Raw genomic sequence first — 461373 nt, forward strand, 5'->3', positions numbered from 1 at the left:
GCCAACATAACAATTAGGCCAAGCGCATAAGGGTCTTTGACCAATAGCGCCAAGTCATCGACCGTTTGCCCGTTAGGGTCATAACCAAACAATTCATGTAAGAGACGCGCGCCCATTCCCGTTGGTGCAAATAAGAAAGCGAAACCAATTGCGAAGGCAACGTGAGGCATGGCAAGTAGCGGAGATAAGCTCAATTCAATCTTGCGCCAAAATGGACTCTTCCATGCCGATTGCAATATGGCAAAGGTGATCAAACAAGCAAGGTAGCTACTCACAATCGCACTATAAACCGTTAACCCGATTGACTGCCAAACACCAGCCCACCCAAAAACAGCAGAGAAGCCGTCAATGGAAAACTGATTTAAGCCAATCGGGGGGATATACCCAAGCGCAGAAACCAACACACCAAGTAAACCTGGTAGGGTAGGCACTATACAAACAACGATAATGACTAAATAAAGCGCTCTTAACATGTGCAAACTCTAGCTCAACAGACCCTAATTCCCGTAACGTTTTAGCCACTCTTTTTCTAAAGCGGCTTGCCAGCTAGGATGAGGTTCAGCAATTGACTTAAATTGCTGGGTATTCTTCGCAGAACCGGTCAAGAATTGGCTACTTAGTACAGAAGGATCGCCCCATACATTCAGATCACCTTTACGAGACTGCGCTTGTGGGCTGAGTAGGAAATTGATCGCAACTTGAGCGCCCGCGCTCGCATTGGCATTCCAAGGAATAGCTAAGAAATGGATATTAGAAAGTGCACCCGCTTCCATTGCATATGCCTTTGTTGTGTCTGCTAAATTGCCACTCGCTTGTGCGGAAAATACCGCATTTGGATTAAATGTAATGGCGAGATCGATTTGACCATCATCAAGCAGCTGAACGGTTTCTGCTGTGCCTGCTGGGAATTGTTTGCCACCACGCCAAGCGACTTTATGAAACTCGTCAAGGTATGACCAAAGAGGCTCGGTCACAATAGCGAAGTTCTGCTCAGAAACAGGTTGCTGCAGAGAAGCATCATTGTTTGTCAGTTCGATCAGAAGCGCTTTTACAAAGCTTGTGCCGTGAAATTCTGGTGGGCGAGGGTAAGTAATACGGTTTGGGTAAGCTTTGGCATAACTTTGCAGCTCTGCAAATGATTGTGGTGGATTATTCAATGCTTTCTCATCATGAATAAAGACCAGCTGACCAACACCCCAAGGCGCTTCTAAGCCGTCTGTTGGCTCAGAGAAATCGACGTCGACCGGAAGCGATTTATCGACATATTGCCAACTAGGTAAACCTTCGACAAACGGACCAAATAGCAGTTGGTTGTCTTTCATCGATTTGAAGTTTTCACCATTAATCCAAACCATGTCGACACTACCACCGCTGTTTTTTCCTGCGGCCTTTTCGGCAATCAAACGTGATGTTGTCTCAGCAATATCGGTTACCTTTACATGTTTTAAGGTGACACCGTATTGGGATTGAAGCTCGTTGCCTGCCCATTGAATATAACGGTTTATTTCTTGGCTACCGCCCCAAGCATGGAAGTAGACGGTTTGTCCTTTCGCTTTTTCGACAACCTCTTGCCAAGTATCTGCTGCAAAAGCAGAAAGTGAAAAAACAAGTGAAGAAAGAAGAGTGATCAGCCTTGTCATAATGTTCCCTGTAAGTTGAATAATTGTATCGGCCAATGATAAAGACCGGAGTAATGCAATTATTCATTCATTATGACTGAAAAAAGGCTGTTTTATTAACTATTTGACGCAATTGTTGATGGGATGTTTGAAAATTGTCTGCTGGAGACTAAAAAGCAGCCAATTTGGCTGCTTTTTGAATTGATGCTCAAATGAAAAGAGTTAGTTTTTCCAATCGTTTAGCTTGAACGTCAGCGTATGTACGTCGTTTTTCAGAACCATAGTATCTTGAGTTAGCGTCATATCACTCCAATCAGACAGAGTTTGACCAAACGCTTGCTCTACATCCATAACATCGCCGACACACATCTTCATGGTCATACCCATTTTCTCGATGCGGAACTGGTTGTCTTTTAACTCAGCTTGACCAAAGAAGTTGTTACAACCAGCATTGCCGTTAGCTGTCATCTTTTCACCAATTTCTAGGCGCGGTGGGTTTTGACGGCTATCTGCAATAACCGCTTCACCATCAATGCTAACCAGTTCCCAGTTGTGGTGTTGTAGATCTTGAGCTGTAATTTGTTTCACATCGTCTCCATTGCTTGCGCAAGCTGTTACAACAAGAGGTAGTGTAATTGCTGCAAGTAGCGTTTTTGGACTAAGCTTCATAATAGATCAACTCCGATAAATAAGTAGTTAAGTCAGCGTAGTGACTTCGATGAATGCAGTATAGTTAATTGCGAGTATGATTTGTCAATATAAGGTCATAGTTTGGTGCGAATCACACATTGAAACTTATTGATAAACATACAATTACAATTCGCGTAGAGTAAAAAATAACCATCAGATAATATAGAGAAATCATTTGGAGCAGCTAGAGTTTTTTACCGTCCCGAGCCCTTGTGTTGGCATTTGTACAGTAGATGAAAAAGGCTACTGTAAGGGCTGTATGCGTAAACGAGAAGAGCGTTTTAACTGGTTGAATATGACCCCCGCTCAGCAGCTACATGTGATTAAACTTTGCCGTCAGCGCTACCTACGTAAGATACGAAAAGGGCAAGCAACTCCAGCTGAAGAGATCCCCACTAACACTCCTCAACAAGATCTTTTTTAAAATCAAAACTTTACAATAACTGCCGGTTGGGCTACATCTTAATTATCGTGTACTGTATTTTGAGGTGTAGTATGGATATACGAAATTATAGTGCGAACCCATGTGTGGGCTTGTGCGAATCAAACATCAATGGTGTTTGTATAGGCTGTGGCCGAACGCGAGAAGAACGTTATCTTTGGTATCAAATGTCTGAAATCGAACAAAGAGAGATTCTAGACCGACTATCTAATGAACCTCTCTGCTTCAATCTGAAATCTAGCTAGATTATTTCAATCCCCAACGATCATTCACCCAACCACCGGCATGCTCATCAAAATGATTACCAGAGAATCGGTGGTTTACTTCGGTATTTTTTTCATTTTGAGGCGTCTCATCAAGTAAATGCTGGATATAACTTGCCATAGGATCACCGCCTTTTAGCCGCTCTTGCCGAGTCGCTACCTCTTTAATCAATTGAAGACGGTATGAGTTGCTAGCACGTTTCATTTGGTGATCCTCCATGGTTATGACACTAATATGAAAAGTTAGAAGCCGATGAGAGAACCGTCAATATAGATTGGTTAATATTTAACCTGTTTTATCAGGAATGAATCACTTTTATAAAATACATCATCAACATTAATCCGCTATCGTGTTGATTAACAAGGTGAGTGCTTAAGCTAGATCGGTGGTTACACTGCAATAAAAAATTCATTAATTATTAAATTAGAAAGCTCCAGAACTGGAGCTTTCGATTAAGGCATTAGTACAGAATCAGTTGCCAAAGTTAAAAATCGGGAAGCAGGGCAAAAAGCCGTTGTCAGCGCAGTTGATGAGACCTATTTGGACACCTTCAATCTTGGCTGTTTTGTTGAATACGCCGACTTGGACAGTGGACTCGTTCGACATATTAACTGCGCCCACATCAACCATAGTGTCGCCTTCAGAGTAGTTCACGAATGAAACGTTGGCTCCTCTAACATCTTTGGTAATGTTAACGGCTCCGAGGTTCACACCTGTGGTCAAACCCTCATTCCAGTTAAATAGGCCTAGCGAGGCGCCCGTCATCTCTTGGTTAACTTTGGATGCGCCTAGAAACAAGCCGAAGTTAACGCCCGTTGTGGTATTGGTTTCTGACATACCTACAATAGAAAAATCGACGCCTTTGACGGTATCGACTTTACCGTGAAGTGCTGCCAGCCTAACCCCAGAGACCTGAGAGTTTTCGGGCGCATTAAAATCGTTAACCGATGAGAACATTACTGGAGAAGAGGCGAATGTCACAGGAGACAACACCATCGTTGAGATAGCCACTGCTTTGAGTATTTTTTTCATATTAACTCCAAAAACAAAGTTATTTGTATGAGCGAGCATTGAGGTCTGTCGACCCGAACAACTCACGTTAACTATAGTTGTTATCTGTCAGAAGAGTGTTAGTTGTTGATTACAAAGCGCGATGAGTTTTTTGTGAGTAAACTTTTGTCAAATTGAGTCCAATTATAACGTATGCAACCTTGTGCAATGAAAAGGTCTCTGCCTATATTTAAGATGTAACGTCAGAGGCAATCGAATAATGAAAAACTCACAAATTGTCATAGTAGATGACTCACCAGCGATTCTTTTGGTGATGAAGGGAATGTTGTCAGAACTCGGTTATGATAACGTCGTGACATGCTCTCACCCCGCTTCAGCACTGGCCAATATCAAACGCTCTCCAGAGAAGTACAGCGCGGTATTTACTGATCTGAATATGCCTGAAATTGACGGCATGACGCTTATAAAAGAATTAGGCGAGATGAACTATCGTGGTGGGATCTGCATCATTTCAGACATGGAAAAACGCGTGATAGAACTTGCAGCGCACCTGGCGCGCGAGCATAAGGTCAATTTGATTGGAAATATCGCAAAACCTGTGCATATTAATGAGTTACAGCGAATACTGAACAAGATTAAACAGTTTACTATTCGCGAGAACCAATCCTATGAGCCAATATCGCAAAGCATGCTCAGTGATTATATGTCGAAAGGCATGATAGAACCCTACTACCAACCGAAAGTTAATCTTCAGAGTCGGCATGTTGAAGGTATTGAAGTGCTGGCTCGTATTGTGACTCCTGGGCAGACTAACGCTATCGCACCGGGGCAATTCATACCAACGGCAATAGAACACGGTATGCTAAACGAACTGACTCAGCAGTTGGTAGGCAAGGTGCTCACTGATTTTCCAATGCTGATTAAAGAGTTTGGTAAAGAAGTCAAAGTTAGTCTCAATCTTTCCCCGTCTCAATTGACCACAGATGGTTATACTCGTGATTTTATCGAGACAATTGATACCCAGCACGTGGATAAGAACAACATTACTTTGGAGATCACCGAGGAGTTCGCGCTAGAAGATACCGAACAGTTAGAGACGATAAACCGTTTAAGAATGCGTGGTTTTGGATTATCGCTTGACGACTTTGGTACCGGGTTCACTAACCTCAACCAACTTCGTACCCTGCCGTTTACAGAAGTGAAAATCGATCGCACATTGATCAATGATATCCACCAAGATCAGTTTAACCAAGTGGTGGTCGATACCTTGGTCAACATAGCAGGGAAAATTGATGCCTCCTTGATAGCTGAAGGGCTGGAAGAGTATGAAGACCTTGAGTACTTGAGCAAAACCTATAAAGACATGAACGTACAAGGTTATCTGATTTGTAAGCCTAAACCTCTTGATAGCCTGTTGTACTGGCACCATAGTTGGCTATACAACGTGCAGTAAAAAGCCTCGAATTTCGAGGCTCTAACACTTATTTAGTCAAGTTTTGACAGCGTTGCTGAGTCACCAACTCGTCAGCCATTAACTGGCCTCGGCTATTTCGCATCTTAATTCTATAACTGATACCGACCTCAAGATTATTCATTGTGTCTGGCGTAGTACAGTAGGTTCGAATACTTTGATTCAATACTTGCGCAGTCGGTTTTGCCCCTTTCGCATCATCGTTATAAACCATCATAATCTCGATGGTGCTGCCTTTCGCGCTCGCACGCATGATGGACAGGGGGCCTGACTCAAGAGGAAGCTCAGTAGCCAGCAGATTAGCTCGGCTCTGTGCTAACAATTCTAGCTGCTTTTGTTTATCTGACGAGGCAGACGAACAGCCAGCAAGCATCACCAGTGCGATGATCGAAAAAGACTTGAGTGAATTAAGCATCGTTAAAACACTTTTTTAAATGGCTTAACGATTACTTTCTCGTAAACACCCGCTTCAATATACGGATCAGCATCAGCCCATTCTTGAGCTTGTTGCAATGAGTCAAACTCAGCAATAACGGTTGAACCAGTAAAGCCAGCTTCTCCTGGGTTATCAGAGTCAATGGCAGGCATAGGTCCTGCTGTGAGTAAACGGCCTTCATCTTGCAGTGCTTTTAAACGCTCTAGGTGAGCAGGACGCACGCTAAGGCGCTTTTCCAAAGAGTTCTCTACATCTTGTGAGAAGATGACATACCACATGATCTGATATCCTTATATGAATAGAGTAAATTCAGACGTTTACTCTACCTTAAATGGCATAATTTAAAAGGGTTGCGGTGAGATAATTTAACCTCTATTAAGAGTGTTCAATCGGGCGTGGTTTGCCTTCACCATCAATAGCGACGTAATTGAATGTCGCGTCACACACCATAAAGCGATCTTCTAAGCCATGCTCTTTGACAGGTTTGACCCAGACTTCTAGATCAATACTCATTGAAGTGCGACCTATTTTGGTACACTCACCGTAACAGCAGACCACATCGCCTACACGAACCGGTTTTTTGAATGTAATGCTTGATACTGAAACAGTAACGATTCGACCTGATGAGATTTCTTTGGCGAGGATACCGCCTGCAAGGTCAAGTTGTGACATGATCCAACCACCAAAAATATCGCCATTGGCGTTAGTATCTGCTGGCATAGCAAGGGTTCTAAGAAGTAATTGCCCTTTGGGTGCAGTGTTTTCTGTGCTCATTGTGACATCCAATACAAACGAAACAGCGACCAAGTTGGTCGCTGCAAAAATTGGATTGTAACAAAACTATCAACTTATCCGCCAGAGTTAGCGTTCTGTTCGTCTTTTGGCATGTGTTTGTAGATGTAGATTCCGGTCAGCAATGTGAAACCAAATGTCGCCGCTAGTAGGCCAAAGACTTTGAAGTTAACCCAGACATCGAGCGGAAGGTTAAAAGCAACGTAGACGTTTATGCCTGCACATAGTGAAAAGAAAGCTACCCAAGCCCATGTGACTTTTGCCCAAACCGAATCAGGAAGTGTGATCTCTTTTCCGAGCATGTTTTTTATCGCCGATTTTCCTATTGCATGGCTCACAGCCAATCCAATTGCGAAAATCAGATAAACGATGGTGACTTTCCATTTAATAAAGTTTTCGTCGTGGAGAAAAATAGTCATACCGCCAAATACGGCAACCATCAAAAAGGTGATGACTTGCATCTTTTCAACTTTCTTATAGACCAAGTAGGTCACGACGATTTGAATGGCTGTTGCGACAATCAGAGCGCCTGTCGCAACGTAGATATCCTGCAATTTGTATAAAGCGAAGAAAATAATTAATGGGATAAAGTCGAGCAGTTGTTTCATTGAAGTATTCTGAGTCAGTCTAATTCGCTTCAGTCTAACCAAAACAAGACTAATCACAAAGCGGTTCGTCACTATAAGAGCTGCGCTTCCCTGCAAAGAGGGGTTCTAGCGCTGTAGTTGGCGTTTATAGTCTTCCAAATAACCTTCACTGCGCAAACTATCAACGGCAAACTGCAATTCCTCATCGCTCATTGAGAAGCAACTTGATTTGCCAGTCATACCATTCAAATATTCGTGATATTCCATCTCAGTGAAGTGACCAATACGGTCTACGAGCAGACTCTTAATACCTTGATGAATAAGTCGATAATATGTGTGACGTTGAACTTCCATAACGTTCCCCTTACATCGAGCAAAGCGGGACAATGCCGCTTTTCTGTTACCATGCGGGAATCAAGCATATTCGATGCCAGTAAGAACTGAATGCAGGGTGTGAGGTTATAGGTTGTTAAAAACTCTAAATAATTTTCGAAATGAGAACGGTTTTGAGCTGATGCACAGACAATCATTCAGCAATCTGCGAGTCAATTTGGGAAAAGGGTTGCCAATCTATTGACTGGCAACGGTCTGCTAGAGTAACAAATCGCATCAGTTAAGAGCTGTGCTGGCCGCAGTGATTAATAGGCTCTTCGGCTTAGGGTTAGGTATCAGCATTTCGTTAAGTGATGGGCTAGCAGCAGGAAAAGTCAGTTTGAACTCTGTATATTTATCAATCTCTGAATGGCAACTGATAGACCCACCAAAAGAAGTCATCACGCGTTGGCAATAGCCTAAGCCTAAGCCACTACCTCCACTCTTGTTGTGACTGAAAAAGTCATCAAATATTTGGGCAATCAAGTGCTCTGGTATTCCGGGACCGGTATCACGAAAGAGTAAGTAGTTCTCGTGGTGACCTTTTTTAAGTTGAATTGAAATCCTGCTTTTAGGGTACGAATCGAAATAGTAAGTCGCATTTCGCACGAGATTAAACAGGACAAAACTAAACAAAGTATCATTAATCTCTACCACGAAATCTTGTTCGAAATCCAGATGAACCCTATAGCGCATACTTTCATTCTCAAAGCCGTATTGATCAATTGCGGAGCAAACTACAGAGGAGACGAGTGATGGAACAACAGGTGCTTGATCGAGTGAAGCTTGGCCCAGTTCTCGCGTTATGATATCGATTAACTGATGACTTCGAGCGATGGCTTTAGTCCCTTTATTGACATGGTACTTTAGCTGAACCATCGAGTGGGGTTGTCTGATCGCTTGCTCAAGGAGCTCAAATTCAAGTTGCAGCTGGGCAAAAGGATTCCGCATCTCGTGAGCTATCGAACTTGCTAAAGCCTGTGACTGCCGGACCTCACGTTCGTAGTTTATATGTACCTGAACTTTGTTTAGTACTCTTTCAAGTGCTGAGAGCTCTTCATATGAAAAGTGAATCCCTTCAGGTTTCGAGCTTGAAACCAAAATGTGCGACAGCTTGTTTTTACTTTCGAAGAGTGGGACGACCAAAGCCGATTCGAATTTACTCATATTGCTGTGAACAAGGCTAAGCGCTTGATTATTTGAGTTGAGTAATTCTTCTTCTACCTCTTCAATGACCAACGAAGTTCCATGACTCTCAAAGTAGTTTCGGTACAAATTTACATCATGATAGTCGCCTAACAAGCGCAGCTTATCTTTTGGTACGCCCAAATAGTCAGCCAAGCTTGCCATAGCGCGTGTCGGGGAAGATTGAAACTCATCTTCAAGCCGAGATATTTTTTCTACGGGATGGATAGGGTCTCGATACATGATCACACTGATCACTCTTTGGACAAACCGATAAAGTGTTTGCCAAGTCATGCCTATCAGTAGAACTAGGAATAAAGCATCGGTAAGTCCTAGCTGTGTAATAGGAACGAAAGACGCGAAAGTTGTGGCATAGATTAATGCGGTAGAGGTGATGCTAACGAAGATAAAACAGATGTATTTCGGACTGAAAAAGCGCGAAGTCAGCAGGGCATATCCCATGAACAGCATTTCACTAAGGGATAATGTTGGGGGAAGCCAAGTGAGTGAGAAATTGTCAAAAAAGAAAGTCATGCCAACCTGAATAACTGCGGTGGAGCACATGAATATAGTGATACCCATAAGCATGTAATTGGTTCGCGTTTTTCGTATTCGGTTGCGGCTCTTTTTTAGCGAGAGAAGATTAAAGAAAGTTAACAGCACTAAGATGATGAAGCCTAGAAAGAAATACTTAGTGTAAGGACCAAACTTCAGCTGGAAATTACTGGGCCCAATAATGTCGATGCCTAGAATTGTGCCTCCGGGCATTAGGTTGCTGATAACGCCAAACAAGGTAATGTTAGCAACTAGAATATCTTGCCATAACGCGACGCTTTTATTGGTGTAGTGCTTGTGCAGTTTAGAGATAAAACAGTAGGCTGAGACAAAGGCGAGTAGTGTCGCTAGGTTGGCAACAATTGCCATGTTAATCGCGACATGATCTCCAAATCTTACCAGCAGATCTGTATGGAAATAGCAGTTGCTTAGCGTCCAGAAGAACACCCCCACCGTATAGCAAATATAGTAGGTGTACTGTTTTAAACTGAGTGTCCCATGACGCTTCGCCAAAGCAGTACAAAAATAACCTGCCCAAGCGAGGACAAGTAAAGAGATCGAGAGTAAAACGACCGCTTTGGGATACATCATTTGATGCAATAGATAACTGAACATATTGTTCCGCTTTACTAGTATTTGACGTTGTTAAAACCGATCCGATATTTTTTGTTTGTATGATGGAGCCTAGTGAGAGCACTACTGGGAAGTCTGAGATTTATCGTTTTATGGAGGACTTACAGCAACTCACGGCCAAAGTTGGATCAGAGTTTTGAGATCCTGTTTACCCTAAGTGGAATTTTGTGCAATTTATTTCTTATTATCCCCTGAGGAATATCTCACTTTTTCGGAATGAATTGTCTGTTCTATGAGGGAAGGCGAAATATTGGCTATTGTTATTGATATATTTGATGGGGTGATTGAAAAGGTGTTTTATTTCAAGTTCTTATAGCTCTAGTGTGGTGATTGGTACCGCCCTAGAGCTATAAGAGGGAGTGATTTAATGGATACTCATGGGCAAGGCCGATTTCAACATTTGATCAAGCGCTTCCTTAGTTGTTGGTTTTGAAAGTCTCCCATCCATCAGTTCACTGATCATAGTGAGTTCACGTTCTCCGGATTCTCCTGACAGAGCAATAATTGGGATAGTCGGGAAGGAACGCTTAATGATACTTGCCGCTTCAAAGCCATTCATGACTGGCATCTGAATATCCATAAACACCAGATCAATTGGGTTGCTTTGAATAATCTCAATAGCCACCTTACCATTGTTGGCTAATACGACTCCGTAACCTAGTTGCTCTAAGTAGAGTTTCACTAAGGTACGTTGAATCTCTTTGTCATCAACGACTAAGATCATATGCGCAGGGCTTACACCAAAGTTGAGCTCGCCATTGGACACGGCAAGAGGGGGAGTGGTCACTTCCGCTCTAAGCTCTGCTTTAGGTTTGCTGGTTTGAGTAGCAGCGACGTTGGTTGCTGGGAAAGTAAGCTTAAATTCAGTAAAACTTCCAACTTCTGAATGACAGCTGATTGATCCGCCAAACGATGCCATGACACGTTGACAATAGCCAAGGCCTAAACCGCTACCACCGCTTTTGTTATGGCTGAAAAAATCATCAAAAATTCGAGTTAACAGCTCGGCAGGAATACCTGGTCCAGTATCACGGAACAGTACGTAGTTTTCATACTGGCCTTTCTCGGTACGTATTTCGATGTGGCTATTTGGATAAGAATCAAAATAGTAGATGGCATTGCGTAGCAGGTTGAATAACACGAAGTTAAAAAGAGTGTCATTGATTTTAGCGACGAAGTCTTCATCCAGATCTAACACAATGCGGTTCAGCTCACTGTCATTATCAAAGCCATATTGGTTTATCGCGCTATTAATAGCACCATGAATCAAAGTAGCTTCAGAGGGTTCTTGGTCGAGTGATGAACTATTGACCTCGCGAAGGATGATGTCGATGAGTTGTCTACCACGTTTGATAGCTTGCTTTCCTTTGTCTACGTGCTGTAGAAGGGTATTTGAATCAACAGGCGACAACAGTTTTTGATTGAGAGACTCAAACTCGAATTGTACCTGCGCAAGCGGATTCCTCATTTCGTGTGCGATTGAGTTAGCGAGTGCTTGTGATTGGCGTACTTTCTGCTCGTAATTAATATGAACTTGGACTTTTTGTATTACTCGCTCTAGCGCTTTGAGCTCCTCAAAAGAAAAGTTCACGTCACCTTGTTTGTGGCTAGAAACCAGAACGTGAGAGAGTTTGTTTTTACCTTCGTAGATTGGCAGAACCAGTGCGGATTCCATCTGGTTCATGCTGCTATGAATCGTTGATAGCTCCTTGTCACGGTTCTTCTCAATCGCATCTTCGATCTCATCAATGACCAGAGGCGTCGTGTGATTCTCAAAATAAGAGCGGTACATACTTGCACCTTGATAGTCATCAAGGAGTTTTAGCTTGTCACTTGGAACCCCAAGATAGCTTGCCAAAGCTTCTATCGCCTTACTTGGAGACTTTTGAAACTCATCTTCTAACTGAGCAATTTTCTCAGTAGGTGAGACTGATGAGCCATACAAGGCATAGGTTAAACAAGTTCTGACTAGGCGTGAGGTGTACGGCCAAGAAAGACCAATAGCCATAATAGCTAAAACGCCAGTCGCGGTGCTTACATAATCTAATGGTTTAAAGAGAGTGACGACAAACGTGTACACAGCCGCCGTGATAATCAAAGAGCATCCAACAAGGCAAAGATACCTAAAACTATAAAAACGCGATGCTAGTATCGCGTAGCCCATAAACAGCATTTCGCTAATCGAGAGTGCTGGTGGCAGCCAAGTTAGTGAAAAGTTGTTGAAGAAATAGGTAAAGCCAAGTTGAATAATGGCAGTAGACGCCATAAATATGGTCATACCAAGAATCATGTAGTTGATTCTTGTGCGTCGAATTCGGCTACTGCTACGTTTTATAGACAGCAGATTCAGAAATGTCAGAGCAAATAGAAGTGTTAGGCCAATAAAGAATGGACGAGTGTACTCGCCAAACTCAAGCATAAACTGGCTTGGACCTTCTATCACGACACCTTTAATTGTTAGATCGGGAACGATGTTGATGATAGTGCAAAATATCATCGTTGAACCTGCTAACAGCAACTGCCATGGGCTAGGTCTACTACTCGTGTAGTGTTTTTTTAGCTTAGCGGAGAAATAGTATGCGGAGCTGAAGGCTAACAGAGCCGAAAGGTTCGCGACCACCGCCATCGTCGCACCGATATGTGCTCCCCATTCAACTAACCATCCACTGTGGAAGTAGGCGTTACTCAATATCCATACAAACAACCCTAACGTATAGGTCACATAGTAGACATACTGCTTGAGGCTTTGAGCACCATGCTTTCTCGCTAATGTAGAACAAAAGTAGCCCGCCCACACAAAAACAAGCAAAGCCGTCAGGATAAGAACGACTGCTTTTGGATAGAGTAGCTGCTGTGTAATGTAACTAAGCATATTGTAGCTCTTGTCCTTGATGTCTGTGCTGCTTCAATTGAGTAATGGTACTGACTTTGTACCTGCGATAATTGCATTCAGACAAAGCCTGGCTAAGGGATTTGATAAACCACAACCCCTTATAAGTTGCGAAGCCAGAATCGGAAACGTGGCAATAACTCATTTTTAAGTACGCGCCATTGGTGAGGCTTTGGTAATACTGAATCATCAATGGCTGCTCTATAACAACGAAGGCAACTTGAAAGCTGAGCTTATCGAGTTGCGCCATCAGTCTCTTTTGAGACAAATAAAGGCTGAATATTTTCTGGCTTTGGTTACCGCTGACTGTCAAACGGACAATCTCACAACATTTTTCTTGGACAGTAATATTTTGCCAAAGTGCATTCTCATATTTTGCCGACGAAGTATCACTGATCTCGATATCAGAACACAAGAGATCTAAGTTAACTAATTGGCGTTGCATCTCAACTTGATTAAGCAATGTCCAACACGAGGTTTGAAAAAATGGCGAGAAATAGAGCCAATTGTCAGCTTCATTATGATTATTGACCTTGGCAGTAGAGACGATCACTGGGAAAGATAAATCAGGAACAAGCTGGGCAAGGATAAAATGACTGCCGTGAGCAGAGACTTCTATTTCATACAGCATCTCGAACCACTGCTGCTCCGAAACAAAGGTTGCTAGGTTAATTAGCATTACAGCATCGGGTAGTTCCATTGCATAGCGGCTATGCAGCGTGTAATAGAGCTCGGTATGGTTTTCGATATTGTCGATGACGCTATCGGCGAAATCCTCTTCATTTTGGGTAAATTTGGGTAAGGACTCCAGCCCTAAACGCTGAGGTTGATTTCGGTACTTACTTTTGATTTTCCAGACATTAAAAGCACACCAAGCTTGTGCCCAGTTATCAAACAAGGTTAGTGCTCTTTGTTCGAACTCATGCCATTGTTGTGGTTCGTTCTTTAAAGGTGAGTTAACGTTAACCAAGTAGTAAGGTGATTGGAGTTTGGTTGCGATGTTTTTGTAGCGAAGTGAACTATCCTGTTCGCTTATTTGAGCGAGACGCTCGTTAAGTACATGTTTAAAAAAGTGATTACTATCTACACCGAAAAGAGTTTCGATCTGTTCAAATAAAGCACATGCGTGCGCATTGTCCTCTTTTTCAAAAAGGGACGATTCAAAATTGTTAGCCATAGACGTTTGTATAATTATTTTGTTTATTTTGGCCAACCAGTATTCATTTAGGTGCCTATTTGTGCAATTGAATTAGTATGTTTATGCTAATTAATCGGGTGTTAATATTAATATTAGTGATGCAGAGCACGAAATAAACCAGGGGGAGTGGTCTGTCACGGGCGAGAGTTGCGTTTGAGAATTACAGTTCCGCAAAACGCGCTAGTGAACCAGATTTTTGGTTCTAGACGTGTTTTGTTACCCATATCAGTGTTTTACCTTCATACACATTCTGATTTGAGATAAATACCTGACAATCTTGTTAATAGCAGCCTAATCTTCTGGCTTCAATTATCAATAAATGCCAATAATTGGTAGAAATTCTGCCTTTTTAGAGAGCTATCTTGTTGTTTTGACGGTTAATTTGTACTCATTGAAGAAAAAAGTTGGCGAAAATCATAAGCTTGGCATACACTTTCCAAGGTAAAGCCGATATGTTGTTGATTGGCTTGGTGAAATGTTTAGGTGCTGCCTTGCGGTGGCAATGTTTAACACAGCTTTGAGGAAAGTTTTATGGCGCTCACAAAGGCCGATTTGGCTGAGAACCTGTTTGAAAAGCTCGGATACAGTAAACGGGATGCCAAGGAAACGGTTGAGGCGTTTTTCGAAGAGATTCGTAAGGCACTGGAAAGTGGCGAACAGGTAAAACTGTCTGGATTCGGTAATTTTGATCTTCGTGATAAGAATGAACGTCCAGGTCGAAACCCGAAGACAGGTGAAGACATTCCAATCAGTGCACGTCGCGTAGTGACCTTCCGCCCAGGGCAAAAATTAAAAGCCCGCGTTGAAAACATTAAGGTTGACTAAGTCTTAGCTCGCTAAGAGGCACATCCTGTATCGGGGCTAGGAGCAATTCTAGATCCCCATAGAAAAATACCCCAGCTAAGGCTAGGGTATTTTTGTATTAAGCGTTTGTAAGCAACGTTAGTCTCGTTTCCACAAAGCGTGGCAGAACTTATGCTCAGGATCGCGGCTGATTAACAGGCGAGCGAACACATCGTCCAGTACATCGTCTTCTTCATTGACTAAACCAACGCGAACTTCTGCGTAAACTTCTTTGTCTACGTCAAAGCCTACGTGCTCAACCCAGTCATCACCAGTTTCCACTAACTCAGCAGCGCCGCGCTCATCGAACTGTGCTGTGAACAGAATAACGTCAGCAGCCTCTAGGTTATCAGGTGCCATCTCTAAAAAGATGTCGTAGGCCGTATCAATGGCGTCATCGTATGAGATTAGGTCAGCCATGATTACGCGCGGCTCATGTATTTACGTTCAGCCGTGTTGATCACGATGCGGTCACCTGTCGCAATGTATTCAGGTACTTGAACAGTAAGACCGGTAGCAAAACGTGCAGGCTTTGTACGAGCAGAAGCAGAAGCGCCTTTGATTGAAGGATCGGTTTCTTCAATAACGAGTTCAACAGCAGCAGGAAGCTCTAGGCCAACAGCATTGCCATTGACTAGGATGACATGCAGACCTTGAATTTCTTCGGTTACGAACAGTAGTTCGTCTTCAATTTCGTCTTTCTTGAATGTGTATTGAGTGTAGTCTTCATTGTCCATGAAGATGTACTCATCACCATCAACGTATGAGAAAGCCGAGGCACGTTTGAACATGTCTACCGTTTCAACAACGTCATCAGATTTATAGCGTTCATCAACGCGAGCACCTGTGTTTAGGTCAGTACAACGCAGTTTGTAAATTTTTGCGCCGCCACGACCACCAGGAGTGGTTACTTCGATGTCTTTGATTAATAGTGTTTTACCGTTAGATTCGATAGCAAAACCTTTTTTAAGCTCACTTGCCTTTGGCATGAACAATTTCCTTCGTGTGTTAGGTATTGTGGCGATTATATACCGACTCACTGGCTGAAGGAATATCTTGATTCATCCTGCTCAGTGAGCGAACATTAACGCATTCAGTTCGATTATTTTGTGTTATCAATCAAATGCATCTTTCAACGATCAATCCTAAACACCCCTTTCAACCAAACTATCAACCTGCGATTGATGATCTGGTTAGCTTTCTTAGAAATGGGTTAGGACAAAATCTGCACAGTATTTATCTATATGGCAGTGTGGCTCGTAAGACTGCAAAACCCGGCTCATCAAATTTAGATGTGATTGTGGTCACCCAATCATCGTTTAGTGATTTACGAACAACACTGTTTAATTCGATCAAATGGCGTTTTCAAAAATCTCACCCACACATCACGGAAATCTCGTTTAAAACGGCTTTAGCTTCTGAAGTTGCAAGTCTGGATAGTATTTTCTCGTGGGGTTTTCAGCTGCGCCACTGCTCGGTGTGTATTTTTGGCGAAGATTTGTCGGAGTGTTTTGGCGATTATGAACCAAGTTGGGAGATCGCAAAACACTGGAATATGGATGTTGAAGATTGGGTTGCAGTGTATCGAAATCGAATCGCACGCTGCGACAAGCCAGAAGAACAAGTGAAAGCACAAAAAATCATCGCGAAAAAGCTACTGCGAGCCAGCTATTCACTGATCATGCACAAAGATAAGCAATGGTTTGATGATCCTCTAGAGTGCGGCCAAGTATTTCTTCGCTATCATCCTGAAAAGCAGGTAGAGATAGAGCGCCTAGGTATTCTCTTATCTGGACGAGTTATCCCCAAGCGTTCTGTGGTGGGGATCCTTGATGGATATGGCGACTGGATTGTAAAACAGTACAAAAAAACGGAATTCAAAATAGGTTAGTTGTTTAGCTTCCACTAATAAGCATATCTCAAAGCGTATGCTAGCCTTACTAGAGTGGTAGGGGGGCCTATGATTAGTTGGAAGCACGTTTTTGAACCTTCAATTAACTATTCTCAATCGTGGTTTCGTCAGTATTTATTACCTTCATTGTACGCAATACGTGAGGGGATGATCTGGCTGATACCGTGTTTACTGATTTCTTCTTTTTGTCTCCTTGCTGCGAGCATTGCTGAGTTTGTGCAAGGTTATCGCCCTGATTGGGTAGCAAGCCTTTACCTGGTTCATAGTGGTGTATCGGCATTTTTTCCCTACTTAATGACAGCCACTATTTCTTATGTGGTCGCCATGCAGTGGCGATTGCCGCGCCCACCTGTCGCACTGCTATCGATACTTTATCTAGTGCTCGTTGATACTCTAGTTCATGGTGAGCAAGTACTTCTGACCTTCAAGATTGTGATGGCGATAACTACGCCTCTTTATTCTATTCCTTTGTTGGCCAAGCTGTTGCATTATCCCAGTTTAAAACTGACAAGGTCGGATTCTGCGGGCAGTATTGTTAAAGAGTCACTCAATCTAGTATTACCCGCTTTAATTACGTCTGTGATTATTGTGTCAGCGAACATTGCGTTGTTCTCTTTAATTTCCAATATTCCTTTTTTATCCCTATTTACGCTTGATTATGCGAATAGCCCAGCATGGTTCGGGGTCATTTTTGCTGCCCTTAACTCAATTTTGTGGTTTTTTGGTGTGCATGGCTATTATGCGTTATTGCCTCTGGTGGAATTTCTGCAAGAAGCGGTAAATCTTAACTACTCCACAGTAGTAGCTGGTGGAGAGGCGATCTATCATATGAACTTGTCTTTCATGGGGGCGTTTGTGTTCATTGGAGGGAGTGGGGCAACTCTGTCGCTGGTGATTGCATTGTTGTTGTTTGCCAAGCATAGAAACCTCAAGCTTATCGCGATAGCAAGCATTCCAATTGGCTTACTTAATATCAACGAGATTTTGTTGTTCGGTTTGCCGATTATATTTAACCTCAGGCTGTTCTTACCCTTTCTGATTTGCCCGATCGCTAACGTTTTGGTGAGTATGCTTTGTGTCTCTAGTGGTTGGGTTGCCTCGCCTAGTGTCTCCGTACCTTTTAATAGTCCGATTTTCTTTAATGCTTTTGTGGCGACAGGCGGTGACTTCTCTGCGGTAGTGCTTCAATCTTTTAATATCGCCCTTGGCGTCATGATCTATTATCCAGCGGTTAAATACCTCTACAGTGCTGATCAGCATCAATCGATTCACATTGCGGCATTAGATACGACGTTCTCTCGCCGTGAAGAGGAGGCGCGCTCATTGGTCAATGACCCTATCAAAGCGTCTATTCAAGCGGAATTTGAGAGCAAGCAGCTATCACAGCAAATAGAGTTGCTAAGCCGTCAAGAGTTTGTGCTGGAGTATCAACCTCAGATTTGTACGGTAACGAATAAAGTGGTGGGGTGTGAAGCGCTTGTCCGCGCGATAGATGAGCATGGACATCTTAAAGGGCCTCAGACATTTATGCCTTGGCTAGAAAAAGCGAATCTAATGAAAGATTTGGATTTGTGGGTGATTAAGCAAGCAGTGAAAGATATTGCTAAGTTGCAAAGCAAAGGACATTTCATTCCGGTGAGTGTCAACATTACTCCGGAAACATTGATTTCTGAAGATTACTTCGAGCGTATTGTAGCTGTCATTAAACCCTATGCGCGTTACCTGCATTTTGAGCTTACTGAAGAAACCTTACTGCTTGATAAAAACAAAGTGTATCTCAATTTTAATCGCCTTCATCAGTTAGGGGTGAAAATACATATTGATGACTTTGGGACAGGCTATTCATCACTTAGCTATTTGAACCAGTTTACGATTGATTGCATAAAAATAGACCGTTCTTTTGTATTGGCATTAAGCAGTGACAAAGGGGTTAAGGTATTTGATTCCATCCTATCCATTGCCAATCAGTTGGATCTTGATGTGATTGTTGAAGGAGTCGAAACGATTGAACAATTGAATCATGTACCGAAACGGACGAACATCAAGGTTCAGGGTTGGTACTATTCCAAGTCATTAGCGTTGAATGAGTTGGTTCAATACAACCCTTATCCACGAGAAGCGGTTTAAAACAAGCCTAGCTGCGGCTCACTGAGTGTCTCAAAGTCTAGCCCAATAAATGGCAAGATGGCTTCTGCCACTGGCTTTAGTTGTTTATCAATGTAGTGCTGATAGTTGATAGCGCTTTTTTGGTACTCTTTCGGTTCGGGGCCCGAGGTAGTGATCACGTATTCGATTCTACCTTTGTTTTGATACTGCAATGGGCGACCAAGTTGGGCGTTTATTTCATCCGCCATTCTGGCTGCACGTACCTGAGGTGGAATGTTTTTCTGATACTCATGCAGTTTTCTTCTTAAGCGTTTTTGATAGACGAGTTTGTCATCGAAATCTCCCGCTTTGGTCTGCTCGACAAACCCGCGAATATAGTCACTTGGGTTCTCGCCATGAAACACCATTGAGTACAGTGTTTGTTGGAATTCTTGGGCTAATGGCGTCCAGTCTGTTCGAGCGCTCTCTAAGCCTTTAAAAATCAGTCGTTCATTTTCCCCTTCACCGATAAGTCCGGCATAGCGCTTTTTCGAGCCGGTTTCCTGTCCACGAATCGTTGGCATTAAGAACTTTTTGTAGTGCGTCTCGTACTCTAACTCCAAAATTGAGTTGAGGTTATACTCCTCACGTAAGTGGTTCGTCCACCACTCATTGATATAGTCAACAAGCTGGTGGCCAATTTCATCAGCTTGTGACTGAGAGAACTGCCCATTAAGTGACACAAACGTGGAGTCGGTATCACCGTATATCACTTGATAGCCTTTCTCTTCAATCAATACCTTGGTCTGCTTCATGATCTCGTGACCTCGCATCGTGATGCTGGAGGCTAGTCGCGTATCGAAGAAGCGGCATCCTGACGAACCAAGTACGCCATAGAAAGAGTTCATGATGATTTTTATCGCTTGAGAAAAGGCTTTTTCACTGTTCTTTTTCGCGACATCGCGCGCCGCCCAGAGGTTTTCGATCATCTCTGGTAGGAAATGACGAGTGCGGTGAAATTGTCCGCCTCTGAATCCTGGAACCGCTTGCTCTTGTTCAAGACCAATGTCTTGCTGTAATCCCTCAATTAACCCCATAGGGTCGATAAGAAAACTACGAATAATGGAAGGATAAAGACTCTTAAAATCGAGGACTAAAACTGAATCATAAAGATTTGGAATCGAGTCCATCACATAACCGCCAGGGCTCGCCAACCAGTTCTCTGGATGTAAGTTTGGCGCGACGTAGCCAGCGCGATGAATCTGGGGTAAGTAGAGATTGGTAAACGCAGCAACTGAGCCGCCAACACGGTCCAGTTCAACCCCGGTCAGTTTAGAGCGCTCAATGGCAAATTCTAATAAGTGGGTATGGGCAAAAATCTTGTTAACCAAGACACAATCTTGCAGGTTGTATTTAGCAAGAGAAGGCTTGTCATGGCGATACATCTGATTGATCTCGTCCATGCGGTCATGCACATTGTGTATCTGCTTTCCTTCACCCAGCAACTCTTGTGATACGGCTTCTAAAGACCAGCTGCGGAAGTGGTAGGTCGCTGTTTTCAGAGTATCAATTCCGTCCATTACGACTCGGCCGGGAATCGATATAAAGGCTTGTTGAGTTGTGTTTGATGTGCGGAAAAAACTCGATTGTTTACCTCGACCAAGCATTAACTTGACTTGATTCCTCTCGGCACGTTTGTGCAGTAGCCTGAAATCAAAGTCGATGACATTCCAACCAACGATAACATCGGGATCGAACTGGCTAAACCAATCAACCAGCGCGAGCAGCAACTCTTTCTCGTTGCTTACCCACTGCATGTGAGTATCAGCTGGTTGAGGAGCGCCAATCATAATCACTCGGCTGTCCATTGGACTATCTAGCCCAATAGAGTAGAGCACGCCTTTTTCTGAACACTCAACATCTAAGGACACCACTTTGAGTTCTGGGGTGTAATCGCCTTGGCGACATTTCACCTGCTTGTACCGAAGGTGCGATGCATTGCTCTGAACTGCTCCAGTAAACTCCAGGCTGCCTTTTATAAAGCGCTCCATTAGGTAGCGGTCAGCAAGGCGAATGTCGTCTTCTAACACAACAATGTCATGTTGCTTGAGATGCTCGCTGAGTACTTGAGCTTGCTTGATAGAATGACAGTAACATGCAGCTACGGGTCGTAAGGCAAAGTCTTTCAGTGGTAAGGTTTTCCACTCGATCTGCACGTTTTGGCTCTGCGTTTTGGCACTTTCCAACTGGTCTTGAAAGATGAAAAAGACAGGCTTTTCGCCTTCAATCAACAGTTGCGTAGGACCTTGCGGTGTGGATAACCAAAGATCTATTTGAGTAGTGCCTTTAATATCACGGGCTTGCCGAGTTAGTACGAATCCGTTTTGAATAGCCATTTAGAAATTTAACAAAGAGATGACGCGGTAAACTTCCGCATAAGTAGGGTATCACAAGCCCGTAAAGTTAAATAGCAAGGGGATAAAATACCACTTTGGGAGAGGTTGATGTGGTAGAAAAATAACCACTAAAAGAAGCTAAGCGATTGATTATTAGATTAATAACAATTTAAGTAGCAGTTATGAAAATAAGTACTTGCTAAACTTTGCGTTTCAGCACATATTCAGAGTAAGCGAAATTAGTATTATGAGTTAAACTAGGCAGCTGTACTGTATTCCACAATGCGTGGAAGCAGAGCCAAGTTAAATAGTGTGGAGATACAAGTTTGATAAATGTTTTCCTTGTAGATGATCACGAGCTGGTTCGCACAGGGATACGACGTATTATTGAAGACGTCCGTGGAATGAACGTAGCAGGGGAAGCTGAAAGCGGTGAAGAAGCAGTAAAATGGTGTCGTAGCAACCATGCTGACGTCATTTTAATGGATATGAATATGCCGGGTATTGGTGGCCTAGAGGCAACCAAGAAGATCTTGCGTTTTAATCCTGATGTCAAAATCATCGTTTTAACTGTTCATACGGAAAATCCGTTTCCAACTAAAGTGATGCAGGCAGGTGCCGCTGGTTACCTGACTAAAGGCGCGGGACCAGATGAAATGGTCAACGCGATTCGAATGGTGAATAGTGGTCAACGCTACATCTCACCAGAAATTGCTCAACAGATGGCGCTTAGCCAATTTTCTCCGGCTTCGGAAAACCCATTTGCCGATCTGTCTGAGCGTGAGCTGCAAATCATGATGATGATTACCAAAGGGGAGAAGGTGACTGACATTTCAGAGCAGTTAAACCTAAGCCCTAAAACGGTAAACAGCTACCGCTATCGTTTATTTAATAAACTCGATATTAGCGGTGATGTTGAATTGACTCACCTAGCAATTCGACATGGAATGATCGACACCGAGACATTATAAGGCGCCATTACCATCAATTTTTTTCAGATCCAATACATGGTAATGGTATGACCCAATTTGACTCGGCTTCTTTCCTTAAAACAGTAACCAATCAGCCCGGCGTTTATCGTATGTATAACGCCGACGCTGTGGTTATCTATGTTGGTAAAGCTAAAGATCTCAAAAAACGCCTTTCAAGCTATTTCAGAATTAAAGTAGATAGCGAGAAAACGCGTGCTCTCGTTAGTAATATTGCCAAAATTGATGTCACGGTAACTCACACCGAGACAGAAGCTCTGATCCTTGAGCACAATTACATCAAGCAGTACTTACCTAAATACAACGTATTGTTGCGCGATGATAAGTCCTATCCGTATATCTTTGTCAGCGGACATAAGCACCCAAGGCTTTCGATGCATCGCGGTGCAAAAAAGCGTAAAGGGGAGTATTTTGGCCCGTACCCTGACTCAGGTGCCGTTCGAGAAACGCTTCATCTGATCCAAAAGATATTTCCGGTTCGCCAATGTGAAGACACGGTGTACAGCAACCGAACTCGCCCTTGTTTGATGTATCAAATTGGTCGTTGCGCTGCGCCTTGTGTCAGTAGTGTCATTTCCGATGATGACTATAGCGAGTTGGTTGATTTGGTACGCTTGTTTCTACAAGGGAAAGACCAGCAAGTTCTGAGCTCCTTAGTCGAAAAAATGGAGCAGGCGAGTCAATCTTTACGTTTTGAAGAGGCGGCCAAGTTCCGCGATCAAATTCAAGCAATACGCCGTGTACAAGAGCAGCAATTTGTTTCTGAAGACTCTATGGACGATATGGATGTGCTCGGCTTTGCCCAAGAAAATGGCATTGCCTGTATTCATATCTTGATGATTCGCCAAGGTAAGGTGTTGGGCAGCCGCAGCCATTTTCCCAAGATTCCAAATAGTACGACTCAGCAAGAAGTTTTTTATAGCTTCCTGAGCCAATACTACTTAAGCCACAATGAAGCGCGAACCATTCCAACCCGTATCATACTCAACACAGGTTTGATGGATGATTCTGACTCGCTGGCTGAAGCGCTCTCAGGTATTGCGGGACGTAAGGTCCATTTTCATGTTAACCCGACGGGGACACGTGGCAGATACCTGAAACTTTCTAATACCAATGCGTTAACGGCCATTACGACCAAGATAAATCATAAGATGACGATTTCTCAACGTTTCAAAGAGCTGCGAGAGCTACTTGGAATGGAAAGCATAACGCGTATGGAGTGTTTTGATATTTCTCATACCATGGGCGAGAGCACGATTGCTTCCTGCGTTGTGTTTAATCATGAAGGGCCAGTTAAGCAAGAGTATCGTCGTTACAATATCTCTGGAATTACTGGTGGTGATGACTATGCGGCGATGGGGCAGGCACTAGAGCGTCGTTACTCGAAACAACTCGAAGTAGAAAAGATTCCAGACATCGTATTTATCGATGGTGGTAAAGGACAGCTCAATCGAGCCCATGAGATTATTTCTCAGTATTGGGGAGACTGGCCAAAGCGCCCGCATTTGATCGGTATCGCAAAAGGTGTAACTCGTAAACCAGGACTGGAAACTTTGATTACGGTGGAAGGGGATGAGTTTAATCTTCCTAGTGACGCACCTGCTCTGCATCTTATGCAGCATATCCGAGATGAAAGTCATAACCATGCGATTGCTGGTCATAGGGCAAAACGTGGAAAAACGCGTAGAACCAGTGCTTTAGAAGGCATTGAGGGTGTTGGGCCAAAACGTCGCCAAGCGCTACTCAAATACATGGGTGGGTTACAAGAACTTAAACGTGCCAGTGTTGAAGAAATCGCCAAAGTACCAGGTATTAGTGTTTCTTTGGCAGAAAACATTTATCAAGCATTGAAACAATAGAAAAAATCCCGCACCATAAGGCGCTGTTTGAAGCACCAAATAGAGCCATACGCAAACAAAAAGAGCCTTAACTAAATATGCGTTTAAATATCCCGAACATATTGTCTTTGTTGCGACTTTTCTTGATACCAGTATTTGTCGTTGTGTTTTACCTTCCTTATAGCTGGTCTCCTTTTGCCGCCGCAATGGTGTTTTGGGTTGCTGGATTTACAGATTGGCTAGATGGCATGCTGGCTCGAAAATTGGGTCAAACCTCCCGTTTTGGCGCATTTATTGATCCGGTTGCGGATAAAGTTCTGGTTGCGACTGCGCTTATTTTGATAACCGAACATTACCACAGCATTTGGATTACTATTCCGGCAGTGACGATGATCGCTCGTGAAATCATCATCTCAGCACTACGTGAGTGGATGGCCGAAATCGGCAAACGAGCCAGTGTGGCGGTATCTTGGGTGGGTAAAGTTAAGACTCTGAGCCAGATGTTCGCTTTATGGGTGCTTATCTGGCGCTACGATGATTGGATGATTTGGTTAGGTTATGCAGCATTGTACATTGCGACCTTCCTTACTTACTGGTCGATGGCGCAGTATCTCATGGCAGCAAAAGATGATTTGCTGAGTGAAGAACACCACTGATTTTGAAAGCGGGCAATAGCCCGCTTTTTTGTATCTCACATTTTCACAAACTCAATTAACTCAGTGGATTTGCTCAATTATTTGCTAACAAACTCGTTAATTTGAGTCGTTTTGCACGTTTAATAGACAAACGATTCGAAAATTCAAAATTAGTGTTGACTCGTTAGTTCGAATGCGTAGAATGCATCCCGTACCCAAGAGGAATTGAGTGAATAACTTCTCATCTTGGTGTGACAGAGGCGCGTTGGCAGAGTGGCTATGCAGCGGATTGCAAATCCGTGGACCTCGGTTCGACTCCGGGACGCGCCTCCATTTGCGACACTAGCTCAGTTGGTAGAGCGCAACCTTGCCAAGGTTGAGGTCACGAGTTCGAACCTCGTGTGTCGCTCCAAATTATTTTTGATAACGATTCCCTCAAGGGTCGATATCACGGATGGTGTCTCCATCACAGATTTAGATTTGTGTGCCCTGGTGGTGGAATTGGTAGACACAAGGGATTTAAAATCCCTCGGCGTTCGCGCTGTGCCGGTTCAAGTCCGGCCCGGGGCACCATCTAATCTAACGCATTACGCGACACTAGCTCAGTTGGTAGAGCGCAACCTTGCCAAGGTTGAGGTCACGAGTTCGAACCTCGTGTGTCGCTCCAAGTTTAAAACCCTAGCAGAAATGCTAGGGTTTTTTGCGTTATACGTCTTATTAATCTTAGCTTTGCTACAACTCTCAAGTCCTGATTGATTTTTGAACATTCATTGTGTGAATTTATTTATAATTCGAATAAAATAAACGTTCGTTTATATGAAGTCGCTCCAAGAGTTGTAGGATGAGTTCGAATGGATAGATCAAAATGGTTAGTTTGCAATGCTTTCTATCTAGGCTTGTCGTTTAGTTCTGCTCCACACTCCCCGTATACGTCGGCTCAGCAAATTATCTTTAACCTGTTTAGCGCGAATGGGTCATTGAACAGTGTTAAGAGCGAGCACTAACCTTGACTAAGATGATACCTAAGCTTGTCGCGAAATTTTCGATTAATCAGATGTTGGTGATTTCGCATCTGTTACTGGTCGTTATTTTGGTCACTGGCTTTAGCTATACGCGTTACCAAAGTGAATGGCACCGCCATATCGATTATTCTGCATCAATCGCCAAGCTCACCTTAGCGCCGCATATTCCTTTGATATCGAGCTCCGTTGCCGGAATCAACTACGCCAACCTCACTATGCCAAGCACTAAGCAAATGCTAGCGTCGATTGATGATCTGGAGTTCTTGGAGATTGCAGGACGTTCTGACTATTCCGATCAAAAAGTCCAAATACGTTTTTTTAAACGTTTTGATTACCTCTGGCGTGCAGATGTAAAACAGGAAGAGATTACTGAGCATGAGATAAAGCTCAATTCATTAAAAGCTCAAATTGAAGCGACGGGCACTGACAACGTTATTAAACACAAAAAGCTGGTGTTTATTGAAAACAGAATTAAACGTGAGCATGAAGCTTTAGTCGAAAGCCTTTACGTCAATGATAATGTCTTCATACCTTGGAGTAAGCCAGAAACAACCACAGACTCCTACTACCTTGACGAGGAGTTGTGCACCCTTAACGTCGTTTTACCTTTGATCAATAAAAACGGTGGTGAGGTATGGGCAGTATTTGATGCGAGTGATCTGACGCAACTACAGCGCTCATTAATTGAAGAGATTATTGCTGAGGCCATCGTCGCGCTTGCCATTTCTTTGATATTAATCGGCTGGGTTTCTCATTGGATAGTTTCCCCCTTGAAGTCTCTCGCTGAACATATGCGCTCAGGAGAATCGAATAGTGATCTTAAAGATTTTACCGAACTGAACCGAAGTGATGAGATTGGTCAGTTGGCACGAGCTTATCAAGGTTTGCTGATTAAGCTCGATAACCAACTAAATATCTTGCGCACTAAATCGGATACTGACCCACTGACAGGACTTGGCTCGCGACATAAGTACTCTCGGACTGCGACGCCGTTTTTAAAACGTCATCTTGCTAAAGGTAACTATGTTGGCTTGATTGTGTGTGATGTTGATAATTTTAAAGCCTTTAACGATATCTATGGGCATACGGAAGGCGACAACGCGTTATCTCAGGTTGGGAAAAAGATCAAACAACTGGCGCGAGACTCTGATTTAGCTTTTCGTTATGGGGGAGAAGAATTTGTTATTTTCTGTGCTAGGCCAGAAGCGGAGCAGCTTACCAACTTTACTGAACGTTTAAGGCGCGAAATTGAAGGCATGGCTATCACCCATCAAGGAAACCAACCTTATGGCATTGTCACCATCTCTGTCGGGGGAGCGATAGCCGAAAGGCAGAATATGTATCAAGGTTTCAATACCCATCAAGAGTTGCAAGAAGCGATGTTTAACGTCGCAGACAAAGCCTTGTATGAGTGCAAACAAAGTGGTCGCAACAAAGTGATTTGGTCGAGTAAGCTCGACAAATAAAATGAGCACGATATCGTGCTCATTTTGGTTAACTCTCTTTGACCAAACGGTAAATCTTACCGCTATCGGTACTGAAAATAAGTTCACCATTGGGAAGCGCTTCAATATCCCTAATTCGCTCTCCAAGTTCTTCTAAAATTCTTGTTTCACCAATGATTTCGCCATCTTTGACAGTCAAGACGTTAATATGCGTTAGCTTAAGTGCGCCGGCTAAAAGCTTTCCTGATAACTCAGGGTACTTGTCCCCTCGGTAAAGAATCAGCGAGCTAGGGGCAATAGAGGGAATGTATACTTTCTTTGGAGAGCTGATCCCTTCTTTTTCAGTTGATTCTCCGACTGCAATTGGCCCCCAATATTCTTTACCGTGCGATGTTACGGGCCAACCATAGTTTGCACCTTTCTCTATCAAGTTCACTTCGTCACCACCCCTTGGACCGTGCTCTATAGACCATAGACTTTTCTGCTTACTATCAAAAAACAGCCCTTGCGGGTTTCTATGCCCATAGCTCCAAATCTCATCAAGCTTGCCTTCTTCAGCGATAAAAGGATTATCTTGAGCGGCGTCGCCGTTAAGTTGCAACTTGAGAATACTTCCTGCGTGTGTCGTCAGATCTTGACCATTGTCTCTTTCTCCTCGATCTCCGACACTCATGTATAAGTGGTCAGCATCAAAAGCGATTCGGCTGCCAAAATGACGTCCACCATCAGAACCGGATCGTGTCACTAGCATCTCTTGCCACGTTGACAGCTTACCGTTTTGGTAAACGGCTTTGGCTAGTGTGGTTTCAATCGCTTTACCAATAGATTTTGAATAGGTGATATAGATTTGTGTTGAGTCTTTAGGGGATACGGCTACGTCGAGAAGTCCTCCCTGACCAGAAACTCGTACATCTGGTACTTTACCAATGTCTTGGTAGTGATTGTTTGTCAGATCTAGTACACCAATCGTGCCATTTTTTTCACTGACAATCACTTTGTTGTCGCCTAAATAGCTGATTCCCCAAGGCACATTAAGGCCTACCACCAGAGGTTCTGCATACCAAGTATTGGCAACTGCGCTTGAGATAGAGAGTAAACCGATAGCGAGAAAAGTAAGGGGCTTTTTCATACAAAATCCATTTTGAAATTAGCTTACCAAGCAATAGTAGCATTTCAATCCATACATTACTGTCATAAATGTTTTATCAAACAATTGCTTGATATGATCAATAAATGCGCTATTATGACGATGTGTCAAAAATGACGAAGCGTCATTAATGGTATTTATAACGTATGTGGTATTCGTGTTACAATAGTAAGGTTAGGGAGTAAACGACTGAGACGGATTAGATAATCATGTTTGGTTTTAGCTGTAGTAAAAATGACAAAAAAGAAGGCTCTAGCTGTTCGTTTGGCTTGACCAAAAAGCAGCAGGCGATTGCAGATAGAGAGGTAGAACTCACTCTGTTAGCGAAGTCGCTTGTCCAAGAGCAAGGGTGGAGTAACTTGACGATGGACAAGTTAACTTCAGCGAGTGCTTACTCTAAGGGCACGATTTACAATCATTTTTGCAGTAAAGAAGATGTGATTATGGCGCTGTGCATACATTCACTGAAAAGTGAGGCCGTATTGTTTGCCCGTGCTGGTGAGTTTGAAGGAAATACACGAGAAAAGGTGATTGCACTCCACGTTGGTTATCGTATTTACGCTCGCATGGAGCCAGTATTGTCAACGTGTGCGATTATGGCTAAGAGCCCTTGGGTGCTTGAGAAAGCCTCCCCTGAAAGGGTGAAAGAGCTCAATGCTCTCGAAGAACAAGTGATTGATCATGCTGACTTGCTTGTTCTTAATGGCGTAGAGCAAGGAGACTTGAAGTTTTCTCCTGGTATTGGCTCAGATGCTATCGTATTTGCCAACTGGTCAATTGCATTTGGTTCAAATGCACTGACACAGAATGCTTCAAATAGCCACTGTATCAATCGTTTACAAGATCCTTATACCGTGCTCAATAATGCTAATATGTTATTGGATGGACTGGCTTGGAAGCCTCTATCGACAGAGTGGGATTATCGAAAAACTTGGCGCAGAGTAGAGCAAGAGTTGTTCGCCCAAGAGATAGATTATCTTGAGTCTGTAGGTCGTTAAGCTGAAAGCATTTCATCACCGAAGCCCGCAAGGGCTTTTATAATCACCATTTTTGACGAATCGTCACATAAAGCACTAATACTCAGAATCTAATTAACAGGTTCAGGGGTTGTTACTTAAGTACCAGCATTTGCTGGTTTTTAACTAACCGCTTTTGACGAAACGTCACAAATGGAGAGTGTGATGACTGCTCAACTTAATAATTCAAAACAGCCTTCTACTTGGCTGACCATGCCGACTCGCTTTAGCTGGTGGGTGTTACTCATAACGCTGGCGATAGTCACTGTTTCAACAATTGGAGGAAAAAATCTCTATTTTAGAGGTGATTATAATATCTTTTTCGATGGGCAAAATGCTCAATTAAGGGCGTTTGATGAGATTCAAACGACATTCGCAAAGTCAGACAATCTTGCCATCGTAATTGCCCCTGCGAGTGGTAACGTGTTTGAACCAGAGACATTAACCTTAGTTCAACAGCTTACTCAAGATGCATGGCAAGTCCCGTATTCTAGCCGTGTCGATTCTATCGCAAACTATCAACACACCGAAGCATACGAAGATGATCTTATCGTCGAAGATCTGCTACTGGAAGATTACCCTTTAACGCCAGAGCGGATTGAAAAGGTTAAACGTATTGCACTGTCAGAGCCGGTTATCAAAGGCTCTCTGATTTCGCAAAAAGGCGATGTCACAGTGGTTAACGTCACTGTCCAAATGCCTGAAATTGACGAAACGGCGGAAGTGATTGAAATCGTGACTCACATCGATCAGTTGCTAGCCAAATATCAATCTCAATATCCGCAAGTAGAATTTCATAAAGCCGGTATCATTGCTATGAACCACGCCTTTATGACCTCTGCCCAAGAAGACAGTTCAACGCTAGTGCCTACTATGCTACTGGTCATTCTTGTATTCCTAACCTTGATGCTACGTTCGTTCTTAAGTGTGGTGGCGACACTAGTCATCATCATAGGTTCTGTTGCTGCGACTATGGGACTCTCTGGCTGGGCTGGAATGTTTTTAAGTACCGCAACTGTGAATATACCCACTTTAGTGATGACGCTAGCGGTTGCAGACTGCGTGCATGTTATCGCGACCATGAGGCAAAACCTTAAGAAAGGCTACAGCAAACCTTACGCGATAGACCAAAGCGTTGCTATCAACTTTATGCCAATCGTGATTACCTCCGTCACTACGGCTATTGGTTTCTTGATGATGAACATGTCTGACTCGCCAGTGTTGCGCGATTTCGGCAACTTGGCCGCGCTTGGAGTGATGATTGCCTGTTTCTTATCGGTAACTATGCTGCCAGCCATGTTGAAACTGCTGCCTATCAAAGTCAAAGCTGTCGATGAGAAAACAGCCGCATCGCAAGACTTCATGGACATGCTTGGTGACAAAGTGGTTCGTTATCGTAAGGCGCTATTACCGATTTCTGCGTTAGTCATCGCCGTTTCTGCAAGTTTACTACCGCTGAATAAAGTGAATGATGAGTCCGTTAAGTACTTCGATTCACGCAGTGATTTCCGCCAAGCGGCAGACTTTATGGAACAGCGCATCAGTGGAATGACAAACATCAGTATTGCGGTCAAAACTGGCGAATCGCAAGGTATTGCAGATCCTACATTCCTAAAAACAATGGGAGACTTTACCAATTGGCTGCGCTTGCAACCAGAGACTGACCATGTCGCGACCTTGTCAGACGTTTATAAGCGCCTTAATAAGAACATGCATGCCGATGACGACAGCTACTATAAGTTGCCACTGGATAGAGAGTTAGCCGCTCAGTATTTGCTACTTTATGAGATGTCATTGCCTTATGGTTTAGATCTTAACAACCAGATCAACGTCGATAAGTCATCTATCAAGCTGGTTGTGACGGTTGATAACTTAGGCAGTGTCGAGCTTGTGGAACTGGAAGAACGTATCTACAACTGGTTTGCCACTTACGCCCCTCAGTATCAGGTTGTTGCGTCTAGTCCGTCACTGATGTTTGCCCATATCGGTGAAACGAATATGGCTAGTATGTTGTCGACACTACCTATTACTTTAATCTTGATTTCCGCGCTGATGGTGTTTGCTCTGCGTTCAACTCGCTTGGGATTGATCAGTATTGTGCCAAACATGGCGCCAGCCATTATCGGATTTGGGTTATGGGCGCTTCTATCAGGTGAAATTAACCTTGGATTATCGGTTGTCGTGACTCTGACTCTAGGCATCGTTGTCGATGATTCGGTTCACTTCTTATCTAAATATCAACGTGCACGTAAACAAGGGCAATCTGCTGAACAAGCGGTGCGCTATGCCTTCCACACTGTCGGGCGCGCATTATGGATCACTACTGTTGTGTTAGTCGCTGGTTTCTCAGTTTTGGCTATGTCGAGCTTTAGACTTAACGCCGATATGGGCCAGCTCAGCGCCATGGTGATCTTTATTGCCCTTGTGGTCGACTTTATCTTCTTACCTGCGTTGCTGATGCGTTTTGACACCGCTAGCTACGTTGAGCAAGCAGAAAATAAGCCAGAAAAAACTCGTTCCACCCCAATCACACAACCCCAAAGCTAAAAGGATTTCATTATGAATACTCAAACAAAATCAATGATCAAGGCAGTTGCCCTTTCAGCCATGGTTGTGTTTTCTAGCCAAGTCGTGGCTTCACCAGAGCGTGGGTTAGAAATTGCTACTGAACGTAAAGCTCGCGATGAAGGTTGGGGTGATTCGGTTGCCACAATGAAGATGATTCTAAAGAACGCTCAGGGTGAAAGCAGTACTCGTGAAATGCGCTTAAAGTCGTTCGAAATCGATGGCGATGGTGATAAAGGTCTTACCATCTTCGATCAGCCACGAGATGTGAAGGGGACTGCTTTTCTTAACCATTCACACAGTATTGAGGCAGATGATCAATGGCTGTATTTACCTGCGTTGAAGCGTGTTAAGCGTATCTCTTCACGTAATAAGTCAGGGCCTTTTATGGGCAGCGAATTCGCCTATGAAGATTTAAGCTCTTTTGAACTGGAGAAGTACACCTTCAACTATTTGGGCGATAAAGAGGTCAATGGCACACCAACTTATCTGCTTGAACAGATCCCAACAGATAAGAACTCTGGTTATACCAAGCAACTTGTTTGGTTGGATAAGGAGCATTATCGCCCGCTGAAGGTTGAGTTCTATGATCGCAAAGGCGCACTGCTAAAAACCTTGCAGTTTGACGAATACAAACAGTACCTCAGTCAGTACTGGCGCGCACATTCTATGGCAATGGTGAATCACCAAACAGGCAAAAGCACTACGCTGACCACGAGCGATCTCGATTTTCAAACTGGATTGAGAGAAAAGGATTTTGAAAAGAATGTTCTTAAGCGTGTGAAGTAAGAGGCGATATGAAGGATCTATTAAGTACAACTGGCAGACTTTCTGCCAGCGCCATGTTGACCTTGTTTGCGTTACAATGTCACGCTTTTGAGTTTGCAGGACAAGCTAATGTAGAGCATAGGCAGTTTTTCTCAGACGGTGAGCAGGGGCAGGGAAAAGGTCAGAGCTCTCTGGTTCTACAGCCTGAGTTTTACTGGCAGTTGGGAGAGAGCGCAGATTTTACCTTTACGCCTTTTTACCGTTTTGACAGTTTAGATGATGAAAGAACCCATGGCGATATCCGTGAAGCTCTCTATCTAAACTATTGGGATGACTATGAAATTAGGGTAGGTATTGGCAAGGTATTTTGGGGAGTGACTGAATCTGCCCATTTAGTCGATGTTGTTAATCAAACTGACGCTATTGAAGCGGTTGATGGCGAAGATAAGCTCGGCCAACCTATGATTCATTTTACCTCGATCAAAGAGTGGGGAACCATAGATGCCATGGTGTTGCCTTACTTTAGAGAGCGCACTTTTTCGGGTAAGGATGGTCGATTACGTCCTACGTTGCCGGTATCTAAAGACGCCATCTATGAATCCTCACGGGAAGAAAAACATGTCGATTTTGCGCTGAGATATTCGCAGATGTACGGTGATTGGGATGTCGGATTGAGCTATTTCCAGGGTACTAATCGTGATCCCTACTTTCGTTTGGCTGGTGGTGAAGTGAAGCCATACTATGCACAGGCGAAACAGTTTGGTCTCGATGTACAAGGTATTGTCGGCGATTGGCTGTGGAAACTTGAAACTATCTACCGAGACAGTTTCGATCACCATACGGGGCTCGTGTCCGGCTTTGAATACACCATTGTTGGCGTGTTTGATACGGTTTGGGATCTTGGTTTGATTGCTGAGTATCTCTACGATAGCCGCGGCAATAATGCTCAAACCATCGGACAAAACGACATTTTTGCAGGAACGCGTCTTGCGCTCAATGACGAAGACAGCACTGAGATTCTGTTGGGCGTCACCCAAGATCTCGATAACAGTGATGTCTACAGCGCGAAGTTGGAAGCTTCAAGTCGACTCACCAATCACTTATCTTGGACTATTGATGCCTGGTTGTTTGAAAACGAAACACCAAGCGACTTGCTTTACTTTGCTCGTAAAGATGATTTTATAGAGCTGTCGCTGGAATACTATTTTTAAAGTGATCAGATTCACTGTTTTTAATAGTGATCTCGATTCCAATAATAAGGGGGCTGATCTAGCTCCCTTTTTGCATTTTTTCTCCTTATCGTGCAAATAAATCCGTGTAGACTCATTATTAATATGGATATTATAAATGTTTCTCTCACTGTGATAGAGCAGTGTATTGGGCTAAGGAAAGAGACAAATGAAGTCATTCGAGTGGGATAAATGCTACGAAACAGGTCTTGATGACGTTGATGAACAGCATCAATACCTCGTTGAGGTGATCAATCGCTACGGAGATTTAATCGCGCAAAATAGCATTTCCCTCCAAGATATTAGAATGGCTCTGTTTGAGCTTTCTCGATACGCTGAGTTTCACTTCAAGGAAGAAGAAAATCTAATGCGAAGCGTTGGTGTTTACGATAAACACATCGAAGAGCACATTAAAGCGCATCGAGCCTTTATGGCTGACATCATCAGCATGCAATCTTTTATCAGTGAAGATAATAAGAAAACGTCGGAACACCTACTTAACTTTCTTATCCACTGGCTGGCCTATCATATTTTGGGCATCGACCAGAATATGTCCCGTCAAGTCAAACAAATCGAGTCAGGTACTGACCCTAAGGTCGCATGGGAAAACGAAGAGAAGCAGCAAGACAGTTCCACTGAGCCCCTACTTAAAGCGCTCAATGGCCTATTCGAACAGGTGTCAGAGCGAAACAAAGCGCTGCTAGAGCTTAACCAGCATCTTGAAGACAAAGTGGAAGAAAGAACTAAGCAGCTCTCTAAAGTGAATAAACAGCTAGAAGAGCTATCTCTAACCGATTCATTGACTAAGCTACCCAACAGACGCTGTGCAATCCGCAAACTTAAAGCCTATTGGCAAGAGTCGACCCACAATAACGAACCGCTCGCTTGTATCATGATTGATGTCGATTACTTTAAGCAAGTCAATGACAGTGCCGGCCATGATGCGGGAGACAGGCTGCTAACAGAGCTTTCTCAGACGCTTGCAGACTCTTTCAGAAGTGATGACTTAGTTTGCCGACTAGGGGGCGATGAGTTTTTTGTTATATGCCCAAACACCGACGCACAAGGCGGCGTTCATATTGCAGAGCTGACTCGTCATAAGGTGAATCAAATGCTTGTCCCTGTGGGAGAGAGCGTATGGCGAGGCAGTATTAGTGTTGGGGTAGCCCAGCGCACAGATGCGATGATCGACTACAACGATTTGATAAAAGCAGCAGACGAAGCGGTTTACCAATCTAAATCTGAAGGTCGGAATAAAGTTAACGCCGCCCATTCAGAGCTTTTACAGCCTAATTATCAAAGTGCATTTTAATTAAGCGAAAGCACTGTTGTCGAAACCACCTGTGCGCGGGATCCTTATGATGTTTCTCGTGCCACAACAAATAATAATGGTGCTCTGGAAGTTGAAAGGGCAGCGCCACTGTTTGCAACCCATACTGTTGGCACAACGCTGCTGCAATATGGCTCGGGACAGTCATGATATTGCTACTCACTTCCAGAAGCTGAGCAGCACTCTGTAAATCAGGCATTACCGCAAAGATGACTCTTTGGTGTTCGCGTTTCTTAAACACGCCATCCACCTCGCGGGTCTTGTCACCTAATCCACTCACTTGAATATGTTTCGCTACAAAATACTCATGCAAAGATATCGTGTTACTTTGTCCTAAGCTCTGCTTTGACCCGATTACAACATAATGGTCACTGGCGATACGTTTGCCATGAATATGATTGGGAACATCAACCGCCATTGTGGCTACGACATCAAGAGAGCTAGTGGCAAGCGCTTCTAGCTGTCCGTTGTCGATAATCGAACCTAGAATAGAAGCGTTCGGACAGTCTGTCGTGACGAGCTTTGCGATCTCGGGGAGCGCAGCGCCTGAGACAAACGAGTCAAACCCAATGTGAAAGCGCCGTTCAATGTCTTCGAGCTTAAAATCAGAATGTTGATAAAGCGCGTCCATCTGTTTCAGTAGGTTAGGCAAGGTCTGTTTTAGCTCTTGCGCTCTATTGGTTAACACAAACTCCTTTCCGTCTCGAACTAAAATGGGATCGCCAAAAGCATCTCGTATTTGACCGAGTGTTCGACTCATTGCCGGTTGAGTCACATTCAGCTTTTTAGCCGCTTCCGTAAGGCTCTGTGTTTGAAGCAGTGCATTTAAAGCGGGCAGGAGTTTGTAGTTATTCATCAATTACAGCTCTTTTAGCATCCAGACATCGCAACTGTTGTGCTCAGTGCCTTCCAGTGGTTGGGATAAGTGCTCAAACCCAAACGTTTCATACATTCGCACCGCAGCATTCATATTGGATAAGGTGTCGAGATAGCAAGATTCGAACCCTTGTTCACGAGCGAAGTCGAGACAAGCAGAAACTAGTTTTCTGCCCAAACCGAGCCCTCTGCTATCCGGTAGAAGGAACAGCTTCTTTAGCTCGCAGACTTTGTCACTACTTGAAAATGGGGCGAGTCCGCATCCGCCGACAATTTTTCCGTCTAGTTTAGCGACAAGATAGAGTGACTTATTCTCAAGGGTATAGTGCTGGCTCATGTTGCTCACTTCGGCATCTGAAGGACCATAACCCTCACCAACAGCGCCAAATTCTGCGCCAACCTTCTGAATAATTTCGCATATTGCTTGGTCGTGCTCAGGAAGAACAGGAGTGATTGTTAGATTCATGTTTACCTCAATTGCTTTTTATACCAATCAGAATAAATATCTGGTCATTCTTGCTGGTTAAAATCGCTGATAGCTGCGTTATAGATTTCGTAGGTAGGTCAACTAGCTAGCTTCAATCTATGCCTTGCTTTAAGCGATTTTTCCTGCGCAAATATCTGAGCACCTATTTATCCCGATTGGTATTAACTTTGTTGAAAGCCAATCTATCGCCATTGATGAATAAGTAAAAATTATTTTATATTATGTTAAGAATAACAAAAAATGATGTCTTTGCGGCAAGTATCAAAGTGGTTAGCCAATTTAGATGCTTGATAAGTGTCCAACAGGCGATTCTAAGGATATTTCAGTTTGGCTTTGAACGTTGCTTTCGTTACTATGTACAGCTACTTGAAAATACCGAAATTCCCTTCCGGGAAACCTTATGGAAACTACCAAAAGGTAGATGAGGAAACGATGCAACATCTAGAAGAGATCATTGCTAACGCGAATGCAGCAATTGAAGCCGCAGATTCGTTAGTCGCACTTGATGAAGTGCGTGTTCAGTATCTAGGCAAAAAAGGTGAGCTAACAGCTCAACTTCAAAGCCTAGGTAAACTACCACCAGAAGAGCGCCGTGAAGCTGGTCAAGAGATCAACAAAGCGAAAGGCGTTGTTCAACAGGCTATCGCAGCTCGTAAAGATGCACTACAACGTGCCGAGCTAGAAGCGAAGCTTGCAGCAGAAACAATCGACGTGACTCTACCGGGTCGTCGTATCGAGAACGGCGGTCTACACCCTGTGACTCGTACTGTTGAGCGTATTGAACAGTTCTTTGGTGAGCTAGGCTTTAACACTGAGTCTGGTCCTGAGATTGAAGATGCATTCCACAACTTTGATGCACTAAACATCGCAGAAGATCACCCAGCGCGTACTGACCACGACACGTTCTTCTTTAACCCAGATCTAATGCTACGTACTCACACGTCTGGCGTTCAGATCCGTACGATGGAAAATGGCAAACCACCATTCCGCTTCATCGCACCGGGCCGTGTTTACCGTAACGACTACGACCAAACGCACACGCCAATGTTCCACCAAGTGGAAGGCATGCTAGTAGACGAGAACGTAAACTTCGCGCAGCTTAAAGGCATTCTGCACGACTTCCTATGTAACTTCTTTGAAGAAGAAGTTGAAGTTCGTTTCCGTCCTTCTTACTTCCCATTCACTGAGCCTTCAGCTGAAGTAGATGTGAAAGGGAAGAACGGCAAATGGCTTGAAGTTCTAGGTTGTGGCATGGTTCACCCTAACGTACTTCGCAGCGTTGGCATCGACCCTGAGAAATACTCTGGTTTCGCATTTGGTATGGGCGTTGAGCGTCTGACTATGCTTCGTTACGGCGTAAACGATCTTCGTGCGTTCTTCGAGAACGACCTTCGTTTCCTAAAACAGTTCAAGTAATCCAGGGGATACATCACTATGAAATTTAGCGAATCTTGGCTTCGTGAGTGGGTAAACCCTGCGGTATCGACTGACGAACTTACACACCAAATCACAATGGCGGGTCTAGAAGTAGACGACGTACTACCTGTTGCTGGTTCTTTCACTGGCGTTAAAGTAGGTAAAGTGGTTGAGTGTGGTCAACACCCAGACGCTGACAAACTACGTGTAACTAAAGTAGATGTTGGCGCTGAAGAACTTCTAGACATCGTTTGTGGAGCATCTAACTGTCGCCTAGGTATCAAAGTTGCGGTTGCGACTGTTGGTGCTGTACTACCAGGCGATTTCAAAATCAAAAAAGCAAAACTACGTGGTCAACCATCACACGGCATGCTGTGTTCATTCTCTGAGCTAGGCATCGACGTAGAATCTGATGGCATCATGGAACTAGCAGAAGACGCAGCAATCGGTACTGATTTCCGCGAATTCCTAGGTCTTGACGACGTAACAGTAGACGTAGACCTAACAGCTAACCGCGCTGACTGTTTCAGCATTCGTGGTATGGCGCGTGAAGTTGGCGTTCTAAACCGTGCTGACGTAACTGAGCCTGCAGTTAACCCTGTTGCTCCAGCGATTGATGACACAGTTTCTATCGAAGTGAAAGCGACAGCAGCATGTCCACGTTACCTTGGCCGTGTGGTTAAGAACGTAAACGTTCAAGCTGAAACACCACTATGGATGCAAGAGAAGCTGCGCCGCTGTGGTATTCGTTCTATCGATCCAGTAGTAGACATCACTAACTTTGTTCTTCTAGAGCAAGGCCAGCCAATGCACGCATTTGATCTTGCTAAGATTGAAGGTGGCATCGTAGTACGTATGGCAGAGCAGGGCGAGAAGCTAACTCTACTAGACGGTAACGAAGCTGAGCTAAACGCAGATACTCTAGTTGTCGCAGACCATAACAAAGCCCTTGCTATTGCAGGTATTTTTGGTGGTGAAGAGTCTGGCGTAACCACTGAGACTAAAGACGTGCTACTTGAGTGTGCGTTCTTCGCACCAGACCACATCCGTGGCCGCGCACGTAGCTACGGTCTACACACAGATTCTTCAATGCGTTTTGAGCGTGGTGTCGATTTCGCACTACAAACCAGCGCAATGGAGCGTGCAACAGAACTTCTAGTTGAGATCTGTGGCGGTGAAGTAGCACCTGTTGTTGCAGTAGAGTCAGAAGCTGACCTACCAAAAGCAAACACAGTATCACTACGTCGCACTAAGCTAGACAGCCTACTAGGTCACCACATTGCAGACAGCGATGTTGTTGAGATCCTAGAGCGTCTTGGCCTAACTGTAGAGACTACAGACGCAGGTTGGACGGCAACAGCACCGACATGGCGTTTTGATATCGCAATCGAGCAAGACCTAATTGAAGAAGTAGGTCGTATCTACGGTTACGATAACATTCCTAACCAAAACCCAGCGGCAGCACTTAAGATGCACGTCCACGTTGAAGCGAACATTCCGCTAAAACGCGTTCGTAACCTACTTGTTGACCGTGGTTACCAAGAAGCGATCACTTACAGTTTCGTTGAGCCAGAGCAGCAAAAGCTTGTTGTTCCTGGTGTTGAGCCGCTAATCCTGCCATTCCCAATCTCTGCGGATATGTCAGCAATGCGTCTAGGCCTAATCCAAGGTCTACTAAACACTGTGGTTCACAACCAGAAACGTCAACAGCCACGCGTTCGTCTATTCGAATACGGCCTACGTTTCATCCCATGCGAGTCTGCTGAAAACGGTATGCGCCAAGAGCCTATGCTTGCAGGTGTTATCGCAGGCACTCGCAGCGAAGAGCACTGGGACATCGAAACTAACACAGTTGATTTCTTTGACCTGAAAGGCGATCTAGAAGCGGTTCTTGAGCTAACAGCTAACGAAGCAGCTTACTCTTTCGCAGCGCTTTCTGCAGAAGATAAAGCCGCGAACCCAGCGCTTCACCCAGGTCAATCTGCAGCTATTATCGTTGATGGCAAGCAAGTTGGTGTGATTGGTACGGTTCACCCAGAACTAGAGCGTAAGTTTGGTCTAAACGGCCGTACTATCGTATTCGAAGTGGAATGGTCTGCAATCAGCACTAAAGTGATCCCTGAAGCAGTTCAGCTTTCTAAGTTCCCATCAAACCGTCGTGACATCGCGGTAGTTGTTGACGAAGCAGTCGCTTCTGGCGACATCGTTGCAGCGTGTCTAGAGCAAGGTGGTGAGTTCCTGAAAGATGCGAAACTATTCGACGTTTACGTTGGTAAAGGCGTTGAAGAAGGTAAGAAGAGCCTAGCAATCGCGCTAACACTACAATCTGTAGAGCGTACGCTTGAAGATGCAGACATCGCTGGCGCGGTTGACGCTATCGTAGCTCACGTATCTGAGAAGTTCGGCGCGTCACTGCGTGACTAATCACTTCTGATTAGATAGAAAACCAAAGGCCTCGCAATTGCGAGGCCTTTTTGTTTGGGGCGATTAAGAAGTCGGGTGTTAACTCATTAGTGGACAAAGATGAGTCAGTTACTTAGCCAAGTTGCATTAGATGAGGTATTGCAAACCTTGTTGCTCTCTAAAACTAACGGTTTTCGCTTAACTAAAGGTTGATTGTTCTCAAAGCAATATTTAGGGCACCTAATTTCCTTGATCTGAGTTACACATGATACTCACCAATCTGCACATCTATATTTACAGTGCATTGTAAGAAAATGATACAATTCCTCATCTTACATATATTGATAGGGTGACAGAGTGCCAGAGTGGATTCTAAAGCTTGTAACAGCAGTAACTTCGGTTAAGACAGCCTTAAAGCTATTTGTGTTTGTGCTGCTTCTAGTATTCTTTTGGAGCTTCACAAGTGCTTTCATGGCTTCGAAGAGGCTACCAAATGAATACATCCCCTACATACTTATGCTGACCGCTTACAGCCTTTCCCACTTATCCATAGAGCTTTTGTATTGGCTGAAATCTTGGAACAAGCGTAGACAAGACAAAAATGAAGAGTCACTTCAACAAAAGCAAGCACTAGAGGCTGCAAGGAAAGAGGTAAAGTCTAAGGTATCGGCATTTAGACGAGAAGTTGAATCAACGCTACCTCACCTCGATAGAACAGAGTTTTCACTATTAAAAAGAATGCTATCCGAAAGCGTATCTTTAGAGCGAAATAGAGACCCTGCTCTTCACTTTCATAACATTGGTTACATCAGAGCCATAGGGCGCAAGAGCTTCTCTGAAAACGTCTACGAGTTGCATCCAATTGTTCGAGATTGTTTAACGAACTACCTCGCAGAAGAACGTAAAAAGACCTTGATAGCCTTTTCTAACGACTTAAAAGATGAAGAAAAAGAGTTTTTGCGAATCTTCTTTGAACAGGAAATCCCTTTTGGAGTACCAGAGCAAGAAGAGAAGATGCCTTCTAACGTGTTTAACGCAAAATACAATATGGTGAGGAGTGAAATTATCACCGAAGAAGGTTACTCGTTTACCTTGCCCGAAGATACGAAAGAGAGACTTATCGAAGATAATCACTTTGAAGTGTGCTATCGAAACCTTGCTGAACTGGATGGGCATTACATTCTAGCAGTCCAAGCTATAGGTTCAGGAGCTATAGGTTCAATGAGAAGGTAGAACCAATGTCAGATAACAAAAAACTATCTCAAACAAAGCTATTCAAAGCAGCAATAGGAGTACCGATTTTAGGCTCATTTGCATTGGGTTACGTGCTCCACACCTATGAAGATGCACCCAAGCTACTAGCTGACTTCTGGACGACCTTCAAAATACCTATGACTATCGCCTCTTTGAGCATTCCTTTAGTTGCTTGGGTTACTGCTAACCACCGTTCAGAGCAGACTATGAAGGGTTTAGAGCTACAAAAGGACAAGCGTCTTTATGAAATGTATTACGAGCAACAAAAGCATTTTGAAAAAGTCATGGGAAGACGGGTAAAGAATGCGAAGTTCAAGTATATAACAGAGGAAGATTTACCTGTAATTTTCTCAGAATTGTACGAGTTCAACCGCATTCAAGAAAAAGGCGAAGTCACCTTAAAGCCGACTGCTGTAGCGGAAGTGAATAGGTTTGTTATTCAGACAGGTGAAATCCTTTATAGCTTTTACGAGCATTTCTCGGAGCACAAAGAAAAGAACCCCGACCAAAAACGAGCTCTAGATGGTTTCATTCACCAGTTGTATACACATCTCCAAAACAACCTGCATAAGCTTAGTGATGACATAGGGGTTAGGTTCATAGACTTGTCAGATTCTAGTGTAGAGATATTCAGCAGAGCCTATTCAGAAGTCATTCATCTAGCGTATTACATGGGTGACGACTTTAAAGAGGTATGGGATGTGTCACCAGAAGAAGATGGAAATTCTAGAGACCAGAACATATTAAATACCTTTAGTGCTATCGAAGAGGTTATACGTGGTCATATGGGTGTAGTTGGTGAGGCAAGCTTTAGCAACCTAGAACATGACGTAGCATCTAGAGAAGTCATCAAGATGGCTAATGCGTCACCTTTACAGAACCTAGTAAAAAATTCGTGTCAGAAGTTATTGGAAGACCTAACCAATCGCTTTGAATTTGAAGATATAGCCGTAATTGAAGGTAAATACGAAAAATTCCAGTTCCCTACGAGGGAAGAACTACCAACACTTGAACTATGGTTCGATGAAATCTCAGATAGTGAGGGTGATTTAGTGCTAACTACCCCAGACAGCGAGCATAGAGCTAGATTCACTATCCTAGATGAAAAGGTTGAAGTTGATGGAAAAGAACAGACTAAATACACCATTGATGACGACATGGGTGAGAAGTTCATAAAGCTATCTTTACAATCTCTTAGTTCTGTTTTTTGTAGTTCGGCAGACTAACTTTGACAAAACCTACAAACTTGTAGATGTTCTAGGGTTAGAAAAAGTAAGTTATTGCACCACTTTATCTGCACTATTAATAGATTTAACTAAAACGCTTTGGGGCAAAAATGAGTTGGCTGGTCATCACCTCAAAAACCAAAGGCCTCGCAATGGCGAGGCCTTAGTTTTTACAGATATAACCGAGAGGTTAAATACCCATTGGCTTCAACTCGCGTCTAACGATTATCGAAAGCTTGGAATAATCGCTGATACCCCCGGTAGAAGCCCAACTAACGCCATCACACTGGTTAGCACCACAAACATAATGCTAGGCAACACCCAACGACTCATTTTACTCAGTTCACCGCTACGTTCTTTACAACCGACTAAACCTAAGTTGTCTAACAGCATAGTGAGCGACCAACCAAATGCAGGGTTTACTAGCGCTGATGAAAATACAACGATTGCGGCGGATTGAGTGGTTTTCCCTTCGCGCGTCATCTCCATGCCAGCTTCTAGCAATGGGACGAATACACCAACGATTAGCGCAACACAAAGTACAGGTTGCCAGATAGCCAAATCCATCGGATAGCCCCAAATTGCGGCGATGATGCAAAACAGAGCCGTCAGCAATGCACCCGCAGGAATAGGGCGTTTAGCAATTGCGGCTGGTACGATATAAGTACCCCATGAAGAGGTAAAGTTAGTACCACCGAGCAAAGAACCAAACGTCTGACGAATTGAAGCCGTGGTCATGGTATCGTCAATATTCATGTGTACTTTTTCGGTACGTTTCGGGTAGCTGATTTTTTGAAAAACCTGATGTCCTAAGAAGTCTGGTGACCACATAGCCACTGCTAAAATAGCAAACGGCAGTACCACCATGAAGTGTTCAATTGTCGGTAGGCCTAGCATCCAACCTGTCTCTTCTCCCCACCAATACATAGGGTTCATATGAGGCAAACCAGGCTCGGTTTGGAAAGAAAACGGTGCGCCCATCGCAAAAGCTAACGTGCCACCCAACAAGCAACTAAGAGGCACTGCTAGCCAACGCTTACGGAAATGTTCCAATAGCGCGTACAAAATAATGGTACAAAAGATCACGACGAAAGCAATGTGACTCATACCAATTCCTTCAGCCCAAGCGAATAGCTTTTTGACTTGAGAAACAGTTCCAACAAAGCCTAGGTAGAGCAACAAGCCGCCACACACACCTTTACTGGTGAGATTTGCCAACATGCTGCCACCTTTACTGATGGCCAGCAATAAGCCAAACGCGCCAATCAGCAAGCCAAAGGCCATCGGGTGCCCGCCAGCAGCAACAACAATCGGAATCAAAGGGATAAGTGGACCGTGTGTACCTGCGAGGTTAGCGGTCGGCAATAGAAAGCCAGAGAAAAGAATAATGAAAACTGAAGCGATAAGTAATTCATAACGAACATTTTCTAGAACAAACCCTTCGTTTAGCCCTAGAGCTCCGGCAAAGGTTGCTGCAATAGCGCCCACCATTACTACTTTACCAATGGTCGCCGCCATTGCTGGGATGGTGTCTTCAATCTCAAATCGATAATCTTTAAACGGCAAGTTTGGACGCCAACGCTTAGGCGACATGATTTGCAATTCGTGCTCTAGATACTGCTCTCGGGACTCAAATTCAGAGCTTGGTTTGTGTTGTTGTTCATAACTGAGTTCATCCTCATTGGCTTGAGGCTTATCTGTTCTTATATGTGCGGACTCTAAAGTACTGCTCATTTTGATTCCTTTCGTTCACACTCTGAGGTGTGTTGTTCCAACAAACGTAATTTACTTCCGGTATTAAGAGGTAGCGGAGTAGTGAGTGATATTCGTTTCTCTACAAAGAATTCGATAAATCTCTATTGGGGGTAACTTGAGTTATTATTTAAAAGTGAAGATAACTGACTAAGAATAGGGTCGAAAACAAGCTTGAATATCATTGGTACTGTTGTAAAAGCCTGAGGTTCACAGTTAAATATAAAGAGCAAATTACCCTACAAATAAACGTAATCATTTAAGTTGTTAGTACCTTAAACCAAACTGAAAAAAACAAATAGTCTCAGTGGCTTAGACATTAGTCGTAGAGTTAGCCTGCAAGTTTAAAGAGGTTAGATAATAAGGTAAGAAGAGCCTAGCAATCGCACTGACGTTATCGTTGCTTACGTATCTGAGAAGTTTGGTGCATCGCTACGCGATTAATTACTTCTGACTAGATAGTAAAAACCTGCCATTTTCGTACAGAAATTGGCAGGTTTTTTATGGGTTGAAAACAGAGCTTAACTCTGATGTTGCTTGCGGCTAACCAAATGGTTGGAGGCCGCAGCGGCGAGCAGTGCGCCACCTATTACTAAAGTTTGATAGTAAGCCGGAACGAGCGTGAGCATACCGACGGTCAAAGTCATGATGATCAACGCACCAATAAACGAGCGCAGCACTTTTCCTTCACCGCCACTAAATGCAGTACCGCCAATCAGCACAACCAAAATTGCGGTTAGCTCCATACCATCGCCTGATAAAGGGTCACCTAAAGACATAAAACTTGCGCGAGCAATACCTGCTAATGAGGCAGTAGCGCCAACAATGGAATAGAGAGCAAACACAACCAATCCAGTTTTAATACCAGATAGTTTAGCTGCAGTCGGGTTACCTCCTGTTGCCGCGGCATACTTACCAAGTAGCGAACGGTTTTGCAGAATAATCAGCAGAGCAGTTACGCCAACGGCAACCCAAAATGCCATTGGTAAGCCGAGTAGGACAGCATCACGGGCATAGTCGTTAAACCAACTTGGCATCTTCATATCGCCCATCGATTTGATGGCAGAGACACCATCTTCCACTAATAGCAGAGCAACGCCCTTGTATAGGCTCAATGTAATGAGAGTGGCGATGACGGGGGTAATGTTAAATTTGACCACCAACAGTCCATTAAAAGCACCAAGCAGCACACCGCACATAACGGTGATAGAAAAGGCCGCGATGAAAGGGACACCGTTAATCGCGAGCATGGCGTAGATTACGGCGGTTAAGCCCATTGTGCTGCCAACCGACAAATCTATGTAGCCCGAGACCATGAGCAAGGTAAAGGCACCAGCCAGAACCAGTATTGGCGCGGAAACTCGCAGAATGTTAATCACGTTTTTCTTGTACAAGAAGTTGCCGCGTTCAAACAGTGCGTACTGATCGAGGTTAACGCTACTAAGGAAGACCACAATGGCGGCCAACACAAAATAGATATAGTAATTTCTAATAAATTCAGCAACCTGACCACCTAGGGCTGGTGGAGTGCTTAATACTTTTGTTGATTCAGACATTGCATTCACCATCACTATTTATTTCTAAGGGATAGAGCCCAGGTTTGAGCCGTTATTGCTAAAAAGACCGCGACGGCTTTCAAGATAAATTGCCAGTCAGGTGACAGGGTAAGGCCGGTAGCCGCGGAGGTGACCACTGCGAGAATGATCGCGCCGAAGAACATACCAATAACTGAGCCGAAGCCACCGGCAATGGCAATGCCGCCAAGTAGGGCAATGACCAAAGCATCAAACTCCATCAGCAAACCACGGTTAGAGAAACCAGATTTAAACTCCGAGGAAAGCAAAATGCCGACAACTCCTGCAACCAGTGCGCTAAATAGGTAGAGATAGGTAATATGCTTAGCGTTGTTAATACCGGAAAGCTTGGCCGCTTCTGGGTTCGCACCAATCCAATAGGTAATGCGACCGAACACGGTTTTGCGTTCAATAAAGATCGCCGCAGCTAACAAAAGCAGCATAAACAGCACTGGGAACTGCATCGAGGTGCCAAACACCTTGAGGTTTCCTAGATAACCAAATTCAGCGGGTAGATTGGTGTTTCTTTGCGAGCCTTCAGTGATCACTTGAGCAATGCCCCTTGCGACCATCATGGTACCTAAGGTGACGATGATCGATGGGATTTTAAACTTAACCACGAACAGTGCGTTTAAACCACCTATGGCTAAGGCTCCAAGTAGGGCACCAATAATGGCTAGCCAGTATGGTAAGCCTAATCCGGTTGAAAGCGCTGAACCACCTGTCGCAGCTTGGGCGAACCAAACTGATAAGACGCCTGATAAAGCGACGATGCCGCCGACGGAAAGGTCGAAATTGCCCGAGATAAGTAAGAATGAAACTCCGACGCCCAGTGCAATCACCGACCAGTTATTGGTTACCAAGTTAAGCATGTTCTGCACTTGGAAAAAGTTCGGTACAAATACCGAAGCGACTAAAAATAGCCCGATAGCGACGCCGGCAACCAGCATCGTAATGTACATTTGGTCGCTGACTCGATTCTTAAGATGCTGCGGAGAGGTCTCAGCACCCAGTGTAGTGTTAATCATACTGCCTCCTGCAGGCCACCTGTCGCGGCGTTCAAAATGAAATTGGTGTCAACGTCAGAGCCGTTAGTGATTTCTGAAACCAAAGAGCCGTCATAAAGAACGAAGATGCGGTCGCATACGCCGAGAATCTCTTCAAGTTCGGTAGAAAAGACGGCAACAGAGTTGCCTTGATTGGCGAGTTCTTTCACTAAGTCGTAGATCTCTTTCTTCGCGCCGACATCGACACCGCGAGTAGGCTCATCGAGTAGCAGTAGTTTGGCCTGCGAGAAAAGACATTTGGCAATGACCACCTTTTGCTGGTTACCACCAGAGAGTTTTTCCGTGTGTTTTTCTATTGAACTGGTAGCGATGGACAGTTTTTCGACATAGTCGAGAGCGGCATTGAGTTCATCGCGTTGTCTAAATACGCCGAAATCTGACATTCTAGGTAAGTTCATGACCGGGATGTTTTCGCGAATGGTTAAGTTGGTAAACAGCCCTTGTGTGCGGCGCTCTTCAGGGACGAGAGCAATACCTGCCGCGATCGCCTCTCTAGGAGATTTTCCTACTTCTTGACCGTTAAGCTTGATCGAGCCAGAGACTTTGTCTGCGCCAAATATAGCACGAGCGATTTCTGTTTTACCCGCACCAACCAGACCATAAAACCCGACAATCTCACCTTTGTTAATGGTAAATGAAACGTTTTTCAGCCTATGGTTGTTCAGTCTCTCAGCGGATAAAAACACTTCGTCGCTGATGGTGTCGCGTGGTGTGTAGTCGTGAAGGATACTTCGTCCGATCATCATGTCGATCAGCTCTTCGCGTCCGTTTACCTCTGCCATTGGCTTGGTAGCAATATGTTGCCCATCGCGCATCACAGTGACTCTATCTCCGAGTGATAAAATCTCATCCAACTTATGGGAGATGTAGATCACCGTAACCTGCTGTTCTTGTAGTCTGCGGATGACGGTAAACAGGCGTTCAACTTCTCGCTCTGATAACGCTGCTGTTGGTTCGTCCATAATAATGACATTGGCGCCCGATGAGGCCGCGCGAGCAATTTCGATGATCTGTTTTTGCGCGACCCCTAAGGTAGAAACACGCGCATAAGGATCGATTGATGGCTCAATAGTCGCCAACGTATCAATAACACGCTGCTCTAAATCAGATTTAATCAGAAATCCAAAGCGGCTTTGCTCCATACCCAGAGTTAAGTTTTCCAGCACGCTTAGTTCGTCAACAACGTGTAGCTCTTGAAACAGAGTCGCTATGCCAGCTTCACGGGCACTCTGAGTACCGTTTGGCGTATATGACTTACCGTTGACCTTCATTGTGCCTTGGGTTGGTTGAATCGCACCTGTGATCATTTTTACCAAGGTGGATTTTCCCGCGCCATTTTCGCCGATTAAGCAATGGACTGTGCTGCGTTCAATTGAAAAGCTGACGTTGTTGACTGCTCTGACGCCAGGGTAGTCTTTAACGAGTCCTTCAATTGAGAGAACAGAAGTTGAATTGTGAGTATTCAAGATGATCTCTCCTTAATATGGTGGATCTTCAAAACTGTTCAGTCACTGCCGACGGTACAGATGAAGCCGCTCTTTCCTTGTTTTGATTCATTGAATATTGAATAACTGGGCGATCAATCAGATCGCCCAGTTATAATGGTTAGTTGCCAAACTGTGCTTCTAGCCACTTCTCTGCATCCGGCTGAGGCATTGTCCAGTAAGAGATGGTGTAAGCTTTGTAGAAGAACTCTTGTGCGGTGTCGTTACTTGAAGCCACTTTGTTATTGATAACGTCCATGACTAAGTCAATGCGTCCGCGAGCTGTTTCAATTGGCGGTAAGCCCATCGATACCTTCAAGCTAGAATTTGGATCATAAATCTGCTCGAATTCGACTGAGTCGAAGTCCACACTCGCGACAATCTCTGTGACAGGTTTGCCATCTTTAAACTTGCCGCGTCCTAGTTGAGAAAGACCTGCCATCGTGCCGACCGTCAGGTTAGAGGCTTCAGAGTAGATAAGGTTAACTTCAGGCTGCTGAGTGAGCAGGTCAACAATGATCTGTTTGGCTGCTTCTTGACCGCCACTTGCATCAAGTGCACCAAGGTTCTTCGCGCTTGGGTCAACTGAAAGCACTCCTTCAGCAAACGGGTTTGTGCGACCAGAGCTTACTTCTGTATGGTTAGGCCAGCCCAACTGAACCATCACAATAGGTTTATCAGGGTTAGCTTCTTTCCATGCTTTCGCCATTTGAGCACCCATATCAAAAGAGACGGTTGCCTCATCGCTTCGCGCCGTTGGGATACCAGTATCGGTAATTGGGCTAAAGAAAGAGGTCATTGCGATCTTTTCATCTAGCGCTTCTTCTACGCCAGGGGTGGCAGCCTCGCCATCCCAAATATGCAGTGAAGCACCGTCAAATGCACCCGCAGCCACTTGGTCAACATTCTGCGTCATCACCGCTGAGTCTGCTTTGCCATCAAAAATAACCACTTCTGCGCCGTACTTCTCTTTCGCATAACGTTTCGCTTCTGTCGCTTGTGACTGGTGGAACACGTTGGAAAGGTCGGAAACGAAAAAAGCAATACGTTCATTGGCCAGTGTTGTTGCTGAGAAACTAGACGCAACGAGAATACTCGTAGCAATAAGTCCTTTTTTAAGCATCTTGTTTAAAGTCGCTGACTTCATAATTTTCTCCATTTATATGTGGTATTCACTCGTCTTCGGAGCAACAACTGCAATTTGACTTACATCCATCTCATTCTCGTCTTAAGCAGTACAACCCGTTGTTCTCAATGATGTGAATTATCTTTCAGACAGGTGAAATATATTTCACGTGTTAAAAGTTAGTGAACAAAATGTAACCGGTCAATAGCATAACGATACAATACGTATCAGTTTTGGCTGTTATTGTGATCTATCGCACTTAAATGGTAATAACGATACGATTGGTATCATTTTAACTTGCAAGGTGTGCTTTTTGTGATTACTTTTTACTCAAGTGAAATAAATTTCACGATTTGTTTACATTTTGTTGGGCGGGTAAATGAGTAGTAAAGAAGAGCGTCCCACAAGCGATGAAAGGTAAGTAGGAGAGCGTATATGGCGATGAGTGAGCGAGACGACATATTAAGGCAGACGGCAAAAATCCTCACACTACGTTATATGGAGAACTGCAGTCAGTCAGATATTGCTAAGCAACTTGGTTTATCGACAGCTAAGGTCAACCGTGTCATTAAGCAAGCTCATGATGATGGTTTAGTTGAAATCACTTTGAACCTTCCGCAAGAACGCACCTACACATTAGAACAACGTCTACTTAATATGTTCTCACTGAAAACTGCGGTTATTCAGCCGAGCCTTAGCCAAGATGAAGCAGTGGTTACCCAACAGGTCGCACAATCTGCAGGTGAGCTACTGATAGAGACGGTTAAGCCAAACAGCGTTATTTGCATAAGTGGCGGTAAAACCATGTCGATGATTGTTGAGCAGATAAAACCGATGAACTTCCCTGATGTAAAGGTGGTTCCTGCAACAGGCGGTGTGCAAGGGCATCACTTTACGGATGTGAATTATCTTGCTTCTCGTTTAGCAGAAAAACTGGGCGGCAGTAGTACTCAGCTCCACGCCCCGCTGTTTGTTGATACTGATGAGCAACGCGAAATGTTAATGGAGATGCGTAGCGTTAGAGAAGTGCTCGACATAGCGCGCAATGCAGATATTGCCTTGGTCGGGATTGGTTCTGTCGCCAGTGAAACAGATAGTTACTACGACTTGCGGTCATTAAGTGGCCAGCAATTTGAGTCTCAAATCAGCCACCAGTGTCAGGGCGAGGTACTCGCGCATTTATATGACGAACGCGGCGCTGAATGCGCAGAGCAGATCAATAGCAAGTTAGTGGGTTTGAATTTAACAGAACTTGGCAATATCGAGCACAGCTTCGGTGTTGCGGCAACTCAGTCGAAGGTGTCAGCAATGCTTGCCGCACTGAGAGGCGGGTTAATTAACGGATTAGTTTCGGACGAAGACACAATAGCCAGTGTTTTAGAACAAGCAAAATAGGGGAAAGTTATGCAAACAAGAGAGATTGGACAATCAGGTATTCATGCATCAGTGATCGGCTTAGGCACTTGGGCAATGGGTGGCTGGATGTGGGGCGGCACTGACGAAAAAGCGGCAATTGAAGCCATTCATGCGTCATTGGATTGTGGTGTTTCGCTGATTGATACTGCTCCTGCGTATGGCTTAGGTGTTTCCGAACAGTTGGTAGGCAAAGCCATAAAGGGCAAGCGCGATCAAGTTGTATTGGCGACGAAATGCGGTTTGGTTTGGCACACAGATAAAGGTAATCATTTCTTCGATGAGAATGGCAAACCTGTCCATCGTTACTTAGGCGCAGATGCTATCCACTATGAAGTCGAGCAAAGTTTGAAACGTTTGCAGACAGACTACCTAGACCTATATATCACTCACTGGCAAGACCCAACGACCCCAGTTGAAGAAACGATGGACGCATTACTTGCGTTAAAAAAAGCCGGCAAGATCCGAGCAATAGGGATCAGCAATGCCAATCAAGCGGAATTGGCGGCGTATCAGCAATGCGGCGTCGTGGATGCGGTGCAAGAGAAATACAATCTGATCGAACGACAGCTTGAGGAGAACTTACTACCGAAAACGATCGCAACTCATGTGTCTTGCCTTAGCTATTCTTCTTTAGCTATGGGGCTATTGAGTGGAAAAGTCTCTCCAGAGCGCACATTTACCGGAGATGACCAACGCATCACAGATCCAATGTTTACTGTCGAAAACCGTCGATGGGTACAGCAGTTCTGCCAATCAATTGAACCCATTGCGCGTCAGAAGAATATCTCTGTGGCTCAGTTAGTGATTGCGGCGACATTGCAACAGCCAGGGATCACTTATGCACTATGTGGTGCTCGAAATGCGGCGCAGGCGATAGAGAACGCGGCAGCAGGACAAGTGATACTGACTCATGAAGAAGTCAAATTTATAGATGCTAAATCGCATGAGTTCTTTGGTGAGCTTGAACTGGCGTAGTACGGCTCGTTCGGTATCACCTAGATAGTTGGCAGGGAACGCAATGAAAAATAATAAGACCGGATTTGACAGTTTAGAAACGACGAATGAGTTTGATGTCGTCGTGATTGGTGGCGGCATCAATGGGATTAGTGTGTTTAGGGAATTGGCATTGCAAGGTGTGAAAGTCTTGATGGTTGAGAAAGATGACTTTTGCTCCAAAGCCAGTGCTGCACCGTCGCGAATGATCCATGGGGGTTTACGTTACCTTGAAAATGGCGAGTTTGATTTAGTGAAAGAGGCGCTGTTTGAACGCAATCGCCTTTTGGACAACGCCCCGCATTTGGTTGCTCCACTGGAAACAACGATACCGATTTACTCCACTTGGTCAGGAATGTTCGATGGGTTGTTAAAGTTCTTAGGTTTGAAAGACCGCCCATCACAGCGGGGCTCAGTGGTGATTAAGCTTGGCTTGACGCTTTATGATTGGTTTACCAAGCGCGATCAGCTTATGCCTGCTCATAAAATGCACTCTGCCAAATCAACGCGTCAGCGCTGGCCGTTAATGGGTAATCAAGTACGCAGTAGTGCGACCTATTTCGATGCCTGGATTAGCTCTCCAGAACGTTTGGCCATTGAGCTTATTCAAGAGGGCATTGAAGCGGGCGGAATTGCGCTCAACTATAGCAAAGTGACCCAATTTAACGATGGCGAATTGCGCCTTACCCAGAGACACTCAGGTAAGTCAGTCATTGTTCGCACTCAGCATATTGTTAATGCGACCGGTGCTTGGGTGGATTTCACTAATGGCTTGCTACAAGCACCTAGCCAATACATGCAAGGTACTAAGGGATCACACATCATTGTCGACAACCAACAGCTCGTCGATCAGCTAGATGGCAACATGCTGTTTTATGAGAACAGCGAAGGGAGAGTGTGCATTTTATTCCCATATTTTGGCAAGGTGCTCATAGGTTCAACGGACATTCCCGTCAGTGATCCGGAATCTGTAAAGTGCACCGCGGAAGAGATTGACTACATTCTACTTTCACTGAAAGGCGTGCTGCCTGAGTTAGAAATTAGCCGTTCACAGATTGTTTATCAGTTTTGTGGCGTGCGTCCTCTGCCGTCGGTCAACACTTCGACGACAGGGCAAATTCCTAGAAGCCATTCAATCAAACGAGACAGCATTGGTAAGACAAAAGTGTACTCGTTGATCGGAGGCAAATGGACAACCTTTAGAGCCTTTGGTGAAGAGGTGGCCGATGAGCTATTGGCATCGCTCAAAATAGAAAGAAGATGCAGTACCAAGCAAAAAGCGATTGGTGGTGGCGCTAATTATCCGGCCAACGAAAGCGAACAAGAGCTCTACCTGTACCGCCTAAGAGAGAGCTACCCATACCGCTCAATGCATCAACTTAACGTCTGGTTGAAGCGTTATGGCACAAAGTGTGAAGAGCTATTACGTCGTTTGGACAGTCATTGTGATCAGCCCTTGCGCTCATTGCCAGACTACACCGTTGGCGAAATCAATTACATCCTACAAACCGAATTTGTCGCCACCACCTTAGATGTCATCTTACGTCGCACCTCGATTGCGATTGAGGGCAAGCTAGATAGCCAAGTATTTGATGAGCTTTCAGAACTAGTGGCAACTCATTTCAATTGGAGTGAGACAGAAAAAACCGCCGACCGCGAAAGCGCCCAAGAGGTGCTGTTTAATCTACACGGAGTCGTGCTGGATCAACCTCTAAGCCACAGCGAAGCGGTTACGCGAACAAAGATTATTGAAAATGAACAACTCGTAAATGGAGAAGAGTATGTATTTAACCAATAAAGTGAGGATGAATCGCTTATTCAGCAATGGACGATGTCTCGATGTAGCGATAGATCATGGCGTGTGCAATGAGCCATCGTTTCTCGACGGATTAGAAGATATGTCTTCAGTAGTAGGTCAGCTGGTTAAAGCGAAACCAGATGCCATTCAAATGAACGCAGGCCAAGCCGACTTACTGCAAACCGTCGATGGTAAAGACAAGCCTGCATTGGTTATGCGTATTGACTTGGGTAACCCTTATAACGCTGAGCGTCATCGTCATATGTGGGCGCTGCTACAAAATGCCGAGCAACCGTTGATTCAAGCTTTGCAAATGGACGCGGCGTGTGTGGTGGTTAATTTGTTTATGCTGCCCGACGAACCAGAGCTGTTTAAGCAATGCGTAGACAATATCAGCAAAGTAAAAGCAGAGTGTGAAAAGTATGGTATGCCATTGATGATAGAGCCTTTGGTCATGCAGCCAAATACACACGGTCAAGCTTACATGGTCGATGGTGACTGCGAAAAAATTGTCACGCTAGTGCGTATGGCACGTGAGCTAGGGGCAGATATTATCAAAGCTGACCCAACCACACATGCTGATGATTTCCATAAAGTTGTTGAAGCGGCACGTTGCCCAGTACTTGTACGCGGCGGCGGCAGGGAAGATATTGAATCAGTGTTTGCGAAAGCGAGAGCATTACTCGATCAAGGAGCCTTGGGTATGGTGTATGGCCGCAATATCTATCAGCATCCGAACCCAAGCCGAGTGGTAGATGCGTTGATGGCGATGATTCACAATGATGCCTCTACTGAGCAGGCGATGAATATCTACGTTGGCGATAAGTAAATAGGTTTAGGAGGGAATATGAGTTCATACGCGCTAGGAATTGATTGCGGAAATACAGCGGTAAAAGCTGCTCTTTTTGACCAAAATGGTACAGAGGTAGCCGCAGTAGCAAACAATTATCCCACTCATATTCCCCATCCCGATTACACAGAAGCGGATTTAGCTGAATGCTGGCAACTGTGCGCCGATGCGATACGCCGGGTCATTGCTGCTGCGGGTATAGAGGCTACTCAAATTGCCGCTTTAGGTTGCAGTGGGCATGGCAACGGGGTTTATTTGCTTGATGAACAACGTCAACCTCTGTTGGCAATTAAGTCACTGGATAATCGCGCAGAGCATGAGGTGAGCCAATTACAAGCGTCGGCAGATTATCAGGCGTTAGTGAGAAGAAACAGGCAAGGTGTTTGGTCTTCCCAAACTGCTGTTCTGCTTCATTGGCTTAAACATCACCAAGCTGACGTCTATCAGAACATTGGTCAGCTGCTGTTTTGTAAAGATTATCTTAACTTTCAATTCACTGGAGAATGCGCTACCGAATGGGGCGATCTGACCGCTTCGGGTTTGTTTGATTTTGAAAGTGATACGGTTAGCGAAGAGTTACTTGCCGCGTATGGCATAACGGACATCGAAACTAAGTTGCCGCCTATCTATAACAGTCAAGATGTGATTGGCGCAGTGACGGCTCATGCGGCTGAGGTAACCGGATTGGCTATCGGCACACCAGTGATTGCAGGTATGTTTGATGTGGTGGCTTGTGCTTATGGCTCTGAAGCGGATAGTACCGGAAGTACTTCAGTTGTCGCAGGAACGTGGAACATCAATCAGGTGGTAACGGATTCACTTCCGCCACAAGAGGTTTTTATGGCGTGTAAGATGAATGAGCGACAATACCTTGCGATTGAATCGAGCACCTGTTCTGCGTCTAACCTTGAGTGGCTCGTGCAACGGTTTTTTACTGAGAAACAGCAACAATTACAACACGCTGGTGGTTCGATATTTGAAGAGTTTAATCAGCAACTTAACCTGTTAGAAATCAACGCTGAGTATCCCATGTTTTTGCCTTATCTCTATGGCACAACAGATAAACAGCCGCCGATGGCTAGCCTGTTGGGATTGAAAGGTTGGCATCAGGATATTCATGTTGTTTACGCCTTTTACGAGGGAATCGTGTTTGCTCATCTTGAACATATCTCTCGTTTGCGCCAAGCCGGTTACCCAATAGATTCTATTGCTATTAGCGGCGGGGCATCGAGAAGTGACTATTGGTGCCAGCTTTTTGCTGATGTACTTAATGTTGAAGTCGGTGCCAGCACATCTGATGAAGTCGGCGCTAGAGGTGTCGCGATGATGGCTCTAAACAGTGTGTGCGGTGACGTAAGGCTAAGTAATACTGTTAGTGAATCACTTGCAAGTCGTCATTTTGCTCCAAAGCCAGACCGAGTGGACTTTTTTGCCGCGCGTTTTGAAAAATACAAGTTATTAAAAGGCGCAATTGTTACGGCTTAATAAGCCGTTAAGGGGCTTCTAGTTAGCAGCGCCTAATCCGAGAGTAATTAACCACGGACGAACACATAGCGTGTCATGTGGAGGGCTTAACTCGCCCAAAATAAATAATTTTAAATAATGATACTAAATGTATCGGTATTGATATTGAGGTGAAATATGAGTCAAGCAATTGTTTTACCAAAGCTTTTGCAAATTGGTCAAGGGGCGCTCAACACGGTCGGTGAGGTAGCGATTCAGTTAGGTTGTCGACGAGTGATGATAGTGTCTGACCCTGTTATGCAGTCGCTAGGGCAAGTTGAGCGCTTACAGCAAATTATCCATGACGCAGGTGTAGAAACGGAGACGTTTACCGACACCATTCCAGAGCCAACTGAGGCTTCGATTCTTCCCGCAGTGACTCAAGCCATTGACGGACATTACGATGGGGTAGTGGCTCTTGGTGGCGGCAGTGTTATCGACAGTGCTAAGGCAATCGCATTGCTTGCTAAGTCACAGGGGCGTATCCGTGACTACAGCGTACCCAATGTAGTCACCATGCCGATAATGCCATTGATCGCGATCCCTACAACTGCGGGAACAGGCTCAGAAGTGACCAAAGTCACCATCATTACCGATGAGTCAAATGACGAAAAACTGCTGTGTATGGGACCAGGATTAATTCCTGCAGCAGCATTGATTGATTTTGAACTTACCATGACTGCCCCTGCGCGAATCACCGCCGATACCGGGATTGATGCTTTGACTCATGCCATAGAAGCCTATGTGAGTGGTAAAGCGGGCTTGTTTACTGATCAGCAGGCGCTCAACGCAATGAAACTGATCGCGCCAAACCTACGTGAGGCAGTAAACAATCCGGCTAACCAACAAGCCAAAGAGCAAATGATGCTTGGCGCGACGCTCGCTGGTATCGCATTTTCAAATGCTTCGGTCGCACTCGTACATGGGATGAGCCGACCTATTGGTGCGCATTTTCATGTCCCACATGGGATGAGTAACGCTATGTTGCTACCAACCGTAACGGAATACTCCATACCAGCAGCAAAAGCGCGTTATGCAGAGTGTGCAAGAGCTATGGAGTTAGCAGATGCAGCAATCAGTGATGACCAAGCGGTTGAACGTCTGCTCAACGAGCTTAAACAGCTCAACGTCGACCTAGGTGTTCCATCAATGGCGGAGTTTGGTATTGACCACCAAACGTATTTGAACTGCCTTGAGACGATGGCGGAACAAGCGTTGGCATCCGGTTCCCCGAATAACAACCCAAGAGTGCCAGACAAAACCGCCATGATTGGTTTGTACAAAGCGGCATGGTGAGCAGATAGACCCCAGTTTATAACCAACGGATTTTGCCCAACAGATTTAAACAAGGAAGAAAAAATGATCAGCAATTTTATCAATAATCAATATGTTAGAAGCCAGTCAGAAAGAAGTCAGCCAGTTTTTGACCCAGCAACCGGTAAAGCGAACAATCAAGTGCTGCTTTCTAGTCGTAGTGAAGTCGAGGATGCAATAGGTGTCGCTCAAGAGGCTTTCTCGGGTTGGTCGGTAACAACGCCGCTTAACCGGTCGCGAGTTTTGTTTAAGTTTAAAGCCTTGCTTGAAGAGAATCGCAATGAGCTGGCAGAAATTATTAGTCGTGAACATGGCAAGGTGTTCAGTGATGCCCTAGGGGAAATCACTCGTGGTTTAGAAGTCGTCGAGTTTGCTTGTGGCATTCCACATTTGCAAAAAGGTGAGCACAGCTTAAATGTGGGCACTGGCGTAGACTCTCACTCTCAAATGATGCCACTGGGCGTGGTAGCTGGGATCTCGCCATTTAACTTTCCGGTGATGGTGCCTATGTGGATGTTCCCAATCGCGCTTGCAACAGGCAACACATTCATCTTGAAACCTTCAGAGAAAAACCCATCAGCGCCGCTGTTTGTCGCTGAGCTTCTTAAGCAAGCAGGATTGCCTGATGGCGTATTTAATGTGATCCAAGGTGATAAAGAGGCGGTGGATACGCTACTTCAAGATGAAAGAATTCAAGCGGTCAGCTTTGTTGGCTCAACTCCGATTGCTGAGTATATCTATTCGGAAGGCGCTAAATACGGTAAACGAGTTCAAGCTCTGGGCGGCGCCAAAAACCATATGGTTGTCATGCCTGATGCAGATGTCGATGGAGCTGTGAATGCACTGATGGGTGCCGCATACGGTGCAGCGGGTGAGCGTTGTATGGCAATTTCAGTTGCGGTTGCCGTCGGTGATGAGGTTGGTGATGCGCTTATCGGGCGCTTGCAAGATAAGCTTGCGACGTTAAAGGTTGGCGCTGGGTATGGGCAGACGATTGAAAATGACATGGGCCCGTTGATCACCAACGAACATAAACAGAAGGTCTGTAGTTATATAGAACAAGGGGTAAGTGAAGGCGCAACTTTGGTTGTTGATGGTCGCGAGCATGAACTGGCGAAAACCAGCGAAGGCTTCTTTGTTGGCGGTTCTCTGTTTGACCACGTATCTCCAGAGATGACCATTTATAAAGAAGAGATTTTTGGCCCTGTGCTTTGCGTGTTGCGAGTTGATAGCTACGAGCAAGCACTGAAATTAATTAATGACCACGAATATGGTAATGGCACTGCGATATTTACCGCAGACGGTGACACCGCAAGAGACTTTACTGCAAATGTTCAAGTGGGCATGGTTGGTGTCAATGTGCCTATCCCAGTACCAATGGCGTTCCATAGTTTCGGTGGTTGGAAACGCTCGCTATTTGGTCCACTGCATATGCATGGCCCAGATGGAGTCCGTTTCTTTACGCGAATGAAGGCAATCACCACTCGCTGGCCGACTTCCAGTGTTAAATCGAACGCGACACCGACTTCACACGCGCAAGCAGAGTTTGTTATGCCGACGATGAAATGATCCAGTTACGTGGGGAGGTGCGTAGTCGGTTCGCGTCAAGTTGATGTAGTAGGGTAAGTCGATCTGTCCTCTTCATGTTTTTAGGTGCTCACTTTTTCCAAAAAGTGAGCTTTGTTTAATGACCATAAAAACAAGGAGAAGGCGATGAAAGCCACAAGCTTCATGAAGTCTGTTAAGACTTGGCGTCGCCCTGTTGTAAGCAGTGTCTTAGCGGGGTTGGTATCTACCTCGCTTACATATTCAGCGAACGCTACCCAAGGGCCTGGTCTGGGAAACCTGACTTATAGCTCTTCAGAAGCATTCACTCATGTCTCCAGCCCGCTGGTGGATGACTCAACGAATTTCTTACCACCGGACTACCCGGGCAGGAAGCATTATGGCGTTAACGTCATGACCATGCTGAATGGCTATATGGTAGGTGTGTTTGCCCCCGATAGTGGTGGTGGCCCGGGTGGTTGGATTGCTTTAGATGTATCCAATCCAAAAGCCATGCAGCTGGTCAAAACCGTCTATGAGCCAGATCTGGCTAACCTCAATCGCACAGGTGATGGGCTTCGCACCGCTGAGTTTCGAGAACCACATTCATTTGGTCTTGGTGAAAACAACACCATTGCGATCCAGACAGGTAAGGGGATAGAAATATGGGATTGGTCTGATGTAAACAATCCTATTCGATTATCAAAACTTGCTATTTCAGGCGTAAATTACGGTGACTATAACAACGTTTCTTGGCAACTTTTCTGGCAGGCACCCTATCTTTACGTCGCACGTGGCAATGCCGGGATAAGCATTGTTAACACTAGCGATATGAGTAATCCGACCTTGGTGAAAACCGTGCCTAACTCGGAGCTAGGCGGCTTTAATGTCGGGCCCATTTTTGCGCTTGGCAACCGTATGTTTATCTCAAGTATGGAAGGAACGGCGGGTTTCTCGATCCTTAATATTGATGATCCGGTGAACCCAAGTTTGGTGAAAACGGTCAATCGTCTACCCGAGAAGTATTACGCCTCTTGTTGGGATGGTAAATACGCCTATTTTGGGGCGAGAAGTACCAGTGACTCACTACGCGTTTATGATACAACCACTAACCCAATGCAACTGGTCAATGAAACATTGACTGGGTTTGAAAACCTTTATTGTAACGTTCAAGACAACAAGCTTTTCCTTGGTAACCAAGATGATATAGCGGTGCTCGATGTTAGCGACATCAATAACATTCGGGAGTTAGGACGCAGCTCGCTCAATGCGACCAGTAGCAACACCGATCATGGGCAAGTGTTTCCATTTGGTAACCTTGTCTGGGTAGGCAACGATCACGGTTCAGGGAGTGGTTTGATTGCTCATCAGAGCTCACCTGACGTTGTGCCACCGTATATTTCGGCAGCAAACCCTGCGATAGACTCAACGCTTCAACCTTTGACCACACGAGTTGGGCTAGCATTGTCTGACAGCATCCTTATGGACTCAGTCAACAGTAATACGTTTACTGTGACGAAGCTTGGCAGTGCTACTCCTATCCAAGGTGAATACAGTACCAATTTAGGGTTTATTCATTTCACACCAGCTCAATCTCTTGATTCAGACAGTATTTACCAAGTGGTCCTTGATGGTATCACGGACTTTGCTGGGAACGTCATGGGGAGAACGGAGTATCGTTTTGCGACAGGGTCCCAAGTGGGTCACGATATTTCCGTCTCGGCCAATGACAAAATCACGCTAGGAAGTGGCACTAATGTCAGCGCGACGGCTTCACCTTTGCTAGGTGGCAGTATCGAATACTCGTGGAGTTTTGGTGATGGAAGCAACCCTACACCGTTTTCGAGCAGCGGTAGTGCGAGTCATGTGTATGGTAACCCAAACCATTGGTCAGCGGTGGTAACGGTACGCGAAACGACCTCTGACGGCGTTTTTGAAAGCAGTAAATCGGTTCCTGTGACAGTTTATCGCCAACCAACTTCCATTGCCCCAACGGCTTCATCGACCATCATTGAGGCAAATGGTCAAATCATTGTAGTTAATGAAGACAATGACACAGTCAGCGCGATTAGTAACGTCGCTCCGTTCGCGAAGCAGTGGGAATCTTCCGTCGGTGATCAACCTCGTACGTTAGCGAAAGCTCCGAGTGGTCATCTGTGGGTTGTTAATCAGGCAGACGCCACTATCTCGGTGTTAAATGCACAAGGTCAGTTACAAGAGACAATACCGCTGCCACGGGGTAGCCAGCCCTACGGTATTGCGTTTACTCCCGATGGCAGCAGTGTTTTTGTATCCCTTCAAGCGAGTGGGCAGTTAATTAAGATCGATCCGGCGAGTAACTCTATTCTTGGGACGGTCGATGTAGGACACAGTGCAAGAGGTATTGCGATTGACAGCGCGTCGTCACAGGTGTTGGTGACTCGCTTTATTTCTCCTCAGGCGTATGCGGAGGTTGTCGCGGTAGATGTTGGCAGTATGACCATAGATCAGAGCTACCAGATTGCCAAAGATACGGCGACCATAGATGGTCCTGACCGAAGCCGAGGCGTGGCTAACTACCTTGGCTCAGTTGCTATCTCTCCGGATGGTTATACGGCATGGTTACCGTCTAATAAGGCTAACGTGGATCGTGGACCTTATCTAGAAGGTGATGAGACTAAGAAGCTGACTTTTGAAACTACGGTTCGTGCGGTAGTCAATCGACTCGACCTCAATGCGCGTAGTGTTATGCCTAACGCGCTCGATATTGACGATCGTGCGCAACCTAAATCTGCGATTTTCAGTGACATTGGTGACTTAGTTTTTATTGCTATTGAAGGTCAAAACAGCATCGAAATTCGCAGCGCTTATAATCTCAATCGAGCAGGAGAAATCTTTGACACAGGCTTGGCACCACGAGGTTTGGTCTTGTCTGGAACAAAGCTATTTGTTCATAACTTTATGTCGAGAAGCGTCTCGGTTCATGATGTAAGTAGTTTCTTAACTAGTCGCGGAACGATTAGCGATCTTGCCCAAGTTTCTGTTGTTGCTAGTGAGTCGCTTCACCCTAGAGTGCTAAAAGGGAAGCAGATCTTCTACAACGCTGCAGATGCGCGTATGACGCAAGATGGCTACATTTCTTGTGCGAGCTGTCACGCAGATGGTGACAGTGACCATAGAGTATGGGACTTCACAGATCGCGGTGAAGGGCTTCGTAATACCATTTCGTTGCTAGGAAAAACCGGTACAGGGAATGGGCGTGTCCATTGGACGGCGAACTTTGATGAAATCCAAGACTTTGAGAACGACATCCGGTACGGCTTCGGAGGTCGAGGCTTTATGATAGATGCGCTATTTGCGCTGACTGAAAATCCATTAGGAGCATCAAAATCAGGCAAAAGTGAAGATTTGGATAACCTCGCTTTTTACGTCAGTAGCTTGAACAAGTTTCCTCGTAGCCCTCACCGCAATGCTAACGGGTCTTTAACCAGTGAGGCTCAAACGGGTCAAGCTCTGTTCGAGTCTAAGGGCTGTAACGCTTGTCACTCTGGTGTCTATTATACCGATATGCAAAAACATGATGTTGGGACTATTCAGGCTTCTTCTGGGCAAGGGATTAGCGCGCCATTAGCAGGTGTTGGGTTTGATACGCCAAGTTTAATTGGGCTTTGGGGGAGTGCACCGTACTTCCATAACGGTCAAGCGGCTACGTTAGACGACGCCTTGCTGATTGGGACGCAACATACGGTTTCAGATAACTCAGAACGAGCTGCATTGGTCGCCTATCTCAAGCAATTAGAGTATGAAGGTCCACCGATTGTTGTCCCTGAGCCCCCGCAGGCAACCACCTACGTCTATCTCAGCGACTTGACGGAAACCTCTTCATCAAATGGGTGGGGTCCAATCGAAAAAGACACCAGTGTTGGTGAGAACTCCGCAGGCGATGGGCAAACCATCTCAATTGGCGGCAGCGAGTTTACCAAAGGACTTGGTGTTCATGCTTACTCTGAAGTCATATACAGTTTGACCGATGCGAATTACGACCAATTTACTGCCTTTATTGGGGTCGATGATGAAACTGGCAGCTCGGGTTCGGTTGTATTCGAAGTGTGGCTCGATGGCGTGATGGCTTACCAAAGTAGCATTTTACGTGGAAGTGATGTGGCTGAATATGTTGTCGTCAATATAGGTAATGGCGCTCAAGAATTGAAGTTGATTGTCTCTGATGCTGGTGACGGCGTTGGTAATGATCATGGCTCATGGGGTGATGCCAAGTTGCGTATACCTAGCGAAGGGGGCAGCAGCGCCGTTCCCGGTCTGTTCTATGGGACTTTGTCGGGTAACATCAATGAAACTGACGCTAACCCTAAAACATCGATCACTACCAGTCTGAGTGAGACAGAAGATGCTATTGCTGGCAATACGACGGAGGTGTATACGGGTTACATCTATGATGCTGACGGTCAAATCTCATTTAGCGAAAACAATGATGATAAGACCCGATTGTGGATTGATGGTCAATTAGTCTTAAGCAGTGATTTATGGAGTGATAGGGTTTCTACCGCTAACTTAAATCTGTCGCCAGGCTGGCATCAGTTTGAGCTAAGACTAAGTAATGGCAGTGGTGGAAGTGGCCCACATACTGGATTTGCGTTCGCCTTTGACCCGGAAGGTGGCACTAATTGGATACATCCTTCAGACAATGGAACCGGCAATCTGTTTATGACGGAAAACCCCGGCAGTACACCCAATGTTCCAGATACTGTCTTCCTTAGTGATATCCAAGAAAACGCTTCAACCAACGGCTGGGGGCCAATAGAGAAGAACATGAGTAATGGTGAGAGGAGTGCTCAAGATGGCACGGCTATTTCAATTGGTGATCAAGCCTTTGCTAAAGGGCTAGGGGTGCACGCAAACTCTACCATTACCTATTCATTTACAGCGGGGCAATACAGCCGATTTACCGCGAGCGTTGGTGTTGATGATGAAGTTGGAAACTCGGGTTCGGTCGTGTTTCAGGTCGAGCTTGATGATGTTCTTTACTTCCAAAGCGCGACATTAACCGGTTCGGATGGTGCAGAGCCGGTCTCCATAGACATTCCGAGTGACAAAACGTCCATTACTCTAAAGGTAAATGATGGTGGCGATGGCAACGGATATGATCATGCGAGCTGGGGGAACGCGCAATTGCATCAGTAAAGCGTTTGACCAAAACAATTAAAGGGCTTACATAAGTAAGCCCTTGTTTTTTTGTATCGTCAAACCGTTTCCTATATTGCGCTCAAAAGACAAAAGCAATAGGCTATTAGGTAGTTAACGGCTTATCTCAAGGAAGAACAATCGCTTATGTCAGCATCTCATTCGGCCAGTTCAACAAAAGGTTCGACGCTTGATCGCGTATTACAAGTCATCGCGGTTGTTGCTCGTAGTCGAGGTCAGTTAGATAGAGAGGCTGTCGCAGAGCAACTATCAATGCCGATTGCTTCCGCAAACAAGCTTATCAATCAGTTAGTTTCTCTAGGTCACCTGCAGGAAAACATTGTCGGTCGACTGATTGCTGGTCCTTCACTTCAATCTCTTTCGCACGATATTCTCAAAAGCCAACGTTTTTCGCAGCAGCGCGGTGAAGTTTTGCAGCGTCTAGCGGATAAGATAGGCGAGACGTGTGGTATATCTGTCCCCAACGGGATTGAGATGACCTATTTTGAACGTGTTAATTGTAATTGGCCGCTACAGATTAACTTAGCCGAAGGTAGTCCGGTTCCTATTGCAGCCTCAGCATCAGGCAAACTATACCTTGCGAGCATAGAGCAATCGATTCTCGAAAACGTAGTGCAGAATATGGGGTTGAGCGAGTACACACCTAAAACCATTACGCACGAAGGTTTGTTTCTTGAAGAGTTGAAACGGATACGTGAACAAGGGTTCGGTGAAGACAACGAAGAGTTTGTTGATGGTATGGTGGCTGTGTCCGTTCCAATCGGAAGTGATGATTTTATTTTTGGTTATCTATTTTGCCATGCACCAAGTTTTCGTACTCCTATCGAAGTTCTGAAAACCTACTTGCCAGAAATGCAGGCAGCAGCGAAAGAGATTCACGAATTTACTTTGTCAGAGCTCGCTTAGCCAAACTGCTGTTTCATATCTTGATAAACGGTTTCTAAGCTGCGCTGCGCTGAACGTAGAATTGGCAAAAAGCTCTCTAGATCGGCAACATCCTTACGACTTTTTGGACAGTGACAGAAAAGTGCAGCCATAAAGTTTCCATCGTGATCGTAGAGCGGCAGTGAAATCGCAACCATTCCGTCAATAAATTCTTCATTATCGACGCTATAGCCTCTGCGCTGGATCTGCGAGAGCTCTTTTTTCAATGACTGCTTGTCAGTAATGGTATTTTTGGCACATTGAGTAAGCTCTATTTTACTAAGAACACGGCGCAATTGAGGCGGTGTTAGTGTGCTTAAATAGAGTTTGCCACTTGCTGACGCCCATAGTGGAGTAGGGAAGCCGACAGGAATAACAATTTGCAGTGGCCAGTTAGTTTGAATGCGATCGTAATACACCATATGAGGAGCTGGATCATCATTGGCTAACGCTAAACCACAGGTTTCTTCGAGCTTATTCGCTAAGCCATGAAGAATCGCTTGTCTTTGTAGCTTATGTTGATTGGTCCACTTTACATCGAGTGCGATGGAAAGCATTTGCGAACCGGGATAAAAGTGACCACGCTCGTCGGGTTGAATGTATTTGGCCTCTTCCAATTGTTGTAGCAGACGGTGGCAGGTAGGCTTTGGAATTCCGGTGTCAAAGATAATATCGGACGCAGGAAGAGGGCTCTTCGCTTCGCCAATTTTTTCTATAATGCTGATCAATCGATCAACTGAGTTAGTTTTATCCGACACCTTTGATTCCTTTTAAAAGCTCACCCTAAATTTAGCCAATTGACCACGAAATGGGTTGAAACAGCTTTTATAATCCCAAACTCTTCAAATAGTTTCAACTGGTTAACTCTGTTCTCTCCTTTACGGCTGGGATCAAAGACTCAGCGTTGACCTTGTGTTCTGGTGTGCCTTTAGTTGGAGATTCGAGGATAAATAATTGCCCTGAGAGTGGGTAAAGCTGTTGCTCATAAGTCGTTAATTCATAGCTCGCTGTGGTAACGAATAAGGTCGCGTAATCATCTCCACCGAAAGTACAGCGCGTCGCGTGTTTTACGGGTAAGCTAATTTGCCCTAATTTCTCGCCTTTGCCTATTTCAAAGCGAGATGGGTGATAATAGGAGATACCACCATTATCCCAATGACAAACATAGAGGTTGCCTGCTTGGTCAACACTCAGACCATCAGGGAAACCTTGTTTGTCGCCAAACTCGACAAATATACGTTTGTCCAAGATTCGCGTCATGCTTTCATCGAGTTGGTACTCATAGACTTTTCTCTGGAACATATTTGAGCAGTAAGCCCGCTTTAATTCGGCGTTAAAAGCGATGCCGTTCGCGACACTAAAACCGTCGTCGAGCGCGGTAATTTGCTGCTCTCTGAGTTTAAATAATTTGCCGTCAGCAGACTCTAACTGCTGACAGTTCATTGAACCAAACCATAACTCTCCGTTTGGACCAGCAACAGCATCATTTAAGTGGAGATGAGCGGCGTTAGCGCAAGGATCCCCGATTGGCGTAAAGTGATCAAAGCTTGGAGTGCTATAAAACAGGCCCTGCTTACTGGCAAATATCCAATGGTTGTTGTCGCACGGTACGACGGCGGTCACCTCGAAGGGGAGGTGATAGTGGTGAATCTTCTTAGTATTGGTGCTGTATTCAAATACCTCTTTGCCTGCAGCTTCTACCCAGACTAAGGATTGTGTGTTTGAATTCCAGATTGGAGACTCGCCAATCACGGTTTTTACTTCTTCAACGGTATACATTCATAGATCCTATATTGATACTTATTGTATCAATATAGGATCTATTTTTGGTGGTGTAGGTTTAATGCTTCAGAATGTGAGATGGACCAAAAATCATGCCTCGCTTAATGCCAATCAGGACAATTATCGGAGCATTTATTTGTTCCGACGCACCTAGTAAGCAAAGCTCAGAATTAGCCGAGATAAATGGCTTGATAGTCGATGGTTTCTAAACCTAACGTGATTCGACTAAGCCCGATTTTCTCACTGCGATTGTATTCATTAATTGAGTGATCGAATCCATACGCCGTGGCAGGCGCCATATATTGGGTTACACCTTGCCTTGTTTCAACGATGCCATCGTGGCCATGGCCGCAAATCACGTCTTTTATCTGATGCTTGCGTAAAAGTGCCATGAGTTGCGTGTCATTTTCTAAGCGAATAGCTTGCATCCAATCCGCACCAACTGGGATCACAGGGTGGTGAATAACCACAATAGGGTTGCTTGTCTTTCGAACTTGCTTTCTAAGCTTAGCTAGGCCACGGTTATCTATGCGGCCCGAACCAAGCGGATGTTGAGCATCTATCGGCTTATAGCTTGAGTCGAGGAATAAGACATCTCGACCATGAATCTTAGCTCTATCGACAACTTGAATGACTGAGCCTTTAAGTTCTTTCCTCATCAGTTGAGAGTCATCATGATTCCCTGCGATAGCAAAAATCGTTTTATTGGTGACATGCTGAGTAACAAAGGCGACGAGCTTAGTGTAGTCTCCGGATTTTGGGTTACAGCAAATATCGCCGGTGAGAAGTAGTGTGTCACAGCAGGTATCTTGCTCTGCATGAATCAGAGCTTGTTTTAGGTTCTCATAGCTTGATTCATCACTCAGGTGACAATCACTAATTTGATAGACGGTTTTCATTATTTTTTTAACTAGCCAATTTATTGTAATACGTTGTTTAAATAATCGAGTAATGCCCGAACTTTAGGTGTTGCTCCTCTGTGACTAGGGTATAGCGCATAAAGGGTCACAGGCTTGAACTTCCAGTCGGGTAAGACGTTAATTAGCTTACCATTTTCTTCAAACTCTTTAGCCATATAATCGGGCAACTCTGTGATACCGAGTCCTTGAACCGCCATACGTTTCAACATAGAGAAATCATCACAACGAACACTTGGCTTAAATGATAAATGATGTTCAGCATCACTAGAAATAAGATGCCAATCAGCACTTCGCTCTTTAGCGCTCATCAACATCAATGGTTGTGTCGATAGTTCACCTGGGTGAGACAGTCGCTCGAACTCAAGATTGGGGGCGGCATAAAGCCTTAACTCAATGGAGCAAAGACGCTTTGCAACGAGTGTGGAATCGGCCAACTCACCGACTCGAAAAGCGAGATCAAATCCTTCTTCAATCAGATCCACGCGGCGGTTTGTTAGTGTTAGATCCAACTCCACATCTGGGTTTTGCATGCAGAAGGCAGCCAAGTGTTCGGAGAGTAGTGATTGACCCACCCCTAAGGATGTACAAATTCGTAACCGTCCTTGAGGCCTTTGCAACATCGACTCAACGGCGCTATCTGCGGCATCAAGCTCCTCTTTAATTCTCCGGCAGTACTCATAGTAGCGTTGGCCCACTTCAGTCATGTTAAGAGAACGAGTTGAGCGCTCTAATAGTCTGACTCCTAGATGCTTTTCAAGCCGAGTAATCTTACGACTAATGTTCGATTTGGGCGTATTGTAGGCTTCGGCAGCTGCTGTAAAGCTACCTCTTTCCACGACCGTGGCAAAAACCATCAAGTCGTTTAAATCACAATTCAGCATTTCCTGGTCACTGTTATCAAATATTGAACAGTATTGTATCAGGGCGCTTATATATCAATATATCATACCAAACTATTCTACTTCCATCACTTAGAAAATATTAAGGATTAAGCGATGGAAATTCTAACTCTTGACCAACTTCCTCAAGGTGGCTTTGCTGGACTGAAAGAAAAGCAGGTAGTCACAGATTACCGAGTATTTGGCGCTCGCAAGCACCCTAAAACGTCTAACGGCATTGGCAATTTTGTTTACCTAGCAGATGCCAACTTCGTCCCGTATGGCGAAACAGGTATGCACCCACATCGAGAAATTGATGTGATAAGCGTTATGGCGAAAGGGCGTGTTAGCCATAAAGGCTCACTTGAGCATGGCAAAGGCCTTGTTGCTGGCGAGGCTCAGGTGCAGCGTGCTGGTGGGGAAGGTTTTGCACACAATGAAGCCAATCCAGATGGTGTTCCAAACCAGCTTATCCAACTTTGGGTCTTACCTGAGGTAGCAGGAGAACCCGCGGGTTACAAATCCTATACCCCAAAAGCGAATCAACGAACCAGAATATATGGCGGTCGCAACACCCAGTCGGAGACGTTTGACAGCCACACCATTATCGAAATGGTACAAGCTGATGAAGGTTATCAAACACAGCATCATGGAGAGGTTTTGGCTTATTTGAGCACAGGCCGCGCAGAGATAAATGGGGTTGAAGTTGAAGCAGGGACGCTAGTCCGCGCCGAGGAACTGACTTTTACTGCACGTGAAGAAAGCCAACTAATCCTTATTTTTACAGAACAATTCTAACCACGAGCAATAAGTGAGGGATACACAATGAAAACAAAATATTCAGAGTTTCTAACGGCAGATAATGCGGTACTAGCAATGATCGATCACCAGACTGGTTTGATGGTAGGGCTAGGGGATGAACATCCTACCGTGCTAAAGAACAACATTGTTGGTTTAACCAGAACCGCGCAAGCGATCGGGTTACCAAGTGTCGTGACAGCGAGCTTACCGGAAGGCCCTAATGGGCCAGTCATGCCTGAGATTACCAACATTCTGGGTGAGAATGTTATTGAACGTGAAGGCCAGATTAATGCTTGGGATAGCTTGGCATTTAAGCAAGCGATAGAAAAAACGGGGCGTAAGAAAATCATTATGGCAGGAATCGTCACCGATGTTTGCTTGTTGTTCCCTGCTTTATCAGCGGTAGAGGAAGGTTACGATGTATACGCTGTTATTGATGCGTCGGGGACGTGGAATAAAACGGTACAAGAGGTGACAGTGCAACGGCTAACTCAAGCGGGGGTCAAAGTGACGACTTGGGCATCTGTCTTGGCAGAGCTAATGAGCGACTGGAGAAGTGAGCATGGTGAAGCTCTGGGTCAGGTATTGGCAGAGCATACGACTAAGTATGGATATGTAATGAATAGCTACTTTGCGCGAGGATAGTAATGAAAGGCGCTGAAACTTCAGCGCCACCCTCGCGGCATTGGGTGGCGTTGTATACCTTTATCATTTTATTGCCGCTGGTTTACGCCATACCACCGTTTGTGGTGGAAAACATTTCAGACAATAAGGAAGTGGTGACCTTTGTCTCGGTCGCCATTATTGTCCCTTTGGTTTCCTATTTGTTTTTGCCTTTGGCAATAAAGCTACACTCCGCCGTTAGATCCTAAAAAGACAACAGATTTAAAAACGCCAATCAGAAAAGCCCCACTCGAAAGTGGGGCAGGAGTCAAAACGTGTTTTGACTACGGGGGTTCTAGTCCTTTAAGAACCGACTTTAAGCTGTGGCAGCGTTTGCGTTTTTGATGCGCTCGCGTGCGCCGAGTACCAAGGTTAGGCCAAATGCAACAGCGAATGAAATTGCCATACCCGCCACGTAATAACCTAGCTTATCTGGCACAATCGAAATAACACCAGGTAGTCCAGCTGCCCCTAAAGCTTGCGCTTTAACATTGAATAGAGTGATAAAGGCACTTGATGCAGCCGCACCGATAACGGCTGCGATGAATGGGTAACGAAGTTTAAGATTTACACCAAACATTGCTGGTTCAGTAATACCAAGTAAGGCCGTTACACCAGAGGGCATAGCGATTCCTTTTAGTTTGGTGTCTTTAGTGGTAAAACCAACCGCAAGCGCAGAAGCCCCTTGTGCGATGTTTGACATAGCGGCAATTGGGAAAATAAACGTACCGCCAGTCACTGCGATGTCAGCGAGTAACTGCGTTTCAATGGCAATAAAGCTGTGGTGCATACCGGTAATCACAAATGGTGCGTAAATGAAGCCGAATAGCGCGCCACCTATGAAGCCTGCAGAATCGTATAACCAGTTTAGGCCGTCACCAAGTAGAAAACCGATATCGCGAGTGATAGGACCAACAAGCGTAAACGTTAAGAAACCTGTAATGAAAATGGCGAGCATAGGAGTCAGCAGGTTATCCAATACTGAAGGGATAACTTTACGCAGGCCGTTTTCTACTTTGGCTAGAATGTATGCAGAGACAAGAACGGGAAGAACTGAACCTTGGTAACCCACTTTTTGGATTTCAAAACCGAAGATGTTCCAAGTCGGGATAGTCCCCGCAACGCTGGCTCCACCGAATCCCCAGCCGTTAAGCAGATCTGGGTGAACCATCAACATACCTAACGCAGCCCCCAAGAATGGGTTGCCACCGAATTTTTTGCTGGCAGAGAAAGCAAGAAGTACTGGCAAGTAGACAAAAGGTGCGTTAGCAAAGGTGTTAATCATACTTGCAAGATCAGCGAGTCCGGGATTTGCGTCAATCAAGGATTGTCCGTCGATAAACAGCCCTTTCGCTGTGAGTAAGTTAAAGATACCCATCAACAGACCACCAGCAACAATAGCTGGAATGATTGGAACGAAGATATCAGACAAGCCTTTTACCGCGCGTTGCACAATGTTTTGTTTTTCTGCTCCGGCGCTTGCGACGTCATTGGTTGACATCTCACTCATGCCAGTAAGTTTTGCCATTTCTGCATGGACTTGGTTAACAATTCCAGAACCAAAAATGATCTGATATTGACCAGCAACTTTAAATTGGCCTTTTACCCCGTCAAGGTTAGCGATAGCTTCTTCATCAATGATTGAGTCATCTTTTAACGCTAAACGCAGGCGTGTTGCACAGTGGGCGAGCGCTTGAAGGTTATCTTTGCCTCCAAGAAGCTCCAGCAGCTCTTTTGCAATAATTGGATAGTTCATTCCAAACCCCGGTTGTTATCTTCTACTTATCTAGTTAATAGTTCAAAAAGGTGTTGAATACTTTTTGGGAACGTTTGCAAAATCGATTCTTTGCGATCAATGGAAATGAGTCAAAACATATTGGGGTTTTATGTGAGATAGATCTGCTAAAATATTTTGCTAAACCGATTGGGCAAGGTGGAAATTGCCTTGAAATCTGGTACTTTTTGCAAACAATCCCAATTACTTATTATGAGAGCCCTCAATGGCAAGCTTACATGACGTCGCAGAACTGGCTGGAGTCTCTAAATCGACCGTATCCCGAGTGATCAACAACGAATACGGCGTAAAAGAGGCCACTAAGCTTAAAGTGATGAAAGCGGTAGAAGAGGTTGGCTATGTGGTCAATCAGGTGGCGAAAGACCTGAAATCACAGAAAACAAACTTAGTTGGCGTGATAGTACCTCGCGTTTCTTCACATGCGACTGCGCAAGGGATTGATGGTTTAAGTCGAGTGTTTGAGCAAGCAGGTAAACATGTCCTATTGGCGAGTACTCAGTTGTCTGATGAAAAAGAAATTGAATATATCCAGTTATTTAACCAGAAGCGTGTCGAAGGGATTGTGCTTTACGCTACACATATCGACAACGAATTAGTTAAAGCAATCAGTCAGTCTAAAGCGCCTGTTGTGCTCGTTGGACAAGATGGTTCATTGTTTAATATCCCGAGCGTTGTCCATGACGATCTCCGCGTTGGTTTTGAAGCCGGGAATCGACTGCTCGCGGCGGGTTGCAAGCAGATTGGTTTTATAGGTGTTCCTGATTCTGATTTAGCCGTCGACAAACTACGTTCAGACGGCTTAACGCAAGCGCTAGCGATGAATGACCAACAGTTGCTCTTTCATTGCCACGGAGAGTTTAGCATTGAGTCAGGCTACGTGAACATGAAGCAAATTCTTGCCAGTTACCCAGATGTTGATGGTGTGTTTTGTGCTACGGACCGTATTGCTGTCGGAGCTATAAAAGCGCTCCAAGAGGCGGGAATTGAAGTAGGTAAACAAATCAAAGTCCTTGGTGTTGGTAATGATGAGCTGGGGTACATTAACTGGCCAAGCTTATCTACCTTTAACTATGCTTTTGATACAGCAGGGGAAAATGGTGCAAAAATGTTGCTAGAGCTAATCGAAGGAAAGCCTCAAGTGATGAGTAAACTCGTGTTAACGTTCCAAAATATTGACCGAGAAACCTGCTAGCCAGAACAGATTCACCTTATTAAAAAGCCTGAGCAATCAGGCTTTTTTTGTGCTCTTGATCACGACAATAGCGACCAAACAGCACGACATATCTTGTACTTTCTAATCTGATAATGTAGTTTTGCAAACGTTCCCAATTTTTAGGTAAGTTTTGATGTCTGTTGAACACTATCTCACCCTTTGTGGTGGCAAAAACAATGTTACTCGGGTTTTAGTTCATAATGATGAGCTGATTTTGGCGGTTGCTGATGTTTCTTTAGTGGCCGAAAGCCATCTTATCGTAGATGTTAGGGACATACTGGGCGAGTCTCAGGTGGTGTTTAAACGTATTCAGTCATTTGATAGTGAAGCCTTGCTGAAAATAGGTCGATACATCGCAGAAAACCAACGTGCAGCACTCGCACCAAGGTTAGCACCGACTGCATGCCAGCATCGGCCGAATTGGCATATCTCTCCGCCTCAAGGTCTGCTTAACGACCCAAATGGTTTTGTCTTCCACAATGGCGAGTATCATCTTTTTTATCAATGGTATCCTCATGCTTGTGTGCATAAAGATAAGTACTGGGCACATCTCTCAAGCGCTGATTTGGTCAACTGGCAGTGGCAATCTACCGCGTTGACGCCTTCAGATTGGTTTGACTCTCATGGGGTGTTCTCTGGTCATGCACTTAGCCATGACAACCAATTGATGCTGTTCTATACGGGTAACACTCGAATTGGTGAGCAACGAGATCGCCATACAACCCAGTGTTTAGCGACATCAGATGACGGTTATCACTTTATCAAGCATGGTCCAGTGATCGGTTGCCTTCCTGAAGGTGTCACCCCGCACATTAGAGATCCTAAAATTGTGCGTTACGGTGAAGAGTGGGTGATGTTACTTGGAGCACAAACCACCGATCTGCAGGGGCGCTTAGCGATTTACACTTCAGATAACCTAAAAGAATGGAAGTTCAAAGGGCTGTATGGAGAAGAGTTGGGTGACTTTGGTTACATGTGGGAGTGTCCAGATCTGTTTACGATTGAAGAGCACACCTATGCTGTAATTGGGCCTCAGGGTATTGAGTCGTTTTCTAAGCATAATACCATCCCACATCACAACGGCATTGCTCGTGCGAAATTGAGTCACGAAAACGGTATCGAGTTATCTGACTTTACACATCTTGACTACGGCTTTGATTTTTACGCCCCGCAAACCTTGTTAACTGCCGATGGCAGGCGGGTTATGTGTGGTTGGATGGGACTACCCGATGAAGTTGATCAGCCTTCTTCAGATAACGGTTGGGTACACCAACTAACCGCGATGCGTGAATTGACAGTAAAAGATGGGAAACTGAATCAGTGGCCAATCAAAGAGATTGAGCAGCTCGCGCAAGCTGAGCAATCTATTGAACTGACTGCAGAGCGCTATGATTTAGAAACGAAGTCATTTGATTTAAGTGTTTCTCTAGAGTGGGGGAGTGAGCTTCGTCTATTTGAAAATGATGAGCAAGCTTTGGTACTTAAAGCAGATTCAGATAACCAACGTCTAGTTATGGACCGCTCGAAAACACTTAACCGAGCACCGGATACGATTCGTGAACTGCCACTGACATCGGACAGAATTGATCTACGTATTTTGGCTGACAACTCTTCAATTGAAGTGTTTGTTAACGGTGGGCAAGCGGTGATGACATCACGAGTCTTTACAGCGGAAAACGCAACTGGGATATCAATTAAAGGCACGTCACTTGATGCAAGATACAGATGCTTAAATGCGAGCAATTCGCCTTTCAGTTCAAACTAAAATTGCTGGTCTCTGACGAAAAAAAAGCCCCGAGTACAATTCTCGGGGCCTTCGTTTATCTGCTCGTTCTCACATTACACTAGATATACTCTAACAATGCTTGTTGAGTTGGTAATGCGGTCATTGCACCCTTTTGAGTCGTAGCTAAAGCGCCACAACCGTTCGCCCATTGAACTGCAGCCTCGATATTTGAACTGTTCGCCCAGTCACTGTGTCGCGATAGTTTGGCTAACAAGCCACCTACGAATGCATCGCCCGCACCTGTCGTATCGACTGGTTTCACGGTTTGACCTGATAGCAATCGTTGCTCACCTTCGAAGACGACAAGCGCACCTTTTGCACCTTGAGTGACAAGAACCAATGAGTTGCTATCGCTTTCAATGGCTTTTAATCCATCTCCAAGCGAAGCGGTGTTGGTCAGAAACATCAGTTCATCATCAGAAAATTTTACTACGTCAGCGAGCGCAATCGCTTGTTTGACCACGGGTTTGAGTTCGTCTGGCTGTGTCCACACTTCTTCACGTAGGTTTGGATCGAAGCTAACAAATCCACCAACGGCTTTGATTTGGCGCATCGCTTTAAGAGTGCTGCTGCGGCTCGGTTCGTTAGCCAATGCAATGGAGCACACGTGTAACCATTCGCCTGCCTTAAACTGAGGAATGTCACTTTCAGCTAAAAACTGATCGGCACTGGGTTTGACCATAAAGGTAAAGCTGCGCTCACCGCTGTCATCTAGATCGACAATCACTGTCGAAGTGCGATGTGCGTCATCAAGCAGCATAAACTCAGTATCTACTTGTTCATCAGCAAGTGTGTTCTGCATAAATCTACCAAGGGGATCTTGACCAACACGACCAAAGAATGCGCTTTTTCCACCGAGCCTAGCGATCGCAACCGCTACGTTGGCTGGCGCGCCACCTGGACATTTTAAGTAGGTTGATTCGGTATCCGGAATTAGGTCAACGACGGCGTCGCCTGTCACCCAAACTCTGTTCATAGTTGTCACCTCTAATCTCTCAATAACGATGCGTTAATTATAATGCTAAAACGGTTTAGCTACTATCTAATTCAAGTTATAATGAATGCTAAGAGAGTGAATTGTGATCCAATCCGATCTTTTAGATGCCACTAGGATCGACAAAGCGATAAGACGTGCAAACAGTTAGCTATATTGCTTGATGCCAGTAGAATAGACTGGGGCACGCCACTCTTAGACGACGAGCATTAACAGGAAAAGAATGACAACGAAAAAGCTTAAGCTAGCCGATATTGCTGAATTGGCAGGTGTTTCAAAATCGACCGTAAGTTTTGTGCTCAATGGTCATGCTAAAAAACACCGCATAAATGAAGAAACAGTAAAGAAAGTAGAAGCTATCGCTGTGGCAAACAACTATTCGCCAAGCATTTATGCGCGGGCGTTGAAGTCTAAGCAGACCTATACTGCAGGGCTTGTCATTCCTGATCTGGCCAACATGGGTTTTGCTAACATCGCAAAACGACTGGAGGTGCTTTGTCGTAGTGAAGGTTACCAACTGTTAATCGCATCATCAGATGATGATCCAGAAATGGAAAAGCAGGCGATTCAAAGCTTGGTCGACAGGCAAGTTGATCTGTTATTGATTGCGACGTCTCAAACTAGTGAGAGTGACTTACAGAAACTGAAACAGACGACGCCTGTTATTCTTTTTGACCGAGTATTTGAAGACAGCCTCTTTACCACCATTAAAACGGACGCTGTTAGCGCGACTCAAGAGGTCGTTGCGAACTTAGTGAAAGGCCTTGATGAGTGTTTTTATATCGGTGGGCAACTGGATCTTTCACCAAGTAGAGATCGTTTCTCAGGTTACCAAGCGGGATTACAGCAGGCCGGAATCAAATTTCGAGAAGAGTTTGTTATTCACCAAGACTATCAGCCTAGCTCTGGTTACGACATGATGTCCAAAGTGGTCGAGCAAAATGGCCGAGTCCCAAAAGCTGTATTTACCGCCTCATATTCGCTGCTAGAGGGCGTACTACGTTATTTGACTGAAAAGAATTTACTGATGTCTGATGTTCGTATCGCAACGTTTGATAACTACGATATTTTAGATTGTCTGCCAATTAAAATTGATTCGATAGAACAAGACTGTGACTTGATTGCACAAGCTTTATTTGAATCAGGAAAGGCTCTGTTAAATGAGCCCAATCGACAACCCGAACAGTTAGTGTTTCCGGCTAAGATCCATTATCGACGATAGATTATAACAGGCGTTTAAAAACTCTTTTAAAACAGAAGTATAAATATAAAAAGACATTTTATTTAACTTTGGTGTTAAACGTTTTTTGTATTAAATTAAATATCTTAATACCTTCCAAAAAGATAAATCAGCACGCTCTCCCTATGGGCTGTGATCATGTTTCAGTCACAGCAAAGTAGTGCTCAAATTTTTGGAAACTTGGAAGGTAGTACAATGAATAAGTCTTTAATAGCCGCTTTAGTTTTAACGACCTTGATAGTCGGATGTGGTGGTGGTTCCGGTAGTGATGGCAATGCAAACATCAAAGGCAACGAAAACAAAATCAAAGAAACGACAATTGTTTACCCGAGTGGACTCTATATTACTACAATCGGTAATAGCGATTCAGCCGATTTGAAACGTCGTTCAGATAGCTCTCCAGAATATATGGGCATCGCTTTTGGCTATCATAATCTTTCCGAACAAGAATTGTATGGGAATATTGTCGGTATAGATGAGATGGGTAATCAGAAGTTCATTAACGTTTTAGGTGAGTATAACCCTAATAATACTCAATTCCCTGAAGAGCTGGTATTGAGATATGAGATCCAGAGTGGTTGGGGCTCACAAAGAAATGCAAAAGATAGTTCGGGAACCTGGTGGCTTGGCAACTGGAAGCAATCTTTACCATCCGCTCAGAAAGCTCAAATTGATGCCATAGCGATGAATGATATAACTTTTAGAACGACAGGTAATGGTTTTAAGCTAGTAGCACCACGCGTACACTCTTCAACGGCAGATGTTTTATTTCAGCCTATTGAAACTAACAAATTGGTAGATGTAGTACCTACATTACCTAATACCGCTTGGGTGCATATTAAAAGCTATGCTAGCTCTAAAACCTACAATCACTATGAATTTACTGAAGATGGAAATGGCTCTCTTAAACTTGTCGCCTCAATTTTGGATAATGGAAACAAGTACTGCCAGACTAATCCAAGTGGATTCTCCACTCAGGGCGATAATCAGATGATGATTTTTGAAACTACTCTTTCCGACTCAGGTAGTTGTGCAAACTATCTTAATCTAGACTTGAGTAATGATGATGAGTTAAGGCAGTTTAAACCCTATCAAGGTGAACATGGAATTCTTATTGGTTTTATTGCAGGGACAGGCGCTACTCAAATGGCGATCTATCATGGTGGAAATTATGAAGAGCAGAATACGATTGGAGGTCAAGTAATAGAAACAGAAGAACACCAATCAATTGGTGGCGCGGGTTTCTTCAGACAACAACTGTAATTCTCTAGATACAGGTAAAGTGGTGGAATACACTTCTTCCTATTTTACTGAAGATGTTCTAAGCGCACTTATTTTGTTGTCTTAATATGAGCCACGCAAAAGCGCTCAAACAACTCTCTTTCTTTACTCTGATACCAACAAGCTGGCATTGCGTTTTGCAGGCCAGCTTTTTTAAGTTGTGTGAGTTCTTGTTTCGAGATGGTCGCATAGTGAAGTAAGCTATCAAGAATTCGTCTTAGGGAGTTTGGTGTGAGCTCTCCATCCCGCCAGTAGCGCTTGATTTCGCCGATGACCACCGCCGGTGGGACGACTGGTTCCAATGCAGAGTCTCGAATGTCTTGAACATTACTTGAACGCGGAGCCGTCGCACGAGCGGTTTCCCAATCGGGCTTGTTTTTGCTCGTGACGAAGCCTTCTCGATAACAGTAATAGCTAAACAGAAAGCGCTCTATTTGCGTCCAACGTTCTGCTTTCACTTCCAAATAGATGTGTTCAAATTCGATGTCCAGATCGGTCATGACTTGATGTATCGCCTAACAGTGCGTGATGGTAGTGAGAGTCTACGCTTAGCCCATTGCTACAGCAAGATAATCTGTACTGCGCTGTTTCTTGATTGCCATGAGCAGTTGGACCAATAGCAATACACCGGTAACACCTAAACCTATCCCAATTCCACCCCAGATGCCCGCTAGCTCGAAGTGCGGCATTAACAGCCACGCCGCTGGCAGACCAAACACCCAGTAGCCAATTGCCGTCATGATGGTTGGGCCCATAACAATCTTCATTCCGCGTAGTAGGTTTATAGCTAACAGCTGCCATGCGTCAACGATGAATGACAACGCAACAACCCAAAGTACCATCGCTAGCAAGTGCGTGAGTTCACCATCAAGGTTAAACATACCTGCGATAAGCTCTGGCCAAAGCATAAAGCCTCCCGCAAGAATGATACTGAGCACTGTTGTAATACCAAAGCTACGAAGGGCGGTGCGCTTAATGCCATCGTAGTTTTCTGCGCCGAAGTCTTGTCCAACAAGAATGGCGGCAGCCTGAGAGAAACCAAAGTTAATGTTCCACGTAAAGCTCAAACATTGCAGAAGGATCTGATGTAAGGCTAAGGCTGCGATACTGATGGTGCCTGCCATGAGTGTGCCGCCGTATATCAGGCCGTGTTCAAGTAATGCAGCCAAAGCGATCGGTAAGCCCATTGCCAGTAACGGAGTCAGCAAAGATAGGGAGTACTCATCTTTGTTAAGCCAAGGAGCAAAAGAGGCATACTCTGGGCGTTTAAATACCCATGCGGCGTAGCCAATCATGACGATGAATGCAGCAAGTGCTGTCCCTGCGCCTAAGCCAGCGAGCCCTAAGTCCATAGTGAATGCAAGTACGTAGCTGATTGGGACGTTTAACGCGACGGTCAGTAATGACATCACCATAATCGAACGCACATTGCCGAAAGCACTGGTTAGCCCTCGTAGTACGAGAAGGAGTAAAGAAGGCAGCATTGCCCATTTCAATGTATCGACATATTGCATGGCAGGTGCTACGAGTTCACTCGGCTGATTCGCGATCGCAAGTAACTGAGGAACAAACATGAAGCTGATGCTGAGCACTAGGCTTAGAATCACTGACAGCAGTACCGCCCCTTTAACGGCTAGTCGAATCTGTTGGTTGCCAAACTCTGGACGAGCAATTCTCTGCCCGTAGGCGATGGCAATTAAGTTCGCGACGCAGCCCACGGTACTGCTCGCCACGATAAATACGAATGAGTAGATTGAAGCCCCTAAACCTCCTGCTGCAATTGCAGACACACTTAATCGCGACATCATCCAAACATCAGTAAGCACTAATGCCATAGAGATCATTTGCGAGATAATAAGTGGTATAGCGAGAGAGAGAATTTTTTTCATTGGGAGCCTCGTGATCATTATCACATAAAGGTAAGGGTTATCAGACTGGCGTTCAAATGACATTTATGCCACTCTGACATGAGTTCAGATCATGCGAGAGTTATATGAGCCCTTATTCCAGCCTTCCTTATTCGCACAATGGATTAAAAGTGTTTGAGGCAGTGGCGCGCCTGATGAGTTTTACCAAAGCTGCAGATGAGCTAAACGTTACGCAAAGTGCTGTTAGTAGACAGATCAAACAACTTGAAGACGAGTTGAATGCGTCGCTGTTAAATCGCAAACATCGCAGTATCGAATTGACCGCTCAAGGGAAAGACTTGTATGAAGTACTGAGGCAAAATTTCCATAACCTAGAGTCATTAATCGCGCAATGGAAGGCTCCGGCTAAAAAGCGCATTGTGATCAAAAGTGCATTGAGTTATGCCACGCGCGTTTTGATGCCCAATGTCGCGATGCTCAATGAGAGATACCCTGAGCATGAGATAGTGATCATCCCATCTATCGAAGAAGATCCCGTACTCGAATCAGAAGATTGCGATCTCTTAATCATCAACACTCGGCAAAAAGAGAGATATCTGGGTAAACAAGGTGTGACTTTCTTGCGCGCCGAGTACATGGCACCAGTTTATGCCGAATTACTGTCAGATAAGAATATTCAGATTGAAGATGTGCTCAAGCTTCCTCATTTGCATGCCACGCTAGATCATCAGGACTGGAAACTATGGATTGCTAACGCGGATCTTAAAGGGAAAAAGCTCGGTCGTGACACGGTATTTTTTAGTTTAGATCTGGCACTGAGTGCCTGTCTGTCTGGGCAGGGTGTCACCGTAACCGATTTGCTATTGGTATTACCTGAACTCAAACGAAAGTTCCTTAAATGTCCTGAAGCCATTGCTTTACAGCATAGTGATTGGCAATACTATTGCTATCAGAAAAACCATACTCCTATTGCCAATGAGATTTTGGATTGGTTGGTGTCCCAAACCGAATCTGAAGTAGCTGAACTTAAACAATTATGCACAAAGTTCAGTTGGAGTACTGTCAAAGTTGACCTCTAGAAATGTCTAATGAAATTATGCAAAAACTGCATATTTTTCAAATAATTATTCTTAATTAAAATTGTCATTAATGTGACGAGAAGAAGAAAATTCTCATCGAATGGTCAGTACACTCAGTCGAAAACATTCTCATTGAATGACAATAAAAACCCTGCAAATACAACTGACGTGAACTTAGGTTCTATCTCGTTTCATATGCGGAGAATTAAGATGAAAACATGGTCTGTATCCTTTTTAGCAACTGCTGTAGCTGTCGCGTTAAGTGGTAATGCGATAGCTTGTACTGGTCTTATCGTCGGCAAAGGAGCGTCTAGCGATGGCAGTATAATGATAGCGCGTAACGAAGATTTTGGTATCAATAACTGGAACAAATACCTAGAGTATCGACCAGCACAAGACAACCAAGAAGGCGACTGGACACTTGGCAATGGTTTGGTTGTGCCTATGCCGAAGCACTTTTATGCCTACTCAGCGATACCAGACTGGGATGCGAAAACCGTCGACAGTGATGGTAAGTTCTATGAAGAGCGCGGCATCAATGAGCATAACGTCGCCATCTCCGCGACAACCAGTGCAGAAATAAACGACAAAGTCGCTAAGGTTGATCCTCTAGTCGACAATGGTGTAATTGAAGCGATTATTCCTACCTTAATTCTTCCGCAAGCTGAAAACGCCAAACAAGCCGTAGAGCTACTGGGTCAATACATCGAAAACTATGGTGCGGGAGAGGGCAATAGCCTCTACATTGCGGACATCAACGAAGCTTGGTTATTTGAAATTGGTTCTGGTCACCATTGGATAGCGGTAAAAGTGCCGGATGATAGCTATGCGATGATTGCCAATGGTTTGCGCGTACATGGCGTAAATCTCGCGAGCAAAGATGTTTTGCATTCAAAAGGCATGTTTGAGTTTGTGGAGCAACATAAGCTTCTCGACAAAGCAGACAAAAAGTCATTTAACTTTGCCAAAGCCTTCGGTGTGATAGGGGATGAGTACAATATTGACCGCGAATGGTTGGGGCAGAAAATGTTGACTCCATCTAAGTACCAACAAAGTCGACTTGCACAGTATCCGCTGTTTATGAAGCCAGACGAGAAGATATCGGTGAAAGATGTCGCGGAAGTCTTGAGTGCGACTTATGACGGAACTGCTCTAGAAGGCAAAGCGAAGCGACCAATTCGTGTAGAGCGTCAGCTAGAATCGCACGTTATTCAATTACGTCCTAACATGCCAGATGAACTTCAAGGCGTGATTTGGCAAAGCTTTGGCGTGTTGCCAGAGTCAGTGTTAGTGCCGCTGTACTCCACATTGCAACAATATCCTAAGGCTTTCCAAGTTGGTGATGACACCTATAGTGATGATTCTGCTTATTGGCAGTTCCGCAGCTTAACGGCATTGGCTTCTGCTAATCCAGATAAATACTTGCCGATCTTAAAAGCGACGTGGGATGAAGAAGAAACCCAACTCTACAAGCAAGTGAAGCATTTAGATAAAACGCTAACAGGCATGTACAAAGCTGACAAGCAGGCCGCCTTAAATATGGCCGCAGATTACTCTTATGGACAGCTTAAACGCACGTTAAGTATGGCAACGGAGCTTAGATATAAGATGATGACAGACTTAACCAAGAGTACAGAGAAGAAGTACTCCGAAGAAGAGTTTAAGAAAATCATGAGCCTTTAAGCTCTTATAATGCATAAAAACGGAGCGCGATGCTCCGTTTTCTTGAGTTGGACGTTTAGCTTGCTTTGTCGTACTCAGACTCAAGGCCAAAGCTCTGTCTTAAATCGGCAAGGAAAATCGGGTCTTCACACATGGCTTTTTCCGGCTCATCGCTGATTTTCGCGACGGCGGCACCATTACACTCGGTCATTTTAACGACCATCGACAGCGGTTGGTAACGGCTGTTTTCATCCGACCAATCGCCCATGTCATTCGCCAGAAATGTACCAATACCGAAACTGAAATTAGCGCGTTCTGCAAAGTACTCGCTAATTTCCAGTGCGCGTTCAAAGTTCAGTCCGTCGGTAAAGATCAGCACTTTTGATTTAGGATCGATACCCAGTGACTTGTAATGAGCAATCATTTTGTCACCCCAATCAAATGGGCTTCCAGAATCGTGTCGTACGCCAGCATAGACGCTTGCACGTTCATAGGTAAAGTCTTGCAAAAATGCATCAATACCTATGGTGTCTGTTAGTGCAATGCCTAGCTTGCCGCTAAATGCTTGATGCCACTTGTCTAAGGCGACCTGTTGCGACTGAGCAGGCTCCACCAGTTGCTGGTGGGCCATAAACCATTCGTGTGCCACCGTTCCGATTGGCGTTAAATCAAATTGTTTGGCTAAGTGGTAGTTACTTGTACCGCTCATCAGGTCAGCTGCATGTTGGTGAAGGTAGCTGACTAAGTCATGCTGTACTTGGGCGCTAAATCGGCGTCGGCTTCCCATCTCCGAGAATTGGAAATTGGTGATGTTTCTGCGTTTCAATTCAGACTTAAGATAAGTGATTTTTTCTTCCAGCACACTGGAAAATTGCGAATAAGGAACGGCACTCCATCGAGTTCTATTACGCACTTCAGAGATAATACTCATAACGAGTGTTTCGTAGAGAATGGTTTCGTGCCAAAGCCCTGAAATCGAAACACGAAGTTGACCATCACGTGTAGTTACGCTGACTTGTTGCTCAGGTTTGAACTTGAACTCACCCAAGTAAGCGAGAAAGTCTGGATCAAGGTAAGGGGCTTTCGCCTCAAGATAAGCGATTTCTTCTTGGCTGAATGTAACTTTTGCTAGTTTGCTAATCTCGTTTTTAACGTCGCTTTTTAAATCAGATAAATCTTCGTTTGAGCGAACAATAAGTTCATAGCGAACCTGGGTATCTGGATAAAACTTTCGAGCAGCATGCATCATATTGATCTTATAGACATCGAGATCAAGTGCGCTTTGGATGATGTTGTCGTTAAAAAGCTTGGCGGTCATTCAGCCATCCTATGTTTCTTAGGGCTTTATTGTTGCACTGAACTTTAAATAAGCGCCCAAGGTTTGTCAAATTATGTTATTAACTATAGTCGACTTGATTAAAATCTGTCTATTCTACTTTTGTTGAATATCTATATGTTTAGAGAAGTAAGAGGTGAAATGAGTATGGTAAGGTAAGTCACGTATTGTTACTTTCCTGTTGACCTTATACGTTGTGGTGGTAATGTATCTAACAATTAAGGAGTTAGGGGTCGTACGATGATTGTCACCATTGACATGATATGCCTTAGGTTAGGTGATGAAGGGTTAGAGACCTTACTGATCAAAAGAAACAACCCAGACAGACCGGAACATGGCTTATGGTCAATACCTGGTGGGTTTGTCTTTGAGCAGGATTTATCTAATCAGGGAGGGCAGCAAGCTGACCAAGATTTTGATGCTGCTCGAAAGCGTATTTGTCGCCAAAAAATACATACTTACCCCAATTACATCAGCCAACCGATGGTTGATGGTAATCCTAAGCGTGACCCCGAAGGTTGGAGTGTCACCATTGCTCATTATGCGTTGCTCAACCAAGCGAATGTAGAGCAAATTGAAAACTGTGGCTTGTGCCAAGAACAACTGAGATGGTTTCCACTGAATAGTATTCTGGATGATGAGATTGAACTAGCTTTTGACCATGCCGATTTGATTAAGCTCGCGTGGAAAAAGCTACGAGCGGCGGTTGAGTACACCTCAGTCGCGCTGTTTGCTTTAGACAAAGAATTTCTTGTTTCAGACATCATTGCCGCATACGCAAAATTTGGTGTAGAGGTGAATCGCATGACGGTGAAACGCCGATTGATTGATACCGGAGTCATTGTCAGTGCGAATAAAATGGCTTCAACAAACCGTGGTAAAGGTGGTAAGCCAGCCCAAGTGTATAGCCTTGGTGAAAAGTGTGTAACCTATTTCCAAACCTGCCTGCGATGATGACGCAAGGAGAGAGTAATGCAATTTCAGACGATTAAGATTGATAAAACCAAAACGGCCTCGATCGATGTTGACCCGCAGAAAGGCTTTAGCGAGTTATGCCCTGAAGAGCTGCCTGTACAGGGCGCGTTAGAGATCGTTGAAGAACTCAAGCACAATCACAGTAAAGCTTCAGTGCGTTTGGTTTCTCGCGACATGCATCCACCTGGCGCAGCTTGGGAGGCTGAAACGCCTGAAAATATGCTTGAACCTGTTGGCCTTCCTGAGGTGGACATTAAGTGGAATCCTCACTGTGTAGTGGGCACATCGGGTGTGGAATTGCTACCGGGTTTACCTGAAATTCGAGACTATGATTTCCAAATCAACAAGGGTATTGACCCTGACGCCCACCCGTATGGGGCGTTTTATCACGATCAAGCTGATACCCTTTCTACAGGTGGGATCGAATTCTTACGAGCTAATCAGATCGAAACCGTTATTGTTGGAGGGCTCGCTTTAGATTTTTGTGTGAAAAAGTCGGTTGAGCAGCTTGTAGAGGCGGGTTTTAAGGTAATACTCAATCTTGCCTCAACCAGAGCCGTGTTTCCCGACAATGCGGACAATGTTGCCAATGAGTTGGCCGAGAAAGGCGTAATCTTAATAGAAGACGCTAAAGGATTGGAATAAACAACGGAGCGAGTATCGCTCCGTTTTTGATCGCAAACATGCGATAAGTATCAACTGAGTATTTGTATGGCAGGTTTTGTGAGTTTTCGCCATTTGTTACGAGAAAAACTGAGTTAACCTCATTCATGAAATTTACTTCACTATACACATAAAGGTCGGTTGGGCTTATGCAGAACACAGTAATTAAGAATGTTGTTTTCGATGTCGGTAATGTGATTGTACGTTGGGCGCCACTGGAGATTGTGAGGCTGACATTTGGCAATGTAGAGCAACCTGAAGAGCTGGCCAAGAAAGTCTTTATGAGTGATATTTGGCTTGATCTCAATCGAGGTTTTCTCACCGAAATTGAAGCCAAACATCGATACCAGCTTGAGTTAGATTTTACACCTCAAGATTGTGATCGTTTGTTCTACTACGTTAAGCAGTCTCTGATCGAGCTTTACGGGTCTGTCGAATTAATTAAGAAGGTTAAAGCCGCTGGCTATGGTGTTTATGCCTTGACGGACAATGTCGTAGAAATTGTCGATTTCCTAAAAGAAGAATACGATTTTTGGCCGCTATTTGATGCTGCAACCGTATCTGCTGACTTAGGTTTGCTAAAGCCCCAACCTGAGATCTACCACTCTTTGCTCAATAGCAATCAACTCATCGCCGAGCAATGTGTGTTTCTAGACGATATGCCGCATAACGTCGAAGGCGCTAAAAGCGTTGGGATGCACGCGATTCAGTTCTTGTCGGCTGAGCAGGCAGAAGGCGAATTGAAAGCACTAGGTTTAAGGCTCTGGTAGATAAGTACGAGGGGCGAGGCATGGAAAAGCTAGCTAACGACATATGGATTTTTGATGGCAGTACGGTTTCGTTCTTCGGACTTCCTTTTTCAACTCGAATGACAGTCGTTAAGCTCGCTGGTGGCGAGCTTTGGGTTCACAGTCCTATCGAGCTGACCGAGCAAGTCCAGAGCCAATTGGAAAGTTTAGGCACGGTAAAATTTCTAATCGCCCCAAATCATCTGCATCATCTTTTTCTCCCTGATTGGATTAGTGCGTTTCCTGAAGCTCAGGTATTTGGCACTGATGAAGTGATTAAAAAACGCCGAGATATCTACTTTAACGCCTCATTAAACAGAGATTGTATTTGGGAGTGGCAATCAGATATCGAACAGGTACTTTTCACTGGTTCTCCGTTGATGGAAGAATGTGTTTTCTTTCATAAACAATCACACACATTGATCGTTACAGATTTGGTCGAGAACTTTTCCGGTCGAGAGTTTAACTATTGGCAAAGAGTGGTCGCGAAGCGAGTAGGTATACTGGCTCCCAATGGCAAAATGCCAGCCGATTGGCGACTCAGCTTTATGTTTGGCAAAACAGAAGCTCGTAAACACCTTGAATGTTTGTTGAGTTGGAATCCAAGTGTTCTCGTGATGTCTCACGGCGAAATAGTCAGAGAAAATGCACGAGAATTCTTAACTAAATCATTCAAATGGTTAATATAACGGCCCAGAATAAGACAATTCATTAGGTTGAAAATGAAGCAAAACATCGTTCACATCGCCTTAGTCGTCAAAGACTACGACGAGGCCATAGACTTCTATGTTAACAAACTGCAGTTTGAACTGATTGAAGACACTTACCAGCCAGAGCAAGACAAACGTTGGGTTGTTGTCGCTCCACCGAATTCACATGGTGCGACTATACTGCTCGCTAAAGCATCGAAACCTGAGCAGCATGATTTTATTGGTAATCAATCTGGTGGGCGCGTGTTCCTGTTTTTAAGTACCGATGACTTCTGGCGTGATTATGAGCGAATGAAATCGATGGGAATTCACTTTGTTCGAGAACCCAAAGAGCAAGACTATGGCACCGTTGCTGTGTTTGAAGATTTGTACGGCAATCTTTGGGATTTGCTGCAATTGAGTCCAGATCACCCTATGGCAAATAGATAAAGTAATTAGTGTTGACGCGTTGATAAGTAGTCTAAGGAAACGTTTATGAATCATGCACCTATTAAAGAAACGATCGCATTCGAAGACTTTGCTAAAGTTGATATCCGAGTAGGGACGATTGTTGAAGTCAGTGAAGTTGCAAAGTCTGACAAACTGATGAAACTCACCGTCGATTTTGGTGATCATACAAGATCTATTCTGGCTGGCATTAAGCAAGAACGTGAAAACCCGAAAGAAATTGAAGGGAAGCAGGCTTTGTTTGTGGTCAACTTACCTGAGAGGAAAATGGCGGGTGAAGTCTCTCAAGGTATGCTGTTTGACATTGGTTATGAAGATAAACTTCAACCATGTTTGGCTTGCCCTGAAGCCCAAATGCCAAACGGAGCAAGAGCCGGGTAATCGGCATAACATTCTCAACTAAGAGGTAGTACGACTGCCTCTTGACTCTATTTGATTTACCCTACGCAAGTTGCCCACCTATGAATTACCAACCTATTGTGATTGGTTGTTCTTGTTTTATAAATTCTGATAATGTATTTTGTTTCATATGGTTAGGGAAAGGCTAACTCAAATTTTTGTTTGAGTATTATACGACTCCTTGTCTCCCACTACTTATTTTTACGGCTCCTTTTCTAGAGATATTAATTACGGAGAGAATGAGTTAGATGCTTAAAGAATCTGATTTCAAAATTGACACCAAGAACTTCCATTTCAAAAAAGACAGCTATCCACTGGCAAAGATTAACAACGCTAAATTTAAGCGCATGTCGTTATTGGATAATTTAGGTCAAATGACCTTTTGGCTCGCGTTATTTTCAGGATCAGCTTGGCTAGTAGTCAATCAGTTCAGTCCTGCTCCTTCATGGTTAATCGGTATCGCTGTGAGTTTGAGTGTTGTTGGTTTTCTATTTTCCCTAAGCCGCTGTTCGCGTTATGCGCTGCAAGTGGAATTTAAGCATATCGACGAGACGGGTACCCAATGGATCAATGTGGCTAAATCTTATTCTTCAGGTGACGGTCAATTATTAGAGAAACAAGTTGAATGTCTTAAGAAGGTTATCGGGTAAAGCATTGAACAAGAGTTTTATGGGTTTAAAGCAGAGAACCATGAAAAAAGTCCTAGTTATCTCATCTCTTATTGTCACTGCTATTCTTTTCTATCTTAATAGGCCCGATCAAACCTCTCTCGACTTGGATAATTTGGAATTAGTAACCTGTAGTCATGACGAGACGGTTTTATCGACCAAAGTGCACTATTTTGTCGACAGTGCACTAAAAGAGTTTTTCGGAAAGCGTAACGCCGTTAAGCAGATCGAGTTTGCCAACCAAACACTAGAGAACTCTTGTTTGCCACTTGAGCGTCAATTGGCGTCATACCAATATGTCGATTTTGGTTTTTCAGATACGGAGTATTTAGAAGAAGTCTATTTGCAAGGTCGCAATGCGATTGGCAAAGAGCGGTTAGATTCTATTGAAAATGACCCGCTAAACTACTTCGTTTTTGTTCTTGATTACCGTCATCCTATATTTGAAGAAAACATAAATGGCATGACGCGCTGGGAGTTTAACCCTGGTTTCATCTTGTTAGCGGATGATGCGCCTCCTTATGTCCTTGAACATGAATTCGGGCATTTGATGCACGCAAATCATAGTGAAACCCTGTTCTTTTCATTGTTACAAGGACAACTTGAACGTAGCCTCAAGCCAGCAAATAAACACCTCGTCAAACCTTATGCAAGGGCTTATAAGTGTGCAAACGCTGGAACAATCATGAGTTACGAAAAATTACGCTTACCCATCTATTCAGATCCGGAGATCTCTTACCGAGGTGAGTCTTGCGGTAATGAACTTCATGCGAACAACAACCGAAAGGTTCGTGAATTTATTGCCTCTTTGCGTCAAGCCATAGAGAATGGAGAAAAGACCTAAGTTGACTGGTTCAACAAGGAATAAAGCATATGGATGAAAACAGCGATATTTGGCGTCAATACTACGAAAAAGCATTAGCTAAACCTCATCTTAAGCGAACGGAGTTTGTTGTTAAGCTCAACAAGTCGTCTACTAAAGTTGCGATTGATTGCGGGTGTGGTACAGGGAGCGATATTGATTATTTGCTCGGGCAAGGCTACCAAGTGCATGGTTTTGATGTTAATCCCGATGCGATAGCCATTTGTCGAGATAGGTTTGGACAAAGTGCTCTGGCTGATATCTCGCAGTTTTCATTTGAAGATTATGATTACCCTCAATGCGGTCTTGTGATTGCCAACAATAGTTTGTTCTTCGCTGATCCAAGTCGCTTCTTAAGGACATGGGAAAAGATTGAGTCTTCGCTAGTGGAAGGTGGCGTGTTTGCTGGTGACTTTATGGGGACAAAAGACTCTTGGGCAAATAACTACCGTAGCCCGACGACCTCTCTCACTGAGTCAGAAGTTAAAGCCCTGTTTACAAATTTTGAAATTATCCGATTTGTTGAACGCGATGAAAAAGCTGAAACAGCACTGGGAAGACAAAAACATTGGCATACGTTTTCCGTCGTGGCGGTGAAGCACTCATAAAAGTGTAACCTAGTTGATAAAATATCCGAGGATTGAGGGATGAATTTTACTCACAAGAAAGTGACCACAAGCGATAAAGATTTCGCCTCTTTGGTACAGGAGCTGAACTCATCATTGCGCCAAATTACGGATGATTCAGGAGAAAGTTCTTTTTCACCTGATGAATTCAATTCTCAGTTAGACGGATGCATGGTGGTTTATTTAGACGATCAACCAGTTGCTTGCGGTGTATTTAGGTACTTTAGCGATGGCGTATGTGAACTAAAGCGGATGTATTCTAAGCAGCCTAAAGCTGGCACTTTTATTCTCAATCTATTGGAAGAGTTTGCCATCAGCTTAGGCTACCAAGAAGCGATATTATCGACTCGTCGAGTCAACCTGAATGCTGTTCGGTTTTATCAGCGAAACGGTTATAAAGAATGCGCCCCCTACGGAAAGTATATTGGCGTCTCAAGATCAATCTGCTTAAGTAAACCTCTCTCCAAGCAAATCAACTTAGAGATTATTGGGGGGCAAGCAACGCAGATAATGCTCACCAGACCAGAGAGTTTACAAAGTCAATAATGTAAGAGAAAACTATGATTCGTAAAGCGGTAGTATCTGACCATTCAGACTTGGTTAGGTTGTTTATTCTCGAAAACCAGCACAATGCACAGTTAGTGCCTAATGTTGTGCGCGAAACTGAAGATGTTTTAACGCTTGAGGAGCTTAAGCAGATACTCGCAGACAAAAATCAATATCTCGTTGTAAAAGAGATTGATGGTGTTGCAGTTGGTGCGCTGTTAGGTTCCATCACTAAAACCCCCGAGCGTCGTTGGAGTCAGGCTAGACTATATGCTTATCTAGAAGAGTTAATAGTGTGCCCTGCCTCAAGAGGAAAGGGCATTGCGAGGGAGTTGGTCGATAGCTTTATTCATTGGGCACAATCTCATAGTGCGTCTTCGGTCGATTTGCATGTTTGGTCGAATAATGACAGCGCGCTGGGTTTCTATCGCAGCTATGGGTTCTCTGAAAAGCAGTACTTGATGACGTACGCTAAAGAAAATAGTGAGTAAAAGCTATAGGCCTGAAATTTATTGCCATTGACACTGAATAATTTATATACAAATATATTGATATGAAAATGATTCTAACGCGCCAAGATTCTCGAATTATCATCATTCCATAGGAATGGTGGTGTTTTCACGCGTTTATTTTCGTTTAACCCACCCGAAAGAGGTGGGTTTTGTTTTTCTGCCTCTCGGGTTTTACCAATTTGGTCGATGGAGGAAATATGAAGAAAATCGCTGTTTTTGGAAAGCCAGGAAGTGGTAAGTCATCACTGAGTAAGCAACTAGCTCTGATTAAAAACTTACCATTGCACCAACTCGACTCTATCGCCTTTAGAAAAGATGGCTCGGCTGAGACAAGGGAAGTGTTTGATAAAAAGCATCGAGATATTCTCAGTGCAGACAGCTGGATCATTGACGGCTTGGGCCCGTTGAATTCTTTTAGCCAACGTCTTGAGTCTGCCGATACATTAATCTATATCGACTTACCATATTACGTCAGTTACTGGTTGGTGACTAAACGTATGCTTAAGGGGCTAGCGGTAAAACCAGAAGGTTGGCCTGAAGGGAGCTCCATCGTTAAAGGCAGCATGCAGAGCTATAAATTCTTACGGCTAAGTCCCAAGTTTTGGAATGCGGACTTTGAACAGCGCTTACAGGGTTTTGAAGAGAATAAGTCAGTGCACATCATTCGTTCTTTGTCAGAGATGAACTCTTTCATTTCCCAACTTAAATCGGAGCCTATAGAGGCGAGTTAGGTAGGTGATTGTTCCACTAAAGTTCACCGTATCACTCGCAACAGAGAGGGAGAGACACTATCATATGTTCTAATTTCACTAACTAAGAACAATGACTATGTCTTTTCCTCCTTGTCCGAACTGCCAATCTGAATACGTTTATCAAGATCAAATCAACCTAGTATGCCCAGAGTGTGCTCATGAGTGGAACCCCAACGAGCCTGATGAAAGCGTGTTTACCGCGAAAGATGCCAACGGCACAGCCCTTGAAGAGGGTGACAAAGTGACTTTAGCGAAAGATCTAAAAGTCAAAGGCAGCTCTTTGGTGCTTAAAATTGGCACAAAAGCTGTAGTTAGACGTATCGTTGAAGGCAAAGACCACGAGCTCGATTGTAAAGTTGATGGAGCGGGAGAAATGATGGTGACCGCCAAGTTTGTTAAGAAAGCATAGGAACTAGCTGTTACATAAACAACCGAATCACTGAGGCAGTCATGGAAGCTAAGAGCCAACAGTATCTCGATCAATTTCTTGCGACGTTATCCCCTAGCGTCGCCAAGCAATACACTTCATTTAGTGCTGATTATTTCTGCGCTGATGAAAACAATGCCAACCTATGTGCGGATTTGATCTTGCGTGGCGAGAAAACCGCTTCGTGTAGCATGGAGTATTGGTACAGCCATGAAGATGAGCTAATGCCACAAGTTGGCCACCTACAAGTGGTGACCAATTGGCAGGGTGAGCCCGTTTGCATTATTGAAGTCACTTCCGTTTCAACCTGCCCATACAATCAAGTGACGGCTGAGTTTGCTGCATCTGAAGGGGAAGGTGATAAATCACTCCGCTGGTGGCGTGAGGCTCATTGGAAGTTTTTCTCTTTAGAGTGCGAAGAGCTAAACATCGCACCGAGTGAAGAGATGCTATTGGTTCTTGAGCGTTTTAAAGTGGTTTATCACGAAAGTGTTGAGCAATAAATCCCTTAAATTTTATGAAAATTTCAATAAGTGTAAGGTAAATTACTAATAATTGATTTCCATTGGGTTCATATTCAATGAGACGGTGAACGGGTGAAGTTCAACCAACAGGAAATCAACTTATGACCACTAAACGGGATAGCGGGCTAACGGAACTGCAGATTGAGCGCTTTCACCGAGACGGATTTATAGGCCCACTCCCCAAATTTTGCGAAGAAGCACTAATAGATGAAGTGCATTTATCGTGCATAGAAGCAGTTAATAATCCCCACCCTCACCCGATATACGGTCGATACTCCGTTCGAGACTGGCATCTAGTCTTCTCAAGGATGGAAGAGTTCCTTACACACCCTGTGTTAGTCGATGTGTTGCGATCATTGATTGGTAACGATCTCGTATTATGGCGTTCTAAGATCTTCTATAAGAAGACCAATGAAAGAGGTACTGGATGGCATCAGGAATGGGGTGATTTTGATGGAGAAGAAATTGGCAATTGTAAACCGAGTCTAAGACCACAAAACAGGGAAAATAACTGGTGGAATATTACAGTTTGGGTCGCTTTGACGGACGTAGAATTGGAGTGTGCACCTCTAAGGTTTATTAGAGGTTCACATAAGAAGAAATACCCCAAGAAAATGGTCCCAATGCCTCAATCCGAGTTTTGGCATGATCCATTTATTGGCTGTAAGTCTGTAGCCGATATAGTGGATAGAGCACGAAATTTGACGTTAGTGCTCGATGTCGATACTTCAAAAATTTTTGAAGGCGTAGATGTTTCTCGATATACCTTGGAAGAAGCGAAAGAGCATGTTCGATGTCATTTAGAAAAATTCCCCGCTAAGAAGACGCTGGGTATTGATGAAAGTAAAGAAGACATTGTGACTTTGCCAATGAAGCGAGGTGAGTTTGTTGTTTTCACTGAGCGCACAATGCATGGATCACTGTCCAACCTGTCGAATAAAGATCGTTTAGCGGTAAATTTCAGAGTGACAACGACTGATACAGATATCTACCCAAGCCGACATCTAGGTGACTTTATAGATGGCTCAAACTTAGATATCACAAAGCATGAGAACCTCCTTTTAAGCGGAGAAGATCTTTCTCTTGGCCGCAATACGTATCGCTTAGGTAAAAGGAGGTAACGACGTGTGTATTCAGACTCAATGTCACGAACAGCGTATACTTGTCGAAGCTGAACGATTTATAGAAAACTCAACTACCTCCGAGTTGCGTAATTACTTGATAGATCTAGTGAACAAACATGAAAAGGTAAGAGTTGAGCTAGGTATTAATCTTGTCGCCGCAGAGGCCCCAATGAGTAGTTTTGCTCGAAACTTACTCAGCTGTGATTTGGGGTCACGTGCTTCTGGAGGTGCGATAGGGCGTAGAAGTAGAGTGTTCACTGGGCTTGATGCTGCTGATGAAATCGAAGCATTAAGTATCTCGCTTCTAAAGGGGTTGTTCGATTGTAAATACGCTGATCATCGACCGCTTGGAGGTTTGCACGCCAATATGATCGTATATGCATCGTTAAAGCGTTATCTCTATACCTCCGATTTGATGACCTTAGACTTGGTGCATGGCGGAAACAGCTCGAACCACATTTTGGGGCCACCAGGGGTACTAGGCTATTCAATTAGTTTTATTCCTGTTGATGAGCGTAGTTTGAAGATTGATCTTGACAGATTCGAGGATGTAGCAAAAAGAAAAAAACCATCCTTAGTGAGTTTAGGGGCAGGTGTTAACCTTTTCCCATTTCCAGTGACAGAGATTAAAGAGATCGTATCTCGCTGGTCTGGAAAGATTTTATTTGATGGTGCTCATCAGGCGGGGTTAATTGCCGCTGGGATGTATCCAAACCCATTAACACAGGGAGCCGATGTATTCACCGCCTCAACTGGGAAAACCTTCAGCGGTCCTCAAGGTGGTCTCATATGTTGGAACTCTGGCGAGCTTTCCGATGCTTTAAGTACGACAATTTTTCCGACCCTAACTGGTTCTCATCAACTTAATCGAGTGGCAGCGCTAGTCGCTTCCTCTATCGAAATGAAAACGCATGGAAAAGAGTATATGGCACAAGGAATCAGTAATGCTAAGCGCTTTGCTTCCGCATTGTATGATGAAGGCCTTGATGTGCTCTATGCAGACTATGACTTTACAGAAACACATCAAGTGTTGGTTCATTGGAAGTATCCCGAAGGCGCAAAAGCTGCGTGCTTTAAACTCGCAAGTGTTGGCATCTTTGCCAATGCAGTCCCTTTACCGGGAGATAACAGTCTGCTGTCTGGAATACGGTTTGGCATGACCGAAGTAACACGATTAGGAATTAGGCCCGACGAAATAATCGAAGTTGCAAAGATAACATCAGGTGTTTTACATGGACGCTATTCTTCAAAGCGCGCCCGATCACGAATAGCAGGTTTAGCTACGGTACTGTCAAATATCAACTATTGCTTGGAGGAAATCTGATGGCTTCAGGCATAGAGCTTTCAACTTTTATGTTAGCGACTCTTCTTTACGCATTTATGCCCGGTCCAGCAATGCTTTACAGCATCGCACAGACAATTTCAGGTGGGCGTCGAGTTGGTTTAATGGCTGCATTTGGCCTCCACATAGGGGGGTACTTTCATGTGGTTATGGCAGTATTAGGTTTGTCAGCCATCCTGACTGCGCGCCCAGAGCTCTATTCTATAGTACAAAAACTAGGGGCGTTGTACTTAGTTTGGCTGGGATTTCGGCGTATTTTTCTAACGAAGCATGTGTGTGGGGCAATGCTTTTAGATGGTTCAGCTAATCAAGCGACGAGGACGTTTATAGATAGTGTCATCGTTGATGTTCTCAATCCCAAAGCAGCGATTTTCTATCTTGCGTTTCTACCGCAATTCGTCAATGAACAGGGCAGTGTCGCCGTATGGTTACAAATGCTCATTCTAGGTGTTATTACCAATATCACCTTTAGTAGTGCAGATTTCATCAGTGTCTTGTTATCAGACAGCCTCAAGATTAAGTTTAACTCGAATAAGGTATGGGTTGAGTCTCTCGCTCGTTGGGCTGGCTCTATTTTCATTATCTTAGGTGTAATGGCATTTTTGAACACTAGTAGTTGAACTACTGACAGTAGGTGTCAGTAGAAGGTGGATAGTATGTATCAAAATGTATATCACACGGAGTCTATAGATAAATGAAGCCTGATAACAACTTTGCTGTTTGCCTATGTGGGAAAGTAGAGATGAAGATAAAGTGGAAGAATTCGAAATACACGGTATGCCATTGCAACTCCTGCCAGAAGTGGAGTGGAGGCCCTCTCTTAATGGCTTCCTGTGGTGACGAGATCGTTTTTGAAGGGCGAGAATTTATTAAAGAGTATCGTTCTTCTCCTTGGGCAACTCGGGCTTTCTGTACTGAATGTGGCACGCATCTATTTAGCCGTTTTATAGAGAATAACAGCTACAACATTCCGGTAGGGCTGTTACCTAGTAACGAGAATATGGCAATGGACGTTCAATACTTTATTGACCAAAAACCAAAACACTATAGCTTTGCAAATCAAACGAAAACGATGACCAATGCCCAAGTGATGGAGTATTTTAGTTAACGAGATTAAACATGGAATTACAAACTATCAAAGAAATTGAGTTAGCAGGCTTTTCAGTCAGAACCACCAATGCAAAAGAACAACTCGCAGCAACTGCAAAAATCGGTCAGCTATGGGAAGTTTTTTATAATAAAGCGCTACCCAAGTTGAACCCAGATTCGCGTATTTACGGTGTGTACACCAACTACGAATCTGATTGTAATGGAGCGTACGATGTTGTTGCGTGCTCTGACGCGTTAAAAAGTGAAACTGAAGGTGGTTTCGTAAAAACTCAGATTAAGGAAGGCTCTTATTTAGTGTTTGCTGCTGAGGGAGATTTTCCTAAAGTTGTTATCAACTTATGGGAAGTAATTTGGAATTACTTTGAAGCCGATGATTGTTCCTATAAGCGTGCTTATACGACGGACTTTGAGTTTTACAAAGGTGCTAAAGAGGTAGAGATTTACATCGCTGTCGAGCATTAGACATAGATCCTCTCTTCGTGCGCTTTCTACTGGTCGAAGCTAGTCAAACGATGTTAAGTTATCGTTACTAAAGACAAAAGTAGAGAAGAGCATGATTCGGCACATACTACTGATTAAGTTTAAACAAGACGCTGAGTTATCAGAGATTGCAAAACTTAGAGCCCTTTTTGAGCAAATGCCTAGCAAAGTGGAAGGAGTGGCAGAGGTTGAGTGGGGGCTTAACGATAGCCCTGAAGGCAAAAACCAAGGATTCACGCATTCAGTCTTGATGACGTTTGTGGATGAGGCCGGACGACAAAACTATTTACCTCATCCAGAACATGATGCGCTGAAAGACGTGTTCCGCCCTCTGTTAGATGACATCATCGTATTCGACTATCAAGTGTAGAGCTTAGTGATTGAAAAAGGAGTTTTCTTGGATGCAGTTAGTATTTAATCCGGCTTCGGACGCTCGATATGCTGAGTCTCTGACCCTTGAAAACATGTCAGCGTATTATCAAAGCAGAGGAATAGAGTGGGATCATCGACGCTTTCTCGAAAGCTGGCAAGAGCTAGATAACTTTGAAATCTGTGTGGATGATGAGCGAGTTGGATTGGTTCGCTTTAGTTATGACCAAGGTGAAACAACGTATCTACGAGATTTCCAGTTAGAGCCGCAGTTTCAAGGCCAGGGTTATGGCTCAAAATCTATAAGCTTGATAAAACAGCATGCAAGGGAGCGAGCCAGCTCAATTATCATCTTGAGGGTGTTTATTGAAAACCCTGCAGTACAACTCTACCAAGCACATGGCTTTTCTAAGTCTTCTGAAAACAATGGACTGATGGAAATGGTATGTAGGTTATAGTGCTGTCATTAGCCTAGTTCTTTTCGCGTCATCCTCATACTTGGGGAGTTGGAGAATACAGTGACTTACGAAGATTTTAATCAGTTCTGTGGAGAGTTCGCCGCGACAAGCCACGTTATTCAATGGGGTAACTCTCACGTATGGAAAGTTGGTGGAAAAGTCTTTGCCATCGGTGGCTGGAGCGACGGTGGAGAAGCCGCATTCACTTTCAAAACATCGGATTTGAACTTCCAGTTTCTGAGTGATTGTGAAGGGTATAGGCCTGCGCCATATTTTGCTTCACGTGGCATGAAATGGATTCAACAAACTCAAACATCAGGCGAGTTAGATGAAGACTTGAAATACTACTTGTCTGAGTCATATCGTTTGGTGGCCTTGGGGTTAAGTAAGCGAAAACGGAAAGAGTTAGGAGTCGTAGTTAAGTAAGGGCAAGTACAACTGTTAAATGTTGGCCCTAAGATAACGTATTTATGTAATAATCGAGTTGTTAGATATAAAACCAACTTGAGGTGATTTGTGGACGAAAAATCAAAGCAGCAACTTGGCGAGCTTCTCGTTGACCAGAGAAAACTACTAGATGTGTTGTCTCATAACACTAGCGCTTTGGATGACTACCCAGAACTACAAATGCATTTACTAGAGAAAAACCAAAAGTCAGTTGACTACCGACGTGCATTACGTGAGAAAAAGTTTACAAGAGAAGAGTTTAAAGAAGAGATATTTGCCAGACTTGATTGGATTGTTTATGACATTGCCAATGAGCTGGATGTTGATTTCTTGGTGACTAAGGTCGCATCTGTGGTCGGTGATGATATGTCTTTAATCAAAAGCCTATCTGTTAAGGAAATTGGAGAGAACCATATCTCAAAGCTACTTTATATGGTTGGTAATGGACTTCATACATCAACTGATCATAAGCCATATCCATTCCTACAGAAACGGGGGCAAGCAAGTGATAAGTTCTGGTTAAATGCCGATAAAGCCTATGCGCTATATCAACAAGGATACAGAAGTCACTACAAATTAAACGCGGTGTTTAAAGATACCTATGACATCAGTGTTCCACAGAGTTTTATCAAGTTTATTAAGAGTTATGGTGACCCTGTAGAAATCCCTGAATGGAGAGAGTATGCAAAGTGAGTCAACCTTAACAATACAGATTGATTTCTAAGTTTTTCTAATTTCGTTTTAATTCACGCAAAATCAAAAGTTACCTAATGTTTAGGCATCAAAGCTTACTAGGTTAGTGACAAGCTTTTAAACTGAATTCAACGAACGAGAAAAACCTTATGAAAAAAACAATCATTGCTTTAACCGTAGGTCTTGGAATCGCTTTTGGGGCATCTGCTGTCGAGTACAAAGAGCCAAACCCTCAGTTTGATCAAAATCTAGAGCGCTATGGTGTTAGTGTTGAAAATTGGGAAGTAAGAGACTATCAACGTTTCACAATGGCTGACTCGTACTTAAATCACTACCATGCAGTTGTGAAGCATGGTGAGCCGATGCCACTGAAGGTGATCAATAGTCTAGATATCTCCAAGATCATGGTTGATGACGTCATTCCAAATAAGAAAATCAGCATGTACAACCTAGTGCGTGATCGTGCTGAGATTCAAAGCTATGTCATCATGAACAAAAAAGGCGAGATTGTTGCAGAGGATTATTGGTCAAATACTGATAAAGAGACTAAGCATCACTTGATGTCTGCTCACAAATCTTTCTCTTCAATGCTGTTTGGTATTGCGGTAGAAAAAGGTTTAATGAAAGCGAAAGACCCAGTGGGTAAATATGTTCCTGAACTAAAAGGGACAGATTGGGAGAGCATCCCAGTACAAGCATTTGCAGACATGACATCGGGTATTAACCATATGTACTTTACACGTGAAGGGTACCATAACTGGGGTATGCCAGATGCGTCGTCATGTTGGGATTCTGCTATGTCTACTGCGACTGGCTATAATGGTTTAGTGGTAAGAGATGGAAAATTGGTTCCACCTTCAGATGCCTTAGGTGAAATCACTTCATTTGGTGAGTATCTAAGTGCGTTCGCGCATAAAGCCAAACCTGAGTTCGAAACTGGTAAAGTTTACCAATATCGTGGTTTGAACACGGAAATCATGGCGAGAGCTGTGGAAGGAGCAACGGGCAAAAACCTTTCTGAGTTGATGGAAGAGTTTTTGTGGAAAAAAGGCGGCTTTACATCGGACATGACTCTTTACGTTAACCAAAATAAAGAGTCTCTGGCTGCGGGTTCAATGAACTCAACCAACCGAGATTTTGCTATCGGTTCATATTTGATGGCCAACGATGGTAAAAACTGGAAAGGTGAACAAGTTCTGCCAAAACGTTATGTTGACGAAGTTAAAAACGGTGACGATGAAGTGAAAGAAGCTTGGGATAAGCTGTCGTACGAGCACCTACTGGTACCAGATGCGTTTTATAAGAACCAGTGGCGTACAATGACGCATCCAGTGACAGGCAGAACGATCTCTCTAATGATTGGTGTTAATGGTCAGTTCTCCGCGTTTGACCACGAAACAGGTATGTCTATTGCGACATTTGGTGCTTACCGCGAACACACCGGTCAACGCTTTGTCCAAGTATACATCTACGACGTATTGTTCCCGCTGTTCGATGAGCTAGCAAAACAGTAACTTAAGTAAGAAATGAGTCGCTTATTTCTAATCATTTCTAACTAAGGCAATGTTCGCGTGAAATCACGCAACTAATATAAAAGGGAGCAACCATGAGGTTGCTCCCTTTGTTGTTTATAGATGTTGGCTCTTCGCATGATCATCGAAGCACTTAGCATTTAGTGTTTCCCCCTATTGCTTGTTCCACTAAATCATCTGTTGATAACAAGCTTCCTTAGTAAGCACATCCGTTGCTATGACAGATACGTCTCCTTACCATTAATCATCGAGCGTGATGTGTATAATCACTCATTCTTTTAAGACCATTGATATGGCTTTGGTCGGCGTTAAAAATGGATTATTGATGCAGTTACAAAAAATCGACAAGCAGTTATACCGTTCACGTTTAAACATCGTCATTGTCGCCTGTATAGCGGCTTTGTCTGTATTTAGTTTGGCAATCTCTCAAACGCTGATTTACCTATTCCCAGCAGAGCAAGGGTCTCATTTTCACTGGAACTTACTTGGTGTTATTGTTAGTGCAATTGGGGTAGTGGTGACGTTAATAAAGTTAAAAACGCACCCTAAAATGCGTGAAGTGGCGTATGTTTGGGATCTTAAACAGGCATTAAACCTGATCCACCGTAAGAATCGTGCACTGCAAACAGCGGCACAAGGTGGAAATGTTGATGCGATGCTGGCACTTCAATTTAGCTACGAGGGATCTCGTCAGCTTTGGCAACTCGATGACAACACCATCACCATGAACAGTTTAAATGCCGCTCAAGCCAAACTCGATCAATGGGTTCAAGAGCATGGTGTTACGTTAGATATTTCTGATTATCATTCCGGACTTTTGAAGTCGTTTTGAAAAATGAATGAGTAATTCTAGAATGGTTTGATTGCCTGAAAGAGTGCGTCAGTCAGGCAGTCAAACCGCTGGCTTAGTTTTTACACATTAGCCTAAGTAACGAGTTTTTAAATGATCTTGGAAGAACTTGGCATTGAGTGTTTCACCAGTCGCTTGCTTCACCAGTTCATCCGTGGTTAACAAGCTTCCTTTACTCCAGATCTTATCTTCTAGCCAAGCGAAAATAGGTGATAGATCGCCGCTTCGAATCGCACCGTCAACATCGACTGTATGCTTCATTGCTGCCATAAATTGAGCGGCATACATGGCACCAAGTGTGTATGATGGGAAGTAACCAAACGCACCATCTGTCCAGTGGATGTCTTGCATACAACCATTCTTATAGTTGCCTTCAGTTGAAAGCCCTAAGTACTGTTGCATTTTTTGATTCCATAACTCTGGAACATCAGTGTGTTTGATCTTGCCATTGATCAGATCACGCTCGATTTCATAGCGCAAAATGACATGAGCAGGGTAGGTGAGCTCGTCAGCATCGACGCGGATAAAGTCTTTCTTAACTCGTGTGTAGAGTTTTTGGAAGTTTGATAGCGAGAACAACTCCGCGCTGTGACCATCAAAATGCTGGCCAGCTAGACGAGCAAGGTGTTCGATAAATGCGTCACTTCGGCCGACTTGCATCTCAAAGAATAGAGACTGAGATTCGTGGATACCCATTGAACGCGCTTCACCAGATGGTAGGCCAGATAGCGACTTTGGCAATCCTTGCTCGTAACGTGCATGCCCAGTTTCATGAACAATGCCCATTAAGGATTGAACAAACTCGCTTTCATCGTAACGGGTGGTAATACGCACATCTGTTGGGACGCCGCCACAAAATGGGTGAACACTTTCGTCTAAGCGTCCATGGCTGAAGTCAAATTGAAGTAGCTTCATCACTTCAAGACCTAGCGCTTTCTGTTTACTTGTCTCGAAAGTGCCTTCTGCTTGTACGAAATGCTCAGATGCTTGCTTATCGATTACTTGGTTGATCAGCTCAGGCAACCAGGTTTTTACGTCGCTGAACAGACGGTCAAGAGATTCGGAGTTAGTCCCCGGCTCATAGATATCGAGCATGGCGTCGTAAGGAGAAAGCCCATTTACCTCAGCGCGAATTTGCGCTTCTTCTTGTGAGAGTTTTACCACCTCTGCCCAGTTTTTTTCAAAACCCTGCCAGTCATTGTCTCCGCGTTGGGTACGCCATGCGTGCTCACATTTAGAGCCAGCTAAAGATTTGGCCTGAACTAATGACTCTGGTAACACGTTCGCCTGTTGCCATTGACGCTTTAACTCGCGCAATGTGGCTTTATCTTGAGTGTTTAGCTGTTCAGATTCGGCTTCGGCAAACCAGTCTTCTAGTTGTGGCTGAGTATGTAAGCCGTGAATGTGCACCGACAGTTCTGCCATTGCTTCCGAGCGAGCTTGATTTCCGCCTGATGGCATAACCGCTGCTTGGTCCCAACCACAGATAGCAGCAAGGTGATTGAAGTGAGAAATCTTTTTAGAATGTTGTTTGAGTTTTTCGAATGCGCTCATGGGTCGCCTTCCGTGACTGTTGACTTGTAAAGGCAAAAGCTTATCAATCAATGATTATGAGACCAAGTGAATTTAATCAAGAGTTGAACCTTGGTTGTACCTTCCTATACCATGGGTGAAATTGTAAATGAGCTAAGGTCAACAGACCCTATACAGCTAGGACGCACCATGATTATCAATATCGAAGCCTTTTTAATCTCTATTACCATTCTTACACTGACTCCGGGATTAGATACTGCGTTGGTGATTCGTAACTCCTCGCGCGGTGGTTTTAGTGATGGCTTTTTAACAAGCTTAGGGATATGCCTTGGTCTGTTCGTCCACGCCACCTTTTCAGCCGTGGGTATCTCTGCGATTTTGGCGCAATCTGCTGAACTGTTTAACGCAGTGAAGATGGTTGGTGCAGCCTACTTAATATGGCTAGGAGTGATGACCTTGAAAGGCCTCTTAAATGGAGCGAGTTCAGGTTTAAATACAAACGCCGTGGTGGGCTCAACGCCTCTTGATGTAAAGCGATCATTACGTGAAGGCTTTCTCTCTAACGTGCTAAACCCTAAAACAGCGGTTTTCTACCTCGCGTTTTTGCCTCAGTTCATCAACCCTGAAGGTTCAGCATTCTTACAATCTTGCTTAATGGCAGCGATTCATTTTGTTATTGCTATGGTTTGGCAGTGTGGTTTAGCTGGCGTGCTTTCGAAAGCGAAAAACTTGCTTGAAAGCCCACGATTTACCCGCTGGATGGAAGGTTCGACAGGGGCGGTTTTAGTCTTTCTTGGCATCAAGCTTTTGGTTGAAAAGCCTCAGGTATAGTCTGTGCTTAGCTCGATATTGGCAAACCAGTGTAAAAGATGATCACAGAGTGCGTGCGGTTTGGCTAACGGCAAGTCGTGCGCATCACAATCAAAGCGTTTTATTTCTACCTTCCAACCCTTCGCGATAGCTTCTCCACATCGACTATCTACTAGTTTGTCTCGCTCACTGACAATGATTTGTGTTGGAATTGCTGGTGGAGTACTTTGCCCTTTAAATCTTGCCGCAGCATACAATTGGCGAATCGCATTGCGTGCCGTGACAGGGTGATTTCGTGCAAGATTAAGGTGATGTTCGATCACTTCAGGGCGATGTAGGCTGATTGGGCTCGTCCATTCGATGATGGACTGTTGGAATGCATCACTGCCTTTTAAACTTGATGCGCCAATACTGAGTAGTGCCTGAAGATTTATTCGTTGCCAAAAAGGACTGTAGCGAGAAAAACTCGGATTAATCAGGGTTAAGCTTGCTACCTGACCCGGTAATAAATGTGCCCAATGACTGGCGAGCATGGAGCCCATTGAAATCGCGACTAAGTGATAGCGTTCGCAGTCCTTAGGAAGTTGTGCAATCACGGGAGTAAGCATTTTCTCGATACTGCTTGGACTAGTCTGGTAGTAAAGCTCACCGTTGCCGGGGACATTAGGTGTGATGACCGTGCTCTCGGGAGAGGCTTGTTGAATAGCATTGACCGTGTCCTGCCAATGACCGCTTTCTCTTAATAATCCTCTGACTAAGACTATCGGTACCATAATTTGTTGGCCTTTTCCCTATACTTTTCTTCATCGCTTATCGACATATCTGCGAGTAAATTGTTGTCGAGCACCTGAATTAAATAGCTTAGCAGAGTACTGTGTCGCCGTTGTACCCGTTTGATTCTATGGGGTTTAGTTGGGTGAAACATTTGGCTAAATCGCAGCATCTGTATTGGGTTCTTTTTCACCCATAGCCATGAACCAAGTTCAAGAGTGAGCGGTAAAAAGTCGTGCTCTGATTTCGTTTGGTGTTGTATAAGCATCCAATCCCAAAAGTCGCCATGAGTTGTGTACTGGTGCCATTGCGGTTCAAACTGGTAAAGCTCATAGTGAGGGTAGCTTTTGCGAAACTGCCTATACAGCAAGTAGTATTGGGACAAATTACTTGGTGGTTGTTTACTGTGGGCATACGGAAACCAAAGTCTATCACGCGTGCCAAAGCCACTATGAAGATCGAGTAGAATCGAAGAGCTGGAATCCTTGGTGTGGCTGAGAATGTAATCTGACAATAATTGGAGTTCCCGCTCCATATCATTAGGGTTACCGCGATACCACGGCAGTGCAGAGCTAAAATCTTGCCCTGCATAGAGCTGATGAATAGGGTTTGAACTTTTGATTGGCGCGTTTCTCATCAAATCGACACCATTATGGTTGGCTCGCTTTTTAAGAGCGACGCCCCACGGATTAACGACTGGAATCGCGACGATTCGAACTCGTTCCAACGTCTCTTTTAACTGCCTGTCCCACTCTAGTCTGCGTAGTAAGCACTTTACAAACGCTAGAATGATCTGGCTACCAATTCGCTCGACACCATGAATTGCGCCTGTAAAGAAAAGGCAGGGAGACTGTTGAATGTTTGCTCCAATTTCCAAAGCGTATAATGGCAGAGACTTCCCTTGATGCGGGATCTTATCAAGGAGGTTTAAACGTACGTGCTTAGGATACTGCTCCGAAAGTTGTTCAATGTGTTGAATGTCGCGGGGTATATGTCCAATCATTTTGAAGCTCAAACAGGGTTTGAGACAAGTTTAGAACTGTAGGAGGTCGATTGGGTGAAGTATTTGTTTCAGTTAGATAAAACAAAAAATGCGAAGCGTTGCGGCTTCGCATTGGTTGTTTGGGCTTAATCAGAGTCTAATTAGTCTAAACTGTCACTCGATTATTTCGAACTGTTGAAACCTGCGCAAAGTAGAGCTTTGTTTCCTCAACCACAACATGGCGTAAAGCAATCAGACCAATTAGGTTTGGAATTGCCATTAGACCATTCACGATATCGGCGATAATCCAGATCATATCTAGGTGTAAAAAGGCGCCAGAAGCAACTAAGCAAACGAACACAAGTTTATATGGCCACACCGCCTTAGTGCCAAATAGGTAGACCACGCAGCGCTCGCCATAGTAGTTCCAACCTAAAATGGTGGTGAAGGCAAAGAAGATCAAACCAATTGAAACCAGCATTGGTCCAAATGTGTCGGCATTAAGGCCAACTGCAAAGGCATGAGTGGTCATGGCGGCACCTGCAAAGTCACTTTGCCAAGCACCAGTAAGAATCAGCGCAAGACCCGTCATCGTACAAATAATGATGGTGTCGAAGAAGGTGCCTGTCATTGAGATTAGGCCCTGTTTTACACATGAATCGGTTTTTGCTGCCGCTGCCGCCATTGGCGCACTACCTAGGCCAGATTCGTTAGAAAATACGCCGCGAGCAATACCTGACTGGATGGCTAGCATGATGCTCGCGCCTAGGAATCCGCCAGTTGCTGCTGTGGAGGTGAAGGCAGAAACCAGGACAAGCTCTACCGCATCTAGTAGCTTATCTGCATTCATAATAATAACGCTTAAACAGGCTAATACGTAGAACAGTGCCATGGTCGGTACGACTTTACCGGCGACTTTCGCGATAGATTTAATACCGCCCAGTGTTACAAAGGCAACAAGCAGTGTCAGTACACTGGCAGAGATTTCACGAGAAACACCAAACGAGATCTCACTAGCGTCTAAGATCGCGTTGACCTGCGGGAAGGTACCGATGCCGAAGCAAGCCACACCTAATGCAAATACGGCAAACATCACTGCGAGAGCTTTAGAGCCTACACCATATTGCAGATAGTACATAGGGCCACCGATCATCTGGCCTTTGTCGTCGACTTTGCGGTATTTTACAGCAAGCAGACACTCAGCGTATTTGGTCGCCATACCGAATAGGGCTGCAAGCCACATCCAGAATAGAGCACCTGGTCCACCAAGTTTGATTGCTGTCGCGACACCTACGATGTTACCTGTACCAATCGTTGCCGATAGGGCGGTGCACAACGCAGCGAAACTAGAGACGTCGCCTTGTTTTTTAGAATCATCTTTACTGAAGACCATTTTTAGCGCTGTCGGCAGGTGTCGAAACTGTAGTAAGCCCAAACGAAAAGTAAAGTAGACACCGGTACCAACCAATAAGATCAATAGTGGTGGACCCCAGACAAAGCTGTCGATTGTTTTAAGTAAAGATTGAAGGTTATCCATGATTTCCCCTTAAGTGATAATGCTTATTTAAGGAGAAGAGTGAAAGTGCAGAGATCAATGATCCCGATTAGCTACAAGCAGAAAAGCGACATAGCTGAATTGTTCTTTCCACTCCTCTGTCCTTTGTGCCTGAGAGTTTCACCTACGAATAGGCTTGCTCCTTCGGCGACCGATCTAACGGTTCTCTCCAGAGGCTCCTCCAACTACAGTCCCCGCCACCTAAGTGGCACCTGAAAGATTTACTTCTTCGGTAGGTTATTCTTGCCAAATGTTAATATTTGGTAAATAACCACTCTCCTGCAGTCTTCATCGGAACAATTGCTCGAATGATCGAGTAATTGCTAGTCGATAGCACTGGTTGCCATCGATGTGTGAACTCTATCATTATTTTTTTGGATTTCAATAGCTGATTTACATCAAATGAAAGGTTTTTATAGTGATGATTTATTGGTGTCTTATGGTAGTCATTGTGTCATAAAGACATTTTTATTAGTGAGTCAAAATAACATGTTTGTTGTTTGTGTGTCTTTGTAACTGTAAGATTTTAAATAAAATATGTTGTTGGCAAGATATGTGCAATGTGAAGGGCATAAAACAATAAAATGATCAAAGTGAGGTCGATATGTTTGCTCAACCAACCAAAGCTACTTTTAATAAACTTTTGAACTTTTCGAATGTTGCACTGCTATTAACCTTTATCGCGTTAATTGTCAGCGTACTTATCTCCTATCCATACGCTTATAAATTTACCTTAGCCGAACAAATCGCTGCACATATAAGCACGATTGTCATTGCTGCTTTGTTAAAATTAAGTTACGTAACGCGCTGTTTGGCTCAATATAATCTTGGGATGGAAGTGCGGTAGAGATACAAAAATAGCGCCGTAAATGGCGCTATTTTGCGTAGACAGAGGGCGGAAACTAGAAGTAGTTTGCGTCTACCAACTCGCTAGTTTCTACTGATTTAACCTCTTCACGAGCTTCTAGCCATGCAACAACCTGTGCTTTTTGCTCTTCAGTCACATCGGCATAGCGAGCATTGCAGCATAAGAAGCCTTCAAACAGCTCTAGGCCGCCGCCACCAAAGCAAAGGCCTAAGCCATCAATGTAATCGATGAACTCATCGACAAACACATCATACTTATCGAAATCGGTGATTGTGGTTTCGCAGCTTAGTTCGAATCCAAGCATTGCAAATTCACCCAAGAATAGTTTCTTTTGGATGCGGCGTTTTTTGTTGTCCAACTTGTATGGTTTCATCGTTTTTTCTCACTATTTTTCGTTAGCTCTTTATACCTTAGTTCGACCAGAGCACCAAACAAAATGCTGTGTTCGGCGCTAAAATGCTCGTAATTTACTCTTAGATTTGCACTTTGATAACAAAGTAACCATTTGAATCAATTAAATTTAAATTCTTAGCCAGTAAAACTACGCGTTTCTGACTATTTGAGCGTAAAAATGGTATAAAGTAATGAATAGAAAGTCTGCCTAAGGAGAGGTTATGACAAGGTTACTTGCAATTGCATTTTTAGTGGCTTTAGCGTTTGTTTTGATTCGTTATCGGACAAGCGAAAAGCTGCAGAAATACGTGGTTGTTACTTTGGTTTCTGGCTTTTTACTGTACACAACTACACTCATGATTACAGAGCTGATGCGTTAACCCTCAGGAGCATATAAGTGAACGAACATACTGATAACCAAGAGAACGAAGACGTTGTCGTTATTGAAGAACGAGACAAGCGAACGCATCTCTACATTATCATCGCGGGTGTTTTAGGTTTGGCATTAGGTGGCTTAGTTGGCTCGACATTGACTGCAAAAAAGTGGGAATCGACTTATCAGACTCTGGAGCAGCAATACCAAACCTTGGCTGACGATAAGCAGAAAATGGTCGTTCAGGTTGAAGAGAAAGTAGCTAAGGTCGACGATGAAGTGGAACTCAAGCTACAAAAAGCGATTGAACAACAACAAGCTGAGCACCAAGAAACGATCGGTAAACTAGAACAGCAAGTCAACGAGCTAGAAAAAGTCAACATGTCGCTTGAGGAGCAGATCGCAGCGCAAAAAGATCAGCTGCAGACCGCAAACTCACAAAACAACAAGCTAAATCGACAAGCTGATATGCAAGCGACTATGTTTGAGCGTTCTCGTGAATTGTTTCAACAAGAGCTAAGAGTAAAAATGGAGCTAGAGTCTCTAGAGAAAGAGAGGGAAGAACTCCAACCTAAGATCTCAGAGCTTAAGAAAGCATGTGATATCTATTTAGAAGGGACGTCTTGGGATGCGAAATCAGACTCGTGTGATAAACAAGATGAGGCCCAATCTCGATTGAGCCAAGTAGAGCAGATGATTCGGGTTCATCAAATGGATCTAAAGCAGATGAAAGCCCTATCTGAAGAGCTCGGCCTGTAGAACCCGTTCTGTTTGAATGAAACAACGCCTCATTTTTGAGGCGTTTTTGCTATTTTCGCAATTGTAAATCTATTTGAGTCCGTCGTAGATGCCAAATATGCGCTACTGTTTATTAGAAGAAACAAGTAAGCAAGGCATCAAATGCAGCAGCTATTTAAGGTAAACGAAGCCGTACAGGTTATCGCTTATATCGCCTACATCGTTGCAGTAGGGGTCATGTCCCACTCATTTTTGCTGCAACCGCACCCTTGGGAATATGCATACTACCTATTCCCTGTTTTGCTGTTGCTAGCTTTGTACTGCACCAATCGATCTCTCAAGCATGTCTTCGCCTTCTCAGCCACCGCTTTATTCTTGATTGGTGGATTGATTCAACCTTTCCCATTTGAGCTAGTTAAAGCGTGTCTATTCTTCTTGCCGCTTTGTTATATTGTGCTTTTCCCAGGAACCCTGTGGCCAATTGCGGTATGTGCTGCGCTGATTAATGGCTACTTATACCAGTTAACCATTTCAGATTTTCAGACGTTTATTGATACCTCAATTGAGATGACCTCAGTGACGGTGTTTGCCACGTTAATGACTTACTTGTTTGTCAAAACTCAGCAGCAAGCAGAAACATTCAAAACGGAAAGTCAGACCGACTACTTAACGAAATTGCCCAATGCCAATGCCTATAAAGAGGATATCGAAAAGATAACCGAGCAGAATGCCAAGCACTTTGGGATGGTGCACATTGGTCTGGAAGGGTTTAAAAACGTTAACGACCGCTTAGGCTATCGCTATGGTGATGAGTTACTCATCGCCTTTTCTAAGCATATTACCGATATTGTGGGAGAGGTCGGCAAAGTGTATCGATTTGGCGGAGATGAATTTATTGTTGTTGTCGAGAACAAGGATCTTCAACCTAAACTTGAACAACTCGTCGATGAATTAAATCGCCATCAAAGAGCGATGTTTGATGTAGATAATACGTCTCATCGACTCTCGTATTGTATTGGAGTTGCCTATGCTGCGGATGCGGTCGGCAGCCCAGAAGTGTGGGAGAAAAATGCTGACTTCGCCCTGTATAAGGCTCGCTCAGTCGGCGGTGGGGCAGTGTGTTGGTTTGATGATGAGTTACTTGGTGAAACCATACGGCAGCATCAAATCGAAACAGAGATACGCTCTGCTCTGTCTAGTCACCAGTTTGTACTTATGTTTCAACCTAAGGTAGATGTAGAGTCGGTTAAGATAGTTGGCGCGGAAGCCTTATTGCGCTGGAACCACCCGCAACTTGGGCCAATATCTCCGGCGGAGTTTATTCCAATTGCTGAAAAAACGACCCAGATTGTGCCTATAGGTCATTGGATCATTCATGAAGCGTGTCGCCAAGCGAAACAGTATTATGATCAGCATCTACCGGTTTGTATTGCGGTCAATGTTTCAACCGTCCAGTTCGCTCATGCGGATCTGTTTGAAGTGGTGTGTAAAGCGCTCAAAGAGACACAACTTCCGTCGCATCTATTACAGCTAGAAATTACCGAATCTACCTTGATGAGCGATCCGGAGAACATTACCGATATATGTCGTCAGTTAAGAGCGATTGGCGTCTCTATCGCGATAGATGACTTTGGTGTTGAGTACTCAAGTCTCAAGTATTTAAAGCAACTGCCTATTGATATTATCAAGATTGATAAATGTTTTATTGATGAGTGTGCTATCAATCACTCTGATCGGGTACTTGTTCGCACCATCATTCAAATGGGGCACAGTTTGGGGATCAAACTTGTCGCTGAAGGGGTTGAGTTTCAAGAGCAGCTGGATGTTCTTGTTCAAGAAGGCTGCGATCAGTATCAGGGCTATCTGTTTTCACAGCCCCTTAACCATGATGAGTTTGCCTCGATGATGACTCAGGAGATGCGCGAGGAGAGAGTGGTCAAGCTGACGAAAGAGTAGTGTCTAATGCACAATAATAGAAAAGCCGCACTCAGCGGCTTTTGTCGTTAACAGATTCGATTAATGCGTGAGGTAGTGCTCAACAAGTTCCGTCACTTTCACCATGTCATCAATGGCAATGAACTCTTCAGTAGTATGAACTTTTGCCATACCGGTCGAGATATTAACCGTGGTCAACCCTTTTGCATTAAAGTTGTTGGCATCACTACCACCACCTGTACCTTTAGTGTAAGGATTCGCGCCAATGGCTTCGAAGGAGGCTTTTACCGACTCAATATGTGGATGATCATCTGCAATTACAAACGCGTTGTATGCACGGGTCGATTCAATCTCAACTTGTGCGCCATGCTTATCTGCTGCCGCTTGGAAGGTTTCAACCATATGAGCAACTTGTGCTGTCAGTTTGTCATCGTTTAGTGAGCGCGCTTCCGCAACCACTTTTAGCTCAGGCATAACGATGTTGGTAGCGTTACCACCTTGAACAATACCGATGTTAGCCGTTGTCTCTTCATCAATACGCAGTAACTTCATGTTGGTGATGGCTTCAGAGGCGACTTGAATCGCGCTGATACCTTCTTCCGGTGCTAAGCCTGCATGGGCAGGGCGACCAATAAAGTTAGCAACGATCTTTTGCTGACCCGGTGCAGCATTGACGATAGTACCAATAGGACCACCGGTATCTAATACGATTGCTTTGTCGGCTTGAATGTAAGACATGTCGAAGTTTTCAGAGCCGAATAGGCCACCTTCTTCATGAACAGTGAAGGCAAGCTCAATGGTCTTGTGCGCTAGGTTTTGCGCTTTAATGCTGCGAACTGCTTCCATAATCGCGGCAATACCCGATTTGTCATCACCACCTAAAATAGTGTTGCCTTTCGAACGAATGATGCCGTCTTCAATCACTGGCTCAATGCCAATGCCAGGAGTCACGGTGTCCATATGGCAGCTAAGTACAACGCTATCGTCAATGGTACCTTCTAGTCGAGCATAGACGTTAAAGCCGTTTGATACCTCTTCAGGCACTGGCAGTTTATGGACAGTAAAGCCTAGCTCACCTAACTGTTCTGCTAACGCCTGCGCAATTTGTTTTTCATTGCGAGATTCGCTGTCAATTTTCACTAGTTGGATAAAGTGTTCTACCAGACGTTCACGGTTAATTTGAGTCATTGTTATACCTCGTTAAGGAACAGAGGAGGTAACCATAACGGCTCGGACGGGAGATTTGTCTGCGCTATATCAATCTATCAGCAACTCCTAATGTCAATTTATGGTTAACGATTTACTTAGTGATTTTATGTGTGTATTTGAATTGGTTTGCTCAATGTAACGAGGCAACTGGACTCGGTTGGTCTTCAGAGTCAAATTCAAGACTGAACTATACTTGTTAATAAGTAGGAAGTTATGTTTATGGGTGAAATGTAAACTAATTGTTACTTTGATTTTGGTGGTAAATTATTGATTTAAATTAATTAAAGTTATCTGAATTAAACGTGTTTACAGTTTTTAATTACATTTCGTTAACTTTGGATTGGGCGTGTAAGGTTCAAATTTGCGCTTAGCTGAGCCAAGTTATTGATAGTTACACGGTAGTTAGATCAATAACGAGGGATATAGAAATGAACGAAGCGTACAACCCACTAGGTACAGATGGATTTGAGTTTGTTGAATACACAGCGGCAGACGCGAAAGGTATTCAAGCGCTTAAAGACCTGTTTAATTCGCTTGGGTTTGCAGAAGTGGCTAAACACCGTTCAAAGGAAGCGTGGCTGTATCGACAAGGTGATGTGAACTTTATCGTTAATGCTCAGCCTCATAGTCAGGCCCATGCGTTTGCTGAAATTCACGGCCCTTCGGTGTGTGGCATGGCATTTCGCGTGAAAGATTCAGCGGCTGCAATGAAGCAGGCGCTAGCCAATGGTGGTAAAGAATACATTACTGAAATTGGTCCAATGGAGCTTAGCATCCCTGCGATATACGGTATTGGCGAGAGCTTATTGTATTTTGTTGATCGTTACCAAGATGGCAGTATTTATGAAGTGGACTTCCGCTTCTATGAAGATGCGAAGGAACGTCTGGAAAAAATGGATGTTGGCCTGTACGAGATTGACCACCTAACGCATAACGTTAAGCAAGGTAATATGGACGTATGGTCGGGCTTCTATGAGCGCATTGGTAATTTCCGTGAGATTCGCTACTTCGACATTGAAGGTAAATTAACGGGCTTGGTGAGCCGAGCGATGACTGCGCCTTGTGGCAAGATCCGAATTCCTATCAACGAATCCTCTGATGACAAATCGCAAATTGAAGAGTTTATTCGTGAGTACAACGGTGAAGGTATTCAGCATATCGCCTTAACCACAGATGATATTTATCAGACCGTCCAAACCCTGCGTGATCGTGGTATGGACTTTATGCCAACCCCTGATACTTACTACGAAAAAGTCGATAGCCGCGTGGATGGGCATAAAGAAGACGTATCGAAGTTACGCGACCTACGAATCTTGATTGATGGCGCACCGATGAAAGATGGCATCCTACTTCAGATCTTTACTCAAACTGTAATTGGCCCAGTATTCTTTGAAATCATTCAACGTAAAGGCAATGAAGGGTTCGGCGAGGGTAACTTTAAAGCGTTATTTGAGTCGATTGAAGAAGACCAAATCCGTCGTGGGGTACTAGACGATGCATAAATGGATAACATTCCCTCATCGGGAGGGAGTGTGCTCCAACCAGGCGCATGCTGATTTTCCCGAAGAGGCAATTTACGAACGTGAAGCAGGACGTAGTGGGTTTTTTGGGCCTGCTGCCCACTTTCACCATAAACATGCTCCTACTGGTTGGAGCGAGTGGGAAGGCGATTTAAAACCACGCGCGTTTAACTTCAATCACGTAGAAGAGTCACATCAGCTTTCGCCTTGGTCTGTGCCTCATCTTCTCCATAATGCCAACTGTAAAGTGCGCGTATGGAAGTTAGAGAGTGCCATGACGCATTTGGTTAGAAATGCTGATGGAGATGAGCTGTTGTTCATTCACCAGGGGGCAGCAGATCTTTACTGTGACTATGGGCACTTAGAAGTGGTTGAAGGCGATTATGTAATGATTCCGCGTTCGACAAGTTGGCGATTAGAGCCTCGTGAACCTATGTTTGTCTTGATGATTGAAAACACGGATGCGGCATACACGCTACCAGAGAAAGGTATGGTAGGAAATCACGCTGTGTTTGATCCTGCGGTGTTGGATGTACCAAAAATTGATGACCAGTTTAAAGCCCAGTATTCCGAGGATGCTACGCAGGTTCACGTCAAGCGTCACGATCAAGTTAGTGTCGTCACCTATCCGTTCAATCCACTTGATGCGATCGGTTGGCATGGCGATCTGTCAGTAGTTCGAGTGAACTGGCGTGATATCCGACCATTAATGTCACACCGTTACCACTTACCACCATCGGCGCATACCACCTTTGTTGGTCAAGGATTCGTGATATGTACCTTTGTACCGAGACCTATTGAAAGTGACCCTGGTGCACTGAAAGTGCCGTTTTATCACAACAATGATGATTATGACGAAGTTCTGTTTTACCACGCCGGAGATTTCTTTAGTCGCGACAATATTGAAGCGGGAATGGTGACCTTCCACCCGGCAGGCTTTACTCATGGTCCTCACCCGAAAGCCTTTAAAGCGGGTCAAGAGTACAAGAAGAAGTTTACTGATGAAGTTGCGGTCATGATTGATACCAGACACGCGCTGAACTTCAGTAACGAGGCCGAGCAGGTGGAAAACAAAGAATACGTCTACAGTTGGAAAGAAAAATAGAAAGGGACTGAATATGAAGTTAGCAACCCTAAAGAATGATAGTCGAGATGGCTTATTGGTTGTGGTAAACAAAGCACTGACAAAATGTGTTGCAGTGCCTGAAGTTGCGCAAACGATGCAAGAAGCGCTAGACAATTGGAATCATGTTGAATCTCAGCTCAATGAGGTCTATGTCGCGCTGAATAATGGTGAGCTAACCAGCGAAATGCCATTTGATCCTGCTTTGAGTGAATCTCCTCTCCCACGGGCTTATCAATGGGCGGACGGCTCAGCCTATGTTAACCATGTTGAATTAGTGCGCAAAGCGCGTGGTGCGGAAATGCCGCCAAGTTTTTGGACCGATCCCTTGATGTATCAGGGTGGTTCCGACGCATTTATCGGACCTTATGATGATATCCCAGTCGTGAGTGAAGAGTGGGGGATTGATTTCGAAGGTGAAGTCGCTGTCGTAACAGGTGATGTTGCAATGGGAGTCACGGCAGAAGAAGCGGCGAAATCTATCAGGCTGATTATGTTGGTCAATGACGTTTCACTGCGTGGCTTAATCCCTAACGAACTCGCGAAAGGGTTTGGTTTCTTTCAGTCAAAACCATCTTCCGTCTTCTCTCCAGTAGCGGTAACACCAGATGAACTAGGGGACGATTGGGATGGGGGTAAAGTGAACCTGCCACTTCTCAGTTTTTACAACAACGAACCCTTTGGATGTCCAAATGCAGGCGTTGATATGACGTTCGAGTTTCCCGAGCTGATTGCACATGCAGCCAAAAGCCGCCCTCTATCCGCGGGAGCGATCATCGGTTCTGGAACCGTGTCAAACAAACAAGGTACGGACTTTGGCACCGCGATTGCTGAAGGTGGGGTCGGGTACTCCTGTATTGCTGAAGTACGAATGATAGAAACGATTCGTGATGGCTCACCATCGACGAGTTTTATGAAGTTTGGTGACCGAATCAAGATGGAAATGAAAGACGCGGACGGTCACTCTATCTTTGGCGCGATTGACCAGCAAGTGGTGAAATATGAGTGATCGCATTCTCTATGGTTATTGGCGTTCTTCAGCGGCATACCGTGTGAGAATCGCGCTTAATCTAAAAGAGTTAAGTTATCAGCAGCGTTCTATTCATTTGGTAAAAAACGGCGGAGAACAGCGCTCCGCCGACTATCAAAAACTCAATCCAAATCAGTTAGTGCCAGTATTAGTCGATGGTGACGTTACTCTTAATCAATCGTTAGCGATCATCGACTATCTTGATGAAATCTACCCAGAGGTTGTGCTTACTCCGCTAGATAAAGAGCGCCGCTACATCGTGAAGTCTTTAGCGCAGGATATAGCCATCGATATTCACCCTCTCAATAACCTAAGAGTGCTGCAATATTTGTCAGGTGAGTTGTCTGTTGAAGAGGAAGCCAAAACTCGCTGGTATCGGCATTGGATTGAACAGGGTTTTACCGCGCTGGAAAAACGACTGAATTTGTGTAGCGGAAAATATAGCGTGGGCGATGAAGTGACTTTAGTTGATGCTTGTCTTGTTCCGCAGGTATACAACGCCAAGCGTTTCGACGTTGATTTAACAGCCTATTCGAATATTGTTAGAGTGACAACGTCACTAAATGAGTTAGATGCGTTTAAGAGGGCTGCGCCTGAAGTTCAGCCAGATGCGGTTGTTCTTTAGGAGCAAATATCGCTACTCGATTCCTGCCGCCCTCTTTCGCGAGATAGAGGGCTTTATCTGCCTGCTCCATCATTTCAATAATCGAAGAGGTTTGTTCTGAAGTGCTAATAGCAACTCCAGCACTGATAGTGATGACATCTGCACAAGATGAGTGTTGGTGAGCAATCGCCGCATTTTCAATATCGAACCGAATCAGCTCTGCAATGGATTTCGCTTTATCTAACCTCGTATTGGGTAATACCGCCACGAACTCTTCACCGCCGACTCTGGCAAAGAAACTGTATTCCGCTTCTAAATCGATTGTCTTAAGTCGTTTAGCGACTTTGCGTAAGGCTTTATCTCCAGAAACGTGGCCATAGTTATCGTTGAAGGGTTTGAAGTGGTCAATATCAAATAAGATGACACAAAGATCTTGGCGCTTCTCTTTGCTACGCTGCCAGACGGTTTCTATCTTTTGATTGAAGTAGGTACGGTTTTTTAGCTCAGTTAACGCATCCTGCTCAGCGAGTGCTTTTATGGAGTGGTTTGCTTCAGAAAGTTGTCGGATTAGTTGCTCTTTCTCTATCTCTTCGGCAATTCTCTTTATCGCCTTATTGTGCAAGATGCGGGTATACAAACTGACGTAAATGACGCCACATAACACTAAGATAAACGCTTCAAACAGACGCTCTAGTCCAATCGAAAAATAGACAACCAGCGGCAGAATCAGTGACCAAAAGTAAACTTGCAGTGCTGAAATCGAATTAATGTGAAAGATCGTGCCAGCGAAGGCGAGGGCAGTACACCAGATAGTGGTAGAAAGTAAGTTATGTTCTGGAGCAAGTTGAATGTACCAAATAGACCCTAATGACCAAACGAAACCAATTAAAGAACGAGTGGTAAGCAGAGTAAGCCAGTGCGACTTGTGCATGCTGTGAGTGTCGATACGAGGTCTTAGAGAACGATCAACGATATAGCGCGCGCTAATGACGCATACAAACAAGCCAGCCCAGATAACAGTTTGATTTGATAGCCCGTAATTGAGAACGGTGACACATAGAACCAATGCAGCTAAAGCCCCTTGTAGAATCGCGATCATAGGGAAGGCATCCATCATTTCTAGATGCTTTCTACGCTCTATTTCTATTGCGATATTAGGGTTCATTAAGCGGCCACAATTCTTAATCCTTAATTTGAACCTACCTTAATCAATGTTGGTTGTAAACGAAGTGTTAATAAAACTGATGCTTATGCCAATAAAGCAAAAAGCCACCTATAAAGGTGGCCTCAGTGTCGTCCTTGGAGAAAGAGTACGAATTAACGTAGCGAGCTTATTTGACGCTCACGCTGCTGTAATTCTGCAATGTTGAACTGACGTACATCCAATGTCGCTAAGTCATTGCACTCTTTACATGAATGATGGCTTTTACCGTCAACGTATTCATGTTTGGTTAGCATGCTTGGTTTTTTGCACCAATCGCATACACCTTCGATCGTAAACATAGATTTCTCCCCACCCTAATAACTAGGTGTTATTTTCGGTGCGGATTATGACATGAATAACGGTAAATGGTTAACTATTTGTTACGTGGAATGGGAGGGTGATCGATTGCGTAGCCTTGTAATTTAAGACTTGTCTAAACTTGGAAATCTAATTGCTTGTATTTTGTAACTATTTGTTAACCTGTTTGAGTATGACTTTAAGTGCCTGGTTTAGGCGCTTCATCTCTTCTTCGCTGCCTTTTAGATCTGGGTGGTAAACTTTAGACAATTGCTTGTAGCGAAGTTTGATCTGTTTTTCATTAGGAATTTTGGCTGGATTAAAGCCAAACAGTGCGCAAGCGAGCGTGATAGGTTTATCTTGTGCGACTGATTGAGGTTTCGCAGTCGGCTTAGGCTGAGCTTGAAGCTTTTTAATATGGCGATACATCACCTCCATCTGACGCTTCTGTTGCTTTAAGGTGTCATCCTTACGTCGCAACTCCCTCTCAAGTTTAATTTGTTGTCTTTGAGCGTCTGAGTCGGTGCTGTCAGTATGTGCGCGAAGTGAACGGTTTGTGCGTAAAAGCCAGATGATGAGCGCGATACTCAGTGTGAGTAAACCGAGCAGAGCATAGATAGTTGTGCTTTGCGCTTGACCCTGATGGGCAATTGATTTGGCTTTCGGGCTTAGCTCTATATCTTGGTGGTCAAAAGCCACTTCTAATTGATCGATAGCGGCAACTTGCTTCGCTCTACGGTTGTTAAACTGCTGCTCAAGTACCCGAGCATAATCTTTCTCCGCATCTGGGTTTTCTTTAGCAGCTTGTTCATACCAAAGTTCGGCTAGATCAAGGTTATCTGGTTGTTCTTTAGCTTGTTCGTACAATTGGCCAAGTAGTAATGGGGCTTGCTTGTCACCAGATAGGGCGGCTTTGCTTAGCCAAAAAATCGCATTCTCAATATCTACTTTAGTGCCAAGGCCTTTATAGTAAGCGCGCCCTAGGTTTGCTGCGGCGGAATCACTCCCATTGTTTGCTGCTTGTTGGTACCAATAGAAAGCTTCTGAGCTAGACTGTTGAACACCTTGCCCTTGCGAGTATCTGTCAGCGAGCTCTAACTGAGCATGGACATTATTATTTTGTGCGCTTTGGGTGAGCTCTTCTACTGTTTGAGCAAAACTCACTGAAGAGTAAACAAGTAGTAGAAGGGATAGGATTCGCAAATCAGCCTCTAGTCACTAGGATAAAAGTGGTGGTATCTGCTAAGTATATCAATTGACCAGAAAAAATAGACAATTATTGTTTCGAATCGATATTAAGAATTCAAAAATGGCTTCCGAGGAAGCCATCTTCGCAACGATTTAGCTGTACTATTTTAGCGGTAAGATCTGAATTTCTACGCGTCGATTGCAAGCTCGACCTTCCGAAGTGCTGTTAGTACACAGCGGGTAACGCTCGCCATTACCGCGAGCAACTGCTCGTCCAGCTGCAACACCCTGTGAAACTAAATAAGAACGTACTGACTCAGCGCGACGCTCAGATAAAATTTGGTTGGTTGTGTCACTACCTGTACTGTCAGTGTGACCATCAATAACAAGGCTAGTATCTGGGTACTCGACCAAGATCCTTGCTACGCCGCGCAAGGTTTTATGAATACTAGAATCAAGTTGATAAGAGCTTGTCTGGAAGCCAATGCCGTTTTCTAGACGAAGCAGTAACTGATTTTCTCCAACGCGTTCTACTTGCACACCAGAGTCCATAAGTTCTTTGCGTAGTGCAGCTTCTTGTTGATCAAAGTAGTAACCGATACCGCCACCGACAGCGGCACCACCCGCAGCGCCGATCAGCGCGTGCTGTCGACGCTCTGTTGCATCATCACCAGTCGCTAAGCCAACAGCAGCACCTGCGATGGCACCGATAAGTGCGCCTTGGGTTGCTGAGTTGGTTTCGCTTTCGCCAGTGGTTGCGTTTTGGCGCTGTGTTGCTTGGCAGCCAGAAAGGGCTATTGCGATGGCTAAAGCAGCCGTAATCTTCTTCACGATAACATCTCCGTGTATCATTATTATTGCCAGACAAGGTCGGTCTGGATCTCGAATGCCATGAATTAAACCGATGGCATTCGTTATGTCAACGCGGAAAAGATTAATTTACTGAATATTAACGGTGGGTGAACAAAGCTTGCTCTATCTGAGCATTTTTGGTGCTTGTGCTCCGTCGATAGGGCGGTTAACTGAGACGGTACGACCTTTCTTCAAACCGACTTCATAATCTTCGGTCAAGTTCTTCATCGCTTCTCTAAGCTGCTGCTTAAATGTTTCGCGGTCGATGTTTTTAAACTCTTTATCGATGTAGTCGTCGATCTTCTTCGCTGAATCTTCATCAGGGCTGATGATCGGCAGCTTTTCTAAAGCCCCTTCAACCCAACCTGAAAGGAAAGAGTTGACGCGTCGGGTCACTTCAGTTGTCGGCGTGCCTGAACCGGCAAAACCATTACGGAAACGGCCAGTTTGCTCATTCATTTCACGATAGACGATATCAAACGCGAAGGCAGCGAAGATAGCGCGGTCAGCTTCACCAATGAACTCAACACGTTTTAAACCTTTGTGATTGAGCAATACGGCTTCGACGCCAAATTTGGTGTTAATGCCGCGAATAATTCTAAGCAGATTTGAACCAACGTTGGCTGGCAAGAGGTGAGTCGATTGGGTTTTGCCCATCTTGATAAACTCAATATCGTCTTTATCGAGGCCGTACTTAAGCATCAAGCGATGAGCCATCTTGATTGCATTCGCCGCTTCGTTAACGTTAGCAGAGTTACCAAGTTCTAAACATTTCGCAATTTTCTTAAGGGCTTTTTGTTTATCCATCGACCGCTTCAAATCTCACTAATTTAGCAAAGTCGGACATTTTACCGCTTTCTAGCAAAAAACGGAAATGATACCAATCACACCAATTATCTGCTCATTCTTGCTTGTTAAAACCGCTGATAACTGCGTTAAAGATTTTGTAGGTAGAACAACTAGCTAGCTGCAATCTTTGCCTTGTTCTAAGCGGTTTTTCCTACGCAATTTTCTGAACATCTAATTAATGCGATTGGTATGAGTTGTCGTTATAAGGCGATCAGTCAGGAGAATAGAAAATGCCATCGAACTGTCGATGGCATTGTATTGGTAAGATCGGGGTGAGGTTGCGTTAGATACCTAGTTCATCCAATAGGTCATTTGCGTTGGTGTCTTGTTTTTCTTCTTTTTTGTCGTTTTTCGCTTTCATCTTCTGCTGAGTTTGCTCCAAGATATCATCAGGGCATTCGTCTTCCGTCGCTTCAAACTCTTCTAACTGAATGAACTCCGTCTTGTCCATTGCTAGTTCTAAGTAGAAGATGTTGCCTTGCTCGGTAGAGAAGGTCACACGGCGTGCTTGAGGGCGGTCGAGATTGGTATCGACTGACAGATTCACTTGCTTATTCAAAGAAAGCATTTTTGGTTGGTTTTGCGTAATGTGTGTTTGAAGGTCTTTGCGAACTTGGTTAGTAAAGTGACCAACCAACTGGTTCATTAGTTCACCCAATACATCCGCCACTTCATCAGAAGTATGCAGAACCGCAAGCTCTTCATCAGGCATGCCCATGTTGCGCATATAGTTTGTGTACACTTCAAGCGCAGCTTTCGAAGTGAAGTTGATAACGACTAGACCTGAAAATCCACCATCAAACAGCACAAAGCAGCCGAAATCAGGCTTAAGGCTTGTTTTCGTAATCTTCTGTACCATTGCTGAATAGGAAATTTGCGAGCTTGTCGCAGAGGTTAAAACGCCAGAAACGGACTGGCACAATTTCAAAAGAATATCTTCTGTTGTGATGACTTTATTTTTTTTCATTGATGACTCGCTCATAAGAGACTCTTAAAGTTTCGTCCAATAACTCTAAGTGTGGGAAAAAAATGCGATAAGTTCCATTCTGACACTGCATTTCTGTTTTGATCACCCTTTTAAATGTTGTAAAGTGACCTGATTCAAATAATAGTTTTTAAACTGAAGTGAACCCACTGCTGATTGGATCAGCGTAGTAGGGGGCAGGAAGCAAATGTTACCAAGATTACATTCACAATCGGATGTTGATCCGATCGTACTCACCTTTCTCGAAGAACTTAAAACCGCTGGGTTCAGCGGCGATATCGAAAGCCAATTTTCTAGTCGCTTAGCTGTCGCGACTGATAACAGCGTTTACCAACAATTACCTCAAGCGGTTGTGCATCCAAAAACTACCGAAGATGTGTCACTCATAGGTAAGCTTAGTACTCAATCTCAGTACGAACGAATCAAATTTTCTCCTCGTGGAGGCGGTACAGGTACTAACGGTCAGTCCCTGACAAAAGGCATCGTAGTTGATCTGTCTCGCCATATGAATAAGGTTTTGGAGATCAATGAGGACGAAGGCTGGGTTCGCGTACAAACGGGTATTGTTAAGGATCAACTTAGCGATGCAATAAGACCGTTTGGCTACTTCTTCTCTCCAGATTTGTCGACCAGTAACCGCGCGACTTTGGGTGGGATGATTAACACCGATGCCTCTGGCCAAGGTTCACTAAAATACGGTAAAACATCGGATCATGTTCTCTCGTTGCAAGCCGTATTTGCTGATGGTTCATGCTTAGAGTCAGATTTATCGAAAGGCATGCCGCAGGAAGGCGAGTATGCATTTGAAGCATTTAGCGTTACCGAAAAGGTATGTCGCGAGAAACGCTCTCAAATTGAAGAGAAGTTTCCTCCGCTTAACCGATTTCTAACGGGTTACGATTTAAAAAACGCGCTCGATACCGATGCAGACAAGTTTGATTTAACCCGAGTGCTGTGTGGCGCGGAAGGTTCACTGGCGTTTATCACTGAAGCAAAACTGAACCTCACCCCAATCCCTAAAGCTCGAACTCTAGTTAATGTTAAGTACAACAGTTTTGACTCTGCACTGCGCAACGCTCCCTTTATGGTTGAAGCGAATGCGCTCTCAGTAGAAACTGTCGACTCTCGGGTACTGAACTTAGCCAAGCAAGATATTGTTTGGCACACAGTGAGTGACCTTTTAACCGACGTTCCCGGCAAAGATATGCAAGGGATCAATATGGTCGAATTTGCGGGTCAAGATGTACAGGAAATCGAGCAGCAGGTAAAAGCGTTAACTGCGCGCCTAGAAAGCATGCTAGAGAACAATGAAGCCGGCATCATCGGTTATCAAGTCTGTAGCGATGTTGCGAGTATCGGTCGTATTTACAATATGCGTAAAAAGGCCGTTGGCCTGCTAGGTGCAGCAAAAGGACGAGCGAAACCCGTCGCCTTTGCGGAAGACACCTGTGTTCCACCAGAAAACCTTGCCGACTTTATCGCGGAGTTCCGTGAACTGCTCGATGCGAAATCGTTGAACTACGGTATGTTTGGCCATGTTGATGCTGGTGTTCTCCATGTTCGCCCTGCGCTTGATCTATGCGATCCGAAACAAGAAAGCTTGATGCATGAAATTTCCGACGAAGTGGTTAAGCTGGTGGCGAAATACGGTGGCTTAATGTGGGGGGAGCACGGTAAAGGTTATCGTTCGGAGTATGGACCGGAGTTCTTCGGCGAAGAGCTGTTTACAGAGTTACGCAGAGTAAAAGCGGCTTTCGACCCTCACAATAAGATGAACCCAGGTAAGATTTGTACACCGCTTGAAAGCACAGAAGAGCTGGTGAAAGTCACTGATACCAAGCGTGGATATTACGATCGCCAGATCGATGTTCAAGTTCGAGATAGCTTTAAACAAGCCATGGAATGTAATGGTAATGGCTTGTGCTTTAACTACGATACTTCCTCTCCAATGTGTCCTTCAATGAAGGTGACAGCCGACCGACGACATTCGCCAAAAGGGCGAGCTGGTCTAGTTCGAGAGTGGCTTCGTCAATTAACTGAGCAAGGAATTGATATCCTTGATCTTGAAAAACAGGCACTGGAAGAAAGTTCATCAATCAAAACCATGATTGATCGCGTGCGTAACAATCTCAATAAGCGACATGAGTATGACTTTTCTCATGAAGTGTATGAGGCAATGAATGGCTGTCTAGCGTGTAAAGCGTGTGCGAGTCAGTGTCCAATCAAAGTGGATGTTCCAAGCTTCCGTTCTCGATTCCTCAATATCTATTACTCTCGATACCAACGTCCTGTTAAGGATTATTTGGTCGCAAACATTGAGTCTATGCTTCCTGTATTGGCGAAAGCACCGAAACTGGTTAACGGTGCGTTAAAGCAAAAGTGGGTGCAAGACTTAACTGCTAAGTCAGTAGGTTATGTTGATTCTCCGTTGCTTTCAATACCGACTTTAGCCAAGAGACTAACGTCACTTAAATCTTTTGATCTGCAAGATCTTGCCGCGCTATCAAAAGAAGACAAAACGAATCACGTTGTCATCGTTCAAGACCCATTTACTAGCTACTACGATGCGCAAGTTGTCGAAGATTTCGCTTCTTTGGTGACCAAGTTAGGCAAAACCCCGGTATTGCTACCATTTAAACCCAATGGTAAAGCGCAACATGTTAAAGGCTTCTTGAAACAATTCGCCGCAAATGCGAAAAGTACCGCTGCCTTTTTGCAGCAGGTAGCTGATATCGGTATCCCACTAGTCGGCGTAGACCCTGCTTTAGTGCTCTGTTATCGCGATGAGTACCAAGAGGTGTTGGGTGATAAGCGCGGTGATTTCCAAGTCCTTACTGTTCACGAATGGCTTGAGCCTAAGTTGAGCGAGATGGATAAGCAGCCATCAAATGGTCAAGAGCCTTGGTATCTATTTGCTCACTGCACCGAAAAAACTAAGATGCCAAATGCTGAAAAAGAGTGGGGAGCAATATTCGCTCACTTTGGGGCTCGACTCGATACAGTACCTGTTGGTTGTTGTGGTATGGCGGGGACTTTTGGTCATGAAGTCGATAAGCTGCAAATGTCGAAAGATATTTACGGATTGAGTTGGAAACCTCGACTGCAAGACTTACCTAAAGAGCGCTGCTTGATTACGGGCTACTCTTGTCGAAGCCAAGTCAAGCGTTTCGAAGATGTAAAGGTTAAGCATCCACTGCAAGCGCTATTGCAGATTATCTAAAATTAAATAGCTCAGCCCATTCGGCTGAGCTATTTTGTATAAAATGGCCCCCCATTTTTAAAGGAAGATCAATGGATAAGCTTGAAAGGAAGATCCCGCCTGTCGCTCTGTTTGTGCTGTTCTTTGTTGTGATTAATCATATTAGTCATGAATTCCTCACATTTAAAATCGGCTTGCTCCTCAACTCAATCATTTTTGGCGTGTGCTTTTTAGCGGCAGGCATTGTGGGCTTAGGTGGTGTGTATGAGTTCAAGCGCGCTAAAACGACGGTCAACCCAATCAAAGTCGAAAACGCTTCATCAGTGGTCGATTCAGGCATCTTCGGTTACAGCCGCAACCCAATGTATCTCGGCTTATTTCTGTTGCTAGTTGGCTTCGCTTATTGGCAACAAAACCTACTCGCGATTGTAATTAGCTTCGGCTTTGTCTGGTATATGAATCGTTTTCAAATTCTACCCGAAGAACGGGCTTTAGAGTCTCTGTTTGGTGCTGAATATTTAGACTATAAACAGCGAGTTAGGCGCTGGATTTAGAATTTTCATCGTTCTCGATGTGGCTCGCGCAGAGGAGCAGGGCATAGGTTTTGATGCTTGTGCTAGAAATCGATGGCTGATTTAAAACAAGCCGAGAAGCAAGTCTCAATTGCTTTCCCTAAGTAACCCGTCAGTTTGGCGGCATGAAAAAGGCATCTTCGGATGCCTTTTTAGTATTTGGTATTCTTGTTTAAACAAACACGCTACGCCCTTAGTTTAGACGTAGCATGTGATTTTTAACTTTAAAAATCTAAGTCATCAATAATTTGCTCATCAACCAAATTAGCTAGGGTTACTTTTAGCTTAGGTGTTCTTTCCATTTCGCGCTTAATGGCAAAGTTGGCCTCTTCATTGCGAGCCCAGCTACGTCTAGCGATGCCGTTGTTCACATCAAATAACAGCATGGATTGAAGCTTGCGCTCTGCGTCACTGCTACCATCAAGCAGCATACCAAAGCCGCCGTTGATTACTTCACCCCAACCTACGCCACCACCGTTATGGATTGAAACCCAAGTGGCACCACGGAAGCTATCGCCAATCACATTGTGAATGGCCATGTCTGCAGTAAAGCGACTACCGTCATAAATATTTGATGTCTCTCTAAATGGAGAGTCTGTACCACTGACATCATGATGATCTCGTCCTAGGACTACAGGGCCAATTTCGCCTCGATTAATGGCATCATTAAAGGCTTTTGCAATTTCCATTCTACCTTGAGCATCGGCATACAGGATCCTTGCTTGTGAGCCTACGACTAACTTATTGGCTTTAGCGTCATTGATCCAAGTAATATTGTCCTGCATCTGTTGTTGGATCTCAGCAGGGGAGCTTTGCATAATATTACTTAAAACTTGTGCTGCTATTTCATCTGTTTTGTCGAGATCTTCCGGTTTACCTGAAGTACAAACCCAGCGGAAAGGACCAAAGCCATAGTCAAAGCACATTGGCCCCAAAATATCCTGCACGTAAGAAGGGTACTTAAAATCAATACCGTTTGTTGCCATAACATCAGCGCCTGCACGTGAGGCTTCTAACAAGAAGGCATTACCATAGTCAAAGAAGTAAGTTCCCTTCTCAGTATGCTTGTTGACGGCAGCGCCATGGCGTCTTAATGTCGCTTGTACTTTTTCTTTGAATACTTCAGGTTCCTCTCTAATCAAACGATTAGACTCTTCGTAGCTAATATCAACTGGATAGTAGCCGCCAGACCAAGGATTATGCAGTGACGTTTGGTCTGAGCCTAAGTGAACAAAGATCTCTTCTTCTAGGAACGATTCCCAAACCTCAACCACGTTACCGATATAGGCAATAGAGACGACCTCTTCGTTAGCCTGTGCTACTCTGACGCGCTTAATCAGCTCAGGCATATTATCGATGAGTTCATCAACCCAGCCTTGTTGGTGTCGTTTAGTCGCAGCATTGGGGTTAACTTCGGCACAAACAGTAATACACTTAGCAATGTTACCTGCTTTGGGTTGTGCGCCACTCATGCCACCTAAACCAGCGGTAAGGAATATTTTGCCCTTGGCTTGTTCGCCCGTCTTTAACACTTTACGGAAAGCGTTCATAACGGTAATCGTTGTGCCATGAACAATCCCTTGAGGGCCAATATACATAAATGAACCGGCTGTCATTTGACCATATTGAGTCACGCCCAACGCATTAAATTTTTCCCAATCGTCCGGCTTAGAGTAGTTCGGGATCATCATACCGTTGGTGACGACAACACGAGGGGCTTCTGGCGAAGAAGGGAATAACCCCATTGGATGGCCTGAGTACAGGTGCAAGGTTTGATCGCTCTCCATCTCACTCAGGTATTTCATGGCTAACAGGTATTGCGCCCAGTTTTGAAAAACAGCCCCATTGCCACCATAAGTGATAAGCTCTTCGGGGTGTTGGGCAACAGCTGGATCAAGGTTGTTATCGATCATCAACATAATGGCGGCAGCTTGCTGGCATTTTGCTGGATAGTCGCTTATTGCTCGCGCTTTCATTAAGTAATTTGGCTTAAAGCGATACATATAAATGCGGCCAAAGGCATTTAACTCTTGCGCAAATTCATGTGCAAGCTCTTGGTGCCATGCCTTGGGAAAGTACCTAAGGGCATTGCGAATGGCGAGTTGTTTCTCTTCTGTGCTGAGAATATCTTTGCGCTTGGGAGCACGGTTAACATTGACCGGATAAGTTTTTGCCGGTGGCAGCTGCTCAGGGATCCCCTGTTTAATTTGTTCTTGAAAGCTGAGTTCAAAAGTCATCATTTACTCCAAAATTAAGCGTCAAAACTCACAGTGAAAGCTTGAGATTTCACTAGTTCCACCATCGCGTCGATATCCGGTTTTAATAGCCTATCTTCTTCGAGCTTAGCGACTTTAGTGCGGATCAATTCGAAGTTTTTCTCAATAAGATCAGAGCAACGATTAGGTCTTCTGAATTCCAGAGCTTGAGCGGCATACATCAGCTCAATGGCAAGAATCTTATCCAGATTGCCTAAGATCTGATTGAGTTTTCTGCCTGAGATACTGCCCATTGAAACATGGTCTTCTTGGCCCATTGAGGTAGGTACGCTATCCGCCGATGGAGGGAAACAGAGTGACTTGTTTTCTGTTACTAGCGCTGCTGTTGCATATTGAGGGATCATCATGCCTGAATTGAGACCACCTGCTACAGTCAATAGGCGCGGTAAACCATGAAGCCCTTCTAATAAAAGATAACAACGACGATCAGCAATATTGCCAAGTTCTGCAGCCGCAATCGCCGCATAATCGAGAACCATAGCTAGTGGTTGTCCATGGAAGCTGCCTCCAGAAATGGCTTCTTCGCTACTGATGACGATCGGATTGTCGGTCACTGAGTTCATCTCGATTTCAACAAGTTCTTCTAAGTGATAGTAGGCATTACGAGAAGCGCCGTGAACTTGCGGAATACAACGCAGCGAATAAGGGTCTTGCACGCGACCACAGTTACCATGAGAGGCCATGTTTTGAGAATCTTTAAGCAGCCTTCTCATACGCGCAGCGACTTCTAAGTTGCCAACAAAGGCTCGCGTTTGGTGTAATTCGTCTCTGAACGGCGATTCACTACCTTGCATACCTTCGATGCTCATAGCGCCAGCGACGTCTGCAAGATCTAACAGGTAACGCATTTTAGTTAATGCTGTAATGGCGTGGGATAGAATAAACTGAGTACCATTAATTAAGGCTAAACCTTCTTTTGCATGCAGCTCCAATGGCTCTAAGCCATTGGCCTCAAGTACAGCCTTGGCAGACTTTATCTGATCATCCTGCCAGAATTCACCTTCACCTATTAGTGGCAAAAAGAGGTGTGATAGAGGCGCTAAATCGCCAGATGCACCCACAGAGCCCTGTTCAGGTACCACCGGAATGAGGTCCAATTCGAGGAAAGTAAGCATACGCTCTACCACTTCCAAGCGTATACCAGAGAAACCTTGGCTAAGGGCATGAACTTTGGTGATTAGCATTAACTTAGAAATTGCTTTTTCGATCGGTTCACCGACACCAACCGCATGGGTGATAAGCAGATTTTTTTGTAGTAAATGCGTTTCTTGTGGTGATATCTGAGTATCGCACAGCGGCCCAAAACCGGTGTTAATGCCATAAATTGCTTTATCAGAGTTGGCCATCTTATCTACATTGGCACGGCTGACATTAATTTTTGTTAAGGCTTCAGGGCACAGTTTTGCTTTGATGTGTCCATTCGCGATGCCGTTTACAGTATCAAGATCTAAACGATCAACACCGTATCTAAACGTCATGGTAAGGCTCCTTGTGGTTCACGTTATCCAGACAAACAGAGGGCTAGGGCGCTATCTTGCGCCTATCATTGCCACTGAGTTCTGGGTAGTTATTTTTCGGAGAAAGCGTTCGCAATGTCCCAGCAAAGACGAGCGGCTAACCGGGCGGTTTGGCTGTCTACGTCATAGGTCGGGTTGTACTCTGCGATATCTGCGATCACCAGTTTTTGTTTGTAATGTAAGATTCTGTCGATAAAAGGAGCGAGTATATCTATGCTGACTCCTCTGGCTGCTGGCGCGCTAACGCCGGGAGCGGTTGCAGCTGGGAAAACATCTAAATCAATGGTGAGATAGATGTAATCGCAGTTGTCGATAAAGTGCTGCAACTGAGTAAGGTGATAATTATGATTTAAGTGCGCCAGGTCTTTGTCTTCGATATACCAAACGCCAAGTTCGTCAGCGCGTTGGAAAAGAGCCTCGGTATTGCTTGCTCGGCTGACACCTAGGCAGGCGTAATGGAATGGCCAGTCTTTTTTGGCGCAGTAGTGCTGAATCTGATTAAACGGTGTCCCCGAGCTAGGTTTGATTTCCGTCTGCTCACTCTCAAACGCTCTTAAGTCGAAATGAGCGTCAAAGTTAATGATGCCAATCTTTGGCGGCTTCGCAGGATTAAGGTACTCAAAATATTGCGCCAAGCCCTGAAATGATGCCCATGCAACTTCATGACCTCCACCTAAAGTGATAACCGGTGTGGATTTAAGCGCTGTTGTAATCACGTTGGCACAGTGAGATTGGCTTTGTTCTAGTTGGTCGTCATCGCAGACAACGTTGCCCAGATCAATCAATGCACTTTCTCTATGCCAAGCCATGTTTGCCAGTGCGCGGCGAATCAAATCTGGCGCTCTTTTCGCACCAATGCGCCCTTTGTTACGTGCAACTCCCGCATCACTGCAGAAACCAAGCAAGCTAACGGCATTTCGATAGGGCTGAAGCTCATCGACTTGGATCTGTTTGATGACATGATGGACACGCTTTCCTAACGCACCATCTTCTACATCGTGACGACCTTGCCAATGAAATTCTTGGTTGGTGGTTAATTGATTAGACATGATCGAGCTCTCCAGCGACAAGGCGCGCCGATAATCTTGGCGCACCTTGGAAATAGCTAAACTCGGCAGGGTGAGTCACATCCCAGATTGCGAGATCAGCATCAAACCCTTGTTTTATCTGACCTCTGTTCTCACCAAAACCGATGGCTTGAGCTGCATGATTGGTTACGCCACGTAAGGTTTCTTCTGGTGTTAATCCAAATAACGTGCAACCCATATTCATCATCATAGTCAAGTCTGCAAATGGTGATGTGCCAGGGTTCAAATCAGTCGCAATTGCCATTGGTATTTTGTGCTGACGTAGTAACTCTATAGGCGGTAACTGTGTCTCTCTTAGAAAGTAGAATGCACCGGGAAGCAGAGTGGCTACGGTATTCGACTGAGCCAACGCAAGAACGCCATTTTCATCTAAAAACTCGATGTGATCAGCGGATAAACCATTGTATTTTGCAGTCAACGCCGTGCCACCTAAATTAGACAGTTGCTCGGTGTGTCCTTTAATTGCCAGTCCATTATCAATCGCAGCTTGATAGACTTTTTCCGTTTGAGCCAAATTGAAACCGATAGACTCACAGAAAACATCGACACTCGTCGCGAGATTCTCTTGGGCGGCCGCAGGGATTATCTCTTGGCAGACCAGTTCAATGTAATTGTCAGCGCGACCTGAATACTCAGGGGGAAGAGCGTGTGCGGCCAGTAACGTTGTAGAGACACGGATCTTTCTGTGTGCTTCCAACGCCTTCGCTGCCCGAAGCATTTTAAGTTCGTCATTAAGGGTCAATCCATAACCAGATTTCACTTCGACCGAAGTGACACCGGATTGAATTAGGCCGTCCAAACGTGGTAATGCCAATTCCGTGAGTTGTTGTTCACTTGCTTCACGAGTCGCACGTACTGTAGAGAGAATGCCACCGCCTTGTTTTGCGATTTCTTGATACGGAACACCTTGGAGGCGCTTTTCGAATTCGTCGGCGCGGCTGCCTGCGAAGATCAGGTGGGTATGGCAATCAATAAAGCCCGGAGTGACGAGCTTACCTTTACAGTCATAGCAGTTAACAGAAGTGCTTAGCTCACTGCTTAACGGTTCTTGCGTAATCGACTGAATGCGTCCGTCTTTGATATAGATATTGCAAAGCGGTGACACTGAGTAACCGTCGCTCCCTTCAGTCATTGAGACTATCTTTGCATTTACTAATATCAAGTCGCTTGTAAGGCTCATAATCTATACTCGAATTTAAATGTATATACAAATATAGGTTCAAGTATAGATTTTGATCAAGTCTAATGTTGCGAAAATGTGATCAGTAAAAAGTATGAAATGCTATATCAAAGAAGAACTTTAGAGCTTAATTTGTATCTAGCCCCAGGATGATAGAGTAATGCAGTGCTAACAAGCTTATCTTCACTCCATGTACGTCGATTAAGCAGCAAACACGGCTCATTGACTCCTAGGCGAAGTGCAGAACGCACGGATTCATCTGCGACAATGGCCTCGACGGTGTGTTCAATAGCACTTAACGGGCAGTTTTCAGAAAGATATTGGTTGGGTGTGATTTGTGAAAAATCTTGCTGCAGGTAGCTAGGAGCGTAGCTTGCATTTACCCAGCGAATTTCTAGCTGAATAGGGGATTTGTCTTCAAAGTGAATGATTTCACTGTAGAAAACTGAACTTCCCAACATGACGCCCAACTTCATTGCAACATTGTCATCAGCAGAAAGGGCGACTTGCTTGATAACCTTACTGCTGTAGGATTTACCTCGTTGTTCAACTTCTTTAGCGATATTGCGGATATCAAGAAGAGGGGATTCTGCTTTATCATCAGGTGCGCAAACAAAGGTGCCTAAACGTGGTCGCCTCACTAATCTACCTTCAGACACCAAATCTCGAATCGCCTTATTTACCGTCATCCTACTCACGTTAAACTGCTTGGTCAGTTCAAGTTCAGTAGTAATTCGATGACCGACAGGCCAAAAACCCTGCTCGATTTGTTCAGTGATGTAAGTTTTGATCTGTAAGTAAAGAGGCGAATTGCTCATAATGTTCTGACTTCTTATTTGACTATACAAATGGTTATACATTTAGTGGATAAATGCAAGGTTCTAGGCAGTATGTGACCCTAAATTGGCGAGTTTCGCACGTTTTTAATCAGACTTAGCCACAAAGGTCTTGCTATATAGTTGGCAACAAGCAAAATCATCAATGCAATAGAATCATAAGGATAAAATATGTTTGGAAAGTTAAAAGCTTCATTAGGAATTGGCGCGGCAAAAGTAGACACAGTGCTAGAAAGTATGACTGTCTTTCAGGGAGATACACTGAGGGGAACCGTACATATTCAAGGCGGTGATGTGGAGCAGCAGATCGACGCGATCAATCTAAAGCTGTGTACCGAGATGAAAGTAGAGAGCGACGAAAGCACCAGCTACCAAGATTTCATCTTAGCTAAGCTTCAAGCTGTTCAGCCATTTGTTATCCAACCTAATGAGACTAAACAGGTTCCTTTTGAATTGCGCTTGGACGACGAGACTCCAATCACAGCATTGAATGCTCTGAAGAATCAATGTCATGTTTGGTTAGAAACAACGTTAGACATCGATTTTGCGATTGACCCTAAAGACCGTGATTTTGTTGAAGTCAAACCATTGCCTGTGGTTGCCAAGATACTATCTGCTATCGAGCAAGCAGGATTTGGTATGGTTAAAGCGGATGTTGAAAAAGGTTTCTTACGTGGTGGTAACTTCTCTTCGAAATCAGGTTGCTATCAGGAAATTGAGTTCCGTAATAGTGGCTTTATTAACAAAAAAGAGATCGAACTGTCGTTTATTCTTGATGGTGGGGTTGTGCACTGTTTAGCAGAGGTAGATCGCTCGCTAAGTATGCGTGGCGACCAGTACATCTCTTTTTCGTTGAATCGAAATGCCCCTGATTCGGAGGTAGCTGCAGCGGTCAACCGCATTCTTTCGGTTTAAACGGCTGAGCCAAAGCGATAGCGGAACGCAACGCCAAAAGCGATGTCGGTACTGTTATCCGCGTGGAACATGTTCTCCACCAAGGTAATTTCAACCGCTGCATTTTTGAGTGTATAGCGGTAGCCGTAGGTAAACTCGGTGGAGGGTTTTGAAAATTCTCCGCCATCATCCAATAGGCCTTGATGCGAAGCTAGCTGACCAATAAAAGTATGATTTTCAAACCACTCATAGCGATAGCTGATGCCAATTGTCCATGTAGAATCACGGTAGGGCATTTGAGTAAAGTCTGTGGGAGTGTCTCTAAATGTTAAAGCAGCGGTAGCGTCCAGTGCATGCTTTTCTCGCACGTAACCATAATTCACCTGTATGCTCTGCTCAAAATCTGACGCGCTGAAGAGGCCATTGTCGGTGTCGTTGTAGTAGAGTGACAAACCTACGGATACACCATGATGGTCATTCGCAAACGCTTGATACTGTACATACCCTGTCACAGCGCTGCTCAAAGTTTTGCTACGAAACCCTTCCTCTTGTACGCCGTACTCTGGCATATCGATAACAAATCGGTTCCGCTCTACGTCTTGACGTCCATTTTGGTCAATACCGACAAAATCATGAAAGGCAATAGTGGGTTTATCTAGATGGTTGTTGGCAGCAAAGTTCCAACGATATTGGAGGTCGATTTGCCAATTTGTGTCAAGTTGCCATTTGCTACCAATCGCAATCTGGTTTTGGTAATAATCGAGTTCATAGGTGGCAGTCACTGCCCAAATACTGGAAATGGTTCCTGAGCCATAAACTTCATATTCATTGCTGTCTAAAGAGAATCCAGAGCGTAGCTGGGGGGAGTGGACATTGGTATGAAGAGGCGACTGTGTATAGCTTTGTAGAGGTCCGTATCCATCATCGGCTGAGGCATGATTTATCGTTAGCAAAACGATCATGCTGATCAAGAACCAGAGCTTCCCTCCCATTGTCGCCTCCAACTATATTATTATCTATTTGATAGAAATATAGTTTAAGAGGCGAGGCTTTGCTAAATCGAAAGGCTTACCTGAGTTTACAGGTAAGCCCAGTAAGGTTAAGCGGCGCTTAGGTGAGTCGTGATGTATGGCAACCAAGCATTTTGGTACAGCTCTTTAGATTCACTACGCATATTGCGAATCTGTGCGGTTTCAAACTCGTTGTAGTCACGACCTTCTATCGCAGCGGCGCGTTCGATTTTCTGAATACGCTCGTAGATGTCATGCTCAGGACCACTTTTCACATCTGCAATCGCTTTTAGATGAAGCTGTACTTCAGCAACTAAATTTGTTTTAGGCAGTTGGACGAGTACGTTTAAGTCGCGGTATCCAGATTCCGCTGGCTTCTTAAAGCGGTTTTTGACTTTAACAATGGTTGTCTCGCGGTTAAGTACTTCATAGGCAGACATCAGGCTTTCAATGTCGTCAGCGACAATAGTTGCACGGGCTAGGTCGGTAATTCGCTCTGTTTGACCATCAAGTTCATAAGCAATCTTTTCTTTAGCACGGTCAGACGATTTAACACCCGCGAAGTAAGATTCTGTTGAAGTCAGTAGAGCCGTACTTTTACAGATGGTCTCTAGCTCTGCTTGAGCTTGATGGGCTTTGCTATAAAGTACGTCGAAATCAGTGTATGGCTGAAGTGGAGTGGTCGACATTGACTTAATGCCGTAAAGGCCGCTTAGGTTATGTTTGAATGCTTTGGAACACACTTCGTTCTGGTTGGTAGAACGGTTTTCCTCGTTACCCGGCGCGGTTGGAATAGCAGCAAATGCAGGGGCACGGCTGAGCATTAGAAGCATCAGGGCCGTAGTTCGCAAAAATAGGCTCATTCACTCTCCTTAGATGTGTAGGGCTTAGCTAAAAAGGTGTCGAAAAAAGTTTCAATCACTAGCGCTACTCATCTCTACATAGTTAATGGGGGCAATTTGTGCGATTCCAATCGCTTTCCCGTCGACTGTTCATAAAAGTTTGAACAGTCTCGCATTTCCTTTGCGTTTAGTTAGAGTGCAACCCTTATTAAAGGTTCATCCTCTATTTGTAACCAAGTATATCTATAGAAAATGAACCTAATCTGAATGAAGTTTTAAGATTCGAATCGTTGAGGGGATACCACTTAGCTTTACTTTCCGATAGGCTATGCGTCACAAGTCAGTCACAGAGAAAGAAAATGAAAGACCCAGAATTTTGGCACGGTAAATGGGCGGCAAACCAGATTGGTTTTCACCTAGAGGACGTTAATCCGCTACTGATTAAATATTGGCAGGAAACGAATCCAAGCCAAGAAGACAACGTATTTGTCCCTTTGTGTGGCAAGTCAGAAGACTTGGTATGGCTGGCAACGAAACACTCTGATGTGCAGGGGGTAGAGTTAAGTAATATTGCCGTGCGTGCTTTCTTTGCAGAACATTTTTACACGCCAATGGTGATGCCGATTAATGGTCAGCATGAACTGTTTCAATTCGATGAGCTATCAATCTATGTCGGTGACTACTTTACTGCGCCAATCAAGCCAGTTGATATCGTTTATGATCGTGCCTCTCTCATTGCTTTGCCAAAAGAAATGCGAGTGCAATACGTCGAAAAGATTAAGTCGCTCCTTAAACCCGGTGGGCGTATTTTGCTGGTTACTCTCGATTATGATCAAGAGCTGATGCCAGGGCCTCCATTTGCTGTCCCTGAATCTGAGGTGAGAGCGCTGTACGAGGGTTACAAGATCACTAAGCTAGAGAGCAATGAAGACGCTGAGAAGCATCCTAAGATTGCTAAACATGAATCTGCTCGATTCGTTGAAGAAGTTTACTTGATTGAAGCGGTTTAAATTTATGATAAACAAAGGCTTGGTCATTTCAAATGACCAAGCCTTTTAGTTTCGATAAAACGATTTAGTAAATGATTTTTACTTTATCTGCGCTTTGTTTAGCGTCTTCAATCGCTTGCTCTACAGAATCACGTCGAGTTATCGCGACCCCTAAACGGCGACGGCCATCAATATCTGGTTTGCCAAATAGTCGAAGCTGAGTTTGTGGCGCAGCCAACGCATCCGCTAGGCCTTCGAAGCGAATATCGGTCGATGTTCCTTGCCCTAAAATAACGGCCGAGGCTGCTGGGCCGTACTGAGTAATCCCAGCGATTGGCATACCTGTAAATGCACGAACATGTAGAGCGAACTCAGAACTGTCTTGTGACATTAGGGTGACGAGACCAGTATCGTGTGGACGAGGTGAAACTTCGTTGAAGATAACCGTGTCGCCTTTGACAAACAGCTCAACTCCAAAGATGCCGTAACCACCAAGTGCATTCACCACTTTACCCGCAGCGTCTTGGGCAGCGGCTAGCGCGTTGTCTGTCATGATTTGTGGTTGCCAAGATTCACGGTAGTCTCCATCTTCCTGACGATGACCAATTGGGGCACAGAAATGTACACCATCAACAGCGCGAACGGTGAGCAAAGTGATCTCGTAATCGAAATCAATAAACCCTTCTACAATAACGCGACCTGCTCCAGTACGTCCGCCTTCTTGTGCATAGTTCCAAGCTTTATCAATATCTTCAGCGCTCTTAAGCACACTCTGGCCTTTACCTGAAGAACTCATGACCGGTTTACATACACAAGGCACACCAACTGCTTCTACTGCGGCAACAAACTCTTCATAACTGTCTGCAAAGCGATAAGGGGAAGTCGTTAAACTTAACTCTTCTGCGGCTAAGCGACGGATCCCTTCACGGTTCATTGTTAGCTTTGTTGCCTTCGCTGTAGGCACGACATTCAAGCCTTGAGCTTCTAATTCTACTAACGTATCGGTTGCGATGGCTTCAATTTCAGGGACGACATAATCGGGCTGTTCTTTTTCGATGATAGCCTGTAGCGCGTCTCCATCAAGCATATCTAATGTATAGCTGCGATGGGCAACCTGCATAGCTGGTGCATTTTCGTAACGATCGCATGCGATCACTTCAAGACCAAGGCGTTGGCATTCGATGGCGACTTCTTTACCGAGTTCACCTGAGCCAAGGAGCAGAACGCGAGTTGCATGATTTGCTGTTGCAGTACCGAACATAATTAACCCTAAAATGTAAGAGGAATAGAAGGTTTTGCGAGCATGATACTCATTGGAAAAAGAAAAGCAAACGTTTGCTTTGTGGTGTTTGGTGAATTTTAGTAGTGGAGTACTGCGAGACAAGAGCGATGAAAATTACGATTTCGACTATTTTCAACTTTTTTCAACTTTCTTACCGCTTTTTGGGTGTTTATTGAGCAATTGCAATCACTTATTACGTAAATACTCAGCTTTAGAGTTATAATCACTAACAATAATCAACTCTAATAAGAATACGGCTACTAACTTAATGCAGTTCGACCCAGAAAAATCCATAAAAATACCAATCGGTACGTTGACCGTTGGTATGTTTGTGACTGCAATTGAAGACAGTAAACGCGTCAATCTCGCCAATGCGGGGCGTGTACCGTCTGAGCAAGCAGTCAAACAGCTTGTTAAAAATGGAGTTAAATTTGCTTGGGTAGACAAGGAGTTGTCAGTAAAAGGGAGTGTTTTTAAACCCGTTAAGGTTGTGGAAGACATAGACCCACCACAAGAAGTTTCAACACCAGTGAAGCGGAAAAAGGTGAGCCGATTTTCACAGCAGAAGAAAGCGCAGAAAATCATCAAAGAAGCGAAAGGGCTGGCTAATAGAATCCTGACGCAAACGTTTGAAGGTAAGCCAATACATGTCTCTGAGTTGGATGATCTCGCAGACGACATGATCGAGTCCGTGTTGCTTGACTCAGATGCATTGCATTGTGTGTCTGCGCTGCGTAATAAAGATGAATACTTACTTGAACACTCTGTCAACGTTGCGACTCTGCTCGTGACATTTGGTAAACATCTTGGCCTGCCGAAAGAGACGCTAAAACAAATGGCGATTGGGGGCATTATTCACGATGTTGGCAAAATTAAAGTTGATGATAAAGTTCTGCACAAACCTGCTCGGTTAACACCAGAAGAGTTTGAGCATATGAAGCTTCATCAGGTTTACGCGAAAGAGATCATCACAACGGTTACAGGTTTGAGTGATGTTAGCCGCGACGTTTGTTTGATGCATCATGAAAAACTCGATGGGAACGGCTATCCAGCGGGGCTAAAAGGTGATGAAATCCCTCTACACGGTCGTATGAGCTGCATCGTTGATATCTATGACGCGTTGACTGCCGATCGCTGTTACAAGCAAGGCATGAGCCCAGCAGAAGCGTTTAAAATACTCTTGAGCTTAACACCAAATCATTTAGATAAAGAGTTGGTGTACAAATTCATCAACTGTATTGGCGTTTTCCCTGTTGGGGCGTTGGTAGAGCTGAGTGATGGACGTGTAGGTATTGTTTGGACGTCGAATGCGCACGAGCCGCTAAAGCCAGAGATCAAGTGTTTCTACTCGCGTAAGTATCGTCGGTTTGTCGATGTAAGTTTTGTCGATATGAAAACAACCAAACTCACAATTAAAAAGGCTATAGCCCCTAGTCAGTTAGAAGTCGACCCCAAACCGTTTTTCGATGTTTAACCCCGAATTGATACAAGAAAAGGCGCTAATTTAGCGCCTTTCTCAGTTTATAGTTCCAAGTAAGTGATTGGAATATCAGGGTTTAGTGCTTCTAGCGTTGCTTGTGTGTTTGCTAGGTGACTAATCGTACCGTCTTCGACTTCCACTAAAGCCGCTGAATCGATACTTTCAAGTTCTTGGCGGTCTAACAGTAGTTGGATCAATGCAACTTGAAGTGGCGGTAAGCTTGGGTTAAATGCAGCATTTTCGGCATATGCGCCTTGATAGACTTTGCCATCTTTGGTCTTAATCGCGACACCACTTAAGTTGTGTGTATAAGGGGCATGGCTTCGATTTAATGCGGCGACAGCCAGCTGTAGTAGCTCATCTTGCTCTTGCGTCTGTTTTCCATGGTCAACAGAGGTCATCAATGCGGATTCGATGCCAAGATCTGAAGGGCCAAACGACTCTGGTAAGTAGTAATGAAGTGGCTGTCCTTCACGCTTAGGCAGTTGGATCTTAAGCTCGTTAGCGGTTGAAAGTTCATTCATAAACTGACGACAGTGACCACAAGGGCTGTAGTTTATCGTGATGTCAGCAACGCCTTGTTCACCCTTCATCCATGCATGGCTGATGGCTGATTGCTCTGCGTGAACGGTTTGCCCTAGTTGAACGCCGTCAAACTCGACATTCGCGCCGAAGTAGAGTTTGCCAGATAGGCCGCGAACAATCGCACCCACATAAAACTTAGAAAGCGGAGCATAGGAATAAGCGGCTGCAAATGGAAGTAGCAATACTCGTAGTTCTGCGTCATCAAGACCTGAAATAGCGAGGAGTTGCTCAAATTGCTCTGAAGAAATCGTCGCGTCAAAATCGTCAGCAAGAAGAATAGGAGATAAGAAATCTGCTACGTTTTGTGGCACTTCAGATAGCGCCTGTTCAATGCGGCTTCTCATAGTGAGTCCTTTAATAAACATCGTTGATATCTTTGAGTTTAGAGCCAGATACTGGTGTGTAAACTCCGATATTGGTATTACATTTTATGTAAAGATGAGAATTATTCGGCGATCAATATCACAAAATATATTGTAACGATATTGTCTGTTGCATTATTTGAGTGATGTCACACATGATAACGATTACAGGCGAGAAATTAGTGATGTGCGTCGAGCCACTAGTTGCAGCTCGACATCAATTACTTACGCTGACAACCAGACTGCCAAGGTAAAGAAAGAAGGTGCTAGGATTGAGGTGATAACACCGCACACCACAAGTGCTAGAGAGCTAAAGGCCGCATCTTGACCATCTTTCTCAGCGCAGGTTGCTGTCCCCAGCGCGTGGGAAACCGTCCCCATCGTGAGCCCTTTGGCAATAGGGTGAGTGATGTTCAGTAAGTTGTAAATCGGATAAGCCATAATCGCACCGAACAGGCCAACAATTAAAACTAATATCGCGGCGATGGCGGGCTCACCACCAAGGTGACTAGAAACCTCCATCGCAATCGGTGTGGTTACTGATTTACCCAACAAGCTTGCGATTAGAGAAATATCTGCCTTTAAGTAAACGGCAATCATACTTGCGGTAAACATCGACATGATACTGCCCACACCGCACGCCAGCATGATGATACGCCAATTGGCTCGGATCTGTGGTAATTGCTCATATAGAGGATAAGCCAGCGCGACTACTGCCGGTTGCAGTAGATAATTAATCCACTGATTGTCGGCATAGTAAGTTTCAAATGGCACTTTTAGGTAAGTCAGCAGTGGAATGAGAACGGCTAGGCTCACCAATAAAGGGTTCATAAAAGGGCTTTTTACTTTTTGGCATAGCCAACGTGCGGCAAAGAAAACAACAATAGTGACAAGTAACCACATTATTTTTGTCCTCCTTTAAGCATGCGATCGAGCATTAAACCCAAAACGACCAGTACGATCAGAGTACCACCTACAGCGCTTGCTAAAATCGGTAAGGCGTTAGCGATTAGCATATCGAAATGCTCCATCAAGCCAACACTGATAGGGACGAATAGCAGCACCATGTAGCGAATAAAGAGAGAGGCACCGGGTTTAACCCAGTCTGAAGGCACGAGTCCGCTCGCAAGCAAACCAAACAAAATCAGCATACCGATGATGCTGCCAGGAATAGAGATACCTAATAAGTGTTGAATATTAATGCCCGCGACAAGGCACAAAAATATCAGCCCCATAGATACGACGTATTGAAGCAAAGTTTTCGCCATAGTGTAGAGTCGTCCAACTGCAGAACCTTCAGAGTGCTGAAGGCTCGAATTATTCAAATGCCTAACTTAGAGTTTTGATTAGTATTTAGAGAGTTAGGCCAGGTTGTAGGGTGCAGGACTTGGTTACTATTTTTAATTTTGACTACTAGGATACTCGCTTTTGTACGTATTGGTAGATAGATTTTAAAATAGCGATTTTCTTTTGGTCACTTTCATGTTCGTGAACTAAGTTTTCCAAATTTAGCATGTAGTCTTCAATACGACTTTCGAAGTAGTCACGACAGTGCGCAGCCCATCGCTGTTGTTCTGACTCATCGAGCGTCCACGGGAAGTTTCGCGCGCGATAACGGAACAGCAATGGCGCAATGCGGTCATCACTAAATGAAATATCAAGCGCAGATAGATTGTTTGGGTCAGTTTCACGAATGATGTTCATCGCCGCTTTATCTGCCGGAGAGAAGAACCCATCGTAGAGCATGCTATCGACATCATTGTTCTTTTCATATTCTCGCTCAATGGCATAAACACCAATCAGCTTTTCACGAACTTCAGGGTGCTTGCGGAGCAGAGCTAAGTTCTCTAGGCATTTCTCTCGGTCAATGCCAATCTTCTCTGCGTTTTCCGCAGTGAGTGTTTTCGCTGGAGCGAGAATAGGGCACTTATTGAGATGGATAAGCTTAACAGGGACTGGAAGCTCGTCAGGCGCAAGGTCAGAACGCTTAGTATACAGTCGCTCATTAAGCTGCTCGGTATCCAAATCCAATAGGGCTTGTGGGTCTTTCGCCAAATCGACACAAATAACTGCGTTTTGATTAGTCGGGTGCCAAGCAACAGGAACAACCCAGCTAGTGTAGTTACACTCTTTGCCCAACATTCCTGAAACATGCATCAAGGGTGTCATGTTCACGATGTCGATCAGCTCATTCAACTTGCGCTTGTGACGCATGCTTAGGAAGTAATCAAACAACTTTGGTTGAGCTGCTTTCACCTTTTTGGCCATTTCAATCGTCGCGATAACATCCGCCATCGCGTCGTGTGCGTTCTCATGTTCAATGCCATTGGCTACAGATAAATGCTCAAGCTTAAAGCTGATAAAACCTTCATCGTTTTCAGGCCAGTTTACTCCTTCTGGACGAAGCGCGTAGCAAGCACGCATGACATCAAGTAAATCCCAGCGAGAGTTACGGTTTTGCCAGCTCCACGCATAAGGGTCGATAAAGTTTCGGTAACAGGTGTAGCGCGTTACCTCATCATCGAATCGGATACTGTTATAGCCCAAGCTAATGGTGTTTGGTGTTGCCAGTTGTTCGTGGATCTTTGCGATAAACTCGGGCTCAGATAGGCCTTGGTTTTCCGCAGTTTTCGGAGTAATTCCTGTAATTAGCGCGGCTTCCGGTGCTGGAAGATAATCCGCAGGCGGCTGACAATAAATAACAAGAGGTTCACCAATAATATTGAAGTCCATATCGGTACGAACACCCGCAAACTGACACGGTCGATCTTTCGCTGGGCTAGTTCCCCACGTCTCGTAATCAAAAAAGAAAAACGTAGGCTGATTCTCTTGCTGCATTGTCTTTATTACCAAGGGTTTGAAATCTACCTCGGTATTAGACCATTGGCAGCCACCAAGCGCAATTGTGAGAGAGGAACAAGGCGATAAGAGGTGATTTTTTGGGCGAGTGATTTTTGCTGAATAGGGCGAGACTTGTTTGCGTGAAGTGAGTCGTGAAAGCTTGCATACCGAAAGATATGATATTTGTTTGCTATTAACCTTGAGTGACTATGATTAGTTACATAAGGCGGTTGAACATGCTTGAACGGATAGAGCGGGTGCTAGATGTTAATAGCATTGAGTATGAAAGTGGTGGTAACACGATATATATTAAGTTGGGTACGGTTACCTCTAAAGTGAAAATTAGGTATGACATAGCGACGAATACCTATCGCGTCAACTGTAATGAATTTGTGCTTTATACCACTAGCTTTGTTTGGTTTGCATTGACGTTTTTTAGTATGACAAACTATTCCGATAACGCTTGGTGGTCAGGGTATTCTATTGGAATAATGTTTGCGGCAGGTATAGGTGCTTTGTTCCAAATAATAGTGACTTACGTTCAGTTGCTCGACCTTAGGGCTCAGTTAAGGGAAGTTGGTGTTTACTTAAAATCGGGATGGTAAATCCGTTTAGATTACGCAAAAAAATGGCCGACTGTTATCGGCCATTATTCGTTTTAATGAGGGTAGAGCGTTACGCTTGCTGCGTTTCTAGCTCTTCATCTTTTACTGTTTGCTTCATTAAGCGACTGGTAATAGTGCCTGCAGTCATTGCGCCTGAAACGTTTAGTGCGGTACGTGCCATATCGATCAGTGGTTCGATAGAGATCAATAGTGCGGCAATCGTAACAGGTAAGCCCATTGCAGGTAGCACGATAAGAGCTGCGAACGTTGCGCCGCCACCTACACCTGCGATACCAAATGAGCTAATCACAATGATCGCAATTAAAGAAAGAATGAAGTTAATGTCCATTGGGTCGATGCCAACACTTGGCGCGACCATGACTGCTAACATCGCAGGGTAGATACCTGCACAACCATTCTGGCCGATAGTGGCACCAAACGAAGCTGATAGGTTTGCGATTGCTGGGGGAACGCGAAGCTTGTTGATTTGCGCTTCAACGTTTAAAGGAATTGTTGCCGCTGAGCTGCGCGAAGTAAATGCGAAAGTCAGTACTGGCCAAATCTTCTGGAAGTACTCTTTAGGGCTCACGCCTACAAAAGAGACTAGCACACCGTGAACAACGAACATCAGCGCAATCGCAACATAAGAAGCGACAATAAAGCCTAACAGGTTAAGAATATCGGAGGCACTTGAGGTCGCAACCACTTTTGCCATTAGCGCAGCGATACCATAAGGCGTAAGTGCCATGATCATCTTAACTAAGCGCATAACAATAGATTGAGCCGCTTCGACAAACGTGCGAATTGGTGATTCTAGCTCTTGCTTCTCAGCCATTACTTTACGCGCTGCAATACCGGTGAGTACACCAAAGATAACTACTGCGATGATCGAAGTAGAACGAGCACCAGTCAGGTCGGCAAAGGGGTTGGTTGGAATAAAGCTAATCAGCATTTGCGGGATGGTGAGATCACTCACGCGATCGGCACGCGTTTCTAGGGCGGCGATACGTGCTGTTTCACGAGCACCTTCTGTTAAACCTTCTGCACTTAGACCAAAAGCTTGAGTCACAACGATACCGATTAGAGCGGATATAGCCGTTGTTGCCAGCAGAACTGAAATAGTTAAGCCCGAGATTTTACCCAGAGCGCCACCTTTTTCTAGCTTAACAACCGCTGCGATCATTGACACCAATACTAATGGCATAATGATCATTTTCAACAGACCAACATAGCCACGACCGACCACATTTACCCACTCAAGCGTTTGAGCGATAACCGGATTGCCTTCACCGAAGATGAGCTGTAGCGCTAAACCGAAAGCACTACCAAAGACGAGACCAAGTAAGACGAGACGCGATAAAGTGTTCTCTTTTTTCTGCTGTCCATAGAGGAAAAAGAGAATGCCAACAAATACCGCTAGCGAAGCGATAACCACTACTGACATATTTACATATCCTTTAGTTTTTAATGATGATATTGATAGAATTAATATCTTATGGAATTTGATTCGGTATGAAGGGTAATGATTTGAAATACTCAATTGAAGTTACAAAAGGGTATTAAATATAGCTAACGGTTATTAACATTTGCTAACAGCGTAGAAGATGTACACGTAACAGTGAAATTGAGCGGTTTATTGATACTTTTTAAGCAATTTTCGCATCGCAACGCTATCGGCCGTTTCTCGTTTTTTATTGGAGTGGGAAAAAAGCAGATACTGCATCGCCAATGCTACGTCAGAGGCTTCAATTGGAATGAGCTTGGCAAGAGGACCAATCATCAGTGGCTGGCAAATCTTCAGCATGATTTGGGTGACGACTTCGTCTTTACGTGGTTGTTCTCGTAACCCTTTTAAAGGACCTGGGCGAACAAAGACGACACGATCAAAGCCCATGCGCTCAATGGTGAGCTCCATACGTCCTTTGCACCGCAGATAGTGGGACAATGAGCGGGCAGATGCCCCGTAACTTGAGACGACGGCTAACTGCTTTACACCGAGTAGCTTCATTTCTTGAGCAACATCGCACACCAGTTGGTAGTCAATGCTTTCTAATGCTTGTTTGGAGCCAGCTTGTTTGAGTGTTGTGCCTAGGCAGATAAAACCAAACTTTGGACGTGGTTTGTCTTTATCCCATTCTTGAATGCGCAGTTCTGGATGCTGAATTTCTTCAAGCTTGGAATGGAAGAAGGGAAGTTTACGACGAGTCAGGGCGTAAATATGCTCAATTGGTTCACGTTCCAACATCTGCTTAATCAGCTCGTTGCCGATCAGACCGGTACTGCCCGCTGTAATTACAGTGATGTTGTTTGAGTTATCCAAGATGAACAAGCCTATCTTCAAAGTATATTTTTGACGAATGATTGAGCATCTTATAATCAAGCAGGAAAGTCTGTGATCTGCGACAAGGTTGATGCACCAAGAAAGAAACTTATCCCGCAGTTTTAAGTAAGAAGAGTAATCGGTACAACTAGACCTCGCACTGGGCGAGGTCTGTTCTAGGGTTTATGTTAATGATAGAGGGACTTTCTTTTGGTTGCGTTGTTGTGGTTTGTTCTGTTTTTGTTTTTTCGAATGTTGATTGGCAATCATAAAACCTCCTTGCACTATCAATCGGGAGAAAACAATGTCACGACGAAATTTAATGCACAGTTTGTGCCGTTATAAACGCTCTCCCTAACCTAAAAGATAGGCGTATTTGGCGAAAAATTTCAGTTTAGTGGTCAAATTAGGAATCGTTTTGCAAATTGGCGAGGTCAATGAACCATGGATAAAGCGTGTTAACTGTTTGATTTCAAGTTACACTCAAGCCAATAGGAACCGCTCAGAAAGGAAAAGGGATGAACATCGAGCTCAGCACGCTGGCCCCCACCCAAATTTATCATTTGATGACACAAACCGTCATTCCAAGACCTATCGCTTGGGTATTGACCGATTCAGAACAAGACAACTATAACCTTGCGCCATTTTCTTACTTTACGGCCGTTTCAAGTAACCCGCCTTTGTTGATGTTTTCTGTGGGTAAAAAGCCTTCAGGAGAGGTGAAAGACACAACGCGTAATGTGTTGGAAACCGGAAAAATGGTTATTCATATCGCTCATCATGATTCTGCTCATGATGTGACTCAAACTGCTGCAACGCTTGAGCATGGTGAGTCTGAAATTAAAGCTACAGGGATAGAGCTGACGGATTTTGATGGCTTTGATTTACCGAGGGTTAAAGACTGTCCTATTGCGTTTGCGTGCAAACTGTATGAAGTGAAAGAGATTGGTGAAACACCACAAAGCCTTATCTTTGCTGAAATTGAAAAAGTATATATTGCACCAGAGGTTATCGGCGAGCGTAGCGATCGCTTAGTGGTAGATGCACTTAAAGTGGACCCTCTCTCGCGTTTAGGTGGTAGCCAATATGCCACGCTTAATAACGTATTCTCTGTTGCTCGACCTAAATAGATTAATACCATGCTAGACCAAACTCATTCAGATGCTATCTGGCATCGCATTAACCAAAAAACCAAACCACTCGGTGCATTAGGTCAATTAGAAGACCTTGCCCATCAAATCGCATTGATTCAGAGTCAGGGTAGAAGTGACGTCGTCACCGCTATTGAAGTGACTAAGCCGACTGCGATTGTTTTTGCCGGAGATCATGGCATTGCCGACGAAGGCCTCAGTATTGCACCGAGTGCTGTCACCCAACAGATGGTGCTTAATTTTCTAGCGGGTGGTGCAGCAATTAACTGTTTTTGCCGAACCAACCAAGTAGAGCTGACAGTGGTGGATACTGGAATCCTGCTACCGGTTGAGCATGAATCCAGTACCTTTATTGTTCAGCGACTCGGTGAGCGTACCAACAACTTTTCTCGTCAAGCGGCGATGAGCCTTGAAACGGCGCAGCGTGGCATTGATTTGGGTAAACAGTTAATAACCAATATCATCGATTCCGGCTCAAACCTAGTGATGTTTGGTGAAATGGGAATTGGCAATACCAGTAGTGCCGCCGCCATTCTAAGCGCTCTGAGTGGTAAAAATGCCGAGGAGTGTGTCGGTCGTGGAACAGGTATCACTGACGAACAGCTAGCGAAGAAAATCGAATTGGTTGAAAAAGGTGTTTCGCGCTGTAAAGGTTTGGGCGTTATCGAAGTGCTGGCTGAAGTAGGTGGTTTTGAAATTGTTCAGATGGTTGGCGGTTTCCTTGCCGCAGCAGAGCGCCATATACCAGTCATTGTCGATGGTTTTATTGTTTCAGCCGCTGCTTATGCTGCATCACTGATCAATCCAAACTGCCGCGATGTCATGATTTTCGCTCACCAATCGCATGAAGCGGGGCATCAACACTTATTGGCTGAACTCGACGCCAAACCTTTATTGGATCTTTCGCTTCGATTAGGTGAAGGAACAGGGGCAGTGCTCGCGATGCCGTTAATTTATGCTGCGACTGAGTTTTATAACCATATGGCAAGCTTTGAAGAAGCAGGAGTCGTGGTCGACTGATGCCTTCATTCAAGAATCAATATCAATTATTCATGCTTGCATTGGGGTTCTTTTCTCGAATCCCAATGCCGAAAAATATCCCCTACAGCGAAGAGCGAATGAACCAAGCAGGGCGATACTTCGCTTTGGTCGGTTTACTATTGGGCAGCTTGTGCGCTGCGGTGCTGTGGAGTGCTCAACTGCTTTTCCCTGCGAGCGTCTCTATCTTTATAATGATGGTGTTTAGCCTGCTGCTAACAGGGGCTTTCCATGAAGATGGATTAACTGATATGGCAGACGGCATCGGTGGAGGCATGACGATTGAGCGCCGTCTTACCATTATGAAAGATAGCCGTATCGGCACCTACGGGGCTAGCGCCTTGGTCATGGTACTGCTTGGTAAGTTTGTTTTACTGTCTGAGCTGATCCAGTTTGAGTCGATCTTATTGTTTGTGGTGGTCGCGTATACGTTAAGCCGAGCCGTCGCTGCGTCGCTTATCTACGATATGCCCTATGTGAGTGACACAGACACCAGTAAGAGTAAACCTTTGGCGCAAAAACAGTCACGAGTAGAGTTATGGGTGCTGCTGACGACAGGTCTACTGCCATGTTTGATGCTTGGTTTAAGTACAACGGTCTGGCTAGTGGCTGTGGTATTAACATTCAGGGTACTGTTTAAGCGTTGGTTAACAGCTCGCATCGGCGGATTTACTGGTGATTGTTTAGGTGCAGCTCAGCAAATCGCCGAGTTACTCATTTATCTCACCTTGATTGCGATACAGGTAAACAGCTAATGACGATTCATTTGGTATTAGGTGGTGCTCGTTCGGGCAAGTCTAGTTTTGCGGAAGCTCAGACTGACATGATGAGCGCGCATAAAACGAAACACTATGTGGCGACTGCGATTGCATTTGACGAAGAGATGAGAAATCGCATTGCACATCACCAAGCTTCTCGCGGTGAAAGCTGGGTCGAGCATGAGTGTCCCGTTGATTTAGTTAAGCTCATCCCGCAGTTTAATTCTTCAGATGTGATACTGATAGATTGTCTGACCTTATGGCTGAATAATGTCATCTACAACGAGGGTGAAACACTTACTGAAGTTGAAATTAAGCAGCGGGTAGATGCGCTGGTACTCGCTCTTCAACAGGCAAAAGCAAATATACTGCTCGTCTCGAACGAAGTGGGGCTAGGGGTGATTCCTCTGGGTGAAATTTCACGTTTGTTTGTCGATCACGCAGGTTGGATGAACCAAGCGATTGCCAAGATTGCAGATAAGGTGACATTTGTTGCCGCAGGTTTACCGATGACGTTGAAAGAGAGCAATGACTTTGAATAAAGCTGATGGAAGCAAGGTGCCTAAGACGATCAATATCTATCTTCTCCGTCATGGAAAAATAGTCGGTGAGCCCGCACTTTATGGCCATACAGATATTGAGGTTGCACCTGAAAGGCAAGCAGAGATTTGCAGCCGTTTACTCGAAGAGCAGCTCGATTTTTCGGCTGTGCAAACTTCGCCACTCAAACGTTGCAGTGACCTAGCAAAGCTTATCCATGTTCAAAAGCCTGAATTGGAGCTTGTTGTTAAGTCTGATTGGAAAGAGACCTACTTTGGCGAGCTAGATGGTGTCCCTTTTGAACAGGCGAAGTCGTCATGGGATTTATTGGACGCATTTTGGCAAGACCCAAAGCAAAAACCATTGCCAAAGGCTGAACCGCTTGGCGATTTTTATCGCAGAATTTCAGCATCTTGGAGCGCATTTACTAAAACTGTCGACAAAGACACATTAATCGTCTGTCACGGCGGTACGATTAGAATGATTCTTGCAAAGATACTCCAGTTAGATTGGAGCAATGCCGCTCTCTACTCGACGTTAAACATTGCTCATCAATCTTTAACTCACATACAAATTACCAAAGCAGACCAAGACTACTTTCGCGTCTGCATGATAGGGAAACCGTTAATCGGATAGCTAAGGAAATAACATGACCGCACCTAGCTGGAATTTATCCATCGCTTATCAAAACCTTAATGACCCAAAAATTGAACAAGATATTGAATTGATCAAACAGTGTATTCAAGCTCTTGGCGCGCACGTAGACAATCGTGAGTCGGTATCTGTGACACAAAATGCCATTCAAACCAGTGAAGCAGCAGGCAAGCTACTGTCGACAATCAATACTTTTGCTCAGTGTCATGCCTCTATTGATGCGACTGACGCTCTGGCAAAAGGGCTAGTGGGGAGAGTAGCAAAACTAAGCTCTGAGCTATCTCAAGCATTTGCCCCTTACGAAGATACGCTGACCAACGCTCCAGATAACTTCATTGATGATGTTCTAAGTCATGAAAGCCCAGATGTTGCTGGTCAGGCATTTCAGATTGATTGTACTCGTAAGCTCGCAGCTACCAAGCTTAGTGTGGCTGAAGAGCAGTTGCTTACGGCCATGGAAGTCGATGGACGTGATGCGTGGAGCAGACTGTACGACAATATCACCGGGTCGTTGCAAGTCACGCTAGCAGATGGACAAGAAAGCAAAGTCGGTTTCTCGCAAGCCGCTAGTATCTTGTACGGAACTGACTTTGAACAGCAAGAGCCAGCTTGGCGTGGTATCCAATCTGCGATGAAAGACAACCAAGAGTCATTCGCGGCAATTTTAAATGCTCTGGCAGGTTGGCGACTCACTGAATACCAAAAACGTTCGACGAAGCAAGACGTCCATTTCTTAGACCCAAGTTTGCATGGTAGCCGAATTCAAGCGGCGACGCTGGACGCTATGATGTCGACTGCAAAAGACAATCGCGGTATTGGACAAAAAGCAGGGCAGTTGATGGCGCGAGTTCACGGGCTGCAACAGATGCGTCCTTGGAACCACCTTGCTGGAATGCCGAGCTTAACTGAGGCAGAACCAACGGTTTATAGTTTTGACCAAGCGATTGAGATCATTCGTGCTGCCTTTGCACAAGTGGACGCCGAGATGGCAGAATTTGTCGATTTAATGATTGAAAACGGTTGGATTGATGCTGAGCCAACAGAGAACCGACGTTTAGGCGCTTACTGCACCAAATTCGCTGCGACACGCACACCTCTGGTGTTTATGACTTGGGGTGGCAGTCGCTCAGATCTTCTTACACTTGCACATGAACTCGGCCATGCATTCCACAACTGGGTTATGCGCGATATGCCTCTTTGCCAGACTCGCTACCCAATGACGTTAGCAGAGACGGCGTCTATTTTTGCTGAGAACGTGGTCCGTGATTACTTGTTAGAACAAGTGGCAAATCGCGAAGAAAAGTTAGAAATGCTGTGGGAAGAGCTTTCAAGTTGCTATGCACTAATGGTGAATATTCCAGTCCGCTTCGAGTTTGAAAAACGTTTCTATGAGCAGCGCAATGAAGGTGAACTGACCGCATCGCAGTTGTGTGAACTGATGAGCGACACGTGGAGCGAATGGTATGGTGACTCCATGTCAGAGCCAGATCCATATTTCTGGGCAAGCAAGCTGCATTTTTCTATCTCTGAGGTGAGCTTCTACAACTATCCATACTTGTTTGGTTACCTATTTAGTATTGGCGTTTATGCCCAGCGTGAAAGCAAAGGTGAGCGTTTCTACAGCGACTACGTTAACCTGTTGCGCGACACTGGTTCCATGATGGCTGAAGAGGTAGTAGATAAACATCTTGGCATGGATTTATCACAAGCGGATTTCTGGCAACAGAGCATCGATCGAGTAAAAGCGAAGATTGATGAGTTTGAATTGTTGCTAGATCAAAAATAAACAGCTTAAAATCATGATAATATCAATTAGCCGGGCGGAAGCTCGGCTAATTTGTACAGCGAGAGCCTTCTTATCCTCCCCTTAGTGAGGAATTTGATAAATTACGATGAGGCACAGAATTTGTGTCAATAAGTGGGATCGCTCCTACATAATTTGTCTGAACAATTCATTAACATACCCGCTGTGCAATAAAGGAGTAGCGCATGACGAAAACCCTCTTTCGCCAATCTTTTCTTTTTGACAGCTTAGACTTAGAACAAGAGATGCCAGCAAGTGAGATGACAGTTGCTGGTGGAGTTGTCTTTAAATTACATCAACGTGGTGTGCTGGAGGTGATTCCAGCGAATCTTTCTGAAGAGAGTAAGCACATCATTATTTCGTGTGGTATTCATGGCGATGAAACCGCACCGATGGAAATTGTCGATAAAATCATTACAGACATTCAAACTGGTTTTCAGCCTGTTACTGAACGGCTGCTGTTTATCAACGCTCACCCAGAAGCGACCAATGCTCATACACGATTTATCGAAATGAATCTAAATCGTCTTTTTGATGATAAAGAGTATGAACCATCAAAAGAGCTTGAGATCGCGAAGGATCTTAAGCGAGTCGTCACCGAGTTTTATCAAGGTACGCCGCAAGATAAACGTTGGCACTTGGACTTACATTGTGCGATTCGCTTATCGAAGCATTACTCATTTGTCGTTAGTCCTAAAGTTCGCCACCCAGTTCGTAGCGAAGCCTTGATGGAGTTTGTCTCTAGCGCGCATTTAGAAGCGGTAATGTTCTCTAACGCGCCTTCAAGTACCTTTAGTTGGTTCAGTGCTGAGAACTTTGGTGCTCAAGCTCTGACGGTGGAACTAGGTCGAGTGGCTAAAATTGGCGAAAATGAGTTAGATAAACTCGTCGCGTTTGACTTAGCGTTACGCGACCTCGTCTCAAGCAGCGAATCTGAGCATTTACCACGTAAACCGATCATGTATCGTGTAAGCCGCACAATCGTGCGAATTCACGATGATTTTGATTTCCTCTTTGACGATAACGTCGAAAACTTTACCGCATTTAAGCATGGCGAAGTGTTTGGCCATGATGGGGATAAACCATTAATGGCGAAAAATGAAGGAGAGGCGATTGTCTTTCCCAACCGACATGTTGCAATTGGTCAACGCGCGGCATTGATGGTCTGTCCGGTGAAAACTCGCTATGAAGAAGGGCAGATAGTATACGACTAATCAACTATTATGTTTGATGTGCTTTCTATTTTAATGGCTTAACGGTATCGTTAAGCCATTATTTTTTAGGGTTTACCCGGCTATTTAGCGACAACATGGAATTTACTCAGCTCTTGGATCGTAGGCGTCAAAGGTGGATGCGCTTTGGCCTACTGTTTATCGTTTCTTTATTACTCATCAGCAGCTTATATTTAGTTGTTGGCGAGGTGTTCATCTCTCCCTTTCGAGAACTCTCTTCTCTTCAAGAGCAATTGATTCTTCAGCTTCGCCTACCGAGGTTGTTTGCCGCGATTGCTGTGGGTGCAGCTTTGGCCGTTTCTGGGGCGGTACTTCAAGTCTTATTGGGCAATGTGCTAGCCGAACCAGGCGTGTTAGGTATCTCTGGTGGCGCCAGTGTGCTTATGGTGTTGGTGCTATTCTTTATCCCCGCGTTAGCAACTCCAGTTGGCTTTATGCTTGCTGCCGTAGTTGGGGCGTTAGCGTTTACGCTGCTTTTAGTCTTTGTAGCCAAGAGTATGCGATTGACCACAACACGACTTCTTCTGGTTGGCGTAGCATTAGGCATACTTTCTGGTGCAGTGGTCACATGGGCATTTTATTTCAGTGATGATCTTAGTCTACGCCAGCTCATGTATTGGCTAATGGGCAGTATCGGCGCAGCGAGTTGGTATCACCACGTGCTAACGCTGATTTTAATCCCAGTACTTATCTGGTTGTGTTGTAAAGGCACACTGTTAGATAAGCTAATGATGGGAGAACAGCATGCTAAGCAACTTGGCATTGATGTCGATGAAGCGCGTTGGAAGCTGATTTTCGCTGTGTCTATCTTAGTCGGCGGCGCGGTTGCACTGGGCGGAGTCATCGGCTTTGTTGGTCTGGTTGTTCCTCATCTACTTAGGCTCGCATTCGGTAGCGAAAACCGCTATCTATTGCCAATTTCGGCCCTTGCAGGGGCAACCTTAGTGGTGTTTGCCGACCTTATTGCTCGTACGGCGCTCAACTCTGCCGAGTTACCATTAGGTGTCGTGACTACGTCAATAGGTGCCCCTATCTTTATTTGGATGCTGGTGAGTAATCATGATTCACGTTAATAGCCTTTCTGTTGGTTCGCGATTGCTACCACTTTCCTTTGAGGTGATGCCGGGAGAGATCCTACATGTGATTGGTCCTAACGGTAGTGGTAAAAGCACTTTGCTTTCCGCCGTCGCGGGGTTATTAGACTTTGAAGGCGAGGCGAAGATCTTCGACCAGAAGGTGAAAGGTGCCTCGATTGAAGCTTTATCAAGTACTCGGGCATTTTTGGCCCAAAGTGACCGACCTGCATTCAACCTTGATGTGGTGCATTACCTATCTTTGTCTTTACCAGCGCTAGTATCGTCTAATTCTTCTGAGCTAACCGCTGTGATTGAAGAGCTTGCGACTTTATTAGAGATTGATGACAAGCTAAATAGATCGATACATCATTTGTCTGGTGGTGAATGGCAGAGAGTCAGGCTTTGTGCGATCTGTTTGCAGATCTGGCCAACATTAAACCCCCACGCAAAATTACTGATTCTCGACGAGCCCGCAGCTCCCCTCGATATTGGTCAAGAAACACTTCTGTATAAACTGATACAGCGTGTCGCGGAAATGGGCATTACTGTGCTTATGTCTAATCACGATCTCAATCGTACACTTAAGTATGCGGATAAAGCACTGCTGCTAGAGAAAGGTGTACTGCAAAATGTTGGCGCAGTAGATGAGGTATTGTCTGTCGCCGAGTTATCGCGCGTATTTAGAACTCAGGTCAAGCGCGTTGTTGTCGAAGGTTCTCCCGTCCTTTTGTTTGATTAAGTTCTTAGGGTCAACAAATCTCAGTTACCACTAAAGGGTTATCTTTGGTGCGCCTTGCACTTAAATCGATCGTGTCTACACGCATTGTGTGACGGTGGATTTTTAATTGCATTTAAAATCAAAGGCTTAAGGTTTTTACAAAACTGGCACACAATTGGCAACAGTAAGAACGATACATTCTCGTTCTTGTTAGGCGGATTCAAACGGAAGTAGGTAACTGTAGGTGGGAGCTTATCTGAAGTTTGATGAAGCCATGTTTTGACTATGGCAGCTTACGCCACCTAAGGGGGTTACCCAAAGGTGGCGTCTTTTTATCTATTTGGTCAGTGGTGCTAAATCCGCAGGGCGGTAGTAAACAGATTTCAGCACTTTGCCTTGGCGAATTGTCTTGCCTTCTGAAACAAAGTCTTCAGCACATTTTGCGATGATGTAATCACCTTTTTGTACCGCCATCAGCTTGATGCCTTGCTCTGCATAATGCGCTTCGGTTTCCGCGTATTCTTTTTTGTTGCGGCATACTTTACTCATATTGCTTGAATGCACTTCATCCCAACATGGTAAAAACTCAATTCCACGATTTACGGCAACATTAAGCAGTAAGTCGATGAGGTAGTTGATCGCGAGGTTATCTTCAATCTTATCGTGGCCTAGGTGCACCAAACGTCCCATCAAAACATAAACGCTGTCGATGATAGCGTCCGCTTGTTCTGTCTTATTATCCGCTTCCGCAAGTTCTGTTAGCTCTTCGATAGCTAGAGAAGTATGCAGTGTGTCTGCTTTATCGTCTAAACTATCAGGAGAAGCTACAGGTAAATCGAAAGTACTACGAAACTCAGAAATGTCACGGTAAAGGTGATCAAAAATATCGTTGGTCAGTTTTGAAAGGTGCATATCCATTAATCCGGATGTCTTTAAGATTGAGCAATACTACCAAAGCCGCTTAGCTCTCGCCATGTAGCGATAGAAATTAATGGGCTGAACGGCAAATATTTACGCGGCAAAATGAGAAAACAGTTGCATTCAATATTTCGCTAACTCTATCTTAAATAATAAGATTCTATATTGGTGGAAAGTTATGGTCGCAGAGAGTGAAAGTGAGAAGGTGATACGCAGTTTGTATCAAATCACTAATGACTATCAGAAAGGGTTTGATATTCAGGTCAGTCAATTAATTATGATGGGCTTAGAGCGCTTCGACCTTGATATCGGTATTTTGTCTCACATCGAAGGCAACAAATATACTGTGCTTCACTGTGTAACTCCCGAAGGTGTCGAGTTAGCGGTGGGTGATACTTTCGAATTCGACCAAACCTATTGTGAAATCACCTGCAGCTCTTACGCACCGGTCTTAATTGAGAACATGGGCGAAAACGATAAGTATGCGACACACCCTGCCTATCAAGCGTTTGGTTTAGAATCTTATATTGGCGTTCCGATTTTCATTGATGATGAGATTTTTGGCACGCTTAATTTCTCCTCCGCAATTCCATATCCGCGTAAGTTTAAAGAGATTGATGTAGACGCACTTAAGTTGATGGCCTCATGGATCGAAGTAGAACTGATCCGCAGGAAACAGGAAGAGCGCTTACAGCAGCTCAATGCGCGCTTAGAGTATCAAGCTTATCACGATGCCCTAACGGGGGTTGCCAACCGCCGTAGCATGTTCAAAACCGTTCACCTAGATATCGAACGAATGAAGCTTGCACGTGGTAAGGGCACACTAGCGGTTATCGATATCGACCACTTTAAACGTGTCAATGATACCCACGGGCACCAGGTCGGTGACAATGTCCTGAAAAAGGTGGCGACAGCAATTAAAGCCCAGTTAACGGAAAGTGATTTTATTGCGCGTTTTGGTGGCGAGGAGTTTGTTATTTGGCTTCCAGAGCGAGAAGTGGAAATGCGGCGTGAGTTGGTCGAGAAGATACTTACTTGCGTCAATAGCATCGAAGTTGATGACAAGCCGATAACTGTTTCGATTGGTTCCTGCGAGTTTGATTTTGCCAACTTGGGGCATGAACAATGTGATAAGGCCACACTAGATGAAATTATTCACGTTGCGGATGATAACCTCTATGCCGCAAAAGAAGCGGGTCGCAATACCTCGATTCATTCAAGTTGGTGTGATTCCAGCACCGCTCACAGCGAGGCACTCAAATAGGACACGAAAAGAAAAAGCGCCAAGTGGCGCTTTTTAGTATGAGGTTGCTTAACGAAACAAATAAGGGAAAAGCTTTCTACGCTCATCGTTAGTAAGTGACTCCACTCTTGCTATGTTGCTATCCGGTATCGCCTCAGGGTTAGGGTAGTGCTTGAGGACTTTTTCCATACTCTCTTCACGTATAAGGTGAAACACCGGGTACGGTGAGCGATTGGTGAGGTTTTCATCGTCTTCTGGTTCTGCGCCGCCAAAGCAGTAATCAGGGTGGAAGGTCGCCAATTGAAAAATACCTTCCCACTCTTGCTGTCGGATGAGTGCTTCAATCCAATCTATAAACAAGTTGTAGTCGTAAAAGTCGCTCAACATATTAGGAACAGCAACGAGCGTTGTTTCTAGTTCTTCAGGCTCGGTTGCATCTAGCTCCATCAGTTGGGCTAGGATATCTTCAAGTAATGCCTCTTCTTTGTTCGCTTCACTAACAAAGATTTTGATCTGCTTATTACGTTGCGGCTTTGCGGCAAAAGGGCATAGGTTAAGACCGATCACGACATCATTGAGCCACTGATTAACGGCGCTTTTTACTTGTTCGACATCAGTTCGGGTTGAGCTATTGGTGGTCATTTTGCTTCCAATTTAGAATTTGGCGCAAGAATAGCAGAATCTTCAAGCTGTGGCTTGTGCTCTTCCCATTTTGATAGCTTGTGGCACAGAGCAAAAATAGTCGCGTAGAGCAATGACCCCCCAGCGATCACATAACTCCACCCACCATGTTGCCAACAATAGATCAAGAAGAAACCGCCAATACTGCCACCAACATAGTAGTGAACCAGATACAGTGCCGTTGCGGTTGCTTTTGCGTGTGTAGCTTTTTGGCTGACCCAAGCGTATGCCAAGGTGTGGGTGAAAAATGCGCCGAAGCTAATAAGCAACAATCCCATCATCATAAAGGCTAAAGAATCCACATAGGCGACAAGCATACCTAATAGACTGATGACGGTTCCTGTTACCATGCCAGAGACGCTTTGGTGTCGTTTACTCCACACGGAAGTGAGTTTAGAACTTAAGGTTCCAGAGAGATAACAAAGGAAGATCAGTGATGCTAATCCGATCGGTAAGTTATGTGGCGCTGCGACGAGACGGAATCCCATCACGGAATAGAGGTTAACAAACAGTGCGAAGTTTACTCCGCCAATCAACATCGCGATCCAAATTGTATTGTTCTGTAGATGCTTAACCACAGCGCGATTGTGATAGCGAAGCATGCCCCGTTGCGGAGTGAAATTGTTTTGCTTAGGTAAGCAAAATGCGACCACAAGCGCGCCAATTAGGGTGAATGCCGCCATGCTGATAACTGCTTGTTGCCAGCCGAACGCATCGGTTAGGGTACCGCCGACAATACGACCCGTGATGCCACCTAAAGAGTTAGCCGCAATATAGCCGCCGATGGCTTGACTGAACGCTTTGACTGACAGTTCTTCCACCATGTAGGCCACAGCAACAGACGCAAAAGCGGCTAGTGCAATGCCCAACAAAGCTCGAAGTAAAACAAGCATTACAATCGACTCGCTGATGAGCATTGCTAAACCAACAAAGGGCATTGCGATCAAACCAAGCAACATGACGTTTCGACGCCCGATAGATTCCGAAGCTACTGCCCAAGGGACCAAAGAGACGGATAAGGCAAGCGTACTTGCTGCGAACACCCAGTTAACTTGTGTTTCTGTTACTTCGAAGTGCTGAGCCATGTAGGGCAGCATGGGTTGAAACAAGTAAAGATTACAGAAAACGAGAAAAGAGCCTAAAGCTAGGCTAAAGGTAACTTGCCGATATTGTTTGGTTTTTAGCTCAATCATAGGTGGTTTTATCAACAGACCGTAGTTATGTGAGCAAAATATCAGTCCGTTGTTGATATATAAAATATATTAAAAATATTAACCTGATATATTTTTTATATGGTGATTTAATTGGACTCGAAACATCTCAAACATTTTGTTGCGGTTGCAGACCACGAAAATTTTACTCATGCAGCAAAAGCATTGCACATCGCTCAACCAGCGCTGAGTATTTCAATTAAGAAGCTAGAACAGAGCTTGGGCGTAGAGCTGTTTCGACGAGAAGATAGAAAAGTCTCATTGACGGATGAAGGCACTGTTTTGTATGACCATGCAAAGCGGGTACTTCAGCAGCTCGACGATGCGCAGTTAGCCATTAATGAGTTAAAGGGCCTTGAAAAAGGAGAGGTTAGGCTCGGTGCTCCTAGCATGATGGGCTCGTACTTCTTCCCAGAAGTCTTGATGGCGTTTAAAAGCCGTTATCCAAACCTCAAGCTCACTCTTGTTGATGCAGGTACACGCTCAATTCGACAAATGCTGCTCGATGGTGAACTGGATATTGGCGTTATCAACGATGAAAATGTGCCTGATGATCTCGAAACTGACCATTTGTTACAGTCAGAAATGGTGGCGGTGGTGTCCAAAGATCATGAGTTTGCGCGGCGGAAATCAATCAGCTTTGAAGAGTTTTTTGACCATGAACTGGTGATGTTCAAGCCTGGTTACTTCCATCGAGACTTTATTGAAAACCAAGCGACCCAATGCCGCAAAGAGATGAAGTTTTCATTTGAAACTAACTTGTTGCCTATGATTCTGAGTATCGTCAAACATGAGTTTGCCATCACTGCACTACTGGAGCTAGTGACACAACATGAGAAAGATGTTGTTGCTGTCCCTTTTCATGACAGGGTTCGGCTTGATTTGGCGCTAGCGTGGCGAAAAGATGGATACCTATCAATAGCCGATAAAACCTTCATCGAGTTTGTGAAGCAATACGCCTAGTGTGACTAAGTCTCTGCAAATATCACATTTTGTTGTTTCTCTATCGCGCTAGGGCAAGAGTTCGAGTAGTTTGGATCTACTCAATAAACTTAGACTGAAGGGTAGGGAAACCATTCTATGCAAATAAGCATCAATAACCTCGACATTGAATCTGGCACGAACCAATTGGCAATCGCTCAATGGAAAATTGCTGAAGGGCAATCTTGGGGAGTATTTAGTACCGAAGGAGATATTGGCTCGGCGTTAGGGTGCTTATTTTGTGGAGAATATGAAATCTCTCCAGAGTCGTTGGAAATGGGCTCTGGCAAGATTGCTCAAGTCTCTTTAGTTGAGCAGCAGAGACTGCTTGAAGAAGAAATTGCCAAAGATGACACCGATTTTCTAGACAAAGTCGATAAAGGCACAAGCGTATATTCACTGATTTTTGAGCAATGCCAATCTGATTCACTTACTGAGCAACTGATTGTCGATTTGGATCTGTCACACCTTGCGCAGAGTGGATTTCGAGTTCTTTCCACTGGTGAGACTCGTCGCGTCATGCTCGCCCGAGCACTCGCCACCGAGCCGGAACTGATTGTTCTTGATAACCCTTTCACTGGGCTAGATATCGCTCATCGCGCTTCGCTCGCCAATTATTTAACCCAACTTGCCAAATCCACTCAGATGGTAGTGACTTTCAATCGCGAGGAAGACATACCAGACTGGATTGAACAAATCGCACTGTTTAACCACGGTAAGCTCGAAAGTGTTATGGGTAGAAGTGAGTGGGAAGCTCACCCTATCATTAGCCAAATTAAAGCTCAATCCCAACAGCAAAGTGAGCAGATGCTGGATTTGATTCACAGGTATCAACACGAGCACCACTTTGACAACCCAGTATTCGAGATACGTAATGGTAAGGTTGCTTATACCGAGAAGACAATCTTTACCGACTTAAACTGGCGAATCGATAATGGCCAGCATTGGCAAATCAAAGGCCCGAATGGGTGCGGAAAAAGTACTCTGTTAGGTCTAATATTCGGCGACCATCCGCAATGTTATTCCAACGACATTCAAATCTTCGGTAACCAGCGAGGATCAGGCGAGTCGATTTGGGAAATTAAAAAGAACATCGGTATGGTTTCTTCGGCGCTGCATCTTCAATATCGAGTGAGTTGCAAAGCTATTGAAGTTATTTTGTCAGGTTTTTACGATTCAATCGGTCTATATCAACAGCCAAGTAAAAAAGAGATTCAAGTGGCGCGAGAATGGTTGGAGATACTTCACATGAGTGAATATGCCAACACCTCGTTTAGACAACTGGAATACGGTCAGCAGAGACTGCTTTTGATTGCCAGAGCGATTGTGAAACAACCTGCTTTGCTCATTTTGGATGAGCCGTATCAAGGGCTAGATTATCTGGGCAGAAGGTTAGTTAAAAACACCTTAGAGCTGATAGCGCAAGAAAACCTTAGCCAACTGCTCTATGTGTCGCATTATCAGAAAGATAAGCTTGAGAGCATTAGGAATGAAGTTGAGTTTGTTTATGATCAGGAGGCGAACTGCTATAAGCCCCATGTTCGCTCCAATTTTCAACTTTAACTGACTGTTATATAAGGAAGTCTAAATGCTGTTGAACCATGTTTCTGTTGGCACGTCTAATGTTAAGTTAGCCGTAGAATTTTATGACAAGGTGTTCGCCACATTGGGTATAAAAAGGGCGCATTATATCGAAGATGTTGCTGCCGCGTATGGCGAAAATTTTGAATTTTGGGTTGGATTACCCAGTGAAAACAGAGCGAATGCTGGCAACGGAACACATATCGCTTTTAATGCACCTGACCAAGTGTCTGTTGACGAGTTTTATCGTGTGGCTCTGGCACAGGGCGCTAGCTGTGAAGGACAGCCGGGGTTAAGGCCTGAGTATGGTGAAAGCTACTACGCAGCATTTGTACGTGATCTTGATGGCAACAAGATAGAGGCGGTGCATTTATAACGTTAGAACAAGGATTTGAGGGAGATTATGATTAGCTGTAACGACTACGATTATATCGAAATTGTGTGCATGTACCGTTATCCGGTAAGGCTGCATCTCAAATCTGGTGTTTACGTTGAAGGTGAAGCATTAGATACGGCTCGCAATGAAGAGAAGCAAGAGTGTATCAAGGTGTGCATGAGTGGAATCGAGCACCTAGTTGTGCTCGATGATCTATCCGAGTTAGAAGTGCTGACCGATAACCCGCACTTCGTTAGTAAGCTGTTTTACTAACCCTTTGACTTGTACATTTTCTCAAAGTTGCTAGCGTTCCAGCCAATCATATAGCGGTCGCCAATCTTAAGTACGGGTAGCGAACGAGCACCAATTGCGTCTAACTCTTTACGGCCACGCTGCATCTTGGCGTTGGTTAATCGGTACTGATAGCCCTTTGAATCAAGGTAACGCTGTGCATCTTTGCAGTGTGGGCATTTGTCTTTTACATACAGTACAAGTCGTTTCATGGTTTGTTCCTACTCGTTTATTAAGCGCAGAGTTTAATGAAAAGGTCGTGAATGGCAAGTACGAATAGAGTAGACTTGTGCCCCTTTATTTACGCTCAACGCCATGACAGTCACTATGAATCCCGCACTTCGTTATATTCAAGGTTACCCAGAACATATCGTTACTCCCGTTACTCAAATGGTAGATTCGGGTCGATTGGCAGCGTGGTTTGAAAAACGCTATCCAGACAACCACACCATCAAGAGTGAGAAAGCGCTGTTTGAATATACAATGGCGCTGAAGAACCGCTATATGAAGAAGACGGCGCCTTTGAGCAAAGTCATCTACGACAACAAAATTCACCTTATCAACAATGCTCTCGGGCTACATACCTATGTGGCTAAGGTTCATGGCGGCAAAATTAAATCAAAGAATGAGATTCGCATTGCCAGTGTGTTTAAGAATGCACCTGAGCCTTTGCTTCGAATGTTAGTGGTTCACGAACTTGCCCACTTAAAAGAGAAAGAGCACAACAAAGCCTTCTATCAGCTCTGCTGCCATATGGAGCCTGACTATCATCAACTTGAGTTAGATGCTCGCTTGTTTATGATCTATCTAGAAACTGCCAAACAAAAATAAACTATGACGCGCCCAAATAAACAATTTCAATCTAAGAAAGCCGATAAAAAAGACACGCCAAATAACAGCGAGATGAAAGTCGTCACGATTAAAGGGCAGAAAGGTCTGCATAAGCGCAATTTGCACCAAGGGCGATATGATTTCGCAAAGCTGACAGCGGCACTACCAGAGCTTAAAAAGCACGTAGTGAAGAATCCTAAGGGGGAGTTGAGCATTAACTTTTCCGATCCTCTGGCGGTTAAGTTACTCAACAAAGCACTACTTGCTTATCACTACGGAGTCACCGAGTGGGACATTCCACAAGGTTATTTGTGCCCACCTATTCCTGGGCGCGCAGACTATATCCATCGTCTTGCTGAGATATTAACCAAAGAAAGTAAAAGCCTTAAACATAACCAAGTACGTGCATTAGACATCGGGCTTGGGGCCAACTGCATTTACCCTATCGTTGGTGCGACTCAGTATGGCTGGCACTATGTAGGCTCTGATGTTGACGCTGTTTCAGTTGATAATTCCAATCACATCGCCGAGTCAAATAAGGTACTGAGTGGGCGCGTTGAAGCTCGATTGCAAAAAGATAGCCGTCATTTCTTTAAAGGCATCATCAAACCAAACGAGTTATATGACGTAACCACCTGCAATCCGCCTTTTCATAAGTCATTAGAAGAAGCACAGCAGGGAACAGAGAGAAAGATCAAAAACTTATCGGCTAGCAAAAGTAAGCGTGGTCAGCCTAGTGAGCAAATGAAAGCTAAGTCGTCACCTATACTTAACTTTGGTGGTCAAAAAGCAGAGCTCTGGTGCCCAGGTGGTGAAGCTGCGTTTGTAAAAAACATGGCGTTTGAAAGCCGTGGCTTTGCGCAGCAGGTCCTGTGGTTCTCCACGTTGATCTCGAAGAAAGATAATGTTCGATGGATGCGAAAAAACCTCGAAAAAGCGGGCGCTACAGAGGTGAAAGTGGTTGAGATGAGCCAAGGACAAAAAGTAAGTCGCTTTATCGCTTGGACATTCAAAACAGAAGTTGAACGCCAAAAGTGGCTGAAACTTAAGAGTTAATCTTGTTGAAAGCATTACGGAGGGTATATGGAGTTTGAAATTTATATGCCCTGCGAACCAATTTGGATCTGTGAAAGTTTTCTAATTCTATTTGCGGTTTTATTTGTATTGGGAATCGCAGCTTTTATTTACATTCTCTACAAAGAGTACCTTAAGATTCAACGCGCATCACGGGTGAAGACGCGTCGCAAGAAACATCACTCAAAGCGTTAACTGAGGCTGTCTAGTTGACGCTTATACTCCTCTGCCACATTTTGGTTACCCGCTTTGTGCTCTAGTTGAATCAACAGTTTTAGCGATGGTTGACGCAGCCCAAACTTATGGTGAAATCGAACCAATCTCAACCTTGCCTCTTCCAGTGAACCTGCTCTAATTTCCAATTCAGCCAGTGTTAATGCAGAGCGAACTCTGTCTGGTTCAAAGTCTAAGGCGCGTTTGAAGTAACTGATGGCTTGCTCGGTTTGTTGTGCTTTCATTGCGCACAGGGCTGCGTTTTCGTAACTGGTTGAGGTTAAATAGTAATTCTGTTGCTGGATCGCTTGATTAAAGTACTTGTCCGCAAGAGAGAACTCACCTTGTTTACATAAAAATGTACCATAGTTGTTAAGTACATCTCCGTTGCTTGGGTGATGCTTTAAGGCTTTTTTGTAGAAGGACTCGGCGGATTGTGTTTCTCCTACTTGCTCGTAATAATGAGCGATAGAGAGCTGTGCTCGATAATAGTTAGGTGAGTGTTTCAGTGCTTGTTCTAGGTTTTCTCGTGCTTTGCGCATGTCTCCTTTTTGCATGTAACCGATACCGAGTTCAATGCGTGCTTCTGAACGTTGCTGGGCGTCAGAATTTTGAATCTGTGTAGAGTTGATACAGCCAGTTAGCAATAGGGTTGAAATTAGAATGATTAATCTCATAGGAATACATAAGTTCTAAGACGAGATTGAATGTATATCTCAACTCATCCGGTCTGATTAGCGAGACGAGGAAAGTATGCGACATGTTTTGCAGATAACCGTGTAATCAACTGAGGTGAAGAGTGAGAAACAAAGCGGCAGTTCTAACAACTATTATAAGTTTTTTCATTGGCTTAGCAGTCAAACCCTCGTCTGCAACAGAGTTAAATGCAGAGGTAGAGCAAACAAAAGATGGTCTTGCTTTTGTCAGAAAAGCTAACCCAAGTGCGAGTCATAGGGTGGTGTTTATTCATGGCTCTCCAGGTAGCCATACCGCGTATGCAGACTACCTTGCCAACGAATCACTGCAGGAGCAAGCAGAGCTGATTTCTGTTGATCGCTTAGGCTATGGTGCATCAACATCGGATTTGGTTTCTAGCCTCGATAAGCAGGCTCAAGCCATTGGTGAACTGCTAGCCAGTGATAAATCTAATATATTGGTTGGACATTCGCTCGGAGCGCCTATCGCTTTGGCACTTGCACTTCAGCAGCCGGATAGGGTTGATGGTATGGTGTTGGTCGCGCCCGCTTTTGACCCTAAGCTCGAAGAACCAAAGTGGTACAACATAATTGCTGATACTTGGCTTATCAATTGGGCATTGTCTAATGATTGGCAGACGTCGAATGGGGAGATGATGCCATTGGCTGAAGAGTTAAGTGAATTGAGTGGTAAAGATTGGCGCGTACTGGATACGCTTCCGGTGACGATCATTCATGGCAAAGAGGATACCATCGCAGACCCTGACAACTCGGTATTTGCTATTCAAAAACTAACCGGAACGTCAAAGCAGTTGATTGAGGTAGAAAAAGAGGGCCATTTTATTCTGTGGCAAAATGTCCCTCTAATAACTAAGCAGATCCAAGATCTGTTGTCTGAAACTCAGCAAATGAGCAAGCACTAATCGTCTTTAGTAAAATTGGCTTCGCTGAAATGATCCAAGTCGTATGGCGTCTGTTGGTAAACGCAGTAATTTAGCCAGTTGGAAAACAGCAAGTGTCCGTGGCTGCGCCAGCTTGCGGTTGGCTTATTATCGGGGTTGTTATTTGGGTAGTAGTTGACTGGAATAACTGGCTCCATGCCTTCACCCAAGTCACGAATGTATTCATTGTGTAAGGTATGAGAATCGTACTCAGGGTGACCAGTGACAAATACGTTTCGCTTATCTTTGGTGGCAGCCAGATAAACGCCTGCGACGTCTGATGTTGCAAGAATATCTAAGTCAGTATGTTCGGCAAGGAACTCTGGAGAGAAATCAGCGTAGCGGGAGTGTGGTGCTAAGAAGGTGTCATCAAAACCACGCAACACAGGGTGATAAGGCTGGTGGATCTTATGGTGATATACCCCTGACAGCTTATCCTTACGAGTACGTTTAGGCAGATCGTAGAGTAACTTCAAGCCTGCTTGGGCTGCCCAACAAACATACAGCGTTGAAGTGACATGTTCTTTCGCCCAACTCATGATGGTTTGCAAATGTTCCCAGTAGATCACATCTTCAAACTGGACTAAGCCTAATGGCGCACCAGTAATGATCAGTCCATCAAAGTTACGTCCTTTGACCATTTCAAACTGACGATAGAAGTTATCTAAGTGTTCTGTAGGCGTGTTTTTGCTTGGCCTATCATCAATGCGTAGTAGCTCAATATCCACCTGTAGCGGGCTGTTTGATAGCAAACGAAGGAACTGGGTTTCCGTCTCAATTTTCTTAGGCATAAGATTGAGGATCAGCACCTTAAGCGGACGAATTTCCTGTGTTGACGCACGAGACTCAGGCATGATGAAGATATTCTCGGTACGTAATACGTCAGATGCGGGTAATTGATCGGGGATCTTAATTGGCACAGCTTACTCCCTAAGCGTATTTATGGACGTCTATACTTCTAAACTTAACCCAATCAGAATGAGATGTCGATAGCCAATTTGGTCCAATTTATATTAATATTCGTGCGCGAACTCACTGGTTAAACTGACTATGACCCTAAAACTCACCTTGATTCGAGGCTTGCCTGGATCAGGTAAAAGCACATTGGCAAAGACAATCGATGCCAAACACTTTGAAGCTGATATGTATTTTATCAACGACTGTGGCGAATATGTCTATCAGCCGGAGCAAATCGCAATGGCTCATCAGTGGTGTCAGCAGATGACTGAGCAAGCCTTGCTCAACGGCGACAGTGTCGTTGTTTCAAACACATTTGTTCAACGCTGGGAAATTGTTCCTTACCTGAAGCTGGCTAAGCGCGTTAAAGCCCAATTTGAAGTACTCGAATGTCATAACAATTATGGCAACATTCATGGCGTTGCGCCTAATACGATAAAATCTATGAAAAAACGGTGGCAAGAATGGCAAAGCGTTCCCCAGTTGTAGAGATGACTTCTTACGGGATTTACAAAGAGTGGGATTCCAAATCTAAGCACTTACCTAAGATTCAAGAGTTCACGACCAAAGTCCCCGCCGATGAAGAAATTGAATTTGGTTTCATCGTCAATATAAAGAAAGCCAAAGGTGAAGTGATAGAGTTTTGTATTGCCCACCCAGGAGTGAAAGGTAAAAAAGGACAAACTTTAGAACCATTTTGTGGCGACTTGCATGTCGGAAGTAATGACTGGGATTTTTATCTGGGTGACACTATTCAGTTACTTGATCCAGTTGACGGGTTTGAATCAAACATTGGCAAATGGCGCATGATTATCACGTTGAATGATAAGGTGATTGCTGAAAAAACGTTTGATGTGTATGCGCGAGATGAAGGCGAGTTTTGGAAACAGCGTGGATTTTAATCTCTATATTTATGGATTAAACCATAGCATTAGTAAGGAGTTGTTTTCCGCAGACTATACTTATTAGATTGTTTACCTACGCTTCTTGAGATAAGGGTCAATCTATGTTGTTTTTTAAGAACAAAGAGCCAGAAAAAACATCAAACCATTCGGATCATGTTTACGCTGCGATAAAAAAACATGTGGCGTGGATCGAGTTTAGTCCCGATGGCATTATCCAAGATGCTAGTGCGTTGTTTCTTAGTGTTGTTGGTTATTCTCTAGAGGAAGTAAAAGGCAAACATCATCGGATTTTTTGTACAGATGATTACATAAGTTCTGCTGCTTATCAGAGTTTTTGGCGAGATCTTGCTAATGGGTCGACCAAGGAAGGCACGTTTGAACGAAAAAACAAACTTGGTGAAACTATTGTTCTAGAAGCGACTTACTTTCCAATTTATGACTCGGATGGAAAGGTGTCGAGTGTGGCGAAGATTGCTTCTGACATAACCGATATGTTTTATGTAAACCAGAAGAATGATGCACTTTTCTCTGCGTTAGACAAGTCTCAAGCGATTATTGAATTTGATCCTAAAGGGACTGTTCTTTTTGCGAATCCAAACTTTCTCAATACTCTTGGATATAGCCTATCTCAAGTTCAGGGACAGCATCATCGCATGTTCTGCTTTGATGAATTCTACCATGACAATCCTCACTTTTGGCGCGAGCTTGAAGATGGTCAGATAAAGTCTGGCTTGTTTCAGCGTAGAAGCGCTAATGGTGCAAGTATCTGGATCGAAGCATCTTACAATCCGATCAGAGATGAAACAGGAAAAGTGGTAAAGGTAGTTAAGTTTGCCAGTGATATCACCACTCGTATTGAGCGAAACCAAGCTATCGCCGAAGCTTCTGAAGTGGCTTACTCAACTTCTGTTGAGACGGCGCAAATCGCACAACAAGGGTCGCAGTTACTCGCCGACTCTGTAGAGGTCTCTCTAAACGTCTCCCATAAAGCCGAAGAAACGGTGCAAAAAGTTCAACAGTTAAATGCCAGTTCGCAAAACATCCAAAACATTGTTTCTACGATTCAAGGTATTGCTGATCAAACTAATTTGTTAGCACTCAATGCAGCGATAGAGGCAGCGCGAGCAGGGGAGCACGGACGTGGTTTTGCCGTCGTTGCTGACGAGGTACGTCAACTCGCTTCGCGGACTTCAGAGTCAACCGATGAGATCGTAAAAGTGGTGGAGGAAAATCAAGGACTGATTAAGGAAGTGACCGATATGATGAGTGAAGTATCCTCAATATCGGAGCAAGGCAATGCGAAAATTACTGAAGTGTCGACGGTTATGGATGAGATTCATAAAGGGGCGGAAAATGTCTCGAATACCGTTATGAGTCTTTCAGAAAGCCAATCCTAAGTAGATAGGATTGGCTAGGCGATTATCAGATGCGAGAGAAATCGTAACCAGCAGCAAGTAGAAGGCCGCGCTCATGTTTAATCAGTTGAGCTCGGTCTTCAATCAATTCATTGAGCGCTTGACGTGGTTTGCCTGCTAGCACTTTGTAATCGTCAAAAGAGTTACTGGCATCTATGGCGGCAAACATTTCGCTAATCACGTTACGCGCTTCACACGGGTTACTATCCGTTTTGAAATACTCGACACCTTTGGCAGCGTCTCGCATTTCATCTAGCAGTTCTATTGGGCTTGTTTCCTGTGCCACAGCAAGATAATTGTCCAGTACTCGCTTGGCAAACAGTAGCTCTTTTAATGGTATGTCACGGCCACTCTCAATGAGCGTCGGGCTTAGAATATTATTTGAGCTCATGTTCAATCCTTGGGTCAAATGTATCAATAACTCAAAGCAGTCTAAATTATCAAAGCGATAAAGTGAACAATCTAATTGACTGTGTTTTAAAGTAAATACGCCCTTAGTTTCTAGCTAGTAATCCATGTGTTGCAATTCGCCCAGTGCACCTTGGGTTAGTTTTTCATCAATCCGGCTAGTCTTGGTTGGTTATCTATAGGCGAAAAGTTGCTCAGATTTGGAAATAGATCGTGAGTTTGAGAGCGCGTCGCACCAAACCACAGGGCTAATTCTGCATAGAGCTCATCAATTGCCGTCGTGGGTATCAAAACACCATCGCCAATATCCAACGGGTTTTCATCGCCTAGCGTGAGAGCGGGATAATCACCAAAAACTTTACCGCCATTGACGCTATTGCCCATAACAATAGTGTTGCCGCCCCAGCCATGATCGGTACCATTGCCATTTGAGGTTAAGGTTCGACCAAAGTCAGATCCGGTAAATGTGACAACCTGATCTGCTACGCCCAACTCGTCTAAGCTTTGCTGAAATTCACCGAGTGCTTGGCTGAGCACTTTTAACATTCGAGCATGACTGTCGAGTAGCTCATCATGGTGATCCCAGCCAATATAACGTAAAAAGAATGTCTGCTGTTTGTGATGCAGTTTATCTGCCGCTTTGATTGATTGAGCCACTTTACGTAGCTGCTGAGATAAGTCGCTGTCCGAAAAGCGCGTGTTGATCTTTATTTTCTGTACCGCGTCACGAAACACCTCATGCTGGGCTTGTGACTCACGAGTGATAGCTAGATAGCTGTCTTTGAAAGGATCTCCTGGGTAGTTAGCATTTAAGCTTTTAACAAAATGCTCTACCAACTGTTCATTTAACGGTGTCGATTCTTCATTGATGTATAAACCAACGCTGCCTGATTTAGTAATTGAATAAGGAGCGGCAAGATGACCATTTTGCATTATGTTGTTGCCTGCCAATGAGATGTTCATCGGGATCTCATCAATAGTCTTGTTCTTCTGTATAGAATCTGCAAAGTAGCCAAACCAGCCGCGATTAATACGTTCACCGGGTCTGCCCGTTTGCCAGTGCTTAAATTGGTCTGAGTGAGACATCAGCCCAAGTGGCAGCTTGAGTTGATTACTGTAAAACTTCTGTTTTGTGACGGGCTCTATCATAGGCGCAGTATTGGCGACAAACGCAAGGCGCTTTTCCTCAAATAGCTGCTGCACTTCATCCATGCTTTCATGCACACCAAACTGTTTTCCATCATGCGTTTTGAAGTCGGTTAATGGTAAGAGGCTAGACTTATCTAAGGCCAGATTACTGCGTGTTTTCTTGTATTCTCGATAATGCGGGGCTGAGGTGGGAACCAACATGTTAAAAGAATCATTGCCACCATCAAGCATGATAAAAACCAAAGATTTTTTGCTCGGCTTAATGTTTCCCACTATGGCTTTGGTATTTTTCGGTGCAGCGTAAACAGGTGCTTGTCCCGCTAACATTAGACCAGTCGCCGTTGCCGATGACTTGATAAAGTTTCTACGTGAAATACCCATTGACTACGCCTCCTGTACGGTAAATTCTGGTGAAATAGCGATAAAAAAGATAATGGTTTGCACAACCCATTCTGGGTTGTTGTTATATGCCGCAAACGCTGAAAGGATCTGAGGCTTATTAGGGAGGCTTTCTTTGCCAGTAAGCAGCAGGCTCAATTCGTCAATGAGAGCTGAATGATTGTTGATGTTTTCCGCCTTCTCTACGTATGTCGCTAAGCCTAAGGTCAGCTTGTCACGGACTTTGGTTTGTAGGACATCGATATCAAGTTCAGGGACATTGTTAATGCCCGGTTGAGTGCTGATTTCAGTGCTGACTGCGGGTAGGTACCCACCAAACAACCAGTAATACATATAGTTGACGTAAGCCAGCGAAGTCGCAGTGTTGTGCAGTTCAAACTCAGGGGCTACCAGTTTGGCAGTTTCAATAGGGCCATGTGGCACAAAGTCGGACTTATAGAAGTTAAATACCGTTGGCGACGAAAACGGGTGTTGTTCAAGCTGATCGATAATGTCATCCCCAATCAACCAGTGTTTACCGGATTGGTTGCTGGCATTGAAAGCGCGCAGTAATTGAGTCACACGTAATACCGGAGATTTAAGCTTTTGCGACTGTACAAGTTTGCCATTTTGCTTTTTCGCCGATACAAAGCGTGTTTTGCCAATCGGGTGATTAAGTGGAAAGCTCAGTGTCGTTTCTACCGCCTGTTTAAGATTGCCTTGTGGTCCAAAGGCCTTGGCGACCGCTTCTACATACTCTGCACTTGGGTTTGAAGTAACGAGTTGATTGATCAGCTTGGTTGCAATAAAAGGCGCGGTACTTGGGTGGGCTGTCAGTCTTTCTGTGACGTTTCGAATCTCGGTCTCGCCTGAGGTTTGGCCTTTAAGACGAATAAACCCGTTAAGTAGCGCTTTGCTCCCTCTGTCGTGAAAAGCTTCATCGATGGTCATTGGTTGAGTCATATTTACAAATGGTATCGACTTAAAGTTGTTCTCTATGCCGTCGTCAAAGCTAATTGGGTAGCCGTTAAAATCGTTCTGCCAGAAACTATTGTTCCATTCAAATTGGTAGCTGCTTGCTTTGATACCAGTGAAAACGCGCGCCATCTGTTTGATGTCACGATTATCGTAAGTAGGGATAGACTGGCCTTTGTCATCTTTTTTATGGGAGCCATCCATATTGAGTTGATACAAGCCGATAGAAAACAACTGCATAATCTCGCGAGCGTAGTTTTCATCAGGGTGAATACCTCGTTCTGGGTCTTCTTTCTGGTTGTTCATATGACTGAGATATACCCCCATGCAAGGGTGCATCGAGACGTCATAAAGCAAATCAGCGTAGTTTCCAAAAGCATGCTTGTAGAGTAAGTCGTAGTAGCTCGCCATACCGACAGCATCGAGTTCTAAAGCGGAGTTGTCGGATATGACCAAAATTTCACTTAGGGCATGGGCAACTCTCTGACGAAGTAGGTGGGAATCAGAAGAGAGTGCATTCTGCCACCACGCCATACGAAAGTACCATTTGTATGGCAGTGCAGGGTTATTGCCATCGCCGTCTATCGCACTTTGACCATATGTGTTGAGTAACTTGGCCCTGAAATCACGCCAAATGCTTTCTGTGGCATTTTGAAACGTATCATCGCGAGAAAGCTCTGTATTCAGTTGGCGTTGAAGCCATTTCTCTATGCCGATTTTAGACACTAGATCAATGAGCGCTTGATCCGCGCCAAGCGTTGCTTGCATTAGAAATCGACTGACTTGCTGCTTGCTATTGTTCATGATTCTTTCTTCTGTGGCTGACAACTTAATGTTAGTAGAATCGGAATGTTAGCGTGCAAGAGGTTAACGTTTCGTTATCGTCCGTGATTGGTTTAAATTGATGTGAAAGGAATGGGGGAGTTCATTGGTAGTACCAAGTACTGGCCATTGACTACAATCCGCGGATCTTGGCGATTTCATCTGGCTTAATGCCTAAAGATTCAAGGAATTTTTGGTGTTCTTGCGGCTCCATCTCTTCAAACTTCTGGTGCCATTTCAGCATGTCATTCTCGTTGAAGCCTGCCGCGGACATGATTTCAACCCAGCGTTGTTTGTCGACCATGTTTTCATTAAGCAACTCAGGCTCTTGCAGAAGTACGACAATCGCTTTTTGTTGGTTACGTAGTGCTTGAATCTCTCGCTCTAAATCACTGAAATGATCTTTTAACAGTTGAGTTTGAGATTGCCCTTGCTTGTCTAGCAGAGACTTGATGCTAGCAATAGAAAGACCATATGAGCGATAAGAAGTGATAGCTTCGAGCCTTTCAACTTGTTTTTCACCATACCAGCGGTAACCGTTATCGGAGCGATGAGATGGCAGTAGTAGGTTTTCTCGCTCGTAATACAAAATCGTGGTGCGGGAAATCCCGAATTGTTTAGCAAGTTGAGTGACAGTAAGCATAGAAACTCCAAGCCTTGGTTGATTCACTAAAGTTAAACCCTACACCAATAGACGGGTCAAGTTTATCAGGAACGACGGGAGGAAAAGTGATGTCACAAGAGTGATAACGCAAGGTATCAATTTGTTCCTTGCGTATCATGAGAAAGAGGGGCTACTTTTGGAACAGAATATAAGCGTCATGCACACCTTGAATCAGCATCTGCATTCCAATTACCGTTAGAATCAGCCCCATTAATCGCGTGACGATATTGATTCCACTCTCACCAAGTTTATCGACCAGTTTGGGACCAAATAAAAAACAGACAAAGGTGATAAGACAAAGCAAGGCAAACGCCGCGATCGTCACCACGATGCTGAAGATATCGCCCGAGGCAGAGTAGTTCATTGCCGTAGCTATGGTTCCCGGGCCCGCTAAGATAGGGAGGGCAAGTGGAGAGATGGCAATATCCCCGTCTTGGGAGGCTTCTTCGCTGTCATGGCTGTGCATCTTCGAAGAGTTGCCTTGCAGCATATGATAGCCGACAAGAAAGACGAGAATACCACCTGCCAACCTAAGGGCTGGCAGGGTTATGCCAAATACTTCAAAGATACCTTTACCAAGAAAGCTAAATGCAGCAACAATGGCAAATGCTGTTGCCAGCGCTTTAAACGCTGTTTGTTTACGTTGTTCTGCGGTTTGCTGTCCGGTCATTCCGACAAAGACAGCCGTATTGGCAATCGGGTTCATCATCGCAAAGAAACCCATAAATACGGTGACAGCAGTGGTGGTTAAATCGTGCATCAGTCAATCACTTATCTAGTCAGTTTAGTAATCACATTAGCACAATTTATAAAAATTGAGCTATCCATAGCTGTAAATAAATGGCATCTAGCTACCTGATTTTAAGCCTGTTTTTTTAAACTCCACAGCGCAATAGAGAACCAAACTAAGCTTTGCAACCAAAGTTGAGCATAGTTGTCTGCAACACTTTGCCATGTGCCGCCCATTTGGTTCAAGGTCAAGAAACCTTGAATAGCAGGCGTACTCGGAAAGAGTTCCGACAACCAAACCATTGGGGCAGGAATCGCTTCAATTGGCCATATAAAGCCCGCACTAAACACGAGTGGCATTGAGCTGACTAACACGACTAAGGTTACTAATTCGCGTCTTGGCGTGATGGCTCCTAACCAAATGCCTATCGCACAAGATGCTATCAAAAAGGGCAGTAGCAGGGTTAAAAGCTCTGTTGCATGCGCCAGTTGGTTAACGCCATGCATAGTAAAACTGGCGCCAAAGTAATACATACTTAATAAGTAATAAATCGCGATTAAAACCAGCATACGAACTGAGATAAGTTTTAGTGGTGAGGTATGACTCCAGTAACCCGTTCCGTGTTTCTGCGTTCCTACCATTAACCCTGCTGCCATTGCCAGAGTTTGCTGCAAAATGAGCACAAACACCGCAGGCACGACATAATCCACATAGCCCATACGCGGGTTAAATGTTGGTTTTAGATTTAGCTTGGTTGCAGCATATTGATCGGCAGCTTTTGATAGCGGCTGACCGTCAATGACTAATTTAGCCACCTTGGTTTGCGCCGCTAAGGTCCCGCCTGCTTGTGCAAGACCTTCCACTATAGTGCCATACACCAAAAAGTAAGACGCATCTCCAGCGTATGAGAGTGTCGGGCTTTTCCCAAGCATTAAGTCTTTATAAAAGTGCTCTGGAATGACGAGTATTCCGCTCACGTCACCATTGAGAAAAGCTTGGTGTGCGTCTTCCAATGTGTAATCTCGCTGAACAACGTTGACCTGTGGCGTGGCATCAACCATACGTTCCAATTGGTAGCTTGTTTGGCTTCTGTCTAAGTTCACCACACTGATCTTTTGCTCTCGCGGCGTTTGATGGCTGTAAGGTAAAGGATAGAGGAAGGAATAAAACACTACGCCACCAAATACGGTGAGAACCACCACAGGATTGGTCAGTAGTGCTTTAAGTTCTGCTTTGACTAGCTCGAAGAAACTCATAGTGTCCCCTCACTTACGACCTTGGACTCTTGATTGTTTAAGTGCTTTTTCGCTAACCCAATGGCAAGCACAGCGGGTACAAGGTAGCCAAGCATAGGCAGCAGATGGTGTAGAGACTCTATCCACGCTTGACCGTAACTGACTTGGCTGACCTGTACTTCGATGTAGTGGCTGATAGGTAACAAACTGCGCCACGCTTGGGCAAGGCTATTCATATCGGTGACAGGGAAGGTAATCCCCATAAAAGCGAAGCTTGGGGCGGTAAATGCGCCTGCGAAACTCATCGCACGTGCAGCGTCGAGAGTTAAAAAGAAAAACAGGCTGCCCATGATCATGCAGGCAATGATGGTTATCCATTGAGCGACGATCAAAACCAAAAAGCTACCATTCATCGGCCACTTAAATCCTAAGTAGAACCAACACAAGAAAGCGAAACCCTGAATGGCAAACACCCATGAGTAGGGGGCAAGCGTTTGAAAGATTGCACGAGCGGGTTTATTGCCTAGCCAGTGATTGAGCCCTCTGTCGCGTAAATTCGCTGACAAGACGAGAATAGTGGTCACTACCACAACGATTTGCCAAAGCGCGGGCACCACCGCTGAAACTAAGAACTGCGCGTAATTGGAGTTTTTATTGAACAGGGGAGTGATTTGTGTCCGAATCGGTACCGCTTTCCCAAGTGCAGAGCTTAAAGTCGCATTGCCATGACTCAAATTGCCGACAGCACTGACTTGCGCGTTAAACGTTCCTTGAGCTTGAAGAAAGGCAGAGTTGATCAGTTTACCCACTAAGATCATTTGGCTATTGTAAAAAACGCTCACCTGAGGTGCTAACTGTTTAAAAGTATCTTGTTCAAAGTTCGGTGGGATAACGGCATAAGCATAGATATCACCTTCGACCAAGGCTTGTTTGGCTTCTAGCGCACTCGCGAACTGTTTATCGACCTTCATTGCCGATGTCGCGTCATAGTATCGAATTAGCTGCTGAGACATTTTGCCAGAGTCTAGATTCACGACGCCGATAGGCAAATCTCTCGCGATACCTTGCGAGAAAATGGCCCAAATCATCACGGCTAGCATGACAGGTAGCCATGTCAAACTAGACAATAGCCACTTGTCACGTCGGATGATCGAAAATTGGGAAACGTTATGATCAACCATATCGCGACCTAATTACCCTGTTAGCTCAACAACTAGGCTCATGCCCATACGCAGATTCTGTACAGGTTGAGTGGGCCTTGCTTCTACCTCGAAAGTTCTTAGGTCAAAGCCCTGAGCCGCATCAGTTGAACGCCAAGTCGCAAAATCACCCATAACGGCAATGTGAGACACCTTAAACTCAATTTGCTTGTTAAGCGCAGGGACGAAAGCAGAGAAAATCTGACCTTTTTCAAAGTGACTGAGTAGATCTTCACGAACGTTCAAGACTGCCCAAGAATCATCGGTATCAATCACAGTCACAACGGGAAAGCCTTGCGGAGCAAGTTCGCCACTTTGAAGCAGCACTTGGGAAACTTCACCGTCGAACCAGCTTTCGATGGTTGTGTCTTCGGCATAGGCTTCAACTTCTGCGACCGCACCTGCTGCCATGCGCGCTTTTTCGGCGGCGGCCAGTTTAGTCTCGCTACGTGCACCTTCTTGAGCCATTTGGTACATTTGGAAAGCTGCACTCTCAGTATACTTAGCAGCATCCCATTGGGTTTTCGCTTCATCACGTTTTTGTTCGGCGACTACACCTTCTTTATAAAGGTTGTTAACGCGAAGATAAGTTTTTTCCATCAGAGCCGATGCCGCTTTTGCTTTTTGCCACTGGTCTTTCGCTGCTTGGATTTGCTGAGCGCGTGCGCCTTTTTCTGCTTCCATTGCAAGTGCACCCGCTGCTTTTTCACCGGCTTTCGCCTGTTCTAGCTTTGCTTCAATTTCTGGGCTGTGGAGCGTAAAGATAAGCTCGCCTTTTTCGACATGATCGCCTTTGCGCACCAATACCTGATCAATTCTTCCCGGTACCTTGGATGAGATACTGTATTGCTGAGATTCAATCTGACCTTGCAAGCGAATCGGTTTCGGTTGATAGGCTTGGTAAAAGCTATAGCCAACCCAAGATGCAACGCCTAATGCGACAGCCGTAAGTAGAAGTGGTTTTGCATTTTTCATCTTAGATCCTTATTTGCTCGAAATATTGATAGCGTTGTGTTGGTATTGGCTGAATGCATCCATCTCACTTGATAGGGCAAGTAACTTGGAGAGTGAGATTAAATAGTTAAAGCTTGCTGCTGCTTTCTGAGTTTGAACACTAGCGACGTAAAGCTGCGCATCTACCACATCAGTGGACGTAGATAGCCCTTGAGAAAAGGCCTTTTGACGTAGATTGAGATTTTCGCTCGCTAACTCAATACTTGATTCCAGCCCAAGAACTTCCTCTTGGGCTTGCTGTGCTTCAAGGTATGTTTTCTGAACCAGTACGGAAAGATCTTGTTTTGCTTGCGCTTTTAGGTAGCGGACTTGCGAAACTGCGCTGTGCGCGGCTTTAACCTGATCACTACGTCCAGAATTCTCAATCAAAGGAATATTCACACCAACACCGACCAACCAATCGGGTTTCATTTGGCTCGCGAGAGAGTCATCTTCATGTAGGCTGTAATCCCCATACAAATACACTTCTGGGTAGTATTTGCCTTTTTCTGCCTTAATCAAACTATCGGCTTGTTTCTCTTTCGCATCAAGTAGCGCTAAGCCGGGGTAGGTATCAAGAGTACGTTCTACGAACAAACTCTGCTCTGGTAAGTTTTGGTTGATAAATAGGCTGTCGGCAGGCTCAACATTGGTTGTTTGATTTAGGATCTGGGTGAGCGCCGATTGCGCGATCTCTAAACTCTTCTCTGCTTTCTTACGCTCGATGACCGCTTTATCTAGCGCGGATTCTGCTTGCAAGCGCTCGACGCGGGCGATCTGCCCTTGTTGCTCAAGTTTCAGAGCGTTGTCTCTATGCTTAGTTAAACCTTGCTCGACGAGTCGGCGAGTTTCCACCACCTCTTGAGCCAGCAGAACCGAAAAGTAGTATTTGCTGAGATCTTCAAAACGAGCTTGGGTTTCCATTGCCAACTCACTTTGCGCTTGTTCTTTACGACCTTCAGCGGCAGATTGCGCCGCGTTGATGCGCCCACCAGTAAAGATTGGCCAAACGGCGCGGATTGAAGAGCTGAAAATATCTCTTTCAGTAATCGTCGAAGTGACACCACCTAGTCCAGCAAGCAGTTGGTTAAATACAGGCCCAAGATTTGGAAGATGCTGGCCGGTACTTTCAAAAAGCTGGCTACCAGAAACCTTTACGTCAGTATCTAATCGCGTGTAGTTAGCGCCAACAGTGACTGAAGGTAAGTTAAGGTTATCTGTTGCGTTTTTAAGGTGTTCATAGCGCTCTACATTTGAGCGTTGGGCAGCTAACGAGTTGTTTTCTTGTTGTAAGACTTGCCAAGCTTGATCGAAGCTTATCGCAGCGGCGTTAGAAAGGGGAGAGTAGACGCCAAGAAAACCGATCAACAGCGCTATGGGACGCAACGACATAGTGATGTACTCTATTTGTTAAAAAATAGAGTTTATACTCTAGTTTATGTGCGGGCAATCACTAAATTGTAAAAAGTATTATGTCTAACAAAAAAAGCCAGTCGGGTTGCGACTGGCTTTGGTCAAATCAAACCAAATTACACAGGAGTGATCGTTACTGCTCTACTTTTTGTGGTGTTGGCTTTAACTTTTGGAACAGTTTGACAAACAGTGGGCTGAACAAAACAAGCACCGCTAAGATTGAGAACGTCATAGTAATTGGGCGTTCCCATAGGAAGCTTAGTTCACCATCGCTGATCATTAATGCTCGGCGTAAGTTCTCTTCCATCAAGCCACCAAGAATGAATCCAAGTAGTAGGGGAGCGAGCGGGAAGTTGGCCAACCTGAGTGCGATTGCTCCCATAGCAATCAACAGCATGATGAAGACATCCATTGTGTTGAACGAGACAAGGTATACACCTGTGATTGAGAAGAACAAAATCATAGGGAGTAGAACCGTTCTCGGAACTGCAAGTAGTTTGGAGATGTACGGAATCAGCGGTAAGTTTAAGATCACCAATACGATGTTACCAAAGTACATAGAAATGATAACTGACCAGAATACATCAGGATGCTCAACAAATAGACGTGGCCCTGGCTGAATACCGTAAGCAATCAAAGCACCGAGCATGATGGCGGTTGTCCCTGACCCTGGAATACCCAGTGTTAGAAGTGGAACAAATGAACCACTTGATGCCGCATTATTCGCTGATTCCGGTGCGACTAGGCCACGGATACTGCCTTTACCAAACTCTTCTTTCTTTTCTTTTGGAGCAAGATTACGTTCCATACCGTAGCTAAGGAAAGCTGCGATGGTGGCACCCGCACCTGGAAGTACACCGGTAAAGAAGCCAAGAATAGATGAACGAATCGAAACTGGCGCCACTTCTTTCACTTCTTCTTTAGTGACTTTCATGCTGCCGATATTGCTCATTTTATCTTGTTCGTCTGAACGCGTGTCTTGCTCAGGCTTTAAGATCCCCATCAAGGTTTCGCCTAGGGCGAAGGTAGCCATTGCTAATAGTAGGAAGCTAAAGCCATCCATTAGGTCTGTGAGGCCAAAGGTAAAGCGTTCAACACCAACACCTTTGTCGATACCAACCGTTGATAGCATCAAGCCTAGAATCGTCATCATCCATGCCTTTAGCACTTGTCCTTTACCTGCAAAGCCAGCAACCGCAGAAAGACCGAGTAGCATCAAGGCAAAGTAGTCTGAAGATTGGAAACTCAGCGAGACGTTAGCCAGTGCAGGAGCAGCTACTAACAGCATGATCGCGGATAACGTACCACCCGTGAATGATGAGTAAGCCGCAAGTGCAAGGGCTTTACCTGCCTGACCTTTTTGCGCCATAGGGTAGCCGTCAAAGGCGGTAACAACGGTTGATGAGCAACCCGGAGCATTGATTAGGATTGATGATGTTGAACCACCAAATACCGCGCCGTAGTAAACACCCGCCATCAAGATAAGACCTGAAGATGGCTCCAAACCATAGGTAATAGGGATCATCAGGGCGATAGCCGAAATTGGGCCAAGACCCGGTAGCATGCCAATAAAGGTACCGACAAAACAACCAACAATCACCATCATGATGTTCATTGGCATCACTGCGGTCGAAAGACCTTGTAAAATTCCATCTAACATAATGTTATTTCCTTAAATTACGACAGCATGGTGAAAATAACACCTGGCTCTAAGTAGATATCTAGGCCTTGGGTGAGCAGAAGGTAGAAAGCGATGACAAACGGAAAGGATGCACCAAACAGCACTTTCTTACGTCTTTCTCCCAACAGATAGAAACCTGCAAGCAAAAAGAATCCTGTTGCAATGACGAAGCCGACATAGGTTAGTCCTACACCATAAAGCGCCATTAGAACTAGAAAGCCGATAAGCAGTTTCCAGTTGAAATCGACTACGGCACCGCTTTTTACATCAGGTTGTCCCGTTACCAATAAAAGTAGCGAAAGGCCGATACCTGCGAATGTTAAAAGTGTTGGCAGAGTGCGAGCCGTGAAGGGTTCGTATTCATCGCCAGGAAATAAAGGGATTTGGGTTGTCTGGTAGCCATAACAAAGGCAGACAAGCAAAAATATCATCGCGCCAACACGGTCGCGACAGAGTAGGTTTTCTTTTGAGAAAAAATTACCTTTAGTGAATGAGTTCGTTGGCAAGTCCGACATATCCAACTCCATTTGCGTTACAGGTAAGGAAAGAAAAAAGCCGTACACGAGAGTTAATGAGCATGTTTCACCAACGAATAAGCCATTTGCTGCTAGTCAAAGAGGCTTAACTGTTTATAAATAAACAGAGGAGATTGTGTGTAGTTAGCCCATGTACGGCGAAAAGGGATGAGGGTGGTGCAAGTCACCCTCATACAATCGGTTTAACGATTATTTTAGGAAACCAAGTTCGCGCATCAGGTCGCCCATTTGCTTCTCTTGATCTTCTAGGAATGCGTAGAACTCTTTGTCCGCTTTGTAGTTATCAATCCAACCGTTACGGTCACGAACCACTTGCCACTCGTCAGTGTTGTACATCTTGGTCAGAGCTGCATTCCACTCGTTGATCTTCTCTTGGCTAGCGCCAGGTGCTGCAAAGAATCCGCGCCAGTTAGCAAACACAGTTTCGTTACCGTATTCCGTTAGTGTTGGAATATCAGGTGCTGCGTCCAGACGTTTCGGTGCCGTTACTGCCAAAATCTTAACTTGACCAGATTTAGACATTTCAAGAACTTCACCTAGGCCTGTAGAAAGCAGTTGCGTTTCGCCTGATAGAAGGGCTGCCATTGCTTTACCGCCTGCATCATAAGCGATGTAACGTACTTTCTTAGCATCGAAGCCTTCGCCTTTGAATGCCGCTGCAACAACAAGGTGATCCATACTGCCTCGTGCTGAACCGCCAGCGATTTTCACTTTACGTGGGTTCGATTCAAACTCTTTTACAACGTCTTCCCAAGTGTTGTACTTAGAGTCAACGGAAGTCACGATCGCACCGTAGTCAGCGATAGTCGCGGCAACAGGTGTCAGGTCGCGGAAAGATTGTGGGAAAATGCCTGTTAGCGAGCGCACTACGATTGGGGTTGAGTTCACCATAAGCGTATCTTCTTGACGCTCTGCTGTTTCGATTAGGTGGGCAATTGCTTTACCGCCGCCGCCACCAGATAGGTTCTGGAAAGAGACGTTATCGACGATATCAGATTTAACTAACACATCACCTGTGCCACGAGCTGTCATGTCCCAACCACCACCTGCACCACCGGGGATTAAGAAGTGGATTTTCTCTACATCAGCTGCAAAAGCGTTAAAAGAAAAAGACGCAGCGATGATCGAAGCGGCTAGGGTTGGTTTTAGTACCTTAAACATGATTCACGTTCCTTATGTATGGGCATATTCTTCTTTGAGAACACGCTTATCGTTATCAATTCTCTAGTAACAAGGAGGGAACTTGCTGCTAGATGTGTTTAAGGTTAATGGTCTGTTAAATCTATGTCTCCAATACGTTGATAAAAAGAATATTGGTCATTGTGGGGGTTTTGTTCATAAAGTTCACGCGTTCGGGCTATGGCTCTGTGCACGTATGCAATAAATAGGTAAATATATTGCAAGCTGTCTCATATTTTTATGGAATGATATTTGGCAATTAGTTTATATATTCTAATAATTTAGTGATCCGGATTAGAAAGACCCAAGTATAAATAACATTGGGAATTTGAACCGTTCACTCGATGCCATCGGAGGGCGTTCAAGAATGAACCATCACAAACGTCAAGCTAGAAAGTTCTCTATTCAGTTTACCGTAGGGACAATGTTTATATTCGCGACCTTGTTTACGGCTTGTTGTGCCATCGGGTTACAATACTATTTTGGTAAACAGATGTCAGAAGAGAATGTGTTGGCTAAGCTGACTACAGCCTCCTCAGGAATGGGCTCTTACTTGGAGCTCGTCGATAAAAACGCAACCAGCAGTGTGCAGATACTAAAAAGTGTCGCCGAATCAACCAACCACACCTTTATTGAGACTGAAATTCGTAATACCTTCACCTTAATTCTCGAAGATAATCCGCTTTTTTATAGTCTATATATCGGGCGAGATGATGATGATTTCTATCAGATAATTAACTTGGAGTCGTCGCCGATCGTGCGACAAAAGATAGGTGCGGATATCAATGATCGCTGGGTGATCATTAAAATATCAGGACCTGAACAGAGTCGAATTCGTACTACGAGCTATTTTACCCAAGACTTTGAACTGACCAAAAGTGTTGCACAAGACAGTAACTATTTCCCAACTCAAAGACCTTGGTACTTGGGCAGCAAGGAAACGAAGATATTTAAGACCGAACCTTATCTATTTCAGCATCTCAAGATTACCGGCCAGACATACTCAATTCGTACTCAATCACGTGTGATTGGGGTGGATATTGTCCATTCGGCAATGAAAGAGAAGATGATGCCAACACAGCTCGGACTTTCACCGGATAGTGGCGCTGAATCGTTTGTTTTTAATGATAAAGGCGAGGTAATTGCTTCTAACCTTGAGCTATTTCATGAGATACGTATTCCAAGCGCTAGCCCAATAACCCTTAGTGACAAAGAGCGAGCCGAGATAGAAGCAGCAGGTTCACTTATGGTCTCCAATCAAAATGATTGGGGGCCTTACGACTATGCTCAGTCAGGAGAGCCTAAAGGGTATGCGATAGATCTTCTCAACTTACTTTCGCAGATGACAGGCATAGAATTAGAGTTTGTAAACGGCTTTGACTCAGTGACGCTGTCACAGATGTATCACCAAGGTGATATCGATGTGCTTCACTCTGTACCTGAGACGAAGGCGGTGAAGGGAGTCAAGAGCGCTACTCTGTTTAGTGGTGAGTTGGCGGTCGCTTCAAATACAAATAAACCGGCTTATTCAGCTCTGGCAGACTTCTCTCAAGAGTCGATCGCTGTGGTCGGTGGCTATGGGATGAAATCATGGCTACTGGAACGAGCGCCCACTCTAAACATCACGGAAGTAGCCAGTTTGGATGAAGCTAAGCAAGGGCTTGCGACACAGAGCTATGACTACATTATTGATACCTTTCATACGCTTTCAGAGTTGAATGAACTGTCGAATACTGATCAGGCTAAGGTCTCAAAACTGATAGACACTGATTTGCTACCTTTTCATTTATATATGAAAAAGGAGCACAACTCAGTTGTCGATATTTTAGATAAGGCTTTGATCGCCATTACTCCAGAGCAACGAACAGCCTTGAAAGAGAAGTGGTTAGATTCCAATCAGTGGCGAGGAACGTTTGTGCCTTATCCGGAACTCTTTACCGCGTCACAAAATCCCGAAGTTTATAACTCGATGATGGAGGTGGATATTCAAGGTAAGCGGTACTTTATCTATGTGACTCCGCTGTTGTCTGAGCAAGGTCTTAATGAGTTTTTCGCCGTCGTTCTGCCTGAAAATATCATCTACGAGCAAGTATGGCCTAAGCTGCTCACTTCGATTGGGCTAACCGTTTTAGTCATGATGATTTTGCTTCCTTTAGCATGGAAGTTCAGTGCGCCTATTGTTATTCCAATTAAAGCGCTTCGCTTTGAAACCAAGAAGATAAAAGCGAGAGATTATGACTCAGTTTCTCTGGTTAATACTCGTATTAAAGAGGTGTCAGAGCTCTCGGAGTCTATTGCTTCTATGGGGGCTGCACTCAAACAACATGAGAAACAACAAGAGGATTTTGTTGAATCTTTCATTAAGCTGATAGCGCAAGCGATCGATGACAAGTCCCCGTACACCGCAGGGCACTGTAATCGAGTTCCAGAGCTAGGCATGATGTTAGCTAAGGCAGCAGAAGAGTGCCAAGAAGGTAAGTTTAAACAGTTTAAGTTCGAAAATGACGATGAAAGGCGAGAATTTAGAATCGCCGCCTGGCTACATGATTGTGGCAAGATCACCACACCAGAGCATGTGGTTGATAAGGGCACTAAACTCGAAGCAAATTATAATCGCATCCACGAAATTCGCATGCGCTTTGAAGTACTGTGGCGTGATGCCGAAATTGAATATTTGAGTTCACAACTTGCTTCAACTAAAGATAAGAACACAGCGCTTGCTGAACTCAAACGGTATAAGCAAACCCTGCAGGAAGAGTTTGAATTTATCGCCAAATCCAATGTCGGCGGGGAGTTCATGGGTCAAGAAGAAGTTGAACGAATCAAGCAAATTGCTGGTAGAACTTGGCAAAGGAACTTTGATGATCGCTTAGGGCTTTCACCATTCGAAGACTTGAATAAACCTCAATCGGACGTTGTGCTTCCGACCACCGAACCGTTACTTTCTGACAAACCAGAGCACATACAAAAGCGCATCAGACCACTCGAATTTGATGAGAAGTTTGGTATAAAAGTGGATGTGCCAGAACATCAGTATAACTTGGGAGAGATCTACAACTTATCAATTTCGCGCGGTACTTTGACTGCAGAAGACCGATTCAAGATCAACGAGCATATGATCAGCGGAATCAAAATGCTTGAGGCTTTGCCATTTCCCAAAGAGTTGAGTCGCGTCCCTCGCTACGCTTCTACGCACCATGAAACCCTTAAGGGGACAGGTTATCCGCGCAGGCTGTCAGCGGAAGAGCTTTCAATTCCTGAGAGAGTGCTGGTTATTGCAGATATCTTTGAAGCGCTTACCGCGGCAGATAGACCTTATAAGAAAGCCAAACCTGTCAGTGTAGCGATTGATATTCTGTACAAAATGGCGCTCGATGAACACGTAGATATGGAGCTGTTCCTACTCTTCCTTGAGAGTGGTGTTTATATGGATTACGCACAAGCATTTTTACCACAAAGCCAAATAGGTGAGGTGGATATCAACCAGTACCTTTCGAAGCAGCGAGTCGCTTAGCCATTCTGTGTTGCTGGTTAAAGAGGATTTGATATCTAGCAGGAAGAGCTCCCAAATCAGGGAGCTTTTTTGTTGCTACGTACTCAATAATGGATTGCCCTTGGTAAGGGTGTTTTTCACCGATAGTCTGAAGTGTCAAAGCTAAGGAAGCATAGTCATCTTGGGTGCCAATAAGACCATGACGCGTTAGCGCGTTGACACTTGCAAAGCTGGGTGTAACTGAAGAGTGTGGCTGTTCTGCGTAAGGTCGCCCGATTGGAAGCACGCTACCAAGGTCGACAAAGACAGGATCACCCTTTGGGTTAGTTAAGATGTTTGCAGGCTTGATGTCACCATGGATAAAACCTGTCTCATGAATTGTTTTAAGCCCAGTTTCGAGTTTCGATATCAACGCGTTATTGGGTTGAGCTGTGCAGTCAGCCAGAGATTGACCTTCTACAAATGCGTACATCAGCCAACTGGCTTGATGATGGCTATCGGCATTGATAAAGCTTGGCCAATAGCTAGAGGCATAATTCGCGAGAAAACTAGCTTCGTTGCGAAGTTGAGACTTAGCAAGTGTGGAAAGAGCAAATTTGAGGGCAACCTTTCCATGTGAGGCGCTGTCGACGAGATACACTTGATGACCAATATGCGAGCAATAGGAAACCCCTAAAGCTCGCATACTGTTTAGGATGCTAGGGTTGAGTTCAGAACTCGAATCCTTCATCTTAAATGCTGGCTGGAAGCGAGAAAGCAGAGAAGAAGTTTGGAACAAATGGGTTATTTTGCCCTTGCGTCTTAATGCTTAATTCAACCTGACTCTCGTCATACACAAACTTCACAGTAGTATCTTGAGAGGTTGTCGATACTACTCTTGGTTCAATCAACTTGAACCAAGCCCAGCTTCCGGTGAACTTCTCATCGGCTACCTGCGTTTCTTGCGCTTGTAGTTTGAATCCTATCGAGTCTTTGTCCACGTCTTTTGCTGACCATGTCTGCTTGCTCCATAGCCTTGGGCCGTGCTGATAGCTAAACAGAGACTTCTCAGCAATGATAGAGAACTGAGTCAGGTTCGAGCTCATCTCCATCGCTTTTAGCTGGAATTGAAGCGTTAGGTTTTGCGGATCTTGTAAGAACAGCGCATTGCGAATGTCCGTCGCTTTGCTAATCATCTGCCAAACGTTAGGGTCAAGTGCCAACCCTGAGTTCGGTAGCAGCCCCGGCAAGAACGGAGAGCGTTCATCGGTAGAGAAACCTTTTAGCTTGCTCTGGTAGAACTTATCCAATACACCATTACTCTTAAAGAAAGAGGCGACATCGCTCGTTGTTGCATCCACTGAAGCGGTTTTGTTAAATGGATAGTAGGCTGCAATCGTATCTTGATAGGTTTGGAATACCTCGCTTTGCCAAGCCGTGTTGAGATAACCATGTGCCAGTAACATCACCATTTCATTTGCCTGCGTAGTCACGCCACTAATGATGTCGAGTGATAGTTGCGGCTGTTTCTCAGTTTGTTTTGCGACAAAGGAAACTGGGTTACTCACCTTTAGCTCTGCGGTTAGGGTTGAGAAAGCAAGCTCTTGAGGTTTGTCTGAAGAGTAAAACTTCTCTAGATACGTCTCCATTTCTGTAAATTGACTAAGAAGTGTATCTATTGCTTTTGTTCCCTGATCATTAGCTTCTACTTGCTGGTGGTAAGGCATAAAGGCAATGTAAATCTGGCGAGCAGACTCTTTCTTATCGGCATCTTGAGCCGGTGGTTGTGCTTCGCCTTCTTTGGCTTTTGGCACCTCAATTTCGACTGACGTGTATTTGCTGATCGTGCCATACAGCTGAGCCAATGGGTTATTTGATGCCGTCGTAAGCACAGACAGTGTTGCCTTCAGTGAATCAGCACTATCAACGTTATTCGCTTGAATATGAGCGGTAAAATCTCGCCAGTAATTGATGTAGTCGTTTTGATACATCTGCTTAAGATCTCGACTAATACGGTAGAGCTCTAGCGCACTTGGCGAGCTACCAGCCACCCCTTCATATGCTTGCAATGCTTCAGTCAGAACAGGTGAACCGACAGAAAGATCCAGCTCATTAAAGCCTGATGGCGTATACAAGTAGGGTACCAAGTAACCGACATAGTTTGGCGAGAAACTGAGCAGTTGAGAGAAGTTTGATCCTAACTCTTGACGCACATCGACACGCTTAGAGTAGGTTGGCGAGTTTAAGATATGCTCGTAAAGCAGAGTCTCAACCCCAGTTTGATTGATGACTTTCTTGGCTAACTTCTCAAGATCGAAATTGGCTTTAGTGGGAACTAAATCTTGGGCGAAGACGTCATCAAGCAAAATCTTGAGCTGAGCAAGGTTTACGCTGTCTGCTTCGCCTTGGTCAGTCAACGATGACATAAAGTAGCTTTTTAGCTCTTCAATGTTGGTACGCTTAGGGTCGAACAGTAAGCGATAGTTGTTCAATAAAGATAAGGTCTTAGCTTGATCTTCAAGGTTTACGTAGACAAACAGATCTTTTTCTAAGGTGTTTTCCATCGAAGGAATAAGAACACGGGCTAGCTCGTCGAAATAAGCGGCTTCCACTTCCTTCTTAATGCTTGAACTAGGCATGAAGGGCAGGGTGTACCAAGGGTCTGGTTGAAGGTAGAGCGCGTAGATACGGTTGAGAGAATACAAGTTCGGAATATTGTCCGCCATGTTCTCAATATCGTAAGGTGACGCAGCGATCGCCTCTTTGTAGCGCTCTAACATGTTATCGGCACGTGTTTCACGCGCATTTTGGTAATCAAAATCTAACTTAATGATCGCTAAGATGGCAATTAGGAGCACGGCACAAAACACAGTGTAAGCACCTTGCCAGAATATCAGCATATTCTCTTTGCGTCGGTTAACGCCGACAAGCTCATTTTCATTCAACACTACGTGGTTCATGATGTGCTGAGCAAACAGAGTTTGGGTGACGGGGATTTGCTGGTGCTGTTGGAACTTCTCGTTGCCCAATGACTCATTCACGACATTGGCCAGCAGATCATATTGCTTTTCACCTGAGCCGCTATGAGTGAAATAAAATCCACGGAAGTTGAGACCATTACTTAGCTGATCACCTCGATATAGCCTTTGTAAGAAATGCCACAGACTTTGCTTTAGCAAACCAAACTGGTAAGGCGCTGCACAGATAGAGTTACGATATTCTTGATTGAGCTGGGAGGAAAGCGCGCTGCTGGTGTTAGCAATTAATTGGCTGATTAAATGGTCATACTCTTCGTGATACCAATCTGCGTCGATCCCACCATTTTTAAGAACCGGAGACGTTGCACCAAAGACATCGTTGCGTTTGGCTTCATCAAATGCAGAAAAGAACTGACAGAAATCGTTCACCTGACCCATGTTGGTGATCAGGTTATATACAGGCAGATTCAGGCCGAATGTGTCATTGAAGGTTTTAATAGTCGATTTAACGTCATCAGCTCGTTGAGTAAGTTTCTCTTGGTTGCCGAGTAGTGTAGCGATTTCGGTCGTCAACAATAATCCGTTTATAGCCTGACGTGGACGCCATTTATTGAGGCTATCCGAGAGGGTTTTCAGATACTGAGGTTGTTGATCTTCACCCATGCTAATGGAGATAAGAATAGAGTGTTCACTTAGCCAGAATAGAATCGGAAATTCGATGTCATTGCCGAAATCATCAACCTTGTACGCCTCGTATCCCATCTGTGTAATGATGCTCTTATCTTTACATGGGTCGTCGCTCAATAATAGGTAGATAGGTTGGTCATAACGACTGTTAAGCCTTTTCTTGCGCTTTTGTACACCAATCATGCGTTTAAAGTGCAAAGCCAACAGCTTACTTCGTTTCTGGATCAGCAATCTTTGTTGATCGGGTGTTTTACTTGCTCCGCCTTTACGTCGCATCAACCAGTAAGTGAGTAAACCGATAACGAGACCAGTGATGAATGATACGATACCACCGATAATAAGTTTCTCTGGATAGAGCCACCAGGTTAAGGCACCACCTATCAGCATGACAAGCAAAGTAAGCAGTATAGACCAGACAAGACTACGCTTTGTTGAATTCTGTGTGGGTTTAGCGTCACTCATCGTTATTGTGCCTCTTTATCGTTTTTATTGTCGTTTTGCGTGTTTCTCACGATGATGGGTGTGAGCTGATCTTTTTCTACATACCAACTCTTAATTTCTCTTGCTTGTTCAGAGGACTCACTTCGAACAATGACGCGGAAGTAGGAATCAAACTCGTCAACAACCGCCTCATACTTTGATGGCGCGAGCGTAGAAACAAAGTTTTCAGCATTTTTCTGCGAAGAGAACGTTGCTAATTGAACCAACCAAGAGGAATGGCTGGTACCTAAATTAGGCGGTGGTGGAGCGTCCACTAGCTCAACTTTACTGGCTCGTTGGGGCATGGTTTCCAAGTCAGCGTCATCACTGATAAAGACAATATCATTCACTTGGCCTGACATTACATAGCGAGCGCTGAAGTCCGGTAAGTTGTTAAAGTCGCGAGCTCGTTGCGAATGCGTTTTGTTGTACCAAAAATAGGTCAGGGCAATGCTGGTAAAGATCAGGCATAAGAAGAAAACTGTAGTGATAAAGTAGCGTTTACGACGAGTTGGCTTACGAACTTTAGGTAGTTTAATTCGAGTACGGCAATGGATCGCGCTAGTTTGTCGATACTGGCTAATCAGTTGCTCTAACTGATGTATGAAGGATTTAAGTTGGTCATTTCCTGTCTCTCGGTACTGACCTTTAAATCCAATGTTTAGGAAAATGTAGATGATCTCAAGTAGGTCAATCATCTTGTGCGGCTGTCTGAGTGCTTTATCAGCGACAGTAAAGAACAGCTCACCACCATTTCGCATACCGAAAAGTTCGCTCAGCAGGGTTTTGTTTTCCCAGCCTCGCAACTCACCCCATTCGCTGTAAATAATCAGTTCGTCTAAGACGACCGCGTAGAGGAAGCAGAGTTTATCAATGACTGCGACTGGGTAGGAAAGCTCAGCGCCTTTTGTTTTGATGTCATTAATCCCGTCAACTAGTTGATGACGTAAAGTAGTGACATCTTCCGGCTCGGGAAGCGTAGAGACTTTTAATGTGATCGCTAGTAGCTCACTGCTTATGTTGAGTAGCTGGTTCTCTGCTTTATCAAAATAGTGCAGAAATTCACTGCGACCTCGGCTCGCATCAACAGAGATCCATGAACTGTCGCTGACATCGTCTTCTTTAGCGACAAACTCGGACTCTTTTGCATCCCAGACTAGGGTTTCTTCATCCAAATAGTCCATAGCATTATCTCAGGGCATATAGCATAACTTCGAGGTCTGCGATTCGAGTATCGACATGGAGAGCAATCGCATCGCGGTTTTCGAGCATTTCTAACCACATACGATCGGCAGTGTCGACTTCAAAGTAAGACACCCCTTGCATCGGTTTAAGTTCACTTGGTGCAACGGGTAACGGTGACAGCGCAATACCCGATAGGCCGTTTCGTACGATCTCAACAATGCGCGCGTTGTTACTTAACTTGGCAGCGATAGGGAACAGCTCATTGAGCTCAGCACTGCTAATGGTCGATTTAACAGAGAGGACAAATCGACGATTCGACACGCTTGCGGTGTCTTTGATTAAGGTTCTGAGCAATCGACGACGTTCGAACAAAGAGCTATCCCAAGCAAACTCTAGAACTGAGTCTTGTTGAACCAGCGTGAGCATATTGCGCAGAGAGGCGAATAAAGGATTAAAGCTCTCGTAAAGCTTGTGGTACTGCAATGGCAAACATGGCTCCGGAATCGCTGGAGTTAAAGCCATGATCTGAGCTTCGAATTTACGCAGCTCACCGTATACTTGGTGTGTTTGCAGCTTTGGATTGCTAATAGAGAGATCAAACCACGGCAGCCAACTGTTCAAGGTTTGCAACCACAAGTAATCTTGCATCATTGATTGCGGGCTTTTTTGCCCTTGGCCAGCTTGAATTCTCTGCAATAGGGTAGTTGCGCGATTGGCAGTAAGGGCATGTATTTCTTTTAAACGCTCAAGTAGCAATTGAGAGGCACCGTAGTGCAGGCATGCTGGAATAAATGCGCGGTCAAGAATCACTTCACCTGCTTCTGTGCATTCTAAAATCTTGGCGACAGGTATAAGCGTAAAGCCAGAGGTATCTTCACCTTCCAACTTAATAGAAATATTCAGATGCGCGACATCTATCTCAACGCTCGCATTTTCTGATGTTGATGTGTCAAATACGTTGATAGAGCGAGATAGGTAACGGCCTTGATCCGATTGCTCTTGCCCGTAGTCATTATTACCTTGCAAAGAGATAGGTAGTGCCAAGTAGACCACAGTTTCAATGCTGCCTTGGATAACATCTCGGGCAACCTCGTGCTTCATTTCAAACTGAGTACCGTCAGGAAACACACCTGCGCTACTGGCGATGGAAAGCTTACCGATTTTTAATAATTCGTGATTGATGGTGAGTTCTGTCACACCATAAAAGGGAGCAAATCCAGCAAGAGTCTCAACGTTCTGACGAACATAGTTCTGTACGTAGCGATCCTGTTGCTGAAAATGTTGTGGGGCAATAAACATGCCTTCTTGCCAAACTACTTTTTTAAACGCGTCCACGTTAATTCCCTATATACTGACTAAAATACTTGCCACCAGCTGGATTCAGGTGTGACTATTTCTAACGAGGCTTTTGCCCCTTGTATGTTGAGCTGAAGATATTGATCTGCTTGTACTGGCAAAGTGGAAAATGCCTTGGTTTCACTGTTTTGGTAGTCAACAAACTCGACTAAAACAGCAACGTATTGGGTTGTTTTGTTAATATCTAATACCTGCTCAGTGCTTGTGTCTGGAAGTATTACCGGCAACACTTGTTTTGACACTAGGTTCGCGCTTAGCAGCTGAACGTCATTTGAATACAGATCGATAAACGGTACTTGTTTGAACATCTGTACGTCGGTTAATTGATACAATCTAACAACGACAGGGTTTGCTGTGTTTGAATCAGACGGATTCATTGTTGCATCCGACTTAATTGTTAAGTTGTATTGAGAAACGACAGGGACTGGATCAGAAGAACATCCAGCTAACAACAGCACTGCCGCTAAATACCACTTCCTCATCAACCTTCCTCTCGCTGTTTCTGCATATTTTCCAAAAACAAAGCTTTGAACTGGCGACGAAAGTCTCCATTTTGTTGTCTGTGCTGGAAGTGCTTACGATAGATCTTCCAATATTTTTTCTCTTTGTTGCTGAACAGTCCGCCAGACAGGTACTCGCTAAACTGATTTTCAAGTTCTTTAGGAGCGAACTCATTTAAAAACTGATCAACGGTTTTTTCTAATGCATCAAACAAGGCATCATGGTGAAGCATTGGGTTTTGCAAATATTGTTGGTTTTTCTCAGATAGCGTAAGTAGCTTCTCAATAGACGCTTCCAACTGAGTATTGTTGCTTGGTGTATCGACAGGCAGATACTCTAGATCGGTAGACTGTTCGAACGTCTTTGTTTGTGCCACTTCGTCCACTTCGACATGAGCAGCGATTTCGTCGCTATCTAGATCTTCAAATGGGTCTGAGGCAAAAGGGTCATCGCTTAGAACATTTTTATGCGAAAACGAAGCGCCGTTTTGTTTTTGCTGTGGTGCTTCTGTTTGTTCTAAGAACTCAGTTTCGTCATCGTTAAGATTTAACTCAAATGGTTGAGAGAGAAAGTCGTCATCGTCTTGTTGAGGTACCTCAGCACTTGAGGAAACAAGAGTAGAAACAAGCATGGTGTAGTTTTCTACTTTTATGATGTCTCCGTCATTGAGTGGGTATTCTTTATCTCTCACCATGACTTTGTCGTTTAATGAAGCGCAATTTTGACCACGACTAATCAATACATAGCCTCGGTCGGTTAGGCGGACTTCGCCATGAGTACGGGAAATACGTTTGCTTTGGTCGGGTAAACAGATATCACACGCAGGGGCACGACCAAGAGTGCCTCCTGATTCTGGAAGATACACAACTCTTGAGGCTACAACCTCTTCAGTGGGTACAGAAATCAAATGGATACTGACGGCCACTAGTTACCTCTCACACTTAGATACGGCTGCATTGAATGCAGACAAGAAACCAGAATACTTAGTTAGGAAACGATTTGAAAAATAGACGCCCATCGGTTTAGTTTCGAGGACTTGATACTGGAAAAAATCGCTCGGTAAACCTGCTTCATCTAGCTCGCTTTTGAAGACCAAATCATCTTCTAAAGCAATGTCAATTTCCCTTTGTTTTAAAAGCTTTAGTAATACTTTAGCATCTCTAGGCTGTTTGACTACGTTATAGCCGTTACGTTTTAGCCAAAACCACTTATTCGACCCAAATTTAGCCGAGAATTTAAGGTTAAGCTTTGACAACTCGTCTATTTTAGGCTCGACACCGGGGCCGAAATACCACATTAGTTTTTGTTCTGCGATAGGTGCCGAAAGTGTGGCGTATTCATCTCGCTCATCAGTTTGGGTAGCAACAAAGAAACCGTGTTGCGCGCCACTGTGTACGCGTAGTTGCGCATCAGACCAACTGGTCATTGTAAGTTGGTATGGTTGGCCCATTTTTCCAAGGATGCATTTTACTTTATCTAGAGCTATACCCTGCATTTGTCCGTGCTTGTACTCTTGGTAAGGCGCCCACTCTTGAGTGGTTAACAGTAATCGAGCAGGTCCAATGCTAGTTAGTGCGAAAGCATGGGTGCTGCTAAGCAGTCCCATCATAATCATTAGGCAGAAAGCAAAACATGGCATCATTCTGACCATTCATTTCCTCCAATTAACTCGGAAATTTTTAAAATTGAAACAGGGGGATAATAATCCAAAGTGCGTGCAGCACCCACATTGACAATGTATGAATACTGGCTAAGTGGCTCAATAGGCAAATCTTGAGCTTTACGTTTATTGCTCAATATTTGCTCTGCTTTGTGTCCGGCAAATTCACCAACGTTATAATAACGGCTAACTATACCAAATAGCGCGTTATGATTGCGAATAGGGGATTCAGTTGCTGAAAAAGTAGCTATTCCCTGGGCGTGAAGGCTATCTACGATGCCTTTCCCTTGGCTGATGATGTAGGAATCGGGTGGTAAATAAGCAAGCTGGACCTTATCTTCAAGCATGGTTTCGATCACTTTCGAGAGTGAGCTTAGGTCTGGTTTACCATCTTTAGTTCGAAGAGGATACAAGTAGACGTCCATACCGAACTTCGTAGACAGCATTTGAATCTTACGTGCGGTAATCACCGCGTTGTTTTCCAACGGATTGAACACGATGCCCATTGTCGAAATATTGGGCAATTTTTGAATCGCGTTAAATTGAACCTTGTGGGGCACAATATGACTTACACCAGTAAAATTACGATGCTGAGAATTGTCATCTGAAATTATTTTTGAACCCACAGGGTCGGTCACGATACTAAATACCACAGGGGTATTGCTGTGCTGTCTAAATGACGTTGGTTTGTCTTCTGTTCCTAAGAGTGAGAGGGTCGTCGTAGTGCCGAATGTATAAACAAGGTCTGCATCGTAAGAGTCTATGTTATTAATATAATTAGACAATGTCTCTCTGTCTCTTTTGGCGTCAAGCAAGGTGTAGCTGACGGGCATTTTACTAGAAAGGTATTCCATAAAGCCTTTTTCAGCATCAGTGACACCTCGCCATAAGATCATGACAACATGCTTTTTCTCTGCTGCGAATGCCAACGTTGGTACTGAGAACTGCGTGACCAAGGTGATCAAAACTAAGATTAAAACTCTCATTTTGCTACCTCTAGTTGTCTATCTTTTTTAGTAAAGAATGCGTAGAAACCCACCAACACCGTAGAGCTGATAAACAGCGTGATGCCAAACAGTATGATGGTGTCTTGGAAACCAAATAGGCTCAGGCACAAGCCTGCTAACATAGGCCCTGCGATGTTTCCGATGCGCTCGGTAAGCCGGAAAATACCGATTGTTTTTCCTTTATCGATTCCTTCGTTGGCCAGTAAGTCCATGACCAACGGAATCTGCGGTGAGACACTGATGCCGTGTGCGATACCAATCAGAATCACGATCATCAATAGCCCCATAGTACCTGGCAGGAAGACTATGTTAACTAAGGCTAACGCTGAAAGTAGACCACCAAATACGATGAACTTAATCTTGTTATCCCAACGGTCTACGAGGAAAGCACTCAATGGTGAAATGACAATAATCGCGATGCCGTAACTCATCATGACACGACCCGACACTGCACTGCTTTCACCTAAATACTGTAAATAAACAGGGCAGATGTAATAAAGGAAGCCGGTGAGAACGACCTTGGCTGGTATCGCACTGAAAAAAGTGATCAGCGAGAAGTATTTATTGCTGAGCAAGACTTTAAAGTCATTGAGGCGAACCGGCTTACTTTGAGCGTTTGGACTGCCGTGACTGAAAAAGCTCATAACAAATAAAACGCTTATCAAGGCTAAGACAGACGCGAGCATAAAGGTCACGCTATAGCCAAGCTTGTCCGCTAAGATGCCACCGATGGCCGCGCCACACAGCGAACCAGAGAAAAACGAAGATAAGAAGGTAGACATCCCTTTGGTACGGTTTTTGGTCGTCGTTGTATCAGTGATATACCCTTGGGCAGAAATGAAGACAATACCATAACCAACTGCCGTATAAGCTCTCGCAATAAGTAGCAGCTCAAGTGTTTGGCAAATAGCGGTAAGTGCGAGGCCAGTACTCGTAATTAAGCCTCCGACTATTAGCGACTTGCGACGGCCTACTTTATCTGACCAGTAGCCAGCGAAGGGGAGGGAGATTGCCCAACAGAACATAAACAGTGAGATAGGCAAACTAGTGACTAAGCTTTCAGGTATCCAGTCTTGCGAGCGAGATAAGCTGGCTACAAAGTTTGGGAAAAATGCCAATGAAGCCGCTTCGGCAAAAACCAACATAAACAACGGTAGTCGAATAAAGCGATAGTCTTGAAGGTTTTTTACCTTAAGCGCTTTGCTGGCATGTTGTCTCTGGATAATCGCGTTGATGCTATGAGTCACACGCCCTAGCTCATCTTTGGCGGAAATATGCGCAAGCCACAATGATGCACCAATTTTGGAATCCGTCAGTAACTGTTTGATCTGATGCCAAGGCTTAATGATCATGAAGTTGCAGACAAAAAGTATTATTTCGATCACTACAAGGGCAGACGCGATAAGCACCGTCAACATATCCATCAAGCTATCTTCGATAAGCTGGGGGATAATGTTCATGTCGGTGGTCATCTTAATCGATGTTAGTGAGTCTGGGTCGATTTCCAGATTTACCGAAGACGAATGGTCGTTGCCCGTAAAGTTATTCGGGTATTGGTACAAAGACGTTTCAGCCTGTTGAAGCTCAATAGAGAGCAGTTCTTTATGCTGGTTAAGATACTCAGCAAATTCGTCTTCAAGTCCATAGAGTCTATCTAAGGGGACCCCTTGGTTGAGCAGTCTTTGGATCATGCTGCTCAGTGTGTCACCAATGACGATGGACTTTTGTTCTAACTGAGTTTCGTAAGTGGTCGAAAACTTATCGAGAGCCTGATACGAACTACCCACATTAGACGTGATAGTCAGAACGATAGCCAGTGCAATAATCAGCAGCGGGAAATACTTATCACGAAAGCGCTGCCAACCATTTTTACCTTTTTTAGCAAAAAAGCGTTGATTGGCGTTTTCAATCAGTTCTTTGTCAGTCAGCTCTGGTTGTTCAAGTGTTTCTGAGATCCCTTTCAGCTTCTTTAACAAAAAGTCTAAGCCGGTGTATAAGGCAAAGTAGCCAATAACACAGGCAATCAACACCCACATTAGGGTGTCAAACAGTTGCTGCATAAGCAATTTATGCTTAATGCTGTCTAGATAGCCGCCTGAGTAGTAAAGCTGAAGCGCCCCTTCTTTGACATCAAAAGTGTTGGTAATGTCAGACGTAATCAGACGTTCGTTTTCTGTAGCTTGGCCAGCAGAGTAGAGGACGTCACCTTTAATGTTGACGACTTGCATTCGACTAATGCCATCGACCAATGAAAGGCGTCTCTCTAAAAGAGATTGAATGTTTGAAATAGAAGAAAGTGGCAGACCTAAGCTTATCGCCTGCTTAATATCGTGGTCGGTTTCGTTTAAGACGACTTGGTAAGTCGAATCACTCGTCTGGGTAAGTCGTTTTTCAAAATTTAGATAGTTTAATGTGCTGTTTAAGCCATTGGAAAACAGTAAGACGGCGAAAATCGCTAACACGAGTTTGACTCTTAACGAGAAAAACGTACGACGTGAAGTGACGTGGTTACTGCTCATACTTACTGCTTTCCTTGGCTATTTGTTACTTAATGGTTAGCTCAAAACCCGCTGGGTTTGATGCTGCAACAACCGAAACTTGAGAGATAGGCTGTTGCTGACTTAGGCGACTGATACATTCCTCCGCTAACTTCGGCATCAAAGAACGGTTAATGATCTGTTCAACGGCGCGACCACCTGTTGTTGGATCAGTATTTTTGTTAACAACAAAGTCAACAAACCCCTTATCCCAAGTGAAGCTCGCTTGATACTGTTCAGCCAATTTTTTCTTAATTCGATTAAGAGAAATCTCGGTAATCTTCGATAGCTCTTCATCGTTAAGCGGATAATAAGGCACGATTGTCGTACGTCCCAAGAAGGCTGGCTTAAAGTAATGTTGTAAGTCAGGACGAATGCTCTCTAGAAGCTCTTCGTTGGTCATACGTTCTTCACGATCTTCACACGCATCACAAATTGCTTGGTCTGCCGCGTTAGAAGTCATAATGATAATGGTGTTTTTGAAATCAACCGTGCGGCCTTCACTGTCTTTGATATGGCCTTTATCAAAGATTTGATAGAACAAGTCATGAACACCTGGGTGCGCTTTTTCCATTTCATCAAGAAGAAGAACAGAATAAGGGTTGCGTCGAATGGCTTCAGTTAACACGCCACCTTCACCAAAACCAACGTAACCAGCAGGAGAACCTAAAAGCATAGAGATCTTATGTTCTTCTTTAAATTCGGTCATGTTGATCACGGTTAGGTCATTGCTTCCGCCGTACAGTTGCTCTGCAAGTGCCATGGCTGTTTCTGTCTTACCAACACCACTTGGACCACACATGAGGAACACGCCAATTGGTTTGCGGCTGTCTGTGAGACCAGCACGAGAGATACGAATAGCCTTAGCAAGCTCTTGTTTAGCCACATTTTGACCGATAACACGCTTATCTAGCTCTTCCTCAAGCGAAAGTAATCGAGCAATCTCATCACTCATCATGTTACCAACCGGAATACCTGTCCAGTTAGCAATGATCTGAGCAATCGTATTGTCATCGACCATTGCATTTACGAGAGGCAATTCACCTTGCAGTTCGTGAAGTTTGTCTAGCGTGTCATTGAGGGCAGTCTGCTTGGTAAGGTCACCTTTGTCTTCACCTTCAGCGTTGCTAATTTCCTCTTGCAAAGCCTTGATTTGATCAACCAGCTCAACTTCTTGTTTCCAACGAATGTTCAGGGCTTCAAGCTCTGATTCATTGGTTTCGATTTCGCCTGTGATCTCTTTGATCTCTTCTTCTGCAATACCGAAAAGCGCATTTTCTTTTTCTAGAGCGGCTTTTTCGTTCTTTTGATAACGAATGGTTTGCTCTAGAGATTCAATAACTTCAGGTTTAGCACCTTGAGTCAGGGCAATACGTGCACTGGCAGTATCAAGAAGGCTGATCGCTTTGTCTGGTAACTGACGACTAGGCAAGTAACGAATAGACAGATTGACCGCTGCATCAATGGCGGTTTCAGCGATGAAAGCACCGTGGTGTTTCTGTAGTGAAGCTGCTACGCCGCGCAGCATCTGTTTTGCATCTTCTGCATTAGGCTCTTCGATAGAAACCACTTGGAAACGACGAGTAAGGGCAGGGTCTTTTTCAAAGTACTTTTTGTACTCTGCCCAAGTCGTTGCAGCAATTGTTTTGAACTCGCCACGCGCTAATGCGGGTTTAAGTAAGTTCGCCGCGTCATTCTGACCAGCAGCACCGCCAGCACCGATGAGAGTATGAGCCTCATCAATGAATACGATGATAGGTACTTCACTGTTTTTTACTTCGTTGATGACATCTTTAAGTCGGTTTTCAAACTCACCTTTAACGCTTGCTCCGGCTTGAAGCAATCCCAAATCCAGTGAATGGATTTGCACCCCTTGCAGTGCCCCTGGGACTTCATCCGCTGCAATTCGAAGTGCTAGCCCTTCCACAACGGCTGTTTTACCTACGCCCGGTTCACCTACCATGATTGGGTTGTTTTGACGTTTTCTACAAAGAATATCGATGGCCTTGCGAACTTCGGCGTTTCGGCCTGATATTGGGTCAATATTACCGTCAATCGCTTGCTGAGTTAGGTTAATCGTATACTTACTTAGCGCGTCGTTTGCAGACGGTTGACCAGCGGGTGCGCCACCTTCTGCTGCTGAAGTTTTACTGCGAGCAACGGCGGTTTTATTGATCAGTCCCTGTAAAGATTCAAGTGATACTGATTGCAAACTTTCCAGTTGAAGCGTGTTCACACCCAATACGTTTTGCTGCAATAAAGCTTGCACTAAATGCAAGCTGATCACTTCGCCATGAGCATAGTTTACTGAGGCGATCATCCAAGCGTCTTTAATAAGTTCAGTCAGACCGTGGCTCAGAGTCGGCTGCCCTTCGCTTCCTTTTGGAAGTCGTGTAATCTTGGTCGACAGCTCATTAACAATCGCGTCTTGAGACAGCTTTTGAGATTGCATCAAGTTGCTCAAGTTGGCATCTTGCTGAGAAATTAATTGCAGCAACCAATGCTCAATCTCGATAGAAGGAACGCCTTGGTTCATGGCAGCACCAGCAGAGACTTCAAGAGCCTGCTTTAGCTCGGGAGAAAGCTTGGCGACTAAATTTGTTAGTGTTACTTGTGTCATACAGTTTTCCTTGTATTTCGAAGCATCAAAACAACGAAGCTACGGAGTGTTTTTCCATTATTTGAGCAAGATACTTATCATTTGGTGCGGCTTTCTTTCTGGAGCGAGGCAATCAACCTCTCCCAGTTTTGCTGCACGGTTGATGTTGCTGGAAAGTGTCGGTCGCGAAAGGTATTCGCGTTTAACTTTGAGATAAATCGAAACTGGAGTGTTATCGCGAAGGTAATGCTGAATGAGTTCACGCATACTACTTGCAAGCATTCGATCGTTTTGAATATCTAAAAGGTCTTGTTCATTGGCTGGTTTAATCGAGACAACCAAATGATTAAAGTGCGTCAGACAGGTTTTTCCAATTAGAAACCCTTGTCCAATACGGCTGTTGTAAGTGCGATTAATGCCAAGCTTGGTCAGTGAATCTACTGGGAGTTGACGGCGTTCTTGGTGCTTTGTAGAGACTTCAATTTCGTACGGGAAATAGTCATTCAACATTTGCTCTAAACTACTTAGATTACGGCTATTTTGCCCAAGCAAGAATGAGTATTGGAAAAAGTTCCCATGCTCGTCGTTAAGTGCAGCTATGTGGTTCAGTAGACGAGACTTTTCAGGATGTAGCTCATTTTGAACTACTAACCAAGGAGAGGTTTCAAGCTGAGCTACAAGTTCAAAATACCGCTGATTGAAGACATCGAGAAAGTCTTTTAATGCATGGTCGTCGTCATGCAGTGCAGCTAGAAGCTCTTCATAAATGTAGTAAGGGATTACGCCTTTAACGCCAGATAAAGCTTGCTTAGCAAGTCTTAGCTTGGCGTTGTTATTCTTTAAAGAAAAATACTGGATTTCACTTGCATCACCGGTAGGCATTGCTTCGGCTTTAAGCACCAAGCGAATTCGTTGCTCCGATTCAGAGATAAAGTGCGACAGTAAACGCATCGCTTGAGCGAAATCGTATTTTTCAGTGTTATTGGTTAGGTCATTGACTACGTTCATGATTTCCACCCAACTCTATAAAGCGCTCTGGCTACCGTGAATTTTGGGGTAGCGCTTAACGTAACCATCACGGCCATAGACTTTTATCGACAGCTGAATGTAGCGATCAAAACTACAGAACTGCTGGAAAAAGCGGTTCAGAACGTCGCTGAAAACTAAAAAGCCACCAGTGGTATCCAATGTGATTTCAATCTCTGTTCCTGGTGAGAAGACGTTTTTGCCCAGAATTCTTAGCGCAGACACTTGTGAGCGAATATTAACGTTACGAATCGTCTGGATTTCGTCAGCAGAGATCTGACTCCTACTACATAAACGCAGCATTCTCTTTAACGCTTCCTCGGGGTGCTCTGCATGAAGCAGCGAGACAAAGTTAGCATTGAGCAAGGCGATAAATTGCCAGTGTAAATGTGGGTCTTGTTCTCGTGAAATAGGCGCTGAGGGTGGATAAATCGGGCTAAACTCGCCCGGTAAATCGATACTCTCTAGACATTCGAAATCTCCTTGAACAGCACAGGCGCGTTTTCCGTTGGTACAAAGAAGGCGAGTACCATAGAGTTTGTTGAACTCGAGTTCTTGTTGATTATTTAAGCTGATTGCGAGTCTGAACTCGTTGTCGCTACCGCGCGTACATTGCCAATGATCGGCTTTTGGGTCTGAGCGATAGCTGTCTTTGAACAGAGGTGTGAGTGTTCTTTCTCCCATCGAAGTGATTTCGTACACTTCTGTGACTTCAACGATCTCAATATCACCATCGCTGTGCGCGTCAGCATTAACGGGAATACTCAGACTCCGTTGGTCATAGGTTGTCGGTTCGCCGGTTTGTTCGAACAGGTTAATCGCTGGAACGATGTTTAGCTTAAACACTTGGTTATCGAATAAGCGCATAAACTCCGTTGGTAAGCTATGCATAAACAAGTTCAATACTATTTCTGATGTATCAAATTGTTTGATTGCTTGACCGAACTCTTTAAGGCGGAAGAATTGACGTTTTTCTTTAAAGAAAAAGAACTCACTGATCAGTTGATAACCGGCAAACTGGTTACCTTTCTGCGGCAGAAATTGAAAGTTGGTATCGCTAATTCTACTTTTTAAACGCTCGGGTTCAAGTACTGCATGTTTCTCGCACGCTGCATCAGAAATTGAGATGGCTTGGGTCTCAGCAAGTAATAGCTCGACCAGCGAATCAGCATTGTTTTCAAAACCCTGAACAAAAAAATCGAGGTCTTCACAATCTAAGGATGAGAAAAATACATCTGGATCACCCGTAGAAAAGCTGAGCTGTATGACCGCCGTTGTTTGCTCTGTACCAGCTGGGCGATTGAACTTGAATGGCGCACTAGAGGCAGTGGTATCCATCAACTTAAATGAGGTGGTTTTTAGCTCATCGATAGTGGTAAAGGTGCAACTTTGACCTTGCGCTATGGCTGAGAACTGCGAACCTTTAGGCAGTGTTACAGACTCCGCCAGATCGGCTTCTTCATCAAGCTGGAGGTAAGCAATGCTCGGAACGGTTTGAATGTAGCTTGGGTATAAAACACCAAGTAACCCTTCAACGACTTCTGGTAACTGGTCTGATAGCTTCTTTTCGACGGTAGCGTTGAGTAAAGCTACACCATCAAGCAGTCGAGCAAGGCTCGGGTCTTCAATTTGGCCTTGATGGATGTTTAAACGTTCAGCATGACTAGGGTGCTGGTGTCCAAATTGGCCTAAGGCGCGTCGAACAAGAGTCAGTTCCTGTTCGAAATATCTTAATAACGGATCACTCATAACTGTCCTCCGCCATTAGTGTTCTTAAATCATTCAGTGAAATTTTTGAGTCAAATACCAACTCGGTTTCTCCTTGAGTGGTTTTGGCTTTTGCAACGATGTTAAAGGCAATGGCGTTTTCATTTTCTTTGCGCTCTCCGAGTTCAACCATCACATTGGTTAATCTTGGCTCGAAGTGTTTAATGTAACTTTCTAATCGAAGTGCAAGTTGCGCTTGATCTAAGCTAGCGCTCAGTAGCTGCACGTCTTCAATGCCATAACGAAAGTTAGAGCGCTGCAGTTCAATAAATCGGTCGTCTATCTCAAGTAGAGATGCCTCTGACTCAAGTAGCTTGGTCAGGTTGTACTTGATGTCTTCAATGTCATCATTAGGACCTGAGTTTTCGTGAGGCTGAACAAAGGTTTTCCAGAAACTCATTACGCCACCTCATCCAGTTCAGTTGTCAGGACCACTTCACCAGTGAAATGGTCGTACTGGTATTGGGGAACGATACGTAAAGTGCAAGAAAAGCTGCCTTTATGATGTGGCGACTCTGTAACACTGATCTTGGCGAAGCTCAGCGGGTATTTAGACAATGTTTCTTCATTGGCAAATGAGACGTTGCTGGAGAATTTTTCAATCCAATGCGTTAAGAAAAGCTCACATTCTGATGCGGTATTGAAACTACCAATCATTTCTCTCACTTGTACCTTTAAGTAGTGAGCGATGCGGCAGGACATGAGGCTGGTTTGGATCTGTGTAAGCACTTTCTCGTTATCGGTTTGAGAGTGACTTTGCCAAATCGAATTGTTGCCATTGAAGTAAAACTTTTCGCTCAGGGCACTCTTAGTCAAAGGAATAAAACCGTTCTGAGCATAAAAAGTCGAAATTTGACCAAACAAAACCACATCAGTTTCAGGACGAGATAAAAACTGGCTATCGTGATGCTCTAAATTAACCAAAGCCCCTTGAGCTTTATCGTTCCAGCGAGACTTCAAAAAACCGAACCAGTTTACTCGATGGTGTTCTCTCATCATGGTAGCCGCAAAAGCGAACGCGGCATTGCCCCAAAGTCCTTGACCAGCTTCATTGTAGATAAAGCCCACTTTGGCATTCTTGTAGCAGTTACGCATACGAATGGAAGGCATGACTAAGCCAACAAATTTAGACGACGCTTTCTGTCTTAGCTCTTGCCAAGGTTTGTAGTCCTCTCCTGTAAGGATTTTTTCAATTCGGTTGGTATCTGATAACCAATCCGCAGTCGGTTGGACAAAAAATTGCTCATCAGGAGAAAAAAGCATAGGGCATAGCGTGACTTCACCTAACTTTCCTAACAGTTCTAAGGTGAATAAGTCGTCATAGTCCGCATCAAAATCCATATCAAGCGAGATTTTGTGGGTAAAAACAATGCTACCAAATGGGTGCCCGCCTAAAGTGTTTAGCTCTTTGTTACCAATTTTGTTGTAAAGCTCAGATCCTTTGATGGTATAGGCTTGGTTGACGTCGTTTGATATCTCGGACCAATCCATATCAAGCAATTTGAGTTTAGTTCGTTGCTTGTTAACGGGTAGCTTGGCTAAGCCTTCAAGCCCGAGCCAACTACCATGAAGAGTCTCGAAATCATTGTGGTGCAGAATCTCATCAAGCTGCTTTGAAATACCGCTGTCTAGTTCGGTGATCAACTGGGCGAGAAAAACCGTTAAACGTCCTTTACTGGTGAGTGCTTCCGGAGCAATCTCAGACAGCAGAGATAGCGACTCTTTCAAAAAGTCGTTGTCTGTGGTGTCTAATCCGGCAAAATTCCGTTGCCATTCTGAATCGATGTTCAAATTCATCATGTCCTGAGAATAGAGAAAGAATAGGCCGGACAAGTCCGGCCTGATTTCTGATTTAGCCTGGAATCTTAGCTACCATTCGAACTGAGGTCGTCAGCTCTTCAAGTTGTAGCCATGGGCGTAAATGCGCTACCGCAGAATAAGAACCTGGGCGGCCTGGTTGTTCTACAACCTCAATACGTGATTCAGCTAGTGGTGTTTTCGCTCGTTGCTCATTACCAATTGCACCAGCGTTAGTGTATTGGTCGATCCAAAGTTGCAGTTCACGTTGGATGTCTGGAGCTTCGAGGTTTGAGCCTAGTTTGTCACGGCCCATTACTTTCAAGTAGTGCGCGATACGGCCACTTGCCATGATGTAAGGTAGACGCGCAGAGATTGCAGCGTTTGCTGTTGCATCAGGGTCAGTGTAAGTCTTTGGTTTTTGAGTCGTTTGACCACCAATAAACACACCGTAGTTTGAGTTCTTGTAATGAACCAGTGGTAAGAAGCCTAGATCGCTAAGCTCTTTTTCACGTTCATCGGTCAAGTTAACCTCAGTCGGGCACTGTTGGACTAGATCACCGGCTTCCGTTTTGTAGGTCAGGTTAGGTAGGTTTTCTACTTTACCACCGTTATCTAGACCACGAATCGCAGTACACCAGCCTGACGCGGTGTAAGCTTGAGTCATCTTAAGACCAAGATCGTAAGCAGCGTTTGACCAAACTAGCTCATCGTTGCTTGCTGGATTTGGATTACCATCCATATCCGTACCTAACTCTTCGTATTCGAACAAGTTAGTGCTTAGACCTTTAGCACCGTATGGCAGACGAGCCATAGTGCGAGGAAGCGTTAGCGTTACATAGCGAGCGTCATCGCTTTCACGGAATGAATTCCAAGCTGCATAAGCTGGAGAATCGAAACCTGCCGCGACAGGTTTACCTTCATCAAATGTTGTGAAGTCATTGAATTCAAACATTTGTGCATTTGCAGCCGCGACAAATGGTGCGTGACATGCAGCCGCAACTTCACCCATATAGCGAAGTAGGGCAACATCTTCGTCTTTAGCGCTGAACTCATAGTCGCCGATAAAGGTGCCGTATGGTTCACCACCAGCCGTACCAAACTCACCTTGGTAAACTGCGTTAAACAGTGGGCTACGATCAATCGCAGGAGCGTCTTCGAATTGCTCTAGTAGCTCTTCTTGACTGAAGTCGACCATCTTGATCTTAAGATCGCGGCCAAGTTCACTCTCTTTGACAAGCTTTTGCAGACCACGCCAAGAGCCTTCAAGCTTTTGGAAATCATTTTGCTGCATGACCTGAGATAGCTGCTGTGAAAGCTTCTTATCGATCTCAGAAATGGCATTTTCAATGGTCTTAGTCAGGTTCTTGTCCCAAGTAACCGTACCAGATAGCGCTTGCTCAGCAAGAACAGAGAAAAGTTCTTTTGTAGTATCAGCCGGAGTCTGAGTCGTTGCTTCAATCGCTCTGTCTAGAAAACTAAGAGCACCTTCTGCAGCTTCCGGTTGGGCTTGATTTTCAGCTTCTGTGCTCATTATTCAGCTCCTTCTTTATTGATACCTAATTCTTCAGAAAGTGCGTTGATTGTGTCAGCGCTTTGAAGAACTTCTTTAAGTAGCTTTTCTAGGTCACGAGAGCGGTCAGCTTTTGAAAGCAGAACCTTAAGTTGGTTACGTGTCTCTACAAGTTTTTTCAGTGGTTCTACTTGCTCAACAATCGCTTCCGGTTCGAAGTCTTTCATTGAGTTAAACTGTAGGTTGGCTTCAAACTGGCTGTCATCGTCAGCCAGCACGTTATCAACTTTTAGGCTCAGCTCTGGGCCGACACGCTTCATGACATTGTCGAAGTTGTCTTTGTCTACGTTATAAAACGTGCGCTCTTCAACATCTTCTTTATCTTGCTTATGACCCGAGTAGTCACCAATTACCCCAACAACAAATGGGAGTTCTTTGGTTTCTACAGCGCCATTAGTTTCCACATCGTAAGTAATACTTACGCGGTTCTTACTTACGCGTTTGTGTTGGGAATTAAGTGCCACAATGGATCTCCTTATTCAATTACGCTGCAGTCGAAGTCACTTTAGCTGCAGTTGCATCGAAGCCAACTTCAGGGCCTTTCTCGATCTTACCGCCTTCGCCTTCGATGTAGTACGCTTTAGAAATTTCAGTGTACGTTAGGCTGAATGATTCGTTTGGTAGCGTGCCGTCTGATGCAGCCATGTTGTAGCTAGACATACGAGCAGCTTTAAGTGTTAGGATTAGGTATGGATCAGCACCAGAACCTTCACGGTTAGGCTTAGTCATTACGATCTCAACAGTTTTACCTTCACCACCTGGTGCGTATAGGAATGTTGTTAGGTGAGGAGTTGCGCCGTCACATCCACGTGTCACGTTTACTTCACCTAGTGCAACCATACCTTGGTCTGCGTTGTTAGCATTACCGACATCAATGCCTACACCGCGTACAGCATTCCAAGTGATAGTGTCGATAGCGAAGAAGCCATCTTTACCACCAATCTTTTCTACTGTTGCAGCGCCTTTAGGTTTTGTACCGTCGATTCTCATGAAAATAGAAGCCATTTTATTCTCCTTTGCTGATCAGCATTTGGTTACCACTCGAAGTCATTCAGATTACCTGATGATTCGGTGGAGCTTGCTTCAGTTTGTGATGATTGATTAGTATCGGTCTTTTCCTGAGTTGGTATTTCTACAGGAGAAGTCTGATTAGTAGGTGCAGCTGCCCCATTTGAAGCAGCTGCGGTTGGAATAATGTTAGAAGAGGTTGGTAACGTTTTATCGCTCAGATCAAGCTGATCTAAGTTATCCATCCCCGTTAATTGATTAATTTGTTGCATTACGCCGCTATTGCCGCCTGTCATCTCTTGCATGAGTTCAGGCAGGCTCATGTAACCCCAGCGTATTGCTCTTTCTAGCAAGAACGAAATTGGGCTATGTGGCTCAGTTTGTTTGAAAAACTCAGAGATCTTTCTCAGCTCTTGAAAAGCTTGGTCTCGGCTAGCGATCTGGCCTGCACTTACTGGTATCTGCGCAACAACAGTTGTTGAAGTTACTTGAGGCGCAACCTGAGCAGTAATACTGGAAGCTTCAGTTGATACCGTCTGAGCACTTTCGGCAGGTGCGCTATTGACTTGAGCAGGGCTCTCTATCTGTTGCTTTTCAGCTACCTCTTCTTTACGAGGTAGGTAGTCATCACCTAACGGCCAGAAAGCGAACTTGTCTTCTGTAAGAAAGCGGATTGCATTGATTGAATCAGCAAGATTAGCTTTAGCAAAACGGAAGCTAATTGGTGTCACACCGACTTGTTGACACTCTTTGGCAATGGCGAGTTCCGCTTCAGTAAAGTTCTGATAGGCATCAGAAAGCAAAAGTACCGTTTGCTCGACGTCACTATTGAATAGCTGTTGGGCTTTTTTCTTGAGCTCTTCAAGCTCACCAGAGCGTTCTGCTCTTAAATAATCACCAAAAGTAATGTCATCAATCAGACCGATAAGCTGTAGAGGCATGAACAGGGCTGTTGAGTCGTTGCTTTCACCCACCAGTTGTAACAATGGCTTGATACGAAAATCTGCGATCTCTCTTAGCTTACCTTGTTCATCGTCGCTCTTAATTTTGTTGTCTGGAAGAGTAGGGTGCAGGTTGCCCCAAAATTCTTCGATGAAGCTTTTTAGTACTTTAGTTGAGTCAGCTAGGTTCTGATAAGGCTGCGCGGTAAATAGTTGGCTTGAAATATACCAGCCAAGCAACTCTAAATCTTTGGTTGATTGAGTGAGTGCTTCTAATGTGCTGTTACGCAGTTGAGTCCAGTTCGATTCATTGGCTTCTAACAACGCCTCATCGCTAGAAGCATCAGGTGTTTCGATAAGCTGGCGGAATGAAGATTGCGCAGCATTATAGTTATTACGTAACGCGCGATAGATCGAGCGATCAAGCTTTAGGTAGTTACCAGTCGGGGATTCTTCTGAAATGGGTGCCAACAATTGTGCAATATCTACCATGCAAATTCCGTTACGTAATTATTGTAATTTGGTTAACGTAAGCAATTGTTAAAATAGTAATTTATTAGCTGTTGCTTACAATTGATAGTCTAGGCTTATTTTTGAAAAAGGCTCGCCCAAATTTATTATTTACGTAAAAAAGTGACATACATCTAGAAAATTGGACGGAGCACGCTCATTTTTTATTAAACCCTTGTTCGCAAGGTGGTTTTTTAACCACCTATCATGACTGTGGGCATACCTAATACAATAGTGCCACCATGTGCAGTCGTATCCCCCATTCGAGCGGCGGGTTTGTTCATTATTAGTACGGTTGCGCTGCCTTTAATGATGGAATCGGGAGGGCCAACACATACACACATATCGCCTAGTGTGGCTGCTGGCATACTACCGATGAGTACAGTGGGTACACCAGGACCAGTTATAGGACCACCTACATGTGGAATTGGTGGCACAGCAGGGGTTTGCATCGGACATACATGCATGTCTGTTAAGCGGGCTGCTAAGGTCATCCTTTTCCTCCATTGCCGCCGTTAGCGATATCAAGCGCATAGCTCACTGATTGAGTATAGTACTTTTCAGAATCTTGCCAGTTAGGCAGGGCAGCAGCGTGATTAATTGAGCCTGCAACAGCCTTGGCATAAAGAAATGGGTCTGGGAGTACTGCTGGCAGATCTGGTGCCACTATACTGCCGGACCCATTCCAAAATATTGCTTGTGCTAACCATGAAGGTCCACAGTTTAATTCGAGTCTGTTAGACAGTAGTTCTGCTTTGCGTCGAAGGTCTTCTGCTGGAGCTTGTACCCACTGTTGTGCCGTTTGAATACATTGTGCTTGAGTTGCGTTCCAAACGTCATTGCGAAGCTGTATACAAAGACTTGCCCACCAAATCGCTTCACGGACGGGTAGAGCATGGGCGAGAAACTGCACAAGGTCATTATTGAGTTGGTTCTCTTGAAGTAACTGAATCGTTTGTTCTACGGACAACTCTTCGTCAAGTAACTCTTTCGCTTCGTCTGAAGCCGTAAATCGAGGCAGGATTTGCCCGCAAGTCTGGTAAGGGATTTTTTTATAACTCATTAGTTTACCTTAACGATAGCGCCTTTCACTTCACCCATCACACCACCATTAAATGTTGCTTTAAGTCCGGATTTAAACTCTGCACTTAATGATCCTTCAGCTGAAAGCGTTGTGTCCGCTTTTATCGCTACGCTCAAGCCTTTGATTGAATTTGAACTGGTCGCTTCTAAAGCCGTTGTTGTACCAGACACTTTGTTCGCAGAAGTTGCTTTACTGGTCACATTGGTGCCTTGTAGGTTCAAGCCGCTGCTGGCTTTTATATCAATATTGGTTGCTTCAATAGATATCGAAGAAGATGAAATCGAAATTTTGCTCGAACCCACTTTGATGTCGATGCTATCGTCAGCCTCGATAGTGATGGACTTCGCTTTTTCAGACATCGCTTTAGTGACTGTCAAGCTGTAATTATCTTCTGTAGAGATAGCCATTTGCTTGGTCACTTTTTGCGTCAATTCACCTTTAACCGTTTCCGTATGGTTGTTCTCTACTTCTTGAGTGATGTCCTTCGCTGCGTGTAGGTAAATCAACTCATTATCTTTTTTATCATCAAAATAGAGTTCATTGGATTGCCCGGTAAGCTTGGTCTTTATACCACTCTTAGTAGAATTAGCTTCCTTGTACGGTGGTGCATTTTTACTGTTGTAGACACTGCCAGTAATGATGGGTTGGTCAGGATCACCATCAATGAACGCCACCAGAACTTCTTGACCTACACGAGGAATGAACTGGGCACCATAGCCGCTTCCTGCCATCATTTGAGCCACGCGCACATAGCAACTGGTTTTGTCACCACTCGCCTCTATGTCCCAGTGGAACTGGATCCTAACTCGCCCTTGGTCATCTTGATTGATTTCACCTGCTGTTGAGCCTGCCACAGTGGCACTTTGTAGTCCGTGAACTCTTTGTTTGTCGACCGGATTTGGATAGTAAGAGGTTGTTTTAGGTACTGCTTTTATTTCGGTGTCACACACCACATCTTCAGAGTAGTGCGTCTTGATCGAAATAATCGAATAATCGGATAGCTGCGACTTGTCTAGATGACTAGAGAGGGAGAACCATGTCGCGATATCAAATAAGTCATGTTTAGCAGTTGCGACAATGGTTTGGTAATCTTGTGCTAGATGCTCAGCGCGTCGCTTGGCAAGATTACTGGCCAGATCGGTTTTATCTCCCGAAACACCCAAAGGTGGGTAGTGGACATTAGTCAGTTTGGTATTGTTTGCGATGGTGTTGCTGCTCTTTTGCGCCTTGCTCGTTACCAATTTTGTTTGGCTGTAGTCGTAAGCGGTGAGCTCTACACTTGCGCCGTGAAATGCGACGGCTGGTGACCAAGACTCTAATAAAGGTAAAGATCCTGTTGGTGTTTCCACCATATCAAATTTTGCATTGTCAGCTTTATCGAAAGGCGATTGCGCATCTTGCAGTACAAGTGTGTGCTCTTTATCAGAATGGGTGAAATAGTAATGAACCCCTTCTTCTGCAAGCAAGCGCGTGACAAAGTCAAAATCGGACTCGTTGTATTGCAGACAGTACTCGCGCTTGGTCGTCGGCATTTTGGCTATTTTGTAGCAGCCCTTGAAACCCGCATTATCAAAAATATCGCTAACAATGTCCTTGGTTGATTGGTTTTGGTAGACCCGAAAAGCGTGAGTATGTTTGAGAAGCTCTAACCACGGCTTTAAAGTGACTTGGTACAAAACGTATTGTAGGTTGCTGTCCATCCCTAAGCTTTCAATACGCGTGATAATGCCATTGAAAGAACGGGTTAGGGTCGCGCTACCTGCTATGTTTGAATATCGGTTAATCGTGAGAAGTTGCCCTAATTGGCTTTGGACGTCGAAGTTACTAGAGACAAGGGTAGCGGAAACCTCGAAAGACTCAGAGAGAGTTTGAGCCGCAGAAAACTGACTGACCTTGTGTTCCTGCCCTTTGTAATCCTTCGCAGAAATAGGGCTCGCCGACGCCGAATATTTTTCAGCCATAACACTTCCTTTGAAACTGACGATCATGCTTCGAGTAAATCTATTCGAAACAATGGGTTGTGATGTCTGTTAATAATTCATTAAAAAGTAGCAGGTATTCATAAGTAAATAAATCAAATTAACTGAGATTTATAATCCAGATTAGAGTGGTAAGAGGTGATTTGAGTGTTTTTTGAGCGTTTGCCGTTGAAATGGGTGAAAGTCGTATAAAAAGCCGCGCATTGTACACGCGCGGCTTTGGTTTTATGGACAATAAGAACAGTTACTCGCGGTCTTGGTCGAAGTCACCATGGAAGTGATCATGATCAGAAACACTATCTGTAGCTTTAAGCTTCTGACCTACACGAAGCTTGCTAGTTGGAGCAGATTCGCTGCTTAAAGAGCGAAGCACTTGTTGTGCTTGCGGTTGTTGCTCTGGGAAGACAGGCTCACTGAAGGCATAGAAAGTCGTGACGTAGGCAAGTGATTGAGTGTTGACGTATAATGCTTCTTGGCTCACGTTGTTTAGGTCATCACAGGCTTGGTGGTAGCATTTGTCATAAGCGACATCAATTTCGCCACCAAACTTTTCGACTTCCTGCGCGGACTTCACTTTCTCTGCACCAGTGAACAAGCCACCAAAAGCGATGCCCCAATCGGCAAAACCAGCATAATCCGAACGTTTAGATAAAGCTTGTGGAACGGTAGACTCTGATTTTTCAGTAAAGAACTTGTTAAACACAGACTCGATATGTGATGTGCCATATGGCGGTTGGAAATCACCTGTGTAAGCGTTATCTGGGCTGTCTTTCGTATCTGATAAGTCTCCATCCATAACGCCAAAGATGTAGTTAGGTGAGCCAATCATATCGAAGTTTAGGTAGAGCTTAACCTTGTTTAACTCATAGTATCGAGCATCGACTAGATCTAGCTGTTCAGGCGTTAGCTGGCTAGGGTCATCCAAGCCTAGTTCTTTTAGGATTTCCTGCTGTGCTTGATTACGCAGTGGCGCGAAGAGCTCGTTGGTGTAGTACTCAGAGCCGACTAGACCTGCTTCTTCAGCTGCCCACCAAGCAAAACGCACCTTGTTCTTAACCGGTGCTTTCAAATTCGCAAGGGTTACCGCATATTCGAGTAGACCTGCCGTACCTGAACCGTTGTCATTGATTCCAGGACCTTCTGGAACAGAGTCCAAGTGTGCGCCAAGCATGACAACCTCATTAGCATTACCGCCTTTGGTTTCAGCAATGATGTTTTGGGTGAGTACCTCTTCATCTCGGACGTTAATATTCAACGCGATAGGCACTGCAGCGGTTTGGCTCAGCTCATACCATTGCTTACCAAGAGCGTAACGAGCACCGAGAGCCGGAATAGTGGCAGTACTGTCGCTACCTAATGTACCATTTACGACCGCTGTACGGCCTTCAGCGTTACCTTGGTTGAAGACAATAACACCTTTAGCTCCAGCGTTTTGAGCGTTGACGACTTTGGTATTGAAACTACATCCGCCGCGTTGGATGACAGCAACTTTGTCCGCCACATTTTTGCCAGCAAAGTCGGAAGACTCACAGCCGTCTGTACTGTCATAATCAGGCGCATCGAATCTAAAATCAGGAGTAATGAAAACGGCATCTGCGGAAAGTAAACCGTTTGAGTTACCAGAGTAGGACATGGCGGCAAAGTCCGGCTCTACGCCTTCACTGGCATTGCGCACACCGACTAGCTCTGTTTCATTTACATTTAGGGTTGTACCCGAAAGCTCTTCCCATGCACGAAAATCAAACTCTTGTATTGCCACATCGTAGTTATGGGCGCGCATGGTATCAACAATATAGTTGAGAGACTGTGCATAGCCTTCCGTACCAGCCGCTCGAGTAACGGATGCTCCATCAGTTGTTTTCGAGGCGCGTGCTTCAAGCTCTTCCAAGTGTTCTACGACTTCTTCGCGATCAATTTTGCTACTGACGTACTTCGCTGCCTTTTCGGGATCATCCCAGTAACATCCTGATAGTAGCGTTGAGCTGATTAAGGTAGCGAGCATAGTTTTTGTTGTTGTGATGCTTACTTGCATTTGTGACTCCTTGTATTAAATAAGCGATGCCATAGTTGCTGAAATGCAAGGTTAAAAAAATGTTAAATTCAAATGGGTTTATAAAATATGAACGTATATCAAATTAGTTTCATTTATTAGATTTGTCAGTTACATATGTAATCGATATACAATCACGCATTCAACATAAACAATGACTTAGTGCTATAGAGAGCGTTTGGCGAAGAGTGGGAACCAGCCAGGGTATCCGCTAGCTGGGTTTCTGTAGTAGTGGTGAAAGGGCTCTACCTGCTATCAACAACGAGTAGTTTGGCGCTTCGGTAGGCGAAATCCATACTTTCGATTTCGTTAGGTCGACTGACGAGGTGATCAACGGAGGGAAGAACAACGAAGAATATCAGCGGTTCAGGGTGCATATATCTCCAAGTGTGTGCTTTGTTGTCTTTTTTGTAAGCTTTCAAGTTTATGGTCAGCACTAAGCTTTCTGGTGGTAACTGGCTGCCTTTAAAGTGACCGAGTTCATGCACTGCGCCCCAAAGAGATTCTAACGGACGTTCGTGGGTGCTTTTAAGAAACATCTCGAGCTGCAACGTATCACTTTCGTTTTGTTTGATCGTACTTAGACGTTGAGCTGTACGTAAACCTTGCTCAAAAGGCAGGTAATCTAGTCCATTGTCGACAATCTGATTCGATTGTGGGCATAGCTGGACTGAGTCTTGTGGTTGCTGACTGGCGTATAGTTCGCAAGTGAACTGTTTGATTATCTGTTCTAACCCTTTATGGAATTGTGAACCTTTTAGGTCTTCCACAGAAACAGCATGGTTGTTTATCGCTTCAGCAAAAACTTTGTCGACAGATTGGTTGACACGAGTTTCATCCTCAACGAGCACAAAGTCGTTGTGTCTAACCGCTGATTTTAGAACATTATCGGTTTCAATCACTGCGAGCTCTTCATCTGAGTAAGTACTGTCTCTCAGCAACGGATAGTAAGGTTCTCGCTCATCCGCAAAGAACAGTGAGCACCCAGAAATATTGGCTGCAATCAATCCTGCCAGAATCGATTTAGTAGTTGGAGAGTGCATAAGCCTTTTAATTAACAAGATTCCTTTCTGTATCTAAGATACTAATCTCATACAGCAACTAAGTCATTGTCGAGATTGCAATAATCTTGCTCTGCATCACATAGCAACTGTGACTCAACCAATGTTACATCTTTTTTTTACTAATCTGGACTACTACCTTGGTCTAAATTGTCGACAATTTGCTTGATTGTCGACAATGTTATGGTCTATTTTAATCTTAGAAGATGAAATTGTAGACAGTTTGGTGTCAGGCAGCGAGTGTATTGAAGATGAATGTTGAACTTAAAACTCGACTAAAAGAAGGCGTATCTGAAAAAGAAAACACCAAATCAGAGAGCTTAACTGAATTATTGGTAGAGGCCATTGTTGGTGGAGAGATTGCCCCAGGCAGCAAAATATCTGAGCCAGAATTAGCTAAGAAGTATCAAGTAAGTCGAGGCCCTCTGCGTGAAGCGATAATGCGAGTTGAAGGATTAGGCCTAATCGAGCGTATCCCTCATGTCGGTGCCCGAGTGATTACTTTCTCGCCTGAAAAGCTAATAGAGCTATATGCGGTTAGAGAGGCATTAGAAGGTATGGCCGCGCGACTTGCGGCTCGGCATATCACCGCAGAAGAGATTGTTGGTTTAGAAGCAGTATTGTCGACACATTCAAATCACATTGACGAAGTCGAGGGTGCTTCGTACTTCCATCAGCACGGTGATTTCGATTTTCACTATCGTATTATTCTCGCTAGTCGCAACAGTAAGCTTATTTCATTGCTGTGTGATGAGCTTTATCACTTGTTGAGAATGTATCGATATCAATCGCCTAGAGCTCAGTCGAGACCCGTTGAAGCGCTCGATGAGCATAAATATATCTTACAAGCTATCAAGAATAGAGACGAAGAGTTAGCCGAGATGCTGATGAGACGCCATATTTCGGGTAGCCGGACATTAATCGAACAACAAATCCTTAGGGACTAAAGCCCAAAACGGACTAGAGGAAAAAGCAATGAGTTTATCTCAAGGAGCGAAATTTAGACTTGCCGTTGAGCAAAACGATCCACTGCAGATAGTGGGTACCATTAATCCATACTGCGCCATGATGGCAAAAAATCTGGGGCACCAAGCTATTTACTTATCAGGTGGTGGTATCGCTAATGCCTCTTATGGCTTACCCGATTTGGGCATTACCACACTTAATGACGTTTTGGTTGATGTTGAGCGAATCACCAATGCGTGTGATTTACCACTGCTGGTTGATATTGATACGGGGTTTGGCGGTGCATTTAATATCGCGCGAACCATCAAGGCAATGGAGAAAGCGGGTGCAGGCGCGGTACACATGGAAGATCAGGTAGCCCAGAAACGTTGTGGTCATCGCCCAAATAAAGCCATTGTTAGCCAACAAGAGATGGTCGATCGCGTTAAAGCCGCGGTGGATGCGCGTAACGATGACAGCTTCGTGGTGATGGCTCGTACGGATGCTCTGGCGGTTGAAGGGATCGATAGTGCTATTGAACGTGCGATTGCTTGCGTTGAAGCGGGCGCTGACATGATTTTCCCAGAAGCGATGAACAAGCTAGAGCAGTATGTTCAGTTCTCTGAAGCGCTAGAGAGTGCAACAGGGAAACATGTGCCTATACTGGCGAATATTACTGAGTTTGGTCAGACGCCGCTGTACGGCTGTGAAGAGCTTGCTAAGTCCAAAGTTGACATGGTGCTGTATCCACTCAGTGCGTTCCGTGCAATGAACAAAGCAGCAGAGATGGTCTACAAGCATCTGTTAGAAGTGGGTAACCAAGAAGCGCTGACAGAATCGATGCAAACTCGTAAAGAGCTCTATGCGCACCTCAAATATCATGATTATGAAGACAAGCTTGATCAGCTGTTTTCAGAAGGAAAATAGGATCAAACGGAAGCCCAAGGAAACCGATTCGGAATTAATCCAATAACGTGAAATTGTTTGGTAAATAACGCTCCAATTAGAGAGCAATATCAAACAGAAAAGGAGTTCAAAATGCCTCTATCATCGAAAAAGAATGAAGAGTTAGGTGGCGCAGGTCTACGCGGCCAAAGCGCTGGTAGCACCGCTTTGTGTACTGTCGGTAAAACGGGGACAGGTCTGACATATCGTGGTTACGATATTACTGACTTGGCGAACAATGCTCAATTTGAAGAAGTTGCCCACTTGCTGTTACGTGGTCACTTACCCAATCAAAAAGAGTTAGATGAATACAAGACGCGTCTGATTAGCTTGCGAGGTCTACCGAGTGAACTTAAGCAAGCGTTAGAGCTTGTTCCTGCCTCGGCGCACCCAATGGATGTGATGCGAACGGGTTGCTCGGTATTGGGTAATCTAGAGCAAGAGATGAGCTTTGAAGAGCAGTTAGACGCGACAGAAAGAATGCTCGCTCTATTTCCTGCCATCATTTGTTATTGGTACCGCTTTAGCCATGATGGTGTGCGCATTGATACAGACGATCAATCCGAAACCTGTATTGGTGGCTACTTTCTAAAAATGCTCACCGACAAAGCGCCAACTGAGATTCACAAGCAGGTCATGCACTGTTCACTGATTCTATACGCAGAGCACGAGTTCAATGCGTCTACCTTTGCAGCACGCGTATGTGCTTCGACGCTTTCCGATCTTCATTCTTGTATTACTGCAGCGATCGGTACGCTTCGTGGCCCTTTACATGGTGGTGCAAACGAAGCCGCGATGGAGATGATTCAAGACTGGCAAACACCAGATGAAGCGGAAGCAAACATCATGCAGATGCTAGCCAACAAAGACAAAATTATGGGCTTTGGTCATGCTATCTATCGTGAGAGTGACCCTCGTAATGCGCTGATTAAGCGTTGGTCAAAAGAGCTTTCAGACGCAGTGGGAGATACTCATTTGTACGCGGTTTCTGAACGTGTTGAAGCAGTAATGAAGCGAGAGAAAGGCTTGTTCTGTAACGCAGACTTTTTCCATGCCTCTGCTTATCACTTTATGGATATTCCAACCAAGTTGTTTACGCCGATCTTTGTCATGAGTCGTCTAACTGGTTGGGCAGCTCATGTTTACGAGCAACGCGCGAATAACCGAATCATTCGACCAAGTGCAGATTATACAGGTCCTGATCATCAAGATTGGGTTCCAATCGAAAAACGATAGCACTGTCGACTTTGCTCCCTTTGATTAAGGGAGCAAACATCTACCTGAATGGAAGCAGATATGAGCATGAATACCCTATACAGAAAATCGCTTCCGGGAAGCCATCTTGATTATTTTGATGCCCGAGAAGCCGTAAATACACTATCCCCAGGTGCCTACGAAAAACTCCCTTATACCTCACGTATCCTGGCTGAGCAGTTAGTGCGACGTTGTGACCCGAACACTTTAACTCAAAGCCTAGAGCAAATTATCGAGCGAAAACGCGACTTAGACTTTCCTTGGTATCCGGCTCGTGTGGTGTGTCATGACATTCTAGGTCAGACGGCGTTAGTTGACCTAGCAGGGCTTAGAGATGCGATTGCCCAACAAGGTGGCGACCCTGCCAAAGTCAATCCTGTTGTAGAAACCCAGCTGATTGTTGACCATTCTCTTGCTGTTGAACACGCGGGCTTTGACCCAGACGCCTTTGATAAAAATAGAGCAATTGAAGAGCGCAGAAATGAAGACCGTTTTCATTTTATCGAGTGGTGTAAAACTGCGTTTGAGAATGTCAGCGTTATTCCTGCTGGTAATGGCATCATGCACCAAATCAACTTGGAGAAAATGTCTCCTGTCGTTCAGGCGAAGCAAGGTATCGCTTACCCAGACACCTGTGTCGGTACGGATAGCCACACACCGCATGTCGATGCTCTTGGAGTGATTGCGATTGGTGTCGGAGGGCTTGAGGCGGAGACCGTCATGCTTGGTCGTCCTTCAATGATGAGACTACCTGACATCGTTGGTGTCAAGCTTACTGGCAAGCGCCAACCTGGAATTACAGCAACAGATATTGTCTTGGCGATTACTGAATTTTTGCGTAATGAACGAGTCGTTTCATCCTATCTTGAATTTTTTGGGGAAGGAGCAAAAGACCTAACCATTGGCGATCGCGCAACCATCTCTAACATGACGCCAGAGTACGGTGCTACGGCTGGGATGTTCTACATTGATGAGCAGACCATTAACTACTTAAAACTGACGGGTCGTGATGAGCAGCAAGTAGAGCTTGTTGAAAACTATGCCAAACGAACGGGTCTTTGGGCCGATGATCTTGAAACCGCTGAGTACGAGCGAGTATTAGAGTTCGATTTGTCCAAGGTTTCTCGAAATATGGCAGGGCCATCGAATCCTCATAGACGTTTGCCAACCTCAGAGCTTGCAGAGCGCGGTATTGCAAAAGAGATTGAGGCTGAGACTAGTGAGGGGCAATTACCCGATGGGGCAGTCATTATCGCGGCGATTACCTCATGTACCAATACAAGTAACCCGCGCAATGTGGTCGCGGCTGGCCTTGTTGCCAAGAAGGCCAATGAGCTTGGACTCGTTCGTAAACCTTGGGTGAAATCTTCTTTTGCTCCGGGTTCAAAGGTTGCCAAGCTATACCTCGAAGACGCAGGTCTTTTACCAGAACTAGAAAAGCTGGGCTTTGGAATTGTCGCTTACGCATGTACTACTTGTAATGGTATGAGTGGCGCGCTTGACCCAGAAATTCAGCAAGAGATCATCGACCGCGACGTTTATACAACGGCAGTGCTATCAGGTAACCGAAATTTTGATGGTCGAATTCACCCTTATGCTAAGCAAGCATTCTTGGCATCGCCGCCGCTGGTGGTTGCTTATGCACTTGCTGGAACCATGCGTTTTGACATTGAACGCGATTCGTTAGGTAACGATAAACAAGGTAATCCTATTTATCTCAATGACTTGTGGCCGAGTGATGAAGAGATCGATGCGGTTGTTGGTAAGCATGTTAAGCCCGAGCAGTTTAATCAGGTCTACATTCAGATGTTTAAACTCGATGAAGGTGAGCGCAATAGTAATCCTCTTTACGATTGGCGACCAAAAAGTACCTACATTCGCCGTCCACCATACTGGGAAGGGGCGCTAGCAGGTAAAAGAACGCTATCCGCGATGAGACCTTTGGCGGTACTAGGCGATAACATTACGACTGATCACTTGTCTCCATCTAACGCGATACTCGCGAGCAGTGCTGCGGGTGAATATCTCGCTTCTATGGATGTACCTGAAGAAGACTTTAACTCATACGCTACCCACCGTGGCGATCACCTGACCGCGCAGAGAGCGACGTTTGCAAACCCTAAACTGTTCAATGAAATGGTTAAAGAGAATGGTGAGGTGATACAAGGCTCACTTGCAAGGGTAGAGCCAGAGGGCAAAGTCACTCGAATGTGGGAAGCGATTGAAACCTACATGAATCGCAAGCAGCCGTTAATCATCGTTGCTGGTGCGGATTATGGTCAAGGCTCATCACGCGATTGGGCTGCGAAAGGGGTTCGCTTAGCTGGGGTTGAAGCGATTGTCGCCGAAGGATTTGAACGCATTCACAGAACTAACCTAGTCGGAATGGGTGTTTTGCCACTTCAATTTAAATCTGACACAAACCGCAAAACATTGGAGTTCGACGGTAGTGAGCTTTATGACGTGATTGGTGATATCAAGCCTGGCGCAGATCTAGCGCTGGTCGTCACGCGTGCTAATGGTGAAAAGTTCGATGTGCCTGTGACTTGTCGTTTGGACACCGCCGATGAGGTTAGTGTTTATAACGCTGGCGGCGTATTGCAACGCTTTGCCCAAGACTTTTTATCCCAATAGGTGGCCGCTATGACAGAATCTAGCCAAATGAAAGTGCCTGCCACCTACATGCGTGGTGGGACGAGTAAAGGGGTATTCTTCAGTCTAGAAGATTTGCCAAAACAAGCTCAAACTCCCGGAGAGGCGAGAGACAAATTGCTGTTAAGAGTGATTGGCAGTCCCGATCCTTATGCCAAGCAAATCGATGGTATGGGCGGTGCGACGTCGAGTACCAGTAAAACCGTGATTGTATCGAAAAGTGATAAACCAGATCACGATGTCGATTATCTATTCGGGCAAGTATCAATTGATAAACCTTTTGTCGATTGGAGTGGCAACTGTGGCAATCTATCTGCTGCTGTTGGTCCCTTTGCCATTCATGCTGGTTTGGTCGATGAAGATCGTATCCCAACCAATGGTACGGTCGCTGTCAGAGTATGGCAGGCGAATATCAGCAAAACCATCGTGGTTCATGTACCAATAGTGGCAGGGCAAGTTCAAGAAACGGGCGACTTTGAACTCGATGGGGTGACCTTTCCTGCGGCTGAAATTCAAGTCGACTTCATGCACCCTGCAGATGGCGAAGGCAGTATGTTTCCAACTGGGAATGTGACCGATGAGCTAGAGGTTCCTGATGTTGGTACGTTTGAAGTAACCATGATCAATGCGGGTATCCCGACGATTTTCCTTGACGCTGAAGCTCTCAGATATCAAGGGACGGAACTTCAAGATGATATCAATAACGATGAAGTCGCATTACAACGCTTTGAAACGATTAGAGCTTATGGTGCACTGAAGATGGGATTGATTGATTCTTTACAAGAGGCTGAAGCTCGTCAGCACACGCCAAAAATCGCCATTGTCGCGAGCCCGAAAAGTTATCTTTCTTCTAGTGGTAAGCCTGTTGAAGCGAACGAGGTGGACGTACTAGTTCGCGCTTTGTCGATGGGTAAATTACACCACGCCATGATGGGAACCGCGGCAGTAGCGATTGCATCGGCTTCCTGTGTACTAGGCACTATAGTCAACCGTGCTGCTGGGGGCGGAGAAATGGAGTCAGTCACTTTCGGTCACCCGTCGGGAACGCTGAAGGTAGGAGCGGCCGCCACGTTAGGTGAACAAGGTTGGGTCGTCGAAAAAGCAGTAATGAGCCGCAGCGCTCGAATCATCATGGAGGGGTTTGTGCGCGTACCCTCCGATATCTTTGCGTAATTAGCACCGGTTAATTACCAGAAAAGCAATGTCAGGACATACTGGAGGAAGCACTATGTCTGCATATCAAAAAGAGTATCAATGGGCGCTGTCAGAACCTGAGTCGTTTTGGGCGGAGCAAGCAAAAAATATTGACTGGTTTAAACAGCCACAGACTATTCTAGCCAAGGATGAAAATGGCATAGAGCGCTGGTTCCCCGATGGAATGCTTAATACCTCTTGGTTAGCGCTTGATTATCACTGTGAACAAGGACGTGGCGATAACACCGCATTGATCTACGATTCACCAGTGACCGGGAATAAGCAAAAATATACCTATACCGAGCTTCGTGATCAGGTTGCGAAAACAGCGGGTATGCTCGCAGAACAAGGGGTTGAAAAGGGTGACCGTGTTGTTATTTATATGCCCATGATTCCTGAGGCAGCAATGGCAATGCTTGCCTGTGCGCGACTAGGGGCGATTCACTCCGTTGTGTTTGGCGGATTTGCAGCGAATGAGTTAGCGGTTCGACTTGAAGATGCAGAGCCTAAATTGGTGATGACCGCTTCTTGTGGTATTGAAGTTAATAAAGTTATTCCGTACAAGCCACTAGTCGATAAGGCGATTATGGACAGTCGATGGAAGCCCGAAACAGTGGTTGTTCTGCAAAGAGCTCAGTGTGAGGCTCAGCTACAGGCGACACGAGATGTGGATTGGGCGACAGCGCTTGAAAGCTCTCTACCTCACGCATGTGTGCCAGTATTGGCGACTGACCCGCTGTATATTCTTTATACTTCAGGGACGACCGGCAAGCCTAAAGGTGTAGTACGCGATAATGGTGGGCATGCTGTTGCGATGAAGTACTCAATGAGTGCCATTTATAACATTCCACAAGATGGTGTTTACTGGGCAGCTTCTGATGTGGGCTGGGTCGTAGGCCACTCTTACATTGTCTATGCGCCGCTGATTCATGGCTGTACAACAGTACTATTTGAAGGCAAACCTGTACGGACTCCGGATCCGGGCGCCTTCTGGCGAGTGTGTGAAGAGTACAAAGTCGAAATACTGTTCTCAGCTCCAACCGCTTTCCGAGCCATCAAAAAAGAAGACCCAGAAGGTGAGTGTCTCAAGCAATACGATTTATCAAACCTTAATACCATCTTTATGGCGGGTGAACGTTTAGACCCTCCAACACTGGAGTGGGTAGAAAGCAAGACCAACAAACCAGTGGTCGATCACTGGTGGCAGACAGAAACAGGTTGGGCAATTGCCGGTAATCCAACTGGAATTGAGTTGATGCCAGTAAAAGCTGGTTCAGCGACAAAACCGATTCCCGGTTATCAGGTTGAGATCCTTAATGAACTTGGCGAGCCAGTAGAAGCCAACCAACAGGGATTCGTTGCTCTGAAGCGTCCACTGCCACCAAGCTGTCTGCCTACGGTTTGGCGTAATCACGACCGCTTTGAATCTGGTTATCTGAGTCAGTTCCCGGGCTATTATGTCTCTGGTGATGGCGGTTACCTTGATGAAGAAGGTTACTTGTTTATTATGGGTCGTATCGATGACGTGATTAACGTTGCAGGTCACCGCCTATCAACCGGTGAGATGGAAGAGATCGTCGGCGGCCACCCAGCCATTGCGGAATGTGCGGTTGTTGGTGTTCATGACGATTTGAAAGGGCAGTTGCCACTTGGCTTAGTGGTACTTAAAGACGGCGTAAAGGTCGACGACGTCCAGCTTGAAGGTGAGTTGGTCGGTAAGGTTCGTGATGAAATTGGCGCAGTAGCCTGCTTTAAACATGCGCTCGTCGTAGAACGTTTGCCAAAAACACGTTCTGGTAAGATTTTGCGCCGTACAATCCGCCAGATAGCTGATGGCGAGCAATATACAGTGCCTTCGACGATCGATGATCCTGCGAGTCTAGAAGAGATTGAAAAAGCACTGCATTCGTAAATGAAAAGTAACAGTTTTTTCTGATTATAAAATCCAGCCCCTAGCTAAAGGGGCTTTTTTATTGAAAAATTTCTGTGAAAACGCCAAACTGTTACTTTATTCGTAACGCAAAAATATTTATGCACAATGTGACCATTCGTAGTGCGCATGACAAAGACTTAGAGCAGTTAAATGATCTGATGTTTTATTTGCATGATGAGCATCATCTTCAGTGTCCGCAACATTTTAAAACTGCTGAAGATATCGAGCAGGAAAAGAGTATTGCTCGATATCTAGATGATCCTGAGTGTCTTGTCTTCGTCGCGTGTGCAGGCGAACAAATCATAGGATTTATTAGCGGTCATTTTTGCGAGCTCATTTCCACAGTAAGTAAGCCAGTCCAGATGGGTAGCATCGATGAACTGTATATCGTTAAGGACTACCGTGGTAAAGGGCATGCAGTAGAGCTGTGTCAGCATATCGAGACACGCTTCGTGGAATATGGCGTAAAAGAAATCTTTGTTGAAGTGTGGGAATTTAACCAGTCTGCAATTGAGTTTTACCAAGATTTCGGCTTTGAACATCATATCCATTGGTTACGGAAGTCAGTGACTAATTAACAAGAATTTAGAATGAAGCTCAACACTAAAATATTATCGCTCGTACTCGGGTTTATCTCTCTATTTGTCTCTTCACTTACTATTGCCAATGACTCGTCCATCACGGGGGCTGCGTGTGTTATTCGATCTGGTGAAAAGATTGTATTAGTCAAAGAAATTCTCACCAACAAGCTATCTATTCCTGCTGGTGGCGTGGTAAAAGGGGAGTCCCCTAAAATCGCTGCACAACGAGAAACGTGGGAAGAAACAGGGCTAGTGGTTTCGATTAAAGGTGAGCTTGGGCGCAGTGAAAAAACGGTATTCTACGATTGCGTTTCTGACTCTGATATCGTTTCATTCCAGTTCAACAATCGATTAGACGGCTACGAGCTGCCTATCTGGTTTGCACCTCACTATGGGATTGAGGTCTCTTCCGCGATGTTAATCGATCCCACTGTTGTCCCGAAACAGGCGTATCGCTTTCCTGAGCAGCTTGGGTGGCTAGGGACTGTTTTGCCTCAGGCGACCGATCAAAAAGTCGTTTTTGTTGGCAATCTTACTGAAGCAGCGCCTGCATTCCATCAAATTGAACTGAGTTGGATGACTCAGATTCAGCACTTCTTTCACAAGCTACCCAGTGGTATTGCAAACACTGTCGAACCTTTACTACTCGCCGGAAACTGGCTTGCAGAGCCTTCACTAATTCTGATTCTTTTTCCGCTTTTATATTGGCGATTTGGTAAAGAGTTTAGCTATAAGGTCTTTTTTGCCGTGACTATGACGTCACTGCTTAGTTTGGTTGCTCAGCAAGGTTTTGCGTTCCCTAGACCACATGTTTATCTGCCGGCACTAGATCTAGCCAAGAGTTATGGCTTTAGCCTACCGAGCTTACCTATTGCGGTATGGTCGTGTGTGGGTGTTCTTGTTTTGAATGGGACTGACAAACTCTCGATTAATCGTTGGTCGTTATCGCTATTTTTCGCACTACTATGGTTAACAGCCGCTAAGTTTTATAGCGGTTCAGCGTTTTTGACTGACAGCGTAAGTGGCGCTCTTTTAGGCATACTTTGTTCTTGGCATTTGATTCGACTTGAATCTAAGCCAGAGGTGGACGCGAAAGCACTGATGACTTCAAAAATGGTTTGGGTAATTTTGCTTATCGCTTGTGCTGTGATGACCTTGTTTTGGCCGACACCGATTTTTACTTATTGGTTAGCTATAATCCTAACTGTGTTAGGGCTAGTGATAACCTTTGAACGAGATGCAAATATCGCATCCGGAAAGGCTTTGCTGATGATTACCGTGATGCTTGTTTTTGCAAATGGATTGATTGGCGTTATCGCTGAGCATGTATCCTCAAGCAGTATTGCCTCACTGAGCGTTGAAGCGTTGAGGTATCCAGTATTGATCCTTATGTTTGTCGTCTCAGTACGTAAAGTAGCTAAAGCTGAATAGTCAGCTTTAGCTCAGAGTTTTAGTTGTTTAAAACGAACTCTTCAATGACAACAGCCACGCCATCAGCATCGTTACTCAATGTAATATGATTGGCGATTGCTTTGGTTTGCTCCATTGCATTCTGCATTGCTACGCCTAAACCTGCGTATTCGATCATATGATGGTCATTTTCAGCGTCGCCCATACAGATCACTTCGCTAGATGCAATGCCTAAATGTTCAGCAATCGCCTTAATGCCAACCCCTTTATTACTTTCAAGGTTTAAAAACTCCAAGAAAATAGGAGCGCTCTGGACGATTGTGAATTCGTTTTGATAACTAGCTGGAATATTTCCGATTGCGGCGGTGAGTTTGTCAGGAGCGCCGACAATCATCGCTTTAATGATCGGATGGTCATCTTCTAACTCATCAAAGTTCTTCTCGATGACTGGAATCTGATTGATGGTTGCTTCAACGTCGGTGAACTCATTGAATTTTGGCGTTATTAATCCAAACTCGTTACTGAACGCATGGCAATCTAAATTCAGTTTGTTAGCCAGTTCCGCTACTTGCTTTGCTCGCTTTCCGTCAATAATCGCCGAGTGGATCACTCTATTTGTGCCAATTTCCTTCACCATTGAGCCATTGAAGAAAACGACAAACTCGTTATCACCTTCAATCTCAAGTTCGTCTAGCTTACTTTGCATTCCATCTAATGGACGACCAGATGCGAGTACGACTTTTACACCTCGTTTACGCGCTTCAGCGATCGTATGCTTTGTTCTTTGGGAAATCCTTTTGTCACTCGTTAGCAACGTGCCATCTAAATCGAGTGCTATTAGCTTATACATAACTTACCTAAAATCTAACTACAAAATTAACAAAAAGAAGCAGAATAATCGCTGTAAAAAGATTGATCAATTTATGATTTAGTTGACCTTCCACGGCGTCTCATTTAAGGTCTCGTTCCTGCAGAATTTTGAAGATAAATTAGGCTGAGATTAAGTTGTATAAAATTAACGAAATGTTCGAAACCATTCAGGGGGAAGGTGTCTTCACAGGAGTTCCTTCTGTATTTGTTCGCTTGCAAGAGTGCCCAGTAGGTTGTGCATGGTGTGATACCAAGCAAACTTGGGACGCAACTCCTCAAGACGAAAGACCTCTAGATGAGATCTTAGCTAAGAAAGAGGACTCCCCAACATGGTGCTCTGTATCGGCGATGGACATAGTTAATGAGTACATAAAGCAAGGCTATACGGCTAAGCATGTTGTGATTACTGGTGGTGAACCTTGTATTTATGATCTGGTTCCTTTGACTCAAGCGTTTGAAGCGCATGGTTGTCAGTGTCAGATCGAAACCAGTGGCACATCTGAGGTTAAAGCGACAGACAATACATGGGTGACGGTGTCACCGAAAGTGGCGATGAAAGGTAAGCTTCCTGTTCTTGATTCTGCATTGATTCGAGCGAATGAGATCAAACATCCGGTGGCGACGCAAAAAGATATCGACCACCTAGATGAACTCTTGGAAAGAGCAAACGTGCCTGAAGAGACAATGATTGCACTTCAACCAATAAGTCAGAAGCCTCGTGCGACCCAGCTCTGTATTGATGTATGTGTTGCCAGAAACTGGCGCTTATCGATTCAAACTCACAAATATCTAAGCATTGCGTAAAGGAATTCAAAATGAAAAAAGCAGTTGTCGTATTTAGTGGCGGACAAGACTCAACGACTTGCCTAGTACAAGCAATCAAAGATTTTGATGAAGTGCATGCCATTACATTTGACTACGGTCAGCGCCATAAACTTGAAATCGAAGTCGCACAAAGCTTAGCGAAAGAGCTAGGTGTCAAAGCACATAAAGTGATGGATGTTGGCTTATTGAATGAGCTTGCCATTAGCTCTTTGACGCGCGACGATATTCCGGTTTCTCATGAGTTACAAGAGAACGGTTTACCTAACTCATTCGTACCAGGACGTAATATCCTATTTCTGACCCTTGCAGGTATTTACGCTTATCAAATTGGTGCACAAACTGTAATTACCGGTGTGTGTGAAACAGACTTCTCGGGTTATCCAGATTGTCGTAATGATTTTGTAAAAGCTATGAATAATGCTCTTGTTCAGGGCATGGATCGTCAGCTAGAGATTTCTACGCCGCTAATGTGGTTAAACAAAGCAGAAACTTGGGCGTTGGCTGATCAATACGATGCGTTGCAATTGATCAGAGAAAAGACCTTGACCTGTTACAACGGTGTCATCGGTGATGGCTGTGGTGATTGCCCATCTTGCGAGCTGAGAAAGGTAGGCCTAAACGACTACCTTTCTGATCGCAAGGCTATTATGGCTGAACTGGTACGTAAGCAGAACTCGGCAAGTAAATAGGCTCATTGTAGGCGTCAATTAACTGGTTTTTCCCATTTAGTTTCACTTGGTAAAGCGCCTGATCCAAGATTGAGTAGAGCTCATCAAAATCGTGCAGTGGTTTAGATGTAGCAAGATAAGAAAAGCTCGCGGTAACGTTGAGCTTTTCTCTATTTTCCGCTTCAAAGGTGCTTTTCGCGATGTTCTTGTGAAGGTTTTCTACTCGGTCCCGCACATCAAGCTCATCGACGTTTCTTAATACGATGACAAACTCTTCGCCTCCTAGTCGACCAAATACATCCTCTTCATTGATAGCTTCATTGATTCCTTTTGCTATGGTAGCGAGAGCGCGATCACCGGTAGGGTGACCATAGCAGTCATTGATGTGCTTAAAGTCATCTAAATCAAGTAAGATAAGTACGTGTTTGCGTATTTGGGCTGATGTTCTATCAATTGCTCGAATACGTTTGATGGCCGCAGCTCGGTTAAGCGCACCTGTAAGCTGATCCATTTCTGCTTTTCTACTTTTCGTTCTGGTAAAGAAAAACTGTCCTATGATGGTTGCGAGTAACAGGACGATAACCAGTAAGAACATCTGCCTTTGAGTGAGTAATTTAGCCACTTCTCGCTCAAGAGACTCAATGATTTCAACACTCTTGTTATCTTTCACTTTCTGATTAAATTCTTTGTGCGCGAGCTCTAGAGCCAAAAACGCTGAGCGGCTGCTTTTGGTTCTTTTAGATAACTCTGAATCAAAATAGTGTTGGTAATGTTTTAGGGCGACGGCGTAATTGCCATTAGCTTCCTCAAGCTGTGCCATTGTTCTAAGCGCTCGTGCTTGTAATCGTTCACTGCCAATTTTCGTGGCCAAATCATTTGCCCGTTGAGCGAAATACAGTGCCGAGTTGTAGCCACCTTTTGCACTGTCTAGTTGGGAGAGTGCAAGATAGATCTCACCTTGGACCTGTTCATTATTTTGAGTCTCCGCGGAGTTGAGTGAATCTAATAAGAATTGCTCTGCAAGCTCAAATTGGTTTAATGCTGCGTAAGCCTTACCTAGGCCGAGTTTTACATAGGTCAATCCATAGGCATGATTGAATCTATCTAGCAGAAGTTTTGAGCGTTTGAAATGTTCGACGGCGCCATGATAATCCTGCGATGCTAACAATATATCGCCCATGCTATGGTGAGATTGAGCCATTTTAAGAGGAGATTTAGCGGTTGCTCTTATTCTGAGAGAAATCGTTAAGTACTCTTTAGCCAAATCGAACTGGCCGAGTGTTTTAAGCAAAAGGCCAGCATCATTGTAAACCCCGGAAGGGTCAACGTAACTTGGGATAACCGCGAGGTAGCTTTGGTAGGTTTCTAGTGAACTCTTATAATCCCCGGTGAACTCTTGGTTGTTCGCGATCACACGAAGAGCTAGGTGTTTGGGAAGAATCGATTGGTCGGTATCTTTTATGTGTGTTTCAAGTGCGTTGCAATACAGCTGCGCACTGTAATATTGACCTTGCATGTTCATCGCACGACATAGGTGGTACTCAAACAGAATCTTGCCTTGAAGATCATTGCTTGTACTAAAGTGTTTAAGTAAGTCGAGATAGTTTGACCGTGCGGTTGAAAAGTCGAGATTGAGCTCCTTATTGAGAGCTTCAATAAATGTTTGTTCTAACTTGGAATACTCTGGATTGAAGACGAGCTCATTGCCATAATATGGCTGTCCTCGCTGCGTCATGAAACCGTGAATTTTGGAGCTAATGTAGAGCTTTTCGATATTTGGAGGTAGCGAGTTGTAACGATCCTGCAGCATCGATAGTGCTTTGTTCTCGCTGAACTTAAGAGCTTCGCTGTAAGCGATCTCCCACTTCTCTAGATGATTTGTATTGATGGCCAGTGCCGATGTAGGCGCAAGCGCAGCAAAAGCGATATACCAAGCGATTAGACGTTTCATTGTATTTAGTATTAGTTTTGTTTGTTACATAGTAGAGTAACTTACTAATAGGGTACAATGTGTTGCTAAATGTGAATTGAATAAATGCGACTTAGATAGCTTTGATATCTATAAAAAATGCGCCTTCGAGGCGCATTTTCAAATCTACTTAGTCTAAGTACAATTTAGCTAGGTCAGATGGTTCCATCTCTTTACCTTCCAGTTGGTCATTCCAGTTGGTACCAACTAGAACACCATCTTCTGCCAAGGTGAGTAGCCAATCTTCAACAAAGATGTCTAGCGGAATCTCAAGCACTTCGAAATCTGCCCACTCTTCAACATTGTGAGTTTCTGCATCTTGTTTAGAAGACCAGAAAGGCATTACTTCACTGTTTTCAAATTCTGTAGAATCGCAAGACAGCCAGCCTTCTTCGTTACGCATTCCCCAAACTAGTTTAGATTGCTTCGTTTCAGCAACGAATAACTCAAGGTTTGCTTGAATATCAGCAGTTAATTTGCTCATTGGTATTATCTCATACGTGGATTCGCTGCTAGGGTAACACTCAATAGGGCAAAGCAAAATAAAAAAGGGAGCCAAAGCTCCCTTAATCTAAGAAAAGCGGCTATTTTTTAATTTTAGTGAAAATAGACCATTCTTCTTTTACGTTGCCTTTGTGGCCAATAACTGTCGCGACAACTTTTCGGTTCTTGGCGTGACTGATTTCATCTGTACCGGTTTCGCTTAGGTTAGTATCACCAAAACCGACTATGCGAACTCGGTTAGACTCAACACCGTTGGCAAGAAGAGCATCTTCAACTGAAGTCGCTCGACGTTTAGATAGAGCCATGTTGTATTCGGGTTGACCAACTTTACTCGCAAAGCCTTGAAGTTCAATTGACGTTGAAGGGTAACTTTCAAGGAACTCGGCCATCTCGCGGATCTGTGCGAGAAATGCGGGTTGAATTTCATCAGAGTCGTTGGCGAACAAGATATGCAGGCTCATCTCTTCTTCAGTCTTTACGTAAGTACCACAGCCATCGTTGTCTATTTCTGCAAGGCGGGGAGTTTGTGGACACAAGTCGCGAGCATTAATAACACCATCTTTATCATCATCAAGTAAGTCGTCCACTTGATTTGGTGTGGGAGTATCAATGTATTCGTACGCGTCTTCTGCTTTGAGCGGAGCAGTGAATACGGTAGCCGCGATAATCATAGTTATAAGTGATTTATTCATATCAGTATTCTACCTTTTCATTCCACTCTTGAGGTGTATCGACACGAAGTGCAGCTAACAGGTTACCAGTCGCGTTCATTACTCGATACTTGGCGTATTGCTCATCATACTTGGCATCTAAATAGCCTTTACGGGCTTCAAACAATTCGTTTTCTGTGTTCAATAGGTCAAGTAGGGTACGCTTTCCAAGCTTGTACTGCTTTTCATACGCGATAACGGTATCTGATGCCGAGTCTACGTGGTCTGCAAGAAAGTCTTTCTGTTGTACCGTTAGATCAAGCGCACTCCAAGAGAGACGCAAGCCTTCCTCTACGCTACGGTAGGTGCGGTCACGAAAATCTTTTGCTTTATTAAGTTGATACGCGGCACTTTCGGTCCGGTCAGAGTCTGAACCGCCATTGTATAAGTTGTAACGCATACGAAGCATTGCCGAGAACTCGTCGCTACTACCTCTGATACCACCGGCATCATCACGCCAGGTCTGGTTAGCTTCAATAGATAAGGTTGGGTAATTCACACCCTTAGTTTGATCGTATTGGAATCGAGCCGAGTCGACATCTGCTTGAGCCACTTTAATCACTGGGTGACCGTTAAACGCAGTATCTAAAGCTTCGTCTACAGTAAAAGGGATGGCTGTTTGATCGGCGCGGGGGAAGGTAAGCCCCTGTGGTGACTGACCTACAATGCGTTTAAACTGAGTGTGAACATCAAATAGATTATTTTGTGCTGCGAGCAAGTTACCATGTGCCTTTGCTAAACGCGCTTCAACTTGCGATAAGTCCGCCGTTGAGCCAATACCGGAATCGACGCGCTTCTTTATATCTGAGTAAATTTCTTTATGCACAGCAAGGTTGCTTTCCGATAGTGCTAACACCTCGTAAGCTTTTGTCGCGTCTAAATAGATTTTAGTCACCTGAAGAGCAATGTCTTGAGCGTCTGACATTAGTTGGAAGCGAACAGATTCCGCATCTGCTGCGGTGCGATCCATATCGTTGAGTGTCGCCGAGCCATCCCACAATAGCTGCGTAAGCGTTAGTGTTGCTTCTTTACGGGTTAACTCAGTTTTTGGAGCTGTCGTGGCTGGGTCAACAGCTTCGAACCCAATTCCTGCATCCAAGTCGAGCTTTGGCATATAGGCGCCACCAGAAGCTTCTGCATCGTAAAACTTGCTTTTAAATTCGTTGTAAGAAGCTTTGATTTCTGGATTGGTCGTAATCGTAAATGCGACGGCTTGCTCTAATGTTTGACTGTGTGCTGGAAAGCTAAGTGCAACCGCGCAACTTAGTACTTTCAACTTATTCCAATTCACTCTGACTCTCCTCGAAGTGCTCGTAGGTGAGGATATTACTCAATTTTTCTGTCTCAATACTGAGATATATCCATTAATAGCGCCAATAAAATAACACCCTTGAGCAGATAAAACTAATCTATTTAACAAATAAGTTGTTGTAAATTTGTTATTTTGGAAGGTGGTCGATTTTATGCATGTTGTCGTGTTTAAATGAACGTCATACTCTATAAAGTTGGCTAAAATCGAGATCTTAGTTCCGCTTCTCAATGTTGAGAAATGCAACTTGTGTCGTGTTTGTTGCGGTTTTTGTTCAAAAAACAGGTTTAGCGCAGATATGAAAAATGGTAATTTATAAAGAGTATGAATTTATAATTTGCCAATTATTTGTCACTGGCAACATAACAAAAGAAAGCAGTCAAGGATTAAGGACTTAAAATATGGGTTTTGGTACTTACGTTGCAATGGGTAATTTAGCAGCCAATCAAGTTATCGTTATTGATGTAAACGGTAATGTTAGAGTGTTGGTTGAAGGCGAGTTACCTAGACCTGGCGAGGTTATCGTTCAGTCGAACTCTGATGTAGTAGACAATAATCAACAACTGCAAGTCGAATTGGTTGATGATGGTGGTGAACCACAAGACATCACAGCCGAGATTGAAGACATCTTTGCGGCTTTAGAAGAAGGACAAGATCCAACCCAGCTTGGTGAAGATTTCGCAACGGCAGCGGGTGGGCAATCAGGGTCGAGCTTGACTGCAAGTGGTTCTGTTACCCGTGATGGTACTGAAACGATAGCCAGCACCGAGTTTACAACACAAGGTTTCCAATCTTTAGGCTTGTCTCAAACACAAAGCTTAACTCTATTGGACCAATTCCAGCTATTTGAACCTATTTTCGTTGACTTAAACAACGATCCGCTTGGTGAAAGCCTTGCCGTAACGACAGATGAAGATACCGCGATCAGCGGTACTCTTACGGCCACAGACCAAAACCCAACCGATACACTGACATTCTCTCAAACTTCAACGCCTACGAACGGTACTGCTGTTGTTAACCCAGACGGCACCTGGACGTACACACCAAATGAAAATTACAACGGCCCAGACAGCTTTACCGTAATCGTTGATGATGGCAATGGTGGTACGGATACGTTGGTAGTCAATGTAACAGTAACGCCTGTGAATGATCCCGCTACAGTAAGTGATGATAACGGGACGGTTGTAGAGGACGACGAAAACCAAACAGTTGCTTCTGGAACTTTAGAGGTTGCAGATGTCGATGCTGGTGAAGCGTTTGTCCAACCATACGAAATAACAAATGATTACGGTACTTTTATTGTAAATTCTGATGGCAGTTGGACTTTCACTATCAATAATGAAAGTTCAGTTGTACAAGCATTACCTAATGGTGAGGAAATCCCTTTAGCGTTTGATGTTACTTCAATTGATGGTACTGGAACGGGCACTGTTTCTATTACTGTCAAGGGAACGAATGACAGTGCAATTATCACCCCATCCGATAACGAAGACACGTCCGTGGTTGAAGTGGGCATTGATGGCAATGGCGATCCGATTGGTGATACGCAGGCAGGCGGTCAGCTAACCCTTAAAGACGTCGATGACGGTGAGCAGGTGTACAAGCAGCCAACCAGCTTGGCAGGCGAGTTTGGTACCTTCACCTTCAACATCAACACGGGTGAATGGACGTACACCCTTGACCCCGATAAATCAGACGCGCTGAACGCGGGTGACCAAGAGACCGACAGCTTAACGGTCGAGTCCTTTGACGGTACGGCGCGCGAAACCATCACCGTGAACATTGTCGGCAGTAACGATGGCGCGACCATTACCCCATCCGACAACGAAGACACGTCCGTGGTTGAAGTGGGCATCGATGGCAATGGCGATCCGATTGGTGATACGCAGGCAGGCGGTCAGCTAACCCTTAAAGACGTCGATGACGGTGAGCAGGTGTACAAGCAGCCAACCAGCTTGGCAGGCGAGTTTGGTACCTTCACCTTCAACATCAACACGGGTGAATGGACGTACACTCTTGACCCCGATAAATCAGACGCGCTGAACGCGGGTGACCAAGAGACCGACAGCTTAACGGTCGAGTCCTTTGACGGCACGGCGCGCGAAACCATCACCGTGAACATTGTCGGCAGCAACGATGGCGCGACCATTACCCCATCCGACAACGAAGACACGTCCGTGGTTGAAGTGGGCATCGATGGCAATGGCGATCCGATTGGTGATGCGCAGGCAGGCGGTCAGCTAACCCTTAAAGACGTCGATGACGGTGAGCAGGTGTACAAGCAGCCAACCAGCTTGGCAGGCGAGTTTGGTACCTTCACCTTCAACATCAACACGGGTGAATGGACGTACACCCTTGACCCCGATAAATCAGACGCGCTGAACGCGGGTGACCAAGAGACCGACAGCTTAACGGTCGAGTCCTTTGACGGCACGGCGCGCGAAACCATCACCGTGAACATTGTCGGCAGCAACGATGGCGCGACCATTACCCCATCCGATAACGAAGACACGTCCGTGGTTGAAGTGGGCATCGATGGCAATGGCGATCCGATTGGTGATGCGCAGGCAGGCGGTCAGCTAACCCTTAAAGACATCGATGACGGTGAGCAGGTGTACAAGCAGCCAACCAGCTTGGCAGGCGAGTTTGGTACCTTCACCTTCAACATCAACACGGGTGAATGGACGTACACCCTTGACCCCGATAAATCAGACGCGCTGAACGCGGGCGACCAAGAGACCGACAGCTTAACGGTCGAGTCCTTTGACGGCACGGCGCGCGAAACCATCACCGTGAACATTGTCGGCAGCAACGATGGCGCGACCATTACCCCATCCGACAACGAAGACACGTCCGTGGTTGAAGTGGGCATCGATGGCAATGGCGATCCGATTGGTGATGCGCAGGCAGGCGGTCAGCTAACCCTTAAAGACGTCGATGACGGTGAGCAGGTGTACAAGCAGCCAACCAGCTTGGCAGGCGAGTTTGGTACCTTCACCTTCAACATCAACACGGGTGAATGGACGTACACCCTTGACCCCGATAAATCAGACGCGCTGAACGCGGGCGACCAAGAGACCGACAGCTTAACGGTCGAGTCCTTTGACGGCACGGCGCGCGAAACCATCACCGTGAACATTGTCGGCAGCAACGATGGCGCGACCATTACCCCATCCGACAACGAAGACACGTCCGTGGTTGAAGTGGGCATCGATGGCAATGGCGATCCGATTGGTGATGCGCAGGCAGGCGGTCAGCTAACCCTTAAAGACGTCGATGACGGTGAGCAGGTGTACAAGCAGCCAACCAGCTTGGCAGGCGAGTTTGGTACCTTCACCTTCAACATCAACACGGGTGAATGGACGTACACCCTTGACCCCGATAAATCAGACGCGCTGAACGCGGGTGACCAAGAGACCGACAGCTTAACGGTCGAGTCCTTTGACGGCACGGCGCGCGAAACCATCACCGTGAACATTGTCGGCAGCAACGATGGCGCGACCATTACCCCATCCGATAACGAAGACACGTCCGTGGTTGAAGTGGGCATCGATGGCAATGGCGATCCGATTGGTGATGCGCAGGCAGGCGGTCAGCTAACCCTTAAAGACATCGATGACGGTGAGCAGGTGTACAAGCAGCCAACCAGCTTGGCAGGCGAGTTTGGTACCTTCACCTTCAACATCAACACGGGTGAATGGACGTACACCCTTGATCCCGATAAATCAGACGCGCTGAACGCGGGTGACCAAGAGACCGACAGCTTAACGGTCGAGTCCTTTGACGGCACGGCGCGCGAAACCATCACCGTGAACATTGTCGGCAGCAACGATGGCGCGACCATTACCCCATCCGATAACGAAGACACGTCCGTGGTTGAAGTGGGCATCGATGGCAATGGCGATCCGATTGGTGATGCGCAGGCAGGCGGTCAGCTAACCCTTAAAGACATCGATGACGGTGAGCAGGTGTACAAGCAGCCAACCAGCTTGGCAGGCGAGTTTGGTACCTTCACCTTCAACATCAACACGGGTGAATGGACGTACACCCTTGATCCCGATAAATCAGACGCGCTGAACGCGGGTGACCAAGAGACCGACAGCTTAACGGTCGAGTCCTTTGACGGCACGGCGCGCGAAACCATCACCGTGAACATTGTCGGCAGCAACGATGGCGCGACCATTACCCCATCCGATAACGAAGACACGTCCGTGGTTGAAGTGGGCATCGATGGCAATGGCGATCCGATTGGTGATGCGCAGGCAGGCGGTCAGCTAACCCTTAAAGACATCGATGACGGTGAGCAGGTGTACAAGCAGCCAACCAGCTTGGCAGGCGAGTTTGGTACCTTCACCTTCAACATCAACACGGGTGAATGGACGTACACCCTTGACCCCGATAAATCAGACGCGCTGAACGCGGGTGACCAAGAGACCGACAGCTTAACGGTCGAGTCCTTTGACGGCACGGCGCGCGAAACCATCACCGTGAACATTGTCGGCAGCAACGATGGCGCGACCATTACCCCATCCGACAACGAAGACACGTCCGTGGTTGAAGTGGGCATCGATGGCAATGGCGATCCGATTGGTGATGCGCAGGCAGGCGGTCAGCTAACCCTTAAAGACGTCGATGACGGTGAGCAGGTGTACAAGCAGCCAACCAGCTTGGCAGGCGAGTTTGGTACCTTCACCTTCAACATCAACACGGGTGAATGGACGTACACTCTTGACCCCGATAAATCAGACGCGCTGAACGCGGGTGACCAAGAGACCGACAGCTTAACGGTCGAGTCCTTTGACGGCACGGCGCGCGAAACCATCACCGTGAACATTGTTGGCAGCAACGATGGCGCGACCATTACCCCATCCGACAACGAAGACACGTCCGTGGTTGAAGTGGGCATCGATGGCAATGGCGATCCGATTGGTGATGCGCAGGCAGGCGGTCAGCTAACCCTTAAAGACGTCGATGACGGTGAGCAGGTGTACAAGCAGCCAACCAGCTTGGCAGGCGAGTTTGGTACCTTCACCTTCAACATCAACACGGGTGAATGGACGTACACCCTTGACCCCGATAAATCAGACGCGCTGAACGCGGGTGACCAAGAGACCGACAGCTTAACGGTCGAGTCCTTTGACGGCACGGCGCGCGAAACCATCACCGTGAACATTGTTGGCAGCAACGATGGCGCGACCATTACCCCATCCGACAACGAAGACACGTCCGTGGTTGAAGTGGGCATCGATGGCAATGGCGATCCGATTGGTGATGCGCAGGCAGGCGGTCAGCTAACCCTTAAAGACGTCGATGACGGTGAGCAGGTGTACAAGCAGCCAACCAGCTTGGCAGGCGAGTTTGGTACCTTCACCTTCAACATCAACACGGGTGAATGGACGTACACCCTTGACCCCGATAAATCAGACGCGCTGAACGCGGGTGACCAAGAGACCGACAGCTTAACGGTCGAGTCCTTTGACGGCACGGCGCGCGAAACCATCACCGTGAACATTGTCGGCAGCAACGATGGCGCGACCATTACCCCATCCGACAACGAAGACACGTCCGTGGTTGAAGTGGGCATCGATGGCAATGGCGATCCGATTGGTGATGCGCAGGCAGGCGGTCAGCTAACCCTTAAAGACGTCGATGACGGTGAGCAGGTGTACAAGCAGCCAACCAGCTTGGCAGGCGAGTTTGGTACCTTCACCTTCAACATCAACACGGGTGAATGGACGTACACTCTTGACCCCGATAAATCAGACGCGCTGAACGCGGGTGACCAAGAGACCGACAGCTTAACGGTCGAGTCCTTTGACGGCACGGCGCGCGAAACCATCACCGTGAACATTGTCGGCAGCAACGATGGCGCGACCATTACCCCATCCGACAACGAAGACACGTCCGTGGTTGAAGTGGGCATCGATGGCAATGGCGATCCGATTGGTGATGCGCAGGCAGGCGGTCAGCTAACCCTTAAAGACGTCGATGACGGTGAGCAGGTGTACAAGCAGCCAACCAGCTTGGCAGGCGAGTTTGGTACCTTCACCTTCAACATCAACACGGGTGAATGGACGTACACTCTTGACCCCGATAAATCAGACGCGCTGAACGCGGGTGACCAAGAGACCGACAGCTTAACGGTCGAGTCCTTTGACGGCACGGCGCGCGAAACCATCACCGTGAACATTGTTGGCAGCAACGATGGCGCGACCATTACCCCATCCGACAACGAAGACACGTCCGTGGTTGAAGTGGGCATCGATGGCAATGGCGATCCGATTGGTGATGCGCAGGCAGGCGGTCAGCTAACCCTTAAAGACGTCGATGACGGTGAGCAGGTGTACAAGCAGCCAACCAGCTTGGCAGGCGAGTTTGGTACCTTCACCTTCAACATCAACACGGGTGAATGGACGTACACCCTTGATCCCGATAAATCAGACGCGCTGAACGCGGGTGACCAAGAGGCCGACAGCTTAACGGTCGAGTCCTTTGACGGCACGGCGCGCGAAACCATCACCGTGAACATTGTTGGCAGCAACGATGGCGCGACCATTACCCCATCCGACAACGAAGACACGTCCGTGGTTGAAGTGGGCATCGATGGCAATGGCGATCCGATTGGTGATGCGCAGGCAGGCGGTCAGCTAACCCTTAAAGACGTCGATGACGGTGAGCAGGTGTACAAGCAGCCAACCAGCTTGGCAGGCGAGTTTGGTACCTTCACCTTCAACATCAACACGGGTGAATGGACGTACACCCTTGATCCCGATAAATCAGACGCGCTGAACGCGGGCGACCAAGAGACCGACAGCTTAACGGTCGAGTCCTTTGACGGCACGGCGCGCGAAACCATCACCGTGAACATTGTCGGCAGCAACGATGGCGCGACCATTACCCCATCCGACAACGAAGACACGTCCGTGGTTGAAGTGGGCATCGATGGCAATGGCGATCCGATTGGTGATGCGCAGGCAGGCGGTCAGCTAACCCTTAAAGACGTCGATGACGGTGAGCAGGTGTACAAGCAGCCAACCAGCTTGGCAGGCGAGTTTGGTACCTTCACCTTCAACATCAACACGGGTGAATGGACGTACACCCTTGACCCCGATAAATCAGACGCGCTGAACGCGGGCGACCAAGAGACCGACAGCTTAACGGTCGAGTCCTTTGACGGCACGGCGCGCGAAACCATCACCGTGAACATTGTCGGCAGCAACGATGGCGCGACCATTACCCCATCCGACAACGAAGACACGTCCGTGGTTGAAGTGGGCATCGATGGCAATGGCGATCCGATTGGTGATGCGCAGGCAGGCGGTCAGTTAACCCTAAAAGACGTTGATGACGGTGAATCTTTCTTCCAAACGCCAGGTTCTTTAGATGGTCAATACGGTACGTTTACATTTAACCCGACAACAGGTCATTGGACTTATACGTTGGATAACGACAAAGTTGATATGTTAAAGGTTGGTGATCAGCGTCAAGACAAACTGGTTGTGACATCGTTGGACGGTACAGCAACTGAGACTATTACGGTAAATATTCTTGGCACCAATGACGGCCCTATCGCCGTAGATGACAAATATAATGTTCCTCAAGAAACGCTATTGTTTACCGAGTCATTTGAGAATATGACCAACACCCCTGAATGGGTAGTGTTATACGGTGATCAACTGGGTGATTGGAAGGCGACAAATGGCTTAGAAATTCAACATGAGAGTGTTGTTAATGAGGCCTCTGATGGTGAATATATTGCTGAGCTAGATGCCCATAAGAATACTGCAATCACCACAACTATCGATACAGCAGGCCAAGATAGTATTCGTCTTGAGTTTGATTATAACCCTCGTCGAGATGGTCAATCTTCATCAGATATGACTTTCAAAGTGGGTGATGTGCTAGTCACTGTTCATGCGGATGGAACATTGTCAGGTGCGGAAGGACTGAATATTCAAATTGGTCAGCCTGATGCTAATGGTTGGTATCGAATTACTGCAGAGTTAGACGTCAAAGGTGACAACACTGAGTTAACTTTTGCAGGCGCAGGTAAATCTGATAGCTATGGCGCTTTGTTAGATAACATTACCGTTACTGGCTTAGATTACCCTAACCTTGTTACAGAAGAAGACACGTCAATCACCTTCTCGTTTGACGAGTTACTCGCAAATGACACCGATATTGATGGCGATGACTTATCAATCATTGAAGGTTCAATTACGTCAGCAACCAATGGCACACTGACGGTAGATTATGTTGCTAAAACAATTACCTTCAAGCCGGACGAAAACTACAACGGTGAAGCTACCTTTAAATACAAAGTAACCGATGGTAATGGCGGCGAAGATGATGCGACCGTAACGCTCAATATTACCCCTGTGAATGATGATCCTGTGTTTGTCGATGATAAAGATAAACCACTTGGTGATGATGTAACAATTAGTACCTCAACCAAAGAAGATGCTTCTGTCTCTGGTAAGGTTAAAGCAACAGACGTTGATGGTGATTCGCTCACCTACACTGCAAGCAACCCACAAAATGGTAGTGTCACAGTTAAACCAGATGGTTCTTGGACTTATACACCAAAGCCAGAGTATGACGGTCCTGACTCATTCGTTATTACTGTCTCTGATGGTAATGGTGGCACCGATACGATTACGGTTAATGTTGATGTTTTACCTGTTGCTGAACTTACAGTGACATCAGGTCAGCCAGTAACCGAAGGCGACGAGGCTTACCTATCATTTGAAATCAACCTCGATGAGCTTGTTTCTGAGAATGTGGGTCTTGATCTTACTCTTGGTGCAGCAGGGGATACTGCAACCAAAGGTATTGATTACGAAGACAAGATTTATGTTAAAGATGGGCAAGGCTACAAAGCGCTTACACCGAATGAGCTTGCTAACTTAATTATTGACAAGGGTGAAGATAGCATCGAAGTGTTCGTCAAGGTTATTGACGATAGCCTACTTGAAGGTGAAGAAACAGTTACCCTAAAAGTATCTTCTGACAGTCAATACGTTGAAGTTCCAGGTCAAGACACCGCGCAGGGTAAAATAGTCGACGAGACGATTACCGCAGATAAAGAAACAGTTACCGTAACATTGAAAGGGCCAAGTACGGTAGTCGAAGGTGACACTACAACACCATTTACCATCACTCTAAGTGAAGCGGTACCTGAGAAGAGTGTTATTACTCTTAAATACACTTACACCAATGCCGATAACCAAGATATTGTTGAAGTGCTTGAAGTTGAAATTGAGGCGGGTTCCAAAACCGCTAACTTCACGATTGATACAGTACCAGATAATGAGTACGAACAAGGTCAACAGTTCAACGTTAGCGTTGTATCGGTAAAACATGATGACAAAAATGTTTTTGAACAGCTAGACACAACTTCTGCGAATAAAGATGTTGCGATTGACGATAGTCATGACAACCCACCTGAATCAGAAGACTTTACCGCTTCGGTAGCAAGTACTGGTAAGACGCAAATCGTGTTCGACCATACTGATGCGGCTAAAGACCATATTTCTGATGACGAAGACGACGCAGCTAATAAAGATGTTCGTGTTGTTATTACCGAGTTACCTGATCATGGAACCTTGTATTACAACGGAGTTGAGATAACGAAAGAGCAGTTGTACTCGGGTGAAGGAGATACTCAATATGATAAGTTTGACCCTGACTTGATCGAATATGAGCCGGATGCAGATTCAGAAGGTTTTGTATTAGGTCTGCACAGTAGTTCTGATGAAAAACCTCTAGGAGAGGACGATCAAAGTGCCTCCCGTGAAGATTTCTACAACTGGGGCACTGAAGTTAATAGTACAACTCGCGAGCTAGATTTGGGCGGCAACGATAAAGTAATTATCAGTTCAAATGGCGGCGCTTTAACCCAGTACCGAGGCGATGCTACAGCTAACCATGTTGGTCATGGCATTGGTATTGGAGCAGGTCAAGGCATTAATGACGGTGAAGTTCTCTCTATCGACTTTGCAACGCGTCCGGCGGATTCGATTACTTTAGGTCTAGATGGCCTTGGCGGTTACTTTGAGAAAGGTCTTGGCAATTCAAATGAGTCAAGCGTTGAGATTACTGTTTACTTTGAAGGTGGTAGTAAAACATTTAGTTATCAAAAAGAGTCTTCTGGTAATGACGATCTGTTCCATGAGCTGACCATTCCATCTGCGGGCTTTGAACTGCCTGATGGTGCTGAAATCACTCGTGTTGAACTTACTACTGACGGGCCGGGTAACTGGGAGCTACGTTATCTAGAAACAGAACTGAGTGACTCTTTTGATTACCGCGCTGTAGATAGTGATGGTAACTTCAGTGATGAATCAACGGTTACTATTGCGGATCAAAATGCAGCCCCTGTTGCAGTCAATGACCCTGAAGGCTTTAGCGTTAGTCTTGGTTCGTTAAATGTAAATGATTTGGGTTCTTGGCAAAGTGATGACGCATCTATGTCTGCCTCTTACCAAGGCGTGACTAAAGACATTACCGAAGTGGGTGTAAAGCGTGGTGTAGGTGGTCATGAAAATGGCGGGATTGAGGAGCAAATCCAATTCAATCGTGAAGATGGCGTTTCTGAGCAATTAGAGATCACGTTAGCGAAGCCAGCGACTCAGTTTAGCTTTGAAGTCTCAAATCTATTTAAAGGCGAAGGTGGTTCAGGTAATCACGAGCAAGGTAAATGGATCGCTTACTTAGATGGCGTGGTGGTTGCGAGTGATACATTTGTAGCAAATAAGGGCAACTCAAACGGGTCTTATACTGTTGACTTGAAGGGTAAAGCGTTTGATTCAATAGTCTTTGAGTCGACAGATTTTGTTGATGTTCCTGCACGTGGCTCTGATTCTTCAGATTACTTCCTAACAGGTTTTGAGGCTTCGAGTGAATCTGGTGCTTACGCTGTCAATCAAGGTGGTGTACTTGAAATTCCAGTTTCAGAGCTGTTAGCGAATGATTCAGATCCTGATAACGACGCCATACGCATCACCTATGTATTCGGCGATAAACATGGTGAAGCTCGAATTGAAAATGGCAAAGTTCTGTTTGACCTAGATGATGACTTTTTTGGCACGACAGAGTTTAAGTATCAGATCACAGACGATAACGGTGGGTTTGCAGAAGCGATCGTTAAAGTTGTGGTCAACCCTGAGCCGAGCCCTGCTTCTGTTGAAGGCATTTCTCTACTCTCTTCATCGGTTGATGAGGGGCAGAGTCTAGCTTATAAAGTTGCGCTTGATGGAAGCACACTAACTGAAGCTCGCTATAAAGTGACGCTTACTGGTGCGCAAGGTGATACGGCAGATGGAGACGACGTAGACCTGAGCAAAGTTCAGTTTACTAATGGCGTGACCTATGATGAGGCTAAAGGTGAAGTTATCGTCCCTGTGGGAGTGAAAGACTTTACGATCTTAGTTCCGACGGTTAACGACAGTGTTCACGAAGTCGATGAAACCTATACAGTGACCATTGATGGTAAAACTGCTACAGGCGCCATCATCGATAATGACGTCACGATAAAAGTACATGATGCACCGCGCGTTAATGAAGGAGAGCAAGCGGTATTCAAGGTAGAACTAAGTGAAGCGTCATCGGACAAGCATTATGTAAAATTTGAAGCGACCACTATCGGTTACGATAGCGAAACAGATGATATTGATGTTGATTCGTTAGTCTATGAATACCGAGATACAAGGGGAGACTTCCAAACTGCCACCGTAGTTGATGGATACATTGAAATCCCTGCGGGCGTTACTGAACTGCGTGTTTCGGTGCAAACGGTTCAAGACGATAAGTTTGAGTGGACTGAAAAGTTCGGTTTACACATTATTGCGACTAAATCTGAAGCAGGCAGCAACTCTTCTATCGATGAGGCTCGCTCTGATCTTGAGGGCGTTGGTTCAATCAAACTCGACAATGCTGATAATCCGACGTTGACATTAAGCAATGCCACTGCAGTTCTTGAAGGTGATAGCGCAGTATTTGATGCAAACCTATCTAAGGTTTCTGAAGCATCGATTGATATGAAGGTTGAGTTCGTATTCTCTGCAGGTTCCGACAAGGCTAGCTTAGAAGATCTGGCTTTAGATAGTGCAAAACCTTATGAAGGTGTGACAGTAACATACCTACATAAAGGTCAGCTTAAGACTATTGAGGTTGATGAAACCGATGGGACGTTTACGCTTCCAGCAAGAGTGACCGATTTTAAAGTAATTGTTGATACTTTAGATGATAGTGGCCTAGAAGATTCTGAAAGCTTTGAAATTAAACTTTCTGAGGTTCCTTTCGAATCACCTACAGATGGTAGTTTAGATGTAATTATCAATCATGGACAACATGGCGTTACTGCTGCTGGGACTATACTAGATAATGAAGTTGCACCAGTGATAACTAATGCTGCCGTTTCGGTGTCAGAAGAAGGGCTTATTGGTGGAATTGTCGACGATAATGGTTTGTCATTGGACACTACAGACTCTGCGACGATAACAGGTAAGCTTACTATCCGAGATGATAATGGAGATTTAGCTGATACGGTATTTAGCAATGACGATGGCGAAATCACTATTCGTGATACTAGCGGAAACCTTATCGAGTCGGACGGAACTCCTCTAACTTGGATCGTTTCTAACGATGGGCATACCTTAGTTGGTTCTGCATCAGGGCAGCCTATTGTCGAAGTCTCTCTAGATAATGTTGGTACTTATAATATTAAGCTTCTTGGTCAGATTGATCATCCTAATACTAATGGAGAAGATAGCTTAAGCATTGACCTTCCTGTTATCGCTAAAGACGCATCTGGGCTTTCATCAAGTGGTAAGATTACGCTATCTGTTGAAGATGACTCACCAGAAGCGTCACGAGTTCATCATGACGTTGCCGCTGAAACTAAAGTTGGGGCTAACGTTCAGCTAATTTTGGATGTTTCAGGTTCAATGAAATGGGACTCCGTGACTGGTTCTGATAAAAATGTTACTAAGTCTCGACTCCAAGTGATGCAAGAAGCAGCGATTGAAATGCTCAAGCAATATGACAGTCTTGGTGCGACGAAAGTGCAAATCGTTCTGTTTAACTATGCAGCGTCTAGTTCTGTATGGATGACTGTTGATGAAGCGATAGCCCAAATCAATGATTTATCGGCAAGTAGTACTACGGATTACGACGATGCCATTGATAAAGCGGCTAAGTCTTGGTCAACGTCAGACAATGGTGGGAAGTTAGATGGTGCGACAAACGTTAGCTACTTCTTGTCTGATGGTGACCCAACAAGTAGTGATGGAGATAACCCTAATACCATTGAACAGGATGAGTTATCAGCTTGGGTTGACCATTTAACAGAGAATAAAATTACCGCTATTGCGTACGGAATGGGCGAGGATGTGACTACAGCGCACCTAGATCAAGTCGCGTTCGATGGTTCTGTAAAAGATGCTGCCATTGGTGGTCAAGGAGATAGTAAATCTACAGTAGTCGCTGACCTAACTCAGTTACCACCGATTATGCTTCAATCAGTTATTGAGCCGATTGAAGGCAATTTACTGGCTGGTCAAGAGGGTGCCGATGGTGCTGATATTTCTCAGTTGACAATAGATGGTGTGACTTACGATTTTGATGGTGAGACGTTAACTGTTACTGATAACAACGATTCAGTTTCACACTTATTTGATAGAGAAACGAACACCCTTACTGTATTTATTGATTCTAAGCACTCATTGGTTATTGATCTTGATGATGGTGATTATGAGTTCTTCGGTGCTCAGAGTAGCCAAGCTGTGAATCTAGAATTCGGCTATACCTTAACTGACACCGACGGTGATAGCAGCAGCAATGTGTTGTCTTTTGAAATTAAAGAAGCGTCAGGTGGGGACAATACGAATACTCCACCAACGGCAAGCGACTTTACGATTTCTTCTGATAGCAATGTTGCTCAGGTAGATTTTGCACCGCACGCAAAAGACAATGAAGATGATGCTTCAAGCGATAAACACACCTCAGTTCGAATTGAAGAGTTACCAGGGCACGGTAAACTCTATCAAGTTGACAGTAGTGGCAAGATTATCGGTGACGCACTGGAAGTAGGTAGCGAAGTATTAGACAGTGCAAATATTGTTTATGTTGCCGATAAGGTAACGTCAATAGTCCATGGTGGTTCGTTAATCGGTGATGACTTTGTTCAAGACAATGGACTGAATGAGAAAAATAAAGACTCGGGTGTTGATCAGCTAGAGCTTGAGGGAATGGTTATTTCCGGTGGTAAGTTTGATGGGTTGAACTTCGCTGACGCTGATGCAACGATCAAATATGACCACAATAACAATCAATCTGGGGTGTTTGTTCATACTAGCCATGATAATGGCACGGGTAAGGAAACTCAGATCGGTGAGTATATGTCAATCTCATCAACAGAAGGGGATATCTCAACCGCTAAGCTTTCATTTGCGAGCCTGCAAGGGCAGTTTAATAACGGTCATGCAAAAGTAGTCGCCTACTTATTCCATGGCGGCCAACCAGTGACTAAAGTCGATCCATTAGTAATTACGGGTGGGAAGTCAGGTTACGCGACAATTGACTCAAGTGAAGGCATTTTTGATGAGATTCGACTGGTTGTTGTGAATACTCACAATGCGGGCAAAGATGCAGGATTTAACTTATCAGGCGTCGAGCTTACGCCTAGTGGCCCAGTGGATATAAAAGATGAGTTTAAATACACTGCCATTGATTCTGATGATCAAGATAGCCCTAACCAAGGTACTGTGACGGTCAATGCTACTTCTATTATCGATGCAGGCGAAGGTCAATTGGACATGGTAACAATTAATCATGCAGGCGATAAAATTGATTGGGCTCAGTCGGCGGCCACGATTTGGGGTAGTGAGAACAATGGAGTGTTGGAATATGATGCATCTAATGGCCTCGCGATCGATGTTGGTATCGGCAACGATTTAGTGCATTTAGGTGATGGGAATGACACGATTTACATGGGTGACAGTCATTCGCCAATAAATCAAGATGATATTACACCAACGAAGCAAGCAGCTATTGACGAAATTAGTAACAATTTTGCTGAAATCGATATTGCCGATTTGGTAGACGATAATCTAAACGACTCTTTTGCTCCTGATGAGGATTCATCTATTGCCCTGAAGAATATTGTTGAAACCGATGACAATGTGTCAGCGAGCCGACCTGGCGTTGATATCGCTCACGGTGGTGGTGGTAACGATACAATCTATGGGCAAGGTGGAACCGATTTGATTTTCGGTGGTACTGGTCATGATGTCCTGGATGGTGGTGAAGGTAATGACGCTGTCAGAGGTGGGTCTGGTAATGACACACTTATAGGTGGCCTTGGTGATGATATTTTAGTTGGTGATGATGGCGCTGATATCTTCAAGTGGGTAGATATGGCAACTGAGCACGATCGTGTCACTGATTTTGATAAAGATCAGGGAGATAAGCTTGATTTATCTGACCTGTTTGAAGATGTATCAAAAGCAGATATCTCAGAGTTGCTGACAGAGCTGAAAACGACGAACGAAGGAGAGGCTTCTGCAGTTAAGGTATCTGTTAGTGAGGAAAGTGGTTCGTCAACATTGATAATAGAGAAGGATAGCAATACGTTAACTATTGATTTTGATGGGGCGTCCGCGACTGATATCACGAATAGTCTGGTCGATAGCTTAGAACATTTAAAGCACTAAAATAAAAACAGCCGGAGTTAGAAATAACTCCGGCTGTTTTTTCACGCCTGTAGAAAAGCCACCTTACATAGGTGGCTTTGCTGTTTGGTGAGCTTGCTTCTCTACAACACCTTACAAGCGAAACCTTTCAGGTAAAAACCTTCTGGGTATGCACTGTCAGTAGGGTGGTCTGCTGCTTGTTCAAAGCGTTCTACAAACTTCACCTGACGGCCAGAATCAACCGCAGCGTCTGCAATCACTTTCTGGAATAGCTCACCGCTCATCAAGCCTGAACACGAGTAGGTAAGCAGTGTTCCACCTGGTTTTAGGATTTGCATGGCTAACATGTTGATATCTTTGTATCCGTTAGCGCCTGACGTTAAGTTGTTTTTGCTTGAAACAAACTTAGGTGGGTCCATGATAACCACGTCAAACTTAGTGCCCTGATCGCGATACTCACGCAGTAACTTGAACACATCAGCATTTAGGAAGACGGCACGCTTTTTCGAAATATCGAACTCATTTAGCTCAGCATTGTGTTTCGCTGTATCAAGCGCTGGCTGAGATACATCAGCATTGATAACGCGCTTAGCGCCACCTTTCAAAGAGTAAAGACCGAAGCCACCAGTGTAGGAGAAGCAGTTCAGAACTTCTTTATCTTTTACATACTTCATTGCTTGTTGGCGGCTATCTCTTTGGTCGAGGTAGAAGCCTGTTTTGTGGCCGCCAACGATATCGACACTGATTTTTACGCCATTCTCTTCGATAACCACAGATTTAGGTGGCTCTTGACCATGAAGGATGCCAACAGTCTCTTCTAGGCCTTCTTTCTTACGTACGGCAACATCAGAACGTTCGTAAACGTTACACTCAGGGAAACATTCGACTAAGGCATCCACAAGTGTTTGTTTGTGGAACTCAGCGCCAGCACTTAGCAACTGACACACTAAGTAGTCTTGGTACTTATCGATAGTGATACCGGGAAGACCATCTGACTCAGCAGCAATCAAGCGGTAGCCAGTGAGTCCATCACGCTCGATGATATCTTCACGTAACAATTGAGCGTCTTGAATACGCTTAACAAAAAAGCCCTTGTCGATGGATTCTTTTTCGAAGCTCCAAACGCGTGCTCGGATTTGAGAGTTTGGCGAGTAAGCTGCCTTTGCTAGCCATTTACCATCGTGAGCGAAAACGTCGACCGTTTCCCCTAATTTCGGCTCACCTTCGACTTTGTGTATTCCACGAGAGAACACCCAAGGGTGCTTGCGGCGAAGGGATTTGTCTCGTCCTTTGACTAGATAAATAGCTGGAGTCATTGGTTTACTCAATTGTTTATTTGGAAAGGTGGGGTATTTTCTAGGATGTGTTTTTGAAAAGCAAATAAAAGAGCCGCTCAAGGCGGCTCCGGTTTATGCTTTTAGGCCCGTAAGTAAGGCTTCCATTTGATCGCTTTGATTTCGCAGTTGAGCGATATTGGAGTTGGTCGCATTGATCATGCTGCATACGCTGTCAGATTGGACGCGTATATCTTCAACGCTTGCGGCGATGTTATCTGCCACAACACCTTGCTCCTCGGCTGCAGTCGCGATCTGAATACTGCTGTCTGAGATTGATTGGTTTTTCTCTGCTAACGCACCAATTTCAACATCAACTTCCGACATACGTTGCTGGCCTTCAGAGGCATTAACAACCGTTGTTTCCATTAACTGCGTTAAAGACTGGCTATTACGCTGCAGAGCTTCGATCATGGTTTGAATTTCTACCGTTGCTTGTTGAGTACGACCTGCTAAGGCACGAACTTCATCAGCAACCACCGCAAAACCACGACCTTGTTCTCCGGCGCGCGCAGCTTCGATCGCGGCGTTTAGAGCGAGCAGGTTGGTTTGTTCAGAGATTCCGTTGATCGTCGTGACCACTTCATCAATTTGCGCTGCATTGGCATCAAGTTCTGCGACTGCTTCAGAAGCTGACTGGATCTCTTGAGAAAGCTTTGAAATCGAGCTCAGCGTATGTCCAACTTTAGACTGCCCTTGTGTTGCCACACTGCGAGCATCTTCCGTTTGAGCGCTAGATTCATGGGCCAAGTTAGCGACTTCTCTAATTGTAGAAGCCATTTGCTCTGTCGCGCTAGCTAGAGAGTTTAGGTGCTCTTGTTGGCTGCTAGAAACCTCTGCACTCTGCTGATTCGATTGGTTCAAGTCGGAGCTAATCTGTTGCATTAATGCGATAGACTCTTGAATGGAGATCACCATGTTCTGCTCTCGTTCAGCAACTTTGTCTATGGTGATAGCTATCTCACTGAATTCATCGCGTACTTTAAAGAAGTTCATTCTACTGGTGAGATCACCATCGGCTAACGTGTTAAGCGCTTTATTCATGGTAAACATTGCACCGCCAATAAAGGTCATGATGTAGTAAACACCTAGCGCAATAAGTGACAATGTCACTAAAATAATAACCATGTGGGTAGTAGACATTGCTGACCACAAGTTGTGCTCGTGAATGGCCGCTAGACTAAACGCTCCGTCATTGACGCTTACAGCCCCTTCGCCACTACCAAATTGGATGGTATTTGAATCCTTGATGATGTTCGCGACCTGATCTTGGGAAAGGTTTCCGGCTTCAATCAGGTTACGCATTAGAACAAGTTCGTCCTTATAGAGGTGGTTAAGCATTTGGTCGGCACTGTTATCAAGAACCAAGGTCAGGATGATTAATGCGATAACTGGGAGTAAGAAGAGTAAGTAGAACTTCTCCTGGATTTTTAAATGAATGAGATATTTGTCAATCCAGCGAAAAGGTATTTCTTTCATAATTATTATGTCCAATGAAGAGACCCATATATCCATTATGGGTAAGAATAGTACGCGCCTAATATATCATTGACTCAATAGTAGAGGTATACGGAATGGATCAAAGTTGTGAGAGGTTCACAGTATCGGGATTAGTTCAAGGAGTGGGGTTTCGCTACCATACGTCATATCAAGGTCTTAAACTCGAAGCGACAGGCTATGCAAAAAACCTAGACAATGGGGATGTTGAAGTGGTGGTCTGCGGCAGCGATTCGCAAATAGAAACGATGGCAAAATGGTTAGAACACGGGCCTAGAAGTGCGAGAGTTGATAGCTTGATTCGAGAATCTATCGCTTATAAACCGTACAAAGGGTTTAAGATCCTGTAGTAGGGACTACAGGACATTTATCGCTATAAACATTTAGCAGGTTTTGGTAATCCCGCGAGTTTTGTCGCTTGCTTTGCGGGACCTTGCTTGAAGAGCTTAAACAGGTATTTGCTGTTACCTTTTTCCGGGCCGTGGGCTTTTTCTATCGCTTTAACGAGCATGCGAACTGCGGGAGAAGTATTGAACTCTTCGTAAAAATCGCGAACAAAATGAATCACTTCTAAGTGTGCTTCGGTTAACTCGATACCTTCTTGTTCTGCCAGTATTGAAATCATACCTTCTTCCCAATCAGTATGATCTAATAAGTAGCCTTGTGCGTCAGTTTCGATTTGTTTGCCGTTGTACTCAAACATCTTACGATCCTAATTTTTATGATATTCAATAGGGTAGCGCAGCATACCTTGACTGGGCAAGATATCAAGTAAAAAGCCCGAAAGGGAAACCTTTCGGGCTTTGTCATATCTATACAACAATAACGAATTAGTCGTTGTTCATAATGCCTAAGATTTGAAGTAGGCTAATGAAGATATTGTAGATCGATACGTATAGAGTCACTGTCGCAGAGATGTAGTTAGTTTCACCGCCACGAACAATGCTTTGAGTTGTCATAAGAATTGCCATTGTAGAGAAAACAATGAACAAGCTGCTTAGCGCTAGGTGAAGTACTGTTGATTGTATAAAGATACTTGCAATCATACCAACAATCAGAACAACAAACAGAGATAGCATCAAGCCACCCATCATCGATAGGTCACGCTTTGTTGTTAGTGCGTAAGCAGAAGCTGCTAAGAATGAAAGCGCAGTACCACCTAGTGCAGTTACGATAAGATCGCCCATACCAGCGCCAACGTAGGCGTTAAGGATTGGACCTAACGTGTAACCCATGAAGCCAGTTAATAGGAATGTGAATACAAGGCCCATTCCATTGTTACGGTTCTTTTCAGTTAAGAATAGTAAGCCGTAAAAGCCTACTAGTGTGATAATTAGGCCAGGGTGAGGAAGGTTCATCACCATAGCCACACCAGCAACGACTGCAGACCAAAGCAGCGTCATTGAAAGTAGTGCATAAGTGTTACGCAATACCTTGTTGGTTTGTAGAGCACTTTCTTGGCTTGAAGTGCGTGTAAACATAGGACTGTTCATAATCTTCCTCGTGAGGTTTTATGTTTATATCTACATTTATGAGGTTGAATGAGCAAAAGATCAAGCCCCAATTGGTGTAGTAGTAGATAAAATAATAATAGAAATAAAAACTTATGTATTTTGAAAGATGTAACACAATATAACAACTAAAAAGGGGCGACCTAAGTCACCCCTTTTACGTAGATCACGGATTAGTGGTGCAGAATTTGTGCTAAGAAGTTTTGCGTACGATCTGATTGAGGGTTCTCGAAGAAATCGACTGGGTTGTTTTCTTCAATAATCTCTCCCGCATCCATAAAGATAACGCGATCGGCGACTTCTTTGGCAAAGCCCATTTCGTGTGTTACACACAACATGGTCATCCCTTCTTCTGCCAGTTCTACCATTACATCCAGTACTTCACGTACCATTTCAGGATCGAGTGCAGAAGTAGGTTCATCAAACAGCATCACTTGTGGATTCATACATAATGAACGGGCAATCGCCACACGTTGTTGTTGACCACCAGAAAGCTGACCAGGATATTTGTCTGCCTGCTCAGGAATCTTAACACGCTCCAAATATTTCATTGCAATCGCTTCTGCTTCATCTTTTGGCATCTTCTTCACCCAGATTGGTGCCAGAGTACAGTTCTCTAACACGGTTAGGTGAGGGAAGAGGTTAAAGTGCTGGAAACACATGCCGACTTCACGGCGAACCGCTTCAATATTTTTAAGGTCGTCGGTTAATTCATTGCCAGAAACGATGATCTGACCTTTCTGGTGCTCTTCCAAGCGGTTGATGCAGCGAATCATGGTTGATTTACCTGAGCCTGAAGGACCACAGATAACGATTTTCTCGCCTTTTTTCACGTCTAGGTTGATGTTCTTGAGTACGTGAAACTCACCGTACCACTTGTTCATATCCTTTAGTTGGATCATGTAATCTTGTTGTTGCGTCATAATACGTCCTTGAGCTTTCTGATTATCGTTTGTGACCGGTATGAAGTTTGTTCTCTAGCCAGATCGAATATCTCGACATGCCAAAACAAAATACCCAGAACACTAACGCGACAAATACATAACTTTCGGTAGCAAATCCTAACCACTCTGGGTCAGTGTTTGCGGCTTGGCCGATACCGAGTACGTCAAACATACCAATAATAAGTACCAGACTGGTATCTTTAAATAGGCCAATGAATGTGTTTACGATTGAAGGGATGGTAATCTTAAGCGCCTGAGGCAAAATGATTAATCCCATCTTCTTCCAGTAGGTGAGTCCAAGAGCGTCTGCCGCTTCATATTGACCCTTAGGAATTGCTTGCAAGCCCCCACGAACCACCTCTGCCATGTAGGCTGCACTGAACATAACCACACCAATAAGAGCACGGATCAGTTTGTCTGTCTCCGAACCTTCAGCAAGGAACAGTGGCAACATGACTGACGCCATGAAGAGTACAGTGATCAGTGGTACACCGCGCCACACTTCAATGTAAACGGTACAGATACTGCGGATGATTGGCATATCTGAGCGACGACCCAACGCGAGAGCGACACCGATAGGCAGCGACACAACAATACCCACTAGAGCGATGATAAGCGTGACAAGCAAGCCACCCCATTTATGGGTTTCTACTACTTCTAACCCAAATACACCACCATACAGTAATGCTGCAATGATGAACGGATAAACGTTAACGAAGAACAGCCAAATCCAAAGACGTTTTGGTGTTTTCTCGTACGCTAGCAGTACCGTAAATATCGCTAGAGTAATGTAAAACAGACGCGGACGCCATAGCTCTTCCTGAGGGTAGAAGCCGTACATGAACTGTTCCCAGCGAACGCTGATAAACACCCAACAGGCTCCGTCACGACTACAAGCATCACGGGTTGTACCTACCCAGTCAGCCTTCAAAAATGCCCAATCAACAATGTTCCAAAGTAGCATGAACGATAAGTAAGCGAGAACAATGGTAACAATTGAGTTTACTGGACCATTAAACAGGTTTTTTCTTAACCAACCGACCACACCAACTGTATTTGCTGGAGGTGGCAGGTCAGGCTGAAATTGATGTACTTTCATGCTATCTCTCCACTAAAGCAACTTTACGGTTGTATATGTTCATCAATGCTGAGGTTAACAAACTCAACGTGAGGTAGACGCCCATCGTCATTGCAATAATCTCGATTGCCTGACCGGTCTGGTTGAGTGTTGTACCTGCAAACACGGATACCAAATCTGGGTAACCAATTGCCATCGCAAGAGATGAGTTCTTGGTTAAGTTCAGATATTGGCTAGTCAGTGGAGGAATGATGATTCTTAGCGCTTGAGGAATAACCACAAGCTTTAAAGTGCGAGAGCGAGGTAGACCAAGCGACATCGCCGCTTCTGTTTGGCCATGGCTTACTGCGTTGATACCTGAGCGCACTATCTCAGCGATAAACGAAGCGGTATAGATACTTAAAGCCAGTAAAAGTGCCGCAAGCTCTGGGATAATGCTCACACCACCACGGAAGTTAAAGCCTTTTAGCTCTGGGTATTCTGCCGTAATTGGTGAACCCATTAAGAAGTAAACCACAACAGGCAAACCAACGCATAAACCTAGGGCGATTCTACCCATTGGTGTTTGTTGACCAGTTAGGCGTTGCTTGTTATTGGCCCATATATTGATAAATATCGTTGCAATAACGCCGAGAATCAGCGCCCCGATTACAACTGATGAGCCTGCTTCGAAGACTGGAGCAGGAAAGTATAGACCTCGTACGTTGAGGAATATCGCTTCACCTAGGCTCAAACTTTGTCTTGCAGAAGGTAGGGCTTGAAGTACAGCAAAATACCAAAAGAATATTTGCAGTAACAGGGGAACGTTTCGAAATATCTCAATATAAACAGCCGCAAATCGGCTTACCAACCAGTTAGATGATAGGCGTGCAACACCCATAATAAAACCGATGATGGTCGCCAAAATGATACCGAAAAACGATACTAGGGCGGTGTTAAGTAAGCCGATAACGAACGTTCGACCATAAGAATAGGTTTCATCGTATTCAATCAGCGTCAGGCCAATCCCAAAGCCAGCTTCTTGATCGAGGAAGTCAAAACCCGTGGCGATACCGCGAGCTTCTAAGTTGGTAAGTGCATTGTTGACAATTGTGTAAAAGAAAAAGACAAGCGCTGCTATCGCAATAATCTGGAAAACAACTGCTCGAAAGGTGGGATTGTAAATAAGGCTAGCGTTTGAACTCGGTCCGTTATCCGAATTCGACGCAACATTAGTAGGTTTCATACAGCTATAACCTCAAATCCATTTTTATAAAAAGGGCGGCCAAAACCGCCCAATTTTTTGTTTAGTAACTAGCTAATAATAGTTATTAACGGATTGGTGGAGCGTACATGAAGCCGCCAGCGTTCCATAGAGCGTTCACACCACGTGAAATTTTCAGTGGTGAGCCTTCACCAACAGTACGCTCGAAGCTTTCACCGTAGTTACCCACTTGTTTGATAACTTGGTAACCCCAGTCGTCACGGATACCTAAACCTTTACCTTTAGGGCCATCAACACCTAGGATACGCTTCACGTTTGGATCTTTTGACTTAAGCATTTCATCCGCATTTTTAGATGAGATACCGTACTCTTCTGCGTTGACCATTGCTGCCAGTGTCCATTTAGCAATGTTGAACCATTGGTCGTCACCTTGACGAACCACAGGACCTAGAGGCTCTTTTGAGATGATCTCTGGAAGTACTTGAGCTGAAGATGGATCTTGTAGGTTCAAGCGAAGAGCATATAGACCAGATTGGTCAGTAGTTAGTACGTCACAACGGCCTGCATCGAAACCTTTAGATGTTTGAGCTGCTGTATCAAATACTACTGGCTTGTAAGACATACCGTTGTTACGGAAGTAGTCGGCTAGGTTAAGCTCTGTTGTGGTACCTGACTGAACACAGACTGAAGCGCCGTCTAGCTCTTTAGCACTTGTAAGGCCAAGATCTTTCTTAACCATAAAGCCTTGACCATCGTAGTAGTTTACACCGACGAAGTTTAGACCAAGGGCTGTATCACGGTGCAGAGTCCAAGTTGTGTTACGAGAAAGAACGTCGATTTCACCAGATTGCAGGGCAGTGAAACGCTCTTTCGCTGTTAGAGGAACGTATTTTACTTTAGTTTTATCGCCTAATACTGCAGCTGCAAGACCTTGACAGTATTCTACGTCGATACCTTCCCATTCACCTTTAGAGTTCGGGTTAGAGAAACCTGGCAAGCCAGTACTTACACCACAAGTTAGGAAACCTTGTTTAGTTACTTTATCCAGCGTGCTATCTGCCGCAGAAGCGCTTGTAGACATCAGTGCAGTAGATGCAGCTACAACTGAAGCAAGAAGTGTTAGTTTATGTGCCATTTGTATCCTTCCTGTATGATCCATGTTTGTTCAGGCTCATCCTGATTAAACGATTAAATAATGTTGTGTTTCATTAATTATTAGGTTGCTATCGCTCGTCTTCGAGTCGTAGTTAAATCAACCAGTTATAAGCGTAGGAAAGGATCTGTGATTTCTCAAATGTATAATTTAAAAAGATTTTTGATTGAACTCACAAACCCTGACAGACATTAGAATGGCAACATGTTGCTAAAATGTAAATAGTGCAACAGGTCACAAAATTGGTGCGACAGGATGGTGTAATAAATTTATCAATACAATTAGATTTGAAGTTTGAATGAATGTCTCAGCATGGTTGATAAAACCAAAGAAAGTATAAAATTTGGTCATAAATTATGGACTTGATCGAAATCACATGAATCTAATGCCCCAATTTTGTTAGTATCGAGGGTAAAGACGTTTTCAGTTATTCAAGGAATGAAATGCAGTATTTTCCTCTATTTATAGATTTAAACCATAAACCGGTCTTGGTTGTTGGGGGCGGGGAAGTCGCAAGTAGAAAGGTTGATAGCCTGATCAGAGCGGGAGCTGATGTGACCATTGTTTCTCCTCAAGTTGAAGATTATCTGGCTAAACTTGTTGCGAATGAAGAATGCCGTTGGGTACAGGGCTTCTATTCTGAAGAGTTGCTTGAGCAGAAGTATGTTCAAGTATGGGCGACAACTGATAACCCAGATCTGAACCATCAAGTACATCATGACGCGAAGCGCAAAGGCATTTTGGTCAATGTCGTTGACGATCAACCATATTGTGATTTCATTACGCCGTCGATAATTAATCGCGGTCGCATTCAGTTGGCAATATCAAGCGGAGGTGCAGCTCCCGTTCTCATTCGCAATGTACGCGAGAAATTGGAAGCCGTCCTACCGCAAAACTTATCACTGCAAGCGGAATTTGCCGCCTCTAAGCGTGCGGATATAAAAGAAAAGCTGCCAACGGTTGATGAGCGTCGTAAGTTTTGGGAAGCTTTCTTTGCTCGCGCTGATGTTGATAAGGCAACGGCTAACTATGGTCTAGAGCGTGCATATCAAGCATTGTTGTCTGAAGGGTTTGATCAAAATGGTTCGATTACTTGGATTGAACATGGCGATGATGTTGAACTTCTCACCTTGAAAGCCCTAAGGCTGATGCAGCAAGCGGAGTTGGTGCTTTTCGATGGAAAATGTCCATTTAGTTTTATCGACTTGGTGCGCCGAGATGCAGAACGAGTGGAATACCACAATGATGCCGAGCTCGCTGAGATGCTAAACAAAGCAAGAGCTGACGATCTTCGTGTGGCAGTTTTTATCCCACCTAAATCGAGCGGGGTGACTTTCCTACAAGGTGAAGACTTGTTGTTGAGATTAGGCTCTGGGAAATAGAAACAAAAAAGCCGATACACAGTATCGGCTTTTTTCGGTTAGCACTTCATCTTAGTCACGGAAGTTTTCGTACTGGAACGGCTGACCTAGCTCTGCTTCACGCATTAGAGCGATGACTGCTTGCAGGTCGTCGCGTTTCTTGCCAGTTACACGAACTTTTTCGCCCTGAATAGAAGCTTGTACTTTCATCTTCTTATCTTTGATTAGTTTGACGATCTTCTTAGCAACAGGTGTTTCAATACCTTGCTTGAAGATGACAATCTGGTGCCAGTTCTTACCAGAGGCTTCTTCGCCTTTCGCTTCCATTGAGTTCGCATCGACACCGCGCTTAGCTAAGTGGCCACGTAGAATGTCGCGCATTTGCTTCAGTTGAAAGTCACCTTCAGCGTTCAATCGTACTGATTCATCTTTTTGCATTTCAAAAGATGCTTCTACACCACGAAAATCGAAACGAGTAGCAAGTTCGCGTGTTGCGTTGTCTACCGCGTTACGCAGTTCTACAGTGTCGACTTCAGAAACAATATCAAATGATGGCATGTTGGTTTCCTTCTATTATGAGCGTTCTTTAACAGCTGTTGCCAGCATATCAAGCATGGTTGCAGTATCTTCCCAACCTAAACAAGGGTCAGTGATGGATTGACCATAGGTGAGGTTATTGATGTCAGCCATTGACTGGTTGCCTTCAAGAATGAAGCTTTCAGCCATGATACCCGCCACTTGGTTTTTTCCAGACTTTATCTGTTCGCAAATATCTTTAGCAACATCCAATTGTTTGCGGTGCTGCTTTTGGCAGTTAGCGTGGCTAAAGTCAACCACAAGTCGTTGTGGCAAGCCAAACTCTTCCAATTGCTTACATGCTGCTTCTACTGACTCAGCATCGAAGTTAGGGCCTTTATCACCACCACGTAGGATCACATGACCATAAGGGTTACCACTAGTGCGGTAGACGGTCATGCGGCCATTTTTGTCTGGAGAGTAGAAGTAGTGAGATGCTTGTGAAGCACGGATAGCGTCAATGGCAATCTTGATGTTGCCGTTAGTACCGTTTTTAAAACCAACTGGGCAAGAAAGTGCAGAAGCCATTTCACGGTGGATCTGAGATTCTGTCGTACGTGCGCCAATCGCGCCCCAAGTGATAAGATCGGCGATGTATTGACCTGTGATCATATCAAGGAACTCAGTTGCCGTCGCAAGACCAAGTTTATTGATGTCTAGCAAAAGCTTACGCGCCTTGTTTAGGCCTGCTTCTAGTGCGTAAGAACCGTCTAGGTTAGGGTCTGTGATCAATCCCTTCCAACCGACGACAGTACGAGGCTTTTCGAAATACGTACGCATTACGATGAAAAGCTCATCTTTGTATTGGTCTTGAATTGCTGCAAGACGCTCTGCGTAGTCAATTGCAGCTTCAGTATCATGTACTGAACAAGGGCCTACGATCACCAAAAGGCGTTGGTCTTCCCCTGTAAGAATGTTTTCTATTTGACGACGTGACTGTGCAATACGCTGGGCTACTTCGTCCGTAATGGGATGGGCGCTTCCTAACTCTGCCGGTGTCGGCATTGGACCCAAAGGTTGGGTTCTTAATTCATCGGTTTTTAATGGCATACCACAGCCTGTTCTTTTTATTGCGAAGCGGTAAAGATAACGGAAACACACCTAGGAATAAACTACTTATCGAGATTCTTCTTTATACGAGGCTGTAAAACTGAAAAATCGACCGTTTGAACAGGTGCTTGTTGCTCTGAATGCGCTGACTATTACGCTCAACTGTTGCATAGCGGCCGTGAGTAAGCTGTTAAATCATTTGGACTAGCAGGTTGGTGTTGGGTTATTAAACAACTGTTTCATATCACTGTTTAAATGCTTGATGTTAACAAAATGTTGACATGACTGTGCGTTCGTTATGAACTGGAAGAAATTTAACTGGTCGGATTAGATCTATGTTGTCAGCACTGTCAAAAGCAAACTTCTACCTTAACTATTTCGGTTTCTTTAAAGTCCCATTTATCTGGTTGGCAAGACCAAAGATATTACAGCTTGACTCGGAGCGAGTAGAAATCAAAATTCCGCTAAAACGCAGAACGAAGAATCACCTCAACAGTATGTATTTTGGTGTGCTCGCGGTGGGTGCCGATGTAGCGGGTGGTTTTATGGCGATGAGTAAAGCCCAGGATTGTGGCAAAAAGGTTTCGTTAGCCTTCAAAGCGGTCGAGGGACAGTTTTTAAAACGTCCGGAAGGTGATGTTCACTTTGTATGTGAAGATGGCAAGTTAATAGATGAAATGCTTGCTGAAACGTTTGAGACAGGGGAGCGGGTGAACAAAGCGGTAAAAATAACCGCCATATGTCCAACTCTTCACGGAGACGAACCTATGGCGGAATTCTTTCTTACTCTGTCACTGAAGCAAACGGGTGGCTGATATCTTCCACTTCCATTTGTTCGACGGCGACAATCTTGCTTCGATTTAATACGATTTTCCATCGATAGTATGTGGGTTCACCATCATGGTTATCTTCTTTGGCGATTAAGTTGATCAAGTGACGTTTTTCAACCGACTCGCGACTGACTTGCCCATTGTTATGGGTGTAGACTTTATTCGAGCCCTTATCCATCAATCGGGTGAGGGCACGCATACTGACCATCAAAGATTCGCGTGTTTCTTCATAGCCACTCATGAACTTAGAGGTCGACATTTCGGTTTTTGAACTGTAATGAAGCACTTGTTCTTCTCTTTGAACGACGCGCTTTTTACGAATCGATTTGATTCTGTCTGGCAGTTTGTCCAAGATTTTATAATCGAGCCATTCGAGTTTTTGTCCTACCGCTTTCTTGGTGGTTGGATCGAGATAGAGCTTACGCCATTTAGGCCGACCTTTACGAATCCATCGCCACATCACGTCACGCAAGTCATCTTTGAAGATTTCTCGTAGTGCATAGACGAAAGACATCAACACAATGAAGGAGGCGGTAATCTCTCCCCAATAATCGCGCGCCAAAATCGCAGTGATGGTAACGAATACCATGACAAAGCCTGTCGCACCGCCTTTCACTACGCGTTTCATGTTTTTGCCAAGAGACTGTGTTTTCTCTTGCAGGACGACAGGGTGCTCAATCAAACGACGTAGCAGTCGCATCTTGTTACTCAGTCGCGTTACGTCGTCACGTACACTTTTTGAGTTGTAGTTATTGAGCTTACGGTGTGCCGCCTCTTTCTCAACGATAGCAAGCAAGCTCTCTTTTAAGCTTTTGTATTCACTGTCTCGCGGCATATGCGCGATCAAAGACATCAAGCGCTGACCAGTGTACCAAGAAAGATAGTTATCGATATTGGCGTAGTATCGTTTAAGTCCTTCTTCATAAGGGACACTTCGGCGAAGCTTTTTCAGTATATCGAGGGAAAGCTTGATGACTTCGTCCACTTCGTCAGTGGTGACGGTTTCTTTGTTATGTTTATTGAGCTCATTTACCGCTTTATCTAATGCGATAACATACTGATACGCGAACAAACTCAAACTGACACGATACTGGGTAGTAGAAAGTCGGCCACGTTTTGCAAGTCGACTGTGAACCAGAGGGAGAAGCGTTTTGTCACTGTAATAAGCACGTTTCTGAGTGATGGATTCATAATAGAACTCACTCTCTTTGAGAACGTCTGGAGACAAACCAAGCTCACCTGGTACAAAAAAGTACAGGTCTAAATCAGACTTTTTGGTCGCCGCCATAGAGTGGGAAATTTTGAGTGTAATGCCGTCCTGCTTATCAACGGTTAACAAATAGAGCTCCTGAAAAAAGACAAAATACTTGGCGAAAGCATAACAGAGATTCGCTATAATCACCGCAAATTTAACAAGAGACAGTTGAAATGATTAAAGTTGGTCAGATTAACCACTTAGAAGTAGTAAAAAGAGCCGATTTCGGCCTATTTCTTGATGCTGGCGATTATGGTACGACCTTGTTGCCAAATCGATTTGTTCCAGAAGGTGTAGAAGTAGGTGATTCTCTAGACGCTTTTTTATACTTCGATTCTGACAGTCAGTTAGTCGCCACAACTGAAACGCCAATCGCTCAAGTGGGTGAATGGGGTTTGATGAAAATTGAAGGTGTGAACTCTACGGGCGCATTTGCCGATTGGGGTATTAAGGGCAAAGATCTACTTATTCCTTTTAGTGAGCAGCGTGCTCGTTTTGCAGCGGGGCAAACTGTTTTAGTTTACGTCTACACCGATAAGGCATCAGGTCGTATTGTAGGTACCACTAAATTTAACAAGTGGCTTGATAAGACGCCAGCAAACTACCAACGCAATCAACAGGTGGATCTAATTATCGCAGAGCGAAGCGACTTAGGTTTCAAAGCGATTGTTGAAGGTCAGCACTGGGGTATGATCTTTAAATCTGACGTGTTCGGTAAGCTGTTTATTGGCAAAAAGCTTAAGGGATACATCAAGAGCGTTCGTGAAGATGGCAAGATCGATCTTTCTCTACAGAAGGTAGGTGTTGGCAAAATGGACGACTTGAGTCAGAAGGTTCTGGACTTGTTAGAGAAGAAAGGGGGTTTCCTTCCTCTTAATGACAAATCTTCTCCAGAAGCAATTTTTGCTGCCTTCCGCACCAGTAAAGGCACGTTTAAGAAAACAATCGGTGGATTATACAAGCAAGGAAAGATCGTTATCGATAAAGAAGGCATTCGCCTTGCTTAGTTAAAATTTGAAGCCGCTTCCATAAAAAAAGGCCCAATGCTGATCCTGCTTTGGGCCTAGGGGAAGGGCTCATAGAGAGCCTGCGCTAACTGTTTGAATTTCCGACTTTATCCATACCTAAAGTGTAGTCCAAGATTCGGAAATCGCTAGGCTCTCATAGAATTTCATACTATTGTTTTACCGATTAGAATAGATTTTTATCTCTTACCAATTCACGCGGTAAACCATTCTTAATTCGATTTCCAACCCATTTTCCTAGACCAATCACGTCGTTACCTAATTTAACGATCACTTCGCCCTTACCAGATAGCTCCTCTGGTCGAACATCACGCCCCATAAACCATTCTCTAGCATCGTCGACTGAAAGTGCTACTGATGTCGTCTCAGTTCCGCTTGCAAGTGCTGTTGCCACTTGATGCTGCCAGCGGTAACCTTTTTTATGAGCTTCTGCGATTTTTATACCCATTCGAGAAAAGCGTAGTTCACCTAGCATAGGTTCCAACGCATTCGGGAATAGCCATACATCGTTGTCTCGCAGCCATACTGAGCTGTCGGCGGGCAGGTCGATATCCAAGGTTGCTTTAAGCTGGGTTTGAATATCAGCTTGGGTTTTAGCGTTGGCTTTTTCGAAAGGGAACTTGCCCAATCTTTTCTTAACTTTCGGTGCTTCGACCGAACCAAGCTTTCGTATGCGGGCAACAAAGAAGCCTTCGCAGTCATAAACTTGAGGGAATATGTGCAAGAAACCCTCTTCAGTTAGAGCTTTGTCCGCATCTGGGAAAAGATTGTTCAAGCTTTCAAAACTCACTTTTTCATCGAACATCTCTTTCAGGTGATGACAAACTTGTTGATTTTCTTCAATGCTCAACGTACAGGTGGAGTACACCATCACGCCACCTGGTTTTAAGGCATGAAACGCACTTTCGATCAGATCTTTTTGAGTATCTGAAATGGAGATAACCGACTCTTTTGTCCAGTTTTTCATTGCGTCTGCATCTTTGCGGACGGTTCCTTCCCCAGAACAAGGTGCATCAATCAGTACCGCATCAAACTGCTCTGGAAGCCAGCCTCCGAAAACGCGACCATCGAAGTTGCTTAATGCCGCATTGCGCACACCACAACGCTCAATATTGGCATGCAGGACTTTGACTCGGCTAGAAGAAAACTCATTCGCTACCAATACGCCGTTATTCTCCATACAAGCAGCGATTTGAGTCGTCTTAGAGCCTGGTGCAGCCGCCATATCGAGCACGCTTTCAAACTCTTCGCTTTGTTTAAACAACGCAGAGACCGGCATCATTGAACTGGCTTCTTGAATGTAGAACAGACCAGACATATGCTCTGCGGTGTTTCCTAATGGAACTTCAGATTCATCTGCCTCGATCCAAAAACCTTCTTCGCACCAAGGTACTGCTTCTAATTGCCAACCTTTACTTTTCGCTCGCTCAAGAAATTCTTCTACGGTTATTTTCAGTGTATTAACACGAATACTCTTGCGAAGAGGGCGCTGACATGCAGCGACGAAATCGTCCATGTTCAGACCTTGAGGAAGAATGGATTCGATTTCAGACAGGAACTCTTCTGGTAGATAAACGTTATGATGCAAAGCTATGTCTCGACTGGCTTAAAAGGTCGCTGATTATAGCCAAATAAAAGAAAAAACGCAGCGGTTAGGCTGCGTTTTATTGAGTGAATAGTGAAGAAATCGTTGAGTGCTAGGGTTTAGGAATCGCCGCTCGCCATTCTTTCCAACCATCTTCTGCTTTAGCGTAAAGATAGAAGGATTGACCTTGCTCAGCGATTGGTTCTAGCTGCTTTTGTTCTGGTGTGGAGAAGGTGATACCCCCACGAACTAAACTATCAAATGTTCCCGCCTTGATGTTTGCTCCGGTGAGACCGATAGAAACGTCCACACCTGATGTATTCCAGAAAACACTATTGCGTCGTACCAGATAGGCGTAGTTAGGGTCAATAACAACCGTCGAAACCACGCGGTCAGCGAACTCACCCAACTCAACCTTAGTCACTTCACCGACTTCAATCTCTCGGTAAAGGACAGGTGTACCGGCGCTGATTGAGCCGCGAGATTCACTTTGCAGAGTAAAGGTAACGCCACGGATAGCTTTCTTATTGGTATGCAAAGCGAACTGGTTCTTCGATTTACCCTTACCTGGTTGTACGCTGATGGATTGCGCGAGCAAGTTCTGAATATTCTTCACACCACGAAGTCCAACTTCGGCTTTTGGTAGCCAGAAGTAAGAACCTTCAACGGCAATCGTATCAGTGTATTCCGGAAGAATACGCGCTTTGACTTCGACACTCTTACGGTCAAAGTTAGGCACCACAAGCGTTACTTCACCGACTTTTACACCGTTATAGTTGATGCTTGTTCCCTTAGAAAGCGTGTTCTCGCCTTCAAGCGTCAGGGTAATCACTTGGCCAAACTTACGAGCCGTCTTGAAATCTTTATACAGTAGCCATTTGTCATTTTGCTTGTTGTCGACGCCAGGCAGTGAGTCAAACGCGATGCCACCTTGAATCAGTGATTTGAGTGGCGCGGCCTTAACATTAATACCCGCAAGGCTGGCATCAATCTCGACGCCGGAGCGATTCCAAAACACAGTTTGTTCTGTGACTAAATGTTTATACTGGTTTTCGATACTGGCTGAGATAATGACGCCACCATCAACTAGATAGAAATCAGCCACGTTACCAACTTGAAGGTTACGATAGAGCAGTGGGCTACCTTTGCTAATCGGAGGCAACTCGTTAGCGTACATCGTTAACTTAGTCGAACCAGACATATTGTACTTCGCCAGTTCAGCCAACGACTTACTTGGGTAGAGTCGATACTCTTCCAGCGCGTTTTCTTTTCCTTCACTGACAAAACTGATGGAACCGGTCAGAAGTTGCTTAGCGGGTGGAACGCTGATGTTTAGCCCAGATTCTGTCAATTCAGCACTGGCACTGCCGGTCACAAAGAAACGGTTCTGAGATTTGATCAAATGGGCGTAATCGCTATCAACTAAAGCGTCGAGTTGAACTTTATCGTCCACTAAACGAACTTGAGTCACACTACCGACACTAATACCGCGGTAGAGAATATGTGCCCCCTCATCTAAGCCAAATGAGTTGTCTGCAACCAAGTGAACCGACACCGAGCGAGCTTGCTGGCGATTAAACTCATCTTTTCGAACGGCACTAAATTTACGTGAGCGATTTCCTTCACCCGGAACAATCGTTAAGAAGTTACCTTTAACGATGTTGGCAATGTTTTCCACACCAGAAAGCGACACTTTGGCTTCTTCGAGAATAAATTTACTGCCAGTGGTCAGCATATCGCTGAAAGCGGGTTGAATGGCTGCTGAAGCGATAATGCTTTCACGTCCATTACTCAGTTCTAAATCAGTGATCTGGCCGATTTCGATACCGCGATACATGATTGGCGCACCGTTTTCACTGATGTTGTTGTTGTCAGGAAGCTCAACCTTAATTGCAATACCACGACCCGCCGTTTTGATATCGGGGTAGAGTCTAAATTCAGTGTTGTCAGCAACAGGCGCACCTCCATCTGGAGAGTCAACGGCGATAGAGCCGCCAATTAATGCGCTGAAGCTTTCAAGGCGCACATCGACACCTTCAAAACCAATATTGGCCCCAATACCGCTTACGTTCCAAAAGCGACTGTCATCTGTGATGATATGTCGGTATTCATCTTGGATAGATGCTTGAATCACGACGTGTTTTGAATCTGAATGGAGCTGATAGCTATATACTTCGCCAATTGGGATTTTACGATACACAATTTGCGAACCAACAGAGATTCCTCCAAGGTCACGCGCTTTGAGTGAAATATTCAAGCCTTCACTTGCCATAAGATCAGATGGCGCTCGCTCTAGAGCCGTAAATTCTGTTTCGGGTTCTGATGGGTTACTGCTCGGTGATATGGCGATGTAGTTGCCCGAAACGAGCGCATCGAGTCCGGAGATCCCTGATAGGCTCGCGGTAGGCTTGACCATCCAAAATCGAGTCTCTTTCGTCAGTAGCTTAGTTGCTTCAGGGTAAATATCTGCATCTACATAAATACTTTGTAAGTCTTCCGCTAGGTTGATGTCTTTCACCATACCCACTTCTAGACCTTGGTAGCGAATCGTTGTTCTACCTGCAATTAGGCCTTGTGCATCAGAAAAGTAGATCTGCACGCGCTGCCCAGCATCTTGAACCGCTTTAAACACCAACCATCCTGCTAATACCATGGTCAATATAGGTAGCAGCCACAATGGCGATAGCCCTTTATTACGCTTGATATTAGGCGAGTAAGAGTTTTGTGTCGGAGAAGGATTACTCATTTAGTGACTCTTTGTTTTTGTTTTCGTCTGGGTAGTTATCCCAAATCAACCTCGGATCCATGCTTTCTGCTGCTAGCATTGTCAATACAACAACAATACCAAATGCAACCGCCCCATACCCGGGCGTGAAATCAAGGATTTGGCCTCGATCAACTAATGTCATCATGATGGAGATAACGAACAAGTCCATCATGGACCATCGACCGATCCACTTAATAATGAAATAGATGGTCATTCTGTGTCTGTGGTAGACCTTACGCTTAAACTGGATGGCGAGTAGTAGATAGGACAAGCCAAGAATTTTCGCGACAGGTACCACAATACTGGCGACAAAGATGATGACGGCAATTCCCGTCATGCCGCTTTTGACTAAAGAGGCGACCCCTGAAAAGATCGTATCTTCCAACCGCTTACCATTGGTTAAAAGAATGGAAATAGGGATTAAGTTGGCTGGAAAAATCGCAATCGAAGCGGCAATGAGGTAAGCCCACGTTTTTTGAATCGAACGCGGCTTACGGTGGTGAATAGGGCTATGACAGCGTTTGCACTCAGTCCCTTCAGGTTGAGATAGGTGACAATGGTGACAGTGTAGCGTTTTTTCTGTTGCAGCGTACTTGTCTTCTGGCTCATACACTTCCCAGTACCTGCGGACACTCACACGAGTAACAAGTAGCACGGTTGATACCTGAAGAAGCAGTAGACCTATCAAACCGGGCCCAACAATGATGTCTGAATAGTCTTGTAGTTTGAAACAAGAAATGGCGATGCTCACCAAGAACACGTCGATCATCACCCAAGGTTTTAAGTGTTGAACAAGGGCTAACGATATCTTGAGTAGTTTAAACTGGTGATACTTTAAGGCGATATGCGCCGTCACTACTGAACTGCAAACAATCAACGGGGCGATAGAACTACAGAAAAAGATCAGTAATGACAGCATAACGAAGCCTTCTTGAAACAGAGTAAAGACTCCGTCCGGAAGGGTCGCAGGTATCATGACGCCAAACAGGCGAATACTAATAAAATCGAAAAAGTGGGAAGGAATAAACAGTAGCAGACAGGTCAGCGCAATCGCGAGATTACCTGAAAGAGAAGGGCGACCGCCTCGGTATAATTTGGTATTACATCGAGGGCAATAGGCACTTTTACCGCGCTCGACGGTCACCAAGTCGACAGGGAGCTCACAGCCATCGCATAGTCGAATCGACGTTAAGGTCGATGAGTGGGCGCGGAGAGGTTGAGGGGGGCTCATTGCTCCCCTCCGTTCAAATAGGCATAGGAATGGTTAACTGTGCGATTGCACATTACCATATAATGTTTGATATAAACCTTGTTGTTCAACCAACTCTCCGTGTGTACCCGCTTGGCTAACTTGCCCATCTTCTAGTACGTAAATTAGGTCTGCTTGTTTCACTGCAGATAATCGGTGCGCTACGATCAGTGTAGTACGACCTTTCAAAAATTCTGTTAGCGCTTTATGCAAGGCGGCTTCTGTCGCTGTATCAAGGGCGGACGTTGCTTCATCCAAAATAACAAACTTAGGATTACTTAAAATCATTCGCGCAATGGCTAAACGCTGCCTTTGACCACCAGACAAACGGATACCACTTCGACCTATTTGTGTTTCTAAGCCGTCACTTAATTGGCTAATGACATCTTGCATTTGTGCGATTTCAAGTGCCCGCCACAACTGCAAATCATCGTAGGTCGAACCAAGGGTCAGATTATGCCTTAAAGTGTCATTAAATAGTATAGGCTGTTGTAATACAACGGCAATTTGGTCTCTAATTATGTCAAAACTGATATCGTCAGTGGTTTGACCATTAAATCGTATTGAGCCTGAATTCGCCTGATAAACACCGATTAGCAGTTGGATCAGTGTTGATTTTCCGCCACCACTAGCACCAACCAATGCTACCTTTTTTCCGGCCGGAATAGACAGATTAAGATTGGTTAAGACCTGAGTTTCTTCATTATAAGAGAAGTTTACATCTTCTATCTCGATATCTACTTCTCGGTCTTGAGTAAATGGATTGACCTTGCTGACAGGTCGATGCTCTTCCTCTAAATCGAGTAGGGCATTGATACGTTTTAACGCTGCTTTCGCGCTGTACCAAGAGAACTGAATACCCAATAGCTCCTGCACAGGAGAAAGCATAAACCACAAGTAGCCAAAGACAGCGAAAATCTGGCCGATGGTCAGGTCGCTAAACAGCACCATTAGCATGGCGACTGCTCGGAACAACTCAAAGCCTAGCAAAAATAGTAGGAATGACACTCTTCCTGCCGCTTCTGATTGCCAAGCATATTTATCCGCATCAACACGAATCTGGTTAGCTTGATCCTTGAGTTCATTGAGGAACTCTCGTTCTCTATTAGCGGCGCGCAGTTGATAAATACCGTCCAAGGTTTCAACCAAGCGATTTTGAAAGCGTTCAAAAGATTGGTTCTCACGTTTTTTAAGGTGCTTAACCTTGCTACCTAGCTTGCGAGAGAAATAAATGACAACCGGATTAACCAGTAATATAAACAGTCCAAGACGCCAATCTAGCCATAGTAGAACGCCCGCTGTACCAATGACGGTCAACAGGCTAATTAAAAACTTACTCAGTGTAGAGCCAATGAACTGGTCGATAGTCTCTATATCAGTGATAAGGTGCGCATTGATGCCACCGCTGCCACGCGTTTCGTATTGACGAATGCTAATGCGCCCAAGCTTATCGATCATCTTGCTGCGCATTTGGAAGGTAATGGTTTTTGACACCAGGGTAAATTGGCGGCTTTGAAGGATGCTGAGTGCTTGGCTCGCACTGCGCATAATGACCACCAGCAATAGAGTCAGCGCGATGTAGCCTGTCGGTGTCTGCATTGAAGTAGGCAGCATGGCATTCATCGCCTCTAGCCCTTTACCCGGTTGATTGAGAAGGACTTCATCCACCATAAGCGGCATTAATAGAGGGATCGGCACGCTGATTAAGGTCGCAATCAGCGCGATGACATTGGCAAGTATTAGTTTCGACTTGTGCTTTTTTACTTGAGTTATCAACCAAGAACGGCTAATAGTGTTGGGATTATCGATCATTATAATGAGAATGCTTACTATTTAATGTTTTGCGGCGATTGTACGCAGATTTATGTTAGAAGTCTCTAATTTTACAAAGGTCACGAATTTTCAAAAGGATGTAACAATGAAAATAGAACATTACCACCGCTTAACCAAGCAAGCTGCGGCATTAATTGAATCTGAAACCGATCTTATTGCGAATCTATCGAATGTCAGTGCTTTGCTTAACATGGAGTTAGACAACCTAAACTGGGTTGGTTTCTATCTAATGAAAGACGGTGAGTTAGTTCTTGGCCCATTCCAAGGTAAACCAGCTTGTGTTCGTATTCCTGTTGGTCGCGGTGTATGTGGAACAGCGGTAGCAACTAACACAGTACAACGCATATACGATGTACATGAGTTTGAAGGTCATATTGCTTGTGATGCCGAGAGTAATTCTGAGCTAGTTATCCCATTTTCAATCAATGGTGAAATTGCTGGGGTACTAGATATTGATAGCCCTGATGTAGGCCGATTCAATGAAATTGATGAGGAAGGACTGACATTTTTGATGAGCGAAGTAGAAAAGCTGCTTAATTCACACGCTATCGGGGCATAATTTGTCTATTGAGTGTGGTTTTTCGCTTGCAGGTCACTATAATACCTCAAATATTTAATTCTTAATGCTCGCGGGCAAGCCGCAATAACCAGGAATCCTCATGGAAAACACTGAAAAGTTAAAAAACAGCAAAGAAGTTATCGCATATATTGCTGAATGTTTCCCTAAGTGCTTTACTTTAGAAGGTGAAGCAAAGCCACTTAAAATTGGTATTTTTCAAGATCTTGCGGAGCGTCTAACGGACGATCCAAAAGTAAGCAAAACTCAACTTCGTGCAGCGTTAAGACAATACACTTCATCATGGCGTTACCTTCACGGTGTGAAGCCTGGTGCAGTACGTGTAGATTTAGATGGCAACCCAGCAGGTGAGCTAGATGAAGAACACGTAGAACACGCGAAAACAGCACTAGCTGAGAGCAAAGCGAAAGTGCAAGCTCGTCGTAAAGAGCAAGCGCAAAAAGCTCGTGAAGAAGGCAAAGCGAAAGCTAAGCCAGCTGCGAAAAAGCCACAAGGCCGTCGCCCACAACAGAATAAAGTACAAAAAGCCAATAAGCCGGTAGAAACGCGTGCTTTGAATGCTGACGAAGTAAAAGTTGGCAATCAAGTAAACGTCAATATGGGTAAAGGAAACATGGCTGCGACTATCGTTGAAATCAATAAGGAAGATGTGCGTGTTCAACTGTCTAACGGCCTACAAATGGTTGTAAAAGCGGAGCACCTACGCGCATAAAGGAGATACTCCTACGCATGAAATGCCGTTCAAAAATGTCGCTGATCGCTGCTAGCTTATGGCTAGCAGCTTCTTCAGCCTATGCTCTAGAAGCAAAAATTACCCTTGAGGACTTACCTGTCCTTTCTCCGGAAGCACAACACGCCACAGCAAGTAAGCGTGTCGAAGAAAAGCTTACCAGCTCTCACTACAAACATATCAAACTCAATGATGACCTATCGCGTAAGATTTTTTGGCGCTATGTCGAATCATTGGACTACAACAAGAACGTCTTCACTCAAGCTGACATCGATGCCATCTCTAAGTGGCAAGACTCTATTGATGACCAGTTAAAGTCGGGTGACACTCAAATTGCATTTGAACTGTACAACTTATCGATGAAGCGTCGTTATGAGCGATTTGTTCATGCGCTAAAGCTTCTTGATACAGAAATGAAGTTTGATATCGACGAGAGTATCGAGCTTGATCGTAGCGAAGCGACTTGGCCAAAAGACACGGCAGAGCTTGATGAGTTGTGGAGAAAGCGAGTCAAGTATGACGCTCTAAACCTGAAACTAACAGGCAAAGAGTGGGACGAAGTCAAAGAGGTTCTTGGTAAACGATACAACAACGCTTTGAAGAGGCTGAGCCAGACGCACAGTGAAGATGTCTTCCAATTCTATATGAACGCATTTGCTCGTGAAGTGGATCCTCATACTAGCTATCTTTCCCCTCGTAATGCCGAGCAGTTCCAAACAGAGATGAATCTTTCTCTAGAAGGTATTGGTGCAGTATTGCAAATGACCGATGACTACACTGTCATTCGTTCTTTAGTCGCTGGTGGTCCGGCTTCTAAGAGCAAGCAATTAGGCGAGGGTGATCGAATCATTGGTGTTGGTCAAGATGGTGAAGAGATTGTTGATGTCATTGGTTGGCGACTCGATGATGTCGTGCAGTTAATCAAAGGACCGAAAGGAACTAAGGTTAACCTGCAGATCTTGCCTGAAGGCAAAGATGCGAAAGCAACGGTGATTACCTTAGTTCGTGACAAAATTCGTTTGGAAGACCGCGCTGTTAAATCCGAAGTAATCGAGAAAGACGGCAAGAAGATTGGTGTACTTGAAGTCCCTAGCTTCTATGTCGGCTTAGCAAAAGATACAGACAAGCTGATTTCTGAGCTAAAAGAGCAGAATGTTGATGGTATCATCGTCGATCTTCGCAATAACGGCGGCGGTGCTTTGACAGAAGCTTCGGCACTAACCGGACTGTTCATCAAGAGCGGCCCAGTGGTTCAAGTACGTGACAGCTATGGCCGAGTCAATGTGAAAGGCGACTTTGATGACCAGATCAGTTATGACGGTCCAATGAGTGTCCTGATCAACCGTAATAGCGCATCAGCCTCCGAGATTTTTGCGGCAGCGCTCCAAGACTATGGTCGTGCCGTGATTCTTGGTGAAAACTCTTTCGGTAAAGGCACGGTTCAACAACACCGTACGCTTGGCAAGATTTATGACTTGTTCGATAAAGAGCTTGGTTATGTTCAGTATACGATTCAGAAATTTTACCGAATCGATGGTGGTAGTACACAAAATAAAGGTGTAGCGCCTGATATTGCGTATCCAACAGCAGTTGACCCTAGCGAAACCGGTGAGAGTGTTGAAGATAACGCTCTGCCTTGGGATAGTATCGACAAAGCCAAATACAAAGTGTTACAGCGTAACTCTGAGATGGTTAATCAGCTAGCTGCCAAACATGAAGCTCGTATTGCCAAAGATCTTGAATTTGGTTTTATCGCCGAAGATATTGCTAAGTACAAAGCAGAAAAAGACGACAACACTTTATCACTGAATAAGAAAACTCGTCAGGCAGAGAGCGATCAAGCAGATGAAAGACGTTTAGCTCGAATCAACGAACGTCAGAAAGCTGAGGGTGAAGAGCCATTTAAGTCTTTAGATGATGTACCTAAAGATTATGAAGCGCCTGATGCTTACCTTGATGAATCTGTAGCTATCATGGTTGATATGATTAAATCGTAAGTTTAATCAATGATTTAAAAAGCGAACCTAACTGGGTTCGCTTTTTTTTTACCAATAATTAATGTGATTTAGATCAATTTTTTCGCTAAATAAACTCTGTGTGCCTAAGCTTAAAGAAAAAGAGTAAGGAGCACGCTATGAGATTGATTGTTTTGATATCGCTAATGTTTAGCTTCTCAGTGCTAGGTAATGGGGTACGCGACAACAGTGACTTAACGCAGTTTGACCACCCATTCTTACTAGGTGATTGGTATTTGGTGAATCCAAACCCAGAGAAATCACAAGAAAACTTTTTGGCGATTAAGCTAACGCTGGACTCAAACTACAGCTTTAAAATTGATATTCAAAAACGAGATTATTCGGTCGATCACTGGGAAGGATTTTACACCGCGAATGAAGATACCATTATCTTGGGATTGGATACTTCAGAGCCACAAGTTTACCAGTATGCAGCTAACCATAATCTGCTGAATCTTAATGGAGTGACCTTTACTAAGGCGCTATCAAATTCTCTGGCTGGAATGTGGTCGAGTGCCCATTTTGAAGGCGATGAAGCTTTGTCGAGTGATGTTCATAAACTCGATCTTATCCTTCAACCTGATTTTGTGTTTATGTTCAGAGTGAGTAACGATGACGGTGATGAAGCGGTACACAGGGGCGTATATTACACTGAAGGGGAGCATTTAGTTCTTTTATACGAAAACGGCGAACATGAAACCCGTTATACACTCAATAAAGATACCCTTACGTTAGAAATGGAAGAAGGCTCTTTATACGCAGTACTCAATCGAATACGTTAGAGAGATAAGTGTGAGGTTTGATGACTATCTAGACAAATAGTTTGAGTTCGACGTCAACAATAGACAAAAAACGAGGTATTTCTTAGCAGAGCCTCGTTTTTTTGTATCTAGAGTTGTAAGCTAACACGCAATTCGTCAGCGTTGATTTTACAACGCTCTAGCCATACTAACGTATATACGTAGTATGCTCTTCAAATGAATTTAGTCAGAAGGATTTAGACATGGCTCAGACTCCTCAAGCCAAATACCGCAAAGACTATCAGTCTCCATCTCATACTATTACTGATATCGATCTTACGTTTGACCTATTCGATAATGAAACCACTGTGACGGCAGTGTCGCAGGTTAAGCAGTTAAAAGATGCGACAACGATTCGTCTAGAAGGTGAAGACCTTAAACTGAAAAGCATTCACGTCAATGGTGAAGCTTGGACTGCCTATGAAGAATTAGAAGGTGCTTTAGAAGTTCATCAGTTACCAGAGCAAACTGAACTTAAGATTGTGACTTTGATTGACCCGGAAGCAAATACGGCGCTAGAAGGTCTTTATAAGTCAGGCGGCGCGTTCTGTACCCAGTGTGAAGCGGAAGGTTTCCGACGCATTACTTACTACATGGATCGCCCCGATGTTCTTGCGAAATACACCACGAAAGTGATTGCCGATAAAGCGGAGTATCCATTCCTGCTGAGTAACGGTAACCGTGTTGCCGAAGGTGAACTTGAAGGCGGACGTCATTGGGTTCAGTGGCAAGATCCGCATCCAAAACCTGCGTACTTGTTTGCTTTAGTAGCAGGTGATTTTGATGTACTGCGTGATAAGTACATCACTAAGTCTGGTCGTAACGTTGAATTAGAAATCTTCGTTGATAAAGGCAACTTAGATCGAGCGCCACATGCGATGACATCATTGATCAATTCAATGAAGTGGGATGAAGAGCGCTTTGGTCTAGAGTATGACCTTGATATTTACATGATTGTTGCAGTCGACTTCTTCAATATGGGCGCGATGGAGAACAAAGGTCTAAACATCTTTAACTCTAAGTTTGTCCTCGCGAATGAAAAAACGGCGACAGACACCGATTACCTCGGTATTGAAGCGGTAATTGGTCATGAATATTTCCACAACTGGACAGGTAACCGAGTCACTTGTCGCGATTGGTTTCAGTTAAGCCTGAAAGAAGGTCTGACCGTATTCCGTGATCAAGAGTTTTCTTCGGATCTTGGTTCTCGCGCAGTAAATCGTATCAACAATGTTCGTATTATTCGTGGTCCACAGTTTGCGGAAGATGCGAGCCCAATGTCTCACCCGATTCGTCCTGAGCAAGTTATTGAAATGAATAACTTCTACACATTAACTGTGTATGAAAAAGGCAGTGAAGTGATTCGAATGATGCATACCTTGCTTGGCGAAGAGGGCTTCCAAAAAGGCATGAAGCTTTACTTTGAGCGTCACGACGGAACTGCAGCGACGTGTGAAGATTTTGTCTCAGCGATGGAAGACGCATCGGGCGTAGATCTGAAGCAGTTCCGCTTGTGGTACAGCCAGTCTGGTACACCGACTGTAAAAGTCAGCAGTGAATATGATCAAGTAGCGAAAACCTACGCACTCACTGTAGAGCAGACTACTGAACCAACCCAAGACCAAGCCGACAAACAAGCACTTCATATTCCGTTTGACGTTGAGCTCTATGCACAAAATGGTGATGTGATTGAGTTACGCAGTAACGGTGAGCTGGTCAACAATGTGCTTAATGTCACTGAACTTAAGCAGACGTTTATCTTCGAACAAGTGAACGAGCGTCCAGTTCCTTCACTGCTGCGTGAGTTCTCTGCTCCGGTGAAATTAGAGTACGACTACAGCGATGAAGAGTTGATCTTCCTAATGGTGAAAGCACGCAACGAATTTGCTCGTTGGGATGCAGGTCAAATGCTGTTAGCGAAATACATCCGTAGTAACGTAGAAAAAGTTCAGACCGGTAATGAAATAGAGTTGGCTGCTGAAGTGATTGACGCATTCCGCGGTGTGTTACTGTCAAGCGAGTTAGAGCCGGCATTTATTGCTGAAATGATGTCTTTGCCAAGTCACAACGAAGTGAGTGGTTGGTATAAACAAGTTGATGTTGATGCGGTAGCGAAAGTACTCAAGGCAATCAAAGTCACCTTGGCGACGGAACTTGAAGATGAGTTGAGCGCTATCTACCATAGCCTCAAGCAGCAAGATTACACTATTGAACATGCGGCTATCGGTAAACGTTCTCTGCGTAATACGGCATTAGGCTATCTTGCTTACACTGAGCAAGGCAATACCTTGGCTAAAGCTCAGTATGCTGATGCGAACAACATGACTGATACCATTGCGGCAATGAGCGCCGCAAACAGTGCTCAGCTAGAATGTCGTGAGGCATTGATGTCTGATTACAGTGACAAGTGGAAGCATGACGGACTTGTGATGGACAAGTGGTTTGCTCTGCAAGGGACAAACCCTGCTGAAAATGTACTAGAAGTGATCAAGCAAACCATGAACCATGAAGCGTTTAGCTTGAAAAACCCGAACCGAACTCGTAGCTTAGTGGGCTCGTTCCTCAATATGAACCCAGTACGTTTCCACGCAAAATCTGGTGAAGGTTACAAGTTTGCCGGCGAGATCTTACGCGAATTAAATAGCAGTAACCCACAGGTGGCGTCTCGCTTAATTGACCCGTTGTTGAAATTCCGTAAATATGATGACGAGCGTCAGGCTCTTATCAAAGCGGAACTTGAAACATTGAAAGCGATGGACAACCTAGCGAAAGATTTGTTTGAGAAAGTGACGAAAGCGTTGGAGTCTTAATCAATCTGTCTAAAACAGTAGCACTTTCAAGTGCTACTGTTTATTTATACAGGCATCTTGTTTTATCAGAAAAATCGTTACTTTTTTGACCAAACCATGAATCAATATCACTTTACCCTTAACATCTCTTATCAAACTTTTTTAGCTCACTACAATGGGGCGGCAAGCAACGTTTTAGTGGTTACAGACAAAGGCTTACGCCTGCAATTGCCTGCATCGCGTTTCAGACCATTTCTTAGTCAAATAGGGCTAAAAGGGCGTTTCAGATTAACAACTGACCAAAATAATAAGTTTCTAAAGTTAGAACTGCTGTGAGCAACTGATTTTATAGAAGTTTAAATAGAACCTTAGTCACATTCTCAAACATTTCACCTCTTACCACTCTCAAAAGAATTAACTATTTATCAATAAAGCTTTTACAATAAAGCGGCATTACCCGTGTTAAGCACTATGCTTACAACAACCCCCAAAAAACATACAATTCTAATTGTGGAGTGTGATTATGACCGCGCGTGAAACATTGATGCCGGTTCTGCTTGAAAAAGTGTATAAGCTTATTCAAGACAAACTCGAGCTTGCTCATCAACCCCTAGTCACCCAACTAGCTCAACATTTATTTAGCAACATTTCTCAAGACGATTTAGTCGAACGTAACGAATCCGATCTTTACGGTGCCGTTGTGTCGCTATGGCATCATATTAATGAGAAAAAAGCTGACGAAATTTCTGTTCGAGTATTTAATCCAACCGTGAGCCGCCAAGGCTGGCAATCTACCCACACAATCGTAGAGATTGTTGTGCCAGATGGTCCATTCTTAGTTGACTCAACAAAAATGGCATTGAGCCGTTTGGATCTTTCATCACACTTGATGCTGCATGGGCCAACACAGATTGCCCGTTCCGCAAAAGGCGAGATCACAGCGATTAACCAAGGAGATGGTGCACTTCAGTCTCTATTCCATATTGAGGTTGACCGCTTAAGCTCTAAAGAAGAAATGGCTTCACTGAAAGCCGAACTATTAAGCATTCTGAATGACACCGGATTAGTTGTTCAAGACTGGTTACTGATGGTTGAAAAACTTGAAGAAGTAACTGCTCAGGTAGAATCGCAACAAGGAGAGGTTGAGATCCAGCGTGATCGTTACGACGAGTCGATCCAATTCCTTCGTTGGTTGGGGAATCACAACTTCACGTTTATGGGGTATAAAGAGTATGATCTTGTTTCAGTGGATGGCGATACCGAGCTTCGCCCAACCGCTGATAAAGGTTTAGGTCTATTTGCGAATCGCGAGCGCGTGCGCACTGTTAAGCTATCTGACTTCCCTGACTCTGCACGCTTAGAAGCGAAAAAGCCATTCCTTCTGATTGTGACCAAAGGCAATCGTCCATCTCGTATTCACCGTCCAGCTTACACTGACTATATCGGCATTAAGAAGTTTGATAAGAACGGTAAAGTTGTTGGTGAGCACCGCTTCACAGGTCTTTATACTTCTGCAGTTTACAACCAGAGTGTTGAAGGGATCCCACTGATTCGCGAGAAAGTGGAACGTATTCTTGAAGCAAGCGGTTACCGAGAAGGTTCATACTCTTACAAAGCACTTCACAATATTCTAGAAAACTACCCGCGCGATGAGCTTCTTCAAGCGAAAGAAGAGGAACTACTCGAAGTCGGTATGGGTGTTGTACAGATGCAAGATCGAGATCTACTGCGTCTGTTCGTTCGCAAAGACCCGTTTGGTCGTTTCTTTAGCTGCATGGTTTATGTGACTAAAGATCGTTACAACACAGAGCTGCGTCGACAAACACAACGAATTCTTCAGCAGTATTTCGGTTGTAAGCAAGAAGTGGAATTTACCACTTACTTCTCTGAGAGCCCACTAGCTCGAACTCACTATATTGTTCGTGTTGATAACAACAACATGGACGTAGACGTTAAAACGATTGAGCAAAACTTAATGGAAGCATCTTCAACTTGGGATGATCGTTTATCAGAAGCGATCGTGGCGAACTTTGGTGAAAGTAAAGGCCTGCCGCTTTCTAAAGAATACATGCGTGCATTCCCACGTTCGTACAAAGAAGATGTAATGCCAGGTTCTGCAGTGGCAGATATTGAGCGCTTAGAAAAACTCAGCGATGACAACAAACTGGGTATGCTTTTCTACCGCCCACAAGAGTTGGGTGCAGATTCAAAATCAGTCAGACTGAAGCTTTACCACCGTGATGAGCCAATCCATCTATCCGATGTTATGCCTATGCTTGAGAACCTTGGCTTACGCGTGATTGGTGAATCGCCATACGAAGTACGCAAAGTGAACGGTCAGGTATACTGGATCCTAGATTTCTCAATGCTTCATAAGAGTGAGAAAACCGTCGATCTTCGTGAAGCGCGTGATCGTTTCCAACAGGCATTTGCTGCAATTTGGGCTGGCGAACTTGAAAGCGATGGCTTTAACCGTTTGGTGCTAGGTGCATCATTAACTGGTCGTGAGATTTCGATTCTTCGTGCTTATGCTCGCTACATGCGTCAAGTCGGCTTCCCATTCAGTCAACAATATATCGAAGACACGCTGAACCATTACCCAGATCTAGCCAAGGGGCTGGTGGAGCTGTTTGGTAAGCGTTTCGAACCTAAATTCAAAGGCAGCCAAAAAGGTCAAAACGATCTTATCGCTAAGATTACTGAGCAGTTGGATCATGTTGAAAGCTTGGATGATGATCGTATTCTGCGTCGTTACATGGAGATGATCACTGCTACTCTTCGTACTAACTACTATCAGTTAAATGAAGACAAGCAGCCTAAGCCTTGGCTATCACTTAAGATGAAACCAAGTGATATTCCAGAAATTCCTCAGCCAGTACCCGCGTTTGAGATCTTTGTTTACGCACCAGATATTGAAGGTGTTCACTTGCGTGGCGGTAAAGTAGCGCGTGGCGGTCTACGCTGGTCAGATCGACAAGAAGACTTCCGTACCGAAATTCTTGGCCTAGTGAAAGCACAGCAAGTTAAGAACACGGTGATTGTTCCTGTGGGTGCTAAAGGTGGTTTCGTCTGTAAACGACAGCCTATGCTAAGTGGCCGCGATGAAATCTTCGCTGAAGGTCAACGCTGTTACAAACGCTTTATCCGCGCCCTACTGGATGTGTCAGACAACATCATCGAAGGTGAAGTGGCTCATCCTAAGAGTGTGGTTCGCCATGATGAAGATGATCCGTATTTGGTTGTTGCGGCTGATAAAGGTACAGCAACATTCTCTGATCTTGCTAACTCTGTATCAGAGGAATACAACTTCTGGCTAGGAGATGCATTTGCTTCAGGTGGTTCGAACGGTTATGACCACAAAGCAATGGGTATCACTGCGAAAGGCGGTTGGGAATCGGTTAAGCGTCATTTCCGTGAAATGGGAATTAACTGTCAAACTACAGATTTCACTGCCATTGGTGTTGGTGATATGGCAGGTGACGTATTTGGTAACGGTATGCTGCTATCTAAGCACATTCGCCTGCAAGCTGCGTTTAACCACATGCATATCTTTATTGACCCGAACCCAGAATCAGCGCCTAGCTGGGAAGAGCGTAACCGCTTATTCAATCTTCCACGTTCTAGCTGGGAAGACTATGACGCGAAACTGATTTCAAAAGGCGGCGGTATTTTCTCTCGCCGTGCTAAGTCGATTTCTCTAACGCCAGAAATCCAAAAGATGCTGCGTACCAAGAAATCTTCGGTTGCCCCTAATGATCTGATTAAGATGATCCTATCTATGGAAGTCGATCTTCTATGGAATGGTGGTATCGGTACTTACGTTAAGGCTTCGAGTGAGACGCATACTGATGTTGGCGACCGCGCCAATGATGTATTGCGTATTGATGGTCGAGATCTGAAAGCGAAAGTTGTCGGTGAGGGCGGTAACTTAGGTATGACTCAGCTTGGTCGTATCGAATATGCACTGACTGGTGGCCGTGTTAATACTGACTTCGTTGATAACGTCGGTGGCGTTGACTGTTCGGATAATGAGGTCAACATTAAGATCTTCCTTAACGGTCTAGTGACTAATGGTGATCTTACGGTCAAACAGCGCAATAAGATCCTTGAGTCGATGGAAGACGAAGTGGGTGAAATTGTTTTAGATGACGCCTACTGTCAATCTGAATCTATCTCTGTGACTGAGCAGCAAGGTGTGTCATTAGTTAAGGAACAAATTCGTTTCATTCATACTATGGAAAAAGCGGGTCACCTTGATCGTGCACTTGAGTACATCCCAGATGACGAAACCTTACTTGAGCGTGAAAAGCAGGGCATGGCACTGACTCGTCCAGAGCTTTCTGTACTTGTGGCATACGGTAAGATGGTTCTGAAAGAAGAGCTAGTGCATGAAGACATCGCAAAAGATGAATTCCATGCTCAGCAACTTGTTAGCTACTTCCCGACCGAGTTACGCCGTAACTATTCTTCGCAAATGGATAATCATCCGCTACGTGCTGAAATTATTGCAACAGCGCTTGCGAATCAAATGGTTAACGAAATGGGCTGTAACTTTGTTACTCGTCTACAAGAAGAAACGGGTGCGTGCGTCGTTGATATTGCAAATGCGTATGTTGCATCTCGTGAAATCTTTGGACTAGGCAAAGTACTTGAAGAAGTTCGTTCGCTAGACAACGAAGCCTCAACCGAAGCGCAATATGACATGATCTTCTATGTGCGTAGAACGTTACGTCGTCTATCACGTTGGTTGTTACGCAATCGTACTGGTCGTCAGTCTGTTAAAGATCTGATTGAACTGTACCAAGCTGACGTCGATACAATCAAAACGCATCTCGATGACATGCTTGTTCCTTCAGAAGTGGAAGAGCACAACGAGATGGCGCAAGCTTGGATTGAGCAGGGCATCAAGGAAGAAGTGGCTAGCTATGTTGCTCGTTTGTCTAGCCTATACTCAGTACTGGATATATCCACAGTATCTCGTGAAAAAGGCAAAACTATCGAGCAAACGGCTAAGCTTTACTACAACTTAGGCGATCGCTTATCACTGCACTGGTTCTTGAAGCAAATCAATGGCCAAGCGGTGGATAACAACTGGCAAGCATTGGCTAGAGCTGCGTTCCGTGAAGATCTCGATTGGCAACAGCGTCAGCTAACTGGTCAAGTACTGAGCTGTGGTTGTTCGCCAGAAGATCTCGATGTGATGAAAGCACTGGATGATTGGATCGAAACTAACGAAACCTCTTTGCACCGTTGGGAAAATATTCTTAACGAGTTCAAGGTGGGTTCAGTGCATGAGTTTGCGAAATTCTCTGTTGCATTACGCGAACTTATGCTGCTTAACCTTAATTGCAGTGCGAATGAGTAAACGTTTGCCATAATTCGTTGAATTATTCGGTAAAACATTGAATAATACAGCCCCGTTTATACGGGGCTTTTTTCTTTCGGAGGCACAATGCTTTACCGTCTAGCCAGAACTGGCTTTTTCCAACTCGATGCCGAAAAGGCACACGATCTCGCAATTCAAAACTTCAAGCGCTTTACTGGCACACCACTTGATCTTCTTTACCGTCAGCAACTTCCTCATCGTCCAGTCGAATGTATGGGTTTAACTTTCCGTAACCCAGTTGGCCTCGCGGCTGGTCTGGATAAAAACGGCGAGTGTATTGAAGCATTCGATGCTATGGGCTTTGGTTTTGTTGAAGTCGGCACAGTGACACCTCGTCCACAAGCAGGAAATGACAAACCACGTCTATTCCGTCTTGTAGAGGCTGAGGGCATTATCAACCGCATGGGTTTCAACAACCTAGGTGTCGATAACCTTGTCGAAAATGTCAAAAAAGCCAAATACGACTGTGTACTTGGTATTAACATTGGCAAGAACAAAGACACACCAATCGAAAAGGGTGCGGAAGATTACTTGATCTGTATGGAAAAGGTATATCAGTACGCAGGCTACATCGCGGTTAACATTTCTTCGCCAAATACTCCTGGATTGCGTTCACTGCAATACGGTGAAGCTTTGGATGAACTGCTGTCAGAGCTAAAAGCAAAACAAGCCGAACTGGCTGAAAAGCATGGTAAATATGTTCCTCTGGCATTGAAGATCGCTCCGGATCTTAGTGATGATGAGATCAAACAGATCTGTGACTCTCTGCTTAAAAACAAGATCGACGCAGTTATTGCAACCAACACAACATTGGATCGTTCAATCGTTGAAGGTATGAAGCACGCGAACGAGGCGGGCGGTTTGAGTGGGCGTCCTGTTCAAAGCAAAAGTACTGAAGTGGTTCGCTGTCTACATGAACAGCTTAAAGATGAAATTCCAGTGATTGGAGTAGGTGGCGTTGATTCTTACGTTGCTGCTAAAGAAAAAATGATGGCGGGTGCGCAGTTAGTTCAGGTTTACTCTGGGTTTATTTATCACGGTCCGGCACTGGTACGTGATATCGTGAAAAACATCTAAGACATATTAAAATAGAAAACAAATCGATGTGACATTGTCACACGATAGATTTCTAATTAAAACTGATTGATAACAAGAGGAAATGAGTTTTCATTTCCTCTTTTTTTTCGCCTATTAGCTAATAAAATCCAATTATTGCTAGGAAAGGTAATTAAGCGTTTTACCTAACTTCAAATCAAATTTCAGAGATGGAACGATGCTTAAACCCAGTGACAAATGGACTTGGTACTATGATGACTCAGAAGGGCACCTTATGCTCGATCTGGGTGATGATATGGTATTTAAGACCAACCTTCCTCGTAAGCTGATTGTCGACTGCGCGATTGGCGTTAATGAATTCTCAGTAGATGACGCTTCAGCCTATCAAACCTATAAAGAGCAAATCGCTTTACTTGGCCTGAGTGAGCCAAGACAAGCAGAGCTCTCACTGTATTGTGTTGCCGCGAAGCGTTTTCATAAACCTGTTCAGCCGAAAAGTTGGTTTTTCGACTGTCTGTCGGATGGCCAAATCGCTCCAGAAGAAGGCGACTTGATACGTCTAACGAACTCCCTGAGCGAAGGTTTTTTTATTGTTTTAGAGGTAGGTGAGTGTGCCAGCCTGTGCGCATCTGTTTCACTAGACGGTTTCGAACTCAATGGTTCTAAATCGCTCCAGTTTGGTCAGGCGATTAAAGTGATGCACGATAGGCTGACTGTAGCGAATCATCTATTTCACGCCCAACCAATCGCATTGGTGGGCTAACCCAAATTATCGTTCCTTTGTTTCATTTCCCGCCAGCATAATTGCTGGCTTTTTTTTTGCCCCTAACTCGGCTAAAGAGAGCCCACTAACGCTCCTCAGCTATATTCTCATCTGTGAGATACGTTCAAATTATCATCACATAGCACAATTAATTTCCATGTTTTCATAGCCGCTGAATCTATAAAAGCAGGGTTTATTCCTCTTTTGTGGCTTTTCTGTAATTTAATTACATGAAAATTCACTTCTGGTATAGGCCAAAATCCATGTGAATTAGTATTCACTTCGCTTTTAGAGCCGATTGCTTAGTAGAAATACGTTTTGATGTTTTGCAGGATTTGAAATAGAACAACGAAGTATGAAAGTGTCGATATTTCATTCAATTGAACGACAAAATGGGGGATTTAACTGATTGAGCTAACGATAACTATTGGAGTCAGGTATAATGCGGCGTCATTTTCTACAGAATTAAAACACCACTATGCATCAATATCTTGCGGTTACGTCCAACGGTTTGGAAAACTTGTTGGTTGAAGAGTTAACTAAGCTAGGGATCACTAATGCCAAACCTGTTCAAGCAGGGGTACGCTTTAAAGCATCAAATGAGCAAATTTATCGTTGTTGCTTATGGAGTCGCTTAGCGTCGCGTTTCGTTCGTGTGCTATCTGAGTTCACTTGTAACGATGATATGGATCTCTACCTAGCAACGTCTTCAGTGAACTGGGTCAATCAATTCCATAGTTCGAAGATGTTTGTTGTTGATTTCAATGGTACTAACCGTGAAATCCGCAATAGCCAGTACGGCGCAATGAAAGTGAAAGATGCCGTAGTGGATAGTTTCGAGAAAAAGAACCTGCCAAGACCGTCGATCAGTAAAGATCGTGCCGATCTTCGCATCCATGTTCGTTTGCATCGTGATAAAGCGATTCTTGGTGTGGATATGGTGGGTGGCGGCCTTCATCAACGTGGCTATCGCCCTGAATCTGGTCGTGCGCCGCTTCGCGAAACTTTAGCAGCTGCTATTATCCTACGTAGTGGCTGGAGTGCTGATAAGCCGCTATTAGACCCTATGTGTGGCTCAGGTACGCTCTTGATTGAAGCGGCTATGATGGCGGCGAACATGGCTCCTGGCGTGAACCGTGAGAAATGGGGCTTTGAGTCTCTAGAAGACTTTGAACCTGAGCTTTGGGCTGAGATTAAATCGGAAGCGGCAGTACAGGCGAGAAGGGGCGTCAAAAAAGTTGACACTAAGTTTTTCGGCTTTGATAACGACGCGCGAGTGCTTAAAACCGCAAAAGACAACGCGCGCCGTGCAGGTGTTGACTCTCTGATTGAATTTAACCTTGGTGATGCCGCGCAAGTTAAGCGTCCTCAAGAGTTTGAAGCTGGCGTTATTGTTTCAAACCCACCATACGGTGAGCGTTTAGGTACTCATCCTGGTTTGATTGCTTTGTACACGGCATTTGGTGCTCAGCTGAAATCTGAGTTCGGTGGCTGCCAAGCGTCTATTTTCTCTAGCTCTGATGAGCTTCTAAGCTGTTTGCGCATGCGTGCAGACAAGCAGTTCAAACTGAATAACGGTGCGTTACCGTGTCACCAGAAGAACTACTCAATTAGTGACCGTCTGGTTGAAAATAAAGGTGACAATGTCACTGAATCACTAATTGCCCCTGATTTTTCTAACCGCTTGAAGAAGAACATTGCCAAAATTGGTAAATGGGCGCGTAAAGAGAAGCTCGATTGCTACCGAATTTATGACGCAGATTTACCGGAATACAATGTCGCGATCGATGTTTACCTCGATCACCTTGTGATTCAAGAATACGCGGCACCAAAGAATATCCCTGAAGAAAAGGCGAAGCGTCGTCTCACGGATATCATTCGCGCGGCTATTCAAGTAACGGGCACAGAAGCGAATAAAGTTGTACTTAAAGTCCGTGAGAAGCAGAAAGGGCGTTCACAGTACCAAAAGCTGTCTCAAGAGTCTGAAACACTCAATGTACATGAGTATGGTGTGCGGCTTAAAGTAAACCTGCATGACTATCTAGATACAGGCTTGTTCTTAGATCATAAGATTACTCGTCGCAAACTCGGTGAATTGGCTCAAGGTAAAGACTTCTTGAATCTGTTTGCTTACACCGGATCTGGCACAGTGCATGCCGCTTGTGGTGGCGCTAAATCAACAACAACGGTTGATATGTCGAACACCTATCTAGAGTGGGCAAAAGAAAACATGAAGCTGAATGGTCAAGTTGGCCGTCAGCATAGATTCGAGCAAGCAGATTGCCTGCAGTGGCTTGAGCGCTCAACGGCACAATTTGATCTAATCTTTATCGATCCGCCAACGTTCTCCAACTCGAAGCGCATGGAACAAAGCTTTGACGTACAGCGTGACCATATTCAGTTAATGAAGAACCTTAAGCGTTTGCTTCGTAATGGCGGCACGATCGTGTTTTCAAACAATAAGCGTCACTTTAAGATGGATATGGAAGGTTTGGATGAACTTGGTTTAACTGCGAAGAATATTTCACACCAAACTTTACCAATGGATTTTTCTCGCAATAAACACATTCATAACTGCTGGGTTTTGACTCACAAGGAATAGTAGGTCACACGTGATCACTTTATATAGTACAGAAGGGTGCCACCTATGTGAGATGGCATTTGACCTTACAAAACAGTTTAATATTTCTCATCAGGTCGAGATTGTCGATATTGCTTTCGACGATGAACTGTTTTCTCGTTACGGCGTCACCATTCCGGTGCTGAATTATCAAGGTAACGAGCTTAATTGGCCGTTTGATTTACAACAATTACAGCTTTGGTTAGACGAAAATGGCATTACTAACAATAAATAATGGATTACTGGCTTATGGTGATCATCCTCTTCTAGACAATGCAGACTTCGCATTGCAAGAGAATGAACGCGTCTGTTTGGTTGGTAGAAACGGTGCGGGTAAATCCACGTTGATGAAAGTACTTGCCGGTGAGGTAGTACTTGATGATGGAAAGCTAACAGTTACCCAAGATGTTGTCGTTTCACGCTTAGAGCAAGATCCACCACGAAACCAAGAAGGCACAGTCTTTGATTATGTTGCTGGTGGACTAGCAGAAATTGGTGAGCAGATTAAGATCTATCAAGATCAGCTCGATCTGATTGCGGTTGACCCATCAGAGCAGAACATCAATAAGCTTGCACGTATCCAAGAGAACCTTGAACACTCGGGAGCATGGCGCTTTGAAGACCGTATTAAGAACGTGCTCGCTGCGCTTAAGCTCGATGGCCACACCAAACTGACTGACCTTTCTGGTGGTTGGCAACGTAAAGCAGCGCTTGCCAGAGCATTGGTTCGCGATCCCGACGTATTATTACTTGATGAGCCAACTAACCACCTTGATGTTACAACGATTGAATGGTTAGAGAACTTTCTTAAAGACTTCCGTGGCTCGATTATCTTTATCTCGCACGACCGTGCGTTCATTAAATCTATGGCGACACGTATTGTCGACCTTGATCGCGGCAAACTGGCTTCTTTCCCGGGTAACTATGACAACTACTTAGTCGATAAAGAAGAGATGCTCAGAGTCGAAGAGATGCAGAATGCAGAATTCGATAAAAAGCTTGCTCAAGAAGAAGTTTGGATTCGTCAAGGTATCAAGGCTCGCCGTACACGTAACGAAGGGCGCGTACGTGCGCTTAAGAAGCTACGAGAAGAGCGAAGTGACCGACGTGAAGTGCAGGGCAAAGCGAATATCCAGATTGATGATGCGTCGCGCTCAGGCAAGATCGTGTTCGAAGCGAAAAACATCAACTATGACATTGATGGCAAGTCTATAGTTAAGGATTTCTCTTTCAACATCATGCGCGGTGACCGCATTGCACTGATTGGCCCGAACGGTTGTGGTAAGAGTACATTACTTAAACTGTTGCTAGATGAGCTTCAGCCTCAGTCTGGTAAGCTTCACTGCGGTACTAAGCTCGAAGTGGCTTATTTTGACCAGTACCGCGAAGTGCTAGATCCTGAAAAGTCGGTGATTGATAACCTAGCTGATGGTAAACAAGAAGTCATGGTTGGTGGTCGTCAGCGCCATGCGTTGAGCTATCTGCAAGATTTCCTATTTGCCCCTAAACGCGCTCGTACTCCGGTTAAAGCACTCTCTGGTGGCGAGAAGAACCGTCTATTGCTTGCACGAATCTTCCTAAGACCAAACAACTTGTTAGTGCTCGATGAGCCAACCAACGATTTAGATATCGAAACTTTGGAACTTTTAGAAGATTTGCTTGCCAATTATCAGGGTACGCTTTTACTTGTCAGCCACGATCGTCAATTTGTTGATAACACGGTAACGACAAGTTGGATCTTTGAAGGTGAAGGCGTTATTGAAGAATTTGTTGGCGGATATCATGATGCGCAGCAGCAGCGCATTCAGTCGCTGAAGGCACGTGCGCCTGAAAAACCAACAAAAAGCATTAAACAGGTTGAGGAAACTCCCAAAACCGCGGCAGTAAAGAACAAGCCTAAGAAGTTATCTTATAAACTGCAGCGAGAGTTAGAAGCATTGCCAGCCAAACTTGAAGAGTTAGAAGCAGACATTGAAAGCTTACAAGAGCAAGTCAACAGCGCTGATTTCTTTTCAAAACCCGTCGAGCAAACGCAACCCGTATTAGATAAGCTAACTGCTACAGAGCAGGAGCTTGAAATTGCCTTCGAACGCTGGGAAGAGCTCGAAGCAATGCAACAGGAAAGTTAACAACTAATGACTAGCAAGATTTTTAAAATTTCAGCAGTGGCGGCAACGATCGCTGCTTCATTCGCAGCTAACGCGGCTCTGTATGATGTGTATTTGGAAGCCCCAGAAGGTACAAGTACCAATCTCCTTACGTACGGTGTAGCGATTTCTCCAGAAACGGTCAAGAGTGGTGCAAATACATGTTGGGATGAAGCATGTGACAAGACTACATCTATAATGGCGACGGAAGTAAAGCGCTACCGTGAGGGGTTTAACTACCGTGATGAAGCTCCTTTCTTCTTACCATTTGGTTGGAACTACCTTGATGATAACTGGGAAGGGTTTCGTAACTACTGCCGAAGTTATTTAGGATACGCTGATACGCTATGTGAAAATTGGGCTAACGCTCAATACAACAGTGGCTACAAGAATGAATGGATAGATAAGAACTTTGCTGGTTCGATCGCTTACCTGAACGGAAGCGTTGTTAAAGCTGATGTAAACACTGTTGTTAATGGTATATATAAAGACTTGAATGACTCTAATAAGTTAAAGTCTATTGGTAGTTCTCAAAACACAAACATATCTAGTTATCGTAGCTTTAACGGTTTAGTTGATACGTCTGTAGATACTTTTGATACAACAGAAATAAATTCATCATTTTATTGGACGAGAAAAGAACTGACTACAAATACAGGTTCCATAGTTTTTACTGTGGGTAGTGTTACGCGCAATAATGTAGAGACGGGGAATCGTCGTATATTTACTTCTAAACCTGCCATTTGGACAGGTGACCCTGTATCGAGTGTGATAGAGCTTCCTTGGCCTAATAGTGATCGTAAAGAAAATGGTGACTCTAAGTCTCAAGGCAGTGCCCGTGATATTATTGTAGATTCCAATGATAACTCGATTCTCTATGCCGTTGGTTATACCTCTGATGGTGATGTAAGGCTCAAAGCTGCGGTATTTAAATCTAAGGATAGCGGCAGTACCTGGGAGGGTTTCGGTTCTGGTGGCAGTAACTTAGTCTCGGGTTTTCCATTTGACTCGGAAAAATATGCGAACCAAACCTTACAAGCGGTTAATAACAACAAGATTGCCATTGGCACGGCAAAACTCAACGAAAGACAATCAGGTGCCTACGCAAATTCACTGTTTTATGTTACTAACCTAGACGCTCCTAGTTATAATGCTTTCACGGGTGGTATTTTCTTTGAGGGTGCAAACGGTTTAGCAGGGAACATCAACAACCATAACGATGTTGTCGGCACAATTGATTTTGAAACGCACGCTGAAGCCAATGGTAAGCCCCGTGCTCAAAGAGCTTTTATTACTAATCTAGGTACTGCGCCAGGAACAGTTCCGGGGTCAGCAGCACCAATTGGAGGTCAAGCTCGTTACCTTGATGACCTCACTAACGGTTCGGCGAGCACTGATAATAACCAGTTCCGTATTATTCAGGCAGCGGATATTAATGATGCAGGTGTGATTGCTGCAACCGCTTACTACTGTGCTGGTGGCTTTGATAGTACGGCTATCGACGCTAAGTGTACAGCAGGTGCATCTTTGGCAGGTGTTAAGCTAGTTCCTATTTCAGGCAGAACGGCTAACGATATTACGCCACGTCCAGTGACTCAAACAACGGTTGAGCGTCAGGGTGGTAGTTTAGGAATCTTGGTATTGACTGTATTAGGTCTGCTAGGGTTCCGTAGAAAATAGGTTAAATTGTAAACAAGGGCACAGGTTCACAGTTTTGAATCTGTGCCTTTTTTTTAGCTTGAATTCACCGTTCTTTTGATCGAATCTTAATTGGGAAGCCATAAAAGCTTCACATTAATCGGTTATCAGGATCTTACAAAGATCGCTGTTGGCAGGTTAAGAAAGTAGTACGTTAAGAAACATTTTATGTATGAGGACGACACTATGAAGAGACAAAAGCGTGACCGCTTAGAGCGAGCTCAATCTCAAGGATATAAAGCAGGCCTTAACGGTCGCTCTATGGAGGCATGTCCATACCAGCAGATGGATGCTCGATCTTATTGGCTTGGTGGTTGGCGCGATGCCAGAGAAGATAAGCACTCTGGTCTCTACAAATAACACTCATTCCACATACAACAAAGGAACTTAGCCCCGAAAGGGGCTTTTAAGTTGTTATTTAATGCACTATAACTAAATATATTGGTTGCAAAAAAGCGACTCAAGTGAGTCGCTTTCGGAAAGTACAGTATGCTTAGAAAGCAGATGTGTCTTGGAAAAGACCAACTTTAAGATCTTTCGCTACGTAAATTTCTTTACCGTCAACAAGAACACGACCGTCAGCAAGTCCCATCACTAGCTTGCGGTTAACTACGCGCTTCATGTGAATTTCGTAAGTCACTTTTTTCGCTGTAGGTAGAATTTGACCTGTGAACTTCACTTCACCAACACCTAGAGCACGACCTTTACCTTTGCCGCCAACCCAGCCAAGGAAGAAGCCCACTAGCTGCCACATTGCGTCAAGGCCAAGACAGCCAGGCATTACTGGGTCGCCAGGGAAGTGGCAATCAAAGAACCATAGATCTGGAGTAATATCTAGCTCAGCTAGAATCAGACCCTTACCGAAATCACCTTCAGTCTCAGACATCTTAGTGACGCGATCCATCATCAGCATATTTGGCGCAGGTAGTTGAGGGTAACCAGGACCAAACAATTCGCCTTGGCTAGACGCTAAAAGATCTTCACGGTTATAAGAATCACGTTTGTTTTGCATTATCAATTACTCCGATTTTTGATAGCAGCATGTTAGTGAACACGTGTACGCTAAACAACTCCGATCAGTCGATTTATGAGCGAAATTTTGTTCAAACGAACCAGTTTTTGATGCGCTCCACAATTCCTTGCGGGTGCTCGTGTCTTTCAAAGTTTTCAATACGTTGCGCTATTTTACTAATAACGCTTTCTTCGTCTTCACCGCGGAAAGGCTTACCCATAATGATAGGAATTGCCTCGTCCACAGTCGATACAGACCAGATATGGAATTCGTCTTTCTTTATGCTTTCAACCACACCTTTGTTAAGCGACAAATGTTTGAGGTTTGATTTAGGTAAAACAACACCTTGCTCGCCAGTTAAACCTTGATGCTTACAGACGTGGTAAAAACCTTCAATCTTTTCATTTAAACCGCCAACGGCTTGCACGCGACCAAACTGGTCAACTGCACCCGTCACAGCAATTTGCTGATTGATAGGGTATTCAGAGAGTGCAGATACGAAGGAGCAAAGTTCTGCCAGAGTCGCGCTATCACCATCGACTTCACTATAAGATTGTTCAAATACGACGGAAGCCGAGTACGGTAGAGGCTCATCAAGTTGCAATGCACTGCTGACAAATGCTTGCATGATCATCATGCCTTTAGCATGCAGATTACCGCCTAGCTCTGCTTTGCGCTCAACGTCAGATATGTCGCCATCACCAAAGTGGATAACACATGAGATTCGAGCAGGCTCACCATAAGACATCGGGTGGCCTGGGACATCAATAACAGTAAGGCCGTTTACTTGACCAATGCATTCGCCTTGCGTTTCGATGATGACTTGGCCGTCAGTAATGTCGGACAGTGCACGCTCTGGAAGGTAGGCTTCGCGATGGTATTTGGCATCTAAAGCTTGTTCAAGATCTTGCTCGGAAAGTACCTTGTTATTCGATGTGAGTAACGCTTCTTGAAACAGAGAAAGGTACCAAAGAACCTCAATCGGCATGTAGTTTTGATCTTCAGTGTAGCGTGCTCCCGCATTCATTAAACGGTGTATAGCGCCGAACGAAAGAGTAGGTAGCTCATATTTCTTAATCAGCCACGCAAGAAACCCTAAATACTGTTCGATAGTCTGACTGCTTACCGCGAACTCATCTTCAATCTCAGTAAACATAGCGAGTCCGGTATAAAGCTCTGGTTCTAAGTACTCAAAGTCAGCAATTTGGTGACGATCACCAACCAAGACGATTTTGATGTCATAAGTTTTAGCTGGTGGACAGGTGGCGATCTTGTGTGGATTGGCGTTAACCGGGCTAACGGCTTGACCTAATAGAACGGACTTTAGAGTTTGCCAACTTGCTGGGTTAGCGAGCAACAATGTTGCGGGAATCACCAGATAGCCACCGTCTGCTTGATCAAGTAGACCATGACTAGAAGTGACAATGTCACCCTTGTCATCGCAAGTGTATGAGCCCAATAGCGTCGCAATGTTCAAAGACTCAGTGGTAGCGACAGGCTTTTGATCAATAAACTTTTTCAGTCCATCTTTAATAAGATCGCGGTAGAACGAGTTGTCTGTGGAATTAATGATAAGTAAGCGGCTAAAGCCCTTGATCGCACTTAACGTTTCCAATGATTGCTTAAGTCGTGGTTGAATATCGAAGAAATCAACGTTATCCAGTTCGTCGAATCGTTGGATCTGTGCGTCAAATTGTGAATATTGTGGTGTGACAGCGTGCCAGCTTTCTTGGTTCATTAAATCAGTTCATGTACTTAAAATGGATGAAAATTATATAGAAAAACCCCATCGGGAGATATAGATAATTTTATCTGATGATCTTGATCGCTTTTCGATTACAATGGGGATTGTAACTTTTATCACTTAGGGTTACGCTGTCACCTAGAACGTTAACGGAATGGCTTTGCAATGAAATATCAACAGCTTGAAAACTTAGAGTGTGGTTGGAAGTGGAATTACTTGATCAATAAATGGAAGGCGGGTGAAGCGATCACTTGTCATATTGATACGAGTGAGGCGGATGCAGCAGTCAACGAGCTTCGCCAGTTAGAACACGAGCCAACGAAGGTTCTTGAGTGGATTGAGAGTCACATGTCGCCAGAGCTTGATAACAAGCTTAAGCAAGCCATTCGTGCTAAACGTAAACGTCATTTTAACGCTGAGCAAATTCATACCAAGAAAAAGTCGATAGATCTCGACTATCGCGTATGGGAAAAGTTATCCCACCGTGCGAATGAGCTTGGCTGTACCTTGTCAGATGCTATTGAATACTTGCTGTCTGAAGCGTCTCGTAGTGAAAAAGCAAGTAAAGCCGTAAGCAGTTTAAAGGAAGATTTAACTAAGTTACTCGACTAACAAGGAGAGTTTATGCTGTATGTTATTCTTATCGCGTCTATCGTGATTTTTTGGTTAGTGGCGGTTGATAGGCCGGTCCTAAAAGTGACGTTTTCTGACGGTAAAATTACTCGCGAAAAAGGGCATTTTCCACCGAGCTTTAAGCATAATGTGGTAGAGATTGCAGAACGCACGCCTTTTAGTGGCGAGATAAAGGTATATCAACAGCGCACTGGCACTAAGATCGTTATGTCGAAACAGGTGCCAAAGAAAGTGCAACAACGAATCCGCAATGTTTTCCCGCATCAAGGTTTTCGCAGTAAAGGGAAGAAACATACTGGCTGATACACTTGTCAGTTGCTACCGTCCATCATCTCTCCCCAAAATCAGCTATCTCCAAGTTCAAAGTAAGACGCGATTTGCTACTTTGAGCTCGGAGGTAACCTATGAAATCTTTCAAGATTTTTCTTTTGTTTCTATTGAGTTTGCCAGCAGTCGCTGACGATGCCGAGTCAAACCCCTTGGCTCAAAAACTTAAAGTCATAATTCAAAAGCAAATCAGTAACAAAGATCTGCATGGCTATTGCGATCTGTTTATCGAGATGACCCATCAAGATTCAGTGGCTATAGTTAAAAGAGTCTCGTCAACGGGCGACTATCAACTGTGTAAATCGAGTAAAAAATCGCTGCGTATAGGTCAGCGCTTTACCTATGTTGTTCCAGAGAAATACATCCGATTACACATCGAAAACTAGCTTGTAATTAATGGATGACTTTAAGCGACTAAAGCATGCAAAGCTCACTGATCACTAACAAGAAATATAATGAGGAAGCGAACGCTTTAGCTCAAAAGATTACCCACATGACACGAGAGCGTCATGCTAAGTGGTTAGTGAGCTTAAAGTACATTCTCGATCAATCGGATGTTGATAGTACTTTGAGTCGCCAAACCGAGTTCTGTGATAGCGTTATCTTAAAAGAAGAAGAGCGTATCACCCATAATCAGCGTTTGCTGCTTGAATGCGAAAAAGAGAAGGTGCAAGAGCGTCGGCAAGCAGCAGAAGATCGACAAAAGATCCTAGTTTCTGTGGTGTCTGATATTGCAGAGCACGCGCAACGATATATTTGTGAAAAGCTCGAAGCGATGTCTGTCCTTCAGCTGTTTGGGCGATTTCCAGATTTCTCCTATTTCTCTACTGTTGCGTACTCGCCATCCTTAACTTTTAGTAAGCTTGCAGTGCTGACCACCAACGACAACCAATTGAAATCGAATGTCGTTGATCTGGTGAATAACCCCAAATTCTGCAAACGAATAGGTCGTTCTCCGCGCAGCATTCAAGACCCCAAAATTGCGATAGGATCGATAGGAATAGACAACTGCGGGCTATTACTGCCCATCTTAATGGTTAAACCGATTCTCAAGTGGCATGACCCAGTGACCAAAAATATTGCTCCCAAGCTGTGGCAGCATATGGTCTTAACCGCAAACGTGACTCGAATTAGACTGGAACAATCTGGATTGAAATGTCCGCAGCAGGGGATTCTACTTGGCGTGTTAAGAACCATGAGCCACTTCGCTATAGTTAACCATTTCAGTTTACTGTTCGAAGATGCGCAAGTAGCAAAAATGCAATGGTATCGTGAAAACAACTTGCGTGAAGAGTATTACGCATGTGGCGAGGTGCGCCCAGATTTAAGTGTCTTGCCTCACATCATTCATAATCTAGAGGCCACTCTTACACGCAAAGTGTTAGAGGCAATTGAGTGGACCCCCTTTACTATACCTATTCGAAATGCACTTGAGGAAGATATTAACAACGTGCCTGTTATAGAGAGAAGTGACGCAGGGGTTGCGTTGGCTCAAGCTCAGGCCTATGCGATGTTCGACACTTTAGATCGAAGCAACGCCTTTATCGAAAAACATAAACCTTTTTGGTTTGCGAACGTTCAAATGCCGCCAGATGCCTTGCAAACTATCAGAGACTTGAATCCCGGGCGAGTTGGGTTATCAAAATAGTATTAGCATCATTTAATGCACTATAACTGGCTGTGTTTTTATACCATATACATATTTAACTCAGAAAAGGATAGAAATCAGGAGTACATCCTTTAGAACAGTATTTTTTCAACAAGTGACAGTGTCTCTTATTGGGCGGGTTTGCGAGAAATAACGATTCATGTAAGGATAAGTTTTTGCTTGAAAAATGTTCGACAAAGGAGTGTCCATGTTTCCCGCTGAAGTGTTTGTCACGTATACGTTAGCCTGCGCATTATTAGTCATTTCTCCAGGCCCTGATAATCTACTGGCTATCGGTCGAGGTTTAAGTCAAGGTCGCTGGGCAGCCATTGTATCTGGTATGTCATCGGGAGCTGGTATCTTATTTCATGTTCTAGCCGCCACCTTCGGTTTGACACTGCTCATACAAACATCTGAACTCGCTTTTTACGCCGTCAAAATAGTGGGAGCGGGTTATCTGATTTGGCTCGGAATCAAAGTGTTGCGCTCTCGTAGTCTGTTCTCTCTTGAGCCCGCAAAGAAACTGCCGCTTTCAAAGATATTTCTTACTGGTTTTTTGTCGGCTGCACTGAACCCAAAGCCGGGTCTGTTTGTACTGGCCTTCGTCCCTCAATTTGTTAATCCAACCTTAGGCTCAGTTACCGTTCAAATGGTAGGTTACGGCACTTGGTTTGCGCTCCTTACGGCGCTAGGCTTTAGCTTGATGGGTGTTTTCTCTTCTCAGCTAGCGAATTGGCTTCGTAATAAGCCTCGAACGGTCTCTGGCTTGAATATTGGAGCAGGGATGACATTTATTGCTTCTGGTTTAACGGTTGCGTTTATGAAACAGCGCTAAAGAGCGAGTACAGATGACAAACAAAGTTTTTTGGCAGGATCCTTATTTAACTGAGCTTACTTCTCGGGTGAGTTCGGTCGAAGCCAATCAAGTACAGCTTGCCGACACTATAATTTATGCTGAATCAGGTGGCCAAGAAAGTGATTTTGCAACCATAGATGGTATTGAGGTGATTAAAGCCGAAAAGCACGGCAAAGATATTGTCTATACGCTAGCTTCCGCTTCCAAGTTTGATTCCGGCGATCTGGTCAATAGTCAGATTGATTGGCCAAGACGATACGCGCTAATGAAGCTGCACTTTGCTGCGGAAGTGGTACTTGAGGTGTTCACGCAATCTTACCCAAGCATAACCAAAATCGGTGCTCATATTGGTCAGAGTAAGAGTCGTATTGATTTTCTATGGCACGAAAGCCTAAATACATTGTTGCCTGATGTGCTTTTGAAATCCCAAGCTTTAATCGATTCTGGACTGCCGATAGTCAGTGATTTTGAGGATGTTGAAAGCGAGAGGCGTTATTGGCAAGTTGAAGGTTTTGCAAAAGTGCCATGCGGGGGTACACATTTGAAACGAACCTCTGAAGTAGGGCGTATACGCCTCAAACGCAAGAATGTAGGAAAGGGCAAAGAAAGAGTGGAAATTACACTGGTATAGCGCGTTTATATTATGGGACGCTTTGTCAGTGGGATAACTTTCTAATTACTCATAAAATCATCTAAAACTGTTTCTCAGCTGTATCGAAGGCTTGTGCATTCTGAGACAATTTGAGTTTCATGCAAAGGTGTTATTGATTCCTGCTTTGGTGTCTATAAACCTCGTTGTTAACTTGCTATGTCGGAGTAAATCATGTCTGAGATGTATACCAAGCACGCTCTTAAATACAGCGAAGTGGTTAAGGATAATATCTACAATGCACTTCTTGAAAGGCCATCCACACTTGCATTGCTAGGGGATGTGAAAGGCAAAGCTGTGGTGGATATGGGATGTGGTTCTGGAATTTATGCCCAGTGGTTCCTAGAGCAAGGAGTCTCAAACCTAACATGTGTGGATCTTTCTGCTGAAATGATCGACCTTGTTAAGTCTGAATACAGTGATCGCCTAGAAGCCTATGTGCAAGACCTATCAAAAGGACTACCCAACGAAGCGAGCAACAGTGCAGATATCATCGTTTGTCCTTTAGTGCTGCATTACATCGAAGATTTGAACGTGGTATTTAACGACGTTTATCGCGTTCTTAAGCCCGGCGGTTACATAGTATTCTCGACTCACCATCCATTTGCGGATTTTGAATGCACAACAAGCGGCAATTACTTTGAACGTGAGCGAGTGACTGAAGATTGGAACACTGTTGGAGATCCTGTAGAAGTGAGTTTTTATCGTCGCTCTTTGACTGAAATAAGTGATGCTGTCACTTCTTCTGGCTTAGTTATTTCAAGGATCTCAGAGGGCGAAGTTGATGAGCGTGCGAAAGCGATCTCTGAAGAAGCCTACCAACACCTTAAGCGCAATCCGAACTTTATTTTCTTTAGGTGCGAAAAATAGCCGCTCAGTACTTATCTTTTAGGAAGGGGCTAGGCAAAGTTTAGGTGGTCATCTGCAATGATTATAAGTGCTAGTAGAAGGACGGACATTCCTGCTTTTTATCATCGCTGGTTCATGAATCGCATTCGTGAGGGGGTTCTGCTGACTCGAAACCCCTTTAACGCAAGTCAGGTAAAGCGTGTTTCTCTTGAACCTCAAGATATAGACGCAATAGTATTTTGGACGAGAAATGCAGAACCACTCATTAAACACCTGCCGAAACTTTCTGAGTTTAATTACTACTTTCAATATACCATCACAGGTTATCCCAAAGCGCTTGAAAGGCATTTACCTAGCACTTATCAATCGATAGAAACGTTTGTGCGTTTAAGCGACATTATCGGGCCATCGAAAATAATCTGGCGTTACGATCCCATACTTGTTTCCAATTTGACACCACTTAGTGAGCACAAAAGAAAATTCCACAAAATAGCGAGCCTGTTAGCGGGAAAAACACGTAAAGTGGTGATAAGTTTCGTTGATTTGTATACGAAGACCGAACGCGGATTGAAGTCGATACCCAGTTTAAATTATCGCGATTTAACCGCAAATCAAGGTGAATTGAACGACCTGTGCATGTTTATGGTAGAGGTTTGTCAGCAATACAATCTAGCCATTGAAACCTGTGCTGAAGGCATAGATCTCACGGATATCGGTATTCAACCTGGTAAGTGCATTGATGATGAGTTGATCAAGCACGTATTTGGTATCGATACAGCTCATCGAAAAGATCCAAACCAAAGAACCGAGTGCGGCTGCGTTAAAAGCATCGATATTGGTAGTTACAACACATGCTTACACGGCTGCAAATACTGCTACGCAACATACAGTGAAACGTCTGTACAGAAGAACCGATTAAAACACGACCCGAACAGTCCATTTTTGATCGGTGGCACAGAAGACGTCGACAAACACTTACTAAGTAAACCCATAATCCAGCAAGAACTTTTCTAGCAGTGGCCGATTAAGAAGTGGTAAGTAGTTGGGGTAAATTAACATCCTAAAACCTCCAAGCAAACATAGTACATATTCACTTAGAAATATTAGGACATTATCGCTTTGGGTTTGCATTGGGTTTACACTCTATGTCAATCCCATTTTAAAATGTCCTTTTTCTAGCAAAGTAGAAATGTCCTGTTGGTCCACTGAATTAGGTAGAGAGTTCTGCAAGGTTAGTATTCCACCGCAGCCAGAAAAGAAATCATCCCTCATCCTGCTAGGCCATTGCGGAGGTTCCTAGGAGGAAAGTGTTGGGTTTGGATGACGATGAGTAGGTGAGGAAAATGGAATTTTTACTACTATATCTTTCAAATGTTGAAATCAGCGAATATGATATACCCAGTTAGTTATTATATATCACATGATAATTAACCGAAGAAGGCCACTGCTCTGGTGTGAGTCAGCGGCCGTATGATTACTTACCTCGTTATGATTTCAAGTAGTTGTACTAATGCAATGATTAGGTGTAGGACCGCAATTATTGCTTCTAATAACATATACCCTCCTTAGGTTGGTTTGTTGCGAAAAGGCCTCAGTTGCAGCTGGGGCCTTTTTGCATGGTTAACTTTCATTTTACTGATACTCAAAAATTTCCAAAATTTACGTATTCGTGATTGGGATTCATCATAGCCTACCTAAGGTTCATATCTTTCATAAAAAATGTCTCAACTAGGCGGCGTTTTTACAAAGTAACGTTATGAAGCCAGCTTTCAAGTGTTATTGACGCTGTCAGCGCTTAACGTCTTCATGCTAATTAAACCTCTTAACTGTTTGGAGGGCTAGCGCCCTCAGTTCTATAACAACAATCTAGAAAACTTGCTAACAGCATCTACATTAAAGAGTTTTGTTAATGTCGCAACTGCCGAAAAGGGCAGTAGTTATTTGCACAGTTAAAATATTAATGGAGGAGATAAAAAAGCGCACCGAGTCTTTGGTGCTCGATGCGCTTGGTTTGGCGGGAAAGCCGCATGCTCTAATAGCGGCTTATGGTTCCAATGTGTTTTTAATTCTTCGGTGTTAGGTACTTCTCACGCTCATGGCTAGCTATGAAGCTATCCGGTTCAGCTAAAACAGGATTTAGAGCCCTTAACTGAGCCATAGCGCGCTTCTGAGCCGTTCGTTTAGGCGCGTTTTGACTTCTTTCCCTAAGTTGGGCTTTATCAAATTCTTCCTGCTTCTCTTGAGCAAATTGAAGGACTTTACCCAGTCTTTTGTTGTCGACGACTTGAGTTTGGTCCACTTTAGCTAGCTTATCGAAAGTTCTAAAAATTAGCTTTCTCTCGCCATATTGGACGGCTATTCGACCATCAGGATAGTCGAGTATTTTAACCACTTTGTTGACAAGACGGCTGTTTTTTTCTGTATCTTCAATCAGATAAAGCACTTTATCATATTGGAATGTCAATGACTTCGAGAGTTTACGCGTGGTCTGCCAAGCAAAAATATCATCAAGCTCATCTTGGCTTTCTCGAATAGGACGATGAAGGTCTTTAGGGTAATTGGCAGGCTTCGCAAAGCGGCGGTTAAAATCCTCAATAAAGTAGGGCAGCCATGCCGTTCGCTTCTTCAATGGTATTAATACCTTGTAGGCGCATCTCTTTGATTAATCGGTCTTGTAACGTCTTATTTGCGCGCTCAACACGTCCCTTGGCTTGAGAGCTGTTTGCGCAAATCAGTTCAATCCCGAGCTCATCGAGGATACGACCAAATTGGGTTAATCCTACTTTCTTAAGATGCTCTTGATTGACTCGAAATATCGAGTGTTTATCGCTGTAAAAAGCCACGGGCTTACCATGCTGATCTAAGTATTCTCGTGTGGCCACCATGTAATCAAAAGCTGATTCGGTATCACTGAAGCGTAGGTTCATCAACCGGCCCGTAGCATCATCGATGTAGACCAAGAGACAGCACTTAGGGCTGCGTCCTTCAAACCAATCGTGGTGTGAGCCATCAATCTGAACCAGCTCGCCTAAACAATCACGACGATAACGAGGTTGGTAAACACGAGGCTGGCGTTGCGAATGTGGCACCCAGAGACCATCGGCAATCATCCACTGACGTAGAGTCTCTACAGACAGGACTAAGTTGTGTCGTTCTGTCAGCTTCTCACAAGCAAATGTTGGCGAAAAGTCAGCGTATTGAGCGTGTATGATGTTCAGAACCTCAGCCCGAAAAGCATCAGGATAACGTCGGTTGCTCGGTCGGCCACGTGACCCATGAGCTAAGGAGGAAGCCCCATACTGACTTAATTGACTCAATAAACGTCGAACTTGTCGAGGGCTTATGTTGAGTATGTCAGCTGCATCAATTTGACGAAGGCGGCGTTCGCGAACATCTTGCAGCACTTTAAAACGATTAATGTCTCGGTCACTCATAGGAATTAGCATCGGTTGAGGTCCTCAAAGCTCAGCGTGTTAATTAAGCATAAGAGGACATTTTAAAATTGCTCAAACCGGACATTACTAAATTGCACCTACATGCTAAGTGCGCATTATGTATATGTGGTTAGAAAGGAAAATAGGCTTATATTAAAGGTCTGAAATCCTCTAACACCTTGACTACACGCCTATTTTTGATTTTGTTGGTGATAATCCCCCAAACCACATTTTGATCGGATTCACCAAGGAGATCAGCAATACGAAACGCAAGATCCCAATCTATTGAGTTTCGACCATTTCGCCAATTTCTGACGGTGGACTGGTCAACTCCCAACTTTTTCGCCAATTGATATTCAGAATCTAATCCAAACTTGGCTTTTACGCGATTGAGCAGTGCATTCTCATAAGTAAAGCGTTCCATTGAACGTCCCTCCTGATGCTCATTGTATGTACAAAAAACGGCAAAACGCTATACGGGGCATGCTTGCCAGTATCAAAAATCTTCTCGTAAAGTGATGTACATCCAAGGCTTGGCGGCATTGAGGAGGCGTGATGGTAGCGCGAAAAACTGAAATCGAGATTGCGCTTGATGAAGCAGAATCCAGTGCCAAAAGTGGTCATTTGGAATCGAGCCTTAGGCTCGTGATTGCCACATTGAGAAGGCTATATCAATTGCAGGAAGGAAGCCATGCCTGTACGCAAGAATCGAAGGATCAACATTCATCTTCTGATTAAACGTTATCGACGTCAGTGTATACGTCATCCAAGGCCAAAAAAGATCACGGAACGTCATGTGAGATGTGCGGCCAATTAGAAAGGAGTCAACGCCATGAAAGTACAGACGGAAAACAACCTGCTTTTTGACAGTTCACACCCCAAATGCGAGCTTCATTTTGCGAGAACGCACGGCAAGGGGTTTGCCTTTATCCAGTGTCTCGACACGGGCATGGATGGAAAAGCGGAGCGTATTAAACGTTACTGGGGCTTTTATGCAGACTCACTTGATGATGAAGTGAACGAACGGGCCATTTACCACATTATGAATTCAGGCAGTCCTTGGCCACATCTACCCAAATGATGCTCTACATTCAATTCGCTGAAGAATCGGGTTCGCTATCACGGAGTGTGCTATGACTGAGCGCCGCTTTACTCGCCGTGACCGTCCGTTTGTTGCAATACACCGTGAACGCTGGTCATCATTGCTTCAAGATCCTTCCCGTTATGTATATTTGTTGTCGGCGTCCGGCAAAGCCACGCAGCGTCAGTTCCTGCGCGATATCGCTTCCGTGATGGACTATTTGATCAGTGAGCTTGAGCTGCGAACCCGTAAGGTTGGGGTGGCTACTCAACGCGGTTTCCTACTGCGCACCTGGGCCAATGTGGCCGAAGGGACGGGATTACCCGTTTGGCGGGTCAAACAGTGTGTGTCGTTTGCCAAGCAGCGCGGTTGGCTGACGTCCACTCAACCGAGACACAATGAAAACGGTGAGTGGTACGGCTTAGCGTCGATTAAACGCATCACAGAGCGCTACTTTGCTGATCTGGGTCTGACTCACGCCATGCTTAAGGCGAGGGCGGCTGCCAGTGACTCCATCAAACGCATGGCTTCACGTACCGGCGTCCATGTCCGTTACCTCCTGACACCTATCACCTTGCTGCGTAAGTTCGCCCGTCGTCACGACCAATCCCCGTACAATCGTTGATCCACCAGCCTAGCCTCGATCCGTCTGTAACACGCTAAACCCCTGAAAAACCGACCTTAATTCGGTTTAATCACGGCTTTTATGACCGTTTTATCACAGTCATCCACCGTTTCTGTGGATAACGCGGTGACTAAGCGGTGGTTTGTCATATTAACTGCTCCATGAGACCGGATCTTAACGGTTTGATCCATAGTCTACGACTAGTGATCTTTCTAAAGAAAGATATTAGTGATGATGAGTGTTACCCCCTGAAAAGCGGGGATAACTTTAAGGAAGCGGCGTATCTTGCTCGCGAGCGAGCTGACGCCTAGACCACGCGGTGACTGCGTTAGCACAGCGATAAGCCGTAATGAACGACGATGCACCACCGCCGTGTGTGTCGCTGCGCGACGGTCTGGCAAGAAGGTGGGATTTAATTGGTACTAACTATTGAAAGTGGCTTATTAATCGTCATAATCAAAGAGCTAACGTCGTGAGACAGGGGCATCCATTCACCAACGTCGTGAGACAGAGGTCAGTATGACAAACAGACAACAAGAGTTTGCCGACTTGATGGCCAAACTCGATGACATCGAGCAGGCGCTGGCTCAATCTGCGCCAGATTGGTCGAGCGTACCCACGTTTAAAAAACCGATGGTCGCCATTCAGGCCGCCGAGCAGGCCAAAAGCCACATCGACACCACCGTTTCCATTGTGAAAGCCATTACCCTGAACTTCCATCAGCGGCTTATTGAGCTTGAGGAGGCGCAGCATGGCCAGTAAGAATCCCATCAAAGGCTACATTGCCTGTCCGACGCAAGGTTGCGGCGAAGTGTGCACCGTGCATGCGGTCGGGGAACACCGCGTTTTAGAAGGTGGCGATCCACCGAAGAACAAGCGCCGATTGGGTCAGCTCTACACCATTTGCCCCAACTGCAAAGCCAACCAAAGCGCGGGCAAACCGTTTCAAGATTGGTTAACTCAAAACATGAAACCGACCCGTGAAGAGGTTAATACTGGTTATAAAAACAGTATCTCGCAAAAACCGCACTCGGTAACCGTGAGCAAACCTCACGAAACCAATCACGACGGGGCTTGCGAGGAAAATCCGATAACCGATCCGAAGCCGACCAAGATAACCAAACGAACCGTCGCGGGCGCATTAGCCTTTGTTGGCGGCTGCGCGTTGCTGTTTGTGTTGCTGACGACGAAGAAGGAGCCGCGTGATGAGCGAAACCAATGAAATGGACGTGACCACACCGGTGGATGAGCGTGATCTCACCGCGCAAGCGGCCATCGATGAGATGCAGCAAGAAGAACAAGTCGTTGAACAGGCGGAGAGCGACGAGCAGGAAGAAGCCAGCTTTGATCCGGAAACCTCGCGCCAAATGCTCGGTTATGGCTTAGGCATTGTCGAGTTCAGCGTCGGTGCGGCGTTTGATGTGCCGTTTGAAATCGATGAGAACGTCGGTAATAAATGGCTCGATGCCGCGACCCCGATGCTGCAGAAATACGGACCGGCCGGTTTTGCCTGGTTTGCCGAGTATGAGAAAGAGCTGGTCTTTGCCATGGCGTCGTGCACCTTGGTCGGCGGTTGTACGCTTCAAGTGCGTCGACTGCGTCAAGAGAAAGCGTTGTTAGCGGCCAAAGCGGCGAAGGAAGCCAATCAAGCGCAAGGAGAGATGGATGAAGCTGCCCAGTCCGATCAACAAGAATAACGCCCTTAATGCGCAGCACGTGTGTTACATGGGCACGACGGGCAGCTGTAAAACCACGGCGATTCGTAAACTCAAGTTGATCCCCAAGTCGGCTCAGGTGGTGATGTTTGATCCGTATGCCGAACACTCTGAGCAGCGGCTCGAAGGGTTAAAAGTCGTGCCGTGTGTGTCATTCTCTGAGTTCTATCAGCGTGCCTGGTATGAGCGAAAGCAGCGTAAGCCGTTTCGATTGGCGCTTGTGAATCAGGAGCGCAGTCGCGACAACCTTGAGCGCTTTGCTCAGATGGTGTGGTCGTTGGGTGATGGCCAACACGCGCACGAACTGCACTGTGTGATTGAAGAGCTGGCCAAATGCACCAACAACACCGCCAAACTCGATGGCGTGGCGGGTGAACTGTGGACCGGTGGCCGTGGCTTTGGTCTGGTGATGCACGCCACCTTTCAGCGCAGTCAGGAAGTGCCGAAAACCGTCCTTGATGAATCGAAACATATCTACATTGGTGCGGTCAGTTCGAAGCGTAACGCGCGCTATATTGCCGACTATTACGATGTGCCGTACGAGTCGATCCTCGCGCTGAAAGGTTGTCATGAACGCGAGCATTTAGGCAAAGGCAAGTACGCGGATTACATCCTCAAAAGCCCCGGGATTGGCAACCATAGTCAGGGCAAAATCTACCCCGCGCGGTAAGGGTTAACCTATTAGGTTAGAGTGCCTGCCTAATAGGTTTCACTCTATATCCAACCCCTTATAGGCATTCTAGGGTCAGGGCATCCATTTCAATGAGGATGTCACTATGCGATTGAATGCTCGTAACGTTGCCATCATTGCTGGCGTATCAGCTTTGACGACAGGGGCGATCATCTTGGCCGTCAACAACAAAGTTGGCGGGTTAGATAAGCTTCTTGGCAAGTCCGGTTGGTTCTAAGGGGGCGCTATGTCAGTCAAACCAATCAAACTCAACTCCATGGTCGGCGCCGCTTGGGGACAGAAAGGTACACTGCCTATTCCCAATGGCCCGACGTATCACGAACTGGTGCTCGAAACCAACGCTGACGCGCAGGACATGACGCGAATTTCCATCACTTTGAACGCTGAGGAAATCTACGTGCTGACCGGCGAAGAGCTGCTGATGCTTGAGCGCTATAAGCGCCGCGATCCCACCAGTGGTCACTACATTATTCCGTTCAGCGATGTCGTCGCTCGGACCAAGAACGGGGTGCGTTACACGGGTTTAGTCACGGAGCTCGGCGATAACATTCACCTTGATATCCAGTTCCGCAACAAGCGCGCGGACGCGGATCCACTCACCATTCAGGTGCATGCTTGGGTGAGTAACGCGCAAGCAATGCGTGTCGTGGTGCCTCTGGTCAAACGCGAAACCATGCCCGCTAACGCGGCTGGGGTGAATGAGTTCACTAACTTGATCGCCAGTCCGCTCATCAGTATTCGTCGCATGCACTTTATGCACGACAAGATCACCAAGCTGGAGATTGAGCGCGACTTCGTCAAAGAGTTTGAAGCGAATAAGTTTATCGCTGAAGCCAATGCCAAGCGCAACGAACGCACGCCGCAATCAGGCTATTTCCACTTCGATCCGATTGTGCGTGGTTTCTCGATTGATGAACTGTTTCCCACACAGCACAGCTCAAATTTGAAGTTCTCGGTCACCACCGAAGACGTGCCAGGTTCTATCCCCATCTTGGTTGAATCGGTGCGTTTAGAGCGACCGGAGAAGCTGCAAGGTGGCGCAGCCTAAGGAGCGCCCGATGAAAAGCTTTTTTGATGATTTACTGGAGTTTGGCGCGGGGGCTTTGGATTCCGTTGGCGAGCACGCTGACTGGCTGTTCAACACCAATGATCAAACCTCGAATCCAAACAAAACCCAGCAGCCGAATCATCCACAAGTGGATAACGCCGGTAATGTGGTTACGCGTCCGATGGGCGCCCAATCCGGTATCGATCCGATGGTGCTATACATCGGTGGCGGTCTGGCACTGACCACCGTGGTGCTGCTTGGGGTGATGGCGTTTAAGAAGTAGGAGAGACCAATGCCAATTCTATTTTGGGTGTTAGGCGGATTTGGCGCGGGCAGTGTGTTAGGCCTGAGTGCCAGCAACGGTCTGAATAAGCTCCTGCTGTTGGTCGCGCTGATCGCCGCCATCATCTTGTTTAAAGGGGGCCTGTGATGCTCGGATCATTAACGTCGTTAACCGGTGGCGGAGGCTTACAAGGCGGTGCATCTGGGCCGGCCATGTCGGGAACCTCGGGCAACACCACCAATAACATGGGTTTCACCGGCGGCGGGATCAATCTCGGTGGCACCAGCTCACAATGGTGGCTCATCGTGATGTTGGTGCTGCTCGTCATGTATGTGGCGCTTAAGAAGTAATCTCCAGCATGAGCAATGGAGTCGGGTTAAGGATCAACTGAAACCGGCACTGAAAGACTACTATCTCGACGCCGAACGCGCGGTGAAACAAGGCAGCGAGCAAGTGTTTCGCCTTGATAACACCGTGATGCTGCTGCGAGGTGAACAGCTTAAGGACGGTAGCCAAGAATTGGTTGTGGTGGCTTTGGTCGGTGATATGGCCGCAGGCACATTGGGCGCGCTCAATCATGCTAGAGCCCACGGTTTTGACTCGATACGAGCGCACTTCTTTCGCGCTGGCGCCGAGCGGTTTATTCGCCACAAATTGGGGTTACCGGTTCAGGAGATTGAACGCCGAGACGATGAGCGCGTTTTACGAATAAGGTTTGTAGATATGGGTGGCAGAAGCTCTTCACAAAGTCGACAAAGCACGGTCACAACGACCACTAACACCAGTGGTAGCGCAGCCGCAGGCCGTGATAACTACGGCATTATGGTCGCAGGGGTCAATGATTCCGATATCAATCTGACCATGACCGACCACGGTGCGATGGCCATTGCCGGTAATCTTGCCGAAGAAGCGCTCGACTTTGGTCAGCAAACCCTACGTTCAAATGAAACTATCGTGACAGGGTCACTCGATACGGTCAATAACACCGTTGATGAGGCGTTTAACTTCGGTACTTCCGCGCTTGAAGAAACCTCAGAAGTCAGTCAGTACGCGATTGACTCGATCAAGTCGATGGCAGGCCAACAAACGGAAACCACCAAAGCAGCCCTCGCGATGGCCAGCAGCGCCAAATCGCGCGAGCAAACCGGTGGCCTTGAGTCGGATAACAACTTACTGAAAAACATCTCACTGATTGTCGGCATTGCCGGCACCATCATCACCGTTGCGGTGCTGTTTAAAGGGAGCCGCTCATGAGACAAGTCCACACCCTCGACCCCCATCAAACCTTAAGCTTTAACGCCGGACAGGCAGGTAAGTTTCTAATCCTGCGTGAATCCACCCACACACTGATGATACGCAGCGATGCGTTAAGGCCGACTGAAATTCAACGCGGCGATACGGTTGATGTGACTAAGTTTGATGAGCTGACACTCGAAAACCATCACGAAGACGCGGCGACGTTTGAATACCAAATCAGTGACGTGCCGATTTTAACCCAAGCACAGAAAGTCGATGTATCGAACGCCGTGGTCGTGCACGAAGTACAAAGACCGGTGAGTGTAGTTGAGATACAACGGGCAGTGAAAGCCCAAATTCAGAACGAATTCCTTAACGTTCACGTTGATAACGAGACGCTGAGCGTGACGCCTAGCGTGACTTTATACACCTACACGGCGATAGACGAGGGCGTGTTTGAGCTCGATGGCACGAATCAGACCATCGACGGCAGTGAAGGGCGCAAAGCGCTGTTTCTACAGGTGCCAGATGACAATACCGAGCCAGTGATGGTGCAAGGCTTTATGGTGATTAACCCCGGTGGCCATCTGCCACTCAGCACCAATCAGGCCGTGACCATTAAAGGCAAAGGCGGGGAAACCGTCCGAGTCGGGGAGATGCGCTGATGTTGATGCTGTATAACCCACCACCGAAAGCCAAACCGGACATTGAAATCGCCACTGAATCACAAGGCACCGTTGGTACGGCGGCGATATTTCACTTTACCGAACACGTCGAATTGGTCGACTTGTCGTTTAAGCGCACGTCATTGAGCAATCGCCAAACGATTCCTGCGCAGTTGTGCAGTCTGACGCTGTCGTTTCTGAAAGGTGACCAGATTGTCGAGCGTCGTTATTTGTATCTGTCTTTCGCAGCCGGCGTCGATCATCACTATCCGATGACCCTCATTAAGCCCAAAGGCGCCGATGAGCTGCAAGTGGTGAGTAGCGTCGCTCTGGTTTCACGGATTGAAACGCGTTTGATCTTCAAACAGGAGGTGCCCGATGCGGTGGGCATTCCCCCTCTTATTAACGGTTAGCCTAGGAGTGTATCTGATGAATAAGAAACAGGTCGATAAAGCCGTCAGCGGCTTTGCTTTGTCGGTGCGCAGCGAAACCAAATTGATTGGTGTCCATCACGATTTGAAAAACGTGGTGCGGCGTGCGCTTGAGCTCAGTCCGTTTGATTTTGGGATTACCTCAGGCAAACGCTCGGCCGAAGAGCAATTCCAACTCTTTCAGGACAAGGCGAGTCAGCTTGATGGCTATTCACGTATCAGCCGTCACCAAACCGGTCACGCGATTGACTATGTGGTGTATGACGAAGATGGCAATGTGACATGGGGCTTCAGTTACTACGAGCAAGTGAGTTGGGCGTTTAAGCAAGCGGCCAGAGAACTCGGCGTGCCGATTGTGTGGGGTGGCGACTGGACATCATTTAAAGATGGTCCCCATATCGAACTCGATCGACAGGTGTACCCATGATTGGTGCGATTGTCAGTTTGTTTAATGGCGGACTTGAAACCTATAGGCAGTATAACCGCAATAAAGCCGAAGCGTTAAAACGTAAAGACGAGCTCGATCAGGAGAAACATCAGGCGAGGGTGCGCAGACTACAAAAGGGCGAAGAGCAAGCCAGTAGCCTCGACGAAGTCAGCATCAGAGAGCGCGGTCTTAAAGACGAATTTATCCTGCTTGTGGTGTTTATCCCGCTGATTCTTTCCTTTATCCCTGATTACGCGCCGTATGTCGAACAAGGCTTTGAGGCGCTGCAGAACATTCCAGAGCCGTATTGGTATGTTGTCGGGGCGCTCGTCATCGATACTCTAGGCATGCGGGCCATGGTTCGCTATCTGCTGGAGTTTTTCTCAGGCAAGTTCAGGGGGCAATGATGGGACTGCTTGAAGCAATGCTGATTTCATTAATCACCGGCGTGGTTTCAAGCGCGGGCACTATTGCGGCGCTCAAAACCGACATCAACTGGATAAAGAAAGTGCAGCAAGACCAGGAACAACGAATACGCAAACTGGAGGACTCTCATGGCTAAACGATGTTGTAAGTGCAAAGGCCGTAAACAAAACGGCCAGCTTAAGAAAGGTTACACGCTGAGAGGAGGACGGGTGGTCAAAGCCTCCGCCACGAGAAAGCGCCGAAAAACCAGACGCAGACGTTAAACAAAACCGCTCAATATTGGGCGGTTTTCGCTTGTCTTACGCTCAAATTTTGATTCAAAGCATGTAAAATAGAAATAGTATGCAATTCACTGCAATGATTGGTTGCTCTTCTTTTAAGCTACTGATAATTTGCAGGAAAACTTGGGCTGCCTTGGTGGAGGTAGACCACAAGACAGAAGTGTTCAATTACTAAACACAGAGCTTTTCTGTCTACGCTATGCGGTGTTTCAAATCAGCTGACATGGTTCTGTTCTTCTTAGCTTATTCGCTAAGTTAAAAAGTTGCTAATGTAGCTAAGTTTAAGGATAGGTAAAGATAAATGAGTGGGCATAATCATTACCCTGATTGTACTTGCGGCTGGTGTTGTAAATTCAGGGGTATGAGTGGCGTAAATAGCCAACGGAATAAGACCGTAGAAAGAAGTGTTGGGAATATTCGCGAGCAAAGTAAAGTGTTTGTGAGCTACGTAAATCCTAGTGCTTACTGCCCAGTCTGTGGAGCATCGGTGTTTTTTTATCAGTCCCCCAATGGTGGCAGAGTATTTTTTGATTCATTGGGTAAACCTTGGGAGAAGCACCCTTGTACAGACAATCGCACTCTCAATGTAAAAATCATTCCATCGAAAAACTTCCCTATCAGTAGCCGAGTAGGAAAGTTTGAAGCCAATAAGTTCAATCCATTTATCATCAAACTGATCGAGAAATATCATATTACATCTCGCGTAAAGGTATCAGGATTCTTTGGTGAAGCAGGTATAGTCATTGCTATTTCTGGCGTAACAAGGCAAGAATTTAGTAACCTCGAAATTGATGTAAATAGTCCTTGTATGATGCGCCGAACAAACAATGGCTATCAACTTTCCTTTGTAAATAAACGTGGGAAGGTTATTGATTTGGAAGGTGTAAAAAGTAGTTAGGCAACCACTAGAGAAACGCGTATAAGAAGCTATTCAACAGTGACTCGCAACACTTGGCGCTCTCACTTCGAGTTAAATTTAAGGTTTAAGGTTTAAGGTTTAAGGTGCAGAGCTTGCGCTACTCACACGTTAATTGGGTGTTATGTGCTTTGATGGAGATTTTGGATTGAATAGAAGTTTTTCAGATGTTGTAACTCATGGTTCACAGAAAGATGTAGTTAAAAATATCGGCAAATATGGAAAGTGTATTAAGAAAATTGCTGCGTGGACAGGAGGTAGTCAAAACTACACTCGTTCAAAGCAAAACGATTTAGTGGCTCGTATTCTCGAATCTACTCCAAAGTTTATCGGATATGTAGAATCATCTGCATATAATGACATTCACTTGCTTGCATTTGGTGTTCGTTCTATTTTAGAGAACTTAGCTCGTGCAAAGTTTATTTGTCAAAGTGAAGAAAATCTAAACAATTGGCTCACTGAAGCATTGAATGACCAAAAAGACATAGTTAAAGGCTTTATAGCGGGGGGAGACTCTAGTTCCGAACAGGTTCAGTTTTTACAAAGTGAACTTGAAAGATTGGAGACGTTTAAAGAAAAATTTGAGTTGTCCGCAATCAAACGTCCCCAAAATGTCAAGGACATGACTGAAGCCGTAGATCTCGGTTTTGACTATTCTACGATATACAAACTCACATCAAAAATAGTCCACCCAACATCATTGATGATCAACCAATCTTCAATGTTAGACGAATTTTATTATCATGATCTGTTAGCGCTGATGGTTCAAAAATATCTATTTGAACTACAACAGCATGTATGTGACGTACTTGAAGCACCTGAAAGCTTACGTTTTAAATAGCACGCACATAACAAACTGTTTAAGGAGTTAATCGCAATGCGTGGCATTTTTACTGTGCGTTACGTTTAGTGTTAATGCGGCATTGCATTGCTCACACCTTAACAGGGTGTTGGAACAATAGAGGGTTAGAATTGAAGTTAAGCGACGAATATATTGAAGGTATTCTTAAGAACATACCAGGTTCAAAGAAGGCTGCGCGAGGCGTTTTAATTCCTACAGACTTAGGTAATGGCGAGTATCTTCATTTAAAAGGTTTTAAGCCAGCAAAAGAGATTGAAGGCTTAACTGACGATGAAACATATTTTATTGAGTTTTGTAGTAAGAAAGAGATTTTGCGCTTAAGGAATATAAATGGAGCGCATGACTACTTATTAAGGTTACGCGCTAATGCTATCGTTGATGAAGCAAGAATCGTACGTGTAATGAGTGCTCGTAGAGATAAGTATGAAGAGTCAGGACGTTCTTGGAGTTTAACTCAATATTACCATACAAAGGATTCATATCATAAATCCTATATTAGCTTACTTGAAAAAAAGAATATGAAGCGAGTTAAGTCTGTGCCTTCAGGCATGGCTCATATCCCAGAAGTAAATGCTCTTTGTATAAAATCATTAGCTGGGGATGTTGTCGTTGTTTCTGAAAGCTTAGAGTATTTTTATTATTTCATGACAATTGCATTCTATGGGAATCTATACGACATAGAGTTAGTGGATCGAATTGATGCATTGATAATTGCGCTTAGAATAATTAAAGGCTCTGAAGCTTTAGACTTCGATATCGACTCAAGGGGAGAGTTACCAGTTCATATAGAGCGTAAGATTCAGTCTTTGGTTAAGTGCCAAATGCAGTTCACTTTTGGTCATGAATATGCGCACTATTTATGCGATCATATTCCTTCTGCTGATTTACTAATGAAAATGAGTAGTTCAAAGCCATATTTAAGTGAACTTGCAATGTATAGTCATTCACTTGAATATGAAGCTGACCATTACTCACTAAAGAATATAAAACCCAAAAGCAAAGATTACAAAGGGATAACTCAAGGTGCATTTTCTGTTTTGGTTTATCTTCATTTTATTGAGGAATACGGCAATAAATTTGGGATTGGTGACTTCAGTGTATCCGAAACCCATCCAGCTGCGAAAGATCGTGTGTACAAGCTTCTCGATAACTTAGGTGATAAATCGTTCATTAAAAGTGCAGATATTGCTGAGATGTTCAAGGTAGCAGAAGAGCTGTCTGAAATATTGAATGAACGTGTAGATAGCTTAAAGGAAGAGCATCCAGACCTATTTGGGTTTTATGGGTCTTTGTATTTAATCGGCTACAAAAAGAAAATGCTAAAAGATCGAGTAGACTTTTAGAACTATTTTCACAAAGCATTTAAGAATGATTCGCAACGCTTGCCATTTTCAGTTCTAGGTTGGGTTGTGTAAGTAGCCGTTGCTCATACTTTTATGCGGAGTTATGTCTATGACATTAACGTTTAAGATATAAATAGAGGGACTATGAATGTGAATGTGAATGATAACGAAAGTTTGTATAAGTTCTTTCCATACAATCCACATGACTTGGATGCGTTGTCTAACAACTATTTGTGGTTTAGCGAATACTCAGCATTTAACGATCCCTTTGAGGATGTTTATTTAGAAAACGTGCTTAACAGAGAACTCGGTCCTTATGATGAAGTTAAAGCAATCAAGTTATATAAGGAGATGCATCGTGGTCAACGACCAAACCACCAGATTGAGGAGGTACTCTTTGAACTAAAAGTGAGAGGTGAGCTAGAAGAACAGTACAACCAGACCATTAGAAGAACATTTGAATTTGCAAAAAGTATAATTTCTGAGCATTTGACTGAATCGAGAGTTTGCTGTTTTGCAAAGAATCATGAGCATAAACAGGCTTTAGAAAATAGGCTTATGTGGTCTCACTACGCTGATGGCCTAAGAGGCTTTTGTATTGAGTACGATGGTGACCAGCTGATCAATGGAATCTATAGAATTATGGGTGAGAAAGTTGGTCTTTGTCCTATGAATTATAATACTTTGAAAAGGCAAGACTTTGAGGAACTTATTTTCAACACAGCTAAACGTCTGAATGGTAATTCAGAAGAACAGGGCTTGCTGTTTGGGTCTCTGATATTGACTAAGTCTCTTGAATGGGAGTATGAAAATGAATTTCGCCTTATTTACCCTAAAGAAAACGAAGTATCAATTGACTCTAACTCAATTAAATCTATTACTGTAGGGGCAAAGATGTCTCAAAGAAAACTGAATACACTGATTTCAATATTAAAAGGAAATAGTAATATTTCATGTCCAATCTATGTTGCTAAGATTGACCCGGTTAGTTTTGAAATCCAAAGAGAGTTGCTTTGTAAAGAGATATAAGTGCATCAAATAATTTAAGAGTGATTCGTATCGCGCAGTTTTTTTGATTTTCGGTAACTTTAGTTTGAGAAACGTGGCACCTATAAGGTTATTCCAACAAACCTAAACTATCGCCAACTTGAAACAAGTCGAACGGCTTCGTAAACTTCTGTTGAATTAGGAGCACTTCTTCTTGGTCAAGATTATTGATGTATTCCTGATAAGGTTTTTCTTCCAATAAGAAACGTAAAGGCTCTTTTGCGGGCTCAGGCGCCGTCTCTGCAGCTTTAATTAAGATAGCTTTCTCTTTGGAAGAACAACGCGCACTATTGTCTAATGACAAATAGAGCACCACGTTTTTTTTGCTTTGAACATCGAGTGCAGAAAACCAATCAGTGACGGGAAAGTCAGTGGTGTTGGACTTGGCTATGGCGCGGCATTCTTCTAGCTTATTACCATAGTCAATCATTGCTTGCTGAAAGGCGTCAGCGTGCACGCTAGTGCTTATGAGCAAGGCGCAGAGTAGGGAGCTACAAAGTCGCACGGGATACACACCTCCAAAATTCACCTTCTTCTCCATGAGTTCGCCAGCTCAACGGCTCAGCAATACCGTTAATTCGGTTCTTAACGATGCTGTTCACTGAGGATAACACCTCAGAAAACTCAACCCAATCATAACCCGCGATGCTAATTAACGTCTCGGCTGGTTTTTGCTTACCGAGGAAGAGATCGAACAACGGCACGGCGCCAACCGAATACGCGAGCATATTGCCATCTTCCATGATGTCTTTTATCTCGGCAACAGCATCAAGTGACTCCGACGACAGTTGCAGATTGTTGATTGAGCAGTAACCCAGTTCCGCCATCACTTTAGTCCTTAGTTAATGGTCGTGAAGGGTTGGTATAGCATCATTGCAAACCGTTGACTATCTCATGGTGAGGATTAGGAATAAAGATCAAGCTTGACGAAGAGTCATCACACAAACGTCTCAAGGCAGTGTGATTGGCTAGGGCTTGTTCACAGGGAAAGGCACTACATTGTTGTAATAGCGTGTTGGGCCTTTGGGCTCGTAGATGAAGGCTTTGGGTAATCCGTCGTATAGCACGATGTAATGCTCATCCCAGATCCGAACGCCCACCAGGTACGAGTGGGTTTCAAGTTTGACCCAGGTTTGACCATCATCCGGACTGTAGCTCGTGAAACCAACCAGCTTGACCCGTTGGTAGTTGTCGCATTCATTCACATCGATGGCGCCGCGAAATAGGGCTTCTTTGGTCGTCCCGTCTTTAACTTGGATAGTGCGACCGCGGTGATCCTGACCCTTATCATCGACACGTTGACCAACGTGACTTTTCACATATCTAAACTGCATAATTAGAATTACTGTATGTATACACAGTGATTCTAATGTATAGATAGGAATTTGCAAGTTGACTGAAAGCGTAACGTATTTTGGTACATGTCTAGCCACAGAACGCGGTCAATATCACTGTGCATGCGCTCTAGGATCGATTCAACATAGCCTTGATATTCGCAGCACATTACATGCACCACACAGTCTTGCGTGAGTGTTTGATTGTCTAAAAGTTCGTAATGGCGGCCATAGAGGGATTGAATGGCCGCCTTCGGCGATTTGGCAGTGATGAGTGAATAGTCGCGCCAATTAGTGACACAATATAACGGCATTGTTTATTCCATGAATTCTTCTTACGACACTGTATATAGAAAGCGAATCTTCTTACAGAGTCGTGAGCGAGACATGAGTCGAGTGACAAAGGAAGAATCACTGCAAATTTAGCCTGAAGTGAGTCATTTAAACTTGCTGGGCACCCAAAGCCGTAGTTTGCGCCGGTAGCCGCCACCCGAAAAAGGCCACTTATTTTCCTTAGGCGGATACTTCTTAGGGTTGTCAATGTGACCGTGTAACTCAACAAACTGACGATGTTCATCACGCCAGTAGCCAAACGCCAGCAATTCTTTGGGGCTGAATTCGCGACGTTCGGGTGTAATGAGCGTGGCGCGTTCTTCATGCACACGAAAACCATCCCAGCGTGCATCCAGTGGCAAATAGCCGCGAGCCTTAAGATGAAGCAATTTTTCAGCCATGGGATTAATCGATGAATAGCCATTGATCCAACGCGTCACGGTATACGGTTGAACGTGAAAAAACGCGGCGGCTTCATTGAGATCCATAAATTGAGCATGCAGTAACTGACGAAATGAATGGGTGCTGTACATGTGATCTTCCTTCGAAATCCGTTGAGGAGGTTGATAGTTATTTTCTTTTTTTATTTCCAGACTCATCGGCAGCGCCAATCAACGCACATTTTGCACGCAGCGAGCGATAAGTAATGTTTTTAAACAACTAATCGAAACGCGAAAACGCAGCGTGTATTAATTGTATAAATTAGACATTAACTGGAAGCGAAACAACAACTTAAAAGAAAGACAATGAGCGAATTACACAGTGAACGTGACATGGGATTCTCCTGACTAAATTAGTGTTATAAGTGCGTATTATGCGTGTTTATGTTCAATGAAACTTGTATCACTATAATTTATAGATTTATAAACTCTTTCGGTTTTGAGAGAGTGAATCATGAAGTATCACGAAATGACCAAAAATTATGTTTTTCGTGAATTTGAGTGCGGGTTATCTATTGAAGAAACAGCACAGCTTTGTTTTAAAAGTGTGAGGACTGTCAAAGGATGGGATTCTGGGAATGATATTCCGAGAGAGTGCAAAAGGCTTATGAGAATGTACAAGAGAGCAGAGCTATCACATGCAGAAGAGTGGAATGGTTTTAAGATGTACAAAAATCACTTGGAGCTTCCTACTGGACAACTCATTACCCCACAACAGCTTCTTGCAGGGATAGGGTTGCTTGAGATTAATTCAGAATTGGAAGTGCTAACGTCGACTCGTCTGCTTAAACTAGCCAGAGCATTGAGCAAATTAAAAAGGATTTAAAACAATAATAGAATATACTAATTAGTAACTTATCGACATCAATCGAGGTCAGTTTTGCTTATATTCGATATTCTGCTTTTACTAGTCCCTTTTGTAATTCTGTTTTCTTACAAAAGGCTAAATAATCGAAACAGCATTAGCATAATGCTGCATATCTACAAGCTATCATTTGCATTTGTTGCTTTGGAAATTGCATATTCATGGTCAGTTAATATCGGCATAACGGAACCATTATTTGATGTTGGAGATTCATTAATCATCGGCAGTGAGATGGTGAACACAGCCTTTAGCACTTTCCTCGTATTTTTCTATGTTACGGCTTTGACATATATAGAAATCACAAAAGAATAGTTTCGTAGGAGTTAGACTTTCACCCCGTATTACTATACGGGGTCGACTCGCTGACGCTCAAACACTGGCGCACTGCGTTTGCGGAACGTAGAGGTAGGGGAATCAATCTCGACACTCGATTGATTTGCTGTGAGCAATAAGAACGCCCACACTGCTATGCTCGCTGCTCAGTCTTCGCGACTGCGCATAGCGTGTGGGGCTATTTATGTGGGTTGCAGGGGCGTTAAGCCCCTTTGTTGTGACAGGTCTCTGCAAGGGGTATTCTGGCAGGAAGGAGGGGTGTTTTTATCTCACGCGTCAGCGCAGACTGACCGCGCCAGTTGATAGGGCATTCTAATTTTAGTCGGTCGAGTGGCTTGGTGCTTCGTCATCGCTTCGCAATTCCTTATCCCTGCGGGGCTTTAGCTTGCCGACTGCCTTAGACAACATCCAAGAAATCGAGTCATACATTGCCAAACCAACAAAAACACCGATAAACACATAAAACAATATCGCTTGATTGAATGCCTCGATAAACACCATTAACTGTTCATTTGTCATATTTACGCTTCCTTATCATTATCTGTTAGTTTGAATATATCGATTTGCTCAAGGTCATCAGCTCGTTCTGACAGCGCCTCATCACTTGATGCAGTCACTTGTTGAATCGGTGGACACGTCAGCATACGTAATGTGTTTTCTAACTCCACTTGGATTAAGCAATCGTCGATAACCTCAAACTGATAACCATAACGTCTTAACACCGTAGAACTGATGTAATAACTGCCTTCTTGTTTATCAATACGGAATCGATAATCAAAGGAGGTGAACTCATCATGGTCACGCACCTTAAGAACACTGGTCAGGTACACTGACTCCGCATTGTTGAATACCGGAAAGTACTGATAAAACGGGTTCACACTATCAATAACAACTTCAAAATTACTTTGAGCACTACCATTGCCAGAAGCCACGCTAACACTACTTTTCGTATTGCCTTGGTTTTCATCCACAGATACGCGAGAGCCATTCTCACCGCTCGATGAACTGGCGCTAACTTCCTCACTAACTGCTTCAGTCGTATCATCAGAATTGCTGCTATATAACGCATACGCTTCCCTTACAAAATTACCTAGAGCCAACAGGCCAATAACAACCACCGCGATAAACTTAGGTGATTTTAAGATCGTGATATCTGCTTTTGATTCGTTGAATCCACCTGTACCCGTCGATTGATAAAGAGCAAATACATCAACAGGAATCTTTTTATTCGTACAAGCTGCTAAGTCCTGTTTCGTACTAGGAGCCGTCTTGGTTGATTTGGGGCGGTGGTTGTAGATACGTGGGCGACGCTTACGGAAAAACGTATCGGTCGAGGTGTGAGAAAATGCATCGGTCGCACAGCCTTGCATCCACTTGGGTATCGAGGTGTAATCCGGTGTCAGTAGAATGACATCCCATTGATATTTACGGTGACGCATAAACGCCCCGTAGAAATTATCGGGATACAATAAGCGCCCCTGGTCATCGAGTTGCGTCTCGCCAGTATCATCCGTATCACCTTCATCCAGATTGGACGTATCTGCCATTGTCCAACGTTCGTAAAACAAATCAGCATGACCATCTGGAAGATGCTCTAAAAAATCCTCTAAGGGACGTTTTAACGACTTCTCACGTTTAAAGCCCACTTCAGGCGCAAAGATATCCTGACATTCATCTATCACAACCAGAGAGTTAACAGGCATCCAGTTAAACCAGTTTTGCCAAAGTTCAATGCCTTGCATCTTACGACTGAATATCCGGATAAGCCGCGCACTGACAGGAAACTTTTCACCGAGAATTCTCTCAAGAGATTCAAGAGGTTTAAGCCCCTCAATATTCGTGACCACTACACGACCAGCACGAAGAGCTGGCACAATCTCAAACCAAACCACATAGGCGGATTTATACGCCCCGTTAGAGCCATGTCGAAAATAAACTGCCATGATTACCACCCCATAACACGAAGCACGAACGCCGTAGCAGCCGCATCGATAATGATGCGAATTGCATCGACAATGCCAATGGCATAACACACATGACGCAAATCTGGAGACAGTTGATTAAACGCCCCATTAAGCACCGTATACACTTCGTAATCTTTGAGCAGCATCGTTGCCACTTTGAACGCAAGCTTAATCATTGATAGCTCAAGATAAAGATAGAGCTTAATCAACCACAACCAAGCGTAAGCAAAAACATTCATGATCATGTCAGGAATAGAAAACAAGAAGTGCTTAACATCACTCCCTATACCTGCTAAGAACTCAATCACTGTATAGATATAATCCATCGTTCCCCCTAAGACACGCGACCAGAACTAAGCACAATTAGCGCACCAATCAAAGTAGCCACCAAAATAATCACACCCCGTATCAAATCGATATGAGGACCTATTTTTTCCATCAGACTAAAATCAACAGACACATTGCGACCGTGATTATCCAGAACAAAATGCGACCCTTTGTAAGAGCCATTATTGAAGTGCATTTCACCCATGTTGAAAGGTGATTTAGATAGGCGAGTTTCGATATCTGACTCGATATCTTTAATATCCTTTTCGAGCCCTGACAGCCCATCTTTAAGCTTATCGGTTAACTCAGGCGCTTCCGGTTCCTTGAACGTTTTACCACTCGTTTTAAGAGATTCGATCGCATTCTTAATGGCATTCAATCTGCTAATCTCCTTTGCTGAATTGCCATCAATATTATTACCGAGACCATTAACAGCATTCGTTACCTTGCCCACTGAGTTATCAATATTTTTAAGCGAGGTTTCGCTTTTTTTAGACGCATCATCGACCGACTTTTTCAGTTTGTCGGACTTATCCTCGTTTGACTTTTTGATGTCATCTAACTTGCCGCTCAAGGTATCCAATCGAGTGTTTGAATCGGTCTTCATCCCATCAATCGCTGCAACAACATCTTCGTTACCACTAGGTTTATCAGGGTCAGGGTCAGGGTCTGGTTTTGGGTCAGGGTCAGGGTCTGGTTTACCACCCCCAGTTTCATCACATTGCCAAGTTACATCACTACGAGATTTACAACTGTAAGAGAATTTTCCGCGCTTATTGGTACAAAGAATCATCTTATTGCGTTTGAGCTGATTAAACTCATCTGAAGTACAATAATCTTCACACACACCAAGTGCATTAGGCTTAGAACCATCATTACAAATACAGTTACCTTCTAAGTCTTTTTTCTGACCGACAGGACAAGTGTTACCGTCACCACCGCCGGAACCATCACCACCGCCGGAACCGTCACCACCGCCGGAACCGTCACCACCACCGGAACCATCACCACCACCGGAACCATCACCACCACCGGAACCATCACCGTCTCCACTGTCAGGGTCAACCGCTTTACACTTACCTGTTACAAGATCCATTTGTTGACCTTCAGGGCATGAAGCAAGAACTGTTAGGCCGACTTTACTTTCAAAGTTTTTAAGAAAGACTTTACACTCAGAATCACCCCAACGAGTTCTGAAGTAGGTAAAGCTATCTGGCGTTGTTCCCTTCAAACTATACGTATAGTAATAACCGGAAGACATAGAACAGCCAGAAGGAAACTTACTTAACCATGCTTGTGCTGCTTTCTCAGAATTGGCATGTACAGACGAGTCAAAATTATTCATAACAAAAGCATGAGACGAAAAAGCGAATAGAAACGATGCAAGAAAAAGGAAACGAAAGATATTCATCTAATCAGACCTATAAAAAAGGAGGCCGAAGCCCCCTCTAACCTGATATCACGCCCGTATAAACCCCATAACAAAAGCACAAGGCCATGACGGACGCTAACCCAACAGAGACAAGCATTAGCGTTTAGCTAACCAAGTCACCACCATGCCAACACCAAAGCCAAGGGCAGCAAGCGCAATAACGCCAGAAGTGGTGGTTTGAACCAATGCTTTACCTGCATTGATTGCTGATGTGATAGCCGTTGAGTTGTCGTCAGCCGCCATTGCAGAGCTAGACAGAGTCAGAGCAACACCTGCTTGAGCGTAACGATTTTGAGCGACTTTTTTTACAATGTTCATGTATTTCATACTGTTACCTATTTTTTTCCGAGATATTTAATAACGCGGCCAAGTACATGACCGACGATGAACGTAACCAGAAACTGACCTAACAGCAGTTGGTACAGAGACTGGTCAAACTGAAACAATGAATAATCAAACTGACTATTCACCAGTTGAGTCACCTCGTCCTTAGAGAGCACCATCAATTCACAATCATTGACCGTAGATTGAGTGATAACCCCTTTGACGATTGCGACACAAATAGACATGGATTAGCCTTTGATTGGCTTGATATCGACTACGATGTTTCGCGCAGGATTCTGCGGGTCTGCATCCAAGTGCAGCTCACACATCATTGGGAATTGGCTTTCCAATTCTTTGAATGCCATAACCAGTGATGGATTTGGATTCATGGCGATTTGTTTCTTGTCCAGACCGACTGCCTGACATTCGCCTTTTTCAGACCTCCAACCTTCGTTAGTGGCTAGATAGTTCACTTGAGCGAAGTTGTATGGACGGTCATCTTTTTTTGATAGACCTTGCGAGTGTTCACACCCGATGACGATTACGGTTAATGGCATGGTATTTCTCCAGTTTTTTCTAGATGTAAGTCCCGACCGACTGGAAAGTTAATCCGGTCGGGGATGTCGTTGAGTTCGAGTCCCTTCGTCAGGGTTTCGAGTATCTGTTTATCGTCGTCGTACAGTTGGCGCATGGCGTTAACCAATTTGCCGTACTGAACACGAGCGTGTTTAACCGCGTTTTCAAACGAGGTCATAAATTTGATTTTGGTGGTCGAGATAGCGATAGGCTCGACATCATCAATCAGAGACGCAAGGGCAGGGTACGAGCCTGCAAAATACGGGTCAGGGTCGATTAACACCTCAAGAGGAATAACCCTATAACGGTTGCCTATCTGAACTTCAAAGCGGTTCCAGTTGGGATACTGTTCGCATTTCATTTGCGCGGCTTTATCGTAGGCGCGGAACACCTTGCCGTTCTCACGCGCACCGACATAAAAGGTATGACCCGCATCAGCCACAAAGCCACATTTCTTGCGGTCTTGTGGTGACATACTTTGATAGCCACGAAATTCACCGGCACTGGGCGGCGTACCACGAGTAATGAACTGACCATCAAGGTACTTGTCTTTGATGTCTTCGATAGAAACGTTACCCTGTAAGTCATCAAGGGCAATATCCACACGCGTCAGTTTGGCACCAACCATTTGCTTAAGTGCCTTGTAGAGCGCTTCCATGTTGATGGCCTCGCAGCCTTTACCGGAAAACGATACGTAGTAACCAAAGTTCGCTGCACCCCAAGCGACTAATCCGGCTTGAGTACCATTGCACAGCAGCTTGGCTGAGTAGCGATAACCAGAAAAGCCACCACGACGTTCAAGTGTCCATTCGTTTTGCTCATAGCTGATTTCGTCAGCCAACACCTCTAGAAAAGATTCGATTTCGCCATGACAAAGGGTGTCAAGCATATCAATCCCGATATTGCTAATAAGGCGTTGATAACATTCATTAAAAGACACATCAGTATCAATTCGTACATCGGCATTGATAAGCTCCTTATCCAGAGCCGCAAAGTACAAATCCTTATTGGCAAAGTCTTCTGACTCGATACAACCGAGTACTTGAGCAAGGTTTTCCCCAAAGTGGGCAATCTTGGTTTGTTCACGTTGAGCCATAGCGACCACGTTCATCGATTCAAACTCATTGATTTGCTCTAAAGCAAAGCGTTGTTTCGCCATGTCTTTGCAGCGTTCAAGCAGTAAAGGCGAACCAGAGAAGCTTACGTAATCAATGACGGTCTTATTCATCGTGAAATACTCGGTCAAAAGCGCCATTAGCACGTAGCTCAGATTCGTTTTCGTGCGTAATTTCAATCAGTTCACGGTCAGACTCACACGCATAGAGGTACATTTCGTGTTTGGTTTTGAAGTATTCCGGTAGACCATCAATCGAGCACCAGTAACCATCGGCATGGTGCTCAAAGTAGACAGGGTTTTTGCGGTCAGGCTTGTTTGAAAAGCTCATTGGTTCGCCTCAATCTGCTTGTTCACTACAGTGATAAGGCGACGAGTCATTTCGCAATCACCCAATGCACGGTGTGCCACTAATCCCGCAGTTTCAATACCTTGTTGCTGACAGGCATTGACCAAGGATTGCCACTTGTAATTGCCGTGATAATCATTCCAATCACCAAAGAACTCGGCGTACCATTCCATTGCACATTGACCCTTTATCATGTGCGAGAGATTCAATAGCGGATAATCAAAATCAGAGAGAGACTGAGCGATTAAGCGGTAGTCATAATCAAAGTTGTAGATAATGACTTCACGGTCAAAAAGAAAGGATTTGATGTCATTCCAGACAGTATCGAAGGTTGGCTTATCAGCTACATCAGCATGACCAATGCCATGCACTTGATATGCTTCGTTTGGAATTTCACACAGTGGGTTAACCAATTGATTAACCAATACGTCGCCCGTAGATGCACAAATAATCGAGATTTCAACAATACGCGCATTAGAATCCAGACCTGTAGTCTCAGTATCTAGAATCACAGCGTTATCCAATTTAATCATTTTCATCACAACCCCCTAAAGTTGTCCGAGCGACCGCCCCAGAAGCTTAGGGAGCGACCGAAGCGGTCTAATACAGTAATTTCTGTAGGGATTAAATACAGAATTCTATGTATCGTCAATACAGCAATTTCTTTGTTAAAAGACTAGAATCTAGGTAAACGTGCCAAATAAGGGTGTTTAAAAATGTACACAAACAAGCTGATTGAAGCTTATAAAGAACAGATGAAATATGTTCAATATAAGCAAATAGCGCATGATTTAGGTGTAAGCCCTCAAATGATAACTGAGGTTAGAAAAGGACGAACACATTTAAACGAAAATCAAATACTTATGCTTGCTGATGTAGTTGGAGAAGATAAAGAAAAGGCTTTGATTGGGTTAGCGATGGATAAAGCGAAAACCTACGAGGCGCAAACACTATGGAATAGCATTGCAAAAAAGTTTAACGGGCTAGGTTTATCAAGTATTTCAATGATTTGTGGAACTTTAGTTTTAACTAAATTAGAAGCTGCTAAGTTCGCATTATGTATATTATGTTAAATGGAATGTACGTGTACGCGAAATCTGGCTTGTTTACGGCTGTTAATCCTCTACTTTGCTCTATTTCATTGAACATAATGGATTTACCATAAAATACCTAATAAACAGTATTTATAATCTGTCGATTCTAATATTGTTTATTAGTAATCGTTTAGCAAAGCGCTGAACTTGTTCCGCGAATTGCGAAGATGTTGTTGTTCAACACATCGTAATGATGTCTGTTTACTGCGTTTTCGAATATTCCGTCAATGCCCATTAGCACTGATGGTTTTGCTATGCGATCTGGCGTTGACGTGAAAATTTGATTCTTCAGTGTATAAACGTTGCTCTGCATTTTTTCGAACTTTGCTTTGTTGCTTGCAATACGTTGGTACGTCTCTAGGATTTGGTCTTTTGAATAGTTGAGCGTTGAGTTGTTCGAAAAGTTTGTTCCCCAGCTAGTTACGACCTTTTCAGCAAAGTCTCTTGTGATCTGTCCAGGGCCAAACAGTTTATGCTCACCATTGCTGCCGCCGCTCGTTCTTGAGGCTCCCACTAATGTCGCATGTCGGCCAGGAATCATAGTTGTGTAGAACTTTGTGTTCTTGTGGAGTTTGGGCATTCTAGCCTTGAAGAACAAAGAACGTTCGTCTTTGGCATAAAAACAGACGATTTGCTTTACGTTTGAGCCTAGCGACTTATAGTTCTTAAAGGCGTTAAGACCACCTGGTACTGGATCGAGTGCGAATATATTGACACTTATGTTCGCAAGTTGCGGGTGTTCAAGTAACTCGTTGGCAAGTTCGAAGCAGCTTACGCCACCGCGGCTCCAACCGATAAGATTAAGCTGTGTTATGGGATCTCTCTGCCGTTCTCTTCTAATGCTCTCCATCTGTAAACTCAAGCCGCTTTTCAGATCTTGAGCTAATTCATCACGCTCTTGTATCCAACGCGAGTACGCAGAGCTAAGGCGATTAAACGGTTTGGATTCATCTAACAATGCACTTGCTCTATCTTTATAGTCTTTCTTTTCTGTGGAACTGCCTTTTAACAGGTTGATGACATGGGAAATATTGCTTGCAACGCCCCAACCTGCCAGCTGGCCGAACACAGTCCAATACACCTGATCATCGGTCTGCTTGCGCCATTCACTTAGGTTCCCGCTCCCGACTCCATCAACTTGTATATAGTCAATATTGTCTCTGCCGAGCACATTTTTTGCGAGTACAGAAACGAGCTCACCGGAAGCATAGCTTTTATGAACGTGATTTTCCGATGTTGCGCCGGTACCACTAAAAAAGACCGTGACTGTAGACATTCTATCCCTCGTATTTCGTTTCAAGCTGCGAAAAACTTGCAACTACTTGGTTAACTATCATTAGTTAAAAAGATAGAACATGAGATTGATTTCACAAAAGAAATAGACGGATAAATGACAGGTTAAATGAGTTTATGCGGTAAACCTATCAAATCAGGTCACCGCATTAGAAGAAATTATTAGGAGAAAATTCGGGATGGCTTTTTGGTTAAATTCTAAACGTTACACCGACTATTTGGCTTTCTTGTAGATCGGATAATTGAATTTCTAGGTTATCGAATTCTTCCCCTTTTATGTGCCAATTATTTTCATTTTCTATGATTTGAACAGACTTATTTTCGGTTGAAATCTTCCAGTTATTTGAGGGTTTATTCAAGGTTATTTTTCCCTCCAATTTCGAAGCCGAAAACTGGTCGTTTTTAACACTAAAAGTACAATTTGGTTTCAACTCACACTCTATTTCTTGCCCTTCGGTGAATGTGACCGTACGCCAAATAAACGCTGTAATAAGTAGGGTTAACATGATGATTATTTGAACAAAACGGCCTCGTGTGAGTTTCTGTGCTGCCATTATGTGGGGTTCTCCGTGTAACAAACTTCAAAGTTTTAAAATAAAAGGCCAAAACCAGACCGACTGTAAGGTTACTACGCTGTCATTGAATTGTTAAATGCAGTATAGTTGGCGGCTGAAAATGCCACTTTTTTTAAAAACTGGCAAGAATATTTAACCAAGGAATTTTGGTGTGATTTTCTTAACAGTTTTGGGTGGCATTACGACATGTGTCGTGTTGGAAGTAAAGTGTAGTTAATTAGAAATTGGAAGCATGCAAATGAGCCAAGAAAAGCAGCTTGAACAAAACTACAACTATACAGTCGTCCGTCAATTTACCCTTGTTACTATTCTTTGGGGCATTGTCGGAATGGCCGTTGGTGTTTTGATTGCCGCTCAATTAGTTTGGCCACAGCTAAACTTTGATACGCCGTGGTTGACGTACAGTCGCTTACGTCCTCTGCATACTAATGCGGTTATTTTTGCGTTTGGTACAAGTGCCCTATTCGCAACGTCTTATTACGTTGTTCAGCGCACCTGTCAAACTCGTCTCTTTGGTGGCCCTCTTGTCGCCTTTACCTTTTGGGGCTGGCAAGCCATCATTTTAGCAGCAGCGATTACTCTGCCATTGGGTTTCACCTCTGGTAAAGAATACGCAGAGCTAGAATGGCCAATCGATATTGCCATCGCAGTTGTTTGGGTTTCTTACGCTATCGTGTTCTTCGGAACATTGATAACCCGTAGGACCTCTCACATCTACGTAGCAAACTGGTTCTTCGGTGCCTTTATCATCACTGTTGCGGTTCTTCATATCGTAAACAGCATGGCAATCCCTGTATCTCTTGGTAAGTCTTATTCGATTTACTCAGGTGCGGTGGATGCAATGGTTCAGTGGTGGTACGGACACAACGCAGTAGGTTTCCTACTGACAGCTGGTTTCCTAGGTATGATGTACTACTTCGTGCCTAAGCAAGCTGAACGTCCTGTTTACTCGTACCGTCTGTCTATCGTTCACTTCTGGGCATTAGTATCTCTATACATCTGGGCTGGTCCTCACCACCTACACTACACTGCACTTCCAGATTGGACGCAGTCACTAGGTATGGTGATGTCACTGGTTCTATTCGCTCCGTCTTGGGGTGGTATGATCAACGGTATCATGACGCTATCTGGTGCTTGGCACAAACTACGTTATGACCCTATCCTACGTTTCCTAATCGTATCTCTATCGTTCTACGGTATGTCTACGTTTGAAGGTCCAATGATGTCTATTAAGACAGTTAACGCACTGTCTCACTACACTGACTGGACTATCGGCCACGTACACTCTGGTGCACTAGGTTGGGTTGCTATGGTATCTATCGGTTCGGTATACCACTTAGTCCCTCGCCTATTCGGTCAAGAGCGTATGTACTCTGTTGGTCTAATCAATACTCACTTCTGGTTAGCAACTATCGGTACAGTTCTATACATCGTTGCAATGTGGATCTCTGGTGTAATGCAAGGTCTGATGTGGCGTGCGGTTAACTCTGACGGTACGTTGACTTACAGCTTTGTTGAGTCAGTTGAAGCGTCTTACCCATTCTACTTCGTACGTTTCCTAGGTGGATTTATTTTCCTAGCAGGTATGTTCCTAATGGCATACAACACGTATAAAACGGTAACAGCGCCTAAAGATAGCCTTAAAGCTATCCCACAGCCGGCATAAGGAGATTTAAAGAATGAGTTCTAATTCTAACAATCGCCACGAAATTGTTGAACGCAATGTCGGTTTACTCGCGATTCTTATCGTTTTTGCAATCAGCTTGGGTGCTCTTGTAGAGATCACTCCCCTGATTTTCCAAAAGCAAACGACTGAGCCTGTAGAGAACCTACGTCCTTATACAGCGCTTGAAATGGAAGGTCGTGATGTTTACATCCGCGAAGGTTGTAACGTATGTCATAGCCAGATGATTCGTCCATTCCGCTCTGAAACGGAACGTTACGGTCACTACTCTGTTGCTGGTGAAAGTGTATACGAGCATCCATTCCTGTGGGGCTCTAAGCGTACAGGTCCTGACCTAGCGCGCGTTGGTGGTCGTTACTCTGATGAGTGGCACCGTGTACACCTAATTGACCCACGTGAGTTGGTTCCTGAGTCAAACATGCCTGGTTTCCCATGGCTTGAAGAAAATGTTCTTGATGGTAAGAACACTCAGAAGAAACTTGAAATCTTCCGTGATCAGTTTGGTGTTCCATACACTGATGAGCAAATCGCAAACGCGTCTAAAGATGTAGAAGGTAAAACAGAGATGGATGCAATCATCGCTTACCTTCAGTCTCTTGGTCACGCAATGAAGTAATAAAGGGGGTGACATTATGGATATCGGTACTATTCACAGTATTTGGACCATAGTTCTGTTCGTTAGCTTTCTAGGTGTGGTTTGGTGGGCTTACGGTAAGAGCCGTAAAGCACGCTTTGATGAAGCTGCAAACCTTGTTTTTGCTGATGAGCAGAAAGCGCCTGAAAAAGAACAAGGAGTGACTAAGCAATGACGACATTTTGGAGTCTTTGGATAATCATCATCACAGTCGGTACACTGGTCGGCTGTGCTGCGCTCCTTTTTTGGTGCCTTAAAGATAAAATGGGTGTTGAAGAAGGTGCAGATATGGGCCACGAATACGATGGTATTCGTGAACTAAACAACCCACTGCCTAAGTGGTGGACTTATCTGTTTGTTGGTACGTTTGTATTCGCAGCTATTTACCTAACTCTGTACCCAGGTCTAGGTAACTTCAAAGGCGTTCTAGGTTGGCAGAGTTCTGACCAAACAGTACGCTCTCTTGAAGAGTCAAAAGCGTCGATTGCAAAAGCGCAAGAGAACAAGCAGTTGGTACAGTACGCTAAAGAGCTAGATGATGCAGATACTTATTTCGGTGAAGCATTTAAGAAACTAGCTTACGTAGATGGCTCAACTGAGCTGCGCCCTATCCCTGAAATTGCAGCGGATAGCGAAGCAGTGAAAGTTGGTCAGCGTTTGTTCCTACAAAACTGTTCTCAGTGTCACGGCTCTGATGCTCGTGGTCAGAAAGGTTTCCCTAACCTAACTGATGATGCATGGCTATACGGCGGTGAACCACAAGCGATTGTTACGACTGTAATGCAAGGTCGTATCGGTCAAATGCCAGGTTGGAAAGACGCGTTAGGCGAGCAAGGCGTGAAAGAAGTTGTGAGCTACACGCTAAGCCTGTCTGGACGTTCTGTTAACGCTCGCGAAGCAGAAGCTGGTAAAGCTCGTTTCGTAGTGTGTGCAGCGTGTCACGGTACAGATGGTAAAGGTAACCCAGCAGTTGGTGCACCTGATCTAACTGACCAAGACTGGTTGTTTGGTGGTTCTCGCGCAGAAGTAACAGAAACAGTAATGAACGGTCGTTCGGGCGTAATGCCAGCTTGGAAAGACATTCTAGGCGAAGATAAAGTTCAGCTAGTTTCAGCTTATGTGTGGAGCTTAAGCAACTCGGAACAATAAGTTACATTTCTATTACAGCCCCTTACTCTCTATAGATGGTAAAGGGGCTGTCTTTTCTTTACAGTTAAAGCCCTAATTTTTTTAATTTTTCAATTGAGAACTTTTTTATGGAAAAGCCTTGGTATAAGCAGTTTTGGCCCTGGTTTATACTCTCCCTTACGGTTGGAGTATCTATACTAACTTTGGTTCGAGTGGCGATACTTACAAACCACTCTGTTCATTTGGTTACCGAGGATTACTATAAAAAAGGAAAAGGGATCAACGTCGATATTTCAAGAGTCAATGTGACCAAAGAGCTTGGACTCAAAGCTTCAGTCCACTCTGAAGGGAGCTCAGTGGTGATTGAATTTGATAAAGGTCAATTAGAACACTACCCAGCAATCACTGCTATGTTTGCCCACCGTACCCTTCCTGACCACGATTTCACTAAACTGGTAACTTCAGATGCGCGCGGTGTATATCGATTTACCCTTGATGATGCGCTTCAAGGGCCATGGTTTGTTGAGTTAACACCCCATGATGAGAAATGGTTAATCCAAGGCCGCATCGAGTTCCCTACGTCGGCAGCAGTACAACTATCTAACTAAGAAGCGTCTATGTGTAAATCCTGTTATCACTGTGGTGAAGATGTACCAGCCAACACGGATTTCAAAGTCGAAATTTTGGGCGACATGCGCGAGATGTGTTGCCCAGGTTGTGAGACGGTAGCTCAGACTATCGTCGACAGCGGCTTGGTCTCTTACTATCAATATCGCACTGCTCCTGCAGAAAAAGCAGACCTTGTCCCAGAGCAGCTTCAAGCACTGATTCATTATGACAATGACGACGTACAGTCTGAGTTCGTCCGCAATAGCAAAGACAGCTCAGAGGTGACGTTGTCACTTGATGGCGTCTCTTGTGCAGCCTGTGCATGGTTGATCGAAAAGCAAGTCTCTTCCAAAAGTGGTGTTCTGTCGATTCGAGTGAATACGACCACCAACCGTGCTTTATTGGCGTGGGACAAGTCTCAAGCAAGACTGAGTGAAATACTCTCTCTGATTCACCAACTTGGTTATAAAGCCGCACCTTTTGAAGCGGATAAGCAAGAAGCCGCCTATCACCAACAGATGAAGCAATACCTGTATCGTTTAGGTATTGCTGGTCTTGCGACAATGCAGGTGATGATGCTGGCTGTTGCGCTGTATCTAGAGGTATTTGGTGACTTAGAACCCGAGTTCAAAAACTACTTCCGCTGGGTCAGCTTAATCTTTGCGACACCAGTGATGCTCTACTCTGCTCTGCCATTTTATATCAATGCGTGGCGTAGTCTGCGCAGTCGCACTCTCGGCATGGATGTTCCTGTTTCTATTGCGATGATCTTTGCCTACTGTGCGAGTTTGGTCGCAACGGTGACCGAGCAAGGTGAAGTGTTCTTTGAGTCGATCTCAATGTTCGCCTTCTTCTTGTTGGTGGGTCGATTCCTAGAGATGCGCGCACGTCGTAAAGCCGCAGCGGCAAGCGGCAACCTGTTAAAACTGATCCCTGCTATTGCCAATAAACTTAACGGTGACCAAGTCCCTGTTAAAACGCTAAAAGTCGGTGACCAAATTCGCGTTTTACCGGGCGAGCATATCCCGGCGGATGGTAAGATCATTGCTGGCCGCGTTCATATTGATGAATCGATGCTGACAGGTGAATCTCTACCGGTTGTAAAGCAAGTTGACGATCATGTCTTCGCTGGCACGCTAAATGGTGAAGAGTCGTTTGAGCTTGAAGTCACCTCTTCAAAAGCAGACTCAATGATCTCTAACATTGTGCGCTTGCAAGACGAAGCTCAGTTATCAAAACCAAAAATTGCTGAAATAGCCGATATTGTTGCTCGCTATTTCGTCGCAGTCATTCTGATTATCGCAGCAGGCACTTGGTTCTTCTGGCACTCTAGCAGACCTGATGATGCGTTCTGGATTATGTTGTCAGTGTTAGTTGCAACATGTCCTTGTGCGTTATCTTTGGCGACGCCAACCGCATTAACTTGTGCGACGTCACGTATGGGTAACTTAGGTATTCTACTGCGTAAAAGCCATGTGTTTGAAACCTTGTGTAAGGTAAACCACCTGATTGTTGATAAAACCGGTACGCTGACTCACGGTGACATCGAAATCAATGAAGTTGAGGTTAACTCTGACTTTTCAAAAGATGAATTGCTAGCGGTTGCCGCTTCACTTGAATCTCATGCCAACCACCCTATTGCTCGTGCATTCAAACCTTATGCTGATGTTAACGTGACGGTATCTGACGTTGAGAATGTTATTGGTTCAGGCATCACAGGTATCTATCAAAACAAACAAGTTAAGATCGGTAGTGCCCAGTTTGTGTTGGGTGAAGGACAAGGTTCTAAAGCGAATACAGTCTTTCTTTCTATTGATGGACAACATGTCGCGAGCTTTGGCTATCGTGACCCTATTCGTGTTGAAACCAAAGAGTTTATCGAAAAATTCCAGAAATCGGGTGTAAAGGTGACCCTGCTAACTGGTGACACGAAAGAGAACGCTGATCTCGTCGCAAACCAAATCGGTATTGAAGATGTCGTAGCAGGAGCAAAACCTCAAGATAAGTTATCTTACTTGCAGCAGGTAGACTCCAATGACATTACTATGATGATTGGTGATGGCATCAATGATGCGCCAACGTTGGCCGGCGCGCACCTTTCTGTCGCTATGGGTGGTGGAGCTGATGTGGCGAAAGCATCGGCTGATATGGTGCTGTTAGGCGACAGGCTTGACCGTATTTTAGAAGCGCGCGAATTAGCGCTACAAACGCGCAAGATCATTCGAGAAAACCTTGCTTGGTCACTTGGCTACAATCTATTGATATTGCCTTTAGCAGTAGCAGGATTTGTTGCTCCATATTTTGCGGTTGTCGGTATGTCTGCGAGCTCAATTATTGTAGTATCTAACTCTCTGCGTTTGCTCAAAGAAAAAGGTAAATAGATGGAAAGCCTTTATATCCTCATCCCTATCGCTATCGTACTGGTTTGTCTTGCGGTGGCAGTATTCCTTTGGGCTGTAAAAAGCGAACAGTTTGAAGATCTAGAGCGTCAAGGTCACAACATCTTGTTTGATGAGGATGATCATAAAGAGAACCCACCTAAATGAGCCCTGATTGGATTGGGGCCTTCTTTATTGGTCTTGTTGGGGCTGGGCATTGTATGGGCATGTGTGGCGGTATTGCGTCCATGCTGACTATAGGCCAATCTCAACCATCAAAATTCGTCCCTTTGTTCTATAACGGTGGCCGTCTTATTAGCTACGCGCTCATTGGCGCAGTGATCGGCGGTGCGGTTTCTTCGATTTCAGAAGTGAGCCAGCTCAACAACGTATTGGTTTGGTTACGCCTAGCCGCAGCATTGTTTATGATCCTTCTCGCATGCTATATCGGTCGATGGTGGCATGGTCTGCTTTATATAGAGAAGCTTGGACAAGTGATTTGGCGCAAGGTCTCGCCTGCGGGAAAATCTCTGCTGCCGCTAAAATCTCCGCTACATGCGCTCCCATTTGGCTTTATTTGGGGCTGGATTCCATGTGGTCTAGTCTACTCTACTTTAACTTGGTCTGCAGTGTCTGGAAGCGCAATCAACGGTGCTTTAGTGATGCTGGCATTTGGCGCAGGTACATTACCAGCAATGCTGCTTGTTGGCCATGCGGCTACGTCGCTCCATAAGCTGCAAAATTCCGTCATATTTCGTCATATCGTCGCATTTACTATCTTAATTTATGGGTTGTACACGGCATATGGCGCACTTAGTCTCTTATCAATTAGTTTATAGTTAACTGTTTTTATGCATTTTTTTCCGCTATCCTTTAGGGCTAATGGATGCTAAAATATTGATGTATATCAAATAGTGAAAGGTTGTTATGATTTCTGAAAAGCCTGCAACAAAGCGTATTCAATCAGGTGGTTGTGCGATCCACTGCCAAGATTGTAGTATCAGCCAGCTTTGTATTCCGTTTACGCTAAATGAATCTGAACTCGATCAGCTTGATCAAATCATCGAGCGTAAGAAGCCAATCCAGAAAGGACAGGAATTGTTCAAGGCCGGAGATGAACTAAAGTCTCTTTACGCGATTCGTTCAGGAACAATCAAGAGCTACACAATCACTGAGCAAGGTGATGAGCAGATTACTGCTTTCCACTTAGCGGGTGACTTGGTAGGTTTTGACGCAATTACTGGCGACCTTCACCCTAGCTTCGCTCAAGCGCTGGAAACATCGATGGTATGTGAAATTCCATACGAAATTCTAGACGACCTATCAGGCAAAATGCCTAAGCTTCGTCAGCAGATCATGCGTTTGATGAGCAACGAAATCAAAGGTGACCAAGAAATGATCTTGCTGCTTTCTAAGAAGAATGCAGAAGAGCGCTTGGCTGCTTTCCTATACAACCTTTCTACTCGTTTTTCACAGCGTGGCTTTAGCCCGCGCGAATTCCGTCTTACCATGACTCGTGGTGATATCGGTAACTACCTTGGTTTAACGGTAGAAACGATCTCTCGTCTACTTGGTCGATTCCAGAAATCAGAGATCTTAAGTGTTAAGGGTAAATACATTACTATTCTTGACCACGATGCGCTGATGGAACTGGCAGGCGTCTCAACAGAATCGTAATAATTTTCAATGATGTAGCTCGCAATTCACTTCGAAATAGAGCTACATCATACTTCTCTCAAATTCCGCAAATTATTTCTAAAACTCTCCTCTTATCTAAGCTACATTAATCATATGCCCCTCCTCGTCTCTAAGGAGTCACTATGAGTATTTACAATAAGATTTTAGTCGTTGCTGACATTAACAAAGACGAACAGCCAGCGCTTGCGCGAGCGATGCAGTTAGCCGCAAAAAGCCGATCGCCTAGTCGAGTAACTTTCTTCCTCTCTATCTATGACTTCTCTTACGATATGACGTCTATGCTGTCGATTGATGAGCGCGATGCGATGCGCCGTGGCGTGATTCAACAGCGTGAACAGTGGATGCGCAAGATCGCCAAAGAGTACATCAATGATGAGATTGAGTTTGATGTTCGTGTTGTATGGCACAACCGCCCTTATGAAGCGATTATCGCAGAAGTGTTTGCAGGTGAGCATGACATCGTGATTAAAGGAACGCGTAAGCATGACGTACTTGAGTCTGTCATCTTTACTCCAACCGATTGGCACTTGCTCCGTAAATGCCCTTGTCCTGTATTATTGATTAAGAACACAGAATGGCCAGCGGATGCGAGTGTTCTTGCCTCTGTGCATGTCGGATCAGAAAACGAAACCCACTTAGGCTTGAATGATGCCATGGTTGAGCAACTAAACAGTTTAACCGAACGTTTAGGCGCTAAGCCTTATCTAGTTAACGCCTACCCTGTGACTCCTGCGAACATTACGATTGAGCTTCCTGAGTTTGATCCTGCTACTTACACAGATGCGGTTCGTGGTCATCACCTTACAGCCATGAAGGCGCTACGCCAGAAACATGGTTATGATGAGGACCAAACCGTGGTCGAGCAAGGCCTACCAGAAGATGTGATTCCAGATGCTGCCGAAAAGCTAAACGCAGCAATGGTGATTATCGGTACTACAGGTCGTACAGGGTTGTCAGCTGTGTTTATTGGTAATACCGCAGAACATGTGATTGATAAGATCAATTGCGATGTGATGGCGTTGAAACCGCAAGGCTACATAAGCCCTCTTGATCCCAAGACCGCGATTTAAACCAGTAAGATAAAGAAAAGGGAAGATAGCTGACTATCTTCCCTTTTTAATGTGTTGAAATGCCGTTTTAGATGTTTGTAACGTCGATAAACATAGATTCGTCGATGTTGGTTGACGAGACAGTCGCTTCACTAAACTCGTATTCTTCACGACTGCCTTCTCGGTCTAATGGAAGATTGACGAAATCAAACAGCTCTTTATCTGCAAGCTGGCTTGGGCTGACATTCTGAATTGATTTAAAGATTGCCTCTACTCGGCCTGGCGTCTTCTTATCCCAATCAATTAGCATTGCTTTGATCGATTGACGCTGCAGGTTCTCCTGAGAGCCACAAAGGTTACATGGAATAATAGGGAAATCTTTGTGTTCCGCGTATTTGATCAGATCTTTTTCACGACAGTAAGTCAAAGGACGAATTACCACATTTCGACCATCATCTGAACGCAGCTTAGGTGGCATCGCTTTTAAACGTGAACCGTGGAACATGTTAAGGAACATGGTTTCTACGATGTCATCCATGTGGTGACCAAGTGCAAGCTTGGTTGCGCCGATTTTTTCTGCAAATGAGTACAAAGTACCGCGACGCAGGCGAGAGCAAAGACCACAAGTTGTTTTGCCCTCAGGAACCTTTTCTTTTACCACTGAGTAAGTATCTTTATCTACGATGTAGTAAGGAATGTTCAGCGTTTCGAAGTAGTCTGGCAAGATGTGCTCTGGGAATCCTGGTTGCTTTTGGTCTAAGTTAACCGCGACGACTTCAAACTTGATCGGTGCTGCTTTCTGTAGGTTGAGCAGAATATCAAGCATCGCAAATGAATCTTTACCGCCACTGATACATGCCATTACAACATCGCCTTCTTCGATCATGTTGTATTCTGTAATAGCATTTCCAACATTTCTTCTCAGACGCTTTTGAAGTTTGTTGAATTCTAAGGTTTCTTTACGTGTATCTTTTTGATTCATTGCGGGCTCTCACATTGCCGAACAAGTCGACAGTAGCACTTCCTAAGTGGTTTTATTTGGGGCGTGGATTATACGAGCTTTTTCACTAGGATTAAATGCTTCATTGATTCTCAAAGATGAATTATTGGCTTCGACTGGCTTAGCGCAATTTGGTACCAGAAAAATTAAGCGATTCATTGTGATACAAGTTGTTCAAGCGCAAACGTTTATCTTGCTGCGTTTTTTGAGTTGAATCACAACACAAAAGCCCGTATATTTCCGAATGTCTAACAGGCACACCCTACAATGCACGTCGCCATCCTGCCTCCATTGGTGCATTGATATTGGTGTTTATCTACTTTCATGCAAAACACATCTTTTTCTGTTTCTGGCCTTTTTAAGGAATCGGGTGCGCTGTTGCATCTCTCGATCCCTATTATTTTTATGCAGCTTGCCACTCAAGCAATGGGCTTTGTTGACACCACAATGGCTGGCCAAGTCAGTGCTGCTGATCTTGCAGCGATCGCGCTTGGGACAAGTTTATGGTTACCTGTCTCGCTACTTCTGCGAGGTATCATTATGGCGCTTACCCCAGTTGTTGCCTTCCATCGCGGAGCTCAACAGCTCGATAAAGTTCGGATCGCTTTCATTCAAATGCTGTGGCTATCAGCCCTTGTGAGCGGCTGTTTGATGGTTTACCTGGTGCTTGGCGAAAACATACTTATTGCCCTTGGCGTGGCACAAGAGATTATTCCTATTGCCAGTGATTATGTTGTCGCTTTGGCATTTGGTGTTCCAGGTATCGCGCTGTTTTATACCTTGAACGGTTTTTGTGAAGGGATGAACAATACACGTGCGCCTATGCTTATTTCTGTTCTAGGGCTGCTTGTAAACATTCCAGTCAACTACATACTCATTTATGGCAAATTTGGTTTGCCTGCTCTTGGTGCTGTTGGCTGTGGATGTGCGACAAGCCTTGTTTATTGGCTGATGTCTGCGTTACTGTATGGCTATATAAAACATCATCACCACTATAAGCGTATTCTGCATTTTGGGCAGTTAAAGCCAGTTTGGAGTGAGATCAGTCACCTGTTTAAGCTAGGTTTTCCCATCGGACTTAATATTGCGGTATGCGGCAGTATTTTTGCGGTGATCGCCCTACTTATTGGGCGAATCGGTGCCGATAACGTGGCGGCAGCCCAGATAGCACTTAACATTTCGAGCATGACATATATGATTCCAATGAGCCTTTCATTTGGCATCACGATACGTGTGGGACATGCCCTTGGTGAACAAAAAGATCAAATTGCTGCGATGCGAAGTTATGTCGGCGTCGTGACCGCAGCATTGCTGTCATTAATGTCCGTCGCATTCTTCCTTCTATTTCCTGATTGGATCATCCGCTTATACACAACGGATCCTATTGTTTCTGCGACCGCTGCAACTTTACTGGTGTTTACGGCAATGTATCAGTTTAGCGATGCACTGCAAACCTCGGCTAACGGTGCTCTTCGCGGGTATAAAGACACCAAAGTCCCGATGATACTTGCGATTTTAGCCTACTGGGGATTGGCACTACCACTGGGCATGGTATTAGGTTTAACCGATTACCTAGTTCCAGCGATGGGTGAGAAAGGCTTTTGGATTGGGATCGTCACTGGGCTTTCAACTGCTGCTTTGGCTATGCTAATACGACTCTTCGTCGTGATCAGACGTAGTCAACAACGCGTAGCAACTGAGAAGTTTAGTCAAGCTATGGTATAGATGAACAAAGGGTCGCAAGTTGCGACCCTTTTAGCTTTTATGCTTTTGGCAGATACGGAAGTACTCGTGAAGTTTCCTGAGGAAGGGTCATTGTGCCACCCTCGCCTATTTCATCGAGCGCGACTTGAACCTTGCCATCGACAATTTTTTTCGTTGTACCGTTAGAGAACTGAATTTGCGAGTTCAGTTTGTTCGGGAACTCTAGCGTGACGCCTTCGACATCCGGTGTAAACCAACTCGCAAACATCCCACCAAGCTGCTCTAAGATCGCCTGCATTTGAGGCAGAAGCGATTTCACTTGATCGTAGCTTATCTCTCCTGAGAACGGTTCTTTGGTCATCACAACCATTGAGAAGTCGCAACGCATATCCATTGGGGTATGAACAAAGACAAGCGGATTGGCAGATTTTAGGTTGTTGTCGAGCGGGACAATCACCTCATTATATGGAGAGATGGTCAGCTCTTCGTAATGCTCTTCTTTTTCCATCCATGCTTTTTCAATATCACACAGTTGTTTGGTGTCCGCGTTAAGGAAAAAGAATCCCACTTTTACGTCATCATGTCCTTCTTTGGCATTCTGCTTCATATGCGAAAACAGTTTGGAGTAAGTAAACATGTATTCTTGAGCTTGAACAGGCAAAACTGCCGCGCTAGATAGGGCTGCGGCTAAAATAGCTAACGATACTTTTTTCATTACTTTCTTTCTTATTGATTTAGCTTTCTATTGATTGGCTAAGGGTAATTCCCAGAACTGCTGATTGTGCCTGATCATACTTTGTAAATCGTTGACGTATGCCTCACCTCGTTCAGAGTATTTAAGCAATCCATTAGTTAATGCCATTGCCGCATCCGTATCGGTCAAGCTTTGGTCATTGAGATGGCGTTGGTAACGAATTTCACGTAGCGCTTTGTAGGCATTGTTTCGATTTACATTCATGAAGTAGCCATGAATAGACTGCTGTACAGAGCTAAACTTCGCGACTTCGTGAGTCATACCTTCTCCGCGTTGCAGGGGCACTAGGCCACACCCGGAGCTGTAACACCACTGGCCAAAGTAATTGTTGGCCTGCGTTGCAAAACGAGATGTCCCCCAAGCGGATTCATTTGCACCTTGAGCAAGTACCAAGGCTTCAGGAATCACATCCACGCGATGGAGCATGTTATTTAGCCACTCTTGAGAGACACCCTCAGCACGCAGTTCAACCTTATACAGTTTGCCTAAGCGCTTAGCATAGCTTGTATCAGAGGCAGTGACAGAGCCTGATTGGAAATTATCTCTGATGGAATCCAAGCGTTGGCGTTCAGAAACAATTCGCTGATTTTCTAACGCGATGCCCGGTCTTAGATAATCAAAAAACGCTTGTTTCTTCTGCTTAACATCTTTAATAGCAGAAAAGTCTGGGGCGGCTCCGATAGACTTGCCGATAAACTCTGGTGCTTGTTGCTCAGCGACTTGCGCTTGTTTACGGCGCTCACGCTCTTCGGCTTGGTTTTGCTCATAGCCATAAAAACTACAGCCGGCGATAACGCCAGCTGCAGCAATAGCAATGAATTCACTTTTACGCATTGAACACTTGTGAATCGTTGTCATTGTCGTCTTCATCTTTTGGTCTATCAGAAGCAATAATTTTTAGCTTAATGCCAAACATATTGCGGTATACGATTCCCTTCACGTGGAAGAAGAAAGGCAGGACGAAAATCAGCCCTAAGCCGTAGAACATCATACCAACAACAAACATGACTGAGACAACAGAATATATTCCAGCTAGAACGAAGATCTTCTTGTTGACTGCGCGAAGCGATAAAAGCAGAGATTGCATCGGTGGTACCTGCTTTTCACAAATCAGAAGAATGGAGTTGGTAAATGCCAGAGATAGGTAGAGAGATAGCAACGGGAAAATCATCCCTGCTATACCTTGTAACAGCAAGCTAAACAAGGTGGCTAGAATGACTGGCACTGTGTACTGCAGGCCCTTACCAATATGACGAGGCTTGGTCATTAGACCGGCGGCATGGCTCATTGCCATTAAAGAAATCCCTGCATAAATCGGGGCGCTAATCACTTCGTAGCTAAAGTTTGCCACCATGATCGCGTTGAAGATGCTTGGATCAAAGGCGTCTGGATTGGTAACGGCATCAATAATGATCCCCGGGTTACCTAACTGCAATTTAAGCGCGATGTAGAAAATAGCCAATTGCAGTACGATCAGCACCACTATCGCTGGAGAAAAAGAAAGGAAGTGCTTTACTGTGTGTTGCCAAGCCTCCTTAAAGACCTCGCCGGCTTTAAGTTCGTAGTCGCCCGAAAGTGCACGCTCTACGCTGCCACCTAAGTTGAAGTCTTTTTCAATGTCATTATTCATTCTTGAATCCAGTGCCTGATTTGACAATAACCAAGCTAACTTGTTGATAAAAATTGGCTTCATTATACGTCAACCAAACTCAGTCTAAAATCGGATCTCGCCTTGCTGCTTGCTTTATCGACTGTTTGGTTGATAATTAACCACTAAACGCATCGTATCAGTATAGATATCTGACTCAGAAATAAAGGAAATTCTCCTCTGAATGCGCGGTTTATTTAGCATACAGAGAGTATGGTAAGGAATGTTTACTTTTACCTGCAAAAATTTTTCTGTTTCAGAATAAGAAAATGCTTTGAATTCACAATTTTGGTGATTATGATGCGCGCCTCGAATTTGTGTAACGACGGGTCATTTCAAATCAGTGACCAAGGTGGGAGAAAAACAGACGTTGAACGCTAAACAAGATGCAGGAAAACCAGTAGTTAAACTGACTGGAATTAGCAAAAGTTTCGATGGTAAGGAGATCATCGCAAATCTTAACCTTGATGTTAATCATGGTGAGTTTCTAACGATTTTGGGTCCTTCTGGTTGTGGTAAAACAACCGTGTTGAGGATGATTGCCGGTTTTGAAACCGCAGATAAAGGCGAAATTATTCTTGCTGACCAAAACGTAACTCAAGTTCCTGCTGAGCAAAGGCATGTAAACACTGTATTCCAGAGTTATGCACTCTTCCCTCATATGACGGTTTTTGAAAACGTGGCTTTTGGCTTGCGCATGCAAAAAGTGCCATCTGACGATATTGAACCTCGCGTAATGGAAGCATTACGTATGGTTCGTCTTGAAAAAATGGCACAGCGTAAACCTCACCAATTATCTGGTGGTCAACAGCAACGTATTGCTATTGCACGTGCCGTTGTCAACAAACCAAAAGTGTTGCTGCTTGATGAATCTTTATCTGCACTAGATTACAAACTGCGTAAACAGATGCAGATCGAACTGAAGCAACTGCAGCGTCAGCTAGGTATTACCTTTATTTTTGTTACTCACGATCAGGAAGAAGCCCTTTCGATGTCAGACCGCATCATTGTTATGCGTGACGGCGTGGTTGAGCAAGACGGCTCTCCGCGTGAGATTTACGAAGAGCCGAAAAACCTATTTGTTGCGCGTTTTATTGGTGAAATCAACGTGTTCAACGCCACCATGATTGAACGTATCGATGAGAAACGTATTCGTGCTGAGATTGAAGGTGTTGAGTCGGTGGTTTACTACGATAAACCAGCCGCTAGCGGTGACAAACTGCAAGTACTACTTCGCCCAGAAGACTTACGTATCGAAGAGATTAAAGAGTCTGAGCAGAAAGGCATTGTCGGTCACGTTACTGAGCGCACCTATAAAGGTATGACCTTAGATTCGGTGATTGAGCTTGAATCTGGTATGCGAGTTATGGTGAGCGAATTCTTCAACGAAGACGATCCTGATGTGGACCACTCTCTAGGTCAAAAAGTGGCGATCACTTGGGTTGAAAGTTGGGAGGTCGTACTCAATGAAAGCCAAGAAGTTTAGTCTTCAGAACGCGATCATCACGTTAATCGTAGGTTGGCTAACGCTTTTTGTATTGGTACCCAATCTAATGATCATTGGTACCAGTTTCCTAACTCGTGATGAAGCAAACTTAATCGAGATGACTTTCACGTTGGATAACTATATCCGCTTGATGGATCCTCTCTACGCCAAAGTGCTTTGGCATTCATTCTACATGGCGATTATTGCGACCTTGCTATGTTTAGTGATTGGCTACCCATTTGCCTATATCGTGGCGAAAATGCCAGAGAAGTGGCGTCCGGTAATGTTGTTTTTGGTGATTGTGCCATTTTGGACTAACTCACTGATCCGCACTTACGGTTTGAAGATTGTGCTAGGTACTCAAGGCATTCTGAATAAATCTCTGATGGCGATGGAAATCATCGATAAGCCAGTGCGCTTAATGTACACAGAGACGGCGGTAATGATTGGTTTGGTTTACATTCTACTGCCATTTATGATTTTGCCGCTTTACTCTGCGATAGAGAAGTTAGATCACACCTATTTAGAAGCAGCAAAGGACTTAGGAGCGAACAAGTTTCAGACATTCACTAAGGTGATTCTACCGCTTACGATGCCAGGTATTATTGGTGGCTGTTTGCTAGTGCTACTCCCTGCCCTTGGCATGTTCTATATCTCTGATCTACTTGGCGGGGCGAAGAACTTGCTGATTGGTAATGTGATTAAGAGCCAAGTGCTGAATGCCCGAGATTGGCCGTTTGGCGCGGCGACCAGTATTGCTCTGACCATCGCGATGGCGATTATGCTATACGCCTACTATCGCGCGGGTAAGTTATTGAATAAGAAAGTGGAGCTAGACTAATGGGACGTACAGTTAGATTTAGCTTTATGACCTTGGTATATGCGTTTTTGTATCTACCAATCGTTGTGTTGATCGTTAACTCATTTAATGCCAATAAATTTGGAATGAAATGGGGTGGCTTTACCACTAAGTGGTACGAAACCTTAGTTAACAACGACAGTTTAATGCAGGCTGCTTGGCATTCACTTAATGTCGCGGTGTTATCTGCTACTGCTGCAACCATTATTGGTAGCTTAACCGCGGTTGCCCTCTTCCGTTATTCATTTAAAGGAAAAGGTGCAGTTAACGGCATGTTGTTCGTGGTTATGATGTCACCGGACATTGTGATGGCGATTTCATTGCTAGCGTTGTTCTTAGTACTTGGTGCTCAACTGGGCTTCTTTACGCTATTAATCGCGCATATCACCTTCTGTTTGCCGTTTGTCGTAGTGACGGTATACAGCCGCTTGAATGGCTTTGACGTGAAGATGCTAGAAGCAGCGAAAGACTTAGGTGCAAGCGAGTGGGTTATTCTAAAACAGATTATTCTACCGCTCGCTAAACCTGCAGTCGCTGCGGGCTGGCTATTGAGCTTTACCCTGTCTCTGGACGACGTGATTATTAGTTCGTTCGTGACTGGGCCAACTTATGAAATTTTACCATTGAAGATTTACTCAATGGTTAAAGTGGGTATTTCGCCGGAGGTGAATGCTCTTGCAACGGTTATGTTGATTGTCTCTTTGGTTTTGGTAATAGCGTCTCAGCTACTTGCCAGAGAAAAAGTGAAATAGAAATCTGCATGTAATCACGAAACAGAATGGCAGAAAGTCATTCTGTTTTTCTATCTAGTGCCGATTAGCGCGACATCCTTAGCGCGAAAGGCAACGTTTGGTTTGGAGCTAACGTAAATGAAAAAATGGGCTACTTTCTTAGCTGGTAGTGCATGTGCGCTTTCCCTGTTCTCTGGTTCAGTGGCAGCGGACGAAAACAAAGAACTCGTCTTTATGAACTGGGGACCTTACATCAACAGTAATATCCTTGAACAGTTCACCAAAGAAACGGGTATTAAGGTTATCTACTCAACTTATGAGTCTAACGAGACCTTATACGCGAAGCTAAAAACGCATAACAAAGGTTACGACTTAGTTGTGCCTTCAACCTACTTCGTAGCGAAAATGCGCGATGAAGGTATGCTGCAAAAAATCGACAAATCTAAGTTGTCTAACTTCGACAACCTAGATAAAAACTACCTAGATAAGCCGTTCGATCCAAATAACGACTACTCTATCCCACATGTTGTTGCGATTACAGGTCTAGCGGTCAATGCCGATATGTACGATCCTAATGACTTTACAAGCTGGGCTGACTTATGGAACCCAGAGCTTGAAGGTCAACTAATGTTGATGGACGACACGCGCGAAGTGTTTCATATTGCACTACGTAAACTGGGTTACTCAGGTAACTCAACCGATCCTAAGCAGATTGATGAAGCGTACACAGAACTGCAAAAGCTAATGCCAAACGTATTGGTGTTTAACTCTGACAACCCAGGTGCACCATACATGTCTGGTGAAGTTGGCGTTGGTATGCTGTGGAACGGCTCAGCGGCAGCAGCGCAAAACGAAGGCATGAACCTTAAATTAGTGTTCCCGAAAGAAGGCGGCATTGGTTGGGTAGATAACTTTGCTATATCTTCAGGCGCAACGAACGTAGAAGCGGCACACAAGATGATCGATTTCTTACTCCGCCCTGAAATCGCTGAGCAAATCTCTCGTGACACCGGTTATCTAACCGCGGTTGCAGAGTCAAACGCGAAGTTTAAGGATGTTGCGCCGCTATTCCCTTCTCAAGAAGATTTGGATCGCGTTGAATGGCAAGACTCAGTCGGTGATTTAACCGTTAAGTACGAAGAGTATTTCTTGAAACTCAAAGCAGGACAGTAACCTTCCACTAGGTTATTGACGGAATGTAAAAATAGGTAGCAGTAGCTACCTATTTTTGTTTTGGCTGATATACTTACCCGTTGCTAGGTTTGTCGCTACGACAAGCAAGTTTAATAATCATGTTTTTTCAGAGTACTCAGTTCGGAGTGACTGTGTGCTGATAAACACAGATAAAACGGAAAACCAATGAAAAGTAAATTCTACGCAAGCGCACTATGTGCTGCGACGCTATTCGCTGCGCCGGCAATGGCCGCTGATCAAGAGCTTTATTTCTACAACTGGTCTGAATACATTCCAAATGAAGTTCTTGAAGACTTTACAAAAGAAACTGGAATTAAAGTTATCTACTCAACTTACGAGTCTAACGAAAGCATGTACGCCAAGCTTAAGACTCAAGGTTCTGGTTACGATCTAGTAGTACCGTCTACTTACTTTGTCTCTAAGATGCGTAAAGAAGGTATGTTGCAGCAAATCGATAAGACGAAACTTACGCACTTTGCTGACTTGGATACCAACTTCTTAAACAAACCTTTTGATCCAAACAACAACTACTCTATCCCTTACATTTGGGGTGCGACAGGCATTGGTATCAACTCTGACATGCTCGATAAATCATCAGTGACTAAGTGGGATGATTTCTGGGATAGCAAGTGGGAAGGTCAACTCATGCTGATGGATGATTCACGTGAAGTTTTCCATATTGCACTGACTAAACTAGGTTACTCGCCAAATACGACTAACCCAGACGAAATCAAAGCCGCTTACGAAGAGCTGAAAAAACTGATGCCTAACGTATTAGTGTTTAACTCTGACTTCCCAGCGAACCCATATCTAGCAGGTGAAGTGTCACTAGGTATGCTTTGGAATGGTTCAGCTTACATGGCTCGCCAAGAAGGTGCATCGATCGACATCGTATGGCCAGAAAAAGGCGCTATCTTCTGGATGGACAGTCTAGCGATTCCAGCAGAAGCGAAAAACGTCGAAGCAGCACATAAGATGATCGACTTCCTACTTCGCCCAGAAAACGCAGCTAAGATTGCACTAGAGATTGGTTACCCAACTCCAGTTGCAACAGCTCATAAGCTACTACCTGAAGAGTTTGCGAATGATCCAAGCATCTTCCCTCCTCAAGAAGTGATGGATAGCGGTACATGGCAAGATGAAGTGGGTGAAGCAAGTGTGCTTTATGACGAGTACTTCCAAAAGCTAAAAGTTGATAACTAACAACTTTAGAGAACAGTTATATACTTAAAGAGCGGCAAGAAGCCGCTCTTTTTTGTATTTGAGAGCCCCCTCTTAACGTTAGCTAAGGATAAGCGATGAAAAGAAGGTATAGAGTCATACTGGTCATATTATGCCTGCTGTTTGCCATTTCTACGCTTATCGCGTTTTTAACCCACAGCGATTACATCGATTCACGCAATGATGTGTGGTTTGAAAGCAATACCCTTTTTGTTCTTATCTTCATCTTTGTTATCTCTCGCAACACCATTCTCGATAATGGCTTTATCAAGTATGGCTTCTTACTGCTGATCTTTAATCAAGCTTATGATGTCATCACTGAAATCACTTATCTCGATGTATTGTCCGACAAGTACGATCTTGTTGATACCATGATTGAAGACGGTACCTTACAAATTGCCTACCTGTTGATCGCGCTTGGTTTTACTAAGCTGATTAAACAAATCAATGATGAAGCCTGTATCGATGAGTTAACGGGTCTTTATAACCGCAAAAAACTCTCCTCGATTAGATTAAAGTTGTTTGATCTTATCTATATTGATCTTGATGGACTCAAATTGGTCAATGACACCAAAGGCCATGCGGTTGGGGACTTAATGATTATTCGAGTGGCTCAAGCCATAAACCAAGTGTTAGGTAGACATGATCAAGCCTTTAGGATTGGTGGCGATGAATTTGTTATTGTGGTGAAACCCTCGCAAGGGGCGAAGTTTGTTGAAAAACTTAAACAAGAGCTGAAAGGTGAAAGTATTAAATTTAGCTACGGCATAGAATTAACCAATATCGACGAGCTTGGTCTTGCGCTTGAAAAAACCGATCAAGCCATGTATCGAATGAAAAACTCCCAACGCAAGCGTTGAGAGTTTAGTGAACATTACTAAGCGTGCTTTACGTTTGGCTGCTGGAGACCCAAGATCTCTTCGACTAGTTTGGGCACCTCTATACTCGCTCTGCCGTAACGTTTCTCTTCGAACTCACTTTCAACGGCACTCGGCTCAAGGTTGATTTCTATCGTGTGCGCACCATGCATTTTAGCGTCATGGACAAAGCCAGCCGCAGGATAGACCACCCCAGATGTGCCGATTGATACGAATAGGTCTGCGGCTTCAAGCGAGGCATAAATATCGCCCATTCTTAGCGGCATCTCTCCAAACCACACCACATGAGGTCGCATTTGTGAAGGGATCTGACAGCAATGACAAAGATCGCCCGTCTTAATCTCACCCTTTTCCTCAATGACTTGATTTGATTCACTACAGCGCGATTTAAGCAACTCACCATGCATATGAATGACATTGCTACTTCCTCCACGCTCATGAAGGTTGTCGATGTTTTGCGTGATAATGGTGACCGTTCCTTCGAGTTGCTCTTCAAGTTGACCAAGCGCAATATGAGCGGCATTTGGCTCAATGGAAGGATCTTGCAGCCCTAGGCGGCGCTGGTTGTAAAAGTCTTGAACCAAATCAGGATTACGCTCGAAGCCTTCTGGAGTGGCAACATCCTCGATTCGATGGTTTTCCCACAAACCGTCTTGAGCACGGAAAGTTTGGATACCTGACTCAGCAGAGATTCCAGCTCCAGTTAAGATAACGACATTACGATACGGGAAATTCATACTACTTCCTTGTTAGTGTTCTTGAGATTAGCTTAGCATCGACTCTCCCTCTTCCCTAGCGCTGCAAGTTAGACCATGGTCGAAATATGCAATGTTTTACCTAGTTTTTGTGAGGTTAAACAAAAAGGCAGCCAACTTGGGCTGCCTTATCTATTGAGTGAACGAAAGATTAGTCTTCATTTGTGGCTGAAATTTTATGAATGGCTAAGTCTGCACCGTTAAACTCATCTTCTTCTGATAAACGTAAACCAGACACTTTATCGATAACTCCGTAGACTATGAGCGCGCCAATCACTGCGATGGAAATGCCTGCAATAGTGCCAAGTAGTTGAACGGTAAAACTCACGCCCCCTAAGCCCCCTAGCGCGCTTTGACCAAAGATTCCTGCGGCGATTCCACCCCACGCCCCGCAAACGCCATGTAAAGGCCACACGCCAAGCACATCATCAATCTTGGTTTTGTTTTGGAGGTAGGTAAACAGATAAACAAACAGCGCCCCCGCAACACCGCCAGTAATGAGCGAGCCGATAGGATGCATAAGGTCAGAACCGGCACAAATCGCTACAAGTCCTGCTAAAGGACCGTTATGAATAAAGCCCGGGTCGTTTTTACCCGCGATAAGCGCTGCAACAATACCGCCAACCATCGCCATCAATGAGTTCATGGCAACTAGCCCGCTGATACCATTCAATGTTTGCGCTGACATCACATTAAAGCCAAACCAGCCGACACAGAGAATCCATGCGCCCAATGCCAAAAATGGGATGTTCGAAGGTGCGAAGTTGGTGTGTTTCCCTGCTCTAATACGCCCTTTACGCATACCTAGGAAGATAACGGCAACTAATGCTATCCAACCGCCAACGCCATGTACCACGACGGAACCAGCGAAGTCATGGAAGCCATAACCAAATTGCGCCTCAAACCAAGCTTGCAAGCCAAAGTTTCCATTCCAGATCATGCCTTCAAATACCGGATAAACTAATCCGACCGTAAAGAATGTGGCGACTAAGATAGGATAAAAACGTGCACGCTCAGCGATACCACCAGAAACAATGGCAGGAATAGCAGCAGCAAAAGTAAGTAGGAAGAAGAACTTGACTAACTCGTATCCGTTACCCTGTGACAAAGTTTGAGCGTCTGCGAAAAAGTTAGCACCATACGCGACCCAATAGCCAATAAAGAAGTAAGCAAGTGCTGAAATACCAAAGTCAGCAAGGATTTTGACTAACGCGTTAACTTGGTTTTTATGCCTTACTGTACCAACTTCCAAAAAGGCAAAGCCAGCGTGCATTAAGAACACCATGATGGCGCCAAGAAGAAGAAAAAGTGTGTCCGAACTTTGAGTCAGGGTTTGAACGGCTCCATGAACCTGACTTGCTGTTACGCTCATTCGTATAAGTCTCCATTTTTGTTGTCGCGCACTTTTCCTGTGCGTCATATAACGTTGCTCACCACATTGGTGATATTGCTTGAAGCACTGATACGGCAAGTTACATGCCAGTAGGTTATGATTCTATAAATTAGGACTAAGCTTATGAATAATAGATATTTTATCTAGTAGGCAGAAATCAGCCTAAGGAATCGGACGCACACCTTTGGTGAAGCACTGCACGGTTATGGGGATTAACGCACCAGACTGAGGCGGGTTATTGTGGTGCAAAAAAAAGCCCTGAATGTTCAGGGCTAATAAATATTAAGTTCAAATTTAAAGGTTTGGACCTTTAGAGAAGCTAAATGGCTGGTTCTCTTTAAGCTTATTCATACCTTGGAACATACGAACAAACCAGAACGCAATGGCAATCAAACCGAATAACATGCCTACATAAGGGATATAGTAAGCAATGTCATCAATCAGATGGCTCTTATACCAGTAGTCATTCACACCAATAAGAACACCATTCGATGTCGCGACTGTAATGATCAGTACAACGAAGTAAGTTAGGTTGAGGAAGAAGGTTCTAATCAATCCATAATAATGAGAGTCAATGATCTCCCCATCCTCTCCCTTATCTAAACGGTATCCCGCATAGATTATGGCTATCACACCCGAGATCAAACAGGTGAACGGTGTAAAGCAACTTAGGATGTACGCAACCCAAATGCCCTTATGAGGTTTGTTCATTTGTCTGCGCTCCTTTTACTTGGTTATCAGAGGTGTTGTCCGCAGTACTTACTCCCTGCTCTTGACGCTCTTTTTCCATCATTTCTTGATACCAAAGATCGTGGTGTTCTTTCGCCCAAGTTTCGTCAACCTCACCCGTGACCATACCTTCTAGTGCACCTTCCATACCGAACAGGCCGATATAGATGTGGAACACAAAACCACAGATCAGAATGAGCGCCGCCAACATATGAACGAGGTTAGACAGCTCCATATCACGGCGGGTCTGGCCAAAGATTGGAAAATCTAACACCAGACCACTAAGCGCAACCACAGAGCCCACAACAATAAGCAGCCAAAATAGTGCTTTTTCACCTGCGTTTGAAAACTCTGCCGAAGGATGTGAACCTTTGTGTTTACCAACCATACCACCAAGCCTCATAAACCAAGCAATATCGACTTTCTTAAAGATCGATTTACGCCACCACTTAATCAGAACACACAGCAGTAACACGTAGAAGATAGGTCCAATGTAGTTATGGTATTGCTTCGCCAACATAATGATGAAACCCCATAGCTCTGACGGAATGTACGGCTTAAGGAAATGTTTACCGTAAACCAACATCAGCCCACTAAACGCGAGTGTTAAGAAGGTAAACGCCATACTCCAGTGCAAGGCGCGATCCAGTCGAGACCAGCGTTTGATCTTCTTACCTGTTCTTGGCGCACTCAACATGAGAGGACCAATCACAATGTACATTAAGGTAACGAATGCGATACTACCGAAAATCGCCACAGCTCCCGCTGGTGACATCCATTTCTCTTTCAAAATGTACCAAGTTTGACCTGGGGTACTAATTAGCATTCCATGCTCAGGGAACTGAGACGTCGTGTAGCCCTCTTCGCCTTGACGAACTTGACGCCAGAAATCGGCTCCTGCCAATTGGGTCATTTCACGTTGTGCAACTTCAGACTCTTTTTGCTCAGCATGCGCAGGCAGCGATAAAGCAAAGAGTAATGCTGCCATCATTGACAGCATTACTAGAGATGCACGTTTAAACATTGAAAACATGAATCTCTCCAGTCTTAGCTTTTCGTTGCGTCGTAAGACAGATCATTACCGTCTGTCCAACCAGCGCCTTTAGCACCACGCTCTACAACACGTTGACGGAAGATGTCAGACACCTTCTCAGCATCACCTGCCAACAGAGCTTTGGTTGAACAGAGTGAAGCACACATTGGCAGCTTACCTTCAGCAATACGGTTCGCACCGTACTTCTGACGCTCTTCAACAGAGCCCGCTTCTGTTTCAGGACCACCTGCACAGAAGGTACACTTGTCCATTTTGCCGCGCTCGCCAAACGCTTCCTGTTTAGGGAACTGAGGAGCACCAAACGGACAAGCAAACAAGCAGTAGCCACAACCGATACAAAGATCTTTGTTGTGTAGCACGATGCCATCTTCTGTGTGCTCGAAACAGTCCGCCGGACAAACCGCCATACAAGGCGCATCGGTACAGTGCATACAAGCAACAGAAATCGAGTTCTCACCCGGTTCACCATCGTTCAAAGTAACGACGCGGCGACGTTGGATACCCCACTCTAACGCGTCATCATTTTCGTTCTTACACGCAGTGACACAGCCGTTACATTCAATACAGCGCTTGGTGTCACAAAGGAATTTCATTCTAGCCATTTGTTGACTCCTTAAGCTTTGCGAATGTTACATAGGGTGACTTTGGTTTCCTGCATTTGCGTGACAGGGTCATAACCGTAAGTCGTGGCGATGTTGGCAGATTCACCAATAACGTATGGGTCAGTGCCTTCTGGGTATTTGCCGCGAAGATCTTCACCTTGGAATTTGCCGCCGAAGTGGAATGGAATAAATGCCATACCCGGTTTAACGCGTCGCGTGACCATCGCTTTGACATGGATGCGGCCTTTCTCTGCACCTTCAACCCAAACCATTTCACCATCTTTGAAGCCAAGGTCATTGGCATCTTTCGGGTTCACTTCAACAAACATTTCTTGTTGAAGCTCAGCTAGCCATGGGTTCGAACGCGTCTCTTCACCACCACCTTCGTACTCAACCAGACGACCTGAGGTTAGGATGATTGGGTACTCACCCGATACATCTTTATCTTGAATCGACTTGTACATGGTTGGTAGACGGTAGATAGACTCGCTGTCGTCCCACGTAGGGTAATCCGCAACAAGATCACGACGTGGTGTGTAGAGCGGTTCACGGTGAAGTGGTACGCGATCAGGGAAGGTCCAAACCACAGCACGCGCTTTCGCGTTACCGAAAGGAATACAGCCATGCTTGATGGCAACACGCTGAATACCGCCAGATAGGTCTGTCTTCCAGTTTTTACCTTCCGCTGCTGCTTTTTCTTCAGCGGTAAGGTCATCCCACCAACCGAGAGACTTCAATAACTTGTCGCTGAATTCTGGGTAACCATCTTCAATCTCACAGCCTTTTGAGTAGCTATCTTCGGCAAGGATATTAGTGCCTTCAAATTCAACGCCAAAGCGTGCGCGGAAGTTACCGCCGCCCTGAGCCACTGGCTTAGACGTATCATAAAGAATGTGCGTACCAGGGTGCTTCATTTCTGGTGTACCCCAACATGGCCAAGGTAGACCGTAGGTTTCACCGTGAGCAACACCACCTTCAGCTTCTAGTGACGTTTTGTGGAATGTGTGCCAGTTCTGTTGGTGCGCTTTTAAACGCTCTGGGCTTTGACCTGTGTAACCGATCGTCCACATACCGCGGTTAAATTCACGGGTAATGTCTTCGATTACAGGTTGGTTGTTTTCCACCTTCACATTCTTAAACAGCTGATCTGCAAAACCTAGCTTCTTGGTCAGCAAGTACATGATTTCATGGTCAGGTTTTGATTCAAACAGAGGATCAACCACCTTGTCGCGCCACTGAATAGAACGGTTAGACGCCGTTACACTGCCGTACGTTTCGAACTGGGTTGTCGCAGGTAGAAGATAAACGCCATCGGTACGATCATTCATTACCGCTGCAACTGTTGGGTATGGGTCAACGATGACCATCATATCCAGCTTTTGCATTGCCTTCTTCATTTCAACGCCACGAGTTTGCGAGTTTACTGCGTGACCCCAATAGAACATGGCGCGAATATTGTCATTTTGCTCGATGTTGTCTTTGTTTTCTAATACACCATCGATCCAACGAGACACAGGAATACCCATGTTATTCATCGGTTTCTTGCCGCGATACTCATTTTGATCGAATCGATCTTGAACCCATTTGTGCTCTAGATTCCAAACTTTCGACCAGTGCTTCCAAGCGCCATCAGAAAGGCCGTAGTAACCAGGAAGTGTATGAGATAGAACGCCAAGGTCTGTTGCACCCTGTACGTTGTCGTGGCCACGGAAGATGTTCGCACCACCACCCGATTTACCCATGTTGCCAAGCGCAAGCTCTAGCACACAGTAAGCACGCGTGTTGTTGTTACCTGTGGTGTGCTGAGTACCACCCATACACCAAACCACACAGCCAGGGCGGTTTTCTGAAAGTAGTTTAGCGGTTTTGTAAACATCCGATTCAGACACGCCAGTGACGCGTTCAACTTCCGCAGGGCTCCACTTGGCGACTTCTTCACGGATTTCATCCATACCAAATACGCGTTGACGGATGAACTCTTTGTCTTCCCATTTGTTAGCGAAAACGTGCCACAAAATACCCCAAATGAAAGCAACGTCTGAACCAGGACGAAGAGAGACATAGTGATCCGATTTTGCAGCAGTACGCGTGCGACGCGGGTCAGCAACAACGATCTTACAGTTGTTTTTCTCTTTAGCGATCAGGATGTGTTGCATCGCAACTGGGTGTGCTTCTGCAGGGTTTGAGCCAATGAATAGCATCGACTTACAGTTATGCATGTCATTGAACGAGTTAGTCATCGCGCCGTAACCCCAAGTGTTTGCTACACCTGCTACGGTTGTTGAGTGACAGATACGCGCTTGGTGATCGACGTTATTTGTGCCCCAAAGTGACGCCATTTTACGGAACATATACGCTTGTTCGTTGCTGTGCTTCGCACTACCTAGCCAGTAGACAGAGTCAGGGCCAGATTCTTTGCGAATATCGAGAACCTTGTTACCGATCTCTTCTATCGCTTGATCCCAAGAAAGCTTCTTCCACTTACCGCCTTCAAGTTTCATCGGGTACTTTAAGCGACGTTCACCATGTCCGTGCTCACGTAGAGCAGCGCCTTTCGCACAGTGTCCACCAGCGTTAAATGGGTGGTCGAATGCAGGCTCTTGGCCCGTCCATACGCCGTTTTGAACTTCAGCGTAAATACCACAACCAACAGAACAGTGAGAACAGATGGTACGTTTGATCTCTGTTTTTGCATTAGGATCAACAGCTTTGGCTTCTGCTTTTTTGATCATGCCGGGTGCAAACAAACTCGCGCCTACGACAGCGCCACCAGCAGCAAGCGAGCTGTTTTTCATGAAGGCACGTCTCGATACACCTAACTGATTCTGTTCTTTGCTCACGTTATCGGAGCGTTTGACTAATTTCATTGGTTAGCTCCTATAGCGTTTCGTAGTAGTCACGAATGTGTTGAGTTTCGTGATAACCCGTTTTCTTTTCGTCTTGCTTCACTTCTACAGATTCTGCAGCGCTAGCCACTTTGGTAGTGCCAGCGACTACGGCTCCAGCGACTGCTGCGGTCGTTAAGCCTTTGAAAAGATCCCTACGGCTTTGATTTAACTCTTTATTATCTTTCATTATTGCTTCCTTACCCTTTTTAGTAGGTATTGCTATCGACGTGAGACGTTATTGCTGAGGCTGCTCATACTCAGTCACGTTTTTCACATCAATTTTTAATTTGTTTTTGCTGTTTTGTAGATTGGCACTGAACCGCACTTGCTCTAGAGTCATAAACGCGTCCGTCAGTTCGGCTACGGCCAAGTAAAAGCTCGCGTTCTTTGCTTCTTTCACTTGTTTAACCAGAGAGCTGAACCATGTGCCTAAATGTTTGTTGAAGAACACTTGCTGTAGCTCTTCCTCTTCGTCGGTGAGTACAGACATCACTTCACAGAGCGCCGAAAAGTGATCTTCTGGCTCCTTTACTTGCTCTTCTCGCTCTAAGCCAAGAAGTCCAAGATCATGACGAATAGACGCAAGCGGCTTCTCCATTAGTGACCCTGTTAGGTGCCAAGAAGCAAAAGGCACTACTTCACCACGACCAATGCCGATAAATAGCTCTTGGTATTCATCTTCTAGTTGTTCTTGGCTGCTTTCGATTGCTGCTGATTTCACTTTGTGCCAAGCAAGCTGCATGGCACTTTCGGCTTGCTCGGTCTCTAGTTGGGACAGGAAAGCGATCAGTTCAGTTGATGGCTGCTGACGATATAGCGATGACAGTAGTAGGTAGATATCTGCACGAATTGTTTGTTGTTGATTATCCATCGTACTCACACCTTAATAATTCAATTGTTTGGTTGGGTCTTCTGCCATGGACTCAAACATGTCCACCACTCGGCAGTCTTCACACATAGCAATGCGATTCAGAGCCGCTTCATCGGCAAAATGAGAGTGACCGCGTAACTTCTCTTGTAACATGTCAATCATCGACTGCGGTGCAAAAGGTTTGTGGCAGCGTACACACTCGGCTGCTTTTTCCTGATGGATGACTTGGGCTTGCTGGCGACTCTCTTTGTCCCAGTTCATACGAGGCGTCAGAGTCAAAACTTGCTCAGGACACGCTTTAGCACATAGCCCACATTGAATGCAGTCTTGCTCGACGAATTGAAGTGAAGGAGAAGATCCATCGGTGTGTAGTGCTCGGGTAGGACAAACGGCGACACAACTCATACACAAGGTACAATCTTTACTTTCACAGCTGACATTTCCGTAAGGCGCGCTTTCTGGCAGCTCTACAATGTTCTCAACAGGAATACGCGCTTGTGCGAGAGAATCTAGTGCGGTGAAAAGACGTTGACGTTTATTCCCTTGAAGATCGCCCAATGCCAAATCAAACGATTCGGTGCAAAGCGTTGGTGCCCCTTCTCTCAGAGATTCTAGATAAAGAATATCTACGGTCTCTTTCGTAATACCGAGCTGAGTCAGCAATTCTTGTGCAGTGGCCACTTCATTGTTGAGGACACGAAGAATGGTTTCTGGCATAAAACGACTGGCGGCAAAAAGAACTTGAGTTGCCCCATTTACTAATGCTGCAAACCACGAGTCAATCCCAACTGAAGGCAGTTCTTCTACAACAACAGGAACGACATTATCTGGCAGTGCTTTAAGCGCCATCACGTTGTACTGTTCATGGCGTGAGCTACAAATTAAAACAATAGGATCTTGCCCGCCCGCTTGCTCATAGTTTGCCAGTGTGCGTTCTATGAATTTCTGGGTTTCTTGCGGAGTAGGAAGCGCGTAACGAATCGCCTCTGTCGGACACGCGGTTGCACAAGTGCCCACGCCCTGACAAAGGTAAGGGTTAATTTCGATTCTATGCCCTGTTTTATCTGTACCTTCACTGGATAATGCACCTGCAGGACAAGCATCAACACATCGCTCGCACCCTTTCACGCCACGAGAGCTGTGCGCACATAAGTCTGTGTCTAAACGAAAGAACTTTGGTTTATCAAACGTGCCCATCAGAGTCGGGATCTCTTCCAGCGCCTCCGCGAGTTTTGGATAACCGCGCCCCACTGGGTAATAACCAGGGACTGGGACTTCTTCACTCATGCAGCTGCTAAGGCACAAGTCTAGAACGATATCGAAGCAATCATTGTTGATAGCAACCTGCGCAAGATTACTTTCAATTCCGTTGTTTTCGGTGACGACAGTAAACGTCCCTAGAAAACCCGAAACTTGAACTGAGCTAGCAAAATAGAGGTTGTTAGACTCACCTTTCTCACCGTCAGTTGAAAGCAAGGTGACACTCTTTAACTGCTCTAATTGAGCAGCGGCGCTCTCAATAATGGATGTAGGCCCTACGATGAGTGTGTTACCACCACTTTCATAGCTGACAGTTGGTGGAATAAGATTGGTTAGCTCAACGGTATTCTCAAACGCATAGCGTCGCGCCTTTCCGTTTGCCGATGTTGATTCTTGTAGTAGTTCTTTTAGCATTGCTCTGTTCCAGTAGAACGGAATATTCACTTAGGCGAGTAAAAGCAATTGCTGTACCAACTTTATATACCCTTTAAATCAATGCTTTATGGTAATTCGATGACCAATTACACAATAAAAAAACGGAGTGAGACAATTTGTCCCACTCCGTAAATTGATGATTTAGTCAAAATGTACCTATTCTTTGTGTGGTATATTTTGTCCCACTGTTTCCGTACTTTCTACCGATTGCGAAGAATCGCTCATCGTTTGTTCTTCAACTTCATCTTGATTAGCTAAGTCATCATCACTACTTATAAGCTGAGTATTATTGTCTACCTCTTCTTCATCAGATTGCATCCAATCGCGAAGCTTTTCAGCAACATCTGAAGAGAGGCTTTTTACCGCTTTATAGTCGTGGTCATAATCATTCAGGCCATCGACTTTACTAAACTGACCCGATAGGAACAGCTTTCTTAATGCGGCTTTTTTTACCGCAGATTCAGCTTCTGAAGCGAGAAGTGAAGCGATGTTCGTCTCAGGTTGCTCCGTAGCTTCAACCTCTTGGCTGCTTTGTTCTATAGCGGCTTCTGGTTCCCCTGCTATCTCTGACTCGGTTCTGACGACATCTTGATCGAGCTCGGCCAAAGGCTCATCCTGAGAAGCGCTTTCACCTTCGAACTTCTTTTTGGACCAACGATTAAAAAAACTAGTTGCCACTTGCTCTACCTGCCCCTTTACGTTTTTTGCGTCTTTGTTCGAGCAGCTCTCCGTGACGACCAATAAAGGCTTCCATCCACGCCTGAACAGGGAGAGGCATATCATTAGAGAGCACCAAGTAATCGCCATCCATATACTGACCTGCAACACTTTGTGACGCGGTTAGCGTAACGATGTTTGGCGTCTCATCAGAGTCGACATTGTCTAAAACCAAAAACAGTTTTGGCTGAGTTGAGCTTAGGTTAAATCGATAATCGGTGCGCTCATCTCGGTGTAATTGAAGCAAGGCAGCCGAGGTATTTGCTTGGTTTGGAGTAAGGTCGAATGAAGCTAATTGCCATTGCGTCGTCGTCCATAGGCCTGTGGCGATTTCATGTGCGACGAGTTGGCATTCAATTGGCCATAGCTCTTCAGATTTTTCTACTTTTTCAGTCACAGTTTGATGTTTTGACATGGTTCACCAGCGTCGAATTTGATATTTAATGGATTTACACAAATCACTTAATTAGAGTTATATGCTCATGCTGCAAGCAATATCTGTACCCATAACTGACTTGCTCTATATTCAACCAATTTAGTTGAAATTTCTGACTGAGATGGCGTTGGTTTGTCAAAATTAGAGGATCAACAAATAGGAACGCTAATTGCAAGCAACAAGTAGCAAAAATAATACTGAGAATTTAGATAGGAAACGTCTGTGGTTAAACCAAACATTATTAAAACCAGTGAAAACCCTTTGCAAACCATCGAAGTCGAAGTGTTTGATGAATACGGTGAAAGGCTGACCAAGCAGATCGCCTGTGAACGCCCTCTTACAGTGATGCTGAACTGGAAAGAAGTCGTAACCTTAATGACGCTTGGGTCTCGCCCTGAGTCCTTAGTTCTCGGATATTTGAAAAACCAAAGCTTTATCAGTGATCCTGAATCGTTAGAGTCTGTCATTATTGACTGGGAAACGCACACTGCAGCGGTAATCACTAAAGAAGACATTCAACAAGTCGAAAGCGCACTCAAGAAAAAGACCGTCACTTCTGGCTGCGGGCAAGGCACCATGTATGGCAATGTGATGAAGCAGCTTGAAGGTTATCAAGTTCCTCAAGTCCCTCTCAAGCAATCTGAAATCTATTCCGCACTGGAAGCATTAACTCATTACAACGACACGTATAAAAAAGCGGGTGCGGTTCATGGTTGTGCGGTGTGCAAAGGTAATGAAGTCCTCTCTTTCGTTGAAGATGTGGGTCGTCACAATGCCGTCGATACGTTGGCAGGTGAAATGTGGCTTAATCAAGAGTCTGGAGAAGACAAGATTTTTTACACAACCGGTCGCCTTACTTCTGAAATGGTGATTAAAGTGGCGCAAATGGGGATACCAGTTCTGTTATCTCGCTCTGGTGTTACGCAAATGGGGTTAGAGCTCGCGGAGAAGTTTGGAATTACAACGATTGCTCGTGCAAAAGGGTTACGCTTTCAAGTCTTTACTGGTGCCAACAAGATTGATTTCGACGTAAAAGGCTAATCTTGTAATCGTTCCTACCAAATATTAAACGCATCACCTGGATGCGTTTTTTTATCTCTCGAAACTTGCAATGACGCGATGCACTGCTATTAGTTTTATATATGTGTCATAAAAATTTTATAAAATTGTCACATAAGTAAGCTATCGACGTCACTAGGCTATCAGGGAGGTGTTCATGGACGATTCTCCAGGCACTCAGCATTCCAAAGGTTTTTCTTTATCTATTCGCGCAAAACTGTTTCTCATTAACGCCATATTATTAATTTTTGTTGGCCTCTACGGTTTTGTGGAGCACTCTAGCCTTGAACGACTCCAGTCCTTAGAGCACGCAGCGAGTCAAAACCTCGCCAGTGAAGTCGATCTATTGATGCTAAGACGCCATGAGAAAGACTTCTTAGCACGTAAAGACCTTAAATACCCTAAGCGATTCGATTCAACGTTTGATCAAATGACGGCACGTCTTGCAGACTTATCTAATACCTTGGTACTCAACGATCTTGACTTCACTTCTTCGACCAAAAAGATTTCGCAGACACTTGAACAATATCAAGCTCAGTTCCATCAACTGGTTAATCAAGTTAATCTGCTTGAAGGAAAAGGCAGCGAAACAAGTTATATCAATCAGTTGGAGCAAGCTCGCCTTGAACTAAGACAATTGGCCGTTGAGCAGCGTGACATTAACTTAAAAGTCGCCCTGTTTGAGTTAATGGAAGCGGATTTTCGCTATCTATCTGATATATCGAAAGAGAGTGAAACCCTTCTGGTCAATGCGCTAAGTCAGTTTGAATCGACTGTCGGACAATATCCACCGTTAGCGAATTACTTCTTTAACTATCGATCAAAAGCGGATCAACTTATCAATGCTAGAACGTTACTGGGCTACAGCGCTAATGAAGGTTTAAGGGGGCAATTGAGAAGCAATGTTCATAATACGGAAGAAGAAATTGCCTCTTTGCAGTCTGCTATTGTGCAAGAAATATCATCAGCGACGGTACAGGTTAAGCAGCAGCTGCAAGTAATCGGCTTAGTCATGGTTGCCCTACTCTCTTTACTTCTATTTATGATCGGTAGAAGTATCCTTAAGCGGATCAAAATCATTAACACCTTAATGAAAGATATCGCGTCTGGTAGTGGCGATCTCACCGTCAGGATGAACGCTAAAGGTAACGATGAACTAGCGCAGTTAGCCAACTCTTTCGATACCTTTGTCAGCCAGCTACACACGCACATTAAAGATGTCGCGTCGGTGATGGAAGTGCTGAGTGAAAGCTCATGTAGCTCAGAACAAGCAGCTTCGAAAAGTATGAAGAACGCGGAGCAGCAGAAGCTAGAATCAGAGTCTGTCGCGACCGCCGTCAACGAATTGGTCATGACGACCAACGAGATCACCGCCAATATTGAGTCTGCTGCGCACAATGCTGAGCGAGTGAAGACAGAAGCACAGAATGCGCTAGATATGACACATGCAACAGGTGATCGAATTGATGTGTTAGCGGCAAGTATTGAAGAGTCTCAAACCCACGTGGTATCACTTGAAGAGCAAAGTCGAGAAATCAATCAGGTGGTGTCGACGATTCAAGGCATTGCGGAACAAACCAACCTACTTGCACTTAACGCCGCTATAGAGGCAGCTAGAGCGGGTGAAAGTGGTCGCGGCTTTGCCGTGGTGGCGGATGAAGTGCGCCAACTGTCATTAATGACCAATGACTCTACTCATCAAATCGAGTCTACGATTCAGTCACTGACTCAAGGTATTTCGCAAACGGCCAATCAAATGGCAAACAGCGCAGCTCAGGCAAGAACGACCAACGAACACACTCACAAAGTGGTGGAAGCCATTGAAGGTATCAGTGAACAGATTGGCGAGATGTTTGATATGAACACACAAATCGCGACTGCCTCTGAGGAGCAATCAATGGTCTCTGCTGAAATTGATCGTAACATCACTGAAATTGCGCATTTGGCGGGCAACACCTTTGAGGTGGTTTCAGGCTCTGTAAGATGCAGCGAGCAAGTGTCGGGAGTTAGCCTCAAACTTGAGAAAATCGTCGCGCAATTTAAGTACTAATCGCAGACTTATAAAAAGAGCCTCTGCGGAGGCTCTTGGTTTACCTAACTTTTAGGCTGTTCGACAAAGATCAACTCGTCAGTGTTAAACCCTCGCTCTTTGGACATGGCTTTAAACTTCTCTATCACAGTATTACTAACTGTTGGTGTCCGAGCTAATAGCCATAAGTACTCATTGTTAGGGCCAGACACAAACGCATAATCATAGTTACTACGTTCTAATTCAAACACCACATAGGAACCATAAAAGGGGCCGAAAAAGGAAACTTTTAAATACCCTTGGTTCTTCGCATCGACAAAGTACGCTTTTCCTTCAGCCTCTTTCCACTGTTGGGATTCGCTGTTATAACCGCGATTAATGACCTTTACCCCACCATCATCGCGTAAGCTGTATTCCGCGGTAACTTGTGTAAGCCCTTGTTCAAAAGAATGGTCTAAACGAGCTATCTCATACCATTTACCAAGATAGTTAGTGAGTTCAAAATCACCAACAGGTGTGACTGACTTTGGCATTCCCAAGCAAGCGGTCAAAGTGAAAACCGTACTAAGTAACACAACCGTTTTAAAAGTTATCTTCATACACCGAACCTTATGGATTACATATTTCGTCGTTTACACTGAACGCACTAATCGATAGCGCCTCACCACACCTTCATTTTTATCCTCGTAGTTGCCGAGGTATTCTCCACCACTCTTTTCTATCACTTTCTGTGAGATTGGATTATCGATTGAGCACGTCACGATAACAGGATCGGTCACAACATGATCGCGCACCCAGCCGAGCAAATAGGAAGCAACCCCTTTACCGCGGGCAGATGGCCTAGTCTCGTAACCAATATGTCCTATCACATTTTCTACGTTTGCGTTACTTCCTCTCCTTACCCGAATCGCACCTAATATCTCGTTATCCTTAAGGCAATAATATGTGGTACTGGGTAGATAGCCATTTGGCAATTCAGAGGTTTGTTGAGCACGTGCTATTAAACCAGATAAGTAGCTTTCTGGATCACGCTCTACATTAGTATATTTGGTAATTCCGGATTCACAGCATTCTTTCGCATAGCTCGCGAGCAAAGGCGCTAAGCTCAAGTTTGCTTCTACTACTTCCATATAGTTCCTTCTATAAATGAATGAGCTAAGCGCTTTTAATCTGACGTGTACTCAGTGTAATGTCAGCGCTAGTTCTTACTCTCGATCGAGACTATCAGACCATTTACAAAGCTAATTTTTGTGAATGGACAATGCTGGATACCATTTAACTCACAAGAATAAGTGGCTTGTGACTGAACATCACCATGTTTGTTGAGAGACTCTATCTGTTTTGAACTGTACCGTTTTCCCCAGAGTGCTCGAACGGCGCACTCTGAATTGCCAACGACAACTCCGCCTTTTCTTATAGCCTCTACATCCATGTTGCTCAAAGCGCCCCGCGCTACTAACTCCTTAGTTGCAGATTCACTTTCCGGTAGCTGCGCACCTACATAGTCACAGAGTTCAAGATCCGTAGCTAAATCAAAGTTAGGTTCACTTGGGTTAAACTGCTCGAAATTTGGAGAAGAGGCACAGCCAACTAATGCAATATTGAGTATTAGAATAAACCGTTTCATATTAAATGCTCCTTGAAGAAATCAATACTGCATTGAGAGGTAACACCGCCCAAACAACCAGACGTTTCCATCCTAAACGCTAAACATCAATTCCACACTCTTTTCATTGAACCTTGAAGGATGTCTGAATTGACTCGCTTAGTTATTGTTGGCGACTAAACAACAAACTTGCCCCTGAGATCGCCAAAAAGGTAGCGCAACCTCTGTTGAATCGCTTTGTCATTTTAGGTTTAGTGAACCATCGCCTTAAATATATTCCGAATATGGCATAAATAGATACTGCGGCCATTTCTAGTATCAGGAAAGTCACCCCTAAAGCGAAAAACTGTTCCTTTACATTAGCCGAAACATCAACAAACTGCGGAAGGAATGCAGTGAAAATCAAAATAGCTTTGGGGTTACCAGCTGCTAGCAAAAATTCTTGCTTCGCTAAACCCAATCGGTCTTGAGCATCTGAAAACTCCTTTATAGGGTTTGACTCTGAACGCCAAAGGTTAAAAGCAATCCACAATAAATAAGCTGCGCCTGCTATTTTAATGGTCAGAAAAAGGGTCTCGGAGGCATATAAAACGACTGCTAGGCCAGAAGCGGCTAACGCAATCATTACAGAAAACGCTGCTATTCGCCCAAGACCAGCAATGAAAGCAGACTTGAAGCCGTAACAACGAGCATTATTCATAGATAATAGGTTATTTGGGCCAGGCGTCATGTTTAGCGCAAAACACACAGGTATAAAAAACAGTAGCTTCCAGATTTCCACAATGTTCGCTCCATGAAATTAACGCTAGATTAAGGCTTTAGTATACTTTCTACTAAAATCTTAAGCACTAAGGCCAATTTAAACAGAAAACACGAAGCTTTGGGAATCTGACTTAAACATTTTTATGTTCGCAACCAGTTATAGCGCTATTTAGACGAGAATGAGATCTCAGGCATTTTAGCTTTAAAACCTATTTTTACTTCGCTACAACACAAACCAAATTTCCAAAGGTCGTCTTCGATCTGATACGAATCAAATCGGATGATGTCCCAGGGCAAGTTAAAGTCGGTGCTGAGATCTTGAGTGCCGCTATCGGCTTCAATGTAGCTCATTTCTAGTTCACTAAAGACGGCTACGGCTTCATCTTCAAGGTTTTCCCAAGGCGCAACAACTAACGTTAATCCTCTCTCGGACAATGAAAAAGCTTTAAGAGCGTGTGTACCTAAAGATCGAAACAAACGTTCAGAAATTTCCTTACTCATTCCAAGCTCCTATCACGGTTATTAAGTGTGCTTTCTATATAGCTTCTGATGGACTCTGTCGGTTCCAGCAAAGCACTAGTTGGAAGTTTAAGATTTAACTTCTCAATTTCCACTGCCGAAAAGCCATGGTATTTCTCAAAGTCACTCCAACTGCTCTTTCTAACCTGTTTGACTATATTAAAGTCAAGTAGTAACTGGGAAAATGCTAGAGGACTATACCCCTCAGTCTCAGCAATAAAGTGTTGTGCTGAGGGATGTCTACTTTGCACCAGTGCCAAATAGAATCCAGCAATATCATTAACATGGATGTATTGGTTATAACCTCGAGAAGGTACCGCTACTTGGAAAGTCTTGTTGGGCAAAGAGTCTACAATTCGCTTTAACTGACAGTTTTCACCACCGTATACCAAACTAGGACAGTAAACTACATGCCACTTTTCTCTTATGGCGTAATCTATTGTCATTGTATCTGCCTTCACAACTTCTAAAGGTTTCAATCTGAACTCTGTGAGATCGTCTTGAGATGCATTGCCGAACAGCCAAATGCCTGATGTGTGGATTTTTGTCGCCCCTTCAGCCGCTAGGCTGTCCAATTGCATTAACAGTTTGAACTCCGTATCAGCAATTTCCTCTGGCGAAAATTCTGCCCAATGTGGACGAGCGCAATTTATAACGATATCAAAGTAACCAGCAAACTCTGTTGACTCGTTTGCTAGCTTCCGAACATGCGGTACTACACCTCTAGTCCGACAAAAAATTGAAACTTCAAAGCCATTTTCGACAAATTTCTTAGTAACGTGGCTGCCAATATATCCATTGGTTCCTGCTATAAGTACTTTCATTCTTTCCATGAACTCTCGATTAGACATAACGCCCTGTTAAGTGGCTGGCAACGCTAATCACGATACCTAAACCAACCCACCAGGAACAAAAATTGCCGAGTGTTGATAATCTGTCTTGAGCAGATTGTTAGGTGTCTAGCCGCTGAACCTGATTTAGTAGTGGTAACGACACGAAATAATGGTTATCGCTTGATCATCGACTGCATAAACAAGCCTGTTGGTATCATCAATACGACGAGACCAAAAACCAGATAAGTTCTCTTTTAACGGTTCAGGTTTACCAATGCCCTCAAAAGGAGAACGCTTAACATCATTGATGAGTTTGTTGATGCGCTTGAGCGTTTTTTTGTCTTGCGTTTGCCAATACAGGTAGTCACCCCAAGCGTCGTCAGTCCACGATAGTAAACGTAGACTGCTACTCATCAATTAAATCTCGCTCAGTTGTTTGACCAGCACGATACTGTGCTATGGAGCGGTTTAGGTGTTCAGCATTCTGAGGAGAGCGTAGTAAATGCACTGTTTCCATTAAGCTATTGTAGTAATCTAAAGACATAACCACAGCATCTTCAGAGTCACGGCGTGTAATGACTGTTGTATCTGCGTCATTAACTACACCGTCTAGAACAGCTTTAAGACCATTTCTAGCTTCAGTAAAAGATACGATTCTCATAAGAACCTCCACATGTACATTAAATGGAACAAGTATAGTCTTCACTTACACACTTGTACAGTAAATTGGACATGAAATATTGATAAGGCAACTAACGCCCTGTTAAGGGGTGAGCCACGCCAACCACCCGACCTAAACCATTGTGACATAAACACTTAAACTGAAGTAATCCGAAAACGCCAAGCGTTGGGAATCCGTCTTAAATGCTTTGTTAGCTTTCTATTTCCAGTACAATGTAATTTGCTATGAGTTTCTTTCCTAGGTAATGCCAACTAAATTCTAACTCGATACCATCAACTAGATACTGGTAATTAACCTCGACTCCATCGTCCCAATGTTCAATATGATTAGAAAACAAAGCCTTTATCTGCTCTGGCTGCATACCATCATTTATTGATAAATAACGATTACCCAACAGAAGCTCACCTGTAAAAACATCTCCTCTTGAATAAAACTCACTCAAGCGGACATGGATGCGATGCACCTTACCATTTACTACACTTAGTAAATAGCATCCGAAAGAGTGGCTACCATCAGGAAGGCTACACTCTGCGCTAAGTACAAAGTTTTCAATAGAAAACGTATTGAGGTTTAGCAGCATAATTACTCCTTGAAAGCTAACGCCCAATTAAGTCGTGAGCAACGCCACCACTTTACCTAAAGCATTGTGCCGTAAACACTAAAGTTGATTCAAACCGAAAATGCCAAGCGTTGCGAATCTACTTAAATTTATTGTTAGCTTTATTGCCGATAGCGAGCGAGAACCACTTCAATGCTAGTTTCTGAACTAATCAGTTCTTTATATTCACTGCGGCTAATGAGAACTGTCGTTAAATCCACACCAAAATGCCCTTTGTCAAATTCTAGATAACATTTATTCTCTCTATCCTCGTAAACACACCAGAAATCTCCGTAAAAATAATCTAGGTGATTTTCATGCTTGGCACTACGAGTATTAGACACATCACTATCGCTAGGGTAAACCAATGGAGATTCAGAATAATACTTTGACATTTATTCACCTTTAAAGCTAACGCCTTGTTAAGGTGTGAGGCACGCAATACCAAAGCCTCTGCATACCACCTTAACCACTAAAACTAACGCATAATAAAAATGCCACGCGTGCCGAATCACTCTTGAACAATTTGTTAGTGTTCTTTCAACGCATGAATACTGGACTTAATTGCTTTAATAAGGTGATCTGACCGTGGATCGCTTTGATTACCGTGTTCAAACAACATAAGCTCTAATACAGGAACTGATGCGAAAGCAAAATCTTTATAGCTTTGAAGTTGATAAATAGCCGCAATTTGCTGAACCATTTTTATGGTCTGTCCGCTCTCATCAACGCCAGAAGCTAGCAACACCATTTTATGAAGAGCTTCATATTGTTTCTGTTTTTGCTCTCTATTACGTTGGTCGATCCACTTAATCAGACCAATCACAAACGAGATTGCTGCTCCACACAAAGTGATAAGAGAAGCATATTTTAGTAACTCGTCCAATTTGTCTCCTTGAACACTAACGCCCAATTAAGGTGTGAACAACGCCTCCCCCCAAACTAAAAACATTGTGCCATAAACACTAAAACTCAAGTAGAAGCAAAAGTGCCAAGCGTTGTGAATCCCTCTTGAATTGCTTGTTATATTTTCAACACTGCATCTATGAAAGCAAGATGACGCACGGTAAAATATACTGAAAACTCAGTGAGAGCTATATTTTATGTTTAGTTACTTAGAGAAAGACAGTAAATTTATAATCACCGCTTCTGATATTCGTATCCACGAATGTCATAGTAGAACAGTTGCGACAGACATCGTTAAACAACTTAAGTCAGGAAGACTACTAAGAGACATATTAGCAAGCAATATAGAGAACCTATCTAGACTTGAGGAACGTAAACAAAAAAGCGAACATTCCAAAGAAATTACATCTAGTGCTCGTCTACGTAAAGAATTAGATAATGCAAAAAGCCAAAATAGAAAACTGCATGAGCAACTCCTTGAACAAAAATCAGCTGTTTTAACTAGCATTAGTAAAGAAGCTCACAGCTCACTTAAGAAAGAACTAATTGCTGAAGTATATAAAGCTATTACGGGTAGCTATGATGAAAGAGCAACGCTGGAGTTATACCAGCTAAATCCAAAAGAAATCGTGCAGGTCATTCGATATATTGCGATTTTCAAAAGAAATAATTTTAATGAACACTGGCAAGTCAATGAGTTCATATCAAACCGAAATGCGTGGGATCAATTTGACGAGTTACGTAGCAATAACCGTCATGCCAATGACTTTGTAGCAAAAGGGATCTACCCCAAATACTTTGCTATTGTATGTGCAATTTTAGATATTGGTGGCGATGGAGGCTCTCACCTAGTCGATTCACATCGTTATTGAGCCAAAAGAAATATAACGCCCTGCTAAGTGGCTAGCAACGCATACCGCGACACTTAACCAGACCACCGTAAACACTATACCTAACTAAAACCAAAATCGCCGAGCGTTGATAGTCCGACTTGAGCAGATTGTTTGCTGCTACGAAGAAGGTTGAGTTTTTCACCCAAGTGCCTAATTTGAAATACATTATTAGTTTCGAATGACAATGTGAATTGGGCAGCTCAAATCCGAAAAACTATTGGTGAAATTGGCGTGGCAGAGAATGCGTTCGAAGAAGCCAACTACCAAGTGCGCAAATCAGATTTAGCTACGCAACATCTCAACACCCAAGAAGCCGCACCAAAGAACTAAACAAACACAACACTTCAGTAAGCTGACTTTGGTTGATTCAACCACTTAACGAACAGTGCCACTGGCGAGATAGTTTGCACCTAAGGACCATCAAGTGTGAAGCCAGAGCCCCGTATTCATGAGCACTTAAGCCCTCAGTTTCTTTAAACACTAGCTAACGCTCTGCTAAGTGGCTAGCAACGCATACCACAATACTAAAAATTACAACCGTAATCACTATACCTGATTTAGAACCAAAACTGCCGAGCGTTGATAGTCCGTCTTGAGCAGCTTGTTATATTTTTAGTTCCAGTAGATATAAACTAAATCACCATAGCCACAGATCAATGTACCAAAGATAGCCAAAACCGCTGCAATGGTTTTAAAGGTTGCTACATATCCACCAAACTCTTTATGAAGGGCATCTGAATTCCCAATATCATCCCAAGATTGACCTTGTTCACTTCTCGGGTTCATGTTGTTTCCAAGTTTAAATAGCTTAAACTCAGCCCAAACAGCAAAGAGAATCATAAATGACCCACTGCGCTGAAACCAAGATGAAGCATCGACAGCCCCATTCAGAAAGCCGAACCAAAACAACGTAGGAATTGCTAAAGCTAAAAACATAACTGGTACTGAAGTCCAAAGCTCCATTTTGGCGCTTTTTCTCAAATTTTCTAATTCCACAAATATCTCCGAAAATATAACGCCCAATTAAGGGGTGAGCAACGCTACCACCCAAACATAAAGCATTGTGCCATAAACACTTAACTTGAAGTAGAACCAAAAATGCCGAGCGTTGGGAATCCCTCTTAAATTATTTGTTAAGTGATTGTTTACATGCGTGATACCCTGCATTGTCCAGCCAATGTTGTTCCATTATGGTTCCATTTAGGCTGTATTTTTTGTATGAGTTCATCCTCTACATAATGCCTTAACGAGGCTGGATTAATTTCAACAAATGATATGTAAATGTCACATCCCTTTGCGACAAGAGCTCGTAATTCATCAAATTTTGAACCAGTAGACTTTCCGGACTTAGTCTCTTTGTTTCTCCAAACTAAGTGTGACCTGACTCTTTGCCGGCTACCATTTCCTGTTGTTTGACCGATATACATAACTTCAAGATTAGGCTTCTGTTTACTCTGAGAAAATACAGCATAAACACCGGCTCTCTGACTTATTTCATCGAGAATATCTTTGTTGAGGAGATCGATCTTTTTATAGTTTTGTTTCCATGTGTCTAAAGAACACGTATGACTTCTGAGTTCACTTGGATAAGTAAATTCTTTATGCTTTGTACGCAAAGCTGACCTAGCTTCAGTTAACAAAGACTTTAAGGCTGTCATATCTGACACTTGAACTTGATTAAACATCAACACTCCAATCACTTAACGCCCAATTAAGGGGTGAACAACGCCCTCACCCAAACCTAAAACATTGTGCCATAAACACTAAATTTGAAGTAGAAACAAAAATGCCGAGCGTTGTGAATCCCTCTTAAATTGCTTGTTATGGCGCAAGCTGATTCACTGGTAAAGAAATAGCAAAAACATTAAGAAGATCATACCTTAACTAGTCACCATGACTTTCTAATTACCTCGAAAAACCTTAATCTAAACACTATATAACTCAGACACTTAAATAACGGAGAATTATATGAAATCAACACTTGCTATTATTTCCCTTGCCATAGGTTTATCCTCACCGCTTGCTCTTGCAAACACAGATACGCCCAAAACAGTAATAGTACCAACCAAGCTAGCAGACATAGATGAAGGTACTTACTGTGTCTACAGAAACGAAATATATACACGGGGTGCATTAATAGAAGTTGGCTCAAATATATTAGCGTGTGAGCCTAAAAAAAGTAGTGGGAAAATAATAAATGGCTACTATGCACTAGGCTGGGTGAAGCAATGAGTGAGCAATGACATTTCCAACTGTGAGAGCACCCCATCACCAGGGGCTCTCCTCATTAAAACTTAAATCTGTAAGCATTGACAGACAGTACCCACTTTCCGCTGCGCCATAACGCTGCGTTAAGTGGCTGCCGGCCAACAGAACTAGCATGACCACCTTAAACACAAAACCTTGCCAAACCAAAACCGCCACGCGTAGGCAGTCCGTCTTGAACGCCTTGTTAGAAGTCAAAACCTCGAGCTTTAATAATGTGAACTACTTCATAGTGCCCTTGCAAATACGAAGAAAGCCGAACCTTGGCTCCCGACTTGAACTGTATAACGTACCAAGACATTGTACGGTTGTACTTAACATCAACTATATTTTCCCATTTCTCTTTCTTAGCGCCAGTCCAAGGTGTATAGAAATCGATACCAACAGAATCGAATCTTCCTTTGACTTTAAAAAATTCCATGAAGCTCACGAACGAACCCGAGCCAAAAAAGACAACAAGACCAAATGCGGATAATACCTCTCCAATCCCATCATTCGCTCTTCCAACATTAAAAAACATCCATACGATAATTATTGAAAAAGCTAGAGTAGCCACCCCGATAACTGGTAAAAAAATTCCGAAACTTAATTCACCACTTTGGGTCTTTTTGGTTGATGAATACCTCATTAGCGCGATTATGATAAAGAGTATTATAGCGCCAATAATTTTGCTTTTTATATCTGATTCCATATATCTTACAATTCTAACGTCCTGTTAAGGGGTGAGCAGCGCAATACCTAAGCCGCCGCATACCACCTTAAACACTAAAACCAACGCATAGTAAAAATGCCACGCGTTGCGAATCCCTCTTGAACAGATTGTTAGGTTCAGGAGCCAAGAGCTGAATAGATGTCTACTACATATGAACCAAGTAATAATACTATCCCAAAAACTAGTACCCATTTAGTAAAATGGAATACTGCTTCGCCTTTTTTAACTCTTGTCCATTCATTTTTTAAAGTTTGATGACTTAATGAATATAGTTCTTCAGTAGCATTATGATAGTACTTAGAATCCCTCATTTTTTCAGCGCTCATAATCATACTTTCAACAGTATAAATAGCAGTAATCAAATCATGATCTTTCTTAGGGTTAAGCATTAACTTTAATTTGTATATAAGCCTATGCGCTTCATCGTAAGTTTCATGTGCATTTTCGATGAATTTCATGACATCAATACTCTCAGACTCAGACTCCTTATCCGCCAGAATAAATTTACTTGAAATATTACTTACACATCCCATTAATGCTGCAATATCTGCTCTAAAATCGTTGATCCAGCATTGTCGAAACTCAGAAATCTTATGGTCCTTAGCGATTATTAAGCCTATAAAAGAGACAATCGCTGCAATGATAGTCACCACGATTTTGACATCTAATTCTTCCATTTTTTACCTTAAAATAAACAATCCAAATATGACCTGGAAACCTAACGCCTTGCTAAGTGGCTGACAACATACCACAAACGTAAACAAGCCACCGTAAACACAGAGCAAACTTTGAAGTAAATTCGCCGAGTGTTGGCAGTCCGTCTTAAGCAGATTGTTAATAAAGTACTTTCGGCGCGATCTAGAGCCAAACAGACCACTGAACTCAACACAACAAACCAACCGAACCTTTACTGGCTGCTGACCCACTTTGCCTTCCGGAAAGCAAACGACAGCAAATACCACACCTAAGGTTTCAGAGGACGAGCCACCCACTGAAGTTATGGACAGTTAATTGCCACAGCGATGAACTTATGAGATAGAAACTGGTTGCCGGCATATTAGCGCTTTTGATGCTTTCAAATGGCATTTACACCAAAGAAACGACGAACCCAAAGCGTACGATCAAACTAAAACTAAACCGCTAAACCAAAAGCACATGACCAACTACATGCCATAAAATACTATTCGTTTACAGCTAGCTTATTAACAGTTCTTAGCCAGAACAATTCTATAAACAACTACAGAACCAATCTGCTATATAACTTTAATTTCCCTAACGTTACCAACTTAACTTTCAAAGTAACAGTGGCTTATGTTTAACCAAGAAGCTTACGAATCACAAAATGCAGAATTATTCTACATAGCATGATTTGGGCCCTGCTCCCGCCAGTGTGTATATTTATACAGTACTGATGTTCAAACTACAAAAAAGCCCCGCATTAGGTAATGCGAGGCTTTCAGTAACCAGATTAGAAGCTAGACTTAGCCTACAATGCCACGAGCTTTTAGGAACTCAGCGTAAGTGCCTTTAAAGTCGGTAATCTTGTTATCTTTGATCTCGATGATACGAGTTGCCAACGAGTCTACAAATACGCGGTCGTGAGATACGAAAAATAGCGTACCTTTGTATTGCTCTAGTGCAGTGTTTAGAGATTCGATAGATTCCATATCCATGTGGTTGGTTGGCTCATCCATCAGCAGCATGTTTGGTTTATGCATCATAAGCTTACCTAGAAGCATGCGGCCTTGCTCACCACCAGAAAGTACTTTTACTGACTTTTTGATGTCATCTTGAGAAAACAGCATACGACCTAAGAAGCTACGAATGACTTGCTCGTCATCACCTTCTTGACGCCACTGTCCCATCCAATCCATAAGGTTTAGAGCTTCTTCAAAATCAGCGGCATGGTCTTGAGCATAGTAACCAATGTTAGAGTTTTCTGACCACTTAAATTCACCCGTGCGTGGCTCTAGTACACCCGCAAGAGTGTTGAGCAGCGTTGTTTTACCCACACCGTTCTCACCGATGATGGCAACACGTTCACCCACTTCAAAGATCGCATTGAAATCGCTAAACAAATCGTCTTCGAAACCTTGGCTAAGGTTTTCTACGATAAGTGCGTTACGGAACAACTCTTTCGATTGCTCAAAACGGATAAACGGGTTTTGTCGGCTTGATGCTTTTACTTCTTCAAGCTGAATCTTATCGATCTGTTTAGCACGAGAAGTAGCTTGTTTCGCCTTAGATGCGTTAGCAGAGAAACGAGCAACGAAGGTTTGCAACTCGGCAATTTGCGCTTTTTTCTTCGCATTGTCAGACAATAGACGATCGCGTGCTTGCGATGCCGCTGTCATGTACTCATCATAGTTACCAGGGTATACACGTAGCTCACCGTAGTCTAAGTCTGCCATGTGTGTACAAACTGAGTTCAAGAAGTGACGGTCGTGCGAGATGATGATCATCGTGCAGTTACGTTGGTTTAGCGTCTCTTCCAACCAGCGGATAGTATCCATGTCCAAGTTGTTGGTTGGTTCGTCGAGTAGCATGATGTGCGGGTCAGCAAATAGAACTTGTGCAAGAAGAACACGAAGTTTCCAACCAGGGGCAACTTCGCTCATTAAACCGTAGTGTTGTTCTTCAGGAATACCAACAGCAAGGAGTAGCTCGCCTGCTTTTGCGTCGGCCATGTAACCGTCCATTTCTGCAAACTGAACTTCTAAGTCAGCAACAAGCATGCCCTCTTCTTCGCTCATTTCAGGCAAAGAATAAATGCGATCGCGCTCTTTTTTCACTTCCCACAGTTCTTTGTAACCCATGATAACGGTATCAATCACGGTGAACTCTTCGTAAGCAAACTGATCCTGGTTTAGCTTCGCTACGCGCTCGTTAGGGTCATAACTTACGTTACCACCTGTAGGGTCAAGCTCTCCGCTTAGGATTTTCATGAACGTTGATTTACCACAGCCGTTCGCACCGATAAGGCCGTAACGGTTACCTTCACCAAACTTAACAGAGATGTTTTCAAAAAGTGGCTTAGCGCCAAATTGCTGTGTGATGTTGTTAGTGGAAATCAATGTCGTTACCTATAAAATATGAAAAACCGCGCCACACTACTGTTTACTGAGACGAACTTCAAGTTTTGTTTTTCTGACATCGAATAAGTCGATTGTCTCAGTCATCTTATCTAACATTTTAAAGTTGGATTCAGGTTGCAGTTCTATATAATCGCTGCCAGTTCCAACAACCGATCAAAACCATGAATAAGACACTTTTCTTGCTTGTAGCCTCAATGCCTTTTACTGCTTCCTTTGCAATTGCCAAAAATACGTTTAATGCCAACCCTGTCTGGGGAAACGATACCTATGGGCATTTACAAACAGGTGACATCGTTTATCAAGATGATGAAATCATCTGCTTACATGGAAAATCGAATAAGTGCTACGACAAAAAAGTGATCATGGAGTGCGGAATGCCTCCCGAGTCGTTACCAGAAAAGCTCAAATATCAGGATTGTAAAGACGCCTTAGCCGAAGAGCCAAACAAGTAAAAGAACGGTCAGCATCAATGCTGACCGTTTTTTATAGGTTCATAACTTTAAGTTGAGGTTCGGCGCGTTCAGGAAGGTAAATACTGAACTGGCTTCCTTTACCCCATTCAGAGTCAACTCTGAGTTCACCACCCGACTGGCTGAGAATACTTTGTGAGACAGAAAGACCTAAGCCCGTTCCATCCCGCTTAGTGGTGTAAAACGGTGAGAAGATTCGTTTTAGGTTCTCGGGCTTAATACCGCAGCCTTCATCTTTAACATGAATGACAGCACCACGAGTCTGCCCTTCTTCTACCCAGTCTTCGCTTGAGACGATTAGTCGACCTTTCCCTTGCATCGCATGAATACCGTTCATTTGCAGATTGACCAGAATTTGCAGTAGCTGATGGCGATTCACTTCAACGGATGCTTGCGCGTTTAACTCTGTTTCAAACGTCACTTCACGTTTCTTTGCCCCTGTTTTAACCAGCGTGACACTCTCTTCAATGATTGGATTCACTCGCTGCCAAGTGATCTCATCCTGTACACCGCCTTGTCGACTATATTGCAGCAAACTACGTGTAATATTGCGGATGCGGTCAATCTGCGCGTGAATTGCCTCAATCTCTTCTTTTACGCGAGAAGATTCATCACCTAACTCGAACTGCATCAGTTCAACATTACCTAAGATCACAGCGGTTGGGTTATTGATCTCGTGGGCGATTCCCGCTGTTAACTCACCAAGTGCTGCTAATTTCTCATTAACAACCAACTTGTCACGCGTCTGATTAAGCAGTTGAATGTGCAGTTCTAACTCCTCTGTTTTCTCTTTAAGACTCGCGGTGCGATCTTGGACTTTACACTCTAACTCATTCGCAGCCCGTTGAATTTCATTCTTCCGCTGCTTAAGCAAATCAAGCATGTTGTCGAATTGCTTAGCAAGTTGAGCCAACTCATGCCCTTCGTCTAAGCCTAAAGGACCGATGCGAGTCTCTTTGCCAAGTTGAATCATTTTTACTACGCGGTGAATATGTTCAATCGGCACGAACAGATCGCGGGAGCCACGATAAACAAGCAAACTAGAGATAAACAGTAGGAAGAGCGTCGTGATAGAGATCTCTGCGATATTAGTCATGTACGTGGTCACGAATGGCCACAACAAGTACCCCGTATACAGCATACCAATCACGTTGTTGTACTGGTCATATAAAGGCTGATAGGCAGTGATGTACCACGCGTCGTACACAAACGCTAAGTTTGTCCACTCATGTCCTTCTACCAACACCGCTTGTTTCACCTCATCAGAAACGCGAGTGCCGATGGCTCTACCCAGTCGGTCGTTGCTGTCCAAAGGCACATTGGTGCTAACACGTAAATCATCTAAAAATACCGTCAACGTGCCGACAGGGCGCAAACTGTCTTGCTTAGACGGATAGATAAGATCACGAATCGTATCAACCAACACCGTACTGTTGTTTAGCAGTAATCCTCCGTCTAAGAATCCTATAATATCGTTGGTTTGATTGCGGATAGGGATCACTGTACGACTAACGAGTCCCCTGCTTTCAACGGAGTTGTTCTCTAGGATTGGGGTTTGAGCACGCTTGACCAAATCACTGCCCAGTTCCGCCAACTCTTGCTGAGTTAACACATCAAAAAAGGATTCTCGATGGGTTAAATCCATAAATCTGAATTTGTTTTCCATACTGTCAACACGATGAAAACGCAGAAAGTCGAGCTTATATTTTTCTCGTTGTCTCGATACCCAACTTGAAAGATCCAACTCACTGACTTCTTTGCTGCGGACTCGTGAAACAAACTCATAAGAACTTGCAAACGACTTAACATGATTCGCCTGTTTTTCTTGAATCAGTTCGATGCTATTTTCTGCCACGCCAAGTCTTTCAGACACATCAACCAATGCGCTTTGCCACGTGTAATGGATCGACCAATAAATGGTAATGCCAATAAGCGCGACCAAAGTCAAAACGATAGGCGCAGAGGTTAAGATCATCAGGCGATAACGAACCATGGTTTTGAATCGATAACGCCATTTTGACCAAAGTGAGGTGCTATTCGGCATAGCTCGATTCCTCGCTATCCCACTCTTTAAATTTGCGCTCTAACGTTTTACGCGCAACACCCAAATCTCGCGCAGCGGCTGATTTGTTACCATCGTGAAAATCAACCAACTGTTGGATATGGGCTTTCTCAACTTGCTTTAGTGACCAACTGTTTGGATAACCTTCGCCTTGATTAGACGGCGTTGTTAGTTCAATCACCTCCGCGCCACTTGAGACGGTCATGGTAACGGAAGGCTTTAATGTGTCACCATGTATCTCTCGCCAGTAGTGCGCAGGAGGCTTACCAAGCAGGATGCAACGTTCAATAAGGTTTTTGAGTTCACGGATGTTGCCCGGCCAGTCGTACTCGTTCATTGCCAGAATATCTTCATGAGCCCAGTTTGGGTTTGGCATGCCTAGTTCAGATGCGAGCATTTTGGTGAAAAATGGCACAAGCTCAATCAGATCGGCTTTGCGCTCTCTTAACGGCATGACATCAATTTTAAGGACATTAAGTCGATAGAATAAGTCTGCGCGGAAATTTCCCTTGTTAACCTCTTCTTGTAAGTTACGGTTGGTTGCTGCCACAACTCTAACGTCAACCGAAATCTCTTTTTCACCACCAACTGGGCGGATTGTTCGCTGCTCTAAAACACGTAATAAGGCAGACTGCATCGCTAGCGGCATTTCACCAATTTCGTCTAAGAAGAGCGTGCCACCACTTGCTACACGGAACAAACCTTCACGGTTTTTCTTAGCCCCAGTAAATGCACCAGCATTATGGCCAAACAACTCACTTTCAAGCAATTCAGGTGCAATAGCGCCACAGTTGATGGGTACAAATGGCCCGCTTCGTTGACTCGATTCATGAATACCACGGGCTACTAGCTCTTTACCCGTTCCCGACTCCCCTTCTACAAGCACAGAGGCGCGCGACGGCGCAAACTGTGTGATGAGCTGCTTTAACTGAGCGGTCTTTTCTGAGCCTCCGACAATGTCCGTCGCGACATGGCGTTTGAACTCATGACGCAACGCAAACTGGTGGCGCTCTTCTAAGCGCTTATCAATACAGCGCTGCACCGCTTGCAACATTTGTTCGAGGTTAAATGGCTTAAGAATAAAATCAGATGCCCCAAGCTTGAGCGCGGAAATCGCGGTTTCCAAATCCGCGTAGCCTGTCATAAAAATAATGTCGGCTTTTTTATCTGGGTCATTAAACGCTTCTTCCCACTCAATTCCTGAACGTCCAGGTAAGTTGATGTCCAGAACAATCAAATCGTAATGGTTAGCACTACGAAGCTGTTCTGCATCTTCTATACTCCCGACACAATCTACTTTTGAAAACCATTTACTCAACGCTTTGTTCAGTATGGTTTGCATTCCAATCTCATCATCAACGACGAGAACTGAAAATGCTTGATATTGTGAAGCTTTATTAGGATCGAATGATGGAGGCATGATGACCACTTTCATATAGGGTAATTGGGACAGAGTGTACCAAGTTTATCCGTTAACGCCTCAATAAATGTGAGACATTTTGTCCCCCATCAAGTTTTAACTAGATAAGTTATTGATATTTCGTTTGAAAACTATCACATATTTTTGGCATTAAGATTGCTTCCTATGCATGCCGACTTATAACACGAATCTTATGGCATAGATTCAATATCTCTTAATTTGAATAGCCCAAATTATAGAAAACGGATTTATAACAATATGAAAAAACTCACTTTTACATTAGCAACTGCGTCTTTGGCTCTAGTTAGCTATTCGGCATCCTCGGCTGATAACTCTCACGTGCGTTTGGCAACAACGACAAGCACCTACCATTCAGGTCTACTTGACTACCTACTTCCTGAATTTGAAAAAGACACGGGTTACAAAGTCGATGTGATCGCAGCCGGTACGGGTAAATCGCTTAAAATGGGTGAAAACGGTGATGTCGATTTGGTAATGACTCATGCCCCGAAAGCCGAAGCAAACTTTGTTGAAAAGGGTTATGGCGTTCTACCTCGTAAGCTGATGTACAACGACTTTGTTATTGTCGGCCCTCACGCCGATCCAGCCAAAGTGGCAAAGCAGAAAGATGTCGCTGAAGTGTTTAAAAACATCGCCAATATGAATGCGACGTTTGTCTCTCGCGGTGATGATTCAGGTACTCATAAAAAAGAGATAGGGATCTGGGAACAAACCAAAATGGAGCCAAATTTCGGTGGCTATCGTAGTGTCGGTCAAGGTATGGGGCCAACGCTCAACATGGCGAACGAAATGCAAGGCTATACCATGACTGACCGTGGTACTTGGCTCGCATACAACAACAAACTTGATCTTGAGATTTTGTTCCAAGGTGACAAAAAGCTATTTAACCCATATCAGGTCATCTTGGTTAACCCAGAACGCTACCCAAGCATTAATTACCAAGGTGCAAAAGAGTTTAGTGATTGGCTAGTTAACCCACGTGGGCAAAAACTGATTAACGACTTTAAACTTAATGGCAAACAACTGTTTGTTGCTAACGCAAACGAGAAATAGAACTCGATGAGCCTTTGGCAAACAACACTAGATGCGCTCACGTTATTGGTGAGCTTCGATAAAGAGCTTTGGGAGATCGTTGCGGTCTCCTTCAGCGTCTCTTTGTCTGCAATTTCAATTGTACTTTTCCCCGCTATCATTTTCTCATTTGTATTGGCTTATACAGATTTTAAAGGCAAATGGTTGTTCCTATCATTGATTAATACGCTGCAAGCAATTCCGACGGTTGTGATTGGTCTATTGCTCTACATGCTATTGTCACGCGCTGGTCCTTTAGGCGACTGGCAGATGCTGTTTACTCAAAAAGCGATGATTGTCGGTCAAATGCTGATTGGTTTCCCGGTATTAGTGTCAATGATGCACGGCGCATTGCAGTCTAGTGATAGAAGAGCAGTTGAAACCTCGATTACTTTGGGCGCTTCTATACCTCGAATTATTGCCACCATGGTGTGGGAAACACGTTTTCCACTCCTAGCAGCAGCGATAGCGGCGTTTTCTCGCATTGTAACCGAAGTAGGTTGCTCAACCATGGTTGGCGGCAACATTATGGGGATCACTCGTAACATCCCTACAGCGATTGCGATGGAGAGCCACAAAGGGGCGTTTGCTCAAGGGGTTGCTTTGGGCATCGTCTTGCTTACATTGGCACTGGTACTAAACTTCATGCTGACTAGTATGCGCGGCAAAGGTTACTTAAGGACTTAAGGGCGCTGTATGACAATTAAGATCACGGCACAGCAACTTTCGATGCGCTTTAAAGAGCGTGTACTGTTCCACATCCCTACTCTCTCTATTGGTCCAAACGACGCTATCTACCTTAGAGGTGATAATGGCGTCGGCAAAACCACACTACTCAAGATCTTGTCTGGGTTAATGAAACCATCAACAGGAAAAGTAAGTGCACCGAGCGATACATGGCTGCACAGACTGTTTCCCCGCTCTGGTCGTAAAGGCGTGATCTACCTTCATCAGTCTCCGTACCTTTTCGACGGCACGGTTTTTGAAAATGTAGTCTACGGTATCCGCTTCGAAAAAGATGCAGCAAAAGATAAGCGAGCTCAAGTTATCACGGCACTTCGCATGGTAGGCTTAGAAACTTTAGCAGACGAGCATATTTCAGTCTTGTCCGGTGGAGAGAAACAACGTGTGGCGATGGCACGGGCATGGATACTTAAGCCTTCGATTCTTTTGATGGACGAGCCGAGCGCGTCACTTGACCAAGAATCGATTGAGCGTTTAGTGGTCATGGCGAAAGATCTTTTAGATCGCGGTTCAAGCTTAGTCATAACCAGTCACCAACAAAATGCACTGACTGAGCTTTGTAATAAGCAATGGGTGATTAGTGGACTTGAGCTGAAAGAATACTCGAACAATGACTTTGAGTTAAATAATGTCGTTGTTTTGAAAGACAAATCGGTAGAGTCGAAAGTCGGTAACAGAGGTTAGCTAGAGCACCGAGGTTAAAGTCGTTAACCTCGGTGATTACAATAAGTGTAACTAGAATTTATAGGCCGCGCCGATAGAGACAGAGTTGAATGTCAGTGTGCTGTCATCGGTACTGATTGTACTAGAGCCTATGGTGTAAGAGTTTTCAACACTCACCGCATCTGCTTGAGAAACAGCTCTTAGTGTCAGGTTAGGCATGGGGGAATACTCGACACCGAGGCCAAAGTGAAAGCCTGTGCCAGTATCATCAGACATGTTAGCACTGTCGTTCGCGTGCAAGTCAACATAACTTAGGCCAACAAGAGCAAACGGACGAATTCCATTGTCAAAAGTGTAGCCAAGGTTTGCTGAAACAGAGGCTGAAGTCGGTGCCATACTCTTTTGACCGTTGGTTTTCATATCACCATAATCGCTGTAGTTACCTTCGATACCGACGATACGGTTGAAGTAGTAGCCACCGTAAAGGTTGTAACCTAAGCCATCTGGATCTAAGTCGCCATGGTTGTCAGTATCTGCAGATTGAGCGACGCCTAGGCCAGCACCGAGATATGGTCCGCTGACTGAATCAGCAGCAAAGGCGCTGCTTGTCGCTAATAGTAGTAATGGAAAAGTAACAAGTAATTGCGGTTTCATAACGTTTAATCCTCACTTTCGTTAACCGTTAGAGATCACAATATTCCTTGTTATTAGTTTATAAAACACACAATATTGCAAGCTATCTTCTCAATTTATAGCTTACGACATACCTTATGTGGATTTATCTGTCGTTTGATTGCTTGATCGAGAAGTGAGATTTGCTAGAGTTCGAAATTAACAACAATATGATGTCAAAGACTTCAAATATGCTTCAAGCAAAAGAAACGAGCTGGGTAATTTTAGCTGGTGGTCAAGCAAGCCGTATGGGAGGGCAAGATAAAGGTCTTGTCTTACTCAATGATAAGCCATTGATCCAACACGTGATCAAAAGACTAACACCTCAAACTGAACGCATCTTGATTAATGCCAATCGCAACCATGAGGCATACCAGAAATTTGGCGAGGTCTTTTCTGACCAATTTCAAGACTTCCCTGGCCCAATGGGCGGTATTCATGCAGGACTCATTAACGCGCCAACCGATTGGGTAGGTTTTGTACCATGCGATAGCCCGCAAATTAACCGTGATTTGGTAGAGCGCTTTTGCCAGTCGGTAACAGAAAGCACCGACATTTTAGTCGCCCATGACGGTGACCATCAACAGCCTGTTTTCACCTTGTACCATAAACGTGTATTACCCAAACTCACCGCTTTTCTTGAGCGCGGAGATCGTAAAATCATTCTCTTGTACAAAGAGTGCAACACTGAATATGTCGATTTCAGCGACTCACCAAACTGCTTTGTAAACTTAAATACCCCAGAAGAACTGGCCCAATTCGGAACCATCAGCTGATGACTTTAAATCTTCCTATCCCTATTCTAGGTTTTGCCGCGTATTCAGGTACGGGGAAAACAACACTGTTAGAAGCACTTCTGCCAAAGTTAACAGAAGCGGGTCTACGTATCGGTATGCTAAAACACGCACACCATAATTTTGATGTTGATAAAGAAGGCAAAGATAGTTACCGACTAAGAAAAGCTGGCGCTTCGCAAATGTTGATCTCCTCAAGAAACCGTTTCGCGTTAATGACCGAAACGCCTGAGCAGGAATCTGAGTTTGCTTACCTGCTATCACGCTTCGACACGGATAAGCTCGATGTCATTCTCGTTGAAGGCTGTAAAAACATCGCCTTTCCTAAAATTGAACTTCATCGTGAAGCAGTAGGTAAACCTTGGCTATGCAACAATGATGACAACATCATCGCAATTGCAGCAGACTCAATTGTTGAAGATAGCGACCTACCGCAAATGAACATCAACGACTTAGATGCAATCGCGCGATTTGTCACCGAGTATGTACAGAGCCAAGCAGAGCCAAAGAAAAACGAAGCTGCTTGTTGTGATACTCTCTCCCCTGCTTTCCTATCAGTAGAGCAAGGACGTGAAAAGATTCTTTCACTGGTTAACCCTGTACCTGAATCCGAAAAATGCCCTATCACACAAGCATCCGGCCGAGTGTTATTTGAAGATGTCATCTCTCCGGTCAACGTCCCACAATACACGAACTCAGCAATGGATGGCTTTGCAATTCGTGGTGAAGATGCCGATTTAGATAGCTTTGAAGTCGTCGCTGAAGTTTTTGCTGGTCACGCTTACGATCATCCGCTAGAAAAAGGTCAAGCGGTTAAGATCATGACAGGTGCTCCTACCCCTCTAGGTAGTGACACCGTGATTATGCGCGAACAAGCTCAACATAATGGTGACATTGTCACATTCTCTTCAGACATAAAAGTCGGTCAGAATGTACGACAAGCTGGAGAAGACTTAGCAATAGGCTCTTCAGTGTTTACCACCGGTCAGCGAATCGCCTCACCAGAGATGGGAATGATCGCTTCACTGGGAATGGCCGAATGCAGCGTTTATCGCAAACTTAAGGTCGCCATTTTCTCTACTGGTGATGAAGTTCAAGCTCCAGGTAGCGAACAAAAGCAAAACTCCATTTATGATTCGAACCGTTTCACCATCATGGGGATGCTAGAGACCTTAGGCTGTGAGATTCTCGACTTCGGTATTATTGAAGATGACGAGGCCTTGATGATAGAAGCGTTAGAAAATGCAGCATCACAAGCGGATGTCGTCATGACTTCTGGTGGAGTTTCTGTCGGTGACGCCGATTACATTAAACTTGCATTAGAGAAACTTGGTCAAATCGATTTCTGGCGAATCAACATGAGACCAGGTCGTCCGCTCGCCTTTGGTCAAATACAAAACAAGCCGTTTTTCGGTTTACCGGGTAACCCTGTCGCAGTCATGGTTTCGTTCATCAACTTTGTAGAACCTGCTTTAAGAAAAATGCAGGGAGAGCAAAGCTGGCAACCTCTTAAAGTTAACGCGATAGCGACAGAGAGCCTGCGTTCTCGCCAAGGCCGCACCGAGTTCAGCCGTGGCATCTATGAACTCGATCATCGCGGTCAATTGACGGTTCGAACAACTGGCAAACAAGGATCAGGAATTTTACGCTCTATGAGTGAAGCGAACTGCTTGATTGAGATTTCACCAGCGATAGATACAGTTAAAGTTGGTGAAAGCGTGACAATCATCCCGCTTCAAGGCAGAATCTAGCCCACAGAGACGAGGTCAGCCATGCTGACCTCTTTAGTTTTATCGATTTGGAATTATTTATGGCTCGCACAATCCTCTATACCTACAAAGATGAAGAGAAAACGTTAACCTTCTCATACCAGCAACATCGCAACATTCATGAAGCGGTAGCTGAAGCTGAAGGCATCGATATCTCTGAATACTTGAAAATGGAGCAACAAATCGAAGCGATTTCTGATACTAAAGCAGTACGCAACTACCGTGACAACCACTTTAAGAAGCTTGGCTTTGGGCGTATCACCCTGCAGCAAAAAGAAAACCTAGGGGTTGGAAAAAAGAATAAGTAATACCAAGCGGGATAAATAAAAGGGCTGCGATCGCAGCCCTTTTCAATCCAATGTCAGTTACCTTACTTAATGTTAAGGAATGCTGCGCCACGTACGCCGCCTGAATCACCGTGCTTCGCTTTGATGATTTTAGGACACTTCGCTACAGAAAGAAGGTACTTAGGTACGCGCTTTGGCATTTCTTCGTAGATCAGTTCGAAGTTAGAAAGACCGCCACCGAGTGCAACAACGTGAGGATCATTTGCTGTGAAGATGTTGGCAAAACAGATTGCAAGCAGCTCCATAAAGCGTTCTACATGCTCAGAAGCTTTCGCCTCTCCCGCTTCATAAGCTTTAATGATTTCAATAGCTTTCTTTTCTTCACCGAAGTAGTGTGCGTAGATCAGTTCAAACCCACGGCCTGACAGATAACTGTCTAAGCAGCCTTTTTTACCACAGCCACATCCTAGTAGCGGTGCATCGTCACCAAGGTGGAACCAAGCATCAATTGGCAAGCGCATATGACCTAGCTCACCCGCAACGTGATTTCGGCCAGAGAATACCGCGCCATCATAAATCAAGCCGCCGCCAAAGCCGGTACCAAGAATCAAGCCCATCACTGACGGCTCATCTTTTAATTCTTCGTCCCATGCTTCTGAAAGCGCAAAACAGTTCGCATCGTTCTCAATTTTAACGCTACGGCCAATCTTAGCTTCAAGATCCGCGCGCAAAGGCTTTCCTTTTGCCGCAGGCACATTGACTGTAAGAACTGTCGCGTCATCGGCATCTTCCATACCCGGAAGACCAAGGCCGATCTTGCCTTCGCAACCAAATTCTTGATCGTATTTATTTACCAGACTAGCAATGGTCTCTACCAAAAGTGCATAGTCATCCGTTGGCGTTGGTACTCGCTCAGTCGCAACTCGCTCTAGTTTTTCGTTAAATGCACCAAATTCAATCTTAGTGCCACCAACGTCAAAGCCGTAGTACATCTCTTCTCTCCCAGAAAAATAACTCAAAAATTGGTTTAATTGACTCATTATCCATATAGCTACGCCTACAAACTGTGATTTGGAACAGATTTAGCTCGGAGGCAAAGCCAACTGCGCAGCCCGTATACAACCAAATAGCAATAATTAGATGGGTTTCTCGTTTCTCATCTCTTCAATGAAACGATTCAAAGCAGGTTTTGCTTCATCTGGCCTGTTTCTCGTCTTACTGTTCATATAGCTTTCACGAAATACGGCAAACCAACTCGACAAAGTTAGAGCCAGTTTTTCTTCACCAAACTGTTCAAACACCAAACTGGCGACCTCAGCGGTAGCAAGATGTTGCTCGTTGTCTGAACGGCGCATCATGTATTGCGATACTGTGTCCGGATTAATCGAAATAACGGGTAACGCATCTAAATACGGTGACTTGTTGAAGATTCGTCTCGCCTCTCGCCAACTGCCATCCAAAAAGATCAAGAGGGGCGTTTTGCCCTCACAAAACTTTGATTCTTCCTGTTTGATCAATCGGGCTGGCTCGTTAACATATTCGTCAGGGAAGACGACAATAGGTTGATACTTAGGGTTATTGAGTAGCGCAAGCATCTCTGACGAAGGCTCAGTGCGGCTCCATTGATAAGCATAGCCGTCTTTGACCACATCTAGGATCAAGCGACCTGTATTGCTCGGCTTAAACACTTCATTTTCTGACAGTAGCAACATAGCCGCAACGCCACTCTCTATATCAGGTTGATGGGCACACAAACAGTCCTTTTCCGCAACTTGACAGTACTTGCACCGAACAACTTTACTCCCCCGCGCAACAAAAGGCTTGGTTGAACGGTCTAAACGTTGTTGATACAGGTGATGAAAGGCATGGATTCTCATAGCGTATCGTAGATAATGAACAGGGTGAGCCAGTTTACTCACCAAACCAGCAGTTGCAAGGAATACACAATGCAAAATCCTGAAATGATTCGCTTGAGCTTTTTTCTTTCCGTATTGGTTCTGTGCGGGTTATGGGAGTGGTTAACGCCACGCAAACAACTGACCCAAAATAAGCTCTACCGGTGGTTGAATAACCTAGGGTTAATCGCATTTAACTCAGTTTGCTTGAGCCTACTCATGCCTATTCTGGCGTTTGAATCGGCTATATACGCTGCAGACAACAGCTGGGGACTACTTAATCAATTCCAGTTGCCGTTGTACTTTGAGATCATCATCTCAGTGGTTCTGCTTGACCTAGCAATTTACTTGCAGCACTTGGTATTTCATCGCGTCCCTATTTTGTGGCGTCTGCATCGAATGCATCATGCTGACCAAGATATTGATGTCACAACAGGTACGCGGTTCCACCCTATCGAAATCATCTTATCGATGTGGATTAAGATTGGTCTAGTGTTGTCGCTCGGCATCTCCCCTATTGCTGTTATCGTGTTTGAAATCATTCTTAATGCCAGTGCGATGTTCAATCACAGCAATGCCTATCTGCCACTAAAGCTAGATAAACTATTGAGGAGAGTAATCGTCACCCCAGACATGCACCGTGTTCATCACTCAGTGATTGAAAAAGAGACCCATTCCAACTTTGGTTTCTTCTTATCAGTATGGGATCAAGGATTCGGAACTTACCGTGAGCAACCCGCTCTTGGGCATGAGTCAGTCAAGATTGGTATTCCACTGTTTCAATCCAAACAGGAGCAAAGACTCGATAAGATGCTAACTCAACCATTTAGGCAAGAATAGAAAAAGGAGCACTACGCTCCTTTTTGGTGTTGTTTCAGTTTAACCTATTCAAACGACGTACTTGTGGAGCATCGCTTGTTGATGGCCTGCGATTTCAGCCACTTGCTCTGAGCTTTCCACCATAGACTCAAGCTGCAACTTGGTATGCTCTCCCTGCTCTGAAACACGAGTAATAGATTCACTGACATGTGCCGTTGCGCGTTCTTGTTCTTCTGTTGCAACAGAGACTTGTTCAACGCGCGCTTTGATATGTTCAACTGCCGTTTCAATATCAGCAAACGTCGTTTTTACCAGTTCGCTCGATTCCAAGGCATTCGCCATTTCTTGTCTTGATTCTTCAACCGCCACACGAGAACGCTCTGCTGCCCCAACCAGTTGGTTCATACGATCTCGAATATTGGTTGTTTGGTTCGACGTATCACTGGCCAATTTGCGCACCTCATCCGCAACGACAGCAAAACCTCTGCCTTGCTCTCCGGCGCGTGCTGCTTCAATCGCCGCATTCAGTGCGAGTAAATTGGTGTTTTCAGCGATCCCTGATATCAAGTCGACCATTTCGCGAATCTGTCTAACACGCTTATCTAGCTCAACCATCGAAGACTCATTTACATTCAGTGTGTTTTCCAAAGCTTGTAAACGGGCTTGGTTTTCTTCTATCGCAGTTACCCCTTGGCTTGATAGTGCCACTGCAGATTTTGATTCTTCATAAGACTCGGTCGTAATGGTTGAAATTTCGCGAATCGAAGCTTCAAGTTGGTTCACCGTGGTAACCATACTTGCTAAAGAGTCATTTTGCTCACTTAAGCTTTTGTTTGACTGCTCCGCAGCCCCGTGACTAATTTCTGCGGTTTGATAAAGAGTTTCACAGTTACGCGTCACGGTCGAAATCGACTCGTTGGTTGACGCCATCACTTGGCTCAGCTTAGAAGCAATCTCTTTCATCTCCAACGGACCGAGCAATTTCGCCTGACCCGTAAGATCGTGATTGGTCATCTTATTTAAGTTGCTTAGGATGTTGCTCAAACCTCGGTTGATCCAGTGCTTGAGAGAAAGCCAAGCAATCAATATGACAACCACCAACAGTACCCCACTAGCTAATAAAACCGCTGTTATTGTCTTCATGGTGTCAGTCACAACGCTTTGACTCTCATCAATCAGTGCTTCGGCCGTCGAGGAGATTTGATTTAGCGTTTCGATGACTTGATTTGCAGTGATGACAACTTCTTCAACCTGCTTAGACTGTGTCGTAACTAATTGCAGTTTTGAAAGGATTTGGTCAACGATGCCATCTTTACCAAAACCTGATAACACCATATCGTAACCCGCCGTTAAGCTTGCAAAGTCAACGACATCAGGGTGCCACTCTTTAAAATCATCGTAGGCTAAATTCACCCCAGCTAAGCGATTTTTCATTTCACGATATTCATCTTGAGCTTTTGAGAGATCAGATTGCATCATGAGCTGAACAAACGAGCTTTCCATAGAGCTTACATTGGCGATAAATCGGTTAGCCGCGTCCGCTGACTCTGGGTTGTCACCGACAAGGAAAGAGCTTATCCGATTCATTTCTGGCCCTACTGATCCTAGCCCGTAGCGAAAACCATCCATTTCTGCGTCGATTTTTTCCTGTCTAGTCAGGATGTCTTGCTGCGTACTCATCACACTGGCACTCAATGCGTTGAGTGATTGGATAGAGCCCGAAAGCTGATCGGTCTGCTGAATTGAAATGGTTTGACTCAAATTAGATGAGACAAGCAGGACTTGATTGGTAAGCAGCGCAATGTTCGACTCTAGTGAAGCAATTTGTTGTCGGATACCCTCAAGCGTTTGGTTATCTTGAGTTTGGGTGACATAACTTAGCTGCTTTGCTTGCTCCAATATATTTTGAGTTAACTGTGCATTGGTCATTGCAAGTGGTAATGCTTGTTCGGATAAGCCAGAAAATTGTAAGTTAATTCGTTCTAAGCCCTTAATGCTCGTGACAGAAAGTAAAATCACCAGTATGGTAATCGTTATAAAAACGGCACTGATTGTGTGTATCAGTGATAATTTGAGTTTGCCTTTTTTCAGCGTGTCCATGTGGAAATAAGGTCCTAGTACTAAAGTTTACAGGGAGGCATATTATGTCTGTATTGTTACGCTTAGATTTCAGCAAAGGTTATTAATGAAGCATCGAGTATTTAGTGCGAGTCACTTCAAAACCGCTCTTTTATGCCTAGCCATTGCGGGTTGTAGTAGCCAACCCAACCCTGAATTTAGTGCACAAAACAGCGCAGTGCTGACTGCACAGGAAGAGATCACAAAAAGTTCATTACTGGATGTTTATAAAGTCTGGAAAGGAGCGCCTTACCGCTTGGGAGGCTCTACGTTGAGCGGCGTTGATTGTTCCGCATTCGTTCAAACGACCTACAAAGATGCCTTAGGGCTGCAACTGCCGCGAACAACACTAGCTCAAGTTGAACTAGGTAAAGAAATTGAGTACTCAGATGCGCACGTGGGAGACTTAGTCTTTTTTAGAACTGCGCCGAAAGTGAGGCATGTCGGCGTGTATATCGGCAACAAGCAGTTTATGCATGCATCGACATCAAAAGGTGTGATTATTTCGAGGTTGGATAACCCATATTGGGCTTCAAAATATTGGCATTTCAGACGAGTCGCCTACTCGCCTGAAATAAACTGAGTCATTAATCGTATTTAGCAACCGCTGAATCGAATAGATTTTTAACTAGGGCAATATACTCGTCCAAAAAGCCAATCTGCTCATTGGTCGCTGGTTTTGCCCAAACACCTGCAAGCACTTCACTTAAGTCTTCAACGACTGAGTCTGCTTCTTTTAGCAATTGAAAGCGAACACTAGAGTGCAATTCAGGGTTTTGCTCAAAGATCGCCATAATATTGCTCGCGACCATATCAGTAACGACATCTTCCACGCTTTCTGTCCCGATATCGCCATCTTCCGATGCGAACACATCCAGATTAAAAGCCAAATGTTCAATTAAAGCCAAGTAACCATCGGTTTCAACAACCACAGCCCATCTCCGTTATAAATTATGTCGTTGACTAACATCTTTAATACTAAGTCATATCAATCGATATATACAACCAAAGTCGAATAGGTTGCTGACTTCCTGCACAAATTCAGCAATCTTTCTTGATTAAAGCTAGCATAGGATCAAGTTCGTTGACGTTATAAATCGCTCAACAAGTATAATCTCGGAAAAAGTAATAAGCTCTTAGTAGAGCGAGCTCACATTTTTGCGTTGATGGTTGTTAATACGTTTAAATGATTGAATTTTTTGCACTATGAATCAGTATTCACTCCAAGCTTCTTCTACACTATTAGCAAAGCAACGAAATTCTAGGATGATTTATGTGGCAGGCCATTTCTAAGCAGCTTTCCGAAACCTTGATGTTTTCTTACGAGATAGTGGAAAAAGAAAAAGTTCAAGGTGGTGATATTAGTGATTGCTATATGGTTTCAGACGGTGAGCAACGCTACTTTGTCAAACTGAACAAGCGTGATTTTTTGCCTAAATTCGATATAGAAGCGGAAAACATCCGTATATTGCGCGAGAGCAACACTGTCTTTGTCCCTGAGTTGATTCTTACAGGTAAATCCAAAGAACACTCTTTTATCATTCTTAACTACTTGCCGACTAAACCTCTCGACGACAGTAAGAACAGTTATGCCTTTGGCCAGCAACTCGCTCGCTTGCATCAGTGGGGCGAGCAAAAAGAATATGGTTTCGACCAAGACAACTATATCGGTGCTACCCTACAGCCCAACAAATGGAGCCGTAAGTGGTCTCGTTTCTTCTCAGAACAACGAATCGGTTGGCAACTCCAACTCCTGAGAGAAAAAGGCATTAATCTCGTCGATATCAACGAGTTTACCCAACTTGTCCATGACAGGTTAGCTAACCACCAACCTAAGCCTTCATTGCTCCACGGCGATTTATGGCATGGCAATGCCGCCAATTCCGTATTTGGTCCTATTTGTTATGACCCTGCGTGTTATTGGGGCGATCGCGAGTGTGACATTGCCATGACCGAATTATTCGAAGGCTTCCAACCCGAGTTTTATCAAGGCTATGAAAGTATCGCTCCGTTAGACTTTAGCTACAGCGAGCGAAAAGACATTTATAACCTTTATCATGTGCTCAATCATTACAACCAGTTTGGTGGTCACTATTTAGATCAATCCGAACGATTGATAAAGCAAATACTTTCATACTAAACATAAATACTTCAATATTTACAATTAGTTACCTTCTCTCAATTTGTTCGTTGTCAAATATTTTCACTATCAATAGTGAAGTATGGGGCAACGAATTTTTGTTTTCCTTACCTAAGTCATGTTTTGTACTTAATTCAGACCTAACAGAAACTTCTCCGCTTAAGATTAAAGTGTCTACAGGGGCTCTCCTTTCTAGTAAGGAGGCAGTTAGGCACTGGTTTTCGATGGGTTGTAAGGAAAGAAGTTATGCGAAAATATACAGAGAAGATGGTTTCATGCCCTCACTGCGGACATTCAATTGGTATTACATTAGATGCTTCAAACGGTAGTCAAAATTTTTATGATGACTGCCCAGCATGTTGTCACGCGATTCACTTAAGTATGACGGTTGACGAGCAGATGGATAAAATCGAACTCCTCGTGGATGCAGATGACGAACAGATTTTTTAAAAAAGCGCCGTAAGGCGCTTTTTTTAAGTCAATGGAATAAGAGCATTAAGCCCTACTTGCTAATACTCGCTCTACAGTATCAACGATTGCTTGAGTTTGAGGATCAAACTCAACATTAATCTTATCCCCAATTTTTCGTTGACCAAACAGTGTTCTTTCTAACGTTTCTGGAATTAGGTGGACCGAGAAACGGTTCTCTTCAACTTCACCAATGGTTAAAGAACATCCATCTAGCCCAATGTAGCCTTTGGCTAGCACATATTTGATCATTTCAGCTGGGATACTAAACCAAATAGTTCGGTTGTTAGGCGTATCAATAACGTCAACGACCTCTCCCATCAATGAGATATGCCCAGACATAGAGTGCCCACCAATCTCATCGCCAAATTTAGCAGCACGCTCAATATTCACTGAGGCCCCGACTTTGAGCTCGCCGAGATTGGTCAGTGCTAATGTAGCCTGCATAAGATCAAAGTCGATCAAATCACCATTAATATTGGTCACTGTAAGGCAACAGCCATTGTGAGCAACTGAAGCACCGATGGTTAATCCCTCACCCATTTCCTGCGATAGCTTAACTGTGTGAGTCTGAAATTTTTCTTTTTTTTCTATGGCAATGACTTCCGCCATTCCCTGAACAATTCCTGTGAACATCAATCATTTCCGCGAGTTTTTGATGGTGCTTAGTGTGACATTTCTTTATCATCACGCACAATCATTTTCTCTTTTGTTCTCACGTTTCAATCACAAGAGATAGTCATTCGAACAACTTGTCATTGTTATCATCTAGTTTTGGAGTTTCCCTTTTGCATCGCTATAAAACAGAAGCCAATACATTAATAAAATTAGCGACCCCTGTACTTATTGCTTCAGTAGCACAAACAGGTATGGGCTTCGTCGATACGGTAATGGCCGGTGGCGTAAGTGCTACCGATATGGCCGCCGTTTCGATTGCTGCAAGCATTTGGCTACCTTCTATCTTATTTGGAGTCGGGCTGTTGATGGCGTTGGTGCCTGTTGTTGCCCAACTTAATGGTTCTGGTAGGCAACATAAAGTGCCCTTTGAGATCCAGCAAGGTATCGCAATGGCTTTACTTATTTCAGTGCCTATTGGTGCGGTCTTACTGCAAACCAAGTCCATTTTAGGATTGATGGATGTTGAGCCATTAATGGGTGAGAAAACCATTGGCTACATGCACGCCGTGATCTTCGCGGTCCCTGCCTTTTTGCTGTTTCAAGCTTTACGCAGCTTAACCGATGGTATGTCGCTAACCAAACCCGCGATGGTGATTGGGTTTATTGGTCTTTTACTTAATATTCCTCTTAACTGGATCTTCGTATACGGTAAATTTGGTGCGCCTGCGTTAGGCGGTGTTGGGTGTGGTGTCGCAACCGCGATAGTGTATTGGGTAATGTTCGCAATGTTGCTATTTTATGTCATGACATCCGAACGTCTTGCTAAAGTAAAAGTATTTGAGCAATTCCATAAACCAGACATTAAAGCCCTGACTCGATTGTTTAAGCTTGGGTTCCCAGTGGCAGCCGCGATGTTTTTCGAAGTAACCCTATTTGCGGTTGTCGCTCTGCTTGTTGCACCACTGGGGCCATTAGTGGTTGCAGCACATCAGGTTGCGATAAACTTTTCATCCTTGGTGTTCATGTTACCAATGAGTGTTGGTGCTGCCACCAGCATTCGTGTCGGGCACCGCCTTGGTGAAGCAAACGTCGAAGGCGCAACTATAGCCTCAAGAGTCGGTCTGCTAGTTGCAGTGGCATTGGCTCTATTCACTGCCCTCCTAACTGTACTGTTTAGGGAGCAAGTCGCTCTACTATACACGGATAACAAGGCCGTTATTGAACTAGCTCTTCAGCTTCTTCTATTGGCAGCGGTTTATCAGGTGACGGATGCGGTTCAAGTTGTCGCGGCGGGCGCGCTGCGTGGATATAAAGACATGGCTGCGATATTCAATCGTACTTTCATTGCCTACTGGATTCTTGGCTTACCACTTGGCTATATCCTTGCGATGACAGATTGGATTGTTGAACCAATGGGCGCTCACGGATTCTGGATGGGCTTTATAATTGGTCTCTCAGCAGCAGCAATTATGCTTGGTATTCGTTTACACTGGATGCACAGGCTAAGTGATGAAGTTCAACTTGAGCTAGCGTCAAAATAAAACAAACAAAGGCCCACGTTATGGGCCTTTGATGTATCAGATATTCGCTTTATTGGCTTAACTACTCTGGACGCTCTCTCATATATCTCGCAAATCGAGGCAGACCACTACTGGTGTAGCCGTTATAGCGGAAAGTGATTTTTGAACCAATCTCAGGGGGATTCATTCTTTGAACATCACTAAAGCCACTGCCTATATAGAACTGCTCACCTGATTCAAGCTGTACAAGTAAAGCCCCCATCTGTCCCTTGTATTTGCCGTTGCCAACTTTATAACCAATGACGAGTGCTTCCGCATCCTGATGCTTTTTCAGCTTTAACAAGTCACTGCTGCGACCTGCTTGATATCGGCTACAGATCTTTCGTAGCATCAGCCCTTCACCTTTTGAGCTATCGACAGAATCCAGATAGCTAAACAGCTCTTGCTCATCCTCAATCGGCGTGTGTTCGATGTAACGAATATGATCGCGTTCAAGTGAGTTAACTAAATGCACCAGATTGAAGTAACGCTTCTTATAGTCGCCAGCAGAGTGCGGAACATCAAACAGCATAAACTTAATCTTTTTCCAACCGGCATCGCTGGGAACCTTATCTAAGACTGTTTGTTGAACCAAATGAAAATTACCACGCCCCGCCCACAACTCTCCCTCAAGTGGGTAGTCTGGCAGCGCCTCTATAAACCAGTGGGGGGCTGAGATCGGATTTCCATTTCGTGTAATAAGCGTATTACCATTCCAAATCGCACGAATCCCGTCTAGCTTTTCACTTTTCCAGTAATCTGAAACATCTATGTTTGCCTCGTATGAGGCGGCAAGCGTTACTGGTAGGAACTCGGTAGCGACTTCTCTAGCTTGTGCCGTTCCTACCATCGCAGACATTACGCTTATGGCGACTATCGATAGCCTAATATTCATGCTCATTATCCATAACTTACAATCAATCCATACTGAAACATATGCAGTAAATTGAGCAAGATTGGTACTTAATCAGTTCGACGGACTTCTAACTGTCGATTGAATTATTGAACACGTAATTACATTTATAAACGACCAACTTACCACTGTTTTTTATACAACTCTTTTGCTTGTCATTTTGAGATTAGGAATTTCTCATTTTGAGAAAATAGCATAACCAACCGATAAGTAGCTGATATTTAATAACTTAAAATTTGGCACATTATCTGCTCTGTACATATCAACACACTGAGGAGATAAGATTATGGAACTTCGTAAAATTGAAACTAACGACACAATCGTAACTTGGGTAATTAACGGCAATCTAGATGCAGATGGTAGCCGACATGCCCAGCCACACATCGACGAGATTCTTGCAGAGAACTCTTCTCGTGAAATTGAAATCGACTTCAGCCAAGTGCAGTTTCTCGATTCTTCTGGCGTAGGTGCTATCGTTTATCTATACAAACGTCTTGTAGAACGTCAGCGCAACATGCGCATCGAGAACGTCTCTGGTCAACCACTAGAGATTATGAACTTGCTCCGAATTAACCAAGCTATACCGGTTAATTCCCAAACTCATTAATAAAAATAATAAACACTAACAAAGGACGTTGGCATGAACTTTTTTATCAAACACATAGCCCTAGCTGTATCTATAGCATCCGTTGTTGGATGTTCTAGCTACCCAGAAGAAGGGCGTGGCGGATTGGGTGAAGATTACATTCAATCCAATTTCACTCCGGTTATGCCGGATGAGCCACTTGGCCCAGAGCATGGTTTACGCTTCGACTGGCAACTCACCAAACTTCATCTAGATTCACTCATTCGAGAAGGCGCTCGTTGGTGTTTTCCAGCTGCTGTTGTACAAGCACTTGAAAAACAAAACCGAATTGCCCGAGAACTGGAAGGCGGCCTTCTGTTAGATGCAGCCAATGATATTGTCATCCAACGCAAACGACTTAACGAGCTTGAGCTGCAACTCGACTACGTTACCTCGCAAGCCAAATGTGTACCGCCAATGGATGAAAACGCATTCCAACAACGTTTGGCGATGATAGACAAGTTGTACAACCTACTTAATGTCGACAATCAATTCGCATTCAATTCAACGGAAGTGAATCCTAAGTACATGGGACACTTGGCACGCGCAGCGAACATTTTGAATGAAAATAATAGCCTCAATCTTAAAGTCACGGGTCATGCAGATTCTGTTGGCGATGTTCAGTACAACCAAAAACTGGCCATGGGTCGAGCTAAACAAGTGAAACGTTACCTGATTATCTTTGGATTAAACCCATCAAGAGTTGAGACTCAATCTGTGGGTGACACGCTTCCTCTTTATGATGGCGAGTCAGAAGGTGTACGCCTAACCAACCGCCGAGTAAGTATTGAAGTGGTTGATACACAAGAACAAGCTGAGCAGCGTTTGCAAGGAGGTTACAATGAAATGGACTAACTATATTGCCCTATTTCTACTAACCTCACTTTGCTCTTTTGCCCAAGCAAATGAAGAACGTGTGCAGATTGGCGACCTTATTCAAGTGAATCTTCCTGGGGAGTCATCATTAAACAAAGGCTTCCAAGTTGATAAACGTGGCCGAATTACGCTTCCTGAAGTTGGCGCTCTGTATGTCGCAGGTTATAGCGAACCTCAGCTAGAGCAAGCGGTAAAGGATGCGCTAGAAAAAGTGTATCGTGATCTCTCCTCTGCCTCGGTTTACATCGCTGAGCAACAAATCCTTATCTCCGTGCAAGGCTATGTCAACTCGCCCGGAGAATACACCTTATCAAAAACCTCTGATATCCAAATGGCGATTCATGCCGCAGGTGGTCTTCGTGCTGGTGCCCAGTTAAACAACCTCTTCATTAAACGCGGCAAAGATAAGATCATATTTAACTATAAAACCTTTCTAGACACGGGTGATGAGACCCTACTGCCTGAACTTGAGTCACTTGATACCATCTTTATCCCGGCGTCACCGCTTGTGGGTAATATTGAGCAGGAGTTTGACGCTAACAAACTGGCTAATGCTGGTGACAGCGCTGATGGTCGAACGGCGATTAAAGTGTTTGGTGAGGTTAACGCTCCGGGTTCATTCAGTTTCAAAGCAAACACGGATCTGGTTGATGTCATCATGCGTGCAGGTGGTGTAACTCGCTATGCATCTGTTGAACAAATCCGAGTCATTTCAGACAACACACCTAAACTATTTAACCTTAAAACCTATCTTGATAGCGGTGATGTATCGCTATTGCCAACCCTTACACCAGGCACAACGATCTTCGTTCCTAAACAAGAAGAAGAGATCAAAGCGGGCGCCAATGTTGTTTACATCATGGGTGAAGTCGCAAGCCCTGGTGCTTATGAAGGCAAAAAGAACGCATCGTTCATGGACATTCTCGCTAATGCAGGTGGCCCTACACGTTATGCTGAATCTCGTCAAATTCGCGTAATCAAAGCTGACGGGAAAGTGATCAAATTCGACTTAACTGCGTTCACCGAAGGTTTAACTCGTAAAAGCCCGCCAGCTATCGGCCCTGGTGACGCGATCTTCGTCCCTGAAAAAACCGATATGAATGAGAAATCATGGCTGAAGATCGCACCTAGCCGCGCTGTAAGTGTTATCGGTGAGGTGGTTCGCCCAGGTCGAGTAGAATGGTCAGATGAAATGGACCTAATGGACCTTCTCTCTCATGTAGGTGGCCCTACGCTACGCGCTGACACCTCAAAAATCGAGGTCGTCACAGCGGGTAACAAGTTACATATCTTTAATCTGGACGAGTTCATTTTAAACGGTGCCCCTAACAGCGAACTGCCAAACATATCTGCTGGAGCTATCGTTCGCGTACACGATCTTCCACAAGATCCATCAGATAATAAGTCTCAGTGGGTACGTCAGAGCTCAGATGCGTCTATCTATGTATTCGGTCAAGTGAATGCACCAGGTCGATACCGCTTTACCAAAGATATGCACTTCCTCGATATCTTGTCAGCGGCCGATGGCCCAACCAAAGACGCTGATATTCATAACATCCGTATTACCCATCGCGATAAAACCTATTCAAAAGTGAGCAAACTTAACCTATCACTCTACTTTGAAACAGGAGATGAAAGCCTGCTGCCAAATGTGACTATGGGTGACACTATTTACATCCCTGAAAAGGACAAAATCTGGCTAGACCGCTCGAAGGAATCAACGGTGCGTGTGCTAGGTGCAGTCAATAACCCAGGCCGATATGTCTTTGACGATAACATGACAGTACTGGATCTACTCGCGGAAGCAGGCGGTCCGTCAGAGCGTGCCTATCTAGAGAAGATCTCGATTGTGAACATGTCTTGTTGTCAGGGACAAGCGAGAACATTTGACCTGATTGATTTCAGTAAAACAGCAAACATTTACAAGCTTCCCGTGTTGCGCGCTGGCGATACCATCTACGTGCCAGATCGCAACGAAAGCTTCCTTGAAAAAGCGCGTGTTGGTTTAGAAGACATTTTGCGTCTAACGACAACCATCGTTCTAATAGGAGCACTGTAATGATTATTCCAGCGACACATACTGAAATAGAGCAGATTTATTTAGCGGCGGAGATGAGCAAAAGTCGCTCACTTTGCATTACGGCATGTCAATCAGGTGACGGCGTCACATCCGTAGTCACTGCACTGGCAGAAAGATACTTGCTTGCCGGTCACAGAACCTTAGTTGTCGATCTTAATACCTTTCATCCCGCATTCGAATGTATAGACATTGCACCAAGTAACGATGACAACCTAGGTCTGCTTGTTGAACATGCCTCAACACATCAAATGTTTACCGGGTTAACGGTACCTAACAACCAATCTGCCCTTCTGGCTTACAAAGACCCTGCACAGTTACAAAGCGCCGTCAGTCAATGGTTAACACAGTACGACCGCGTGATTTGCGATACCTCCCCATTGCTGCATATCAACAGAGGTAATATTCCTGCGCAAGTTGTTGCGAGTGCCTGTGACCAGACAGCTCTCGTAATCATGGGCGGGAAGACTTCTTCAGGCCAGCTAGAGAAAGCCATGCAACTTATAAACAACCCATCGATATCACTACTTGGCTCAGTGCTAAACCTCAAACAGCAAGCAACGCTCGCACAAGAAATGGTTCGCGAATTGAACCGACTTAAATTTATTCCTAAGTCTTGGCGCGATAAGTGGGCAAGTAAAATCTTAACTAACGAGTTTCTGGCCCAGTCAGCATAGGAGTTTCTATGAGAACAACGATACTTGCTCTATCTACCCTCTTGCTATCTACGGCTGCCTTAGCTGATACACTCACATTTGGTGTTGTCCCTCAGCAATCAGCAAGTAGGCTTGCCAAGCAATGGGGACCATTAGTAGACACTCTCAAAGAGCAAACTGGTTACGAAATTACTTTCAGTACAGCGCCAAATATTCCAGAGTTTGAGAAGCGTTTGTCTGAAGGTGAATATGATTTGGCTTACATGAATCCTTATCACTACACCGTTTTTAGCCAAGTCAGTGGGTATAGAGCGATAGCAAAAGCCAAAGACAAGCGGATAAAAGGAATAATCGTCGCGAGAAAGTCGAATGAGTATGAGTCACTTGAAGATCTACAAGGGCAAACTCTTGCTTTTCCCTCCCCTGCAGCTTTTGCGGCTACTGTCTTAACCCAAAGTGACTTAAAAAATGCCGGTGTTGAATTCGAATCGGACTATGTCTCTTCACACGACTCTGTCTACCTATCGGTTGCGAAAGGTTTCTATCCAGCTGGTGGCGGCGTAATAAGAACGTTCAATTCATTACCAGACGTAGTCAAATCTCAGCTGGAACCCATTTGGACAACCAAGCCTTATACCCCACATGCTATCGCTTACCATCCAAGACTGACGAATGACCAAGCAAACGCCATTCAGGCCGCGTTAGTTGAACTGCAAAATACCCCCCAAGGGAAACAGCAGCTCAAATCTCTAAACATTAAAGGATTTGAGGCAGCCAGCGATTCAGATTGGGATGACGTAAGAGCACTTAATATTCAGATACTTGAGTAACTGGAGGCAGTTATGACATTGCGTTCGAAGACAATATTGGGTATTGCTGTTATTGAGATCACTGTGCTCGTTATTCTGGTGTTGAGTGCGATGAGCTTTCTCTCTGATTCAAATGAGAAACAGCTCCTACAACGTGCCAACTCAAGCGCCGTTATGTTTACCCATGCGGCTAAAGATGCCGTGTTATCAACGGATATCGCTACACTCGAAGATCTTGTTCAAGAGTTTATGACTTTAGAGGATGTGGCTTATGTTCGGGTGCTACGCAATGGAAATGAAATGGCGTGCGCTGGTGATAAGCAACTCCTGCAACGCTCAATGCTTAGTGACAGCTCTTTGAACGATGTGGATGACGGTATTTTCGATCTGCGTACTCCTATTGAAAGCAATGGTACAGTTTACGGCTACGTGGATATTGGTTTTGAAACTAACGCGATTAAAACCATGCTCGATGAGGCACAAAAAGCCATCATTAGTATTGCAACCATAGAAGTGGTGTTAGTCGCTATCTTTTCATTTATTCTCGGAACCTATCTTACACGAAACCTTTCTCGTTTAACCGCAGCCGCAAACACAGTCGGTCAGCATGGCCCCGGGTTCCAACTTAACGAGCATTCAAAAGATGAGCTTGGTGAAGTGACCAAAGCTTTCGATGAAATGTCAGCCAAACTGGAAAGAGACTATCAAGTCCTTACCGAAGCAAGAGAAGGTGCAGAACAAGCCAATGATTCTAAAAGTCGCTTCTTAGCCTCAATGTCTCACGAGATACGCACACCGATGAATGGTGTACTTGGGATTTTAAATATACTGGAAGAGACAAAACTCACCGATGAACAGAAGAAACTGGTCAACACCGCAACCGAATCAGGGCATTTCTTGTTATCTGTCATCAATGACATTCTTGATTTTACGCGAATGGAGTCCAATACACTGATTTTGGAAGACAAACCATTCGATTTCCGTCACTGTGTTGAAAGTGTCGTCGATTCTTTCTCTCCCACCGCATCCAGCCAAAACTTGATACTGCATTGTTTTATTGAAGGGACGGTGCCGAGCAAAGTTAGTGGTGACAAAAATCGAGTGAAGCAAATCCTGCTTAATTTAATTGGTAACGCAATCAAGTTTACCCATGAAGGCAGCGTCACAATTAAAGTCCGTTCCGAGGCTGTTACACAAAACAAAGCGAAAATCGTCTGTCAGATTCAAGACACTGGCATAGGGATCAGCAAAAGTGCTATCGAGTATCTGTTTGATGAGTTTACTATGGTTGATCAAACATACTCTCGCAGTAAAGAAGGCTCAGGTCTTGGTCTGGCGATTTGCCGACGTCTGTGTAATCTTATGGATGGCGAAGTCAGCGTAGAGAGTGAGCCGGGTATCGGAAGCACATTCACTTTTGATATTACGCTAGCGATTGCCGATGACTTAATTACTTCTCCGACGACACAGGCAAAACGTCAAGAGTTACTCCGCCCAGATGCCCGTATTCTTGTCGCTGAAGACAACAAAGCAAACCAACTCGTCATCCGTGAAATGTTTAAGCGTGTTGGTCTCTCAATCGATATTGCTGAAAATGGTAAACACGCCGTATCAATGGTGCAAGAGTATCAATATGACCTGATATTTATGGACATTTCTATGCCAGAAATGGACGGTATGGAAGCTTGCCAAGCCATTCGACATCTTGAAGACGAGGATACCGCTGGCTTACCTATCATTGCACTGACGGCTCACTCCCTCGCTGGTGATAAAGAGAAGTTTCTTGCGTCAGGTATGGACGATTACTTGTCAAAACCTCTTAGGTTGTCACAACTAATTGAAAAAATTAATCTATTCTTAAATAACGACAATGTTGAAGATGAAGCTCAAAGAATAGAGCCATCACGATTGAATGAGCAACATAATACATATAAAAAGACACAACAGAACCTAAGTAATCAACGTAAGGAAACGGCGGGTTTGGAACTGGTAGACGAACAAATTTTACAGCAAATGATCGAAGATACGAGCGCGGAAGTTATCCCTTTGCTAATCGACCACTACGTTGAAGAATCTGAGCAGCGCCTGGCGAAGATTTATCAGGCCATGGATGACAAAGACAAAGAGACGTTAGAGTTTGAAGCGCACACATTGGGCAGTTCTTCACTCGCTCTGGGGAATCGCACATTGTCTAATCTCGCGAGAAAAATCGAACACATGTGTTTGGATGGTCAGCAAGAACAAGCATTCTCCTTTAAGCAAGAGCTGGAACATCTCGCCCAACAGTCCTTGCAAGCACTCGAAGAGCGCAAACAACAAGGGTTCAGCGAACCGACACAACTATAATGGCTTAAGATAGGACATCGTAATGAAACCAAAAGTATTACTTATTGAAGACTCGACTTCGCTGGCGATTTTGTACAAGCAGTATGTAAAAGATGAGCCTTATGACTTGTTTCACGTAGAGACAGGGAGAGAAGCCATCGCCTTTATAGAAAGAAACGTTCCGCAATTGGTTATTCTCGATCTCAAATTGCCGGACATGGATGGCGAACAGATACTTGATTGGATCAATGACAATCAAGTACCAACATCAGTTGTTATCGCAACTGCACATGGCTCTGTCGATCTTGCGGTGAACCTTGTTCAAAAAGGCGCGAAAGACTTTCTTGAAAAGCCGATCAATGCCGACCGTTTGAAAACCTCCATCGCGCTACACCTGCAACAAGCTAAGCTCGAACACCTTGTGGAAGATATTGAGAACAAGTTTGATCGCAATCGCTTCCACGGTTTTATTGGCTCAAGCTTACCTATGCAGGGTGTCTATAAGATCATTGACTCGGTCGCGCCGACCACAGCCAGCGTGTTCATTGTTGGCGAAAGTGGTACCGGTAAAGAAGTCTGTGCCGAAGCGATTCACAATGAAAGTAAACGCAAAGATAAGCCGTTTGTCGCCATCAACTGTGGCGCAATTCCGAAAGACCTGATGGAAAGTGAAATATTTGGTCATGTCAAAGGTGCATTTACTGGCGCGACGGCTGACAGAAAAGGCGCTGCATCGATGGCAAATGGCGGAACGCTGTTCTTAGATGAGCTTTGTGAGATGGAATTAGAGATGCAGAAGAAACTGTTAAGATTCCTCCAAACCGGTACCTTCACCCCACTCGGCGCAAACAAAGAAATGAAGGTCGACGTCCGCATTATCTGTGCGACTAACCGAGATCCTTTGGTTGAAGTTGAAGAAGGACGATTTAGGGAAGATCTCTATTATCGTGTCCACGTCGTTCCACTTGATATGCCACCTCTTAGGGAGCGCGGCAATGACATCCTTACTTTAGCAACCCACTTCCTTAAACTTTATGCCAAAGAAGATGGGAAAAAGTTCAACGCAATTCACCGCGATGCGGAATCAACATTGAAGCGTTTTGCATGGCCGGGTAATGTGCGCCAATTGCAAAACATTGTACGTAACATTGTGGTGCTCAATGACGACAGCCATCTACGTCTAGAGCATTTACCTGAGCAAGTCACGACGAGCCGTAAATCGAAACCTAGTCTTACCCCGCAACAACCTGCGCCAGTAGCAGTCCCGCCTGCTCATTCAGATAACGAACAAGCGCTAGAAACTAAGCATATTGAGCAGCCAATATCATCGAATGCTCAAACAGATAAAACGGTCATGATTAGACCAATGTGGCAGATCGAACGCGAAGCCATTCAGCAAGCCATTGACTATTGTGATGGTAACGTTTTAAACGCCGCAGTGTTATTGGAGTTAAGCCCTTCAACGGTTTATCGCAAGAAACAAGCTTGGGAAGCAGAAGATGAGCAACAACTCGTCTGATGAAGTTTGGCTGGTTATTGATAGCTTAACTTTTGGTGGTATTGAAACTCATGTGCTTGAGCTTGCTAAAGGGCTCAAGCAATTTCAAATTCCAGTGACGGTACTATTTCTTTGCACATACCCTCAAAAACAACTACTTGAAGAAAAGCTTGAAGCTAACCAAATTCCTACTAAACATCTAGACGGTAATGGCAATAGCTACTTCAACACATTGCTTCATCTTGTTCGAACGCATAGACCTGCCCTTTTACACGCTCACGGTTACAAAGCGAGTCTTATAACTAAGCTGATTCGTTTGTTAACGGGTGTAAGACAAATTTCAACCTACCATGCGGGCGAAACTCCTTCAGGCAAGGTATGGTTGTATGACTTTATTGACCGCTTCACTTCGATTGTTTCAAATCACTCGATTGTTGTTAGTGACAAAATTGCTCGTAAGCTCGTTTCTAGAACGGTTTGTTTTAATAACTTCATCGATACACAGGAAACTCAGCATTCAAAAGGAACGCAAATTGCTTTTGTAGGTCGGCTCAGCCACGAAAAAGGACCAGACAGGTTTATCGAGCTAGCCAACGCTAATAGTCAACTCAAGTTCGATATCTATGGTTCAGGCGTTCTCGAAGATGAACTCAAACAGCGTGCTACCGATAATGTTCGTTTTCACGGCCACCAGAACAACATGAATGCCATTTGGCCCAATGTTGGTGTTTTGGTCATTTGCTCTCGATATGAAGGCTTGCCAATGACGGCTTTGGAGGCCATGGCACGCGGCATACCTGTTTTTTCCCTCAAGGTTGGCAACATGCCTAGCCTGATCCATCATCAAACAAACGGTTATCTAGCCAATGATATGGACGAGCTAAACTTGGCTTTAACCACTTTCCTTTCCCAAGATGAAAAACAAACAGCCCAATTAAAACAACAGGCGGTCAATACTGTCGAGCGGAGATACTCTCAATCAGCAGTCATTCCTCAGATAATCGAGCTGTATTCAATCTGATTGTCAAATTGAGAAATAATTTTTCCTCAATTCGCAACCCCTATAAAAACCCAATAAAACAACAACTTAAAAATCGCATCTAATTGGCACTCCATTTGCGTTAGCTAACTCAATACACCTATTAATCCGTTTATTGAGTACGCAAGGGGTCTACCGTGAAAAAGAAGATACTGTTTGTGCATTATGGTGACGATTGGATTCGAGGCAGTGAGAAATGTCTGCTTGATCTAATTAAGTACATGCGTAATCGCAGTTACGACGCATTTGTTTGGACTAATAGCCGAGAGCTTTCTAAGCAACTAGAACTGTTTAACGTTCCTAACGAGCTAAACCGTTTTCCATTGCTACTCAGTTGGAAAGCGCCTAAGTACAATGTTTCAAGCTGGCTCGGACTGATTGACTATGGACGTGAATTGATCGAACGAGAGGGAATAGATCTTGTTCATGTCAACAGCGGGGCGCCTTGCCAATGGATGTTGGCCGCAGCTCGCCTACAAAAAGTGCCTTTAGTGACCCAGCTGCACTGCCCTTACCCTGCAAGAGATCGACTTACGCTTGGGCTACATCTTTCTCCGCACATTATTACGGTAAGCCGCTACGTCGCGCAATCCATTGTGCGCGATGGATACCCAACTAGTAAAGTCTCAGTGATACATAACGGTATTGATACCGCAGCGCTTATCGCGCAAGAAGAAGTCGACGTGCGCCAAGAGCTTAACATTCCAGCGCAAGATTTCATTTTCGCTACGGTCGGCTCCTTAATCCATCGCAAAGGCGTCGATCGAATCATGACGGCAATGCGCCATGTAGTATTCGAATATCCAAACGTAAGCCTTGTTGTCATTGGTGATGGTTCGATGATGGATAAGCTCCAGCATCAAGCAGAGTATCTGCACCTTTCAGATCGGATTCATTTTGTTGGAGAGCAAACTAATGTCGTTGGATGGCTAAAAGGCTGTGATGCATTCATAAGTGGGGCTCGAAGCGAAGCTTTTGGTCTTGCTGTAGCAGAAGCAACCCTAGCTAAAATCCCTGTTATCGCTCCCTTCGAAGGAGGAATCCCTGAATTTATCTCACATGGTAAGACCGGCGTTCTCTACCCAAACCATGGTATTGGCCCTATCGCTAAATCTATGCGTATTCTGGTCAACAATCCGCAGCTATGCAGCAAGCTTGGGCTAGCGGGCTACGAGCATATCACTCAGCACCATGACCTCTCAGTCAGTTGTCGAAAAATCGTCAATGTTTATCGTGACTTACTTGAACAGCCTTTTGTTTCAGAGCGGTCTATCTTCAGCACTTTTTCACCAATTAAGACTTACGTAGCGAATCGCCTTTCACTAGGAGGTCAGCATGGCTAAAAACAAAACATTGATTTTTGACCCCATCACATTCAAAGGTGGTTCTAAGATTGCGACCAGTGACGCACTTAATGTTTGCCGAGTCACCAGCAATGAATTTATTGTGCTGACCGTCGATCCAGAGTTCTGGAAAGCGACAGAGTTCTATGCCAAACACAATGTCACTTTACGCAAAGTTTCCGCGGTTTCTTGGCTGATGAAAAAGCATAACGGTGCCTTCTACTGGTTAAACCAACTCTACCTTTTGCTCATTATGCTCAAAACCTTGGTGATGGAACGCGGTATAGCCAAAATAGTGGGAGCTTCCGGTCCTGGAGTCGACATGCCAATGTACTTGCTTAAAGCTTTCTTAAACATTGAAGTCACCCAATTTATCCACGGTAATGTGGGGCTATCACGGTCTATCGGCTACTGCCTGACAATAGCAGACGCAGTTTTCTATTTGCCATCTACTCGCAAAAGTCTAAAGGTTGCTCTTGAAGCTTATCTTCAACACGCAACAAAGATTGAAGATACCTCGGCCTTGGCGGAAAGCTATTTAAAATCCTCAAGCTATCAGTCATTTGTCAATGGCATTCCTGCGCAGCGTTGGCCCACAGAATGTCAGAAGAGTGTTCCTATCTGCTTCTGGGCCGCTTCGCTATTAAAGTGGAAAGGTCTCGATACGCTTATAGAAGCCTCCAAACATGCTGCACGCTGTAAACCTATTGCGCTTAACGTTTGCTTTATTCGTCCTGTAGACACCTGCCTGCCTGTGTCTACAGCGCCAGTGTTACTAAAACACACAGAATGGTACGAAGACCCTGACAATCTTGATGAAATCAGAAGCCAGTCTAACATCTTTGTCTCTACCAGCTGTAACGAGCCCTTCGGTCTTTCAATCCTCGAAGCATTAGCCGCCGGTATGTGCGTAGTAATTCCACAAGACGGCTCCTTTTGGGATCAGCAATTGACGCACAATGAAAACTGCATCAAGTATCAACCAAACAACGCTGATTCATTGTGTGATGCTTTGCTTTACGCAACGAACGATAGCCAAGCATTTGAACGTTGCTGCACAAACGCACGAGTCGTCGCTGAACAATACAAAGCTGAATACCGCTATCAGAGATTTGCGCAGCATATAAACGGTGACATTGTCACATCGATGATTCGTGCTTGTGACTAGGGTCTTTTGACCGACAAATGGATAACTGATTGGAGATTCGCTATGAACACAGAACATATTAAAAGCATTAGCCTATACGCCGTCAGCTTGTTCTTAATTAAAGGTGTATCCCTGTTCACATTGCCTTTGATGGCACACTACTTATCGCCATCTCAAATCGGTCACTTAGAGCTACTAGGCGTCACGACCGTGTTTTTCAGCCTCATCGTCGGTCTCGCCATGCATGAAAATCTTTATCGCTTTATCGGCACGGTCAGTAGTAAAGTCGTTAGAAAGAGAAAAGCATCTCAACTGTACAGCGCAACACTTCTTCTCTCTATGTCTCTTAGCGCTTTGTTGCTCATAGGTTACTACTTATTGCCTTTCAAAGCAGATTCGATCACTCATGAACAAGTCCTATTTATGGCGTTGGTCCTCTGCTATGAAGCTCCTTTAGCGATAAGTCTAGCGTGGTTGAGGCTGCACAATCAGGCAGGGTTGTTTTTTAAGATTTGTGTCAGCACTGTTATTGCCCAAGTGTCATTACTTATCATTGCGTTATTACATAAGCCTGATGTGACGGTGATATTCGCGCTTAACGTCATTTGCACATTCGTACAGTTTCTGTTTCTTCATATCTATATCAATTTCCCGCTTATGCTGCCTAACAAAGATCGTATGAAACGATACATTCGATACTCGGCTCCGTTAATGTTATCTGGGGTTGTTGCTTTCGGGTTAAGTGGCGCAGAGAGATGGTTGATTGCAGGAGCAACAAACTTAGAAACTTTGGGTATGTATGCTATCGCAGCTAAGTTTGCGTTGGCTGTCGGCATCCTAATTCAACCTTTCCATATGTGGTGGATGCCAAAAAGATTTGAGGCAATGGACAACAAAGGCGCCGGTTACGTCGCCAATGTCACGACGCAAGGCGCGGTATTGTTGTGCGTCATTTCGGTTACCGCCGCTTGGTTAAGCCAAATTTTTATTACAATCGCCCTACCCGAATCCTACCAACCCGCGGTTGCTTTGGTAGGTATGACCATTACTATGATGCTTTTCAAGGAGCTCGTTGAGCTGACGAACTTCGGTATTTTGTACAAGAAAAATACCACTCAACTGTTATATATCAACGTTACATCAACAGTTTTAGCCTTCATCGTTTGCTTCGCTTCCATAGAGTCAGGTATAGAGGCGATACTTTGGGGACTGATTGCTGGGCAGCTTTGCCGTTTCGCTCTCACTATTTGGTTTAGTCAACAAGCGCACTACCTCGCTTATCCGTCGAGCAACATTTTTGCCCTTCTGACGCTGACTGCACTATTTCTTTTAACCAGCCGTTACCACCAAAATATAGAAGTTTCGGCATTAATGTTGCTTCTTCAACCCTTAGGTGTCGTTGCTTTTGCAATTCGCTTTAAATTGATCTCGGGGGTTTCTTTGAAGAGCTTAACTCATACCTTCAATAACTACCTTGGTAAATCACTATGAACAGTGTGAACCAAGCTAGTGTTAACAGAGCTGCGCCAATCTTGTTCATGACATTGCTTAGCTTTGGATTAGCAATGCTATGGTACGTGGTGCCTCACCCTGCGATTGTGTTGGTCTTATGTTTTGTTCCGTTAGGTGCTCTGTTTGTACTCAATCAAACATTTTGGCTTGTTAGCTTATTCGTTTTGTTTTCTTTCTTTCGCATTCATGAAGCTATTCCAGTTCTCTACTCGCTCAAGATCCCACTATTGCTCTCATTGGGCGCTCTTTCTGCACTCATGTGGCATACATTGGTAAGCCGACAGTTACAAACGTTCTGGCACCCAAGTATGACGTGGTTAGCCCTGTTTTGGGGGCTAGTGGTTATTGGCGTTGTACTCTCATCAAATCCCGGTATCGCCATTACCTACTTTAAGAATATCTACTGGAAAATCATTGTCATGACACTGGCAATCGCCTGGCTGGTTAATACAGAAGACGCCGTTCGTAAAATAGCGACGCTGATTATTTTGGCTGGCGGACTCATTGCCGTCGTAGCATTATATAATTCGTCAGCAGGCATCGGATTGGTGGAAGGCACTCGGGTTACCATAGGTCGCCAACTTGGATCTGTTCTTGGTGACCCAAATGATCTGTCGCTCGTGTTGATGTTTCCTCTTGCGTTCGCTATTAGCTTCGCAACGACTAAAGGGATTGGCTTTTCACGCATTCTTGGAATCCTAGGGCTTGTCCTCGCAATGGCAGCTGTCATCGCGACTCAAAGTCGTGGCGGGCTATTAGGTTCAGTCGCCGTATTTGGTATTTTCGGTCTGCGTCTCATCCGCTCAAAATCACTACTCATTTTCATCGGAGTCATTGGTTTAGCAGTTTTATTTGCGGTCGCTGGTATTTCAGATCGTCAATCAGGTGGTGCTGCAGAAGAAGGTATCGATGCGTCCGCAATGGGGCGTCTGTATGCGTGGGAAGCAGCATTCAAGATGGCATTGGATAATCCCTTCAGCGGTGTTGGTCTTAATAACTTCTACTCAAACTATTACTACTACAGCTCTCATTGGGACGGGCTCAACCACGCTGTACACAGTACATGGTTTGGTGTTCTGGCAGAGATGGGCTTCCTTGGCCTGATCGTTTTCATCGGCATCATCATTTCATTGATTAAAACCAGTAGGCAAACACTTTCGATTCTCACTGAGTTAAAGGACTCTGTCTCTCCGTATCTGACTGCCACGGCGCTAGCCGTCTATGCAGGCGTGATAGGTACGGTTGTGTCTGGTACCTTCCTGACTCAAGGCTTTACCTGGCCAATTTACATACTTGCTGCGTTATGTATTGCCATCTCAAGAATTGCTCAAAAACGTTCTCAATTTGAGAATCTTAACAAGACGAAAGAATAACCAAACTTATCTCATTGTTTTTACTTAATTTATATTTTGGCACGTTACGTGAAACAGTCTCTGCATAATTCAAATGTAAGGGACGTAATCATGTTGGCTCAGCAATTAAACCACTTCAAAGTTTGGCTACAACACAATGAGAATCCTGCGTATCGCAAATTGTTTCTCATTTTGAAAGCAATTCGTGCATGCGATATTCCAACACCCAAGCTGTTTAACAAGTTTGTTGGTCTACTCTATTCTGCATTCAGCTCTGTTTGGGGAAACCTTCTGCGTGTTTCAGTACACACTCCCGCCTTTAAAGGGCGACTATCAAAATACGGTAGAGGACTTTACCTGTTTGGTGGTGTGCCTTTTATCTCTGGTCCCTTAACTATCTCCTTAGGCGATGATTGTCGTATTTCAGGACAAACTACTTTTAGTGCTCGACCTCAATCTAACAATCCTCAGCTCATTGTTGGTAGCAATGTTGATATTGGCTGGCAAAGCACATTCGCAATCGGCCATAAAATCGTAATTGGTGACAATGTTCGTATTGCTGGTCGAGCTTTTATCTTCGGCTATTCGGGTCACTCTTTAGATGCGGCTATGCGGGCAAAAGGTTTTGGAGATCTAGATTGCGACGTCGGCGATATCATCCTCGAAAACGACGTATGGCTTGGTACAAACGTGACGGTTTGCCCAAATGTCACTATTGGTGAAGGCACTATCGTTGGCACCGGAAGCGTCGTTACCAAGGATCTCCCTCCCTATGTGGTAGCAGCGGGTAATCCAGCAAGAGTAATTCGTTCGCTTGCTGACTCTTCAACTAGTAATGAGGAAAACCGTCATGCGTGATCTTATTGTTTTCGGTGAAGACTTTGGCGGTTTGCCATCAAGTACTCAACACCTAGTAACTCGTTTGGCTAAGCAGCGTAAAGTACTGTGGGTAAATTCGATTGGCCTGCGTCAACCAAAACTGACGATGCACGATTTCAAGCGAGCAGCCAACAAGCTATTAGGTAGAAGTAAGGGGGGCTTTAGTCGCGATAACGAACAACCGTCGAATATCAGTGTCGTTAACCTAAAAACGATTCCAGCACCTCGTTCTTGGTTTGCACGTCAAATAGCGAAAACGATGATCTGCTCTCAGTTGAAACCCGTGATTAAGAAGCTTGGGTTAAACAAGCCCATCTTATGGAGTTCGCTTCCAACGACTGCTGATCTGTGTGGAACACTGGGTGAATCTGCCATTGTTTATTATTGTGGCGATGATTTTTCATCTCTTGCAGGTGTTGACCACGACGTAGTGGCAACGCACGAAAGCAAACTTGTCGAACATGCAGATTTAATTCTCGCGGCGAGTGCAAAACTACTGACTAAATTCCCTCAGTCTAAAACACATTATCTTCCTCATGGGGTCGATACGCATCTGTTCAGCACTCCAGTGAGTCGTGCCATCGACTTACCTTCAGCAGAAAATAAAATTGCTGGTTTCTATGGCAGTTTGTCTAACTGGTTAGATTACGAACTTATTGAGCAAGTTTGCTTAGCCAATCCAACTTGGCAGTTCGCGTTTATCGGCCCATTGGAACTGCCGTCTAATCCTTTGCCAAAATTGCCTAACGTTCACTACCTTGGCCCAAAACCTCATAGTGAACTGCCAGGTTACAGCCAACATTGGGATGTTAGCCTATTGCCATTTAGATCTAATGGGCAAATCGCCTCATGCAGTCCGTTAAAACTGCTTGAGTATTTAGCAGCAGGAAGCTCGGTTATTGCGACGCCCTTCCCTGCACTTTCTCCATATAGAGAGCAAGTCAAAGTAGTGACTAACGCTCAGCAGTTTACGGACGCCTTAAATGGCCTAGATTTAGATTCAAGCATTGGTGAGCAGCAATCTCTTGCATCGGAAAGCTGGGATGCTCGTACAGTTAAGCTTAATAGTATGTTGGAGTCATTATGAATGAGCTAAAAATGAGGTTCATCGTCATACTCAACTCAGCATGGCGACAGCGCTACGTAATCGTAGTACCTATTCTCATCCTTCCTTTTGTTGGCTACTTCATTGGAAAAGTCGCACCAACAAATTACGTGTCGCATACTTCTATGCTGATACAGGAAACGGCGAAGATGAACCCTTTCCTAGAGGACATCGCTGTATCAACGATGCTAAAAGAGCGACTCAATGCGCTCAGCACCTTGCTTAAAAGTCGTCACGTATTAACGGCTGTCGCGAAAGAGCATGGTTTGATCGATGATACGATGGCTCCTGCTGAGCGAGATTACATCATAAGTAAACTCTCAAGCAGCCTTACTGTGACTCAGCCCGGTAAGGATTTTCTAAAAATTTCGTTAACGGCTCCTAATCCAGCAGGGATGAAAGAGCTGTTGGAGTCGATTAGCGAGCACTTTATAGAGCAGCTGCTTGCTCCTGAACGCTCTTCGATTGAAGATTCATCTGAGTTCCTGAAGATTCATATTGAAAAGCGCAGAGAAGAGCTGGATATTGCCGAGAATGAGCTTGCCGACTTCAAAAATCGCTACGCTTCCGTCACGCCAGAAATGCAAAGCCAAGCACTAGGTAGGCTTGCTTCTTTGAAACAAAGCTACGCGGAGAAAAAAGCCGAGCTTGCGGGTGTAGAACGAAGCTTAGGCTCGCTCGATCAGCAACTATCTAAAACAAATCCAGTGGTCGGTAAAATTGAAGATCAGATCATCGAGATTCGCAGCCAGCTGACGCTTCTTAAAGCAAAGTACACCGAAAGCCACAGTGCCGTTCAAGGTAAAGAACGCGAGTTACGACGCTTGGAGAATGAGCGTTCTATCTTGCTACAAATGGAACAACCGAACATCAGTAGTGATCAGCTATGGGACATCGCTAGCAGCAACAAGCTCAAAGACCTTGGTGAAGTACAGCCTTTACTGGTAACCCAACTCCAAAGTTTGCAATTAGTTCGTGGCCGCTATGAATCATTGACTGAGGAGACTAAAAGTCTCAAAGAAATGATCGCTCGATTGGAACAGGAAGCTAATCGCTTTGGGGACAACGCGAAAACCATGCACCGCCTAGTGAGAAATGCGGAAATTAAACGTCAGCTCTACGATGAATTGATTCAACGTTACGAGATGGCGCAACTAACCGGATCGTTAGGTGTATTCGAGCAAAATAAACGAGTCAAAATTATTGACCTTCCTTATACTCCGAGTCGACCTGCTAACCTTCCTGCGATTGTATTTGTCATCGCTGGATTCGTTGCTGGCATCGGATTGGGTGCAGGCGTCGCAATCCTTATAGAGCTGTTTGACTCTTCGATTAGACGTAAAGAAGAGATTGAGGTGATCACAAATGCGCCTGTGATTACTCATATACCTCGAATCCGTTGCCCCTAAGATTAAGCCTTATCAATCATAAAGATTTTCAATTTGATTATCAGGTTGAGAACTTACCCAGAAAACACATAACACACTGAAATATAAGCACTTAAAATCTGGCACACTATGTGCTCTTACTAACTTAAAGGAATTATTCGTTTAGGAGCTAGTATGAGCACACCTTGCAAAACAATCATCCATGTGGTCCAACACCTCTCTCCTGGTGGTCTAGAGGCGCTAGCTCTCAATATGCTTGCATTTTCTAACCCACAGCAGAAAGTGCTCATCATTAGCCTAGAAGGGACTAAACAAGAATCCATCTCAAAATGGTCCAAACTTGAAGCCGTAAAGAACCAACTTATCTTCTTGAACAAACCATCGGGATACAGTGTTAAAACATTGGTTCAGCTGTTCAGATTATTCCGCACACTCAAACCTAGCGTTGTCCATACTCATCATATTGGACCAATCCTTTATGGCTCGATAGCCGCAAGACTTGCAGGTGTTAAGGCGAGAATCCACACTGAACACGACGCATGGCATTTGTCTAACGAGAAACATCGCTCTCTACAAGGCTTTGCTTTAAAAATAGCGAAACCAAGTATTGTTGCCGATGCGGCTTTAGTCAGAGAGCAAATTCACCGTCACTTCGACTATAAAGACGTGACGGTGATTAAAAACGGCATCGATTGTGAGCAGTTCACAACTGGCTCTAAACATCTGGCTCGCCAAGTTGTTGGGCTTCCTGTGGGCAGCACGATTATTGGTAGCGCTGGACGCCTTGAGAAAGTAAAAGGTCATGACGTGCTGATTGATGCGATGACCCTACTGCCGAATCACATTGAACTAGTGATTGCAGGTGAAGGCAGCCAAAGGAAAAAGCTCGAAGCACAAGTGAAGGAACTTGGCATGAGCCATAGAGTCACCTTTTTAGGTCTTGTCGATGACATGGTTCGATTCTATCAAGCATTGGATCTGTTCTGCCTTCCCTCACGTAGTGAAGGCTTCCCACTTTCAACATTAGAGGCCCAATCATGTGACATTGTCACTTTGGCAAGTAACGTGGGAGCCACAGGTGAGACACTCTGCCCAATTACAGGGAGCCTATTTGAGAGTGAAAACCCGCAAGCACTCGCTTCTAGTGTCCTCACTGCCCTTGAGCTACACCACAACGACTCTCCGCGTGACTTTGTACTTCACAACAATGACATCAGAGACATGATGAGAGCTTATGAAATGTTGGCAGAGGAGAAAAGCGCATGATCGATTTACTACTCACGATTCTATTTGTTGTCAGCTGCCTTTTGGTTATCTATCACCATGTTGGCTACCCAGCGCTGCTTTCTTGGTACTCGAAGCAGCACCCTTTTAAAACGATAGATCACCGTAGTCGTGGATTCAAAAGTATTAAAGGGGACAGAGCTTGCGCAACCATCACGATTTTGGTTCCCGCATTCAATGAGGAGCAATGGATCGCAGACAAAATTCGTAATCTGTCTTCGCTCGATTATCCAAAAAACAAATACAAGGTCATCATTGCCTGCGATGGCTGTACTGACAACACTGTCTCAATAGCGGAGCAAACCATTCAAGAAGCAATTTGTTCAGATACTCACTTCGAGATCAGAGCCTTCGAATCCAATCGTGGCAAAGTTGCGGTCGTCAACGAACAAATGAAGACCATCACAAGTGACATTACTGCGTTGAGCGATGTTTCAGCTCTCATTTCAATTGATGCATTATGGGTTGCCAACAAACATTTTCATAATGAACAGGTTGGCGTGGTCAATGGCCACTACCAGCTGTTCAAACCGGGTAATGAAGGCGAAGCATGCTATTGGCAATATCAGAGTAAACTCAAGATGCGCGAAGCGACCTTAGGTTCTACTCTAGGCGCACACGGAGCTTTCTACCTGTTTAGAACTCACCTGTTTGAATCAATGAGCACGGACACTATCAATGATGACTTTATGATTCCTATGTCGATCGTGCGTAAAGGTTACGTCGCAGAGTATGAGCCTCAGATGGTTGCACTAGAGATGGAGGCAACAAACGAAAAAGACGACTTTAGCAGAAGACTGCGTATTTCCGCAGGTAACATGCAACAAGCTATCGAACTTTGTGAAATGTTTTTACCAAAGTACAAAGGCGTTGCGTTTGCATTCTTTTCTGGAAAAGGGTTAAGACTCATCACCCCTTACCTACTGATCTTCTGCTTAATCAGTTCAATTGTCATGATGGACAACCCGCTCTTCATGGCAGCATTGATCGCCCAAATCGCGCTCTATTCACTAGCAGTACTTAGTCATCAATTGCCACACATTTTTAGTCATAAAGCCTGCAAACTGCTGCTTTATATCGTTGCAGGTCACTGTGCAAATTTCATCGGTGGTATGCGTTACCTATTCGGTCTTGAATCAGGAAAATGGTCTCGCGTAGGCCAATAAGGAGATTATTATGAGCAACGTATCAACACACATTTCAATTTGGTTAGCAAAACGTCTGTTTGACCTATTTGGCGCGCTATTTGGCTTGTTACTGCTTTCTCCAGTCATGCCTTTTATCGCACTGGCGATAAAACTAAGCTCTCCTGGTCCTGTTTTTTACAAGCAATTGAGAGTCGGTAAATCAACACCAGAAAAGATGGTGTTTTTTGAAATCATTAAGTTTCGCACCATGTATCAAGATGCCGAGCAACGCACTGGTGCTGTATGGGCGACAGAAAACGATCCAAGAATCACCCCAGTTGGACGCTTCCTACGTAAAACGCGCCTAGATGAGATTCCTCAGTTGTTTAATGTGGTTATGGGTGAAATGTCATTAATTGGCCCTCGTCCAGAACGACCAAGCTTTTACAGCAAACTTGAGAATGCAATCCCTTACTTTGCTGACAGAACTTACGGTGTCATGCCTGGGATCACAGGGTTAGCGCAAGTAAACCAAGGTTACGATACTTGTATTGATGATGTTCGTAGAAAAGTTGGCTATGACCATAGTTACGCACTTTCATTGTGCTCAATGAAGTCATGGTTAAGCATGGATATGAGCATTATCACGAAAACCATCGTGGTTATGTTTGATGGTCGAGGACAATAGCCGATAACGGGCCGAGATATGTACGTGATTTAATGCACATTTTTTAACTGGCAATGCGTAAAACAACAACAATTCGATTAGTTATAAAGCAAACGAGTAAAAATCGAAGAAAATGCGCTTGCACGATTGAATAACTCTCGGTAACATCCCTCTCGTTCTTAAGGAATGGGTCCGTAGCTCAGTTGGTTAGAGTACTACCTTGACATGGTAGGGGTCGGCGATTCGAGTTCGCCCGGACCCACCACTCCTTAAAGCATTCAGTTGCAAAGAACATAAATTTGGGTCCGTAGCTCAGTTGGTTAGAGTACTACCTTGACATGGTAGGGGTCGGCGATTCGAGTTCGCCCGGACCCACCAAATTTAGTCCTTCAGGACGATCGCAAAGCCCGCTTCAAGCGGGCTTTGTTATATCTATAACTTCCTAAATCAATAGCTAGACTTTTGGAAACTTCAGTGTGACTGAAAGACCGACCTTCTCATATAGATACTCATCCCTTAGCTCTAAGGTGCCTCCCATTCTCTTGGTGGCAGCTGCGACTAAACTTAACCCGAGCCCATTGCCTTCTGTATTTCTGCTACTGTCGCTGCGGTAGAATTTTTGGCATAGGTGGGTTAATTCTTTTTCTCCTACTCCGCCACTTTGATCCGCTACGGTAATTTCTACACTGTCTGCTTTCTCTGCTGAAGAGATTCGAATCGTGTTGCCCGCTTGATTGAACTTACAGGCGTTATCGATCAAATTGGACACTACCTGCATCATTAATTCTTGGCTGGCTTTAATTTGGTGTTTCGGATCAATGTTCAACTCTAGGTTTAACTTATTGTCTTCTAGAACAGGCTCGTACAGTTCTGCCGCGCACTCGACTAACTGTTGAAGATTGACAGCACTTTTAGTTATCTGTTCTCCATTGAACTCAAGTCGGCTTATTCGCAGCAGCTGATTAAAGGTATTAAGAAGATTTGCTACCATTTGCTCTACTTCTTCAAGCTCTGAGTGACTCTCAGAAAGTTGCTGAATTCGATGATAAATCGACGTAAGCGGAGTTCTTAAGTCATGCGCAATGTTGTTTGCTTGCTGCTTAGTCATCTCTGTCGACTGTGCAAGGCGATCTAACATCATATTCAGTTCTGAAATGGTCTCTGACAGCGGCCCTTCTAGGTTTTCATTGGGGATTCTAAGATGTAAATCGTTGTCTTTAGTTATGCTGTTACTCGCGGCGTTTATATCAGTCAGTCGAGTTTTAATGCTGTTTATCATGAAGTAAGCAATGACAAACCCAACGATCATCAACGCTCCAACTGCGTAAATGATCCCATTAATCAGCTGGGTTTGTTGAGTAAAGAAGGCATCTTCTACTCGAACTTCTAGTGTCCGCCATCCATCCCCTTCGGGAAGGTAAGTCTCAACGCTGACGTAATCAGACTCTTCATTCTCCTGAACATAAAATTCAATCCCAAATTCCATGTCTCCAGTAGATTCATAGGCATCTAGCTTTTTCAATTCTTGGTCTGTGATATGCTCTTTGAAAACGTAGCTAAAGATAGCCTCGTGATCGGCTCGCAGAACCTTCTTGGTTTCCTCTGGGCCCAACTCTTCCCATAGCTCATACACGTAGTTAGCTTCAGAAGCCACAATGGGCAAAACACTATTATCAATGAACCAGGCATAGATACTGGTACGCATCACGATCAGCAACACAATCGCCGCCACGACTAGCATGGCATATAAGTTTAGAAAACGGCGGAAAGGATCATTTAGCCAATTCACGAGCGGTCCTCCATGACGTAGCCAGCCCCTCTCACGGTGTGCAATAGCGGCTTGTAACCATCAAGATCAATTTTCTTTCGTAATCGACTAATATGGACATCAATGACATTGGTTTGCGGATCAAAATGATGATTCCAAACTTTCTCCAGCAGCATAGTTCGTGTCACGATGCGGCCTTTATTTTCCATTAAATAGAGTAAAATTTGATATTCACGAGTGTTGAGAACTATGTCTACCTCTCCCCGCTTTGCCTTTCGGGTATATGTATCTAAAGAGAGAGAATCTAGCTTTAGCTCGGTGTTGTTTGCTTGAGATTGCGATTCACTTGGTCTTCGTGCCAGCACTTCTATTCTCGCCAGCAACTCGGTATAAGCGTAAGGTTTAACTAAGTAGTCGTCTCCCCCACTTCTTAGTCCTTTAACGCGCTCCTCAACGCTATCCAATGCGCTGAGCACCAATACAGGGGTTTGGTTACCACCCGCTCTTAGCGCCTGAATCATCTGAAGACCATCCATTTCAGGCATCATGCGATCGCAAATAATAACGTCGTAGTCATTTTGCAAAGCACAAATCAAACCCAACTTTCCGTTCTCGGCTCGATCAGTCTGGTGCCCGGATTGCTCTAAGCTATGACTCAGAAAACGCGATTGTTCTACGTTATCTTCTACTAATAAAATTTTCATAACTCAAACTCCGAGCGACCAGCCTAGCTGCATGACATTTAAGATTGTTGTTGTGGACCAACTTCTAGCAATTCTAAGTCATTGGCAGCGTTAATAGAATGCGCATTGTCGTAGAAGTTTTCTTCATACATACCAAATTCAAACTCGATATTGCCCTCATCATTGAAAAACATCTCTTGCATATCGACCTTTTCAGTATCAATCACTTTTAATGTTTTAGCGTCAATAACGAGCAAGGTTGATAGAGGCTCATCGTAACTTTCTTTGAGCTCAACCATGTAGATGGTTCCCAGTTCTGGCACTAAATCCGAATGCGCTGAGACAATGAGCCCTTGATGCGTCTTACCAACTTGCGCAAGGACCTCTTGAAGTGAAAAGTTAACTTTTTGAATCGTTTGGGTAACGTCTTTACCGCTTGTTGCATCAAAGAAAATGGTGTCTTGCTCTGCTTGTTGCTTTGCAGTGGCAACGTAGAGAAACCGACCATCTTCTTGTTCAATCAATTCAATAGAATCATAGCTAGCAGGGCTGAGCGTTTTAATCTGACTAAGCGCTTTTTCTGCGCTCATAGTAGGCAGAAGATTAGCTTTGTTTGAATCTTCCATGGAGTTCGCCATAGCGCTAAAGCCAATCATGCTGCCAATCAAGATGCTAAGTGTAGTAAGTTTTTTCATAATCTTATTCCTGCTGTTGGTTAAGTTCGGAATTAGATTAATCAAAGGAGCTAACACCTTTCTAAACTCAAGATTAAATATTTGTCATCTAACTGGGGTGCCTTATCAATCATCATTTCAGCTTCCCCCCTCACGTATAAATAACGTTAATTAAATACCCTACTTAACTGTTTCCTTTCAGAATTACCCCGTACATACAAAGAGACGCAGGAGAAACAAGAATGGCCAACACGCTTATATGCCGCTCTTTTCAATCATTCATGGATATTTGTGAAAATGACTTGGTAGAAGGCGCAAATGTTCACTGTACATTTCATCTACCCGAGCCGGAAATGATGCAAGATTTATTAACAAAGAAAGGAGGCTACCTACTTACCGCAACTCCATTCCTTCAACGCAAGGAATCAATCTCAACAATTTGCCTGTGAGGTGAGTTTCTTAGGCGACTCTCACTCTCTGTTCCGGCTTCATTCCTCCCAATTTTGGAGCCGGCTTTTTTACTCTTTTTTCATCAACTCCTCTACTTACTTTCCCCCTGACAAGACAATACAAACCCTTACAAAGCGATCGCTCTAAACACGCTATCATCGTGCTTCAGATCACATAACTACACCTAAAAATCACTAAATTACTCATTATTTACTGAACAATTAACATATTAATAACTAAAAATAGCCCAACAAATTAACAACCAATACCAACCGGGATAAATATGTGGGCAGCTAATTGCGCAGGCAAAATCGCTTAGAGCAAGGCATAGATTGCAGCTAGCTAGTTGGCCTACCTACAAAATCTATAACGAAGCTATCAGCGATTTTAACTAGCAAGAATGACCAGATATTTGGTCTGGTTGGTATCAGCTCCAACTATTTACACTTACAAAGGAGGCGCTCTATGGCTACAAACGGGACGGAATGCTTCGATTTAAGAATCGGCAACTGTTTACTAAAAAGAAATGAATCTGGTGCTCAGATTCTATTGGACAATGAAAAATCGTTTTCTATCACTATTCCTGAAAGTAGTGTATTGAGACGATTAGTTGAGGAAGATGGTGAAGTGGTCAGCAGAGATGACTTAATCGTCGATGCTTGGGGACGCCCTGATATAATAGGTCCAAACTCTTTACCCGTTGCGATTACAAACCTTAGGAAAATCCTCGATCTTAATAACATTAAAATTACTAATGTTCCTAGAAAGGGCTATAGAATCGACCTTTCCGAAATTCAATGGGCTCAACCACAAGAACCTTCCTTACAAGAGACTGCGCTGCCTCCCCCAGACAATAAAGATACAAGCTTTCCGCCCCTTTACGAAACTTGGTGGGAAAGGGCTAAGCTAGCCATAGCTATCGGTGCCTTATTGTTTTGTCTCTACTCCGCCTTTTACATTGTATTCTCTTGGGTGCGTGTCGACTGCCAAAAATCAGGTAAAGCTACCCTATGTTCGATACAGGGGGACAGTGTCGACCCAACAATCGTCAATGGTAAAGAAGGGAGATTCTTTTATTCAAGTCAGAGCGGTTTAATGGAGGTCAAAGGCAATGGTTAAACGCATTATTTTAATAGCGGTGACCGTCTTAGGATTGTTTGCATCTATTACGACTTACGCTTTCTTAAACGGCTCATCTTGCCAATATTCGATGACTCTGCATGTGCCTGATGATGACAGAGATGTTTTTTTAACGTGCTATCGAGGAAAGGTAGTTGCACTACAAACCAAACAAGATGACAACGGTAACTACCTTTCTAAGTACAAAGTAGAAGCAAGACAACTTCGATTAGGCGAGCAAACCATCTATTTTGTCTACTCGCGCAAGATTTTAGTCGATGATAACAAGCAAGATGAAAATGATCATTTCAACCAGATCTCATCAGGATACAAGTTCTTGTTCTATCGCTTAATCCGTGATGGCGACGATATCTATGTCTTCCAGTCGTTCCCTAGGTACTATGTCCATAAAGGAACGATATCGGGTACATTAGATATTTGGGAAAAGTTTTTTAGCTAACAACAGAACCATTAGCTACTAAAAATACAAAGCGCCATCCATCGATGGCGCTTTGTCATTTTAATACCCGAAACTAATCTAGGATTCGAAACTCAGCATTAAAGTGTCTCAGAGCGGGTGGCTCATAGGTAAAGGTCAGCCCTTTAATCTTGTGAGCATTTTCCTTAATTTCTGTAAAGGCTTGAATCACATAATCAAGGTGAGCTTGAGTGTATGTCGCTCGGGGAACCGCTAGTCGCAAAAGTTCTGCCGGACACGGTAATTGCTGTCCTGTTTTTGGATCGCGCCCTAGCAATAAAGAGCCAATTTCGGCACCTCGGATCCCCGCCACACGGTACAATTCACATGCCATTGCATGACCGGGAAACTGGTCGGCTGGAATATGAGGCAATAAGTCACCCGCGTTGATAAATGCTGCATGCCCACCAGCCTGCTGACACTTGATACCGACTCTTTCAAGTCCATCGACTAAGTACTGAATCTGATCGATACGTGAAGATAACCACTCTTCTCGCATAGCGTCGTAGAGACCTACGGCTAAACGCTCCATCGCGCCTCCCTCTAACCCGCCATAGGTTGGAAAACCCTCTTGCAACACACATAAGGTGCGGCACTCTTGGAAGACATCGGAAAGCGTATAGTCTTTAAATGCTAGTAACCCCCCAATAGGCACCATCGCATCTTTTTTCGCTGACATGGACAGAATATCTGCATACTTGAAGCTTTCTTTGGTGATTTCTTCAATAGACCAGCATTCGTAACCTGGCTCTCGTTGCTTGATAAAAAACGCGTTCTCTGCAAATCGTGCACAGTCCATCACCACGGGAATGTCGTATGAGCTGGCTATCTCATACACTTCTTTTAGATTTGCTAGTGACACAGGTTGTCCGCCCGCCGAGTTACATGTAATCGTGCTAACAACATAAGGCACGTTTTTGGGGCCAATTTCCTCGATGGCAAAGATCAATTTTTCGATATCAAAATTGCCTTTGAATGCAGACTTGACCGATGTATCGAAAGCCTCTTCGGTAGGCACATTAACCACTCGGCAGCCATTACGCTGGGTATGCCCTTGAGTTGTGTCGAAAAAATAGTTTGAAACTGCGGCCATTTGTTCACGACATAAACCTTTTTCACGTTCTCGCTTAGCAATCAATGCAGGAACATAGAGCTGTTCAGCTCCTCGACCTTGGTGAGTTGGAATAGTATGTTCGTAGTCGAAGATGTCTTTGACCGCATCTTTTAAAACGTAGTAGCTTCGGCTACCACTGTATGATTCATCCCCTTTCAGCATGGCTGCTTGCATACCTTGGGTAACAGAGCCCGTGCCACTGTCGGTCAGCAAATCAATAAACACCTCGCTACTAGGAATTAAGAACGGATTATATCCATACTTTTCCAAAGCAGCTTCTCGTTCTTCACGCGTCGTATGTTTAACTGGCTCGACAACTCGAATTCGATATGGCTCTGGCAAATAGCCCATACGAGTGTCGGCTTTATGGGTACAGTGCGAAGCACAGGAATTTGGATTAGTAGTCATAGTTTTTCACCTTCAATTTTATCTATGATTTGTAAAACGGACTAAGTTGCATATACGAGTCCGCTACGACAGAACATAGAGTCGGGTGAAAGAACCAATGAGTAAGTTATGGATAAATAATCGTCAAAATCCCCTTCCTTAAGACAATGACTGAAACCAATCTCAGTAAAAAGCCTGACATGAGTCAGGCTTAATCTTTGTTCATATGTCACTTCGCTAAGTGTCTTTAAAGCTCACTCAAACGCGTTTTGACCACATCTTGTGTTTCCTCAATCCAAGCATAGCGTTTGGTGTACAAACGACGTTTCGTTTTCTTAAGTGTACTCGGATCTTTGCGCGGTGGCTGAAGTGGGATCTTGTACATAAACTTCGAGACTTGTTCACCGCCATACTCGGTCCACAATTCAGCGTAATTGTAGGTCACACTTGAACGCTTCGAACCTGTGTATCTCAATGCTTGATAGATATGCCCTTTGTTTGTAATACCGAAAACATTGTCTACTTGCCATTCGCGAGCAAGCATCAGCAAAACTTCAAGCATTAACGCTTTTGGACGTAAACCATGAATACCGCGAGTCAGTGACTTAATGATCTCTCCTCGATCACTAATATGGTCCCCAGGTCCTTGTAGTGCACCAATGTGGATTTCTCTGCGTGGCGTGGTCGATAGATTAAACGCCAACGTAAACAGATCGCGGTTTTTCTCATCTGTCAGTTTTAGTGCCAATGAGCCTTCTCTTTCAGGCCCTGCGCACAACAGCAGCTTACAATCCATAATTTCAGCAAGAAGCCAACCTTCATTGGAGTAAAAGTCTAAGAATCCTCGACCATACATTTCATGGAGGATTTTAAAATGCTCATAGATTTTCTTCGCGCGCTGTTCTGGGCGCCAGTTCAAGCAAACATAAGGTTTAAGAGGCTTTTCGAGCAATCGCGGGTTAACGTCCGTAATGGTTTTTAGATCGGGCTGAGCAAAGAGTTCTTGCATCTGTTTTAAGACGCCTGGTTTAAGCAACGACCATAAGCAAAAACGCGCGTTATAGCGTAGCTTTTTAAGCCCATGAATATCCGGATATACGGCTTCAGCGACTTTAGGAAGCGACAAAACAAAATTAAGGTAGTTGGCTGACATAGAGAACTCTCGATTTTCTGTATGGGACTTTGCTCTTAAAGTCGTTGCCTTTTAATTGGTTAGGCAAGCGATAGTGCACAGTGTACAAAATCAGAAAAATGAGATGTAGATCTACTTTGTCGCGACTTTGTCACGCCTTTGTCAGCCTCGATTACAATTTAGGGAATGTCAGGGTGAATTGAGCGCCACCCAAGGTGCTTTGACCGACTTCAACAGTGCCTTGGTGCCGTTTAACGATTAGGTCAACAATCGCAAGCCCCAAGCCAAATCCACTGTTTTCTTTGTTTCTTGACGCGTCAGCACTGTAAAATGGCTGGAAAATTGATGACCAATGCTCAGAAGGAATGCCGTTACCATCATCTTCTACTATGAGCACTAGGTGTCCATCAGACTCTTTTACGCTTAGCTGCACTTGATCTTTCGCATACTTAACAGCGTTCGAGAGCAAGTTCACCACTCCGCGCTTTAACAATGAACGATCCGCACACAGCTCTACATTGCTTTCGATATCAAGGGCAATATTAATATCACGGCTGTTTGGTAAGCGCTGAACAACTTCAGGTAGAAAACGATTCAAATTAAGCTGCTCTAGACTCAGCTCGGTTTCAGGACGTTCCATCTTAGCGAAATACAGTAGCTCATCGACCATTCGCTCCATTTCTTCGGTATCTTCAATGATGCTCGCTATTTTGTCATGCTGCTCTTTAGACAAGTTCTGGTCTTGCAACATTTCAGCTTGCCATTGAATTCTAAAAATTGGCGTTCGCAGATCATGGGCAACCGCATTGGTTAGGAAACGGTTACTTGCAATAAGGTTAGAAATCTTATCTGCCATGTAGTTGAAGCTCGTATTCAATCTACCGACAGAATCTCTGCCTTTAGTCGGAGCCCTAACGTTGAAATCACCCTGAGCAAACTTAACCGTCGCATTTTCCAGTAACCGCACTCTACGGCTTAAGAACAAAATCAAACACAGTGAGTAGACAAAGAAGCCGCCGAGAATGAAGCCCCAAACAATATCATCATCAAATTCAATTGCTTGGCGTAACTCGGTTTGAAAATCTGGTGAGATGTAGTAAATCTCGTTGGGCTCTAACAGCTTAAACCAAAAATGTCTTTCTTCATCAAAATAGATATTGAGATTTGATTGGTCTTGGGCGAAAAAATTGGTGACGTCTTTAGGTGCTTCTGATGAGCTAACAATGAATAAAGTTTTGGCTGTTTTTTCTGCGACGCGTTCCATGGTATCAATAGCCGCTTCTTTACCTTGGTTTTGGTAAATAGTCAGCACCATATCCCTGAACGCTTCGCCTTCTCTTTCCTGCAGTACATAGTCATAATCTGGATTGAGTTCATAGATAATGTACTCATACGCAAAAATACTTAATGTAAATAAGATCAATAAACCGATAAACGATTCCAAGTAAATTCTGCGCATATACCCTCTTAGATTAAGTTCGTCGACTATTACCAAGTATCTGGGACAAACAAATACCCTTTTCCTCTGACAGTAATGATGCGTTTTGGTGTTGCAGATGTGTCACCGAGTTTCTTACGCAAACTCACAATCTTGTTGTCGACGGTTCTATCTAGACCATCATACTCAATGCCTCTCAACGTCTTGGTCAGTTGATCCCGAGACAAGACTTCGTCAGGAGAACAGGCCAAAGCCCATAGTAAGTCAAACTCACTATCAGACATTGAAACCACCTCGCCTGCCAGTTCGCAAACTTTACGTGCATCATTAAGCTTCAATTGACCAAACTCTAGCACTTTCGAATTAGCTGCTTGCGGGATCGATTGAGTACTCGCCTCAACTCTTCTTAACAACATTCTCATCCGAGCGAGCAAAACTCGCGGTTTAATCGGCTTTGTTACAAAGTCATCTGCGCCAATTTCTAGTGCTGCGACATGATCATAATCGTCATCACTGGCTGTCAGCATAAGCACTTTACCTGAGTAGCTTGGACGAATCTGTCTACAAATTGTCAGCCCATCAACACCGGGGAGCATAAGATCGAGGAGAACAATATCAGGCTGATTTTCAACAATGGCATCAATGGCACTTTCACCTTCTTCAAAAGTCGTAACACTGAACTCTTGAGAGACAAAATATTCACACAGCATTTGTCGAAGCTTAGGGTCATCTTCAACGATAAAGAGCGTCTGATTAGCGGAATTTGGCATATAAACTAAAGCATTGCATGACTAACATGAGAGTAATTCTAGCGTATTCGCCATCCCATTTCTGCAACAGAAACTGAATCAAAATCGCGACGAAGACAAAAAGGTCGAAGTAATACCGGTTTTATGATCACTTCGACTTCACCTTAGAGTCCCATCAGCCTAAAAACTTGGGCAATGAATCCGTTAAGGTCATGATGTGAATGATGATGACACTGACACCAAACACTCCAACGACAACAAGCGACCACTTTCCTCCAATGGCTCTGTAGTCGTTGTGGCTAGAAAGCAAATTGTCTGCCTTATTCAGATTGCTTTGCCTAGATTTTCGGACTAACAATGCTGGAATGATGCATGCCCAAATCGCCGCCGCTGATGCCGCAAAACCAATTGCGACGAGAAAGCCAAAGGGAAGTAACAATGAAAATATGAGTGGTGGTAAAAAGGTCACTGACCAAGTTTTTAATCGGCCTCTCTTGTTATCTTTAAAATTGAAAACGTCCGCTAAAAAATCGAATACCCCAAGCCCGACACCAACGAAACTGGATAAAATTGCAGCTGCAGAGAAAGCATTAATGACATTAGAGACAAAGTCTGTCTGTATTACACTACTTAAGCTGCTGAGTAAGACATTGATATCGCCGTCCTTTTCAATTATTTCGCCAAAGTGCATTCTTGGTAGATTACCATAGATACTTACCAGCCAAACTGCATAAATAAAAAAGGCAATTGTCGTACCTCCAACAATTGCCTTTTGCGCTTTCCGTTCATCCATGTAGTAATCCCGCATGGTCGAAACGGCATGATGATAACCAAATGAGGCCAATGCTACAGGAACCAAAGCAAACATAAACTTACTTTGCTCCAGATTGACATCTCTCCACATTTCACTCAGGTCGATGTTAAACACTAGCCCAGTAATACCAAACACGAAGCTAGCAACCATAAACAGCATTAAAACGATTGAAAACTTGTCAACAACCCGAGTTGAATGCCAGACAAAAAAAGAAAATACAGCGACAAACAAAATAGAAGCAAGCTTAGGGTTTAATCCCATGTACTGATTTATTATTAGGCCCGATGAAGTTATATAGGCATAAAGCAAAATGCCCCCAACAAAATAGATCATTATGTTGTTGAAGCAGCTGACTGGTTTACCTAACATATCCGTTGTTATCGAATCAAAAGATGATTTATAGGGATAGTTTTTTAACACTTCCAATAGAAAGCATCCACTTAGTGTCATTATTAGCATGGTCATCGCCAATATAAGCAAGGTCCAAGCTATCCATGCACCTGCACCTGCGCTTGGTAAACCAAGCATTCCTGCTCCAACACATACGCATGCAATGATGCACGACCCACCAAGAGTCGAAGGCGATTTTGTCGTTAGAGAATGATTCTGTTTCACATTATCCATATGTAATAGACCTTTATATTTATAGGGTTCACCAATCGCTCTTTTTGCTAAATATAATCTTTTAACGTATAAAAAAGCGCCAGAGCCGTAACCCTAGCGCCAATTATTACAATAATTTAATAAATAGTTTTAAATTAACATTCTACGAATTATAAAATATTATGTTTACTCCCAAGCCTCTGAAAAGTCTTGATCTTTAAATGCGGCTGCTAAGCCTGTCACTTGCTGCATTCGTAATACCTCATCGCGATCCATTCCAAGTTCACGGCATATTTTCTCGTTACTCCACTCTAATTCTCTTAATTGCATAACAAGTTTCGCGGTTAACTCGACCTGATGTGTTCCACGAGCGACATTGTGTCGTACTGAAGTTGACATACTCTTTTCTTCAGATTTATTCATCACAATCGCGGGGACGTATCCTGATATAGGTTGTAACTCTGAGTTTGATTTGATCAATTCGAATCGATGGAATCCATCAATTAACACGTATTGGTCACAACCCGAGATTTGATTCACGATAACCGGCATTGTTAGGCCATCTTGTTGAATAGAATGCTTGAGTAACCGATTTTCTGGTGAGGCCATCTTGTTTGGATTGTAGTGGTTTGCCGATATCATCTCTAATTTCAGCATCTGTACATTGCAAACTGGGGGGAGATTTGGGTTCAATTTACACAATAAGTGGGTAACTTGATTATATAAAGCGACAGAAGCATCCAGATGCCCAACGTCTTTTAACCCGTCTGAACTAAGCAGTGACATAACAAACTTACTTTCCATAAAAGCCTCCATGTCCGACATAATCGTTGTACAAAGAATGGTATTGCTGAGCAACCGCTTTGTTGTAGCCAAATGAAAGCCCTCTGCACCAATAGTCATTCTTTATCAGAACTTTGCATATCCTCCTCCAACTCGGGACTTGTTTTTTTGCCTCTAACTTAGAATCGGCGAAGTCAGGAATACGTCGAATCCCTTTATGGTGTCCGTTGCGGCGCCACCATTGAAGGAATTTATAGATGCGCTCACGGTAATGCTTCTCGACATGCGGAGGCATAGTACTGAGTAAATGTTTACTATATTGACGATAGGTAAACCCGGGAGGCAGTTTAAAACGATAGTAACCAACAATACGTCCCTGCTCTTTCGAATACCTCGCGCCGAAGTTACACCCTTCAACGCGATCAACCAGCTTTTGCCAAGTGTCGGGCTCTAGAATCTGATAGAGCCAGAGCCCTTTGCGCTGTTCATCGCCAAACGGTTGGCAAAGGCGCTGCTGAGAAATAGAGACACCAGCTTTGTGCATCAGATCGTAGACTTTGTTGTAATCCCATTGCCTACGACCATTCGCAATCCAGATATCTCGCGTTTTCCAGTCGTATATAGGGTAAGCCATGTAGACGTCTTGCTGCATTTTCGTCGTCCACGGTAAATGATGGAATTTGTCTTTATATTGATTTTTAATTGTGTTGTAGCGATTCAAGGATTCATCAGATCTTAAGCCAATTAGCACTGCAATCTTTGTTTGTTTTTGTTGTTGATACCAGTGCGCGAAATCAAACACAAAATCCTCAAACTCCATTCCAGGGTAGAAAAAAGGGAGCTCGTTTGGGTCGTTAAATACCCCAAACACATCAGGCAGTTTACGCACCCAATTCACCTTTTTCCTTTCGTCCCAACACACCCACTTGGGCTCGAACTGAGATACCGAATTGCGCAAACCAATAGGTAGGCAGATCCAGTATGGGCGAATCTTATTGGTCGCGACCATACGCTCTATAAATCCTTCGGTTTCCTTATATTGAGCTTCAAAATCAACAATTAATGTGTCAACTGGCAGTCGGTCTCTGCGCTGAGCTTCTTCAATGGCAAGGTTAAGTAACACTCCTGAATCCTTTCCACCCGAGAAGGAGACATAGAGGTGTTCAAAATGGTCATAGATATATGAAATCCGCTCTTGCGCCGCGAGCATGACATCTTTACCGAGCAGAGACTTTTTACGACTTCGTTGCCGAACCATATTCCTTTCCTCATTTAGTTAATGAAACTAGGTTTATGCTTTCGAAAATAGGCAATCTAAATTTAGTGGGCTGTGATATTCAGGATTGAATCAACGATAAGCCTTCTAAAGGCTAAAGGACTTAATATTATGTTTTTATTCATTAATTATTAATTAATATAGAACAAGCGCGATGAGATATAAGTAATGATTAATTTACTACCCTTTCACTCGAATGGCATTGTAGGTTAAACGGGTGAAGCGAATTCTTTGCTCACTCCGACGTCTCAAACATTGGCTAGGTTTTCACTTCACAACTTCACTTTCCAACATACTAGCTACTTCTAGCTATACTTCACTTCGCTGTGTTTTGGGGTGGCAAGCGCCACCCCACCTTTTTTCTAGGGTACTGGTACAGATAGGCAAGTCGGATACGTTTCTTTCTCAGGTAACAAACTTATATTTTGGCCTGTTGACATGACGACACTTACGTAGTGAAGGCCCCCTTTTGCATCACCCCTCATATGTGGCATACCTGACGAGTAAGAACCATATATAGGCCAGTCGTAAGTTGCTCCTATGGACATCGTTGAAAGCTCAGTTAACTCATCTAGTGTTGGTTTACGCCAGTTATCTCTACCATTAAATCTGATAGCCGATAAGTCCGCACAGTAGCGTTCATGTTGACCATACTGACCTTCATCAACTGTCCCACCAGCATCCTTGATACTCTGGTCGTAGCCATCGTTTCTCATCTGAGCGAACTGGTTGGTACCACTACCTCCGTCGGTGGTAAAGCCTGAATGCGTATATCCAGAGTTATACATTTTATCGTCAAATGAATACCACATGTACGACATGACCTGCGATCTTGGTGGCTCAGTAAACCATTTACCATCAGCATCACCAGAGTTACCGACGATAATATGCAAACATTCTTCTGTACGGTGCGCTTTGTCGGTATTACCTTCAACACCACAAGTCTCTAATTTCCTAGGTGTTTCAAGATTAACTACTGAAGATAGCAAGCCATTGTACTCAGCTTGCACACTAAACTTACCTTTCGCACCAGCGACCAGTTTCCCGTCAGAATTTAATGTGTAACATGGATCGCCATTACACTCTTCAGAAATCGTATTCCAAGTCACTTCTGTCGTGACATCTTGCAAGTTGAGCTCATCATCAATGGTATATACCTCTAGCTGAAACATTCGACCGGATAGCTCCTGATGTTGTCGTTGTATATGTGGTGCTGAGTTTGCCACTGGGGCTGGTCGGGTAAACTTTACATGCAGTTTTGAAGTATCAGTAGGCGTGTTTTCTTCGCTTGAACCACCATCACCACCATCACTCGAATCGCCCCCCGAATCAGGGCTATCGCTACCTCCACCATTGTCAGGGCTACCCCCTTCTTCTCCAGTTTCATCAGATGGCCCATCACCTTCTGGGTTACCCTCCGTTCCCTGGTTTGTATTATCCTGATTGTCGTTATTTCCGGTCGATGAGTCTTGCGTGCCTCCCGTATCTACCCGAGTAAGCTCTCCACTATCACTACAACCGGAAAGTCCAATCATCAAGCTTAAACCGCACGCCAACAGTATTGATCGACGAACTTGTATAACTTTGTTTTTATTGTCTGTTTGAGGGTTAGTAATGCTCATATTTAATTCCCACCTGTGACTTTACATATGTGTGCTTGTTCAGAAATCTGTCCAAGTGAGGCGAGAATATTTAAGCGGCGTACAACAAACGACTAATTGGTTTTAATTTATTAATTTTAAATCATAAAAATCATGCACTTAAAAAATAAATTATCATTAATAATTTTGTAAGCTCTAAGGCGTTGTGCAGAGTGCAAGTATTAAGATTATTTGATAGGATGCGCTTCCTAAGAGTTCCAACTGTTACTGAGCAACCCATGAACCGTAAAAAGAAGATCAACCAGATCCTGAAAGCCAAGCAAAAGAAGATGAATTCTAAGTTGCACAAGAGCAACAAGCCTCGCTACATCTCTAAAGCAGAGCGAGCGAAAATGGAGGAAGAAGAGCAGAGCCAGCAGCAGGTTGAAGCTACTGAATTAGCAGAAGAACAACCTGAGACCAATGATAAGTAACTAGCTTTACTCCATGCATAAACGCAAAAAGCGCCAGCCGAGTTAACCTCGACTGGCGCTTTTTAGAATCCAGTTTGTCTATTCTATATATTTAGTCGTAGCTACCGTCAAATGAGACCAGTTTAATTTCTAGCTGCGCACCAAAATAACTTAAGGCAAGTTTAGGATCTTTATTTTCAGACACTTTCTTACCAAGAGTTTCTAATAGTTCAGCCATAAAGTCTTTAACTGGCTGTTCTGCATCTGCCAAATGTTCTTCTAAATTGTGATTTTTCATTATTTACCCAGCCATAACGTTATCAATCAATCGTTTATAGTTGAGTCCTTATTCAACAGAGGACACAAAAATGGAAACTATAAAAACGATCTTAAATGGCAACCACTATCGCTATTCTTTTCACCACTGCCCGGGCTCGGATCAGTATGCGATATTTTTATTAGGAGCACTGCAAGATATAGAAAGCGTAGATTCGTTTTCGAAACACTTCGCTACTAAACTCAATTGCATTACTGTCGAAGTTCCTGGCACTGGTCATACAGAAAACCTTGAATCAACGATCAGTATTCGTACTCAAGCGATGATGCTGCTCGATTTAATTGATTATCTAGGCGTCAACAGCGCACATATTATCGGCTTTTCTTACGCAACAGCCGTTGCTGTAGAACTTTGCGATATCTGGCCGAATGTGCTCACTATGTCGATATGTGGTGGCGTCCCTGGAATCCCTTCTTCAGGGCGCTTAGCAACGAAAAAAATGATCGCTGCAGCCATGGACAACCCACATAGTTTCGCTAAGTCATTCACCGAATCGCTTACCGTGAGTAATAACGATATTCCAAGGAATAAAGCCATCATTAAGGCGACAGTGCGAAATATTACCAACATGGCTCAGGATAGGATCGATATCTTCTTCGAAAACTCAGTGAGGTTACTGGTTCACACCCCTACCAATATCGGAAATATCTCCATACCATGCACCGTTTGTATCGGTGAATACGATCCCTATGTCACCAAAGAAACTGCTGGCAAATTTGCTAGCCAATTAAAAAATGGCCGACTTGTTGTCATCAAAAACGCCGATCATTTGGTGCATTTACAACACCCCGACAAAGTCGCTACTGCAATGCTCGCCCAAGCGAATGCCTCAATAGAGTTACAACACACGCTTGCAGCATTGACCTAAATAATACAGGGATATTGTTAGATTTTAGCTAAGCATAATCAACTCAAGGCGCTGTGCAATTTGAGTTGATTATTTTCACTCGACGTATCTAGATCACATTTTGTATGTAAATCTTTGATAATGTAGTTAGTATTTCTACTGCGCGTTTCTTGCACTCCCCATTAAGTGGGCGCAATGCTTCTACGATCAACGAATCTCTGATGTGCTGAACTTGTCTTAAATGGTGGAACTGAGGAAACTGGCGCATTTCACTGGTAAAGTTAACGTGCGAGTTTAATTCAAAGCCTAACTTAACTCTAAAGCCAATTGCAACTGAATAATCGCGCACTTTATGCACATCTTCTAGTTGTAGATACTGATAATCAGACAGGCCAAGCACACGAGCAATCACTTCAACGGGGATTTGGTGCTCTAACCTAAACCGTTTAACTGTAATGGCGACTGAGCGGTAGTAGTCAATGGCAAACGCATTAATGTCGAGGACTTTGGGAGGCAGGAGCTCATTATAATGAATGTTTGGATCAATTTGAGATTGGGTTTCTTGTCTGAATGCAGCAAATTTTTCACGATCAGCACAATCCATTAGATTGGTTACAAGATCGAGATACAACTCAAACTGCTCTGTAGGTAGTCGACCAATACAGTATAAGGCTTCAATAGCTTTATCATCCATACCACGATAAAACTCGCGCATTTTCACTGCATAGTAAAAGCTCGTCATTGGAACCATCATTACCCACGACATAGCAGCGACCATGTGTATAGGTCGGATTGAGCGATAGCTCTGCTGCATGTAGCGTTTTAGAGTAGAGTTGTTTATTCCAGTGACGCGTTGTTCTAGATCGCGGAATGACATGCCTTGAGCGCGACGAACAAACGACATTGATACTGCCATATCAGTATCAATTGTTTCTAGAAGTGAATCCAACATTTGGATCTTCTCTTCCGAAACAGAAATCGTCACCTGATCGGCACTATTGAACATACAACCCCATCAAACACCATATAAGAAATAGTGTGCTCACTCTAACATATCATGCCGAATTTTTGAACAATTAAGCATTTTATTTCAGTGTAAGTATTTGTATATGCTTATTTTTTCAATATGGCATATCGGAATAATTGTGCATAGCAGTGTGATGGACTAACGCGTTATTAGCAGTGATTCCTCGATCGGTATGTACTTATCACTCACATCAATAAGAGCTTGAGCCGTTAAACCAGGCACGCCATAGACATCAACCCTAGTGCCAAAACGTTTTTGAACTCGGTCGACCAACAGCTCGAAGTCTCCATCACCGGAGAGAAGTATGACGCGATCCACCTTTGACGCCGCTTCATAGACGTCTAAGGCTATCCCTACGTCCCAATCCCCTTTTGAACTGCCATCATGTCGTTGAATATAAGGTTTGAGTTTAACGTTAAAGCCGATACCACGCAGAATATGGTGAAATTGACGCTGCTTAGGATCATGAGAGGAAATCGCATAAGCATTAGCTTCTACGACTTGCTGACCTTCAGTCGCGATGTACCAAAACTGGTTGTAATCAAAGTTCGCTCGATACTTATCTCTAGTGGTGTAATAGATGTTCTGAACATCGACAAAAATCGCGATTTTTTCCATGATTGATTACCTTAGTTTCGACGCCGAGACTGTATCAGATGCCCAACGGAATTTCAGCAAATACTAAAAGACCTGACGCCATGCTGAATGGCATCAGGTCTAAATCATCATCTAGCTAGGATTGGGGGATTAGTTAAACCACTTCAGTTTATCGTGCAAAGAGGTCACGCTGCCGACAACAATTAACGCTGGGCTAACCGCCTCTTTTGCCATGTTTGGCAAATCTTTCAGCGCTCCTGTAAACACCCTTTGTTCACGTCGGGTGCCATTTTCAATAATGGCGCACGACATAGTCGAATCTAGCCCAGTTTCCAGCAATTTTTCAGTGATGTAACCACTTTGCTTTAATCCCATGTAGAACACGAGTGTGTTATTAGACTGAGCCAAAGAGTGCCATTCGATTTCACGGCCATCTTTCTGCACATGACCCGTAATGAACTGAACACTTTGCGCGTGATCGCGATGTGTTAATGGGATCCCCGCATAAGCCGTCGCACCCGCAGCGGCGGTGATACCCGGAACGACTTCAAAGCGAATGCCCTGTTCGGCAAGCTCTTCTAGCTCTTCTCCACCACGACCAAATATAAATGAATCTCCGCCTTTAAGACGGACAACCTTCTTACCTTGCTGTGCTTTCTCTACCAGAATCTGATTAATTTGGTCTTGAGGAACACAGTGAAAATCTAGCTTTTTCCCAACATAAATCATTTCAGCATCGCTGTTGGCTAACGCCAGAATCTCTGGAGAGACTAGACGGTCATAGACCACAACTTCTGCTTGTTGAATCACTCGATAGCCTTTCACGGTTAGTAAATCTGGGTCGCCTGGCCCAGCACCGACTAAAGAAACAAAGCCAAGGTTTGATGGAGAGATGGGAGTCATGCTCATAGCTATGCCTATCAACTTAAATTTGGATATAAAGAGTAATACTCAACGAGTGCGAACAATGAATGACTACTTTTTATATTCAAATCAATACTGTATTTGATGGTTAATAGCCCCACGCTTCAACGTGGGGCTGTAAATCATTATTTCGCTAGTGCTGGCTTGGCATTAACTTCTTCTTCATCGCTTAGAGAAGGCGCTGTTTTTGCATGAGTCAGGTATAGCGGGATACATGTCATGATCAAACCACCAACGATGTTACCAAGGATGGTTGGAATAAGGTTGAAGTTCAACCAAGTCGCGATACCAAAATCCGCACCTAAAATCATACCTAGTGGGAATAGGAACATGTTTACAACTGTGTGCTCGAATACAAGTGCAAAGAAGATGAAGATTGGGAACCACATCATTGCGACACGACCAGCAACAGTGCGAGCCGACATGTTACCAATCACACCTAAACAAACCATTAGGTTACAGAAGATGCCACGTACGAAACAGGTAATCCATCCGTCCATGCCCATCGCTTCAAAACCTGCACTACGAGCAGTTGAAACAGCGATGAATTTCTTCGCAACTGCGTTCAATTCAAGTGAGAAGTTACCTGTTAGAGAAATAGCCACTAGGTACGCAACAATCAGTGAACCAATAAGGTTACCTAGACCAACAAGACCCCAGCAGCGGAATACTCGGTTCCACGTGATACCCGGGCGGCCTTCGAATTTTGCCAGAGGAGCAAGACCAAAAACACCTGTCACTAGGTCATAGCCCATGACTGATAGGATGACAAAGCCCACTGGGAAAACAAGTGCGCCAACCACACCAACACCTGTTTGAACGATTGTTGTGATAGCCACAACGACCGCAAGAGACAGAATGATGCCCGCCATTGTACCGCGAAGAAGCAAATCGCGAGCACTGGTTTTCGTTTTTGCTTCGCCAACATTGATCATTGTTTGCACGAATTCAGCAGGTTTAAAGTCTGTAGACATGAATGTGTCCTTATTCAAAATTGAAAGTTAAAAGTTGAAATTGAATAGTGAAAGACTCGCTGTTTCTCTGTTCCCCAACTGAGAAACAGCGAATCTTTAAGCTATTAAATCTCTATAGCCTTCATGTTTAACGTAGATTTAAGCCGCGATTTCAACCTTACCTTTTGCAACGCGTGCTTTGTATAATTTCACGCTCATGCGTTCATCTTCCATACACACACCGGTTGCTAGGTTAAAGCGTTGCTTCTTCAGTGGACTTGCTACCCATAGCTGCTCATCGTGCTCAACGATCAGGCCACGTGACAGTACATTTGACTGAAAAAACGGGTCCATATTGTTGATTGCGAACACTTCTTCAGTCGCTCGTGGGCGGAAGATAGCCACTTGCTCACCCTCAAATAGTGCGACTACGCCAGTGCCTGGGATGATGTCTTCGATGTTGCAAACTTTTGTAAATGCCATGTTGTCTTCTCCCCTTAAACCACTTCTACGTGAAGGATGTCGCCTTTCGCTTCAGGATGTTTTTCTGTGAATGTTGCTGGGCGATGCTGCTCACGACCATCAGTCACAAACATAACGTTATCGTCACGCTCATCTGAGTTAATGAAATGAGCAAAGCGTTTTAGCTGCGTTTCGTCGTTGATGGTATCCGTCCATTCGCAGCGGAACTCTTCCACTAGCTTGGCAACGTCGGCTTCTAGTTGATCATTGATACCCAGTTTGTCTTCGATGATCACTTCACGTAGGTAGTCGATGCCGCCTTCTAGGTTCTCGAACCATACAGAAGTACGCTGTAGTGGCGCAGCCGTACGAATATAGAACATCATGAAGCGGTCGATGTATTTGATTAGGGTTTCTTGGTCTAGATCACCAGCAAGCAGTGTCGCGTGGCGTGGCTTCATACCGCCATTACCACATACGTACATGTTCCAACCTGCGTCAGTAGCGATAATACCTAAGTCTTTACCTTGCGCTTCTGCACACTCACGAGTACAGCCAGAAACACCAAACTTCATCTTATGCGGAGTGCGAATGCCTTTGTAGCGATTCTCAATCATCACACCAAGACCAACCGAATCTTGAACTCCGTAACGACACCAAGTTGAACCTACACAGGTCTTCGCCATGCGCAGTGCTTTCGCGTATGCCTGACCAGTCTCGTAACCTGCTGCAACCAGTTTTTTCCAGATGGCTGGAAGATCGTCTTTTTGAGCACCGAACAGGCCGATACGCTGTGCACCTGTGATCTTGGTGTAGAGGTTGTATTCTGCGGCTACATCAGCCAGTGCTGCTAACGCTTGTGGCGTTACTTCACCACCCGCCATGCGTGGAATAACAGAGTACGTACCATCTTTTTGCATGTTACCTAGGAAGTTATCGTTGGTATCGTGCAGTTTAACCAAAGATGGCTTAAGGATATGGTCACCCCAGCAAGAAGCCAGAATAGAGCCCGCTAGAGGCTTACACACTTCACAGCCGTAACCTTTACCATGTTTCTCTAGTAATTCTTCAAACGATTTGATTTCACCGATGCGTACTAGGTGGAAAAGCTCTTGGCGAGAGTAAGCAAAGTGCTCACAAACGTCAGCTTTTACTTCAACGCCTGCTTTTTCAAGCTCAGCGTTTAGTACTGACGTGACAAGTGGGATACAACCACCACAGCCCGTACCCGCACCGGTTACTGCTTTGATGTCGCCAATCGTGTGGTGACCTTGTGCAACAGCTTCAGCGATTTTGCCTTTAGTTACATCGAAACAAGAACAGATAACCGCAGAATCTGGCAGAGCATCGGCGCCTAAAGTAGGTTTCTCAGCACCCGCGTGTGCAGGTAGGATAAGTGCATCTGGGTGTTCTGGTAGGTCAATTTCGTTAAGCATAAGCTGGAGAAGATCGCCGTAGTCAGACGTATCGCCTACCATTACCGCGCCAAGAAGCTTCTTATTGTCTTCAGATACGATTAAGCGTTTGTATACTTCCTGCTCTTCGTTCTGGTAAACGTAGCTCTTACAACCAGGAGTACGACCGTTAGCATCACCGATAGAACCAACTTTCACACCTAGCAGCTTAAGCTTGGCAGACATGTCTGCTCCTTCGAACTTGCTCTCGTTACCCACAATGTGGTCAACCGCTACCGTTGCCATCTTGTAACCAGGAGCAACTAGCCCGTAGAAGGTTTCATTCCAAGAAGCACACTCACCAATAGCATAGATGTTCTCATCAGAAGTCTGACAGAAGTCGTTAATAGCGATACCACCGCGTGGCGCAACGTCTAACTGCATGTCACGAGCTAGCTTATCTTGAGGACGGATACCCGCAGAGAATACGATGAAGTCCGTCTCTAGTTCAGTACCATCAGCAAAACGCATCACGTTACGTGCATTTTTACCCTCTGGAGCGATTTCAAGTGTATTTTTACTGGTGTGAACCTTAACACCCATGCTCTCGATTTTTTGGCGTAGTTGATTACCACCCGCTTGATCGAGCTGTTCAGCCATTAGCTTAGGTGCAAACTCAACAACATGAGTCTCAACACCGAGTGCTTTAAGTGCACCAGCGGCTTCAAGACCTAAAAGACCACCACCGATAACGACACCGATTTTGCTCTTTTTCGCACATGCTTCGATCGCTTTAAGATCTTCGATGGTACGGTAGACAAAACAATCTTTACTTTCACGGCCCTTAATAGGTGGAACAAATGGGAATGAGCCAGTCGCCATGATCAGCTTGTCGTATTGAATTTCACGACCAGTACTAGAATGGACAATGCGTTTTTCGCGGTTAACGTTAATTGCACGTTCACCAATCAACATGTTCACACCATGCTTGTCGTAGAAACCTTCTTTAACCAAAGATAACTCGTCTGCAGTGTGGTGAGAAAAGTAAGAAGAGAGGTGGACACGGTCATAAGCGACGCGTGGTTCTTCACAGAAAACAGTAATGTCATACTGGGATGCATCTGCCTTCTCTACTAGGTCTTCAATGTAACGGTGTCCTACCATACCGTTACCGATAACAACCAGCTTCAACTTGCTCATAATACTTCCTAAGGGTTAGGTTCTTTATCTGAGCCAATTGTTAATTGTGAAAGAAAATTAATACATGATGTAAATCAATTACAGTTTTAAACTACCCTAAAGGGGTAGGAACACAATTTAACCGATTGCAAAACGTAATTATTTTACACTCTTGATGAGGAGCGCTCATTTAAGTGCAATATTTGCACTCATCCTTTTATAGTTCTAAAAATTTTCAAATATGTGTCGCAACTTCGGCCTAAATTTTGGCTTCAAATCGAGACGTTGAGCCTCTATTTATAGAGGCTCTGATGATTTAAATTGACTTGAAAAAACTCAGCTTGCTCTGCTGCCTCTCAGACAACTCTGAAAGAAAAGACGCAGCTTCTGCACTTTGCTTAATACCCTGTGTATTTTGGCTGAGACTGTTATCAACCTGATGGATGCTATCGTTCATCGAAGCGATGGCTTGGCTCTGCTCATTGGCAGCCAACGACATTTCATTATTCTGCTCAATGATCTTGGTTATACCGTCAAACAATGAGTTCATGTCTTCTTCACTTTGTTTTGCCAGTGTTGCGTTTTCGGTGACTTTTCCTAAACATACGCTTACAGAAGTCACCATATCTTGAGAACCGTCCTGCAAAGAGCGAACGAGTTCTTGAATAGATTCGGTGTTGTTGGATGTTTTTTGAGCGAGCACTCGAACTTCATCGGCAACAACGGCAAAGCCACGACCACTCTCACCTGCCCTAGCTGCTTCTATCGCAGCATTGAGAGCCAACAAGTTTGTTTGTTCAGCGACATTCTCAATCAAGCTAACAAACTCTGTCACTCTGGTAGATAGTTGCTCCAAACTCCTAGCAACTTGAGAGGTTTGATTCAGCTCTACAATAAGCTCTTCTGACAAACTCGCCCTGGTTTGAGCTACCGCCGCTCCTTCTTTCGCAATTTCCATTCCCTGCATTGCGTAAGTTTCTGTATCGCTTGCAGTACTTGCCACTTGTTCCGAACTCGCTGCGAGCTCGGTGCTGGTTGAGGCGATTCTCTCTACTTGCGCTTTTTGCTCTAGCGCATTACCTTCTAGTTCAACCATTGTTGCGGCAAGCTCCGTTGCAGAAGAGGCAACATCTGACCCGACATCTCTAAGTTCACTAACTGTTTGCTCTAATGTTTCTAGAGTTTTATCGGTATTGGAGCCTAAACGTGCAATTTCGTTATCGCCAGTTAAGTTTGTCTTCTTACTCAGCACACCAGAGGACATACTATCCATGGTCTCACTCAATGCAAGTATGCTTAGATTAATGTACTTGGCTATCCAAACCGCCAAAGTGCTCGCTATAAGAGCGGCGAGTATTGATGAAGAGACAAGAGCAAATTCAGTTGTATTGGTAAGTGAAATCCCGCTCTCCAAAGATAGTTTGTTCTGTGCTTCTAACTCGGAAGACAACCTTGCTAACATTTCTCGCAATAACGTGCCCTGCTCACTAATTAAAGCAATATCCTTAGTCAGCGCTAGGTATCCATCTTCTAGTAAAGAGAGTTGTTTCCCGTAATCTCTAAGTGCCTTATTGAGGGCGAGTTTAGCGGTATTCGAGGAACGGAAAGACTCCAAAGATTGTTTAAAACTCTCTAAATTGAGGCGAATTTTATTGATGTACTCCGTATTTGAACTGTTCTCCAGCAAAATAAGGTTTCGCTGGATTTGGCTGGAAAATAAGTAAAGCCCAGATAACAACTCTCGCCACTCTTGGCGCTGCTCAAAACTCACCCGTTGTTTGACTGCAATGGCTAGAGCCAAATTCAAATCAGGTAACGACCCGGATAACTGTTCTAGGGATTTCATACGCTCAGCCAACGCCGTTTGAGTCGCACCATATTCACTAAGCTCTTTGGTAACTTTATCTTTTAGGCTCGTATCGATGGTTAAAGCACCATCTGCACTTTCTAACTGAGCGAGTCTTTTATTGATTGTGTCGCTGCGCTGCTCAAATTGTTTGCGCGCATCTTCCCATGAAATTTCACCATAAAAAGCACTAGCGGAAGCCATACGTATTCGATATACGTTACGCTGTGCCGACATTAACTTAGCAACATTATCCGAGCTAACGAGCGACACATAGCCGCTCGCCTGGACGTCTCTAAGAAGGACATCGGACAAGATAGTAGAAAAAGCAAAAAGACATACACTGATCAACACGGGTGCTGCGATTTGAGCCATTATGGGTAGATTTTTGAACTTCATGACATCCACCACTGAGCTTTCTTACTCTTTAAAATCAAATCTGTCTCTCTCGCGATAACGGCGAGAAGCAAGTAGAGTTGATTTTCTTGCTTTATCCTTTCCAAGCTTGAGATTAGAGTTGCCAACTGGCACTGAAGTTCACACATCTTAACAACCACATCGTCCGGTGGCTGATGAGGAAACATTAAGAATGTATTTCTTATCTGCATCTTCGCGCATTGCAGATTCCATATTGCTTCCACAAGCTCACCGCACTCTAAATCTGAGTGTGTCTTCAAGTAGTTATCTAGCACTCTTTGAACAGACAAGCATGATTCGCAAAAAGAAGTGCCACCCGATGAGGTTTGGCAAGTCCCTCTTAAACACCTACAACCTATCTTCTCCCTACTCCTTATCGGAATAATATTATCTTCGGTTTGACTATCTAATGCTGGCTTCGTTTCTCTGTACATGCTCATTCAATTACCTCCAAAGCTATATTTTGCACGCTCGGTAATTGGTAGCTGTTAGCAATAGGTTTTCGTTAATTATTAATAGTTAAATTAGCTCTAAACAGTCAAAGAACCCCACACTTTTAGTAACAGGTAGTTATAAAGAACGTATTTGCGAGAGTATTAAGATAACAATTTATCAGGCAACTAATTTCAAAATTTGGAGCAGTAATTTTCAATCTTTTGTCTCTAGACTTCTTTAGTCTTGGTTTAAAGAAAATCGATAAGTCTCCGAACATTTCGTAACGAGTAAGGAAGTAAAATGAAATCAAAAATCGCCATTGTTACAGGCGCTAGCCGTGGTTTAGGCAAAGAGGTAAGTATTCAGCTCGCAAGTCTTGGGTACAAGGTAATAATGACAGGCAGGCAAAAAGAGCAAGTCTGCCAAATTGTTCAGAGCTTGAATCAGCCAAATCTTACTCCAGCACAACTTGATGTCACAGATTCTGAAAGCATTCAACGATTGTTTGATATTGTTCAAAAGCAATTTGGCGTAGTGGATGTTTTAGTTAACAACGCTGCTATTCATTATGACACTTGGCAAAACGCCGCAACCGCTAATCTCAATGTGGTTAGAGAGGCTATGGAAACAAATGTCTACGGAGCATGGGAGATGGTTCAGACTTTTCTGCCACTACTCGAACGTAGCGCTTCAGCCCGTATAGTGAATGTGAGCAGTGGAGCGGGTTCATTGAAGGGGATGTCTTCAAGTACGCCGGCATATAACATTTCTAAAGCAGCTCTTAACGCCCTGACACTCATGTTAGATGAGCAATTACGATCGAGAGGTATTTTGGTCAACGCAGTCTGCCCAGGCTGGGTAGCAACAGATATGGGAGGACATGGGGGACAGCCAGTCGAGCTAGGCGCAAGAGGGATAGTTTGGGCGGCAATACTCGATGATAAAGGCCCAAGCGGAGGGTTCTTTAGAGATGGAAAATCCATCGACTGGTAGCCACTTAACATCACACAAAATAGGTAATTAATGCAACAATTTCTTATTAATGAAAACACCAAAAGTGATTAGTGATGCTTTTGTGAATAAGTGATTGATATTGATTCATATCATTTATAAGACAAAGTCTCACCAGTTAGCATAGTCATGTAACTACAAGAAAAACAAAAGATTACTTGTTATCCATTCGCATGGAGCTAATGAGCCAACAATTGGAACCTTATATGACAAATTCAACGCTCAATAAAGATTACTGCGCTACTGCTAACCTCATTTCGACAACGGATGCTTCAAGCCACATCACTCACGCAAACGACGACTTTTGTAACATTGCGGGTTACGACCCTCATGAACTTATCGGCAACCCGCATAATATGGTACGTCACCAAGATATGCCCAAACAGGCTTTTGCCCAACTCTGGTCCTATTTAAAAGAGGGCAAGAGTTGGATGGGCTTGGTCAAAAATCAATGTAAAGATGACAATCACTATTGGGTGTCTGCGTTTGTTACACCAATTAAAGACGCAGACGGCAACACCATTGAGTATCAATCCGTACGCTCGAAACCAACTGACGAACAAGTTGAACGAGCTAAGTCACTGTATAGTAAGCTTACGGCTAATAAAACAACGGCTAAGTTTCGACTCCCGCTGCACCTGATATCAATCGTACTAGCCGCCATGTTTACGGTCACGTCGCTCATATCGGCGGCACTAAGTCCTAGCTTATTTTCTTTACTCAGCACTTTGCTAGGCTTAGTCATTGTCGGCTGCACAGTTTATCAACACAAACGCTTTGCTCATGTAAACGCACTAGCGCAAGAGGCCTACACTAACCCATTAATGGAGAAGCCTTACACCAATCGCTATGATGACTATTCTCAAGTAGAACTCGCTCTGATGATGAAGAAAGCGGAGCTGCGCGCTGTGACCGCTCGTGCGACAGAAACTTCAGGCAAAATATTGATTTCTGCGGAAGATGAATTTGGAACGATCCAATCTATTGGTCAAAGCCTAGACCAACAATGTCACGAAACAGAGCAAGTGTCTGCGGCAGTTGAAGAGTTGACCCAATCCATTAATGAGGTCTCTAATGCAGCATCCGCCGCTTCAATGTTGGCCGAAGAAGCTGACCAAGAGTCCAATCGAGGTCTTGAGAGCATTCAAGCGACAATTTCAGAAGTTAGTGTCATGGCAAGTGAACTTGCTCAAGCGCAATCGATCATTACTCAGCTGTCACAAGATAGCCAAAAAATCGATAGTATCTTAGAAGTCATCACCACCATCTCAGAACAAACCAACTTATTGGCGCTAAACGCTGCTATTGAAGCAGCAAGAGCCGGTGAAACTGGGCGTGGTTTTGCAGTGGTTGCTGATGAGGTGAGAAATCTTGCTTCCAAAACGGGTACATCGGCTAACGAGATTCATACCATGATTCGCCACCTTCAGGGAACTGCCGAAAATGCAGTCGAAGCAATGGCTAAAGGCATCACGCTATCAAATCAGTGTAAAGAGCGAGCCAATAACACCGGACAAGTTCTCGATTCTATTTCAAGTAAGCTAAATTTGGTTACCGACAGTAGCCTTCAAATCGCTGCCGCTGTTGAACAACAAGCCAGTGTCACGCAAGAGATCAACCGCAACATCATCAACATTAAGACCTTATCTGATGACACATCCGAGACTTCTCGCACTTCTATTCAGCGTACGAGTGAACTCGTTGAAAAACTCGAAGGTTTAGAGCGGTTAATGAAGCAGTTCCAAGTTAACTGATAAAAGACCCAACTAGTGATGTCACCTCTTCTCACTTCCCTTCAGGTGCTGAGGTGACATTCGTTCCATATTTATACAAGTTATATCACCAGAAAAACCTAACACACACAGAACTAGTTACCCTCAAAGATCAACACATTCATTAACTTAGTTGAAACATTCCGCAATCTTGTCGTTCACAATGTAAGCTATCATTTGAATAGCGTGATCTCTATTCAGATTTTGCCTTGATTCCACCTATAAAAAGCATATGATGAAAGCCATATTCAAGCTTTGGCATATTTAAATTTACAAAGGCGACAAGGATGGAGCTAGACATTTTTAATCCTTCTCGGCAGTTACGCCGAGCAGTGTTATTTTGGCTTAGTACGCTACTAGCATTCATCTCGGTATCTGTTACCGCATACCACCTTGTTGTCCAACATTACAGCCCACATCACTATATAGAAACGGCATTTGGACTGTTTTCACTTTATATCGCTTACCACACTTACCAAGAAAGCATCTCAAAAGCCTTCATTGTCGCTTATGTTTTCAGCCTAACGGGTGTCACAAGCCTAGCGACCTACGAATATCCGATAGAGTTTGGCGTCTTTATCTGGGCTTGTCTGTTTCCGATGATGTTCTATTTGATCCTAGGCCGCCGTGCCGGGGTTCTAGCAACAAGCATCGGCTTTATCACCCAAATCGGAATTATTTCTTACAAGCTGTGGACAGATGGCATCGATGGAAACTCTCAGCTTGCAATCAATTTTTCACTCGCATTTATCACCATTTGGCTAACCTCCCATGTACTGGAGGTAAAAAGACGAGTCTCTGAAGCTTCGCTAGGACAACTTGCCTCCCGTGATGCGTTAACCGGTGTCTATAACCGCCACGCCCTGACTCATAACTTTGAGCGTTATCGCAATGAGAGCATCAAGCTGCCCCTTTCCCTTTTGATCTTAGATTTAGATTTCTTTAAAGCGGTGAATGACAAGCACGGCCACGATGTTGGCGATAAGGTATTGGTGCAAACTGCCGCTCTGATTGATGGCCTAAGTGACGAGCACCTTGTCTATCGAATTGGTGGTGAAGAGTTTTGTATCGCCTTGCACAATACCAATGTACAAAAAGCAAAAGAGAAAGCTGAACAAATCCGTAATGCGATTGAAAGCTACGCATTCAATGATAGCAGTACCCCAATTTCTCTTACGGCAAGCATTGGCGTTTATCAATGCGACCATTATGCGAACTTAGAGTGCGTATTAAAAGAAGCGGATAAAGAACTGTATCGCGCTAAACAAAACGGCCGCAACCAAGTTATGGTATGCAGCCGCCCTTCTAAAACCGAGTTAAGCTTTTCCTCGATTTAGTTTCCGTTGTCTTCCTCTTCAAACACGACATTGTAGTTTTCTGTATACGTACATTGTGGCTGTCGGCTACAAGTAAAGAAACGTCGGCCTTTATGTTCGCCCTGACTCGCCGTTTTGATCGTCATTGGGCTACCACAACGCTTACAAAAGCGAATTTCTTTGTCAGGTTCAATCAAATCGATATGCGCGGCAAGAAGGCGACGTAAACGCCCAACTTGATAACTGTGTTTGATGTTTGCGCCAATCAGAGGAATGCCGGCAGATTTACTCACATGAATCAGTAACTTTTGCCGATCGACCTTGCCTTTATTAAGCTCTTTTCCATCATCTAGCTCAATCGCGACACGAACTTCCAGTGTACGAGGGTCACATACTACATAATCATAGTAGCTTTTTGAAATACGATTGTTGGCGATAAACCACTGCTTTTTATCCGTAGCGAGTGGCGTGATCACATTGGATAGGTTCACTTTACTCATCACCACGCCGTGCTGACCTACTGCTGTAATCAGTGCGTTATAGAAAGCTGACTCTTGCGCATTAAGCAGCGGCCCTTTCTTTTTGTAGGTACTATCTTTCAACTCATCTTGCTTGAGATAGCGCTTTTGAATCACAACAAAGAAAATGACCAATATGGCGACGACGATAAAAACACTTTCCATTGACGTTTGACTAACCTTAAATGAGTTTAATTGTTTGATTATTAGATATTATACGCAGAGGGCAATAAGGCGTTAACGTTTTTGAGATGTCTGATTCGGTAACTCCAGTTTAATCACGACTCTTTGGTCTGGTTTGATCTGCTGGAAGCTCTCACCCCAGTGTTTTCTAACCAATTGATCGATTAAGCCCGATGCTTTGGCTTTATTTAACGCATTTTGAATCACTGGCTGGTATTTGGCCATGCTAGGTGACAGATAGAATTTGAAATCTCGGTCATAAACAAGTAGCAACCTTTGCTCAATGGCCAAGTGATTGTTTTGCGCCGCTTCTACGCCAACTTCATTCATCCCTCGTGGAAAATAGTTAACTTCACCATCGTCTGTTAGCTTATGATACAGCGCACGCCACTCGCCATCTTCTTCATGAACCTTCAATCCGTTGGCTTTCCACACATCGACATCGAACCAGTTGACCCCTAAACCGGCGACCAGATTAGCCTGCTTGAGATCCTGAAGTGTGTTGATATTGGTGAGTTTCGATTGCAGCTCTGGAGGTATCAGCATGACCCGCTTTCCGATCAATCCATTGGTCAAAGGCACATCTATCGCAAGATACTTGCTGTCTCTTTCCGGTGTTGCGAGCAACCATGTCAGGCTTAACTGCCCGCTTTCAACCATTCTTATCACGCGCTTTTGCGGTATATGCTCACTGGGCACCATGATTTTGACGTCATAGCCATCTCGCGTCAGCGCTTCAAACAACAGCTCATGGTAAAAGTGATGCCCACCATCTACCTGCGAAGATAGAGTTAAGGTAATGGATTGCTGGGCAACAGCTTGGCATGCAATAAAAAACAGTAATAAAGCACCAAATCTCATCAAATCTCCTTATTTGTACTTACCAAGTATTTCCTGATAAACACTCACTTCACCCTCACTCGTGGCCTGCTTGATGGCATCAATGCCCTGCTGAAGCTGCTGAACTAGTCTACTGTCTGTTTCCAAGTTAAACGCAAAGTAAAGTTCCCCTTCACTCAGTACGTAAACCGCTTCAAAATCTTGCGTATTATAGCCGCCGCGTTTCAACCACCATTTGGCAACATTCTCTTCGTATGCCCATAAGTCTATACGATCTTTGACAAACTGGTTGGCGAGTGTTTCAGGTACTGAACTTTCAACCATGGAGTCTCTTGGAACCCCTAGTTCCAATAGCAGTTGCTCTCCGACATCATCACGAATTACGCCTATGCGGTACTGGGCGAGTGCCATCGGCTGACTAACGTGAATGTTTTTGCTTTTCTTGGCCAATACAACAATCCGAGTTTCGATGATCGGCCCTGCCCATTGAAATATATGTTCCCTTAGTTGGGTGCGGGTGGTTGAGAAAAGTACAGTATCGGGCTTAATCAATGCGCTGCGGTAGGCACGTGGCCAAGGCTGCACTTGTATCGATTCTAAAGAGACTTGGCTGTTGGCTTGTTCACTGGCAGACCTAAGTACATCAATCGCGATGCCTTCAACTCCTTTGCCCTGGTCGTAGTTATAAGGTGGGTATTGCTCGGTAAGATAACTCAGTTCATTTAGCTCTGTACTTTGCGCCACTTGACCAAGTGAGCTAAAGATGAAAATTAATAATGTTAAAAGTCGCATAGGACGACCTCTAGTCAGTTCGTTTATAGCCTATAAACAAATATAGAGGTCAATCACATTTACATCTAGGTTAATTGATAGTTTAGTTACTAGACTTCCGATAGGTTCTTTCAGGACGGCCTACCGTTCCGTAATTTAAGTCCGCTTCAAGCTCGCCTGTGCTGATTAGGTATTCCAAGTAACGACGGGCTGTCGTGCGGCTAGCACCAATTTGCTCTCCTGCTTCATCTGCGGTCAGGTTTTGGTTATCGACAAACAGAGCTTTAATCTTTTCCAATGTCACACCATCTATGCCTTTAGGTAGTCGATTCTTAGGTGAATCATTGCTATTCGCCGCTTGAAGCATTTTATCGACAATACTCTGGTCAAGATCGTTTGCATGGTTTAACTGATGCTTTTGTAATACATACTTTTTTAGTGCCGCTTCTAATCTCGGAAAGACGACTGGCTTGAGTAAGTAGTCAACGACGCCACCACGCATCGCTTGTTGTAAGGTATCAACATCTCGCGCTGCAGTGATCAAAATGACATCACAACTGAGATTCTTAGTTCGTAACTCTTGGAGTATTTCTAAACCCGTTCCGTCAGGCAGGTAGACATCTAGTAACAGCAGATCAGGCTGAAGAATATCGAGTTGCAAGTTTGCCTCAAGCTTCGTTGTCGCTATACCTATCACTTCATAGCCACCGATTTGTTCAAGGTAGCGTTGATGCAATTGGGCGATAGCGAGATCATCTTCAATGATCATTACGCGAGTTACTGTCGTCATATCTGCTCATCCTTAGGTAGATATACTGTCATCCTTGCTCCACAATCTTTGTTATTCATCATCTCAAGCTCGCCGTGATAACGGGTGGCAAGTTGATTGGTTAAAAATAGTCCGACCCCCCGAGTTGACGAGTCTTTACTCGATACGCCGCGCTCAACTAAAGAGTCTACACTGACGTTGTCCGGTAAGCCGCAACCTTGATCAACCACTTCCAATATTACTTCGTTGCCATAATCACTGATTGAAACTTCAACCAACCTCCGATCCGCAGGAAACAGAGGGTCTCGTGTGATGGCATCGCGTGTCGCATCAAAAGCGTTATCAATCAAGTTACCTAGAATCGTAACGAGATCTTCAGGGTTAATGCGTTGCGGCAGAGGTTCAAGACGCGACCCCTCTTCAACTACAAGCTGTAAACCAAGCTCGCGCGCTCGTTCAGTCTTGCCCAATAGCATGCCTGCAATCAGCGGCTCTTTGATTGTTTCGCGGAGGAACTCAATCAAAGCTTGGTAGTGCGCGGTTTCTTGACCAATTAGGTACTGTACCGCTTCCAGTTCCCCCATTTGCACCATACCGCTGATGGTATTGAGTTTATTGCGATGTTCGTGGGTCTGTGAACGCAACATTTCGGCATATTCTTTGGTTTTCGCTAGCTGTTCAGTCAGCTCGGTTAAATCATCACGGCGGCGGAAACTCGAAACAGCGCCCACCACTTTGCCATCGACAATAATTGGGCTTCGATTGGCAATTAAGCGCTGCTTATTCAAATAGAGGTTAATATCGTGATCGGTACGCGCAGTTTGAATCACAGTGTGCAAGTCACTGTCAGGCAAAATCTCACTCAATGGACGGTTGATACTTTGCTCTTTATTTAAGTTAAGTATCTGGCACGCACTTCGGTTGATTGAGCGCAATTTCCCTTGGTCATCAATAGTAATGATGCCTTCCTTCAGGGTCTCAAGCGTAACATCAAGCTCTACGTACAATCGACCAATCTCTTCAGGTTCAAAGCCTAGAATCGCTTTTTGAAAACGGCGTGATGCGTAGCTAGAGACAATGGCGTTAGCGCCAACAACAATGAAGGCCATCAGAACAAGGAAAATAATGAAGGGCTCAATACGATCTTGCAGGCGATCAATCAGATAACCGACTGAAACCACACCAATAATTTCGCCCTGCTCATTGAAGACTGCCGTTTTGCCACGAACTGAGTAACCTAGCGAGCCCTCAGCAACGGAGATATAGGCTTCTCCACCCACTAGCGCACGGTCATTATCCCCACCTTTCATTGGCTTACCAATACGTTCATCTAATGGGTGAACAAGGCGAATACCATCCTTGTCACCGATAACAATAAAGGCCGCACCGATTAAATTGGTCAAACTTCGATAGCGCTGCTGACTCTCTTGATCAACGCCATTCTCAATAGCACTAATGACATAGGGAGATTTGGCAAGAAATGAAGCGACACCAAGAGCCTGATGCCCCATTTCGTCTTCCTGAGCTTGTTTAATGTAAATAAACCCTGCCGCAACAAGAATCAACAACTCAATCAGACCTGATAGTGTCATGATAATCAGCATTCTTTTACGAAAGCTGATACTGCTCCATTTCATACGCTCTCCTTTATACTGTGGCAGAATAACATTCGCCTAACATTCCAACGATCGACTGTTGATTAAATTGTGAAGCCTACAAAGTAATTTATTCCTATCGGTTATTAAGCAACCGCCGCTTATTCTGCAATCGATGACATTTAGATCTAGTTAGAATTTCCACATATAAAACTGGTGGAATAGGTGATTTAGATCACATGATTTTTAGATTATTTTTTATACTAGCCACTCATTAATTTCGTATAATTATTAAGCACACTGAAATGTGTAGGAACGTTTAAATCGGCTGTCAGTATCCAGATAATTATTAAACTAAACCTATGATGGCCTACTTGTCAGAGGGAAAGACGATGAAACGGGACGTTTTTGGAATTTGTTTGTCCAAAGGTATGCTGTCAAATAACCTATCGAGCACTTTTACGCATGTAAGGGCTTACCAAAGGTCTGAAGAAAGCGAGGATGTAACGGTATTACATGCATTCCCGCAAATGTCTGGTCAAGAGTTACTGACCAACATGAAAGAGACAAAAAGACTTTTGTGGCGTGCTGAATTTATATGCTCGGGCAACAAATAGTTCTGCTTTAAGTAAACGAAGAGGGAAGCTAATTGGCTTCCCTCTTTTTTTTTTAACTCGTCGTTTGATCTTTGGCTTCTCTCAACTGAGTGAGATACTTAATCCAACTCTTAGATTGCGCTGATGGCTCGACATTGTTTGCGCGTTTCGCTTCGATCAAGGCGTTGTCTAGCTGATCCAACTTGTAAAACGCACGGGTTTTGGCCAAAGCAACATCCGCTTTCCTACCCTTCACCTTTGCCAACACACTGAGCGCAGGACGGTAGTAACCTTGTTGGACCATAAGTTGGGCGACATTCCAATGGAATTTAGAATCTAGTTTGGCCGCTAGTTTCCACACATCCAATGCTTTATCCCACTCCTTAGCCAGTTGCCAATAGGTTGCTTGCTCAGAAAGTAGCTGTACGTCTGTGCCAGCACCATCTAGCTCACTAATCTCAATGGCTGCGCGCTCTGGCACACCACGTTTGGCATAGAGTTGAGCGAGCATTCGGCGATCACTTTGACTGAGTTCGAGCTTGTTTAGTTTCGCCAATGACAAGGTATCAAGCGCATCACGATCTTTACCTATTCTAAGCTGCAAGCCAACAAGCTGTCGCCACCAATTTATCTTCTCAGGCTGTAAAGCAATCAGTAACTCCAAAGTCGGAATCGCCTGTTTCCATTTTTTAAGCTGAAGCTGAGCGCCGAGCTTTAAAGATAACGGCTGAAGCGGGCTCTCTGTGCTAACTTTCAGGTACTCATTTGCAGCAGGGATAACCTTTGACCATTGCTCTAACTGATAATGAGACTGCGCGATACGAAGCCAAATATCATCCGCTTTCTGAGTGCTTGGGACGCTCTTTTGCAACACATAGTAGTGCTTTAAAGCGCGCTCAAACTGCTGCTCATTGAGATAAAGATCAGCCAGCATTCGCTCAGTAATCCAACCTTGTTCATCTTGAAGCAGACCACTGGTCACCGCTTTCTCTAGCTGCTTGATTGCCTGTTTAGGCTTACCATCTTGCCAATAAAACACACCAAGCATACGAGCGACGAAAGCTTGATCGTATTCGCGGGAGGTATCTATCTCGCGAAGCATAGTTATGGCTTGTTTCACTTGCTCTTCTTGGGCAAGCTCATGTGCTTTTTGTACTCTGGTCGCGGTATATTGGCTTAGCTCCTGTGCAAACGAAGTACTGGAAGCCAATATAAGAGAAACCAACAATAATCGTTTAATCATTTCGCTATCTTAAACTCCAGTCTTACGGTTTGACCAAGCTGAGCAATAGCTCCCCCATCCACCACTTTTGGTTGATATTTCCATTTCTTCAGTGCTCGAATCGCTTCGCGTTCAAACATCCGCTTAGGATTCGCTTCAACTACTTCGACATCAATCGGCTTACCCGTTGGGTCGATCGTAAACTTCATGACTACATAGCCCTCTGCGCCCCGTTTCAACGCCTTAGTCGGGTAACGAGGTTCTACACGATACAGTGGCATCGCCTGCTGATTGACACCAAAGTCACCGAAAGTCGGAGCGCTGATCGCCAGTCCATCGATTGCCGTATCTAAGCCTAGCATTGGTTGAGCAACAGGCGACACTTGAGTCAACTGAGTATTCGTCTGTGACGTTGGCATCTGCTCTGGCACTTCTGGTGCTTGAGGCTGTTCTGGTACAGAACGTTGGCGTCTTTGAACGTCTTGTTCGTTTTCAACCATCACCATATTGAAACTCAGCGCTTCACTCGGTTCAGGCGCACGGCGGTGGCTAATATCGACCATCCACGCCATTAAACTGAAAATAGCCACAACGCACGATAACGCTATTGGTGTGGCAATGAGCAATCGACCCACTAGATCTTCTCCGCCGCCAAAGCAATGTTTTTCACCCCAGCCCCTTTTGCTGCATCCATCACCTTCACCACCGTACCACTGTAGGCGTGCTCATCCGCTTGGATGACCAAAGAAGCATCAGGTTTATCAAGCATCAGGTGCTCCAAGGTCGCTTCCACTCGCTCTACATCGACCATGCGTTTATCAATGTAGATATCGTTTGCTGAGGTTATCGCGACGAAAATACCGGCTTCTTTTTGACTGACGACATTTGAAGCAGTTGGTCTGTTCACTTCTACACCAGACTCACGAACAAATGAGCTCGTCACGATGAAGAAGATCAACATAATAAATACGATATCAAGCATTGAAGTCATATCGACTTGAGCTTCTTCTTGTTTATGATGACGTCGACCGAGTCTCATCGTTGACTCCTTAATGATTTTTCCAATTTTATTTCTTTCGTTTGGCACACTTTGACTAATCGCGCGTGACAAAACATACCGGTCAGTGCAGCGACCATACCTGCCATAGTCGGCAAGGTCGCCAAGGAAATACCCGAGGCCATGAGTTTCGGATCGCTACTGCCTTGATTCGCCATGACATCAAATACCGAAATCATGCCTGTTACCGTACCCAGTAGACCAAGCATTGGGCAGATCGCCACCAGCACTTTAATCACATTGAGGTTCTGGTTGAGTAGTGAGTGCGCTTCCGACAACCAACCTTCACGGATTGAACGTGCATACCACGAATGCTGATCACTACGCTGTTTCCAAGCGTCGACCCACTGGCTACGCTGTTTAGGAAACTGAAACCAAAGAAAAACAATGCGCTCAATGATCAGCAACCAGCAAACCAACACCACACCGGATAGCCACCAAAGCACCTGACCACCTTGTTGCATGAAGTCTTGCAACGAAGTCATCCAGTTACTGGTGGCAATCACCTCAGGAAATAGAGCGAATATCGCTTCCATTACGCCGCATTCTCCAAGCTATTCTCGCGAGTTAACGTCTCTTTCTCAGCTTGCTCTGCAACAAGCGCAATACCTTGTTTCTCTAGAATATTGCGGATACTTTCCGCTTGAGAGCTCAAAATATTGTGAACAAGTAGCAATGGCATAGCCGCAATAAGACCTAGCACTGTGGTCACAAGTGCCATAGAAATACCACCCGCCATTACCTTAGGATCGCCGTTACCGAACTGGGTGATCACTTGGAATGTTTCAATCATCCCGGTTACCGTACCCAACAGACCTAGCATTGGCGCAAGCGCTGCCAACAACTTAAGCATTGAAAGGCCTTTTTCTAGCCCTGCTTGCTCATCAACCACAGCTTCAAGAAGACGCAATTCCAACGCTTCAACGGTTTGATTCTTCTCTTTACTGTAAACAGCAAGAACGCGACCAAGTGGGTTATCCGTTGGTGTTTGTGGTGTTTTCAGTTGATTGCGAATCTTTTGGCGTGCTAATGAAAGGCTAACACCTCGAACCAACGAAATAATCAGACCAATAACCAGCAGCCCGATAATCACTTTACCTACCACGCCGCCTGCTTGGAATCTATCCATTAAGCTTGGCGTCAAGGCAAGTTGCTCAAGCATAATGCCACGTGAAGGATCGACAATAAGGTTAGTGCGTTCACCGGCTAATAAGCCCGTCAGAGACGATGTAGTCGGTCCGTTTTCTGGCTGTTTGATGTAAGCCGCAGCGTCTTGTTTAGCACCGTTCCAATTTAGGTAGCCTTGCTCGCCAACCAAACCGAATGCACCAAGACGTTGCGCTGTCACATCTTGAGTAAGGCCTTCACCATCGACAAATTTAATTTGCGTAGACTGAACCTGACCTGTCGCCTTAATTTGTTCTGCTAACGCTGACCACAAACCGGTTAATTGAGGCATAGAAGGTAGCTTGGTTGCAGCAACGATCTCTTTAATAGTATCAGAATGAGTTTGAGCACCCGCGCCTGTTACTGAGTGAGAAAGCTCAGTTTCAAGCTCTTTTGCATGCTGGCGTACAACGCCAAACACTTCACCTAGGCTACCCGTTTCGAGGCGAAGCTTTTCTTCAAGTCGCGCTAGTGTATCTTCGTTCTGGCTAAACTGGGCCGCCAGTTGATCGTTTTCTTTCTGTAACGTTTCTCTTTGTTGAATCAGCTGCACTTTTAGTGCTGCCAGTTCACGCTCGGTTTGCTTAAAGCCTGACTCACGTTGAACGTTATGCTGTTTTTGAACTTTTGCGTCCGCTTTGGCCGGAGAAGCCAAATCAGCCGCAACGCTATTAAACGAAAGAGCGGTAAATGCAATTAAAGAAGCAATCAGTGTGCGTTTCATTATTTTGCCTCCGCCACTTTAAGAGAAACTGGAAGAGTGATTAAGCTTGGCGCTGTTTGTTTCGCGGCAATACTAAACGCTTTGTCTAACTCAGATTTAAGCGAAGCATCCACATCTAACCATTGATTGGATTTTTGATCCCAAGACCAAAATTTGCTGCCATTTAAGCTGCGTGCGACTAACGAAATACGGCCTAAGTAAAGCACATCCGCTTCTCTGCTTTCATCATTAACGCTGATTTGACCTTGATACAAACCAAGCTTGGTTCCGTAATCTAGTTCGATTTGATACGCCTCTAAGATACGACGATACTTTTCCGCATCGCTCACATCAGCTCTGGTCATCATAGATTCTAGCTTTGCGATACGCTCTTGACGCTGTTCCGACTTGATTGGCACGTCTTGCGAGACGATCTGTTTTAAACCGTCGATCATTTGATACATCAGAGGAACAATCCCTTGACGTGTAGACTTAATCTCTTCTATCTGGCTATCTAAACTTGCGACTTCTTGGTCTTGGCTTGCAACCAAGGCTATCAGGTGATCGCGATACACTTTTAGATTTTTCACTTCCTCTTCAAGCTGTTCAATTTCTGCTTTTAATGTCAGTGTCTTTTCCGCACTTACGTCGATTCGTTTTTGACTTGAGGCAGAAGCCGCATTGGTTTTACTCTGAATTGACTGTGCAGAGTCAAGGCTATTGGCCGCCATTGTAGTTGAAGCTGACGTAGCAAGGATGAGCGCCAAGCTAGTTTTCATTAAATTCATAACGTCTATAATTCACTAAGGCTAAATATAATTGAGAAACACTCTCATTTTCACTCGCGACATAGTACCGCGATTAAGCAAAATTGCAATTGCACTTACACTTTATACAAAAAAAGGGGAAAGGCTATGCCCTTCCCCTATTAAAGCCGTGGATATTTATCTGTAAGGCTTATTAGTATTTGATTTGTAAGGTCGCCATGTAGTTACGGCCTTCGCCTACAACCACACCTTTCGTGCTACCACCTTCTAGATATTCAGTATCGAACAGATTCTCAATATTGAATCGTGCGACAAAGTCTAACTTCTCATCATACTTGATCGTATGTGAAACACCCATATCGACACGTGTGTAGGCATCTTTCTTAAATGTGTTTGCGCTTTCTGCCCAGCGGTCACCAACGTGGTAGATACCTAGGTTCACGTCTGTACCATTATTAAATGCATACGTAGACCAAATGCTTGCCGTGAACTCTGCAACATCCGCCGGCGTTTTTCCTTCTAGCTCAGGGTCATTTTTGAACTTAGCATCAAGCAGCATTGTTGAAGCACTGATAGACAATGCGTCTGTCACATAACCTGTTGCACTTAGTTCTGCACCTTGATGTACCTGTTTTCCTGCCTGAGTTGTACGTTGCGCATCGCCGCCTAACTTTTCAGTGACCTGCATATTAGACTGTTCGATATGGAAGAGCGCGCCTGAGATAAACAGTTTCTCATCGAACAGTTCCCATTTACTGCCTAACTCGTACAGTTTACCTTTCTTCGGATCTTGAGATTTTCCGTTGTTCACGTCATTCGCATTACTTATATCAGCAACAGGCTCAAAGCTCTCAGAATACGTCGCGTAGATCGAACCGTTTTCTGCTGGGCTGTAAATCACGCCTAGTTTTGGCAAGATGTTGTTGTAACTTGCTTCTACGTTCTTACTTGATCGTGTCTTGTCGTACGCAAAACGTACACCTGCTAGCGCTTGCCACTGTTCATTGAACGTCACTAGGTCTTGTACATAGAATCCATAGTGCTGGCTATCTGAGTGAGAAAGCGAGTCATCATTGCTGTAATGAAGATTGCTTGGTTTGGAGAAGCCATTATCACAGCTTGGACGAGCATCACCTTCCCCTGCGCTTTCACAAGCATATACTTGCGAATATAGCTGTTTGTAATCGTAGTGAAGACCATTTGCACCAACTAGCAGCCTATGGTTGACACCAAGTGCATCGAAGTCGCCAGTAAAATCAACATATGCAGTGTCAAAGGTCCATTCATCGTGACGATCAGACGCTTTATAACCATACAATCCGTTAGACTTATTCAGATCCACTACGTTGTCAGACTCAGTACGTTGACGCTCATAGAACTGGCGATTGATACCAGATTTCACAGACCATGAGTCATTCAGATTTGCCGTAATTGCAACGCCGTAGTTGGTTACGTCATTATCTGTCTTGGCAAAACGCTGATCATTGACAATAGATGGGTCAATGACTTTTCCAGTCGTTGTATCGATCT

Annotated in this window: 430 protein-coding genes, 6 tRNA genes, 2 pseudogenes and 1 riboswitch (2 of these 439 only partly in view); of the genes and pseudogenes, 224 read left to right on the forward strand and 214 right to left on the reverse strand. The window is 44.4% G+C overall.

The annotated features are described in order from the left end of the window. The 3 genes from LYZ37_RS05765 to LYZ37_RS05775 form a co-directional block, all read right to left on the reverse strand. Positions 1–473 carry the beginning of an ABC transporter permease gene (locus LYZ37_RS05765; protein ID WP_272786853.1) on the reverse strand. 1237 nt of this gene lie to the left of the window's left edge, so the window shows 473 of its 1710 coding nt (coding positions 1–473); its start codon is at positions 471–473; its stop codon lies beyond the left edge, outside the window. Between the two features lie 24 nt (positions 474–497). Further along, complete coding sequence (locus tag LYZ37_RS05770) at positions 498–1640, reverse strand: ABC transporter substrate-binding protein (RefSeq protein WP_272786854.1); 1143 nt, start codon at positions 1638–1640, stop codon at positions 498–500. Between the two features lie 201 nt (positions 1641–1841). Then, the gene (locus LYZ37_RS05775; RefSeq protein ID WP_272786855.1) at positions 1842–2288 is read right to left on the reverse strand and encodes an META domain-containing protein; all 447 of its coding nucleotides are present in this window, start codon (positions 2286–2288) and stop codon (positions 1842–1844) included. Between the two features lie 196 nt (positions 2289–2484). Here LYZ37_RS05775 and LYZ37_RS05780 point away from each other — a divergent pair, with 196 nt between their 5' ends. Continuing rightward, positions 2485–2733, forward strand: a complete 249-nt coding sequence (locus LYZ37_RS05780) for a DUF1289 domain-containing protein (RefSeq protein ID WP_272786856.1) — start codon at positions 2485–2487, stop codon at positions 2731–2733. Positions 2734–2804: 71 nt separating this feature from the next. Beyond that, entirely contained in the window at positions 2805–2996 is a 192-nt protein-coding gene (locus tag LYZ37_RS24350) for a DUF1289 domain-containing protein (protein WP_071881258.1), read from the forward strand. A 1-nt stretch (position 2997) separates the two neighbouring features. Here LYZ37_RS24350 and LYZ37_RS05785 read toward each other — a convergent pair whose 3' ends face one another. Both LYZ37_RS05785 and LYZ37_RS05790 read right to left on the reverse strand, forming a co-directional pair. Next, positions 2998–3219 (reverse strand): hypothetical protein, encoded by a 222-nt coding sequence (locus LYZ37_RS05785; RefSeq protein WP_239826066.1) that lies wholly within the window; start codon positions 3217–3219, stop codon positions 2998–3000. Positions 3220–3486: 267 nt separating this feature from the next. Beyond that, complete coding sequence (locus LYZ37_RS05790; protein ID WP_272786857.1) at positions 3487–4047, reverse strand: VC2662 family protein; 561 nt, start codon at positions 4045–4047, stop codon at positions 3487–3489. A gap of 238 nt (positions 4048–4285) precedes the next feature. On the opposite strand from LYZ37_RS05790, the gene LYZ37_RS05795 reads away from it, so the two are divergent. Beyond that, positions 4286–5479, forward strand: a complete 1194-nt coding sequence (locus LYZ37_RS05795; protein ID WP_272786858.1) for an EAL domain-containing response regulator — start codon at positions 4286–4288, stop codon at positions 5477–5479. A gap of 28 nt (positions 5480–5507) precedes the next feature. Here the strand turns inward: LYZ37_RS05795 and LYZ37_RS05800 are convergent, their stop codons facing one another. The 8 genes from LYZ37_RS05800 to LYZ37_RS05835 form a co-directional block, all read right to left on the reverse strand. Continuing rightward, positions 5508–5912 carry a GspS/AspS pilotin family protein gene (locus LYZ37_RS05800; RefSeq protein WP_272786859.1) on the reverse strand — a complete coding sequence of 135 codons (405 nt, stop codon included), beginning with the start codon at positions 5910–5912 and terminating at the stop codon, positions 5508–5510. Positions 5913–5914: 2 nt separating this feature from the next. Next, the gene (locus LYZ37_RS05805; RefSeq protein WP_272786860.1) at positions 5915–6211 is read right to left on the reverse strand and encodes a YciI family protein; all 297 of its coding nucleotides are present in this window, start codon (positions 6209–6211) and stop codon (positions 5915–5917) included. Positions 6212–6308: 97 nt separating this feature from the next. Beyond that, positions 6309–6707 carry an acyl-CoA thioester hydrolase YciA gene (yciA, locus tag LYZ37_RS05810; protein ID WP_272786861.1) on the reverse strand — a complete coding sequence of 133 codons (399 nt, stop codon included), beginning with the start codon at positions 6705–6707 and terminating at the stop codon, positions 6309–6311. Positions 6708–6781: 74 nt separating this feature from the next. Then, entirely contained in the window at positions 6782–7333 is a 552-nt protein-coding gene (locus tag LYZ37_RS05815) for a septation protein A (protein ID WP_272786862.1), read from the reverse strand. A gap of 105 nt (positions 7334–7438) precedes the next feature. Then, positions 7439–7666, reverse strand: a complete 228-nt coding sequence (locus LYZ37_RS05820) for a hypothetical protein (protein WP_004746695.1) — start codon at positions 7664–7666, stop codon at positions 7439–7441. Between the two features lie 255 nt (positions 7667–7921). Continuing rightward, positions 7922–10039, reverse strand: a complete 2118-nt coding sequence (locus tag LYZ37_RS05825; protein ID WP_272786863.1) for a sensor histidine kinase — start codon at positions 10037–10039, stop codon at positions 7922–7924. 382 nt (positions 10040–10421) lie between these two features. Further along, on the reverse strand, positions 10422–12929 hold the full coding sequence (locus LYZ37_RS05830) for a hybrid sensor histidine kinase/response regulator (RefSeq protein WP_272786864.1): 2508 nt from the start codon (positions 12927–12929) through the stop codon (positions 10422–10424). Further along, a complete protein-coding gene (locus tag LYZ37_RS05835; protein WP_272786865.1) occupies positions 12922–14124 on the reverse strand; it encodes an acyl-homoserine-lactone synthase in 1203 nt (400 codons plus the stop codon). The genes LYZ37_RS05830 and LYZ37_RS05835 overlap by 8 nt, the downstream gene beginning before the upstream one ends. A gap of 552 nt (positions 14125–14676) precedes the next feature. Between LYZ37_RS05835 and ihfA the strand changes: the two genes are divergently transcribed. Next, positions 14677–14970 carry an integration host factor subunit alpha gene (gene ihfA, locus LYZ37_RS05840; protein WP_004746689.1) on the forward strand — a complete coding sequence of 98 codons (294 nt, stop codon included), beginning with the start codon at positions 14677–14679 and terminating at the stop codon, positions 14968–14970. A 117-nt stretch (positions 14971–15087) separates the two neighbouring features. Here the strand turns inward: ihfA and LYZ37_RS05845 are convergent, their stop codons facing one another. Both LYZ37_RS05845 and yeiP read right to left on the reverse strand, forming a co-directional pair. Further along, the gene (locus tag LYZ37_RS05845; protein ID WP_272786866.1) at positions 15088–15408 is read right to left on the reverse strand and encodes an HI1450 family dsDNA-mimic protein; all 321 of its coding nucleotides are present in this window, start codon (positions 15406–15408) and stop codon (positions 15088–15090) included. 2 nt (positions 15409–15410) lie between these two features. Then, entirely contained in the window at positions 15411–15977 is a 567-nt protein-coding gene (gene yeiP / locus LYZ37_RS05850; RefSeq protein ID WP_272786867.1) for an elongation factor P-like protein YeiP, read from the reverse strand. Between the two features lie 134 nt (positions 15978–16111). On the opposite strand from yeiP, the gene LYZ37_RS05855 reads away from it, so the two are divergent. Both LYZ37_RS05855 and LYZ37_RS05860 read left to right on the forward strand, forming a co-directional pair. Further along, positions 16112–16879: a nucleotidyltransferase domain-containing protein gene (locus LYZ37_RS05855; protein WP_272786868.1), complete on the forward strand. Its 768-nt coding sequence runs from the start codon at positions 16112–16114 to the stop codon at positions 16877–16879. Between the two features lie 69 nt (positions 16880–16948). Further along, positions 16949–19027, forward strand: coding sequence for a PTS sugar transporter subunit IIC/EAL domain-containing protein (locus LYZ37_RS05860; RefSeq protein ID WP_272786869.1), 2079 nt, complete (start codon positions 16949–16951; stop codon positions 19025–19027). On the opposite strand, the gene LYZ37_RS05865 is transcribed toward LYZ37_RS05860, so the two are convergent. Beyond that, positions 19024–21381: a DNA polymerase II gene (locus tag LYZ37_RS05865; protein ID WP_272786870.1), complete on the reverse strand. Its 2358-nt coding sequence runs from the start codon at positions 21379–21381 to the stop codon at positions 19024–19026. The genes LYZ37_RS05860 and LYZ37_RS05865 overlap by 4 nt on opposite strands. 326 nt (positions 21382–21707) lie before the next feature. On the opposite strand from LYZ37_RS05865, the gene uvrY reads away from it, so the two are divergent. From uvrY to LYZ37_RS05905, 8 genes are all read left to right on the forward strand, one after another. After that, the gene (gene uvrY / locus LYZ37_RS05870; protein WP_004746682.1) at positions 21708–22352 is read left to right on the forward strand and encodes a UvrY/SirA/GacA family response regulator transcription factor; all 645 of its coding nucleotides are present in this window, start codon (positions 21708–21710) and stop codon (positions 22350–22352) included. Positions 22353–22399: 47 nt separating this feature from the next. Beyond that, positions 22400–24229 carry an excinuclease ABC subunit UvrC gene (gene uvrC / locus LYZ37_RS05875; protein ID WP_239854398.1) on the forward strand — a complete coding sequence of 610 codons (1830 nt, stop codon included), beginning with the start codon at positions 22400–22402 and terminating at the stop codon, positions 24227–24229. Between the two features lie 77 nt (positions 24230–24306). Next, positions 24307–24864, forward strand: a complete 558-nt coding sequence (gene pgsA / locus LYZ37_RS05880) for a CDP-diacylglycerol--glycerol-3-phosphate 3-phosphatidyltransferase (RefSeq protein ID WP_004746679.1) — start codon at positions 24307–24309, stop codon at positions 24862–24864. A gap of 238 nt (positions 24865–25102) precedes the next feature. Then, positions 25103–25176, forward strand: a tRNA-Cys gene (locus LYZ37_RS05885). 3 nt (positions 25177–25179) lie between these two features. After that, positions 25180–25255 (forward strand) — tRNA-Gly (locus LYZ37_RS05890). A gap of 74 nt (positions 25256–25329) precedes the next feature. After that, positions 25330–25416: transfer RNA gene (locus LYZ37_RS05895), tRNA-Leu, on the forward strand. An 18-nt stretch (positions 25417–25434) separates the two neighbouring features. After that, positions 25435–25510: transfer RNA gene (locus tag LYZ37_RS05900), tRNA-Gly, on the forward strand. Positions 25511–25858: 348 nt separating this feature from the next. Beyond that, positions 25859–27331 carry a diguanylate cyclase domain-containing protein gene (locus LYZ37_RS05905; protein ID WP_272787148.1) on the forward strand — a complete coding sequence of 491 codons (1473 nt, stop codon included), beginning with the start codon at positions 25859–25861 and terminating at the stop codon, positions 27329–27331. Positions 27332–27359: 28 nt separating this feature from the next. Here the strand turns inward: LYZ37_RS05905 and LYZ37_RS05910 are convergent, their stop codons facing one another. Continuing rightward, positions 27360–28439 carry a PQQ-dependent sugar dehydrogenase gene (locus tag LYZ37_RS05910; protein WP_272786871.1) on the reverse strand — a complete coding sequence of 360 codons (1080 nt, stop codon included), beginning with the start codon at positions 28437–28439 and terminating at the stop codon, positions 27360–27362. A 227-nt stretch (positions 28440–28666) separates the two neighbouring features. Here LYZ37_RS05910 and LYZ37_RS05915 point away from each other — a divergent pair, with 227 nt between their 5' ends. From LYZ37_RS05915 to LYZ37_RS05935, 5 genes are all read left to right on the forward strand, one after another. Next, on the forward strand, positions 28667–29455 hold the full coding sequence (locus LYZ37_RS05915) for a TetR/AcrR family transcriptional regulator (RefSeq protein ID WP_272786872.1): 789 nt from the start codon (positions 28667–28669) through the stop codon (positions 29453–29455). Between the two features lie 183 nt (positions 29456–29638). Next, a complete protein-coding gene (locus LYZ37_RS05920) occupies positions 29639–32020 on the forward strand; it encodes an efflux RND transporter permease subunit (RefSeq protein ID WP_272786873.1) in 2382 nt (793 codons plus the stop codon). 12 nt (positions 32021–32032) lie between these two features. After that, positions 32033–32827, forward strand: a complete 795-nt coding sequence (locus LYZ37_RS05925) for an outer membrane lipoprotein-sorting protein (protein WP_272786874.1) — start codon at positions 32033–32035, stop codon at positions 32825–32827. Positions 32828–32835: 8 nt separating this feature from the next. Then, positions 32836–34017, forward strand: a complete 1182-nt coding sequence (locus tag LYZ37_RS05930) for a hypothetical protein (RefSeq protein WP_272786875.1) — start codon at positions 32836–32838, stop codon at positions 34015–34017. A gap of 187 nt (positions 34018–34204) precedes the next feature. Continuing rightward, a complete protein-coding gene (locus tag LYZ37_RS05935; RefSeq protein ID WP_272786876.1) occupies positions 34205–35347 on the forward strand; it encodes a GGDEF domain-containing protein in 1143 nt (380 codons plus the stop codon). Here LYZ37_RS05935 and LYZ37_RS05940 read toward each other — a convergent pair. Both LYZ37_RS05940 and LYZ37_RS05945 read right to left on the reverse strand, forming a co-directional pair. Beyond that, positions 35325–36221, reverse strand: a complete 897-nt coding sequence (locus tag LYZ37_RS05940) for a LysR family transcriptional regulator (protein ID WP_272786877.1) — start codon at positions 36219–36221, stop codon at positions 35325–35327. The two genes, LYZ37_RS05935 and LYZ37_RS05940, sit on opposite strands and share 23 nt — an antisense overlap. A gap of 3 nt (positions 36222–36224) precedes the next feature. Next, positions 36225–36707, reverse strand: a complete 483-nt coding sequence (locus tag LYZ37_RS05945; protein ID WP_171324275.1) for a GNAT family N-acetyltransferase — start codon at positions 36705–36707, stop codon at positions 36225–36227. A 453-nt stretch (positions 36708–37160) separates the two neighbouring features. On the opposite strand from LYZ37_RS05945, the gene pheS reads away from it, so the two are divergent. From pheS to LYZ37_RS05965, 4 genes are all read left to right on the forward strand, one after another. Next, positions 37161–38144, forward strand: a complete 984-nt coding sequence (gene pheS / locus LYZ37_RS05950; RefSeq protein ID WP_004413586.1) for a phenylalanine--tRNA ligase subunit alpha — start codon at positions 37161–37163, stop codon at positions 38142–38144. A gap of 18 nt (positions 38145–38162) precedes the next feature. After that, complete coding sequence (gene pheT, locus LYZ37_RS05955; protein ID WP_272786878.1) at positions 38163–40568, forward strand: phenylalanine--tRNA ligase subunit beta; 2406 nt, start codon at positions 38163–38165, stop codon at positions 40566–40568. A 450-nt stretch (positions 40569–41018) separates the two neighbouring features. After that, positions 41019–41780: a hypothetical protein gene (locus LYZ37_RS05960; protein ID WP_272786879.1), complete on the forward strand. Its 762-nt coding sequence runs from the start codon at positions 41019–41021 to the stop codon at positions 41778–41780. Between the two features lie 5 nt (positions 41781–41785). Continuing rightward, positions 41786–43027 (forward strand): hypothetical protein, encoded by a 1242-nt coding sequence (locus LYZ37_RS05965; RefSeq protein WP_272786880.1) that lies wholly within the window; start codon positions 41786–41788, stop codon positions 43025–43027. Positions 43028–43252: 225 nt separating this feature from the next. Here the strand turns inward: LYZ37_RS05965 and LYZ37_RS05970 are convergent, their stop codons facing one another. The 5 genes from LYZ37_RS05970 to LYZ37_RS05990 form a co-directional block, all read right to left on the reverse strand. After that, on the reverse strand, positions 43253–44761 hold the full coding sequence (locus tag LYZ37_RS05970; protein WP_272786881.1) for a DUF3360 domain-containing protein: 1509 nt from the start codon (positions 44759–44761) through the stop codon (positions 43253–43255). 539 nt (positions 44762–45300) lie between these two features. After that, positions 45301–46335, reverse strand: coding sequence for an ABC transporter permease (locus LYZ37_RS05975; RefSeq protein WP_272786882.1), 1035 nt, complete (start codon positions 46333–46335; stop codon positions 45301–45303). Positions 46336–46349: 14 nt separating this feature from the next. Continuing rightward, a complete protein-coding gene (locus LYZ37_RS05980; protein ID WP_272786883.1) occupies positions 46350–47381 on the reverse strand; it encodes an ABC transporter permease in 1032 nt (343 codons plus the stop codon). Next, a complete protein-coding gene (locus LYZ37_RS05985; RefSeq protein WP_272786884.1) occupies positions 47378–48886 on the reverse strand; it encodes a sugar ABC transporter ATP-binding protein in 1509 nt (502 codons plus the stop codon). The genes LYZ37_RS05980 and LYZ37_RS05985 overlap by 4 nt, the downstream gene beginning before the upstream one ends. Before the next feature lie 139 nt (positions 48887–49025). Then, a complete protein-coding gene (locus tag LYZ37_RS05990) occupies positions 49026–50051 on the reverse strand; it encodes a substrate-binding domain-containing protein (RefSeq protein ID WP_272786885.1) in 1026 nt (341 codons plus the stop codon). A gap of 414 nt (positions 50052–50465) precedes the next feature. On the opposite strand from LYZ37_RS05990, the gene LYZ37_RS05995 reads away from it, so the two are divergent. From LYZ37_RS05995 to LYZ37_RS06035, 9 genes are all read left to right on the forward strand, one after another. After that, the gene (locus LYZ37_RS05995) at positions 50466–51425 is read left to right on the forward strand and encodes a sugar-binding transcriptional regulator (RefSeq protein ID WP_272786886.1); all 960 of its coding nucleotides are present in this window, start codon (positions 50466–50468) and stop codon (positions 51423–51425) included. A 9-nt stretch (positions 51426–51434) separates the two neighbouring features. Beyond that, the gene (locus LYZ37_RS06000) at positions 51435–52421 is read left to right on the forward strand and encodes an aldo/keto reductase (protein ID WP_272786887.1); all 987 of its coding nucleotides are present in this window, start codon (positions 51435–51437) and stop codon (positions 52419–52421) included. A 43-nt stretch (positions 52422–52464) separates the two neighbouring features. Beyond that, positions 52465–54237, forward strand: coding sequence for a glycerol-3-phosphate dehydrogenase/oxidase (locus tag LYZ37_RS06005; protein ID WP_272786888.1), 1773 nt, complete (start codon positions 52465–52467; stop codon positions 54235–54237). Further along, a complete protein-coding gene (locus LYZ37_RS06010) occupies positions 54221–55066 on the forward strand; it encodes a class I fructose-bisphosphate aldolase (protein WP_004743412.1) in 846 nt (281 codons plus the stop codon). Before LYZ37_RS06005 ends, LYZ37_RS06010 begins: the two co-directional genes overlap by 17 nt. Positions 55067–55084: 18 nt before the next feature. Further along, positions 55085–56572 carry an FGGY-family carbohydrate kinase gene (locus tag LYZ37_RS06015; protein ID WP_272786889.1) on the forward strand — a complete coding sequence of 496 codons (1488 nt, stop codon included), beginning with the start codon at positions 55085–55087 and terminating at the stop codon, positions 56570–56572. A 156-nt stretch (positions 56573–56728) separates the two neighbouring features. Further along, positions 56729–57886, forward strand: a complete 1158-nt coding sequence (locus tag LYZ37_RS06020; protein ID WP_272786890.1) for an iron-containing alcohol dehydrogenase — start codon at positions 56729–56731, stop codon at positions 57884–57886. Positions 57887–57949: 63 nt separating this feature from the next. Then, a complete protein-coding gene (locus LYZ37_RS06025) occupies positions 57950–59473 on the forward strand; it encodes a CoA-acylating methylmalonate-semialdehyde dehydrogenase (RefSeq protein ID WP_272786891.1) in 1524 nt (507 codons plus the stop codon). A gap of 144 nt (positions 59474–59617) precedes the next feature. Beyond that, positions 59618–64627, forward strand: coding sequence for an NPCBM/NEW2 domain-containing protein (locus tag LYZ37_RS06030; protein ID WP_272786892.1), 5010 nt, complete (start codon positions 59618–59620; stop codon positions 64625–64627). 147 nt (positions 64628–64774) lie between these two features. Further along, a complete protein-coding gene (locus tag LYZ37_RS06035; protein WP_272786893.1) occupies positions 64775–65554 on the forward strand; it encodes an IclR family transcriptional regulator in 780 nt (259 codons plus the stop codon). On the opposite strand, the gene LYZ37_RS06040 is transcribed toward LYZ37_RS06035, so the two are convergent. From LYZ37_RS06040 to LYZ37_RS06055, 4 genes are all read right to left on the reverse strand, one after another. Then, positions 65551–66330 carry an IclR family transcriptional regulator gene (locus tag LYZ37_RS06040; protein WP_239826029.1) on the reverse strand — a complete coding sequence of 260 codons (780 nt, stop codon included), beginning with the start codon at positions 66328–66330 and terminating at the stop codon, positions 65551–65553. The two genes, LYZ37_RS06035 and LYZ37_RS06040, sit on opposite strands and share 4 nt — an antisense overlap. A gap of 94 nt (positions 66331–66424) precedes the next feature. Then, positions 66425–67351 carry an SMP-30/gluconolactonase/LRE family protein gene (locus LYZ37_RS06045; protein ID WP_272786894.1) on the reverse strand — a complete coding sequence of 309 codons (927 nt, stop codon included), beginning with the start codon at positions 67349–67351 and terminating at the stop codon, positions 66425–66427. A 173-nt stretch (positions 67352–67524) separates the two neighbouring features. After that, complete coding sequence (locus tag LYZ37_RS06050; RefSeq protein WP_272786895.1) at positions 67525–68253, reverse strand: metallophosphoesterase family protein; 729 nt, start codon at positions 68251–68253, stop codon at positions 67525–67527. 20 nt (positions 68254–68273) lie between these two features. Continuing rightward, on the reverse strand, positions 68274–69155 hold the full coding sequence (locus tag LYZ37_RS06055; RefSeq protein WP_272786896.1) for a LysR family transcriptional regulator: 882 nt from the start codon (positions 69153–69155) through the stop codon (positions 68274–68276). 114 nt (positions 69156–69269) lie between these two features. On the opposite strand from LYZ37_RS06055, the gene LYZ37_RS06060 reads away from it, so the two are divergent. Genes LYZ37_RS06060 through LYZ37_RS06070 form a run of 3 tightly spaced genes read left to right on the forward strand, consistent with a single transcriptional unit; the run spans position 69270 to position 70825 of the window. Then, positions 69270–69950 (forward strand): pirin family protein, encoded by a 681-nt coding sequence (locus LYZ37_RS06060; protein ID WP_272786897.1) that lies wholly within the window; start codon positions 69270–69272, stop codon positions 69948–69950. A 27-nt stretch (positions 69951–69977) separates the two neighbouring features. Further along, a complete protein-coding gene (locus LYZ37_RS06065; RefSeq protein WP_272786898.1) occupies positions 69978–70598 on the forward strand; it encodes an isochorismatase family protein in 621 nt (206 codons plus the stop codon). 2 nt (positions 70599–70600) lie between these two features. Continuing rightward, complete coding sequence (locus tag LYZ37_RS06070; protein WP_272786899.1) at positions 70601–70825, forward strand: hypothetical protein; 225 nt, start codon at positions 70601–70603, stop codon at positions 70823–70825. A 107-nt stretch (positions 70826–70932) separates the two neighbouring features. Here LYZ37_RS06070 and LYZ37_RS06075 read toward each other — a convergent pair whose 3' ends face one another. Then, positions 70933–72372 carry a sucrose-specific PTS transporter subunit IIBC gene (locus LYZ37_RS06075; RefSeq protein ID WP_171382010.1) on the reverse strand — a complete coding sequence of 480 codons (1440 nt, stop codon included), beginning with the start codon at positions 72370–72372 and terminating at the stop codon, positions 70933–70935. A gap of 244 nt (positions 72373–72616) precedes the next feature. Here LYZ37_RS06075 and LYZ37_RS06080 point away from each other — a divergent pair, with 244 nt between their 5' ends. Then, positions 72617–73603, forward strand: a complete 987-nt coding sequence (locus LYZ37_RS06080; RefSeq protein ID WP_272786900.1) for a LacI family DNA-binding transcriptional regulator — start codon at positions 72617–72619, stop codon at positions 73601–73603. Between the two features lie 154 nt (positions 73604–73757). Beyond that, entirely contained in the window at positions 73758–75389 is a 1632-nt protein-coding gene (locus LYZ37_RS06085) for a glycoside hydrolase family 32 protein (RefSeq protein WP_272786901.1), read from the forward strand. Positions 75390–75468: 79 nt separating this feature from the next. Here the strand turns inward: LYZ37_RS06085 and LYZ37_RS06090 are convergent, their stop codons facing one another. After that, on the reverse strand, positions 75469–76386 hold the full coding sequence (locus tag LYZ37_RS06090; protein ID WP_272786902.1) for an aminoimidazole riboside kinase: 918 nt from the start codon (positions 76384–76386) through the stop codon (positions 75469–75471). 241 nt (positions 76387–76627) lie between these two features. Between LYZ37_RS06090 and LYZ37_RS06095 the strand changes: the two genes are divergently transcribed. Both LYZ37_RS06095 and LYZ37_RS06100 read left to right on the forward strand, forming a co-directional pair. After that, positions 76628–77626: a LacI family DNA-binding transcriptional regulator gene (locus LYZ37_RS06095; protein WP_272786903.1), complete on the forward strand. Its 999-nt coding sequence runs from the start codon at positions 76628–76630 to the stop codon at positions 77624–77626. 156 nt (positions 77627–77782) lie between these two features. Next, a complete protein-coding gene (locus LYZ37_RS06100; RefSeq protein WP_272786904.1) occupies positions 77783–78907 on the forward strand; it encodes a hypothetical protein in 1125 nt (374 codons plus the stop codon). A 68-nt stretch (positions 78908–78975) separates the two neighbouring features. Here LYZ37_RS06100 and LYZ37_RS06105 read toward each other — a convergent pair whose 3' ends face one another. Then, positions 78976–79425, reverse strand: coding sequence for a hypothetical protein (locus LYZ37_RS06105; protein WP_272786905.1), 450 nt, complete (start codon positions 79423–79425; stop codon positions 78976–78978). Positions 79426–79473: 48 nt separating this feature from the next. After that, a complete protein-coding gene (locus tag LYZ37_RS06110; protein WP_272786906.1) occupies positions 79474–80814 on the reverse strand; it encodes an MATE family efflux transporter in 1341 nt (446 codons plus the stop codon). A gap of 104 nt (positions 80815–80918) precedes the next feature. Between LYZ37_RS06110 and LYZ37_RS06115 the strand changes: the two genes are divergently transcribed. Together LYZ37_RS06115 and LYZ37_RS06120 are read left to right on the forward strand one after the other, a co-directional pair. After that, complete coding sequence (locus LYZ37_RS06115) at positions 80919–81872, forward strand: LysR family transcriptional regulator (RefSeq protein WP_272786907.1); 954 nt, start codon at positions 80919–80921, stop codon at positions 81870–81872. 210 nt (positions 81873–82082) lie between these two features. Continuing rightward, the gene (locus LYZ37_RS06120; protein WP_272786908.1) at positions 82083–83555 is read left to right on the forward strand and encodes a C69 family dipeptidase; all 1473 of its coding nucleotides are present in this window, start codon (positions 82083–82085) and stop codon (positions 83553–83555) included. A gap of 55 nt (positions 83556–83610) precedes the next feature. On the opposite strand, the gene pncB is transcribed toward LYZ37_RS06120, so the two are convergent. After that, complete coding sequence (gene pncB / locus LYZ37_RS06125) at positions 83611–84852, reverse strand: nicotinate phosphoribosyltransferase (RefSeq protein WP_272786909.1); 1242 nt, start codon at positions 84850–84852, stop codon at positions 83611–83613. A gap of 258 nt (positions 84853–85110) precedes the next feature. Here pncB and LYZ37_RS06130 point away from each other — a divergent pair, with 258 nt between their 5' ends. The 25 genes from LYZ37_RS06130 (at position 85111) to LYZ37_RS06250 (ending at position 102156) form a co-directional block, all read left to right on the forward strand. Continuing rightward, on the forward strand, positions 85111–85824 hold the full coding sequence (locus tag LYZ37_RS06130) for an NUDIX hydrolase (protein WP_272786910.1): 714 nt from the start codon (positions 85111–85113) through the stop codon (positions 85822–85824). Between the two features lie 18 nt (positions 85825–85842). After that, the gene (locus LYZ37_RS06135) at positions 85843–86490 is read left to right on the forward strand and encodes an isochorismatase family protein (protein WP_272786911.1); all 648 of its coding nucleotides are present in this window, start codon (positions 85843–85845) and stop codon (positions 86488–86490) included. Positions 86491–86657: 167 nt separating this feature from the next. Beyond that, on the forward strand, positions 86658–87278 hold the full coding sequence (locus LYZ37_RS06140) for an HAD family hydrolase (RefSeq protein ID WP_272786912.1): 621 nt from the start codon (positions 86658–86660) through the stop codon (positions 87276–87278). Positions 87279–87298: 20 nt separating this feature from the next. Continuing rightward, positions 87299–87985: a DUF4336 domain-containing protein gene (locus tag LYZ37_RS06145; protein ID WP_272786913.1), complete on the forward strand. Its 687-nt coding sequence runs from the start codon at positions 87299–87301 to the stop codon at positions 87983–87985. A gap of 33 nt (positions 87986–88018) precedes the next feature. Further along, a complete protein-coding gene (locus tag LYZ37_RS06150) occupies positions 88019–88435 on the forward strand; it encodes a VOC family protein (protein ID WP_272786914.1) in 417 nt (138 codons plus the stop codon). A 45-nt stretch (positions 88436–88480) separates the two neighbouring features. After that, on the forward strand, positions 88481–88834 hold the full coding sequence (locus LYZ37_RS06155) for a tRNA-binding protein (RefSeq protein ID WP_171324193.1): 354 nt from the start codon (positions 88481–88483) through the stop codon (positions 88832–88834). Between the two features lie 266 nt (positions 88835–89100). Next, positions 89101–89502, forward strand: coding sequence for a hypothetical protein (locus tag LYZ37_RS06160; protein WP_272786915.1), 402 nt, complete (start codon positions 89101–89103; stop codon positions 89500–89502). A 40-nt stretch (positions 89503–89542) separates the two neighbouring features. Continuing rightward, positions 89543–90364: a hypothetical protein gene (locus LYZ37_RS06165; RefSeq protein WP_272786916.1), complete on the forward strand. Its 822-nt coding sequence runs from the start codon at positions 89543–89545 to the stop codon at positions 90362–90364. Positions 90365–90393: 29 nt separating this feature from the next. Continuing rightward, complete coding sequence (locus LYZ37_RS06170; protein ID WP_272786917.1) at positions 90394–90990, forward strand: class I SAM-dependent DNA methyltransferase; 597 nt, start codon at positions 90394–90396, stop codon at positions 90988–90990. Between the two features lie 39 nt (positions 90991–91029). Next, complete coding sequence (locus LYZ37_RS06175; RefSeq protein WP_272786918.1) at positions 91030–91554, forward strand: GNAT family N-acetyltransferase; 525 nt, start codon at positions 91030–91032, stop codon at positions 91552–91554. A 14-nt stretch (positions 91555–91568) separates the two neighbouring features. Further along, positions 91569–92045 (forward strand): GNAT family N-acetyltransferase, encoded by a 477-nt coding sequence (locus tag LYZ37_RS06180; RefSeq protein ID WP_272786919.1) that lies wholly within the window; start codon positions 91569–91571, stop codon positions 92043–92045. 218 nt (positions 92046–92263) lie between these two features. After that, a complete protein-coding gene (locus tag LYZ37_RS06185; protein WP_272786920.1) occupies positions 92264–92797 on the forward strand; it encodes an adenylate kinase in 534 nt (177 codons plus the stop codon). Between the two features lie 97 nt (positions 92798–92894). Further along, positions 92895–93227: a zinc ribbon domain-containing protein YjdM gene (locus tag LYZ37_RS06190; RefSeq protein ID WP_239826001.1), complete on the forward strand. Its 333-nt coding sequence runs from the start codon at positions 92895–92897 to the stop codon at positions 93225–93227. A 41-nt stretch (positions 93228–93268) separates the two neighbouring features. Beyond that, positions 93269–93748: an ASCH domain-containing protein gene (locus tag LYZ37_RS06195; RefSeq protein ID WP_272786921.1), complete on the forward strand. Its 480-nt coding sequence runs from the start codon at positions 93269–93271 to the stop codon at positions 93746–93748. A 122-nt stretch (positions 93749–93870) separates the two neighbouring features. Further along, positions 93871–94890: a phytanoyl-CoA dioxygenase family protein gene (locus LYZ37_RS06200; protein WP_272786922.1), complete on the forward strand. Its 1020-nt coding sequence runs from the start codon at positions 93871–93873 to the stop codon at positions 94888–94890. 4 nt (positions 94891–94894) lie between these two features. Next, positions 94895–96217: a serine hydroxymethyltransferase gene (locus LYZ37_RS06205; RefSeq protein WP_272786923.1), complete on the forward strand. Its 1323-nt coding sequence runs from the start codon at positions 94895–94897 to the stop codon at positions 96215–96217. Next, positions 96217–96855, forward strand: a complete 639-nt coding sequence (locus LYZ37_RS06210) for a LysE family translocator (RefSeq protein WP_272786924.1) — start codon at positions 96217–96219, stop codon at positions 96853–96855. Before LYZ37_RS06205 ends, LYZ37_RS06210 begins: the two co-directional genes overlap by 1 nt. A gap of 122 nt (positions 96856–96977) precedes the next feature. After that, positions 96978–97343: a GFA family protein gene (locus tag LYZ37_RS06215; protein WP_443089667.1), complete on the forward strand. Its 366-nt coding sequence runs from the start codon at positions 96978–96980 to the stop codon at positions 97341–97343. An 11-nt stretch (positions 97344–97354) separates the two neighbouring features. After that, positions 97355–97807, forward strand: coding sequence for a GyrI-like domain-containing protein (locus LYZ37_RS06220; protein ID WP_272786926.1), 453 nt, complete (start codon positions 97355–97357; stop codon positions 97805–97807). Between the two features lie 91 nt (positions 97808–97898). Further along, the gene (locus LYZ37_RS06225) at positions 97899–98195 is read left to right on the forward strand and encodes a Dabb family protein (protein WP_272786927.1); all 297 of its coding nucleotides are present in this window, start codon (positions 97899–97901) and stop codon (positions 98193–98195) included. A gap of 31 nt (positions 98196–98226) precedes the next feature. Then, positions 98227–98652 (forward strand): GNAT family N-acetyltransferase, encoded by a 426-nt coding sequence (locus LYZ37_RS06230; protein WP_272786928.1) that lies wholly within the window; start codon positions 98227–98229, stop codon positions 98650–98652. 60 nt (positions 98653–98712) lie between these two features. Next, on the forward strand, positions 98713–99078 hold the full coding sequence (locus LYZ37_RS06235) for an MmcQ/YjbR family DNA-binding protein (RefSeq protein ID WP_272786929.1): 366 nt from the start codon (positions 98713–98715) through the stop codon (positions 99076–99078). Positions 99079–99168: 90 nt separating this feature from the next. Further along, positions 99169–99792, forward strand: a complete 624-nt coding sequence (locus tag LYZ37_RS06240; protein ID WP_272786930.1) for a hypothetical protein — start codon at positions 99169–99171, stop codon at positions 99790–99792. Positions 99793–99941: 149 nt separating this feature from the next. Continuing rightward, positions 99942–101306 (forward strand): serine hydrolase domain-containing protein, encoded by a 1365-nt coding sequence (locus LYZ37_RS06245; protein ID WP_272786931.1) that lies wholly within the window; start codon positions 99942–99944, stop codon positions 101304–101306. A 343-nt stretch (positions 101307–101649) separates the two neighbouring features. Continuing rightward, positions 101650–102156: a DUF3087 domain-containing protein gene (locus tag LYZ37_RS06250; RefSeq protein ID WP_272786932.1), complete on the forward strand. Its 507-nt coding sequence runs from the start codon at positions 101650–101652 to the stop codon at positions 102154–102156. Positions 102157–102243: 87 nt separating this feature from the next. On the opposite strand, the gene LYZ37_RS06255 is transcribed toward LYZ37_RS06250, so the two are convergent. Beyond that, positions 102244–103728 carry a carboxypeptidase M32 gene (locus tag LYZ37_RS06255; RefSeq protein WP_272786933.1) on the reverse strand — a complete coding sequence of 495 codons (1485 nt, stop codon included), beginning with the start codon at positions 103726–103728 and terminating at the stop codon, positions 102244–102246. 168 nt (positions 103729–103896) lie between these two features. On the opposite strand from LYZ37_RS06255, the gene LYZ37_RS06260 reads away from it, so the two are divergent. Beyond that, a complete protein-coding gene (locus LYZ37_RS06260; protein ID WP_272786934.1) occupies positions 103897–104538 on the forward strand; it encodes a LysE family translocator in 642 nt (213 codons plus the stop codon). Here the strand turns inward: LYZ37_RS06260 and LYZ37_RS06265 are convergent. The 3 genes from LYZ37_RS06265 to LYZ37_RS06275 all read right to left on the reverse strand — a co-directional run bounded on the left by LYZ37_RS06265 (position 104529) and on the right by LYZ37_RS06275 (position 107807). After that, positions 104529–105290 carry an alpha/beta fold hydrolase gene (locus tag LYZ37_RS06265; RefSeq protein WP_272786935.1) on the reverse strand — a complete coding sequence of 254 codons (762 nt, stop codon included), beginning with the start codon at positions 105288–105290 and terminating at the stop codon, positions 104529–104531. The genes LYZ37_RS06260 and LYZ37_RS06265 overlap by 10 nt on opposite strands. Next, the gene (locus LYZ37_RS06270) at positions 105278–106291 is read right to left on the reverse strand and encodes a DUF2817 domain-containing protein (protein ID WP_272786936.1); all 1014 of its coding nucleotides are present in this window, start codon (positions 106289–106291) and stop codon (positions 105278–105280) included. The genes LYZ37_RS06265 and LYZ37_RS06270 overlap by 13 nt, the downstream gene beginning before the upstream one ends. A gap of 145 nt (positions 106292–106436) precedes the next feature. Continuing rightward, on the reverse strand, positions 106437–107807 hold the full coding sequence (locus tag LYZ37_RS06275; RefSeq protein WP_004743468.1) for an alanine/glycine:cation symporter family protein: 1371 nt from the start codon (positions 107805–107807) through the stop codon (positions 106437–106439). Between the two features lie 106 nt (positions 107808–107913). Continuing rightward, positions 107914–108008: riboswitch (glycine riboswitch) on the reverse strand. 421 nt (positions 108009–108429) lie between these two features. Here LYZ37_RS06275 and LYZ37_RS06280 point away from each other — a divergent pair. Next, positions 108430–108672, forward strand: coding sequence for a hypothetical protein (locus tag LYZ37_RS06280; protein ID WP_272786937.1), 243 nt, complete (start codon positions 108430–108432; stop codon positions 108670–108672). A gap of 55 nt (positions 108673–108727) precedes the next feature. Here LYZ37_RS06280 and LYZ37_RS06285 read toward each other — a convergent pair whose 3' ends face one another. Continuing rightward, positions 108728–109066: a 50S ribosome-binding protein YggL gene (locus LYZ37_RS06285; protein ID WP_272786938.1), complete on the reverse strand. Its 339-nt coding sequence runs from the start codon at positions 109064–109066 to the stop codon at positions 108728–108730. Positions 109067–109307: 241 nt separating this feature from the next. On the opposite strand from LYZ37_RS06285, the gene LYZ37_RS06290 reads away from it, so the two are divergent. From LYZ37_RS06290 to LYZ37_RS06300, 3 genes are all read left to right on the forward strand, one after another. Then, positions 109308–109466 carry a hypothetical protein gene (locus LYZ37_RS06290; protein WP_004743471.1) on the forward strand — a complete coding sequence of 53 codons (159 nt, stop codon included), beginning with the start codon at positions 109308–109310 and terminating at the stop codon, positions 109464–109466. A 17-nt stretch (positions 109467–109483) separates the two neighbouring features. Continuing rightward, positions 109484–110218, forward strand: coding sequence for a chromosome partitioning protein ParA (locus tag LYZ37_RS06295; protein ID WP_272786939.1), 735 nt, complete (start codon positions 109484–109486; stop codon positions 110216–110218). A gap of 141 nt (positions 110219–110359) precedes the next feature. Further along, positions 110360–112153: a putative bifunctional diguanylate cyclase/phosphodiesterase gene (locus LYZ37_RS06300; RefSeq protein WP_272786940.1), complete on the forward strand. Its 1794-nt coding sequence runs from the start codon at positions 110360–110362 to the stop codon at positions 112151–112153. Positions 112154–112213: 60 nt separating this feature from the next. Here LYZ37_RS06300 and LYZ37_RS06305 read toward each other — a convergent pair whose 3' ends face one another. Next, positions 112214–113320 (reverse strand): M20/M25/M40 family metallo-hydrolase, encoded by a 1107-nt coding sequence (locus LYZ37_RS06305; protein WP_272786941.1) that lies wholly within the window; start codon positions 113318–113320, stop codon positions 112214–112216. A gap of 449 nt (positions 113321–113769) precedes the next feature. Here LYZ37_RS06305 and hppD point away from each other — a divergent pair, with 449 nt between their 5' ends. From hppD to maiA, 4 genes are read left to right on the forward strand one after another with little or no spacing between them, the layout of a single operon-like run. Next, on the forward strand, positions 113770–114843 hold the full coding sequence (hppD, locus tag LYZ37_RS06310; RefSeq protein WP_171324145.1) for a 4-hydroxyphenylpyruvate dioxygenase: 1074 nt from the start codon (positions 113770–113772) through the stop codon (positions 114841–114843). After that, positions 114836–115966 (forward strand): homogentisate 1,2-dioxygenase, encoded by a 1131-nt coding sequence (locus LYZ37_RS06315; protein WP_272786942.1) that lies wholly within the window; start codon positions 114836–114838, stop codon positions 115964–115966. Before hppD ends, LYZ37_RS06315 begins: the two co-directional genes overlap by 8 nt. 13 nt (positions 115967–115979) lie before the next feature. Beyond that, positions 115980–116993, forward strand: a complete 1014-nt coding sequence (locus LYZ37_RS06320; protein ID WP_239825977.1) for a fumarylacetoacetate hydrolase family protein — start codon at positions 115980–115982, stop codon at positions 116991–116993. Beyond that, on the forward strand, positions 116986–117639 hold the full coding sequence (gene maiA, locus LYZ37_RS06325; protein WP_272786943.1) for a maleylacetoacetate isomerase: 654 nt from the start codon (positions 116986–116988) through the stop codon (positions 117637–117639). Before LYZ37_RS06320 ends, maiA begins: the two co-directional genes overlap by 8 nt. On the opposite strand, the gene LYZ37_RS06330 is transcribed toward maiA, so the two are convergent. The 6 genes from LYZ37_RS06330 to LYZ37_RS06355 form a co-directional block, all read right to left on the reverse strand. After that, positions 117593–118783: a GGDEF domain-containing protein gene (locus tag LYZ37_RS06330; RefSeq protein ID WP_272786944.1), complete on the reverse strand. Its 1191-nt coding sequence runs from the start codon at positions 118781–118783 to the stop codon at positions 117593–117595. The two genes, maiA and LYZ37_RS06330, sit on opposite strands and share 47 nt — an antisense overlap. Positions 118784–118935: 152 nt before the next feature. Further along, positions 118936–119121, reverse strand: a complete 186-nt coding sequence (locus LYZ37_RS06335; RefSeq protein WP_069666168.1) for a hypothetical protein — start codon at positions 119119–119121, stop codon at positions 118936–118938. A gap of 169 nt (positions 119122–119290) precedes the next feature. After that, positions 119291–120322: a J domain-containing protein gene (locus tag LYZ37_RS06340; RefSeq protein WP_272786945.1), complete on the reverse strand. Its 1032-nt coding sequence runs from the start codon at positions 120320–120322 to the stop codon at positions 119291–119293. Between the two features lie 147 nt (positions 120323–120469). Then, positions 120470–121138 carry an OmpA family protein gene (locus LYZ37_RS06345; RefSeq protein WP_272786946.1) on the reverse strand — a complete coding sequence of 223 codons (669 nt, stop codon included), beginning with the start codon at positions 121136–121138 and terminating at the stop codon, positions 120470–120472. Positions 121139–121282: 144 nt separating this feature from the next. After that, positions 121283–121966 carry a DUF2786 domain-containing protein gene (locus LYZ37_RS06350; protein WP_272786947.1) on the reverse strand — a complete coding sequence of 228 codons (684 nt, stop codon included), beginning with the start codon at positions 121964–121966 and terminating at the stop codon, positions 121283–121285. A 325-nt stretch (positions 121967–122291) separates the two neighbouring features. Further along, complete coding sequence (locus LYZ37_RS06355) at positions 122292–122975, reverse strand: DUF3334 family protein (protein WP_272786948.1); 684 nt, start codon at positions 122973–122975, stop codon at positions 122292–122294. Positions 122976–123180: 205 nt separating this feature from the next. Between LYZ37_RS06355 and ydiJ the strand changes: the two genes are divergently transcribed. After that, positions 123181–126213: a D-2-hydroxyglutarate dehydrogenase YdiJ gene (gene ydiJ, locus LYZ37_RS06360; protein ID WP_272786949.1), complete on the forward strand. Its 3033-nt coding sequence runs from the start codon at positions 123181–123183 to the stop codon at positions 126211–126213. A gap of 71 nt (positions 126214–126284) precedes the next feature. After that, positions 126285–126746 carry a methyltransferase family protein gene (locus LYZ37_RS06365; protein ID WP_272786950.1) on the forward strand — a complete coding sequence of 154 codons (462 nt, stop codon included), beginning with the start codon at positions 126285–126287 and terminating at the stop codon, positions 126744–126746. A 242-nt stretch (positions 126747–126988) separates the two neighbouring features. Here LYZ37_RS06365 and LYZ37_RS06370 read toward each other — a convergent pair whose 3' ends face one another. From LYZ37_RS06370 to hutC, 5 genes are all read right to left on the reverse strand, one after another. After that, on the reverse strand, positions 126989–129001 hold the full coding sequence (locus LYZ37_RS06370; protein WP_272786951.1) for a urocanate hydratase: 2013 nt from the start codon (positions 128999–129001) through the stop codon (positions 126989–126991). Positions 129002–129015: 14 nt separating this feature from the next. Then, a complete protein-coding gene (hutH, locus tag LYZ37_RS06375) occupies positions 129016–130518 on the reverse strand; it encodes a histidine ammonia-lyase (protein ID WP_272786952.1) in 1503 nt (500 codons plus the stop codon). Between the two features lie 89 nt (positions 130519–130607). Continuing rightward, a complete protein-coding gene (hutG, locus tag LYZ37_RS06380) occupies positions 130608–131606 on the reverse strand; it encodes a formimidoylglutamase (protein ID WP_272786953.1) in 999 nt (332 codons plus the stop codon). Continuing rightward, positions 131599–132777, reverse strand: a complete 1179-nt coding sequence (gene hutI / locus LYZ37_RS06385) for an imidazolonepropionase (RefSeq protein WP_272786954.1) — start codon at positions 132775–132777, stop codon at positions 131599–131601. The genes hutG and hutI overlap by 8 nt, the downstream gene beginning before the upstream one ends. A 155-nt stretch (positions 132778–132932) precedes the next feature. Next, positions 132933–133643 carry a histidine utilization repressor gene (gene hutC, locus LYZ37_RS06390; RefSeq protein ID WP_171324115.1) on the reverse strand — a complete coding sequence of 237 codons (711 nt, stop codon included), beginning with the start codon at positions 133641–133643 and terminating at the stop codon, positions 132933–132935. 189 nt (positions 133644–133832) lie between these two features. On the opposite strand from hutC, the gene LYZ37_RS06395 reads away from it, so the two are divergent. Further along, positions 133833–134576, forward strand: a complete 744-nt coding sequence (locus LYZ37_RS06395; RefSeq protein ID WP_272786955.1) for a sporulation protein — start codon at positions 133833–133835, stop codon at positions 134574–134576. On the opposite strand, the gene LYZ37_RS06400 is transcribed toward LYZ37_RS06395, so the two are convergent. Beyond that, on the reverse strand, positions 134573–135547 hold the full coding sequence (locus LYZ37_RS06400; RefSeq protein ID WP_272786956.1) for a DUF3187 family protein: 975 nt from the start codon (positions 135545–135547) through the stop codon (positions 134573–134575). The genes LYZ37_RS06395 and LYZ37_RS06400 overlap by 4 nt on opposite strands. 107 nt (positions 135548–135654) lie before the next feature. Next, complete coding sequence (locus tag LYZ37_RS06405; protein WP_272786957.1) at positions 135655–136428, reverse strand: phosphoribosylglycinamide formyltransferase; 774 nt, start codon at positions 136426–136428, stop codon at positions 135655–135657. A 338-nt stretch (positions 136429–136766) separates the two neighbouring features. On the opposite strand from LYZ37_RS06405, the gene LYZ37_RS06410 reads away from it, so the two are divergent. Beyond that, entirely contained in the window at positions 136767–137417 is a 651-nt protein-coding gene (locus LYZ37_RS06410; RefSeq protein ID WP_272786958.1) for a thiopurine S-methyltransferase, read from the forward strand. A 64-nt stretch (positions 137418–137481) separates the two neighbouring features. Here LYZ37_RS06410 and purT read toward each other — a convergent pair whose 3' ends face one another. Next, entirely contained in the window at positions 137482–138657 is a 1176-nt protein-coding gene (purT, locus tag LYZ37_RS06415) for a formate-dependent phosphoribosylglycinamide formyltransferase (protein ID WP_272786959.1), read from the reverse strand. A gap of 289 nt (positions 138658–138946) precedes the next feature. On the opposite strand from purT, the gene LYZ37_RS06420 reads away from it, so the two are divergent. Further along, positions 138947–140152: an HD-GYP domain-containing protein gene (locus LYZ37_RS06420; RefSeq protein WP_272786960.1), complete on the forward strand. Its 1206-nt coding sequence runs from the start codon at positions 138947–138949 to the stop codon at positions 140150–140152. Between the two features lie 47 nt (positions 140153–140199). On the opposite strand, the gene cdd is transcribed toward LYZ37_RS06420, so the two are convergent. From cdd to LYZ37_RS06450, 6 genes are all read right to left on the reverse strand, one after another. Further along, positions 140200–141087 carry a cytidine deaminase gene (cdd, locus tag LYZ37_RS06425; protein WP_272786961.1) on the reverse strand — a complete coding sequence of 296 codons (888 nt, stop codon included), beginning with the start codon at positions 141085–141087 and terminating at the stop codon, positions 140200–140202. A 243-nt stretch (positions 141088–141330) separates the two neighbouring features. Further along, positions 141331–142008, reverse strand: coding sequence for a CidB/LrgB family autolysis modulator (locus tag LYZ37_RS06430; protein ID WP_239855689.1), 678 nt, complete (start codon positions 142006–142008; stop codon positions 141331–141333). Beyond that, positions 142008–142373, reverse strand: a complete 366-nt coding sequence (locus tag LYZ37_RS06435; protein WP_069666187.1) for a CidA/LrgA family protein — start codon at positions 142371–142373, stop codon at positions 142008–142010. The genes LYZ37_RS06430 and LYZ37_RS06435 overlap by 1 nt, the downstream gene beginning before the upstream one ends. 145 nt (positions 142374–142518) lie before the next feature. Further along, positions 142519–143943 carry an exodeoxyribonuclease I gene (gene sbcB, locus LYZ37_RS06440; protein WP_272786962.1) on the reverse strand — a complete coding sequence of 475 codons (1425 nt, stop codon included), beginning with the start codon at positions 143941–143943 and terminating at the stop codon, positions 142519–142521. A 678-nt stretch (positions 143944–144621) separates the two neighbouring features. Next, the gene (locus tag LYZ37_RS06445; protein WP_272786963.1) at positions 144622–145995 is read right to left on the reverse strand and encodes an L-cystine transporter; all 1374 of its coding nucleotides are present in this window, start codon (positions 145993–145995) and stop codon (positions 144622–144624) included. A gap of 189 nt (positions 145996–146184) precedes the next feature. Further along, a complete protein-coding gene (locus LYZ37_RS06450) occupies positions 146185–146871 on the reverse strand; it encodes an oxidoreductase (protein ID WP_272786964.1) in 687 nt (228 codons plus the stop codon). 518 nt (positions 146872–147389) lie between these two features. Here LYZ37_RS06450 and LYZ37_RS06455 point away from each other — a divergent pair. The 9 genes from LYZ37_RS06455 (at position 147390) to btuD (ending at position 155863) form a co-directional block, all read left to right on the forward strand. Then, entirely contained in the window at positions 147390–148001 is a 612-nt protein-coding gene (locus LYZ37_RS06455; protein WP_272786965.1) for a flavin reductase family protein, read from the forward strand. A 9-nt stretch (positions 148002–148010) separates the two neighbouring features. Further along, on the forward strand, positions 148011–149042 hold the full coding sequence (gene cobT / locus LYZ37_RS06460) for a nicotinate-nucleotide--dimethylbenzimidazole phosphoribosyltransferase (RefSeq protein WP_272786966.1): 1032 nt from the start codon (positions 148011–148013) through the stop codon (positions 149040–149042). Beyond that, positions 149042–149815 (forward strand): adenosylcobinamide-GDP ribazoletransferase, encoded by a 774-nt coding sequence (locus tag LYZ37_RS06465; RefSeq protein WP_272786967.1) that lies wholly within the window; start codon positions 149042–149044, stop codon positions 149813–149815. The genes cobT and LYZ37_RS06465 overlap by 1 nt, the downstream gene beginning before the upstream one ends. Beyond that, positions 149815–150360: a bifunctional adenosylcobinamide kinase/adenosylcobinamide-phosphate guanylyltransferase gene (gene cobU, locus LYZ37_RS06470; protein ID WP_272786968.1), complete on the forward strand. Its 546-nt coding sequence runs from the start codon at positions 149815–149817 to the stop codon at positions 150358–150360. Before LYZ37_RS06465 ends, cobU begins: the two co-directional genes overlap by 1 nt. Then, positions 150347–150994 carry a histidine phosphatase family protein gene (locus LYZ37_RS06475; protein WP_272786969.1) on the forward strand — a complete coding sequence of 216 codons (648 nt, stop codon included), beginning with the start codon at positions 150347–150349 and terminating at the stop codon, positions 150992–150994. The genes cobU and LYZ37_RS06475 overlap by 14 nt, the downstream gene beginning before the upstream one ends. Positions 150995–151007: 13 nt before the next feature. Then, positions 151008–152798 (forward strand): M3 family oligoendopeptidase, encoded by a 1791-nt coding sequence (locus LYZ37_RS06480; RefSeq protein ID WP_272786970.1) that lies wholly within the window; start codon positions 151008–151010, stop codon positions 152796–152798. A 203-nt stretch (positions 152799–153001) separates the two neighbouring features. Continuing rightward, positions 153002–154030 carry a succinylglutamate desuccinylase gene (locus LYZ37_RS06485; protein ID WP_272786971.1) on the forward strand — a complete coding sequence of 343 codons (1029 nt, stop codon included), beginning with the start codon at positions 153002–153004 and terminating at the stop codon, positions 154028–154030. Between the two features lie 95 nt (positions 154031–154125). Continuing rightward, the gene (gene btuC / locus LYZ37_RS06490) at positions 154126–155121 is read left to right on the forward strand and encodes a vitamin B12 ABC transporter permease BtuC (protein WP_272786972.1); all 996 of its coding nucleotides are present in this window, start codon (positions 154126–154128) and stop codon (positions 155119–155121) included. Beyond that, positions 155108–155863: a vitamin B12 ABC transporter ATP-binding protein BtuD gene (btuD, locus tag LYZ37_RS06495; protein WP_272786973.1), complete on the forward strand. Its 756-nt coding sequence runs from the start codon at positions 155108–155110 to the stop codon at positions 155861–155863. The genes btuC and btuD overlap by 14 nt, the downstream gene beginning before the upstream one ends. Before the next feature lie 315 nt (positions 155864–156178). Here btuD and LYZ37_RS06500 read toward each other — a convergent pair whose 3' ends face one another. Beyond that, positions 156179–156754, reverse strand: a complete 576-nt coding sequence (locus LYZ37_RS06500; protein WP_272786974.1) for a nucleoside triphosphate pyrophosphohydrolase family protein — start codon at positions 156752–156754, stop codon at positions 156179–156181. A gap of 184 nt (positions 156755–156938) precedes the next feature. Between LYZ37_RS06500 and LYZ37_RS06505 the strand changes: the two genes are divergently transcribed. Continuing rightward, positions 156939–158024, forward strand: coding sequence for a sensor domain-containing diguanylate cyclase (locus LYZ37_RS06505; protein ID WP_272786975.1), 1086 nt, complete (start codon positions 156939–156941; stop codon positions 158022–158024). Positions 158025–158072: 48 nt separating this feature from the next. On the opposite strand, the gene LYZ37_RS06510 is transcribed toward LYZ37_RS06505, so the two are convergent. Next, on the reverse strand, positions 158073–158645 hold the full coding sequence (locus tag LYZ37_RS06510) for a DUF1415 domain-containing protein (RefSeq protein WP_272786976.1): 573 nt from the start codon (positions 158643–158645) through the stop codon (positions 158073–158075). Next, complete coding sequence (locus LYZ37_RS06515) at positions 158642–159877, reverse strand: MFS transporter (RefSeq protein WP_272786977.1); 1236 nt, start codon at positions 159875–159877, stop codon at positions 158642–158644. The genes LYZ37_RS06510 and LYZ37_RS06515 overlap by 4 nt, the downstream gene beginning before the upstream one ends. Positions 159878–159988: 111 nt before the next feature. Here LYZ37_RS06515 and LYZ37_RS06520 point away from each other — a divergent pair, with 111 nt between their 5' ends. The 4 genes from LYZ37_RS06520 (at position 159989) to LYZ37_RS06535 (ending at position 163106) form a co-directional block, all read left to right on the forward strand. Further along, positions 159989–160858, forward strand: coding sequence for a LysR family transcriptional regulator (locus LYZ37_RS06520; RefSeq protein WP_272786978.1), 870 nt, complete (start codon positions 159989–159991; stop codon positions 160856–160858). 117 nt (positions 160859–160975) lie between these two features. Next, on the forward strand, positions 160976–162439 hold the full coding sequence (gene modF, locus LYZ37_RS06525) for a molybdate ABC transporter ATP-binding protein ModF (protein ID WP_272786979.1): 1464 nt from the start codon (positions 160976–160978) through the stop codon (positions 162437–162439). Between the two features lie 25 nt (positions 162440–162464). Then, positions 162465–162833 carry a VOC family protein gene (locus LYZ37_RS06530; RefSeq protein WP_272786980.1) on the forward strand — a complete coding sequence of 123 codons (369 nt, stop codon included), beginning with the start codon at positions 162465–162467 and terminating at the stop codon, positions 162831–162833. 27 nt (positions 162834–162860) lie between these two features. Then, positions 162861–163106, forward strand: a complete 246-nt coding sequence (locus LYZ37_RS06535; RefSeq protein WP_171324053.1) for a Rho-binding antiterminator — start codon at positions 162861–162863, stop codon at positions 163104–163106. Here LYZ37_RS06535 and LYZ37_RS06540 read toward each other — a convergent pair. Next, positions 163103–163336: a glutaredoxin family protein gene (locus LYZ37_RS06540; RefSeq protein WP_004748350.1), complete on the reverse strand. Its 234-nt coding sequence runs from the start codon at positions 163334–163336 to the stop codon at positions 163103–163105. The two genes, LYZ37_RS06535 and LYZ37_RS06540, sit on opposite strands and share 4 nt — an antisense overlap. Positions 163337–163451: 115 nt before the next feature. Here LYZ37_RS06540 and LYZ37_RS06545 point away from each other — a divergent pair, with 115 nt between their 5' ends. Beyond that, positions 163452–163955 carry a M48 metallopeptidase family protein gene (locus tag LYZ37_RS06545; RefSeq protein ID WP_171324051.1) on the forward strand — a complete coding sequence of 168 codons (504 nt, stop codon included), beginning with the start codon at positions 163452–163454 and terminating at the stop codon, positions 163953–163955. Positions 163956–163958: 3 nt separating this feature from the next. Further along, positions 163959–165011: a 23S rRNA (adenine(1618)-N(6))-methyltransferase RlmF gene (rlmF, locus tag LYZ37_RS06550; RefSeq protein ID WP_272786981.1), complete on the forward strand. Its 1053-nt coding sequence runs from the start codon at positions 163959–163961 to the stop codon at positions 165009–165011. A 209-nt stretch (positions 165012–165220) separates the two neighbouring features. Here rlmF and pilW read toward each other — a convergent pair whose 3' ends face one another. Next, positions 165221–165919 carry a type IV pilus biogenesis/stability protein PilW gene (gene pilW, locus LYZ37_RS06555; protein ID WP_272786982.1) on the reverse strand — a complete coding sequence of 233 codons (699 nt, stop codon included), beginning with the start codon at positions 165917–165919 and terminating at the stop codon, positions 165221–165223. A 122-nt stretch (positions 165920–166041) separates the two neighbouring features. On the opposite strand from pilW, the gene LYZ37_RS06560 reads away from it, so the two are divergent. Next, on the forward strand, positions 166042–166860 hold the full coding sequence (locus tag LYZ37_RS06560; RefSeq protein ID WP_272786983.1) for an alpha/beta fold hydrolase: 819 nt from the start codon (positions 166042–166044) through the stop codon (positions 166858–166860). Here the strand turns inward: LYZ37_RS06560 and metA are convergent. Then, on the reverse strand, positions 166857–167798 hold the full coding sequence (gene metA / locus LYZ37_RS06565; protein WP_004748359.1) for a homoserine O-acetyltransferase MetA: 942 nt from the start codon (positions 167796–167798) through the stop codon (positions 166857–166859). The two genes, LYZ37_RS06560 and metA, sit on opposite strands and share 4 nt — an antisense overlap. 130 nt (positions 167799–167928) lie before the next feature. Here metA and LYZ37_RS06570 point away from each other — a divergent pair, with 130 nt between their 5' ends. The 3 genes from LYZ37_RS06570 (at position 167929) to LYZ37_RS06580 (ending at position 170137) form a co-directional block, all read left to right on the forward strand. After that, entirely contained in the window at positions 167929–168324 is a 396-nt protein-coding gene (locus tag LYZ37_RS06570) for an AAA family ATPase (protein ID WP_272786984.1), read from the forward strand. Continuing rightward, positions 168300–168737: a DUF3859 domain-containing protein gene (locus tag LYZ37_RS06575; protein WP_272786985.1), complete on the forward strand. Its 438-nt coding sequence runs from the start codon at positions 168300–168302 to the stop codon at positions 168735–168737. The genes LYZ37_RS06570 and LYZ37_RS06575 overlap by 25 nt, the downstream gene beginning before the upstream one ends. A 104-nt stretch (positions 168738–168841) precedes the next feature. Further along, positions 168842–170137, forward strand: coding sequence for a methyl-accepting chemotaxis protein (locus LYZ37_RS06580; protein ID WP_272786986.1), 1296 nt, complete (start codon positions 168842–168844; stop codon positions 170135–170137). A 25-nt stretch (positions 170138–170162) separates the two neighbouring features. Here the strand turns inward: LYZ37_RS06580 and LYZ37_RS06585 are convergent, their stop codons facing one another. The 12 genes from LYZ37_RS06585 to LYZ37_RS06640 all read right to left on the reverse strand — a co-directional run bounded on the left by LYZ37_RS06585 (position 170163) and on the right by LYZ37_RS06640 (position 183499). Then, on the reverse strand, positions 170163–170546 hold the full coding sequence (locus LYZ37_RS06585; protein ID WP_272786987.1) for a hypothetical protein: 384 nt from the start codon (positions 170544–170546) through the stop codon (positions 170163–170165). 155 nt (positions 170547–170701) lie between these two features. Further along, complete coding sequence (locus tag LYZ37_RS06590; RefSeq protein WP_272786988.1) at positions 170702–172093, reverse strand: DUF1501 domain-containing protein; 1392 nt, start codon at positions 172091–172093, stop codon at positions 170702–170704. 3 nt (positions 172094–172096) lie between these two features. Next, positions 172097–173869, reverse strand: a complete 1773-nt coding sequence (locus LYZ37_RS06595) for a DUF1800 domain-containing protein (RefSeq protein WP_272786989.1) — start codon at positions 173867–173869, stop codon at positions 172097–172099. Between the two features lie 151 nt (positions 173870–174020). Further along, complete coding sequence (locus tag LYZ37_RS06600; RefSeq protein ID WP_272786990.1) at positions 174021–174530, reverse strand: MerR family transcriptional regulator; 510 nt, start codon at positions 174528–174530, stop codon at positions 174021–174023. Positions 174531–174681: 151 nt separating this feature from the next. Next, positions 174682–175311 carry a MarC family protein gene (locus tag LYZ37_RS06605; RefSeq protein WP_069666218.1) on the reverse strand — a complete coding sequence of 210 codons (630 nt, stop codon included), beginning with the start codon at positions 175309–175311 and terminating at the stop codon, positions 174682–174684. 101 nt (positions 175312–175412) lie between these two features. Further along, positions 175413–176537, reverse strand: a complete 1125-nt coding sequence (locus LYZ37_RS06610; protein ID WP_272786991.1) for an ABC transporter permease — start codon at positions 176535–176537, stop codon at positions 175413–175415. Next, on the reverse strand, positions 176534–177697 hold the full coding sequence (locus LYZ37_RS06615; RefSeq protein WP_272786992.1) for an ABC transporter permease: 1164 nt from the start codon (positions 177695–177697) through the stop codon (positions 176534–176536). The genes LYZ37_RS06610 and LYZ37_RS06615 overlap by 4 nt, the downstream gene beginning before the upstream one ends. Before the next feature lie 12 nt (positions 177698–177709). Continuing rightward, the gene (locus LYZ37_RS06620; RefSeq protein ID WP_272786993.1) at positions 177710–178690 is read right to left on the reverse strand and encodes an HlyD family secretion protein; all 981 of its coding nucleotides are present in this window, start codon (positions 178688–178690) and stop codon (positions 177710–177712) included. 9 nt (positions 178691–178699) lie between these two features. Next, the gene (locus LYZ37_RS06625) at positions 178700–180100 is read right to left on the reverse strand and encodes a TolC family protein (protein ID WP_272786994.1); all 1401 of its coding nucleotides are present in this window, start codon (positions 180098–180100) and stop codon (positions 178700–178702) included. A gap of 154 nt (positions 180101–180254) precedes the next feature. Then, on the reverse strand, positions 180255–181781 hold the full coding sequence (locus tag LYZ37_RS06630) for a tripartite tricarboxylate transporter permease (RefSeq protein WP_004748386.1): 1527 nt from the start codon (positions 181779–181781) through the stop codon (positions 180255–180257). Positions 181782–181798: 17 nt separating this feature from the next. After that, complete coding sequence (locus LYZ37_RS06635; protein ID WP_272786995.1) at positions 181799–182317, reverse strand: tripartite tricarboxylate transporter TctB family protein; 519 nt, start codon at positions 182315–182317, stop codon at positions 181799–181801. Between the two features lie 210 nt (positions 182318–182527). Then, on the reverse strand, positions 182528–183499 hold the full coding sequence (locus tag LYZ37_RS06640; RefSeq protein WP_004748390.1) for a tripartite tricarboxylate transporter substrate binding protein: 972 nt from the start codon (positions 183497–183499) through the stop codon (positions 182528–182530). 385 nt (positions 183500–183884) lie between these two features. Between LYZ37_RS06640 and LYZ37_RS06645 the strand changes: the two genes are divergently transcribed. Beyond that, positions 183885–187031: an HD domain-containing phosphohydrolase gene (locus LYZ37_RS06645; RefSeq protein WP_272786996.1), complete on the forward strand. Its 3147-nt coding sequence runs from the start codon at positions 183885–183887 to the stop codon at positions 187029–187031. Here LYZ37_RS06645 and LYZ37_RS06650 read toward each other — a convergent pair. The 23 genes from LYZ37_RS06650 to LYZ37_RS06760 all read right to left on the reverse strand — a co-directional run bounded on the left by LYZ37_RS06650 (position 186997) and on the right by LYZ37_RS06760 (position 216757). Continuing rightward, positions 186997–187740: a protein kinase domain-containing protein gene (locus LYZ37_RS06650; protein WP_272786997.1), complete on the reverse strand. Its 744-nt coding sequence runs from the start codon at positions 187738–187740 to the stop codon at positions 186997–186999. The two genes, LYZ37_RS06645 and LYZ37_RS06650, sit on opposite strands and share 35 nt — an antisense overlap. Position 187741: 1 nt before the next feature. After that, positions 187742–191116 (reverse strand): type VI secretion system membrane subunit TssM, encoded by a 3375-nt coding sequence (tssM, locus tag LYZ37_RS06655; RefSeq protein ID WP_272786998.1) that lies wholly within the window; start codon positions 191114–191116, stop codon positions 187742–187744. Between the two features lie 2 nt (positions 191117–191118). Next, positions 191119–192318, reverse strand: a complete 1200-nt coding sequence (icmH, locus tag LYZ37_RS06660; protein WP_272786999.1) for a type IVB secretion system protein IcmH/DotU — start codon at positions 192316–192318, stop codon at positions 191119–191121. Positions 192319–192322: 4 nt separating this feature from the next. Continuing rightward, positions 192323–193654: a type VI secretion system baseplate subunit TssK gene (gene tssK, locus LYZ37_RS06665; protein ID WP_272787000.1), complete on the reverse strand. Its 1332-nt coding sequence runs from the start codon at positions 193652–193654 to the stop codon at positions 192323–192325. A gap of 20 nt (positions 193655–193674) precedes the next feature. Further along, positions 193675–194157, reverse strand: coding sequence for a type VI secretion system lipoprotein TssJ (gene tssJ, locus LYZ37_RS06670; protein WP_272787001.1), 483 nt, complete (start codon positions 194155–194157; stop codon positions 193675–193677). Further along, positions 194157–195101, reverse strand: a complete 945-nt coding sequence (locus LYZ37_RS06675) for an FHA domain-containing protein (protein ID WP_272787002.1) — start codon at positions 195099–195101, stop codon at positions 194157–194159. Before LYZ37_RS06675 ends, tssJ begins: the two co-directional genes overlap by 1 nt. Positions 195102–195104: 3 nt before the next feature. Beyond that, positions 195105–195827, reverse strand: a complete 723-nt coding sequence (locus LYZ37_RS06680; RefSeq protein ID WP_272787003.1) for a transporter substrate-binding domain-containing protein — start codon at positions 195825–195827, stop codon at positions 195105–195107. Beyond that, positions 195815–196822, reverse strand: coding sequence for an ABC transporter substrate binding protein (locus tag LYZ37_RS06685; RefSeq protein WP_272787004.1), 1008 nt, complete (start codon positions 196820–196822; stop codon positions 195815–195817). Before LYZ37_RS06685 ends, LYZ37_RS06680 begins: the two co-directional genes overlap by 13 nt. Further along, positions 196819–199362, reverse strand: a complete 2544-nt coding sequence (locus tag LYZ37_RS06690) for an MFS transporter (RefSeq protein ID WP_272787005.1) — start codon at positions 199360–199362, stop codon at positions 196819–196821. Before LYZ37_RS06690 ends, LYZ37_RS06685 begins: the two co-directional genes overlap by 4 nt. A gap of 25 nt (positions 199363–199387) precedes the next feature. Next, positions 199388–202000, reverse strand: coding sequence for a type VI secretion system ATPase TssH (tssH, locus tag LYZ37_RS06695; RefSeq protein ID WP_272787006.1), 2613 nt, complete (start codon positions 201998–202000; stop codon positions 199388–199390). A 57-nt stretch (positions 202001–202057) separates the two neighbouring features. Further along, the gene (locus tag LYZ37_RS06700) at positions 202058–202987 is read right to left on the reverse strand and encodes a type VI secretion system baseplate subunit TssG (RefSeq protein ID WP_171324001.1); all 930 of its coding nucleotides are present in this window, start codon (positions 202985–202987) and stop codon (positions 202058–202060) included. Positions 202988–203002: 15 nt separating this feature from the next. Continuing rightward, on the reverse strand, positions 203003–204754 hold the full coding sequence (tssF, locus tag LYZ37_RS06705) for a type VI secretion system baseplate subunit TssF (RefSeq protein WP_272787007.1): 1752 nt from the start codon (positions 204752–204754) through the stop codon (positions 203003–203005). Beyond that, positions 204747–205172 (reverse strand): type VI secretion system baseplate subunit TssE, encoded by a 426-nt coding sequence (gene tssE, locus LYZ37_RS06710; protein WP_272787008.1) that lies wholly within the window; start codon positions 205170–205172, stop codon positions 204747–204749. The genes tssF and tssE overlap by 8 nt, the downstream gene beginning before the upstream one ends. After that, positions 205172–206569, reverse strand: a complete 1398-nt coding sequence (locus LYZ37_RS06715) for a type VI secretion system contractile sheath domain-containing protein (protein ID WP_239854371.1) — start codon at positions 206567–206569, stop codon at positions 205172–205174. Before LYZ37_RS06715 ends, tssE begins: the two co-directional genes overlap by 1 nt. A 55-nt stretch (positions 206570–206624) precedes the next feature. After that, positions 206625–208103 carry a type VI secretion system contractile sheath large subunit gene (gene tssC / locus LYZ37_RS06720; RefSeq protein ID WP_239825893.1) on the reverse strand — a complete coding sequence of 493 codons (1479 nt, stop codon included), beginning with the start codon at positions 208101–208103 and terminating at the stop codon, positions 206625–206627. Continuing rightward, positions 208103–208606: a type VI secretion system contractile sheath small subunit gene (tssB, locus tag LYZ37_RS06725; protein WP_004748702.1), complete on the reverse strand. Its 504-nt coding sequence runs from the start codon at positions 208604–208606 to the stop codon at positions 208103–208105. The genes tssC and tssB overlap by 1 nt, the downstream gene beginning before the upstream one ends. A 19-nt stretch (positions 208607–208625) precedes the next feature. Beyond that, on the reverse strand, positions 208626–209147 hold the full coding sequence (locus LYZ37_RS06730; protein ID WP_004749480.1) for a type VI secretion system tube protein Hcp: 522 nt from the start codon (positions 209145–209147) through the stop codon (positions 208626–208628). Between the two features lie 29 nt (positions 209148–209176). After that, a complete protein-coding gene (locus tag LYZ37_RS06735; RefSeq protein ID WP_272787009.1) occupies positions 209177–210583 on the reverse strand; it encodes a type VI secretion system protein TssA in 1407 nt (468 codons plus the stop codon). Between the two features lie 212 nt (positions 210584–210795). Further along, positions 210796–211095 carry a PAAR domain-containing protein gene (locus LYZ37_RS06740; RefSeq protein WP_004742854.1) on the reverse strand — a complete coding sequence of 100 codons (300 nt, stop codon included), beginning with the start codon at positions 211093–211095 and terminating at the stop codon, positions 210796–210798. Continuing rightward, positions 211092–211664 carry a DUF6931 family protein gene (locus LYZ37_RS06745; protein WP_239854358.1) on the reverse strand — a complete coding sequence of 191 codons (573 nt, stop codon included), beginning with the start codon at positions 211662–211664 and terminating at the stop codon, positions 211092–211094. The genes LYZ37_RS06740 and LYZ37_RS06745 overlap by 4 nt, the downstream gene beginning before the upstream one ends. After that, the gene (locus LYZ37_RS06750) at positions 211664–213646 is read right to left on the reverse strand and encodes a type VI secretion system Vgr family protein (RefSeq protein WP_272787010.1); all 1983 of its coding nucleotides are present in this window, start codon (positions 213644–213646) and stop codon (positions 211664–211666) included. The genes LYZ37_RS06745 and LYZ37_RS06750 overlap by 1 nt, the downstream gene beginning before the upstream one ends. Positions 213647–213908: 262 nt before the next feature. Further along, on the reverse strand, positions 213909–215696 hold the full coding sequence (locus LYZ37_RS06755; RefSeq protein WP_272787011.1) for a M28 family metallopeptidase: 1788 nt from the start codon (positions 215694–215696) through the stop codon (positions 213909–213911). 263 nt (positions 215697–215959) lie between these two features. Further along, complete coding sequence (locus tag LYZ37_RS06760; RefSeq protein ID WP_272283474.1) at positions 215960–216757, reverse strand: hypothetical protein; 798 nt, start codon at positions 216755–216757, stop codon at positions 215960–215962. Between the two features lie 269 nt (positions 216758–217026). Here LYZ37_RS06760 and LYZ37_RS06765 point away from each other — a divergent pair, with 269 nt between their 5' ends. The 8 genes from LYZ37_RS06765 to LYZ37_RS06800 all read left to right on the forward strand — a co-directional run bounded on the left by LYZ37_RS06765 (position 217027) and on the right by LYZ37_RS06800 (position 227710). Continuing rightward, positions 217027–217722: a GntR family transcriptional regulator gene (locus LYZ37_RS06765; protein ID WP_272787012.1), complete on the forward strand. Its 696-nt coding sequence runs from the start codon at positions 217027–217029 to the stop codon at positions 217720–217722. Between the two features lie 28 nt (positions 217723–217750). Continuing rightward, positions 217751–218647 (forward strand): methylisocitrate lyase, encoded by an 897-nt coding sequence (gene prpB / locus LYZ37_RS06770; protein ID WP_004742860.1) that lies wholly within the window; start codon positions 217751–217753, stop codon positions 218645–218647. 111 nt (positions 218648–218758) lie between these two features. After that, the gene (gene prpC / locus LYZ37_RS06775) at positions 218759–219901 is read left to right on the forward strand and encodes a bifunctional 2-methylcitrate synthase/citrate synthase (RefSeq protein WP_272787013.1); all 1143 of its coding nucleotides are present in this window, start codon (positions 218759–218761) and stop codon (positions 219899–219901) included. Between the two features lie 60 nt (positions 219902–219961). Continuing rightward, positions 219962–222553: a Fe/S-dependent 2-methylisocitrate dehydratase AcnD gene (acnD, locus tag LYZ37_RS06780; RefSeq protein ID WP_272787014.1), complete on the forward strand. Its 2592-nt coding sequence runs from the start codon at positions 219962–219964 to the stop codon at positions 222551–222553. Between the two features lie 9 nt (positions 222554–222562). Beyond that, positions 222563–223744 carry a 2-methylaconitate cis-trans isomerase PrpF gene (prpF, locus tag LYZ37_RS06785; protein WP_272787015.1) on the forward strand — a complete coding sequence of 394 codons (1182 nt, stop codon included), beginning with the start codon at positions 222563–222565 and terminating at the stop codon, positions 223742–223744. Positions 223745–223799: 55 nt separating this feature from the next. Next, the gene (locus LYZ37_RS06790; RefSeq protein WP_272787016.1) at positions 223800–225677 is read left to right on the forward strand and encodes a propionyl-CoA synthetase; all 1878 of its coding nucleotides are present in this window, start codon (positions 223800–223802) and stop codon (positions 225675–225677) included. Positions 225678–225796: 119 nt separating this feature from the next. Next, entirely contained in the window at positions 225797–226276 is a 480-nt protein-coding gene (locus LYZ37_RS06795; RefSeq protein WP_272787149.1) for a GNAT family N-acetyltransferase, read from the forward strand. Between the two features lie 12 nt (positions 226277–226288). Beyond that, on the forward strand, positions 226289–227710 hold the full coding sequence (locus LYZ37_RS06800) for a bifunctional NUDIX hydrolase/phosphatase PAP2 family protein (RefSeq protein ID WP_272787017.1): 1422 nt from the start codon (positions 226289–226291) through the stop codon (positions 227708–227710). 19 nt (positions 227711–227729) lie between these two features. On the opposite strand, the gene LYZ37_RS06805 is transcribed toward LYZ37_RS06800, so the two are convergent. After that, positions 227730–228539, reverse strand: coding sequence for a Cof-type HAD-IIB family hydrolase (locus tag LYZ37_RS06805; protein WP_272787018.1), 810 nt, complete (start codon positions 228537–228539; stop codon positions 227730–227732). 155 nt (positions 228540–228694) lie between these two features. Between LYZ37_RS06805 and queE the strand changes: the two genes are divergently transcribed. Continuing rightward, complete coding sequence (queE, locus tag LYZ37_RS06810; RefSeq protein WP_272787019.1) at positions 228695–229363, forward strand: 7-carboxy-7-deazaguanine synthase QueE; 669 nt, start codon at positions 228695–228697, stop codon at positions 229361–229363. An 11-nt stretch (positions 229364–229374) separates the two neighbouring features. Next, entirely contained in the window at positions 229375–230073 is a 699-nt protein-coding gene (queC, locus tag LYZ37_RS06815; protein ID WP_272787020.1) for a 7-cyano-7-deazaguanine synthase QueC, read from the forward strand. Here queC and LYZ37_RS06820 read toward each other — a convergent pair. From LYZ37_RS06820 to LYZ37_RS06835, 4 genes are all read right to left on the reverse strand, one after another. After that, complete coding sequence (locus LYZ37_RS06820; protein WP_272787021.1) at positions 230030–232003, reverse strand: diguanylate cyclase; 1974 nt, start codon at positions 232001–232003, stop codon at positions 230030–230032. The genes queC and LYZ37_RS06820 overlap by 44 nt on opposite strands. Positions 232004–232151: 148 nt before the next feature. Then, positions 232152–232505: a DUF2750 domain-containing protein gene (locus LYZ37_RS06825; RefSeq protein ID WP_004743853.1), complete on the reverse strand. Its 354-nt coding sequence runs from the start codon at positions 232503–232505 to the stop codon at positions 232152–232154. Between the two features lie 100 nt (positions 232506–232605). Beyond that, the gene (locus LYZ37_RS06830) at positions 232606–233217 is read right to left on the reverse strand and encodes an OmpA family protein (protein WP_272787022.1); all 612 of its coding nucleotides are present in this window, start codon (positions 233215–233217) and stop codon (positions 232606–232608) included. 1 nt (position 233218) lies between these two features. Beyond that, a complete protein-coding gene (locus LYZ37_RS06835) occupies positions 233219–234526 on the reverse strand; it encodes a TolC family outer membrane protein (protein ID WP_272787023.1) in 1308 nt (435 codons plus the stop codon). Positions 234527–234945: 419 nt separating this feature from the next. On the opposite strand from LYZ37_RS06835, the gene LYZ37_RS06840 reads away from it, so the two are divergent. Further along, positions 234946–250257, forward strand: coding sequence for a VCBS domain-containing protein (locus tag LYZ37_RS06840; RefSeq protein ID WP_272787024.1), 15312 nt, complete (start codon positions 234946–234948; stop codon positions 250255–250257). Positions 250258–250358: 101 nt separating this feature from the next. Here LYZ37_RS06840 and LYZ37_RS06845 read toward each other — a convergent pair whose 3' ends face one another. Both LYZ37_RS06845 and LYZ37_RS06850 read right to left on the reverse strand, forming a co-directional pair. Then, entirely contained in the window at positions 250359–251552 is a 1194-nt protein-coding gene (locus tag LYZ37_RS06845; RefSeq protein ID WP_272787025.1) for a class I SAM-dependent methyltransferase, read from the reverse strand. A gap of 93 nt (positions 251553–251645) precedes the next feature. Continuing rightward, positions 251646–253049, reverse strand: a complete 1404-nt coding sequence (locus LYZ37_RS06850) for a methyl-accepting chemotaxis protein (protein ID WP_272787026.1) — start codon at positions 253047–253049, stop codon at positions 251646–251648. 95 nt (positions 253050–253144) lie between these two features. Between LYZ37_RS06850 and yccX the strand changes: the two genes are divergently transcribed. After that, positions 253145–253417 carry an acylphosphatase gene (gene yccX / locus LYZ37_RS06855; RefSeq protein ID WP_272787027.1) on the forward strand — a complete coding sequence of 91 codons (273 nt, stop codon included), beginning with the start codon at positions 253145–253147 and terminating at the stop codon, positions 253415–253417. Between the two features lie 23 nt (positions 253418–253440). Here the strand turns inward: yccX and LYZ37_RS06860 are convergent, their stop codons facing one another. The 6 genes from LYZ37_RS06860 to LYZ37_RS06885 all read right to left on the reverse strand — a co-directional run bounded on the left by LYZ37_RS06860 (position 253441) and on the right by LYZ37_RS06885 (position 258939). Continuing rightward, positions 253441–253770, reverse strand: a complete 330-nt coding sequence (locus LYZ37_RS06860; RefSeq protein WP_272787028.1) for a TusE/DsrC/DsvC family sulfur relay protein — start codon at positions 253768–253770, stop codon at positions 253441–253443. 127 nt (positions 253771–253897) lie between these two features. After that, on the reverse strand, positions 253898–254560 hold the full coding sequence (locus tag LYZ37_RS06865) for a Bax inhibitor-1/YccA family protein (protein WP_004743393.1): 663 nt from the start codon (positions 254558–254560) through the stop codon (positions 253898–253900). A gap of 191 nt (positions 254561–254751) precedes the next feature. Next, positions 254752–255501 carry an amino acid ABC transporter ATP-binding protein gene (locus LYZ37_RS06870; protein WP_004749473.1) on the reverse strand — a complete coding sequence of 250 codons (750 nt, stop codon included), beginning with the start codon at positions 255499–255501 and terminating at the stop codon, positions 254752–254754. Positions 255502–255523: 22 nt separating this feature from the next. Then, the gene (locus tag LYZ37_RS06875; RefSeq protein WP_171325570.1) at positions 255524–256621 is read right to left on the reverse strand and encodes an amino acid ABC transporter permease; all 1098 of its coding nucleotides are present in this window, start codon (positions 256619–256621) and stop codon (positions 255524–255526) included. Between the two features lies 1 nt (position 256622). Continuing rightward, a complete protein-coding gene (locus LYZ37_RS06880; RefSeq protein ID WP_272787029.1) occupies positions 256623–257825 on the reverse strand; it encodes an amino acid ABC transporter permease in 1203 nt (400 codons plus the stop codon). Between the two features lie 85 nt (positions 257826–257910). Beyond that, a complete protein-coding gene (locus LYZ37_RS06885; protein ID WP_272787030.1) occupies positions 257911–258939 on the reverse strand; it encodes an amino acid ABC transporter substrate-binding protein in 1029 nt (342 codons plus the stop codon). 461 nt (positions 258940–259400) lie between these two features. Between LYZ37_RS06885 and LYZ37_RS06890 the strand changes: the two genes are divergently transcribed. Next, entirely contained in the window at positions 259401–260339 is a 939-nt protein-coding gene (locus tag LYZ37_RS06890) for a precorrin-2 dehydrogenase/sirohydrochlorin ferrochelatase family protein (RefSeq protein ID WP_272787031.1), read from the forward strand. A 51-nt stretch (positions 260340–260390) separates the two neighbouring features. On the opposite strand, the gene LYZ37_RS06895 is transcribed toward LYZ37_RS06890, so the two are convergent. Together LYZ37_RS06895 and LYZ37_RS06900 are read right to left on the reverse strand one after the other, a co-directional pair. Further along, on the reverse strand, positions 260391–260876 hold the full coding sequence (locus tag LYZ37_RS06895; protein ID WP_004744051.1) for a YajQ family cyclic di-GMP-binding protein: 486 nt from the start codon (positions 260874–260876) through the stop codon (positions 260391–260393). A 15-nt stretch (positions 260877–260891) separates the two neighbouring features. After that, entirely contained in the window at positions 260892–261944 is a 1053-nt protein-coding gene (locus tag LYZ37_RS06900) for a 3-deoxy-7-phosphoheptulonate synthase (RefSeq protein WP_171325564.1), read from the reverse strand. Between the two features lie 335 nt (positions 261945–262279). Here LYZ37_RS06900 and LYZ37_RS06905 point away from each other — a divergent pair, with 335 nt between their 5' ends. Then, complete coding sequence (locus LYZ37_RS06905; protein ID WP_004743369.1) at positions 262280–262759, forward strand: DUF4442 domain-containing protein; 480 nt, start codon at positions 262280–262282, stop codon at positions 262757–262759. On the opposite strand, the gene LYZ37_RS06910 is transcribed toward LYZ37_RS06905, so the two are convergent. Next, complete coding sequence (locus LYZ37_RS06910) at positions 262728–264113, reverse strand: hypothetical protein (RefSeq protein WP_272787032.1); 1386 nt, start codon at positions 264111–264113, stop codon at positions 262728–262730. The two genes, LYZ37_RS06905 and LYZ37_RS06910, sit on opposite strands and share 32 nt — an antisense overlap. Before the next feature lie 89 nt (positions 264114–264202). Between LYZ37_RS06910 and LYZ37_RS06915 the strand changes: the two genes are divergently transcribed. Beyond that, positions 264203–265036 (forward strand): CvfB family protein, encoded by an 834-nt coding sequence (locus LYZ37_RS06915; RefSeq protein WP_272787033.1) that lies wholly within the window; start codon positions 264203–264205, stop codon positions 265034–265036. A 184-nt stretch (positions 265037–265220) separates the two neighbouring features. On the opposite strand, the gene rsmF is transcribed toward LYZ37_RS06915, so the two are convergent. From rsmF to LYZ37_RS06935, 4 genes are all read right to left on the reverse strand, one after another. Continuing rightward, positions 265221–266642 (reverse strand): 16S rRNA (cytosine(1407)-C(5))-methyltransferase RsmF, encoded by a 1422-nt coding sequence (gene rsmF / locus LYZ37_RS06920; protein WP_272787034.1) that lies wholly within the window; start codon positions 266640–266642, stop codon positions 265221–265223. A 109-nt stretch (positions 266643–266751) separates the two neighbouring features. Then, positions 266752–269385, reverse strand: a complete 2634-nt coding sequence (locus LYZ37_RS06925; RefSeq protein WP_272787035.1) for an MlaD family protein — start codon at positions 269383–269385, stop codon at positions 266752–266754. Further along, positions 269378–270637 carry a paraquat-inducible protein A gene (locus tag LYZ37_RS06930; RefSeq protein WP_272787036.1) on the reverse strand — a complete coding sequence of 420 codons (1260 nt, stop codon included), beginning with the start codon at positions 270635–270637 and terminating at the stop codon, positions 269378–269380. The genes LYZ37_RS06925 and LYZ37_RS06930 overlap by 8 nt, the downstream gene beginning before the upstream one ends. A gap of 33 nt (positions 270638–270670) precedes the next feature. Continuing rightward, entirely contained in the window at positions 270671–272467 is a 1797-nt protein-coding gene (locus LYZ37_RS06935) for an ABC transporter ATP-binding protein (protein ID WP_171325552.1), read from the reverse strand. 106 nt (positions 272468–272573) lie between these two features. On the opposite strand from LYZ37_RS06935, the gene LYZ37_RS06940 reads away from it, so the two are divergent. The 14 genes from LYZ37_RS06940 (at position 272574) to rmf (ending at position 293429) form a co-directional block, all read left to right on the forward strand. Beyond that, positions 272574–273047, forward strand: coding sequence for a GAF domain-containing protein (locus LYZ37_RS06940; protein WP_272787037.1), 474 nt, complete (start codon positions 272574–272576; stop codon positions 273045–273047). Positions 273048–273147: 100 nt separating this feature from the next. Next, on the forward strand, positions 273148–273777 hold the full coding sequence (gene proQ / locus LYZ37_RS06945) for an RNA chaperone ProQ (RefSeq protein ID WP_004742836.1): 630 nt from the start codon (positions 273148–273150) through the stop codon (positions 273775–273777). Positions 273778–273794: 17 nt separating this feature from the next. Further along, a complete protein-coding gene (gene prc / locus LYZ37_RS06950) occupies positions 273795–275792 on the forward strand; it encodes a carboxy terminal-processing peptidase (RefSeq protein ID WP_272787038.1) in 1998 nt (665 codons plus the stop codon). A 137-nt stretch (positions 275793–275929) separates the two neighbouring features. Then, positions 275930–276592 (forward strand): hypothetical protein, encoded by a 663-nt coding sequence (locus LYZ37_RS06955; protein WP_171325544.1) that lies wholly within the window; start codon positions 275930–275932, stop codon positions 276590–276592. A gap of 221 nt (positions 276593–276813) precedes the next feature. Next, positions 276814–279420 carry an aminopeptidase N gene (gene pepN, locus LYZ37_RS06960; RefSeq protein ID WP_272787039.1) on the forward strand — a complete coding sequence of 869 codons (2607 nt, stop codon included), beginning with the start codon at positions 276814–276816 and terminating at the stop codon, positions 279418–279420. A 96-nt stretch (positions 279421–279516) separates the two neighbouring features. Continuing rightward, positions 279517–279735, forward strand: a complete 219-nt coding sequence (locus LYZ37_RS06965; RefSeq protein WP_004742832.1) for a DUF2835 domain-containing protein — start codon at positions 279517–279519, stop codon at positions 279733–279735. A 187-nt stretch (positions 279736–279922) separates the two neighbouring features. Continuing rightward, entirely contained in the window at positions 279923–284764 is a 4842-nt protein-coding gene (locus LYZ37_RS06970; protein ID WP_272787040.1) for an NAD-glutamate dehydrogenase, read from the forward strand. Between the two features lie 87 nt (positions 284765–284851). After that, positions 284852–285862, forward strand: a complete 1011-nt coding sequence (pyrD, locus tag LYZ37_RS06975) for a quinone-dependent dihydroorotate dehydrogenase (protein WP_272787041.1) — start codon at positions 284852–284854, stop codon at positions 285860–285862. A 196-nt stretch (positions 285863–286058) separates the two neighbouring features. Beyond that, positions 286059–286604 carry a cell division protein ZapC gene (locus tag LYZ37_RS06980; RefSeq protein ID WP_004749467.1) on the forward strand — a complete coding sequence of 182 codons (546 nt, stop codon included), beginning with the start codon at positions 286059–286061 and terminating at the stop codon, positions 286602–286604. A gap of 478 nt (positions 286605–287082) precedes the next feature. Then, the gene (gene rlmKL, locus LYZ37_RS06985) at positions 287083–289206 is read left to right on the forward strand and encodes a bifunctional 23S rRNA (guanine(2069)-N(7))-methyltransferase RlmK/23S rRNA (guanine(2445)-N(2))-methyltransferase RlmL (RefSeq protein WP_272787042.1); all 2124 of its coding nucleotides are present in this window, start codon (positions 287083–287085) and stop codon (positions 289204–289206) included. A 10-nt stretch (positions 289207–289216) separates the two neighbouring features. After that, positions 289217–289459: a glutaredoxin family protein gene (locus tag LYZ37_RS06990; RefSeq protein ID WP_272787043.1), complete on the forward strand. Its 243-nt coding sequence runs from the start codon at positions 289217–289219 to the stop codon at positions 289457–289459. Further along, positions 289437–291353 (forward strand): ABC transporter ATP-binding protein, encoded by a 1917-nt coding sequence (locus tag LYZ37_RS06995; RefSeq protein ID WP_272787044.1) that lies wholly within the window; start codon positions 289437–289439, stop codon positions 291351–291353. Before LYZ37_RS06990 ends, LYZ37_RS06995 begins: the two co-directional genes overlap by 23 nt. Before the next feature lie 6 nt (positions 291354–291359). Then, positions 291360–293051, forward strand: coding sequence for a DUF3466 family protein (locus LYZ37_RS07000; RefSeq protein ID WP_272787045.1), 1692 nt, complete (start codon positions 291360–291362; stop codon positions 293049–293051). A 204-nt stretch (positions 293052–293255) separates the two neighbouring features. Further along, a complete protein-coding gene (gene rmf, locus LYZ37_RS07005; RefSeq protein WP_004414030.1) occupies positions 293256–293429 on the forward strand; it encodes a ribosome modulation factor in 174 nt (57 codons plus the stop codon). Between the two features lie 133 nt (positions 293430–293562). Here the strand turns inward: rmf and fabA are convergent, their stop codons facing one another. Both fabA and LYZ37_RS07015 read right to left on the reverse strand, forming a co-directional pair. Next, positions 293563–294081 carry a bifunctional 3-hydroxydecanoyl-ACP dehydratase/trans-2-decenoyl-ACP isomerase gene (gene fabA / locus LYZ37_RS07010; RefSeq protein WP_004743352.1) on the reverse strand — a complete coding sequence of 173 codons (519 nt, stop codon included), beginning with the start codon at positions 294079–294081 and terminating at the stop codon, positions 293563–293565. A 91-nt stretch (positions 294082–294172) separates the two neighbouring features. Continuing rightward, positions 294173–295819, reverse strand: a complete 1647-nt coding sequence (locus LYZ37_RS07015) for a Lon protease family protein (protein ID WP_272787046.1) — start codon at positions 295817–295819, stop codon at positions 294173–294175. A gap of 171 nt (positions 295820–295990) precedes the next feature. On the opposite strand from LYZ37_RS07015, the gene matP reads away from it, so the two are divergent. The 8 genes from matP to LYZ37_RS07055 all read left to right on the forward strand — a co-directional run bounded on the left by matP (position 295991) and on the right by LYZ37_RS07055 (position 301801). Continuing rightward, positions 295991–296437, forward strand: a complete 447-nt coding sequence (gene matP / locus LYZ37_RS07020; protein ID WP_171325527.1) for a macrodomain Ter protein MatP — start codon at positions 295991–295993, stop codon at positions 296435–296437. 12 nt (positions 296438–296449) lie between these two features. After that, complete coding sequence (locus LYZ37_RS07025; protein WP_272787047.1) at positions 296450–296761, forward strand: DUF3634 family protein; 312 nt, start codon at positions 296450–296452, stop codon at positions 296759–296761. A gap of 101 nt (positions 296762–296862) precedes the next feature. Further along, positions 296863–297171 (forward strand): hypothetical protein, encoded by a 309-nt coding sequence (locus LYZ37_RS07030; protein ID WP_272787048.1) that lies wholly within the window; start codon positions 296863–296865, stop codon positions 297169–297171. Between the two features lie 35 nt (positions 297172–297206). Further along, the gene (locus tag LYZ37_RS07035) at positions 297207–298433 is read left to right on the forward strand and encodes an HDOD domain-containing protein (RefSeq protein WP_272787049.1); all 1227 of its coding nucleotides are present in this window, start codon (positions 297207–297209) and stop codon (positions 298431–298433) included. A gap of 208 nt (positions 298434–298641) precedes the next feature. Further along, entirely contained in the window at positions 298642–299268 is a 627-nt protein-coding gene (locus LYZ37_RS07040) for a LysE family translocator (protein ID WP_272787050.1), read from the forward strand. Positions 299269–299281: 13 nt separating this feature from the next. After that, a complete protein-coding gene (locus LYZ37_RS07045; RefSeq protein WP_272787051.1) occupies positions 299282–299920 on the forward strand; it encodes an alanyl-tRNA editing protein in 639 nt (212 codons plus the stop codon). 192 nt (positions 299921–300112) lie between these two features. Beyond that, positions 300113–300808 (forward strand): class I SAM-dependent DNA methyltransferase, encoded by a 696-nt coding sequence (locus tag LYZ37_RS07050; protein ID WP_272787052.1) that lies wholly within the window; start codon positions 300113–300115, stop codon positions 300806–300808. Between the two features lie 57 nt (positions 300809–300865). Continuing rightward, positions 300866–301801 (forward strand): DUF1848 domain-containing protein, encoded by a 936-nt coding sequence (locus tag LYZ37_RS07055; RefSeq protein ID WP_272787053.1) that lies wholly within the window; start codon positions 300866–300868, stop codon positions 301799–301801. Positions 301802–302849: 1048 nt separating this feature from the next. Here LYZ37_RS07055 and LYZ37_RS07060 read toward each other — a convergent pair. After that, a pseudogene (locus LYZ37_RS07060) lies at positions 302850–304221 on the reverse strand (ISNCY family transposase). A gap of 148 nt (positions 304222–304369) precedes the next feature. After that, positions 304370–304645: a helix-turn-helix transcriptional regulator gene (locus tag LYZ37_RS07065; RefSeq protein ID WP_171325466.1), complete on the reverse strand. Its 276-nt coding sequence runs from the start codon at positions 304643–304645 to the stop codon at positions 304370–304372. A gap of 131 nt (positions 304646–304776) precedes the next feature. On the opposite strand from LYZ37_RS07065, the gene LYZ37_RS07070 reads away from it, so the two are divergent. From LYZ37_RS07070 to LYZ37_RS07175, 22 genes are all read left to right on the forward strand, one after another. Beyond that, positions 304777–304959 carry a hypothetical protein gene (locus LYZ37_RS07070; protein ID WP_171801553.1) on the forward strand — a complete coding sequence of 61 codons (183 nt, stop codon included), beginning with the start codon at positions 304777–304779 and terminating at the stop codon, positions 304957–304959. Positions 304960–305053: 94 nt separating this feature from the next. Further along, on the forward strand, positions 305054–305302 hold the full coding sequence (locus LYZ37_RS07075) for a hypothetical protein (RefSeq protein WP_171801554.1): 249 nt from the start codon (positions 305054–305056) through the stop codon (positions 305300–305302). A 52-nt stretch (positions 305303–305354) separates the two neighbouring features. Beyond that, positions 305355–305927: a hypothetical protein gene (locus LYZ37_RS07080; protein ID WP_171801555.1), complete on the forward strand. Its 573-nt coding sequence runs from the start codon at positions 305355–305357 to the stop codon at positions 305925–305927. 519 nt (positions 305928–306446) lie between these two features. Continuing rightward, on the forward strand, positions 306447–306689 hold the full coding sequence (locus LYZ37_RS07085; protein ID WP_272787054.1) for a hypothetical protein: 243 nt from the start codon (positions 306447–306449) through the stop codon (positions 306687–306689). After that, positions 306679–307149 carry a hypothetical protein gene (locus LYZ37_RS07090; protein ID WP_272787055.1) on the forward strand — a complete coding sequence of 157 codons (471 nt, stop codon included), beginning with the start codon at positions 306679–306681 and terminating at the stop codon, positions 307147–307149. Before LYZ37_RS07085 ends, LYZ37_RS07090 begins: the two co-directional genes overlap by 11 nt. Next, complete coding sequence (locus tag LYZ37_RS07095; protein WP_272787056.1) at positions 307133–307624, forward strand: hypothetical protein; 492 nt, start codon at positions 307133–307135, stop codon at positions 307622–307624. Before LYZ37_RS07090 ends, LYZ37_RS07095 begins: the two co-directional genes overlap by 17 nt. Further along, positions 307593–308312: a hypothetical protein gene (locus LYZ37_RS07100; RefSeq protein WP_272787057.1), complete on the forward strand. Its 720-nt coding sequence runs from the start codon at positions 307593–307595 to the stop codon at positions 308310–308312. The genes LYZ37_RS07095 and LYZ37_RS07100 overlap by 32 nt, the downstream gene beginning before the upstream one ends. 106 nt (positions 308313–308418) lie before the next feature. Further along, positions 308419–308550, forward strand: a complete 132-nt coding sequence (locus tag LYZ37_RS07105) for a hypothetical protein (protein ID WP_257214423.1) — start codon at positions 308419–308421, stop codon at positions 308548–308550. Positions 308551–308559: 9 nt separating this feature from the next. Next, a complete protein-coding gene (locus LYZ37_RS07110; protein ID WP_195876971.1) occupies positions 308560–309381 on the forward strand; it encodes a major capsid protein P2 in 822 nt (273 codons plus the stop codon). A 10-nt stretch (positions 309382–309391) separates the two neighbouring features. Further along, the gene (locus tag LYZ37_RS07115; protein WP_171802551.1) at positions 309392–309664 is read left to right on the forward strand and encodes a hypothetical protein; all 273 of its coding nucleotides are present in this window, start codon (positions 309392–309394) and stop codon (positions 309662–309664) included. Positions 309665–309673: 9 nt separating this feature from the next. Beyond that, complete coding sequence (locus LYZ37_RS07120) at positions 309674–309811, forward strand: hypothetical protein (RefSeq protein WP_272787058.1); 138 nt, start codon at positions 309674–309676, stop codon at positions 309809–309811. Beyond that, positions 309811–310014 carry a hypothetical protein gene (locus tag LYZ37_RS07125; RefSeq protein ID WP_195876938.1) on the forward strand — a complete coding sequence of 68 codons (204 nt, stop codon included), beginning with the start codon at positions 309811–309813 and terminating at the stop codon, positions 310012–310014. The genes LYZ37_RS07120 and LYZ37_RS07125 overlap by 1 nt, the downstream gene beginning before the upstream one ends. Further along, the gene (locus LYZ37_RS07130; RefSeq protein WP_272787059.1) at positions 309995–310918 is read left to right on the forward strand and encodes a hypothetical protein; all 924 of its coding nucleotides are present in this window, start codon (positions 309995–309997) and stop codon (positions 310916–310918) included. The genes LYZ37_RS07125 and LYZ37_RS07130 overlap by 20 nt, the downstream gene beginning before the upstream one ends. Further along, entirely contained in the window at positions 310915–311565 is a 651-nt protein-coding gene (locus LYZ37_RS07135; protein WP_272787060.1) for a hypothetical protein, read from the forward strand. Before LYZ37_RS07130 ends, LYZ37_RS07135 begins: the two co-directional genes overlap by 4 nt. Then, positions 311565–311978 (forward strand): hypothetical protein, encoded by a 414-nt coding sequence (locus LYZ37_RS07140; protein ID WP_272787061.1) that lies wholly within the window; start codon positions 311565–311567, stop codon positions 311976–311978. The genes LYZ37_RS07135 and LYZ37_RS07140 overlap by 1 nt, the downstream gene beginning before the upstream one ends. Positions 311979–311994: 16 nt before the next feature. Further along, a complete protein-coding gene (locus tag LYZ37_RS07145; protein ID WP_272787062.1) occupies positions 311995–312423 on the forward strand; it encodes a M15 family metallopeptidase in 429 nt (142 codons plus the stop codon). After that, positions 312420–312830, forward strand: coding sequence for a hypothetical protein (locus LYZ37_RS07150; protein ID WP_272787063.1), 411 nt, complete (start codon positions 312420–312422; stop codon positions 312828–312830). Before LYZ37_RS07145 ends, LYZ37_RS07150 begins: the two co-directional genes overlap by 4 nt. Continuing rightward, positions 312830–312985: a hypothetical protein gene (locus tag LYZ37_RS07155; protein ID WP_004742751.1), complete on the forward strand. Its 156-nt coding sequence runs from the start codon at positions 312830–312832 to the stop codon at positions 312983–312985. The genes LYZ37_RS07150 and LYZ37_RS07155 overlap by 1 nt, the downstream gene beginning before the upstream one ends. Before the next feature lie 446 nt (positions 312986–313431). Then, complete coding sequence (locus tag LYZ37_RS07160; RefSeq protein WP_272787064.1) at positions 313432–314028, forward strand: hypothetical protein; 597 nt, start codon at positions 313432–313434, stop codon at positions 314026–314028. A gap of 166 nt (positions 314029–314194) precedes the next feature. Then, the gene (locus LYZ37_RS07165; protein WP_272787065.1) at positions 314195–314887 is read left to right on the forward strand and encodes a DUF5677 domain-containing protein; all 693 of its coding nucleotides are present in this window, start codon (positions 314195–314197) and stop codon (positions 314885–314887) included. Between the two features lie 131 nt (positions 314888–315018). Beyond that, a complete protein-coding gene (locus LYZ37_RS07170; RefSeq protein WP_272787066.1) occupies positions 315019–316251 on the forward strand; it encodes a hypothetical protein in 1233 nt (410 codons plus the stop codon). A 156-nt stretch (positions 316252–316407) separates the two neighbouring features. After that, positions 316408–317280, forward strand: a complete 873-nt coding sequence (locus tag LYZ37_RS07175; protein WP_272787067.1) for a DUF2971 domain-containing protein — start codon at positions 316408–316410, stop codon at positions 317278–317280. Between the two features lie 88 nt (positions 317281–317368). Here the strand turns inward: LYZ37_RS07175 and LYZ37_RS07180 are convergent, their stop codons facing one another. The 5 genes from LYZ37_RS07180 to LYZ37_RS07200 form a co-directional block, all read right to left on the reverse strand. Then, the gene (locus tag LYZ37_RS07180; protein WP_272787068.1) at positions 317369–317803 is read right to left on the reverse strand and encodes a hypothetical protein; all 435 of its coding nucleotides are present in this window, start codon (positions 317801–317803) and stop codon (positions 317369–317371) included. Continuing rightward, on the reverse strand, positions 317790–318125 hold the full coding sequence (locus LYZ37_RS07185) for a hypothetical protein (protein WP_253649409.1): 336 nt from the start codon (positions 318123–318125) through the stop codon (positions 317790–317792). Before LYZ37_RS07185 ends, LYZ37_RS07180 begins: the two co-directional genes overlap by 14 nt. A 141-nt stretch (positions 318126–318266) precedes the next feature. Next, the gene (locus tag LYZ37_RS07190; protein ID WP_272787069.1) at positions 318267–318632 is read right to left on the reverse strand and encodes a hypothetical protein; all 366 of its coding nucleotides are present in this window, start codon (positions 318630–318632) and stop codon (positions 318267–318269) included. Between the two features lie 32 nt (positions 318633–318664). Further along, entirely contained in the window at positions 318665–318946 is a 282-nt protein-coding gene (locus tag LYZ37_RS07195) for a hypothetical protein (protein WP_272787070.1), read from the reverse strand. A 123-nt stretch (positions 318947–319069) separates the two neighbouring features. Continuing rightward, complete coding sequence (locus LYZ37_RS07200) at positions 319070–319498, reverse strand: phage protein (protein ID WP_272243286.1); 429 nt, start codon at positions 319496–319498, stop codon at positions 319070–319072. 361 nt (positions 319499–319859) lie between these two features. On the opposite strand from LYZ37_RS07200, the gene LYZ37_RS07205 reads away from it, so the two are divergent. Then, positions 319860–320231, forward strand: coding sequence for a regulator (locus LYZ37_RS07205; RefSeq protein WP_272787071.1), 372 nt, complete (start codon positions 319860–319862; stop codon positions 320229–320231). Positions 320232–320921: 690 nt separating this feature from the next. Here the strand turns inward: LYZ37_RS07205 and LYZ37_RS07210 are convergent. The 10 genes from LYZ37_RS07210 to LYZ37_RS07255 all read right to left on the reverse strand — a co-directional run bounded on the left by LYZ37_RS07210 (position 320922) and on the right by LYZ37_RS07255 (position 327228). Continuing rightward, the gene (locus tag LYZ37_RS07210) at positions 320922–321122 is read right to left on the reverse strand and encodes a hypothetical protein (protein ID WP_272787072.1); all 201 of its coding nucleotides are present in this window, start codon (positions 321120–321122) and stop codon (positions 320922–320924) included. Positions 321123–321124: 2 nt separating this feature from the next. Further along, complete coding sequence (locus LYZ37_RS07215; protein ID WP_272787073.1) at positions 321125–322546, reverse strand: zonular occludens toxin domain-containing protein; 1422 nt, start codon at positions 322544–322546, stop codon at positions 321125–321127. A 2-nt stretch (positions 322547–322548) separates the two neighbouring features. Continuing rightward, positions 322549–322893, reverse strand: coding sequence for a DUF2523 family protein (locus tag LYZ37_RS07220; protein WP_272787074.1), 345 nt, complete (start codon positions 322891–322893; stop codon positions 322549–322551). 8 nt (positions 322894–322901) lie between these two features. Further along, entirely contained in the window at positions 322902–324239 is a 1338-nt protein-coding gene (locus LYZ37_RS07225) for a hypothetical protein (RefSeq protein WP_272787075.1), read from the reverse strand. A gap of 183 nt (positions 324240–324422) precedes the next feature. Next, a complete protein-coding gene (locus LYZ37_RS07230) occupies positions 324423–324653 on the reverse strand; it encodes a hypothetical protein (protein ID WP_272787076.1) in 231 nt (76 codons plus the stop codon). An 8-nt stretch (positions 324654–324661) separates the two neighbouring features. Continuing rightward, positions 324662–324895: a transcriptional regulator gene (locus LYZ37_RS07235; RefSeq protein WP_272787077.1), complete on the reverse strand. Its 234-nt coding sequence runs from the start codon at positions 324893–324895 to the stop codon at positions 324662–324664. A gap of 3 nt (positions 324896–324898) precedes the next feature. After that, positions 324899–325207, reverse strand: a complete 309-nt coding sequence (locus LYZ37_RS07240) for a hypothetical protein (RefSeq protein WP_272787078.1) — start codon at positions 325205–325207, stop codon at positions 324899–324901. Beyond that, a complete protein-coding gene (locus LYZ37_RS07245) occupies positions 325198–326454 on the reverse strand; it encodes a replication initiation factor domain-containing protein (RefSeq protein WP_272787079.1) in 1257 nt (418 codons plus the stop codon). Before LYZ37_RS07245 ends, LYZ37_RS07240 begins: the two co-directional genes overlap by 10 nt. After that, positions 326447–326671, reverse strand: coding sequence for a hypothetical protein (locus LYZ37_RS07250; RefSeq protein WP_272787080.1), 225 nt, complete (start codon positions 326669–326671; stop codon positions 326447–326449). Before LYZ37_RS07250 ends, LYZ37_RS07245 begins: the two co-directional genes overlap by 8 nt. Further along, on the reverse strand, positions 326668–327228 hold the full coding sequence (locus tag LYZ37_RS07255; RefSeq protein ID WP_272787081.1) for a 3'-5' exonuclease: 561 nt from the start codon (positions 327226–327228) through the stop codon (positions 326668–326670). The genes LYZ37_RS07250 and LYZ37_RS07255 overlap by 4 nt, the downstream gene beginning before the upstream one ends. Positions 327229–327405: 177 nt before the next feature. On the opposite strand from LYZ37_RS07255, the gene LYZ37_RS07260 reads away from it, so the two are divergent. After that, the gene (locus tag LYZ37_RS07260; protein WP_272787082.1) at positions 327406–327762 is read left to right on the forward strand and encodes a DUF3693 domain-containing protein; all 357 of its coding nucleotides are present in this window, start codon (positions 327406–327408) and stop codon (positions 327760–327762) included. 151 nt (positions 327763–327913) lie between these two features. Here LYZ37_RS07260 and LYZ37_RS07265 read toward each other — a convergent pair whose 3' ends face one another. Both LYZ37_RS07265 and LYZ37_RS07270 read right to left on the reverse strand, forming a co-directional pair. Next, entirely contained in the window at positions 327914–329059 is a 1146-nt protein-coding gene (locus LYZ37_RS07265) for a hypothetical protein (RefSeq protein ID WP_272787083.1), read from the reverse strand. Between the two features lie 208 nt (positions 329060–329267). Continuing rightward, entirely contained in the window at positions 329268–329630 is a 363-nt protein-coding gene (locus LYZ37_RS07270) for a hypothetical protein (RefSeq protein WP_272787084.1), read from the reverse strand. Positions 329631–329889: 259 nt separating this feature from the next. Here LYZ37_RS07270 and ccoN point away from each other — a divergent pair, with 259 nt between their 5' ends. The 10 genes from ccoN to uspE all read left to right on the forward strand — a co-directional run bounded on the left by ccoN (position 329890) and on the right by uspE (position 338852). Next, a complete protein-coding gene (ccoN, locus tag LYZ37_RS07275) occupies positions 329890–331317 on the forward strand; it encodes a cytochrome-c oxidase, cbb3-type subunit I (protein WP_004745913.1) in 1428 nt (475 codons plus the stop codon). Positions 331318–331330: 13 nt separating this feature from the next. Next, positions 331331–331951 (forward strand): cytochrome-c oxidase, cbb3-type subunit II, encoded by a 621-nt coding sequence (gene ccoO, locus LYZ37_RS07280; protein ID WP_004745914.1) that lies wholly within the window; start codon positions 331331–331333, stop codon positions 331949–331951. Between the two features lie 16 nt (positions 331952–331967). Next, the gene (locus LYZ37_RS07285; protein WP_004745916.1) at positions 331968–332144 is read left to right on the forward strand and encodes a cbb3-type cytochrome oxidase subunit 3; all 177 of its coding nucleotides are present in this window, start codon (positions 331968–331970) and stop codon (positions 332142–332144) included. Next, entirely contained in the window at positions 332141–333118 is a 978-nt protein-coding gene (ccoP, locus tag LYZ37_RS07290; protein ID WP_272787085.1) for a cytochrome-c oxidase, cbb3-type subunit III, read from the forward strand. Before LYZ37_RS07285 ends, ccoP begins: the two co-directional genes overlap by 4 nt. A 107-nt stretch (positions 333119–333225) precedes the next feature. Beyond that, positions 333226–333705 carry a FixH family protein gene (locus LYZ37_RS07295; protein ID WP_272787086.1) on the forward strand — a complete coding sequence of 160 codons (480 nt, stop codon included), beginning with the start codon at positions 333226–333228 and terminating at the stop codon, positions 333703–333705. A gap of 9 nt (positions 333706–333714) precedes the next feature. After that, on the forward strand, positions 333715–336087 hold the full coding sequence (locus LYZ37_RS07300) for a heavy metal translocating P-type ATPase (RefSeq protein WP_272787087.1): 2373 nt from the start codon (positions 333715–333717) through the stop codon (positions 336085–336087). Further along, the gene (ccoS, locus tag LYZ37_RS07305) at positions 336088–336252 is read left to right on the forward strand and encodes a cbb3-type cytochrome oxidase assembly protein CcoS (protein ID WP_004745922.1); all 165 of its coding nucleotides are present in this window, start codon (positions 336088–336090) and stop codon (positions 336250–336252) included. Further along, complete coding sequence (locus LYZ37_RS07310; RefSeq protein WP_272787088.1) at positions 336249–336923, forward strand: sulfite exporter TauE/SafE family protein; 675 nt, start codon at positions 336249–336251, stop codon at positions 336921–336923. Before ccoS ends, LYZ37_RS07310 begins: the two co-directional genes overlap by 4 nt. A gap of 88 nt (positions 336924–337011) precedes the next feature. Further along, positions 337012–337761, forward strand: a complete 750-nt coding sequence (locus LYZ37_RS07315; RefSeq protein ID WP_004414051.1) for an FNR family transcription factor — start codon at positions 337012–337014, stop codon at positions 337759–337761. Positions 337762–337904: 143 nt separating this feature from the next. Further along, positions 337905–338852, forward strand: coding sequence for a universal stress protein UspE (gene uspE / locus LYZ37_RS07320; protein WP_272787089.1), 948 nt, complete (start codon positions 337905–337907; stop codon positions 338850–338852). A 67-nt stretch (positions 338853–338919) separates the two neighbouring features. On the opposite strand, the gene ttcA is transcribed toward uspE, so the two are convergent. Continuing rightward, positions 338920–339813 (reverse strand): tRNA 2-thiocytidine(32) synthetase TtcA, encoded by an 894-nt coding sequence (ttcA, locus tag LYZ37_RS07325; RefSeq protein ID WP_069666319.1) that lies wholly within the window; start codon positions 339811–339813, stop codon positions 338920–338922. A 342-nt stretch (positions 339814–340155) separates the two neighbouring features. On the opposite strand from ttcA, the gene LYZ37_RS07330 reads away from it, so the two are divergent. Further along, positions 340156–341556 carry an MATE family efflux transporter gene (locus LYZ37_RS07330; protein WP_272787090.1) on the forward strand — a complete coding sequence of 467 codons (1401 nt, stop codon included), beginning with the start codon at positions 340156–340158 and terminating at the stop codon, positions 341554–341556. Positions 341557–341593: 37 nt separating this feature from the next. Here the strand turns inward: LYZ37_RS07330 and LYZ37_RS07335 are convergent, their stop codons facing one another. The 3 genes from LYZ37_RS07335 to LYZ37_RS07345 are packed head-to-tail and all read right to left on the reverse strand — an operon-like array spanning position 341594 to position 343919. Beyond that, positions 341594–342250 (reverse strand): DUF2987 domain-containing protein, encoded by a 657-nt coding sequence (locus tag LYZ37_RS07335; protein ID WP_272787091.1) that lies wholly within the window; start codon positions 342248–342250, stop codon positions 341594–341596. Between the two features lie 27 nt (positions 342251–342277). After that, positions 342278–343123 carry a glucosaminidase domain-containing protein gene (locus LYZ37_RS07340; RefSeq protein ID WP_272787150.1) on the reverse strand — a complete coding sequence of 282 codons (846 nt, stop codon included), beginning with the start codon at positions 343121–343123 and terminating at the stop codon, positions 342278–342280. After that, entirely contained in the window at positions 343116–343919 is an 804-nt protein-coding gene (locus LYZ37_RS07345) for a hypothetical protein (protein ID WP_004745937.1), read from the reverse strand. Before LYZ37_RS07345 ends, LYZ37_RS07340 begins: the two co-directional genes overlap by 8 nt. Positions 343920–344289: 370 nt before the next feature. Here LYZ37_RS07345 and potA point away from each other — a divergent pair, with 370 nt between their 5' ends. The 6 genes from potA (at position 344290) to LYZ37_RS07375 (ending at position 350288) form a co-directional block, all read left to right on the forward strand. Then, on the forward strand, positions 344290–345423 hold the full coding sequence (potA, locus tag LYZ37_RS07350) for a spermidine/putrescine ABC transporter ATP-binding protein PotA (protein WP_004745939.1): 1134 nt from the start codon (positions 344290–344292) through the stop codon (positions 345421–345423). Beyond that, positions 345404–346264, forward strand: a complete 861-nt coding sequence (gene potB / locus LYZ37_RS07355) for a spermidine/putrescine ABC transporter permease PotB (RefSeq protein ID WP_272787092.1) — start codon at positions 345404–345406, stop codon at positions 346262–346264. The genes potA and potB overlap by 20 nt, the downstream gene beginning before the upstream one ends. Next, positions 346264–347034 (forward strand): spermidine/putrescine ABC transporter permease PotC, encoded by a 771-nt coding sequence (gene potC, locus LYZ37_RS07360; RefSeq protein ID WP_272787093.1) that lies wholly within the window; start codon positions 346264–346266, stop codon positions 347032–347034. Before potB ends, potC begins: the two co-directional genes overlap by 1 nt. A 117-nt stretch (positions 347035–347151) precedes the next feature. Continuing rightward, positions 347152–348186, forward strand: a complete 1035-nt coding sequence (locus LYZ37_RS07365) for an extracellular solute-binding protein (protein WP_272787094.1) — start codon at positions 347152–347154, stop codon at positions 348184–348186. A 186-nt stretch (positions 348187–348372) separates the two neighbouring features. Continuing rightward, positions 348373–349410 (forward strand): extracellular solute-binding protein, encoded by a 1038-nt coding sequence (locus LYZ37_RS07370; protein WP_004745944.1) that lies wholly within the window; start codon positions 348373–348375, stop codon positions 349408–349410. Positions 349411–349505: 95 nt separating this feature from the next. Continuing rightward, positions 349506–350288 (forward strand): GGDEF domain-containing protein, encoded by a 783-nt coding sequence (locus tag LYZ37_RS07375; protein ID WP_272787095.1) that lies wholly within the window; start codon positions 349506–349508, stop codon positions 350286–350288. A 17-nt stretch (positions 350289–350305) separates the two neighbouring features. Here LYZ37_RS07375 and cobB read toward each other — a convergent pair whose 3' ends face one another. The 11 genes from cobB to LYZ37_RS07430 all read right to left on the reverse strand — a co-directional run bounded on the left by cobB (position 350306) and on the right by LYZ37_RS07430 (position 361425). Then, positions 350306–351043, reverse strand: coding sequence for a Sir2 family NAD+-dependent deacetylase (gene cobB / locus LYZ37_RS07380; protein ID WP_171324334.1), 738 nt, complete (start codon positions 351041–351043; stop codon positions 350306–350308). Between the two features lie 169 nt (positions 351044–351212). After that, positions 351213–352433: an ammonium transporter gene (locus tag LYZ37_RS07385; RefSeq protein ID WP_272787096.1), complete on the reverse strand. Its 1221-nt coding sequence runs from the start codon at positions 352431–352433 to the stop codon at positions 351213–351215. A gap of 315 nt (positions 352434–352748) precedes the next feature. After that, positions 352749–353165, reverse strand: coding sequence for a hypothetical protein (locus LYZ37_RS07390; protein WP_004745951.1), 417 nt, complete (start codon positions 353163–353165; stop codon positions 352749–352751). After that, positions 353149–354216, reverse strand: a complete 1068-nt coding sequence (locus LYZ37_RS07395) for a formate dehydrogenase subunit gamma (protein WP_272787097.1) — start codon at positions 354214–354216, stop codon at positions 353149–353151. Before LYZ37_RS07395 ends, LYZ37_RS07390 begins: the two co-directional genes overlap by 17 nt. A gap of 14 nt (positions 354217–354230) precedes the next feature. After that, positions 354231–354839, reverse strand: coding sequence for a formate dehydrogenase FDH3 subunit beta (gene fdh3B, locus LYZ37_RS07400; RefSeq protein WP_004745954.1), 609 nt, complete (start codon positions 354837–354839; stop codon positions 354231–354233). Positions 354840–354850: 11 nt separating this feature from the next. After that, positions 354851–357706: a formate dehydrogenase subunit alpha gene (locus LYZ37_RS07405; RefSeq protein ID WP_272787098.1), complete on the reverse strand. Its 2856-nt coding sequence runs from the start codon at positions 357704–357706 to the stop codon at positions 354851–354853. 10 nt (positions 357707–357716) lie between these two features. Next, complete coding sequence (locus tag LYZ37_RS07410) at positions 357717–357914, reverse strand: transcriptional initiation protein Tat (protein WP_272787099.1); 198 nt, start codon at positions 357912–357914, stop codon at positions 357717–357719. A gap of 48 nt (positions 357915–357962) precedes the next feature. Next, the gene (locus tag LYZ37_RS07415) at positions 357963–358598 is read right to left on the reverse strand and encodes a TorD/DmsD family molecular chaperone (protein ID WP_272787100.1); all 636 of its coding nucleotides are present in this window, start codon (positions 358596–358598) and stop codon (positions 357963–357965) included. Positions 358599–358610: 12 nt separating this feature from the next. Continuing rightward, positions 358611–360272, reverse strand: a complete 1662-nt coding sequence (locus LYZ37_RS07420; RefSeq protein ID WP_272787101.1) for a 4Fe-4S dicluster domain-containing protein — start codon at positions 360270–360272, stop codon at positions 358611–358613. A 177-nt stretch (positions 360273–360449) separates the two neighbouring features. Continuing rightward, the gene (locus LYZ37_RS07425; RefSeq protein WP_272787102.1) at positions 360450–360971 is read right to left on the reverse strand and encodes a DUF3306 domain-containing protein; all 522 of its coding nucleotides are present in this window, start codon (positions 360969–360971) and stop codon (positions 360450–360452) included. Further along, positions 360961–361425: a DUF3305 domain-containing protein gene (locus LYZ37_RS07430; RefSeq protein WP_272787103.1), complete on the reverse strand. Its 465-nt coding sequence runs from the start codon at positions 361423–361425 to the stop codon at positions 360961–360963. The genes LYZ37_RS07425 and LYZ37_RS07430 overlap by 11 nt, the downstream gene beginning before the upstream one ends. A 243-nt stretch (positions 361426–361668) precedes the next feature. On the opposite strand from LYZ37_RS07430, the gene LYZ37_RS07435 reads away from it, so the two are divergent. Then, positions 361669–362487 carry a formate dehydrogenase accessory sulfurtransferase FdhD gene (locus tag LYZ37_RS07435; RefSeq protein WP_272787104.1) on the forward strand — a complete coding sequence of 273 codons (819 nt, stop codon included), beginning with the start codon at positions 361669–361671 and terminating at the stop codon, positions 362485–362487. 175 nt (positions 362488–362662) lie between these two features. After that, positions 362663–364555: a methyl-accepting chemotaxis protein gene (locus tag LYZ37_RS07440; RefSeq protein WP_272787105.1), complete on the forward strand. Its 1893-nt coding sequence runs from the start codon at positions 362663–362665 to the stop codon at positions 364553–364555. 44 nt (positions 364556–364599) lie between these two features. Here the strand turns inward: LYZ37_RS07440 and LYZ37_RS07445 are convergent, their stop codons facing one another. The 11 genes from LYZ37_RS07445 to LYZ37_RS07500 all read right to left on the reverse strand — a co-directional run bounded on the left by LYZ37_RS07445 (position 364600) and on the right by LYZ37_RS07500 (position 370420). Then, a complete protein-coding gene (locus LYZ37_RS07445) occupies positions 364600–365133 on the reverse strand; it encodes a lipocalin family protein (RefSeq protein WP_272787106.1) in 534 nt (177 codons plus the stop codon). 33 nt (positions 365134–365166) lie between these two features. Next, entirely contained in the window at positions 365167–365664 is a 498-nt protein-coding gene (locus LYZ37_RS07450; protein ID WP_272787107.1) for a GNAT family N-acetyltransferase, read from the reverse strand. Between the two features lie 68 nt (positions 365665–365732). After that, the gene (locus LYZ37_RS07455; RefSeq protein WP_239825822.1) at positions 365733–366161 is read right to left on the reverse strand and encodes a hypothetical protein; all 429 of its coding nucleotides are present in this window, start codon (positions 366159–366161) and stop codon (positions 365733–365735) included. A 142-nt stretch (positions 366162–366303) separates the two neighbouring features. Beyond that, positions 366304–366921 carry a LysE family translocator gene (locus tag LYZ37_RS07460; protein ID WP_272787108.1) on the reverse strand — a complete coding sequence of 206 codons (618 nt, stop codon included), beginning with the start codon at positions 366919–366921 and terminating at the stop codon, positions 366304–366306. A 146-nt stretch (positions 366922–367067) separates the two neighbouring features. Then, entirely contained in the window at positions 367068–367403 is a 336-nt protein-coding gene (locus LYZ37_RS07465; RefSeq protein ID WP_272787109.1) for a hypothetical protein, read from the reverse strand. After that, entirely contained in the window at positions 367400–368245 is an 846-nt protein-coding gene (locus LYZ37_RS07470; RefSeq protein ID WP_272787151.1) for an NAD-dependent epimerase/dehydratase family protein, read from the reverse strand. Before LYZ37_RS07470 ends, LYZ37_RS07465 begins: the two co-directional genes overlap by 4 nt. 153 nt (positions 368246–368398) lie before the next feature. Then, entirely contained in the window at positions 368399–368668 is a 270-nt protein-coding gene (locus LYZ37_RS07475) for a Txe/YoeB family addiction module toxin (protein ID WP_272787110.1), read from the reverse strand. Then, positions 368661–368915, reverse strand: a complete 255-nt coding sequence (locus tag LYZ37_RS07480) for a type II toxin-antitoxin system Phd/YefM family antitoxin (RefSeq protein ID WP_272787111.1) — start codon at positions 368913–368915, stop codon at positions 368661–368663. Before LYZ37_RS07480 ends, LYZ37_RS07475 begins: the two co-directional genes overlap by 8 nt. A 211-nt stretch (positions 368916–369126) precedes the next feature. Further along, a complete protein-coding gene (locus LYZ37_RS07485; protein WP_272787112.1) occupies positions 369127–369516 on the reverse strand; it encodes a hypothetical protein in 390 nt (129 codons plus the stop codon). A 140-nt stretch (positions 369517–369656) separates the two neighbouring features. Then, positions 369657–369929 (reverse strand): hypothetical protein, encoded by a 273-nt coding sequence (locus LYZ37_RS07490; protein WP_272787113.1) that lies wholly within the window; start codon positions 369927–369929, stop codon positions 369657–369659. Between the two features lie 134 nt (positions 369930–370063). After that, positions 370064–370420, reverse strand: coding sequence for a hypothetical protein (locus tag LYZ37_RS07500; protein ID WP_017449618.1), 357 nt, complete (start codon positions 370418–370420; stop codon positions 370064–370066). Between the two features lie 217 nt (positions 370421–370637). On the opposite strand from LYZ37_RS07500, the gene LYZ37_RS07505 reads away from it, so the two are divergent. Beyond that, complete coding sequence (locus tag LYZ37_RS07505; RefSeq protein WP_272787114.1) at positions 370638–371312, forward strand: hypothetical protein; 675 nt, start codon at positions 370638–370640, stop codon at positions 371310–371312. A 31-nt stretch (positions 371313–371343) separates the two neighbouring features. Here LYZ37_RS07505 and LYZ37_RS07510 read toward each other — a convergent pair whose 3' ends face one another. Then, positions 371344–371499, reverse strand: a complete 156-nt coding sequence (locus LYZ37_RS07510; protein WP_272787115.1) for a hypothetical protein — start codon at positions 371497–371499, stop codon at positions 371344–371346. A 20-nt stretch (positions 371500–371519) separates the two neighbouring features. Here LYZ37_RS07510 and LYZ37_RS07515 point away from each other — a divergent pair, with 20 nt between their 5' ends. Then, the gene (locus LYZ37_RS07515) at positions 371520–371663 is read left to right on the forward strand and encodes a hypothetical protein (RefSeq protein WP_272787116.1); all 144 of its coding nucleotides are present in this window, start codon (positions 371520–371522) and stop codon (positions 371661–371663) included. A gap of 282 nt (positions 371664–371945) precedes the next feature. On the opposite strand, the gene LYZ37_RS07520 is transcribed toward LYZ37_RS07515, so the two are convergent. Both LYZ37_RS07520 and LYZ37_RS07525 read right to left on the reverse strand, forming a co-directional pair. Next, positions 371946–372329, reverse strand: coding sequence for a hypothetical protein (locus LYZ37_RS07520; protein ID WP_272787117.1), 384 nt, complete (start codon positions 372327–372329; stop codon positions 371946–371948). Between the two features lie 149 nt (positions 372330–372478). Next, a complete protein-coding gene (locus LYZ37_RS07525) occupies positions 372479–373018 on the reverse strand; it encodes a hypothetical protein (RefSeq protein WP_272787118.1) in 540 nt (179 codons plus the stop codon). 283 nt (positions 373019–373301) lie between these two features. Between LYZ37_RS07525 and LYZ37_RS07530 the strand changes: the two genes are divergently transcribed. Next, positions 373302–373565 carry a DUF1496 domain-containing protein gene (locus LYZ37_RS07530; RefSeq protein WP_272787119.1) on the forward strand — a complete coding sequence of 88 codons (264 nt, stop codon included), beginning with the start codon at positions 373302–373304 and terminating at the stop codon, positions 373563–373565. A 220-nt stretch (positions 373566–373785) separates the two neighbouring features. Here LYZ37_RS07530 and LYZ37_RS07535 read toward each other — a convergent pair whose 3' ends face one another. The 3 genes from LYZ37_RS07535 to LYZ37_RS07550 form a co-directional block, all read right to left on the reverse strand. After that, complete coding sequence (locus LYZ37_RS07535) at positions 373786–374289, reverse strand: hypothetical protein (RefSeq protein WP_272787120.1); 504 nt, start codon at positions 374287–374289, stop codon at positions 373786–373788. Between the two features lie 137 nt (positions 374290–374426). Next, positions 374427–374987: a hypothetical protein gene (locus tag LYZ37_RS07545; RefSeq protein WP_272787121.1), complete on the reverse strand. Its 561-nt coding sequence runs from the start codon at positions 374985–374987 to the stop codon at positions 374427–374429. A gap of 804 nt (positions 374988–375791) precedes the next feature. Beyond that, positions 375792–377384, reverse strand: a complete 1593-nt coding sequence (locus tag LYZ37_RS07550) for an ABC-F family ATPase (RefSeq protein ID WP_272787122.1) — start codon at positions 377382–377384, stop codon at positions 375792–375794. 182 nt (positions 377385–377566) lie between these two features. On the opposite strand from LYZ37_RS07550, the gene LYZ37_RS07555 reads away from it, so the two are divergent. Continuing rightward, positions 377567–377857, forward strand: a complete 291-nt coding sequence (locus LYZ37_RS07555; protein WP_272787123.1) for a hypothetical protein — start codon at positions 377567–377569, stop codon at positions 377855–377857. Positions 377858–377888: 31 nt separating this feature from the next. Here the strand turns inward: LYZ37_RS07555 and LYZ37_RS07560 are convergent, their stop codons facing one another. Together LYZ37_RS07560 and LYZ37_RS07565 are read right to left on the reverse strand one after the other, a co-directional pair. Beyond that, a complete protein-coding gene (locus LYZ37_RS07560; protein WP_272787124.1) occupies positions 377889–379919 on the reverse strand; it encodes a sensor histidine kinase in 2031 nt (676 codons plus the stop codon). Then, positions 379909–381357: a sigma-54-dependent transcriptional regulator gene (locus LYZ37_RS07565; RefSeq protein ID WP_272787125.1), complete on the reverse strand. Its 1449-nt coding sequence runs from the start codon at positions 381355–381357 to the stop codon at positions 379909–379911. The genes LYZ37_RS07560 and LYZ37_RS07565 overlap by 11 nt, the downstream gene beginning before the upstream one ends. Positions 381358–381615: 258 nt before the next feature. Here LYZ37_RS07565 and LYZ37_RS07570 point away from each other — a divergent pair, with 258 nt between their 5' ends. The 3 genes and pseudogenes from LYZ37_RS07570 to LYZ37_RS07580 form a co-directional block, all read left to right on the forward strand. Continuing rightward, positions 381616–382431 carry a substrate-binding domain-containing protein gene (locus LYZ37_RS07570; protein ID WP_272787126.1) on the forward strand — a complete coding sequence of 272 codons (816 nt, stop codon included), beginning with the start codon at positions 381616–381618 and terminating at the stop codon, positions 382429–382431. Positions 382432–382437: 6 nt separating this feature from the next. Next, entirely contained in the window at positions 382438–383136 is a 699-nt protein-coding gene (locus tag LYZ37_RS07575; protein ID WP_004743683.1) for an ABC transporter permease, read from the forward strand. Positions 383137–383145: 9 nt separating this feature from the next. Next, a pseudogene (locus tag LYZ37_RS07580) lies at positions 383146–383793 on the forward strand (energy-coupling factor ABC transporter ATP-binding protein); the annotation flags it as partial. 135 nt (positions 383794–383928) lie between these two features. Here the strand turns inward: LYZ37_RS07580 and LYZ37_RS07585 are convergent. Then, on the reverse strand, positions 383929–384510 hold the full coding sequence (locus tag LYZ37_RS07585; RefSeq protein WP_171324406.1) for a porin family protein: 582 nt from the start codon (positions 384508–384510) through the stop codon (positions 383929–383931). Between the two features lie 209 nt (positions 384511–384719). Between LYZ37_RS07585 and mobA the strand changes: the two genes are divergently transcribed. From mobA to LYZ37_RS07600, 3 genes are read left to right on the forward strand one after another with little or no spacing between them, the layout of a single operon-like run. Beyond that, positions 384720–385304 carry a molybdenum cofactor guanylyltransferase MobA gene (gene mobA / locus LYZ37_RS07590; RefSeq protein WP_171324408.1) on the forward strand — a complete coding sequence of 195 codons (585 nt, stop codon included), beginning with the start codon at positions 384720–384722 and terminating at the stop codon, positions 385302–385304. Next, positions 385304–387073, forward strand: a complete 1770-nt coding sequence (locus LYZ37_RS07595; protein WP_272785024.1) for a bifunctional molybdopterin-guanine dinucleotide biosynthesis adaptor protein MobB/molybdopterin molybdotransferase MoeA — start codon at positions 385304–385306, stop codon at positions 387071–387073. Before mobA ends, LYZ37_RS07595 begins: the two co-directional genes overlap by 1 nt. Before the next feature lie 59 nt (positions 387074–387132). Next, positions 387133–387399 carry a DUF2960 domain-containing protein gene (locus tag LYZ37_RS07600; protein ID WP_171324412.1) on the forward strand — a complete coding sequence of 89 codons (267 nt, stop codon included), beginning with the start codon at positions 387133–387135 and terminating at the stop codon, positions 387397–387399. A 62-nt stretch (positions 387400–387461) separates the two neighbouring features. Here LYZ37_RS07600 and nagK read toward each other — a convergent pair whose 3' ends face one another. Next, the gene (nagK, locus tag LYZ37_RS07605) at positions 387462–388370 is read right to left on the reverse strand and encodes an N-acetylglucosamine kinase (RefSeq protein ID WP_239854532.1); all 909 of its coding nucleotides are present in this window, start codon (positions 388368–388370) and stop codon (positions 387462–387464) included. A gap of 144 nt (positions 388371–388514) precedes the next feature. Beyond that, a complete protein-coding gene (locus tag LYZ37_RS07610) occupies positions 388515–389255 on the reverse strand; it encodes a tRNA-uridine aminocarboxypropyltransferase (RefSeq protein WP_272785025.1) in 741 nt (246 codons plus the stop codon). 69 nt (positions 389256–389324) lie between these two features. Here LYZ37_RS07610 and LYZ37_RS07615 point away from each other — a divergent pair, with 69 nt between their 5' ends. Beyond that, positions 389325–390113, forward strand: a complete 789-nt coding sequence (locus LYZ37_RS07615; protein WP_272785026.1) for a sterol desaturase family protein — start codon at positions 389325–389327, stop codon at positions 390111–390113. A 48-nt stretch (positions 390114–390161) separates the two neighbouring features. Here LYZ37_RS07615 and LYZ37_RS07620 read toward each other — a convergent pair whose 3' ends face one another. Beyond that, entirely contained in the window at positions 390162–392192 is a 2031-nt protein-coding gene (locus tag LYZ37_RS07620; protein ID WP_272785027.1) for a methyl-accepting chemotaxis protein, read from the reverse strand. Positions 392193–392277: 85 nt separating this feature from the next. On the opposite strand from LYZ37_RS07620, the gene LYZ37_RS07625 reads away from it, so the two are divergent. Beyond that, positions 392278–392793: an NlpC/P60 family protein gene (locus tag LYZ37_RS07625; RefSeq protein WP_272785028.1), complete on the forward strand. Its 516-nt coding sequence runs from the start codon at positions 392278–392280 to the stop codon at positions 392791–392793. A 4-nt stretch (positions 392794–392797) separates the two neighbouring features. Here the strand turns inward: LYZ37_RS07625 and LYZ37_RS07630 are convergent, their stop codons facing one another. Next, positions 392798–393142, reverse strand: coding sequence for a DUF3802 family protein (locus tag LYZ37_RS07630; RefSeq protein ID WP_171324423.1), 345 nt, complete (start codon positions 393140–393142; stop codon positions 392798–392800). A gap of 341 nt (positions 393143–393483) precedes the next feature. On the opposite strand from LYZ37_RS07630, the gene LYZ37_RS07635 reads away from it, so the two are divergent. After that, positions 393484–394350 carry a fructosamine kinase family protein gene (locus LYZ37_RS07635; protein ID WP_272785029.1) on the forward strand — a complete coding sequence of 289 codons (867 nt, stop codon included), beginning with the start codon at positions 393484–393486 and terminating at the stop codon, positions 394348–394350. A gap of 246 nt (positions 394351–394596) precedes the next feature. Beyond that, entirely contained in the window at positions 394597–394800 is a 204-nt protein-coding gene (locus tag LYZ37_RS07640; protein WP_004748960.1) for a CPXCG motif-containing cysteine-rich protein, read from the forward strand. Between the two features lie 45 nt (positions 394801–394845). Here the strand turns inward: LYZ37_RS07640 and LYZ37_RS07645 are convergent, their stop codons facing one another. After that, positions 394846–395454 carry a riboflavin synthase subunit alpha gene (locus LYZ37_RS07645; RefSeq protein ID WP_272785030.1) on the reverse strand — a complete coding sequence of 203 codons (609 nt, stop codon included), beginning with the start codon at positions 395452–395454 and terminating at the stop codon, positions 394846–394848. A 152-nt stretch (positions 395455–395606) separates the two neighbouring features. Between LYZ37_RS07645 and LYZ37_RS07650 the strand changes: the two genes are divergently transcribed. Next, positions 395607–396977 carry an MATE family efflux transporter gene (locus tag LYZ37_RS07650; protein ID WP_272785031.1) on the forward strand — a complete coding sequence of 457 codons (1371 nt, stop codon included), beginning with the start codon at positions 395607–395609 and terminating at the stop codon, positions 396975–396977. 61 nt (positions 396978–397038) lie between these two features. Here the strand turns inward: LYZ37_RS07650 and LYZ37_RS07655 are convergent, their stop codons facing one another. Continuing rightward, entirely contained in the window at positions 397039–397890 is an 852-nt protein-coding gene (locus tag LYZ37_RS07655; protein WP_272785032.1) for a DNA ligase, read from the reverse strand. A gap of 304 nt (positions 397891–398194) precedes the next feature. Here LYZ37_RS07655 and LYZ37_RS07660 point away from each other — a divergent pair, with 304 nt between their 5' ends. The 20 genes from LYZ37_RS07660 to LYZ37_RS07755 all read left to right on the forward strand — a co-directional run bounded on the left by LYZ37_RS07660 (position 398195) and on the right by LYZ37_RS07755 (position 419995). After that, a complete protein-coding gene (locus LYZ37_RS07660) occupies positions 398195–398515 on the forward strand; it encodes an STAS domain-containing protein (RefSeq protein ID WP_004748956.1) in 321 nt (106 codons plus the stop codon). Positions 398516–398548: 33 nt separating this feature from the next. Continuing rightward, positions 398549–399388, forward strand: coding sequence for an OmpA family protein (locus LYZ37_RS07665; protein ID WP_272785033.1), 840 nt, complete (start codon positions 398549–398551; stop codon positions 399386–399388). Then, positions 399375–401468, forward strand: coding sequence for an SLBB domain-containing protein (locus LYZ37_RS07670; RefSeq protein ID WP_272785034.1), 2094 nt, complete (start codon positions 399375–399377; stop codon positions 401466–401468). The genes LYZ37_RS07665 and LYZ37_RS07670 overlap by 14 nt, the downstream gene beginning before the upstream one ends. Then, complete coding sequence (locus tag LYZ37_RS07675; RefSeq protein ID WP_272785035.1) at positions 401468–402163, forward strand: chromosome partitioning protein ParA; 696 nt, start codon at positions 401468–401470, stop codon at positions 402161–402163. The genes LYZ37_RS07670 and LYZ37_RS07675 overlap by 1 nt, the downstream gene beginning before the upstream one ends. An 8-nt stretch (positions 402164–402171) precedes the next feature. Continuing rightward, complete coding sequence (locus LYZ37_RS07680) at positions 402172–402972, forward strand: phosphate/phosphite/phosphonate ABC transporter substrate-binding protein (RefSeq protein WP_272785036.1); 801 nt, start codon at positions 402172–402174, stop codon at positions 402970–402972. A 12-nt stretch (positions 402973–402984) separates the two neighbouring features. Next, entirely contained in the window at positions 402985–405297 is a 2313-nt protein-coding gene (locus LYZ37_RS07685; protein WP_272785037.1) for an ATP-binding protein, read from the forward strand. A gap of 22 nt (positions 405298–405319) precedes the next feature. Then, positions 405320–406795, forward strand: coding sequence for a sigma-54-dependent transcriptional regulator (locus tag LYZ37_RS07690; RefSeq protein ID WP_272785038.1), 1476 nt, complete (start codon positions 405320–405322; stop codon positions 406793–406795). Beyond that, positions 406776–407795 (forward strand): glycosyltransferase family 4 protein, encoded by a 1020-nt coding sequence (locus LYZ37_RS07695; RefSeq protein WP_272785039.1) that lies wholly within the window; start codon positions 406776–406778, stop codon positions 407793–407795. Before LYZ37_RS07690 ends, LYZ37_RS07695 begins: the two co-directional genes overlap by 20 nt. Positions 407796–407950: 155 nt before the next feature. Further along, the gene (locus LYZ37_RS07700) at positions 407951–409156 is read left to right on the forward strand and encodes a glycosyltransferase family 4 protein (protein ID WP_272785040.1); all 1206 of its coding nucleotides are present in this window, start codon (positions 407951–407953) and stop codon (positions 409154–409156) included. Further along, complete coding sequence (locus LYZ37_RS07705) at positions 409149–410324, forward strand: glycosyltransferase family 4 protein (RefSeq protein ID WP_272785041.1); 1176 nt, start codon at positions 409149–409151, stop codon at positions 410322–410324. Before LYZ37_RS07700 ends, LYZ37_RS07705 begins: the two co-directional genes overlap by 8 nt. Before the next feature lie 42 nt (positions 410325–410366). Next, positions 410367–411794 carry a lipopolysaccharide biosynthesis protein gene (locus LYZ37_RS07710; RefSeq protein ID WP_272785042.1) on the forward strand — a complete coding sequence of 476 codons (1428 nt, stop codon included), beginning with the start codon at positions 410367–410369 and terminating at the stop codon, positions 411792–411794. A gap of 47 nt (positions 411795–411841) precedes the next feature. Then, complete coding sequence (locus LYZ37_RS07715; protein ID WP_272787152.1) at positions 411842–413188, forward strand: O-antigen ligase family protein; 1347 nt, start codon at positions 411842–411844, stop codon at positions 413186–413188. Positions 413189–413278: 90 nt separating this feature from the next. Continuing rightward, complete coding sequence (locus LYZ37_RS07720) at positions 413279–414025, forward strand: acyltransferase (RefSeq protein ID WP_272785043.1); 747 nt, start codon at positions 413279–413281, stop codon at positions 414023–414025. Beyond that, the gene (locus LYZ37_RS07725; protein ID WP_272785044.1) at positions 414018–415133 is read left to right on the forward strand and encodes a glycosyltransferase; all 1116 of its coding nucleotides are present in this window, start codon (positions 414018–414020) and stop codon (positions 415131–415133) included. Before LYZ37_RS07720 ends, LYZ37_RS07725 begins: the two co-directional genes overlap by 8 nt. Next, positions 415130–416560, forward strand: a complete 1431-nt coding sequence (locus LYZ37_RS07730; RefSeq protein ID WP_272785045.1) for a GumC family protein — start codon at positions 415130–415132, stop codon at positions 416558–416560. Before LYZ37_RS07725 ends, LYZ37_RS07730 begins: the two co-directional genes overlap by 4 nt. 153 nt (positions 416561–416713) lie before the next feature. Continuing rightward, positions 416714–417805 (forward strand): glycosyltransferase, encoded by a 1092-nt coding sequence (locus tag LYZ37_RS07735; protein ID WP_272785046.1) that lies wholly within the window; start codon positions 416714–416716, stop codon positions 417803–417805. Further along, a complete protein-coding gene (locus LYZ37_RS07740; protein WP_272785047.1) occupies positions 417802–418989 on the forward strand; it encodes a glycosyltransferase family 2 protein in 1188 nt (395 codons plus the stop codon). Before LYZ37_RS07735 ends, LYZ37_RS07740 begins: the two co-directional genes overlap by 4 nt. 10 nt (positions 418990–418999) lie before the next feature. Beyond that, on the forward strand, positions 419000–419638 hold the full coding sequence (locus tag LYZ37_RS07745) for a sugar transferase (RefSeq protein ID WP_004745150.1): 639 nt from the start codon (positions 419000–419002) through the stop codon (positions 419636–419638). 167 nt (positions 419639–419805) lie between these two features. Then, positions 419806–419882, forward strand: a tRNA-Val gene (locus LYZ37_RS07750). 36 nt (positions 419883–419918) lie between these two features. After that, positions 419919–419995: transfer RNA gene (locus LYZ37_RS07755), tRNA-Val, on the forward strand. Positions 419996–420071: 76 nt separating this feature from the next. Here LYZ37_RS07755 and LYZ37_RS07760 read toward each other — a convergent pair. From LYZ37_RS07760 to LYZ37_RS07770, 3 genes are read right to left on the reverse strand one after another with little or no spacing between them, the layout of a single operon-like run. Continuing rightward, entirely contained in the window at positions 420072–421406 is a 1335-nt protein-coding gene (locus LYZ37_RS07760) for a sensor histidine kinase (RefSeq protein ID WP_272785048.1), read from the reverse strand. Continuing rightward, positions 421403–422089, reverse strand: a complete 687-nt coding sequence (locus LYZ37_RS07765; protein WP_272785049.1) for a response regulator transcription factor — start codon at positions 422087–422089, stop codon at positions 421403–421405. Before LYZ37_RS07765 ends, LYZ37_RS07760 begins: the two co-directional genes overlap by 4 nt. 38 nt (positions 422090–422127) lie before the next feature. Further along, positions 422128–422763, reverse strand: a complete 636-nt coding sequence (locus LYZ37_RS07770) for a hypothetical protein (RefSeq protein ID WP_272785050.1) — start codon at positions 422761–422763, stop codon at positions 422128–422130. A gap of 894 nt (positions 422764–423657) precedes the next feature. On the opposite strand from LYZ37_RS07770, the gene LYZ37_RS07780 reads away from it, so the two are divergent. Both LYZ37_RS07780 and LYZ37_RS07785 read left to right on the forward strand, forming a co-directional pair. Beyond that, positions 423658–424311: a winged helix-turn-helix domain-containing protein gene (locus LYZ37_RS07780; protein WP_272785052.1), complete on the forward strand. Its 654-nt coding sequence runs from the start codon at positions 423658–423660 to the stop codon at positions 424309–424311. Continuing rightward, the gene (locus tag LYZ37_RS07785) at positions 424304–424771 is read left to right on the forward strand and encodes a hypothetical protein (protein ID WP_272785053.1); all 468 of its coding nucleotides are present in this window, start codon (positions 424304–424306) and stop codon (positions 424769–424771) included. Before LYZ37_RS07780 ends, LYZ37_RS07785 begins: the two co-directional genes overlap by 8 nt. Before the next feature lie 73 nt (positions 424772–424844). On the opposite strand, the gene tnaA is transcribed toward LYZ37_RS07785, so the two are convergent. The 8 genes from tnaA to LYZ37_RS07825 form a co-directional block, all read right to left on the reverse strand. Beyond that, complete coding sequence (tnaA, locus tag LYZ37_RS07790) at positions 424845–426254, reverse strand: tryptophanase (RefSeq protein WP_272787153.1); 1410 nt, start codon at positions 426252–426254, stop codon at positions 424845–424847. A gap of 283 nt (positions 426255–426537) precedes the next feature. Beyond that, positions 426538–427443: a VirK/YbjX family protein gene (locus LYZ37_RS07795; RefSeq protein WP_272785054.1), complete on the reverse strand. Its 906-nt coding sequence runs from the start codon at positions 427441–427443 to the stop codon at positions 426538–426540. 151 nt (positions 427444–427594) lie between these two features. Further along, complete coding sequence (locus LYZ37_RS07800; RefSeq protein ID WP_272785055.1) at positions 427595–428881, reverse strand: ATP-binding protein; 1287 nt, start codon at positions 428879–428881, stop codon at positions 427595–427597. Positions 428882–428910: 29 nt separating this feature from the next. Then, positions 428911–429630 (reverse strand): response regulator, encoded by a 720-nt coding sequence (locus LYZ37_RS07805; protein ID WP_272785056.1) that lies wholly within the window; start codon positions 429628–429630, stop codon positions 428911–428913. A gap of 154 nt (positions 429631–429784) precedes the next feature. Continuing rightward, the gene (locus tag LYZ37_RS07810) at positions 429785–431047 is read right to left on the reverse strand and encodes an aromatic amino acid transporter (protein WP_272785057.1); all 1263 of its coding nucleotides are present in this window, start codon (positions 431045–431047) and stop codon (positions 429785–429787) included. Positions 431048–431212: 165 nt separating this feature from the next. Next, the gene (locus LYZ37_RS07815; RefSeq protein WP_272785058.1) at positions 431213–431830 is read right to left on the reverse strand and encodes an IbrB-like domain-containing protein; all 618 of its coding nucleotides are present in this window, start codon (positions 431828–431830) and stop codon (positions 431213–431215) included. After that, entirely contained in the window at positions 431820–433067 is a 1248-nt protein-coding gene (locus tag LYZ37_RS07820) for a DUF3440 domain-containing protein (protein ID WP_272785059.1), read from the reverse strand. Before LYZ37_RS07820 ends, LYZ37_RS07815 begins: the two co-directional genes overlap by 11 nt. 380 nt (positions 433068–433447) lie before the next feature. Next, complete coding sequence (locus LYZ37_RS07825) at positions 433448–434707, reverse strand: hypothetical protein (protein WP_272785060.1); 1260 nt, start codon at positions 434705–434707, stop codon at positions 433448–433450. Positions 434708–434964: 257 nt separating this feature from the next. Here LYZ37_RS07825 and LYZ37_RS07830 point away from each other — a divergent pair, with 257 nt between their 5' ends. Beyond that, positions 434965–435159, forward strand: a complete 195-nt coding sequence (locus LYZ37_RS07830) for a DUF2986 domain-containing protein (RefSeq protein WP_272785061.1) — start codon at positions 434965–434967, stop codon at positions 435157–435159. 91 nt (positions 435160–435250) lie between these two features. Here the strand turns inward: LYZ37_RS07830 and LYZ37_RS07835 are convergent, their stop codons facing one another. Then, entirely contained in the window at positions 435251–435436 is a 186-nt protein-coding gene (locus LYZ37_RS07835; protein ID WP_004745179.1) for a hypothetical protein, read from the reverse strand. A 70-nt stretch (positions 435437–435506) separates the two neighbouring features. On the opposite strand from LYZ37_RS07835, the gene LYZ37_RS07840 reads away from it, so the two are divergent. Next, entirely contained in the window at positions 435507–436343 is an 837-nt protein-coding gene (locus tag LYZ37_RS07840) for an alpha/beta fold hydrolase (RefSeq protein ID WP_272785062.1), read from the forward strand. 88 nt (positions 436344–436431) lie between these two features. On the opposite strand, the gene LYZ37_RS07845 is transcribed toward LYZ37_RS07840, so the two are convergent. The 8 genes from LYZ37_RS07845 to LYZ37_RS07880 form a co-directional block, all read right to left on the reverse strand. Further along, positions 436432–437328 (reverse strand): hypothetical protein, encoded by an 897-nt coding sequence (locus tag LYZ37_RS07845; protein ID WP_272785063.1) that lies wholly within the window; start codon positions 437326–437328, stop codon positions 436432–436434. A 159-nt stretch (positions 437329–437487) separates the two neighbouring features. Then, entirely contained in the window at positions 437488–437967 is a 480-nt protein-coding gene (locus tag LYZ37_RS07850; protein ID WP_272785064.1) for a LabA-like NYN domain-containing protein, read from the reverse strand. A gap of 129 nt (positions 437968–438096) precedes the next feature. Beyond that, complete coding sequence (cobA, locus tag LYZ37_RS07855) at positions 438097–438855, reverse strand: uroporphyrinogen-III C-methyltransferase (protein ID WP_272785065.1); 759 nt, start codon at positions 438853–438855, stop codon at positions 438097–438099. Positions 438856–438995: 140 nt separating this feature from the next. Next, complete coding sequence (locus LYZ37_RS07860; protein WP_272785066.1) at positions 438996–439844, reverse strand: formate/nitrite transporter family protein; 849 nt, start codon at positions 439842–439844, stop codon at positions 438996–438998. Between the two features lie 138 nt (positions 439845–439982). Continuing rightward, complete coding sequence (nirD, locus tag LYZ37_RS07865) at positions 439983–440306, reverse strand: nitrite reductase small subunit NirD (RefSeq protein ID WP_272785067.1); 324 nt, start codon at positions 440304–440306, stop codon at positions 439983–439985. Between the two features lie 14 nt (positions 440307–440320). Further along, entirely contained in the window at positions 440321–442879 is a 2559-nt protein-coding gene (gene nirB / locus LYZ37_RS07870; protein ID WP_272785068.1) for a nitrite reductase large subunit NirB, read from the reverse strand. Between the two features lie 295 nt (positions 442880–443174). Continuing rightward, the gene (locus LYZ37_RS07875; RefSeq protein WP_272785069.1) at positions 443175–445103 is read right to left on the reverse strand and encodes a methyl-accepting chemotaxis protein; all 1929 of its coding nucleotides are present in this window, start codon (positions 445101–445103) and stop codon (positions 443175–443177) included. Then, on the reverse strand, positions 445100–445411 hold the full coding sequence (locus LYZ37_RS07880; RefSeq protein WP_272785070.1) for a hypothetical protein: 312 nt from the start codon (positions 445409–445411) through the stop codon (positions 445100–445102). The genes LYZ37_RS07875 and LYZ37_RS07880 overlap by 4 nt, the downstream gene beginning before the upstream one ends. Before the next feature lie 445 nt (positions 445412–445856). On the opposite strand from LYZ37_RS07880, the gene LYZ37_RS07885 reads away from it, so the two are divergent. The 3 genes from LYZ37_RS07885 to LYZ37_RS07895 all read left to right on the forward strand — a co-directional run bounded on the left by LYZ37_RS07885 (position 445857) and on the right by LYZ37_RS07895 (position 449676). After that, entirely contained in the window at positions 445857–446549 is a 693-nt protein-coding gene (locus LYZ37_RS07885; RefSeq protein WP_272785071.1) for an SDR family NAD(P)-dependent oxidoreductase, read from the forward strand. A gap of 224 nt (positions 446550–446773) precedes the next feature. Beyond that, positions 446774–448321: a methyl-accepting chemotaxis protein gene (locus LYZ37_RS07890; protein ID WP_272785072.1), complete on the forward strand. Its 1548-nt coding sequence runs from the start codon at positions 446774–446776 to the stop codon at positions 448319–448321. A gap of 305 nt (positions 448322–448626) precedes the next feature. Next, positions 448627–449676, forward strand: coding sequence for a GGDEF domain-containing protein (locus tag LYZ37_RS07895; protein WP_272785073.1), 1050 nt, complete (start codon positions 448627–448629; stop codon positions 449674–449676). Here the strand turns inward: LYZ37_RS07895 and LYZ37_RS07900 are convergent. From LYZ37_RS07900 to LYZ37_RS07920, 5 genes are all read right to left on the reverse strand, one after another. Beyond that, on the reverse strand, positions 449673–450338 hold the full coding sequence (locus LYZ37_RS07900) for a DUF2726 domain-containing protein (protein ID WP_272785074.1): 666 nt from the start codon (positions 450336–450338) through the stop codon (positions 449673–449675). The genes LYZ37_RS07895 and LYZ37_RS07900 overlap by 4 nt on opposite strands. 72 nt (positions 450339–450410) lie before the next feature. Further along, complete coding sequence (locus LYZ37_RS07905) at positions 450411–451217, reverse strand: hypothetical protein (protein WP_272785075.1); 807 nt, start codon at positions 451215–451217, stop codon at positions 450411–450413. Between the two features lie 9 nt (positions 451218–451226). Further along, entirely contained in the window at positions 451227–451988 is a 762-nt protein-coding gene (locus tag LYZ37_RS07910) for a substrate-binding periplasmic protein (RefSeq protein ID WP_272785076.1), read from the reverse strand. Positions 451989–452070: 82 nt separating this feature from the next. Beyond that, positions 452071–452757 carry a response regulator gene (locus LYZ37_RS07915; RefSeq protein WP_272785077.1) on the reverse strand — a complete coding sequence of 229 codons (687 nt, stop codon included), beginning with the start codon at positions 452755–452757 and terminating at the stop codon, positions 452071–452073. After that, a complete protein-coding gene (locus tag LYZ37_RS07920; RefSeq protein ID WP_272785078.1) occupies positions 452754–454373 on the reverse strand; it encodes an ATP-binding protein in 1620 nt (539 codons plus the stop codon). The genes LYZ37_RS07915 and LYZ37_RS07920 overlap by 4 nt, the downstream gene beginning before the upstream one ends. A 350-nt stretch (positions 454374–454723) precedes the next feature. Here LYZ37_RS07920 and LYZ37_RS07925 point away from each other — a divergent pair, with 350 nt between their 5' ends. After that, positions 454724–454948 carry a hypothetical protein gene (locus tag LYZ37_RS07925; RefSeq protein ID WP_004745207.1) on the forward strand — a complete coding sequence of 75 codons (225 nt, stop codon included), beginning with the start codon at positions 454724–454726 and terminating at the stop codon, positions 454946–454948. A gap of 52 nt (positions 454949–455000) precedes the next feature. On the opposite strand, the gene LYZ37_RS07930 is transcribed toward LYZ37_RS07925, so the two are convergent. The 7 genes from LYZ37_RS07930 to LYZ37_RS07960 form a co-directional block, all read right to left on the reverse strand. Further along, positions 455001–456170, reverse strand: coding sequence for a tetratricopeptide repeat protein (locus tag LYZ37_RS07930; protein ID WP_272785079.1), 1170 nt, complete (start codon positions 456168–456170; stop codon positions 455001–455003). Then, positions 456167–456784 carry an energy transducer TonB gene (locus LYZ37_RS07935; RefSeq protein ID WP_272785080.1) on the reverse strand — a complete coding sequence of 206 codons (618 nt, stop codon included), beginning with the start codon at positions 456782–456784 and terminating at the stop codon, positions 456167–456169. The genes LYZ37_RS07930 and LYZ37_RS07935 overlap by 4 nt, the downstream gene beginning before the upstream one ends. Beyond that, positions 456784–457188: an ExbD/TolR family protein gene (locus LYZ37_RS07940; protein WP_004745213.1), complete on the reverse strand. Its 405-nt coding sequence runs from the start codon at positions 457186–457188 to the stop codon at positions 456784–456786. Before LYZ37_RS07940 ends, LYZ37_RS07935 begins: the two co-directional genes overlap by 1 nt. Next, positions 457185–457742: a MotA/TolQ/ExbB proton channel family protein gene (locus tag LYZ37_RS07945; RefSeq protein ID WP_272785081.1), complete on the reverse strand. Its 558-nt coding sequence runs from the start codon at positions 457740–457742 to the stop codon at positions 457185–457187. The genes LYZ37_RS07940 and LYZ37_RS07945 overlap by 4 nt, the downstream gene beginning before the upstream one ends. Then, a complete protein-coding gene (locus tag LYZ37_RS07950) occupies positions 457742–459097 on the reverse strand; it encodes a MotA/TolQ/ExbB proton channel family protein (protein ID WP_272785082.1) in 1356 nt (451 codons plus the stop codon). The genes LYZ37_RS07945 and LYZ37_RS07950 overlap by 1 nt, the downstream gene beginning before the upstream one ends. Continuing rightward, a complete protein-coding gene (locus LYZ37_RS07955; protein ID WP_272785083.1) occupies positions 459097–459864 on the reverse strand; it encodes a DUF3450 domain-containing protein in 768 nt (255 codons plus the stop codon). Before LYZ37_RS07955 ends, LYZ37_RS07950 begins: the two co-directional genes overlap by 1 nt. A 172-nt stretch (positions 459865–460036) precedes the next feature. Then, positions 460037–461373 carry the 3' portion of a TonB-dependent siderophore receptor gene (locus LYZ37_RS07960; protein ID WP_272785084.1) on the reverse strand. Its footprint extends 769 nt past the window's final position, so only the last 1337 of its 2106 coding nucleotides appear in the window; its start codon lies off the right edge, out of view; its stop codon occupies positions 460037–460039.

The organism is Vibrio tubiashii, from assembly GCF_028551255.1.
GTDB classification, from domain to species: Bacteria; Pseudomonadota; Gammaproteobacteria; order Enterobacterales; family Vibrionaceae; genus Vibrio; species Vibrio tubiashii_B.

Excerpts from the sequence above, each read along its gene's own strand:
- LYZ37_RS05770 (WP_272786854.1), bottom strand. The coding sequence starts at position 1,640 with ATGACAAGGCTGATCACTCTTCTTTCTTCACTTGTTTTTTCACTTTCT.
- LYZ37_RS05775 (WP_272786855.1), bottom strand. The coding sequence starts at position 2,288 with ATGAAGCTTAGTCCAAAAACGCTACTTGCAGCAATTACACTACCTCTT.
- LYZ37_RS24350 (WP_071881258.1), top strand. The coding sequence starts at position 2,805 with ATGGATATACGAAATTATAGTGCGAACCCATGTGTGGGCTTGTGCGAA.
- LYZ37_RS05785 (WP_239826066.1), bottom strand. The coding sequence starts at position 3,219 with ATGAAACGTGCTAGCAACTCATACCGTCTTCAATTGATTAAAGAGGTA.
- LYZ37_RS05790 (WP_272786857.1), bottom strand. The coding sequence starts at position 4,047 with ATGAAAAAAATACTCAAAGCAGTGGCTATCTCAACGATGGTGTTGTCT.
- LYZ37_RS05795 (WP_272786858.1), top strand. The coding sequence starts at position 4,286 with ATGAAAAACTCACAAATTGTCATAGTAGATGACTCACCAGCGATTCTT.
- LYZ37_RS05800 (WP_272786859.1), bottom strand. The coding sequence starts at position 5,912 with ATGCTTAATTCACTCAAGTCTTTTTCGATCATCGCACTGGTGATGCTT.
- LYZ37_RS05805 (WP_272786860.1), bottom strand. The coding sequence starts at position 6,211 with ATGTGGTATGTCATCTTCTCACAAGATGTAGAGAACTCTTTGGAAAAG.
- yciA (WP_272786861.1), bottom strand. The coding sequence starts at position 6,707 with ATGAGCACAGAAAACACTGCACCCAAAGGGCAATTACTTCTTAGAACC.
- LYZ37_RS05815 (WP_272786862.1), bottom strand. The coding sequence starts at position 7,333 with ATGAAACAACTGCTCGACTTTATCCCATTAATTATTTTCTTCGCTTTA.
- LYZ37_RS05820 (WP_004746695.1), bottom strand. The coding sequence starts at position 7,666 with ATGGAAGTTCAACGTCACACATATTATCGACTTATTCATCAAGGTATT.
- LYZ37_RS05825 (WP_272786863.1), bottom strand. The coding sequence starts at position 10,039 with ATGTTCAGTTATCTATTGCATCAAATGATGTATCCCAAAGCGGTCGTT.
- LYZ37_RS05830 (WP_272786864.1), bottom strand. The coding sequence starts at position 12,929 with ATGCTTAGTTACATTACACAGCAGCTACTCTATCCAAAAGCAGTCGTT.
- LYZ37_RS05835 (WP_272786865.1), bottom strand. The coding sequence starts at position 14,124 with ATGGCTAACAATTTTGAATCGTCCCTTTTTGAAAAAGAGGACAATGCG.
- ihfA (WP_004746689.1), top strand. The coding sequence starts at position 14,677 with ATGGCGCTCACAAAGGCCGATTTGGCTGAGAACCTGTTTGAAAAGCTC.
- LYZ37_RS05845 (WP_272786866.1), bottom strand. The coding sequence starts at position 15,408 with ATGGCTGACCTAATCTCATACGATGACGCCATTGATACGGCCTACGAC.
- yeiP (WP_272786867.1), bottom strand. The coding sequence starts at position 15,977 with ATGCCAAAGGCAAGTGAGCTTAAAAAAGGTTTTGCTATCGAATCTAAC.
- LYZ37_RS05855 (WP_272786868.1), top strand. The coding sequence starts at position 16,112 with ATGCATCTTTCAACGATCAATCCTAAACACCCCTTTCAACCAAACTAT.
- LYZ37_RS05860 (WP_272786869.1), top strand. The coding sequence starts at position 16,949 with ATGATTAGTTGGAAGCACGTTTTTGAACCTTCAATTAACTATTCTCAA.
- LYZ37_RS05865 (WP_272786870.1), bottom strand. The coding sequence starts at position 21,381 with ATGGCTATTCAAAACGGATTCGTACTAACTCGGCAAGCCCGTGATATT.
- uvrC (WP_239854398.1), top strand. The coding sequence starts at position 22,400 with ATGACCCAATTTGACTCGGCTTCTTTCCTTAAAACAGTAACCAATCAG.
- pgsA (WP_004746679.1), top strand. The coding sequence starts at position 24,307 with ATGCGTTTAAATATCCCGAACATATTGTCTTTGTTGCGACTTTTCTTG.
- LYZ37_RS05905 (WP_272787148.1), top strand. The coding sequence starts at position 25,859 with ATGATACCTAAGCTTGTCGCGAAATTTTCGATTAATCAGATGTTGGTG.
- LYZ37_RS05910 (WP_272786871.1), bottom strand. The coding sequence starts at position 28,439 with ATGAAAAAGCCCCTTACTTTTCTCGCTATCGGTTTACTCTCTATCTCA.
- LYZ37_RS05915 (WP_272786872.1), top strand. The coding sequence starts at position 28,667 with ATGTTTGGTTTTAGCTGTAGTAAAAATGACAAAAAAGAAGGCTCTAGC.
- LYZ37_RS05920 (WP_272786873.1), top strand. The coding sequence starts at position 29,639 with ATGACTGCTCAACTTAATAATTCAAAACAGCCTTCTACTTGGCTGACC.
- LYZ37_RS05925 (WP_272786874.1), top strand. The coding sequence starts at position 32,033 with ATGAATACTCAAACAAAATCAATGATCAAGGCAGTTGCCCTTTCAGCC.
- LYZ37_RS05930 (WP_272786875.1), top strand. The coding sequence starts at position 32,836 with ATGAAGGATCTATTAAGTACAACTGGCAGACTTTCTGCCAGCGCCATG.
- LYZ37_RS05935 (WP_272786876.1), top strand. The coding sequence starts at position 34,205 with ATGAAGTCATTCGAGTGGGATAAATGCTACGAAACAGGTCTTGATGAC.
- LYZ37_RS05940 (WP_272786877.1), bottom strand. The coding sequence starts at position 36,221 with ATGAATAACTACAAACTCCTGCCCGCTTTAAATGCACTGCTTCAAACA.
- LYZ37_RS05945 (WP_171324275.1), bottom strand. The coding sequence starts at position 36,707 with ATGAATCTAACAATCACTCCTGTTCTTCCTGAGCACGACCAAGCAATA.
- pheS (WP_004413586.1), top strand. The coding sequence starts at position 37,161 with ATGCAACATCTAGAAGAGATCATTGCTAACGCGAATGCAGCAATTGAA.
- pheT (WP_272786878.1), top strand. The coding sequence starts at position 38,163 with ATGAAATTTAGCGAATCTTGGCTTCGTGAGTGGGTAAACCCTGCGGTA.
- LYZ37_RS05960 (WP_272786879.1), top strand. The coding sequence starts at position 41,019 with ATGGCTTCGAAGAGGCTACCAAATGAATACATCCCCTACATACTTATG.
- LYZ37_RS05965 (WP_272786880.1), top strand. The coding sequence starts at position 41,786 with ATGTCAGATAACAAAAAACTATCTCAAACAAAGCTATTCAAAGCAGCA.
- LYZ37_RS05970 (WP_272786881.1), bottom strand. The coding sequence starts at position 44,761 with ATGAGCAGTACTTTAGAGTCCGCACATATAAGAACAGATAAGCCTCAA.
- LYZ37_RS05975 (WP_272786882.1), bottom strand. The coding sequence starts at position 46,335 with ATGTCTGAATCAACAAAAGTATTAAGCACTCCACCAGCCCTAGGTGGT.
- LYZ37_RS05980 (WP_272786883.1), bottom strand. The coding sequence starts at position 47,381 with ATGATTAACACTACACTGGGTGCTGAGACCTCTCCGCAGCATCTTAAG.
- LYZ37_RS05990 (WP_272786885.1), bottom strand. The coding sequence starts at position 50,051 with ATGAAGTCAGCGACTTTAAACAAGATGCTTAAAAAAGGACTTATTGCT.
- LYZ37_RS05995 (WP_272786886.1), top strand. The coding sequence starts at position 50,466 with ATGGCGATGAGTGAGCGAGACGACATATTAAGGCAGACGGCAAAAATC.
- LYZ37_RS06000 (WP_272786887.1), top strand. The coding sequence starts at position 51,435 with ATGCAAACAAGAGAGATTGGACAATCAGGTATTCATGCATCAGTGATC.
- LYZ37_RS06005 (WP_272786888.1), top strand. The coding sequence starts at position 52,465 with ATGAAAAATAATAAGACCGGATTTGACAGTTTAGAAACGACGAATGAG.
- LYZ37_RS06010 (WP_004743412.1), top strand. The coding sequence starts at position 54,221 with ATGTATTTAACCAATAAAGTGAGGATGAATCGCTTATTCAGCAATGGA.
- LYZ37_RS06015 (WP_272786889.1), top strand. The coding sequence starts at position 55,085 with ATGAGTTCATACGCGCTAGGAATTGATTGCGGAAATACAGCGGTAAAA.
- LYZ37_RS06020 (WP_272786890.1), top strand. The coding sequence starts at position 56,729 with ATGAGTCAAGCAATTGTTTTACCAAAGCTTTTGCAAATTGGTCAAGGG.
- LYZ37_RS06025 (WP_272786891.1), top strand. The coding sequence starts at position 57,950 with ATGATCAGCAATTTTATCAATAATCAATATGTTAGAAGCCAGTCAGAA.
- LYZ37_RS06030 (WP_272786892.1), top strand. The coding sequence starts at position 59,618 with ATGAAAGCCACAAGCTTCATGAAGTCTGTTAAGACTTGGCGTCGCCCT.
- LYZ37_RS06035 (WP_272786893.1), top strand. The coding sequence starts at position 64,775 with ATGTCAGCATCTCATTCGGCCAGTTCAACAAAAGGTTCGACGCTTGAT.
- LYZ37_RS06045 (WP_272786894.1), bottom strand. The coding sequence starts at position 67,351 with ATGTATACCGTTGAAGAAGTAAAAACCGTGATTGGCGAGTCTCCAATC.
- LYZ37_RS06050 (WP_272786895.1), bottom strand. The coding sequence starts at position 68,253 with ATGAAAACCGTCTATCAAATTAGTGATTGTCACCTGAGTGATGAATCA.
- LYZ37_RS06055 (WP_272786896.1), bottom strand. The coding sequence starts at position 69,155 with ATGCTGAATTGTGATTTAAACGACTTGATGGTTTTTGCCACGGTCGTG.
- LYZ37_RS06060 (WP_272786897.1), top strand. The coding sequence starts at position 69,270 with ATGGAAATTCTAACTCTTGACCAACTTCCTCAAGGTGGCTTTGCTGGA.
- LYZ37_RS06065 (WP_272786898.1), top strand. The coding sequence starts at position 69,978 with ATGAAAACAAAATATTCAGAGTTTCTAACGGCAGATAATGCGGTACTA.
- LYZ37_RS06070 (WP_272786899.1), top strand. The coding sequence starts at position 70,601 with ATGAAAGGCGCTGAAACTTCAGCGCCACCCTCGCGGCATTGGGTGGCG.
- LYZ37_RS06075 (WP_171382010.1), bottom strand. The coding sequence starts at position 72,372 with ATGAACTATCCAATTATTGCAAAAGAGCTGCTGGAGCTTCTTGGAGGC.
- LYZ37_RS06080 (WP_272786900.1), top strand. The coding sequence starts at position 72,617 with ATGGCAAGCTTACATGACGTCGCAGAACTGGCTGGAGTCTCTAAATCG.
- LYZ37_RS06085 (WP_272786901.1), top strand. The coding sequence starts at position 73,758 with ATGTCTGTTGAACACTATCTCACCCTTTGTGGTGGCAAAAACAATGTT.
- LYZ37_RS06090 (WP_272786902.1), bottom strand. The coding sequence starts at position 76,386 with ATGAACAGAGTTTGGGTGACAGGCGACGCCGTCGTTGACCTAATTCCG.
- LYZ37_RS06095 (WP_272786903.1), top strand. The coding sequence starts at position 76,628 with ATGACAACGAAAAAGCTTAAGCTAGCCGATATTGCTGAATTGGCAGGT.
- LYZ37_RS06100 (WP_272786904.1), top strand. The coding sequence starts at position 77,783 with ATGTTTCAGTCACAGCAAAGTAGTGCTCAAATTTTTGGAAACTTGGAA.
- LYZ37_RS06105 (WP_272786905.1), bottom strand. The coding sequence starts at position 79,425 with ATGACCGATCTGGACATCGAATTTGAACACATCTATTTGGAAGTGAAA.
- LYZ37_RS06110 (WP_272786906.1), bottom strand. The coding sequence starts at position 80,814 with ATGAAAAAAATTCTCTCTCTCGCTATACCACTTATTATCTCGCAAATG.
- LYZ37_RS06115 (WP_272786907.1), top strand. The coding sequence starts at position 80,919 with ATGAGCCCTTATTCCAGCCTTCCTTATTCGCACAATGGATTAAAAGTG.
- LYZ37_RS06120 (WP_272786908.1), top strand. The coding sequence starts at position 82,083 with ATGAAAACATGGTCTGTATCCTTTTTAGCAACTGCTGTAGCTGTCGCG.
- pncB (WP_272786909.1), bottom strand. The coding sequence starts at position 84,852 with ATGACCGCCAAGCTTTTTAACGACAACATCATCCAAAGCGCACTTGAT.
- LYZ37_RS06130 (WP_272786910.1), top strand. The coding sequence starts at position 85,111 with ATGATTGTCACCATTGACATGATATGCCTTAGGTTAGGTGATGAAGGG.
- LYZ37_RS06135 (WP_272786911.1), top strand. The coding sequence starts at position 85,843 with ATGCAATTTCAGACGATTAAGATTGATAAAACCAAAACGGCCTCGATC.
- LYZ37_RS06140 (WP_272786912.1), top strand. The coding sequence starts at position 86,658 with ATGCAGAACACAGTAATTAAGAATGTTGTTTTCGATGTCGGTAATGTG.
- LYZ37_RS06145 (WP_272786913.1), top strand. The coding sequence starts at position 87,299 with ATGGAAAAGCTAGCTAACGACATATGGATTTTTGATGGCAGTACGGTT.
- LYZ37_RS06150 (WP_272786914.1), top strand. The coding sequence starts at position 88,019 with ATGAAGCAAAACATCGTTCACATCGCCTTAGTCGTCAAAGACTACGAC.
- LYZ37_RS06155 (WP_171324193.1), top strand. The coding sequence starts at position 88,481 with ATGAATCATGCACCTATTAAAGAAACGATCGCATTCGAAGACTTTGCT.
- LYZ37_RS06160 (WP_272786915.1), top strand. The coding sequence starts at position 89,101 with ATGCTTAAAGAATCTGATTTCAAAATTGACACCAAGAACTTCCATTTC.
- LYZ37_RS06165 (WP_272786916.1), top strand. The coding sequence starts at position 89,543 with ATGAAAAAAGTCCTAGTTATCTCATCTCTTATTGTCACTGCTATTCTT.
- LYZ37_RS06170 (WP_272786917.1), top strand. The coding sequence starts at position 90,394 with ATGGATGAAAACAGCGATATTTGGCGTCAATACTACGAAAAAGCATTA.
- LYZ37_RS06175 (WP_272786918.1), top strand. The coding sequence starts at position 91,030 with ATGAATTTTACTCACAAGAAAGTGACCACAAGCGATAAAGATTTCGCC.
- LYZ37_RS06180 (WP_272786919.1), top strand. The coding sequence starts at position 91,569 with ATGATTCGTAAAGCGGTAGTATCTGACCATTCAGACTTGGTTAGGTTG.
- LYZ37_RS06185 (WP_272786920.1), top strand. The coding sequence starts at position 92,264 with ATGAAGAAAATCGCTGTTTTTGGAAAGCCAGGAAGTGGTAAGTCATCA.
- LYZ37_RS06190 (WP_239826001.1), top strand. The coding sequence starts at position 92,895 with ATGTCTTTTCCTCCTTGTCCGAACTGCCAATCTGAATACGTTTATCAA.
- LYZ37_RS06195 (WP_272786921.1), top strand. The coding sequence starts at position 93,269 with ATGGAAGCTAAGAGCCAACAGTATCTCGATCAATTTCTTGCGACGTTA.
- LYZ37_RS06200 (WP_272786922.1), top strand. The coding sequence starts at position 93,871 with ATGACCACTAAACGGGATAGCGGGCTAACGGAACTGCAGATTGAGCGC.
- LYZ37_RS06210 (WP_272786924.1), top strand. The coding sequence starts at position 96,217 with ATGGCTTCAGGCATAGAGCTTTCAACTTTTATGTTAGCGACTCTTCTT.
- LYZ37_RS06215 (WP_443089667.1), top strand. The coding sequence starts at position 96,978 with ATGAAGATAAAGTGGAAGAATTCGAAATACACGGTATGCCATTGCAAC.
- LYZ37_RS06220 (WP_272786926.1), top strand. The coding sequence starts at position 97,355 with ATGGAATTACAAACTATCAAAGAAATTGAGTTAGCAGGCTTTTCAGTC.
- LYZ37_RS06225 (WP_272786927.1), top strand. The coding sequence starts at position 97,899 with ATGATTCGGCACATACTACTGATTAAGTTTAAACAAGACGCTGAGTTA.
- LYZ37_RS06230 (WP_272786928.1), top strand. The coding sequence starts at position 98,227 with ATGCAGTTAGTATTTAATCCGGCTTCGGACGCTCGATATGCTGAGTCT.
- LYZ37_RS06245 (WP_272786931.1), top strand. The coding sequence starts at position 99,942 with ATGAAAAAAACAATCATTGCTTTAACCGTAGGTCTTGGAATCGCTTTT.
- LYZ37_RS06250 (WP_272786932.1), top strand. The coding sequence starts at position 101,650 with ATGCAGTTACAAAAAATCGACAAGCAGTTATACCGTTCACGTTTAAAC.
- LYZ37_RS06255 (WP_272786933.1), bottom strand. The coding sequence starts at position 103,728 with ATGAGCGCATTCGAAAAACTCAAACAACATTCTAAAAAGATTTCTCAC.
- LYZ37_RS06260 (WP_272786934.1), top strand. The coding sequence starts at position 103,897 with ATGATTATCAATATCGAAGCCTTTTTAATCTCTATTACCATTCTTACA.
- LYZ37_RS06265 (WP_272786935.1), bottom strand. The coding sequence starts at position 105,290 with ATGGTACCGATAGTCTTAGTCAGAGGATTATTAAGAGAAAGCGGTCAT.
- LYZ37_RS06270 (WP_272786936.1), bottom strand. The coding sequence starts at position 106,291 with ATGATTGGACATATACCCCGCGACATTCAACACATTGAACAACTTTCG.
- LYZ37_RS06275 (WP_004743468.1), bottom strand. The coding sequence starts at position 107,807 with ATGGATAACCTTCAATCTTTACTTAAAACAATCGACAGCTTTGTCTGG.
- LYZ37_RS06280 (WP_272786937.1), top strand. The coding sequence starts at position 108,430 with ATGTTTGCTCAACCAACCAAAGCTACTTTTAATAAACTTTTGAACTTT.
- LYZ37_RS06285 (WP_272786938.1), bottom strand. The coding sequence starts at position 109,066 with ATGAAACCATACAAGTTGGACAACAAAAAACGCCGCATCCAAAAGAAA.
- LYZ37_RS06290 (WP_004743471.1), top strand. The coding sequence starts at position 109,308 with ATGACAAGGTTACTTGCAATTGCATTTTTAGTGGCTTTAGCGTTTGTT.
- LYZ37_RS06300 (WP_272786940.1), top strand. The coding sequence starts at position 110,360 with ATGCAGCAGCTATTTAAGGTAAACGAAGCCGTACAGGTTATCGCTTAT.
- LYZ37_RS06305 (WP_272786941.1), bottom strand. The coding sequence starts at position 113,320 with ATGACTCAAATTAACCGTGAACGTCTGGTAGAACACTTTATCCAACTA.
- hppD (WP_171324145.1), top strand. The coding sequence starts at position 113,770 with ATGAACGAAGCGTACAACCCACTAGGTACAGATGGATTTGAGTTTGTT.
- LYZ37_RS06315 (WP_272786942.1), top strand. The coding sequence starts at position 114,836 with ATGCATAAATGGATAACATTCCCTCATCGGGAGGGAGTGTGCTCCAAC.
- LYZ37_RS06320 (WP_239825977.1), top strand. The coding sequence starts at position 115,980 with ATGAAGTTAGCAACCCTAAAGAATGATAGTCGAGATGGCTTATTGGTT.
- maiA (WP_272786943.1), top strand. The coding sequence starts at position 116,986 with ATGAGTGATCGCATTCTCTATGGTTATTGGCGTTCTTCAGCGGCATAC.
- LYZ37_RS06330 (WP_272786944.1), bottom strand. The coding sequence starts at position 118,783 with ATGAACCCTAATATCGCAATAGAAATAGAGCGTAGAAAGCATCTAGAA.
- LYZ37_RS06335 (WP_069666168.1), bottom strand. The coding sequence starts at position 119,121 with ATGTTTACGATCGAAGGTGTATGCGATTGGTGCAAAAAACCAAGCATG.
- LYZ37_RS06350 (WP_272786947.1), bottom strand. The coding sequence starts at position 121,966 with ATGGATAAACAAAAAGCCCTTAAGAAAATTGCGAAATGTTTAGAACTT.
- LYZ37_RS06355 (WP_272786948.1), bottom strand. The coding sequence starts at position 122,975 with ATGAAAAAAAATAAAGTCATCACAACAGAAGATATTCTTTTGAAATTG.
- ydiJ (WP_272786949.1), top strand. The coding sequence starts at position 123,181 with ATGTTACCAAGATTACATTCACAATCGGATGTTGATCCGATCGTACTC.
- LYZ37_RS06365 (WP_272786950.1), top strand. The coding sequence starts at position 126,285 with ATGGATAAGCTTGAAAGGAAGATCCCGCCTGTCGCTCTGTTTGTGCTG.
- LYZ37_RS06370 (WP_272786951.1), bottom strand. The coding sequence starts at position 129,001 with ATGACTTTTGAACTCAGCTTTCAAGAACAAATTAAACAGGGGATCCCT.
- hutH (WP_272786952.1), bottom strand. The coding sequence starts at position 130,518 with ATGACGTTTAGATACGGTGTTGATCGTTTAGATCTTGATACTGTAAAC.
- hutG (WP_272786953.1), bottom strand. The coding sequence starts at position 131,606 with ATGTCTAATCAATTAACCACCAACCAAGAATTTCATTGGCAAGGTCGT.
- hutI (WP_272786954.1), bottom strand. The coding sequence starts at position 132,777 with ATGACTGAAGGGAGCGACGGTTACTCAGTGTCACCGCTTTGCAATATC.
- hutC (WP_171324115.1), bottom strand. The coding sequence starts at position 133,643 with ATGAGCAATTCGCCTCTTTACTTACAGATCAAAACTTACATCACTGAA.
- LYZ37_RS06395 (WP_272786955.1), top strand. The coding sequence starts at position 133,833 with ATGTTTGGAAAGTTAAAAGCTTCATTAGGAATTGGCGCGGCAAAAGTA.
- LYZ37_RS06400 (WP_272786956.1), bottom strand. The coding sequence starts at position 135,547 with ATGGGAGGGAAGCTCTGGTTCTTGATCAGCATGATCGTTTTGCTAACG.
- LYZ37_RS06405 (WP_272786957.1), bottom strand. The coding sequence starts at position 136,428 with ATGAGCCTATTTTTGCGAACTACGGCCCTGATGCTTCTAATGCTCAGC.
- LYZ37_RS06410 (WP_272786958.1), top strand. The coding sequence starts at position 136,767 with ATGAAAGACCCAGAATTTTGGCACGGTAAATGGGCGGCAAACCAGATT.
- purT (WP_272786959.1), bottom strand. The coding sequence starts at position 138,657 with ATGTTCGGTACTGCAACAGCAAATCATGCAACTCGCGTTCTGCTCCTT.
- LYZ37_RS06420 (WP_272786960.1), top strand. The coding sequence starts at position 138,947 with ATGCAGTTCGACCCAGAAAAATCCATAAAAATACCAATCGGTACGTTG.
- cdd (WP_272786961.1), bottom strand. The coding sequence starts at position 141,087 with ATGAGAAGCCGCATTGAACAGGCGCTATCTGAAGTGCCACAAAACGTA.
- LYZ37_RS06430 (WP_239855689.1), bottom strand. The coding sequence starts at position 142,008 with ATGTGGTTACTTGTCACTATTGTTGTTTTCTTTGCCGCACGTTGGCTA.
- LYZ37_RS06435 (WP_069666187.1), bottom strand. The coding sequence starts at position 142,373 with ATGGCGAAAACTTTGCTTCAATACGTCGTATCTATGGGGCTGATATTT.
- sbcB (WP_272786962.1), bottom strand. The coding sequence starts at position 143,943 with ATGCAGCAAGAGAATCAGCCTACGTTTTTCTTTTTTGATTACGAGACG.
- LYZ37_RS06445 (WP_272786963.1), bottom strand. The coding sequence starts at position 145,995 with ATGTCAGTAGTGGTTATCGCTTCGCTAGCGGTATTTGTTGGCATTCTC.
- LYZ37_RS06455 (WP_272786965.1), top strand. The coding sequence starts at position 147,390 with ATGAACATCGAGCTCAGCACGCTGGCCCCCACCCAAATTTATCATTTG.
- cobT (WP_272786966.1), top strand. The coding sequence starts at position 148,011 with ATGCTAGACCAAACTCATTCAGATGCTATCTGGCATCGCATTAACCAA.
- LYZ37_RS06465 (WP_272786967.1), top strand. The coding sequence starts at position 149,042 with ATGCCTTCATTCAAGAATCAATATCAATTATTCATGCTTGCATTGGGG.
- cobU (WP_272786968.1), top strand. The coding sequence starts at position 149,815 with ATGACGATTCATTTGGTATTAGGTGGTGCTCGTTCGGGCAAGTCTAGT.
- LYZ37_RS06475 (WP_272786969.1), top strand. The coding sequence starts at position 150,347 with ATGACTTTGAATAAAGCTGATGGAAGCAAGGTGCCTAAGACGATCAAT.
- LYZ37_RS06480 (WP_272786970.1), top strand. The coding sequence starts at position 151,008 with ATGACCGCACCTAGCTGGAATTTATCCATCGCTTATCAAAACCTTAAT.
- LYZ37_RS06485 (WP_272786971.1), top strand. The coding sequence starts at position 153,002 with ATGACGAAAACCCTCTTTCGCCAATCTTTTCTTTTTGACAGCTTAGAC.
- btuC (WP_272786972.1), top strand. The coding sequence starts at position 154,126 with ATGGAATTTACTCAGCTCTTGGATCGTAGGCGTCAAAGGTGGATGCGC.
- btuD (WP_272786973.1), top strand. The coding sequence starts at position 155,108 with ATGATTCACGTTAATAGCCTTTCTGTTGGTTCGCGATTGCTACCACTT.
- LYZ37_RS06500 (WP_272786974.1), bottom strand. The coding sequence starts at position 156,754 with ATGCACCTTTCAAAACTGACCAACGATATTTTTGATCACCTTTACCGT.
- LYZ37_RS06505 (WP_272786975.1), top strand. The coding sequence starts at position 156,939 with ATGGTCGCAGAGAGTGAAAGTGAGAAGGTGATACGCAGTTTGTATCAA.
- LYZ37_RS06510 (WP_272786976.1), bottom strand. The coding sequence starts at position 158,645 with ATGACCACCAATAGCTCAACCCGAACTGATGTCGAACAAGTAAAAAGC.
- LYZ37_RS06515 (WP_272786977.1), bottom strand. The coding sequence starts at position 159,877 with ATGATTGAGCTAAAAACCAAACAATATCGGCAAGTTACCTTTAGCCTA.
- modF (WP_272786979.1), top strand. The coding sequence starts at position 160,976 with ATGCAAATAAGCATCAATAACCTCGACATTGAATCTGGCACGAACCAA.
- LYZ37_RS06530 (WP_272786980.1), top strand. The coding sequence starts at position 162,465 with ATGCTGTTGAACCATGTTTCTGTTGGCACGTCTAATGTTAAGTTAGCC.
- LYZ37_RS06535 (WP_171324053.1), top strand. The coding sequence starts at position 162,861 with ATGATTAGCTGTAACGACTACGATTATATCGAAATTGTGTGCATGTAC.
- LYZ37_RS06540 (WP_004748350.1), bottom strand. The coding sequence starts at position 163,336 with ATGAAACGACTTGTACTGTATGTAAAAGACAAATGCCCACACTGCAAA.
- LYZ37_RS06545 (WP_171324051.1), top strand. The coding sequence starts at position 163,452 with ATGAATCCCGCACTTCGTTATATTCAAGGTTACCCAGAACATATCGTT.
- rlmF (WP_272786981.1), top strand. The coding sequence starts at position 163,959 with ATGACGCGCCCAAATAAACAATTTCAATCTAAGAAAGCCGATAAAAAA.
- pilW (WP_272786982.1), bottom strand. The coding sequence starts at position 165,919 with ATGAGATTAATCATTCTAATTTCAACCCTATTGCTAACTGGCTGTATC.
- LYZ37_RS06570 (WP_272786984.1), top strand. The coding sequence starts at position 167,929 with ATGACCCTAAAACTCACCTTGATTCGAGGCTTGCCTGGATCAGGTAAA.
- LYZ37_RS06575 (WP_272786985.1), top strand. The coding sequence starts at position 168,300 with ATGGCAAAGCGTTCCCCAGTTGTAGAGATGACTTCTTACGGGATTTAC.
- LYZ37_RS06580 (WP_272786986.1), top strand. The coding sequence starts at position 168,842 with ATGTTGTTTTTTAAGAACAAAGAGCCAGAAAAAACATCAAACCATTCG.
- LYZ37_RS06585 (WP_272786987.1), bottom strand. The coding sequence starts at position 170,546 with ATGAGCTCAAATAATATTCTAAGCCCGACGCTCATTGAGAGTGGCCGT.
- LYZ37_RS06590 (WP_272786988.1), bottom strand. The coding sequence starts at position 172,093 with ATGGGTATTTCACGTAGAAACTTTATCAAGTCATCGGCAACGGCGACT.
- LYZ37_RS06595 (WP_272786989.1), bottom strand. The coding sequence starts at position 173,869 with ATGAACAATAGCAAGCAGCAAGTCAGTCGATTTCTAATGCAAGCAACG.
- LYZ37_RS06600 (WP_272786990.1), bottom strand. The coding sequence starts at position 174,530 with ATGCTTACTGTCACTCAACTTGCTAAACAATTCGGGATTTCCCGCACC.
- LYZ37_RS06605 (WP_069666218.1), bottom strand. The coding sequence starts at position 175,311 with ATGCACGATTTAACCACCACTGCTGTCACCGTATTTATGGGTTTCTTT.
- LYZ37_RS06610 (WP_272786991.1), bottom strand. The coding sequence starts at position 176,537 with ATGAGTTTCTTCGAGCTAGTCAAAGCAGAACTTAAAGCACTACTGACC.
- LYZ37_RS06615 (WP_272786992.1), bottom strand. The coding sequence starts at position 177,697 with ATGGTTGATCATAACGTTTCCCAATTTTCGATCATCCGACGTGACAAG.
- LYZ37_RS06620 (WP_272786993.1), bottom strand. The coding sequence starts at position 178,690 with ATGAAAAATGCAAAACCACTTCTACTTACGGCTGTCGCATTAGGCGTT.
- LYZ37_RS06625 (WP_272786994.1), bottom strand. The coding sequence starts at position 180,100 with ATGTCGTTGCGTCCCATAGCGCTGTTGATCGGTTTTCTTGGCGTCTAC.
- LYZ37_RS06630 (WP_004748386.1), bottom strand. The coding sequence starts at position 181,781 with ATGTTAGATGGAATTTTACAAGGTCTTTCGACCGCAGTGATGCCAATG.
- LYZ37_RS06635 (WP_272786995.1), bottom strand. The coding sequence starts at position 182,317 with ATGTCGGACTTGCCAACGAACTCATTCACTAAAGGTAATTTTTTCTCA.
- LYZ37_RS06640 (WP_004748390.1), bottom strand. The coding sequence starts at position 183,499 with ATGTTTAAGGTACTAAAACCAACCCTAGCCGCTTCGATCATCGCTGCG.
- LYZ37_RS06645 (WP_272786996.1), top strand. The coding sequence starts at position 183,885 with ATGAACCATCACAAACGTCAAGCTAGAAAGTTCTCTATTCAGTTTACC.
- LYZ37_RS06650 (WP_272786997.1), bottom strand. The coding sequence starts at position 187,740 with ATGAAGGATTCGAGTTCTGAACTCAACCCTAGCATCCTAAACAGTATG.
- tssM (WP_272786998.1), bottom strand. The coding sequence starts at position 191,116 with ATGAGTGACGCTAAACCCACACAGAATTCAACAAAGCGTAGTCTTGTC.
- icmH (WP_272786999.1), bottom strand. The coding sequence starts at position 192,318 with ATGGACTATTTGGATGAAGAAACCCTAGTCTGGGATGCAAAAGAGTCC.
- tssJ (WP_272787001.1), bottom strand. The coding sequence starts at position 194,157 with ATGAGGAAGTGGTATTTAGCGGCAGTGCTGTTGTTAGCTGGATGTTCT.
- LYZ37_RS06680 (WP_272787003.1), bottom strand. The coding sequence starts at position 195,827 with ATGGTCAGAATGATGCCATGTTTTGCTTTCTGCCTAATGATTATGATG.
- LYZ37_RS06685 (WP_272787004.1), bottom strand. The coding sequence starts at position 196,822 with ATGAGAGTTTTAATCTTAGTTTTGATCACCTTGGTCACGCAGTTCTCA.
- LYZ37_RS06690 (WP_272787005.1), bottom strand. The coding sequence starts at position 199,362 with ATGAGCAGTAACCACGTCACTTCACGTCGTACGTTTTTCTCGTTAAGA.
- tssH (WP_272787006.1), bottom strand. The coding sequence starts at position 202,000 with ATGACACAAGTAACACTAACAAATTTAGTCGCCAAGCTTTCTCCCGAG.
- LYZ37_RS06700 (WP_171324001.1), bottom strand. The coding sequence starts at position 202,987 with ATGAACGTAGTCAATGACCTAACCAATAACACTGAAAAATACGATTTC.
- tssF (WP_272787007.1), bottom strand. The coding sequence starts at position 204,754 with ATGAGTGATCCGTTATTAAGATATTTCGAACAGGAACTGACTCTTGTT.
- tssE (WP_272787008.1), bottom strand. The coding sequence starts at position 205,172 with ATGAGTTTCTGGAAAACCTTTGTTCAGCCTCACGAAAACTCAGGTCCT.
- LYZ37_RS06715 (WP_239854371.1), bottom strand. The coding sequence starts at position 206,569 with ATGAATTTGAACATCGATTCAGAATGGCAACGGAATTTTGCCGGATTA.
- tssC (WP_239825893.1), bottom strand. The coding sequence starts at position 208,103 with ATGAGCACAGAAGCTGAAAATCAAGCCCAACCGGAAGCTGCAGAAGGT.
- LYZ37_RS06730 (WP_004749480.1), bottom strand. The coding sequence starts at position 209,147 with ATGGCTTCTATTTTCATGAGAATCGACGGTACAAAACCTAAAGGCGCT.
- LYZ37_RS06735 (WP_272787009.1), bottom strand. The coding sequence starts at position 210,583 with ATGGTAGATATTGCACAATTGTTGGCACCCATTTCAGAAGAATCCCCG.
- LYZ37_RS06740 (WP_004742854.1), bottom strand. The coding sequence starts at position 211,095 with ATGACCTTAGCAGCCCGCTTAACAGACATGCATGTATGTCCGATGCAA.
- LYZ37_RS06745 (WP_239854358.1), bottom strand. The coding sequence starts at position 211,664 with ATGAGTTATAAAAAAATCCCTTACCAGACTTGCGGGCAAATCCTGCCT.
- LYZ37_RS06750 (WP_272787010.1), bottom strand. The coding sequence starts at position 213,646 with ATGGCTGAAAAATATTCGGCGTCGGCGAGCCCTATTTCTGCGAAGGAT.
- LYZ37_RS06755 (WP_272787011.1), bottom strand. The coding sequence starts at position 215,696 with ATGCAAGTAAGCATCACAACAACAAAAACTATGCTCGCTACCTTAATC.
- LYZ37_RS06760 (WP_272283474.1), bottom strand. The coding sequence starts at position 216,757 with ATGCACTCTCCAACTACTAAATCGATTCTGGCAGGATTGATTGCAGCC.
- LYZ37_RS06765 (WP_272787012.1), top strand. The coding sequence starts at position 217,027 with ATGAATGTTGAACTTAAAACTCGACTAAAAGAAGGCGTATCTGAAAAA.
- prpB (WP_004742860.1), top strand. The coding sequence starts at position 217,751 with ATGAGTTTATCTCAAGGAGCGAAATTTAGACTTGCCGTTGAGCAAAAC.
- prpC (WP_272787013.1), top strand. The coding sequence starts at position 218,759 with ATGCCTCTATCATCGAAAAAGAATGAAGAGTTAGGTGGCGCAGGTCTA.
- acnD (WP_272787014.1), top strand. The coding sequence starts at position 219,962 with ATGAGCATGAATACCCTATACAGAAAATCGCTTCCGGGAAGCCATCTT.
- prpF (WP_272787015.1), top strand. The coding sequence starts at position 222,563 with ATGACAGAATCTAGCCAAATGAAAGTGCCTGCCACCTACATGCGTGGT.
- LYZ37_RS06790 (WP_272787016.1), top strand. The coding sequence starts at position 223,800 with ATGTCTGCATATCAAAAAGAGTATCAATGGGCGCTGTCAGAACCTGAG.
- LYZ37_RS06795 (WP_272787149.1), top strand. The coding sequence starts at position 225,797 with ATGCACAATGTGACCATTCGTAGTGCGCATGACAAAGACTTAGAGCAG.
- LYZ37_RS06800 (WP_272787017.1), top strand. The coding sequence starts at position 226,289 with ATGAAGCTCAACACTAAAATATTATCGCTCGTACTCGGGTTTATCTCT.
- LYZ37_RS06805 (WP_272787018.1), bottom strand. The coding sequence starts at position 228,539 with ATGTATAAGCTAATAGCACTCGATTTAGATGGCACGTTGCTAACGAGT.
- queC (WP_272787020.1), top strand. The coding sequence starts at position 229,375 with ATGAAAAAAGCAGTTGTCGTATTTAGTGGCGGACAAGACTCAACGACT.
- LYZ37_RS06820 (WP_272787021.1), bottom strand. The coding sequence starts at position 232,003 with ATGAAACGTCTAATCGCTTGGTATATCGCTTTTGCTGCGCTTGCGCCT.
- LYZ37_RS06825 (WP_004743853.1), bottom strand. The coding sequence starts at position 232,505 with ATGAGCAAATTAACTGCTGATATTCAAGCAAACCTTGAGTTATTCGTT.
- LYZ37_RS06830 (WP_272787022.1), bottom strand. The coding sequence starts at position 233,217 with ATGAATAAATCACTTATAACTATGATTATCGCGGCTACCGTATTCACT.
- LYZ37_RS06840 (WP_272787024.1), top strand. The coding sequence starts at position 234,946 with ATGGGTTTTGGTACTTACGTTGCAATGGGTAATTTAGCAGCCAATCAA.
- LYZ37_RS06845 (WP_272787025.1), bottom strand. The coding sequence starts at position 251,552 with ATGACTCCAGCTATTTATCTAGTCAAAGGACGAGACAAATCCCTTCGC.
- LYZ37_RS06850 (WP_272787026.1), bottom strand. The coding sequence starts at position 253,049 with ATGAAAGAAATACCTTTTCGCTGGATTGACAAATATCTCATTCATTTA.
- yccX (WP_272787027.1), top strand. The coding sequence starts at position 253,145 with ATGGATCAAAGTTGTGAGAGGTTCACAGTATCGGGATTAGTTCAAGGA.
- LYZ37_RS06860 (WP_272787028.1), bottom strand. The coding sequence starts at position 253,770 with ATGTTTGAGTACAACGGCAAACAAATCGAAACTGACGCACAAGGCTAC.
- LYZ37_RS06865 (WP_004743393.1), bottom strand. The coding sequence starts at position 254,560 with ATGAACAGTCCTATGTTTACACGCACTTCAAGCCAAGAAAGTGCTCTA.
- LYZ37_RS06870 (WP_004749473.1), bottom strand. The coding sequence starts at position 255,501 with ATGACGCAACAACAAGATTACATGATCCAACTAAAGGATATGAACAAG.
- LYZ37_RS06875 (WP_171325570.1), bottom strand. The coding sequence starts at position 256,621 with ATGAAAGTACATCAATTTCAGCCTGACCTGCCACCTCCAGCAAATACA.
- LYZ37_RS06880 (WP_272787029.1), bottom strand. The coding sequence starts at position 257,825 with ATGAAACCTACTAATGTTGCGTCGAATTCGGATAACGGACCGAGTTCA.
- LYZ37_RS06885 (WP_272787030.1), bottom strand. The coding sequence starts at position 258,939 with ATGGCACATAAACTAACACTTCTTGCTTCAGTTGTAGCTGCATCTACT.
- LYZ37_RS06890 (WP_272787031.1), top strand. The coding sequence starts at position 259,401 with ATGCAGTATTTTCCTCTATTTATAGATTTAAACCATAAACCGGTCTTG.
- LYZ37_RS06895 (WP_004744051.1), bottom strand. The coding sequence starts at position 260,876 with ATGCCATCATTTGATATTGTTTCTGAAGTCGACACTGTAGAACTGCGT.
- LYZ37_RS06900 (WP_171325564.1), bottom strand. The coding sequence starts at position 261,944 with ATGCCATTAAAAACCGATGAATTAAGAACCCAACCTTTGGGTCCAATG.
- LYZ37_RS06905 (WP_004743369.1), top strand. The coding sequence starts at position 262,280 with ATGTTGTCAGCACTGTCAAAAGCAAACTTCTACCTTAACTATTTCGGT.
- LYZ37_RS06915 (WP_272787033.1), top strand. The coding sequence starts at position 264,203 with ATGATTAAAGTTGGTCAGATTAACCACTTAGAAGTAGTAAAAAGAGCC.
- LYZ37_RS06925 (WP_272787035.1), bottom strand. The coding sequence starts at position 269,385 with ATGAGTAATCCTTCTCCGACACAAAACTCTTACTCGCCTAATATCAAG.
- LYZ37_RS06930 (WP_272787036.1), bottom strand. The coding sequence starts at position 270,637 with ATGAGCCCCCCTCAACCTCTCCGCGCCCACTCATCGACCTTAACGTCG.
- LYZ37_RS06935 (WP_171325552.1), bottom strand. The coding sequence starts at position 272,467 with ATGATCGATAATCCCAACACTATTAGCCGTTCTTGGTTGATAACTCAA.
- LYZ37_RS06940 (WP_272787037.1), top strand. The coding sequence starts at position 272,574 with ATGAAAATAGAACATTACCACCGCTTAACCAAGCAAGCTGCGGCATTA.
- proQ (WP_004742836.1), top strand. The coding sequence starts at position 273,148 with ATGGAAAACACTGAAAAGTTAAAAAACAGCAAAGAAGTTATCGCATAT.
- prc (WP_272787038.1), top strand. The coding sequence starts at position 273,795 with ATGAAATGCCGTTCAAAAATGTCGCTGATCGCTGCTAGCTTATGGCTA.
- LYZ37_RS06955 (WP_171325544.1), top strand. The coding sequence starts at position 275,930 with ATGAGATTGATTGTTTTGATATCGCTAATGTTTAGCTTCTCAGTGCTA.
- pepN (WP_272787039.1), top strand. The coding sequence starts at position 276,814 with ATGGCTCAGACTCCTCAAGCCAAATACCGCAAAGACTATCAGTCTCCA.
- LYZ37_RS06965 (WP_004742832.1), top strand. The coding sequence starts at position 279,517 with ATGAATCAATATCACTTTACCCTTAACATCTCTTATCAAACTTTTTTA.
- LYZ37_RS06970 (WP_272787040.1), top strand. The coding sequence starts at position 279,923 with ATGACCGCGCGTGAAACATTGATGCCGGTTCTGCTTGAAAAAGTGTAT.
- pyrD (WP_272787041.1), top strand. The coding sequence starts at position 284,852 with ATGCTTTACCGTCTAGCCAGAACTGGCTTTTTCCAACTCGATGCCGAA.
- LYZ37_RS06980 (WP_004749467.1), top strand. The coding sequence starts at position 286,059 with ATGCTTAAACCCAGTGACAAATGGACTTGGTACTATGATGACTCAGAA.
- rlmKL (WP_272787042.1), top strand. The coding sequence starts at position 287,083 with ATGCATCAATATCTTGCGGTTACGTCCAACGGTTTGGAAAACTTGTTG.
- LYZ37_RS06995 (WP_272787044.1), top strand. The coding sequence starts at position 289,437 with ATGGCATTACTAACAATAAATAATGGATTACTGGCTTATGGTGATCAT.
- LYZ37_RS07000 (WP_272787045.1), top strand. The coding sequence starts at position 291,360 with ATGACTAGCAAGATTTTTAAAATTTCAGCAGTGGCGGCAACGATCGCT.
- rmf (WP_004414030.1), top strand. The coding sequence starts at position 293,256 with ATGAAGAGACAAAAGCGTGACCGCTTAGAGCGAGCTCAATCTCAAGGA.
- fabA (WP_004743352.1), bottom strand. The coding sequence starts at position 294,081 with ATGCAAAACAAACGTGATTCTTATAACCGTGAAGATCTTTTAGCGTCT.
- LYZ37_RS07015 (WP_272787046.1), bottom strand. The coding sequence starts at position 295,819 with ATGAACCAAGAAAGCTGGCACGCTGTCACACCACAATATTCACAATTT.
- matP (WP_171325527.1), top strand. The coding sequence starts at position 295,991 with ATGAAATATCAACAGCTTGAAAACTTAGAGTGTGGTTGGAAGTGGAAT.
- LYZ37_RS07025 (WP_272787047.1), top strand. The coding sequence starts at position 296,450 with ATGCTGTATGTTATTCTTATCGCGTCTATCGTGATTTTTTGGTTAGTG.
- LYZ37_RS07030 (WP_272787048.1), top strand. The coding sequence starts at position 296,863 with ATGAAATCTTTCAAGATTTTTCTTTTGTTTCTATTGAGTTTGCCAGCA.
- LYZ37_RS07035 (WP_272787049.1), top strand. The coding sequence starts at position 297,207 with ATGCAAAGCTCACTGATCACTAACAAGAAATATAATGAGGAAGCGAAC.
- LYZ37_RS07040 (WP_272787050.1), top strand. The coding sequence starts at position 298,642 with ATGTTTCCCGCTGAAGTGTTTGTCACGTATACGTTAGCCTGCGCATTA.
- LYZ37_RS07045 (WP_272787051.1), top strand. The coding sequence starts at position 299,282 with ATGACAAACAAAGTTTTTTGGCAGGATCCTTATTTAACTGAGCTTACT.
- LYZ37_RS07050 (WP_272787052.1), top strand. The coding sequence starts at position 300,113 with ATGTCTGAGATGTATACCAAGCACGCTCTTAAATACAGCGAAGTGGTT.
- LYZ37_RS07055 (WP_272787053.1), top strand. The coding sequence starts at position 300,866 with ATGATTATAAGTGCTAGTAGAAGGACGGACATTCCTGCTTTTTATCAT.
- LYZ37_RS07065 (WP_171325466.1), bottom strand. The coding sequence starts at position 304,645 with ATGGAACGCTTTACTTATGAGAATGCACTGCTCAATCGCGTAAAAGCC.
- LYZ37_RS07070 (WP_171801553.1), top strand. The coding sequence starts at position 304,777 with ATGGTAGCGCGAAAAACTGAAATCGAGATTGCGCTTGATGAAGCAGAA.
- LYZ37_RS07075 (WP_171801554.1), top strand. The coding sequence starts at position 305,054 with ATGAAAGTACAGACGGAAAACAACCTGCTTTTTGACAGTTCACACCCC.
- LYZ37_RS07080 (WP_171801555.1), top strand. The coding sequence starts at position 305,355 with ATGACTGAGCGCCGCTTTACTCGCCGTGACCGTCCGTTTGTTGCAATA.
- LYZ37_RS07085 (WP_272787054.1), top strand. The coding sequence starts at position 306,447 with ATGACAAACAGACAACAAGAGTTTGCCGACTTGATGGCCAAACTCGAT.
- LYZ37_RS07090 (WP_272787055.1), top strand. The coding sequence starts at position 306,679 with ATGGCCAGTAAGAATCCCATCAAAGGCTACATTGCCTGTCCGACGCAA.
- LYZ37_RS07095 (WP_272787056.1), top strand. The coding sequence starts at position 307,133 with ATGAGCGAAACCAATGAAATGGACGTGACCACACCGGTGGATGAGCGT.
- LYZ37_RS07100 (WP_272787057.1), top strand. The coding sequence starts at position 307,593 with ATGAAGCTGCCCAGTCCGATCAACAAGAATAACGCCCTTAATGCGCAG.
- LYZ37_RS07105 (WP_257214423.1), top strand. The coding sequence starts at position 308,419 with ATGCGATTGAATGCTCGTAACGTTGCCATCATTGCTGGCGTATCAGCT.
- LYZ37_RS07110 (WP_195876971.1), top strand. The coding sequence starts at position 308,560 with ATGTCAGTCAAACCAATCAAACTCAACTCCATGGTCGGCGCCGCTTGG.
- LYZ37_RS07115 (WP_171802551.1), top strand. The coding sequence starts at position 309,392 with ATGAAAAGCTTTTTTGATGATTTACTGGAGTTTGGCGCGGGGGCTTTG.
- LYZ37_RS07120 (WP_272787058.1), top strand. The coding sequence starts at position 309,674 with ATGCCAATTCTATTTTGGGTGTTAGGCGGATTTGGCGCGGGCAGTGTG.
- LYZ37_RS07125 (WP_195876938.1), top strand. The coding sequence starts at position 309,811 with ATGCTCGGATCATTAACGTCGTTAACCGGTGGCGGAGGCTTACAAGGC.
- LYZ37_RS07130 (WP_272787059.1), top strand. The coding sequence starts at position 309,995 with ATGTGGCGCTTAAGAAGTAATCTCCAGCATGAGCAATGGAGTCGGGTT.
- LYZ37_RS07135 (WP_272787060.1), top strand. The coding sequence starts at position 310,915 with ATGAGACAAGTCCACACCCTCGACCCCCATCAAACCTTAAGCTTTAAC.
- LYZ37_RS07140 (WP_272787061.1), top strand. The coding sequence starts at position 311,565 with ATGTTGATGCTGTATAACCCACCACCGAAAGCCAAACCGGACATTGAA.
- LYZ37_RS07145 (WP_272787062.1), top strand. The coding sequence starts at position 311,995 with ATGAATAAGAAACAGGTCGATAAAGCCGTCAGCGGCTTTGCTTTGTCG.
- LYZ37_RS07150 (WP_272787063.1), top strand. The coding sequence starts at position 312,420 with ATGATTGGTGCGATTGTCAGTTTGTTTAATGGCGGACTTGAAACCTAT.
- LYZ37_RS07155 (WP_004742751.1), top strand. The coding sequence starts at position 312,830 with ATGGGACTGCTTGAAGCAATGCTGATTTCATTAATCACCGGCGTGGTT.
- LYZ37_RS07160 (WP_272787064.1), top strand. The coding sequence starts at position 313,432 with ATGAGTGGGCATAATCATTACCCTGATTGTACTTGCGGCTGGTGTTGT.
- LYZ37_RS07185 (WP_253649409.1), bottom strand. The coding sequence starts at position 318,125 with ATGGCGGAACTGGGTTACTGCTCAATCAACAATCTGCAACTGTCGTCG.
- LYZ37_RS07190 (WP_272787069.1), bottom strand. The coding sequence starts at position 318,632 with ATGCAGTTTAGATATGTGAAAAGTCACGTTGGTCAACGTGTCGATGAT.
- LYZ37_RS07195 (WP_272787070.1), bottom strand. The coding sequence starts at position 318,946 with ATGCCGTTATATTGTGTCACTAATTGGCGCGACTATTCACTCATCACT.
- LYZ37_RS07200 (WP_272243286.1), bottom strand. The coding sequence starts at position 319,498 with ATGTACAGCACCCATTCATTTCGTCAGTTACTGCATGCTCAATTTATG.
- LYZ37_RS07205 (WP_272787071.1), top strand. The coding sequence starts at position 319,860 with ATGAAGTATCACGAAATGACCAAAAATTATGTTTTTCGTGAATTTGAG.
- LYZ37_RS07210 (WP_272787072.1), bottom strand. The coding sequence starts at position 321,122 with ATGACAAATGAACAGTTAATGGTGTTTATCGAGGCATTCAATCAAGCG.
- LYZ37_RS07215 (WP_272787073.1), bottom strand. The coding sequence starts at position 322,546 with ATGGCAGTTTATTTTCGACATGGCTCTAACGGGGCGTATAAATCCGCC.
- LYZ37_RS07220 (WP_272787074.1), bottom strand. The coding sequence starts at position 322,893 with ATGGATTATATCTATACAGTGATTGAGTTCTTAGCAGGTATAGGGAGT.
- LYZ37_RS07225 (WP_272787075.1), bottom strand. The coding sequence starts at position 324,239 with ATGAATAATTTTGACTCGTCTGTACATGCCAATTCTGAGAAAGCAGCA.
- LYZ37_RS07230 (WP_272787076.1), bottom strand. The coding sequence starts at position 324,653 with ATGAAATACATGAACATTGTAAAAAAAGTCGCTCAAAATCGTTACGCT.
- LYZ37_RS07235 (WP_272787077.1), bottom strand. The coding sequence starts at position 324,895 with ATGTCTATTTGTGTCGCAATCGTCAAAGGGGTTATCACTCAATCTACG.
- LYZ37_RS07240 (WP_272787078.1), bottom strand. The coding sequence starts at position 325,207 with ATGCCATTAACCGTAATCGTCATCGGGTGTGAACACTCGCAAGGTCTA.
- LYZ37_RS07245 (WP_272787079.1), bottom strand. The coding sequence starts at position 326,454 with ATGAATAAGACCGTCATTGATTACGTAAGCTTCTCTGGTTCGCCTTTA.
- LYZ37_RS07250 (WP_272787080.1), bottom strand. The coding sequence starts at position 326,671 with ATGAGCTTTTCAAACAAGCCTGACCGCAAAAACCCTGTCTACTTTGAG.
- LYZ37_RS07255 (WP_272787081.1), bottom strand. The coding sequence starts at position 327,228 with ATGAAAATGATTAAATTGGATAACGCTGTGATTCTAGATACTGAGACT.
- LYZ37_RS07260 (WP_272787082.1), top strand. The coding sequence starts at position 327,406 with ATGTACACAAACAAGCTGATTGAAGCTTATAAAGAACAGATGAAATAT.
- LYZ37_RS07265 (WP_272787083.1), bottom strand. The coding sequence starts at position 329,059 with ATGTCTACAGTCACGGTCTTTTTTAGTGGTACCGGCGCAACATCGGAA.
- LYZ37_RS07270 (WP_272787084.1), bottom strand. The coding sequence starts at position 329,630 with ATGGCAGCACAGAAACTCACACGAGGCCGTTTTGTTCAAATAATCATC.
- ccoN (WP_004745913.1), top strand. The coding sequence starts at position 329,890 with ATGAGCCAAGAAAAGCAGCTTGAACAAAACTACAACTATACAGTCGTC.
- ccoO (WP_004745914.1), top strand. The coding sequence starts at position 331,331 with ATGAGTTCTAATTCTAACAATCGCCACGAAATTGTTGAACGCAATGTC.
- LYZ37_RS07285 (WP_004745916.1), top strand. The coding sequence starts at position 331,968 with ATGGATATCGGTACTATTCACAGTATTTGGACCATAGTTCTGTTCGTT.
- ccoP (WP_272787085.1), top strand. The coding sequence starts at position 332,141 with ATGACGACATTTTGGAGTCTTTGGATAATCATCATCACAGTCGGTACA.
- LYZ37_RS07295 (WP_272787086.1), top strand. The coding sequence starts at position 333,226 with ATGGAAAAGCCTTGGTATAAGCAGTTTTGGCCCTGGTTTATACTCTCC.
- LYZ37_RS07300 (WP_272787087.1), top strand. The coding sequence starts at position 333,715 with ATGTGTAAATCCTGTTATCACTGTGGTGAAGATGTACCAGCCAACACG.
- ccoS (WP_004745922.1), top strand. The coding sequence starts at position 336,088 with ATGGAAAGCCTTTATATCCTCATCCCTATCGCTATCGTACTGGTTTGT.
- LYZ37_RS07310 (WP_272787088.1), top strand. The coding sequence starts at position 336,249 with ATGAGCCCTGATTGGATTGGGGCCTTCTTTATTGGTCTTGTTGGGGCT.
- LYZ37_RS07315 (WP_004414051.1), top strand. The coding sequence starts at position 337,012 with ATGATTTCTGAAAAGCCTGCAACAAAGCGTATTCAATCAGGTGGTTGT.
- uspE (WP_272787089.1), top strand. The coding sequence starts at position 337,905 with ATGAGTATTTACAATAAGATTTTAGTCGTTGCTGACATTAACAAAGAC.
- ttcA (WP_069666319.1), bottom strand. The coding sequence starts at position 339,813 with ATGAATCAAAAAGATACACGTAAAGAAACCTTAGAATTCAACAAACTT.
- LYZ37_RS07330 (WP_272787090.1), top strand. The coding sequence starts at position 340,156 with ATGCAAAACACATCTTTTTCTGTTTCTGGCCTTTTTAAGGAATCGGGT.
- LYZ37_RS07335 (WP_272787091.1), bottom strand. The coding sequence starts at position 342,250 with ATGAAAAAAGTATCGTTAGCTATTTTAGCCGCAGCCCTATCTAGCGCG.
- LYZ37_RS07340 (WP_272787150.1), bottom strand. The coding sequence starts at position 343,123 with ATGCGTAAAAGTGAATTCATTGCTATTGCTGCAGCTGGCGTTATCGCC.
- LYZ37_RS07345 (WP_004745937.1), bottom strand. The coding sequence starts at position 343,919 with ATGAATAATGACATTGAAAAAGACTTCAACTTAGGTGGCAGCGTAGAG.
- potB (WP_272787092.1), top strand. The coding sequence starts at position 345,404 with ATGAAAGCCAAGAAGTTTAGTCTTCAGAACGCGATCATCACGTTAATC.
- potC (WP_272787093.1), top strand. The coding sequence starts at position 346,264 with ATGGGACGTACAGTTAGATTTAGCTTTATGACCTTGGTATATGCGTTT.
- LYZ37_RS07365 (WP_272787094.1), top strand. The coding sequence starts at position 347,152 with ATGAAAAAATGGGCTACTTTCTTAGCTGGTAGTGCATGTGCGCTTTCC.
- LYZ37_RS07370 (WP_004745944.1), top strand. The coding sequence starts at position 348,373 with ATGAAAAGTAAATTCTACGCAAGCGCACTATGTGCTGCGACGCTATTC.
- LYZ37_RS07375 (WP_272787095.1), top strand. The coding sequence starts at position 349,506 with ATGAAAAGAAGGTATAGAGTCATACTGGTCATATTATGCCTGCTGTTT.
- cobB (WP_171324334.1), bottom strand. The coding sequence starts at position 351,043 with ATGAATTTCCCGTATCGTAATGTCGTTATCTTAACTGGAGCTGGAATC.
- LYZ37_RS07385 (WP_272787096.1), bottom strand. The coding sequence starts at position 352,433 with ATGAGCGTAACAGCAAGTCAGGTTCATGGAGCCGTTCAAACCCTGACT.
- LYZ37_RS07390 (WP_004745951.1), bottom strand. The coding sequence starts at position 353,165 with ATGAACAAACCTCATAAGGGCATTTGGGTTGCGTACATCCTAAGTTGC.
- LYZ37_RS07395 (WP_272787097.1), bottom strand. The coding sequence starts at position 354,216 with ATGTTTTCAATGTTTAAACGTGCATCTCTAGTAATGCTGTCAATGATG.
- fdh3B (WP_004745954.1), bottom strand. The coding sequence starts at position 354,839 with ATGGCTAGAATGAAATTCCTTTGTGACACCAAGCGCTGTATTGAATGT.
- LYZ37_RS07405 (WP_272787098.1), bottom strand. The coding sequence starts at position 357,706 with ATGAAATTAGTCAAACGCTCCGATAACGTGAGCAAAGAACAGAATCAG.
- LYZ37_RS07410 (WP_272787099.1), bottom strand. The coding sequence starts at position 357,914 with ATGAAAGATAATAAAGAGTTAAATCAAAGCCGTAGGGATCTTTTCAAA.
- LYZ37_RS07415 (WP_272787100.1), bottom strand. The coding sequence starts at position 358,598 with ATGGATAATCAACAACAAACAATTCGTGCAGATATCTACCTACTACTG.
- LYZ37_RS07420 (WP_272787101.1), bottom strand. The coding sequence starts at position 360,272 with ATGCTAAAAGAACTACTACAAGAATCAACATCGGCAAACGGAAAGGCG.
- LYZ37_RS07430 (WP_272787103.1), bottom strand. The coding sequence starts at position 361,425 with ATGTCAAAACATCAAACTGTGACTGAAAAAGTAGAAAAATCTGAAGAG.
- LYZ37_RS07440 (WP_272787105.1), top strand. The coding sequence starts at position 362,663 with ATGGACGATTCTCCAGGCACTCAGCATTCCAAAGGTTTTTCTTTATCT.
- LYZ37_RS07445 (WP_272787106.1), bottom strand. The coding sequence starts at position 365,133 with ATGAAGATAACTTTTAAAACGGTTGTGTTACTTAGTACGGTTTTCACT.
- LYZ37_RS07450 (WP_272787107.1), bottom strand. The coding sequence starts at position 365,664 with ATGGAAGTAGTAGAAGCAAACTTGAGCTTAGCGCCTTTGCTCGCGAGC.
- LYZ37_RS07455 (WP_239825822.1), bottom strand. The coding sequence starts at position 366,161 with ATGAAACGGTTTATTCTAATACTCAATATTGCATTAGTTGGCTGTGCC.
- LYZ37_RS07465 (WP_272787109.1), bottom strand. The coding sequence starts at position 367,403 with ATGAGTAAGGAAATTTCTGAACGTTTGTTTCGATCTTTAGGTACACAC.
- LYZ37_RS07470 (WP_272787151.1), bottom strand. The coding sequence starts at position 368,245 with ATGAAAGTACTTATAGCAGGAACCAATGGATATATTGGCAGCCACGTT.
- LYZ37_RS07475 (WP_272787110.1), bottom strand. The coding sequence starts at position 368,668 with ATGAGTAGCAGTCTACGTTTACTATCGTGGACTGACGACGCTTGGGGT.
- LYZ37_RS07480 (WP_272787111.1), bottom strand. The coding sequence starts at position 368,915 with ATGAGAATCGTATCTTTTACTGAAGCTAGAAATGGTCTTAAAGCTGTT.
- LYZ37_RS07485 (WP_272787112.1), bottom strand. The coding sequence starts at position 369,516 with ATGCTGCTAAACCTCAATACGTTTTCTATTGAAAACTTTGTACTTAGC.
- LYZ37_RS07490 (WP_272787113.1), bottom strand. The coding sequence starts at position 369,929 with ATGTCAAAGTATTATTCTGAATCTCCATTGGTTTACCCTAGCGATAGT.
- LYZ37_RS07505 (WP_272787114.1), top strand. The coding sequence starts at position 370,638 with ATGTTTAGTTACTTAGAGAAAGACAGTAAATTTATAATCACCGCTTCT.
- LYZ37_RS07510 (WP_272787115.1), bottom strand. The coding sequence starts at position 371,499 with ATGTATTTCAAATTAGGCACTTGGGTGAAAAACTCAACCTTCTTCGTA.
- LYZ37_RS07525 (WP_272787118.1), bottom strand. The coding sequence starts at position 373,018 with ATGTTTAATCAAGTTCAAGTGTCAGATATGACAGCCTTAAAGTCTTTG.
- LYZ37_RS07530 (WP_272787119.1), top strand. The coding sequence starts at position 373,302 with ATGAAATCAACACTTGCTATTATTTCCCTTGCCATAGGTTTATCCTCA.
- LYZ37_RS07535 (WP_272787120.1), bottom strand. The coding sequence starts at position 374,289 with ATGGAATCAGATATAAAAAGCAAAATTATTGGCGCTATAATACTCTTT.
- LYZ37_RS07545 (WP_272787121.1), bottom strand. The coding sequence starts at position 374,987 with ATGGAAGAATTAGATGTCAAAATCGTGGTGACTATCATTGCAGCGATT.
- LYZ37_RS07555 (WP_272787123.1), top strand. The coding sequence starts at position 377,567 with ATGAATAAGACACTTTTCTTGCTTGTAGCCTCAATGCCTTTTACTGCT.
- LYZ37_RS07560 (WP_272787124.1), bottom strand. The coding sequence starts at position 379,919 with ATGCCGAATAGCACCTCACTTTGGTCAAAATGGCGTTATCGATTCAAA.
- LYZ37_RS07565 (WP_272787125.1), bottom strand. The coding sequence starts at position 381,357 with ATGCCTCCATCATTCGATCCTAATAAAGCTTCACAATATCAAGCATTT.
- LYZ37_RS07570 (WP_272787126.1), top strand. The coding sequence starts at position 381,616 with ATGAAAAAACTCACTTTTACATTAGCAACTGCGTCTTTGGCTCTAGTT.
- LYZ37_RS07575 (WP_004743683.1), top strand. The coding sequence starts at position 382,438 with ATGAGCCTTTGGCAAACAACACTAGATGCGCTCACGTTATTGGTGAGC.
- LYZ37_RS07585 (WP_171324406.1), bottom strand. The coding sequence starts at position 384,510 with ATGAAACCGCAATTACTTGTTACTTTTCCATTACTACTATTAGCGACA.
- mobA (WP_171324408.1), top strand. The coding sequence starts at position 384,720 with ATGCTTCAAGCAAAAGAAACGAGCTGGGTAATTTTAGCTGGTGGTCAA.
- LYZ37_RS07595 (WP_272785024.1), top strand. The coding sequence starts at position 385,304 with ATGACTTTAAATCTTCCTATCCCTATTCTAGGTTTTGCCGCGTATTCA.
- LYZ37_RS07600 (WP_171324412.1), top strand. The coding sequence starts at position 387,133 with ATGGCTCGCACAATCCTCTATACCTACAAAGATGAAGAGAAAACGTTA.
- nagK (WP_239854532.1), bottom strand. The coding sequence starts at position 388,370 with ATGTACTACGGCTTTGACGTTGGTGGCACTAAGATTGAATTTGGTGCA.
- LYZ37_RS07610 (WP_272785025.1), bottom strand. The coding sequence starts at position 389,255 with ATGAGAATCCATGCCTTTCATCACCTGTATCAACAACGTTTAGACCGT.
- LYZ37_RS07615 (WP_272785026.1), top strand. The coding sequence starts at position 389,325 with ATGCAAAATCCTGAAATGATTCGCTTGAGCTTTTTTCTTTCCGTATTG.
- LYZ37_RS07620 (WP_272785027.1), bottom strand. The coding sequence starts at position 392,192 with ATGGACACGCTGAAAAAAGGCAAACTCAAATTATCACTGATACACACA.
- LYZ37_RS07625 (WP_272785028.1), top strand. The coding sequence starts at position 392,278 with ATGAAGCATCGAGTATTTAGTGCGAGTCACTTCAAAACCGCTCTTTTA.
- LYZ37_RS07635 (WP_272785029.1), top strand. The coding sequence starts at position 393,484 with ATGTGGCAGGCCATTTCTAAGCAGCTTTCCGAAACCTTGATGTTTTCT.
- LYZ37_RS07640 (WP_004748960.1), top strand. The coding sequence starts at position 394,597 with ATGCGAAAATATACAGAGAAGATGGTTTCATGCCCTCACTGCGGACAT.
- LYZ37_RS07645 (WP_272785030.1), bottom strand. The coding sequence starts at position 395,454 with ATGTTCACAGGAATTGTTCAGGGAATGGCGGAAGTCATTGCCATAGAA.
- LYZ37_RS07655 (WP_272785032.1), bottom strand. The coding sequence starts at position 397,890 with ATGAATATTAGGCTATCGATAGTCGCCATAAGCGTAATGTCTGCGATG.
- LYZ37_RS07660 (WP_004748956.1), top strand. The coding sequence starts at position 398,195 with ATGGAACTTCGTAAAATTGAAACTAACGACACAATCGTAACTTGGGTA.
- LYZ37_RS07665 (WP_272785033.1), top strand. The coding sequence starts at position 398,549 with ATGAACTTTTTTATCAAACACATAGCCCTAGCTGTATCTATAGCATCC.
- LYZ37_RS07670 (WP_272785034.1), top strand. The coding sequence starts at position 399,375 with ATGAAATGGACTAACTATATTGCCCTATTTCTACTAACCTCACTTTGC.
- LYZ37_RS07675 (WP_272785035.1), top strand. The coding sequence starts at position 401,468 with ATGATTATTCCAGCGACACATACTGAAATAGAGCAGATTTATTTAGCG.
- LYZ37_RS07680 (WP_272785036.1), top strand. The coding sequence starts at position 402,172 with ATGAGAACAACGATACTTGCTCTATCTACCCTCTTGCTATCTACGGCT.
- LYZ37_RS07685 (WP_272785037.1), top strand. The coding sequence starts at position 402,985 with ATGACATTGCGTTCGAAGACAATATTGGGTATTGCTGTTATTGAGATC.
- LYZ37_RS07690 (WP_272785038.1), top strand. The coding sequence starts at position 405,320 with ATGAAACCAAAAGTATTACTTATTGAAGACTCGACTTCGCTGGCGATT.
- LYZ37_RS07695 (WP_272785039.1), top strand. The coding sequence starts at position 406,776 with ATGAGCAACAACTCGTCTGATGAAGTTTGGCTGGTTATTGATAGCTTA.
- LYZ37_RS07705 (WP_272785041.1), top strand. The coding sequence starts at position 409,149 with ATGGCTAAAAACAAAACATTGATTTTTGACCCCATCACATTCAAAGGT.
- LYZ37_RS07710 (WP_272785042.1), top strand. The coding sequence starts at position 410,367 with ATGAACACAGAACATATTAAAAGCATTAGCCTATACGCCGTCAGCTTG.
- LYZ37_RS07715 (WP_272787152.1), top strand. The coding sequence starts at position 411,842 with ATGACATTGCTTAGCTTTGGATTAGCAATGCTATGGTACGTGGTGCCT.
- LYZ37_RS07720 (WP_272785043.1), top strand. The coding sequence starts at position 413,279 with ATGTTGGCTCAGCAATTAAACCACTTCAAAGTTTGGCTACAACACAAT.
- LYZ37_RS07725 (WP_272785044.1), top strand. The coding sequence starts at position 414,018 with ATGCGTGATCTTATTGTTTTCGGTGAAGACTTTGGCGGTTTGCCATCA.
- LYZ37_RS07730 (WP_272785045.1), top strand. The coding sequence starts at position 415,130 with ATGAATGAGCTAAAAATGAGGTTCATCGTCATACTCAACTCAGCATGG.
- LYZ37_RS07735 (WP_272785046.1), top strand. The coding sequence starts at position 416,714 with ATGAGCACACCTTGCAAAACAATCATCCATGTGGTCCAACACCTCTCT.
- LYZ37_RS07740 (WP_272785047.1), top strand. The coding sequence starts at position 417,802 with ATGATCGATTTACTACTCACGATTCTATTTGTTGTCAGCTGCCTTTTG.
- LYZ37_RS07745 (WP_004745150.1), top strand. The coding sequence starts at position 419,000 with ATGAGCAACGTATCAACACACATTTCAATTTGGTTAGCAAAACGTCTG.
- LYZ37_RS07765 (WP_272785049.1), bottom strand. The coding sequence starts at position 422,089 with ATGAAAATTTTATTAGTAGAAGATAACGTAGAACAATCGCGTTTTCTG.
- LYZ37_RS07770 (WP_272785050.1), bottom strand. The coding sequence starts at position 422,763 with ATGAAAAAACTTACTACACTTAGCATCTTGATTGGCAGCATGATTGGC.
- LYZ37_RS07780 (WP_272785052.1), top strand. The coding sequence starts at position 423,658 with ATGGCTACAAACGGGACGGAATGCTTCGATTTAAGAATCGGCAACTGT.
- LYZ37_RS07785 (WP_272785053.1), top strand. The coding sequence starts at position 424,304 with ATGGTTAAACGCATTATTTTAATAGCGGTGACCGTCTTAGGATTGTTT.
- tnaA (WP_272787153.1), bottom strand. The coding sequence starts at position 426,254 with ATGGGCTATTTGCCAGAGCCATATCGAATTCGAGTTGTCGAGCCAGTT.
- LYZ37_RS07795 (WP_272785054.1), bottom strand. The coding sequence starts at position 427,443 with ATGTCAGCCAACTACCTTAATTTTGTTTTGTCGCTTCCTAAAGTCGCT.
- LYZ37_RS07800 (WP_272785055.1), bottom strand. The coding sequence starts at position 428,881 with ATGCGCAGAATTTACTTGGAATCGTTTATCGGTTTATTGATCTTATTT.
- LYZ37_RS07805 (WP_272785056.1), bottom strand. The coding sequence starts at position 429,630 with ATGCCAAATTCCGCTAATCAGACGCTCTTTATCGTTGAAGATGACCCT.
- LYZ37_RS07810 (WP_272785057.1), bottom strand. The coding sequence starts at position 431,047 with ATGGATAATGTGAAACAGAATCATTCTCTAACGACAAAATCGCCTTCG.
- LYZ37_RS07815 (WP_272785058.1), bottom strand. The coding sequence starts at position 431,830 with ATGGAAAGTAAGTTTGTTATGTCACTGCTTAGTTCAGACGGGTTAAAA.
- LYZ37_RS07820 (WP_272785059.1), bottom strand. The coding sequence starts at position 433,067 with ATGGTTCGGCAACGAAGTCGTAAAAAGTCTCTGCTCGGTAAAGATGTC.
- LYZ37_RS07825 (WP_272785060.1), bottom strand. The coding sequence starts at position 434,707 with ATGAGCATTACTAACCCTCAAACAGACAATAAAAACAAAGTTATACAA.
- LYZ37_RS07830 (WP_272785061.1), top strand. The coding sequence starts at position 434,965 with ATGAACCGTAAAAAGAAGATCAACCAGATCCTGAAAGCCAAGCAAAAG.
- LYZ37_RS07835 (WP_004745179.1), bottom strand. The coding sequence starts at position 435,436 with ATGAAAAATCACAATTTAGAAGAACATTTGGCAGATGCAGAACAGCCA.
- LYZ37_RS07840 (WP_272785062.1), top strand. The coding sequence starts at position 435,507 with ATGGAAACTATAAAAACGATCTTAAATGGCAACCACTATCGCTATTCT.
- LYZ37_RS07845 (WP_272785063.1), bottom strand. The coding sequence starts at position 437,328 with ATGTTCAATAGTGCCGATCAGGTGACGATTTCTGTTTCGGAAGAGAAG.
- LYZ37_RS07850 (WP_272785064.1), bottom strand. The coding sequence starts at position 437,967 with ATGGAAAAAATCGCGATTTTTGTCGATGTTCAGAACATCTATTACACC.
- cobA (WP_272785065.1), bottom strand. The coding sequence starts at position 438,855 with ATGAGCATGACTCCCATCTCTCCATCAAACCTTGGCTTTGTTTCTTTA.
- LYZ37_RS07860 (WP_272785066.1), bottom strand. The coding sequence starts at position 439,844 with ATGTCTACAGACTTTAAACCTGCTGAATTCGTGCAAACAATGATCAAT.
- nirD (WP_272785067.1), bottom strand. The coding sequence starts at position 440,306 with ATGGCATTTACAAAAGTTTGCAACATCGAAGACATCATCCCAGGCACT.
- nirB (WP_272785068.1), bottom strand. The coding sequence starts at position 442,879 with ATGAGCAAGTTGAAGCTGGTTGTTATCGGTAACGGTATGGTAGGACAC.
- LYZ37_RS07875 (WP_272785069.1), bottom strand. The coding sequence starts at position 445,103 with ATGAAGTTCAAAAATCTACCCATAATGGCTCAAATCGCAGCACCCGTG.
- LYZ37_RS07885 (WP_272785071.1), top strand. The coding sequence starts at position 445,857 with ATGAAATCAAAAATCGCCATTGTTACAGGCGCTAGCCGTGGTTTAGGC.
- LYZ37_RS07890 (WP_272785072.1), top strand. The coding sequence starts at position 446,774 with ATGACAAATTCAACGCTCAATAAAGATTACTGCGCTACTGCTAACCTC.
- LYZ37_RS07895 (WP_272785073.1), top strand. The coding sequence starts at position 448,627 with ATGGAGCTAGACATTTTTAATCCTTCTCGGCAGTTACGCCGAGCAGTG.
- LYZ37_RS07900 (WP_272785074.1), bottom strand. The coding sequence starts at position 450,338 with ATGGAAAGTGTTTTTATCGTCGTCGCCATATTGGTCATTTTCTTTGTT.
- LYZ37_RS07905 (WP_272785075.1), bottom strand. The coding sequence starts at position 451,217 with ATGAGATTTGGTGCTTTATTACTGTTTTTTATTGCATGCCAAGCTGTT.
- LYZ37_RS07910 (WP_272785076.1), bottom strand. The coding sequence starts at position 451,988 with ATGCGACTTTTAACATTATTAATTTTCATCTTTAGCTCACTTGGTCAA.
- LYZ37_RS07915 (WP_272785077.1), bottom strand. The coding sequence starts at position 452,757 with ATGACGACAGTAACTCGCGTAATGATCATTGAAGATGATCTCGCTATC.
- LYZ37_RS07920 (WP_272785078.1), bottom strand. The coding sequence starts at position 454,373 with ATGAAATGGAGCAGTATCAGCTTTCGTAAAAGAATGCTGATTATCATG.
- LYZ37_RS07925 (WP_004745207.1), top strand. The coding sequence starts at position 454,724 with ATGAAACGGGACGTTTTTGGAATTTGTTTGTCCAAAGGTATGCTGTCA.
- LYZ37_RS07930 (WP_272785079.1), bottom strand. The coding sequence starts at position 456,170 with ATGATTAAACGATTATTGTTGGTTTCTCTTATATTGGCTTCCAGTACT.
- LYZ37_RS07940 (WP_004745213.1), bottom strand. The coding sequence starts at position 457,188 with ATGAGACTCGGTCGACGTCATCATAAACAAGAAGAAGCTCAAGTCGAT.
- LYZ37_RS07945 (WP_272785081.1), bottom strand. The coding sequence starts at position 457,742 with ATGGAAGCGATATTCGCTCTATTTCCTGAGGTGATTGCCACCAGTAAC.
- LYZ37_RS07950 (WP_272785082.1), bottom strand. The coding sequence starts at position 459,097 with ATGAAACGCACACTGATTGCTTCTTTAATTGCATTTACCGCTCTTTCG.
- LYZ37_RS07955 (WP_272785083.1), bottom strand. The coding sequence starts at position 459,864 with ATGAATTTAATGAAAACTAGCTTGGCGCTCATCCTTGCTACGTCAGCT.